401 protein-coding genes and 8 tRNA genes (2 of these 409 running past the window's edge) are annotated in these 461373 nt (G+C 40.1%); 221 read left to right on the top strand and 188 right to left on the bottom strand.

Going from position 1 to position 461373, the window contains the following annotated elements:
• Positions 1-19651 carry the 3' portion of a gliding motility-associated C-terminal domain-containing protein gene (locus tag ACO05G_RS06855; RefSeq protein ID WP_421765287.1) on the top strand. It extends 3896 nt beyond the left edge of the window, so the window shows 19651 of its 23547 coding nt (coding positions 3897-23547); its start codon lies off the left edge, out of view; its stop codon occupies positions 19649-19651.
• Positions 19652-19667: 16 nt separating this feature from the next.
• The gene (locus tag ACO05G_RS06850) at positions 19668-20594 is read left to right on the top strand and encodes a type IX secretion system membrane protein PorP/SprF (protein WP_421765286.1); all 927 of its coding nucleotides are present in this window, start codon (positions 19668-19670) and stop codon (positions 20592-20594) included.
• Here ACO05G_RS06850 and ACO05G_RS06845 read toward each other — a convergent pair.
• The gene (locus ACO05G_RS06845) at positions 20591-20932 is read right to left on the bottom strand and encodes a phage holin family protein (protein ID WP_421765285.1); all 342 of its coding nucleotides are present in this window, start codon (positions 20930-20932) and stop codon (positions 20591-20593) included. The genes ACO05G_RS06850 and ACO05G_RS06845 overlap by 4 nt on opposite strands.
• Before the next feature lie 12 nt (positions 20933-20944).
• On the bottom strand, positions 20945-21454 hold the full coding sequence (locus ACO05G_RS06840) for a gamma carbonic anhydrase family protein (protein ID WP_421765284.1): 510 nt from the start codon (positions 21452-21454) through the stop codon (positions 20945-20947).
• Between the two features lie 74 nt (positions 21455-21528).
• On the opposite strand from ACO05G_RS06840, the gene miaB reads away from it, so the two are divergent.
• From miaB to secG, 5 genes are read left to right on the top strand one after another with little or no spacing between them, the layout of a single operon-like run.
• Positions 21529-22986, top strand: a complete 1458-nt coding sequence (miaB, locus tag ACO05G_RS06835) for a tRNA (N6-isopentenyl adenosine(37)-C2)-methylthiotransferase MiaB (RefSeq protein WP_421765283.1) — start codon at positions 21529-21531, stop codon at positions 22984-22986.
• Positions 22983-24272, top strand: coding sequence for a sigma-54 interaction domain-containing protein (locus ACO05G_RS06830; RefSeq protein ID WP_421765282.1), 1290 nt, complete (start codon positions 22983-22985; stop codon positions 24270-24272). Before miaB ends, ACO05G_RS06830 begins: the two co-directional genes overlap by 4 nt.
• On the top strand, positions 24253-24777 hold the full coding sequence (gene lptE / locus ACO05G_RS06825) for an LPS assembly lipoprotein LptE (RefSeq protein WP_421765281.1): 525 nt from the start codon (positions 24253-24255) through the stop codon (positions 24775-24777). Before ACO05G_RS06830 ends, lptE begins: the two co-directional genes overlap by 20 nt.
• Positions 24778-24817: 40 nt before the next feature.
• A complete protein-coding gene (locus tag ACO05G_RS06820) occupies positions 24818-26827 on the top strand; it encodes a hypothetical protein (protein ID WP_421765280.1) in 2010 nt (669 codons plus the stop codon).
• A complete protein-coding gene (gene secG, locus ACO05G_RS06815; protein WP_348281318.1) occupies positions 26828-27202 on the top strand; it encodes a preprotein translocase subunit SecG in 375 nt (124 codons plus the stop codon). It begins immediately after the preceding gene.
• On the opposite strand, the gene ACO05G_RS06810 is transcribed toward secG, so the two are convergent.
• Positions 27199-27906 (bottom strand): hypothetical protein, encoded by a 708-nt coding sequence (locus ACO05G_RS06810; RefSeq protein WP_348281319.1) that lies wholly within the window; start codon positions 27904-27906, stop codon positions 27199-27201. The genes secG and ACO05G_RS06810 overlap by 4 nt on opposite strands.
• A 202-nt stretch (positions 27907-28108) precedes the next feature.
• On the opposite strand from ACO05G_RS06810, the gene ACO05G_RS06805 reads away from it, so the two are divergent.
• Both ACO05G_RS06805 and groL read left to right on the top strand, forming a co-directional pair.
• Positions 28109-28387 carry a co-chaperone GroES gene (locus tag ACO05G_RS06805; RefSeq protein WP_421765279.1) on the top strand — a complete coding sequence of 93 codons (279 nt, stop codon included), beginning with the start codon at positions 28109-28111 and terminating at the stop codon, positions 28385-28387.
• Positions 28388-28415: 28 nt separating this feature from the next.
• Positions 28416-30050 (top strand): chaperonin GroEL, encoded by a 1635-nt coding sequence (groL, locus tag ACO05G_RS06800; RefSeq protein ID WP_421765278.1) that lies wholly within the window; start codon positions 28416-28418, stop codon positions 30048-30050.
• A gap of 331 nt (positions 30051-30381) precedes the next feature.
• Here the strand turns inward: groL and ACO05G_RS06795 are convergent, their stop codons facing one another.
• The gene (locus ACO05G_RS06795; protein ID WP_421765277.1) at positions 30382-30690 is read right to left on the bottom strand and encodes a GIY-YIG nuclease family protein; all 309 of its coding nucleotides are present in this window, start codon (positions 30688-30690) and stop codon (positions 30382-30384) included.
• A gap of 448 nt (positions 30691-31138) precedes the next feature.
• Between ACO05G_RS06795 and ACO05G_RS06790 the strand changes: the two genes are divergently transcribed.
• From ACO05G_RS06790 to ACO05G_RS06780, 3 genes are all read left to right on the top strand, one after another.
• Positions 31139-31825, top strand: a complete 687-nt coding sequence (locus ACO05G_RS06790) for a DUF6090 family protein (RefSeq protein WP_421765276.1) — start codon at positions 31139-31141, stop codon at positions 31823-31825.
• Positions 31826-31873: 48 nt separating this feature from the next.
• Complete coding sequence (speB, locus tag ACO05G_RS06785; protein WP_421765275.1) at positions 31874-32650, top strand: agmatinase; 777 nt, start codon at positions 31874-31876, stop codon at positions 32648-32650.
• 177 nt (positions 32651-32827) lie between these two features.
• Positions 32828-33622, top strand: coding sequence for a hypothetical protein (locus tag ACO05G_RS06780; RefSeq protein WP_421765274.1), 795 nt, complete (start codon positions 32828-32830; stop codon positions 33620-33622).
• Positions 33623-33787: 165 nt separating this feature from the next.
• Here ACO05G_RS06780 and thrC read toward each other — a convergent pair whose 3' ends face one another.
• The 3 genes from thrC to thrA are packed head-to-tail and all read right to left on the bottom strand — an operon-like array spanning position 33788 to position 38412.
• Positions 33788-35059 (bottom strand): threonine synthase, encoded by a 1272-nt coding sequence (gene thrC, locus ACO05G_RS06775; RefSeq protein ID WP_421765273.1) that lies wholly within the window; start codon positions 35057-35059, stop codon positions 33788-33790.
• Positions 35060-35986 (bottom strand): homoserine kinase, encoded by a 927-nt coding sequence (locus tag ACO05G_RS06770; protein ID WP_421765272.1) that lies wholly within the window; start codon positions 35984-35986, stop codon positions 35060-35062.
• The gene (thrA, locus tag ACO05G_RS06765) at positions 35983-38412 is read right to left on the bottom strand and encodes a bifunctional aspartate kinase/homoserine dehydrogenase I (protein ID WP_421765271.1); all 2430 of its coding nucleotides are present in this window, start codon (positions 38410-38412) and stop codon (positions 35983-35985) included. Before thrA ends, ACO05G_RS06770 begins: the two co-directional genes overlap by 4 nt.
• Positions 38413-38810: 398 nt before the next feature.
• Here thrA and ACO05G_RS06760 point away from each other — a divergent pair, with 398 nt between their 5' ends.
• The 5 genes from ACO05G_RS06760 to ACO05G_RS06740 all read left to right on the top strand — a co-directional run bounded on the left by ACO05G_RS06760 (position 38811) and on the right by ACO05G_RS06740 (position 44463).
• Positions 38811-40298, top strand: coding sequence for a sodium:solute symporter family protein (locus tag ACO05G_RS06760; protein ID WP_421765270.1), 1488 nt, complete (start codon positions 38811-38813; stop codon positions 40296-40298).
• A 107-nt stretch (positions 40299-40405) separates the two neighbouring features.
• Complete coding sequence (gene pckA, locus ACO05G_RS06755; RefSeq protein ID WP_348281329.1) at positions 40406-42022, top strand: phosphoenolpyruvate carboxykinase (ATP); 1617 nt, start codon at positions 40406-40408, stop codon at positions 42020-42022.
• Positions 42023-42148: 126 nt separating this feature from the next.
• On the top strand, positions 42149-42679 hold the full coding sequence (locus ACO05G_RS06750) for an RNA polymerase sigma factor (RefSeq protein WP_421765269.1): 531 nt from the start codon (positions 42149-42151) through the stop codon (positions 42677-42679).
• Positions 42669-43205, top strand: a complete 537-nt coding sequence (locus ACO05G_RS06745) for a hypothetical protein (RefSeq protein ID WP_421765268.1) — start codon at positions 42669-42671, stop codon at positions 43203-43205. Before ACO05G_RS06750 ends, ACO05G_RS06745 begins: the two co-directional genes overlap by 11 nt.
• The gene (locus ACO05G_RS06740; RefSeq protein ID WP_421765267.1) at positions 43171-44463 is read left to right on the top strand and encodes a hypothetical protein; all 1293 of its coding nucleotides are present in this window, start codon (positions 43171-43173) and stop codon (positions 44461-44463) included. Before ACO05G_RS06745 ends, ACO05G_RS06740 begins: the two co-directional genes overlap by 35 nt.
• Before the next feature lie 8 nt (positions 44464-44471).
• On the opposite strand, the gene ACO05G_RS06735 is transcribed toward ACO05G_RS06740, so the two are convergent.
• Genes ACO05G_RS06735 through ACO05G_RS06715 form a run of 5 tightly spaced genes read right to left on the bottom strand, consistent with a single transcriptional unit; the run spans position 44472 to position 48926 of the window.
• Entirely contained in the window at positions 44472-45329 is an 858-nt protein-coding gene (locus tag ACO05G_RS06735; RefSeq protein ID WP_421765266.1) for an FKBP-type peptidyl-prolyl cis-trans isomerase, read from the bottom strand.
• 15 nt (positions 45330-45344) lie between these two features.
• The gene (locus ACO05G_RS06730; RefSeq protein WP_421765265.1) at positions 45345-46655 is read right to left on the bottom strand and encodes a NupC/NupG family nucleoside CNT transporter; all 1311 of its coding nucleotides are present in this window, start codon (positions 46653-46655) and stop codon (positions 45345-45347) included.
• Positions 46656-47237 carry a bifunctional nuclease domain-containing protein gene (locus ACO05G_RS06725; protein WP_421765264.1) on the bottom strand — a complete coding sequence of 194 codons (582 nt, stop codon included), beginning with the start codon at positions 47235-47237 and terminating at the stop codon, positions 46656-46658.
• A complete protein-coding gene (locus ACO05G_RS06720; protein ID WP_421765263.1) occupies positions 47237-48187 on the bottom strand; it encodes an electron transfer flavoprotein subunit alpha/FixB family protein in 951 nt (316 codons plus the stop codon). The genes ACO05G_RS06725 and ACO05G_RS06720 overlap by 1 nt, the downstream gene beginning before the upstream one ends.
• 1 nt (position 48188) lies before the next feature.
• Positions 48189-48926, bottom strand: a complete 738-nt coding sequence (locus ACO05G_RS06715) for an electron transfer flavoprotein subunit beta/FixA family protein (protein WP_421765262.1) — start codon at positions 48924-48926, stop codon at positions 48189-48191.
• A gap of 261 nt (positions 48927-49187) precedes the next feature.
• On the opposite strand from ACO05G_RS06715, the gene ACO05G_RS06710 reads away from it, so the two are divergent.
• The 5 genes from ACO05G_RS06710 to ACO05G_RS06690 all read left to right on the top strand — a co-directional run bounded on the left by ACO05G_RS06710 (position 49188) and on the right by ACO05G_RS06690 (position 52971).
• Positions 49188-49991 carry a M57 family metalloprotease gene (locus ACO05G_RS06710; RefSeq protein ID WP_421765261.1) on the top strand — a complete coding sequence of 268 codons (804 nt, stop codon included), beginning with the start codon at positions 49188-49190 and terminating at the stop codon, positions 49989-49991.
• Between the two features lie 285 nt (positions 49992-50276).
• Positions 50277-51080 (top strand): helix-turn-helix domain-containing protein, encoded by an 804-nt coding sequence (locus tag ACO05G_RS06705; RefSeq protein WP_421765260.1) that lies wholly within the window; start codon positions 50277-50279, stop codon positions 51078-51080.
• Between the two features lie 79 nt (positions 51081-51159).
• Positions 51160-51678 carry a hypothetical protein gene (locus ACO05G_RS06700; protein WP_421765259.1) on the top strand — a complete coding sequence of 173 codons (519 nt, stop codon included), beginning with the start codon at positions 51160-51162 and terminating at the stop codon, positions 51676-51678.
• An 82-nt stretch (positions 51679-51760) separates the two neighbouring features.
• Positions 51761-52726 (top strand): YpdA family putative bacillithiol disulfide reductase, encoded by a 966-nt coding sequence (locus ACO05G_RS06695; RefSeq protein ID WP_421765258.1) that lies wholly within the window; start codon positions 51761-51763, stop codon positions 52724-52726.
• Complete coding sequence (locus ACO05G_RS06690; RefSeq protein WP_348281342.1) at positions 52726-52971, top strand: SemiSWEET transporter; 246 nt, start codon at positions 52726-52728, stop codon at positions 52969-52971. The genes ACO05G_RS06695 and ACO05G_RS06690 overlap by 1 nt, the downstream gene beginning before the upstream one ends.
• On the opposite strand, the gene ACO05G_RS06685 is transcribed toward ACO05G_RS06690, so the two are convergent.
• Entirely contained in the window at positions 52968-53558 is a 591-nt protein-coding gene (locus ACO05G_RS06685; RefSeq protein ID WP_421765257.1) for a DinB family protein, read from the bottom strand. The genes ACO05G_RS06690 and ACO05G_RS06685 overlap by 4 nt on opposite strands.
• Before the next feature lie 41 nt (positions 53559-53599).
• Here ACO05G_RS06685 and ACO05G_RS06680 point away from each other — a divergent pair, with 41 nt between their 5' ends.
• Together ACO05G_RS06680 and ACO05G_RS06675 are read left to right on the top strand one after the other, a co-directional pair.
• Positions 53600-53923 carry a tetratricopeptide repeat protein gene (locus ACO05G_RS06680; protein WP_421765256.1) on the top strand — a complete coding sequence of 108 codons (324 nt, stop codon included), beginning with the start codon at positions 53600-53602 and terminating at the stop codon, positions 53921-53923.
• Positions 53924-53932: 9 nt separating this feature from the next.
• On the top strand, positions 53933-54520 hold the full coding sequence (locus tag ACO05G_RS06675; RefSeq protein ID WP_421765255.1) for a YdeI/OmpD-associated family protein: 588 nt from the start codon (positions 53933-53935) through the stop codon (positions 54518-54520).
• A gap of 92 nt (positions 54521-54612) precedes the next feature.
• Here ACO05G_RS06675 and ACO05G_RS06670 read toward each other — a convergent pair whose 3' ends face one another.
• Entirely contained in the window at positions 54613-55593 is a 981-nt protein-coding gene (locus ACO05G_RS06670; protein WP_421765254.1) for a zinc-binding dehydrogenase, read from the bottom strand.
• Between the two features lie 20 nt (positions 55594-55613).
• Positions 55614-57146 (bottom strand): replicative DNA helicase, encoded by a 1533-nt coding sequence (dnaB, locus tag ACO05G_RS06665; RefSeq protein ID WP_421765253.1) that lies wholly within the window; start codon positions 57144-57146, stop codon positions 55614-55616.
• A 164-nt stretch (positions 57147-57310) separates the two neighbouring features.
• Here dnaB and ACO05G_RS06660 point away from each other — a divergent pair, with 164 nt between their 5' ends.
• From ACO05G_RS06660 to ACO05G_RS06650, 3 genes are all read left to right on the top strand, one after another.
• Positions 57311-58114 (top strand): 3'-5' exonuclease, encoded by an 804-nt coding sequence (locus ACO05G_RS06660; RefSeq protein WP_348281348.1) that lies wholly within the window; start codon positions 57311-57313, stop codon positions 58112-58114.
• A 199-nt stretch (positions 58115-58313) separates the two neighbouring features.
• Positions 58314-59402: a potassium channel family protein gene (locus ACO05G_RS06655; RefSeq protein WP_421765252.1), complete on the top strand. Its 1089-nt coding sequence runs from the start codon at positions 58314-58316 to the stop codon at positions 59400-59402.
• On the top strand, positions 59399-59815 hold the full coding sequence (locus ACO05G_RS06650) for a hypothetical protein (RefSeq protein WP_421765251.1): 417 nt from the start codon (positions 59399-59401) through the stop codon (positions 59813-59815). The genes ACO05G_RS06655 and ACO05G_RS06650 overlap by 4 nt, the downstream gene beginning before the upstream one ends.
• 48 nt (positions 59816-59863) lie before the next feature.
• Here the strand turns inward: ACO05G_RS06650 and ACO05G_RS06645 are convergent, their stop codons facing one another.
• The gene (locus ACO05G_RS06645) at positions 59864-60490 is read right to left on the bottom strand and encodes a GOLPH3/VPS74 family protein (protein ID WP_348281351.1); all 627 of its coding nucleotides are present in this window, start codon (positions 60488-60490) and stop codon (positions 59864-59866) included.
• Between the two features lie 80 nt (positions 60491-60570).
• Positions 60571-61854 (bottom strand): sodium:proton antiporter, encoded by a 1284-nt coding sequence (locus ACO05G_RS06640; RefSeq protein WP_348281352.1) that lies wholly within the window; start codon positions 61852-61854, stop codon positions 60571-60573.
• A gap of 105 nt (positions 61855-61959) precedes the next feature.
• On the opposite strand from ACO05G_RS06640, the gene ACO05G_RS06635 reads away from it, so the two are divergent.
• On the top strand, positions 61960-63321 hold the full coding sequence (locus ACO05G_RS06635; protein ID WP_421765250.1) for a D-alanyl-D-alanine carboxypeptidase: 1362 nt from the start codon (positions 61960-61962) through the stop codon (positions 63319-63321).
• Here ACO05G_RS06635 and ACO05G_RS06630 read toward each other — a convergent pair.
• The 3 genes from ACO05G_RS06630 to ACO05G_RS06620 are packed head-to-tail and all read right to left on the bottom strand — an operon-like array spanning position 63315 to position 69124.
• Positions 63315-64691, bottom strand: a complete 1377-nt coding sequence (locus tag ACO05G_RS06630) for a TolC family protein (protein WP_348281354.1) — start codon at positions 64689-64691, stop codon at positions 63315-63317. The two genes, ACO05G_RS06635 and ACO05G_RS06630, sit on opposite strands and share 7 nt — an antisense overlap.
• Before the next feature lie 21 nt (positions 64692-64712).
• Positions 64713-67916, bottom strand: a complete 3204-nt coding sequence (locus ACO05G_RS06625) for an efflux RND transporter permease subunit (RefSeq protein ID WP_421765249.1) — start codon at positions 67914-67916, stop codon at positions 64713-64715.
• An 11-nt stretch (positions 67917-67927) separates the two neighbouring features.
• Positions 67928-69124: an efflux RND transporter periplasmic adaptor subunit gene (locus tag ACO05G_RS06620; protein WP_421765248.1), complete on the bottom strand. Its 1197-nt coding sequence runs from the start codon at positions 69122-69124 to the stop codon at positions 67928-67930.
• A gap of 118 nt (positions 69125-69242) precedes the next feature.
• On the opposite strand from ACO05G_RS06620, the gene msrB (ACO05G_RS06615) reads away from it, so the two are divergent.
• Positions 69243-69641, top strand: a complete 399-nt coding sequence (gene msrB / locus ACO05G_RS06615) for a peptide-methionine (R)-S-oxide reductase MsrB (RefSeq protein WP_421765247.1) — start codon at positions 69243-69245, stop codon at positions 69639-69641.
• On the opposite strand, the gene ACO05G_RS06610 is transcribed toward msrB (ACO05G_RS06615), so the two are convergent.
• Positions 69638-70201 carry a hypothetical protein gene (locus ACO05G_RS06610; RefSeq protein WP_421765246.1) on the bottom strand — a complete coding sequence of 188 codons (564 nt, stop codon included), beginning with the start codon at positions 70199-70201 and terminating at the stop codon, positions 69638-69640. The genes msrB (ACO05G_RS06615) and ACO05G_RS06610 overlap by 4 nt on opposite strands.
• Before the next feature lie 213 nt (positions 70202-70414).
• On the opposite strand from ACO05G_RS06610, the gene ACO05G_RS06605 reads away from it, so the two are divergent.
• The 8 genes from ACO05G_RS06605 (at position 70415) to msrB (ACO05G_RS06570) (ending at position 78964) form a co-directional block, all read left to right on the top strand.
• Complete coding sequence (locus tag ACO05G_RS06605; RefSeq protein WP_421765245.1) at positions 70415-73528, top strand: WD40/YVTN/BNR-like repeat-containing protein; 3114 nt, start codon at positions 70415-70417, stop codon at positions 73526-73528.
• Between the two features lie 78 nt (positions 73529-73606).
• Complete coding sequence (locus ACO05G_RS06600) at positions 73607-74611, top strand: hypothetical protein (protein WP_421765244.1); 1005 nt, start codon at positions 73607-73609, stop codon at positions 74609-74611.
• Positions 74612-74650: 39 nt separating this feature from the next.
• On the top strand, positions 74651-75130 hold the full coding sequence (locus ACO05G_RS06595) for a hypothetical protein (protein WP_421765243.1): 480 nt from the start codon (positions 74651-74653) through the stop codon (positions 75128-75130).
• A gap of 54 nt (positions 75131-75184) precedes the next feature.
• The gene (gene lhgO, locus ACO05G_RS06590) at positions 75185-76381 is read left to right on the top strand and encodes an L-2-hydroxyglutarate oxidase (RefSeq protein WP_421765242.1); all 1197 of its coding nucleotides are present in this window, start codon (positions 75185-75187) and stop codon (positions 76379-76381) included.
• Entirely contained in the window at positions 76378-76842 is a 465-nt protein-coding gene (locus ACO05G_RS06585) for a GNAT family N-acetyltransferase (protein ID WP_421765241.1), read from the top strand. Before lhgO ends, ACO05G_RS06585 begins: the two co-directional genes overlap by 4 nt.
• A 359-nt stretch (positions 76843-77201) precedes the next feature.
• The gene (locus tag ACO05G_RS06580) at positions 77202-77681 is read left to right on the top strand and encodes a hypothetical protein (protein ID WP_421765240.1); all 480 of its coding nucleotides are present in this window, start codon (positions 77202-77204) and stop codon (positions 77679-77681) included.
• A 208-nt stretch (positions 77682-77889) separates the two neighbouring features.
• Complete coding sequence (locus tag ACO05G_RS06575; RefSeq protein WP_421765239.1) at positions 77890-78417, top strand: DinB family protein; 528 nt, start codon at positions 77890-77892, stop codon at positions 78415-78417.
• 58 nt (positions 78418-78475) lie between these two features.
• Complete coding sequence (gene msrB / locus ACO05G_RS06570; protein WP_421765238.1) at positions 78476-78964, top strand: peptide-methionine (R)-S-oxide reductase MsrB; 489 nt, start codon at positions 78476-78478, stop codon at positions 78962-78964.
• On the opposite strand, the gene ACO05G_RS06565 is transcribed toward msrB (ACO05G_RS06570), so the two are convergent.
• Entirely contained in the window at positions 78930-79910 is a 981-nt protein-coding gene (locus tag ACO05G_RS06565; protein ID WP_421765237.1) for a YheT family hydrolase, read from the bottom strand. The genes msrB (ACO05G_RS06570) and ACO05G_RS06565 overlap by 35 nt on opposite strands.
• A 61-nt stretch (positions 79911-79971) precedes the next feature.
• Between ACO05G_RS06565 and ACO05G_RS06560 the strand changes: the two genes are divergently transcribed.
• Complete coding sequence (locus ACO05G_RS06560; RefSeq protein WP_421765236.1) at positions 79972-82368, top strand: TonB-dependent receptor; 2397 nt, start codon at positions 79972-79974, stop codon at positions 82366-82368.
• Here the strand turns inward: ACO05G_RS06560 and ACO05G_RS06555 are convergent.
• The 7 genes from ACO05G_RS06555 to ACO05G_RS06525 all read right to left on the bottom strand — a co-directional run bounded on the left by ACO05G_RS06555 (position 82361) and on the right by ACO05G_RS06525 (position 87025).
• Entirely contained in the window at positions 82361-83248 is an 888-nt protein-coding gene (locus ACO05G_RS06555) for a hypothetical protein (RefSeq protein WP_421765235.1), read from the bottom strand. The two genes, ACO05G_RS06560 and ACO05G_RS06555, sit on opposite strands and share 8 nt — an antisense overlap.
• Before the next feature lie 69 nt (positions 83249-83317).
• A complete protein-coding gene (locus ACO05G_RS06550) occupies positions 83318-84175 on the bottom strand; it encodes a DUF5777 family beta-barrel protein (RefSeq protein ID WP_421765234.1) in 858 nt (285 codons plus the stop codon).
• The gene (locus ACO05G_RS06545; RefSeq protein ID WP_421765233.1) at positions 84162-84596 is read right to left on the bottom strand and encodes a YceI family protein; all 435 of its coding nucleotides are present in this window, start codon (positions 84594-84596) and stop codon (positions 84162-84164) included. Before ACO05G_RS06545 ends, ACO05G_RS06550 begins: the two co-directional genes overlap by 14 nt.
• Before the next feature lie 115 nt (positions 84597-84711).
• On the bottom strand, positions 84712-85503 hold the full coding sequence (locus tag ACO05G_RS06540; RefSeq protein WP_421765232.1) for a SprB repeat-containing protein: 792 nt from the start codon (positions 85501-85503) through the stop codon (positions 84712-84714).
• 64 nt (positions 85504-85567) lie between these two features.
• On the bottom strand, positions 85568-86344 hold the full coding sequence (locus tag ACO05G_RS06535; protein WP_421765231.1) for a hypothetical protein: 777 nt from the start codon (positions 86342-86344) through the stop codon (positions 85568-85570).
• Positions 86345-86424: 80 nt separating this feature from the next.
• On the bottom strand, positions 86425-86898 hold the full coding sequence (locus ACO05G_RS06530) for a DUF2452 domain-containing protein (protein ID WP_348281373.1): 474 nt from the start codon (positions 86896-86898) through the stop codon (positions 86425-86427).
• Positions 86891-87025, bottom strand: coding sequence for a hypothetical protein (locus ACO05G_RS06525; protein WP_421765230.1), 135 nt, complete (start codon positions 87023-87025; stop codon positions 86891-86893). Before ACO05G_RS06525 ends, ACO05G_RS06530 begins: the two co-directional genes overlap by 8 nt.
• A gap of 47 nt (positions 87026-87072) precedes the next feature.
• On the opposite strand from ACO05G_RS06525, the gene ACO05G_RS06520 reads away from it, so the two are divergent.
• A complete protein-coding gene (locus ACO05G_RS06520) occupies positions 87073-87441 on the top strand; it encodes a DUF3127 domain-containing protein (RefSeq protein ID WP_348281375.1) in 369 nt (122 codons plus the stop codon).
• On the opposite strand, the gene ACO05G_RS06515 is transcribed toward ACO05G_RS06520, so the two are convergent.
• A complete protein-coding gene (locus ACO05G_RS06515; RefSeq protein WP_348281376.1) occupies positions 87438-87695 on the bottom strand; it encodes a hypothetical protein in 258 nt (85 codons plus the stop codon). The two genes, ACO05G_RS06520 and ACO05G_RS06515, sit on opposite strands and share 4 nt — an antisense overlap.
• Positions 87696-87781: 86 nt before the next feature.
• Here ACO05G_RS06515 and ACO05G_RS06510 point away from each other — a divergent pair, with 86 nt between their 5' ends.
• Complete coding sequence (locus tag ACO05G_RS06510; RefSeq protein ID WP_421765229.1) at positions 87782-88357, top strand: DUF2911 domain-containing protein; 576 nt, start codon at positions 87782-87784, stop codon at positions 88355-88357.
• On the opposite strand, the gene ACO05G_RS06505 is transcribed toward ACO05G_RS06510, so the two are convergent.
• Positions 88332-88775, bottom strand: coding sequence for a DUF302 domain-containing protein (locus ACO05G_RS06505; RefSeq protein ID WP_348281378.1), 444 nt, complete (start codon positions 88773-88775; stop codon positions 88332-88334). The genes ACO05G_RS06510 and ACO05G_RS06505 overlap by 26 nt on opposite strands.
• A gap of 140 nt (positions 88776-88915) precedes the next feature.
• On the opposite strand from ACO05G_RS06505, the gene ACO05G_RS06500 reads away from it, so the two are divergent.
• A complete protein-coding gene (locus ACO05G_RS06500; RefSeq protein ID WP_348281379.1) occupies positions 88916-90847 on the top strand; it encodes a SpoIIE family protein phosphatase in 1932 nt (643 codons plus the stop codon).
• Positions 90848-90865: 18 nt separating this feature from the next.
• Here ACO05G_RS06500 and ACO05G_RS06495 read toward each other — a convergent pair whose 3' ends face one another.
• The 3 genes from ACO05G_RS06495 to ACO05G_RS06485 are packed head-to-tail and all read right to left on the bottom strand — an operon-like array spanning position 90866 to position 94285.
• Positions 90866-91105, bottom strand: coding sequence for a hypothetical protein (locus tag ACO05G_RS06495; RefSeq protein ID WP_348281380.1), 240 nt, complete (start codon positions 91103-91105; stop codon positions 90866-90868).
• Positions 91106-91112: 7 nt separating this feature from the next.
• Positions 91113-92360 (bottom strand): response regulator, encoded by a 1248-nt coding sequence (locus ACO05G_RS06490; RefSeq protein WP_348281381.1) that lies wholly within the window; start codon positions 92358-92360, stop codon positions 91113-91115.
• A gap of 26 nt (positions 92361-92386) precedes the next feature.
• Positions 92387-94285 carry an ATP-binding protein gene (locus ACO05G_RS06485; protein WP_348281382.1) on the bottom strand — a complete coding sequence of 633 codons (1899 nt, stop codon included), beginning with the start codon at positions 94283-94285 and terminating at the stop codon, positions 92387-92389.
• Between the two features lie 408 nt (positions 94286-94693).
• Here ACO05G_RS06485 and ACO05G_RS06480 point away from each other — a divergent pair, with 408 nt between their 5' ends.
• The 4 genes from ACO05G_RS06480 (at position 94694) to ACO05G_RS06465 (ending at position 96700) form a co-directional block, all read left to right on the top strand.
• Positions 94694-95257 (top strand): SiaB family protein kinase, encoded by a 564-nt coding sequence (locus tag ACO05G_RS06480; protein ID WP_348281383.1) that lies wholly within the window; start codon positions 94694-94696, stop codon positions 95255-95257.
• A gap of 39 nt (positions 95258-95296) precedes the next feature.
• On the top strand, positions 95297-95686 hold the full coding sequence (locus tag ACO05G_RS06475; protein WP_348281384.1) for a DUF1987 domain-containing protein: 390 nt from the start codon (positions 95297-95299) through the stop codon (positions 95684-95686).
• A gap of 13 nt (positions 95687-95699) precedes the next feature.
• Positions 95700-96209 (top strand): hypothetical protein, encoded by a 510-nt coding sequence (locus ACO05G_RS06470; protein WP_421765228.1) that lies wholly within the window; start codon positions 95700-95702, stop codon positions 96207-96209.
• Positions 96210-96277: 68 nt separating this feature from the next.
• Entirely contained in the window at positions 96278-96700 is a 423-nt protein-coding gene (locus ACO05G_RS06465) for a thioesterase (RefSeq protein ID WP_421765227.1), read from the top strand.
• Here the strand turns inward: ACO05G_RS06465 and ACO05G_RS06460 are convergent.
• From ACO05G_RS06460 to ACO05G_RS06435, 6 genes are all read right to left on the bottom strand, one after another.
• On the bottom strand, positions 96695-98014 hold the full coding sequence (locus ACO05G_RS06460) for a YihY/virulence factor BrkB family protein (protein ID WP_421765226.1): 1320 nt from the start codon (positions 98012-98014) through the stop codon (positions 96695-96697). The genes ACO05G_RS06465 and ACO05G_RS06460 overlap by 6 nt on opposite strands.
• Positions 98015-98182: 168 nt before the next feature.
• Positions 98183-99415 carry a metallophosphoesterase gene (locus ACO05G_RS06455; protein WP_421765225.1) on the bottom strand — a complete coding sequence of 411 codons (1233 nt, stop codon included), beginning with the start codon at positions 99413-99415 and terminating at the stop codon, positions 98183-98185.
• Positions 99416-99551: 136 nt separating this feature from the next.
• Entirely contained in the window at positions 99552-103049 is a 3498-nt protein-coding gene (locus ACO05G_RS06450) for an efflux RND transporter permease subunit (RefSeq protein WP_421765224.1), read from the bottom strand.
• Between the two features lie 3 nt (positions 103050-103052).
• Positions 103053-104231: an efflux RND transporter periplasmic adaptor subunit gene (locus ACO05G_RS06445; RefSeq protein ID WP_421765223.1), complete on the bottom strand. Its 1179-nt coding sequence runs from the start codon at positions 104229-104231 to the stop codon at positions 103053-103055.
• A 4-nt stretch (positions 104232-104235) separates the two neighbouring features.
• The gene (locus ACO05G_RS06440) at positions 104236-105579 is read right to left on the bottom strand and encodes a TolC family protein (RefSeq protein ID WP_421765222.1); all 1344 of its coding nucleotides are present in this window, start codon (positions 105577-105579) and stop codon (positions 104236-104238) included.
• 7 nt (positions 105580-105586) lie between these two features.
• A complete protein-coding gene (locus ACO05G_RS06435; protein ID WP_421765221.1) occupies positions 105587-106210 on the bottom strand; it encodes a TetR/AcrR family transcriptional regulator in 624 nt (207 codons plus the stop codon).
• 156 nt (positions 106211-106366) lie between these two features.
• On the opposite strand from ACO05G_RS06435, the gene ACO05G_RS06430 reads away from it, so the two are divergent.
• From ACO05G_RS06430 to purL, 3 genes are read left to right on the top strand one after another with little or no spacing between them, the layout of a single operon-like run.
• Entirely contained in the window at positions 106367-107164 is a 798-nt protein-coding gene (locus ACO05G_RS06430; RefSeq protein WP_421765220.1) for an alpha/beta hydrolase, read from the top strand.
• Complete coding sequence (locus ACO05G_RS06425) at positions 107161-107694, top strand: TlpA family protein disulfide reductase (protein ID WP_421765219.1); 534 nt, start codon at positions 107161-107163, stop codon at positions 107692-107694. Before ACO05G_RS06430 ends, ACO05G_RS06425 begins: the two co-directional genes overlap by 4 nt.
• A 53-nt stretch (positions 107695-107747) precedes the next feature.
• Positions 107748-111425, top strand: coding sequence for a phosphoribosylformylglycinamidine synthase (gene purL, locus ACO05G_RS06420; protein WP_421765218.1), 3678 nt, complete (start codon positions 107748-107750; stop codon positions 111423-111425).
• A 40-nt stretch (positions 111426-111465) separates the two neighbouring features.
• On the opposite strand, the gene ACO05G_RS06415 is transcribed toward purL, so the two are convergent.
• Positions 111466-112416 carry a hypothetical protein gene (locus ACO05G_RS06415; protein ID WP_421765217.1) on the bottom strand — a complete coding sequence of 317 codons (951 nt, stop codon included), beginning with the start codon at positions 112414-112416 and terminating at the stop codon, positions 111466-111468.
• Positions 112417-112847: 431 nt separating this feature from the next.
• Between ACO05G_RS06415 and ACO05G_RS06410 the strand changes: the two genes are divergently transcribed.
• From ACO05G_RS06410 to ACO05G_RS06390, 5 genes are all read left to right on the top strand, one after another.
• Positions 112848-112920: transfer RNA gene (locus tag ACO05G_RS06410), tRNA-Gln, on the top strand.
• Between the two features lie 64 nt (positions 112921-112984).
• Entirely contained in the window at positions 112985-113914 is a 930-nt protein-coding gene (locus ACO05G_RS06405; protein WP_421765216.1) for a ribose-phosphate pyrophosphokinase, read from the top strand.
• Between the two features lie 22 nt (positions 113915-113936).
• A complete protein-coding gene (locus ACO05G_RS06400; protein ID WP_348281399.1) occupies positions 113937-114602 on the top strand; it encodes a 50S ribosomal protein L25/general stress protein Ctc in 666 nt (221 codons plus the stop codon).
• A 66-nt stretch (positions 114603-114668) separates the two neighbouring features.
• Positions 114669-115226: an aminoacyl-tRNA hydrolase gene (gene pth / locus ACO05G_RS06395; protein ID WP_421765215.1), complete on the top strand. Its 558-nt coding sequence runs from the start codon at positions 114669-114671 to the stop codon at positions 115224-115226.
• A 91-nt stretch (positions 115227-115317) separates the two neighbouring features.
• Positions 115318-117678 (top strand): ABC transporter permease, encoded by a 2361-nt coding sequence (locus ACO05G_RS06390; protein ID WP_421765214.1) that lies wholly within the window; start codon positions 115318-115320, stop codon positions 117676-117678.
• 3 nt (positions 117679-117681) lie between these two features.
• Here the strand turns inward: ACO05G_RS06390 and ACO05G_RS06385 are convergent, their stop codons facing one another.
• Positions 117682-118488 carry an aminotransferase class IV gene (locus tag ACO05G_RS06385; protein ID WP_421765213.1) on the bottom strand — a complete coding sequence of 269 codons (807 nt, stop codon included), beginning with the start codon at positions 118486-118488 and terminating at the stop codon, positions 117682-117684.
• 60 nt (positions 118489-118548) lie between these two features.
• Here ACO05G_RS06385 and ACO05G_RS06380 point away from each other — a divergent pair, with 60 nt between their 5' ends.
• From ACO05G_RS06380 to ACO05G_RS06365, 4 genes are all read left to right on the top strand, one after another.
• Positions 118549-119748 carry an NAD(P)/FAD-dependent oxidoreductase gene (locus tag ACO05G_RS06380; RefSeq protein WP_421765212.1) on the top strand — a complete coding sequence of 400 codons (1200 nt, stop codon included), beginning with the start codon at positions 118549-118551 and terminating at the stop codon, positions 119746-119748.
• Between the two features lie 52 nt (positions 119749-119800).
• Positions 119801-120169 (top strand): transposase, encoded by a 369-nt coding sequence (locus ACO05G_RS06375; protein ID WP_421765211.1) that lies wholly within the window; start codon positions 119801-119803, stop codon positions 120167-120169.
• Positions 120170-120189: 20 nt separating this feature from the next.
• Entirely contained in the window at positions 120190-120687 is a 498-nt protein-coding gene (locus tag ACO05G_RS06370; RefSeq protein ID WP_421765210.1) for a hypothetical protein, read from the top strand.
• 225 nt (positions 120688-120912) lie between these two features.
• Positions 120913-121278 (top strand): glyoxalase, encoded by a 366-nt coding sequence (locus ACO05G_RS06365; RefSeq protein ID WP_421765209.1) that lies wholly within the window; start codon positions 120913-120915, stop codon positions 121276-121278.
• On the opposite strand, the gene ACO05G_RS06360 is transcribed toward ACO05G_RS06365, so the two are convergent.
• Positions 121275-121484 (bottom strand): RNA-binding S4 domain-containing protein, encoded by a 210-nt coding sequence (locus ACO05G_RS06360; protein WP_348281407.1) that lies wholly within the window; start codon positions 121482-121484, stop codon positions 121275-121277. The two genes, ACO05G_RS06365 and ACO05G_RS06360, sit on opposite strands and share 4 nt — an antisense overlap.
• A 240-nt stretch (positions 121485-121724) precedes the next feature.
• Between ACO05G_RS06360 and ACO05G_RS06355 the strand changes: the two genes are divergently transcribed.
• From ACO05G_RS06355 to ACO05G_RS06320, 8 genes are all read left to right on the top strand, one after another.
• Positions 121725-122051, top strand: coding sequence for a PadR family transcriptional regulator (locus ACO05G_RS06355; RefSeq protein WP_348281408.1), 327 nt, complete (start codon positions 121725-121727; stop codon positions 122049-122051).
• The gene (locus tag ACO05G_RS06350; RefSeq protein WP_421765208.1) at positions 122048-124666 is read left to right on the top strand and encodes an ABC transporter permease; all 2619 of its coding nucleotides are present in this window, start codon (positions 122048-122050) and stop codon (positions 124664-124666) included. Before ACO05G_RS06355 ends, ACO05G_RS06350 begins: the two co-directional genes overlap by 4 nt.
• Positions 124667-124761: 95 nt before the next feature.
• Positions 124762-125499, top strand: a complete 738-nt coding sequence (locus ACO05G_RS06345) for a tRNA1(Val) (adenine(37)-N6)-methyltransferase (RefSeq protein WP_348281410.1) — start codon at positions 124762-124764, stop codon at positions 125497-125499.
• A 30-nt stretch (positions 125500-125529) separates the two neighbouring features.
• Positions 125530-125970: a hypothetical protein gene (locus ACO05G_RS06340; RefSeq protein WP_421765207.1), complete on the top strand. Its 441-nt coding sequence runs from the start codon at positions 125530-125532 to the stop codon at positions 125968-125970.
• Positions 125971-126074: 104 nt separating this feature from the next.
• Positions 126075-127250: a cytochrome-c peroxidase gene (locus ACO05G_RS06335; protein ID WP_421765206.1), complete on the top strand. Its 1176-nt coding sequence runs from the start codon at positions 126075-126077 to the stop codon at positions 127248-127250.
• A gap of 77 nt (positions 127251-127327) precedes the next feature.
• Complete coding sequence (locus tag ACO05G_RS06330; protein WP_421765205.1) at positions 127328-127621, top strand: rhodanese-like domain-containing protein; 294 nt, start codon at positions 127328-127330, stop codon at positions 127619-127621.
• Positions 127622-127809: 188 nt separating this feature from the next.
• Complete coding sequence (locus ACO05G_RS06325; protein WP_421765204.1) at positions 127810-128373, top strand: fasciclin domain-containing protein; 564 nt, start codon at positions 127810-127812, stop codon at positions 128371-128373.
• 130 nt (positions 128374-128503) lie between these two features.
• Positions 128504-129073, top strand: coding sequence for a redoxin domain-containing protein (locus tag ACO05G_RS06320; RefSeq protein ID WP_421765203.1), 570 nt, complete (start codon positions 128504-128506; stop codon positions 129071-129073).
• Positions 129074-129079: 6 nt separating this feature from the next.
• On the opposite strand, the gene ACO05G_RS06315 is transcribed toward ACO05G_RS06320, so the two are convergent.
• Both ACO05G_RS06315 and ACO05G_RS06310 read right to left on the bottom strand, forming a co-directional pair.
• Positions 129080-130102, bottom strand: coding sequence for a D-alanine--D-alanine ligase family protein (locus ACO05G_RS06315; RefSeq protein WP_421765202.1), 1023 nt, complete (start codon positions 130100-130102; stop codon positions 129080-129082).
• A 33-nt stretch (positions 130103-130135) separates the two neighbouring features.
• Positions 130136-130345 (bottom strand): hypothetical protein, encoded by a 210-nt coding sequence (locus tag ACO05G_RS06310; RefSeq protein ID WP_421765201.1) that lies wholly within the window; start codon positions 130343-130345, stop codon positions 130136-130138.
• A gap of 44 nt (positions 130346-130389) precedes the next feature.
• Between ACO05G_RS06310 and ACO05G_RS06305 the strand changes: the two genes are divergently transcribed.
• Entirely contained in the window at positions 130390-130818 is a 429-nt protein-coding gene (locus tag ACO05G_RS06305) for a hypothetical protein (RefSeq protein WP_348281417.1), read from the top strand.
• The gene (locus ACO05G_RS06300) at positions 130818-131552 is read left to right on the top strand and encodes a VIT1/CCC1 transporter family protein (protein WP_348281418.1); all 735 of its coding nucleotides are present in this window, start codon (positions 130818-130820) and stop codon (positions 131550-131552) included. The genes ACO05G_RS06305 and ACO05G_RS06300 overlap by 1 nt, the downstream gene beginning before the upstream one ends.
• On the opposite strand, the gene ACO05G_RS06295 is transcribed toward ACO05G_RS06300, so the two are convergent.
• Positions 131553-132125: a toxin-antitoxin system YwqK family antitoxin gene (locus tag ACO05G_RS06295; protein WP_421765200.1), complete on the bottom strand. Its 573-nt coding sequence runs from the start codon at positions 132123-132125 to the stop codon at positions 131553-131555.
• The gene (locus ACO05G_RS06290) at positions 132122-132541 is read right to left on the bottom strand and encodes a DoxX family protein (RefSeq protein WP_421765199.1); all 420 of its coding nucleotides are present in this window, start codon (positions 132539-132541) and stop codon (positions 132122-132124) included. Before ACO05G_RS06290 ends, ACO05G_RS06295 begins: the two co-directional genes overlap by 4 nt.
• 20 nt (positions 132542-132561) lie before the next feature.
• On the opposite strand from ACO05G_RS06290, the gene ACO05G_RS06285 reads away from it, so the two are divergent.
• From ACO05G_RS06285 to ACO05G_RS06265, 5 genes are all read left to right on the top strand, one after another.
• Positions 132562-132990, top strand: a complete 429-nt coding sequence (locus ACO05G_RS06285; RefSeq protein ID WP_421765198.1) for a helix-turn-helix domain-containing protein — start codon at positions 132562-132564, stop codon at positions 132988-132990.
• A 68-nt stretch (positions 132991-133058) separates the two neighbouring features.
• Positions 133059-133571 (top strand): DUF4199 domain-containing protein, encoded by a 513-nt coding sequence (locus ACO05G_RS06280; RefSeq protein WP_421765197.1) that lies wholly within the window; start codon positions 133059-133061, stop codon positions 133569-133571.
• Between the two features lie 21 nt (positions 133572-133592).
• Positions 133593-134102 (top strand): hypothetical protein, encoded by a 510-nt coding sequence (locus ACO05G_RS06275; protein ID WP_421765196.1) that lies wholly within the window; start codon positions 133593-133595, stop codon positions 134100-134102.
• A 103-nt stretch (positions 134103-134205) separates the two neighbouring features.
• Complete coding sequence (locus ACO05G_RS06270) at positions 134206-135084, top strand: hypothetical protein (protein ID WP_421765195.1); 879 nt, start codon at positions 134206-134208, stop codon at positions 135082-135084.
• A gap of 43 nt (positions 135085-135127) precedes the next feature.
• The gene (locus ACO05G_RS06265) at positions 135128-136192 is read left to right on the top strand and encodes a hypothetical protein (RefSeq protein ID WP_421765194.1); all 1065 of its coding nucleotides are present in this window, start codon (positions 135128-135130) and stop codon (positions 136190-136192) included.
• Between the two features lie 50 nt (positions 136193-136242).
• Here ACO05G_RS06265 and ACO05G_RS06260 read toward each other — a convergent pair whose 3' ends face one another.
• The gene (locus ACO05G_RS06260; protein ID WP_421765193.1) at positions 136243-136653 is read right to left on the bottom strand and encodes a hypothetical protein; all 411 of its coding nucleotides are present in this window, start codon (positions 136651-136653) and stop codon (positions 136243-136245) included.
• 73 nt (positions 136654-136726) lie between these two features.
• On the opposite strand from ACO05G_RS06260, the gene hisS reads away from it, so the two are divergent.
• From hisS to ACO05G_RS06240, 4 genes are read left to right on the top strand one after another with little or no spacing between them, the layout of a single operon-like run.
• Positions 136727-138082, top strand: a complete 1356-nt coding sequence (gene hisS, locus ACO05G_RS06255; RefSeq protein WP_421765192.1) for a histidine--tRNA ligase — start codon at positions 136727-136729, stop codon at positions 138080-138082.
• 29 nt (positions 138083-138111) lie between these two features.
• Positions 138112-139737, top strand: coding sequence for a gliding motility-associated C-terminal domain-containing protein (locus tag ACO05G_RS06250; protein WP_421765191.1), 1626 nt, complete (start codon positions 138112-138114; stop codon positions 139735-139737).
• A gap of 7 nt (positions 139738-139744) precedes the next feature.
• Positions 139745-140077, top strand: coding sequence for a YbaB/EbfC family nucleoid-associated protein (locus ACO05G_RS06245; RefSeq protein WP_348281429.1), 333 nt, complete (start codon positions 139745-139747; stop codon positions 140075-140077).
• On the top strand, positions 140078-141064 hold the full coding sequence (locus tag ACO05G_RS06240) for a glycosyltransferase family 2 protein (protein WP_421765190.1): 987 nt from the start codon (positions 140078-140080) through the stop codon (positions 141062-141064).
• On the opposite strand, the gene ACO05G_RS06235 is transcribed toward ACO05G_RS06240, so the two are convergent.
• Positions 141061-141270, bottom strand: a complete 210-nt coding sequence (locus ACO05G_RS06235; protein WP_348281431.1) for a PspC domain-containing protein — start codon at positions 141268-141270, stop codon at positions 141061-141063. The genes ACO05G_RS06240 and ACO05G_RS06235 overlap by 4 nt on opposite strands.
• Before the next feature lie 152 nt (positions 141271-141422).
• On the opposite strand from ACO05G_RS06235, the gene ACO05G_RS06230 reads away from it, so the two are divergent.
• The 3 genes from ACO05G_RS06230 to ACO05G_RS06220 all read left to right on the top strand — a co-directional run bounded on the left by ACO05G_RS06230 (position 141423) and on the right by ACO05G_RS06220 (position 145587).
• Entirely contained in the window at positions 141423-143186 is a 1764-nt protein-coding gene (locus tag ACO05G_RS06230) for a tetratricopeptide repeat protein (protein WP_421765189.1), read from the top strand.
• 150 nt (positions 143187-143336) lie between these two features.
• Complete coding sequence (locus tag ACO05G_RS06225) at positions 143337-144317, top strand: pyruvate dehydrogenase complex E1 component subunit beta (RefSeq protein ID WP_421765188.1); 981 nt, start codon at positions 143337-143339, stop codon at positions 144315-144317.
• Positions 144318-144366: 49 nt separating this feature from the next.
• Positions 144367-145587: a M14 family metallopeptidase gene (locus ACO05G_RS06220; protein WP_421765187.1), complete on the top strand. Its 1221-nt coding sequence runs from the start codon at positions 144367-144369 to the stop codon at positions 145585-145587.
• A gap of 54 nt (positions 145588-145641) precedes the next feature.
• Here the strand turns inward: ACO05G_RS06220 and ACO05G_RS06215 are convergent, their stop codons facing one another.
• Together ACO05G_RS06215 and ffh are read right to left on the bottom strand one after the other, a co-directional pair.
• The gene (locus ACO05G_RS06215) at positions 145642-146493 is read right to left on the bottom strand and encodes a universal stress protein (protein ID WP_421765186.1); all 852 of its coding nucleotides are present in this window, start codon (positions 146491-146493) and stop codon (positions 145642-145644) included.
• A gap of 100 nt (positions 146494-146593) precedes the next feature.
• On the bottom strand, positions 146594-147922 hold the full coding sequence (ffh, locus tag ACO05G_RS06210; protein ID WP_421765185.1) for a signal recognition particle protein: 1329 nt from the start codon (positions 147920-147922) through the stop codon (positions 146594-146596).
• A gap of 127 nt (positions 147923-148049) precedes the next feature.
• On the opposite strand from ffh, the gene ACO05G_RS06205 reads away from it, so the two are divergent.
• Positions 148050-148514 (top strand): hypothetical protein, encoded by a 465-nt coding sequence (locus ACO05G_RS06205; protein ID WP_348281437.1) that lies wholly within the window; start codon positions 148050-148052, stop codon positions 148512-148514.
• A gap of 32 nt (positions 148515-148546) precedes the next feature.
• On the opposite strand, the gene ACO05G_RS06200 is transcribed toward ACO05G_RS06205, so the two are convergent.
• The 9 genes from ACO05G_RS06200 to ACO05G_RS06160 all read right to left on the bottom strand — a co-directional run bounded on the left by ACO05G_RS06200 (position 148547) and on the right by ACO05G_RS06160 (position 159495).
• Positions 148547-148945 (bottom strand): DoxX family protein, encoded by a 399-nt coding sequence (locus tag ACO05G_RS06200; protein WP_421765184.1) that lies wholly within the window; start codon positions 148943-148945, stop codon positions 148547-148549.
• Positions 148923-149537 carry an SGNH/GDSL hydrolase family protein gene (locus ACO05G_RS06195; RefSeq protein WP_421765183.1) on the bottom strand — a complete coding sequence of 205 codons (615 nt, stop codon included), beginning with the start codon at positions 149535-149537 and terminating at the stop codon, positions 148923-148925. The genes ACO05G_RS06200 and ACO05G_RS06195 overlap by 23 nt, the downstream gene beginning before the upstream one ends.
• A 31-nt stretch (positions 149538-149568) precedes the next feature.
• Complete coding sequence (locus ACO05G_RS06190; RefSeq protein WP_421765182.1) at positions 149569-150039, bottom strand: hypothetical protein; 471 nt, start codon at positions 150037-150039, stop codon at positions 149569-149571.
• Positions 150032-150118, bottom strand: coding sequence for a hypothetical protein (locus ACO05G_RS06185; RefSeq protein ID WP_421765707.1), 87 nt, complete (start codon positions 150116-150118; stop codon positions 150032-150034). The genes ACO05G_RS06190 and ACO05G_RS06185 overlap by 8 nt, the downstream gene beginning before the upstream one ends.
• A 20-nt stretch (positions 150119-150138) precedes the next feature.
• Positions 150139-151623, bottom strand: coding sequence for a sodium-dependent transporter (locus tag ACO05G_RS06180; RefSeq protein ID WP_421765181.1), 1485 nt, complete (start codon positions 151621-151623; stop codon positions 150139-150141).
• Between the two features lie 104 nt (positions 151624-151727).
• On the bottom strand, positions 151728-154157 hold the full coding sequence (locus ACO05G_RS06175) for an ABC transporter permease (protein ID WP_421765180.1): 2430 nt from the start codon (positions 154155-154157) through the stop codon (positions 151728-151730).
• A 134-nt stretch (positions 154158-154291) separates the two neighbouring features.
• Positions 154292-156271, bottom strand: coding sequence for an OPT family oligopeptide transporter (locus ACO05G_RS06170; protein WP_421765179.1), 1980 nt, complete (start codon positions 156269-156271; stop codon positions 154292-154294).
• 208 nt (positions 156272-156479) lie between these two features.
• A complete protein-coding gene (locus tag ACO05G_RS06165; protein ID WP_421765178.1) occupies positions 156480-157388 on the bottom strand; it encodes a DUF4097 family beta strand repeat-containing protein in 909 nt (302 codons plus the stop codon).
• A gap of 52 nt (positions 157389-157440) precedes the next feature.
• Entirely contained in the window at positions 157441-159495 is a 2055-nt protein-coding gene (locus ACO05G_RS06160; protein ID WP_421765177.1) for a carboxy terminal-processing peptidase, read from the bottom strand.
• 223 nt (positions 159496-159718) lie between these two features.
• Here ACO05G_RS06160 and ACO05G_RS06155 point away from each other — a divergent pair, with 223 nt between their 5' ends.
• The 4 genes from ACO05G_RS06155 to ACO05G_RS06140 all read left to right on the top strand — a co-directional run bounded on the left by ACO05G_RS06155 (position 159719) and on the right by ACO05G_RS06140 (position 160948).
• Positions 159719-159991 carry a hypothetical protein gene (locus ACO05G_RS06155; RefSeq protein WP_421765176.1) on the top strand — a complete coding sequence of 91 codons (273 nt, stop codon included), beginning with the start codon at positions 159719-159721 and terminating at the stop codon, positions 159989-159991.
• Positions 159988-160233 (top strand): hypothetical protein, encoded by a 246-nt coding sequence (locus ACO05G_RS06150; protein WP_421765175.1) that lies wholly within the window; start codon positions 159988-159990, stop codon positions 160231-160233. Before ACO05G_RS06155 ends, ACO05G_RS06150 begins: the two co-directional genes overlap by 4 nt.
• Before the next feature lie 5 nt (positions 160234-160238).
• On the top strand, positions 160239-160472 hold the full coding sequence (locus tag ACO05G_RS06145) for a hypothetical protein (RefSeq protein ID WP_421765174.1): 234 nt from the start codon (positions 160239-160241) through the stop codon (positions 160470-160472).
• Positions 160473-160555: 83 nt separating this feature from the next.
• Entirely contained in the window at positions 160556-160948 is a 393-nt protein-coding gene (locus ACO05G_RS06140) for a VOC family protein (protein WP_421765173.1), read from the top strand.
• On the opposite strand, the gene ACO05G_RS06135 is transcribed toward ACO05G_RS06140, so the two are convergent.
• Both ACO05G_RS06135 and ACO05G_RS06130 read right to left on the bottom strand, forming a co-directional pair.
• Positions 160949-161290, bottom strand: coding sequence for a hypothetical protein (locus tag ACO05G_RS06135; protein ID WP_421765172.1), 342 nt, complete (start codon positions 161288-161290; stop codon positions 160949-160951). It abuts the gene before it with no gap.
• Positions 161287-161832 carry an RNA polymerase sigma factor gene (locus ACO05G_RS06130; protein ID WP_421765171.1) on the bottom strand — a complete coding sequence of 182 codons (546 nt, stop codon included), beginning with the start codon at positions 161830-161832 and terminating at the stop codon, positions 161287-161289. The genes ACO05G_RS06135 and ACO05G_RS06130 overlap by 4 nt, the downstream gene beginning before the upstream one ends.
• A gap of 127 nt (positions 161833-161959) precedes the next feature.
• Between ACO05G_RS06130 and ACO05G_RS06125 the strand changes: the two genes are divergently transcribed.
• The 10 genes from ACO05G_RS06125 to ACO05G_RS06080 all read left to right on the top strand — a co-directional run bounded on the left by ACO05G_RS06125 (position 161960) and on the right by ACO05G_RS06080 (position 170654).
• Positions 161960-162295, top strand: coding sequence for a DUF6249 domain-containing protein (locus ACO05G_RS06125; protein WP_421765170.1), 336 nt, complete (start codon positions 161960-161962; stop codon positions 162293-162295).
• A gap of 151 nt (positions 162296-162446) precedes the next feature.
• On the top strand, positions 162447-162593 hold the full coding sequence (locus ACO05G_RS06120) for a hypothetical protein (protein WP_348281454.1): 147 nt from the start codon (positions 162447-162449) through the stop codon (positions 162591-162593).
• Between the two features lie 77 nt (positions 162594-162670).
• Positions 162671-163735: a class II fructose-bisphosphate aldolase gene (fbaA, locus tag ACO05G_RS06115; protein WP_421765169.1), complete on the top strand. Its 1065-nt coding sequence runs from the start codon at positions 162671-162673 to the stop codon at positions 163733-163735.
• Between the two features lie 76 nt (positions 163736-163811).
• Positions 163812-164702 carry a 3-hydroxyacyl-CoA dehydrogenase family protein gene (locus ACO05G_RS06110; RefSeq protein WP_421765168.1) on the top strand — a complete coding sequence of 297 codons (891 nt, stop codon included), beginning with the start codon at positions 163812-163814 and terminating at the stop codon, positions 164700-164702.
• A gap of 125 nt (positions 164703-164827) precedes the next feature.
• A complete protein-coding gene (locus ACO05G_RS06105) occupies positions 164828-166996 on the top strand; it encodes a S9 family peptidase (RefSeq protein WP_421765167.1) in 2169 nt (722 codons plus the stop codon).
• Positions 166997-167099: 103 nt separating this feature from the next.
• Positions 167100-168182 (top strand): serine hydrolase domain-containing protein, encoded by a 1083-nt coding sequence (locus ACO05G_RS06100; RefSeq protein WP_421765166.1) that lies wholly within the window; start codon positions 167100-167102, stop codon positions 168180-168182.
• Positions 168183-168195: 13 nt separating this feature from the next.
• Entirely contained in the window at positions 168196-168570 is a 375-nt protein-coding gene (locus ACO05G_RS06095; protein WP_421765165.1) for a VOC family protein, read from the top strand.
• A 235-nt stretch (positions 168571-168805) separates the two neighbouring features.
• Complete coding sequence (locus ACO05G_RS06090; protein WP_421765164.1) at positions 168806-169390, top strand: DUF4389 domain-containing protein; 585 nt, start codon at positions 168806-168808, stop codon at positions 169388-169390.
• Positions 169387-169872, top strand: coding sequence for a DUF4870 domain-containing protein (locus ACO05G_RS06085; protein WP_421765163.1), 486 nt, complete (start codon positions 169387-169389; stop codon positions 169870-169872). Before ACO05G_RS06090 ends, ACO05G_RS06085 begins: the two co-directional genes overlap by 4 nt.
• Positions 169869-170654: a M48 family metallopeptidase gene (locus tag ACO05G_RS06080; RefSeq protein ID WP_421765162.1), complete on the top strand. Its 786-nt coding sequence runs from the start codon at positions 169869-169871 to the stop codon at positions 170652-170654. The genes ACO05G_RS06085 and ACO05G_RS06080 overlap by 4 nt, the downstream gene beginning before the upstream one ends.
• A gap of 1 nt (position 170655) precedes the next feature.
• Here the strand turns inward: ACO05G_RS06080 and ACO05G_RS06075 are convergent, their stop codons facing one another.
• Positions 170656-173094 carry an ABC transporter permease gene (locus tag ACO05G_RS06075; protein WP_421765161.1) on the bottom strand — a complete coding sequence of 813 codons (2439 nt, stop codon included), beginning with the start codon at positions 173092-173094 and terminating at the stop codon, positions 170656-170658.
• A gap of 124 nt (positions 173095-173218) precedes the next feature.
• On the opposite strand from ACO05G_RS06075, the gene ACO05G_RS06070 reads away from it, so the two are divergent.
• On the top strand, positions 173219-175630 hold the full coding sequence (locus tag ACO05G_RS06070; RefSeq protein ID WP_421765160.1) for an ABC transporter permease: 2412 nt from the start codon (positions 173219-173221) through the stop codon (positions 175628-175630).
• 1 nt (position 175631) lies between these two features.
• Here ACO05G_RS06070 and ACO05G_RS06065 read toward each other — a convergent pair whose 3' ends face one another.
• Positions 175632-176147: a hypothetical protein gene (locus ACO05G_RS06065; protein WP_421765159.1), complete on the bottom strand. Its 516-nt coding sequence runs from the start codon at positions 176145-176147 to the stop codon at positions 175632-175634.
• Between the two features lie 141 nt (positions 176148-176288).
• Here ACO05G_RS06065 and ACO05G_RS06060 point away from each other — a divergent pair, with 141 nt between their 5' ends.
• The 5 genes from ACO05G_RS06060 to ACO05G_RS06040 all read left to right on the top strand — a co-directional run bounded on the left by ACO05G_RS06060 (position 176289) and on the right by ACO05G_RS06040 (position 180011).
• Positions 176289-177944: an ATP-binding protein gene (locus ACO05G_RS06060; protein ID WP_421765158.1), complete on the top strand. Its 1656-nt coding sequence runs from the start codon at positions 176289-176291 to the stop codon at positions 177942-177944.
• 85 nt (positions 177945-178029) lie between these two features.
• The gene (locus ACO05G_RS06055; protein ID WP_421765157.1) at positions 178030-178740 is read left to right on the top strand and encodes an N-acetylmuramoyl-L-alanine amidase; all 711 of its coding nucleotides are present in this window, start codon (positions 178030-178032) and stop codon (positions 178738-178740) included.
• A 5-nt stretch (positions 178741-178745) separates the two neighbouring features.
• Positions 178746-179159, top strand: a complete 414-nt coding sequence (locus ACO05G_RS06050) for a hypothetical protein (protein ID WP_421765156.1) — start codon at positions 178746-178748, stop codon at positions 179157-179159.
• Positions 179159-179560: a hypothetical protein gene (locus tag ACO05G_RS06045; protein WP_421765155.1), complete on the top strand. Its 402-nt coding sequence runs from the start codon at positions 179159-179161 to the stop codon at positions 179558-179560. Before ACO05G_RS06050 ends, ACO05G_RS06045 begins: the two co-directional genes overlap by 1 nt.
• 4 nt (positions 179561-179564) lie before the next feature.
• The gene (locus ACO05G_RS06040; protein WP_421765154.1) at positions 179565-180011 is read left to right on the top strand and encodes a hypothetical protein; all 447 of its coding nucleotides are present in this window, start codon (positions 179565-179567) and stop codon (positions 180009-180011) included.
• 36 nt (positions 180012-180047) lie between these two features.
• Here ACO05G_RS06040 and ACO05G_RS06035 read toward each other — a convergent pair whose 3' ends face one another.
• Positions 180048-180890, bottom strand: coding sequence for a universal stress protein (locus ACO05G_RS06035; RefSeq protein WP_421765153.1), 843 nt, complete (start codon positions 180888-180890; stop codon positions 180048-180050).
• A gap of 18 nt (positions 180891-180908) precedes the next feature.
• Entirely contained in the window at positions 180909-181820 is a 912-nt protein-coding gene (locus ACO05G_RS06030) for a universal stress protein (protein WP_421765152.1), read from the bottom strand.
• 183 nt (positions 181821-182003) lie between these two features.
• Here ACO05G_RS06030 and ACO05G_RS06025 point away from each other — a divergent pair, with 183 nt between their 5' ends.
• Positions 182004-182543, top strand: a complete 540-nt coding sequence (locus ACO05G_RS06025) for a cysteine dioxygenase (protein WP_421765151.1) — start codon at positions 182004-182006, stop codon at positions 182541-182543.
• 57 nt (positions 182544-182600) lie between these two features.
• Here ACO05G_RS06025 and ACO05G_RS06020 read toward each other — a convergent pair whose 3' ends face one another.
• From ACO05G_RS06020 to ACO05G_RS05965, 12 genes are all read right to left on the bottom strand, one after another.
• Positions 182601-183461, bottom strand: coding sequence for a universal stress protein (locus ACO05G_RS06020; RefSeq protein ID WP_421765150.1), 861 nt, complete (start codon positions 183459-183461; stop codon positions 182601-182603).
• A gap of 105 nt (positions 183462-183566) precedes the next feature.
• Positions 183567-183902 (bottom strand): cupin domain-containing protein, encoded by a 336-nt coding sequence (locus tag ACO05G_RS06015; protein ID WP_421765149.1) that lies wholly within the window; start codon positions 183900-183902, stop codon positions 183567-183569.
• An 18-nt stretch (positions 183903-183920) separates the two neighbouring features.
• On the bottom strand, positions 183921-184709 hold the full coding sequence (locus tag ACO05G_RS06010) for an ABC transporter permease (protein ID WP_421765148.1): 789 nt from the start codon (positions 184707-184709) through the stop codon (positions 183921-183923).
• Between the two features lie 255 nt (positions 184710-184964).
• Positions 184965-185678, bottom strand: coding sequence for an ABC transporter ATP-binding protein (locus ACO05G_RS06005; protein WP_421765147.1), 714 nt, complete (start codon positions 185676-185678; stop codon positions 184965-184967).
• Positions 185675-186901: a nitrous oxide reductase family maturation protein NosD gene (locus ACO05G_RS06000; protein WP_421765146.1), complete on the bottom strand. Its 1227-nt coding sequence runs from the start codon at positions 186899-186901 to the stop codon at positions 185675-185677. The genes ACO05G_RS06005 and ACO05G_RS06000 overlap by 4 nt, the downstream gene beginning before the upstream one ends.
• A 261-nt stretch (positions 186902-187162) precedes the next feature.
• On the bottom strand, positions 187163-188554 hold the full coding sequence (locus tag ACO05G_RS05995; RefSeq protein WP_421765145.1) for a nitrous oxide reductase accessory protein NosL: 1392 nt from the start codon (positions 188552-188554) through the stop codon (positions 187163-187165).
• Positions 188555-188743: 189 nt separating this feature from the next.
• A complete protein-coding gene (locus ACO05G_RS05990) occupies positions 188744-189175 on the bottom strand; it encodes a nitrous oxide reductase accessory protein NosL (RefSeq protein ID WP_421765144.1) in 432 nt (143 codons plus the stop codon).
• A 19-nt stretch (positions 189176-189194) separates the two neighbouring features.
• A complete protein-coding gene (locus ACO05G_RS05985) occupies positions 189195-189800 on the bottom strand; it encodes a hypothetical protein (protein ID WP_421765143.1) in 606 nt (201 codons plus the stop codon).
• A 78-nt stretch (positions 189801-189878) separates the two neighbouring features.
• Positions 189879-191846 carry a Sec-dependent nitrous-oxide reductase gene (gene nosZ, locus ACO05G_RS05980; protein ID WP_421765142.1) on the bottom strand — a complete coding sequence of 656 codons (1968 nt, stop codon included), beginning with the start codon at positions 191844-191846 and terminating at the stop codon, positions 189879-189881.
• Positions 191847-191858: 12 nt separating this feature from the next.
• Positions 191859-192428, bottom strand: a complete 570-nt coding sequence (locus ACO05G_RS05975) for a fasciclin domain-containing protein (RefSeq protein ID WP_421765141.1) — start codon at positions 192426-192428, stop codon at positions 191859-191861.
• Positions 192429-192446: 18 nt separating this feature from the next.
• Entirely contained in the window at positions 192447-192929 is a 483-nt protein-coding gene (locus tag ACO05G_RS05970) for a c-type cytochrome (RefSeq protein WP_421765140.1), read from the bottom strand.
• Between the two features lie 129 nt (positions 192930-193058).
• Positions 193059-193478: an RrF2 family transcriptional regulator gene (locus tag ACO05G_RS05965; protein WP_421765139.1), complete on the bottom strand. Its 420-nt coding sequence runs from the start codon at positions 193476-193478 to the stop codon at positions 193059-193061.
• A gap of 188 nt (positions 193479-193666) precedes the next feature.
• On the opposite strand from ACO05G_RS05965, the gene ACO05G_RS05960 reads away from it, so the two are divergent.
• The gene (locus ACO05G_RS05960; protein WP_421765138.1) at positions 193667-194293 is read left to right on the top strand and encodes an MCP four helix bundle domain-containing protein; all 627 of its coding nucleotides are present in this window, start codon (positions 193667-193669) and stop codon (positions 194291-194293) included.
• A gap of 3 nt (positions 194294-194296) precedes the next feature.
• Here the strand turns inward: ACO05G_RS05960 and hemN are convergent, their stop codons facing one another.
• From hemN to ACO05G_RS05935, 5 genes are all read right to left on the bottom strand, one after another.
• Positions 194297-195640, bottom strand: coding sequence for an oxygen-independent coproporphyrinogen III oxidase (gene hemN, locus ACO05G_RS05955; RefSeq protein ID WP_421765137.1), 1344 nt, complete (start codon positions 195638-195640; stop codon positions 194297-194299).
• A gap of 79 nt (positions 195641-195719) precedes the next feature.
• Positions 195720-197864, bottom strand: a complete 2145-nt coding sequence (locus ACO05G_RS05950) for an ATP-binding protein (protein WP_421765136.1) — start codon at positions 197862-197864, stop codon at positions 195720-195722.
• A gap of 130 nt (positions 197865-197994) precedes the next feature.
• Positions 197995-198432 carry a sulfite exporter TauE/SafE family protein gene (locus tag ACO05G_RS05945; RefSeq protein ID WP_421765706.1) on the bottom strand — a complete coding sequence of 146 codons (438 nt, stop codon included), beginning with the start codon at positions 198430-198432 and terminating at the stop codon, positions 197995-197997.
• A 51-nt stretch (positions 198433-198483) separates the two neighbouring features.
• On the bottom strand, positions 198484-198873 hold the full coding sequence (locus ACO05G_RS05940; protein ID WP_421765135.1) for a hypothetical protein: 390 nt from the start codon (positions 198871-198873) through the stop codon (positions 198484-198486).
• A gap of 129 nt (positions 198874-199002) precedes the next feature.
• Positions 199003-199380 (bottom strand): winged helix-turn-helix transcriptional regulator, encoded by a 378-nt coding sequence (locus tag ACO05G_RS05935; RefSeq protein WP_421765134.1) that lies wholly within the window; start codon positions 199378-199380, stop codon positions 199003-199005.
• Positions 199381-199461: 81 nt separating this feature from the next.
• On the opposite strand from ACO05G_RS05935, the gene ACO05G_RS05930 reads away from it, so the two are divergent.
• Positions 199462-200202, top strand: coding sequence for a hypothetical protein (locus tag ACO05G_RS05930; RefSeq protein WP_421765133.1), 741 nt, complete (start codon positions 199462-199464; stop codon positions 200200-200202).
• Between the two features lie 317 nt (positions 200203-200519).
• Here ACO05G_RS05930 and ACO05G_RS05925 read toward each other — a convergent pair whose 3' ends face one another.
• The 10 genes from ACO05G_RS05925 to ACO05G_RS05880 all read right to left on the bottom strand — a co-directional run bounded on the left by ACO05G_RS05925 (position 200520) and on the right by ACO05G_RS05880 (position 209260).
• Positions 200520-201572 carry a sensor histidine kinase gene (locus tag ACO05G_RS05925; RefSeq protein ID WP_421765132.1) on the bottom strand — a complete coding sequence of 351 codons (1053 nt, stop codon included), beginning with the start codon at positions 201570-201572 and terminating at the stop codon, positions 200520-200522.
• 344 nt (positions 201573-201916) lie between these two features.
• Positions 201917-202393, bottom strand: coding sequence for a hypothetical protein (locus tag ACO05G_RS05920; protein ID WP_421765131.1), 477 nt, complete (start codon positions 202391-202393; stop codon positions 201917-201919).
• Positions 202394-202667: 274 nt separating this feature from the next.
• Positions 202668-203873, bottom strand: coding sequence for a hypothetical protein (locus ACO05G_RS05915; protein WP_421765130.1), 1206 nt, complete (start codon positions 203871-203873; stop codon positions 202668-202670).
• Positions 203857-204519, bottom strand: coding sequence for a hypothetical protein (locus ACO05G_RS05910; protein WP_421765129.1), 663 nt, complete (start codon positions 204517-204519; stop codon positions 203857-203859). Before ACO05G_RS05910 ends, ACO05G_RS05915 begins: the two co-directional genes overlap by 17 nt.
• A gap of 271 nt (positions 204520-204790) precedes the next feature.
• Complete coding sequence (locus ACO05G_RS05905; RefSeq protein ID WP_421765128.1) at positions 204791-205228, bottom strand: hypothetical protein; 438 nt, start codon at positions 205226-205228, stop codon at positions 204791-204793.
• Positions 205229-205718: 490 nt separating this feature from the next.
• A complete protein-coding gene (locus ACO05G_RS05900) occupies positions 205719-206420 on the bottom strand; it encodes a hypothetical protein (RefSeq protein WP_421765127.1) in 702 nt (233 codons plus the stop codon).
• Between the two features lie 172 nt (positions 206421-206592).
• Entirely contained in the window at positions 206593-207678 is a 1086-nt protein-coding gene (locus ACO05G_RS05895) for a toll/interleukin-1 receptor domain-containing protein (protein WP_421765126.1), read from the bottom strand.
• 12 nt (positions 207679-207690) lie between these two features.
• Entirely contained in the window at positions 207691-208266 is a 576-nt protein-coding gene (locus ACO05G_RS05890; RefSeq protein ID WP_421765125.1) for a TIR domain-containing protein, read from the bottom strand.
• Positions 208267-208271: 5 nt separating this feature from the next.
• Positions 208272-208670: a hypothetical protein gene (locus tag ACO05G_RS05885; protein ID WP_421765124.1), complete on the bottom strand. Its 399-nt coding sequence runs from the start codon at positions 208668-208670 to the stop codon at positions 208272-208274.
• Positions 208671-208672: 2 nt separating this feature from the next.
• Entirely contained in the window at positions 208673-209260 is a 588-nt protein-coding gene (locus ACO05G_RS05880; RefSeq protein WP_421765123.1) for a TIR domain-containing protein, read from the bottom strand.
• A 240-nt stretch (positions 209261-209500) separates the two neighbouring features.
• Here ACO05G_RS05880 and ACO05G_RS05875 point away from each other — a divergent pair, with 240 nt between their 5' ends.
• From ACO05G_RS05875 to ACO05G_RS05860, 4 genes are all read left to right on the top strand, one after another.
• Entirely contained in the window at positions 209501-209887 is a 387-nt protein-coding gene (locus ACO05G_RS05875; RefSeq protein WP_421765122.1) for a hypothetical protein, read from the top strand.
• 420 nt (positions 209888-210307) lie between these two features.
• Complete coding sequence (locus tag ACO05G_RS05870) at positions 210308-213145, top strand: tetratricopeptide repeat protein (protein WP_421765121.1); 2838 nt, start codon at positions 210308-210310, stop codon at positions 213143-213145.
• Positions 213146-213272: 127 nt separating this feature from the next.
• Positions 213273-215051, top strand: a complete 1779-nt coding sequence (locus tag ACO05G_RS05865; RefSeq protein WP_421765120.1) for an FG-GAP-like repeat-containing protein — start codon at positions 213273-213275, stop codon at positions 215049-215051.
• Positions 214984-216954, top strand: a complete 1971-nt coding sequence (locus ACO05G_RS05860; protein ID WP_421765119.1) for an MBG domain-containing protein — start codon at positions 214984-214986, stop codon at positions 216952-216954. The genes ACO05G_RS05865 and ACO05G_RS05860 overlap by 68 nt, the downstream gene beginning before the upstream one ends.
• 483 nt (positions 216955-217437) lie before the next feature.
• Here the strand turns inward: ACO05G_RS05860 and ACO05G_RS05855 are convergent, their stop codons facing one another.
• The gene (locus ACO05G_RS05855; RefSeq protein ID WP_421765118.1) at positions 217438-217740 is read right to left on the bottom strand and encodes a type II toxin-antitoxin system RelE/ParE family toxin; all 303 of its coding nucleotides are present in this window, start codon (positions 217738-217740) and stop codon (positions 217438-217440) included.
• A 638-nt stretch (positions 217741-218378) separates the two neighbouring features.
• Complete coding sequence (locus tag ACO05G_RS05850) at positions 218379-218756, bottom strand: nuclear transport factor 2 family protein (protein WP_421765117.1); 378 nt, start codon at positions 218754-218756, stop codon at positions 218379-218381.
• Between the two features lie 417 nt (positions 218757-219173).
• On the opposite strand from ACO05G_RS05850, the gene ACO05G_RS05845 reads away from it, so the two are divergent.
• Positions 219174-219821: a hypothetical protein gene (locus ACO05G_RS05845; protein WP_421765116.1), complete on the top strand. Its 648-nt coding sequence runs from the start codon at positions 219174-219176 to the stop codon at positions 219819-219821.
• A 242-nt stretch (positions 219822-220063) separates the two neighbouring features.
• Here ACO05G_RS05845 and ACO05G_RS05840 read toward each other — a convergent pair whose 3' ends face one another.
• The 7 genes from ACO05G_RS05840 to ccoS all read right to left on the bottom strand — a co-directional run bounded on the left by ACO05G_RS05840 (position 220064) and on the right by ccoS (position 226415).
• Positions 220064-220744 (bottom strand): sulfite exporter TauE/SafE family protein, encoded by a 681-nt coding sequence (locus ACO05G_RS05840; RefSeq protein WP_421765115.1) that lies wholly within the window; start codon positions 220742-220744, stop codon positions 220064-220066.
• Positions 220741-221163 (bottom strand): FixH family protein, encoded by a 423-nt coding sequence (locus ACO05G_RS05835; RefSeq protein WP_421765114.1) that lies wholly within the window; start codon positions 221161-221163, stop codon positions 220741-220743. Before ACO05G_RS05835 ends, ACO05G_RS05840 begins: the two co-directional genes overlap by 4 nt.
• Positions 221164-221448: 285 nt before the next feature.
• Positions 221449-222876: a cytochrome c oxidase accessory protein CcoG gene (gene ccoG / locus ACO05G_RS05830; protein ID WP_421765113.1), complete on the bottom strand. Its 1428-nt coding sequence runs from the start codon at positions 222874-222876 to the stop codon at positions 221449-221451.
• An 18-nt stretch (positions 222877-222894) separates the two neighbouring features.
• Positions 222895-223872 (bottom strand): cbb3-type cytochrome c oxidase N-terminal domain-containing protein, encoded by a 978-nt coding sequence (locus tag ACO05G_RS05825; RefSeq protein WP_421765112.1) that lies wholly within the window; start codon positions 223870-223872, stop codon positions 222895-222897.
• A complete protein-coding gene (locus ACO05G_RS05820) occupies positions 223859-224050 on the bottom strand; it encodes a CcoQ/FixQ family Cbb3-type cytochrome c oxidase assembly chaperone (RefSeq protein WP_421765111.1) in 192 nt (63 codons plus the stop codon). Before ACO05G_RS05820 ends, ACO05G_RS05825 begins: the two co-directional genes overlap by 14 nt.
• Before the next feature lie 11 nt (positions 224051-224061).
• Positions 224062-226230, bottom strand: a complete 2169-nt coding sequence (gene ccoN / locus ACO05G_RS05815; protein WP_421765110.1) for a cytochrome-c oxidase, cbb3-type subunit I — start codon at positions 226228-226230, stop codon at positions 224062-224064.
• Positions 226206-226415 (bottom strand): cbb3-type cytochrome oxidase assembly protein CcoS, encoded by a 210-nt coding sequence (gene ccoS, locus ACO05G_RS05810; RefSeq protein ID WP_348281505.1) that lies wholly within the window; start codon positions 226413-226415, stop codon positions 226206-226208. The genes ccoN and ccoS overlap by 25 nt, the downstream gene beginning before the upstream one ends.
• Before the next feature lie 194 nt (positions 226416-226609).
• Here ccoS and ACO05G_RS05805 point away from each other — a divergent pair, with 194 nt between their 5' ends.
• The 4 genes from ACO05G_RS05805 to trxA are packed head-to-tail and all read left to right on the top strand — an operon-like array spanning position 226610 to position 229097.
• The gene (locus ACO05G_RS05805) at positions 226610-226993 is read left to right on the top strand and encodes a hypothetical protein (RefSeq protein ID WP_421765109.1); all 384 of its coding nucleotides are present in this window, start codon (positions 226610-226612) and stop codon (positions 226991-226993) included.
• Complete coding sequence (locus ACO05G_RS05800) at positions 226977-227375, top strand: hypothetical protein (protein WP_421765108.1); 399 nt, start codon at positions 226977-226979, stop codon at positions 227373-227375. Before ACO05G_RS05805 ends, ACO05G_RS05800 begins: the two co-directional genes overlap by 17 nt.
• On the top strand, positions 227375-228763 hold the full coding sequence (locus tag ACO05G_RS05795) for an MBL fold metallo-hydrolase RNA specificity domain-containing protein (RefSeq protein WP_421765107.1): 1389 nt from the start codon (positions 227375-227377) through the stop codon (positions 228761-228763). Before ACO05G_RS05800 ends, ACO05G_RS05795 begins: the two co-directional genes overlap by 1 nt.
• A gap of 40 nt (positions 228764-228803) precedes the next feature.
• The gene (trxA, locus tag ACO05G_RS05790; protein WP_421765106.1) at positions 228804-229097 is read left to right on the top strand and encodes a thioredoxin; all 294 of its coding nucleotides are present in this window, start codon (positions 228804-228806) and stop codon (positions 229095-229097) included.
• Here the strand turns inward: trxA and ACO05G_RS05785 are convergent.
• On the bottom strand, positions 229084-231465 hold the full coding sequence (locus ACO05G_RS05785) for a heavy metal translocating P-type ATPase (protein WP_421765105.1): 2382 nt from the start codon (positions 231463-231465) through the stop codon (positions 229084-229086). The two genes, trxA and ACO05G_RS05785, sit on opposite strands and share 14 nt — an antisense overlap.
• The gene (locus tag ACO05G_RS05780) at positions 231446-231946 is read right to left on the bottom strand and encodes a universal stress protein (RefSeq protein WP_421765104.1); all 501 of its coding nucleotides are present in this window, start codon (positions 231944-231946) and stop codon (positions 231446-231448) included. Before ACO05G_RS05780 ends, ACO05G_RS05785 begins: the two co-directional genes overlap by 20 nt.
• A gap of 73 nt (positions 231947-232019) precedes the next feature.
• Between ACO05G_RS05780 and ACO05G_RS05775 the strand changes: the two genes are divergently transcribed.
• Positions 232020-233303, top strand: a complete 1284-nt coding sequence (locus ACO05G_RS05775; RefSeq protein ID WP_421765103.1) for an ATP-binding protein — start codon at positions 232020-232022, stop codon at positions 233301-233303.
• On the opposite strand, the gene ACO05G_RS05770 is transcribed toward ACO05G_RS05775, so the two are convergent.
• Positions 233300-233482 (bottom strand): PLD nuclease N-terminal domain-containing protein, encoded by a 183-nt coding sequence (locus ACO05G_RS05770; RefSeq protein ID WP_421765102.1) that lies wholly within the window; start codon positions 233480-233482, stop codon positions 233300-233302. The genes ACO05G_RS05775 and ACO05G_RS05770 overlap by 4 nt on opposite strands.
• A 125-nt stretch (positions 233483-233607) precedes the next feature.
• On the opposite strand from ACO05G_RS05770, the gene ACO05G_RS05765 reads away from it, so the two are divergent.
• Together ACO05G_RS05765 and ACO05G_RS05760 are read left to right on the top strand one after the other, a co-directional pair.
• Entirely contained in the window at positions 233608-234654 is a 1047-nt protein-coding gene (locus ACO05G_RS05765; protein ID WP_421765101.1) for a response regulator, read from the top strand.
• A 51-nt stretch (positions 234655-234705) separates the two neighbouring features.
• Positions 234706-235512, top strand: coding sequence for a hypothetical protein (locus tag ACO05G_RS05760; protein WP_421765100.1), 807 nt, complete (start codon positions 234706-234708; stop codon positions 235510-235512).
• A gap of 299 nt (positions 235513-235811) precedes the next feature.
• On the opposite strand, the gene ACO05G_RS05755 is transcribed toward ACO05G_RS05760, so the two are convergent.
• From ACO05G_RS05755 to ACO05G_RS05740, 4 genes are all read right to left on the bottom strand, one after another.
• Positions 235812-235885: transfer RNA gene (locus ACO05G_RS05755), tRNA-Thr, on the bottom strand.
• 76 nt (positions 235886-235961) lie between these two features.
• Complete coding sequence (locus tag ACO05G_RS05750) at positions 235962-238043, bottom strand: DUF349 domain-containing protein (RefSeq protein ID WP_421765099.1); 2082 nt, start codon at positions 238041-238043, stop codon at positions 235962-235964.
• Between the two features lie 45 nt (positions 238044-238088).
• Positions 238089-238667 carry a YqgE/AlgH family protein gene (locus tag ACO05G_RS05745; RefSeq protein ID WP_421765098.1) on the bottom strand — a complete coding sequence of 193 codons (579 nt, stop codon included), beginning with the start codon at positions 238665-238667 and terminating at the stop codon, positions 238089-238091.
• A 10-nt stretch (positions 238668-238677) separates the two neighbouring features.
• Complete coding sequence (locus ACO05G_RS05740; protein ID WP_421765097.1) at positions 238678-239262, bottom strand: tRNA-(ms[2]io[6]A)-hydroxylase; 585 nt, start codon at positions 239260-239262, stop codon at positions 238678-238680.
• 68 nt (positions 239263-239330) lie between these two features.
• Here ACO05G_RS05740 and pdxH point away from each other — a divergent pair, with 68 nt between their 5' ends.
• A complete protein-coding gene (gene pdxH, locus ACO05G_RS05735; protein WP_421765096.1) occupies positions 239331-239975 on the top strand; it encodes a pyridoxamine 5'-phosphate oxidase in 645 nt (214 codons plus the stop codon).
• Positions 239975-241171, top strand: a complete 1197-nt coding sequence (locus ACO05G_RS05730) for a glycosyltransferase (RefSeq protein WP_421765095.1) — start codon at positions 239975-239977, stop codon at positions 241169-241171. Before pdxH ends, ACO05G_RS05730 begins: the two co-directional genes overlap by 1 nt.
• A 7-nt stretch (positions 241172-241178) precedes the next feature.
• Here ACO05G_RS05730 and ACO05G_RS05725 read toward each other — a convergent pair whose 3' ends face one another.
• Together ACO05G_RS05725 and bshB1 are read right to left on the bottom strand one after the other, a co-directional pair.
• The gene (locus tag ACO05G_RS05725; protein ID WP_421765094.1) at positions 241179-242420 is read right to left on the bottom strand and encodes a carbohydrate porin; all 1242 of its coding nucleotides are present in this window, start codon (positions 242418-242420) and stop codon (positions 241179-241181) included.
• A 23-nt stretch (positions 242421-242443) separates the two neighbouring features.
• Positions 242444-243160: a bacillithiol biosynthesis deacetylase BshB1 gene (bshB1, locus tag ACO05G_RS05720; RefSeq protein ID WP_421765093.1), complete on the bottom strand. Its 717-nt coding sequence runs from the start codon at positions 243158-243160 to the stop codon at positions 242444-242446.
• A gap of 132 nt (positions 243161-243292) precedes the next feature.
• Between bshB1 and ACO05G_RS05715 the strand changes: the two genes are divergently transcribed.
• From ACO05G_RS05715 to ACO05G_RS05705, 3 genes are read left to right on the top strand one after another with little or no spacing between them, the layout of a single operon-like run.
• A complete protein-coding gene (locus ACO05G_RS05715; protein WP_421765092.1) occupies positions 243293-245002 on the top strand; it encodes an amidohydrolase family protein in 1710 nt (569 codons plus the stop codon).
• A gap of 53 nt (positions 245003-245055) precedes the next feature.
• The gene (locus ACO05G_RS05710) at positions 245056-246408 is read left to right on the top strand and encodes an amidohydrolase (protein WP_421765091.1); all 1353 of its coding nucleotides are present in this window, start codon (positions 245056-245058) and stop codon (positions 246406-246408) included.
• A 6-nt stretch (positions 246409-246414) separates the two neighbouring features.
• Positions 246415-247710, top strand: a complete 1296-nt coding sequence (locus ACO05G_RS05705) for an amidohydrolase family protein (protein WP_348284663.1) — start codon at positions 246415-246417, stop codon at positions 247708-247710.
• 49 nt (positions 247711-247759) lie between these two features.
• Here ACO05G_RS05705 and ACO05G_RS05700 read toward each other — a convergent pair whose 3' ends face one another.
• Positions 247760-248929 carry a Pycsar system effector family protein gene (locus tag ACO05G_RS05700; RefSeq protein WP_421765090.1) on the bottom strand — a complete coding sequence of 390 codons (1170 nt, stop codon included), beginning with the start codon at positions 248927-248929 and terminating at the stop codon, positions 247760-247762.
• Between the two features lie 91 nt (positions 248930-249020).
• Between ACO05G_RS05700 and ACO05G_RS05695 the strand changes: the two genes are divergently transcribed.
• Positions 249021-249788, top strand: coding sequence for a patatin-like phospholipase family protein (locus tag ACO05G_RS05695; RefSeq protein ID WP_421765089.1), 768 nt, complete (start codon positions 249021-249023; stop codon positions 249786-249788).
• Here ACO05G_RS05695 and ACO05G_RS05690 read toward each other — a convergent pair.
• Positions 249785-250372 (bottom strand): hypothetical protein, encoded by a 588-nt coding sequence (locus ACO05G_RS05690; protein WP_421765088.1) that lies wholly within the window; start codon positions 250370-250372, stop codon positions 249785-249787. The two genes, ACO05G_RS05695 and ACO05G_RS05690, sit on opposite strands and share 4 nt — an antisense overlap.
• Positions 250373-250453: 81 nt before the next feature.
• Here ACO05G_RS05690 and ACO05G_RS05685 point away from each other — a divergent pair, with 81 nt between their 5' ends.
• Positions 250454-251458 (top strand): hypothetical protein, encoded by a 1005-nt coding sequence (locus ACO05G_RS05685; RefSeq protein WP_421765087.1) that lies wholly within the window; start codon positions 250454-250456, stop codon positions 251456-251458.
• A 57-nt stretch (positions 251459-251515) separates the two neighbouring features.
• Positions 251516-251878 (top strand): SdpI family protein, encoded by a 363-nt coding sequence (locus tag ACO05G_RS05680; protein WP_421765086.1) that lies wholly within the window; start codon positions 251516-251518, stop codon positions 251876-251878.
• A gap of 76 nt (positions 251879-251954) precedes the next feature.
• Here ACO05G_RS05680 and ACO05G_RS05675 read toward each other — a convergent pair whose 3' ends face one another.
• The 6 genes from ACO05G_RS05675 to ACO05G_RS05650 form a co-directional block, all read right to left on the bottom strand.
• The gene (locus ACO05G_RS05675) at positions 251955-253262 is read right to left on the bottom strand and encodes an MFS transporter (RefSeq protein WP_421765085.1); all 1308 of its coding nucleotides are present in this window, start codon (positions 253260-253262) and stop codon (positions 251955-251957) included.
• A gap of 98 nt (positions 253263-253360) precedes the next feature.
• The gene (gene trxB, locus ACO05G_RS05670; protein ID WP_421765084.1) at positions 253361-254311 is read right to left on the bottom strand and encodes a thioredoxin-disulfide reductase; all 951 of its coding nucleotides are present in this window, start codon (positions 254309-254311) and stop codon (positions 253361-253363) included.
• Positions 254312-254417: 106 nt separating this feature from the next.
• The gene (gene pnp / locus ACO05G_RS05665; protein WP_421765083.1) at positions 254418-256577 is read right to left on the bottom strand and encodes a polyribonucleotide nucleotidyltransferase; all 2160 of its coding nucleotides are present in this window, start codon (positions 256575-256577) and stop codon (positions 254418-254420) included.
• Positions 256578-256660: 83 nt separating this feature from the next.
• Entirely contained in the window at positions 256661-256930 is a 270-nt protein-coding gene (gene rpsO / locus ACO05G_RS05660) for a 30S ribosomal protein S15 (protein ID WP_348284654.1), read from the bottom strand.
• A 35-nt stretch (positions 256931-256965) separates the two neighbouring features.
• Complete coding sequence (locus ACO05G_RS05655) at positions 256966-258657, bottom strand: LptF/LptG family permease (protein WP_421765082.1); 1692 nt, start codon at positions 258655-258657, stop codon at positions 256966-256968.
• A gap of 49 nt (positions 258658-258706) precedes the next feature.
• A complete protein-coding gene (locus ACO05G_RS05650; protein ID WP_348284652.1) occupies positions 258707-259093 on the bottom strand; it encodes an START-like domain-containing protein in 387 nt (128 codons plus the stop codon).
• Between the two features lie 130 nt (positions 259094-259223).
• Between ACO05G_RS05650 and ACO05G_RS05645 the strand changes: the two genes are divergently transcribed.
• Both ACO05G_RS05645 and ACO05G_RS05640 read left to right on the top strand, forming a co-directional pair.
• Positions 259224-259297: transfer RNA gene (locus tag ACO05G_RS05645), tRNA-Met, on the top strand.
• A 110-nt stretch (positions 259298-259407) separates the two neighbouring features.
• A complete protein-coding gene (locus ACO05G_RS05640; RefSeq protein WP_421765081.1) occupies positions 259408-260427 on the top strand; it encodes a hypothetical protein in 1020 nt (339 codons plus the stop codon).
• 6 nt (positions 260428-260433) lie between these two features.
• On the opposite strand, the gene ACO05G_RS05635 is transcribed toward ACO05G_RS05640, so the two are convergent.
• From ACO05G_RS05635 to ACO05G_RS05620, 4 genes are read right to left on the bottom strand one after another with little or no spacing between them, the layout of a single operon-like run.
• Positions 260434-260856 (bottom strand): (4Fe-4S)-binding protein, encoded by a 423-nt coding sequence (locus ACO05G_RS05635; RefSeq protein WP_421765080.1) that lies wholly within the window; start codon positions 260854-260856, stop codon positions 260434-260436.
• A 2-nt stretch (positions 260857-260858) separates the two neighbouring features.
• A complete protein-coding gene (locus ACO05G_RS05630) occupies positions 260859-261164 on the bottom strand; it encodes a GNAT family N-acetyltransferase (RefSeq protein ID WP_421765079.1) in 306 nt (101 codons plus the stop codon).
• Complete coding sequence (locus tag ACO05G_RS05625; RefSeq protein WP_421765078.1) at positions 261145-261780, bottom strand: pyridoxamine 5'-phosphate oxidase family protein; 636 nt, start codon at positions 261778-261780, stop codon at positions 261145-261147. Before ACO05G_RS05625 ends, ACO05G_RS05630 begins: the two co-directional genes overlap by 20 nt.
• A gap of 2 nt (positions 261781-261782) precedes the next feature.
• Positions 261783-262088: a hypothetical protein gene (locus ACO05G_RS05620; protein WP_348284647.1), complete on the bottom strand. Its 306-nt coding sequence runs from the start codon at positions 262086-262088 to the stop codon at positions 261783-261785.
• A gap of 193 nt (positions 262089-262281) precedes the next feature.
• Between ACO05G_RS05620 and ACO05G_RS05615 the strand changes: the two genes are divergently transcribed.
• Both ACO05G_RS05615 and ACO05G_RS05610 read left to right on the top strand, forming a co-directional pair.
• Positions 262282-262356, top strand: a tRNA-Pro gene (locus ACO05G_RS05615).
• A gap of 436 nt (positions 262357-262792) precedes the next feature.
• Positions 262793-262867 (top strand) — tRNA-Val (locus ACO05G_RS05610).
• A gap of 219 nt (positions 262868-263086) precedes the next feature.
• Here the strand turns inward: ACO05G_RS05610 and ACO05G_RS05605 are convergent.
• Both ACO05G_RS05605 and ACO05G_RS05600 read right to left on the bottom strand, forming a co-directional pair.
• Complete coding sequence (locus ACO05G_RS05605) at positions 263087-264139, bottom strand: YceI family protein (protein ID WP_421765077.1); 1053 nt, start codon at positions 264137-264139, stop codon at positions 263087-263089.
• A gap of 56 nt (positions 264140-264195) precedes the next feature.
• Entirely contained in the window at positions 264196-264741 is a 546-nt protein-coding gene (locus ACO05G_RS05600) for a hypothetical protein (RefSeq protein ID WP_421765076.1), read from the bottom strand.
• Between the two features lie 119 nt (positions 264742-264860).
• On the opposite strand from ACO05G_RS05600, the gene corA reads away from it, so the two are divergent.
• The 3 genes from corA (at position 264861) to ACO05G_RS05585 (ending at position 267512) form a co-directional block, all read left to right on the top strand.
• Positions 264861-266015, top strand: coding sequence for a magnesium/cobalt transporter CorA (gene corA, locus ACO05G_RS05595; RefSeq protein ID WP_421765075.1), 1155 nt, complete (start codon positions 264861-264863; stop codon positions 266013-266015).
• Positions 266016-266368: 353 nt separating this feature from the next.
• Entirely contained in the window at positions 266369-266890 is a 522-nt protein-coding gene (locus tag ACO05G_RS05590) for a mechanosensitive ion channel domain-containing protein (protein ID WP_421765074.1), read from the top strand.
• 40 nt (positions 266891-266930) lie between these two features.
• Positions 266931-267512, top strand: a complete 582-nt coding sequence (locus ACO05G_RS05585; protein WP_421765073.1) for a class I SAM-dependent methyltransferase — start codon at positions 266931-266933, stop codon at positions 267510-267512.
• Here the strand turns inward: ACO05G_RS05585 and ACO05G_RS05580 are convergent, their stop codons facing one another.
• Genes ACO05G_RS05580 through ACO05G_RS05570 form a run of 3 tightly spaced genes read right to left on the bottom strand, consistent with a single transcriptional unit; the run spans position 267513 to position 270987 of the window.
• Positions 267513-270200, bottom strand: coding sequence for an ABC transporter permease (locus ACO05G_RS05580; RefSeq protein WP_421765072.1), 2688 nt, complete (start codon positions 270198-270200; stop codon positions 267513-267515).
• Positions 270197-270532 carry a PadR family transcriptional regulator gene (locus tag ACO05G_RS05575; RefSeq protein WP_421765071.1) on the bottom strand — a complete coding sequence of 112 codons (336 nt, stop codon included), beginning with the start codon at positions 270530-270532 and terminating at the stop codon, positions 270197-270199. The genes ACO05G_RS05580 and ACO05G_RS05575 overlap by 4 nt, the downstream gene beginning before the upstream one ends.
• Before the next feature lie 5 nt (positions 270533-270537).
• On the bottom strand, positions 270538-270987 hold the full coding sequence (locus tag ACO05G_RS05570) for a hypothetical protein (RefSeq protein WP_421765070.1): 450 nt from the start codon (positions 270985-270987) through the stop codon (positions 270538-270540).
• A 317-nt stretch (positions 270988-271304) separates the two neighbouring features.
• Between ACO05G_RS05570 and ACO05G_RS05565 the strand changes: the two genes are divergently transcribed.
• The 16 genes from ACO05G_RS05565 to ACO05G_RS05490 all read left to right on the top strand — a co-directional run bounded on the left by ACO05G_RS05565 (position 271305) and on the right by ACO05G_RS05490 (position 287575).
• On the top strand, positions 271305-271502 hold the full coding sequence (locus ACO05G_RS05565; RefSeq protein ID WP_421765069.1) for a hypothetical protein: 198 nt from the start codon (positions 271305-271307) through the stop codon (positions 271500-271502).
• A gap of 135 nt (positions 271503-271637) precedes the next feature.
• Positions 271638-272783 carry a helix-turn-helix domain-containing protein gene (locus ACO05G_RS05560; protein ID WP_421765068.1) on the top strand — a complete coding sequence of 382 codons (1146 nt, stop codon included), beginning with the start codon at positions 271638-271640 and terminating at the stop codon, positions 272781-272783.
• A gap of 209 nt (positions 272784-272992) precedes the next feature.
• On the top strand, positions 272993-273427 hold the full coding sequence (locus ACO05G_RS05555) for a hypothetical protein (protein ID WP_421765067.1): 435 nt from the start codon (positions 272993-272995) through the stop codon (positions 273425-273427).
• A gap of 1 nt (position 273428) precedes the next feature.
• Positions 273429-273977: a pyridoxamine 5'-phosphate oxidase family protein gene (locus ACO05G_RS05550; protein WP_421765066.1), complete on the top strand. Its 549-nt coding sequence runs from the start codon at positions 273429-273431 to the stop codon at positions 273975-273977.
• Between the two features lie 4 nt (positions 273978-273981).
• A complete protein-coding gene (locus ACO05G_RS05545) occupies positions 273982-274839 on the top strand; it encodes an alpha/beta hydrolase family protein (RefSeq protein WP_421765065.1) in 858 nt (285 codons plus the stop codon).
• Positions 274840-275907 carry a ribosome small subunit-dependent GTPase A gene (gene rsgA / locus ACO05G_RS05540; RefSeq protein WP_421765064.1) on the top strand — a complete coding sequence of 356 codons (1068 nt, stop codon included), beginning with the start codon at positions 274840-274842 and terminating at the stop codon, positions 275905-275907.
• 307 nt (positions 275908-276214) lie between these two features.
• The gene (locus ACO05G_RS05535; RefSeq protein ID WP_421765063.1) at positions 276215-276550 is read left to right on the top strand and encodes a PadR family transcriptional regulator; all 336 of its coding nucleotides are present in this window, start codon (positions 276215-276217) and stop codon (positions 276548-276550) included.
• The gene (locus ACO05G_RS05530) at positions 276551-279163 is read left to right on the top strand and encodes an FtsX-like permease family protein (protein WP_421765062.1); all 2613 of its coding nucleotides are present in this window, start codon (positions 276551-276553) and stop codon (positions 279161-279163) included.
• 51 nt (positions 279164-279214) lie between these two features.
• Positions 279215-279859, top strand: coding sequence for a DUF4396 domain-containing protein (locus ACO05G_RS05525; protein ID WP_421765061.1), 645 nt, complete (start codon positions 279215-279217; stop codon positions 279857-279859).
• 33 nt (positions 279860-279892) lie between these two features.
• Complete coding sequence (locus tag ACO05G_RS05520) at positions 279893-280279, top strand: HYC_CC_PP family protein (RefSeq protein ID WP_421765060.1); 387 nt, start codon at positions 279893-279895, stop codon at positions 280277-280279.
• Between the two features lie 66 nt (positions 280280-280345).
• Positions 280346-282544 (top strand): TonB-dependent receptor domain-containing protein, encoded by a 2199-nt coding sequence (locus ACO05G_RS05515; protein ID WP_421765059.1) that lies wholly within the window; start codon positions 280346-280348, stop codon positions 282542-282544.
• A gap of 18 nt (positions 282545-282562) precedes the next feature.
• The gene (locus tag ACO05G_RS05510; RefSeq protein WP_421765058.1) at positions 282563-282949 is read left to right on the top strand and encodes a heavy-metal-associated domain-containing protein; all 387 of its coding nucleotides are present in this window, start codon (positions 282563-282565) and stop codon (positions 282947-282949) included.
• Between the two features lie 54 nt (positions 282950-283003).
• Positions 283004-283459: a hypothetical protein gene (locus ACO05G_RS05505; RefSeq protein ID WP_421765057.1), complete on the top strand. Its 456-nt coding sequence runs from the start codon at positions 283004-283006 to the stop codon at positions 283457-283459.
• Positions 283460-283514: 55 nt separating this feature from the next.
• Entirely contained in the window at positions 283515-285410 is a 1896-nt protein-coding gene (locus ACO05G_RS05500) for a MutS-related protein (RefSeq protein WP_421765056.1), read from the top strand.
• Positions 285411-285444: 34 nt separating this feature from the next.
• On the top strand, positions 285445-286761 hold the full coding sequence (locus ACO05G_RS05495) for a WD40 repeat domain-containing protein (RefSeq protein ID WP_421765055.1): 1317 nt from the start codon (positions 285445-285447) through the stop codon (positions 286759-286761).
• A gap of 121 nt (positions 286762-286882) precedes the next feature.
• Positions 286883-287575 (top strand): DUF6261 family protein, encoded by a 693-nt coding sequence (locus tag ACO05G_RS05490; RefSeq protein ID WP_348282857.1) that lies wholly within the window; start codon positions 286883-286885, stop codon positions 287573-287575.
• A gap of 48 nt (positions 287576-287623) precedes the next feature.
• On the opposite strand, the gene ACO05G_RS05485 is transcribed toward ACO05G_RS05490, so the two are convergent.
• Positions 287624-290215 (bottom strand): SIR2 family protein, encoded by a 2592-nt coding sequence (locus ACO05G_RS05485; protein WP_421765054.1) that lies wholly within the window; start codon positions 290213-290215, stop codon positions 287624-287626.
• A gap of 47 nt (positions 290216-290262) precedes the next feature.
• On the opposite strand from ACO05G_RS05485, the gene ACO05G_RS05480 reads away from it, so the two are divergent.
• Positions 290263-291129: a DUF6503 family protein gene (locus ACO05G_RS05480; RefSeq protein WP_421765053.1), complete on the top strand. Its 867-nt coding sequence runs from the start codon at positions 290263-290265 to the stop codon at positions 291127-291129.
• Here the strand turns inward: ACO05G_RS05480 and ACO05G_RS05475 are convergent.
• Positions 291126-292142, bottom strand: coding sequence for a DNA topoisomerase IB (locus tag ACO05G_RS05475; protein WP_421765052.1), 1017 nt, complete (start codon positions 292140-292142; stop codon positions 291126-291128). The genes ACO05G_RS05480 and ACO05G_RS05475 overlap by 4 nt on opposite strands.
• A gap of 3 nt (positions 292143-292145) precedes the next feature.
• Here ACO05G_RS05475 and ACO05G_RS05470 point away from each other — a divergent pair, with 3 nt between their 5' ends.
• On the top strand, positions 292146-293366 hold the full coding sequence (locus tag ACO05G_RS05470; RefSeq protein WP_421765051.1) for an exo-alpha-sialidase: 1221 nt from the start codon (positions 292146-292148) through the stop codon (positions 293364-293366).
• Here the strand turns inward: ACO05G_RS05470 and ACO05G_RS05465 are convergent, their stop codons facing one another.
• The 3 genes from ACO05G_RS05465 to ACO05G_RS05455 form a co-directional block, all read right to left on the bottom strand.
• Positions 293367-294521 carry a serine hydrolase domain-containing protein gene (locus ACO05G_RS05465; protein WP_421765050.1) on the bottom strand — a complete coding sequence of 385 codons (1155 nt, stop codon included), beginning with the start codon at positions 294519-294521 and terminating at the stop codon, positions 293367-293369.
• Between the two features lie 11 nt (positions 294522-294532).
• On the bottom strand, positions 294533-297952 hold the full coding sequence (locus ACO05G_RS05460; RefSeq protein ID WP_421765049.1) for an ABC transporter permease: 3420 nt from the start codon (positions 297950-297952) through the stop codon (positions 294533-294535).
• 150 nt (positions 297953-298102) lie between these two features.
• Complete coding sequence (locus tag ACO05G_RS05455; protein ID WP_421765048.1) at positions 298103-298888, bottom strand: DUF1206 domain-containing protein; 786 nt, start codon at positions 298886-298888, stop codon at positions 298103-298105.
• A gap of 115 nt (positions 298889-299003) precedes the next feature.
• Here ACO05G_RS05455 and ACO05G_RS05450 point away from each other — a divergent pair, with 115 nt between their 5' ends.
• The 16 genes from ACO05G_RS05450 (at position 299004) to ACO05G_RS05375 (ending at position 315071) form a co-directional block, all read left to right on the top strand.
• Positions 299004-299765 carry a hypothetical protein gene (locus ACO05G_RS05450; protein WP_421765047.1) on the top strand — a complete coding sequence of 254 codons (762 nt, stop codon included), beginning with the start codon at positions 299004-299006 and terminating at the stop codon, positions 299763-299765.
• Positions 299766-299813: 48 nt separating this feature from the next.
• Positions 299814-301310: a cryptochrome/photolyase family protein gene (locus ACO05G_RS05445; RefSeq protein ID WP_421765046.1), complete on the top strand. Its 1497-nt coding sequence runs from the start codon at positions 299814-299816 to the stop codon at positions 301308-301310.
• A gap of 239 nt (positions 301311-301549) precedes the next feature.
• Positions 301550-301951, top strand: coding sequence for an inner membrane protein YiaA (gene yiaA, locus ACO05G_RS05440; RefSeq protein WP_348282851.1), 402 nt, complete (start codon positions 301550-301552; stop codon positions 301949-301951).
• Positions 301952-302353: 402 nt separating this feature from the next.
• Entirely contained in the window at positions 302354-303001 is a 648-nt protein-coding gene (locus ACO05G_RS05435; RefSeq protein WP_421765045.1) for a hypothetical protein, read from the top strand.
• Positions 302998-303621, top strand: a complete 624-nt coding sequence (locus ACO05G_RS05430; protein WP_421765044.1) for a YdeI/OmpD-associated family protein — start codon at positions 302998-303000, stop codon at positions 303619-303621. Before ACO05G_RS05435 ends, ACO05G_RS05430 begins: the two co-directional genes overlap by 4 nt.
• Positions 303622-303684: 63 nt before the next feature.
• Positions 303685-304071: a hypothetical protein gene (locus ACO05G_RS05425; protein ID WP_421765043.1), complete on the top strand. Its 387-nt coding sequence runs from the start codon at positions 303685-303687 to the stop codon at positions 304069-304071.
• A gap of 15 nt (positions 304072-304086) precedes the next feature.
• Complete coding sequence (locus ACO05G_RS05420; RefSeq protein WP_421765042.1) at positions 304087-305130, top strand: zinc-dependent alcohol dehydrogenase family protein; 1044 nt, start codon at positions 304087-304089, stop codon at positions 305128-305130.
• A gap of 53 nt (positions 305131-305183) precedes the next feature.
• Positions 305184-305759, top strand: a complete 576-nt coding sequence (locus tag ACO05G_RS05415) for a hypothetical protein (RefSeq protein WP_421765041.1) — start codon at positions 305184-305186, stop codon at positions 305757-305759.
• Positions 305760-305766: 7 nt separating this feature from the next.
• Positions 305767-306168, top strand: coding sequence for a hypothetical protein (locus ACO05G_RS05410; RefSeq protein ID WP_421765040.1), 402 nt, complete (start codon positions 305767-305769; stop codon positions 306166-306168).
• 139 nt (positions 306169-306307) lie between these two features.
• Positions 306308-306760: a hypothetical protein gene (locus ACO05G_RS05405; protein ID WP_421765039.1), complete on the top strand. Its 453-nt coding sequence runs from the start codon at positions 306308-306310 to the stop codon at positions 306758-306760.
• Between the two features lie 113 nt (positions 306761-306873).
• Complete coding sequence (gene chrA, locus ACO05G_RS05400; protein ID WP_421765038.1) at positions 306874-308190, top strand: chromate efflux transporter; 1317 nt, start codon at positions 306874-306876, stop codon at positions 308188-308190.
• 41 nt (positions 308191-308231) lie between these two features.
• Positions 308232-308933: an SDR family NAD(P)-dependent oxidoreductase gene (locus ACO05G_RS05395; protein ID WP_421765037.1), complete on the top strand. Its 702-nt coding sequence runs from the start codon at positions 308232-308234 to the stop codon at positions 308931-308933.
• Positions 308933-310387, top strand: a complete 1455-nt coding sequence (locus ACO05G_RS05390) for an SDR family oxidoreductase (RefSeq protein WP_421765036.1) — start codon at positions 308933-308935, stop codon at positions 310385-310387. The genes ACO05G_RS05395 and ACO05G_RS05390 overlap by 1 nt, the downstream gene beginning before the upstream one ends.
• Positions 310388-310389: 2 nt before the next feature.
• Positions 310390-311691: a cryptochrome/photolyase family protein gene (locus tag ACO05G_RS05385; protein ID WP_421765035.1), complete on the top strand. Its 1302-nt coding sequence runs from the start codon at positions 310390-310392 to the stop codon at positions 311689-311691.
• Between the two features lie 313 nt (positions 311692-312004).
• Positions 312005-313885: a CBS domain-containing protein gene (locus tag ACO05G_RS05380; protein ID WP_421765034.1), complete on the top strand. Its 1881-nt coding sequence runs from the start codon at positions 312005-312007 to the stop codon at positions 313883-313885.
• Positions 313866-315071, top strand: coding sequence for a succinylglutamate desuccinylase/aspartoacylase family protein (locus ACO05G_RS05375; RefSeq protein WP_421765033.1), 1206 nt, complete (start codon positions 313866-313868; stop codon positions 315069-315071). Before ACO05G_RS05380 ends, ACO05G_RS05375 begins: the two co-directional genes overlap by 20 nt.
• 7 nt (positions 315072-315078) lie before the next feature.
• Here the strand turns inward: ACO05G_RS05375 and ACO05G_RS05370 are convergent, their stop codons facing one another.
• The 5 genes from ACO05G_RS05370 to ACO05G_RS05350 are packed head-to-tail and all read right to left on the bottom strand — an operon-like array spanning position 315079 to position 319438.
• Positions 315079-315486, bottom strand: coding sequence for a MauE/DoxX family redox-associated membrane protein (locus ACO05G_RS05370; protein WP_421765032.1), 408 nt, complete (start codon positions 315484-315486; stop codon positions 315079-315081).
• Positions 315483-315881 carry an alkyl hydroperoxide reductase gene (locus ACO05G_RS05365; RefSeq protein WP_421765031.1) on the bottom strand — a complete coding sequence of 133 codons (399 nt, stop codon included), beginning with the start codon at positions 315879-315881 and terminating at the stop codon, positions 315483-315485. The genes ACO05G_RS05370 and ACO05G_RS05365 overlap by 4 nt, the downstream gene beginning before the upstream one ends.
• A gap of 35 nt (positions 315882-315916) precedes the next feature.
• Positions 315917-316471, bottom strand: coding sequence for a toxin-antitoxin system YwqK family antitoxin (locus tag ACO05G_RS05360; protein WP_421765030.1), 555 nt, complete (start codon positions 316469-316471; stop codon positions 315917-315919).
• Complete coding sequence (locus ACO05G_RS05355) at positions 316464-319127, bottom strand: ABC transporter permease (protein WP_421765029.1); 2664 nt, start codon at positions 319125-319127, stop codon at positions 316464-316466. Before ACO05G_RS05355 ends, ACO05G_RS05360 begins: the two co-directional genes overlap by 8 nt.
• The gene (locus ACO05G_RS05350; protein ID WP_348282830.1) at positions 319124-319438 is read right to left on the bottom strand and encodes a PadR family transcriptional regulator; all 315 of its coding nucleotides are present in this window, start codon (positions 319436-319438) and stop codon (positions 319124-319126) included. Before ACO05G_RS05350 ends, ACO05G_RS05355 begins: the two co-directional genes overlap by 4 nt.
• Positions 319439-319625: 187 nt before the next feature.
• Here ACO05G_RS05350 and ACO05G_RS05345 point away from each other — a divergent pair, with 187 nt between their 5' ends.
• Complete coding sequence (locus ACO05G_RS05345) at positions 319626-320453, top strand: alpha/beta fold hydrolase (protein WP_421765028.1); 828 nt, start codon at positions 319626-319628, stop codon at positions 320451-320453.
• Here ACO05G_RS05345 and ACO05G_RS05340 read toward each other — a convergent pair.
• Both ACO05G_RS05340 and ACO05G_RS05335 read right to left on the bottom strand, forming a co-directional pair.
• Entirely contained in the window at positions 320380-320790 is a 411-nt protein-coding gene (locus ACO05G_RS05340; RefSeq protein ID WP_421765027.1) for a hypothetical protein, read from the bottom strand. The genes ACO05G_RS05345 and ACO05G_RS05340 overlap by 74 nt on opposite strands.
• Positions 320791-320823: 33 nt before the next feature.
• On the bottom strand, positions 320824-321189 hold the full coding sequence (locus tag ACO05G_RS05335) for an HIRAN domain-containing protein (protein WP_421765026.1): 366 nt from the start codon (positions 321187-321189) through the stop codon (positions 320824-320826).
• On the opposite strand from ACO05G_RS05335, the gene ACO05G_RS05330 reads away from it, so the two are divergent.
• Both ACO05G_RS05330 and ACO05G_RS05325 read left to right on the top strand, forming a co-directional pair.
• Positions 321182-322693 (top strand): M20/M25/M40 family metallo-hydrolase, encoded by a 1512-nt coding sequence (locus ACO05G_RS05330; protein WP_421765025.1) that lies wholly within the window; start codon positions 321182-321184, stop codon positions 322691-322693. The genes ACO05G_RS05335 and ACO05G_RS05330 overlap by 8 nt on opposite strands.
• 123 nt (positions 322694-322816) lie before the next feature.
• On the top strand, positions 322817-323230 hold the full coding sequence (locus ACO05G_RS05325) for a hypothetical protein (RefSeq protein WP_348282825.1): 414 nt from the start codon (positions 322817-322819) through the stop codon (positions 323228-323230).
• 19 nt (positions 323231-323249) lie between these two features.
• Here ACO05G_RS05325 and hisB read toward each other — a convergent pair whose 3' ends face one another.
• A complete protein-coding gene (gene hisB / locus ACO05G_RS05320; protein WP_421765024.1) occupies positions 323250-323789 on the bottom strand; it encodes a histidinol-phosphatase in 540 nt (179 codons plus the stop codon).
• A 143-nt stretch (positions 323790-323932) separates the two neighbouring features.
• Between hisB and ACO05G_RS05315 the strand changes: the two genes are divergently transcribed.
• Positions 323933-324574 carry a DNA alkylation repair protein gene (locus tag ACO05G_RS05315; protein ID WP_421765023.1) on the top strand — a complete coding sequence of 214 codons (642 nt, stop codon included), beginning with the start codon at positions 323933-323935 and terminating at the stop codon, positions 324572-324574.
• A 78-nt stretch (positions 324575-324652) separates the two neighbouring features.
• Here the strand turns inward: ACO05G_RS05315 and ACO05G_RS05310 are convergent, their stop codons facing one another.
• On the bottom strand, positions 324653-325300 hold the full coding sequence (locus tag ACO05G_RS05310; protein ID WP_421765022.1) for a hypothetical protein: 648 nt from the start codon (positions 325298-325300) through the stop codon (positions 324653-324655).
• Between the two features lie 36 nt (positions 325301-325336).
• Positions 325337-327481: a TonB-dependent receptor gene (locus ACO05G_RS05305; protein WP_421765021.1), complete on the bottom strand. Its 2145-nt coding sequence runs from the start codon at positions 327479-327481 to the stop codon at positions 325337-325339.
• 117 nt (positions 327482-327598) lie between these two features.
• Between ACO05G_RS05305 and ACO05G_RS05300 the strand changes: the two genes are divergently transcribed.
• Together ACO05G_RS05300 and ACO05G_RS05295 are read left to right on the top strand one after the other, a co-directional pair.
• Positions 327599-328894: an amidohydrolase gene (locus ACO05G_RS05300; RefSeq protein ID WP_421765020.1), complete on the top strand. Its 1296-nt coding sequence runs from the start codon at positions 327599-327601 to the stop codon at positions 328892-328894.
• 129 nt (positions 328895-329023) lie between these two features.
• Positions 329024-329179 (top strand): hypothetical protein, encoded by a 156-nt coding sequence (locus ACO05G_RS05295; protein WP_348282819.1) that lies wholly within the window; start codon positions 329024-329026, stop codon positions 329177-329179.
• A 67-nt stretch (positions 329180-329246) separates the two neighbouring features.
• Here the strand turns inward: ACO05G_RS05295 and ACO05G_RS05290 are convergent, their stop codons facing one another.
• Positions 329247-329810, bottom strand: a complete 564-nt coding sequence (locus tag ACO05G_RS05290; RefSeq protein WP_348282818.1) for a hypothetical protein — start codon at positions 329808-329810, stop codon at positions 329247-329249.
• Positions 329811-329950: 140 nt separating this feature from the next.
• On the opposite strand from ACO05G_RS05290, the gene ACO05G_RS05285 reads away from it, so the two are divergent.
• From ACO05G_RS05285 to ACO05G_RS05245, 9 genes are all read left to right on the top strand, one after another.
• Complete coding sequence (locus ACO05G_RS05285; protein ID WP_421765019.1) at positions 329951-330331, top strand: hypothetical protein; 381 nt, start codon at positions 329951-329953, stop codon at positions 330329-330331.
• A 31-nt stretch (positions 330332-330362) separates the two neighbouring features.
• On the top strand, positions 330363-330968 hold the full coding sequence (locus tag ACO05G_RS05280; RefSeq protein WP_421765018.1) for a DUF2867 domain-containing protein: 606 nt from the start codon (positions 330363-330365) through the stop codon (positions 330966-330968).
• Between the two features lie 41 nt (positions 330969-331009).
• On the top strand, positions 331010-331597 hold the full coding sequence (locus ACO05G_RS05275) for a Crp/Fnr family transcriptional regulator (RefSeq protein WP_421765017.1): 588 nt from the start codon (positions 331010-331012) through the stop codon (positions 331595-331597).
• A gap of 60 nt (positions 331598-331657) precedes the next feature.
• Positions 331658-332626: a cyclase family protein gene (locus tag ACO05G_RS05270; protein WP_421765016.1), complete on the top strand. Its 969-nt coding sequence runs from the start codon at positions 331658-331660 to the stop codon at positions 332624-332626.
• 27 nt (positions 332627-332653) lie between these two features.
• Positions 332654-332950: a DUF1330 domain-containing protein gene (locus tag ACO05G_RS05265; RefSeq protein ID WP_421765015.1), complete on the top strand. Its 297-nt coding sequence runs from the start codon at positions 332654-332656 to the stop codon at positions 332948-332950.
• Between the two features lie 262 nt (positions 332951-333212).
• Positions 333213-333794, top strand: a complete 582-nt coding sequence (locus ACO05G_RS05260; RefSeq protein ID WP_421765014.1) for a type 1 glutamine amidotransferase family protein — start codon at positions 333213-333215, stop codon at positions 333792-333794.
• 52 nt (positions 333795-333846) lie between these two features.
• Positions 333847-334473, top strand: coding sequence for an alpha-ketoglutarate-dependent dioxygenase AlkB family protein (locus ACO05G_RS05255; RefSeq protein ID WP_421765013.1), 627 nt, complete (start codon positions 333847-333849; stop codon positions 334471-334473).
• A 118-nt stretch (positions 334474-334591) separates the two neighbouring features.
• Positions 334592-335686: a type 1 glutamine amidotransferase domain-containing protein gene (locus ACO05G_RS05250; protein ID WP_421765012.1), complete on the top strand. Its 1095-nt coding sequence runs from the start codon at positions 334592-334594 to the stop codon at positions 335684-335686.
• A 28-nt stretch (positions 335687-335714) separates the two neighbouring features.
• Complete coding sequence (locus ACO05G_RS05245) at positions 335715-336830, top strand: adenylate/guanylate cyclase domain-containing protein (RefSeq protein WP_421765011.1); 1116 nt, start codon at positions 335715-335717, stop codon at positions 336828-336830.
• Positions 336831-336843: 13 nt separating this feature from the next.
• Here the strand turns inward: ACO05G_RS05245 and ACO05G_RS05240 are convergent, their stop codons facing one another.
• A complete protein-coding gene (locus ACO05G_RS05240) occupies positions 336844-337188 on the bottom strand; it encodes a 5-carboxymethyl-2-hydroxymuconate Delta-isomerase (protein WP_421765010.1) in 345 nt (114 codons plus the stop codon).
• A 68-nt stretch (positions 337189-337256) separates the two neighbouring features.
• On the opposite strand from ACO05G_RS05240, the gene ACO05G_RS05235 reads away from it, so the two are divergent.
• Positions 337257-337715, top strand: coding sequence for a RidA family protein (locus ACO05G_RS05235; RefSeq protein ID WP_421765009.1), 459 nt, complete (start codon positions 337257-337259; stop codon positions 337713-337715).
• A gap of 564 nt (positions 337716-338279) precedes the next feature.
• On the opposite strand, the gene ACO05G_RS05230 is transcribed toward ACO05G_RS05235, so the two are convergent.
• Both ACO05G_RS05230 and ACO05G_RS05225 read right to left on the bottom strand, forming a co-directional pair.
• Positions 338280-338353, bottom strand: a tRNA-Arg gene (locus tag ACO05G_RS05230).
• 10 nt (positions 338354-338363) lie between these two features.
• A tRNA-Ser gene (locus ACO05G_RS05225) sits at positions 338364-338450 on the bottom strand.
• A 172-nt stretch (positions 338451-338622) separates the two neighbouring features.
• Between ACO05G_RS05225 and ACO05G_RS05220 the strand changes: the two genes are divergently transcribed.
• The 8 genes from ACO05G_RS05220 to ACO05G_RS05185 all read left to right on the top strand — a co-directional run bounded on the left by ACO05G_RS05220 (position 338623) and on the right by ACO05G_RS05185 (position 346450).
• The gene (locus ACO05G_RS05220; protein ID WP_421765008.1) at positions 338623-339360 is read left to right on the top strand and encodes a toxin-antitoxin system YwqK family antitoxin; all 738 of its coding nucleotides are present in this window, start codon (positions 338623-338625) and stop codon (positions 339358-339360) included.
• Positions 339361-339472: 112 nt separating this feature from the next.
• Positions 339473-340441 carry a vWA domain-containing protein gene (locus tag ACO05G_RS05215; protein ID WP_421765007.1) on the top strand — a complete coding sequence of 323 codons (969 nt, stop codon included), beginning with the start codon at positions 339473-339475 and terminating at the stop codon, positions 340439-340441.
• Positions 340438-341244 (top strand): hypothetical protein, encoded by an 807-nt coding sequence (locus ACO05G_RS05210; RefSeq protein WP_421765006.1) that lies wholly within the window; start codon positions 340438-340440, stop codon positions 341242-341244. Before ACO05G_RS05215 ends, ACO05G_RS05210 begins: the two co-directional genes overlap by 4 nt.
• Before the next feature lie 687 nt (positions 341245-341931).
• On the top strand, positions 341932-343110 hold the full coding sequence (locus ACO05G_RS05205) for an acetyl-CoA C-acyltransferase (protein WP_421765005.1): 1179 nt from the start codon (positions 341932-341934) through the stop codon (positions 343108-343110).
• Positions 343111-343179: 69 nt separating this feature from the next.
• Positions 343180-344481 (top strand): toxin-antitoxin system YwqK family antitoxin, encoded by a 1302-nt coding sequence (locus tag ACO05G_RS05200; RefSeq protein WP_421765004.1) that lies wholly within the window; start codon positions 343180-343182, stop codon positions 344479-344481.
• A gap of 42 nt (positions 344482-344523) precedes the next feature.
• Positions 344524-345660: a M23 family metallopeptidase gene (locus tag ACO05G_RS05195; RefSeq protein ID WP_421765003.1), complete on the top strand. Its 1137-nt coding sequence runs from the start codon at positions 344524-344526 to the stop codon at positions 345658-345660.
• 21 nt (positions 345661-345681) lie between these two features.
• Positions 345682-346002, top strand: a complete 321-nt coding sequence (locus ACO05G_RS05190; RefSeq protein ID WP_348282797.1) for a potassium channel family protein — start codon at positions 345682-345684, stop codon at positions 346000-346002.
• Positions 346003-346027: 25 nt separating this feature from the next.
• Positions 346028-346450: a hypothetical protein gene (locus ACO05G_RS05185; protein WP_421765002.1), complete on the top strand. Its 423-nt coding sequence runs from the start codon at positions 346028-346030 to the stop codon at positions 346448-346450.
• 19 nt (positions 346451-346469) lie between these two features.
• Here the strand turns inward: ACO05G_RS05185 and ACO05G_RS05180 are convergent, their stop codons facing one another.
• On the bottom strand, positions 346470-347639 hold the full coding sequence (locus ACO05G_RS05180) for a PQQ-dependent sugar dehydrogenase (RefSeq protein WP_421765001.1): 1170 nt from the start codon (positions 347637-347639) through the stop codon (positions 346470-346472).
• Between the two features lie 141 nt (positions 347640-347780).
• Here ACO05G_RS05180 and ACO05G_RS05175 point away from each other — a divergent pair, with 141 nt between their 5' ends.
• The 3 genes from ACO05G_RS05175 to ACO05G_RS05165 are packed head-to-tail and all read left to right on the top strand — an operon-like array spanning position 347781 to position 352118.
• The gene (locus ACO05G_RS05175; protein ID WP_421765000.1) at positions 347781-349769 is read left to right on the top strand and encodes a sensor histidine kinase; all 1989 of its coding nucleotides are present in this window, start codon (positions 347781-347783) and stop codon (positions 349767-349769) included.
• 59 nt (positions 349770-349828) lie between these two features.
• Positions 349829-351703: a ribosomal protection-like ABC-F family protein gene (gene abc-f / locus ACO05G_RS05170; protein ID WP_421764999.1), complete on the top strand. Its 1875-nt coding sequence runs from the start codon at positions 349829-349831 to the stop codon at positions 351701-351703.
• A 10-nt stretch (positions 351704-351713) separates the two neighbouring features.
• On the top strand, positions 351714-352118 hold the full coding sequence (locus ACO05G_RS05165; protein ID WP_421764998.1) for a hypothetical protein: 405 nt from the start codon (positions 351714-351716) through the stop codon (positions 352116-352118).
• Positions 352119-352169: 51 nt separating this feature from the next.
• Here the strand turns inward: ACO05G_RS05165 and ACO05G_RS05160 are convergent, their stop codons facing one another.
• Genes ACO05G_RS05160 through ACO05G_RS05150 form a run of 3 tightly spaced genes read right to left on the bottom strand, consistent with a single transcriptional unit; the run spans position 352170 to position 353667 of the window.
• Entirely contained in the window at positions 352170-352838 is a 669-nt protein-coding gene (locus tag ACO05G_RS05160) for a DUF6090 family protein (RefSeq protein WP_421764997.1), read from the bottom strand.
• 20 nt (positions 352839-352858) lie between these two features.
• A complete protein-coding gene (locus ACO05G_RS05155) occupies positions 352859-353131 on the bottom strand; it encodes a DUF1272 domain-containing protein (protein WP_421764996.1) in 273 nt (90 codons plus the stop codon).
• 20 nt (positions 353132-353151) lie between these two features.
• Positions 353152-353667 carry a hypothetical protein gene (locus tag ACO05G_RS05150; RefSeq protein ID WP_421764995.1) on the bottom strand — a complete coding sequence of 172 codons (516 nt, stop codon included), beginning with the start codon at positions 353665-353667 and terminating at the stop codon, positions 353152-353154.
• Positions 353668-353759: 92 nt separating this feature from the next.
• On the opposite strand from ACO05G_RS05150, the gene ACO05G_RS05145 reads away from it, so the two are divergent.
• The gene (locus tag ACO05G_RS05145) at positions 353760-354578 is read left to right on the top strand and encodes a M48 family metallopeptidase (RefSeq protein ID WP_421764994.1); all 819 of its coding nucleotides are present in this window, start codon (positions 353760-353762) and stop codon (positions 354576-354578) included.
• A complete protein-coding gene (locus ACO05G_RS05140) occupies positions 354579-355553 on the top strand; it encodes a YitT family protein (protein ID WP_348282788.1) in 975 nt (324 codons plus the stop codon).
• Here the strand turns inward: ACO05G_RS05140 and ACO05G_RS05135 are convergent, their stop codons facing one another.
• On the bottom strand, positions 355554-356672 hold the full coding sequence (locus ACO05G_RS05135; RefSeq protein WP_421764993.1) for an amidohydrolase family protein: 1119 nt from the start codon (positions 356670-356672) through the stop codon (positions 355554-355556).
• Positions 356673-356778: 106 nt separating this feature from the next.
• On the opposite strand from ACO05G_RS05135, the gene ACO05G_RS05130 reads away from it, so the two are divergent.
• The gene (locus ACO05G_RS05130) at positions 356779-357261 is read left to right on the top strand and encodes a deoxycytidylate deaminase (protein ID WP_421764992.1); all 483 of its coding nucleotides are present in this window, start codon (positions 356779-356781) and stop codon (positions 357259-357261) included.
• Here ACO05G_RS05130 and ACO05G_RS05125 read toward each other — a convergent pair whose 3' ends face one another.
• The 4 genes from ACO05G_RS05125 to ACO05G_RS05110 form a co-directional block, all read right to left on the bottom strand.
• On the bottom strand, positions 357262-357618 hold the full coding sequence (locus ACO05G_RS05125) for a hypothetical protein (RefSeq protein ID WP_421764991.1): 357 nt from the start codon (positions 357616-357618) through the stop codon (positions 357262-357264). It abuts the gene before it with no gap.
• Positions 357619-357760: 142 nt separating this feature from the next.
• Positions 357761-360238 (bottom strand): TonB-dependent receptor domain-containing protein, encoded by a 2478-nt coding sequence (locus tag ACO05G_RS05120; protein WP_421764990.1) that lies wholly within the window; start codon positions 360236-360238, stop codon positions 357761-357763.
• Between the two features lie 78 nt (positions 360239-360316).
• Positions 360317-361576 carry a HAMP domain-containing sensor histidine kinase gene (locus ACO05G_RS05115; protein WP_348282783.1) on the bottom strand — a complete coding sequence of 420 codons (1260 nt, stop codon included), beginning with the start codon at positions 361574-361576 and terminating at the stop codon, positions 360317-360319.
• A complete protein-coding gene (locus ACO05G_RS05110; protein WP_421764989.1) occupies positions 361573-362253 on the bottom strand; it encodes a response regulator transcription factor in 681 nt (226 codons plus the stop codon). The genes ACO05G_RS05115 and ACO05G_RS05110 overlap by 4 nt, the downstream gene beginning before the upstream one ends.
• Positions 362254-362569: 316 nt before the next feature.
• Between ACO05G_RS05110 and ACO05G_RS05105 the strand changes: the two genes are divergently transcribed.
• A complete protein-coding gene (locus ACO05G_RS05105) occupies positions 362570-363751 on the top strand; it encodes an FG-GAP repeat domain-containing protein (RefSeq protein ID WP_421764988.1) in 1182 nt (393 codons plus the stop codon).
• Positions 363752-363849: 98 nt separating this feature from the next.
• Positions 363850-366297: a S9 family peptidase gene (locus tag ACO05G_RS05100; RefSeq protein WP_421764987.1), complete on the top strand. Its 2448-nt coding sequence runs from the start codon at positions 363850-363852 to the stop codon at positions 366295-366297.
• 54 nt (positions 366298-366351) lie between these two features.
• Here the strand turns inward: ACO05G_RS05100 and ACO05G_RS05095 are convergent, their stop codons facing one another.
• Positions 366352-367503 carry a DUF819 domain-containing protein gene (locus tag ACO05G_RS05095; RefSeq protein ID WP_421764986.1) on the bottom strand — a complete coding sequence of 384 codons (1152 nt, stop codon included), beginning with the start codon at positions 367501-367503 and terminating at the stop codon, positions 366352-366354.
• A 93-nt stretch (positions 367504-367596) separates the two neighbouring features.
• On the opposite strand from ACO05G_RS05095, the gene ACO05G_RS05090 reads away from it, so the two are divergent.
• From ACO05G_RS05090 to ACO05G_RS05080, 3 genes are all read left to right on the top strand, one after another.
• Complete coding sequence (locus ACO05G_RS05090) at positions 367597-368064, top strand: GNAT family N-acetyltransferase (protein WP_421764985.1); 468 nt, start codon at positions 367597-367599, stop codon at positions 368062-368064.
• A gap of 89 nt (positions 368065-368153) precedes the next feature.
• On the top strand, positions 368154-369137 hold the full coding sequence (locus tag ACO05G_RS05085) for a hypothetical protein (RefSeq protein WP_421764984.1): 984 nt from the start codon (positions 368154-368156) through the stop codon (positions 369135-369137).
• A gap of 85 nt (positions 369138-369222) precedes the next feature.
• The gene (locus ACO05G_RS05080) at positions 369223-370749 is read left to right on the top strand and encodes a GNAT family N-acetyltransferase (RefSeq protein WP_421764983.1); all 1527 of its coding nucleotides are present in this window, start codon (positions 369223-369225) and stop codon (positions 370747-370749) included.
• Positions 370750-370779: 30 nt separating this feature from the next.
• Here the strand turns inward: ACO05G_RS05080 and surE are convergent, their stop codons facing one another.
• Genes surE through dnaG form a run of 4 tightly spaced genes read right to left on the bottom strand, consistent with a single transcriptional unit; the run spans position 370780 to position 375285 of the window.
• Positions 370780-371550 carry a 5'/3'-nucleotidase SurE gene (gene surE, locus ACO05G_RS05075; RefSeq protein WP_421764982.1) on the bottom strand — a complete coding sequence of 257 codons (771 nt, stop codon included), beginning with the start codon at positions 371548-371550 and terminating at the stop codon, positions 370780-370782.
• A gap of 2 nt (positions 371551-371552) precedes the next feature.
• The gene (locus ACO05G_RS05070) at positions 371553-372155 is read right to left on the bottom strand and encodes a hypothetical protein (protein WP_421764981.1); all 603 of its coding nucleotides are present in this window, start codon (positions 372153-372155) and stop codon (positions 371553-371555) included.
• Positions 372152-373351 (bottom strand): bifunctional 3,4-dihydroxy-2-butanone-4-phosphate synthase/GTP cyclohydrolase II, encoded by a 1200-nt coding sequence (locus tag ACO05G_RS05065; protein ID WP_421764980.1) that lies wholly within the window; start codon positions 373349-373351, stop codon positions 372152-372154. Before ACO05G_RS05065 ends, ACO05G_RS05070 begins: the two co-directional genes overlap by 4 nt.
• On the bottom strand, positions 373351-375285 hold the full coding sequence (gene dnaG / locus ACO05G_RS05060; RefSeq protein ID WP_421764979.1) for a DNA primase: 1935 nt from the start codon (positions 375283-375285) through the stop codon (positions 373351-373353). The genes ACO05G_RS05065 and dnaG overlap by 1 nt, the downstream gene beginning before the upstream one ends.
• Before the next feature lie 85 nt (positions 375286-375370).
• Here dnaG and ACO05G_RS05055 point away from each other — a divergent pair, with 85 nt between their 5' ends.
• Genes ACO05G_RS05055 through ACO05G_RS05025 form a run of 7 tightly spaced genes read left to right on the top strand, consistent with a single transcriptional unit; the run spans position 375371 to position 384051 of the window.
• Complete coding sequence (locus tag ACO05G_RS05055) at positions 375371-376681, top strand: hypothetical protein (RefSeq protein ID WP_421764978.1); 1311 nt, start codon at positions 375371-375373, stop codon at positions 376679-376681.
• 31 nt (positions 376682-376712) lie between these two features.
• A complete protein-coding gene (locus ACO05G_RS05050; RefSeq protein ID WP_421764977.1) occupies positions 376713-377804 on the top strand; it encodes an Mrp/NBP35 family ATP-binding protein in 1092 nt (363 codons plus the stop codon).
• 3 nt (positions 377805-377807) lie between these two features.
• Entirely contained in the window at positions 377808-378086 is a 279-nt protein-coding gene (locus ACO05G_RS05045) for a NifU family protein (protein ID WP_348282769.1), read from the top strand.
• Between the two features lie 7 nt (positions 378087-378093).
• Complete coding sequence (locus tag ACO05G_RS05040) at positions 378094-381027, top strand: choice-of-anchor J domain-containing protein (RefSeq protein WP_421764976.1); 2934 nt, start codon at positions 378094-378096, stop codon at positions 381025-381027.
• A gap of 35 nt (positions 381028-381062) precedes the next feature.
• Positions 381063-381911 carry a PASTA domain-containing protein gene (locus ACO05G_RS05035; protein WP_348282767.1) on the top strand — a complete coding sequence of 283 codons (849 nt, stop codon included), beginning with the start codon at positions 381063-381065 and terminating at the stop codon, positions 381909-381911.
• Positions 381908-383755: a T9SS type A sorting domain-containing protein gene (locus tag ACO05G_RS05030; RefSeq protein WP_421764975.1), complete on the top strand. Its 1848-nt coding sequence runs from the start codon at positions 381908-381910 to the stop codon at positions 383753-383755. Before ACO05G_RS05035 ends, ACO05G_RS05030 begins: the two co-directional genes overlap by 4 nt.
• Positions 383752-384051: a rhodanese-like domain-containing protein gene (locus tag ACO05G_RS05025; RefSeq protein ID WP_348282765.1), complete on the top strand. Its 300-nt coding sequence runs from the start codon at positions 383752-383754 to the stop codon at positions 384049-384051. The genes ACO05G_RS05030 and ACO05G_RS05025 overlap by 4 nt, the downstream gene beginning before the upstream one ends.
• Here ACO05G_RS05025 and ACO05G_RS05020 read toward each other — a convergent pair.
• A complete protein-coding gene (locus tag ACO05G_RS05020) occupies positions 384048-385268 on the bottom strand; it encodes a site-2 protease family protein (RefSeq protein ID WP_421764974.1) in 1221 nt (406 codons plus the stop codon). The two genes, ACO05G_RS05025 and ACO05G_RS05020, sit on opposite strands and share 4 nt — an antisense overlap.
• Complete coding sequence (locus tag ACO05G_RS05015; protein WP_421764973.1) at positions 385261-385896, bottom strand: HAD family hydrolase; 636 nt, start codon at positions 385894-385896, stop codon at positions 385261-385263. The genes ACO05G_RS05020 and ACO05G_RS05015 overlap by 8 nt, the downstream gene beginning before the upstream one ends.
• Positions 385897-385966: 70 nt before the next feature.
• Between ACO05G_RS05015 and ACO05G_RS05010 the strand changes: the two genes are divergently transcribed.
• Positions 385967-386040, top strand: a tRNA-Ile gene (locus ACO05G_RS05010).
• 109 nt (positions 386041-386149) lie between these two features.
• Here the strand turns inward: ACO05G_RS05010 and ACO05G_RS05005 are convergent.
• The 6 genes from ACO05G_RS05005 to ACO05G_RS04980 form a co-directional block, all read right to left on the bottom strand.
• The gene (locus ACO05G_RS05005) at positions 386150-389566 is read right to left on the bottom strand and encodes an endonuclease (protein WP_421764972.1); all 3417 of its coding nucleotides are present in this window, start codon (positions 389564-389566) and stop codon (positions 386150-386152) included.
• Positions 389567-389770: 204 nt separating this feature from the next.
• Positions 389771-391237: a hypothetical protein gene (locus tag ACO05G_RS05000; RefSeq protein WP_421764971.1), complete on the bottom strand. Its 1467-nt coding sequence runs from the start codon at positions 391235-391237 to the stop codon at positions 389771-389773.
• Complete coding sequence (locus tag ACO05G_RS04995; protein ID WP_421764970.1) at positions 391237-392367, bottom strand: caspase family protein; 1131 nt, start codon at positions 392365-392367, stop codon at positions 391237-391239. Before ACO05G_RS04995 ends, ACO05G_RS05000 begins: the two co-directional genes overlap by 1 nt.
• Positions 392364-398999, bottom strand: coding sequence for a BspA family leucine-rich repeat surface protein (locus ACO05G_RS04990; RefSeq protein ID WP_421764969.1), 6636 nt, complete (start codon positions 398997-398999; stop codon positions 392364-392366). Before ACO05G_RS04990 ends, ACO05G_RS04995 begins: the two co-directional genes overlap by 4 nt.
• Positions 399000-399013: 14 nt before the next feature.
• Positions 399014-400804, bottom strand: coding sequence for a tail fiber domain-containing protein (locus ACO05G_RS04985; protein ID WP_421764968.1), 1791 nt, complete (start codon positions 400802-400804; stop codon positions 399014-399016).
• A 32-nt stretch (positions 400805-400836) separates the two neighbouring features.
• Positions 400837-401550, bottom strand: coding sequence for a hypothetical protein (locus tag ACO05G_RS04980; protein ID WP_421764967.1), 714 nt, complete (start codon positions 401548-401550; stop codon positions 400837-400839).
• A 177-nt stretch (positions 401551-401727) separates the two neighbouring features.
• Between ACO05G_RS04980 and ACO05G_RS04975 the strand changes: the two genes are divergently transcribed.
• The 4 genes from ACO05G_RS04975 to ACO05G_RS04960 all read left to right on the top strand — a co-directional run bounded on the left by ACO05G_RS04975 (position 401728) and on the right by ACO05G_RS04960 (position 405922).
• Positions 401728-402888 (top strand): methionine aminotransferase, encoded by a 1161-nt coding sequence (locus ACO05G_RS04975; protein WP_421764966.1) that lies wholly within the window; start codon positions 401728-401730, stop codon positions 402886-402888.
• 139 nt (positions 402889-403027) lie between these two features.
• Positions 403028-403666 (top strand): transglutaminase-like domain-containing protein, encoded by a 639-nt coding sequence (locus tag ACO05G_RS04970; protein WP_421764965.1) that lies wholly within the window; start codon positions 403028-403030, stop codon positions 403664-403666.
• 17 nt (positions 403667-403683) lie between these two features.
• The gene (locus ACO05G_RS04965) at positions 403684-404589 is read left to right on the top strand and encodes a MoxR family ATPase (protein WP_348282759.1); all 906 of its coding nucleotides are present in this window, start codon (positions 403684-403686) and stop codon (positions 404587-404589) included.
• A 1-nt stretch (position 404590) separates the two neighbouring features.
• Positions 404591-405922 (top strand): hypothetical protein, encoded by a 1332-nt coding sequence (locus tag ACO05G_RS04960; protein ID WP_421764964.1) that lies wholly within the window; start codon positions 404591-404593, stop codon positions 405920-405922.
• On the opposite strand, the gene ACO05G_RS04955 is transcribed toward ACO05G_RS04960, so the two are convergent.
• Both ACO05G_RS04955 and ACO05G_RS04950 read right to left on the bottom strand, forming a co-directional pair.
• Positions 405919-406443 (bottom strand): GNAT family N-acetyltransferase, encoded by a 525-nt coding sequence (locus tag ACO05G_RS04955; RefSeq protein WP_421764963.1) that lies wholly within the window; start codon positions 406441-406443, stop codon positions 405919-405921. The genes ACO05G_RS04960 and ACO05G_RS04955 overlap by 4 nt on opposite strands.
• Positions 406443-406838 (bottom strand): DoxX family membrane protein, encoded by a 396-nt coding sequence (locus ACO05G_RS04950; protein ID WP_421764962.1) that lies wholly within the window; start codon positions 406836-406838, stop codon positions 406443-406445. The genes ACO05G_RS04955 and ACO05G_RS04950 overlap by 1 nt, the downstream gene beginning before the upstream one ends.
• A 276-nt stretch (positions 406839-407114) precedes the next feature.
• On the opposite strand from ACO05G_RS04950, the gene ACO05G_RS04945 reads away from it, so the two are divergent.
• Together ACO05G_RS04945 and ACO05G_RS04940 are read left to right on the top strand one after the other, a co-directional pair.
• Positions 407115-407435 carry a tetratricopeptide repeat protein gene (locus ACO05G_RS04945; protein WP_421764961.1) on the top strand — a complete coding sequence of 107 codons (321 nt, stop codon included), beginning with the start codon at positions 407115-407117 and terminating at the stop codon, positions 407433-407435.
• A gap of 27 nt (positions 407436-407462) precedes the next feature.
• On the top strand, positions 407463-407837 hold the full coding sequence (locus tag ACO05G_RS04940) for a hypothetical protein (RefSeq protein WP_421764960.1): 375 nt from the start codon (positions 407463-407465) through the stop codon (positions 407835-407837).
• Between the two features lie 16 nt (positions 407838-407853).
• Here ACO05G_RS04940 and ACO05G_RS04935 read toward each other — a convergent pair whose 3' ends face one another.
• The 13 genes from ACO05G_RS04935 to ACO05G_RS04875 form a co-directional block, all read right to left on the bottom strand.
• Positions 407854-408759, bottom strand: a complete 906-nt coding sequence (locus ACO05G_RS04935; RefSeq protein WP_421764959.1) for a type IX secretion system membrane protein PorP/SprF — start codon at positions 408757-408759, stop codon at positions 407854-407856.
• Positions 408760-408903: 144 nt separating this feature from the next.
• Positions 408904-425754: an Ig-like domain-containing protein gene (locus ACO05G_RS04930; RefSeq protein WP_421764958.1), complete on the bottom strand. Its 16851-nt coding sequence runs from the start codon at positions 425752-425754 to the stop codon at positions 408904-408906.
• Between the two features lie 120 nt (positions 425755-425874).
• Positions 425875-427851, bottom strand: a complete 1977-nt coding sequence (locus ACO05G_RS04925; protein WP_421764957.1) for an OmpA family protein — start codon at positions 427849-427851, stop codon at positions 425875-425877.
• Positions 427852-427863: 12 nt separating this feature from the next.
• Complete coding sequence (locus ACO05G_RS04920) at positions 427864-430461, bottom strand: ligand-binding sensor domain-containing protein (RefSeq protein WP_421764956.1); 2598 nt, start codon at positions 430459-430461, stop codon at positions 427864-427866.
• Positions 430448-431422 carry a hypothetical protein gene (locus ACO05G_RS04915; protein WP_421764955.1) on the bottom strand — a complete coding sequence of 325 codons (975 nt, stop codon included), beginning with the start codon at positions 431420-431422 and terminating at the stop codon, positions 430448-430450. The genes ACO05G_RS04920 and ACO05G_RS04915 overlap by 14 nt, the downstream gene beginning before the upstream one ends.
• A 7-nt stretch (positions 431423-431429) precedes the next feature.
• Entirely contained in the window at positions 431430-431963 is a 534-nt protein-coding gene (locus tag ACO05G_RS04910) for a PKD domain-containing protein (protein WP_421764954.1), read from the bottom strand.
• A 215-nt stretch (positions 431964-432178) separates the two neighbouring features.
• Positions 432179-433150: a 6-phosphofructokinase gene (pfkA, locus tag ACO05G_RS04905; RefSeq protein WP_348284004.1), complete on the bottom strand. Its 972-nt coding sequence runs from the start codon at positions 433148-433150 to the stop codon at positions 432179-432181.
• Between the two features lie 18 nt (positions 433151-433168).
• Positions 433169-434125 (bottom strand): ROK family protein, encoded by a 957-nt coding sequence (locus ACO05G_RS04900; RefSeq protein WP_348284003.1) that lies wholly within the window; start codon positions 434123-434125, stop codon positions 433169-433171.
• Between the two features lie 9 nt (positions 434126-434134).
• Positions 434135-435664, bottom strand: coding sequence for an MFS transporter (locus ACO05G_RS04895; RefSeq protein ID WP_421764953.1), 1530 nt, complete (start codon positions 435662-435664; stop codon positions 434135-434137).
• Positions 435657-437000 carry an alpha-amylase family glycosyl hydrolase gene (locus ACO05G_RS04890; protein WP_421764952.1) on the bottom strand — a complete coding sequence of 448 codons (1344 nt, stop codon included), beginning with the start codon at positions 436998-437000 and terminating at the stop codon, positions 435657-435659. The genes ACO05G_RS04895 and ACO05G_RS04890 overlap by 8 nt, the downstream gene beginning before the upstream one ends.
• A gap of 7 nt (positions 437001-437007) precedes the next feature.
• On the bottom strand, positions 437008-439332 hold the full coding sequence (locus tag ACO05G_RS04885; RefSeq protein ID WP_421764951.1) for an alpha-amylase family glycosyl hydrolase: 2325 nt from the start codon (positions 439330-439332) through the stop codon (positions 437008-437010).
• Complete coding sequence (locus ACO05G_RS04880; protein WP_421764950.1) at positions 439307-441721, bottom strand: glycoside hydrolase family 31 protein; 2415 nt, start codon at positions 441719-441721, stop codon at positions 439307-439309. The genes ACO05G_RS04885 and ACO05G_RS04880 overlap by 26 nt, the downstream gene beginning before the upstream one ends.
• Before the next feature lie 133 nt (positions 441722-441854).
• Positions 441855-442877, bottom strand: coding sequence for a LacI family DNA-binding transcriptional regulator (locus ACO05G_RS04875; protein WP_421764949.1), 1023 nt, complete (start codon positions 442875-442877; stop codon positions 441855-441857).
• Positions 442878-443093: 216 nt separating this feature from the next.
• On the opposite strand from ACO05G_RS04875, the gene ACO05G_RS04870 reads away from it, so the two are divergent.
• From ACO05G_RS04870 to ACO05G_RS04835, 8 genes are all read left to right on the top strand, one after another.
• Positions 443094-444617 carry a hypothetical protein gene (locus tag ACO05G_RS04870; RefSeq protein ID WP_421764948.1) on the top strand — a complete coding sequence of 508 codons (1524 nt, stop codon included), beginning with the start codon at positions 443094-443096 and terminating at the stop codon, positions 444615-444617.
• A 71-nt stretch (positions 444618-444688) separates the two neighbouring features.
• A complete protein-coding gene (locus tag ACO05G_RS04865) occupies positions 444689-447388 on the top strand; it encodes an alpha-amylase family glycosyl hydrolase (protein WP_421764947.1) in 2700 nt (899 codons plus the stop codon).
• Between the two features lie 212 nt (positions 447389-447600).
• Positions 447601-450633, top strand: coding sequence for a SusC/RagA family TonB-linked outer membrane protein (locus ACO05G_RS04860; RefSeq protein ID WP_421764946.1), 3033 nt, complete (start codon positions 447601-447603; stop codon positions 450631-450633).
• A 10-nt stretch (positions 450634-450643) separates the two neighbouring features.
• On the top strand, positions 450644-452260 hold the full coding sequence (locus ACO05G_RS04855; protein ID WP_421764945.1) for a RagB/SusD family nutrient uptake outer membrane protein: 1617 nt from the start codon (positions 450644-450646) through the stop codon (positions 452258-452260).
• A gap of 60 nt (positions 452261-452320) precedes the next feature.
• On the top strand, positions 452321-454168 hold the full coding sequence (locus ACO05G_RS04850) for a glycoside hydrolase family 13 protein (protein ID WP_421764944.1): 1848 nt from the start codon (positions 452321-452323) through the stop codon (positions 454166-454168).
• Positions 454169-454207: 39 nt separating this feature from the next.
• Positions 454208-454609, top strand: coding sequence for a hypothetical protein (locus ACO05G_RS04845; RefSeq protein ID WP_421764943.1), 402 nt, complete (start codon positions 454208-454210; stop codon positions 454607-454609).
• A 38-nt stretch (positions 454610-454647) separates the two neighbouring features.
• Positions 454648-454848: a hypothetical protein gene (locus ACO05G_RS04840; RefSeq protein WP_421764942.1), complete on the top strand. Its 201-nt coding sequence runs from the start codon at positions 454648-454650 to the stop codon at positions 454846-454848.
• Between the two features lie 117 nt (positions 454849-454965).
• Positions 454966-455511 (top strand): hypothetical protein, encoded by a 546-nt coding sequence (locus tag ACO05G_RS04835; protein ID WP_421764941.1) that lies wholly within the window; start codon positions 454966-454968, stop codon positions 455509-455511.
• Between the two features lie 29 nt (positions 455512-455540).
• On the opposite strand, the gene ACO05G_RS04830 is transcribed toward ACO05G_RS04835, so the two are convergent.
• The 4 genes in view from ACO05G_RS04830 to ACO05G_RS04815 are tightly spaced (at most 24 nt apart) and all read right to left on the bottom strand, a layout consistent with a single transcriptional unit that may run on beyond the window.
• On the bottom strand, positions 455541-456920 hold the full coding sequence (locus ACO05G_RS04830; RefSeq protein WP_421764940.1) for a sugar porter family MFS transporter: 1380 nt from the start codon (positions 456918-456920) through the stop codon (positions 455541-455543).
• A 6-nt stretch (positions 456921-456926) separates the two neighbouring features.
• Positions 456927-459209 (bottom strand): beta-glucosidase BglX, encoded by a 2283-nt coding sequence (bglX, locus tag ACO05G_RS04825; protein ID WP_421764939.1) that lies wholly within the window; start codon positions 459207-459209, stop codon positions 456927-456929.
• Positions 459210-459233: 24 nt separating this feature from the next.
• Positions 459234-460115, bottom strand: a complete 882-nt coding sequence (locus ACO05G_RS04820) for a glycosyl hydrolase family 17 protein (protein ID WP_421764938.1) — start codon at positions 460113-460115, stop codon at positions 459234-459236.
• Positions 460116-460124: 9 nt separating this feature from the next.
• Positions 460125-461373, bottom strand: partial view of a hypothetical protein gene (locus tag ACO05G_RS04815; protein ID WP_421764937.1) — the 3' end only. 2195 nt of this gene lie beyond the right edge of the window; only the last 1249 of its 3444 coding nucleotides appear in the window; its start codon lies beyond the right edge, outside the window — the gene reads right to left on this strand; its stop codon occupies positions 460125-460127.

Raw genomic sequence — 461373 nt, 5'->3', positions numbered from 1 at the left:
TATCGATGCTTCTGACGTTGTTCCGGGCGATGTAAATAATGTTTCCATTGGAAATGTTAACAGCGACTTTGAGCAACCTGACATATCTGGACCTCCTTACAACACAAATAATTTTACATTCCTGGACCAGGATGAAGTACCAGGGTGGTCTACCACGGCTGGTGATGGAGTAATGGAACTTTGGAATGACGGTTTCCAAGGAGTGCCAGCTTATTCAGGAGATCAATTTGCAGAGATCTTAGCAAATCAGATTGGGGCACTTTATTTTGATTTAAGCACTGTTCCAAACTCATTATTCTCATGGACATTTGCTCATAGAGGAAGAGGTGGGACCGATAATATTCGGGTAAGTATTGGTGCAGTTGGTTCTGAGGTTGGTCAAGGAGATTTTGCAACTGATAATACAGCATGGGCTGTTTATTCAGGCAACTATACAGTTCCTGCCGATCAATTTGTTACCAGATTTCAGTTTGAAAGTCTCGATGCGGGATCTGTAGGAAACTTCGTAGACTCAGTAACATTCGTGCTATTCCCTTACAGATTTGAATTGTATGAGGGTACCTCTGCCTCTGGCACTGCTGATTACATCAATACCTCAGGGGTCTTCAATGATCTCGATGATGGTAATTATGTATTGGTGGTCTATGACAACCTTACTGGCTGTGGTGCGGTTGAAATTCCATTCGAAATAACAAGAGCTCAGGATCAGCCAATAATTGCCACCACAATTACAGATGATGCAAATTGTGATACAGATGCCGGAAGCGTTGACGTAACTGCATCAATGCCTGGAAGCGAACCAGCATCATATACCTATGAGATTTTTGATGGGCACTCATTTACAACACAAATTGGTTCGGATGAAACAATAGCAGATGGGTCTGTACCATTTACTTTTTCAAATTTATCCCCAGGAAACTATCGGGTTAGAGTAACGAATGATGATACTCAATGTACAAATTTCGAAGACATTGTTGTCAATGACGTGACCGTTACTCCTACTTTTACCGCTACGCAAACAATCAATGACAATACCTCATGTGACGCTGCAAATCCGAATGGATTCCTATCTGTTAGCATTCAGGGGGATGCAGTAAGTAACTATAACTTCACCTGGTATGATGGCGCTAGCTCAGCGGACCCCATATTGGCAGGGCCAGCAGTTGGAGATAACGATCTGGATGGCTTAGATGCTGGAGATTACACGGTTGTAGCCGAAAATATATCAACAGGATGCGAAACGGTAGAATTGACGTTGAATGTTGGAAATGATCCATTTACTCCAACGGTTGTCCTTGTAGAGGATAACGCTGATACATCATGTGATATAGGTAACGGTCAATTAAGTGCATATGCTACATCTGACCCGGATGAAACTTGTACAACCTGTGTGACTAATTACACATTTGAATGGTTTTATAACGGTAATCCTATTAATGCTGGAGATAATCTAGGTAACAACTCAAACGTTTCTTTCTCTGGAACCAACAATAGTACTATTAGTGGATTGTCGGCAGATTTGAATAACTATTCTGTGACATTAACACATAACAGATTACAATGTGATGACTCTGAAACAATCCTTTTAACTGAAAATGAAATAACGCCGACATTATCACTGGTAAGTACTCAGGACAATACAAGCTGCGATGCTTCTTTATATACTGGAGAAATCCATGTTTCTGTTACTCCGGCAGGAACTTATGATTTCGATTATTTCTACTCAAACGGAACACAAGTCACTGAAACTGCTCCGGTTAGTGGATCTGCTACAGCAGATGTAACAGGATTGATTAATGATACCTATAAAGTCGTGGCGACTTCAACATTAAGTTGCAGCTCGGACACATTAGAAGTTACAGTTGGTGTCAATCTTCCTGTTGTTGCAGTGACTGAATCAAACAATATTGATAACACTGTCTGTGTGCAAGATGGTGTTGGAGGTAATCCGGATGCCAACGGACAGGTGACACTCACTCCTGCTACTTCTAACCCGGCTGTTGAACCAGGTGGTGGATACAACTTCGCTCTTGAAACTGCGGGAGGTACTGCTATCGATAATGCCGGTGCTACTGCAGGATATGAAGATGTCGCTTATCCGGCTAATAATGCAACGGCTACCATCACCGGACTTCCGGCTGGTAACTACATCATGACCGTGACCAATGCTGATAACAGCTGTCCGGTTGATTATCCATTCACCATCTCGAATGGTTCGGATGATCCGGTTGTTGATCAGGTCGCGCTCACTGCCAGTGCTACTGATAATACAGCATGCGTGGCACCTTTCAACGGAACTGCCAATGCTACAGTAACTGGTGGCTCGGGTACCTACTCCTATGCATGGGCTACTGCCGCTGATCCGGGTACTACCATCGATACCGATGCTACACTAAGTAACGTTCAGGCTGATGACTACATCCTCATCGTTACCGATGACATCACAGGGTGTACTTCTGCTACTGCCAATGTGACCATCGGTGAGTCTCTGCCTACGGTTGCAGTGACTGAATCAAACAATATTGATAACACTGTCTGTGTGCAAGATGGTGTTGGAGGTAATCCGGATGCCAACGGACAGGTAACACTCACTCCTGCTACTTCTAACCCGGCTGTTGAACCAGGTGGTGGATACAACTTCGCTCTTGAAACTGCGGGAGGTACTGCTATCGATAATGCCGGTGCTACTGCAGGATATGAAGATGTCGCTTATCCGGCTAATAACGCAACGGCTACCGTAACCGGACTTCCGGCTGGTAACTACATCATGACCGTGACCAATGCTAATAACAACTGTCCGGTTGATTATCCATTCACCATCTCGAATGGTTCGGATGATCCGGTCGTTGATCAGGTTGCGCTCACTGCCAGTGCTACTGATAATACAGCATGCGTGGCACCTTTCACTGGAACTGCCAATGCTACAGTAACTGGTGGCTCGGGTACCTACTCCTATGCATGGGCTACTGCCGCTGATCCGGGTACTACCATCGATACCGATGCTACACTAAGTAACGTTCAGGCTGATGACTACATCCTCATCGTTACCGATGACATCACAGGGTGTACTTCTGCTACTGCCAATGTGACCATCGGTGAGTCTCTGCCTACGGTCGCAGTGACTGAATCAAACAATATTGATAACACCGTCTGTGTGCAAGATGGTGTTGGAGGTAATCCGGATGCCAACGGACAGGTGACACTCACTCCTGCTACTTCTAACCCGGCTGTTGAACCAGGTGGTGGATACAACTTCGCTCTTGAAACTGCGGGAGGTACTGCTATCGATAATGCAGGTGCTACTGCAGGATATGAAGATGTCGCTTATCCGGCTAATAATGCAACGGCTACCATCACCGGACTTCCGGCTGGTAACTACATCATGACCGTGACCAATGCTGATAACAACTGTCCTGTTGATTATCCATTCACCATCTCGAATGGTTCGGATGATCCGGTCGTTGATCAGGTTGCGCTCACTGCCAGTGCTACTGATAATACAGTTTGTGGGGCACCTTTCACTGGAACTGCCAATGCTACAGTAACTGGTGGCTCGGGTACCTACTCCTATGCATGGGCTACTGCCGCTGATCCGGGTACTACCATCGATACCGATGCTACACTAAGTAACGTTCAGGCTGATGACTACATCCTCATCGTTACCGATGACATCACAGGGTGTACTTCTGCTACTGCCAATGTGACCATCGGTGAGTCTCTGCCTACGGTCGCAGTGACTGAATCAAACAATATTGATAACACCGTCTGTGTGCAAGATGGTGTTGGAGGTAATCCGGATGCCAACGGACAGGTAACACTCACTCCTGCTACTTCTAACCCGGCTGTTGAACCAGGTGGTGGATACAACTTCGCTCTTGAAACTGCGGGAGGTACTGCTATCGATAATGCAGGTGCTACTGCAGGATATGAAGATGTCGCTTATCCGGCTAATAACGCAACGGCTACCGTAACCGGACTTCCGGCTGGTAACTACATCATGACCGTGACCAATGCTGATAACAGCTGTCCGGTTGATTATCCATTCACCATCTCGAATGGTTCGGATGATCCGGTCGTTGATCAGGTTGCGCTCACTGCCAGTGCTACTGATAATACAGCATGCGTGGCACCTTTCAACGGAACTGCCAATGCTACAGTAACTGGTGGCTCGGGTACCTACTCCTATGCGTGGGCTACTGCCGCTGATCCGGGTACTACCATCGATACCGATGCTACACTAAGTAACGTTCAGGCTGATGACTACATCCTCATCGTTACCGATGACATCACAGGGTGTACTTCTGCTACTGCCAATGTGACCATCGGTGAGTCTCTGCCTACGGTCGCAGTGACTGAATCAAACAATATTGATAACACCGTCTGTGTGCAAGATGGTGTTGGAGGTAATCCGGATGCCAACGGACAGGTGACACTCACTCCTGCTACTTCTAACCCGGCTGTTGAACCAGGTGGTGGATACAACTTCGCTCTTGAAACTGCGGGAGGTACTGCTATCGATAATGCAGGTGCTACTGCAGGATATGAAGATGTCGCTTATCCGGCTAATAATGCAACGGCTACCATCACCGGACTTCCGGCTGGTAACTACATCATGACCGTGACCAATGCTGATAACAACTGTCCTGTTGATTATCCATTCACCATCTCGAATGGTTCGGATGATCCGGTCGTTGATCAGGTTGCGCTCACTGCCAGTGCTACTGATAATACAGCATGCGTGGCACCTTTCACTGGAACTGCCAATGCTACAGTAACTGGTGGCTCGGGTACCTACTCCTATGCATGGGCTACTGCCGCTGATCCGGGTACTACCATCGATACCGATGCTACACTAAGTAACGTTCAGGCTGATGACTACATCCTCATCGTTACCGATGACATCACAGGGTGTACTTCTGCTACTGCCAATGTGACCATCGGTGAGTCTCTGCCTACGGTTGCAGTGACTGAATCAAACAATATTGATAACACCGTCTGTGTGCAAGATGGTGTTGGAGGTAATCCGGATGCCAACGGACAGGTAACACTCACTCCTGCTACTTCTAACCCGGCTGTTGAACCAGGTGGTGGATACAACTTCGCTCTTGAAACTGCGGGAGGTACTGCTATCGATAATGCCGGTGCTACTGCAGGATATGAAGATGTCGCTTATCCGGCTAATAACGCAACGGCTACCGTAACCGGACTTCCGGCTGGTAACTACATCATGACCGTGACCAATGCTGATAACAGCTGTCCGGTTGATTATCCATTCACCATCTCGAATGGTTCGGATGATCCGGTCGTTGATCAGGTCGCGCTCACTGCCAGTGCTACTGATAATACAGTTTGTGGGGCACCTTTCACTGGAACTGCCAATGCTACAGTAACTGGTGGCTCGGGTACCTACTCCTATGCGTGGGCTACTGCCGCTGATCCGGGTACCACCATCGATACCGATGCTACGCTAAGCAACGTTCAGGCTGATGACTATATCCTCATCGTTACCGATGACATCACAGGGTGTACTTCTGCTACTGCCAATGTGACCATCGGTGAGTCTCTGCCTGTAATTGATATAATTACAACAATGGATCAAAGTGATTTTGGTTGTCCAGGTACAAATACCGGCCAACTCACTGCTTCAATAAATGGTGGCTCTACTGGTTATACATTAACATGGTATAGTGGAACATCTGCTACTGGTACTGCCATAAATGCAACTACTGATGCTGACAATACGATTAGTGGCTTGGGAGCAGGTAACTATATAGTAGAAGTACAGAACAACACAACTTTTTGTACTGAAACTGAAGTCATTGCAGTAACCGCACAGACTTTAACTCTAACTCCAAATACAGGCTCCACGGATCAAATGAATTGTAACATTGAAGATGGAACTGCAACTGTTACGAGTGTAACTGTCGCGGGAGCTCCTGTTGGACATACCCCGGTATATAAGTACGACTGGTACTTGGGAGCCACACAGTTAGTAGAAATCCCATTTAATGGTCTTACAGGAACATTTGAAGAAAGTGAAACGATTAATATTGGTGGAGAAACCGCCACAGTTATTGCATTTGATGCATCCGGAACTATACTCGCCTCCAATTTAAGTGGTGACATTTCCAATGGTAATGGAATTACGGGTGCATCATCTGGGGCAGCAGCAACAGTTAATAGTGGTGAAAACATAACCACGACAGGTACGGTTGGAGTATCCACATTAAACTATTTGACTGCCGGTACTTATTCAGTGTTTGTTTCTGATACTCAATCTGGCTGTACATCTAGCAGAACTGATATTGTAGTTGGTAGTAGTTTACCTGCATCTCCAACAATCACAATTACAGCTGATGCTATTCCAGGTGCTTGTAATGGTCAAGGAGGTGAACTCAGTGCTATTGTGACAGACAATGGTGGTGGAATAGCCAACTTTTATTGGTATGAAGGTTCTGATGATTTTGCAAATAATGATCCGACAGGAGCAGATGCACTAGCTGATGGCACAAGTCAACTTCAGGCAGATCCAACAGCAAATATCGATGTAAATCATACCTCAGGAACAACTACCGAATTAGATAATATCGTTTCAGGATTATACACTCTTGTTGTTGAAGATAACTCAGGATGTAGGTATCAAAGTACATTTGATCTTCCTTTTAATGGAATCCAAACAACAACCGCCCTCACTGTTACAAATGTTGATGAATGTCCAGATAATGGAACTGCTGCGGTCTCATTGGCAGATTTTCAATCGCTTACAGTAACGTATGATGGAGGTAACACTGGAGATTTTGAAACTTTAGAACCATATACCTCTGTAGATAATGGTGGTGGTAGCAATGCGACCGGATTTATTAGTTTCGATGATGGTGCAGGGACTGTACAATTGTCAATACTGTCCGGTAGTCTAGCTTCAGGATTTGGAGATGAAATTGTTGGAACAAATACTGGTAATAGAGCTACGATCGATGCTATTTCTGGTGCAGGGTTTGTTAATAATGAGGCTGATGATATTGATGAGTATATAATTTACTTATATGCTGGTTCAGGTGTGCCTGCCGATCGGTTTACAGCATACACTATAACAAATTCAACAGGCGCATCTTTACGCTTCCCATATTCCTATGATCCGGATGATGGGAGGGTATTTGACGGTGACGGTATTCAAATTGACAATCCAGGAACAATTTCTGAGGGAGGAACAATTACTTTTAATAACCTACCTTCTGGCCCATATACTGCGATTGCGAGAGAAAAGGCTTCTGCAGCTTTCGCTAGCGGAGACGAATGTTGGACAACAGCTGCCATAGATAATCTTGTTCAGGAGGCTTATGATCCAATCATAACTTCTTTTGATGTTGTAGATGATTCTTTCTGTGATTCTGACAATGGCTCTCTCTCAGTAACAGTTACAGAGAATGCTGATGATGATTTTCTTGGTAGTGGATTTACTTTTGAATGGTATGTTGATGGTGCAGGAGTTCCATTCTTCACAGAAACTATTAGTGATAACACTAACCCTTTTGCAAGTGGATACACTGTAACTTCAACTACTCCAAGCAATTTAGCAGCTGATGACTATTACGTAGATGTTACAAGACACAACTCTACTACTGTAGCGGATATTGGATGTTCTGTAACGAGTGCTACTTTCACAATTGCAGAAGATTTAGAAATACAAGAAATCTTAACGGTTGATATAACTGCAAATGATGATTGTGATCCCTTTAATGGTGAAGTTGAAGTAACTGCTATAAACGACAATGGTACTTCAAGTACAACATTTACAGACTATTTATTCAAATGGTATCTTTCTGATCAAGCGACTCAAATAATTTACATTCCATATAACACTTTAGCAGGCGGAACATTTGAAAATGGTGATAATCTCTCATTTGCAGGAGGTGGTACTGCAACAGTAATCTCTGATAATAATGCTGATGCGCTTATTGCTACATATACAGCAGGAACAATCGCTAATGGTGAGAACTTCAACAATGGTGGAGGGGTGACTGCCACCACAGTGTTGACAAATTCAATTGACAATACGGGAAGTATTGCAGATAATCACTTTAGAGTTTTCGAAAGCGGTACTTATTATATCACTATCGATGACCTCTCTGGTTCCGGTTGTCCAACAGTACTAAATTTTTATGAAGTAATAGTCGAGGATGAAAGAATCAACCCGGCCATATCTGTTACTGCTAATGCAGACGATATCTCGTGTGATGATGACGCTACTAACCCTCCTACAGGACAGGCTACTGCTGCTGTCAACAACGGATCCATGGATGTTGATGATTACATCTTCACCTGGTACTTTGATGCAGGAGCTACTAACACCCTCGATCCTACAGATGATCCAGGACTTGTCAATCTATCATTCGATGGAACTGGTGCTTCTGGTAATACCACTAACGGACAAGCGGGTGTCAACAGAATCAATAACCTGCCGGCTGGTACTTACTACATTGTAGCTGAAGACCTTACTAACCCTGGCGATGGATGTACCTCTCCTATTCAGAGTGTGACAATCGATCAGTTTGAGTCTACCATCCTGGTAGGTAATACCCTCAATACCGATTACACCATCTCTGCAAATGAAGATTGTACCCCTTCAAATGGTGCGTTTGAAGTCCTCAGAGTGACTGAAACCAGACCTTCAGGACTGGTTACTAACACTACCATGGCGGATTATACTTTCGATTGGTTTGAAAGTGATGGAACCACTGCGCTGGCCGATGCGCTTGTCGTGGGAGCTAACAATGGAGATGCAGGTGCTAGTGAAGTTGCTGGACTTACTGCTGGTACTTACTATGTACAGATTACCAATACGGCCGAAACTGGTTGTACACAAACCGCTGCGGAGTTCGTAGAATTCGTCATCGAGGATGAAAGAATCAACCCGGCCATATCTGTTACTGCTAATGCAGACGATATCTCGTGTGATGATGACGCTACCAACCCTCCTACAGGACAGGCTACTGCTGCTGTCAACAACGGATCCATGGATGTTGATGATTACATCTTCACCTGGTACTTTGATGCAGGAGCTACTAACACCCTCGATCCTACAGATGATCCAGGACTTGTCAATCTATCATTCGATGGAACTGGTGCTTCTGGTAATACCACTAACGGACAAGCGGGTGTCAACAGAATCAATAACCTGCCGGCTGGTACTTACTACATTGTAGCAGAAGACCTTACTAACCCTGGCGATGGATGTACCTCTCCTATTCAGAGTGTGACAATCGATCAGTTTGAGTCTACCATCCTGGTAGGTAATACCCTCAATACCGATTACACCATCTCTGCAAATGAAGATTGTACCCCTTCAAATGGTGCGTTTGAAGTCCTCAGAGTGACTGAAACCAGACCTTCTGGACTGGTTACTAACACTACCATGGCGGATTATACCTTCGATTGGTTTGAAAGTGATGGAACCACTGCGCTTGCCGATGCGCTTGTCGTGGGGGCTAACAATGGAGATGCAGGTGCTAGTGAAGTTGCTGGACTTACTGCTGGTACTTACTATGTACAGATTACCAACACTGCCGAAACTGGTTGTACACAAACCGCTGCGGAGTTCGTAGAATTCGTCATCGAGGATGAAAGAATCAACCCGGCCATATCTGTTACTGCTAATGCAGACGATATCTCGTGTGATGATGACGCTACCAACCCTCCTACAGGACAGGCTACTGCTGCTGTCAACAACGGATCCATGGATGTCGATGATTACATCTTCACCTGGTACTTTGATGCAGGAGCTACTAACACTCTCGATCCTACAGATGATCCAGGACTTGTCAATCTATCATTCGATGGAACTGGTGCTTCTGGTAATACCACTAACGGACAAGCGGGTGTCAACAGAATCAATAACCTGCCGGCTGGTACTTACTACATTGTAGCAGAAGACCTTACTAACCCTGGCGATGGATGTACCTCTCCTATTCAGAGTGTGACAATCGATCAGTTTGAGTCTACCATCCTGGTAGGTAATACCCTCAATACCGATTACACCATCTCTGCAAATGAAGATTGTACCCCTTCAAATGGTGCGTTTGAAGTCCTCAGAGTGACTGAAACCAGACCTTCTGGACTGGTTACTAACACTACCATGGCGGATTATACCTTCGATTGGTTTGAAAGTGATGGAACCACTGCGCTTGCCGATGCGCTTGTCGTGGGGGCTAACAATGGAGATGCAGGTGCTAGTGAAGTTGCTGGACTTACTGCTGGTACTTACTATGTACAGATTACCAACACTGCCGAAACTGGTTGTACACAAACCGCTGCGGAGTTCGTAGAATTCGTCATCGAGGATGAAAGAATCAACCCGGCCATATCTGTTACTGCTAATGCAGACGATATCTCGTGTGATGATGACGCTACCAACCCTCCTACAGGACAGGCTACTGCTGCTGTCAACAACGGATCCATGGATGTCGATGATTACATCTTCACCTGGTACTTTGATGCAGGAGCTACTAACACTCTCGATCCTACAGATGATCCAGGACTTGTCAATCTATCATTCGATGGAACTGGTGCTTCTGGTAATACCACTAACGGACAAGCGGGTGTCAACAGAATCAATAACCTGCCGGCTGGTACTTACTACATTGTAGCAGAAGACCTTACTAACCCTGGCGATGGATGTACCTCTCCTATTCAGAGTGTGACAATCGATCAGTTTGAGTCTACCATCCTGGTAGGTAATACCCTCAATACCGATTACACCATCTCTGCAAATGAAGATTGTACCCCTTCAAATGGTGCGTTTGAAGTCCTCAGAGTGACTGAAACCAGACCTTCGGGACTGGTTACTAACACTACCATGGCGGATTATACCTTCGATTGGTTTGAAAGTGATGGAACCACTGCGCTGGCCGATGCGCTTGTCGTGGGAGCTAACAATGGAGATGCAGGTGCTAGTGAAGTTGCTGGACTTACTGCTGGTACTTACTATGTACAGATTACCAATACTGCCGAAACTGGTTGTACACAAACCGCTGCGGAGTTCGTAGAATTCGTCATCGAGGATGAAAGAATCAACCCGGCCATATCTGTTACTGCTAATGCAGACGATATCTCGTGTGATGATGACGCTACCAACCCTCCTACAGGACAGGCTACTGCTGCTGTCAACAACGGATCCATGGATGTCGATGATTACATCTTCACCTGGTACTTTGATGCAGGAGCTACTAACACTCTCGATCCTACAGATGATCCAGGACTTGTCAATCTATCATTCGATGGAACTGGTGCTTCTGGTAATACCACTAACGGACAAGCGGGTGTCAACAGAATCAATAACCTGCCGGCTGGTACTTACTACATTGTAGCAGAAGACCTTACTAACCCTGGCGATGGATGTACCTCTCCTATTCAGAGTGTGACAATCGATCAGTTTGAGTCTACCATCCTGGTAGGTAATACCCTCAATACCGATTACACCATCTCTGCAAATGAAGATTGTACCCCTTCAAATGGTGCGTTTGAAGTCCTCAGAGTGACTGAAACCAGACCTTCTGGACTGGTTACTAACACTACCATGGCGGATTATACCTTCGATTGGTTTGAAAGTGATGGAACCACTGCGCTTGCCGATGCGCTTGTCGTGGGGGCTAACAATGGAGATGCAGGTGCTAGTGAAGTTGCTGGACTTACTGCTGGTACTTACTATGTACAGATTACCAACACTGCCGAAACTGGTTGTACACAAACCGCTGCGGAGTTCGTAGAATTCGTCATCGAGGATGAAAGAATCAACCCGGCCATATCTGTTACTGCTAATGCAGACGATATCTCGTGTGATGATGACGCTACCAACCCTCCTACAGGACAGGCTACTGCTGCTGTCAACAACGGATCCATGGATGTCGATGATTACATCTTCACCTGGTACTTTGATGCAGGAGCTACTAACACTCTCGATCCTACAGATGATCCAGGACTTGTCAATCTATCATTCGATGGAACTGGTGCTTCTGGTAATACCACTAACGGACAAGCGGGTGTCAACAGAATCAATAACCTGCCGGCTGGTACTTACTACATTGTAGCAGAAGACCTTACTAACCCTGGCGATGGATGTACCTCTCCTATTCAGAGTGTGACAATCGATCAGTTTGAGTCTACCATCCTGGTAGGTAATACCCTCAATACCGATTACACCATCTCTGCAAATGAAGATTGTACCCCTTCAAATGGTGCGTTTGAAGTCCTCAGAGTGACTGAAACCAGACCTTCGGGACTGGTTACTAACACTACCATGGCGGATTATACCTTCGATTGGTTTGAAAGTGATGGAACCACTGCGCTGGCCGATGCGCTTGTCGTGGGAGCTAACAATGGAGATGCAGGTGCTAGTGAAGTTGCTGGACTTACTGCTGGTACTTACTATGTACAGATTACCAACACTGCCGAAACTGGTTGTACACAAACCGCTGCGGAGTTCGTAGAATTCGTCATCGAGGATGAAAGAATCAACCCGGCCATATCTGTTACTGCTAATGCAGACGATATCTCGTGTGATGATGACGCTACCAACCCTCCTACAGGACAGGCTACTGCTGCTGTCAACAACGGATCCATGGATGTCGATGATTACATCTTCACCTGGTACTTTGATGCAGGAGCTACTAACACTCTCGATCCTACAGATGATCCAGGACTTGTCAATCTATCATTCGATGGAACTGGTGCTTCTGGTAATACCACTAACGGACAAGCGGGTGTCAACAGAATCAATAACCTGCCGGCTGGTACTTACTACATTGTAGCAGAAGACCTTACTAACCCTGGCGATGGATGTACCTCTCCTATTCAGAGTGTGACAATCGATCAGTTTGAGTCTACCATCCTGGTAGGTAATACCCTCAATACCGATTACACCATCTCTGCAAATGAAGATTGTACCCCTTCAAATGGTGCGTTTGAAGTCCTCAGAGTGACTGAAACCAGACCTTCGGGACTGGTTACTAACACTACCATGGCGGATTATACCTTCGATTGGTTTGAAAGTGATGGAACCACTGCGCTGGCCGATGCGCTTGTCGTGGGAGCTAACAATGGAGATGCAGGTGCTAGTGAAGTTGCTGGACTTACTGCTGGTACTTACTATGTACAGATTACCAATACTGCCGAAACTGGTTGTACACAAACCGCTGCGGAGTTCGTAGAATTCGTCATCGAGGATGAAAGAATCAACCCGGCCATATCTGTTACTGCTAATGCAGACGATATCTCGTGTGATGATGACGCTACCAACCCTCCTACAGGACAGGCTACTGCTGCTGTCAACAACGGATCCATGGATGTCGATGATTACATCTTCACCTGGTACTTTGATGCAGGAGCTACTAACACTCTCGATCCTACAGATGATCCAGGACTTGTCAATCTATCATTCGATGGAACTGGTGCTTCTGGTAATACCACTAACGGACAAGCGGGTGTCAACAGAATCAATAACCTGCCGGCTGGTACTTACTACATTGTAGCAGAAGACCTTACTAACCCTGGCGATGGATGTACCTCTCCTATTCAGAGTGTGACAATCGATCAGTTTGAGTCTACCATCCTGGTAGGTAATACCCTCAATACCGATTACACCATCTCTGCAAATGAAGATTGTACCCCTTCAAATGGTGCGTTTGAAGTCCTCAGAGTGACTGAAACCAGACCTTCTGGACTGGTTACTAACACTACCATGGCGGATTATACCTTCGATTGGTTTGAAAGTGATGGAACCACTGCGCTTGCCGATGCGCTTGTCGTGGGGGCTAACAATGGAGATGCAGGTGCTAGTGAAGTTGCTGGACTTACTGCTGGTACTTACTATGTACAGATTACCAACACTGCCGAAACTGGTTGTACACAAACCGCTGCGGAGTTCGTAGAATTCGTCATCGAGGATGAAAGAATCAACCCGGCCATATCTGTTACTGCTAATGCAGACGATATCTCGTGTGATGATGACGCTACCAACCCTCCTACAGGACAGGCTACTGCTGCTGTCAACAACGGATCCATGGATGTCGATGATTACATCTTCACCTGGTACTTTGATGCAGGAGCTACTAACACTCTCGATCCTACAGATGATCCAGGACTTGTCAATCTATCATTCGATGGAACTGGTGCTTCTGGTAATACCACTAACGGACAAGCGGGTGTCAACAGAATCAATAACCTGCCGGCTGGTACTTACTACATTGTAGCAGAAGACCTTACTAACCCTGGCGATGGATGTACCTCTCCTATTCAGAGTGTGACAATCGATCAGTTTGAGTCTACCATCCTGGTAGGTAATACCCTCAATACCGATTACACCATCTCTGCAAATGAAGATTGTACCCCTTCAAATGGTGCGTTTGAAGTCCTCAGAGTGACTGAAACCAGACCTTCTGGACTGGTTACTAACACTACCATGGCGGATTATACCTTCGATTGGTTTGAAAGTGATGGAACCACTGCGCTTGCCGATGCGCTTGTCGTGGGGGCTAACAATGGAGATGCAGGTGCTAGTGAAGTTGCTGGACTTACTGCTGGTACTTACTATGTACAGATTACCAACACTGCCGAAACTGGTTGTACACAAACCGCTGCGGAGTTCGTAGAATTCGTCATCGAGGATGAAAGAATCAACCCGGCCATATCTGTTACTGCTAATGCAGACGATATCTCGTGTGATGATGACGCTACCAACCCTCCTACAGGACAGGCTACTGCTGCTGTCAACAACGGATCCATGGATGTCGATGATTACATCTTCACCTGGTACTTTGATGCAGGAGCTACTAACACTCTCGATCCTACAGATGATCCAGGACTTGTCAATCTATCATTCGATGGAACTGGTGCTTCTGGTAATACCACTAACGGACAAGCGGGTGTCAACAGAATCAATAACCTGCCGGCTGGTACTTACTACATTGTAGCAGAAGACCTTACTAACCCTGGCGATGGATGTACCTCTCCTATTCAGAGTGTGACAATCGATCAGTTTGAGTCTACCATCCTGGTAGGTAATACCCTCAATACCGATTACACCATCTCTGCAAATGAAGATTGTACCCCTTCAAATGGTGCGTTTGAAGTCCTCAGAGTGACTGAAACCAGACCTTCGGGACTGGTTACTAACACTACCATGGCGGATTATACCTTCGATTGGTTTGAAAGTGATGGAACCACTGCGCTGGCCGATGCGCTTGTCGTGGGAGCTAACAATGGAGATGCAGGTGCTAGTGAAGTTGCTGGACTTACTGCTGGTACTTACTATGTACAGATTACCAATACTGCCGAAACTGGTTGTACACAAACCGCTGCGGAGTTCGTAGAATTCGTCATCGAGGATGAAAGAATCAACCCGGCCATATCTGTTACTGCTAATGCAGACGATATCTCGTGTGATGATGACGCTACCAACCCTCCTACAGGACAGGCTACTGCTGCTGTCAACAACGGATCCATGGATGTCGATGATTACATCTTCACCTGGTACTTTGATGCAGGAGCTACTAACACTCTCGATCCTACAGATGATCCAGGACTTGTCAATCTATCATTCGATGGAACTGGTGCTTCTGGTAATACCACTAACGGACAAGCGGGTGTCAACAGAATCAATAACCTGCCGGCTGGTACTTACTACATTGTAGCAGAAGACCTTACTAACCCTGGCGATGGATGTACCTCTCCTATTCAGAGTGTGACAATCGATCAGTTTGAGTCTACCATCCTGGTAGGTAATACCCTCAATACCGATTACACCATCTCTGCAAATGAAGATTGTACCCCTTCAAATGGTGCGTTTGAAGTCCTCAGAGTGACTGAAACCAGACCTTCTGGACTGGTTACTAACACTACCATGGCGGATTATACCTTCGATTGGTTTGAAAGTGATGGAACCACTGCGCTTGCCGATGCGCTTGTCGTGGGGGCTAACAATGGAGATGCAGGTGCTAGTGAAGTTGCTGGACTTACTGCTGGTACTTACTATGTACAGATTACCAACACTGCCGAAACTGGTTGTACACAAACCGCTGCGGAGTTCGTAGAATTCGTCATCGAGGATGAAAGAGTTAATCCAATCATCAGCCTTAGTTCTAAATCTGATGATACTTATTGTGATAACGCAGGAAATCAAGGTGATGGCGCTCTCACAATAGCAATAACAGATGAAACTATAGCTGGCACACCAAGTGATTATACAATTACCTGGTACAGAGGAGCCATAGCGGCTGCAAACGAAATATTTCCAAATGATGGTGGATCAAGAGGAACTGCAACTGCGAGTGGAGACTTGACAGCTATTTCTAACCTTGCAACTGGCGACTACACGGTTCAAATTGTGAAGGACTTGGGAGATACTCCTAATACAGGTAATACAGGTTGTACCGCTTCTGCTGCTTTCACAGTAGACTCTCAAGACAATATTCCGACACTAGATGTTTCTGCAATTCAAGCAAGAGTTGAAGCCGATTCATTATGTACAGGAAATAGTGGCACCTTAATTATTAACGATAGTGATGTTTCATCCGGAGATTTGTCTGATTTCGAAATTCGGATTTATACAGGAGCTGTAGGGTCTGGTGAGCTGGCTGGCTCGCCTTATACCAACATAGTAGCTACTTCGATTTCATATACAACTCTGGCAAGTAACGACTACTTCATAACTGCTGAAAATACCACCACAGGTTGTATGACAGCAACAGGGATGATAAGCATCGAAGATTCCGTTAGAAATCCTCAAGTGACACTTGTGAGTATGACTCCAGATGAAGATTGTGGTGGTGGTGTCAATGCAGGAGGCCTAGAAGTGCTAATAGATGGTCAGTTTGATCACACCGATCATTTTACAGTTCAGTGGGTAAATGATGCTACAGGAAATAACGTTTCTACAGATTTTGCAGGGGTTACTGATAATGAAGTGGCTTTACAAGGAGTGCCTTCAGGGAATTATACGGTAACCGTCACGAACACAAATACCAGCTGTTCTATTAGCAGAAGCTATGCGGTGACCAACGTACAGGAACTGCCAAGCATTTTCAACTACACCGTAACGAATAATGATATCTGTGATGATGATAATGATGGGAATCCTCTTGATGTTGGAAGTTTTGAATTAGTAGAAACGAACTTCAAAGGAACAATTATTAATCAGGCTTCCATGGCAGGGAATTATAGGCTTGAAGTGTATGATGATGCTGCGTTGACGGTTGCAACGACTGATGGAGATGGTGATCCGAATAACTTCATTTATACGGAATTAAGTGCAGGTTCTTACTTCGCAGTTGTTAGAAAACTAGACTCAGATTGTGTATCTGAATCTACAGAGTTTGACATAGTTGATAATGTACTTCGACCTGCAGTTCGAATCGTACTTCAAGTTGCAGATTCTACATGTGCAGCAGGAGCTACTCCAAACGGAAGTCTTAGAGCTACAGCAACAGTTGGCACAACTAGTAACATAGATGATACTGATCCTGACTATACCTTCCAATGGTATTTAGGGTCTGGAACTACTACCCCACTAGTAAACAATACTGATCCTGGGAATGGATCAAATCCTGTGGGAGTAAGTACATCTGACATCTCGGGACTTGCTGCTGATACGTATACAGTAGAAGTAACCAGACTATCAACAGGATGTGTAACGCTTGAGGAGTTCGCTTTACCAAATGTTCCTACGAATGTTCAAATATTTACTGCAGCGACTACTGATGCCACTATATGTTCTCCTGGAAATGGAACAATAACAGTTACATCTGTAAATAGAGATAATGTAAGTGACTATAATTTTGATTACTATGATGTAGACCCAACCACTGGAAGTCCAGCTCCTGTATTTACAGGAAATGCCGGTGCAGCATATGTTACTGCCACACCGAGGACTTATTGGATAATTGGAACAAATACAATCGTGAATTGCACTACTCCAGTATTTGAAATTGAAGTTGGTGAAAACATTAGCTACCCGGTTATCACATTGGATGATTTTGATTTCCAAACCAATTGTTCTCCGAGTAATCCAAATGGAGGTTTTGTGGTACTTGCTGATGGGCAACCAGAGAATGCTACTTATGATTTTGAATGGTATTTTGGTACAGGAACTACCAATCCATTAACCTCTGACGATTATACAGGCGGATCAAACCTAACAGGCGCCAATACAAATAATGTCTCAGGGTTAGCTGCCGGATTCTACACCGTAGAAGTAACGGATAATACAACAGGATGTACAATTTCTGAAACGTATGAGATGGTCGATAACATTCCAAATCCAATTCCGATCTCAACAACTACTTCGGCAAATACCAATTGTGTTAACCCGAATGGTAAAGTTGCGGCTTCAGTCATTACGCCGGCTCCAGGAAGATCGGTTACGGATTATGCGTTCTACTGGTTCATTGGAAACATTACAACTGTAGGTACAAATCCAAACCCAGCTAACGCGGATTACACTGGATCATTGGTGGAGAACCTACCTTCCGGAAACTACGTGGTACTAGTCGTAGACTTGGTAGACAATCTATGTGTATCTAATGCCACTCAGGTATTTGTAGAACCAGCGACCACAGATCCAGTGTATGAACTTACATCTAGTGATGTGACTGTATGCTTTGATGTCAAGAATGGATTTGCATCAGTAAGTGTTCCAAATTTATCTTCTGTTGACATTGCATGGTACGATGATTCCAATATTGAAATTGGTACAGGATTCTTCATTGACTCATTAAGAGCTGGTACTTACTCAGTAGTCTTGACAAATGTCATCACAGGATGTCCGGCAGGAGAATCTTTCGATATACTCAATGTAGCAGAAATACCAAATGCGCCGACTGTGATTGTGAACAATGGGAGAAATAACTGTTCGTTTGCTAATGGTAGTGCCATTGCCAATGTAGATGGGGTTACGAATAACTTTATCTTCGAATGGTTCGATCCTACTGATATGACCACTCCATATACGACTGGTTCTGAAGTGTTTAATCTAGATACCACAACCTATCTTGTAAGAGCGAGAAATCTATCAACAGGGTGTGAATCGTCACTTACTTCTGTTGAAGTAAGGTATGAAGTGGTAGACCCTGTTTATGAGGTGATTTTCAATAATTCAGTTTGTTTGAGAACAGAAGATGGTTCTACCAATCAATTCTCAGGTTCTGCTAAAGTTGGGTTTGAGCAATTTAATCTGGCAACAGATTATGAATGGAGAGATGCGAATGGAACTATTGTTGGTAATGAATCCAGCCTAATAGATGCATATCCAGGAGATTATACGGTGACATTTACCGCAGAAAATGGATGTACATATGACGCTTCATTTACCATAGAAACATCGTTAACGATTTACAATGGCGTGTCTGCCAACGCAGATGGTAAGAATGATTTCTTCTTGATTGACTGTATTGATTATTTCCCTAATAATAATGTGAAAATTTTCAATAGAGCGGGTCAAAAGATTTTTGACATAGATGGATACAATAATACGTCTGTTCGATTTGAAGGATTTAGTAATGTTGGTGGCGGTGGCCTCAAATTACCAGCTGGAACGTACTTCTATTTAGTCGACTTGGGTACTGGAGAGGATCCTGTTCAAGGATATTTAGAATTAGTTAGGTAATTTTAGCGTGAATGAAATGATGAAAAAGTCCTTAATATCTATTTTCCTACTAATAATGGTCAGCTGTGCTTTTGCGCAACAACGACCTGTTATGTCTACTTACATGTTCAACGGATTGGCACTCAATCCAGCTTATGCAGGAAGTTTAAATATTTTAAGTGCTAGCTTCATTCATAGAAAACAATGGATTAACGTGGATGGAGCCCCAACTTCCAATATTCTGGCCGTACATAGTTCCTTTTATGGAAACCAGGTTGGATTAGGTTTACAGGCATCTAAAGATGTAATCGGGGTACATTCCGAATCTGCAGTTTATCTAAGTGGTGCTTATAAGATAAAGACCAGTGCAGGAATTCTCGCTATGGGGTTATCAGGAGGCTTTGATAATAGGAGATCTGATTTTTCACAGCTTAATGTGTTGAACGAAGATGATGAGTTGTTAACAGGAACCCCTACCCGATTTACACCAAATTTTGGAACAGGTATCTACTTTGCCAATCCAAAAATGTATGCAGGTATTTCTGTTCCGTATATCTTAGAAAACAGTTTATATCAGGTCCAGGCAGACGGGACCACCTCAGAAGCTAAGGAAAGCAGGTATTATTATGCCACTGGAGGTATCATTCTTGATATCAATCAAAACATCAAATTCAGTCCATCCGCTTTATTCAGATATCAGGAACAAAGCCGGGTGGGTTGGGATTTAAATGCCACAATCATTTTCGATGGCATTGCCTATGCGGGTGTATCCTATAGAAGTGGTGATGCACTTGTTTTCCTTACCCAACTTATCCTCAATGAAAACTTCAGAATAGGATACGCATATGATGCGACTGTTAACGCCCTAAACAATAACTCAAGAGGTACGCACGAGATATTACTGAATTATAGGGTAAAACTCAGAAATTATAGAAAAGACCCTCAGTGTCCTGTTTATTTCTAACCCTCCTTGCTCAGGTCAGCTAAAAAGGCGTTGATAATTGAAAGCAATATGCTAAAGAGCAAAGCCCACCAAAAGTTATAAACCTCGAAACCTGAGATTAATGAATCTGCAATGAGCACGATTAACGCATTAATCACTACCAAAAAGAGTCCGAGTGTAAAAACCGTCAACGGTATTGTTAGGATAACCAAAATTGGTTTGACAGTAACATTCAATAACGACAAAATAATGGCAATGATGATGGCTGTCAAAAAAGAATCAACTACCACACCTGGTAGTAAGTAGGAAGCCACTATTACCGCGATTGATGACAATAAGATTTTAACTAATACATTCATAATTTTCTAATTCTATTTAAACCAACTAGCATACATCTTGTAATTACCTGCAATTCTACCTAGCATTTCTTTATTTTCACTATCCATGCTCTTTAGTTTCTTCCCAGGTATTCCTCCAAAAACCGTATTTTCCTCAACAACCGTTCCCGCCAATACAACTGTCCCTGCACCTATGATAGAGCCAGACTTTATAACCGCATTGTCCAAGACAATAGCTCCAATTCCGATCAAAACATTATCCTCAATCGTGCATCCATGCACAACCGCATTGTGCCCTATAGAAACATTGTTCCCTATGGTTGTTCCTGCTTTTTCATAGGTTCCGTGGATCGTTACATTGTCCTGAATATTGGTATTGTTACCGATTCGGATGTAATTAACATCTCCCCTTACCACCGCACCAAACCATACCGTACAATTATCCCCCATTTCAACTTCACCAACTATCGCACTATTTGGTGCAAACCAGCAGTCAGCACCAAATTTGGGTGTATAACCCCTCACCTCTTGAATATGAGCCATTTTTCTTTTAAAACTAGATAAAAATCAATAGCAGAAGTGCTGACAAAATGTCATTACCCTCCTATCTTTGCGACATGCAAGGATTGATAGCAGATATAGATTTATTGGAGGCCGAAAAGAATCAACCTGAATCATGTGAATTCAAAACCACAGAAGATGATGGGACAAAGGCACTGAAAAAACTATACATCGAAAGTTATGGGTGCCAAATGAATTTCTCCGATAGTGAGATTGTAACCTCGATATTAAAAAAAGAGGGATTTGGAACAACTTCTTCCCCTGAGCAGGCTGATGTTATTTTGATAAACACTTGTTCGATCAGAGAAAAGGCAGAGCAAACGGTTAGGAACCGGCTTAATTTTTTTAATGGTGTAAAAAAGAAAAATCGAGATGTGACCGTTGGGGTTTTGGGCTGCATGGCAGAACGATTAAAGTCCAAATTGCTCGAAGAGGAAAAAATTGTGGATTTAGTTCTTGGCCCAGATGCATATCGTGATTTACCAAAACTCGTAAAACAAGCAGAAGAAGGACAAAAAGGAATAAATACTTTCTTATCGAGAGAAGAAACTTATGCGGATATTTCCCCAGTCCGGCTAAACTCAAATGGAGTTACAGCTTTTATTTCTATCATGAGAGGCTGTGACAACATGTGTTCTTTTTGCGTTGTACCCTTTACCAGAGGGAGAGAAAGAAGCAGAGATCCACAATCTATTGTACACGAAGCTCAAGAGTTGTTTGATAAAGGATATCGGGAGGTTACACTTTTAGGTCAGAATGTAGATTCTTACAAATGGTCTGCTGAAGAGAATAACAAAGCCAGGTTAAACAAAAAAAATGATATTAATGAGATTGTAAACTTTGCCAACCTAATCGAAATGGTGGCAAAAATTCATCCGGATCTACGTGTAAGATTTTCTACTTCTCACCCAAAGGACATTACTGATGAAGTACTTCACACGATTAAAAAGTATGAAAACATCTGTAATTACATCCATTTGCCCGCTCAAAGCGGGAATTCTCGAGTTCTTGAACTCATGAACAGAACCTACGATAGGGAATGGTACATCAATCGAGTGGATGCAATTAGAGAAATATTAGGTGAAGCATGTGGCATTAGTTCAGATATGATCGCCGGTTTTTGCTCGGAGAAAGAAGAAGAACACGAGGACACGTTATCCTTAATGGATTATGTGAAGTATGACTTTTCTTACATGTTTTTCTACTCTGAAAGACCGGGAACACTGGCAGCCAAGAAATACACTGACGACATTCCGCTTGAGGTCAAGAAAAGAAGATTGCAGGAAATCATTGACAAGCAAAAAGAAATATCATTTGAGCGAAACAAGCTTGATATTGGCAAAGAGTTCAAAGTCCTTGTAGAAGGAACAAGTAAGCGTTCGGACCAACAGATGCAGGGAAGAAATTCAGCTAACAAAGTAATTATTTTTGATGCAGATGTTCCTGCAGGCACCTATGTGGACGTAAGAGTGAATGACTGCTCCCCTGCCACCCTATTTGGAGAATTAGTATGAGTTTTAAGATTGATTCAGAGATTCAAGCTATTAAGCAGCGATTTGAGATTGTAGGCAATTCCGACAAACTCAATAATGCGATCCGTGTGGCTATGCAGGTAGCTCCCACTGACATGAGCGTACTAATTACGGGAGAAAGTGGTGCTGGAAAAGAATCATTTTCCAAAATCATTCACAGCCTTTCCCACCGAAAGCACGGTCAATTTATTGCCATAAACTGCGGAGCGATACCGGAGGGCACGATCGATTCAGAGCTTTTCGGTCATGAGAAAGGCTCTTTTACAGGTGCTACTGGTGATAGAAAGGGGTATTTCGAAGTAACCAATGGAGGTACTATTTTCCTTGACGAGATTGGTGAGATGCCACAAAGCACCCAAGCCAGGCTGTTAAGAGTACTCGAGAATGGTGAGTTCATAAAGGTTGGATCTTCCAAAGTTCAAAAAACAGATGTCAGAGTCATCGCTGCTACCAATGTCAATTTGCTTGACGCAGTAGGAAAAGGGAAATTCAGGGAAGATCTATACTATCGATTAAGTACTGTGCCTATCTACGTGCCTGCATTGAGGGAACGAGATGACGATGTAGTGCTTCTTTTCAAAAAGTTTGCGTATGATTTTTCTGAAAATTATCGAACAGAGCCAATTAAACTTTCAGATGACGCCAAAAGGTACCTAAAATCTCATCGGTTCCCAGGTAATATCCGGCAATTGAAAAATTTGGTAGAGCAAATAAGCGTGCTCAGTGTGGAGAGAGAAATAAACCTGGATCAGCTTCAGACCTATTTGCCGAGAACTGGAAGTAATTTACCAGCCATACTAAGTAAAGAAGATACTTCTGACAATTTCACGGAGCGGGATATTCTGTATAAAGTACTTTTCGACATGAAATCTGACATGGCTGAATTGAAAAAATTGGTTTTCAAAATGTTGGATGGAGATGATAATGACCAAGAGATCTTAGAGGATCATAAAACACTATTTCAAAACATTGATTCCTCTCATGCACGGCTTGATGAGTACAAGGAAGAGAAAGATGAAGAAGATGGTGATGATGAGCCTAAGCTTGTGATTTCGTCTAATCAGGATGATTACGATTCAGAAGTTGAGGATATCACCCATGAAATGGAACTCGAAGATTCACTTTCATTAGAAAAGAAAGAAAAAGAGCTGATAATCAAGGCTTTAAGAAAGAATAATAATAAAAGAAAATACGCCGCAGAAGACCTGGGCATTTCGGAACGAACTTTGTACAGGAAGATAAAGCAATATGAACTTGAGAACCTTTAGTCTAATCTTACTGCTCTTATCACTCGGTCTTAGTTCCGGATGTGGCATCTACAATTTTACAGGAGGAACCTTATCTCCTGATATTAAAACGATTTCCATTGCTACCTTCTATAACAATGCGCCGTTGGGTCCATCCAATATGAGTGCAATATTTACTGAAACGATCAAAGATTATTTCCAACAAAATACAAGTCTAGAGCTTGTAGATAATAATGGACATCTGCAATTGGATGGATATATTGCCAATTACACCATAACACCTGTTGCAGCTACAGCCGGGAATCAGGGCCAGGCCGATTTTTCTGCATTATCCCGGATTACAATCACGGTTTCAGCTTCTTACACCAACATAAATGACCCTACTTTTGACTTTGACAAAACGTTCTCATTTTTCAAAGACTATGATAATTCCACAAATCTGGCAGCTAACGAAGAAGCGTTTGTAGAGGAGATATTCGACCAAATAGTTTTAGATATCTTCAATGCTTCCGTTGCAAATTGGTGATTTTGCTTAATTTTAGCTTAAACACCGTTAGCTTAGCCCAGTGAACAAAACCGAGTTAATCACCTATCTAAGAAATCCAAATAAGCTATCCAAGGAACAAGTGGGTAAGCTGGAAGAGGTAGTTAATGCACATCCGTACTTCCTGAGTGCTCGGCTTTTGCTTGCAAAGGTCAGCAAGGAACATAATCTTCCTGAAACCAAAAAGCGTGTTGCTTCAGCAGCCATTTACTCAACTGACCGGGTCCTTCTCAAGAAATATTTAAGTGGAAACCTTTTCTTCTTACAGGAACCTGCCCAAGCAGAAGAGTCGCCTAAAAAGGAACCTACTCAGGAAACAACTGGAAAAATTCCAATTCAGGAGAAAGTAGAGGGAAAGGATTCTATTGAAAGTAAAAAGCAACCAGAGGCTCCTCAGCCACCAAAGCAAACGGTTAGCACACCTACGACAGCAGAACCTACTGCAGAAAAAGATTCAAAGGAGCCTATCAAAGGTGCAACAACTAAGAAGGAAGAAAAACCTATTCGTACAGACACTGAAAAGGAATCTAAGCCAACTCCGAAACAGTCTGAAATTGCACCTCCTAAAAAAGCAATTGTTGAATCTGCTAAATCTGCTTCTCCAATTAAAAGCAGGGATGCAAAACCTCAACCAGAAGTTCCTGACTTACCAAGTGGTGAGCTCGATTCAATACTTGAGGATCTGGAGAGGGACATGGAGAACCTCAAAAACTCGAGAGCCAAGTTCGCTGAAGTACAGCAGAAAATAGAAGAAGATGATGCGGTCTCCGCAGCTATTCAAAAAGCTAGAACAGAAGATTCAGACAAGAAAAAAGAAAGCCCTGGTGAGACTACTACAACAATAGAATCAGAAGCAGGTAATGATGCTAACCAGGTAGAAGACAAAAAGGATGCGCCTACTTCTGAAAAGGACATCCTTGAAGTTGAAGAAGCACTTATAAAGGAGGTGCCGAAGGAGGAAGCTACTAAAGAGGAGACCGTGGATGAAGAGTCGAGAAAAGCAATTTCAGACATCACGCAACAGGTTTTAGAGGCTGCCAAGAAAGCTAAACAGGAGGTTGCAGAAGAAGATAAAAAAGAGTTAGAGACTACAGAGAAGAAAGAAGAAGAGCAAGAAAAAGAAAAAGATACTCCAAGCAAAGACGATGAACGAGCTGAAAGAGTGGTAAGAGAACCGCGCTTCTCCAGATTCTCATCCAGAAGCTACCTGAAGCCACCTGAAGATATTGATCCTGCTGCATTTCTTGATGACAAAAAGGAGGAAAAACCGGAGAGTAAAACTACCGAGGAGCCTAAAAAAGAAAAAGAAAGTAAAATCACACTTCCTGATCTCTCTAAAGCGAAACCTGTACCAAGAAAGAATCCTCGAAAGTCAAAATCAGAGTTAAAGTCTAGCCTCGTTGATACGGAAGCAATCGATGATAAGACTTCTGATACGAAGGAAGAAACTCAGAAAAACTCAGAATCTAAAAAGTCAGAAAAGAAAGAAGCAGCAGAAAAAGCTGAATCAAAACAGAAACCAAAAAAAGTAGCAGAAGAAAAACCGAAGAAAGAAAAACCTACTACCAAGAAAAAAACTACAGAGAAGAAAGCCACGGCTAAAAAGGCAACCGAGAAGAAAACGACAAAAGCCAAAGCATCAGAAACTAAGGCTACCAGTAAGAAAAAGACGGCTACAACCAAGAAGGAGACTGCCAAAAAGACCAGCAAAGAGAAATCCACCGCAAAGTCAACAAAGAAAGAAGACAAGAAAGATGATGATAAATCTGACGGGAAATCTCAGCAAGACATCATAGATAAGTTTATCAAAGAATCCCCTTCTATTAAGTATCAAAGGAAGGATGATATTAGATCTGAGGATTTAGCCGAACAAAGTGCAGCATGGGATCCCAACCTCGCTAGCGAGTATTTAGCAGAAATTTACCTTCATCAGGGAAATAAAAAGCGTGCCATCGAAATCTATGAGGCATTAAGCTTGAAATATCCAGAAAAAAAATCTTACTTTGCGGACTTAATTTCAAAGATTGAATAGATGTACGGTATAATAGTAACCCTGATTGTAATTGTAGCTGTGTTGTTGATTCTTGTGGTCCTTGCTCAAAACCCAAAAGGAGGAGGTCTTTCAAGTCAGTTTGGTGGATCTGGCACTACTCAGCTTATGGGTGTTAAAAAAACAGGCGATTTACTTGAGAAACTAACCTGGGGTTTTGCAATCACATTGTTAATACTATCTGTTTCTACCAATTTTATCCAGCCAAACACAGACGCTGACGTACTTTCAAGCCCCAATATTGAAAATGCACAGGGTGCTCAACCGGTAATCCCACAAGGAATCCAACCGGCTGATGCAGACAATTCTGGCTTGGAAGACCTTACAGGCTCTACTACTGATAGCACTGGCAACTAAGAAATCTCTCTTACCAACATTCTTTTAGCCACAGGCAATACAGTTTCTTTCAAAGGAAATTTTAGTTTGCTCACCGCTAAATAAGTAGCTGGATTAGGTAATTCCGTAAACTGGCGGGTCAGTTCTACCTTTATATTTTCGTACGTCTTGCTGATGTTCCTCATCTCATTCATAAGAAATTCAGTCGTCATACTTCTGTATTTTTCCTCTGCATGCTCAAAAAAGGTCATTTGATACCTGTATATAGCAATGTCATTTGATGAATCCTGATTTATGAAAAGATATCCTTCATCCGAATAGATTGGTGACACCCCTACCGGTTCCAACTTTATATTCTCTTCTACAAATTCATAAAGTTCTTTTCCTTCCTCCAGCATGTTCTTCATTTTTGGAATCGCGAAAGATATGATCTCTTCAATTTGTTGCATCACTTCGTCATCATTGACAATTTTTTCATAGGTCAACCTCAGTTTATTAAAGTCAGCCTTTGTCAATGACTCAGGGAAACTGTCATACATGAGCTTCTTACTTTCCCTTACCTTTATCAGGTTTCGATAGTGAAAGATTAAATCCGTCATAAAAGGATATAGCTCTGACTGATTAAAACGTTTACCCACATCCTTCAAATAGGCTAAAAGTACATACTTCTTATACTCATAATCAATAAGTCCATCTGTCAACCAATCGTGTTTTAAACTATCCATATACAAAGAATTTTAAGACAAAATTTAAACCTCAAATGTCAGTTTGTCAAGAATTAAAACGCAGTTTTAGGTGAATATGACATTACTTCCTGTAAAAATGTCACAATAAGGCATGAAAGTACTGACAAGCATGTATTGGCACACAAAATGTTAACAGTATGAATCAAATCTGAATTCTAACTAAACATAAACGTTTAACAACATGTCTAAAGTAAATTTCAAACCACTTGCTGACAGAGTTCTGGTAGAACCTGCGGCGGCTGAAGAAAAAACAGCGTCCGGAATCATCATTCCTGATACTGCAAAAGAAAAACCTCAGAGAGGACAAATTGTCGCTATCGGTACTGGTAAGAAAGATGAACCAATCAACGTAAAGGTTGGTGACCAGGTGCTTTACGGAAAATACTCAGGAACTGAAATCACCATTGATGGTAATGAGTTCTTGATTATGAAAGAAGCTGACATTTACGGAATTGTATAATTAATCTCAAAACTGAAATAAAATAATCATGGCAAAAGATATATTCTTTAATACTGACGCGAGAGATAGCATCAAAAAAGGTGTTGACATACTTGCTGACGCAGTTAAAGTAACACTAGGACCTAAGGGAAGAAATGTAATCCTTGACAAAAAATTTGGTGCTCCTAACGTAACAAAAGATGGAGTTTCTGTAGCAAAAGAAATTGAGCTAAAAGAGCCAATTGAAAACATGGGCGCTCAACTGGTAAAAGAGGTAGCTTCTAAAACTGCAGACGATGCTGGTGACGGTACTACTACTGCAACTGTCTTGACTCAGGCAATTTTTGGTCACGGAATCAAAAACGTTGCTGCCGGAGCTAACCCAATGGATCTGAAGAGAGGTATCGATAAAGCAGTTGCTGCTGTTGTTGAAAACCTTAAAAAGCAGTCTAAAGGAATTAAGACTTCCGAAGAAATCGCACAGGTTGCTTCTGTATCTGCTAACAACGACCTTGAAATTGGCAACATGATTGCTAATGCAATGGATAAAGTTGGAAAAGACGGAGTAATCACGGTTGAAGAAGCAAAAGGCACAGAGACTGAAGTGAAAACTGTGGAGGGTATGCAGTTTGACAGAGGATACCTTTCTCCATACTTTGTAACCAATACTGACAAGATGGAAGCTGAGTTGGAAAACCCTTACATCTTGATCTACGACAAGAAGGTTTCTAACATGAAGGAGCTGCTTCCAATTCTTGAAGCAACTGCTCAAACCGGAAAACCATTGTTGATCATCGCTGAAGATGTAGAAGGTGAAGCACTTGCTACACTTGTGGTAAACAAAATCAGAGGATCACTCAAAATTGCTGCTGTAAAAGCTCCAGGTTTTGGAGACCGAAGAAAAGCGATGCTTGAGGATATTGCTATCCTTACAGGTGGAACAGTAATCTCTGAAGAAAGAGGATACAAACTAGAGAACGCTACGCTTGATTACTTAGGTACTGCTGACAAAATCAATATCGATAAAGACAACACGACCATTGTAAATGGTGCTGGCAAGAAGAAAGATATTGAAGCTAGAGTCAACCAAATCAAGCAGCAAATCGAGAATACGACTTCTGATTACGATAAGGAAAAACTACAAGAAAGACTTGCTAAGCTTTCTGGTGGTGTAGCTATCCTGTACATAGGAGCTGCTACTGAAGTAGAAATGAAGGAGAAGAAAGACCGTGTAGATGATGCACTTCACGCAACAAGAGCTGCTGTACAAGAAGGTATCGTTGCTGGTGGTGGAGTTGCCCTTATCAGAGCAATGAAAGCGCTGGACGGTCTAACACTTGAAAATGAAGATCAGAATACAGGTGTGACGATCGTAAGAAACGCGATCCAGTCTCCGCTAAGAACAATAGTTGAGAACGCCGGTGGCGAAGCTTCCGTAGTGGTGAATGAAGTAGTTGCAGGAAAAGCAGATTACGGATTCAATGCAGCAAACGGAGAGTATGTAAACATGTTCAAAGCAGGGATCATTGACCCTACGAAGGTGACAAGACTTGCACTTGAGAATGCAGCCTCTATCGCCGCTCTCCTATTGACTACCGAGTGTGTAGTTGCTGAAGAGCCAGAAAAAGAAGGTGCAGCTCCAATGCCTCCAATGCCAGGTGGTGGCATGGGCGGTATGATGTAAGAACATCTAAGCGTATAGATATAGAAAGCCTTCTCCTTATTGGAGAGGGCTTTTTTTTTGTGCAAAATGGGATTTAGGACGCTCCCTCACACAACCCTTAGGCCCAGACCTAGGCGGCCCCACCGGCACTGGCGTGTCGGGCCCTTCCTTCCCGCTGTGACCCTAGCGTTTGAGAGATGATGTACTATAATTGTCTACCCTTCGATAGCGCTCCTCCGTCGCTACTCAGGGTGACAATTAATCCTGAGTTTAAAGGCTGTGTCATCCTGAGTTTATCGAGCTGTGTCATCCTGAGTTTATCGAAGGAAAGACACATTCCACATCTTTATTTTCATTCATTATAACTCCGCTTCAAAAAATATGCTTTGCTCAATTCTGGCAACTTAATCCATTCTCTTTTTATCAACGCTTCCTTCTTTTCTCTTCTCCACCCTTTCACTTGCTTCTCAAATGCAATGGCCTGATTAACATCACTAAAATGCTCTTCAAAAACCAATTCAACAGGTCTTCGACGATAGGTGTAAGCCTTGAGATCAAGACCTTCATTATGCTGCAATAATCTTGTTTCCATATCATTTGTCACGCCCACATAGTAAGAGTCATCTGAGCATTTAAGAATGTAAACGGTATATTGTTTCATACCCTTAAATTAGATACAATAATTGTCTACCCTTCGATAGCGCTCCTTCGTCGCTACTCAGGGTGACAATTAATCCTGGGTTTATCGAACTGTGTCATCCTGATTTTATCAAGCTGCGTCATGTTGAGTTTAGCTGTGTCATCCTGAGTTTATCGAAGGACAGACACATTCCATATGCTTACTATAGGCAAAAACAAATCATCTAGACTGAGTAAGAAACTCCCTGGATCAAACGACTTCATATAATCTTGTTGCTGAAGGATCAGTACTTTGGATCATCGTGCCATGTTCCTCACTGCTACGCTAACCACCTGCCTATGCCGACCGGCAAGCGCAGTGCTTCGCAGTTGCTATTGTAGGTGTTGGGTAGCTGCGCTATCTTAGTGTCTTTCTGCTAAGTTCGTGGTGCTCAGCGCGCTAGACTAGCGTTAACCTTCATCCACCAGGCATGAAACGAATTTTCGAAACTTTAAGTAAAAAATGGCCGGAATACGTTTTGGAGGTTTTGGTTATTACGATAGGTATTCTTGGTGCTTTCGCACTTAATAACTGGAATGAGGAAAGAAAGGAAAAAATTCTCGAACGTAATTTATTATCAGAGGTGAGAGGAGGCCTGAAACAAGACATGAAAGGGATTGATCGAATGCTGGAATTTCAAAAATTAATAAATACAAGTCAGAATATTTTGATCGAATGGCTGGGTAGTGAACAAGCTTATAACGACACCCTTTCTACACACATTCATCAGTCGCTTTATTACAGCTCTTATCAAGCACATGAAGGCCCGTACGAAACATTGAAGCAATTTGGCATGCACAAGATTCGGAACGATACAATAAGACGCCAAATTGGTCTTTTGTATGAGGTGGTATATCCCGAATACTATAGTTTGCTAGCCATGTATCAGCATAATCTCGACAAGATGGGTCCTTATATAGAAGATCATTTGCTCGAAATAAATTACCGGGAAGCCATTCGAATAACCGACGTAGAAAAAATGAAAGCAGATCCGAAGTTGCGGTTCATGATCGGCTCACTCCAGAATATCGGTGAATCAAATCCTTTTGGGAATACGCCATGGGTCAAAAATCAAATTGAACGTACGCTAGAATTGCTCGAGCGAGAATTAGAATAATTAGAGGAAGGGGTTAACAGATACTAGCGGGCACCTAATTCTATCCTAATGAAAGAAATCATCATACAAGGAATCCAATTTGATAAGAAGTCATCCTTTCAACGCGGACCTGCACTTGCTCCTCCATTGATCAGGGAAGCATTGCATTGCGGTTCGGCAAATTATTTCACAGAAAATCTCATTTCCATTGAAAGCACCAGGATTGTTGATAAAGGTGACTTTGAAATAGCTGATTATTTTGATATCGAGCAGATTACAGCAAAGCATTTACAATCAAATGCGAAGATTTTAACCTTAGGCGGAGATCACTCCATCACATACCCAATCATTAAAGCTCACACTTTAAAGTATCCTAAACTGGATATTTTACAAATTGACGCGCATGGCGATTTATATGATTCCTTTGAAGGTGACAAGTATTCTCACGCCTGCCCTTTCGCCAGAATTATGGAAGATGGTCTTGCGGACAGATTGGTCCAAGTGGGTATTCGAGCTTTGAATACCCACCAGGCAGAGCAAGTTGAAAAATACAACGTGGAGGTGCATCATATGAAGTCGTTGGATTTATCTGCCATACCACGATTTGAAAATCCATTGTATATCTCTCTAGATATGGACGGTTTTGATCCGGCATTTGCACCAGGAGTTTCACATCATGAGCCCGGAGGACTCACATCAAGGCAAGTACTAGACTTAATTCATAGCATAGATACAGAAATCATAGGAGCGGATATTGTCGAGTATAACCCAGATCGAGACGTGCAAAAAATGACGGCATTTCTGGCATCTAAGATGATGAGAGAATTGCTGGGCAAGATGTTATAGAAGAACTTTATTAAGAATATAGAAACCTCAGACTAATGTATCTTCTCAATTCTAAACCATTTTTTTCATTTTGGGAAGATGTATTCTTAGAAAAATGTAATTTAATGTGACTTAAGGACAATTTACGCATTGGCATAGGAGTTGAAATACATATAGCGAACCAAAATTTAGATCACAATGAAAAAGATATTAGCCCTTTTACTAATTCCATTGATCATGCTTTCTGCGTGTTCAGATGATGACGGAAACGTGCAGGAACCAAAACCTGAAATGCCACCCGAGTCCAGTATGGCTCCCAACTTTGACAATTTTGATGAAGATGGTGCCAGAGCTGAAACGATCAATAACTGGGCGTATGCGGCAACCAGTGTAGGAGTATACTCTGCCATCTTGTATGCGAATCTGGTAGTTCCTGTTACCGCTTTCAAAATTGGCTTGAATCAGGAGGCCTCCTATGAAACATCAACAAATCTTTGGGTGTGGGAATATGATATCAATGTTCCTAACAAGGGAACGTATAATGTAAGACTAACCGCAGATGTTGATGGAACAGATGTTGACTGGACAGGCTATATCTCACTGTCCGGATCATTCGAAGATTTCGTTTGGTTTGAAGGCCAATCGAACCTTACCGCGGATGCTGGTACATGGACGCTTTATGAAAGTCCTGAAAGTCCTTCGGCATGGTTAACAGCCAACTGGAGTGATAATGAATCCTCAGGTGTAACTTCTTCCACATTCACCGTGGAAAAGGAAGGAAATTTCTTTGATAGCAGCATTTCATATACCGTAGATACCAATGCGGATTATAATCGAAATGTCGTTATTGTAGATACCAATGTATCCAATACCATTGAAGTCGATTGGAATCAACCTTCCGGAGAGGGGCGTGTAAAAAGTGAAGCTCGATTTGAGGACACCAATTATCACTGCTGGGACGATACATTAAATGACATTGACTGCCCTTCATAATAAGACCAGTTAGCTGAAGTGAAACCCCTCCTATTTGGTGGGGTTTTTTATTTTGGACGTTGTAGGCAGATCTTTACTTCACTACAGAATTTTTCTGGACATCTAAGATGATTAGGAAATTGCCGGTAAGGATGCTTTAATATTGACCGTCGATCTTCTAAAACATTAGCCTATCAAAAACTCTTTGAACTGCGCGAAATCAGCATTCAACTCAATTGATCGCTTCTCCATATGCATCAAACCCTTTGCGAAATCTGGTATCGCTACTTCCCTGCCTAGCGCTTCATTAATTGTTGGAAGAAACTTACAGTAGTGGGCTGTCCCAAGAAAGATGCCTTCCTTTTTCATTTCATGCAGTGCCTTATAGGCAATGGCACTGTGTGGATCTAGCAAATAGCGATTGGCTTCATAACAATCTCTAATGGTTTCTTTGATTTCAACATCTCCCAAAGAGAAAGGAATGAGCTTACTGATTATTCCCTCATACTTTCCATCAAAAAGCTTGAGCAGTCGCTTGTAGTTACTAGGGTCAGACACGTCCATCGCATTAGCTAGTGTAGGGATGGTTGATTTAGGTTCATACCTTCCTGAATTTAGATACCTGGGTACTACGTCGTTTGCATTGCTAGCAGCAATAAATTTGCTAATAGGCACTCCCATTTTCATCGCCAGCACACCTGAGGTTAGGTTCCCGTAATTCCCACTTGGTACCGAAAGAGTCACATCTTCGTATCCTTGCTGGAGTGGTACATAATAAAACAATGATTGAGGCAGCCACCGTGCAATATTGATGGAATTAGCAGATGAAAGATGGATATCTTTATTCAGTTGCTTATCTGCAAAGGCCTGCTTGACCAGATTCTGACAATCATCAAATGTACCTTCAATCTCAAGGGCTGTAATATTTTGACCCAGAGTAGTCAACTGCTTCTCTTGAAGGTTACTAACCTTACCTTTCGGATACAGAATAATTACCCGCACTCCTTCTACACCTAAGAAACCATTGGCCACAGCTCCTCCTGTATCTCCAGATGTTGCAACCAATACGGTTGTTGCCTTATTCTCACTTTGATTAAAGTGAGCAAGACACGCTGCTAGAAACTTCGCACCAATGTCTTTAAAAGCAAAAGTGGGCCCATGGAACAATTCAAGACAATGAATATTATCCGCTACTTCCTTGAGAGGTAATGGAAAATCAAATACCCTTTCACTGATCCGCTCTAGCTCATTAGGGTCAATGTCATCACTGCAAAACTTAGCCAAAACCTCAAGGGCAATCTCAGGAAGGCTCAACTGCGGTATCTGCTTGAGGAAGCCTTGATCTAATTGTGGAATTTCTGTTGGATAATAGAGTCCTCCATCATCCGGAAGGTTCCCTAAAACAGCTTCTCTGAATGATCGATGTGGTCCTTTGGAGGTGGTACTAACAAATTTCATTTACTCGATTATTTTACAACCTGTGGCACACATTCCACTTGAGAAAAATTCGCATGGAATTCCTTTTGATTCGTAATGGTCATGAATTTGATTCTCTGCCACCTTACGATCCTCATCATTCAGGAAAAGCATGAATATACTTGGACCTGATCCGGAAATATTACATCCAATACTTCCATTTGAAAATGCTATTTCCTTAACCTTATCATAGCCTGGAATCAATTTTTTTCTAACAGGCTCAGCAATGAAATCTTCAATAGAATCATTCAATCGCTTCCAATCTTTAGTGTGAAAGGCATGCACCAGGCTGGCAAGATTACCCCATTGATTTCTAGCGATTTCCACCGTTATCTCTTTTGGAATCAAGCCTTTTGCTTCAGCCGTTTTTATTTCCACTTGTGGTTTTACAACTAGTACCCTTAACTCATCAGCAACTGGCAATGAAAAATAATCCAATGGATCATAGCTTCGCATCACAATAAAGCCACCCAAAAGAGCCGGCGCAACATTATCTGCATGTACCGACTTAGAGGCAAAAGCTTCACCTTCCAACGCGAAGGGAAGTAGTTCAGCAACCTCTAGCGGCTCCTTTAATAGTTGGTTAACACCAAAAACAGCTGCTGCAGCGCTTGATGCACTTGAACCAAGTCCACTCCCGGGTGTAAATAATTTATTAATATGAAAATCGAATCCCTCGTTCAATTCTAAATGATCAAGGAAGGATTGCGCCGCTATCGTAGCAACGTTTTGATTTACTTCTTGGGATAGTTCGGCTCCTAGGATAGACTTTATGACCAGTTGATGATCATTTCTCCGCTCAACGATAATTTCTTCGCTTGCAGCATCTAAAGCAAAACCAATGGTATCGTATCCACAACCTACATTAGCTACTGTAGCCGGGGCTGATATTTTTACTCTTGTCCTCATGACTCTGGTTGCGATAAACGTAACACATCTGCAAAAATACCGGAAGCCGTCACTGCGGCACCTGCTCCTGCTCCCTTGATGACCAGTGGCTGCTCTTTGTACCTATCAGTGAAGAAAAGTACAATATTGTCCTTTCCTTCCAGGTGGTAGAAAGGATGTTCTGTCCGTATTTCAGAAAGTTTTACTGTAGCTTTTCCGTCTTTGAAAATAGCAACTACTTTCAGCCTTGTGCCATTCTCTTTGGACTTTTGATACAACTCCTTAAAGTAATCTTCTTGCTTTTCAACCTGCTTATAAAACTCCTCCATACTTGTTGTATTCTGACAAGATGAAGGCATGAAAGCCTCAAGTGCTATTTCATTCATTTCAAATGAATATCCACTTTCTCTTATTAAGATGAGTAATTTTCTTTTTACATCCTCACAGGAGAGATCCATTCGAGGATCAGGTTCGGTATACCCCTCTTCTTTTGCTTGTTTAATAACATCTACAAAATTTCGACTTCCATCATATTCGTTAAAAAGAAAGTTGAGTGTCCCTGATAAAACAGCTTCAATTTGATGAACATGATCTCCACTTCTTACCACATCACTAAGCGTTGACAATACGGGTAATCCTGCGCAAACATTCGTTTCAATCAAAAACTGACTACTGTACCTTCTGGTTGTTTGTTTTAGATTTTGATACGAAATAAATGATTCTGTTGCAGCAATCTTGTTCGGAGTGACGACAGAGATAGACTTTTGAAGAAAATCAGGGTAGAGATCTGCAATCGCCTTTGCTGCTGTGATATCGATGAAGATGCTATTGCGAAGATTGAGCTCAATGATTTTGTGTTGGAACCTTTTAGGATCGAAATCATCACCTGCATCTAATTTATCTTTCCATTTATCTAGTGAAATACCTTCCTCATCAAGCGTCATCTTTTGTGAGTTTGCAACACCAGTCAATTTTATACTGATCCGATGTTCTTCCCTTAGAATAAAGGATTGAGTTCGAAGTTGCTCAAGAAATGCTTTTCCAACATTCCCCACACCGACAATGAAAAGATTAACTCTCTTTACTTCATATTGAAAGAAGGCTTCATGAAGCACATTCAATGACTTACTCAGATCTGCTTTTTTCACGATCGCTGAAATGTTACGCTCTGACGATCCTTGTGAAATGGCTTTAATGCTCACTCCATTCCTTCCAAGCACATGAAACATATTGCCGCTTACGCCTACCTGATTCTTCATATTCTTTCCTACAAGGGCGAGAATTGACAAATCTCTCTCTATCCCAATAGGATCTATCAGTCCATCAGCTATATGGCTTTCAAAGTTTTTCGTTAAGACATGATATGCGCACTCCGCATCTTCTGAAGCTAAGCCAATCGTAATAGTGTGTTCTGCATTTGATTGGGTTATAAACTCTACACCAAGATTATGCTGCGCAAGGGTTGCAAAAAAGTCTTTTGTGAATTTAGGAATACTAAGTAAGCCTGTTCCCGAAAGTGAGATCAGTGATACATTCTGGAGGCTGGTTATCCCTTTAACCAATTGGTCATCGTCGGTACCACTTGAGACCAAGGTTCCTTCTGTCTGTTTATTAAATGTATTTTTGATTCTGATTGGAATGTCTTTTTCAAAACATGGTTTTAAACTCGGAGAATATAAGACCTTGGCTCCAAAATGAGATAACTCAATGGCCTCTTCGTAGGTAATTTCATCGATCACTTGTGCATGCTTTACCATACGAGGGTCTGCTGTCATCAAGCCGTCCACATCGGTCCATATCTCCAATATTTCAGCATCCAGCGCTGCAGCAACAATTGAGGCCGTGTAATCTGACCCGCCTCTCCCTAAGGTAGTTGATTCTCCATTTGGTGCGGAGGATATAAAGCCTCCCATAACAGTAACTTCAGAACTGGTTTCGAGGGCTTGCTTTAACAATCCATTCGATGTATGAAAATCTACAACTGCTCCTCCGAAAGAATCATCAGTTTTAATAAACGCTCTCGAATCAAGTAGATTAACTTGTTCACCTTCTTTTTTCAAGTAAGAGGCAATAATATTCGAGGATAGCAATTCGCCTGCGCTAAGAATAAAGTCCAAACTCCTTTTGGTTAACTCCTTTAAAAGGAAAACACCATCACATACTCTTCGCAATTGTTTAAAAATAGCTTCGATCTTTTCATGAAAGGAGATGTCCAACAGCGAGCTAATTATTGCAGCATGCTGATCATGGAGTTGCTCATAAACGGAGATGTATTGGGTATCCCCAGCTCTTGCCAGCTCAGCCATATGCTGCAGCTCATTCGTCGTTTTTCCGATAGCAGAAACAACTACTATCCGGCCACCTGATTTGCTCGTGATAACTTCTTTTACCTCTTTAATAGAATCCACAGATTCTAGTGAGGTGCCACCAAACTTTAATACTATCATATCATCGTTATAAAAAAACGCCATTCTTTTAAAAAGAATGGCGTTTCAAAATTTATCATTAATTGACAATTACCATTCCAAGCATTGGAAATCACTCCTGGTTTCTGTGACCGTTAAAGTCATAATTGTCCTTTGCTCTCTCATTGTCAGTAAATGTAATTACGGAACTGAATAATCAAAACATTCTTGTGAATTAACTGACAATGTAGGGATTTCCTATGTTAGTTGCAGGAAGTAGAAAGCAGATACCCAGAGCATTTGAATTCAGTACCACAAGGATTATGGTAATAACCTGGAAACATACTTTATGCTGCAGAACAACTGGAATGCTTAACAAAACATTCTTGCAGTCAGTCAATCACATAATGATTAAATTGCGGCGACTAAATCAATAATTCATGACCTACCTGATTGTAACCATTGGCTATATCCTGATTCTTGCCGGAATTATTATTTACAAAAGTAGAGGGGTAAAAAACGAAGAAGATTTTGTAGTAGCTGGTAGAAATGTGCCGGTTTACCTTTTGGTTGGCACACTTGTTACAACATGGATTGGTTCGGGGAGTTTATTCGGTACCGCAGGTCTAACGTTCCAGGTTGGTTTTTCTGAGCTTTGGTTCTCTCTAGGTGCATGGATTGGTATTCTGGCCGTCTACTTTATTGCTGCACGCGTACGGAGGATTTCCCAATACACACTTACTGATATTCTGGAAAAGCGATACTCTCCCCTGGCCCGTTTGTTAGGCACGATTACCATCATTGTCGCTTACTTGATTATTGCCGGATATCAATTCAAAGGGGGCGGAAGATTCCTTTCAATCCTTACCGAAGGTAGTATTTCTGTTGAGCAGGGTACATTAATCACTTTTCTGATCATCATTGCTTTTACAGCTTTAGCTGGAATGGTTTCTATCGTTTCTATTGATATCTTCAACGGTATCATCATGATAACCGCTATTATCCTTGCTGTCCCCTTTGCCATAAATGGTTTTGGAGGCTGGGAAAATGTGGTGAATACCATCAACGAAGTAAGCCCCGATCACCTTTCTGTTATTGAAGGCCATGAGCCAAAATGGTACATAGGCATCATGCTTCCTACCCTTATCTTAATGCTTAGTGAAAGCAGTGTCTATCAAAAGTTCTCCTCAGCAAAAGATTCAAAAGCCGCAAAAAAGGCTGTGATGGGTATGTTTATTGGAGTGGTAGGAATAGAATTCCTGATGTGTCTTCTTGCAGTCGTTGGTTTTGCAATCTATGCTCATGACCCCCGATTTTTCATGCCGGATGGGTCAGTAAATGCTCCTATGTCTGAGGAAATTATTCTACGAATTGGATTCGAGCAATTACCATCCTTTGTAGGGTCACTACTATTTGCGGGTGGAGCTGCTATCATCTTGTCGACAGGGAACACCTTTTTGATGGTTACCTCAACCAATTTCTCCAGAGACATTATGGAAAAATACTACATCAAAAATGCTTCTGATAAGACCAAACTCCTCATCCAGCGAAGTGCGATTGTGATTCTAGGTTTTATTGCGTATTTAATAATGACACAATTTGAGGAGATCCTTTCCATGGCATTTATCTCCTATACCATGATCGGAGCAGCTTTAGCTCCCCCATTATTGGCTACTTTCTTCTGGAAACGTGTGACCAAACAAGGTGGGGTAGCTTCCATACTGGCAGGTATGCTTTCAGTCGTAATCATTGAGGTGCTCAACAGAACCGGATTTATTGGAGATTTTGGATTCATATCTTTCCCATATGACTCCAAAATGGTAGCGATCCCGGCTTTGATTACTTCTGTAGTCGCGCTCGTAGCTGTAAGCTTATTAACTAAGCCAACACCAAAAGAAATTGTCGATCCTTTTTTCGAGAAAGACTGAGTTAAAGTAACTTCGCGCAAACGTTTGAGTAAGATCATTTATCTATTTAACGGTAGATAGACTGATGTGCTCATTTTACAAAATATTTGTAACCTCACAACAAAAAAATGCAAGAATTCGGCGTAAAATCAAGTAAAAGTGATCTTTCAGATTTAGGTATTAAAGTAAAGGAAGCTCATTGGAACCTTAGCCAGTCAGAACTTATTGAAGAAACTCTGAAGAGTGGAGAAGGAGTCCTTACCTCTACCGGGGCTTTAATGTGTGACACTGGAAAATTTACTGGACGTTCACCTAAGGACAGATTTGTTGTTGAAGATGCTAACACCAAAGATTCAGTATGGTGGGGCAATATCAACATTCCTTTTTCTGAGGAAAACTTCGACAAGCTCTACAACAAAATGGTAAAGTTTGTAGAGGATAAAAAAGTATATATCCGTGAGGCATATGCTGGAGCTGACAAAACCCACAGATTGAGAGTGCGCGTCATCAACACCATGGCATGGCACAATCTATTTGCTTACAATATGTTCCTACGACCGGATGCCTACAAGGTAAAAGAATTTGATCCTAATTTCACCATACTATGTGTTCCTGAGTTCCAAGCTGATCCTGAGACAGATGGCACGCGCCAGTCTAACTTTGCGATTATTAATTTCACTAAGCGAATGATCCTTATTGGAGGCACAGCTTATTCTGGTGAGATGAAAAAAGGAATTTTCTCCGTTTTAAACTACATGCTTCCTCATGAGCAAAGCGTGCTTAGTATGCATTGCTCTGCCAACATGGGAATCGAGGAAAAAGATACTGCTATATTCTTTGGCTTATCTGGAACTGGCAAAACAACGCTTTCTGCAGATCCTAATAGACTACTTATTGGCGATGATGAGCATGGATGGACAGAGAAAAACGTATTCAACTTCGAAGGTGGATGCTACGCCAAAGTAATTGACTTGACAGAAGAAAAAGAGCCGGATATCTACAAGGCGATTCAGTATGGAGCGATTCTCGAAAATACCCGATTTAAGGAAGGCACACGAGAGGTAGATTATGAAAACTCTTCCGTAACAGAAAATACACGAGCATCCTACCCTATCCATCACATCAGAAATGCCATGGAGCCATCTATCGGTGGAATTCCTAAGAACATCTTCTTCTTAACCTGCGATGCTTTTGGAGTGATCCCTCCTATTCAACGATTGAGTAAAGGTCAGGCAATGTACCACTTTATTTCTGGCTATACATCCAAAGTCGCTGGTACAGAAGCCGGTGTGACAGAGCCAGAGCCGGTTTTCTCTGCATGTTTTGGAGCTCCATTCTTACCGTTACATCCTACGAAATATGCAGAGATGCTCGGTGAAAAAATGGATAAGCACGAGGTAAATGTATGGCTGATAAATACCGGATGGACCGGAGGACCTTACGGTGTTGGCAACAGAATCAGCTTGAAATATACACGAGCGATGATCACCGCTGCACTGGATGGTAAGTTAAATAATGTGGGATACCGAACGCATTCCATTTTTGGAGCTGAAATCCCAACGACCTGCCCTGGAGTTCCGAGTGAGATTTTAAGCCCAAGAGAAACATGGAAAGACGATAATGCTTTCTACAAAAAAGCCAATGATCTTGCTGGTCGTTTTGTTGAAAATTTCAAAAAATTTGAGGAGTTTGCCAATGATGAAATCATGGCGGGCGCACCAAAGCAGAATGAAAAACATGCATAATTAGAAATTAACGTGTTCTTTAAAAGCCCTGACAATTGTGTCAGGGCTTTTTTTATGAATTAAATTCTAACTTCATACAACCATTCCATACCTCCTCCCATCCTACAACTGAAAACGCTAACTACTGTGACCGACACTCAAATAGCCTGGATAAAACAACTAAAAAAAGGAAACGAGTTAGCGGCATATAACTTATATAACGATTACTCAAAAGCCATGTATAACACCCTCATTCGCTTGACAAATGATTCGGAAGTTGCCAAGGACTTACTTCAGGAAGCTTTCATTAAGGCTTTCCAGCGGATACATGACCTGGATGACCCAAAAGCATTTGGTGGATGGTTAAAACGAATCGTGATAAATCGGGGGTTAGAGCATTTAAGAAAAAGTAAAGTGTACTTTGAGGATATTGAAGATCAAGCAGAGGTGATTTCTGAAGAAGTGGATGATCGAATGATTGACAACCAAACCTTACACAATGCAATTAAAGAGCTCCCGGATGGATGCCGAACAGTTCTCAGTCTTCATCTTTTAGAGGGCTTTAAACATAAAGAAATTGCCTTGCAGCTGAACATTTCTGAGTCGACCTCAAAAACACAATTTCGGCATGCGAAGCAATTGCTAAAAACTAAACTTCAACACCATTATGAATATTGAAGATTTAATTAAGAATAGAAAGGATCAATTAGCTATTGAATCTCCACCGAAGGACTCGTGGGATATGATTCAAAAGGGTTGGAAAAAGAAGCAACCCGGTTTTTCCTGGTGGAAAGTAGCTGCAGTTATCTTCATTAGCACCTCCATTGGCCTATTGATTCACAATATCTCACTACAAAATCAAGTAGAAACACTTGCCTCACTCGGAGATATCTCAGAAGAATACAAGCAAATTGAAAACAGTTATATCACACAAATAAATGAAATTGAATCTAGCGATGAAATACAAAAAGCACGATATCAAAGCGATTACAGCTGGATTTTCGATGAATTAAAAACATTGGAAGAGGTCAATGAACTCTACCGTAACGACATTGGGAATGTTGATGAAAACCTACTGGTCGGTACACTAATTGATCATTATGAAAAAAAAATCAGGCTACTCAAGAAATTGGAGCTCGAAATAAAAAGGAACAACAAAATAGAAGAAAATGAAAAGGATAATAATACTAGCGTTAGCATGTAGTGCCTCACTTGCTATCCTTGCCAAGGGTGACGGTGAAAGCAGAAGTACAAAAGTAAATGTTGAAATTTCAGCATCTGATGAAATTAGAATTCAAGCCAAGTACACAGCTCTCACCATAGAGACATGGAATAAAAATGAAGTAGAAATAGAAGCGACCGTTCGATATGATGGTAAAGTAACCAGTAAAATTCAAGAGTTCTTAGATGAATTTGAGAGCAGAGTAAATGATAACATACGCTTAAGTGGTGGTGAACTGTTTATAGATACTGATCTGGATTTACCAAACAAAGTCCAGGTTGGAAGTAAAAATGTGGGGATCAACATTTCATATGGTGATGAACTAAAAATATTCTACAAAATAAAATCTCCAGGATCGAACGAATACACCATTTCTACTTCTTACGAAGATGTTCGGTTGATTGGGGCATTCAACAAAGTCGACTTCACCCAATATTCTGGAGACCTGACAGCTGGCAGCATCAAATCCGGGAAAATGAATCTAAAGTATGGATCTGCCGAAATAGAGCATTTAGGAACTGCAGAAATGGAAATATATGAACAGGAAATATCGGTTACTTCAATCATTGATATTACCATAAACATGAAATACTCTGATGTCGAATTTCGAAGTGTTGAAGTAATGGAAGCAATTTCATATGAATCTGATATTAAAATTGGAAAAGCAATTGTGCTTAGCGGCAACTATAAATACGGAGACATAAATATTACCAACAGCCTGGATAAAGCAGAACTAACCCTCTATGAAGTGGATATTGAAGCTGGTACCATCGGCAGCCTTCTCCTGGAAAATACCAAGTACAGCAAATTTGAGATTGATCGAGTTGGTAGCATTACATTCAGGCAGTCGTATGAAGATGAAACAGTTATAGGAACAGTTGGCTCATTTAAGAGTACTAACTCTAAGTATGGGAATCATACCATCGATCTACTTGAATCAAGTTTCAAACTAAATGCTTATGAAGATGAAGTAGAAATCAATGAGCTTGCCAAATCCGTTACTGACATAATAGTAGATGGAAAATATATTGAATTATCGATAGACTCTGATGGATCGTCTTTCATTCTGAAGTCGAATGTTAAATATGGCAATGTTGAATACAATGAAAATCTTGTTGATGTAAAACGTTACATAAAAGAAGGAGACAACTTAGAAGTTGAGGCCGTTTCTAAAAACACCTCCGATCAACCAATAAACATTCTAGTTACTGGATATGAAGTGAAGGTTCAGTTGGATTAAAAATCCAACTACTGAATGGAATTCAATTCTACTTCGAAAATCAAATTGGTATTCGGAGCAATGTCTGCAAATCCAGTGTTTCCATAACAATATTTCGAGGGAGAGTAAAAAATAATTTTACCTCCTTCGTTCATGGTAGGTAACATCGTTTTCCACGCATCAATTAAGTTATTCAGTCTTAATTCAGCAGCATCATTTGCATCGAAAACATCACCATTTAATAACTTTCCTATATAGTCAACATTGAGCAAACTGCTTAGGGTTGGACTCTGACCAGTCCCTTCAGTTATTGTAACAAATCGAATTCCTGAACTATGTACCTCAGCATCTATATTGTTTTCAGCAAGGTATTCGTCAATGATGGCAAGGTCAATAGCTAGCTGCTCACTATCTGATCTTACAAGGGATACCAGCTCAATGTCAAATACGAGGATGGCATTACCGGGGATGCCTTGACTTCCACTACCTATTCGGCCATATCCTAAACCAGATGGACAATAAATTGTGATTTTACCACCTTCTTTCATTTCAGGGATCATTTCCTTCCATGCCTGAATCAAATTATCAAGGCCAAAATTCACGCCTATTGAGTTTTTATCGAAAACCTGACCATCCAGGAATCTCCCCTCGTATTTGGCTATCACTCTGCTACTTTCTGTCGGAGATTCACCAGTACCTTCGGTTTCAACCACATAGCGTATCTCAGACTCATGAACCTGAGCATCAATATTGTTTGCCTCCAAATAATCATCTATTATTTGAATGTCCAGGGCCAGTTGTTGCTCGCTTGACAGTACCTCCTCATCCTTGCATCCAACAAGAAATACAAGGAAGAAAATCATTATAAATCCAATTATCTTTTTCATATCTCTTTTAATATTTTATCCAAACAATGCGCCGGCGATTGTTGCCGTCATCATAGTAGCCAGGGTTGCAGCAACTAAAGCTCGAAGGCCTAATTTTGACAAATCGGCTTGTCGAGATGGAGCCATCCCTCCAATACCGCCTATTTGAATCGCTATTGAGCTGAAGTTTGCAAACCCACACAACGCATATGTAGAAATAATGATTGACTTCTCAGAAAGCAGCCCCTCAGATTTCATATCTGCTAAACTCAAGTATGCAACAAACTCATTTATCACCGTTTTTTGACCTAGTAAACTCCCTACTTTAACAGTCTCTGCCCAATCTACCCCCATTATAAACGCAAATACCCTGAAAATCTGGCCTAAAATGTACTGCAAAGAAAATCCATCAAACGCACCATTCGTCGATTCAATTACAAATTGATTCAATCCAAAAAGCTCACCAATACCATCAACTAAAATCCAGTTCAATGCAAAAATTACTGCAATGAATGCCAATAACATACCCGCAATATTTAATGCCAACTTCACTCCATCCGATGCACCTCTTGCTAATGCATCTACTAAATTGACGCCAATATTCTCTTTGTTTACCTTAAGACTCCCATCAATCTTTTCTGGTTCGTTTTCAGGAAGAAAAATTTTAGCCATGACAATAGCCGCTGGTGCATTCATAATTGATGCACTAAGTAAATAAGTGGCAAAAATTTGTTGTTGTTCGGGATCGCCCCCCCCAAGAAATGACACATACGCACCAAGTACACTTCCTGCTATGGTAGCCATTCCTCCAGTCATTAGACAGTTAAGTTCAGACTTGGTCATCTTATCTATAAAAGGCCTTACAAGCAATGGAGCCTCAGTTTGACCAAGAAATATATTACCTGCTGCAGACAAACTCTCCGCACCAGAAAGTCTCATGGTTTTTGCCATTATCCAGGCAAAACCAAAAACGATTTTTTGTAGAAGTCCTAAATAATAAAGTCCGGCTGTAACTGCGGAGAAAAATATAACCGTGGGTAGGGCTTGAAACACAAACAAAAATCCCAAACTATGGTTTGCAGCAACTGCGTTGCTGTTCTTAGCCAGATCACCATAGAGGAACTCAGCTCCCTTAAGACCGAAATTAAGAAACTTTACAAAACCGGCACTCACCCAGGAAAAAAGTTGATTAACAAAATCAACGTTGGCAATCATCAATCCAATAACTACTTGAATGATGATCCCAATTCCAACCAGTCTAAAATCTACCTGCTTTCGATTACCTGACAGTGCCCAGGCAATGGCGACAAGGCTGACTAGACCAGCTATACCTCTTATGTATTCCATCTAATTTCGCTTATTCAGCACATCTCTGATATGAGCGGCCTTTTCGTAATCTTCTTTATCCAAAGCGTCGGTTAAAAGCTTTTCAAGTTCACTGGAAGAAAGGTCTTCCAGGCTTGTATTTTCTGACTTAGCTACCTCCTTCTGAGTCATTTCTTCCTCATACTCATCCGTGAGAACAATCCCGGCTTCTGTCAGAATACTTTCGTTGGTATAAAAATCTACATCAAACCTTAGTCCAATTGCAATTGCGTCAGAGGGTCTGGAATCTATTTCAAATACTTTCCCATCATGCTCACATATAATTCGAGCGAAAAACACACCTTCCTTGAGATCAGAGATGTAGACTTCTTTTACCGTAATATCAAAATTTAATGAGAACGCTTTAAAAAGGTCGTGAGTCATTGGCCTATTTGGAACAATTTTCTCAATCTCAATTGCAATAGCTTGAGCTTCGAACATGCCAATTATAATTGGAAGTCGCCTATTACCACCTGACTCACCTAATACGAGCGCGAAGGAGCCTGATTGGGATTGACTAGATGACAATCCCAATATCTCCAATTTTATTTTATCGCCGGACATTAACCCTGTGCCTTCTTAATTGCTTCTGTAAGTTTTGGAACCACATCAAAAGCATCACCAACGACACCATAATCAGCAGCTTTAAAAAACGGAGCTTCCGAATCCTTATTAATTACCAAAATGTATTTTGATGAATTAACACCAGCCAAATGCTGAATAGCTCCGGAAATTCCTACGGCAATATAAAGCGAAGGACTGACTTTAATACCTGTTTGTCCCACGTGTTCGTGATGTGGTCTCCAGTCCATGTCAGAAACCGGCTTGCTACAACCTGTAGCAGCTCCGAGGGTTTTAGCCAACTCTTCGATCATTCCCCAGTTTTCAGGACCTTTTAGTCCTCTACCTCCGGAGACTACCAAGTCAGCCTCAGGTAATAAGATGTCCCCTTCTGCTTTTTCCACCTTGGTTGTTTTTACTGTAAAATCTGCATCATCAGTAGTTGGTGAAAATTCAACCACCTCAGCTGCTCCTCCATCCTCTTTGATGGCTATTGCATTCTTTTTAATGCTGATGATCTTTTTATCACCCTCCAAACTGGTATTAGCAAAAGCTTTCCCTGTATAGATGCTTTTCTTTACTGAATATCCGCTTGATGTATCCGGTAAATCTGCGACGTTTGCAGCCAGGGCTGCATCTACTTTTATTGATACACGGGCAGATACAGGATCTCCTAATGAGCTTTTCGCTAGCACCAAAAGATTTGCGCCCTCCTGATTCATCCCTTCTGCTATTGCAGACGCATATGCCATTATATTCGGTGAAGAAAGTTTTTCATTAGTTACATTTAAAACCTTACTCGCCCCGGCTTTCCCGATTTCGTCCATGTCGGACACATCACCAAAAACGATTGCGGTTACATCACCAGCCACAGCATGCGCATAGCTTACCGCTTCAAGAGATGATTTCTTTACTTTTCCTTCGTCTGTTTCTACAAATGCTAATGCTGCCATGTTATATAACTTTTGCTTCGTTTTTCAATAAGTTCACTAATTCATCCATATTATCAGGATCTACCAACTTCACTTCTCCCTTTGCTGGTGGTAATTCAAACTTGCTCACTTTTGTCTTAGGAGCGTCCCCAGTCGGATCTTTTACCTCTAGAGGCTTTGTTCGGGCACTCATGATCCCTCTCATGTTTGGAATTTTCCATTCAGCAATCGGCTCTTGACAGCCTGCCACAAATGGAAGTGGTAATTCCATGTACTCTTTTCCGCCTTCTATTTCTCTGGAAATCTTTGCATTGCTACCCTCAATATCTAAAGTCATAACCGGAGAGACAGATGGAATACCCAATAGTTCGCCTACCATTCCATGAACTTGTCCCCCATTGAAGTCAATTGATTCTCGTCCCATTAGGATTAAATCATATCCTCCATCTTTAGCAACTGCGGCAATTTGTTTTGATACGAAGAGTGCATCTTGTGGAAAAGCATTAATTCGAATGGCATCATCAGCTCCTATAGCTAGTGCTTTACGTATTGTTGGCTCTGTTTCAGCTTCACCCACATTCAAAACTGTGATGCTACCACCGGATTGCTCTTTAAGCTCAACTGCTCTTGCAAGTGCATAGTCGTCGTATGGACCAATGATAAATTGGACTCCATTCTTGTCAAACTTTGTGTCTCCATCGGTAAAAGCAATGCGCGAAGTAGTATCCGGCACATGCGTAATACAAACTAATATTTTCATATATCTATCGAGTATTTTTTTTATAGAACAAGCGAGATGTGAAAGGGTTCATCCCCGCTGATTTTCGAACCTCGAAGTTAGCAATAATGCAGAATTTGAAAAGCACCAGAGCCTCCTTTTAGCAAAAAGAAAAAAGCACATAAATGAAATGCAAAATTTTATACATGAAATTATCAAGTGATAATATATTTTCTTTCATAATGGTTTTATATAGCAAAATATTTTTCTAATTTTCTATTAAGAACCAAATTTTAAATTATTATGAGAAGATTTAAACAGTTGGGCATCCTCGCCCTAATGGTGGCAATGCTATGGTCTTGCCAGGAAACAGAAACTCAGAAGCCCATTTTGGAAGAAGTACCCAAGGAAATACTCCAAAAAGTAAAAGCACTTGGCTTCAATCCAAATGAAGTCAAAATGTACGAAGAGCAGCTCTTTATAGAAGGCGATATCCTGATCACTTTGGATCAACTAGACAAGATGTCACCGAGTGTTGGATTGCCCGTTGAAGAGCATTATCACACCGACAATCTTGTGAACGGTACGCCACGAACGATTAACGTTTATGTTAGGAACATGCCAACTAAATACTCTCAGGCGACTGACATTGCAATTTCTCGTTACAATTCTGAAAACCTGAATCTTTCATTTCAGAGAGTAACCAGTTCTAGTCAGGCGGATATTACTATCAGAGCATCACCATGGTACTACTATTGGTTTGGAATCCTTGGATCCGCCGGATTTCCTACAAACGGTAATCCTTATGGTACGATCCTAATGACCAGAGGATACTATGATAATGTGTCTAATATCAATGGTCTTGCTACTACGATAGCTCATGAAATGGGACATTGCATTGGATTCCGTCATACGGACTATCAGGATAGAAGTTATAGCTGTGGTGGATCACCAGATAACGAAGGAGATGGTGGAGTCGGAGCAAATCATATTCCAGGAACACCGACAGGTCCAAGTGCAAATAGCTGGATGCTTGCGTGCGGAAGTCCTGAAGGTGATCGGCCGTTCACCAATGACGATAAAACAGCATTAGGTTACGTTTATTGATTTTTGTTCAAATCAATTTCACAAAAGGCGCAGAATCTGCGCCTTTTGTCTTGAAATGATTTAAACGAATACACGTATTCAATCTATACAAAATGAACGTGCGTATAGGTCATCCTCTTCACACTTATACGTATTAAGCAGCAACCACCTCAAAGATTTGAGGTGGTTTTTTATAAAAAAAAGGCTCTTAAAGTAATTGACGGGTAAATGACGGGTATATTGTAATTGATTTTTTTGGTAAACTGTCTATGTTCGAGATAGCATTGCCAGAAAAAAATGGAAGAAATGAGACAGCCCGAATTAGGAAAAAGGTTAACCGAACTCAGACAACAAAAAAGTTTAACGCAGGAAGAGTTGGTAGAAGCCTGCAATGTTAGTGTCAGAACCATCCAACGAATAGAATCCGGTGAGGTAACTCCTCGAACCTCTACCATAAAAATACTCCTTTCCGCATTAGATGCGGACTTTGAAAATTTTAAAAATCAGCTAGAGTCGAACAAGTCAGATAAATACTTAGGAAACACGGAAAATTGGTTGCAAGTGGCATGGATCTCCGGAATAGCCTACTTTGTGCTGGGCTTTCTAGATGCAATTTTGGAGTATGAAAGGTTTGAAAATCTTTATGAGGTTGAATCAACAGCTTTTTATATTACAACCAAAGTTTTTTACTTCACTTTCTACTCACTTTTCATTTATGGTTTTGTTAAGCTGGGAGATTATTTTTCCAACTATCTAATCAAGATTGCGTCCTTTCTTATGATCGGTTTATTTGCTATTTGGACCTTCTTTGACATCTTCACCATCTATTATGAAATGAGCGAGACAAATCTTATCTCTCTCGGTGCTGGAGAATCAATCTGTTATGGAGCATTAACTATCGTCTTTGGACTTGGGCTAATCAGACTACAGGATGGTATGGGTCAATTAGCAAAAACAGCAGGTATTATTGAGATTATAGCCGGGTTCTTTTTTGCTGTAGTCATTTTATTTTTTCTTGGATATATGATGCTGATTCCTGCAACCATCATAGAAATCATCCTGCTGTTCAAGGGATTAGAATTCATTAAGTCTGAACGGCTAAAAGCTTAATGTGAAATATTTTGACTAAGGCAGATCTTTGATCAATTGTTGAATCTGAATAAATTCGCTTTACCAAACGTTACATAAAATGAAAAAATCACTTTCACCACTTCTGCTATGCTTAGGAGCAGCACTTATTTTGACATCCACATCATGTGGTAGCGATGATGAGGATCCAGGAGGGGGTTACGAATTTATCGATCAAAACCTTCAGGGAACAATTGATGGAATACCTTTTGAATTTGGAGAGGGAACCTTTGAATCTTCTTTTTTTACTGAGGGAGCTATCTCTCTGGATCTCTATGATTCAAACGAAGAATTCGACAATGTATGTGAATTCATTGGTTTTGGCGATCAGGTTAAAATCTTTTTTGAGGTGACAGATGAGGTTGGTCTTTATGAATTATCTTTTGATTTAAACTCGTTTAGTGGACAAACAGTAACGCTTTTTAACCCTGAGGGATCAGTCAATAATATAGCTACTCTTGGCGCTGTTGAAATACTATCTATCACCGACACTCAACTTACAGGGAGAATGGATGCACGAATGGATGCAGAAAATGCGGTTAATGGAAATTTCACTGTTGTTTTCTGCGCTGAGAATTGATCCTGAAAAGTTTTAGCTCAATGTGTTAACATCGGCATTCATTTCCTGTTTATCATAGGAGCTGAAATACTAAATTCGCTTTATGAAGGAAAAACTGGATGTGCTGATAGTCGGAGCAGGACCTATTGGCCTTGCGTGTGGTATTGAATGCGAGAAATCACATCTCTCATACGTAATAGTTGATAAAGGATGTCTTGTTAACTCACTTTATAACTACCCCAGCAACATGACTTTTTTTTCCACCTCTGATCGATTAGAAATTGGAGAAGTGCCTTTCATTTCACACAATCCCAAACCAACTCGCCCCGAGGCTCTGGAGTATTATCGGCGGGTAGCTTCCTCGTGGAAGTTAAAAACCCGTTTATATGAACGAATTGAAGAAGTGAAAAAAGAAGGAGACTTTTTTCAAATTCAATCGAGCAGACGAACGTATCAGGCAAAGACCCTGATCATTGCGACGGGTTTTTATGACCTCCCTTATTTGTTAAATGCCCCGGGTGAAGATTTGCCAAAGGTGAAACATTATTATGATGAGCCTCACCCCTATTACAACATGGATGTTGCTGTAGTCGGAGCTGCAAATTCAGCAGTGGATGTTGCGCTTGAAGTCTACCGTAAAGGAGCAAAATCAGTCACTATGGTGATTCGAGAAGAAGAGATTAATCCACGAGTGAAATATTGGGTGAAACCGGATATTGACAATCGGATTGCAGAAGGTTCAATAACTGCCTATTTCAAAAGTAACATCAGTAGAATAGAGGAGTATTCGATTGATATACAAACGCCTGACGAACAGCTGACTATCCCGAATGATTTTGTACTTGCTATGACCGGTTATCAGCCGGACTTCTCATTTCTGAAACATGTGGGTCTTGAGATTGGTGATGATGAATTCAAAACTCCGGTTTATGATAAAAAGACAATGGAAACAAATGTGGCTGGAGTCTACCTTGCTGGTGTGATCTGTGGTGGATTGAAAACCAATGCCTGGTTCATTGAGAACTCCAGGGAGCATGCCGAAATTATAGTTAAACATATAATCAGTTAATGGAATACATAGGGTTCATTGCAGCATTTCTGACAACCATTTCATTCGCCCCTCAAGCCATTAAAACCATCCGAACCAAAAGCACTGAGAGTCTTTCGCTAGGTATGTATTTGACTTTTACAATTGGTGTTGGCTGTTGGCTAGCATATGGAATTTATCTTGGAGATGCTCCTATAATTTTTGCAAATTCAATAACCTTAATCCTCACTAGCACCATTCTAGTTCTAAAAATCAAACACGGTTAGCCTCTCACCCTACCCTGAAGAACACTTATGTTTTGATTGATTGGATTTCCATTGGTCCGTCTTAGTGTGATTATCTGTCCAACATGGTTAATAGCATCTGCCACAGGACCGTTCAATAAGTTCCAGAAAGGGAATTCAGCTCCTGAGGAAAAGATCATGTCAAATTTCTCAAGATTTTCTGCATTTGATGTTTTTAAGATTTCACTAGCGACTCGAATATTTTCTAGTGTTAGTTCCCTCTTCTGGGCGAAAGTCATTTCATCATACGCCACTCCATCAAAAGACTTTTCCTGAACTGCATTAGCTAAAATCTGCGTGAGATTAATAATATGATCTATGGTCTCCTCGACATTTCGAGCTCCTTCGCTTGGCCTGAATTGTAAATCCCCTTCAGTCAAACCCTCGGTTGCCCAATAGTACCTAAACCCAAGTCCATCAACTACTCGTGCAGCAACCGAACCTGCATCATAACCTTGAGGATAGTCAGGGATTTGATAGTAGAAATCAGTGGAGTCACCATCCTGAGCAAGAGATGGAATGGAGCTAAGAACGATGAATGATAGGATGAAGCATTTCAAGATGTGCATATCAATTTTATTTTGAGTATTCTCAAAAGTAATTTAGTCTCATGAATTCAGACCGAATCACACTTCTTAAAAAGTACATTTCAGAAGAACCTGATAACCCTTTTAATAAATACGCGCTGGCAATGGAGTACTATGAAGTGCAACCAATTAAGTCACTAGGGCTTTTAAGAGCACTGATTGCCGATCATCCTGACTATCTACCAACCTACTTCAAAGCTGCTCATCTATTATGGGAAGAAGAATTGTGGGATGAAGCAAATGAAGTCTTTACAATAGGAATTGAATTAGCTGAAAAGCAAAATGATCAAAAAGCCATCTTTGAATTGAAGTCCGCTTATCAAAATTTTCAATTTGATAGAGATTAATTTTAGCCCATGGAAATGCACAAAACACCCGAAGCGTATTTTGCTTCGGTTAATGAACACCTCGACATTTTACAAAAGCTTAGAAGCATCCTGCTGAACACCGAATTAGAGGAAAAAATGAAATGGGGAATTCCTACCTATTGCTTAAAAAATAAGAACGTGGCTGGGATTAGTGCTTTCAAATCGTATGCGGGTATCTGGTTTTTTAACGGGGTGTTTTTGAAAGATCCAAAAGGCGTTCTTATCAACGCGCAGGAAGGCAAAACGAAAGGTCTCAGGCAATGGCGATTTGAGTCTATTGACGATATAGACGAAAAGCAGGTCCTGAAGTACATTAAAGAGGCCATTCAAAACCAAAAAGATGGTAAAGAAGTAAAGCCTGAAAAAAAACCACTTGTTATTCCTGACGAATTAAAGGAGGCATTGGCTTCAGATAGTCAACTTTCTGAAACATTTGAATCATTAACCTTATCATGTAAGCGCGAATATGCTGAATACATTGCCGAGGCAAAAAGATTGGAAACTAAACAAAAACGCCTGGAAAAGATCCTACCCATGATTATGGATAAAGTTGGGTTAAATGATAAGTATAAGTGACACCCAGTCCCCTCAAGGGGACAATATCTGAAAATAGATTAACGTGACCATTTAGTACATAGATTATGAATCAAGTTCAGAATAACTTGATTTTAAAACCTCAACACAATCTTCCCAAAGTGATCCGGAGCGTTGAAGCGGTCAAATGCCTTTAGGTAATCATCCAACTCATAAACTTGATCAAGTGTGGGTTTAATCTGGTACTTATTAATCCACTCCAGCATCTCAACAAACTCATCGTCACTTCCCATGGTAGACCCCATGATTTGAGCCTGAGACCAGAAGAGTCTGAAAACATCAACCTTCTCAGGATGTCCAGTTGTACTGCCATACATTATGATGCGTCCAGCTGGCTTAACAATCTTCAAATAATTATTCAGCTGATTTCCCCCCGCACTATCAACAATCGTATCAAAACCTCCCAATTTAGATGCCTCTTTTTCCCAGCTTTCATTCTTGTAGTTAAAGCCACCGATAACACCCATTTCTTTCACTTTTTCAATCTTCGAATCGCTACCACTTGTAACGTAAACATCAGCACCGGAAGCTAATGCAAAGGCAATCGCAAATTGGCTTACTCCACCTCCTGCACCCGTAACAAGTACCCTTTTTCCCGCTTTAGACCTCCCTTTTTTTATGGTAGCTCTAAATGCAGTCAGTGCTGCAAGTGGAAGTGCGGCAGCTTCCTCATCGCTTAAATGTGCTGGTTTTTCTTGTAACCTGTGCGCGGGAATCGCAATGTATTCGGCAAGGGTACCATTGGTCGGCATTCCCAGAACTGAATAAGTCGAAGAATGAACCTCTGGGTCATTTCCCCAATCAACATTTGGGTTTATAATGACTTCCTTATCCATCCAATCAGCCGGGCCTTTTTCCACTAATCCACACCCGTCAGATCCAAGCACTGTTCCAAATTGAATGCCCGGATACATCCCTTCTCTTATCCATTGATCCCTGCGATTGAGAGCACTCGCTGTGAGCTTCACTAAACACGTATCACCAGACACGCTAGGCTTATCAATATCTACCAACTGAATCGGTTCCGATTCTTGTGTTATCGTTATTGCTTTCATAAGACTGAAATAATTAAAGCTTAAAATGGGGCATCATCTTCAGTACCTTCATCGCCCCCGTTTGCCTTGCTAGGCAATGTGATGGTAAAGTCAGAATTTGCAGGTCCGGAAGCTGGAAATGATCCGAAACCATTTCCTTGATCTCCATCCCAGTCGGTAAATTTGGTGAACTTACCAATGAATTTGAGATTGACTGTATCAAGTGATCCATTTCTATGCTTGGCAATGATTACTTCTCCCAGTCCCTGCAGTGGCATACCGGATTCATCTGTATCCAATCCGTAGTATTCCGGACGATATAGGAACATTACCATATCTGCATCCTGCTCAATTGATCCTGATTCCCTCAAATCCGAAAGTTGAGGACGTTTATCTCCCCCTCTGGTTTCTACTGCCCTACTTAACTGAGAAAGCGCAAGTACCGGGACATTTAGTTCTTTGGCTATTCCTTTAAGTGCCCTTGAAATAGAGGCAATTTCCTGCTCTCTGTTTCCCATCCCCTTGCTGCTGTCACCACTCATTAATTGCAAGTAGTCAATGATTATAAGTTTCACGCCATGTTGTGCTGCCAGTCTTCTACACTTGGCTCTCAGCTCCAGAATACTCAATGCAGGTGTATCATCAATGAAGATCGGCGCTTCTGAAAGCTTGCGCGTTTTATGGATCATCTGCTCCCACTCATAATCAGCAAGATCACCTTTCTTGATTTTTTCACTCGGCAGCTCTGCTTCTGCAGATATCAAACGATTGACCAACTGAACAGACGACATCTCAAGCGAGAATATGGCTACCGGAGTGTTGAAATCAATGGCTGCATTTCTAAGAGCTGAAACCACAAATGCGGTTTTACCCATACCTGGACGTGCGGCAATGATCACCAAATCTGAAGGCTGCCAGCCGGAAGTGACCCTATCCAATGCAGAAAATCCACTCGGTACTCCTGTCAGTCCATCTTTTCGGTCTTTACGAATCTGAATTTCATCGATGGCTTGATGCATCAATGAACTCATTTTGTCATAATTCTTACGTATATGGGATTCAGATACATCAAATAAAGATTGCTCCGCTCGATCTAGAAGTTTAAAGACATCAATCGTGTCTTCGTATGCATCTTTCTGTATCTCCGAAGAGATTCGGATAAGCTCACGTTTAATTGATTGCTCAGCAATGATACGAGCATGATATTCAATATTCGCTGCTGAGTTTACTTTTGTAGTGAGCTCTGCTACAAAGTGTGCCCCACCTACTACTTCAAGTTTCGCCTCCTTTCGGAGTTGATGAGTAACCGTCTTGATATCGATAGGTTGACTGTCATTAAAGAGTGCTACTATCGCTGCATAAATCTCTTGATGTGCATCCTTGTAGAAACTTTCTGGATGAAGAATATCAATCACATTTGAGAGGGCATCTCGTTCGAGCATGAGCGCACCTAGAACTGCTTCCTCAATCTCAACTGCTTGTGGGGGTAATTTTCCTAAATGTTCGGTTACCGTGGAAAGGCCTATTCTACGACTTTTAGTAGCTGCTGAAGATGAATGTTTAGCTCCTTCCATTTAAGGTCTGTGTTTTGATATTGTTTGGTCTTACAAACTTAAATTTTAGCAAATGATAAAAGTAGGTTTTCGTCCACGACTTACCCCCCACTTATCCACAACGATTATTGAGATCGTTTGGTGCATTGTACTATCTTTGATCGTTCACCTTTAAAAGCAACATTTTGTTCAAACTCAATCTAAAAAATCCGTTGGTAGTTTTCGATCTCGAAACTACCGGAACCAATATTTCTCAGGACCGAATTGTAGAGATTGCCATGGTAAAGGTAATGCCCGACGGAACCGTAGAAGAGAAATGCAGGAAGATTAATCCAACCATCCCAATTCCGAATGAAACAAGTCTGATCCACGGTATTTATGATGAAGATATAAAGGATGAACCCACCTTTGCACAGGTGGCTAAATCATTGGCACAATACCTCGAGGGTTGTGACCTTTCAGGATTCAATGTTCTTGGCTTTGATGTACCAATGTTGGTGGAAGAGTTTCTTCGAGCTAATGTAGATTTTGAAATAGAAAACAGAAAGATTGTAGATGCTCAAAAGATTTTCCATCTCATGGAGAAAAGGAATCTGACAGCTGCATACAAATTCTACTGTGACAAGGATTTGGTTAATGCACACAGTGCGCTTGCAGATACTAAAGCAACCTATGAAGTATTGGTGTCACAAATCGAGAAATACGAAGGTCAGGAAGCCTTTGATGGATTAGGTAAGAAACTTTCTACTATCGAGAATGATATGGGAATGCTGCACGATCTCACCACTTCAAGCAGAGTCGATCTGGCTGGCAGAATGATCTATAAAGACGGCATTGAGGTTTTCAATTTTGGTAAACACCGAGGTAAGCCTGTAGCGGAAATACTTGCTAAAGAACCCAGCTTTTATGATTGGATAATGAAAGGAGATTTTCCTCTGGACACTAAGCGAAAATTGACTAAGATTAAGCTGAGAGGTTTTAATAAGTAGTGGATTTAAACTAATTAAATTTTTACACACAAACCTTTACTTATAGCAGCTGCCATAATTTCTCTTGCTATCGTGAATCAAAAAATTACCGTTTAGAGAAATTAATTTTAAAAGGTCAATGCATTTCCAAAAATCCTAAAATCTACTACAAGAAAATCAGCCTTTAATATGTTATATTTGGTCTTTACCTAACCAAACTATGCCGTCTAAGCTAAAGAACAATACCACACTTAGGATACTCTTAGTCATCCTTCTCTTTGTGGCTATTTATTTGATTCTGGTAGTCACACTTGTTGAGGTAGAACGTGACAGTCAGCAATCAAACTTGAATAACTATTCAAACTCTGTTTGGTATTCACTGGCAACTTTAACTACCGTAGGATATGGTGATTTGTTTCCAAGTACCACCTATGGGAGATTGATAGGATACGTCCTAATGATTACCAGTATCTTTATTTTCGGGATTTTAATCGGACAACTGACAACACTTATGACAACAATAAAGGAAAACAAAAAGCTTGGTTACTCAGGGACCAGCTTCTCAAATCATGCAGTCATTATTGGGTGGAATGAATTTGGATGGCATGTAGTCGATCAATTAGTAGGAGTTGGAAGAAGGGTTTCAATTGTTACAAACAAGAAAGATGATGTTGATCTGATAAAAGAAAAGTATAGTTCTAAAAATGTATTTGTTCTCTTCAGTGATTATAATAATCATGAGTTACTTAAAAAATCCAACATCGAAGAAGCAACTATAGTATTCATTAATATGGAGGATGATACCGATAAATTGGTATACGTCCTAAACCTCAAAAAAGTATTTCCTGAGACTGAATTTGTTGTGACTCTTGAAAATGGTGACCTTAAAAACACATTTCTCTCGGCGGGTGTTAGTAACACCATTTCCACTCAGGAGATCTCATCAAAACTCCTTGCTTCATACATGTTTGAACCTGATGTAGCAACATACAGTGAATCAATTCTGTCATATGCTAAATCAGATGGGGATTATGACATCAAGCAACTCCTCATTACCCCAAACAACCCGTATAATGGGAAGTCGTACCAGGATGTTTTTTTTGATCTAAAGAAACGATATAATTCTGTTTTGATCGGTATCACCAAACGAGATAAATTCGGCCAGAAAAAGCTTATCAAGAATCCACTTGGTGATTTAAAGATTCACACCGGAGATTACCTCATTATCATTTTGAATGGTAAAGCATTTAAGCTACTCAAAAAAGTATTCGGAGTAGAGGAAGGTATGGTCAAAGATAGAAAGTCATGAAAAAGCTGATACCTTTTATTTTTCTTACTGTTATCCTCTTCGGATGTGAAAATCGAGAAATTAACGAGGGGGAAGAATTTCGCCCACGTGCGGTTAAAGATAATTTTGAGGATACCCACTTCACGAAAATCAAAGTAGATGGAGTAGAGTATCTACTTACTGAAAGAGACAATAACAACCCACACGAGGGGTTTGGTTTCATGGCATTTAGAGCCAATGACTTAATGGAAAAGCAGGATACAATTATCTCGTATTTGAAGGCTATGCAGCATTTTCAAAATATGATGTATTCGAGAATGTATGGCATTACTGCTGACTCAGGTCAAGCTGCTTTCAATGAAAAACTTCAGGAGTTTTTGTTGTTGGAAAATAAGGAATTGGAAGAGTTAGAAAGAGAAGATTTAACTAACTAAGAGAAATATAGATGGAGGATAATTTTCATATCCTCCTAATAATTTACTTTATCCGAAAAATGGCTTTAATTGTCTAAGCGCATTAGCTAGCTCAGGATCTACCCCTGATCGCTCAACTATTTCTTTTCCTACCTTTTCAGCATCGATAAGTTCATCTTTATCTCTAAAGACTTCACTTAGAATATTACAATCATCTATTAAGGAGAATAAGATTGTGAATGCCGGAGAAGGCTTAGCACTCTTGAACACAATCGCTTTTAAGTTATTTCTAATCTCCTGCTCGAATGCATAATTAGCATTATCCATTCTATCAGATAAAGGTATCCACAAAAGTTTTGTTTCTTCCTTCTTCAGGATACCTCTTTGTGCTAAAAGCGCATTCAAGTCTTCTTGTATATCCTTAAATTTCCCAGAAAGCGTCTTAATCTGATCGATCAATGAAGGTCCGGTTTGTAATTTCTTTAGCACGTTATCAAGGATACCGTTACCTGTACCAATTGTATCTGTAACTGATATGTTTCCACCCTCTAGCTTTATTTTCTTAAGCAAATAAAGCTCAAGTATGCATGCTGCAATCACACCGGGCACAACCGTCTTTTCAGCTGCTGCTAAAATTCTGCCTTCCTCATCATCAAGCGCGATTAAATAAAATCCTTCAGCGATGCTTAGTTTCATAGTTGGTTAGTTTTTGTAAAGTAGTTAAATCCTCAATTCGCGAAGTTCATAAATTTTAACGAAAACCGGGTATTCCTCGCTTATTTTTTTAGTAGAGCCCCGATTGTCAACCCTTGAACTAAAATTGAGAATACCACCACACAATAAGTTGTAAATAGAATTATGTCTTTTACCTCATCTGGGAAAGCAAGGTCTGTCAATGACAGTGCCAGGGCTACTGAAATTCCTCCTCTTAATCCACCCCACGTCAATATTTGGATGGTTTTTGGCTCAAACGTCCTGAATCGTCTCATCGCTGTGATAGGTATACTAACACCCAAGAATCTAGCGAAAAGAACAAGCACAATTCCGATTCCGCCTATCGCCAGGTTACTTAACGTAAATGACTCTGCTATTACAAGCATTTCAAGTCCTATGAGGATAAAGAGTATGGCATTAAGCGCTTCATCCAACAAGTGCCAAAATTTAAAGACATATTCTCCTGTGGCATTAGCAAGATGTTCATCTCTTCCCTGATTACCGATGAATAATCCCATTACCACCATTGCCAAAGGAGCTGATACATGGATCATTTCTGATAATCTTCCTCCTACCATTACCAACGTCAGTGTAACCAGAACCTCGAGTTCGACATGATCATTGTCAATAAAGTTGAGAAGCTTAAATCCTGCGAAACCAAAAATCGCTCCTAACAGAAGCCCGCCAAATACCTCCTTACTAAAAAGAAGTGCTACACTTGCAGCCGTAATTTCTCCTGATCCGTGTCCTCCCACTTCATGAATTCCTGCCTGAGCTTTAGCAATTCCCAAAATCGTTAAAAATATTACTACGCCTACACCATCATTAAAAAGTGATTCTCCTGCGATTTTAATTTCCAATTTCTTAGAAAGTCCGAATTGTTTTGTAAGTGCTAAAACCGCAATCGGATCTGTTGGTGATATTAGCGCACCAAAAAGCAGACAATAAATCAGATCAATTTCGTATCCCAGAATAAAAGGGAAAATTTTATAAACAAGAAACCCAACCAGGAATGTAGACATCAATGTACCAATGGTGGCAAGTATGATTACAGGTACACGTTCTTCAATAAGCTTATTTAAATTGGTTGACAATGCACCGGCGAACAACAAAAAGTTCAGCATGACATTCATGAGTACTTCCTCGAAATCGAATTCTGCAATAATATGTTCAGCTCCCTCGGTTATGGAAGGAAAGAAGTAGCCAAGAACCAGAATGGAAAGTGACATTACCAACGCAATAAACATCAACCCAATAGTCGATGGTAGCTTTAGCACTGTGATATTGATTAGGGTAAAGGCGGCTGCTAAGAAAATCAGAAGGGTAATCAGTTCTAATATACTCATTGGTGACTTGGTAGATGTTTCTTTTGGTTTAGATTAGTGTAGCAAAATAAATAAATAAAGAGTACGAAAAAAATTACGTTACTTGAATGGAAAAATAGTTCCAAAATGCTCAGCAAGCTAATTATTTACCTGATTCCTTATTCAACCAGACACTCAGTTATAAGAAAAATATATGAAAAAAGTAAAATTCTAATTGTCGTTCTGTTTTTGATTTCGAGTTGTTCCAGTGTTAAGCAGCTAGCGATTGAGAAAGATGTGAATCAAATCCTCAATCAATCGGAAGTGTTTTCAAAACAATTCACCGGTTTTAGTCTTTACGATATTGAGACAGAGAAATTCATAGCTTCTCATAATTCTACACTAAAATTTACACCTGCGTCAAATACGAAAATCCTAACAGCTTATTGTGTTTTAAAATCTTTTAAAGACTCACTTGCATCTCTTTTATATCAAAAATTAGATACGGGCCTTTTAATCCAACCCATGGCTAATCCAACTTTTTTATACGAGCCATTTAAAAATCAAAAATCCTACGATCTGCTTAGAAGTTTTGATTCCATTTATATCAATTGGCCTGACGTGGAAACCTCACCATATGGTTCAGGGTGGGCCTGGGATGACTATCGATATGATTATCAAGCCCAAATTAGTTGGTGGCCGATATATGGCAATACAGTGAGTATTAAAAAGCAAGATGAGCAGATTATCATCACTCCAGGATTTTTTACTGAGTATGTTGAAATTTTGACCGATGAAAATGAAGGGGAAAGGGTTGAACGAGATCTTAGATATAATTCATTCAATGTTTTTTTTGAAAGTGATACAACGGATTATGAAAGAATAATTCCGTTTGATTATTCAGTGGAGCTCCTTTTAAAACTCCTATCCGATACACTTGGAAATCAGGTAAAATTGACTCAACAAGCTCTTATAAATCCTGACACACTATATGCTCATCACTTAGACACCATTCTTACTAAAATGCTAAAACCAAGTGATAATTTTCTGGCTGAGCAACTGTTGTTGATGGCAGCTAACACCAATGGATTTAGTTCCACTGACCTTTTTATTGATCATGTAAAAAATACCTGGCTTTTTGAGCTTACGGATTTTGTGTGGGTTGATGGATCAGGACTTTCCCGCTACAATTTAATCGCTCCAGTAGATCAGGTCAGACTGTTGAAAAAATGCTACGATGAATTCGGTTGGGATCGAATGACAACCATACTCCCTACAGGTGGAGAAGGGACACTTGAAGAACTTTATTTAACAGCTGATAACGAAATGCCTTTCATTTTTGGAAAAACAGGTACATTGAGTAACAATCACAGTCTCAGTGGGTATTTGGTGACAAAGTCAGGAAAGCGTCTGATTTTTTCCTTTATGAACAATCACTACACCAAGCCTACCCAGGAGATCAAAAATGCGATGGAGCAATTTCTAATCGAAATCAAGAACGCCTACTGATTATATTCTCGAATAAGCCCTCCAGTTAATCGCATTAGTGTAACTTTTGAATCAATCAGATTGTATACTGCTTGTAACTCTAAAATAGCTGCAGATAAATAATTGTTCTGGACATCCCTAAAATCAAATGAGTTGATTGACCCATTCTTAAATTTCTCTTCTGAATTTTGAAGGTTGATCTCTGCCGCTTCCCTTCTTCGTTGATTTATTGCTAAAAGTTGCTTTCGGACCAAATACTGATCATAAGCTGAAGCCAAATCCCGCTCTATGCTTTTCTTTAATTGATCGATACGGATGTTTCCAATATCTTCCTGGATGTAAGCATTTCTAATGGCCCTATTTATCCGATCACCATCAAAAAGGGTGAAAGAAAGTGTGAAGTTGGCAAAATAGGTTCCAGTCTTAGAAATAAGTGGTTCAGGTGGATTTTGATAATCAGGATTCGGCCCGGAATAACGTGCGTCGGTTAGATTGCTCACATTCCTATTCCAATTGTAGCCTCCATTTAAGGATAAAGTAGGATATCGGGAAGATTGCTGAAGCGCCGTATTGGTCTGAAGTACCGTCTGAGAAAGGTAAATTTTCTTGAGATCTACGTTTTTATTAAAAGCTGCATTTGAGAGTTCTGTAAAGTCATAAGTGAAATCTTCAATCATTAGTGAATCTGACAATTGGTATTGTCGGTTAATGTTTTCTTCAACTAACAACAAGTTTAGATTTCTAAAGGCATTGTTAAGTGCCAGCTGCTGATTTAATACTAAAACCGAGTCTGTCAGGTAATTATTTTCTTCCAATAACATATCAGAAGTTACAGCACCTCCCAGATCATATTTTGTTTGTATGTAATCATATTTGTCTGATGACAGGTTTAACTGTTTTTGAAACTCTCCTAACCTCCGCTGTTCTAAAACAGCGACGTAATACCCGAGAATAATTGATTGTATCGTATTTGAAATAACAACATCCGCATTTTGCTCAGACTCTGCCTGAAGCTGATCCAACCTTCTTTTGCTGATTATGGCTCTATTCCCTTGAAAAATATTCCAGGTAACAGTCACCCCTGGTGTCATTCCATATGTTCGCTGGTTGTTCAGCTCAAACCCCGGAAATAGCTGTCCTCCAAAAAACAGATTGTCAGACTGCTGATTTCGAACAGAATTTTGGCTTTGAACATTTAAGTTGACAGTTGGGAGTCTACCTGCTTCTCCCCACGTATTATTGTTAGTAGCCACCTCCACATTCCCACTTTCTATTCGAATACCATAATTCCGCTGTAATCCAATCTGAATAGCGTCTGATAATGAAAGTGGTTGTTGGCTACTTGCCTGAAATAGGCATAATATTCCAAGTGAAAAAATTAGTTTCTTCATGTTAAGTTATCCTTATTATGATTAAGCTGACTCTTTATATTCTTCCATTCTACGCTCATCAATGAGCACCCGTTCCACATCCTCACGTGAAGGTTTTTCACCTGTCCAAAGCCACTTCGCATATCTTCTCAAGTCATTCGCAATCAAAATAAATACCGGGAAGAAAAGCAATATGATAATTGTTCCAAATAGTACCCCATATGCTACAGAGATGGCCATCGGAATAAGAAATTGTGCCTGAAAACTGGTTTCTTTAATCAAAGGATAAAGCCCCAATACTGTTGTTAAAGAAGTTAGCATAATAGGTCTGAACCTGGCTATGCCGGCATTGTATGCCGCCTGGTAAACCGATTGTCCTTCAACTTTCACCAAAGAATTGAACTTTGACAGGAACACTACCGCATCATTGATAATTACACCCATAAGTGCGATCATTCCCCATAGACTGAGCATAGAAACCGGTTTTGGTGTGGCGCTAATCCACGTTTCAATTCCATGACCCAGAATACCTGAAAACCAACCAAGTGGTACCATCAAAATAATGAGGATAGCCTGGTATACAGATCGAAAATTGATCATCAATATGAATAAGATCACAATAAATGCCCCTAGAAAGTAAGTGCCCATTTCGCCGGCCGATCTTGCTCTTTCTTCAGCCTGTCCACCATAATCGACCCTAACCGTTGGGAATCTTGCCAACATCTTAGGTACTATATCTTTTTCCACCTTTTCGAGGATCACATTGGCATCACCAAATGGATCTACCATATCTGCTTCAACAGTAACCGAACGTGATGCTTCATAATGCTTGATGCCAGAAACACCACGATTGATTTCATAGTCGGCAAGCTGTGTAAGCGGATATTCACGATCTCCATCTTTGATTTTCACAGACTCCAACTGATCTATACTCTTCCGGTCTTCCTTAGGGTAGCGAACCCAAACCCTGATCTCATCATTCCCTTTCATGAATCGTTGCACCTCTTCACCAAAGAATCCCTGACGGAGTTGCTGCGTGATGTCCGTATTGCTTAAACCTAAAAAATATGCTTGTGAAAGCAGGTCCAACTGTACCTCTCTGTTGCCAATCGGAATATCATCCGTTACATCTTTAAGTGCGGGTAGCTGATCCAATTCTGAAATCAAATAATCTTTGGCTTCTGCCAACTCTTCATAATTCTTTCCGAGAATTCTGACAGAAACTGGCTTACCCCATCGGCTTCTGCCACCTATTGCAAATTTTTCCGCCTCAGGTACAGGACCAATCTCGGCTCTCAATTTGTCAATAATGTCATATTGATTGAGATCAAATTCATCCAACTCTTCATGGAAAATATTTACAAAACCAGTATGAGAACCAGACTCAAAAGATGAGCTACCAATGCTGGTAAATGTGTTTTTTACAATATCCTTATCTGTTCCTGTCTCCTCCTTCAATTTTTCATTTACCCGCCAAACAGCTTCATCAAATTTCTTTAGATAGCCTTCAACTTTATCTTCACGCTCACCAGGCTTAAAGGCTATTTCCACGTTAACGCTATTGAAAGCTATTGGTGGAAACAGTGTCGAAGGGATGATCCCGCCTCTCATCATTCCGACGATAATCATTACAAAAGCGACTACAATCGAGACAGAGATGGCTCGATATTTCATTGTAAATTTCAACGCCTGTCCATAGATCTTTATGCGCAAATAATTGATTATGCCATTTAAGAAAGATCTTATTTTATAACTCCGGGTATCTTCTTTTTTGATTGAAAGTACATTTTTGCTAGCAAGATGAGCGGGTAATACGAAAAAGGCCTCTATCAATGAGAACCCTAAACTGAAAATGACCACAATCGCCATGTCCTTCAGCATCTCAAAACCTCCCGTCAACAGCAATAACGGGGTGAATGCTACCATCGTAGTTAATATCGAGGTAAACACCGCTGGAACTACCTCCAAGGTACCTTGCACCGCTGCTTTGATTGGATTACCATGTTTTTCAAAGTGAGAATAAATATTCTCAGCAATTACAATTCCATCATCCACAAGAATACCAATCACCAAGATCATCCCAAATAAGGAAATCATATTGATGGTGAGACCTACAAAAGTGCCTAAAATGAACATTCCGAGGAACGATGAAGGAATGCCCCAAGCTACCCAAAAAGACAGCCTTAAACTCAGAAATAGTCCCAATGAAATAAGCACAAGCGTTAATCCCATTAAACCGTTTGAGGTCAGCATATCCAACCGTTGATTCAACATCGACATAAAGTCCCAGGTCATTGTCAACTGAACCGCATCATTTTTTTCATTGAACTCCTCAACATAGTTGTTGACAACTACAGAAATTTGCTCTAAATCTTCTCGTTCTAGTCTTCTAACCTCAATGAAAACTGCTCTTTTACCACTTAAGAATGATTTATTCGGCTGATCGGCAAACTTTTCCTCAATGGTAGCAATGTCTCTTAATCGTAAATTCTGCCCATTATCATTACTTCGAATAACAATATCACCGATCTTGTCTGCATCAGTGTCTTTGGCCCTGGCCCTGATTAAAATTTCTTCAGTTCTGGTCTTAACGGAACCGGCAGAAACATCGCGGTTATTGACCCTAACCGCATTTGCCACTTCTGTGAATGTGAGATTGTATCTTCTCAAAACATCTTCTGATACCTCAATAGAAATCTCCAGCTGAGGGAAACCTGAAATGCCAACCTGAGAAATAACTCCTGTAGCCAATAATTCATCTTCAACACCTTCTGCAAACTGTTTTAGCGTATTCAGATCAACATCACCTGTAAGTGCAAGCCATTGGGCGGTTGTTCTTGACTTTTGCTTTACTATAATTGGTTTCTCAGCACCAGCAGGGAACGAACTGATTCCATCAACGGAGTTTTTCACATCCGTATAAAGCTCATCAATGTCATACCCGTCAATTTTCTGAACATTGATGTTTGCGAAATTTTCTGAGGAAGTAGATGTAATCTGATAAATACCTACTACCCCTTTTAAGGCCTCCTCTATTTTTAAAGTCACTCCCTCCTCCATCTCATCAGGAGATGCGCCCGGATAGGAAACGGAAACCGTGATGTTCTTATCTTCCAGAGTAGGAAAGAACGATTTCTTGGTGTTTATCATACTTGCTACTCCACCAATAAGCGTGAGAGCTATCAGGATGTTTGCAAGTATTGGATACTTAACGAAGTACTCAATTAAACTTTTGATGAAACTCATGACTTAATTTTTTAGTTGGTTGACGCTTGTTTGCCACCACTTCCTAGTGGTACTTCATTACTTTCTCCAGTCTCAAGATCAATATCTGTTACGTCCCTTTTAAAAGCTTTCATATTATTATAAGCCCCCAAAAGTGGCTCCACGACCAATTGTTCACCTTGATTTAGTCCATTAAAGATTGCATCTTCTTCTGAAAGGCGAATCACGTTGATACTCCTCTTCTTTAGCAAACTGTCCTGTAGAACAAAAACTTCATTTCCGTTATAAATCGCATTTCTTGGCATGATCATACCGTCTTTTACAGTCCTTGCAGGAATAGATGCCTGAAAGAACTGGCCGTCATAAATTTTTTGACCATTTGGGAAAATGGAAACAAAGACATCCACTGATTGGGTATTCTGATTCACATAATCGCTAACGCGAGTCACCTCCCCTTTCCAGTATTGTTGTGATTCCTTTGAAAAAATCTCCACAGGAGAACCAACCTGAATCCAAGCAATATCACGTGTTTCTACCGCCGCTTTCATTTCATATATTCCGGAGCGTAAGATTTTTCCAATTCGAGTACCTGCATTGACGAAAGAGCCCGATTGAATAGCTACTTCCATGATACTACCAGAAAAAAGCGCATAATATCTATGCTTTTCGAGTCTTACTTCCGCACTCTTAATTGAATAGTAAGCAGAATAAATCCCTTTCGTTGCTAAGAAGGTCTTTTCCTTTGTGGTCTTTGTTTCAGGAAGCTCAGGAAAAGGTTTGTTGATATTCAACCCATCAAAATAGGCTTGCCATTTATCGTAGTTGACGTTGAAATCAATCTTAAGGTCAGGTAATATCCCTGCCAGATCGCGAAGGAAGTTACTCTTTTGGCTCTTAAGCGTCAGCGCCGCTTCTTCATCATCTATTTTATAGATTAGCTGTCCCTTCTTAAAGGATTCGCCTTCTTTTAGTCGCACATTCCCCTGTGACATCCTGCCAGAAACTTCGGAGATCAAATCAAGCACCTGGGCATTTTCAACCCGGCCAAAGGTGATCACATCTGTTTTTAGATCATTGTATTTTACAGCCTTCGTTGTAACATACTTCCTAGCCTGAGGAGGCTTTCTTATTTGTGGCTCATCCTTAAGAGTAGCCAGATATTCATTCAAGCCATACGATGCTGCTACGATTACAACAGCTAGCACGATTATAATTTGTCTCTTCTTCATTAGTTGTCCTTTTCGGAAAGGTTTCGAACTTTCTAATGCAAAATTGACTTACTTAGTTGCGTTTAAATGAAAATATTTGATGAGTGGGGTAATACGATCATAAACAGTAGAATAGCTAATGGAAAAAATCAATAAATCCGAAGAAGAATGGAAAAAACAGCTCTCAGATGAACAATATCAAATCCTGAGGGAGAAAGGCACTGAGAGGCCCTGGACGGGAGCACTATTGGAAAATAAGGACAAGGGAATTTATGAATGTGCCGGGTGTGGAAATGAACTCTACTCTTCAGAAACTAAATACGATTCTGGGTCCGGATGGCCAAGCTTTTATGATCCCATCTCTGCTGAAGCAGTTGACTTTGAGAAGGACAAATCCTTTGGAATGGTAAGAACTGAGGTTAAATGTGGGAGATGTGGGAGTCACTTGGGTCACATATTTCCTGATGGACCGGAACCAAGTGGTCAGAGGTATTGCATGAATTCCGGTGCACTAAACTTCAAGAAAGAGAGCAGCTAAGCAACTGTATTAAGCTTGGTAATGCGCACGAAGTTGTCGTCGATCATCCATAAAAAGTGAGGTGCAATATTCACCACAGCCCCATTAAGCGTTGATTTAACGAAAAATCCGGTCTGATTTTGTTCATTTTCATTTTCCAGATATGAGTTAACTAATTCCCCCTTCATATTGCGCACGATAGGAACCTCCCCTATAACTTCAACACCCAGGAAATCTGAAAGTGCAGCTATGGACATGTTTGCAATTAAGTTCTCGATTTCTGACATGAAATCATTGCGCATCATTTTGTGATGTGACGCCCTGGAATGGGTGATGTTTTCAGGCAAACACACTTGATTTATCAAATCCATCTCATGACTATTGATCACAAAATAAAAAGCACCGTTGATCTCCCCTCTAAAAGCTACTTTCATCAGGTTCACCTTAAACCTCCCTAAGTCATCAAATTCATGTAGCGGCTTGAGTATTCCTTCTCCATACTGAATTAATTTAGGATTAACCCTAATCTTAAGCATTTGCCCCATCGATTGAGCAGCCTTACTCAATGATTCGGAAATCATTTCCTCTATAATTTCTAGATGTATTTCTGATAAATTCCCTCTGCTCACAACTGTTTTATGGAATAATTCAATTCAAAATTATCAAAAGGTAAAGTTAAATATGGAAGAAAAGTTCATTCTCTCCATCCACATCATAAAATAACCTCTAGTGTAGCTCACATGAATCAAGATATAGTAGAATTATTAACTTCAAACAAACTAAAACCTAAATGTATGAAGAAGATATTGCTTGCCATTGCCATAATGGCGCTCATTTCATTTGAAGGAGAGTCCCAAAGGAGAAAGGGAAAATCCACACCACAAACTCCAACTTATGAAAGTGAATTGTATAATGGAATTCAGTGGAGAAATATTGGTCCGTTTAGAGGCGGTAGATCAGCTGCTGTAACTGGTGTTCCTGGAAAACCTAACCTTTTCTACATGGGTGCAACCGGAGGAGGTGTTTGGCGTACCAAAGATGCCGGCAGTACCTGGGAAAACATTTCAGATGGTTTTTTCGGAGGCTCGATCGGAGCTGTCGCCGTAAGCGAATGGGATAATAATGTCATCTATGTGGGTGGCGGAGAAGTCACCGTGCGAGGAAATGTCTCATCCGGATGGGGCATGTGGAAATCAGTGGATGCGGGAACGACATGGCAGGAAATAGGGATGAAAAACGCCCGTCATATCCCTCGGATTAGAATTCATCCAAAAAACCCTGATTTAGTTTACGCTGCAGTGATGGGAGATTTATACAAATCATCATCAGAGCGAGGTGTTTACAGAAGTAAGGATGGTGGGCAAACCTGGGAACGAATCTTGTTTGCTAACGCAGACGCTGGAGCCGTTGACTTGACATTTGACCCAAATAATCCACGAATCCTTTATGCCTCTACCTGGAGAATAAGAAGAACACCGTACAGCCTGGAAAGTGGTGGCGATGGATCTGCCCTATGGAAAAGTACGGACGGAGGTGATACCTGGACTAACATTTCCGAAAATGAGGGTTTACCAGGGGGAACATGGGGAATCTCGGGAGTTACCGTTTCACCGGTCAACTCTGATCGAGTCTGGGCCATCATAGAAAATAATGATGGAGGTGTCTATCGATCAGACGATGCTGGCAAAACCTGGAGAAGAATCAATAAAGAAAGAAAACTAAGACAAAGAGCATGGTATTACACTCGCATATATGCTGATTCTCAGGATGAGGATATCGTATATGTGATGAATGTCAGATACCATAAATCAACAGATGGAGGCAGAACCTATGAAACGTATAATGCGCCACATGGAGATCATCACGATTTTTGGGTAGCACCTGAGGACAATCAGCGAATGATTATTGGTGATGACGGAGGAGCTCAGGTATCTTTTGATGCAGGTGAAAATTGGTCTACCTATTACAACCAACCAACTGCTCAGTTTTACCGTGTCACCACAGATGACTCCTTCCCCTACCGCATATATGGGGCACAACAAGATAATTCCACGGTAAGAATTGATCACCGAACCAATGGACGGTTCCTTGGAGAGGATGACTGGGAGTCAACAGCTGGTGGAGAGAGTGCACATATTGCACCTGATCCAGATAACAATGATATCGTTTATGGTGGAAGCTATGATGGGTTTCTCACGAGAGTAGATCATGAAAACGAACAAATACGAGCCGTAAACGTTTGGCCGGATAATCCGATGGGACATGGTGCTGAAGGTTTTAAGTACAGGTTCCAGTGGAACTTCCCAATATTTTTCTCTCCTCACAACCCTGATAAATTATACACGGCATCTAATCAACTACACGTATCTACCAATGAAGGTCAGACATGGGAAATAATCAGTCCGGACCTAACTCGGAATGATCCAAGTAAACTGGGCTCCTCGGGAGGTCCTATTACAAAGGATAACACGAGTGTAGAATACTATTGCACCATTTTCGCAGCAGTGGAGTCGTATCATGAGGAAGGTGTTATCTGGGCAGGTTCAGATGATGGGCTTGTTCATGTGACTAAAGATGGAGGAGATAATTGGACCAATGTTACCCCTGCGGGAATGCCTGAATGGATGATGATTAATAGCGTGGAAATCGATCCGTTTAACAAAGGAGGATTATACATAGCTGGTACACGATATAAACTTGGGGACTATGCTCCTTACCTTTATAAAACAGAGGACTATGGTCAAACCTGGAAGAAAATCACCAGTGGAATTCCTTCAGAGCATTTTACCAGGGTTTTAAGAGCTGATCCAAATCAGAAAGGTTTGCTATATGCAGGTACTGAAGCGGGCATGTATGTTTCATTTAATGATGGTGCTAGCTGGCAGCCATTCCAAATGAATTTACCAATTGTTCCGATTACTGACCTTGCGATCAAAGACAATAATTTGATAGCAGCAACCCAAGGTAGAAGTTTTTGGATGATTGATGATCTAACTCCATTGCATCAGTTGAATGAGGCAAACGGTAAATCTCATTACCTGTATAAGCCTATGGACAGCTACCGCATGGGAGGTGGAAATGGAAGAACTTCAAAAACAGCCGGAACTAACCACCCCGGAGGTGTGATTGTGAATTATTTTGTGAAGGATACTGCTTCAACAGATACTATCTCTGTTAGCTTCCATGAAGCTGATGGTGATGTAATCAAGACATACTCCACGCATCCTGATAAGAAAGCTGAAGAAGAGAAGCTGGAGGTTAAACCAGGCTTTAATTCCATGAACTGGAACCTTCGATATGATGGTGCTAAAACATTTGATGGCATGATTCTATGGTGGGCAACTACTCAGGGACCTATGGCAGCTCCTGGCGATTATAAAGTGAAAATGAGTGTGAATGGGACAGACATCATGCATGATTTCAAGTTATTAGCAGATCCAAGAAGTGAGTCTGCACAAGCAGATTATCAGGCACAGTTTGATTTTCTTATCAAAGTGAGAGACAAGCTAACGGAGACTCATGAGGCTATCATCAACATTAGAAAAGCAAAAGCACAGATCAATGATGTAATGAAGAAAGCCGACAATGAGGAAATCAGCAAGCTTGGAAAAGCAATTGTTAAGGACATGTCTGAGATAGAAAAAGCGCTTTATCAAACCAAAAATGAAAGTGGCCAGGACCCACTTAATTTCCCTATTCGATTGAACAATAAACTTGGTCATTTAGGATCTCTTTCAGGAATGGGCAATTTCAGACCTACTGATTCTGCAATTGAATACTTCAATGAAGTCACTTCACTTATTGATGAACAGTTAAATTCACTTGAAGGAATATTTAATGAAAGAATTGATGAATTTAATCAAGCTGTAAAAGAAGCAGAAGTTGCTGCTGTGAAGCTCGATGAATAGGATCAAATCAACATGATTTTAAAAAAGGGATGTAATAACATCCCTTTTTTGTTTACTAACCTTAAAAAGGTTCAAATCATGACGTACTGCATCAAACTTCGCAGATACTTACCTCTGCTGCCATTTATCATCCCGCTACTATGCATTTTCGTTGTAAATAGCTCACTATTTGAGGATGATCCCGTATCTCTTTCCGCAGCAATTACATTTGATCTGCTTATCTCCACACCTGTTCTTTATTTTCTTACCATTAGAAAAAGTACGATTCCAAAATCAACGGTTGTCCCGGTCTTCATACTTGGCATTATAATAGCCTTTATTATCCTTCCATCTGAACATCAATATTACTTGACATTGGTTAAAACATGGTTTTTACCAATTCTCGAAATTTCAATAATCACCTATGTGATCATAAGCATACGGAAAGCTTTCAAACAGGCCAAATCAGATAACTCCGTTGATTTTTTCACCTTAGCGAAAGAAGCTTCAGCCAAATTATTTCCTAAGAAACTGGCCATACTTTTCGCAACAGAACTTTCTGTTTTTTACTATGGTCTAATGTCATGGCGACATAGCGTACTGAAGCCGAATGAGTACACCTATCATAAAACTACCAGTACCAGAATGACGCTGGGTGTATTCATCGGATTAATAATTATCGAAGCTGTTGCCGTTCACTTATTGCTGCAAAGTTGGAGTAGCATTGCCGCATGGATCTTAACTGGCATCAGCATTTATGGTTGCCTTCAAATATTGGGTATTCTAAAATCTCTCTCGAGAAGACCCATTGCTATCAATAAAGAAGCTGTTACCGTCCGATATGGCATTATGAACGAAGCAGCCATTGCATTCGAAAACATCAAACACATCACCCCTTTTACCCAGTCGGTAGAAAAAACTGATGGATATGTTCATCTATCACCTTTCAAAGACATGGAAGGGCACAATGTTTTAGTTGAACTACATGAGGAGATGGATTTAAGCGGTTTCTACGGAATCAAAAAAACTTTCAAAAAACTTTTAATCTATGTCGACAACCCAGATCAATTAATTCAAAACCTGAATGATAACATGGCCTCATAGAAAGCTAAAAAACCCACTACTTTTGCAAAAAAAAAATCAATGGAGAAAGAAAATGTTGAGATAATTCCCGGGGAAGGGCTTGGCAAATTGAAATTTGGGATGTCAAGAAGTGAAGTTGAGAACCTTTTAGGGAAGCCGGATCATCAGGAAATTACTCATTACAGCGATGATGAATCTGATAAAAGTGATGCATGGGAGTATCATCCATTGAGACTTGACCTCTCCTTTGAGGAAGCGGAGGATTGGCGCCTGATGATTCTATCTGTTTCTTCTGAAGACTACCTCTTAAAGGGATCTTCTCTGATTGGGTTGGATTTTGATGAGCTAATGGAAGAGTTAGAAGTATTAAAAATTTCAGACCTTGAAATTGAAGATCTTTCATCCGAAGATCATCCGGATCAAAAACTTATTTCTTCAGAAGCGTTAGCCATTAATTTTTGGTTACATGACAATATTCTGGAGGAAATTCAGTGGGGACCTCAATTCATTGACGATAACACCATTAACTGGCCCTCATAAACTTGTCAATCAAACGAAAGACGTTCATCTTTGCGGGACTAGTCATTCAGGTTTATGTATAATGTCGTTATAATCGGCGGAGGTATCGTTGGGCTTGCCTCTGCATTGAAGATCAAAGAAAAGAATCCCAATTACAAAGTAGCCGTTATTGAAAAGGAGCGTACAATTGCTCAGCATCAAACAGGCCACAATAGCGGTGTTATACACTCCGGGCTCTACTACAAGCCAGGAAGTTTCAAAGCAAAAAATTGTGTTGATGGTTACAATATGCTTGTTGACTTCTGCAACGAAGAAGAAATACCCTATGAACTGTGTGGTAAAATCGTGGTGGCTACCAAGGATAGCCAGATGGATGCACTTAAGACGCTGCATGAAAGAGGCATTGCAAACGGGCTCAAGGATATCAAAAAACTATCTGGCGAGGAATTAAAAGAGTATGAACCTCATGTAGCTGGGGTCAGTGGCTTGTACGTTCCTCAAACTGGCATCATAGATTACAAGCTGGTGGCGGATAAGTACGCCGAGAAGTTTAAGCATTTTGGTGGTGAAATATTTTCATCCAACAAGCTAAAATCTTTTAAAGAAGAACGTGGGTTCATTCATGTTCACACCGAGAATGAACGATTAACCACTCGATTAGTCGTAAACTGTTCAGGACTGTATACAGACAAAGTAGCTAAACTTTCTGGGGCGAAAATTGATTACAAGATTGTTCCTTTTAGAGGAGAGTACTATAAGATTAAACCAGAAAAAGAGCATCTGGTAAAGAACCTTATCTATCCAGTCCCTGATCCCAACTTTCCATTCCTGGGAGTTCACTTTACCCGTCATATTGATGGTGGAATTGAGGCAGGACCTAACGCGGTGTTAGCGTTTGCACGAGAAGGATATAAGAAAAGCAACATTAACATGAAGGAATTAATGGGTACGCTTTTTTACCCGGGTTTCCTGAGAGTAGCAGCTAAGTACTGGAAAACCGGAATGGGTGAAATGTATCGTTCTTATTCCAAAGGCGCTTTTACCCGCGCACTTCAGGAATTGATACCTGAGATTCAGAAAAAAGACCTGATAAAGGGCGGTGCTGGCGTTCGGGCGCAGGCATGTGACCGAAAAGGTGGTTTGATTGATGATTTTTTGGTTGTTGAGCATGATAAGTTTATCAATGTCGGAAACGCCCCCTCTCCTGCCGCAACATCTTCTTTGGCTATTGGGGAGCGAGTAGCCCAAATGGCAATTGATCGATTGAAGTGATACTAATTAGAGAAGCTACGTTTGATGATGTAGATGAGATCATTGATCTCTTCATGTCCACCGTGAAAGCGGTAAATAAAAGGGACTATTCTCCTGAACAAATAGCTGTCTGGGCCAGCACTAAGGACCGAAATACCTGGGGTAAGAAAATCGAAAGCCAACATTTTTATGTGGCAAATATTGATGATCAGATTGTGGGTTTCTCATCCATTGACGATACCGGGTATTTGGACTTCATGTACGTTCACAAGGACTTTCAAGGTTGTGGTATTGCCAAAGCCTTGCTTGAGGAAGTAGAATTTAAGGCCAGGAGACTTCAACTGACACGGATTCACTCCTCAGTCAGCATCACAGCACAACCCTTTTTCAGGTCGAGGGGGTTTGAGACATATGACCAGGAGCATAAAGAACTTAAGGGCATTGCATTCACCAATGCTTTGATGGAAAAGGTTCTTCAATAATCCATATTCCATTGCCTCGGTTCGTGTCCTCACGAAACGAAATGAGGGGTTGGTTTGTGAAGACACAAACCATGGCATAAGACACTTGGGAATCACTAGAAAAATATAACATAGGGCATTCAGATCCCCAAGTCTCACTACTACGTCGTTCGCAAGGGGATTACGGGCATTACGCAACAAACCGTTTTTGTATATTTGAAAGTGCGTGTTATATCCGGTTACAAGCCTGCCTTACCGGCAGACAGGTGACTACAAATGTTTAAATGTCGTTTTTTTGACTGATATTGAGCACGCTACCTAATACAAAGATAAATAGCGCACCCAGTGCGTGTTATATTAATGTTATCCGCCATCCCGCCATGGATATCAAATCTCAAATAAGAAAACTCAAATTAACTGGGACTTTATACCTGTGGACATACACAGAGAACGACAGGAACTACTCTGGTTGGAACCTCAGCACAACTCCGGAATCATTGAGCGATTTACATGAACTTTTGAACCTGATGGAACAGTGTCAATGGTCAACAACTAAAACAATTAGAGTTCAACCACCAACACCTACACAACTCAACACTGTAAACAACAGAAATGGTAAAGCAAACTGGAAATCAACTTCAGAACTCATTCTTAAAGCGAACAAGAACGTTGATGCAGATTCATGGAATTATCGCATTGGAACGAACAACCTCGAACTGACATTTGGAACCAAGAAACTCGTTGAATTAAGAAATTCGCTGAACAAAATTTCCAAAGGAAACGGAGATTTTGCCATAACAGATGAACTAGATGAAAACATTCTTTACTTCTGGCCGAACAACCAACAAACAGGAGCATGATAGTTGTTATGCGAAAGTACCCCCACATCTGGCGCAAGCGTCCGCTTGTGACTACTCACAAAATAAAGTTCTGCCTTGGTTCGTGTCCTCACGAAACGAAATGAGGAGTTGGTTTGTGAAGACACAAATCAAGGCATAAGAATCCTAGCATATTATTATGTTAAAGTCATTGTTCGTGTCGGGAATGAACCTTGCTTATCTTTATTAGATGCAATTTGATTTAGAAAAATCCACCCCTATACTGGAACGAACTCCTGATATTCTCAACCAACTCTTAAGAAATTTACCTAACGATTGGGTTAGTCATAACGAAGGTCCTGACACCTGGAGCCCGTTTGATGTGGTCGGCCACTTAATCCATGGTGAAAACACGGATTGGATTCCGAGAGTGAAAATCATTTTGGCACACGGTGATACTGAAGCTTTTGAACCATTTGATCGGTTTGCTCAATATGAATTGAGTAAAGGGAAAACCCTTGATTCATTGTTGGACGAGTTTCAATTACTTCGGAAAAAGAATATTCAAGAATTAAAAGGACTGAAACTTACCGATCAGGATTTACTAAAAACAGGTCGACATCCTGAATTAGGGATTATCACTTTGAAAAACCTTTTAGCTGCCTGGGTTGTTCATGATCTAGGTCACATTAATCAAATCACGCGAGTAATGGCCAAACAATACACTCATGAGGTGGGTGTATGGACGCAGTATATGAAAGTCTTAGGCAAGACATAGGTATTAGCTCCAAAACAAATAATGAAACCGAATCGCACTAAATAATCGTTTGTCTGATATGAAAAATTTAATCGTTCTTTTAACCATCACCTTTTCTTTTATCTCCTGTGCTCAACAAAAGCCTGAAAAGAAAAATCAAGAATCAACTAGTTCAATTGAAAAAATAGAAAAATCAGAGACTGAGTGGAAAGCTGAATTAACTGATTTTGAATACTATGTACTTCGTGAAAAAGGAACTGAGAGAGCTTTTACTAGCGAACTCTTAGATAACAAAGAAGAAGGAACTTATACCTGTGCAGCATGCAAACTTCCCTTGTTTGAATCCGCTACTAAATTTAAATCAGGAACCGGATGGCCATCCTTTTATGAACCCATCAATGAAGTGAATGTTGCAGAAGAAGACGACAAATCCTATGGAATGGTACGCACTGAGGTGTTGTGTGCACGATGTGACGGTCACTTAGGACATGTATTTCCTGACGGGCCAAAACCAACCGGATTGAGGTATTGCATCAATGGAGCTGCTTTGAAGTTTGAGGAAAAATAACTTCACTTATAAACCAATCAGCTGCATGTTCCATGTAGCTCCATTGGCTTTTTGGAAGCGTAAAACCTACATGCCCTCCTTTCTCCGGCATTTCTAAATAGATGTTATCGCTATTTTCAGCCAGATCTATTGGGTAGCACTTATCGCCTAACATTGGGTCATTTATGGCATTTACGATGAGTAATGGTATTTTGATATTGGGTAGGTACTGATCACTTGTTATTTTATTATAGAAATCATCAGCACTGGAATATTCACGGTGAACCTTAAGTGTAAATTGTTCATCCAACTGTCGGAAATTCTTAACGTCTTTAATTCCGCTTACATCCATGTCCACCACCTCGGCCTTCGTAAGGATTTTTTCTTTCAACCGCTTAACAAATCGTTTTTCGTAGATTCTACTTGCTCCTTTCCGCAGCATTTCCGCACTGTTTTGGACATTACAGGGCACGGAAAAGGAGATTGCTCCTTTAATTCTTTCATCCGGAGCTCTTTCTCCCAAATATTTTTGTTGCATGCCCCCTCCCATTGAGTAACCAATAAGTACAATTTCTTCATAGCCATGGCTAAGCCCATGATCGATAACTGCTGCAATGTCCTCTGTGGCACCATGATGATAAAATCGTGGTAATCGATTCATTTCTCCACTGCAACTGCGGTTATTCCACGCTAATATATCCCAACCCTGCCTTGAAAAATATTCGGCGGGACGCTTGATATAATGTCGGTCTGAACTACCCTCCAGACCATGGCTTAGAATAATTAAGCGCGTATTATCTTTGTTTATCCAATCCAAATCGAGAAAATCACCATCGTCAAGTTCCAGTCGCTCTCTATCGTAATCAATGCCTTCCACTTCATAAAAAAGTGATGGAATAATAGTTTCGAAATGACCGTTGATAAAATACCAGGGCCTTTTATGATATTTGGACTTTATTATGGGCATGAACGGCTCAATTTTTGCGCAATTATTTATAACGAATCAATATTTCGAAATTAGTTACTGAATGAGACATAATCTCAAGATTGCCCTTCTACTTTGCTTTATATCCTTTCAATCATTTTCACAAAACGCTTTAATTGTAGATGATGCGACAGGAAAACCGATCGTGGATGTCTTCATATATCACGAAAACAAAGAAAATGTAGCCTACAGCAACGAAAAAGGGCTTGCTAATATCAGTGACTTTCCCAAAGGATTGGTTTTTTTTCAACATCCTTCCTACTATCAACAATCCATTGCATACCTGGGAAGTGACTTGAGGGTCTCCTTAAAAGAAAAAATCATGTCTTTTAATGAGGTAGTGATCTCAGCAAATAAATGGGAGCAAGCTGAGGAAAGTGTTTCTCAGAAAATTATGACTATCAACAGAAAAACAATCCAATTTCAAAATCCACAAACATCTGCAGATTTATTAGCAGGTTCGGGTCAGGTTTTTGTCCAAAAAAGTCAATTGGGCGGTGGCTCCCCAAAAATTCGTGGTTTTGCTGCAAACTCCGTGCTTTTGGTTGTAGATGGTGTGCGTATGAATAATGCAATATTTAGAAGCGGGAACCTACAGAATGTCATTAATATAGATCCAAATGCGCTTTCGAGTTCTGAGGTAATTTTTGGTCCGGGTTCTGTAATCTACGGCAGTGATGCTCTCGGGGGTGTTATGGACTTTCATACGATCGACCCTGGTTGGTCAACCGATAATCAGGCAGATATTAGAATTAACACGCTGGCCAGATATAGTACAGCAGCAAACGAAAGAACCGGGCATGTTGATCTTTCAGTGAGCCAAAAACAATTTACATTCTTTCATTCCTCATCATTCACTTCATTTGATGACCTGAGAGCTGGTAGTAATCGGTCCGGAGGGTATGAAGGTGAATTTGAGAGGACTTTCTATGTGGATCGGATAAATGGCCAAGATCAACTTATCCTTAACGAGGATGTCGATATTCAGAAATTCTCCGGTTATGACCTTTTCAATACGATTTCCAAAATTAAGTACAGGTTAGGTCCAAAAACAGATGTGAGCTATGGGTTCTACTTCAGCACAACTTCAGATATTCCCAGGTATGATCTCTTATCTGAGACGTCTGGACCAGATACGGATTCACTTGCAGCAGCAGAATGGTATTACGGTCCTCAGAAGTGGCAAATGCACAATGTTAAATTCAATTTCTATGGAAAAAATGCGCTCTTCGATCAAGCTAAGCTGACATTGGCATACCAAAGATTTGACGAAGGCAGAAATGACAGAAACTTTGGGGACGACAGGCTCAGGACTAGAACTGAAAGTGTGGATATGTATACTGTTTCATTGGATTTTGACAAAGAATTTAGAAATTCCAACCTTTATTATGGAATGGATTTTTACCATAATGACATCCATTCGGAAGCATTTAGAAGAAATGTTGAGACCGATGAAATAACAGAAGCCAATAGCCGATACCCAAATGGAGGGAGTGATTATACCTCTTTTGCGATTTATGGTAGCTATGTAAATCAATTGTCTAGTCAGGTTACTTTCAATAGCGGATTAAGGTTCAATACCATCAGTCTTCAAGGAGAAACGAGTGACGTTCAAGCATTAAATAATAATTTATCCGAAATTGATTTGACAAATTCCGCCTTCAATGGGTCATTAGGTTTAGCAATCAATTTGAACGAGCTGAATAAAATAAGCTTGAATTTCTCAACAGGATTCAGATCACCAAATATTGACGATGTTGGGAAAATATTTGATGTTGGAAATAGCCTGGTGGTTCCCAATCCTGATTTAAACCCTGAATATTCACTCAGTTATGAGGTTGCTTACCAACGAAAGTCAGGGGTCTCGCTGTTTAGAGCAGTAGCGTTTCACAGCAGATTGTTTGATGCGATCATCGATGGACCTTTCACTTTGAATGGGAGTAATACGGCAACTATAGACGGGGAAACATTGGCAGTTTTTGCTAAAGTGAATGCCGGTGTTGCGGAGATCTACGGGGGTAGTTTGAGCTATACCGCAGAGGTGGCAGCTAATTGGGCACTATCTAAGACCATTAGTTATACCGGCGGGAGAGATATTACTAATGATCAGCCACTCAGACACACAACTCCTATATTCGGAAAAGTGTCTGTTACTCACAAGAAAAGAAAATTTCGCTCCGAATTTTACTTCGAGTATAATAGCAACCGAAACAGAAGCGATATTCCTTCAGCTGAAATTGACCGAAAACCCTATCTATACACTGATGAAGGCTCACCAGGATGGTATACACTCAATGTAAAAACGAGCTATCAAATCAATGAGCATTTCAATTTTAACCTGGGACTTGAAAATATATTAGATAAACACTACCGTCCTTATTCTTCCGGAATAAGTGCTCCGGGAAGAAACCTCATTTTTGCATTAAGAGCAACTATTTAAAAAATCGGAAACCCAGGGTTAGGTCTACTCTTGTAAGAGAAAAATCTGCTGGAACTATGTTGCCATTATTATCAAACTCTCGCAGATTTGCAATGTTGACCTCCGCACCTACACCTATCCCAACATTACGATGCAATAGGAAATCATAGCTAACACCCACAACAGCGCCGAAAGTATGTCCTTCCTGGTAAAAAGGAGCGCCATCAGCTAAACCATCTGTTCTGTATTTGACAACTCCTCCGGAAATGAAATAATTGACTATCTGATCATCGTAGAGAAAATTTCTAAATCCCAATAATAAGCCAACATACCTAAAGCTCACTTTCTCATCCCTAATACTTGAAAAGCCGAACGCTGTGCTGACGGGAGGCTGAAAATCTTCGTCTGCACGAGTGAATATATAATTGTATTTGGCACCTATTCCCACATCATCTGATATAAAACAACTTAATTCAGCTCCTACATTCCATAGCGATTGCAGCTGCTTTTTATAAGAATTGGGTAATCCATCATAACCACCAAGTTGATAAGTATAGCCGGTATTCAGAGATAGCCTAAATGATGCAGGAAGGAATTCTTCATAAACAACTGGTAGATCTTCATATTTATCCGGTAATTCTTCACCCTTGTTTAAGGGATCAATTTTCTCATTATTTTCTTCAGGATCAGCTTGCTGGTACGATTGAACTTGCGTCAGAGGAAGGCGAGATCGCATAAGTAACACTCCGCTCTTTCCATATACAGAAAAATGGATAAAATCATTACCTATTCGGGTGATCTTGCATTCAATTGAATCTCCTTCTGCAGTTACAATTAAGTCCTGAGAGAAAGCACAATGGGATGCTATCAAAATAGTCAAAAGAGTGATTAACTTCTTCAATGTTCCTAATTATCCGATGAAGATATTAAGAAGTAAGAAGTCTAAGCTAACAGTGAAGACAAAATGCTATTATTTATTTGGTCTGAGATCAAAAACACGTGTAATATTAAATCCGTAGTGAATCTCACCATCCCAAAAATCATCTGAGGTTTCACCTATAAATCCACGCTCATTCATCTGCACCGCATTTGTGAAATGCAGCTGGAATACATGGCCGCCTGTTTCGATATCAACTCCTAAAGCGAAAGAGTTTTGGAATTGTACAGATTTATCAGTCAAAACCGGATAGTATTCACTTACAATTGCTATTCTATTGGATACTTTATACCTGCCCCCTAGGCCAATCGCAATTAATAGGTTATCATCCTGGTCACTAGCGACCAAATTTCGCTGAATTATTGTTGGAGCTACTTGAAAACTGAAATTAGAATTGAATTTTCGAGCGAAAAGTAATTGCGCGGTATAGGTGTTTCGATCTATGCCATTCAATCCAATTTGCTCAACTGTTTTTCGTGCGAAACTGGAAAATAAAGTTGCGGAAACTGGAAATTCACTTGATTGCCGAACGAGCCTGTATTTTGCAAAGACATCAACCACTTTATCAAAGGATGCTCGGCCTATTCCAATGTTTAGGTTATCAGTAACTCCATACTCCAAACCGAGTCGAATGGTGGAAAAATCCAAACCATAAAAGCCATCATATCCTGAATCCAGTGTTCCAAAACGGTGACTAATAATAAATTCTAAAACTCCATTAGAACGTGTTTCCACTGAGTGGCCATTGATAACTCTTGTCCCTTTAAAGGTCGCTGAAACATATCCTTTATCTTTTGCTTCTTCTGACTCCAAAAGTTCCATCAATTCATCTTGCGCAAATGCAGAAAACCCGAGGAACGTAACTAAAAGAATGACACTAATTTTTTTCATAGGGAGTGTATACGAATTTAGCTGTTACTTCTACTTCCTCAGCTATGTTATAAAACACGGCTTTTGGAATTTTAACTTTATAATCTTCCAATAAAATAGGAAAAATCGTCTCGATCGTTATTGAATCACCATCGAAAGTAATTTCACCGGAAATTGAAACTTCATTAGCTACTCCGTGTATTTCAAGTAATCCTACAGCCCTTGCCGAATTTGTGCCTTTTCCCTGATCCCAATCTCTTAATTTGCCTTTGAATGTTGCTCTTGGGTATTTGTCTGATTCCAGGTAGTTTTCATTGAAATGTTCTTGCATCAATTTCTTTTTAAAGTCGAAAGACTTTATAGGTATCACTATCACTATTGCATTACTCTCAAGATCAATAATACTGCTCGCAGCCTCATTTATGGCTTCAATGTCTTCCATTGGCGCGTCTGAAAAGAAGCGAACATGTGATGTTTGGGATTTAAATTTTTGCGAAAATCCAGCGAGGCACGCGAATAAAAAAGCTAAGAATATCAGTTTTCTTATCATGAGCCATTTAGTTGTCTTTTGCTCCATCATCTACCCAACAGGCAATCATGGCTACTTCGTCAGCTGTAAGCATTCCTGGAGACCGTGGCATGGAACCACTCTGTGTTCTGGATTTAATACCCGAAGCTTTTGAAAGAATATCCTCTTTCTGTGTCCAGTTGCGATCTGAACCGTTATCACCATTGTGGCATCCTGAGAAAGTGCACTCTCTTTGCAGGAGAGGCATAATATCTGCAGATAAACTAATAGTGGAGCTAACATATATCTCAGAAGAACTTGAGCATCCTGTCCCATCAGTAACAGTAACTTCATGATCCCCAGTACTAATACTCGTAAATATATTTTCAGACTGGCCTGCCGATCCATCAATTGAATAAGTAAAGGAGCCATCCCCTCCTGACGCAGTTACTTCAATGGTACCTGTTGCGTTGATACAATCAGATTCCGTAGCGGTTAATTCCAATGAAAGACCACCATTACTTTCCAGCGTCGAATTTAGAACATCTGTACACCCATCTGCATCCATTACCTCAATGGTTAAAGAACCTGCCGCCAGGCCGTCAAATGTATTGGACGACTGGAAATTGATTCCATCAATACTGAATTGATAGGGTGAGGTACCACCAGATGCCGTGACACTGATACTTCCTGTGGAACTACATGTTGGTTCGGAAGTGGATGAGATACTTAACGAAAGATCGGATTGTGCACAATCGATACCCGGATTTTCACTGTTGTTAGAGCAGCTTGAGAATATGAATAGTGCTATTAGCAATAAGATGCAGATAAAATTTTTCATACTTCCGAATGTTTATTCTATCTCAAGTTAGTTAATTAATGTAACAACATTAAAAGTATGTACCCTAATTATCACCCGCACCATCATCTACCCAACAAGCAATTAAAGCAATATCAACATTTGAAAGTGTGCCATTCCGAGGCATACTGCCAGTCTGAGTTTCAGATTTGATACGTTGGGCATTATCAATTACGGCAGAACTAGAAGTTAAATTGGGAGGTACGGTACCATTATGACAATTTGATATAGAGCAATTGGAAGATATTATTGGCATAATATCATTTGACAAGCTAGTGTTGGTCTTGACTCTAGTCTTCTTTGTAACAATGCAATTTTCTTCATCTTTAACAGAGACTTCATATTCTCCGGCGGATAAATTCATGAAATTGTTAGTATTCGAAAAAGAACCATTTTCAATTGCATATGAAAGGTTTCCAGTTCCTCCGCTTGCATCTGCCATTATCGAACCATTCGCTGATGAGCAATTGGCATTCGAACTTGATAAGGTCAGTGTGATTCCTGTTGGCTCTGATGCTAAATTAAAATTGGTTTGAGATGAACACCCCTTGCTATCAATAATTGTAATCGTATAGCTCCCGGCATATAGGTCTTCAAACCTTTCAGATTCTTGAAATTCAATTCCATCAAGACTATACCTGTAAGGTAATTCTCCGCCTTGACCTGCTACATCCAGGAATCCCGGTACATCACAGTCAGATTTTTGAGAATTGATAACTTCTACTGACAAATCTGAAGAAGAACAATCTATGCTGGTCTCACTTGAATTTGAACAGCCATAAATAATTAGCGAAAGTGAAAGCCAAAAGGAAGTAATTTTCATTATTCGATGCATATGGACTTTAACTAACGTAAAATATGAATGTTTAGGATTCCTGGACGGATAAAATTAAACTTAAAAGGTTAGTATCGATACTCATCACTCTTAGTTTGCACAATCTCCCATGTATGATCTGATAGTAATCGAACTTCAGCTTCAAATGATTCATAGGGAAGCGATTTTCCCCATTCAGGTGGACTTACCATGGATAATAGGTCCGTGCCATTCTTTTTCCTGTAAAGAAAATAGACTTTTCCCACGACGGGTTGAAACGGAACATGTGCCTGATAGATTCGCTCTGACACTTCTACTCTACTTTGCAGGTATTTAGCCTGCTCAATGAGTGTTTGCATTTGCTCATACAGCTGACGAAATTGTCTATCCGTCTGGTCATGCATGGAAGCTATTGCCGTTCCTTTTATTCGACCTTTATCTTCTGGTTTAATGATTGCACTACCTGCGTGATGTGCGTATTCAATCAAGCCGGGAATATCGGTAATCTTATCCTTCTCCTTTTCTAAATCTATTCTCGAAATATCTACTTTATTCTTACTCATCCGATTGCTCTACTTCAGTCTTTTTCCAAGGAGCTTTTGTTCTTTGACTAAAGTCAATGACAATAAAAACCATAATTATTATGAAAATGATGGCTCCAATCAGGAAATATTTCTTAGACTTTGTCATACTTGCATGTTGAACCAACAAAGTTTAACAATAGTTTTAAAAAACATATGATAGTAGAAGGCAAAATCGTAGAAAAATACGATACACAAACCATTAAAGACACTTTTAAGAAAAGAGAGTTTGTATTAGAGTATGCAGAAAACCCTCAATATCCGGAATTTGTAAAGTTTGAGTTAATTCAAAGCAACTGTGAGCAACTTGATACGCTAAAGATAGGTGACGAGGTTACGGTTAATTTTAACTTAAAAGGAAGAAAATGGACTGATCCCCAAGGTCAGGTCAAATACTTTAATAGTCTACAAGCATGGCGAGTGGATCCAAAAACTTCCTCAGGTGCTAGTCAGGAAACAGCTCCACCCCCATCTCAAGAGTGGGCGAAAGAAGATTTTTCTCAAGATGATGATCTACCTTTCTAACGTTTCTTTCGGAAGGTAATTGGAATATAATCATCAGTTGGTAGTCCTAGATGAGCCAGATCCCAGTTTTTATCATAACCATTAACCAACTGGCGAATACATTCCACACGATCTTCCGTTGGGTATGGACAATCATCCCAATGAAAAATTTCAACTCGGTAATTATATTGCTTTTTGATGCCATTAACCCGCACCTCTACTTCAATATCTTGTTCCTCATTAAGTTGGGGTATTTCAATTCCAATTATTCCCATATTAATAATAGTTTTTATATTCAACCGGCAAATAATATACCCAAAACTGTAACCTACTATTTTTCAGTACGTTATCGACTAACTCAATGAATACTTCTTTTCAATTTCGGACAATTTTTCGTTCAAAATCAATCATCATTATGATGTTTGGTTTTACGATAATAACCTGCATAAGGTGCACTTCTGATCCTCAGAACAGACCCTCTCCACTAAGAAAGGATACTGCTTCAATTGATGGGGTTGGTGTATTGATTGAATTTAGTAGTCCAGGAGTAAAAGGGCGAGAGATTTTCGGGGATGGACCAGACTATCTGGTTCCTTATAATGAATTATGGAGGACTGGTGCAAACCATGCCACCTTTTTATCAGTAAAAGATGAAATGTTTATTGATACATTAAGTTTGGACAGTGGAAATTATTCCATTTTCACAATTCCAACTAAAGACGAATGGACAATTATTTTTAATGCGGAATGGAACCAATGGGGTAGCTACAACTATAAAGACACACTTGATGTAATTCGACTGAAAGTAAAACCTAAGTACGCTGATCAGTCTCAAGAACGTATGCTTTTCTATTTTGCGGATGATTCCTTGAAATTCAGATGGGATAGAGTCCGATGGGCAATCCCACTCACTAGTCGTCCCTCAATGCTTCATTAACAACTCTAATCTTCAAACGTGACATACTAGTGATTATGTCTTCACATTCCTGGAGTAGAAACCGTTTTTTCATGATTTTAGGATCGAAAAATCCGATATAAACATCATTATTTTCTTCCCAAACCAATATTTTCATTGGTAAATCAAGTGCAGTAGTTTGTCTGCATGATATAAGTTCAATCATCAAGTTTGGATCTTCAAACAATATCATTCGTGTAGGTGGAATGGTTACTCCGTATTCCTGAGCAACTTTATCATGCTCTACTGTTTCAAAATAAGCAAGCTTCTTTTGTTTGATTATTTCTACAAGCCTTTCTACGGTTTCATCTACTGATCGCGTACTTCTGTAAGTGGTTAAATTTTGAGCATTTATACTCAAAGACACTAACAGAATTGTGGCGGTAATTAAGAACTTCATCTTTAGAATTAATTTGCGAATACGAATATAATACGTTCATAGCAAGAAAGGGACCAAAGTGGCCTGTACTTATTGTATTTATCCCATAGATTAGCAATAGGAATAGATTATTTTTACTGCGAAACGGATAACCCCGATCTATGAACATATACGCCAAACTAACCATACTCTGTCTTTTCTTAGTCTTGTTCACCGCTGGTGTCTTATCTTTTTTCGCTGATCAAAAAGTAGAGCAAACGCTAAAAGAGGAGATAGTTACGAGCATGACCCAACAGTCTAAGGGTATAAGCTCAGATATTGGGAGGTTTATGTTCTCCAGACTAAATGACGTAAAATTAGCTGCAAAAAATTCGTATTTCTATAATCGAAACCACAACCCAGAAGAACTTACCAGAAAGCTTCAAGAACTGGAAAGTCTAAATAACCTATACTATTCGTTTTCTTTTTTTGATACAAATCGCGTCCGAATTGCTGATAGCAAAAGGATCTCAATAGGTAAACAACATCCGAACACTTTATACTGGACGAAACTACAAGAAGGACAAGATGCAACGGTTGACGTTTCAAAATCAGAGTCGGTCGGACGTGTAGTTATGCATTTTGCGTCTAGAGTAGTTGACAACATCGGAAATGAATATGGTGTTTTGGTTGGAAGAATTTTAGTTGATGAGCTTTTCAAAATTGTTGGAGAATATTCCTTAAGCTCAGACTCTTCCAGGAATCTCGATATTCAACTCATTGATAGCGAAGGATTAATCCTTTATTCAAATACAGATCCATCGAACATTTTAACTTCAAACTATGATAAATTCAATCTGATTTCCTCACTAAATGAGCCCGGTGTTAATTTTTTAGAAACGCAGGAAGGTCTTTATTTTGTGACCAGAGAAACCAACTACTTATCCTTTAACGGTAATGATTGGATTCTCATTTTGAGTGTACCGAAAGAGAGAGCTTATGCCCCACTTTCACAAATCAGAAATCAGATATTATGGGCTGTTATTCCGGTCATTGCCATCGCAATTATACTATCACTGATTGCAGCCAACATATTCGTGAAACCGATTGTTAAACTAAGTAATGCGGCAGAAGAGCTTAGTAAGGGGAATTTAGATGTTGAACTTCCTACTGGGTCAAAAGACGAAATAGGAAAGCTTGCTAAGCAAATGGCTAGCACCTCTCAAAGTTTGATCGGTCAGATAGAAGAGCAGCGGCAAACCAATAAGCAGCTCATTGATCAAAAGACGCAAATCGAAATGCAAAAAAATCAGCTTGTGTCTGTTTCATCCCAGATCAGGGACAGCATTAGTTATGCAGAAAGAATCCAACGATCTACACTTCCTCCTATTAGTACATTAAGAGGTGTTTTTCCAGAATCGTTTGTGATGTATCGGCCAAAAGATATCATTGGAGGAGATTTCTATTGGTTTGAGCGTGTTAGAAGAGGAAATAACGAGTACATGATTGTGGCATGTGGAGACTGTACTGGCCATGGCGTACCTGGTGCCATTATGTCCATTATGGGGAGTAACCAGCTAACCAATATTATTTATTATCAAAACTACCTAGACCCTAAAAAGATCATTTCGCGCCTTGACAAGGTAATTAAGTTTGAGCTTCAGCGAGAAACAGAGGAGGTTAATAGAGATGGAATGGAAATAGGAATCTGCGTTATTGATCTTGATACGCTTAAAATGGAATTTGCAGGGGCTGGCATTCCACTGCGGCTTATGAAGCATGGAAGTAATGAGATGATAATCTACAAGACACCTCGGCAAATGGTTGGCGGAATTGAGGGCGATGAACAGCAAGTATTTGCACAGCTGACCAAAGAGGTTATTCAACTAGATGTTAAAGATCGTATTTTTCTTTCCTCAGATGGATATCAAGACCAATTTGGCGGTGAATCTGATAAGAAATTTATGTCAAAAAATTTCAATAAGCTGATCGAAGAATCGTCCGATAAGCCAATTCTTGAGCAGCAAAAAATTATCGAAAAAACATTTAGTGAATGGTCTAAAAATACAAGTCAAACCGATGATGTTTGTGTATTAGGCTTTGAAATTAAGTAGTAGAGTGAGTCTGTTATTCTATTGAGGAGCTAAGACATTTTCATCAACCTTCATATCATATAGCTCAGATAAAGCATCATTTAGTTGATCCATCAACTCGTCATCCATTTCCACATCAGGATTTAAGTCTTCCATTTCCTTTAGCGTATGTCCTTTTGAGCGAATAGCGTCAACTGACCTTAGACATATTCGTGTCCAAGACTGTGGGCTAATATTATTCGTGCACCACTCTTTAAAACTGCTTGCCTTTGTAGCCATTCAACTATTAGAGTTTAAATCCTATGATTGAAATATCATCATTAAGACTTGATCCTGCCTTCCATGATTGCAGGTTACTCATTAAAAATTCTCTTTGTTCCGCCATGGATTTACCTTTGATACTCTTCAGCATTTCCTCAAATTTTTCATAAGAAAATTTGACTCCATCCTCGTTGGTCTGATTATAATATCCATTGGAATACATATAATATGAAGCATTTGGCTCGATACTGATTTTATCAGCGATTGCGTCTTCAAAATGGTCACCTTCATCACCCTTCAGTAAAGTAGATTTACTCTCATTGAATACAATCATATCCTGATTGATGCCGCTAAATTGTAAAGTTTGTGCGTTATGATCAAATACTGCGACAGAAACTTTTAAGTCACATTGCAGTTCATCAGATCCGGCGGCATCAAGTTCATATTTAAGTTCATTGATAATTTCACCTGAGTGGAAAATTTTTCTATCATGAGTAAGGTAGTTGAGTACAGAGTCAGCAATAAGTGTTTTCAATGAACCTACAATTCCCTTACCATCAAATTCAATCAATGAAACCACGGTGTAATCTTCCGATCTAAAATTTAGCCTGGTGGTCCAAACGAACTCCTCACTAAATAGATACTTGGTTTCAAAGATGACAAAGTGATCCTGAAATTGTCTGCTTAGATAGCGATCGTTAGGTAGCATTGATTGCTGTAGTAACCCAGCATACCTGATACTATCTATCAAACGTTTATTAATCTTATTGAGCTCTTCTGTTCGCGCTCTCACCCTACTTTCCAACTCTACATTACTATCTTCCAGCTCTTTGATGTGTTCCTCACTTTCTGCAGCTTGTTGATATGTTTCAATAGCTCGCTCGAGCACCCCTTTCATTTCATCAAAATTCCAGGGTTTGGTTATGTACTTGAAAATGCCACACCTGTTTATTCCGTCCTTAATAGCTTCAATATCTGTAAATCCAGTAAGAATAATTTTAATGACATCCGGATGATCGGGAAGTATTTTCTCTAGAAACTGGGTCCCGGTCATTTCAGGCATTCTCTGATCAGTAACGATTACCTGAATATCTTCCTCATTTAGTATATCTATCGCCTCAATTGGGTTGGTTGAGGTATGGACATTAAAAAACTTTCTAAAATTCGCTTTAAAAACTCTAAGGTTTGTAGCCTCATCATCGACATAAAGAAGTGAGAATTTCTTCTTTTTTACTGGTCGATCTATTTGTTGCTGGTCATGAATCTCTTCCATCCTACACTTATCTTAATGTTGTTAAATTAATTACTCTCTGCAACTTCCTCTTCCTTCTTCTTTATAGGGGTGATTTTCTTTGGCAAATTGATAACAAATTCTGTCCCTTTACCCACTTCACTTGTTAAATCTATTTTACCTCCATGCTTTTCTATAATTCCATAAGTAATTGACATGCCTAAACCTGTTCCCACTCCTACTTCTTTAGTAGTAAAAAATGGTTCCCAAATTCTATTTTTTAATTCTTCTGGAATACCGACTCCATTGTCTTTGATCCTAACAAATACTTCATTGTCAGCTTCTTCCGTATAGATCGTAATTTCAGCATCCTTTTTATCATCAGGCATTGCTTGCACGGCATTATTGAGAATGTTCATAAATACCTGGTTAAGCTGACCTGGGTAACACTCTATGTCATGCATGCTCTCATCATAATGCTTGGTAATTTCGATCTTACCTTTCGTCTTGTTTCTAAGAAGTGTGAGAGTAGCATCAATGTTTTCATTAACATTGGCATTCTTAGCCTCCTCTTCATCAAGTCTGGAGAATACCCGTAAACCTTTTACAATTTCAATCGTCCTTGTAACACCGTAGTTGATGTCATTTATAAGGTCATCCAACTCATCTACGATCTCATCATACTCATGCTCTTCTTTAAGCTCTTTCACTGACTCTAACACTTCTTCCGCATCCTCACCATCGTCAATTCTCGTGTATTCTTCAGCAATTTCACGCATTGCTTCTATAGACATCTTTAGTGATACCATACCACTTGAGATGAAGTTAATTGGATTGTTAATCTCGTGTGCAATCCCAGCTGTAAGCTGACCTAGTGAGGCCATTTTTTCAGAATGTACCAGTTGAGACTGGGCTCCCTTCAAAGAATCAAGAGCATTTGACAATTCTTCTCTCGACTTTTGCTCGTTTTCCAGCAAGGACTGAAGCTTTTTCTCAGCAAGGAACAGTTTCTCATTATCCTGCAATTGCTTGTCAGCAAGCTCCCTAATTTCAACCTCAGAATCCTGAAGTTTCTTATATGCGAGGTTCAATTCATCTTGTGCCGAAATCAAACGCTCGTTAATTTTAATTTGCTCCTCAGATGATTTGAGCAACTTCGCCTCAGATTCCTCAAGCTTAAGGTTTTTCTCTTCCAGTTCTTTTCTGGATAAATAAAGTTTCTTATTAATTAGCTTCTGTTTCTGGAAGTTGATTTTGAGCTGCTGCTCTGACTTTTTAACTTTTACAAAGGCTTTGTTTGCTGATAAGTAATTTTCACTCGCAAGTTTTACCAGCGGTCTAAATATGAAGAAGCCTTGTACCAAGAAAATTCCAACGAAAAGCGAAAAACCAACATACTCAGCTAGACCTAAACTTGCACCTCTGTTTTGTGCCGTGTCAACAAAATAATCGGTGACATTTGTTGTGGCATCTGAGTACCTCCTTAAGGTATTGATTAATGAAGTAATCGATCTTCTTAATGATAGGAAGTTTACATCAGACTGATTTTCTGTATAGTTAACATCTAAAATATTTTTAGTGTTTGTATTCATGTCAAAGAAGAGAAACTTAAGCTCTTCTTGCAATTCCAGATACTCATCGGATTGGGAGGGTTGCGTCAGGTTTAATTCAGAGCTACCATTTAAAAGTGCCTGATGCCCCCTCTGCCATTGTGGATACACATTTCTTAACTCATTTTTGAAGTACGTGAACTGCTCCTCAGTTCTTGCATACCCCATCCCTATGGCAGCCTTTACAATCTGCTGACCCATAGTGGTTTGGTTTGCAGAAACCTGAACAACTTTCGGATCCTGGTTAAATGAGTTGGTAATCTCTTTTTGGAGGACAAAGACGTAATATGCCACCGCCCCTATCAAAACCAATGCCGTGAGAATATAGACATTGGAATATAAATCCTTCTTTAACATACCTTGAACATAGTTGGTTAAACTCTTAACTAGTTAATCTACTGGCATAAGGATTAAAAAAATCCTATTAGCAAGTCCCTCAAATCTATAGCAAAAAAACGTTTATTGGAAATATTACATTTTTATACTTATATACCATTAGAAGTTGCTAATCAAATTACTTAGCGACATTTCAGCGTTCACAACCTCTACGAAAATACTAAAGAAAAGCATAATTTGCCTTTTGATAAGTTTTTAGTCATTTAAGTCTGATAAAGATCATAGTTTTACCGTTTGGAATAATTTCGGGTTGGAGTGCTGACGACCTTAATCCATTGATAATCACCATGAAGTTTTAGGTGCTTAAACATTTGGTTTAATTAGTCATAAGTTCTTACTTTTCCAGCCCAAAGAAAATTACCCCTATTTATGGATTATCTGAGGAGCTACAAAAACATATATGACCAGAACATTATTCTAATGTTTAAGGGTGAATTGACTTTTGATCTAGTGACAGCTATGATTGGAACACTTGAAGAAAGATTAGAAGAGTTGGAAGAAAATAGAAAGGTTAAAAAGAAATTCTACAACGTAGCTACGGAGTGTATTCAGAATCTTTATTATCACCTGGATGAAGTGAATGCTGACGACATGAAAGTAAGTAGCTATGATTCCAACTCTGCGTTAATAATGATTGCCGCAAGAAAGCGATTTTATAGTTTACAGACCGGAAACTACATCCCTGCAAGTAAGACGAAAGAAATTCAAAAAAGACTTGATGACATCAACTCGGTTGATGCTGATGAATTAAGGGCTTTATACAAAAAGGTTTTAGCTGAACAGGAATTTTCTGATAAGGGAACTGGTGGGTTAGGCTTTATTGACATTGCTAGAAAAACTGGCGGCCAAAAGTTGAGATACAAATTTCAACCGGTAACTGACAAGGTGAGTTATTTTACTTTTCAAATTAGACTACCAAGAATTGAAGGTTAACATCACAAAAAACATAAACCAATAACCGTAGAGAAATTTATGGAAAAAATATTCATCGAACCGACACGAACAACCCCCTTGATCAATTTCGATCCAGATGAAGGTTTATTGGAAATGAAAGGAAGATCAAGTCCTGAAAACTCTATTCAGTTCTATCAGCGCGTGCTTGATAATTTAGATGAATATACAACGTCTGGTGGGCCAGAATTTACCGCCAACATTGCATTCGAATATTTTAATACCAGCTCATCCAAATGTCTCTTTGATGTTTTCAAACGAATGAGTAAAATTGAGAATAGTGGAAGAAAGATCACTATTAACTGGTATTACGAAGAAGGTGATGATGATATGATGGAAGCCGGTGAAGATTATAGTGACCTCCTAGATTTAAATTTTAACTTCTTTGAAATAGAAGAAGATGATATGTGATTGCAAAACCTAAATGAATAAAAACCAGGAGCTTTACTATGATGAGATTGACAGTCTCAGAAAATTCAGATCAAAGATTGAGACCCATGCAATCTATAAAGAGGATTTGGATGCTTTCTCAGATGAATATGAGGAACTTGTAGCTCAGGCGAAAGTAATTACACGCGTTTCAGATCGACTACAGAAAAAGCTAGATAATGCCAACCTACAAATCCGGGAACAAAACGATGAAATCAAGGTGAAGAATACTCAGCTTGCTGACACAGTCGATCAGCTGGCTAAAGCCAAAGTAGGAAGAAGAGCCTCCACCATATTATTCACTGTAGCTGTTATTCTTTTCATCTTGGAGCAAGTCCTCTTAGAGCCGATTATCGATGAAATGTTTGACACGCAATTTGTGAGTTTAGGAATTCTTGGAGCATTATTCATTCTTGTAAAGTTTTCTGAAGGGGCGCTCGAAGGCTACTTCATGAATAAAGAGAAGAAGAAGATACTTGCAAAAGAAGAAAAGCAGGCAGGATGACTTTAAATCCCAAACAGCAAAAACTTGCCAACCAGGTAACCAACGGACTTAAATTCCCACTTTACTTAATGAAGAGCCTACCAATGGGCTGGATTGCCGGTCTTCGGGTCAGAGAGCTTACTCCTGATAAATGTACGACCTCCGTCCCATTCAAAAACCTCAATAAAAACCCATTTAAATCAACCTATTTCGCCGTGCAGAGTATGGCTGCAGAGTTATCAACTGCATCACCATGTCTTCTGGCAATTACCGGACAAAAGCCTTCTGTGGCCTTTATCATTGTAGATCTCAAAGCTACCTTTAGCAAAAAAGCTACGGGTAGAGTGTACTTTACCTGCGAGGATGGGCAGAAAGCATTTGAAGCAGTAGAAAAGTGCATAAAGACCGGAGAGGCCGCTGAAGCCAAATTTAAAACAGTAGGTAAAATGAAAGATGGTACCGTCGTATCAGCGTTTGAGTTTACCTGGTCATTCAAACAACGATCATCATAGATCCTTAAGAAGGATATTTGCCTTACCTGCCTTCCACTGTTCTTCGATTTCTTCCAATTTATCTTCTATATTCTCAAAGGCTTTTGATTTTCTAGGATCAAAATCACTCATTCCTTGCTGCTCATATCTTGTCAATATTTCGTAAAGATCCATTTTATGAATATCGAAGCTGGGCTGATAAGCTATATCTTCAGAATCAATTCGCGTTATTAATTCTGATTTTTCCAAATCATAACAAATATCCACCACATACCTTCGTGGAACATTTATTTTGCTTGCTAGTTCATTCAGTCTCAAGGCACCTTGCCCCTTCTCAAATCTTTTTATTACCCTGTAAAGCAGCAAAAGCATTAACTTCTTTCGATGACTGAGGCTAAGTTTTAGCTTCTCAGAGTTCATCTCCCACTGGTCTATGTATTGAACACCGTAACATATTTCTGCACCAAATAATACGATCAGCCAGCTAATCTGAAGCCAGATTAAGAACAATGGAAGGAAAGCAATACTTCCATATATAGCGTCGTACTTTGCAAATGCAAACTGTAAGGATATGAATGCCTGCTGATTAAGTTGATATAAAGTGCCTGCTACTATCCCCGCAGAAAGTGCTGGCCAAAACTTAACTCGCGTGTTTGGGAAAATTAAATAAAGACCGAAAAGCAAAAGCCAAAGGATTGTGTATGGCAGTAACTTTAGCAGGAAGACGATACCAGATCTAATTTGGCCTAAAAATTCCATCTGCGAAATGAATTCTTGAATGGTATCTTTTACTAAGATAGTTGCACTACTTGCTACTATGAGTAGAAGTGGGCCTAGCAAAATAACTGCCACATAATCTGACACTTTCCGCTCCCATCTCCTATTTTTCTTAATATCCCACATGTCATTAAAGGCAGCCTCAATGTTCATCAATAGTCGTATGACGGTAAAAATCAGAAAGATGATGGAAATTCCTGTTATAATTCCGCCGCTTGCTTCATTGAGCATTTTATCTGCAAAAGAGAGAACGTTCTTTAATATTTCTTCCTGTCCGGTAAAATACTTATTGAGCTCCTGGTCCATTAGTTTTCTTATGCCAAAAGCTTCTGCTATAGCCACCACCATCGCGATAACTGGCACCAATGAAAGCATGGAAAAATAAGTCAGAGCAGAAGCTTTCTCCGCACATTTATCGTGGATGAATTCTTTAATGGCAATCACCCAAACTCTTATGAATCCATAAAGGTAGCGCCTCCTTTTTGGTAAGGATTTGAGCTTAAGTCGCCATAGGTCTACTTCGATAAATTGACGTACTTGATTAAGTTTTTTTGCCATTCAATCCTGATTTTGGCGAAAGATAAAAAGAATTGCTTACCTCACTGAATAGTATTTTAAAAGAAAAAGGGGCTAAGAGCCCCTTTTTCACCTAATCACCTGTAAAAATCACCTATCATTCTATGACATGAAGATGTAGGTATAACAACTAATCCGTTGTGACCCCTATTAAGATCTTTTTAATTCTAAAATGGTAATCTCCGGTAAAATTCCAATACGTCCCGGGTATCCGAGGAATCCGTACCCTCTATTGACATAGAGCGACTGATTTCCTTCACTATATAAATCTGCCCATTGTTTATATCTATACTGAACAGGGCTCCATCTAAAATCACCAATTTCAATTCCAAATTGGAATCCATGTGTGTGTCCAGCCAACATTAAATCGATATCCGGATATTCCTGTCTTATTTGTGCATCCCAGTGACTGGGGTCGTGAGAAAGTAAAAGCTTGTAAGGGATCTCCTCTGCCCCAGAAATTGTTTTCTTCATGTCACCATATTTAGAAAACCGCCCGGACCCCCAGTTTTCACAACCCAGGATTGCAATTTCCTCACCATCAACTTTAAGCGTTCTATTCTCATTCAATAGCAAATCATACCCCATGTAAGCATGCATCTTATGTAGATTCTGAATATCCTTTTGTTTTGCTTCCTCTGAAGACCAATTGGTGTAATCGCCGTAATCATGATTTCCCATGACTGAATAAACGCCTAGCGGAGCATTTATCTTTTTGAAAATATCGAGATACTCTTTCGCTTCTTCACTTCTATTATTTACTAAATCACCTGTAAAAAACACTGCATCTGGTTTTTGCGCATTTAACAAATCAACTCCTCCAGCTACGGCAGTTTTATTAAAAAAACTACCGGTATGGATATCGGAGATTTGTGCAACTCTAATTCCATCAAATGATTTAGGGAGGTTTGGGGAATAGACGATTCGATTTCTGACGCGATAATCATGAGCACCAGAGATAACTCCGAATGTCATGGTGGCAACCGGTATGGCTCCAGCAATAATGGCTGATTTTTGCATAAACTCTGAGCGGGAAGTCGAATGCTTTTCTTCTACCATTGGAAAAAGGTTCACGATCCAGGTAACTCCTCGTCTGATATCTTCTAACAGAAGGAAAACAGTTGCGAATACTTTCCCAATGAAAAGGACAAAAAAGAACGTTGTGATATATAGCCTCAAGTCTGCAAATAGTTTGGGATCTATTTGTCGGTAGAGCAACACCCCAGTTAGAGACACTATACTCACTGCCCAGTAACTGGTCAGAACGAATCTTCTCCAAATAGGCGTCAGACCTTCTGAAAGTGATTTAACTGCGACAAAAACATAAATATCCAGCGCCAGGTAGATGGACACCAGAAAGACTACAAAGTATATTCGACTCATAATAAAAAATCCCCTCGGTGAACCGAGGGGAGTACTATTAACTTAAACCTAACCGATGATATTCTTGAGAAGAATATTGTTTTTCTTCTGTAACGAATAAACAAACTGAAAGGTTGATGTAAAATTCATTTTATTCTTAAGCAGCTGCCTGCACTTGGGCTCCTTCATTTTTCTTACCAAAAAGTGCATACTTTATTCGGTAGCTAATTGTAAACAACACAGGCACAATAATGAGTGTCAGGAATGTTGCAACGATCAAACCAAATATGACTGTCCATGCAAGCGGTCCCCAGAAGATCACATTATCACCACCGAAGTAGATATTTGGATCAAACTCTGTAAACAAGGTATAGAAGTCAATGTTTAAACCTATCGCGAGTGGAATTAAACCAAGTACAGTGGTAACCGCAGTGAGTATAACAGGTCGTAACCTTGCTTTTCCACCCTTAATAACCAGCTCAGTAGCTTCCTCTTTGGTTAAGTAATCGGTCTTTTCCATATCTCTATTCTCCTTTTCCCGATCTATCAACAACTGGGTATAATCCAGCAGTACCACTCCATTATTAACCACAATTCCTGCTAAGGATATAATACCCATCATCGTCATCATAATTACAAACGACCATCCGGTAATTATAAGTCCACCAAATACACCAATAAAACTTAAGAAGATCGCCATCATAATGATAAGTGGTTTTGAAACCCCGCCAAATTGGAATACCAATATCAATGCAATGAGACCTAAGCCAGAGAAAAAAGCACCTACCAAAAACGCCATTTGCTTGTTTTGTTCCTCAATCTGTCCAGTATAATCTATCTTGACATCATTCGGCAATCCTTCGAATTCCTGCATCTCTTCCTGAATCTGCGATACGATTGCAGCAGCGTCAGTAAATCCTGGCTTCAGTCCTGAATAGACCGTAACTACTCGCTCATTATCTCTGTGCTTAATCGCACTAAATGAAGAAGTGTTTCTCTGTGTTGCCACTGCTGAGATTGGAATCTCTTTGATCTTACCTGTCGACTGATCCCTAAAGATTATATTCTGGTTGAAAAGTGCGCTTTTGTTGTATCGAAGGTCTTCATTGAAACGAACATTGATGTCATAATCCTCACCATCTTCTTTGAATACTCCGGCCTTCTCCCCAAAAAGGGACCTTCTCAATTGATTGCCCACCTGACCCACTGCCACTCCAAGCTCACCGGCTTTTTCTCTGTCTACAATGACTTCCATTGCCGGCTTGCCTTTATTTACATCAATCTTTAGCTCTTCGATTCCCTCGATATTTTTATCATTAATGAAGTTTCGCATTTGTTCAGCAATAGCAATCAACTGATCATAATCCGGCCCCTCGATTTCAATATTGATTGGATAGCCTGCTGGTGGCCCTGCAGCATCTTTCTCTACCGAAATTGCAACCCCCGGATATATCCCTTCAAGCGCTTCTTGTACCTTCAACCGAAGCACTTCCGTGTCTTTCCCTCTTCTATACTTAAATTCCCTCATTGAGGAAGTAATCTTGGCTCTGTGTGGCATTTCAGCATTGGATCCACCATCTGTTTGAGGGTTTCCTGCTCCCTCTCCCACTTGAGATACAGATGATTCCACTAAGAAATTATAGCCATCATCCATGTACTCTGAGGAATTGATAATGCCATACACCCGTTGCTCTATCTCCTTTGTAATTTGATTGGTTTTTTCAATCGCTGTACCCTGTGGGTACTCGATATATACGATAATCTGATTTGGAATATTATCAGGGAAAAACTCGACCTTAGTTCGGCCTGCACCTAGTGATATTCCAAAAAACACAAATGCAGCAAATAGCATAAGAGTGGTAATTCCTGAATACCAATAGACATTATTTCCTCTAACTGCATGCTTCAATCTTCTCTCATACCAATCCTCAAAACGTACCAAGACCTTTCTTTGAAAGTTGTTTGCAGCTTTTTTGATGATGTACTTATAGAGCCAAAACATAACGGCTGTTAGAATAAGGACAGAACCTAATGCTCGAACTGGCCCTCCTACGAAGAATATGAAAAGACCAAAACCGGCAAGTATTAGTGATGTTCGGATCAACTGTTTTCTGGTAAGTTCCTTGTCCCCTACCTCCATAAATCGTGATACCAACATAGAGTTCATGAAAATCGCAACAAACAGCGATGATCCTAATACTACCGAAAGTGTTATTGGGAAGTAAATCATGAACTGACCAAATATACCCGGCCATAGCCCTAATGGAACAAAGGCCGCCACAGTGGTAACTGTAGAAATGATGATAGGATAAGCAATTTCACCAATGCCTTTCTTAGCTGCCTGAATTCTGGTCAGGCCCTCCGTCTCCATCAATCGATACACATTCTCAACCACCACAATTCCATTATCCACGAGCATCCCTAGGCCCATGATCATGCCAAATAAGATCATGGTGTTAAGTGTGTAGCCCAGTGTATTTAAAATCGCAAATGACATAAACATAGACATAGGTATCGCAAACCCTACGAATAATGCATTCCTGAATCCAAGAAAAAACATAAGTACAGTAACTACGAGCAGGATACCAAAAATGATGTTATTAACCAGATCACTTACCTGGTTCAAGGTTCGTTCTGATGAATCGTTTGAAATAGTAATTTCAATGTCACGTGGGAACACGTTTTCCTGTGCATACTTAATGATCTCTTTAGTTTGGTTCACCGCATTGATCATATTTTTTCCTGCACGCTTTTTAACGTCCAGCATCACTACACTCTGTCCAAAGGATCTGGCAAAAGTGGTTTTATCCTCCTCTTCGAATGACACTTTAGCTACATCTTTGAGATAAACTGGCGCATTATTCTCAGACTTCACGACGAAATTCTCAAGCTGAGATGGCTCCTCCACCTCTCCCAGGATTCGAATCGTTCTTCTCTGCCCACTATTTTTAATGTTTCCGGCAGACATAGTCATGTTACCATTATTAATGGCCTGGATTACATCACTGAAGCTTACCTTAGCAGCCATCATTTTGTAGACATCTACCGCAACTTCCACTTCTTTTTCCTGTGCCCCTCGAATATCTACTCCCTTAATTTCAGGAAGGTCCTCTATTTCATCTTCCAGGTATTCGCCAAATTCCTTCAATTTTTCTACTGGATAATCCCCTGTGATATTGATGTTCATTATCGGGAATTCCTCAGATAAATTCAGGTCGAAAACATTTGGCTCAACTTTAGCTCCATTGAACAAAGGCCAGTCTTCTCCTGCTTTTTTTCCATCTACCTTATCTTTTACCTTCTGCTTAGCCGCTTCAACTGTAATATCCTCATCAAATTCTACCGTAATAATTGAATAGTCTTCCTGAGAGGTTGATATCACCTCAACCACGTTGCTTACATTTTTTAGCTCATCTTCTAGCGGGTCTGTAACTAACCTTTCAATATCCTCTGCTGTATTTCCCGGAAATGCTGTACTGATGTAGATCTTAGTTTCCTTAATTTCAGGAAAATCTTCCCGGGGCATTGCCATATATGAGTTAAATCCAAGAATCAGGAAGATCGCAATCATAACATAGATCACAGATGGGTTATCAATAGCCCATGACGATAATCTAAATTCTTTATCTACTTTTTTCTTATTGCTATCCGCCATTTTTTAGTCTTTTAAGATCTTAACTTGCTGACCATCCTTCACACTTCTAGCTCCTTCAAGGATAATATTTTCTTTCGCGCTAACACCAGATAAAATTTCCACTTTTCCATTTTGTGTTTTACCTGTGGTAATAATAGCACGCATTGCGGTGGCTGTTCTATCCTCTTTCACGTCTCGTACGACATACACATACTGGTCTCCATCCGCATTTTCTGATATGACACCCTGAGGGATAAGAATCGCGTCTTCATTCGTGTAGTCGTTGATCTTAACCTTCGCCGTAAGATTCGGCTTTATCATTCCATCTTTATTTGGAACCGAAATTTTCGCATTAAATGAACGGTTGTTTGGATTAATGTGGTTGCCAGTCTCTCGAACCTTTGTTTCAACAGATGTATTTAGTACCGGGAAAAATACTTTTACTTCTTTTCCAGTCGTCACACTTGTGATATAAGATTCAGGCACCAATACCTCCAGATACATATTCGATAGATTAATGATTCGAAAAATCTCTGAACCTGGTCCCGGGCTCACCACTGTCCCCTCATCCTTAATGACATCATCGATAATCCCGGAAAAGGGTGCTTTTATATAAAACTTGTCAAGCTGACTTTGCATCTGATCTACTGCATTCTTTTGCGCTTCATAATTGGTTTTTGATTGCAAGTATTGAATTTCACTACCAATTTTTTGATTCCAAAGTCGTTCTTGACGTTCAAATGTTGTCTTTGCCAACTCCAGCTGAGTCTTCATTTGAATCAGTTGGCTTTCCAAGCCACCATTGTCTATTATACCTAATAATTGCCCCTTTTTCACCTTCTGTCCTTCATCCACATAAACTTTTAAAAGTGTTCCTGGTGCCTCCGGGTAAATGAGAACGTTTTGTTTAGTGGTAACATCTCCCTGCAGCTCTACATAATGAAGAAACTTTTCTTTCTTCGTTTGGAATGTAGTAACAAGAGGAAGGTTTGAGTTTTCCGTATTGGCTGCTATTGCAGAATCCAGAAGAGCTATTTGATCTTCCAGATCATTATACTGAGCAGCAAGCTCCTTTTTCTTTGCCCGAATATTTTCCATGTTTCCTTCGGTCAAAATGGTTTCAACAGAAGATTCATTTCCACCACACCCTACAACTATTGATAGCGTGATGATTAAGGTTAGTAATTGATTGATCTTACGCATGATCTTATTTATTGTAAAGGGTTCCTAGTGCTTTTTTTAGTTCGATTTGTGAGGTTATCGCTTGATATAGCGAATTCAAATAGTTTGTCTGAGCTTCTTTAAGCGAAGCATCAGCATTGATTACTTCAATATTTGATCCCACTCCCTCCTGATATTTAATTTTTGAAATATCGTAGACTTCCTGAGCAAGCTCCATGTTTTGCTTTTGTACTTCTAATGTTTCTAATTGACTGCTTAAGCTAATCTGAGATTGTTCAATTTCCAGGTCAATACTTTTCTTGACAAATGACATTTGGTTTTCTATCTGCTTGACCTGTAGCCTGTTTTGTTGAATCTTATTGCTCTTTAGGAAACCATCGAATATTGGAATGGAAGCTGTCACACCAACAACACCATTATCCAACCACCTTCTTGATACAAATAGATCACTACTGCTGGAAGCGGCTGTGTTCCAACCATAGCCTAGTCTCGCATAAAGCTTTGGTAAATACTGGACTTTATTATTCTTCATATCCAAGTATGCCAAGCTGCGATTGGTTTCAAGCTGAGAGAATTCAATTCGTTGATTGTAATTAAATGCCTCCGTTGGCACTAATGGAACTTCAACGTTTACTTCTTCAAGCGTTTCAGATAAATTAATTGGCTGATTTAAATCCATACCCATCTGAAACTTTAACAGTTTACGACTGATGTCTTTGAGTTCTTTAGACCTGCTATATTCTACCTTAAGATTATTGTAGTTCACCCGTATTCGGTCTACATCCAGCTTTTCCGCAAAGCCAGCCTGATACATTTGATCAGTTTCTCTCAATAAGGTATCCAACCGGGAGATGTTTCTCTCTAATAGTGAGAGTTGTTCCTCCGCAATTAGCGCATTGTAATATGCTTTGCTTACGGATTCAGCAATGTCGATTTGAGATTTAATATGTTCCTTGGTAGAGAGTTCTTTATACGTTCTTGCCGCCTGGAGGCCGACAAAATAAGAACCATCAAACAGCAATTGATCCACTGACAAACCAATGTTTCCATCATAGTTTTGAACAAAAGAAACTTCTTGCTCAGTACCTGCTGGAACCGATGGATCGAACGTGCTAATATCAATCAGACTTCTTTGCGGTTCAAAATTGTAATTCAAACCAGCATTAACATTTGCTTGTGGTAAACCCATGGAAATGGTCTTCCTAACCTCAGCATCAGCAATCTCTTTGTCAAGCTGCTTGATCTTTAGTTGCTCATTATTACCCAACGCAAAGTTGATGCAATCTTGCAGGGTAAGGTCCAATTTATCCTGCGCCTGCACTCCCACCGAAGTGCCAACAATTATTAATAGTGTTAATATGCCTCTCATAAAATTATTAGAGTATGTGATTGGTAGATTCTAGATTTATATATTCTTCGTATTTCTTGCGGCCTTTATCGGTCAGTAATCCATGAATAAAGTGATCAAGGATTTGAAGCTGAACGGTTGGGAAATCAAATTCTTCACGAGGAAAGATCTTCGTATTGAAAACCAACTGAACACCTTCAACACGTAGAATCGATAGCACTTTAGCATCCAAGTCTTCTCTAAAGTAGCCCTCCTCTTTACCTCGTTCAATGTTTCGTTCAATATGTCCTCGGATAGTAGAATGCTTGAATTCTTGGTATTTATCCCAAGCTTTTCCATGGTACTTCTGCATATCATATAGTAGCGATGGATTCATTCTGAATACATGCTTTCTTAAACATTGTGACACCAACAATATTTCATGAATGGAATCATTTGATTGTCCGTAGATTTCTTCAAACTCCTTTGTTTCTTTCTCAAAATGGCTCAAAGCAACCTCAGAAACCAACCCGTCTTTATTATCGAAATATTGGTACAGCGTTTTTTTAGACATTGAAGCTTCTCGAGCTACATCATCCATCGTCACACTCCTGATCCCATACTGGATAAACAGTTCCTCTGCACTATTCAATATCTTTTCTTTTGCTTCCAAATCTTCTGTTACGCTTTACTACAATGTTAAAAACCAAGGAAACTTTAAGCTTGCTAAAAGTTTCCATCGTGCAAATCAACGCACAGAATATTTAATTGTTCGTTTTTTACGAGATTTTTTTTACCAAGTCGATTATTTGACCGATTTTTCAATCGAATGACGTGTATACAAAAGGATAGTGGACAGCTAAATTATTTTAAATATGGCGGTGGAGATAACATATTATTGGCATTTCATGGTTTTGGTCAGAATAATGAGGTTTTTAAAGATTGGGTAAAAAATGTTGGTCATAAGTACACCATATATTCATTTGACCTTTTTTATCACGGTATCAGTCAAAGAAAAAATGAAAAACTTTCGAAGGATGAATGGAAGAGTTATTTAGAGTCATTTTTAGAACAAGAGAAGGTCAATTCGTTTTCAATCCTTGGTTTCAGTCTTGGAGGCAGGTTTGCAATAGCCTCAGCACTTGCGCTTCCTGAACGAACGAAAGAAATAACGCTAATCGCACCAGATGGTGTTTTTCTTACCATTTGGTTTAAGCTAGCAACAAACCCAAGCATCAAATGGATATTTAAATACGTGATGCTACAACCAAATTTGCTGGAAAAACTGATGGTTTTTAATGATAAGTATCGCATTGTGAGTCCGTATCTCGGTGACTTTGTGCGTAAAGAACTGGGAGGTCATGCCAATCGAAAGCGTGTGTACATTTCTTGGAACAATTTTAAGTCTCTGGGCTATTCTAAAAAACAATTATCCAAACTATTTCAAGAGCAGACATTTGAAAGAAGAATCATTCTTGGAAGCAGAGATCATATTATCAAACCAGAAAAAATTCTACCTATCATCCAAACTATGGGTGCATTCAAAGTAGTAGTATTACCTCTAAAACATCATCAGCTCATTAAGCCAGAAGTAGCTAAATTGATTCTAAATCCATCTCCAAAATGAAAAAGACTCTGATCATTCTTTGCTGTATCCTGACATTCCTAACCTATGCTCAGCCAACTAAAGAACAAATTCAACAAGTTGAAGAAGCAAAAAAGGAAGTAAAGCGAATGAAAGGGCAACCCTTTCCGGAATTTAATCTCGCCACTCTGGAAGGTACTACTTACACCAAAGAAGATCTGAAAGGAAAAATACTTTTGGTCAACTTCTGGTTTTCCAGGTGCACCCCATGTATTAAAGAAATGCCTGAAATGAATGAAATGGTCCAATCCTTTGCAGCGGAGGGTATTGTATTTCTAGCTCCCACTTTTGATGACCATTTTACGGTTAAAAAATTTCTTCAGAAGCGTGAATTTGAATACCAAATAGTCCCAGATGTAAAAGATTTCTGTCTTGAAATGAATGTTAGATCATACCCTACCCACTTCGTAGTAAATCGCGAGGGCATTATTGAAAAAGTGGTTATTGGCTATTCTTCTATGACAGTAGGTGCTCTTCGAAAATCTATCTGGAAATTGTTGAAATCCGAGTAAGGTCAAAGCTGATAAAAGGTTAATTTTGCGGACTTCAAAACGAGGTTCCTTTCATGATTCAATTCTTCCAAAATTCTGAAGACGCTATTATTGCCGTCGGCATTTCAGCTAAGCTTTCTCCTGAGGAAATTGTAAAGCTAGAGTGGCTTTTCTCCAAAGCTAAAGCGGTAAACACTGATCAAATTATCGGCAAATTCATTGGTCCTCGAAAAGAGATGATCTCTCCGTGGAGCACTAATGCTACAGACATTGCGCACAATGCAGGTATTCACTCGATTCACAGAATAGAAACTTACGTATCAGAATCCTCAGCCGGTGCTTTTGACCCAATGCTTCAACAAGTTTATGAAGGATTGAATCAGAACATCTTCACACTTGACCGCTCTCCTGAACCGATCAGACATATTGAAGATATAGCCGCATATAATGAACAGGAAGGTCTGGCACTTAGCTCAGAGGAGATTGATTACCTGGAAGGAGTAGCAAAAGAAATTGAAAGACCGCTGACAGACTCTGAGGTATTTGGATTCTCCCAAATAAACTCCGAACACTGCAGACATAAAATATTCAATGGCACGTTCATTATTGATGGTAATGAACAAGAACTGTCACTATTTCAATGGATAAAGAAAACTTCCAAAGAAAATCCTAATTACCTGGTCTCAGCTTACAAGGATAACGTCGCTTTTATTCAGGGGCCGAAAGTGGAACAATTCGCACCAACTAGTCAAGATAAACCGGATTGGTTTGACACGAGAGAGTTTGAATCTGTCATATCACTAAAAGCAGAAACACATAATTTTCCTACCACCGTAGAGCCATTCAATGGGGCGGCAACCGGTTCAGGAGGTGAGATCAGAGATCGAATGGCTGGGGGACAAGGAAGTATTCCTTTAGCTGGAACGGCCGTTTACATGACCTCCTATTCAAGACTTGAGGATGCGAGAGCCTGGGAAAAGCCAGAAAGAAAGTGGCTCTATCAGACACCTCAGGAAATTTTAACTAAAGCCTCAAATGGTGCAAGCGACTATGGAAATAAGTTTGGCCAACCGCTTATTTGTGGCAGTGTACTAACATTCGAGCATGAAGAAGAAGGAAAAAAGTTTGGCTATGACAAAGTAATCATGCAGGCTGGAGGAGTTGGGTACGGAAAGAAGAAAGAGGCACAGAAAAAGCCGGTAAACGCTGGTGAAAAGATCATTGTGATGGGCGGTGACAATTATCGAATTGGCATGGGTGGTGGAGCTGTGTCGTCTGTCGATACCGGTGCTTTTAACCAAGCACTCGAATTAAACGCAGTGCAACGTTCCAATCCAGAAATGCAAAAACGCGTCGCTAATGCGGTTCGTTCTATGGTGGAATTAGATGACAATACCATTACATCCATTCATGACCATGGTGCTGGCGGTCATTTAAACTGTCTTTCAGAACTTGTAGAAGAGACAGGTGGAGTTATTGATCTTAAGAAATTGCCTGTTGGTGACGAAACGCTCTCAGCCAAAGAAGTACTTGGCAATGAATCGCAGGAACGCATGGGTTTGGTGATGAAGGGTGAGAATGCAGCCTATTTAAAAAGGGTTTCTGAAAGAGAAAGAGCTCCCTACTATGAGGTAGGTGAAGCAGGTGATAACAATGAGTTGAAGTTTGTGAACAATGGAGAAGCTTCTCCTTTTGATTTGAAGCTACATCACTTATTCGGCTCCTCTCCAAGAACGATCCTTGAGGACCAGACACAAAAATCTAATTTCGAAGAGGTTAGTTATTCTGAAAATAAAATCGATGAGTATCTGGAAGCCGTACTGCAATTGGAAGCCGTAGCTTGTAAAGACTGGCTTACCAACAAGGTAGACAGATGTGTGACCGGAAGGGTTGCTACCCAGCAAACATGTGGTGAACTCCAGCTTCCTTTGAATAACGTAGCAGTAATGGCCCTTGACTTTAAGTCAAACAAAGGCATTGCAACATCTATTGGTCATTCCCCTGTTCCTGGACTTATTAATGCAGGGTCCGGATCCAGACTTTCCATCACAGAGGCTTTGGCAAATCTAGTATGGGCACCACTAACTTATGGTTTGAAAGGTGTTTCTCTAAGTGCTAACTGGATGTGGCCGGCTAAAAATGATGGAGAAAATGCACGATTGTATGAAGGTGTAAAAGCAATTAGCGATTTTGCTTGCGAGCTTGGCATCAATGTGCCTACTGGTAAGGATTCAATGTCAATGACACAAAAATATCCGGATGGGGAGAAAGTCTATGCCCCCGGAACAGTCATAATCAGTTCTGTTGGAGAAGTGTCAGATATTAACAAAACGGTCAGCCCTGTCATTGATTACAATCAAAAAGATTCCAAAATTCTATACGTTGATTTCTCTGGAGGATCATTTGAACTGGGTGGCTCATCATTTGCGCAAACCCAATCAAAACTAGGAGTAAAAACTCCAGAGGCTAAGTCAGAAATTGTGGCTCTGGCATTCAATACCGTTCAGGAATTGATCAATCAAGGGCTTGTGATTGCCGGTCACGATGTGTCCGCAGGTGGATTGATCACAGCATTGCTTGAGATGAACTTCTCAAATACCAAAGGAGGTTTGAAAGTAGATCTTTCCTCGTTAGAGGAGATGGACACTGTTAAGGTATTGTTCTCTGAAAAACCGGGGTTACTTCTTCAAATTAAGGATCAAAGTGCTATTGATCTTTTAACAAAGTCAGATGTGGACTTTTGTCACATAGGTGAAGTGATTACTGTACGAAAAGTTGAAGTGACAAACGGCTCATTTACTCACACCTTTGACATTGAAAAATCCAGAAAAGACTGGTTTAAAACATCCACCCTTTTAGACCTTAAGCAAACCACACCTGAAGTTTCAAAACAACGTACCAAAAATAGATTTGCACAACCACTCTCCTATTCATTCCCAAATCGATTCGACGGTAAAGCATCTTCTTATAATTTAGATTTCAATCGAAAAGAGAAATCGGGAATAAAAGCCGCTATTATACGTGAACAGGGCGTAAATAGTGATAGAGAGATGGCCTATGCACTTTGGTTGGCTGGATTTGATGTGAAAGATGTACACATGACCGACCTGATCACGGGGCGAGAAGATCTGAGTGAAGTAAACGTGATTGTGTTTGTTGGAGGGTTCTCTAACTCAGACGTTCTGGGGTCTGCAAAAGGCTGGGCAGGATCTTTCTTGTTCAATGAAAAAGCAAAAGCTGCTCTGGATGCATTTTATGCTCGGGAAGATACACTGAGTCTGGGTGTTTGTAATGGGTGTCAGTTAATGATGGAATTAGGACTGATCTACCCTGAAATGGGCGACAACCATCCAAAGATGCATCATAACAGTTCGGAAAAATTTGAGTGCGGGTTTGTGAGTGTGGACGTTAAAGATACTAACTCCATCATGCTCCAATCAATGATAGGTTCAAAGCTTGGTATTTGGCTAGCACATGGAGAAGGTCGATTCATTCTTGAAAATGAGGAGTCATTTAAAATTCCTGTTAAATACTCTTCTTCTGAATTTCCGGGTAACTCAAATGGCAGCTCATTCAACACAGCAGCATTATGCTCTAATGATGGAAGACACCTGGCAATTATGCCTCACTTAGAAAGATCTTTATTTGCATGGAACTGGCCTTACAAAGCTGGATTAGCGGATGCGGAAGTCTCACCCTGGATGGAGCCTTTTGCCAATGCGTTTGAATGGGTAAAATCAATAGTTAACTAAATACCCTTCTCAGCTAAAGCGAATGTTTATGTACTGATTCTTACTGTTTAGAAAAAGTATTATTTCTAAACCAATTTATTGCCTTTTCCTCATTCCCTATTCCACTCACCTTATTACCACAATCTATGTCAATCGAGGCAAGCGCTTTAGTAATAGATCTCTTGGTAAAGAGAAATTCATGGAGCGTTTTGGTACTATCGGCAATATAATAATCTTCATCATCGAACATGAAGGAAGATTCGTGCTTTACCAATGAAACCGATTCAGTTACTGTGCTCTTTTTGAGATGATACTTTAAAACTGTAAACAGATCGTGCTGAAAGAGCACTTGCATGAACTGTTCGTGTCCTAACTCTGCAGGAGTGTATTCCAACTTTACCTTTGAAGCGTTATCATTTGCCTCAAGGTATTTTTTCAGTGAATTTAACTGGCCCCTAAATCCGGTATTTAATTCAATAGTGACTTGAGATGGATTGCTATCTACTATGGTAACTTGTTTAATGTTGAGCTTTTTCCACTCCTCAAATTCAGTAAGATATTCAAGTACATTTTGAGGGGTATCGTTTATTATAGCCAATACTATGGTGCGAAAAGGAACAGCATAGCCCTTGCGAAATTTTAACATCAACTCCTTTTGAAATATGTCAAACCCTTTAATGGAAAAATTAGAAACACGATAGACATTATTTTCAAAAAGAAGATAAAGGCTATTACTAAATACATTAAAATTCATTTTTAAATCTGAATACTGAATGTTCTCGCTGGTTGTAATATTACCTTCAAACCAAGTAAGTCTACTCTTATCAATTTCATAGTTAAGAAATTGGTTTATTCTACCAGCTACTTCTAAAGAATCTACTTTAATGGCTTTTCTTGAGATAAATTGATCAAAACTTGAACTACTTGAAGATTGAGCAAAGTTTATATGAGCTGACAGCAAACTAATTATTACAAGTACATATGATCTTCCCATTTTGAGCAATTCCTTCATATTCAACTAATACGTAGTAAATAATATTATAGATCTGAAAACAATCAGGCTGTTGCAAGTTGAGGCAAAATCCAATGCATCAGAAAATAGGAATGCATGGTCATTAAATGCGTATTGATTCCGAATGCCAATCTTGATAGATAAGCCCTTTGTTATCTTTGAAAGTCCGTCTATGAGACTGTCCTCTAAATAGCTTTAAATAATTGTCCATAATTACTTAAAATCGAATGGTGAGTCTTTTGATTTTATAATTAATCCTCTACTTTTGCCGTCCGTTAAAACGGAAGTGAGGGATCAACACTTTAAAAAGCATTCCGGTATTGGCCTATGGTGTTCCCGATAGCTATCGGGAGGCAACACGTTTAAACGCGCTGAGTGGGGTGGATAAAAAACAGGTGCATGGTTGGCACTTTAAAAACAACCAAACATATTGGCCTATGGTGTAACTGGCAACACGTCTGGTTTTGGTCCAGAAGAGTCTAGGTTCGAGCCCTAGTAGGCCAACTAGTTCCAATGGGAACAACAAACCAAATCCCGCTAACTAAGGCGGGATTTATTTTAGCTAAAGATGTCATCAGTAAAGATATTCTCCGGTTCTGCTCATCCGAAATTAGCAAATGCCATTGCTGATAATTATGGCAAGCCTCTGGGTAAGTGCGAAAAGCAAACCTTTAGTGATGGTGAAATGGGCGTTTTCTTTACAGAATCTGTTAGAGGTTCAGACGTATTCATTATCCAGCCGACCGTACCTCCAGCCGACAACATCTGGGAATTACTTTTATTGATTGATGCAGCTCGAAGAGCAAGTGCAAAGTATGTAACTGTGGTAGTTCCTTATTTTGGCTATGCCCGTCAGGACAGAAAAGACAAGCCCAGAGTTTCAATAGCAGCCAAACTTGCAGCGAATGTGATTACCTCTGCTGGTGCTGATAGAATCATGACATGTGATTTGCATGCAGGTCAAATTCAAGGATTCTTTGACATCCCAGTTGATCATCTGGATGCTTCTGCAATATTCTATCCTTATATTAAGAATCTGAATCTCGAAAATATGATCATAGCATCTCCTGATGTTGGCGGAACTGCTCGCGCTCGTTCATATGCTAAACTTTTTGAGGTGGATATGGTGATCTGTGACAAGCATAGAAAAAGAGCCAATGAAGTAGCATCTATGCAGGTGATTGGTGATGTTGAAGGAAAAGACGTTGTGCTGGTGGACGACATGGTTGATACTGCAGGCACGATTAGCAAAGCAGGTACACTGTTAAAAGAAAAGGGTGCTAATTCTGTAAGAGCATTTGCAACTCATGGTGTGCTCTCGGGAAACGCTTATAAAAACATTGAAGAGTCTGCTTTAGAGGAGTTGATCATCACAGATACAATTCCACAGCAGCAGGAGTCTTCCAAAATCAAAGTACTGACCGTGGCAGATCTTTTTGCGAAAGCCATTCGCAAGATCCACGATCATGAATCAATTAGTTCATTATTCATTAAATAACATATTTAAATCAAATTCAATTATGAAAACTGTTGAGATTATAGGGTATAAAAGAGCAAATCTCGGCAAGACTGAAGCGAAGCGCTTAAGAGAAGAAGGAATGGTACCATGCGTAGTATACGGTGGTGACCATCAAATTCATTTCTACGCTCCGATGATCTTGTTTAGAGACCTGGTATACACTGACGAAGCGCACTTTGCTTTATTAACAATTGAAGGAGAACCTGAACCATTTGAAGCTATTATTCAAGATGTTCAGTTCCACCCGGTTAGTGAAATCATTATGCACGCTGACTTTTTACAACTATTCAGAGGTACACCTATCAAAATGAACATCCCTGTTCACCCGGTAGGAACTGCTCCTGGAATTCAGCAAGGTGGTAAGTTGATTAGAAAAGTGAAGTACTTACAAATCAAAGCTCTTCCTAAGAACATGCCTGAATACATCGAGGTAGACGTGTCCAAACTTGGACTTGGTAAGTCTATCAAAGTAGGCGAACTAGAGGTTGGAGAATACGAGATTCTGAACAGCCCGCTAGTAACGCTTGCAGGTATCGAAGTACCAAGAGCACTTAAAGGAAAAGACACTGAGGATGAAGAGGAAGAACTGGAAGGTGAAGAAGGAGAAGGAGCAGCTGAGGGAGCTGAAGGTGGAGATGCACCTAAGGAAGAGTCTTCAGATTCTTAAAATCAATCAGATTATTATATTTGAATCCCGACCTTTACAGTCGGGATTTTTTTTGTCTTTTAAACTATGAAATACTTAATCGTCGGATTGGGGAATATCGGTCCCGAGTATGAAATAACTCGCCACAACATAGGTTTTCTTGTTTTGGATCGGTGGGCTGATGAAGAAGGAGTGAAATTTGAAATGAATAAACTGGCCTATACGTCAGAGGTGAAATACAAAGGCCGAACACTCCACCTGATCAAGCCAACAACCTATATGAATTTGAGTGGTAAGGCAGTAAATCACTACCTACAGGAACATAAAATACCGAAAGAAAACATGCTTGTCATCACCGATGACATAGCCCTTCCTTATGGAAAAATCAGGTTAAAACCGAAAGGATCGGCCGGCGGGCACAATGGACTAAAGAATATTGAACAACTCACAGGTGGCGCCAATTACCCTCGCTTACGTTTTGGTGTTGGAGATGACTTTCACAAAGGACAACAAGTAGACTATGTTCTTAGTCCATTTTCTAAGGTGGAAATGGATGAATTGGTGTTGAATATGGATAGAGCAATTGATGCAGTTAAATCATTTTGCACCATTGGTTTGGAGCGAACGATGAATCACTTTAATTGAATTTGTAACCTCGATAGATTTCCTGAGTAGTTAGGATATGCAACTATTATGCAATTGCAACTATCCTTAATCCAATCCAACTACTCAAAATATGAAGTATTACCTCACTATCACGTTACGTAATTTCCTCCGCCACCGTGTCTCCTCACTTGTAAATCTAATTGGACTGACAACCGGACTTACCTGTGCCTTCTTTATCTACCTATGGGTACAGGATGAATTGAGTGTGAATAAATTCCATGAAAAAGACGACAGACTTTTTCGAGTAATGGAGTTTCAAACCTATTCGAATGAGATGTTCGCAACAAACTCCACTCCCGGAATACTTGCAGAGAACTTAAAGCTTGATTTCCCAGACATCAAATATGCTGCGACTACCACGTGGATAGGTAAGTCACTATTGTCTTACAATAATGATAAATACTTCAAAGAAGAAGGATTTCACGTTGGCGAGGATTATTTCAATATATTCAGCTATCCCCTACTTGCAGGCAATCCAGATGATGTGTTGAAAGATAAATCCGCTATTTGCATTTCAAGGAAACTTGCCGAGAAATTTTTCGGTGATGTCGAAGCTGCTGTTGGCAAAACACTGCGATATGAAAATGATCGGGATTTTCTGATTACCGGAGTATTTGAAAACATCCCCAAAAACTCTACCTATCGATTCGATTTTGTCTTGCCTTTTGAGGATTTCAAAGATGAAAATGACTGGGTAACAAGTTGGGGCAACAATGGCCCTCACACCTATGTAATCTTGGGGGAAGGAGCTGTACAACAATCCGTTACAGAAAAAATATCAGGATATGTGAAAAGTAAGAATGAGGACGGTGACAGCAATGTCGACTTGTTTTTGAAAAAATATTCTGAACAGTACCTCTATGGCAAATACACGAATGGTGTGCAGGATGGCGGACGAATTGAATACGTAAGGCTATTTTCAATAATCGCCATTTTTATTTTGGTTATTGCATGCATCAATTTCATGAACTTATCGACAGCTCGAGCCTCTAAAAGAGCTCATGAAGTAGGTGTAAGAAAGGCCATTGGTGCAGATCGAAAAACACTGATCAAACAATTCATTGGAGAATCGCTTTTGATCACATTCGTTTCTATGGTGTTCGCGTATTTGTTGGTGCTGCTCCTATTGCCACAATTCAATTTTATAACAGATAAAGAAATTTCTCTGGTTCTTACTCCTCAAATTCTGCTTTTCTCGGTGACCACTGTGGTCCTTACAGGTCTCATGGCCGGTAGTTACCCTGCACTCTACCTTACTCATTTCAATCCGGTTAAAGTGTTAAAAGGAGAAATCAAGAGTTCTGCCGGAGAGGTATGGGCACGAAAAGGGCTTGTCATCTTCCAGTTCACTATCACCATCATATTGATAGTTGGTGTCACTGTCATACACAAGCAAACTCAATATGCATTCACGAAGAACTTGGGTTATGAGAGAGACAATGTGGTTTTCTTTAGTCAGGAAGGAACCATTCAGGATAAACGAGAGGCATTTTTCAATGAACTCAGAAATGTACCAGGAGTAGTATCTGCTGCCGGAACCAGTCACACGCTGCTCCATCAAATGAATAATACCAGTGGATTAGACTGGCGAACGAAACAGCCGGAGGAGCGGATATTATTTGAAAATATTCGGGTGGATCATGAATTTCAAAAGACCATGGGAATGCAAGTGATTGCTGGTCGGTGGTTCGACAGACAATTTGGTTCAGATAGCACCAAAATAGTAATGAATGAAGCAGCAGTTAAGGTTATGGGCTTTACCCGTGAAGAAGCGATTGGAGAAACGATCAAACTTTGGGAGGAATACGATTTACAGATAATCGGAGTACTGAAGGATTTTCATTATCAATCAATCCATAGAGAAGTTGATCCTGCATTCTTTTGGCTGGGCAATACCTGGAATGTAGCTGTAAGGCTCGAAAAGGGTAAAGAAGTTCTTGCGATGACGGAGGTACAACAACTCTATGAAACATTCTGTCCGGGATTCATATTTGAATACGAATTTCTTGACAAAAGCTATCAGGAACTATATGAATCAGAAACAAGAATTGGAACACTCTCCTCTTACTTTGCAGGATTTGCCATTCTCATTTCCTGTCTTGGATTATTTGGCCTGGCTACTTTCACCGCAGAACGCAGACTAAAGGAAATTGGAATCAGAAAAGTACTCGGTGCGTCTGTTTCAAATATCGTAATGATGTTGTCAAAGGACTTTACACGCTTGGTAGGCATTTCAATTATCATCGCAGTACCCATCTCCTATTACTTCATGGATAAGTGGTTGGAAAGCTTCGCATATAAAATTGATCTCAGCATTTGGATATTCGTCGGTACGGCTATCATTTCACTAGTCATAGCCTGGTTGACGGTAAGTTCTCAGGCATTAAGGGCAGCACATATTAATCCTTCAAATTGCCTGAAAGATGAGTAAATATTAATCCCGAACTAATTGTTGAAACATATGCGATACCTGCTTTGTCAATGGCCCAACTGTACCATTGCCAATGGGTTTACCCTCCACCTCAACTATCGGACAAATTTCTTTTAGGGTGCTACAGATAAAAACTTCATCTGCATTTACAAATTCAGAAACGGAAATGTCTTTAACGGAAACATCAATCACTCCATCGCAAAGGTTTAAAACATTCTTACGGGTTACTCCCGGTAAAATGTTTGAAGAAGGGGTTGATAAAAGACCATCCGTTATGACAAACACATTGCTTCGGGATGCTTCACTGATCAAATCATCATGATGATAAATCACATCGATAGCTCCAGCCGCAATTCGCTTTTTATGTAGCAGGTTACTTGTCAGGTAGTTAGTGGTTTTAATGTGCGGGTATTCACGTAAATAATCGTGCAAAATGACACTTGCATATGGTGCTGGTCTGTGATTGGAAAGATCTGATTGCGTAATGAACAACAATGGATTCAGCTCCAGTTCAGATTCATTTCCGTCTCCCAGCAGTACGATTTTAAATCCTGAATCATTGAGCTTGTTCCAGTCACGTAACATATCCAAGGCCTCTCGAATCTCATCCTTGGAAATAATTTCCGAGAGTCCCATGAATTTTTGAGATTGCTCAAAACGATCCAAATGATCTTCCAAAAAATAAAATTTCTTATTTCGCATTCGAAAAAAATCGAATGCACCAAAACCTCTAAGTACGCCTAAAGTATGAATAGACAATGAAGCTTCTGCTTCATCCATGATACTCCCTTTAAAATAACAGTAGGCCATTTTAGTATAATTAAGCATTTAATTTACTCCCGATTTATCACAATTGTCTTTATTTGAAAGGTGAAAGTCATTGTCATCGGAGGTGGAGCAGCCGGCTTCTTTACTGCCATCAATATTGCTGAAAAGCACCCCAATTTTCAGGTAACAATTCTGGAGAAAACCAATAAACTCCTGCAGAAAGTAAAAGTATCAGGAGGCGGAAGGTGCAATGTGACCAATGAACGAAGTAAACCTTCTGAATTGGTCCATTTTTATCCAAGAGGTAATAAAAAACTGCACTCCGTTTTTAAACGGTTTACGACCTCAGATACGGTTACCTGGTTAAATGAACGGGGTGTGGATACAAAGGCCGAAGTGGATAAACGTATGTTTCCAACGACCGATTCCTCCCAGACGATTATTGACTGTTTCATGTCGGAAACTCAGCGATTGAATATCAACATCATTCAAAATCAATCACTTACAGCACTGCATGCGAAAAATCAGCAATGGGAAATTCACACTGCAAAGGATGTTTTTTTAGCAGACAAGGTGGTTGTGGCAACCGGCGCATCTCCGGCGACCTGGAAAGTATTGGAAAGTCTTGGATTGGAAATAACTTCATTGGTACCCTCACTTTTCACATTTAATATTACAGATGATCGATTGAATGATCTGCAGGGAATCTCTTTTAATGAGGTCCAAATTAAAATCGTGAGTACTAAACTGGAGGAGTCAGGTCCTCTTCTTATTACGCATTGGGGACTTAGTGGTCCGGCTGTGCTGAAGCTTTCTGCTCGGAGCGCTTACGAGTTGGCTGAAAGAAAATATCAATTTGAAGTACTTGTCAACTTCGTGGGAATTAAACCGGGCGAGGTAAAACAACATATTAGAAACTATCAGGAGGCCAATCCTAAACGCAAGGTCATTAACTATCCACTATTTGACCTACCGAAACGATTTTGGGAGCGAATGATTCACTATTGTGACATTAGTGAGGAGACTCCTTTTACCGAACTCTCAAAAAAACATGTCAATAAGCTGGTGGAAGAGCTATCTCAAGGGCGATACTCCGTAACTGGTAAGAGTACTTTTAAAGATGAGTTTGTTACCGCGGGTGGAGTGAAATTATCGGAAATTGACTTAGACACTTTCGAATGTAAGCGTTACCCGAACCTCTACCTTGCAGGTGAAGTACTGGATATAGACGCGCTGACTGGCGGTTTTAATTTTCAGGCCTGCTGGAGTGCAGGGTGGGTGATTTCGGAGAGTGTTTGTTAATCTTTTGGAAAGTTTCAAACTTTCCAAAAGTTGCAACTACTATATTTAGCAAATGGAGCAAGGCGTCTTCTACCATATTTACAATCATCCAAACGGGTCGGAAAATCTATTCCGTTCAGATGAAAATTATCATTTCTTTCTTCGTCAATGGGCTAAATACATTGAGCCAGTTGCGGACACATATGCATACTGTCTAATGTCCAATCACTTCCATGCCTTGATTCAAACTAAAATCTTTGCGCCTCCATTTGGGAAGTACGAGACATTTCAAAAATATGCTAGTAAGCAATTTTCCAATTTCTTCAGCAGCTACACACAGGCGTTTAATAAAATGTATGACCGAAGAGGGAGTCTGTTCATGCCAAATTTCAAAAGAAAAGAAATCAATTCTGATGCCTACTTAACGAAAAAGATACAATAGAAATACGTGATTTAATTAGGATGAGAGAGTTCCTGAAATTAAACGGATCGTATTACCTGTTTGATAGTATCAATAATAGCGGAGAGTATATCCGATTAATTAAAGAAAAGAACTTTAACGAAAAAGTGGGATTACAAGTAGGCATGCTTGCTCCTGACTTTGCTTTTAAATCAGCTTCCGGTGATACCTTAAACACTACAACGATGCATAACAAACCTTTGATAATCGCTAACACATGTGGTTGTGGAGGTGATATAGAATCTCCAAAGGCATATTTTGAGATTAGGAATACATTTCAAGAAGAAGCCTATGTACTAAGATTGGATTCATTTTCAGAAAATCCATCAGACGAATGGACAATCAATATGAAAGACGTGTATAACAAGGACGCCTATCATAAATTTCGACAGGCATACTGTTCAAGAATTTGTTATGTCATAGGACAGAACCAAAGGATTCTCGATAAACTCTTGATAACAGATTGGAAAATGGATCTTCCAAAACTCTTCAATAATTAATGAAACGATAACGAACGCCAAAATAAATATGCATGCTTTCATATCTGCAGATGAAAGTTATGTGACGTTCAATCTTGTAGGTCTCGAAAAAATTGGCGCCATGCACATACCTTTCAGATACAATTAAAGTAATTGCTCAACTCCAAAGCAGACCTTTCTTCTGACCAACATTCACATTTGATAATTTTATGCGAAATTACATGATTCAACCAGTCACCAACCATTATGAAATCACCTGTAAAATCGATCAGACCCTTTATCGGGGCTAGAGATTACATTCAATCTCGAAAATTTTATTTAGCATGGGGGTTTGAGGAAATCGTAACCTCACCTAAAATGTCATTTTTTCACCTTAATGAAACCGGATTTTACTTACAAGACCACTACGTCAAAGATTGGGTAGATAACAGCATGCTGGTCCTCGAAGTTGATGATTTAACGACCTATTGGGAAATATTAAAAGGAAAGAACCTGGATCAGAAATTCCAGGGAGTTAAGTTGGTAGAGCCTACCTCCTTTGATTGGGGCCAGGAAGGCTTCATTTTTGATCCGTCAGGCGTGTTGTGGCACGTGGCAGAGTTTGCCCGCTAGCAAATTTCGATCTCCTGCTCCTTAAAGGTGACTTTATCTCCTTTGCGGAGCTTCTTTCGGCGCTGTTTTTCTGTTTCACCATTGACAGAGATCAGTCCTTCGTCAATCAACTGCTTAGCCTCCCCTCCTGATCCGGCTACCTGCATGATTTTCAACAACTTATTTAATTCTATAAAATCGTGCCCTTCGAGTTCAAATGTTTGCATGCTGCAAAGGTAATCGTAGCGCTACAAAAATTATTTTTATGATTAATTCTTAAAAATAGAAACATATCTCTTATTCTTGCCGTACTATTAATTCTTAAAAGTAGAAAGTAATACTACTTCGTATTCGAATGTCATTTCGACTGAAAGGAGAAATCTTTAAAAAGGAATCACTAAATCATATTTGGAAGATTTCTCACAGATGCTCGAAATGATACTAAACCAAAGAAAAGCAGACAAACCATGAAAGGATACATCGGAGAATTTGAAGAGCTTGTGCTCCTCACAATCGCCAACTTGGCGAAAGATGCTTATGGAGTAGCCATACTCAATGACATTACTGAAAGAGCTAATCGAAAGTTGAGTATTGGTGCATTGCACTCCACGCTCACACGTTTGGAAGAGAAAGGATATATCTCCTCCTACCTGGGCGAACCCACTAATGAACGAGGTGGAAGACGGAAGCGCTATTTCGAGCTGACGGATAGTGCAGTGACAGAGCTAAACAATATGAAAGCGCTCAGAGATCAACTTTGGGCAGGATCTAAAGTCAATCTTTCTTTAAAATGAAACACTCTTCAAGCCCACCAAAACTGGCTGAAAAGCTGCTGAAATGGTATGCAGGAAAAGCAGACCTGGAGGATATTCAAGGAGATCTGGATGAGGTCTATGGACTAACCCTTGAACATTCAGGCAAGCTAAAAGCAGACTTCAAATACTGGGTTCAGGTACTTTCCCTACTGTTTTCTTACGGACTAAAAAGGCGGAAGTCAAAAGCCGCCTACTCTTCTTTCTATCACAAAAACTCATTTGCTATGCTAAAAAATTACTTCAAGATTGCTATTCGCAATTTCTCTAAACACAAGCTATTCACGTCGCTAAATATATTCGGTTTAGCACTTGGAATGTGTATCTGTTTACTGGCACTCTCTATCTCAGTTTCCATTTATCAATCTGATGAATTTCAGGAAAAAAAGGACCGCATTTACCAATTAAATACCTTCATTGAAACGGATGATGAAACTAAAACTTTTGGCTCCACATTTCCAGCCGTCGGAAATTTCCTGAAAGAAGAATATCCTTTCATCGAAGAGGTAGTACGATTCAATTCCGAGCTAAACCTGGAGGTCAATCATAGAGGTAACATGATGAATTTCAGTGGGTACTTCACGGATCCAAGTTTTTTCGACACATTTTCTTTTCAGCTAATAGCCGGAGATCCTAATACCGTATTATCCAAACCGTTTGATATTGTAATTACGGAAAAAGTAGCTGAGGTTCTGTTCAAGGATCAAAACCCTATTGGTAAGGTGTTGGAGACTGATCTTGGTAGCTTCAACATTACCGGTGTTATCCAGAATTTGAAACAAACTCATTTCTTTTTTCAGATGCTTACCTCCTATTCTACTTACGAGCAGATGAGAAGTGAACATCCCAACAATGACTGGGTGAACTATCGAAACAACTACGTCTATTTAATGCTACAACCTGACGTAAACAATGGTCAGCTAGCCTTAGCTTTAGAGCAGACTGCTAAAAAAGCCAGCCAATTCAACCCAACAAAAGCTATTGAAATTGAATCAATTGAGTTAACCAGCGTGGTTCCTCGGTGGAACATTAGTAATGCCATAGGTATCGGTTGGGATGAGCCTTCCTTGATTTTCTTTATGTTCGTGGGTCTCCTGGTATTGCTTCCCGCAGTGTTTAACTATACCAACTTGTCCATCGCTCAGTCATTGAAAAGAGCAAAAGAAATTGGGGTTAGAAAAGTGGTTGGTGCGGAAAAATTCCAAATCAAAGCTCAATTTATTGTGGAAACCGTCCTTCTCTCAGTTTTAGCATTGATTGGATCGCTTTTGATTCTATATCCGATGAAGGAAGAATTTCTAAGTATGATCATTGCCGCTGAAGTGTTGGATACAAGTCCGAGCTTTGCCCAAATTCTTACCTTTCTCATTTTTGCTATTTTGGTTGGCCTATTCGCAGGCATATTTCCAGCTCAGTATTTCTCAAGGCTTAATCCTATTCAAACGATGAAAGGAGAAATCATCAATGGAAAAAGTAGTGTCTCGGGATTCAAAAAGGGGCTCTTTGTATTTCAATTCTTCTTATCTCTTGTTTTTGTCATTGGTGTTCTTGCCATAGTTCGACAATACAGTTTCGTTCTCAATAAACAGCATGGATTTGAATCGGACAATGTACTGACCGTCCCTTTTGAAGGTATCGACAAACAAGTGGCTATCCATGAGTTGAGTAACCATCCAGATGTAAAAGTAATCACTACTTCCTCTGATCTTCCCGGACTATTTCTATCCAATGAAGTTAAAGCTACCTCCAACGATCAGGATACACTCGATTCCTATCAGGTATTTATTGGAGATGATTTTGTGGAAAACTTGAAAATGAATCTGGTCTGGGGTAATAGCAAAGAGCTAGCTGCATCAAACCAAAATGAGGAACTCGTATTAGTTAATGAACAATTTCTTAAGTCAACAAAGGTTTTTAACCTACAAAAAGACTCGCTTCGATTTACTCTGGAAGACGGCACAAGATGTCGAGTTGCAGGTATATTGGAAGACTTCAACTTTGAGCCGTTAAGTCAACTAATTAGCCCGATAATGTTTCGATATGCGCCCGAAAAGAGTCACTATGCCCTTCTGACTGTTAATAGTTCAAACATTAAGCGCACCATCAATGAACTGGATGCCATCTGGAATGGAATAGATCAGGAAATTAATTTCAAAGCCAGTTTTCTAGATGACGAGATCGAAGAAGCCTATTACTTCTTACGGGTACAAATTAAATTCTTCAGCGTGCTGAGTATTCTAGCGATTACCATCTCATGTTTAGGGTTGCTGGGAATGGCTTCCTACACTACCGAAAACAGAACTAAAGAGATTGCAGTAAGAAAAATCATGGGTGCTACAAACAGGAACCTGTATTACCTCTTGACCAAAGATTTCATCAAACTGATTATGATTTCAGCACTTATTGCAATTCCGGTTTCTTATGTATTTTATGATAAACTATTCCTGTATTTTCTTCTTAGATATGGATCGGGCCTGGGTGTGCTTGAGGTCCTTGCCGGCATCTTGTTTTTATTCCTTGTCGGCTTATCTTCCATCTATTGGCAGGCTTCCAAGGTGACGAAAGCCAATCCGGCTACTAAGTTGAGGTATGAGTAATAGGAAGTCATTGCGAGCAAAGCGAAGCAATCCTTTAATTCAAGAGATTGCTTCGATCCTTTCGTCACTCGCAATGACGTTAATATCTTAGTCCTATGCCCAACGCATACTTTCAATTTCAGCAGTTCAAAATAGATCAGGCAAAATCAGGGATGAAAGTAACTACGGATGCCTGTCTTTTTGGGGCTTGGGTAGCGAGTGAAATCAGTCGGCAAGATGATCCTAACCGGATTTTAGACATTGGAACGGGTACGGGACTGCTATCCTTAATGCTTGCACAGAGAACAAAGCATAGCATTATTGATGCGGTAGAAATTAACGAATTAGCATTCGAAGAAGCTCAATCAAATTTTAAACAATCTGATTGGAAAGAGCGCTTGAATGTCTACCAATCTGCCATTCAGAACTTTGTATCTGACCATAAATATGATATCATCATATCCAATCCCCCCTTCTTCGCACAAAGTCAAAAGGGACTCTCGGAAAGTAAAAACCAGGCCTTACATGCCTCTGACCTTTTAGCGGAGGAGTTGCTAATATCAATTGGCAAGTTTCTTACGGAGAATGGATCTTTCTATTTGCTGTTTCCTGAGAGGGAAATGGATCAATTTATTGAACTAGCTGAAACCGGAAAGCTGTATTTAAGAAAACTGGTAACTGTCAGAAACAAAGAAGGGCAAAACGTATTTCGGAAAATGGCTACATTCACTTTTCGAAATGAAAAGACTGCTTTTGAAGAAAAAATTATCCGAAGACCAGACGGAAAATATACGGATGGATTTTGGAGCCTATTGAAGAGCTACTATCTGGACTATAATAATCCATCTTTGTAATAATTATTTTCATGCACGTACTAATTAAACATGAAGCTCAATCTACCCAAAGAAAGACATGCGCTCACAGCCAAGGAACATAAGAAGTATCAATCCCTGACAAATCTGATAGTCGCATTGAACGAAAAAGATTTGACAGAAGAATTTATCTCTCAAGGCAATGCTGAAATAGCAGCGTTAGACAAGATCGATGATTCAAATCCAAGCTTGTCTAAAGCAATTAAGAAAACACAAACAAAAATCTATAACCGAGCAGTCAGCAAACTGAAATATGTAAGCAAAGGATACTACACTGCCTTGTGGATGTCGTTGGGAATGACAATGTTTGGAATTCCCTTTGGTACAGTGTTCGGTATTGTACTGGATAGCATGGCTTTTCTTAGTGTCGGACTGCCAATAGGCTTGGGTATTGGGCTTGCCATAGGAGCCAGTATGGATAAAAAAGCAGAATCTGAAGGAAGAGTGATCTAACCGGGCCCGAATTCATCATGCTATATACTCAATTCATCGAAACACTAACAGGCCCCTGCGGGGTTTTAGTCATTTCCTCGTCTAAATCTTAAATACAAGATGATATGACTAAACTATTCTTCTCTCTTACTCTTCTTTTTATATTCTGTTCGTGTGAAAATGCTGATGAAGAAATCGCTCTAAACATAGATCAAGATGCCATTCTATCTCAATTCTCCGGAACAATTAATCTCAAAGATCTCCCCAATTATGAAAATCAGGAGATGCCTGCTTATATAAGAAAGGATAACACATCTTCCAATCCAATCACCAACGAAGGTGCTGTACTTGGAAGAGTATTGTTCTACGATAAAAACCTTTCTGTAAATAATACGATTTCTTGTTCCAGTTGTCATCAACAAGCCCTTGCCTTTGGAGATGATGCGATAGCTTCAGATGGGGTTAATGGAACAACCGGAAGGCACTCCATGAGATTAATAAATGCACGGTTTTCACAAGAAAGCAACTTCTTCTGGGACGAAAGAGCCAATACTTTAGAAGATCAGAGTACCATGCCGATACAGGACCATGTCGAAATGGGCTACAGCGGGGAGGATGGCAATGAAGACATCAATGGGCTTTTGGAAAAGTTAGAATCAATAGACTATTACAATGAGCTTTTCGCTTTTGTGTATGGTGATGCTAATGTCACCGAAGAGCGGATGCAAAATGCGCTAGCTCAGTTTATCAGAAGTATCCAGTCTTTTGATTCAAAATATGATATCGGAAGAGCCCAGGTAAACAACGATGATTCCAACTTTCCAAATTTTAGTGAACTTGAAAATGAAGGTAAAAATTTGTTTATGGAAAGAGCTAATTTTAACAATAATGGAGTAAGGGTCAGCGGGGGGATTGGCTGTAACGTGTGCCACCGTGCTCCCGAGTTTGACATTGACCCAAACAGTGCCAACAATGGTATCATTTCCTCACTTTCATTTCCAAATGAACTTGATACAGACATAACTCGATCACCATCACTAAGGGATTTATTTAACTCAACCGGCCAATCTAACGGCCCCATGATGCATACAGGATTTACTAATGATTTAAACGAAGTTTTAGCACATTATAACAATATACCTGCTAATGGAAACGGGCTTGATAGAAGATTAAATCCACAAGGAAATCCTCAAAATCTTGCTATGACTAATTCAGAAATGGATGCGGTTATCGCTTTTATAAAAACGTTAAGCGGTTCGGATGTGTATACCAATGAAAAATGGAGTGATCCGTTCAATTAATTTCTGCAATGGAACAAATAGTGGCTAGATTCGGTTTTTACCGTTCAACATTAATATGTTCTCATTAAAAAACAACTATGCTAGGATTATTTAATAAGAGTAAAAAAATAAAACAGTTCATGGAAGATGGAGCCTCCATAATTGACGTACGATCTAAAACTGAATTTGAAGGAGGTCATTTAAGAAACTCAATTAATATCCCACTAGACAGTATACCTAAACAATTAGGAAGTTTGGATAAAAATAAACCAGTCATTACATGTTGTGCATCTGGTATTCGTAGTGGTCAAGCGAAACGGATGCTAAAAGCCAACGGCTTTAAGGTTCTGAACGGTGGCGGTTGGATGAGTCTGGAGAAATACGATGTGTAATCCCGTGCATGATTTGACCAGAGAAACTCCATAAGTAATTTGCTTACCTAAATAGATATCTTGAATTATTCTCCAGTAATTCTTGACTAAAGTAGAATTTTCGTTTTAATAGTTTCTACTTCTTTTTTTGATGTTTACTTAAACATCTATTCCCCTTGTTAGTTAGTTAGGTATTAAAAATTAAAACCATGAAAACAACTAACTATTTATTGACATTATCATTAATATTCGTATTTGCATGCGGAGGTGGGGGTTCTAAAAATGAATCTACTTCTGAAGCCTCAGAGGCAAACACAGAAGCTACTGAAGAGGCATCAGCTACTGCTAATGAAGCAATGGGTCAGGATATTGTAGCACTTGCTTCTGGCACAGAGTCACTTTCTACACTAGCGACTGCTTTAACAGCAGCTGACTTAATAACGGCTTTGAAAGCTGAGGGTCCTTACACCGTATTTGCTCCTACCAACGATGCATTCGCAGCGTTACCAGAAGGCACTCTTGAGAATTTATTAAAACCTGAGAATAAGGACCAATTGGTCAATATTCTAACGTATCATGTCGTTTCAGGTAAAGTGATGTCTACAGATCTTGTAGATGGTATGGAAGCCGAAACTTTGAATGGAGCTAAGGTTACGATCAGTTTAGCAAATGGAGCACAAGTTGAAGGTGCAAATGTCACATCAGCTGATATTGAAGCATCAAATGGTGTAGTTCATATTATCGATGCTGTACTCATCCCGGCAGACAAGTAAACACTACTAAATCCAAATAGTATTAAAAATACCCTCCGGACGGAGGGTATTTTGTTTTCTCTTTTCTCATAATTTATTAAAACCATGGTGCTCCTCTTTTACGTAGTTATCCAATATCAACGAATAATTAATGACTCAGCCTGAAGGACGAATTACCCTTGACATCAATGCGCCAGCCCCCGTATTTAAGCTTAATGACATATTTGACAGAGAAATAGATTTATCTAAATACAAAGGAAAAAAAGTATTAATTGCATTTTTTAGACATGCGGGCTGCCCTTTTTGCAATACCCGGGTCCACAACCTTCAGAAACATCACAAAGATTTAAAATCAAAAGGGCTGGAGATGATATTTTTTTTTGAGTCTAAGAAGGAGTTGCTAAAGTCCAGCAACTTTCACAGCTCTATATCTCCAATTCCATTGATTGCAGATCCAGATAAAGTCTATTATGACGCATATGGAGTTGAAAGCTCATCTTTAAAATCTGCAAAAAGCCATTTTACCTCTTTCTTTCAAAAGATATTTGAAGCAAAGAAAAAATCGTTACCTGTTCATTGGATGGCTGGAAATGAATCCATAAAAACCATCCCTGCAGAATTTCTTATGGATGAACGAGGAATCATTCGTAAAGTACATTATGCTAAAGGACTAAGAGATCGAATGTCAATAGATATTATTAAGGAGTTTGCAACCCGTTAATTCACTTTAAGCGCCTCGCTCAATTGCCAGATGGATCAGTTGGTCTAACAGGTCAGAATAATTTACGCCTTCCTGCTCCCATAATTTCGGATACATACTAATATTGGTAAAACCCGGAATCGTATTTACCTCATTTACAAGTATCTCCCCATCTTCAGTTAAAAACATATCGACTCTGGACATTCCTTCACAATCCAATGCCTTATATGCCTTTATAGCCGTTTGCTTTAGTTCAGGTAAGTGCCTTTCATCCACATTAGCTGGAATAACTATTTCGGCATGAGATGACGAGGTATATTTCTCTTCAAATGAGTAAAAATTGCCGGACCTCACTTCCCCTACTCCAGTTGCTTTTGGAGATTGATTTCCTATTACTGCACACTCTAATTCCCGCCCCTTTATACTCTCCTCAACTAAGATTTTTCGGTCATATTTTAATGCATCATTAACCGCTTTTAACCATTCTGTTCCGCTAGTTACCCGATGAACCCCTACAGAGGAGCCCATATTTGCAGGTTTTACAAAAACAACATTTCCTAACTGCTTTTTAACTTCGTCATAGGTAGGAATAGTTTCCCCTTGATGAATCAGTCTCCACTCTGCCACCTTTATCCCACTATCTCTAAGTAGTCTCTTCGTTACGTCTTTATCCATTGATGTAGCCGATGACAAAACACTTGGGCCCACAAATGGAATCTTCAACAATTTTAGCAAACCTTGAATGGTGCCATCTTCTCCGTTTGGTCCATGCAAAATAGGAAATACAACATCAAAAAGCCCCAGGCTACTTTCTTTGAGTTGAAAGGGATCCTTTTGTCCTGGAACAATTATCACTTCTTTTCCCTGATTGGTTATCTCATCAGCAATTTCACGTTCCTCAATAAGCCGCCAATCTCCTTTTTGGCTAATACCAATCAAGGTCATTCGGTATTTACCTTTATCAAGTGCCTTGAGAATATTCTTTGCAGACCTGATAGAGATCGTGTGCTCAGGAGATTGTCCTCCACATAAAATAAGTAGATTTTTCATCCGCTAGTTAAATTAAAGAAGGCACACATCATTTCAATCATAGATTTCTCTTAATTCAAAATCCTCTCCTTTACCATATTGAATGAGATCACTCATTAAGTAGCTCTCTAACGAGAATAAATCCTTTAAGCGATAGTCATTTCTACCAACTACCTCTTGAAGAAGAAATTCACTTTTCTCTCCGTAATTGATAAGACGATACTTCTTACCTACTCTCATACTTGAAAATGCAAGTCCACTCATATAAAGGCAATATTATTCAGCCAATTTTGATTTATTTTTACTTTATGCAAAAAATAATATTACTCCTACTTTCTATTTCACTGATCGGCGTATCAGGATGTAAAGACGATGATGAATCGGGTTCATTTGTGGGTGTTTGGGTTGGGGCATCCGTTACTGTGACAGATTGTAATAATCCAATAAATAATTCAACCACTACCCGTTCATGTGATGAAACTAGATGTTATCGGCTGGAACTAAATGCAGATGGAACATACAGCTTTCAGGAAGGCCTTCCCGTTCGTACCGGAACATGGACAGCTAGTGGAGGTTTGGTTTTATGTGTTGAAGAGGATGGAGAGGAGATATGCGAAACGCTTGAAACAACGGTAAATAGCACCACATTGACCATCTCCTCAACAAATGAGGCCAATGGGTGTATTACGACTCAAATATTTTCGCGTCAATTTGGTGAAGAAATCGACGACCAGTAATGGACCATCACTCCCATGAGTCTAAAATTCACGGCGAGAATAAGGTCTTTAGCAAGATCCAGGACTATTTAGGCGAATTTGTCTATGGTGGAATAGACGGTAGTGTTACCACTTTTGCTGTTGTTGCCGGATCTGCGGGTGCAAACCTGGAGAGTTCCATCATTATTATACTTGGCTTTGCAAATCTTATTGCTGATGGTTTTGCAATGTCAGTCGGCAGTTATTTGTCCACCAAGTCAGAAAAAGAAAACTACTTAAAACACAAAGCCATAGAATACTGGGAGGTAGATAACCTTCCGGAGAAAGAACGAGAAGAAATACGAGAAATCTATGCTTCTAAGGGCTTTGAGGGTGAACTTTTGGAGAAAGTTGTAGAAGTCATCACTGCCGATAAAGACCGATGGGTGGATATCATGATGAAAGAAGAACTTGAAATGGCCGAAGAAACTAAATCTCCTTTAACCATGGGGGCTATTACATTTCTTAGTTTCATCTTACTTGGCTTTATTCCCCTGCTCATCTATGTAATTGACTATTTCAGCACGGTGGAATCAAGCCTCTTTACTATCTCATCGGTATTGACCGGGCTATGTTTTATTGGAATCGGACTACTTAAAAGTGTGGTTACCGGTACTAAAAGAATTAAGAGTATTCTGGAAACGCTGCTCCTAGGTGGAGCAGCGGCTACTCTATCTTATTTTGTTGGAGATTTTTTAGAGCAAATGATCAATTGATCATTGGGAGACAAGATCTCCCATGTCATACTCGTATTCAATTTTTAGATTGCCCTCCTGATCGTACCACCTTGCGATTCCGTCAATTTTACCATTCACATAGTTTGACTCTTCCATCATAGTACCATCCGTGTAAAATTTTTGCTGTGCACCATGCAGGACGCCATTACTATAATTTTTTCTCTCGGCAATTTTTCTCCTTTTGTAAATAAGATATTCTCCGTTAAGCTGATCCAGGTAGTAAGAAGCTTTTGTTTGAACATATCCGGTGTTATCAAAAATCAGCTCAACACCTTGTTTTTTCCCTTTGTGATACGTGGTGATGGACTGAACTTTGCCATCTGAATCATAACTGGTCCATGTCCCATGATACAAGCCATCCAGCAAGTCCCCCTCTCCTACAGTCATCTCTCCTGACTTTACTAGTGCTTTTTGCAGGCCAGGTATTGCTTCATAATCTTGAATGATAGCTCCAACAGGTACTTGACTTGTCCCCGTTTCAGTTGTAATTGTGGAGTCTGAATCTCCACATGAGATGAATACTAGTGCTAAAATCCAAAAACAGTTTTTCATTTTCTCTTAAAAATTTTAGGTAAAACTTCATTTTCAATTTTATCCCTATTGTTGAAAACAACATAAAGACCACATAGAAATACAATCATTGCATAATAAAACAGTTGTCCCTTATCTCCCATTACCTCTATTCCTAATACGGTTAAATGCATACCAATGGCTCCTATCATTAAACCAACGGCTAAAAATCCACCAGCCCAGGCTGTCCGAGGAATAATCAATAGAATAGCAGCAACTAATTCCATAATTCCGACAAGCCACCTGCCCCAAGGTTCCATACCCACAGTTTTGAATATGTACATAGATTCAGGTGATCCAGTAAATTTGAAATAAAGGGTTTGTCCCATTATAATAGCAGCTGCAAAACGAGCAATCAGGTAAGCAATCTTCGTTAACATAGGTGTGATTTTTTTCAACCGAAAAATTATTAAAGAATTTGAAAAAGCTAAGGAAGTTAAATAGAATCTATTGGATATATGGTGGAATAATGGGTTTGCTTATGATCATTTTGGAAGTCATCCATTATAAAACAATGATGAGAGATGTTGAGATTGAGGTTTTTGGAGGAGTCATCGGTTTACTTTTTTTAGTGTTTGGAATTTGGCTAGGAGCTAAATTTTTTAAAAAACCTTCAATCGATAAATATGATGCAGACAAACTAGGGCTCAGTAAAAGAGAAATTGAAGTATTGGAGCTTTTGGCAAATGGATATTCAAATCAGGAAGTGGCAGACAAACTATTTGTTTCTTTGAATACTGCCAAAACACACATTTCTAACATCTACTCAAAGCTAAATGTGAAAAGACGTACACAGGCAGTGCAAAAAGCACGTTATTTGGCCCTCATAACTCCTCCGAAAGGATGAATTTGACTAAATCACCCTAAAGGATGAGGAAAAATTGACAACAGATATAGTCATTTGAAGAAAAAAACATGAAACGACTTATTTACTTCGGACTATTAGCAGGAGGAATCAACATCATTGGATGGCTGGTTTTAGATTTAATTTTTCAGGGTGACGAATTTGACTTCTCCATGGGTGAAACACTTGGCTATACAGCCATGTTAATTGCCTTATCGGCAGTTTTTTTTGGTATTAAATCCTATCGGGATAAGGAACTTCAGGGGACTATTACTTTCAAAAATGCCTTTATGAAGGGATTGATCATTGTGCTCATAGCTTCTCTGATTTATGTTGTCGGATGGGAAATATATTATCCCTCCTTTGAAGCGGATATTGGAGAAAAATATGCTAATCATTTAATGCAGGAACTTCAAAGTCAGGACTTGTCGGCATCTGAAATTGCTGCAGAACGAGCCAATATGGATGTCTGGATGGAAAAGTATCAAAATCCATTGTATCGTATACCGATCACTTTCACTGAGATCTTCCCTGTTGGATTGATTGTAACACTTATTTCCGCATTGATACTAAAGAGAAAGTAGAAATATATCTAACTTTCTTTTATGATTAAGAACTTAAGTGTTTTGATAATAGCAGCCCTCTTAATGGGCTGCTCTACGCCTTCCAATGAACAAACGAATGATAATGAAAGTCAGAAGTCTATTCCACTTGTCAAGGCAGAGGGATCATTCATTCCAGAGGATATAAGATCTAATGTAACCAGCAAGCGCAGGGGTAAATTAAAAGGACTTAAATCAGACGGAGAAGCCTGGTATAGCTTTCAAGTCGTGGCTCCATTTGAAAATCTAAAAATTGTAATTACTAATTCGCGTGGTGTTACTGACTTTATATGGCCAATTGAGGATATTATATCCAATCTAGACAGCTTAAATACTGTTCAGAACATCAAGGTTGACATGGTGTTTACCGAAGAAAATGTACTTGTATTCTTTGGCGAAAGTATAAGATTTTCATTTGAGGAGAATTTGTTGGCAGCAGATACAAGAATCGAAGTTTACACAGATGGAGAGTTTCGCGACATTCCAGGGGTCTTATATGATGTTGGGGATTAATCCGAATTTTAAAGATGGATTATAAGTAAAAAGGAGAATGTTTTAGGTTAAAAACCATTAAACTTGAATAAGGGAACAAAGACGAACCAACTATAATTAACCTATGAAGTCATCAATTAAATTAATCATCCTTCTGGCATTTTCATCATATCTAATGAGTTGCACGAGCGGATCTTCTACTTCTAATGAGAAATCGAAAGAGGAACTGGCAGAAGAAAAGACCATTCATGACCTGGAAAAGTTAATGGAGGACCTTCCGGAACCTTCGCTGGTTCCATTTACACTAAAATCCATTGGTGCTGGTTTCGATAAAGCTCATATTAATTCATTGAGTAACATTGATAACTATAGAAGCTCAAGGGATAAGATGGCCTTAAATATGGGCGTCTATGCCTCAGATATCAGCTACTTGGCAGCATATGGTCATGAAGATGATTGTATAGATTATCTAAAAGCCTCACATGAAATGGCTGAATTTCTAGGCGACTCTGCCATATATAATGAAGATGACCTTAATGAATTCAGAGGACACATTAAAGATCAAAATGAAGAAGAGATTTCCAGAATTTTAGGAAAATTATTTCTTGAGACAAGTGTTAAAATGGAAGAAGACCATCATCTTACGATGGCGGGTCTTGCATTGACCGGATCATTTGTTGAAGGTTTATATCAAGCAGTGATAACCCTCGAAACGTATCCGAATACTGCGGAAAACCAAAAATTACTTGAACCATTGGTAAAAATAGTATTGGGCGAGGAAGAAGCTTTACTAGACATCATTGAGGTGCTCAATGACCTTCCTTTTGATGATACCATTGCCGATATGATTACAGAGCTGTCAATCCTGGACAGACTTTATAAAGGCGATCTTCAGGAAATAGAAGAAAAAATGCAAAGTGATCCTGATTTCGTTTTAACAAGAGATGTGATGAGAGACATCACCCTGGAAGTTAAAAGAGTCAGACAAAGAATTACTGAATAAGCAAATTCCTTTTAATTTTTAGGTCATACTAACATATCATTCAATGATAAGCAGAACTCTCTGTTTGATAATTTCTAGTCTAGCATTAATTAACGTTTATTCTCAGGACATACTGAAAGACAAGTCGAAAAATACTGGTCTTTATGGTAATTTTAGTTCATTCCGAAAAAACAGTCCTTCCAGCCTCGGAGAAATAGAATTTATCAAAAGAAAAAATGGCTCAGTAAAATCATTATTTATTAATGGAGACTCAATCAAGAATAAGAAAATCATAAAAGATTATTGGGGATTCTGTAAAGACGATACAATCTATTTTAATGTATACGCTCCTTGGAATACCATGAATGAAGAACGAACACCGCTAAATCCTTATGCGATAATATTTCAGAAAGGCTATTATTTCATCGCCGCAGTAAATACCGTTGACTCAACTACACCAGCCGTAATAGGAGGTCTGGCTGCTGGTGCCTTAGGAGGTTTAGTTGGCGGATTAATTGCAATGGCGGAGGCGAGTGGAAAAGGTGATATTGATGACGCTGCTTCTGCACTAAATAATCCAACCAATCGCTTAATTGTAATAAATCATCAAACCGGTCAACCTAAGATTGCTAACATGATTTCCTTGCCATTTTTAATTGGGAATGATAAAGATTTACTTACTCAACTCAATCAAGAATTAGCCACTTCTAAAGTAAGGAAACACGAAGAACTGAAATTCGTTTTTCGATATTTATCTCTTTATAATGAACGAAATTCTGACTCACTCATTTTTAATGAAAAGGAATTTTGGCCTGAGGTTACCTTAGTTCGAAAAGCAAAAAAGCAGGCCTCCGAATCAATCCGAGTATATTCAGGCGATAATTATCTTGGTGAGTTGACAAATCAAACCTTCGTGAAAGAAAAGGTAGCTCCTGGGCCCGATACTAAGCTTAGATTCGAAACGATTGTAGATGGTGACACGATTCAGTCTATCCAGCAACTAAATCTCTTTCAAAAGGAAAAAAAATATTTCATAGTATCACATAACATTAAGTCGCCATCAAATATCGACATTGATGAATCGGATGCTACACGAACTAAATATGCAATTCAAGCGCTTAGAAAGTAAAAAACCTCTCGATGTAATCGAGAGGTTCTGTTTGGCTTGATAAATGAGGATTACTTATCCTCTTTTTTCTTAGCAGCTGCCTTTTTGGGTGCAGCTTTCTTTGTTTCCTTTTTCTCAGCTTTAGGCTTTGCTTCTTTTTTATCAGCAGCCTTCGGAGCAGCTTTTTTCTTAGGAGCAGCCTTTTTTACTTCCTTTTTTGGAGCATCTGCTACCTCAGCTTTTTCAGCTTTAGGGGCAGCTTCCTTCTTAGGAGCAGCAGCTTTTTCAGCCTTAGGTTCTACTTTCTCAGCCTTTGGCTCTGCTTTTTTAGACTTGGCCTTATTAGTAAATTCAGCCTTAATCTCTTCTATGTCAACGTTTTTGATAGTGGGAACCGAATTCAATCGCTTCATCGTGTTCACCCTATTCTTAGCGACATTCTTATTTTTTCTTCCTTTTCTTTCTAATCTTGTTACGGCCATTTTCTTGGTCTTCTTACGTGAAATGAGCCGCAAATTTAGGTTATTATGTAGTTTTGTCCAAAACGAAAATTGAATGTCTAAAAGTAAGCCTTCACTTCCCCGAGGCACACGCGATTTCGGTCCCGAAGTTTCTGCCAAACGTAGCTTCATCATCGATAAAATCAAGCAAAATTTTATCACGTATGGTTTTAGCCAACTGGAAACTCCGGCGATGGAAAATCTCTCTACGCTTACAGGAAAATATGGCGATGAAGGAGATCAACTACTTTTTAAAATTCTAAACTCAGGTGATTACCTAAGCAAGACAACAGAAGGTGATCTACTGGAAGGCAGTAAACACCTGACATCCAAAATTTCTGAAAAAGGATTAAGGTATGACCTCACGGTTCCATTCGCGCGCTTTGTCGTGATGAACCAAAATGAGATTTCCTTTCCTTTTAAGCGATTTCAAATACAACCTGTATGGAGAGCTGACCGACCACAGAAAGGACGCTACCGAGAGTTTTATCAATGTGACGCGGATATCGTAGGAAGTAAAGGGATCTGGAATGAAGTGGAGCTTACGATTCTGCTCAAGGATGTTTTCAATGACCTAAAACTTGATGACTACATCATCAAAGTCAACCACAGGGATATATTGTTCCTGCTTGCAGAATATGTAGGATTAAAAGAAAAGGCAGTACCATTCTGTGCAGAAATCGATAAGCTGGATAAAATTGGAACAGAAAAAGTAATCGAGAACGTACTTACTTTAGGTGGAACCAAAGAAAAGGTACAAGAGGTGATGGACCTGTTATCTATTAATGATAGATCTGTGCTCTTAGATAGAGTTAAGGAAATAGATACAGACAATGAGGGTGTGAAAGAGATGATTTCCTATTTTCAATCCCTTGATCAGTTTAAAGAAAAAAATATTAACGTAGAGTTAGACCTCTCGCTCGCACGAGGACTCTCCTACTACACGGGTATGATTTTCGAGGTAAAACCTACTTCCGTAAAAATGGGAAGTATCTGTGGTGGTGGAAGATACGACAACCTTACGGGTGTCTTCGGTCTCAAAGACATTTCGGGTGTTGGAATCTCATTTGGACTGGATCGTATCTACGATGTAATGGAAGAGCTCAACCTCTTCCCGGACAAAATCACTCAGCGTCTGGAGGTTTTAATCATCCACTTCAGTGAAGAAAACCTTCAACATGGACAGAAAGTAGTTGTCAAACTCCGTGATGCCGGCATTAAGGCCGATTTATATCCTGTATCCGATAAAATCAAGAAACAATTCAACTACGCTGATAAGATACAAACTCCGTACACACTTATTATTGGTGATGATGAAATGAAATCCGGAATGTACATGCTTAAAAACATGCACTCTGGAGATCAAAATCCAATGAAACTCAATGAAATAATCCAGCTATTTAAGGGTTAACTTTACAATACTCATTGTAAAACCAATTGATGCGTCGCTGGAAACACATTTTGATTCTACTTTTATTGCCTGCTTTATCTCATTCGCAGGTTTTTAGCAACAAGGGTAGGTTTTCAGTTGAATTCAACAAAGGCTGTAGCCCACTGACCGTTAATATTTCTGAACATGACAGCTTTGGAGACGTTACCAGGCAGTATTTCTACTTTGAGGACGCTGCTGTAACAAATAGTAAAACATTTTCCTACCAGGATCCTGGGATTTATGAAATTGTCCAGGTGGTAGGTGTTGATGGTATTGAGGATAAAACAGACACCTTACGAATCGAGGTGGTAGCCTCACCAAGGCCTCTGGTTACCATTGAAAAGTGTAGCGGTAATGAGATATCAGTCACCTCAACGGATAATTATTACGATAGTGTAAGGGTCTATTTCACAGTAATCGATTCAGCAACCTTACTGCCAGGTCAAACGGCAACATTTACATTTACATCTTCTTCTAACCAGATTCTTGAACTAAAAGGGCTTTTTGATTTTGCCGATGAGGTCTGTACTTCCTTTTTCCAGGAAATCATACCGTCTGCTACCTTGGAAGCCCCAACCATTACCAGTGCATCTATAAAAGAATCCTGCGAGGATGTATTCACTCTTTACATGCAACTTGATACTATTGATACGCTGGTTAATTACAGAATCAATCTCTTACAAAGTGCGAATAGCATATCAATATTTGATGGGTTCCTTACAGGGCCCTCCTTCTCACTTTCTAACATTCCTTTCAATAGAGATAATTTTTGTGTTCAAGTAGACGCATTTGATCCCTGCAACAATTCCAGTAATATCGGAGATGAGTTTTGCGCTGAATCCAATGACTTGTCACTTTCTCCTTTTGAAACTTTATATTCCACATATACTTCCTCGGGTATTTATATCAATCTGGATCAGGTAGAATCTGGTGAATTCGCTGTATTCAGGAAACTCGAAGATGAAGCGTTTGAATCCAGACCGCTTCAGGTTGCTTCGTTTACAGATCCAATTGGCTCCCAAGGGCGCAAATATTTTTACAAAATTGATTACATGGATAGTTGTGGACAAGTGCTCTTTTCAGCAGAAACCAATCCACCACTTGTCGATGCTACCAAGGAGTCGACCAATAAATATACGATCCTTTTCACCGCACCAACTAACTCATTAACAAGCTCTCCAATAAATGAAATTCAATCAGGAAACGACTTTTCGCAGACTGTTAATGAAATATCTCAAAGCGAATTTTCCATCCAATTAGATTCAAAAGACGGGAGTCCACGACAATTTATTACTGCAACAGCCACCTACTCGGATGGCACAACACTCAAATCAAACGCTGTAACTGTACGTCACGAACTTGTCATTTATGTTCCAACGGCTTTTACTCCAAACGGAGACGGACTAAACGATACATTGGAATTATTTGGATTACCTACTGAAACAGCAACCATTAACATATACACTCGCTGGGGGCAATTAATCTATGATTCAGATCAACCAAACCCTGGATGGGACGGGATGATTAATGGAGCTAAAGCACCAGAAGGAACTTATTTATACGAAATTGTATTTGAAACAGCAAATGGAGAAAAAAGAATGCAAAAAGGTACTTTTGCATTGATAAATAAATAAGAAGGATATGTTCGATATGATGAAAATGATGGGCAAGGTGAAGGAGATGCAATCCAAAATGAAGGAGGCCCAGGATCAGCTTAAAGATATTATTGTCGAAGGTGAATCAGGGGGTGGACTAGTCAAAGCTACTGCAAACGGAAATAAGGAATTGGTAGGCTTAGAGATTGATGATTCGTTGGTAAACGGAACGGATAAGCAAATGATGAGAGACCTCATTATTGCTGCTGTAAATAAAGCCGTTACGGAAGCAGATCAGAAGTCTAAAGAGCATATAAAGAAATCCACTGAAGGCTTGATGCCGAATATCCCGGGAATGGATTTATCCGGCATGATGTAAATGGCGAAAACTGCGGTTGTTATACTGAATTATAATGGGAAAGGCTATCTCGAAAAGTTTCTCCCAAGTGTGATAAATCATTCTGCCGTAGCAGAAATTATAATCGCCGACAATGCTTCAACAGACGACTCATTATCTTTTCTTTCCACACAGTATCCCGATATACGTCAGATAGTATTAAAGAAAAATCTGGGATATGCGGGTGGGTACAATGTGGCCTTAAAGCAAATCGATTCTGACTTCTTTGTTCTTTTAAATTCTGACGTAGAGGTTACATCCGGTTGGCTTGATCCAATGGAATCATTCTTAAATGCCAATTCATCATATGCTGCTTGTCAGCCAAAAATTAAGGACTTTACTCATCAATCACTTTTTGAATATGCAGGTGCCTGTGGTGGCTACATCGATTCCCTGGGCTACCCGTACTGCAGAGGCCGGATTTTCGATGAATTGGAAATTGATTCCGGACAATACAATAACCCTGAAGATATTTTTTGGGCATCTGGTGCCTGTTTGATGATACGAAAAACTGCTTTTGAAAAGGTTGGAGGGTTTGATGCTGATTTCTTCGCTCACATGGAAGAAATCGATCTTTGCTGGAGACTTCACAGCATTGGCTTAAAAGTAAAATCAATACCCTCTTCTGTTGTTTATCATGTGGGCGGAGGTACGCTGAATAAATCAAGTACATTCAAGACTTATCTAAACTTTAGAAACGGGTTATTTCTTTTAATCAAAAATCTCCCTTTAGGTAAATTGATCTACAAACTTCCTATTAGGGTAGCTCTGGACTGGGTAGCCGTGCTGAAGTTTATCTTGGAAGGAAAAGTCAAACATGGATTGGCTGTCCTAAAAGCTCATTTATCGGCTTTTTTACGTATGCCCAGAATGTATGGTAAACGAAGAAAACTTTACAATCCTCCAGATTCCAGGAGTATTATTTTGTCTTTCTTTTTGCGTAATAAGAGAAAGTTTTCAGATCTCTAGTAATACCAGAGCGTATTATTTCTTCTTCTCAGATGTTTCCGAAAATTCATGATGAATGCCAGTCCTAGGTAGATAATGACGGGCGATCCAAAGGTCAGGAAAGATGTGTAAATGAAGAACAATCGAATACTTGAGGTAGGTATTCGAAACTTCTCTCCTAGTCGAGTGCAAACGCCAAACGCATATTTTTCTAAATAGTCTTGCATTTTCTTCTGTTAATACGGCAAAGATAAACAATACATCTTTTAGATAGTTTATGCTTTAGTGCTTGAAAATGATATTTTCGATTAATTTTGCGTCCACTATAACTAAGAATTATACTATTTATTGTTTGTACAATTAAAAAAACTGAAATCAAATGAAAAAATTTAACCTAGCCATGGCATTAGCTGCGGGAGTAGTCTTGCTTTCCGGTTGTAAGCTTGACAAGATGATAAAATTGGCTCAGGAGAATGACCTTCAGGTGGACCCTAACCCATTAGAAGTTCATGGTGGGGATATTCCTTTCGACATGAGTGCCGTTCTTCCTCCTAAAATGCTTCCAGCAAGCGCAAGCTTCACATTGAACACAATTTATGTGTACGGTGATCAAGAAGTGAGTGTTGGATCAATTGAGTTTAAAGCTTCTGACTTTCCAAACAGCTCAAGCACAACCTCAAGAAAATCTGCAAATTTCTCTTTCCCTTACCAAGATGGAATGAATCCTGGTACGCTTTACGTCCAAGGAGTAGCAACAGATACTCGAAATGGTAAATCTAAATCTACGGACAGAATGGCTGTAGCTCAAGGGCTTATTATGACTTCAGGTTGGGTTAAAGATGTAGCTATGGTTTCTTACACAGATCATGGATACAACGACAAAGAAGAGTTGATCCCAACAAATGTTAACTTTTACTTCGATCAAGGAAGAGCTAGCTTGAGAACTTCTCTCTCTTACGATGGTGTTACTAACAGATCAAAAAGAGATGAGCTAAGTGCTTTCATTGCTGAAAAGAACGTAACAAGAACTGTTACAATCACAGGTACTCACTCTCCTGAAGGTACAGAAACTATTAACAGTGATCTATCTGAAAATCGGGCAAAAGAAATCGAGAAATTCTACCGAGACAGAATGGATCGATACGATTATAAAGGTGCTGCTGACTCAATTGACTTTATCCTTAAGCCTGTAATTCAGGATTGGAGAGCATTCAAAGCTGCTCTTGCAACTTATGATGGTATAAGTACTTCTGAAAAAGCAGAATACAACAACATTATTAATGGTTCTGGATCTTTCGTTGAGAAAGAAAAAGAAATGCAGAAGCTTTCTACTTACAAGAAAGTATTCAACGATGTATACCCTGGTTTAAGATCAGCGCAAACTCAGGTACTTACAGTTAAGCCTAAAAAGTCAAATGCGCAAATCGCAGTTTTGGCTAAAGCAATTGTTGATGGATCTGCTAGTGCTGATACACTTACTATTGAAGAGTTGATGTTCAGTGCAACACTTACTCCTTCTTTAGAAGAAAAAGCAGCTATCTACAAAGCAGCTGCTGATAAGTCTGGAATGTGGCAAGCACACAATAATCTCGCGGCTACTCACATAGAGATGGCTAAAAGAGGAGATGCTTCTAAATTGGATGGCGCTGCAACTCAATTAGAGATTGCGATGAACAAAATGAGTTCTGCTGCTGAAGTACAAGCGAATATGGGTGCTGTACAGATCCTTCAAGGTGATTATGCAGCTGCGTATGAAACTCTTGGAAATGTTAGCTCATCTTCTAATGACATCAATGGTAAGGTTAATTCCATGAAAGGTGCAGTGGAAGTTAGAATGGCTGAGTATGATAAAGCCAAAGCTTCTTTCGCTTCTGCGAAAAACTCTGAAAATGTAATGATCGACAGAGGTCTTGCTTACCTATTAACCGGTGATTACAGCATGGCTGACGCTGAATTTAAACAAGTTATGAGAGCTGATGCATACTACCTATTAGCTGTTTCTGCTGCTAGACAAAATAATGCATCAGAAGTTGGATCTAACCTTAAGAAAGCGGTAGATGCTGAACCTTCTTACAAGGATATGGCATTGAATGATCTTGAGTTTACCAATTATGCTGACGCTGTAAACGAAGCAGTCAAGTAATAATTTTTAGAAAGAATTTAAAAAGCTCTGCTAAACCAGCAGAGCTTTTTTTATGTCAAAACCTGAATAAAGCAATGAAAAGCTCTCAGGAAAATCAAATAATCACCTATTCATCATTAATTTAGCCAACCTTAATATCAAACTTGGACAATGAGAGAAATTCAATTTAGAGAAGCCCTTGGTGAAGCAATGAGTGAAGAAATGAGAAGAGATGAAAACATCTTTCTCATGGGCGAAGAGGTAGCCGAATATAATGGTGCCTACAAGGTTAGCCAGGGTATGCTTGATGAGTTTGGAGCAAAACGTGTCATTGACACACCAATTACAGAGCTTGGATTTGCAGGTGTTGGTGTAGGAGCGGCAATGAATGGTTTAAGACCAATTATTGAATTTATGACATTCAATTTCTCATTAGTAGCAATAGATCAGGTTATCAATAGTGCAGCTAAGATGCTCTCCATGTCAGCTGGTCAGTATCAAGTTCCAATAGTTTTTCGTGGACCAACTGGTAATGCCGGACAGCTAAGTCAGCAACACTCCCAAAACTTTGAGAATTGGTATGCAAATACAGCCGGACTAAAGGTAGTCGTTCCTTCAAATCCTTACGATGCAAAAGGTTTGCTCAAAACCTCAATTCGAGATGACAATCCAGTTATCTTCATGGAGTCAGAATTGATGTATGGCGACAAAGGAGAAGTTCCTGAAGAGGAATACTTGCTAGAAATTGGGCAAGCAAATGTCGTAAGGGAAGGTGCTGATGTAACAATTGTGTCTTTCGGTAAAATGATGAAAGTGGCGAACAGTGCCGCTGAGGAATTAGCAAAAGAAGGCACTGAAGCTGAAGTCATTGACTTAAGATCGGTAAGACCCATTGATTATCATACGATTGTAGAATCTGTTAAGAAAACCAATCGCTTAGTGATTGTTGAAGAAGCCTGGCCTTTGGCTTCCATTTCTTCTGAGATCAGTCATCATGTACAGCGAAATGCTTTTGATTGGTTGGACGCACCTATTCACAGAATCACGAACAAGGATGTTTCACTCCCCTATGCCCCAACTCTTATAGAAGAGGTACTTCCTAATGTAGAACGTACCATTGAAGCAATCAAAGCCGTTACTTACCAGGGATAGGAGCAAATAAATAGATAGATTAGCTGTATAAATTGCACTAATCTATCCTATGAAATACCGCAATGCACTTTTATTGGTTGCTGTGATATCAGCATCTAGCTGTAGAGTTAAACTTCAACAGCATCATTTCCCAAATCCCGTTAATACCACTAACAAGGAGATCTCCTTCCAGGAAAAAAAAATCTATCCAGTAGGAGATTTTATTAACATTGATAATGAGTTTGACGGAGCACGCCTCACGAACCTTATTGTTCATAATGAATCATTTGTCTCAGCTTTTACGGCTCCAGAAAATGAACCAATCAATTCAAGTCCTTGGTACGCATTTAGAATAACTACTTCAGAAAATGCTATTAATGACAGTATTACCATTAAGATCAACTATCCGCAGAAATACAAACATCGATACTGGCCCAAAATCAGTTATGATCGTAAGAATTGGACTCAAATCGATTCTACTTCGTTAAAAATATCAGGAGATACATCAGCGGTTGAACTCAAAATCAAACTCGTCACAGATACTATTTTTATCGCTGCACAACCAATCATTTCATCAAGATCCGTTGCTGATTGGAGTCAAAAACTGGCTAAGAACAAGCATGTAGCAGCCTCATCCATTGGAACCAGTCTCAAAGGAAGAGAAATTCCTCATCTCAAAATTGGAAGTGGCAAAAAAACCATCGCTATCGTAAGTAGACAACACCCGCCTGAAGTAACAGGTTTTGTAGCTCTACAGTACTTTTTAGATGAAATACTTGATAATGCGATAGCCGATGAATTCCTCAAAGAATATTGCTTGCTGGTTTACCCGCTTATGAACCCCGATGGAGTAGACCTTGGACATTGGAGGCATAATGCTGCGGGAGTTGACCTAAACAGAGATTGGGCCTATTACAGACAACCAGAAGTAAAAGCGGTTGTCACACATTTGGTGAATTCGGTTAATGCAGAAAACCTGGAATTACAATTAGGACTTGATTTTCATAGCACCTGGTATGATATTTATTATACTACAGACAGGTCGCTTAAAACCAAAAACATGTCATTTACAGATCAATGGTTTGAATACATTGAAGGGAATATAGATGGATATAAGGTACGTGATGCTCCGTCAGGCTTGAGATCCCCTGTGTCAAAAGGTTGGTTCGTTGCTCAGTTTAACGTTCCTGGAATTACCTATGAAATTGGGGATGATACCTCACATGAATTTATCAAAATCAAGTCATCAGTGGCCGCTGAAGGATTAATGAAAATCTTATTAGCTAAGTAATCAACCACGCTAAAAACATAATTGAAAGACCTGCAATTAGCAGGTCTTTCAATTTCAAACATGTCCTTTATTAATTGTTAAGACTGGAATTGAAGATTTTTTGGTAAGCTTGGCAGCAAAGGAATGATTAATAAAACGTTGCAGTCCACCCTTAGCTTCAGAAAGCACGATGATCAATCCCGCATCTGTACCTTCTGCGTATTCCAGTAAGGCATGTTTCGGATTCTTATCCTCAATTACATCAACCATGTAATTGGTTAGTCCAGCTATTTTAGCAATTTTATTCAGCAGACTCATCATTTTCTCATCGTCTTTAGTTCTCGTTACATCAATGATATGTAAAGTAGAACCAAGTGCTTCACAAATGTCTTTGACCTTCGCAAATGCTTTTTTCGTATACTTTTCATCTTCTATATCCAGTCCCAATACAATGTCTTCAATTGGATGAAACTGCTGATCTTGGATGGAAATAACCGGAATAGTCAAATGCTCAATTAATTGTTCGGTATGATTTCCACTAAAAAACTCTTGAATGCTTTCCTGACCAGTAGTACCAATTACAACCATATCAGTTGGATGTTTATCAATGTATCCCATGATACCTTTTAAAAACCCTCCTCCAAATTGTTGGCTGGTAACCAATACTTTGTCAGTCGAGAAGTCTCGCTCCATTTGTTTCATCTTCTGTTTATTCGCTCTAAATAATTGAGCATTATAGAGCATATCTTCAGAGACACTACTACCGTTGGCTTCACCCGATAAGTGTAGCGACATATCTCCCATCGGCACCTCCTCACAATGTAAAACTGTAACTCGAGCTTTTAAAGGTTCTGCAAGTGAAATTGCAAACGCTAAAGCATGTTGTGAAAGAGTTGAAAAATCGGTTGGTACTAGAATATTTTTCATAACAAGAAGTATTTGGTTGCGATACCAAACTATCTAGTTATTGAAAAAGTAAACAGGACTTTTATCAGGTGCTTTATTGCTTTTGATCAGTAGTCTTACATTACTTCATTCCACCCAGCATGTTTGCAAGCGCCCGCTTACCCCCTGATTTATTCATCATTTTCATCATCTTACGCATTTGCTCAAACTGCTTCAATAGCTGGTTTACTTCCTGTATTGAAGTTCCGCTACCATTGGCTATCCGTTGTTTACGCGTACCATTGAGAATTTCAGGCTGAGTTCGCTCATTAGGAGTCATGGACTTTATAATTGCCTCAATAGGCTTAAGGGAGTCATCGTCAATATCAATATCTTTGATGGCTTTTCCCATTCCAGGGATCATGCCTAAAAGGTCTTTCATGCTTCCCATTTTCTTCATTTGCTCCATCTGAGCCAGGAAGTCATCAAAACCAAATTGATTTTTTCGAATCTTTTTGTTTATCCTTCGGGCCTCTTCTTCATCGTAGTTTTGTTGTGCTCGCTCAACCAAACTGACCACATCCCCCATGCCAAGAATCCGACTTGCCATCCTGTCTGGATGAAACAAATCAATGGCATCCATTTTCTCACCTGTGGAAATGTACTTGATTGGCTTTTCGACCTCTTTCCGGATAGAGAGTGCAGCTCCACCTCGTGTATCACCATCAAGCTTAGTTAATACAACCCCATCGAAATTGAGCCTTTCATTGAAGGTAGCTGCTGTATTAACGGCATCCTGTCCGGTCATCGCATCAACCACAAATAAAGTTTCAGCAGGATTTACAGCTTTTTTAAGCTCAGATATCTCATTCATCATCTGCTCGTCCACTGCAAGGCGTCCGGCCGTATCAATGATTAATGTCCTTTTGCCATTATCTTTCGCGTACTTGATCGCATTTTTGGCAATTTTAACAGCATCTTTATTCTCACGCTCTGCATATACCTCTACTCCTACCTGCTCTCCCAGCACTTTCAGCTGATCTATAGCGGCAGGTCGATAAATATCACAAGCAGCAAGAAGAACAGTTCTACCCTGTTTCTTCAACAGGTTGGCAAGCTTTCCGGTAAAGGTGGTCTTACCTGAACCTTGCAAGCCAGAGATTAGAATGATATTTGGATTTCCATCGAGACTAATTGGGACGTTCGTTTCGCCCATTAGATTCGTTAATTCCTCGGAGACAATCTTAGTTAATAATTGACCAGGTGAAACCGATATCAGTACATCTCTCCCAAGCGCTTCTTCGCGAATCTTATCCGTTACATCCTTCGCCACCTTATAATTTACATCCGCATCAACTAAAGCTCTTCTAATTTCTTTAATAGTAGATGCAATATTGATCTCGGTGATCTGACCTTGCCCTTTTAGCGTTTTAAACGCCCTGTCTAATTTTACACTTAAACTATCAAACATAATTGCTCTTAAAAATCGAAATACAAAGGTATAAAATAGTGGTTATTGAAAGATGGTTTACGAGAAATGAAACCTTTTTAATCAAATATAGTATAACTAGTACCTTGCATTACAAAATACAACCAAAATGAAAAAGACGCTAACACTGATCGTAGCTATTATGTGCCTGGTTACAGTAGGACAAGCACAGAAAGTAAAGGAAAAGGATATCATAGGAACCTGGAAGCTTGTGATTGACATTGAAGAAGAAATGGAAGAGGAAGCTGAAGAAGCTGATACCATGCTGGAAGAAGTATTTATTAAAGCAGTATCAGGATTCGTAGAAGGGATTATGGAAGACATTGAAATTTATTTTGAATTCCAGGCAGACAATGACGTAAAAATCACGGTGCTTGCTTATGATGAAAAAGAAACTGAAAAAGGAACATGGTACATCAACAAACGAGGATATCTTGTTATCGATGATATTGACGATGACGGTGATGATTTTAACATAAGTACTGATAATGATGAATGGAAACTGATCGATGGAATACTCGTAAGTGATGAACATGAAGACGATAGGACGGTGTACATGACGCGAGTTGACTAAAAAAACTAATCACTACTACACTAAAAAGGTGACTATTTAACGGTCACCTTTTTTATGAGCTCATCTATACTGAAATAACCGACTCCATTTAATGCAATAAAAGCAGCTCCTGCAAGCATCGAAATGGCTGGATATATATTGGGGTAAGGGTCATTTAAATGAACCAAGAGAATAGCAAAAATGAAGTTAACGATCATGATAAGTCCTGCTATTCGAGCCTGCCATCCTATTATAAAAAGTAGGCCACAGATAAATTGAGCATAAACTGAAATGACAGCAGAAACTAAAGGAAATGGCATTCCAAACAAATCCAGAAAGTCCCGAAACTCTATCATTCTATCCCAGGAGAATATATTATCCTGAGTCCCGTAGATCAGGTGAAACCCGACAGTCAGACGTATCGGCAGATCAGCGTACTTCTTTAACTTCATTTCCATCAAATAAAGTATCTATAATTACACTGGCTGCCAATCGACTACCTTTAGGTGAGGGATGAAACCCATCACTTCCATATAAAGAGAAATCATTGTTTTCATCAAAGTATGCTTTCCAAGCCTGGCCCACAGGACACAGGATGGCATTATTTTCTACTGCAGCATCGGTATGATTTCGGATTACACCATCGAACGTATAATAGTACGTCCGTGAAGGCCATACCATAAAATAGACAAACTTACTTCCATGCTTTTTGCAAAGCAATCCAAGCTTAGCTCCATCCTCCAAAAGCATCTTTCTTCCCTCTTCCTGTGAGGATGGTCCTTGCTGTACAACGACAAAATCAAATTTTTCGCTTTTTATTAGTTTCTGTACTTCTCCATCATTCCAATGATCAATGATTGCATAGTTTGGAAAAGCCAGCATGGTTGCATGAACTCTAATACCTCTGCTCTTTGCCTCCTTCTCAACCAGGTCAGGCAAATCATTAGTGTATGTCAGGCTGTTACCTACAAACAAGATTCTTGTTGTTTGACTAATAACCTGAGATGACAGCAAGATGACGATTATGAATAGTAATCTTCGCATGACTACTAAACAATCAATTCCAGCAGTGTCCTTATTTATCAAGTATAGATTTTAAATCTGCAGGAGAATAGTTGATTGATTTGAGTGTCTTATTATCCCCTACGCGGTAAACAAGCCATTTACCATCACGCTCCTCGTAATAAGCTTCCGTTTCCTTTTCCGCCTTATAATGAGCTACAGTCTGCTTAGCTTCTTCTTCTGTTTCACAAGCTTTGCTCATGTTGGAGCGCTGAACTTCCTCAAACAACTCTTTGAATTTATCTCCCATGCCAAATTCAAGAATTGCACCTGATAAGACATATTGAATATCACAGAGAGCATCCGCAATCTCTACAAGGTCATTATCTTTTATCGCTTCCTGAAGTTCCTTCAGCTCTTCAGCAATAAGAGATACTCTCAGTTTACTCCTATCTGCTGATGGAATTTGAGGAGTTTCAAGAATTGGATGTCTGAAGGTTTTATGAAATTCTGCTACCTGATTAAGCGGGTCAATTTTATCCATTGATATTACGTTCTTTTTTAATTGCTTTAGTTAGAAAATAAACAAATCCCCCTACCACAATTGATAGGATAATGATCATACTGATTATGGCTCCTGTGCTCATTGTCTTACGAATTTTTTATATAAATATCCATTTAATATTAGCCCTGTAATTATGACGATGGCCCATTGAGTGATTGTTGAGGCATTACTATAAACACCAAACAAATCCCATTGCCCGTTTTCGTTGAGCCACTGTGCACTATAATCTTGGGACAACCACCAGTAGATCAAGAAGAAGCCAACGGCAATATTGGTGAATATGGCAAAGCGAAAAAAGCTGGAAGAAAGTATCATATCGGATCCCACATCAATGGTTGATTCTTTAAAATCAATTGGGTTATTCATCGCTACTGCAATCAAAATGAATAATCCGGTTACGATAAGACCAACTCCCCAAACCCAATCCTGATTTGAAAAGAAATCAAGCGACCATGCTGATGGAAACCCAAACCCTACGAAACACACAATCACTATTAACAATGTTTTTCTTTTGGAGATATTGAGGTCAGCCACGTTTTGCAAAAACAACTCGATCATTGGCAACAACGAGCTAAAGGCAGCTACGAATAGTGCCAAAAAGAACAGGACTGATAGAAAATCTCCACCGGGTACGTTTGCAAATAGCATTGGAATAATGGTAAATGTCAAGGCTTGATTACCAGTCTGTAAATAGGAAATTGCCTCAGCATCTGAAGCTGCCAGAGCAAATACAGCAGGTAGAATCGCCATACCTGAAAGAAGAGAAGCTGTATTGTTACCAAATGCCCCTATAAATGTATTCAGCGTCACGTCCTCATTATCTCGAGAAAAGGCTGACAAAGTCATCATCAACCCCCACCCTGCTCCTGTACTCCATGCGGATTGAGAAAGCGCCTCAATCCAAATGGTTGGATTACTAAAAAGAGACCAGTCGATTGCAAACATGTATTCAAGACCCCTAATACCTCCTTCCATGTTAAGAGAGACAATTACTATGACAAGCAGTAAAACAAATAGACTAGGGATTAATAGCTTGTTGGCTTTTTCTAAACCATTCTTAACGCCCCGTATGAGAATAAACACTGCCAAAAGTATGACACAGATGTAGGTGATTACTGTAATATAATCGCCATTAGATATTCCTCCCCAGAAATTTGAGAGGTAGTCTGGATTTGACTGCAGGGTCTCCAGAAGCGTGTCTTTTTTGAAAATATTATTGACGGAAAAAGTTAGATAGCGAAAAGACCATGCCGTCACAATTGCGTAGTAAAAGGCAATGCCCAATGTACACATGGTAATGAAGAAGCCCATCCAGGTATACTTCTTTCCGGCAAATTTGGCAAAACTGCCGATTACGCCACTCTTATATTTTTTACCAATCGCAAATTCTGAAAGTAATAAGGGAATAGACCAAATGAACAGAAACAGTATCCATAATAGGATAAAGGAACCACCGTATTGCCCTGCTAGTCGTGGAAATCTCCAGAGGTTACCTGCTCCAATAGCCATCCCCAAAGCAGCCAACACGATACCCCAGCGATTACTAAATTGTTCTTTGCTCATATACTTCCGATTGTGAATCCGCCAAATATATGGAAAGTTTAGTTGGCTCAAAGAGCCATTTTTGATTAAGGGTTTTACTTTAAAGTGATGCTAAAAAATAAAGCTCACTCATCTTTCAAAGTGGTAGCAGGATTTATTAGCGCAGTGCTAATTGTTCTATGACTGACCGTAATTGCTGCAATGAATAATGTTACCACGAAAGCTATTAGAAAGAATCCGAGCCCCAGATCAATTCTAAATTCGTAATCATTTAACCATTGATTGAGGATATAATAAGCGACAGGTGCTGCGATTAGAAATGCTACTATCACAAGGGCCAATACTTCTTTCGTAAATCTTCCAATGATGCTTAATATAGAAGCACCGAGTGCCTTCCTTATCCCCACTTCTTTAGTCCGATTGGCCGCAATAAAAGCAATCAAGCCATATAGACCCAAGCACCCAATGATTATGGATACCGCAGAAAAGGTGGTCATCAAAGTTGCTACGCTTTGCTCTTGCTCGTAATTTTCGGCAAGCTCTTCATCGTAAAATTGCCAATTTTGAACAAATTGAGGATATACCTTTTCCCATGTGTTTTCAAAATGAGTAATGGCCTGATTTACATTAACCCCTTCTTTCGTTTTAAAGGCAACTTCATAAAAGACTTCCGGGTCACGCAGAAGCATTACATACTGAAACCCTTCACTTAAATCCTGCGAATGAAAATCCTTCATTACACCGATTACTTTAAGTGTATTTCTTCGCCATCCAGAAGTCAGTCTTTCACCAATAGCACCTGCATAGTCATCCTTAAAACCCATTAGATCAGCAATGCGCTGATTAATGATAACATAATTCGTGCTATCTGCTTTACTCAGGTTACGACCCGCAAGCAATTCAAGTCCATAAAGATTTACGTACTCTTCGTCTGCGGGCTTATAACTTGCATTGAAATCCTCTTCAATCTCAAGCGGTGGATAATTAAAATTCGAGTGCGAGTTTGAATTGCCAGTAGGCGAGCTTAGTGAGAAAGTGATATTCTCAATTGCAGGATTTTCCAGCATCAACGTTTTAAATCTGGCATTCTTCACCTCATCCCTCTCAGGGAGGTAGCTTTTAATAATTGCTTCCTTTTCGAATCCCAGATCCTTTTCAATGAAATATTTCATCTGAGCTGAGATAATGACCGTACCTATTATTAAAAATTGTGAGATTGTAAACTGAGCCACAACCAATGCCTTTCTTAGATTCAAACCACCGGAATGATTTTTAGCAGTGATCTTACTCTTTAAGGCTTTCACCGTATTCATACTACTAAGCAGAATCGAAGGATAAAATCCTGATAGGAAACTTACAAGTACCAACAACAGAAATAGAAACCCCATCGTCTCGAAACCTGTGAATAGATCTAATGTCAGACGGGTACCAATTACATCTTCTAACTGCACGAACAAAAATTCTGCTATAGCTAATGAACAAAAAAGTGCCACCGATGTAATAAGGGTAATCTCCGTAAAAAACTGGAAGATTAGCTGCCCGGAGTACCCTCCGATAGCTTTTCTAATCCCAATCTCCTTAGATCTGTTGGCAGCCTGTGCAGTCGCTAAATTGATAAAATTGATACATGCGGTTAAAACCAGAAAAATAGCAATAATCGCCAAAGCTTTGATTAGTGCCGGAGAAGTAGAGTATACGTAGTTTCCGTACTCATCATCGAAATGAATTTCCCCCAAGGGTTGTGTTACAAATCTACGACGTTCAGACGCGCCCTCCTCATAATGTTTCTCAACAAAGTCAATTAATTTATTATCGAAAGCAAGCTGATTAAATCCTTTATCTGCTAAAAAATAAGTGTTAGTATTTGAGCTTGTTGAATTCCATCTTTTGCCCTCTCCAAAATATGGATTACTTGCACTTTGGCCATTGTATTCCAAGAGAATGGTAAATGGGAAATTAGTTGCTTCAAGGGGATCAGTAATCACTCCAACCACTTTAAAATCAAGAAGGTTGCCAACATTAAACATCTTACCCATCGCTTCAGCCTCTTGACCTTTATCCAGACCAAATAGTATTCGACACTGAGAAGCAGCAAGCACGGCTGTATTGGGTTCCGTCAATGCTGTTTCTTCGTCACCGGCTAAAAACTCAATGGTAAAAATTTTAAAGAAATCATTTTCCGTATAAACAACTCCCTCTTCCACTAGGAATTTGTTTATCTGTTGGCCATCCTTAACATTTATTTGGTCTCCATATTCATAATGCGTTCGAGCTACTATTTCAACGTCAGGAAAATCTTCTTTTAATGAAGGGCCAACAGGATGTGGAGTTCCCATTCCCTTACTTACCTCTCCTGCACGGATACCCTGTCCAACTATCCGATAAATATCACTGTAGTTTTCCTGATGCTTGTCGAAGCTATTTTCAAATACGATTACCTTGTAAATAACTAACGCACATCCAATTCCAAGGGCGAGACCGAGTACGTTTAAAAAGCTATATGCCTTATTCCTCGAAAGGTTTCGGAGTGCAGTTTTCAGATAATTCTTAAGCATGGTAGTCGGTTTTCTTGTATTATATGATCAAAATCATGCCATATTACGTAACTAGCTGATTTACAAAAAAATACACCTGACCCCATTTTATAAGTGAAGCCAGGTGTACACATAATTCGTTCATTTTCGAACAACTATTCTTCTTCTTTAGATACTTTGATAACCGTTTTATAAATGAAGTAGATAATCAAGCCAAAGATTATTAATCCAGGCCAACTAGATGCATCTTCAAATATCCGCATCGCATTTGGATCTCCACCAGATTTCATCACTCCGACAGTGAGACCTGCTATTAAAATTCCCATCAAAGCCTCTCCGGTAATAAGGCCTGAAGCTAGCAATAGTCCTGCATTATTACCTCTATCAATATTCTTATTCGATTTTGTTGCCTTGGTCAGCATGTACGCTAGGACACCTCCCACAAAAATTGAAGAATCAAGTTCAAAAGGAAGGTAAAGGCCAACTGCGACAGCAAGGACTGGCATTCTAAAATTAGATCCTTTAGATTTTAAATATTGATCAAAAGCGATAATTGCAGCGGCTATACCAGCACCTATATAAATAATATTCCAAGGTAATCCTCCACCAAAAATTCCCTGAGCTACACTCATCATTAGCGTAGCTTGAGGGGCAGCTAATGCCTCTGGCTGCTCAGGTGTTGGTGCACCAATACCATTTCCAATCAAAAGAATGTTCAAAACTAAGGGAATCGCCAGTGCCCCAGCTACCACACCAACAACCTGCATAATCTGCTGCTTATAAGGTGTAGCCCCGAGAATATGACCTGCTTTAAGGTCTTGCATGTTATCACCTGCAATCGCAGCAGCACAACAAACAACCGCCCCAATTAAAATAGCACCAGCTGCTCCTGCTAAATCATTACCTGTCCCCATAAGGGTGAGCAGTAGTATTGACGCAAATAGGATAGTTGCTATTGTTACTCCGGAGATTGGATTATTCGAACTTCCAACCAATCCGGCCATATAGCCAGCAACTGCAGCGAATAAAAATCCAGCAATAACCATAATTAGCGTCATTGTTGAAGTCACCGTGACATCTCCAATTGCAGATTGATAAATAAGGAAAATAGGTACTACCATCACACCTATTGCAATAATCACCCAAGACATTGGGGTGTCCATTTCTGTCCTGATTTGATCCTTCATTGAGGTGCCACCTTTTTTAAAGGCGGAGATTCCTGCTTTAAATGCAGTTCCCAATGATCCCGCAAGGCTCAAAAGCGCCCAAAGACCACCAACAACCATTGCACCCACTCCTAAGTACCTCATTTTAGCACTCCAAAGCGCACCTCCTAAATTATCAGCATTTACGTCACTCACATTCACAAAGCTTCCTAAAGCAACCAGTTCAGCAGCGACCGAATCAAATCCATTTGAACCAATGTAAATAGGCATTGCAATCCACCATGTAATGACCCCTCCAAAAAATACTAGAAAAGAAATGTTGAGACCCACGATGTAGCCAACTGCCACCAATGCAGGTGATAGATTTAAACTGAAGTATCCATAAAATTTTTGCCCGATTAGCGTGGCTCTTTCAAAAAGTCCGCTCCATAGATTCAGGGCTGAATCTGCCAACTTGAAAAGGCCACCAATAATTGATCCCCAAACCAAGTATTTAACGGCTTTACCACCCTCTTCACCTGTTTTCAAAACCTCAGCAGTTGCCACCCCTTCCGGGAACTTTAGGTTTTCTTCTACAATTAAAGCTTTTCGCAGTGGGATGGTAAATAATATACCTAAAATCCCACCACACATGGCAATTGCCATGGTTTCGAAATAGTTGAATTCCTCCCAATAACCCATTATCACTAAAGCAGGAATCGTAAAGATCACGCCTGCGGCAAGGGATTCTCCAGCTGATGCTGCTGTTTGAACCAGGTTGTTTTCCAGAATATTTGAATTCTTAAAAACTTTCAATAAGGCCATGGAAATTACAGCCGCTGGAATAGATGCTGATACAGTGAGGCCTGCAAATAATCCAAAATATGCATTGGCAGCTGATAATACTACCGAAAGAAGTGCTCCAAGGACTACAGCCTTTACGGTAATTTCGGGTAAACTGGTGTTTGAATCGATATATGGTTTCTCCATTTTGTAGGTTTTTTAGGTTAGGTTGTCAATTCGATTGCCGACAAAAATGTCTATTTGTAATGGATAAAACAAGAAAGAACTACATCTCCACTACATGCGGTTTTTAACCATCGGTCGATATTTAATAAAAATCGATTTTATCGTACTTGATAAACAAAAAAAGGACTGATAATTTCAGTCCTTTTTATAATCAATTATTTCATTTTATCTACTCATATTCCTGATCACCACTAGACGTAGTGCCAATTACCTTGAGCCCACCTCTTTCAATAACTAATCTTTTTTCACCTGAACGATTGCCTACTTCGAGATCTCCTGAAGTCGCGGTGAGATCAAAACTTAATTCATCCAGATCATTGGTAAAATCTATTTCTATATTACCTGAGGTAGCATCAAAATAACAGTTGTCATTAATTTCAATGGCATATCCATCAATTTCTCCGGAGGTGGTTCGTGCTTTGATCGCTCCAACTCCTTTTCTTATTTCAACATCACCAGATGTAGTCTGAACTTCAATTTTACCATTAAATCCAGAAATAGTAATGTCGCCAGAGCTAGCTCTTGTTTCGATATTTCCAGTCGAATTAAATATTTCCTGATCGCCACTGGTTGATTCTATATCCGAATCTCCTGTTAATCCATCTATGTCAATGTCTCCACTTGAGGTTTCAACATCCAAATTAGCTACTATACTTCTAAGGGTAATATCACCACTTGATGCTTCGATTTTAGATTCAGATGCTCTTAGATTAGCCACATTTACATCGCCTGAAGAATTGTCGATATTTAATCGGACACCATCAACTATGGTAAGGTCAATTCGGGATTCATTGAGCCGGTAATTTTTCCAGTTGCGATTAGTCTTTCTATCTACCCGGATCACCAAGGTTTTGCCTATTATATCAGTATCAAAAGAATAATCTCCTTCATCTCCGTTTCCGGTAATTATACCTTTAAAGTAGACACGATCGCCGGAGTTGACATAAACATCAACAAACGATCCCTCAATTCGAACTTCATCTACATTTTCAGCTTCCAACTCAGCTTTTGCCAAGGTGTTTTGTGAAAATGCAGCAAATGATAATGGGAGAATAAATGCAATAATTAACTTCTTCATATTTAATTAATGTAGGTCTAACTTAAAGATGAAGAAAATATGTAAAGGTTGCTTAGCCTACCTTGAATTTTTTGATAGCTGCAAGCAATCTTAATCCTTCTTTTAAGTAAGGATCTTTTTTCAGTCTTTCATCAATCTCTTTGGCGTCTGTTACTTCACTATCTTCAACCGTGGTAGACAAGTCATCCTCATCAGTGTTGGTATTCGCTTTTCGGGTTTCCAGATTCAAAGAAACAGATTTTCGGTTCCTACTTTCACGCGCCTTTTCAATATCTCTGACTAATTTTTGTAAATCTGGATCATTATTTAGATCATCTCTATAAAGCGCGTTTAAGTAATCCAGTAATTCTTCAGAAATGGTATTCGTTGGCTTGAAGTTGGCACTCGCAATCTCATCCCATGGTAGCGCATTCTCCCTACTTGCTTCTCCAAAATCTTCAGAAGAATAAATAGATGGAAATTGAACATCTGGTGCAATGCCCACTCGCTGGTTGCTACTGCCTGTAACTCTATAGAACTTAGCAAGCGTCATTTTAATCTGTCCAAGATTTAAATCCGGATTTCTAATGTACCTGCTCAGATCAATTACATTTTGGACCGTTCCTTTACCAAAAGTGCTTTCTCCTATTATCACCCCTCTCTTATAATCCTGAATAGCTCCTGAGAAAATTTCTGAAGCTGACGCACTCCCTCTGTTTACCAAAACTGCCAAAGGTCCATCGTAAAACACCTCACCTCCATCTTCATCATCCATTTTGTCTACCGATTGATCATAATTTCTTACTTGAACAACAGGACCGTCCGGGATAAATAATCCACTCATCTCAATGGCCTCTTGAAGCGACCCTCCACCGTTGAATCTCAAATCAATCATTAATCCATCCATCCCTTGCTCCTCCAATTCTGTGATTAATTTTTTTACATCCCTGGTGGTACTTCGGTAATCTTTCTTTCCAGCTCTCAGTTCTTCAAAGTTCAAGTAAAAGCTTGGAACCGTAATTACGCCTAAGTTATAGGTGGTGTTACCCTCTGAGATTGGGATCATCTCTGCTTTGGCTGCCTGCTGTTCCAAGTTGATTTTATCCCGAACTAACCGAAGCGTATCCGGCAATGCATTTATTCCCTCGCTTGCTTTGATAATTTGTAATCTTACAACAGAACCCTTCGGTCCACGAATTTTCGAAACTACGTCATCTAATCTCCAGCCTATAACATCCAAAAATTCTCCGTCATCTCCCTGCGCTACCCCAATGATCTTATCATCTTTTTGAAGCTGCTTGCTCTTGTAGGCAGGACCTCCTGGAATAATTTCAGCAACTTGAGTATAGTCTAAGTTTTGCATTAGTCTCGCGCCAATTCCTTCAAGCGAAAGGCTCATGTCAATTTGGAAATTTTCCGCATCCGGTGGAGAGAAATAATCCGTATGCGGGTCATAAGAATTGGTATATGCATTCATGTAGCTTTGAAACACATCCTCGCTATTGTATTGATATATTGCTTTTTGAATACGTTGATATCTTTTCTTTAGACTCTCAGCTATATCATCCCATTCCCGGCCTGCAAGCTTGTAGCTTAGCGCCTGGTTTTTTATAATCTTTCTCCATATCTCATTCTTTTCTTCTTGTGTTTCTGGCCACCTGGCATCATCACGATCAAATACATAATTCTCATCCTTCGAGAAGTCAAACTCAGTTTCCAGCAATTCAAAAACGTGATCTATCTGAGTAAGTGCTCGCTTGCGATAGATGTCAAAAACGTCATAAGCAAATTGTAATTCGCCCTCTGGTATCTGGTCATCTAACTCGTAGCGGTATTTCTCAAACTGGGCTACATCAGCGGCGAAGAAGTAGGCCTTATTGGGATCTAATGATTCAAAATAGGTATTAAAAATGACTGATGATATGGAATCCGATAGTGGAAGCTTACGATAATGAATTCGCTTGAGCAAGTTCGTAATTACGTATGCTTCACTCGGATGCTCTTCTTTTGGAGCAAGTGTCTTTAATGAATCACCTTCGATAAAGGATTGGATATCCTGACCATATTCGGTGGATACACCAAAAGAAGTGAGTAAAACAAACCCGGCAATCAACAGCAACTTATTCATGAGTGTATTTTTTAGACGTATTCTTTCAACGCAATATTGAAAAGATTGATTTTAAAAATAGTAGATTTTTTTTGAGTGGTTCAAATAGTACGCCAAAACCTTTATTTTTAATAAACTTTAACAAGCCATTCTGCTCGCTAAGGAAATGTCCGGTATTAATCGTCGGTTGTAGCCTAAAGCCATGCAAATCAGAATTAAGTTTTTTTCTATGAAACCATCTAATATGTCTAAAAAAGAAAAAGTAACAGTAGCGGTTGTGTTGTCTCTATCTATTTTAATCTCACTTACTTTTCTTGTCTATGCATTTATAAAAGCTGATGAAGCTAAAAAGCTGAGAGTCCTGCTGGACATTGCCCACCAGGAATCAGAAATATTGAGAGATCAGGCCACTGAACTCCAGCAAAGAGCCATGGAAGAAGCGGCTGAGGCACTACAACAACGGTATTTGGCTGAAAAAGTACTTCAAGATTGTCAAACTAAAACATCTGGAAAATGAAAAAGAATGTAATTACCGGAATACTTGTCCTCATTACTATCATATCAATAATTTATGCCGGTATAAAGGCCAGTGAATCAGAGGCAAGTTATGTCCTTGCCAAAGACTTGGAAAATCAAGTTGACGAGTTAGAACAACAATCAGAACTGTTACAGCAAAGAGCGGAAGATGCAGCTGCAGAAGCTGTCAGACAATCTGCCTTAGCAGCTAAAGCCATCGCTGATTGTGAATCATCAAAATAGAAATCATGAAAAAAAACATTATCATCATAGTCTTAGCACTTATTGCCTTATTCTTTTTCTTGTTTGCCTTTATCAAGGCAGATGAAGCTGAAAAAAGTAGAATCATGGCGCAGCATGCTAAGCAAGAAGCTATTCAGCAAAAAGCAATAGCTGAACAAAGCATGGAGGAAGCAATCATGGCAAAAGCAGAAGCCGAGCGGGCAATGGAGAAATACCTAGAGTGTAAGGAAGGAAAATAGTCGTTCATACTTTCGAGTGATTTTCAATTTTCATTTCTCATCTGCTTTTTTTCTCATTTTATTTGACATCAAACATCACGACTATGAAAAAACGAGTAACAGGAATCGGTGGTATCTTCTTTAAGACAGAAGATCCCGAAAAAATGAAAAGCTGGTACAACAAGCACCTGGGAATTGAATCAGATCAATACGGTGGCTTATTCAAATGGCGAGATCACGAGGATAAAGAAAAAGAATGTACAACAGCTTGGAGTCCGTTTAGTAAAGACACCAAGTATTTTGGCCCGAGTGATAAAGAGTACATGTTTAATTATCGTGTAGAGAACCTGGTAGAGTTATTGGCTGCACTAAAAGACGAAGGAGTTGAGGTGGTAGGAGAAATTGAGGAGTATGAGTATGGGAAATTTGGGTGGATTATGGATCTGGAGGGAAGAAAAATCGAACTTTGGGAACCGATTGATGCTCCGTTTCTCTGATCATGTTTTTAACATCCTTTCTTTAACTAATCGTTTATCTAAATATTGGATCACTAAAACTGCAACACATACCAAAACAGCTCCGGGTATAAGCTTATCTGACAAACTATTCGCACTACCTAAACTTTCCAGGACCGAAGGTAAGAAGTATGAAATCGTCGCATAACCGAAACCAAAAATCACAAGGGTACCCATCAACATCCATGAATAAAGTCTTCTCTGAACAGCGCGTTCTTTTTTTCGAATTGCCACTATCACTTGATCTTTAAAGTCCTTGCTTAATTCGAAGGATGGTTCAGACTTTAACACCTCATCAATTAATTTTTCAATACGTTCCTTCATAATAATGCAATCTCCTTTCTTGACGAATCTTCAACAATTTTTTTAAGTTTTATCCTGGCTCTGTGGATATAATTCTTAACCGTGCCCTCAGGCATGCCTGTTACTTCCATGATCTCAGGATAGCTAAACCCATCTAAATAAAACAAAGTCAAGACCGTTTTATAGTTAACAGGAAGCTGATCAATTAATTTCAAAATAAAACTTTTCATATCCTCCTCTTCCGTTATATCAGGTTCATTTCCCGTCTTAAAAGCAATTTCATCCAAATCAACCTGCACGAGCTTCTTCTTCTTGGCAAAGTTAACCGCCGTTCGATACGCAATAGTCGCTATCCATGTGGATAGCTTTGATTCAAAATGAAAACCGCTGAGTTTATCAATCACCTTTACAAATACATCCTGACACAATTCTTCCCGATCCATGTTATCAGAAACTACTCTGGTTACCATATGAATGACAAGTCGTTCATACTTACTAATAAGCAAACGAATAGCCGAGTCACTGCCACTCAACACCTGTCTCACCAATTGTTTTTCATCCATGGATACTTATTAGTCAGCAGACAATGAGAATAGGTTGCAGGAAAAAAATATTAATTTCAACTGCAACATTTCCTTTTCGTCATCTTGTCATACCGAGAAATGTTAAACTTAAAAACTTAAAATAATTATGGAAAATTTAATACCAATCGTAGCAATAATCTCCGTATTTGGATCAGTGATACTCTTTGTTTCCATTCTCACAAATTACTCGCTTAAGAGAAAGCTTATCGACAAAGACATGGTCAATCCAGAAACAGCCAGCCTATTCAAAAAAGACAATAACCGTCAGGGTGCACTGAAATGGGGCATTTTAATACTTTTTGGAGGCCTAGGTCTCATCATAATTGATTCAATGGGTCTGGATGGTGATGATGCAATGCCTTATGGTGTGGAAGCTGTTTGCATAGCTATAGGCTTCCTGATTTACTATGCAATAATGAAAAAAGAAATGGACGGTAGATGATTTTGCCAAGGCGCAGCTCAAAGGTCAATAAACTCAAAACCAACGGGTTGCGTCCTTTTTTACCTACTCAACATATTGTTGAATCCTTCATTCCATTTTTTCTAGAAACGTTTTTAAACCTTTCCCTAATAGGTAGTGTCTAATAGGTCCTATGAAGTGGAAAATCCTAATCAAACTTCTGTATCTGATCACCTTATTCGCAGTAGCTGCTTACGAATGGGACAAAGAATCACAACTTATTGATTCTGATCCTAAAATTGATGAAACAAGTCTTCAACAAGCCTACAATGAAGCGTGATCAAACGTTTTCATTCCATTGAGTAGAAGTTATATTTGCAGAACAAAATCTGTTAAAAAACTTCAAACTCATACAAAATGAAATTCAGACCTGGTGTGCTTACCGGACAGGAGGTTACAGACCTTCTAAACTATGCCAATGAAAATAATTTTGCGCTTCCAGCAGTGAACGTAACAAGCTCAAGTACAGTTAACGCTGTGCTAGAAGCTGCAAGAGATGTGAACTCCTCTGTTATGATCCAATTCTCAAACGGGGGCGCTGCGTTTATGGCAGGAAAAGGCTTATCAAATGATGGCCAGGCTGCCGCTATTGCAGGAGGTGTTGCTGGTGCGCACCATGTTCATCAACTAGCTGAAGCATATGGCGTTACCGTAATTCTTCATACCGACCATGCTGCCCGAAAATTACTCCCATGGATTGATGGACTTCTGGATGCCGGAGAAAAGCATTTCGAGCAAACCGGGAAACCTCTCTATTCTTCTCATATGTTGGATTTATCTGAAGAACCTATCGAGGATAACATCGGAACATGCGTTGAGTATTTCAAACGGATGAATAAAATGGGTATGACTTTAGAGATTGAGCTTGGAGTGACAGGAGGAGAAGAAGACGGTGTTGATAACTCGGATATTGATAACTCAATGCTCTATACACAACCAGAAGAGGTTGCATACGCATATGAGAAATTAAAAGAAGTAAGTGATAATTTTACAATTGCAGCTGCTTTTGGAAATGTGCATGGAGTTTATAAACCTGGAAATGTTAAGCTTACTCCGATTATCCTCAAGAACTCTCAAGACCACATTCAGGAGAAACACAATACTGGAGAAAACCCTGTGAACTTCGTATTTCATGGTGGTTCCGGATCTTCAAGGGAAGAAATCAGAGAAGCTATTTCATATGGAGCGATCAAAATGAATATTGACACAGATCTACAGTGGGCATACTGGGATGGTGTGAAAGTATATTACCAGGCCAATGAAGGCTACCTTCAGGGGCAGATTGGAAATCCTGAGGGAGATGATAAACCCAATAAGAAGAAATACGATCCGCGTGTCTGGGTTAGAGAGGCAGAAAAATCGTTTGTAGACCGACTAAAAGTTGCATTCGAAGATTTAAACTGCATTGACAAAAATGCCTAAAACTAAAAAGCCGCTATTTAGCGGCTTTTTAATTGACCAAATTAATTAATTCGTTTTTGATAAACTTATTTAAAGAATGAAAAATATATCTGTCATTGGTAGTGGTACTATGGGTAATGGGATTGCTCATGTATTCGCTCAAAATGGATACAATGTATCACTAATTGATATTAATGAAGCAGCGCTCGAAAAGGCGATTGCCACAATTTCTAAAAACCTGGATCGCATGGTTCAGAAAGAGAAAATCACGGAGGGTGATAAAGAATCTGCTCTTAAGAATATCTCAACCTTCACTTCGACTGAAGAAGGTGTGAAAAATGCTGATCTGGTTGTGGAAGCTGCGACAGAGAATTTTGATATCAAGAAGAAAATATTCGAAACCATGGATGCTCATGCTCCTGATGGCGCCATTCTTTCAACAAACACCTCTTCCATTTCAATCACCCAAATAGCAGCTGCAACAAAAAGACCTGGCAAGGTTATTGGCATGCACTTTATGAACCCGGTTCCGGTCATGAAGCTCATTGAAGTTATTCGCGGGTATGCCACCTCAGATGAGACTACCAAAACAATCATGGAAATGAGCAAAAACCTGAAAAAGGTACCTGTCGAGGTAAATGATTATCCGGGTTTTGTAGCAAACCGCATATTGATGCCAATGATCAATGAGGCAATAATTACACTCCACGAAGGAGTGGCCGGTGTAGAGGAAATTGACACGGTAATGAAACTTGGAATGGCGCATCCGATGGGTCCATTACAACTGGCTGACTTTATTGGGCTGGACGTTTGTCTTTCTATTATGAATGTACTTTATGATGGTTTTGGTAATTCAAAATATGCACCATGCCCCCTCCTAGTCAATATGGTAACAGCTGGTTATCTCGGAGCAAAAACTGGTGAGGGCTTTTATAAATACACTCCGGGATCAAAAGAATTGGTGGTCAGTGGGATGTTTACCAAATAACTTGTTCAGAAAATGAAAAAAGACAGGTTTTAAGCCTGTCTTTTTTCGTTTCTACCTGTCATATAAACCAATTAGGATAATTTTGAGTGTTGCTGGAACTTACCAGCATAAAACTCACTTCACAAATGAAAAATATTAAACTTCTACTGTTGTTAGCCGGAATCATCTTGTTAGCAGCCTGTACCAATCAAACGACTGAAAAAAAATCTATGAGACCAGATGCTCCAATTGCTGCAAAGGCTGATACTGTTTTGAAGGAACATGGACAGACCAGATTCGATCCATATTTCTGGATGCGACTCTCAGATGAACAAAAACGAGCGGAAACTCCAGATGATCACACCCAACAAGTACTTGACTACTTAAACAGCGAAAATGACTACACGAAAACAGTCATGTCGCATACAGAGGATCTTCAGCAAAAGCTGTATGATGAAATTGTAGGACGAATCAAACAGACAGACGAATCCGTCCCATACCTTTCAAACGGTTACTGGTATTATACCAGATATGAGGAAGGTGGTGAATACCCTATCTACTGCAGAAAAGAAGGTAGCCTTGAAGCAGATGAAGAAATTCTGCTTAATGTCAACGAAATGGCGGAAGGGTATGGATACTATGCTGCTGGCGGACTGAATGTAAGTCCTGACAACAAAATATTGGCGTTTGCTGAGGATACATTAAGTAGAAGAATCTACACCATCAGGTTTAAAAACTTAGAAACTGGTGAGATGATAGATGACCGAATAGAAAATACAACAGGCGGTGGTGCATGGGCCAACGACAACAAGACGTTCTTCTACACCGCTAAAAATAAGGTGTCACTATTGTCTGAAAAGATCTATCGTCATGAACTAGGTACTGAACCTGAGATTGACGTAATGGTGTATCATGAAAAAGACCCTTCGTTTTACATTGGTGTTTATAAGTCTAAATCAGATGATTATGTAATCATTTGGAACAGTAGCACATTGGTAAGCGATTATCATATCCTTGATGCTACTAATCCACGTGGAGATTTTCAGCAGTTTATCCCGAGAGATGAAAAAGCTCACGAATACAGCATCGCACATTTTGAAGACAAATTCTATATCGTTACGAACTGGGATGCAACCAATTTCCGGCTAATGGAAACACCAGCAAATGCAACAAGTAAGGATAATTGGAAGGAAGTAATTGCTCATAGAGAAGATGTACTTCTGGAAGGAGTTGAGTTATTTAATGACTTTATGGTTGTAGATGAAAGGCAAAATGGCCTTACCAATCTTCGAATCATCAATCAGACGTCAGGTGATGAGCACTACCTTGATTTTGGTGAACCTGCCTACAATGCGTACATCTCAACCAATGCTGAGTTTAATACTAAGACGTTGCGGTTTGGCTACACATCCATGACCACTCCAAACTCCACTTTTGACTACAATATGGAGACCAAGGAAAAAACTTTAATGAAACAACAAGAAGTTGTTGGTGGTCATAATCCAGAAGATTATGTAACGGAGAGAGTCTGGGCTACTGCCAGAGATGGTGAACGTATTCCTATTTCTATAGTATACAGAAAAGGTTTTGAGAAAAATGGCGAAGGGCCATTGCTTCAGTATGGATATGGTTCATATGGTGCCACTATCGATGCAAGCTTTAGTTCAGTTCGTCTTAGTCTCCTGGATAGAGGTTTTGCTTTCGCAATTGCGCACATCAGAGGTGGACAATTGATGGGGAGACAATGGTATGAAGATGGGAAAATGTTCAAGAAAATGAACACCTTCAACGATTTCATTGATTGCTCCAATTTTTTAATTGAGGAAAGTTATACTTCCGCTGAACATTTATACGCGCAAGGTGGAAGTGCAGGCGGACTATTAATGGGTGCAGTGGTAAATCTGGCTCCAGAACTTTATAATGGCATTCTTGCGGCAGTTCCTTTCGTAGACGTGGTATCTACTATGTGGGATGAGACCATTCCTTTGACTACCAACGAATTTGACGAATGGGGTAATCCGAAAGAATTAGAATCATATGAATACATGCTATCCTATTCTCCTTACGATAATGTAACGGCTCAGGATTATCCAAACATGCTTGTAACTACTGGTCTTTTCGATTCACAAGTGCAGTATTGGGAACCTGCTAAATGGGTAGCTAAACTTCGTGAAATGAAGACAGATCAAAATACTTTGATATTAGACACAGATATGGAAGCAGGTCATGGAGGGGCTTCCGGGCGATTTAAAAGGTATAAGACAACTGCCTTGCAATACGCATTTCTATTAGATCTTGAAGGAATTGCCGAATAGGATTTGACTCCTACGAGTTAAAAAAGCCTCAGTAACTACTGAGGCTTTTTTATTGCTCAACTGATTAAGGGTTAAATTGATTTCTTATGTTCTAAATGCAATAATGAAACGATCACCTATCTACTTAATCTACGTACTCTTTCTCTGCTTTTCATGCACTGATGAGCCTGATCTTATCCTCCGGGAGAATACGACGGTAGAACTTCATCAGCCCTGGATTTCAAGTTCACCCGAATCGGTTGAGCTCGATGGAAGATTAATAAATATTGCGAAAAGTGAAGCTGGCAAACTTCCACGAATGAGAAGTCTGTTGGTAATCAAGAATGGGTACCTGGTAAGCGAAAGCTATTTCAACGGTGCTAGTCGGAATACCCTATTTGATGTAAGATCAGTTACAAAAAGTATTGTGGCCACCCTTACATTTATTGCACTAGAAAATGGTGATTTGGAATCACTGGATAAAAAAATGACATTAAGCCCTGATTATTCTCTTACCGCTGATCAACAGGAAATTACTTTTAGACACCTGCTTTCAATGAGCTCAGGTTTTGAGTGGGATGAGTGGACAAGTGACATGTATGCGGAATGGGTGACTAATCCAGATCAAATTCAATATGTTCTGGATCAGCCAATGGTAAATACTCCTGGAAGTGTATTCACTTATAATTCTGGTGCGGTTCATCTTTTAGGCCATGCCTTAGCTACTGAGGTGAATGAGACTTTAGAAGATTATGCTATGTCAAACTTATTTACGCCACTGGGTATTCAGGAAGTCAGATGGGAGCAACTCAGAACCGGTCCAAACAGTGGAGCAGGAATACAATTGAGAGGCAGAGATCTTGCTCGAATCGGTCAATTATATCTTCAGGAAGGTTATTCGGGTACCTCAACGTTAATTTCAGCCAATGCTATTGAAGATATTACCAGTCCAAAATTTGATTTCAGATCAACCTTCGGAAAGGTTTCAGGTATTTCATACGGCTATCTTTGGTGGACAATTGATTCACAGATTGATGCCTTTCTTGCCTGGGGATATGGCGGGCAGTACATCCTTGTAGTCCCCTCGAAGAACCTGGTGGTTGTAGCCACAACAGATTGGACTTTTTTAAGCGCAGAAGGTGGACCAGCAGATTTAGAAAGATCGGTGCTTGATTTGATTTTCAAAAACATTGTAAATCAACAATAAACAGAGTCAGATAATGTCAATTGCTCAAATAATTGGATCACGTCATGTATTAGCAGTTCAGAATCTGCATATTTCGATTAACTATTACATAGATCAATTGGGGTTTTCACTAGTCTGGCAAATTGAAGGATGGGCTTTGGTTCAAAGAGATAGCATATCAATTATGCTTGGTGAATGTCAAGATGACATTTCAGCTCATGAGACCAATAACCACTCTTATTTCGCATATATTGAGGTGACCGATATAGATTACCTGCATCAGGAATTCACCCACAAAAATGTCGAATTTGTCAGTCAACTCGCTACAAAAGACTGGGGCCAACGAGAATTCGCAATTAAAACCATAGATGGTCACAGAATTATGTTTGGACAAGAATTGTTGTCCTGATTCAAGAATTCACCAATCAGCCCTGGAATTATGGCTTGAATTTTGCTAACAAATAGTAACTACCTGACTTTTTCACTTGTTGTTAAAAGTCACTTCTCATAATACGATTAGGTTAAGCAATTAAGGGATGGTAGCATTAAGCCTCGGATTGATCCGGGGCTTTTTTTTACACAAGGTATTTTTTAGAATTTCCAAGTTGTCTTTAAATTACCAATTAAACCTAACCTATTATTTTATGAAATTAGATATTAAGTATCAAGAGCGATACTCTCGAGGAGAGTTATTGCTTCGTTCATTATTCGGAGCGATTTACATTGCGCTACCTCACCTATTTATATTGATTTTTGTGTCACTTTGGGGTGCTGTGCTTTCATTCATCTCCTGGTGGATTGTACTCTTCACAGGGAAATACCCTCAGAGTTTTTTCGAATTTCAGGAAGGCCTTTTTAGATGGAATCTACGTCTGAACGCTAGATTGAACAATCTGTGTGATGGTTATCCTGTTTTTGGGATCAATGCCTCTGATGATCATGTAACTTTAGAAATTCCTTATCCAGAGAGACTTAGCAGAGGGGTATTATTATTGCGTCTTTTCTTTGGAGCTATCTATGTAGTTCTACCTCATGGATTCTTATTGATGTTCAGAACTATCGCATCGCTTGTATTGCAATTTTTGGCCTGGTGGGCCGTATTATTCACAGCGAACTATCCAAAAAGCTGGCACGAGTTTAATGTTGGAACCATTCGATGGGCCACCAGAGTAAACATTTACATGTCATTTATGACAGATGAGTACCCTCCATTTTCAGGAAAACCATGAACGAAAAATACCATCCAATACCTCAACCAGAAGAATTGACTGAGCGGGAAAAAGATGATGCAATGGGATCCTATTTGATGATGTTTGCATCAATAGCAGTTGGTCTCCCCTTGCCTATCATCAATTTAATCGCTGCAATTGTTTATTATTTCACAAACAGATCAAAAGGTCTGTTTGTGCATTTTCACTCTTTACAGTCGCTTATTAGTCAACTGCCAACAACAGTAATTAATGCAATAGGTGTCTTTTGGGCAGTCCGGATTTACTTTTTTGATTGGGAACTTACCGATCACTTTAAAGGATATGTGATCATGGCCATTGTGTTTAATCTGGCATATTTTGTCTTTAGTATCGTAGGTGCTGTTAAGGCGAAAAAGGGAAGAATGTATTATTTCCTGTTTTTCGGAAGATTGTCTTATGAGACTGTATTCAAAATGAGAGACACAGACAATAGTAAGATTCAAAACTTACCTCCTCGATGAAAATTTGGAGAGAATTACTAATACTGGTAATCATTTTTGGATTGATTTGGCTGGCGTTTACCTGGAGGCCGCTCACTCTCCCTGATTCTGATCTTAGGCTTAGCAAAGAACGAGAAAAGGATCTCGCGGACTTAATTAAGGAAGATCTTGAGGACGCTTATGAGTTCTATCCAGATTCTGTTATAGATGCGGTACTTAAGCCTATCACAGATAGGTTGGTTGACTCAATGGCTGAAAAGAAATATGAATACAAGTTTCACATCATTGATAACAGTAGTGAAATAAACGCTTTTGCGACAATTGACGGCAACATCTATGTTTTCTCGGGTCTTTTAAAATTTGTAGACAATCCGGAACAATTAGCCGGCATTCTGTCTCATGAAATCGGGCATCATGAAAACGGTGACTTGATTGATCGGCTAATGAAAGAGCTGGGATTGAGTGTCCTGGTTGCTGTGTTGACAGGCGGAGATGCGGTGATGATTTCAGAAATCTCCAAAATGCTGATCTCAACAGGATTTGACAGAAAACAAGAAAGGGAGGCTGATGAGTTTGCTTATAAACTTATGGTTAAAGCCAAATTAAACCCTGCCAGACTAGCCCATTTTTTTACTAAACTCAAAGCGGAGGAAAAGTCTTATCCCGATGATTTAGAAATCATCATGACGCACCCAAATTCCAAGAATCGAATTGAAGGTGCATTATCCTATGATCTTCCCGAAGAATTCGAAGAGCAAGAATATGAACTGGATTGGCAATTGCTGCTAGATACCTACTTATAATCTATTCATCTCTTAAAGACTCGACTGGATTTGATATTGCGGCTTTCGTAGATTGAAAACTAACGGTTATTAAAGCGATTAGTAAAGCACCAACTCCAGCAAAAACAAATGCCATCCAACTGACACCTGAAGAGTAGGCAAAATTTTGCATCCAATTTTCAGCCCAAAAATATGCCGCCGGAATCGCGATGAGTGTTGCGATCGCAATCAGCTTAAGGATATCCTTCGAAAGAAGAAATACAATTGAGTATACTGAGCCTCCCAGTACCTTTCTCACCCCTATTTCTTTCCTTTTTTGATTAATAATAAAAGCGGATAATCCCAGTAATCCAATACATGCAACAATGATTGCCAAAAAGGTGAATGCCGTGAAAAGTTTTCCAGAGGTTTGTTCGGACTGATAGAACTGCTCCAGATTTTCATCCAAAAAATAATGCCTGAAAGGAGTATTTGACACAAACTGATCCCAAATCCCCTCCATAGATGCCAATGTAGTACCTACATCATTGGCTGAGATTTTAACCACGTACTTGTTTACGAAACTTTGTGCAGCTCCCATATTCTTTATGACCATTGGTTCTACTTGGTTGTGAAGCGATTCAAAATGAAAATCCTTCACAACTCCAACTATGGTATAGGAAATCTGAGTTGAGTCATCCACGTGTACAATCTTCTCACCTATTGGATTTTCCAGTAGCAATTTCTCAACTGTAGATTCATTTATGATCACTGAAAGTGAATCATTGTAATTCTCTGAAAAGTTGCGCCCATCTATAATTTCCATACCCATGCTGGGAATAAAATCATTATCAATGGAAATCATCCTAGTGACCAAACTTTCTTTTTCGGCATAACCCGGTACTCTTACGATAAAGCCCTGCAAGATATCCCCAGGCATGGAGGAGCAATATCCAGCTGCAGAAACAGATGGTAAGTTGACTAACTCATTTTTAAACGTCTCGAAACGTTCCCAATTCGGATTATTCGGATCGTTGTTTACCCCGAACCCATTTTCTATGACTACTACTTGATCTCTGTCAAAACCTAGTGGTTTATTTAATAGATAATCCATCTGATCGTAAATCAGCAAGGTTGCTGAGATCAGGGCAATTGAGATGGTAAACTGGAAAATAACAAGCACATTTCTCAAGCCTACCCCTTTTTTTGAGGTTTTAAGATTTCCTCTCAGTATTCCAATAGGAGAATATGCTGAAATAAAGAATGCCGGATAGATCCCTGCGATAACTCCGATCAGCAAAACAGCGCCTATTAGAATCAACAAGTTGCCGGTATTCAGAAATTCAGTTAATGATAAGTTCTTACCTGCCAATTGTGAGAAATTTCCTTCAAATAAGAACGTAAAAAGTATGGCTAATGCAGCACTAATCATCGTTATGAAGATTGACTCTGCAAGGAATTGCGCAATCAATTGCCGTTTATGTGAACCCATTACCTTTCGGATTCCTACTTCTTTTGCTCGTTCGACAGAGCGAGCAGTAGCAAGGTTCATGAAATTAATGCAAGCGATAAGTAAAATGAATGCTGCCGCAATTGAGAATATGTACACATACGTGATGTTCCCATTTGGTTTGATCTCGCCGGATAACTGACTGGTCAGGTAAATATCCTGAATGGGTTGTAAATAGTAATTGTAACCATTTCCAGCTGCTATATACTCGTCATATGAAATTCCATTTCGCTGCTGGATTTCTCCTTCCGCATATTGCTTTATAAATGCTGGTAGCTTGGCTTCAAAAACTTGAGGATTTGTTGCGTCATCCAATTCTACATAGGTCATCGCTGAGAAGCCTGTCCAGTTTACTTGTCTGAAAAATGGGAAGGAATGCAGCGGCACCAGACCACCGAACTCAAAATGCGATTTTTCAGGGTAATCCGCTGTTACCGCAGTGACTTCCAAACTATTTCCTCCCGGGAAACTCAAAATTTTACCAATCGCCGATTCATCTCCAAAAAATCGCTTAGCCGTACTTTCAGAGAGGACTAATGAGTTTTCATTGACCAATGCTGTTTTCTTATCTCCTTCAATCAATTCAATAGACATCAGAGAAAAAATTGTAGAATCTGCAAATACCAAATGCTCTTCTGTCAAGCTCTTTTCTCCATATTGGAAGGAGGTTGCATTATTCGGCTTAAAGAATCGTGTTTGATTTAATACCTCAGGGAAATCTTCAACTAGCTGAGGTCCAATCGAATGTGGAATTACGGTGAAATCAACCTCACGCTCAGGATAAACTCTGTTTAGAGCTATTCTATATACGTTCTCATTTTGAAAGTCATCAAAAGAGGTCTCATGATTCACATATAGGAGAATGGTCAAGCATGTTGCCATACCAATGGCTAGACCCAGAATATTAATAAATGAAAAAGCAGGCTTTTTTATAAGGCTCCTTATCGCAGAGATAATAAGATTTTTAAGCATAAGTAGGTAGTTGGATTGAATAAGTATACTCTGAATAACACTGAAGGTTTCGTACAACCATATGGAGTTTGTAACATCCTTTTCATAGTTGTTGTCTAACAATGCGGACTCAAAAACTAAAAGGATGCTAAAGAACTACCTAACTATTGCAATTAGAAATTTGTGGAAGCACAAGCTATTCACGGGACTCAACATCTTTGGACTATCACTAAGCATGTCTATTTGCTTAGTGTTGATATTACTAGTTTATGATCATTTTCAGTATGATAAATTTCATCCAGAAGTGGATAGAACTTACCGAATAACAACATTCGCTAAAGGTCATGAAGGAACATTTGATGAGGCTTACGCAACATCTTCTCTACTATTTAAAAAGCAACTGGTCGATGGTTATTCATTTGTTGAAAAAGCAACTAACCTGAACAGCGACTTTAGAGGTGAAATCAGATCTCCGCACAAAATACTTGACATTCGATCATTATTTGCTGATGAAGATTTTTTCAATGTCTTTGGTTTTCAATTAGTAGAAGGAAATCCAGAAACAGCTTTACTTGATCCATTTAGCGTAGTTCTAAGTAAAGAGCTTGCCTCTAAACTTTTCCCAAATGAACCTGCACTTGGGCAGACCATTGATTTTGAAGATCATGGAAGCTATAAGGTGACAGGTGTATTGAAAGAAGTAAAGGAAAACACACATGTTGTTTTTGAAGCGTTGGGGTCCATGAGTACCATTCCGATCTTAGTCGAGAAAGGTGCGATGGGAGATAGATATGATTCATGGTCAAATATGTGGGACAACTATAATTACTTGGTGCTGAACGATAATTCCAGTCGAGTTGAGGTGGATAGGATATTAAATGAGATTGCTGAAGCAAATTTAGATCTACCAGATGATCATCACGGTTGGACCTTTAAACTTCAAGCGATGAATGAGATTGTACCCGGCCGAGCTATGTCGAACGAAATCGGTTTTGCACTACCCTGGTTTGTGTTGGCATTTTTTGGACTGCTGGGATTAATCGTTTTAATAACCGCATCAATCAATTATACCAATCTCTCTATTGCCAAGTCTTTGAGCAGAGCAAAAGAAATTGGAATTAGAAAGGTAAATGGTGCCAGTAAGCGTCAAATTGTTTTTCAATTTCTGACTGAATCTGTACTAACCGCATTTATCTCTTTGGTACTGTCGGTATTCATTTATAAATACCTAATTGTCACGTTTAATGAAATCTGGATTTTCAATCAGGTTGGAATTTCGTTAGAAGATTCATTCCGAACTTACGGGTATTTCGTCCTTTTTGCCATTGTAATCGGATTGTTTACAGGTATTGGACCAGCTTTATTCCTCTCCAGACTTAAAGCTATTACAACTCTAAAAGGTTCTATTTCAAAGCAGGTTCGAAAACGTACGATACTATCCTTTATTACTGGCAAGAAAACTTTGATAAGCATCCAATTCAGCTTGTCGATTCTTATGCTTGTTACTATCTTAATTTTACACAAACAGGCCAACTTTCTTACGGAGGCCAACTATGGATTTAATGAAACAGAAGTCTACTATGTAAACACACACGACCATGACCCTCTGTTAATAAAGCAACATTATGGATCTATGGCGGGTGTTGAAAATGTCACGTTCACCTCGCATCACCCGGCAATTGGGCGCTCACATGGTGCCGGTGCAAAATGGAAAGAAGATCAGGAGAAAATTACACTCTACCACTTCTCAGTCGATCCTAACTATATAGAAGTAATGGATCTCGAATTAATTGCTGGTCGTGACTTTGCAAAAGATGCTAACGATCAAAATGAAAAGTTCCTCATCATCAACGAAACAGCTGTTGACACATATGGTTTTGAATCTTCAAGCCAGGCAATTAGTGAAATTTTAACTATTGATACATTAGCTCTGACAATAATTGGTGTGGTTAAAGATTATCACTGGGAGCCCCTGATGAAGTCAATTCGTCCGCTTGGTCTTCGAATCCAACCAGATCGCTATGAATATGCTTACCTAAAAGTCAAAAGTGATAACTTAATAAAAGAAGGCAAAAAGTATGAAGAGGCCTGGACTGCATTTGACCCAGCAAGAGAATTTGAAGGTGGTTTTCTTAACAAACAATTGGATGAGTTTTATCAGTTTTTCTATGATTTGGGTAATATCCTTACTTATATCGCTATGATAGCTTTATCCATCACAAGTCTGGGATTTTTAGGCATGGTAAGTTTTGAGCTAAAATCTAAAATAAAGGAAATAGGCATTCGGAAGGTTTTAGGCGCCACTTTTCAATCATTGACTTTTTCCATGGCTAAAGGTTTTATGGTAATCATATCTGTAACATCACTCTTAGCGATACCATTTGGACTTTGGGTAAATAGTCTTTGGGTGAATGAAATGGCCTATCATGCTTCAATTGACTCATCAATCATTCTTCCAACTGTGACCATTATTGTGATGATAGCAGCTGTTACCATTGTTTCACAGGTATGGATCAATGCAAACAAAAATCCAACGGAAACACTAAGAGCGGAATAAGCTATTTAAAAATACATGCACCATTTTCCATGGAAATTTTGGTAACCGCTTCAGGTATTTCCTGGTCGCTGAATGTATTCTTCATATCTTGAATTCGAATAAACACAATGCCCGACTCAGCTATTGCTCTCATGTCTTGCTCTGTCATCTGATACATGATTAAATAGCGCGTAATTTTAGTTCCATAATCGTCAATGATCTCTGGCTCTGCTTTTGAAAGTGCTTTCATTTTAATGATATCACCATTCCCTGCTCGCATGATCAATTCACTATTCTCGGGGATGATGGTATCTAATTCACCATAGTCTCCGACTTCAACCTCAAACTTATAATCCGCACCATTGCGGATATAAGAGAAATAATAAAAGGGTGTCGGTCCCGTTAACCTGGTTTTAACCGTTCGAATAATATCATCCGTTAGTGGGTCTTTATCATTAACCACATATTTACAGATTTGAGATGTGCTGGTAAAAGCTAAGTTTAATAGAACAAAACTGAATAATACTTTTAATCTCATGATTTATAATTAAACGTGTATCAAATCTATAATTATTCATCCCAATAGCCTTCATTACACGACATTTAAATGATAATTCATAATTGTTGAATCCATTTAAACCAATTATAGTTACTATTTTGCTGCTAAATTAGGTTGTCAGTGCCAAAAATATTTTTAGACCGAAAAATTTACTTTCTGCTTTTTATCGCCATAATTGGTGGATTAATCGCATATTATTTTAATTATCAATTAAAGGTTTATGAAAAAACTAAGCGGAATGATACCCTCATAAATGTTCATCAAACAGTTGTTGATAAATTTTCGGAATCTATTAATCGCTTTGCTTACCTGATGTCCGGATTACGATCACACTTAAAATATTCAAAAGAATTTCCTAATGCTAAGGAGATGCAGGAATTTATCAGATACCAGGCGATGGAATTAAATATGAATGATTCATTGATCGTTTCATTTTTAAGCACTGATCATGAATTCATTTACAGCTTCACCATCAATGAGATGGATCCTAATTCATTGGTAGGCACCTCTGTAAGAGACTTTAGAAGAGATGATGAGATTGATAGATTGATTATCCTTCTTTCTGAAGATCATATGAGATTGTTTTATCCTATTAATTTGGTAGAAGGATGGGTTGGTATCCCGCTTAATTTTCCAGTAATTCGAGATAAAGAGGCTGTTGGTTACATCGCTTCCATTCTTAATTTTAGAAACATTGTTGAGCCCATTTATAAACTAGAGGACACAGATGTATTTACCTTCAAATTTTCAGTTAAAGGCGGGAGTTCATTTGACCGAGAACAAGTTTACGATGGGTCAAAAGTATATCATGATCGACATGATGATAAATATTATAAAAACTATAATATAGATGATGAGAAGTTCATGACCTCATCAATAACCATGTATGGCCTCTCTTTTGAAATTGGCACGGCATACATAGATGATTCCCTTCCTAATCCATACATCCGATGGATATTCCTTTTTATTTATGGACTTATTCTTTGTTTCTCGGTCTATGCGATAAATAGGTACATCATTTATCACCATCTTAATGAACGACTTAAGCGCGTCAATGAGGTTATTCTTGAGCAGAATACACAACTTGAAGAACTCAACGCAACCAAAGACAGACTTATGTCAATCATTGGTCATGATCTAAAAGGACCAATCTCGTCCATAATAAATCTTATAAGCCTTGTAGAGGAAGATTCTATCACAGTCCAAGACACTCAGGTTATACTTAAACAACTCAACCCGGTAGCGAAAAACACCATCAACTTGCTGGAAAATCTGCTTCAATGGGCAATGGTTAATAGTGGGAATACCATATTCAAGCCAGAACCTATTCCGATACATAAAGTAGTCGAAGAAAATTTCACACTTCTTAAACCTTCTGCCAGTCAAAAGAAAATTAATCTTAAAGATGAGGTGCCGAAAAACCTGAACGCATATGGAGACTATAATATGATTTCTACTGTGATTCGAAACCTGATCTCCAATGCAATCAAATACAGTAAATCCGACACGGAAGTAAAGATTTCGGCTCAGGATCAACAAAATGAGGTAATCATTCAAGTGATTGATCAGGGCATAGGACTTTCAGAAAAGGAAATAGCTAAAATCAATTCTACAGAAATTCAGGCTTCTAAAAAAGGGACTGCCGGTGAAAAAGGAACTGGATTGGGCCTTGAGCTGTGTAAAGCATTTCTTACAAAAAATAATGGTTTACTTGAAATAACAAGTGATTTGGGATCAGGTAGTACATTTCAATTAAAACTTCCCAAAGGTGGGTAAAACCATCTATTATTTTACAAATACCTCTTGGTATTGGTAGTATTAATATTTAGATTAACTATCACAACTAACCTACTCACTATCAATGGCTGAAATCCAAAACATGATTTCAATATTGCCGTGGCATCCTACAAGAAGATGGGGTACCCGACAATTATCATCCATCAATAAGATTGTTATTCATCAAGAGCTTGGCGAAGCAGATGTGGAAGCAGTTAATAATTATCACATCAAACCCAATCACATCTCATCCAAGGGGTGCCCACATCTTTGCTATCATTATGCGATTCGCAAAAACGGTGAAATCATACAAGCTAATGAGCTCTCCAGTATAACCTGGCACTGCAAGGGTCAGAATACTGAAGCTGTAGGAATCATGGCGGTAGGAAACTTCAATGGACCCGGGTATGATATGGGAACTTCAGAGCCTACCAAAGAACAAATCAAGTCGTTTGACTTTTTGGTTGATTACCTTATTAAATCACTAAACTTAACCAACCAGGATGTGTATGGTCATTACCATTTTGGAAAGCCAGCGTGTCCCGGGCATACCTTACAAAAGTACGTAGAGAAGAAGCGTGAGAATCTTGCAGAAGTAGACACTAAGGTTACAAAATCTGTAAAGGAAGTCCAAAAAAGACTAAATCAACTGGGCTTAGGCGCAGGGGCCGAAGATGGCATTCACGGTATTAAAACACTCGCTGCAATTCGAAGATTCCAGGCAGCTGAGGGACTCCAGGTAGATGGAATAGTTGGTCCTAAAACATGGAGTAGGTTATTAGCACTCACAAATTAGATCTCATGGAAAAACCAGAAAAATTATTCATCGGAGAGGACGGATTTTGGGCTGCATGGTTCTCTAAATTACTCTTCACCCTAATAAGCATAAAAGTTTGGGGATTGGTTGCCGGTACGTGGATATCAACCTATTTATTGTTGAATCAAGAGGTTTTAGAGTTAGGGGATAAAACGTACGAACTAAGCTTTAGTGGTGCCCAATGGCTCACATTTAATACCACTGTTTGGGCACTTATTTTTGGAATGAAAGAAGTGTTTCGAATTTCTGAAAAGAAAGATAAAAACGAGAAAGCAGCTCTTGATAAACGAATGGAGACCAAAGAGAAGGTGACAGCAATGATCCAAGCACCTAATAATCCTTCTACAGTGAAGGTGAATTCGGATGGTACAGAAACGGTAGGATCAGAACCTGATTGATGATGAGTAAGACATTAAAAACAATATTGATTGTAGCTGTTATCTTAGGTGTAGCTGTTCTGCTGATCTTCCGAAGTGATCTGATCGGTCAGGCTTTTGCTGCGCTAGCGGGCGGATTTGCTGCATTTAAAGCCAAGCTTTTTAATTCATCTAAAATCGATGTGGAAGAGGAAATCTCCACAATAGAAACAGAACATGCTGCTAAACGAAAGAACTGGGCATTGATGAAGGAGGAATATGACAGTAAGTTTAACGCGCTGAAAGCCAGAATGGATTATTTGGACTATAAATCCGCGACAATAGCAAAGCAGATTAGTTCATTGGATACTGCACAAAAAGAGGCATTAAAGAAAAACTCAAACCTCAGTGATGATGATTTACTAGATTGGCTTAAAAACTGATTATATGAAAAAAGCATTGTTAATCTCCTTTCTTACTTGTATCTCTACTTCACTTTTTTCTCAAGAAACCGTAGGCATTATAAAACCGGGAGAAAGGTTTCAAAATCCATTTGAGTTCAATCTATTCTACATGCCAAGAACCAAGGTGGTGGAGTTCAAGAACCTGGAGACAAAAGCAGAATTTGACTCCTTGAGAATGATCCTCTACAAGGAAAAGTTAAAAACATACGAAGAACGGATCTTCCTTGCAGATAGCGCTACACGATTAAGAAAAATTGAAGCTGATTACTGGAATTCCAAGCTTTTAGCTAATGATGCATTACTTGAAGACGAAAGAAAAACGAACGTATACCTACGTGCTGACATAGAGCGAATTCGGCAATCACGTATCTATTATTTCTTAGGTGGGGTTGTTGCCACTTCAATTGTTGTTGGCGTTTTAAGCAATTAGAAAAAGGGTTGATTTTCAACCCTTTCTTAATTTTTCTTATTCTAAAATCTTAAAGATTAAGATCGGAATCTTAGATTCATTGACCACATCTTCTGCAATCGACCCACCGATTATATGCGCTATTCCTTTCTTCCCATGGGTTCCCATCACAATCAATCCTGCGTTTACATCTTCTGCAAATTTTACTGCCCCTGTATCGACAAAATCTGCCTCAATGGTGCTTGTAGTAAAATCTATTAGGTGATTACGCTCTGCGAAGTGTTCAAGCATTTTTTTCACCTGCACCTCCTCGAGCCAGTTATAAGGTGTTTTCACTTTTACCACATGCATGTTTAATCCCAATAGTTCCTGAATATCTTTTGCGTGATAAGCAATCAAATCCTGCTCTTCACTTAAGTCAGAGGCAAAAGCCATGCTTTTGATGTCTTTCAGGTGGGTCTCTCCTTTTATGATAAATACCGGACATTCTGCATGCCTAATCATTCGCTCAGCGTTTGACCCAATAAAAACCTCACGTAATCCTGAGGCTCCTTTTGAGCCCATGATAATCCATGTAGCACTCTCCTCGGCAATAATTTTGCTGATATTGGTAAAAGCATTGCCATACTTCATATGCACAGATACTTTTTGATTTTTATCAATAACACGCTTAGACCACTCTTCCAATTTATTGTGAGTAGCTTTTATGAACTCCCCCGTATAAAAAGATTCCATACCTGAAGAGTTGACCTCTCCCGTGAAATTTAAATGACCTACGGGTATATCGACTACATGCACCATGATGATCTCTCCTTTTACTTTGTCATTCAACTCGATTGCAAAGTCTAAGGCATAGGAAGCCTGTTCTGAAAAATCAACGGGAACTACTATTTTTTTCATTACTTTAATTATTAAATGTTAATCGGTAAGCACCTCAATTTTCTTATACTCTGCTTTTCCGTGAGCGTTACTGACACTGTCAAGTTTGACTGCTTTCTCTTTCCTATCAAGCTTAAATGACCAAACCGGTATTTTTATATGATTAACAGTATCTTCTGTTAAACTACCTGAAAGCCAATGTGAAATACCCCTTCTGGCGTGCGTTGGCATTGCGATCATATCTGCATGAGAATCCTCTGCGCGAGAAAGTATCCCATCTGAAGGGAAGACATGCTTAACGATAGTGAATTCAAAATCTGCAATATGATGCCCTTTAATTAACTGTCCTATTTCCTCACTTACTTGCTCTTCGTTCTCAATATTATGAGGGGTTTTTACCCAAAGGAATTCTAAACGAGCACCTAGCTTTTCTTGAAGGTAGGCTACTTGTTCAAGAAAGCTATGCTTAAGCTCTCTTATATCTATTGGCACAAGTATTCGCTTGATTTGTTTGATAGATGCTTTCGCCGGAACAGAAATCACCGGGCAAGACGCATTTCGTACAATCTTTTCCGTATTAGAACCAACCAGCACTTCCGCTATTCCAGAAGAACCAGTGGTACCAATGACTACCAGATCAAACCCTTCTTTTGCAGTCATTTCCTTTACTGCAGTTACCAGGTAAACTCCATTTACCTCGGTTCTGATCTTTAAACGTGTATCAAATTGCGCAACAAATTCATTCATTTTTTGATACATCGCATTACGCACATCTTCCATCATGGTCTGAACACCAGTAAAGCTTGTAAACTGATGGTCAGGGTAATAATCAAAATGAACGCTATTTAATAAGGTAATTTCAGCCTCAAACTTCTCCGCTAGCTCAATTGCGAATCGGGTAGCATGAGCACTTACCTCGGAAAAATCGACAGGAACAAGTATCTTTTTCATGGTCTTACTATTTAGATGTCATTTCAAAAGTAGAACTCAGCTGAACTATCTCTAATGACATACAGAAGCACGGAGATTGATTTTCATCATCTCCTTGATTAATATCAGGATATATCCTAAAAATCGTCATGCTTTTTTACAAAATCAGAAATTACCTTGAGATCAAACAAAACAAATACGGATATGGAAAAGATAAATACCATAGAAGCTTTGGTTCATGCTTTGAACCAGTGTGAGGAATGTGGTTCTCACGTATTAGAGGTAATGAGTAATGTGAACATTCCGCGATCAGAATTTGAGCGATATTATTCCTGGAGGGATGATAGGTATGCCAGAAACGTTCTTGCGCGAAACGATAATTTTGAGATTTTGCTTATTTGCTGGGAAAAAGGACAATCCTCTCCTATTCATGACTTTAATGCCCAAGAGGCCTGGATTCATCCAATCGAAGGAATGCTTAGAGAAGAACGCTTCAAAATAAATGTAGATGATGACCGGTTAGAAAGGGTTAGCAATGTACTTCTTGGAACTGATGAATTTTCCTACATGAATCAGATCGGCATTCATCGATACTCAAACGCTTATTCCGCAAGGACTGTCAGTCTAAATATTTATCGTAACCCAGTTACCGAGTGGCATGTATATGATGAAAATAAATCAGATAGCACCATGATGGAAACCTGGGAGGATAAGAATTATGACCTATTAGAGCATGAAGTTTGAGTACCAAATAAATATCTAGTGCAATCCATTCGGTTTTAGTGATGGCTTCTTGGAAGACTACTTTTTCAATTTGATGACCTCTTCGGTTTTGTCAATTTTAAATGTCCAAACAGGAATGTCCAGATGGTTGATGGTATCCTCTGTAGTACTTCCGGACAGCCAATGAGCAATGCCTCTTCTTGCGTGAGTGGCCATCGCTACCATATCGACCTTTGATTCTTTTGCTTCAAGAAATATTCCATCTTGCGGGTTTATGCTATTGATTATGAAAAACCGATAATTATCTAATTCATAAGATTTAAACACGCTGGTCAACTCGTTTGCTAATTCCTTTTCTTGTTCATCCGAAACCTTAGATTTATTTACCCAAAGGAATTCCAACTCACATTCAAAAATGGCTTGCAGGTTCGCTATTCGCGTTAAGAACCCTCCTCTCAATTCCGAGAGATCAATCGGCACTAATACTTTTCTGATTGGTTTAAGTGAAACATTTTTCGGTATGGTGATCACCGGGCATTGGATATGACGCACTACTCTTTCAGCATTGGATCCAATAAACACCTCCTCTAAGCCTGAGGATCCATGAGTCCCCACAACCACCAGGTCAAATCCATCATTGCTCACCATGTCTTTGATACCAGACGCAATGGGCTCTGACGAAATCGTAAAATTGATGTTTATATCTGATTTAAATTGCTCAATAAAATCCTCCATTCGTTTCTCTGCATCCTTCCTGATTTCCTCTGTTGCAGCAGAGATTGCGCCTAAATCGCCGTATTGAAAATCATAGAAATAGTCAAATTTCACGCTGTGAAAAAGCGTAATTTCACCATACATTTTCTCGGCAAGGGCCAAAGCAAACTTGACAGCATTTTCGCTAACCTTCGAAAAGTCAGTTGGGACTAGAATCTTTTTCATCTTGGAGAATTTTAAAGTAAACATCAATTCAAGGGCTAAAAGTATAGCCTTGAACCATGCCTAATTCTGATGATTGCCAGAGTACTGATTGATTTATATCAACGATCAATCATTCGTAGTGTCTTTAATCATGATCAGCATCATCTTGAAAGGCTCAATAGCTTCCAATGCATGGGGAATAGTGGCTGGCATTAGTATCATCTGTCCCTCTTCTAACTTGAAATCTACACCACCAATAGTGATCTTGCACTGTCCATCTACAATTTGAGCAATAGCATCAAAAGGAGCAGTATGTTCGCTAAGTCCCTGCCCCTTATCAAAAGCAAAAAGAGTGGTATTTCCACTTTTGTTTTTCGTTAGCGTCTTACTTACCACCGCTCCTTCAGCATAAGCAATCAGTTCTTTCAAAGTAACAACGGTTGAAGATTTTATGGTATCCATAAGCTTGATCTATTAATGTTAAAAGTCCTTTCTGAGTGACTTTCTCAGCATGAATGAGACCGGGATGAAAACCCATAGCAAAAGCACGCCGATCGAGATAAATAACCCTGAGCTGGTGCCAAAAAATTTCTGAAACAATGCCCCTGTATATCCCAGAAGTGCAGAAATCTCCAGCTTGAGTAAAATCATGATCCGACTCAAATCAATCGGGTTAAAAAGGGAGGCTCCAAGCGCAAATTTATCCAGTGGATAGTCACCAAATACAATCAACGAGATCATGAAAAGCCCATCATAGATCACAGCAAAGAACAGCCACATCAAAATGGCATAGCCGAATCCTTTGATCTTATTGGAATTTCCCAAGCCGATATTCAGAGACAATGCGACGAATATGAATGTAAGAAATGTGCCGGAGGCTAATAATGTGATAAAGTTGCCTACCGCATCTGATTGTGTGATTCCATACAAAAGAAATGGGATGCCTAATCCAATGATCAAACTCATGGAGAGTGAGAGTGACAGGCCCAGGTATTGTCCAAGAAAGATGGTGGAACGCTTCACGGGTTGCGAGAGTAACAGCTCCGTAAACTCGCGTGAATTGTAAAAGTACATGATACCGAAAATGGTTCCGATCATCGGTGTAAGTACCACGATGATATTCATCAAAGTGATAGTTGCTTTCGAAAGATCTGAATTGAGGAATAGTAATACAAATCCCAGCAGCATATAAAAAGCCAGGTATACGTAGCTCCACCTGCTTCGCATCAAATCGTAAAAGCTATATTTTAATATTTTAATCGCTGACATTGAATTCAAATTAAAAAATGTAAAAACCTTTATTTATTGCATTTTAAGCGCTTCCTAAGAACACCTCCATTTCCATTCATTCCGCATTCCATTGTTATCTAATTTCACTTTTTTTCTTGACAAAAAAAGTGACAAAAAAGTCATGAAGATTTTAAAGCCTTTGCCCGCATACCCATCACCACCGCTCCAAATCTTCTTCCCCTCCCTCCTGGACGAATAGTTAACGCATATTTATTTCTAGGACTTTTACTCATCTTAATTATGTGTGCCATTAGGCACAAGCATTGCTGCGATTGCGTGTTCCAAATCTTTTTCATTTGTCTGCCTCTGCATCTCTTCCAGTGTTCCCTGAAAGTGGATCTTCCCATCTAATAGGAAGATGATCTCTTCAGCCACTTCCTCTACCAGGCTCATGATGTGCGTAGTGATTAGTATCGTTTTTCCTTTCTCGCGCTCTTCTTCAATCAGCTTCTTTAACTCTATGAGGGCCACCGGATCCAGTCCGGCCGTGGGCTCATCCATGATGCAGATGTTCGCATCAAACATGAATGCCAACACGATATTCACTTTCTGTCTTGTTCCACCTGATAAATCCGATAGCTTCTTATCCAGAAATTTCCCCAATCCAAATCGCTTGATCAACTCCTTTTCTCTACCCTTCCGATTTCGAATGTCCAAAATCATCTTGATAAGCTCATTGACTGTCAAGTTCTCTGGAAAACGAGCAATCTGTGGCAGGTAAGCTATGTCCTTTCGGTATTCCCAGCTTCTTTTAATGGTTGTTCCGTTGATCTGAAGTTCACCATTATTAGGAATGACCATACCCAAAATGGTTTTTAGTAGCGTCGTTTTGCCGGATCCATTGTGCCCAAGAACCGCGAAAACACCGGGTCGATCAATGGAAAAGCTCACACCTTTCAATACCTCTAATTTGCCAAAGCTTTTATTTAAATCTGTAACTTGAATCATTTGAATGCATTCATTGCCGGTGTTTGATCCACCAGGTTGTCAGGAGTAAAAACAGGCGAAACCTTTTCGGAAAAATTCATAATGTCTACAAAAAGGCTTCTTAGTAAAATGATCGTTTCAGGGGTTTTATTTACAATGTAAGAAAATAGCTTCACCGGTCTATACGGCACATCTCCCACACCATCTTTATCCAGATCGTAACCGGTATAGTCTCCCCAGTAATTTCCATCAAACGTGTTATCATTCATCTTTGAGTTATAGGAAACATCAAAAGAGTTTCCTTTGAAGTCATTTCCTGTGATCCGATTGGCATAGCATCCTCCGGATACCTTAATCGCCCACCCATTTTTATTAAATACATTACCGACATAATTAATGCGGCTGGTACCATCTATAAAAACAGCCGTCGTGTTTTCGATGAATTCATTATCCAGCACTTCAGCATCGTATATTTCTTTTAATAGCAGCCCATAACTCGCCGGTCCCCAGTTGTTAATAAAGACATTATTTTTCATTGTAATAAACTTGGAAAACATAACAGCCACTCCTGCTCCATTGTGCTCAAATCGATTCCCGATGTAATCATCATTGTTGGAAAACATGAAATGTAATCCATATCGAACATTGTCATGTGCGTAGTTTTCTTCGATAATGCTTTCATCTACAAACTCCAGATAAATGCCATCCCTCATTCTGTAAACTTCATTGTCATGGATCTGAAGGTTGGAGCAATGCCATGCGTGAATGCCATTCCCCGCTTCGTCCTCTTTTACATTCTCTCCATACACCAGATTATTCCTGATGATTCCATGTTTGGATTTTTCAATCAGCAGGCCAAAAAATGGATCGACGACAGTGTTGTTCTCAATTAGTAAATAATTCGCCCTGGAGGCATAGATGGCTGCATAATCTTTCGTATAGCTTTTACCGGCATTGATGATTTTCAGCCCGGAAATGGTTATGCTGTCAGCTAGCAACTTTAACACGTAGCTTTTATTCTGACCGTTCAATATGGCGCCCTTTTCACCAATGAGGGTTAAGGGTTTTGTTATTTCAAGATCGACTACCGGATAAATACCGCTTTTTACGATGAGGGTGTCGTGTGGCTCAGCCAGGTTTACTGCTTGTTGCAAATCCCTGATCTCACAACTCGGACAAACAACAGTTTGACCGCTGGTCTGCAGAAAAATTAAAGTAAAAAGGGCAATAAGTAGTAATCTCATATTATTCAACTGATAATATTTCTAAACAGACTATTCATCCGATATTGACGGATTTAATATTAGAACCGAAAGCATTATCGCCTCATTAATTCGCATTTCATTGTTCATTTTATCTTACTTTTTTCCTTGACGAAAAAAGTAACAAAAAAGTCAAGAAGATTTTAAAGCCTTTGCGCACTAGGCCATCACCACCGCTCCAAATCTTCTCCCCACCCACCTAGACGTTGAGTAATCCACAATTCAAAAGGATGATATCTCATATTAGATAGCATATCTCAGACCGATGGTAAAAGCATCTTGTTCGTTCATCTGGATTCCTTTCACCTTTTGGTACACAGGCAATCCATAGGATAGTCCGGCTTTAAAATCCCTCAACACCGGACTTTCACCAAAGGAAAAGTTAAGGGCTACATTGGAGTATACCTTAGTGAATCCGGTATTTTTTGTATCAGCGGTTGTCACCATCATTGGATTTAGCATTTCATCGCGACCCTGCATTTGTGTTTGCTTTTTAGCGCTGAATTGGCCTGCTACGCTTACCCATTCTGCCAGATTATATCCAACCCAGGTATTAATTACGAATTCATTCCCCCACTTGTAGCCTTCCGTGTTATCTCCGGTACGGATCGTAGCTAGTGGCTGTACTCCCCAGCTGACATTCTCAGACGAACCTTTGTACGTCCCTCCAAAAGTTAAATCAACTGTTCCCGTTCCTAGCTGCATTGGATATGGTAAACGCATGCCCTCTGCCATTGGCGTATCACCTTGATTCTTGATGCTTCCGGTAGGGATGCTCACACCTACATTTAGGTGCCATGAATGTGTAGACTCACTAAACAAACCATATAAAGCGCTGATTTTCAAATCACCAATACCTTCGCTTTTTGTACTGAAGTTCATTCCCATCATCGTGCTTAAATCCATTTGATTACGCTGAAAATTTTGCATTAGCATGAGCGTGAGTCGATCTGATGGAGCATACATTACGCCAATCATCAGCATATCCATTCGCATCGCCTGTGGAGCTACCATGTAATTTTGAAATACGATCATGTCATTCACCTCATCGGATCCGGATAGGTTTCCTTCCATTTCCATTGTCATATATCTTACTGAAACCATGAATCCTCCTTTGTGATGCAGGTGATCTCCCATAATTCCTATCGGCGCATAGGCATCCGGACGGTTGTGGTGGTGGGTTGGGTGATCCAGAAGACCAAAACGAGAGTCTATGAATTTCTTCTTTAATTCTTCCCAGTTATATAATTCTCCACCTTTATTCCTCTGAACCTTTTCAGCCACCTCTTTTGACACGTAAGCTGAAAGGTAAGCACCCATCGGGCTGGCGATATTCTTACTCTTTAAATAGGTGGCATTTTTAGCATCAATGATTGAACCGCTCATTTCATAATCTGCCACCATGAGCTTTTTAAAACTGCTTTCATCCTCATCTTTCAGATAGTTTACTAAACACTCAATGGCATCAAACTTTTGGGTGCTCCCATCCTGATCCACTGCTACTGCAGCAAATTGTTGATCCTTGATAAACATGTTGCAATGTGAGCATGCATCAGTTCCAATTTTGATCAAATCCTGAGCAAGGGTCGCTCCTGTCATCACCAATACGGTGACGATAAATACTATTTTTTTCATGTCTTATTGATTTATAATGTTACCTGTATTCATAAAGTAGAATCTTAAAAAACTTGTCATATTGAGTGCAATGAAATATCTTCTTTCTAATGTTATGAGGAATCATGATGTCACTACTTCATTTGATTGTTAAATATTTCTCCTACTATCGAAAAGACAAGTTTTTGTGATTCTAAATCAATTTAAGGTTCAGTTAATTTCAAATTCCGCCTTTAAAGCATTCCAATCCAGGGCGGTCCCGGATACATCCCGAACTGTCTCGTTTCGCTTATCCTCACTTTCAAATGCCGTAAGGAATTCACCCATAGGACTTGGGATTTCCTGAGATATCAAATAAGCAGCACCTGAGGCATCTGTCAGTACTCCCGGATTGGCATAATCAGCCACAAGGTAGTGTTGAACCTCCGGATGTTCCCATTCCTTCAGATCATTGAGCATGCACTCAATGGCATCATACTTAAAGGCCTTACCGGTTTTTGTGACCAGTTGTGCTGCATGTTGTTTATCTACGATGGTCATTTTGCAGAAAACACATGCGTCTTGTCCATAATTTATGGGTTTTGGACCCGTACTACAGGATAAAATGAAGAGTGACAACAGCATTGCATATATAAATTTCATAGTGCTCATGTTTTATAAATTAATCCTGGCTTTTTCGACCTAAGAAAAAAGATACCAAACTCAGTAACATACCAAGCCCTAGTAATATGCCTCCTGTCCGTGGATAGGAAAAAGCATCAAAATTTAATAGCTTTTTATGCCCCAATAGTGGAGGATTATACTGCATCGGTGTACCATCCGGATTGATAAGTTTCAGTATTGCATTTGGATCCAAATCGGTACCATAATCCACCAGCCATAAATTAAAATCATAGATACCGAGTGCCCCAAGTATGCTCATCATTACAAACCATACAAGAAATAAGACAGGAGGTATTTTTCCCATTAAACCCAGGATTCCAATTAGAATCCCAAGACCGGCCATTAACCATACTACTTTCGGAAACACGGAGAACTCCCACATATCATCAGGTTTTGGCAGTGTTTTCATACCGATGTAGTGATTGAGTCCATCAATGTTTTGAATATCGAACTCACTCTCTCCCCTCAATCCATTTACATGAATGTCAATACCAAGTGGCTCAGGGTATTGAGGAGCTCCAAGCCGGATGTTCCACATTGGGAAAACAAATAATCCAAGCAGCATACTGCTACCTATGATCATAATAATTCCAGCACGTTTCATTTGTTTAACATGTTTTAAATGAGAAATTTGAATAAAACTGTAAGACTGAATCAATCATCAGTCTTACAGTTTTTCATTTTAGATGTCGTCACCGTCCAGGGTATAACTCAACTCGATGTTTGAGTTTGCAGGTGATACTCTAATGTATCCTTGCATTTCCTGGTGAAGTGCAGAACAGAAGTCGGTGCAGTAGAAAGGCCACACTCCAACTCTTTCTGGTTCCCAAAGTGAAGTTTTGGTCTGACCCGGCATCACAAGTATTTCAGATGTCCTCTGTCCGATCATGGAGAATCCATGGGGTACATCGAAATCCTGCTCATGATTGGTGATATGGAAGTACACTTTGTCACCCACTTTGATGCCTTCGATATTGTCCGGTGTAAAGTGACTTCTGATGGTAGACATATAGATATGTACCTCTTTACCATCTCTTTCTACCCTGGCCTCTGCCGGACTCTTAATGGCATATGGGTGATTGTTCTCATCGATTCGGTAGATTTTCTTAGAGTTATTCACCAAAAGTTCTGCGTCACATCCAGCAGCATAGTGTGGCTCTCCATGCGTAGGAAAATCGTAAAGCAGCTCCATTTTCTCTCCTGAGATATCATAAATCTGTGCAGAGTGCTCCATTTCAGGACCTGTAGGTAGGTAACGGTCCTTTGTGATCTTGTTCATGGCCACTAAGTACTTGCCATGTGGTTTTCTTGAGTTACCACCTGGGATCATCAAGTGACCTACAGAGTAATAAGTTGGCTTTCTATCCACTACTTCCCAGGTTCCAAGTTTCCACTTTACGACCTCTGATGAGATAAAGAAAGTAGTATACGCATTCCCTTTTCCATCAAACTCGGTGTGCAATGGGCCTAAGCCACCACTCTGTACGCTACCTGCCAATACATCGTCATAGTTAAGGATAGGAATACCATAGGCATCACCATCAAATTTCTCCGCATCAATAGCAGCCAGCATTTTGTCAAATGAATGAACGGTGATGTTTGCTGAAAGCTTACCTGAACCAATAATATACTCTCCATTAGGGTCTACATCACACCCGTGAGGTGATTTAGGAGTTGGCAGAAAGTAAATAGCTCCTGGCACATCCGCTGGATTAACTGTAAGCACTTCGTTCTTCATGGTAGAAGTAGCTGTATGCGTAGATTCATCATAGACGTTATGGGCATATTTGGCAGGCATTTTAGTTCCACCTCCGTTGTTAACATATTCTTCGATTTTCTTCCAGTTTATCGCTGCGATAAAATCCTTGTCATTCTGTGACGCATTAACTTCAAGCAGTGAATTGGCTTCTTCAGTGTTGTACGTGGAGAAGAAGAACCAACCATGTGACTTGCCTCTACCAGGGTGCGACAGGTCATAGTTGAAACCAGGCATCAACAACTGAAACTTGATATCCAAATGTCCATGCTCTTGATCAACCGCAATGAATGTCAATGCTCCTTTGAAATTTGCCTTGTATTCACTGATTGGCATATCCTTTTGAGGTACAGGCACGGAAAACCGTGTTCCGGCTACTACATATTCAGTGTTTTCAGTGATGAAAGAAGAACTGTGATTACCGGCACTATTAGGTACTTCGATGATCTCTTCTGTCTCAAAGGTTGTCAAGCTGATTCTTGCTATACGTGGAGTATTATTTCCATTCGCAAAAATCCATCTTCCATCCAATTCACCATTCGTTTGGGAAATATCCGGGTGGTGAAGATCATCCCATGGAATGAAACCAAATGAAGTATTTAACATAGGTTTAGTTTCTTCCGAATAGCCGTAACCTGACGTTGGAAATTGAGAGAATACAGGTATCTCTTTAAAGAGTCTTCCTGAAGGCAGTCCGTAAACGGTCAGGTTGCCACTATAGCCTCCAGACAGGAAAGCGTATTGTTCATCCCTTTCGCCGGGTGCTACGTACACTTTTTCAGCAATATTGCTGCTAAGCGCACCATTACCTCCTCTATCCCCTGCCTGACCACAAGAAAACAAGAAGGCAAGCGCGCTTATGAATAAAGTATTTTTAATAATGTTAGTTTTCATTTTATTGGTTTTTTAAGGTAAAATCACTTTTTCTATTACATGGATGATCCCATTTGAAGCAGCCACTGTTCCAACTATTTTGGCACCACCAACGCTCACATCATCTCCATCTACAGTCACCTCCAGGTAATCACCGGTGGCCATGTACAATTTTCTACCCTTCTTAGCTTCTCTTTTGAGAGCGTCGATATCATAAGATCCCGGAGCTGCATGGCGTGTGATAATTGTTGCCAAGTCCTCTTTATTCTCTGGCTTCAGCAGATTCTCGAGTGTTCCTTCTGGAAGAGCATCGAAAGCCGCATTTACGGGTGCGAATACGGTAAGTGGTCCTGCGTTAACCAATACATGCTCAATTTCTGCAGCCTGAACACCAGCCACGAGCGTACTGTGAGGCTCTGAGGAAATAGCAACCTGCAGGATATTGGGATCTGACACATCATCCACTACAGAGGCCTGGCCTTGAGGATGAGAGGATGCGGTTTCACTTGAAGTCTCCTGAGCGCTTTCTTGGGTGCTACCACAAGCAGCTAGCAAGCTCAGCAGGAAAAACAAAGTCGTAATTTTTAAAATTATATTTTTCATAATTGAAAGGAATTAGGTTTATAAGGTTCTGAAGTATTCCAAAATATCGCGCGCCTGCTCTTCAGTCATATTTTGGTTGGCCATGGCAGCACCATTAAATTCAACCAAAAGGTCCTTGGCACATCTGTCCTGCTCCACCATTAATTGTGGATCCAGGATCATATTCATGATCCATTCAGGACTTCTTCGTTTCATGATTCCTTTTGGTGAAGGCCCAATAAATCGCTTATCTATTTTGTGACATGCACTGCAATTGGTACTGAAGAGGGCCTCACCTCTCTCTACCATTTCCTGATCTATGGTCTCAGAGAGTGGCAAATCCTTAATTCTACCTACACCCTTATTATCGAGCGTAACACGCTCGCTGGCGGGTACCTGCTCGACAGGTTCCATTTTAGACTGCTCCTTGATCTGATCAATTTTACTTTTTCCGTCTCCACCTCCACATCCAGTGATGAGGAAAAGGGCGGCAATTAAAGTGATTGAGAATACGCTTTTCATGATTTTACTATTTAATGGTTTAAAGTTTTAAAGAATCAGGTGTCTGAAATATGACGTTCTTCATCCTTGAGTATGATTTATGTTATAATTAAAGATTAAAAGATCATTTTATCCTTTATTAAATGAAAATTAAGTCAATCCAATGCCTTTTGTTACTAATTCGGGATCGCGTATTTCTGTAGAAAGCAGAGTTTCCTTTAGTTGATCACGTATTTCTATAAACTTAAAATGAACCGGACACGGGTTTTTTCCTGAGCAATTTTCAAGACCCAGTACACAGCTTTCTAACAGTTTATTTCCATCTATTGCTTTCACAATATCTACCAGTTTGATTTGTTTTTTGGGAGCTAATTCAAAACCTCCGGTGGGTCCTTTGTAGGAGATCAATAATTCACTCTTAACAAGCTGCTGCAAGATTTTGGCTGAAAAAGCAACCGGTGAGTTTATGGCTTCAGATATTTCTTTTACTCCTGTTCTTCTCCCCTCCTGCTCATTACCGGCAATGTAGATCATGATTTTTATGGCATACTCACAGGCTCTCGAAAACATCTCTTTCCTTTTGAAGCAAAAATAGCGATATGATTAATAAAGGACAAATTAATCCTCTATTTAGTACGTATTTTTAACGAATAAATATCCCAATTTATAACCACTTACTTTTGTATGTATAGGCCGTTAGTTTAACCATGAAAACCAGAATTAGAAAACAAACGGCACGGCTCGTTAATTAATTAAGTATGCGCTGGAAACTGAGTTTAGCACAAAGAATAAGAGCAGGAGCTGCTCTCGCAGTAGTTTTTCTTTTGATTATTGCTACCAACTTAATCGATAAGAATCACTTTAGAATTGTTAAAGAAAACCTGACTACTGTTTATGAGGATAGGTTATTAACTAAAAACTATCTCTATCTAATATCAAGGAATCTCCAGCAAAAAAAAGAAATCTTGCAAAGCTCAGATGCGGATGACCTAAGAGAGCTTCACCTGGCAATAAACGATTCAATAGATGCTCTGATCGATAGGTTTTCCTCTACTAAATTGACTGAGCAGGAATCTTTACGTTACACTTCACTAAAAGAAAATATACAAGCATTGAAAAAGTTTGAGAATGCTTATGTTTCTGATGAATCTATAACCCCTGAAGCACCCATCTCAACAAATAGCGAGCAATACTTCCAGGCTGTTTTTCAAGATTTAGATGCATTATATAAAATTCAGTTAGAGGAAGGGAGTAGAGTCATCAGTAGCTCTAATCAAACGATAAAATCTAGCGATCTTATCGCAAAATTGGAAATAGGTGCTCTAATCGTAATTGGAATTCTTATTCAGCTTTTAATTTTCATGAAGCCGTCTAAACATCAGTAACAATCAAACTGCTTTACTAAACTGAGGAGTTCGACTGGTACTGGCCATTCTTGCATCGAGAGCCGTACAAATGACTCTTATTACTTTACGACCCTCAGATGTGACCTTCATGCCCGTTTCATTGTATGTAACCAGTCCCTCATTTTGTAGTTGATCCAGCAGCTTGTAATCAAGAGCAACACAATGCTCCATGAATTCTGACTCATGCCAGGTCGTTTCAAAATCACACATCAAATTCAGGATATGCTTTCTAAAAAAGAGGTCTTGTTTAGTATGTATATGTCCTTTGATTATTGGCAGCTGACCCCTGTCCAGAAAATCATAATACTTAGGAATGCTCTTTTCATTTTGAGCAAATCCACTCCAGCTATCGCTAATAGAACTTACACCAAGGCCTACCAACAACTTGCTGGTAAAAGGTGTGTAACCCATAAAGTTTCGGTGCAACTCCCCCTCTTCTCTTGCTACCAATAATTCGTCTCCTGGTAATACATAATGATCCATGCCTATCTCCGCATATCCTGCGTCGAGAAATGCATTCTTTCCCAGCTGCATAAAGTCCCACTTATTGCCTCCATCAGGCAGGTAAGCCTCGTATGATTTCTGAGCAGGTCTCAATGCCGGAACATGGGCGTAGCTGTAGTATGCAATTCGTTCGGGTTTTAATGTGATGATTTGATTGAGCGTGTTTTGAACGGACTCCTGTGTTTGTCCTGGTAGTCCATATACCACATCATAGTTCACAGAGGTATATCCAATCTCCCGTGCTTTCTCGGTGATGAATTTTACCTGCTCAAACGACTGCATTCGGTTGATGAGCTTCTGCACATTCAGATCAAAATCCTGTATCCCAAAACTCACCCTGTCAAATCCAATATCATACAGTGTTTGAAGATGCTCCACTGTGGTATTCGCCGGGTGACCCTCAAAACTCATTTCGAATTCCTTTGATAAGCTTGCCCGACTGATGATTCCTGACAGTAATCGATCGAGGTTTTCCGGAGCAAAAAACGTAGGTGTACCCCCACCCAGGTGGATCTCTCTGATAAGCGGTTTTTCAGGAAGCATTTCCAGATACAGTTCCCATTCTTTGAGCAAGTGATCGATGTATGGGCCTTCAACCTGATGGTTCTTGGTAATACGCGTATTACACGCACAATAGGTGCACAAGCTTTCGCAAAAAGGTAAATGAATATACAAACTGACTTCTTTGCTGCTTTCCCAAAATGCCGACTGTAAGGTTTTTTGATAAGCGTCTATGGTAAAGCTCTCCGGTTCCCAAAATGGGACGGTTGGGTAGCTGGTATATCTGGGGACGGGTAGGTTGTACTTCTTCAGGTCTTGCATTGAATCAAAATTTGACTCAAAGCTATTTTGATATTCAAGGGTGTCTAATGATTAAAGGAATGAGAGCACCTGATTTTTATCACTTGTTTTTGAGAATGACTTCAAAAGTGGTTCCCTCTCCTTTTATTGACTGCACTTTCATTTCTCCATTGTGCTCATCTATTATCATTTGGCTGATAAACATACCAAGCCCAGTTCCTTCTCCTGGGTCTTTTGTTGTGAAGAAAGGATCAGTCATTTTCGCTATTTCTCCCTTACTCATCCCAATTCCTGAATCAGAAATCTTTATAATGATGGCTTTTTTCTCATTTTTTGTAGATATCTCTACAAAACCAGATTCTACAATCGCTTGCTCTGCATTTGTAATGATGTTAGTAAAGACTTGATGAAGCTTACCTTCATTACCTTTTACAATTGAATTTTCGGCATGATAATAGGATCGTATTTCAATGTCCTTTTTCCTAAAACGATTTGCTAGCAATGTCAAGCTATTTTGTAAAATCTCATGTACATCACAAACTTCATCCATAGTTTTCCCTGAGCGACTAAAATGTGAAAGACCATTTACAATTTGAGAAGCTCTTCTAACACCTTCCTCAATTGCATTGAAATATTCATCATATACTTCATAACTATTTTGAGTTAGAAGTCTCTCTTTTAATGCCAGCGCCCCATGCTTTATGAAGTTTAGCGGATTATTGATTTCATGACCGATTCCAGATGAAAGGATTCCTAATGAAGCCATCTTTTCCGCTCGTATCAGTTGCTGTTGAGTTGCTTGAAGCTTCTCATATCCCATTTCAAGTTCTTTGTTTTTTGCTTTTAATTCCTTGGTACGGTCAAGTACTTTCGATTCGAGATTTTTATTTAGTAATTCAAGTTGCTTTTGATAATCTCGAATTTCAGTAACATCCTCGGCAAAAAATGTGATGCCAACTACTCTATCACCATTAAAAACTGGAGTATACTTACACTTGAAGTTTAAGTCACCTTTTGGACCCGGATACACAATTTCAACTTGAAACTTTTCTCCCTTTAGCGCTTTATTGAACAATTCATTAAAATGACTAACCTGATCTTTGTGCTTGATCTCTTTCAATATGTTCATTCCTTTTTGCAAATTCATACCATCTGTCAACTTGGCGGAGATCTTGAATGCTCGATTAAATTCAACTAACTTTTTATTTGTATCAAATAGCCCTATCAAGTCAGAAGTACTTTCAATAATTGATTTTAGATTGGCTCTTTCTGTTTTTAGTTTATCAATCGATTTTTCCAAATTACCTTTTAGGTAGGTGTATAAGAAAAGAAAAATTGCAAGAAGTCCGATGTAAGCACTGCCAACAAATTTTATTCTATCAAATACTTCAGACGCAATAAATGCTTTTGGTACGCTCACAACCAATTGGTGATTAACAGGCGAAATGTCCGTTGATATAACTATGCTTGCTTCATTATTGACTGGGTTGATGCAACTAAATAATAATAAGTCTTCATTTAATCTTTCTTCCTGACCATCCTCTAAATGGTAGCTTAGGGAATCCCTACCTAATATGCTTTCATATTTTTCTTTTGGTAAGGGATATAAAATTTGAGTAGTACCAAAACTCTTGTTAATTAAGTGAATCTGATAGTTTTCATTAAAACCAAAACGTTTTAAATCTTCAACTATGCTGCTGTAATCTACTCCGGTTGTATTGACTGCCAGCAGATTACCATTTTCATCTCTAATGGGCACTCTTAAGGGAATAACCCAATCACCTGCAAGAGCGGTATAATAGCATTCTCCTACCGATATCCCATCCCCTTTTCTGGCCAGATCAAAGGATCGTCTGGTTTTTTCAGATTGCATTAGGTGTGGAAGAGAGTCAGTAAGAGGTCTGCCGCTAAAGACAAGAATTTGTCCATCAGGTCTTGCGAAACCAAAGGCTAATAATTCACGCTCATAAGTTTTTAGTGCTTCCGTTGCAAATGCAGCTTTTTCCTCTATCGACTCTATTTCGGCTAGTCGATTTCCTACACTCAGCAAGCTTAGCTCCCATTGTCGAAAACTAAGTTCATAGTATTCCTTTATGACAGAAACTGTATAGCCTAAATCATTAATTCTATCATTTCTTGTATCCGCATAGATATATACAAAGACGCCAGCGAGCGAAATTGTTATGGTGATCACAAGAAGAAAGAATATTCTTCTTAAAGATTTAATTTCAGATACGGACTTCATTGATCCGTTGTTTAGTCCTATAATATAGACTAAAACCCTAGATAAAGGGAGATTGATCTAATAAAAATTCAATTTAAAGTCCACAAACTGTGATCAACCCAGCAGCATTGGCTTGCACCAGCTGATTGAATTAGGGAAAAGTCGTAAGCAGCCCTCTCAAAATAAGTAGCGGTCCGGAAAGAATGGCAATGATAGAAATCGATCTTGGAATAAGTGACTTTAGCCTTTGTGAAAAGATGTTTCCAGCAAATGACAATGTAATCAAAGCAGGTAAGGTACCTAATCCAAATAGCACCATAAATACAGCTCCTTCGAATGGGTTTGCGAGTGCAACTGCTCCTGCTGCAGCGACATAGGTAAGACCGCAGGTGAAAAATCCATTTGCAACCCCACTCAAAAACCACCGTTTACGCATGGATAAATTTCTGGACATGAAAGATTTCAGGACTTGATAGAACCTGAACTTATAGTAAAAGCGCTCCAAGCTGTGCCGAATAGATGGAATACCGTAAAGGAGTAATAGGCGCCAAAACCCAGCACGAACGCCATAACCTTTTGCACTTGAAATAACGCCACTGTTGCTCCAATTAAACCCAGAAATGACTCAGGCACATTCGTGCTAGCACTTGTTAGTGAACGTTTCTTGCAGTCTTTCGAAAAGCTTTCGAGTTAGTTCTGTATCGGGGTTATTAATAACCCTAAAGTCTTTATCAGTTTTGATGTAAAGAAAAGGAGGGTATTCTAAGTATATTGAAAGTTCCACTGGTCCTAATTCCGAGTAAAATGATCCTTTTTTGATGTCGCCACTATCATGACCCCATCTTCTCCCAAGTTCACCCGGCAACCCGTTTTTAAATTCAACACTTTTAATTTTTTTAATTAAAATATGTTTTGGGAATATCCTTCCAATAGTTAGACGATTGGCAGATACCTTCAGTTTTGGTGGAATCGAAGCAATAATTACGATTGCTATGACAAGTAGAAAAGTTATTCCAAGAAACCATCCCATAGAATTTGCAGTATGTTCACTAACGCCAAACTATCGGTTTGTGTGCCCACATTTGGCAGAAAGCACTAATGTAGCGGAAGTGCATTTCAGTATCAAGTGACTCAATTGAGGTATGTGCTATATTGTTTGTTATGAGCTTTTTATCACGTTGTTTGATCGAGTTATACCTTCTACATCATTCCCCCAACGGCATAATTGATTAAGGACAGGAACAAGCAATTCTCCTGCTTTTGAAAGGCTGTATTCCACATGAGGCGGAACTGTGTGGAAATCTTTCCTAAGGATTAGCCCATCATATTCTAAATCCTTGAGTCTTTGAGTCAACATCTTCTCTGATATGCCCTCAATATTTTTTTTTAGTTGACCGTATCTATTAACTCCTTTCGTCAGATACCAAAGAATATTGACTTTCCATCTACCAGTAATTAGCTCTACAGCATAGCTCAAGCCACAGGACATTTCAAGGATCTGTAGGTTTTCATAATTAGTTGAAGTAGTCTTTCTCATTACACGCACTTTTTTGTATGTACAACACTTTTATTAGCGTACGTATAAGACGATAAGTTGTTTTATCTAAATATAATAGAAATGAAAATCAGAATTTATCAATTAATCATTTTAATGTCTATGACACTCCTAAGTCAGGCTCAAAATCAAACGAGTCAGGAAATCATTTTTAAAAAGGGAAAGATCATTGAAATTGCTTTTGCTACAGTTGAGGGTGGCAAAGAGGAACAATTGGGAAAAGAGTATTTCCAGAAGATTTTACCGATATCCGCCAAGTATAATGGTAAGATGGTAGCTAGCTTTGAAGTTGTTGCAATTACAGGTGGTGAGGTTAATCCTCAAATGATTGCCATTTTTGAATGGCAAAAGACAAGTGATCGAGAGAAACTATTGAAGGATAAGGAAGCTCTCAAACTGTTTCCTGTACGTGATGATGCGATTACATCTTTGAAACTGGCATACTATACAGTGGATGAAGATGTGACGATCAGTTTTAGGTCGGATAAGACTTATGAGTTTTTTAATGCTTGGCTGACACCTAAATCAGAAACATCACTTCCGAAGTATTTCGAACTTTCATCCAAACCTAAGGAAAAATATGGCCCGCCTAAGTTCCTGGTCAATCTAAAACCATATGTAGAGTATTTAAAGGGAGAGCCTTACATGTTAGACCCACATATGGCTGGGATTGTTGAATGGAATAATGTTGCGGCATTCTACGGGCTACAGGCTGACCCAGAGTTCAAGAAAACAACTTACCTTCTTGACGAATCAGTAAGCCGTCTTGATATGATCCAGGCAAAAGTTAATATAAGCCAGTAAACAGCAGAATTTAGCCGACTGGTAACACTACCGGATCGGCTTTTTTTGCTCATAACATCAGGATATAGTGCATATTTATGCACTATATCCAGCTTATATGGTGGCTAAAGATAATACCTAACTCTTGTTTCGAAAAAACGATCCTTTAAACCTCCGTTTTAGAGACACTTACAGATTGAAGAAATAGGTGCGTCTTTGAGGAACGCCCAACTAAAATGAGTATGCGCCCCATTTGCTAGAAGCACAGAAGTTTCCGTTTCGCATTGCCCTTCCATATGGCTCAGTTCGCATATTCATTTTAGTGTTTGTTATGGGCTTTATACTATTACCTTAAATTTATTAAAACCGTATCCACCATACCCCTTAATCTCTGAGCTATAAGTTATAGATCCTCCATGTTTGGTCAGAATATTCCTTGCAATGAAAAGCCCCATTCCAATACCTTCTTCAGTATATCTTTTGGTATTGGATCCTCTTATTTGTTTGTTAAAGATTATTTGACGTTCGTCTTCTGGGACAAGTAAACCATACGAGGATACTTCAAAACTAATACGGTCATCGTGCTCTATATAGAATGTCACATGAATTTGATTGGCCTCATCTGAATACTTAATGGCGTTTTCCAATAAAATAATTGGAATCAGTTTTATGCTGTCATGATATTGACCATATGGAATAGTTTCAGAACTTCGAACGAATATAGATAGCTCTCGTTTCTGAGCCTTTATAGCATATAACTTTCTTAATTTATCTACTAATTTGAATAAATTGATATTCCTTTTGGTTCCCTGCACAATAGCACTTGGGTTTACCATGATATCTATCAATTCCAATTGAGAATTAACCAAGTCTAAACTGTCATATAGGTCTATAATATGTTGATCGGAGTTTTGTAATTTCTCATAAATTGAACTGCCTTCATTTTTGAATATCAAAGACTCCACATGGGAAAATGCAATTGCATAGGAAGAGCGAACATCATGAAAAAGTGAGAAACGTTCTCTTATATTGCTTTTAATTCCGTCATCAATGCATTCCGATATATTTTTTAAGTCATCAATAGCTTCTTGAATATGATGACGACTAAATATGTATTCTTTTCGAGCATCCCGGGTGCCGCTTTTAACACTCCTATTATCTTCTAAGATTAAACCATTAAAGATGATTTTTTCATTTTTTAGCTGATGAAGTATGCAATTGAACCCTTTGTAGCAAATAAAATTATCCTCTGCGTAATTCTTAAAGTTTGTGCACTCTTGCTTTTTGCACTTTAGGCAAGTTCTATGCTGCTCTAACTTTTTGGAGTCATGTAGCTCCTCTTCTCGTATAAAGGGAAATGGTGAAATCTTCTTGAATAGTTCAAACTCCATATTGATTATTAGGATAAATGACTGTACTTGAAAAGTTTGCGAAGAATTGACGCAATTTTTAACTTCTCTTTATCCTTAATGGTCAAGAAGTCCAATTCAGAGAACCAATTCGGTTCTGAACTTTCTTTTTTATGCTTTAAGAATAATTTCTCAACTCGATTGTATGAATCAGTTGCATTATTATTCTTCAAAATACTCTTAATATGATCAATATGATATTGGACGTTAAAGGTTTGGTCAATCAACTGATCAATAATTTCTTGAGTCCCAACAAAGGGTGTTGGTTTGGTCAATTTCTCGTCAGCTAATTCCCAAAATTTATTTTTTGAAAAATCGAATGAATGTCAGGAATAGGCTACTACAACTTGCGACGGATTTTTAGTCTTAATATCTTGAAGAATGTCAAGGCCGTCATTCTTGGCGATATCTTTCGCAACACCATAAATGTCTAAAATAATGATGTCAAATTCTCCATCAATAAGTCTTTTGTGTTTAATCTCATCAAGCTTCTCCCATCTATCAATGCTATACCCAAACTCCTTAAAGCCACTTACAGGAAAAATGTCATCATCATCAATTACGATAATCTTTAGCTTTTTCCTAATATCTTGATGGTTAAGGTTGAATTGTAGTTTTGAGATTTTGGAACCCATGAAATGGCTTTTAAGTTTGTTCCAGAACGCCACAATTAAAAGGATAATAATACCAGCTATTACTCCTCCAATAATTTCAATTGATAATCCTTCTTTAAAACTACTGTTTGGAGTGTTGGTCTTCTGGAGATCAGTCGTTATTGTATCATTTTTTGAGATTTCTTGCATAACTCATTGCCCATAACATCCGGATATAGTGGACATTTATGCACTATATCTAGCTTATATGGTGGATAAAGATAATACCTAACTCTTGTTTCGAAAAAACGATCCTTTAAACCTCCGTATTAGAGACACTTACAAATTCAAGAAATAGGTGCGTCTTTGAGGAACGCCCAGATATGGCACGTGCCTCTGGACTTCCAAATATTGATAAAGATTTTTGTTTCCAGTTCACTGTCGGAATGCTCAGAAGAGGCATGTGCTATATCGTTTGTTAGACCTAGTCATTTTTATTGCCAACTTTGAAAAGCTTTACGAATGAGTTTATCTCCATATTAATTGGGTTTTGGACTGAAGATGCGAACTCACTTAAAACGTTAATTTCCTTTTTCCGAAGAAGATGATTTTTTGCTTTGCTAATTCCTTTTTTCGTGGGGTATGGTATAGGTATTCCAGTAATGCTGACCTTGCTGAATAGAGCTCCGTCATCTTTTAGACCCTCTTTACCAATTTTGACTTCTGATCCAATTTCCTTTAATCCTTTCTCTAGTTCAAACCATTTTTGTGGTTCATTGTCTATCTTGTTGATTGTTTTGTTAATGAAATCTCGCAAAGGCTTTGTGTTATCACGAGTTTCAATTGACAGTTCGATTAGTCGATCTAAATCTCCAGCTGAATCATAAATTAGTGCTCTGGAAATTCCTGGGAGATTTATTGGTTCTGAGTTAATCAATTCATTTTGACCTCCAACGATTATTTCATCTAAAGAGCCTATTAGACTTTCTTTTATTCCATTTCGAATAATTCTTTGATAGCCATCAATTATTTTGGCTCGTTTCACATTAGGAGAATAACCTGTCATTGAAGATTTCTTTAATGAGAAGTTCAATTTGTATCTGAATAAATCAATAAGCTTTTGTGTTGCGAGCAGACTCCAATCATCCCTTCGATCAAAAATTAGGTCATAAAGGTTTTGATTTATGGTCAGCATATATCCTGCAGTTCCGTATTCTTTGTCAATTTCCCCATTCCGAATGTTCTCAATAATTTCCTTCCTGTTTTTTGCAAAAAACAATGAATGGATATCTTCTGCATGGTCTAGATGATCTTCAGATATCTTAAAATCTAGTTTTGTATTCAAGAATAATTCAGAGATGTGTTGTTGTGGGTCATCGCTAATGTCTTCTAAGAAGGTGTTGACAGTTGCTCTGCAACGAGCTTTAAATTCATCTTCGCTTTCTGGATCTACTTCGAAGAAACTTCTCGAGAGACCTAAGGACTCCAATTTATCGATCGCAGATTCTCTTTGATTAGCAACTGAATCATGAACAAAACCGGGAATTAATATTTGATCCGAAAGTGCATATGATGTTAATAACCCAAGGAAATTTTGTAAGTCATAAGGCTGCTTAATACTATTTATACTCTGTCTGGTCAAATACCTATATGAACTAATTACTGAAGTATTGTCATGTGTAATTATCATAGTTGAAGTGATTTGAGATTAAGGAAATAATTTCTAGAAGTAGACTGCATTGATTTGTGCTCTCGCTTGTAAGTTTTTTCTTCAAAGGAGTCGTGTCCATTTCTTGATTAAGATGGATATATATATAGTTCACAATTTTCTCAACGTAATTATCAACTTTAGGTCCAGTCATTGAATTTGCATATATAAAAGCTCTTAGAGCAAGCCTACAGTATGCTAAGCTTTGCCTTTCAAAGGAAGAAATAGTGAAGGGGTCAGAGTTAATATATTGTTCTGCGAGAACCTTTAGAAAAGGAGGCTTGCCTGGGATGAAAATTCCTTGATGATAAATTGAGTTAGCAAAAGAGAGCACTTCCCAAGCTTTAAAATGTAAAGGAGTTGGATAGTATAGAAGGTGTATGAATTTTTTCCTTTTTTCAATAAACAGTAGATCATTTAAATCTGTGAATATTTGATATCTATCCTTAAGGCTGCTTAAAATTCTACCAATCGATTCTAGTTGAGATTCAACGTTAGATGATGTTCCGAAAAGAGCAATGTCAATATCGGTAGATTCGTTGGTGCTGAAGAAGCAGACAGTCAAGTCAACCAAATCCTCTGAGAAAATTTCATATACCTCTTCTTGGAATGGATTAAGTTGCTTCATGAGAATTAGGTCTAACATCCGGATATAGTGCACATTTATGCACTATATCTAGCTTATATATTGACTAAAGATAATACCTAACTCTTGTTTCGAAAAAACGATCATTTAAACCTCTGTTAAGCGAAACCCTAATACTTCCTGTAATTAGGTTTTTTTATTGTGAGCGAAATATTCAATATTGAAGGTAACGACTTCAACACCATCAATTCAAAATAAATCAATAGACTTCTGGAAAGCAGCTCCTAGTCTGCTTTCTTTTTAATTATCTATGTTAATTGGAGTCGTCTTTGTCATCTTCCTGTCCGTCGCCACCGTCACCTCCATTGCCCCAGAAAATACCATATCCTGACCAATTATTGATATAGCCCGCTGGAGGATTACTACCTCCACCAGAGCCTCCTTCAGCGGTTCCTAAAGCATCGAGACTATAACCATAGTAGGACCATCCACCCGTATTCTGATTGGGTACGTACCAATGAAAGACATAATACCAACTTGTTTGACTGTTAGAGGTAATAAGGTAAAGGTCCCATGCCTGGCTGGAGAGCACGACATCCGGTGTTCCATCAGGAGGTGGAGCTCCGTCTTCAAAGTAATAGCCGGTTCCATGACTACTGTCACCTCCATCGTCAGGTGTTGGTCCAGTTTGTGCAATAACTGCTACTGAAACCAGTATAATAGTTAGTGATATGAGTAATCTTCTTTTCATAATTATTAGTTTAATTGTAGATAGAACAAACCTAAATTCAAAAATCGTACCAATGTAACGATCCTTTGAGTTCAAGAGACGTCCGTTTTAGAGACACTTACAAATTCAAGAAATCAGGGAGTCTTTGAGGAACGATCAGATATGGTGAGTGGCCACATCGTCTCTAAAAATCACCAAGGTAGTGAAACTGCCCAATCCCCACAAACGTCAACTACAAAGCACTGCGTTCTGAAAGTCAAAGGCCAGAAAGATGAAGTCTCCTAAAGCTCAAATGCCAGCAGAATGGGCAGTGAAACGGGTGAGTTTACACCGCTGCATCAAATAGCTCAGTTGGCCATTCGCCATATCGACTGTTATCGGCTTTTTACACAATAAATTTCTCTAGTCCGGTTTACTGATTCCAACACTTTTAATTTGCTTATTAAAATTAAACAGTTGGACTTTGAATTGAAGAGATTACATTACTGATAGTGGGATAATTGAAATTCAATTAAGCCAACGATACAATATTAGCATCGTAAGGAGGATTTGCGTCGCAATATTCTACCTCAACTCTATCTCCATCAGGATTTGGGAACCAACCATCTTTAGGATGAAATTTAGTATTCTTTGTAATCTTAAATTCTATTTTGGAGTCAGCAGTTCTTAAGATCAAGGTTCCGGTTTCATTTGTTTCATCCCATTTAAAGGAGTCAACATCTCCAAGTTGCAAAAAGCATTTCTTTTCAATTGGAGGATCCTTACTAAGATCCGGATCTGTTTCCTTCTTTTTCTCAGGAAGTTTTCGGTCTGGATGATAGTTACAAGGATCGTCTTTGGAATATGGAATGCGAATCTCAACCACACAATCATCAAAATCTAGATCAGGTGGAGGTCCTCCACCTCCATCGTCAGATTTGATAACAATGACTGTCTCTGATGTATCTTGATCAAAATAAGACGTTCTTTCCGCATGGGGACTTGGATAAAATCCAGCATTAGGAATAGGTTCGTGTTCAATTGATACCTTGATTTTAGCAGTTTTGTCCCATGGCACATAATTGGTTTTTACAAACCTTTCTCCATTTCCGTAAATAATCACTGGTCTGTTCGCTGGAAAAGAAATAATTGCGACTTGATTCCAGTCACTGTTGGTTGTGACCCTGATTTTTATGCCCTTAAAATGAATATCATTGGGTATACATATTTCCATAGTTTTTAGGTCTTTAGTTAAACAAACACGTCATAGATAGTAATTGCCGATAACGCCCAACTATCATCCGTAAGCTGGACTTGTCAAATTTCCATAAAAGTATCGGATAGCACCAGCCTTTGCAAATAGCTCAGTTAGCTTATGGATGATAGTATCTGTTAGCAGAAGTTTATCAAGAATTCAATTTTTGCTTTAAGAGATCTATAGCTTTTTCAATACCAACTTTTTCTAAATCGATGTAACCAACTGTTTCATTTAATCCATCTATTTCAGTGTCATCCACTCGTAATGGCAGGATATATTCTTGGTTATTTCTAAAAGCTTTTGCTTGAGCAGCCTTTCTTTCATGAGTTGTCCAGACCTTCTCTGCATAATTCTTGGAAATTATCATGAGGCAATATTTGGCTCTTAATTTATACACATCATTTAAGTGAGTGTATAAGTCTTTTCCCCAAAGGGTGGCCTGTTCATATTCATCGTAAAATACTTTATAGTGTTGTTTGGTGAGTTCATCGGCAATTTTTTTGGCTATCGATCTTTCTTCACCAGCAAAAGAAAGGGCTAGATCATATTCCTGAATGACACCAAGAGATGAATTGATTTCCATTATTTTCAATTGATCGTATAGTTCTGGATACAAAAGATTAAAAATGTCCTTAACCGCAGCTTTCGTTATTGATTTCTCATTCAGGCAAGTTTCATGGATATCAATGATTTCAAAAGCGTTATAAACTTTCTTTTTGATAATGTTGTCATGGAAAATTGAAGTATCACCACCATTTAACCTGAGTGCAGATATACCAGCAAAGAATTGGTATAGCATGTTCTGAATAATTGAAACTTGCTGGTAATACTTTATTAGCTCACGAAGGTCATCGTGCGATAGGTATTGTTCACGTAAGATCAAATCGACTTCAAATGCATAGCGCAAGCCTTCAATAATGTCACAAACTACACTTTCTGCTTTATCAGACTTTTCAATTCGAAGCTCCTTTAGAATTTGATCTCCGATAACCGAAAGTGGTTCTGTTTCATCTTTAAACCATTTCTTTTCTTTTCTTTTTATTGACACGAACGCAGAAACGAGCATATACTTTTCTAAAGAAGTTCCCTGCGTTCTCTTATATATCTGTATGTCCCAAAGGTTTTTGTCATTCTTCCTAAAATAAATGTCAGCTCCTAGATATACTTCGTACGTGATCTTGCCAATCTTTATATCTAAATCATCTATTATGTCCTTATACTTAGCTTTTAACATACATTGGGAACTTTACTTCACCCACTCTGAGAATTTGTTATATCCCTTATCATCATTCCAGTCATAAACAGGGTAGTCTGATGAAAGCCTATAAATTTTGTTTCTATATTTTTCGTCAACTTGATTGATTGAGTAACTATCTAAATCCGGATATTTAATCCACTTACCATTTACATAGTCATGTAGGTTAAGTTTTTTTCCATCTTTGGAGTACGAGTAACCAAGATAGTAAAGTGGATTAGGACCTTTGGTTTTAGTCTTGCCATCCTTTCCTTTTATACAATTAATGTGTACACCAAATATGTGATTACCTACTGACATGCTTTTCATTATTTCATAGCTGACCCATTTTCTATTAAAAGTGTCTGAACCTATTAGTATGCATGTGTTAGAAGTATTTTTGAGTGACCCATTGATAAGTCTTTTTAAGCCAATATCTCCTTCTTTCTTTGCTTTCTCCCAAATTGAAGCATCAAAATAGCCTGCAGATTCCCGATCTGGTTTTAGCTTCCAATGATTTCGAACAACATTAGCTCGGAAGTCAATGATATCCTGATAATGAAAACTAAAAAAAACTCTTTTGGCCATTATAATTAGTTGATTACGAACATTACAATTAATGTAATACCCATCAGTGCTCCATAGAACATCAAGAGGGTCAACGAAAATACGCTTGGAAACCACCGGTTCTCATTTTTGTTGTAATCCTTTGTGTTCATGTCAAAGTCGATGGCATCTTCACTTAGAGTTCGAATGTGGTTGAATAATCCTCGATACTGTCTTTCTTGGCTCAAATAGTAGCCATCTAAAAACCAAAATAATGGTGTTGAGATATAAGTGATCAGAACATATTCAATGTTGGTATCTTTAGCTGCAAATGCAAAAAGTGCTGCTACTAAAGTCACAGACCAACCTTTCAGCAAAAAGGAATTAACATTCATCCTAGTGATAACTAGCTGAAGAAACTCGAGATGTTTTATTTTGTTTTCCATTGCTAATTCGTTAACCATGAATTTAAAGATACATAAGTTCTGCTCCCATCACTATCTGGGGGTTCAAAAACGTAGTATCCCTTTGGTATTTGACTTCCGGCTTTGTTTGTTGTTGTTCCGTCTCTCCATTCAATAGAGGGATAAATTGCCAAATATTCATTCCCGGAGTAATCCAAATTGTATGTATTTCTAATTGGAAATACCGCAATATGTTCAAGGTATTTTTGAGAGTCGCCATAGCCAAGTTCCCAGTTACACCATTTTGATTCAATAGCTGCTTCTGTGGCTAGCAAAATAAATTTGCGGTTTTCTCTAATTTTTCTTTTTATAATTCTAGCTGTTGCCCCATTGGTATTTTTAGGCATCTCATCATCTTGCCAGTCAACATATACCTGGACCCCAAGGTTGTTAAGTAGAGTTATTGCTCCATCTAATTCTTCAACTTCATCATGTTTATGCGAAAGGAAAACAGTTACCTTATCAGTTTTTGTCTTTTCGCTCCACTCGTTAAGACTGTCCTTAACTCCTTTTTCAAACGTTCGATGAAGATTTCTATATCCTCTAAGTTCCGATCTGGTAATTATACTCATGGATTAGTCTTTAGGATGAGTATTTCTGCTAACATCCGGATATAGTGCATAAATGTGCACTATATCTAGCTTATATGGTGGCTAAAGATAATACCTAACTCTTGTTTCGAAAAAACGATTCGACCTTATATCAGTACCAAAGAAGAGAGGGGTTAAGTAGTTTGATTAAATGGTTTATGCAACTTTTGATTTAAAAAACTGGATTTATTAGATTACATATACCTAATAAACGAATCAATAATGTACTTCGAAACCAATCTAATTTATATCTCTATGTTGAGTCTCGGCACATTTATTGGAGGTTTGACTAATTATGGTCTCAACACCATATCAAAAGGAAACGACTTTGTTACTGTGATTACTTCTTCTATTGGACTTGCGTTTGGAGGAGCTTTATTCATCTTCATTCAAGCATTCAAGCTTGGAGAAGGTAAAGCGATTTACATGTACCCAATTGGATTAGTTCTTTCATTAATTTGGGGTCAAATCAATGTAACAATCGAAAATAGAATCAAAGGTGATAATATGAATACAAGAATTATTGGATATGTTCATCTTATTGGTGTATCAGCTTTGACCGTTTTTTTGATATTCAAATTGTTTTTTACTGAATTCATTGTCTCATAAAACGAACGTTACAGATGTTCGTTACTATAGAAAAGCTTAGCATGAAAAACCTATTCAACACGTTGACACGATGGTATAAGATTTCAATAGTTGCTGAATTTAAGGCCCTGATTATTTTGGGAATTGTAGCAATCGTGATTCACCTTGTTAGCCAGTTCTTCTAAATCACAGTTAGTATTATAAAACGAAGAATTCTCGTCCCACGGATGCTTCGCTTCTTTCAGCATGACAGTTGACCTACAAGCCACAAACTGTGATCAAACCAGCAGCGTTGGCTTACACCAGCTGATTGAATTGGGGGAAAGTAGTTAGCAGCCCTCTCAAAAAACCACTCAGGTTATCTCAATGACAGATTCCGATAACTAAAAAAGTTGCTTACTTTGTTAGGCACTGGCATTTGCCTGGGCCAAACCCATTATCATGAGAGTCAAATACTCTATTGCGAATCTAATGTTAGTGACCTTCATATCTCTTCCAACATGGGGTCAGACTGATTTGAGAGATAGTCTATATCAAAAATTATCATCAGCCGATACCGATACCACCAGAATCAGGTTATTGCTTAGTGCTTCTAAATCCTACGGTATAAATGATGTTGAGAAGGCAGACTCGCTTGCTACTGTGGCCCTAAAGAAATCCATTGATGTCGATTATAAATTGGGAATGGCCGGGTCTAATTTGTTGAAAGGGAGGTTTTATACCTTCAAATCAGAATACGATAAAGGGTTAGATCACTATCAGCGTGCGTTAGAGCTTTATCGATCCATTGCTGATCGAGAAGGAGAGGCAAAATCACTCAATGGAATGGGGGAGGTATATGAGTCTGTTGGTCAGTATGTACGTGCCATGTCACATTATCTTGATGGAGTGAAGATTCTCGAGGAGATTGGAGACAAGAGGTCTGTTTTCAATTCTTATAATAACCTCGGAGAGCTTTACAGAATAGAAGATGACTTTGAAAAGTCAATGTATTATTTTCAAAAGGCCTTTAGCACCAGCCAGTCAATCAATTATGAAATGGGGATGATCAGAGTCCTGAATAATATTGGACTTGTCTATGGAGAGTTGGGGGCATACGATAGTGCGATCTATACTTTTTATGAAGTACTTCGAAAGACCACCGAAAGAGAAGAGAAATTTGGAATGGCCATCGCTTCCAACAACCTGGGGAAGGACTACCGTAACCTTGCACAGTACGACAGTGCATTAAAGTATTCAAACAAGGCCTACTCTATTCAATTGGAAATCAATGATCGCTATGGTCAGGCACTTTCTCAAACTAACCTGGCGGAGACCTACCTGTTGTTAGGTGCTGCAAAAGAAGCACTACCCTATGCAGATAGAGCATACATTCAGGCCAAGCAAATAGGTAATAAAAGGCTCATTAGTAGATCTACAAAACTTTTATATAGGGTAAACGAATCGCTAGGAAAGTACCAGGAAGCCTTCACTTTTTTAAAAGAGCATAAAATGTATGAAGACAGCCTATTTGACAATAGGAAAACAAGAGATATTACCAATCTCGAATTATCATACGGGCTTGAAAAGAAAGAACAACAAATAGCAATCTTGGAAAATGAAAGCAGGATTGCGGACTTACGTAAAAATATTCTGATAGGTGCTATTGCCGTTATCATAGCTTTCGGTTTGCTGTTGTTTTATCAATTAAATCAAAGAAACAAGCGCAATAAGTTACTTCTTGAAAAAGAAAAAGAGCTTGATCGAGTGAAGTCTCGGTTCTTCGCCAATATTTCACATGAACTGAGAACACCACTTACTTTGATTTTGGGACCGATTGAGGAGTTGAAACAAAAGCTTGAGGATAAGCCTTCGCATATGTATCTGAACATGATGAAAAAAAATGCGAGCAGGTTGCTGAATCAAGTGAATCAACTATTAGATCTATCGAAATTGGATTCCGGTCAGCTGCGATTACAGGTGAAAGAAGCGGACATTGTTGCCTTTATTAATGGTGTGACTATGTCTTTCGAGTCCCTGGCTATATCCCGAGGGATTAAACTGACATTTGACTCTGATCAAAAGAGTATTATTTCCTACTTCGATGAGGATAGTATCGAAAAGGTTATTATCAACTTACTTTCCAATGCATTTAAGAATACACAAGAATCGGATACGATTTCAGTAGAAATTTCCATTTTGCCTGGAAAAAAGGACCTGGAAATTAAGGTCACTGATACTGGAGCGGGTATTTCAGACGATCATCAAGGATTGATATTTGAGGCATATTATCATACTGAAAACAAAATGCAGAAAAGTACAGGGATCGGCCTGGCATTAGTCAAAGAACTGGTTGAATCTCATCATGGCAAGATTGAAGTGAACAGTGCGATAGGTCAGGGAAGCTCATTCATCATCACCTTGCCGACTGGCAAAGATCACTGGAGAGATCCTGAAGTTTTTGTAAAAGAGACCACACAAGAAAAAGTGCAAGCAGTAGAAGAGACAGAACCGCTTCCAGTCGACACTGAGCATATGTCGACAGATAAGCCTAATATACTAGTGATAGAAGATAATAAGGATGTTCGCATGTTTATCAAAGAGTCACTGAAACAGGAACTTCACATTATAGAAGCAAGCAATGGGAAGGAGGGTGTAGCGAAAGCTGAGGCAGCATTGCCAAATCTAGTTGTCACAGACATTATGATGTCAGAGATGGACGGGTACGAGGTAGTAAAGCATTTAAAGCAGAATGAAAAAACGAGTCATATTCCCATCATAATGCTCACTGCCAAGGCGGACAGTGAGAGCAAACTAAAGGGTCTTGAAGTCGAAGCAGACGACTTCATTAGCAAGCCTTTTGAACGCAAAGAACTTCTTAGCAGAATATTAAATTTGGTGAAGAGCCGGGAAAAGCTAAAAGAACGCTTTAGTAATTCAGTTATGTTAAAACCGGCAGATATCACCATTTCATCTGTCGATCAGCTTTTCGTGCAGAAACTCTTGGCTTTGGTTGAAGAAAATATAGCCAACAGTTCTTTTGGCGTAGAGGAATTGGGGCGTGAAATGGGGATGAGCAGAAGTCAGATCCATAGAAAATTACAGGCCATCATTGGGCAAACACCAAGTAAATTCATCAGAAACATGAGACTCAATCGGGCCATGGACTTACTGAAAAATAATGCCGGTACGGTTGCTGAAATAGCTTATATGACCGGATTCACCAGTCCAAACTATTTCTCCAAATGCTTCAGTGATCAGTTTGGACATTCACCAGGAGAAGTACCCAAGGAGTTGTAGATCCTTGTGTTGGTTATGCGACAAGATTGTATCTTTTTGCGACAAAATTGTACTTTTTCATAGCAGCAGACCTATAACCTTGTATTGATTAAGCAATGGATTCAATCCAGATAAACAATACAATTTTATGGTGAGGTATTTAGGTATTCTTCTTCTCAGTTTTTTATCACTCTCCGTTTTTTCTCAATTTGTAAAAAATGAACCCCTCTCCGATTCGCTGCTGACAGTAAATGAGAGTTCTGCAGATTGGGGAGATTATGATAATGATGGAGATTTGGATCTTGTCATTAGTGGAAACAATGGAAATCTGTTTACAATAATCTATAGAAATGATGATGGTGTTTTCGTAGATATAAATGCGGGTCTGCCCGGAGTTCGATTTGGTTCGGTGATGTGGGGAGATTATGACAATGATCAAGATCTTGATTTGGTGGTTTCTGGCAACTTGAATGAGGCAAGTCCACCATTTAATTCAATAACTGCCATTTACAGAAACGATGACGGTGCTTTTGTAGACATTGGTGCACCACTATTGGGTGTCAACAGCGGGAAAACACGATGGGGAGATTTCGATGGCGACCTTGACCTTGATCTGGCTGTTCTTGGTCTGGCTGATACAGGTGCGGATTCACTCAGAATTTATAGGAATGATGACGGTGTTTTTTCTGAAGCTATAACAGAGCTTGATGCTAACTCGGATTCTCAGCATGGCTCTGTTAGTTGGGGTGATTATGATAATGATATGGATTTGGATCTTCTGATAACTGGACTAGGCTTTACACCAACTTTTGATGCGGCACTTACAGTTATACTTCGGAACGATGATGGCGTATTTAAGGATTCTGGAATTAGTTTACCCGGAGTATTTTTTAGTGATGCTGATTGGGGCGATTATGACAATGATATGGATTTGGACATTGCCATAATGGGCCAAAAAATCGATGGAACTTTCGAAACTGCTGTTTTGGAGAACGACAATGGAGTGTTTACAGATATTGCCGCCAATTTCGGAAATAATGGTATTGGCTCTTTTTCAGGAATAGGCTCAATTAGCTGGGAAGATTATGATACCGATGGTGACTTAGATATTCTCATTAGTGGTATTAGTGGAGAAACCTTCGGGCCTTCCACTAAGTTATTTCGCAATGACGGTGGTGTCTTTGTTGATGTGCTAGCCAATATTCCACCGGTTTGGGGCTTTGCTTTATGGGGGGATTATGATGGTGATAATGATCCTGATGTATTGATAAGTGGGCTGGATGAGACCTTCGCTGTAGATCTTACGGAAGTGCATGAAAATGTACTGAAAGATGGTCAGGTAATTACTTTTGATGCCATTGCAGATAAACAGTATGGTGATGTATTTGACTTGAATGCAGTATCCACTTCGGGTCTTTCCATCAGTTATGAAATTGTGGATGGGCCGGCTACAATCTTAGGAAGTACAGTGACCATCACCGGTGTAGGGATGGTGAAAGTAGCTGCCAGTCAGTCCGGAGACAGTAATTATAATCCGGCAACAACGGTAGAACAGACCTTCAATGTCATGCCAGCTACCCTCACTGCCACTGCAGAAGATCAGACTATCACCTATGGTGACGCTTTACCAACCCTTACATTCACTTACTCAGGATTTGTAAATGGAGAGGATGCAACAGCACTTACCGCTGAGCCAGTTATCAGCACTACCGCCACCGCAGGTAGTAGCGATGCAGGAAGCTATGAAATATCGCTTGATGGAGGCATGGCTACTAACTATATGCTCAATTTGGTAAACGGAACCCTCTTGATAAACAAAGCCACACTCACTGCCACTGCGGAAGATCAGACTATCACCTATGGTGACGCTGATAAACAAAGCTACCCTCACCGCCACAGCGGAAGATCAGACCATCACCTATGGTGACGCTTTACCAACCCTTACATTCACCTACTCAGGATTTGTAAATGGAGAAGATGTGACAGCACTCACCGCTGAGCCAGTTGCCAGCACTACCGCGACCGCAGGTAGTAGCGACGCAGGAAGCTATGAAATATTGCTTGATGGAGGCATAGCTACTAACTATATGCTCAATTTGGTAAACGGAACCCTCCTGATAAACAAAGCTACCCTCACCGCCACCGCGGAAGATCAGACCATCACCTATGGTGACGCTTTACCAACCCTTACATTCTCTTACTCAGGATTTGTAAATGGAGAAGATGTGACAGCACTCACCGCTGAGCCAGTTGCCAGCACTACCGCGACCGCAGGTAGCGACGCAGGAAGCTATGAAATATTGCTTGATGGAGGCATGGCTACCAACTATATGCTCAATTTGGTAAACGGAACCCTGCTGATAAACAAAGCCACCCTCACCGCCACAGCGGAAGATCAGACCATCACCTATGGTGACGCTTTACCAACCCTTACACTCACTTACTCAGGATTTGTAAATGGAGAAGATGTGACAGCACTCACCGCTGAGCCAGTTGCCAGCACTACCGCGACCGCAGGTAGCGACGCAGGAAACTACGAAATATCACTTGATGGAGGCATAGCTACTAACTATATGCTCAATTTGGTAAACGGAACCCTCCTGATAAACAAAGCCACACTCACCGCCACTGCAGAAGATCAGACCATCACCTATGGTGACGCTTTACCAACCCTTACATTCACCTACTCAGGATTTGTAGATGGAGAAGATGTGACAGCACTCACCGCTGAGCCAGTTGCCAGCACTACCGCGACCGCAGGTAGTAGCGACGCAGGAAGCTACGAAATATCGCTTAATGGTGGCATGGCTACTAACTATATGCTCAATTTGGTTAACGGAACCCTCCTGATAAACAAAGCCATACTCACCGCCACAGCGGAAGATCAGACCATCACCTATGGTGACGCTTTACCAACCCTTACATTCTCTTACTCAGGATTTGTAAATGGAGAGGATGTGACAGCACTCACCGCCGAGCCAGTTGCCAGCACTACCGCGACCGCAGGTAGCGACGCAGGAAGCTACGAAATATCGCTTGATGGTGGCATGGCTACTAACTATATGCTCAATTTGGTAAATGGAACCCTTCTGATAAACAAAGCCACCCTCACTGCCACAGCGGAAGATCAGACCATCACCTATGGTGACGCTTTACCAACCCTTACATTCACCTACTCAGGATTTGTAAATGGAGAGGATGAAAACACATTATTATCTGCACCAACAATTGCTACCAATGCCACCTCAGCCAGCGATGTAGGCTCTTATGCCATTACAGTCTCCAATGGGTCTGCCAATAACTACACATTCGATCGAATAGATGGAATATTGATAATCACAAAAGCTGACTTGATGATTACGGCTGACGATAAGATAATGAACGAAGGCGAAGTTGTTCCAACATTGACATTCTCTAGCTCGGGCTTTGTCAATGGAGATGAAATTAATGTGATCGACGATCTCCCATCCATCACCACAGGTGCAAGCTCGATGAGTCCTCCGGGAATGTATGAGATCACTTTGAGCGGCGGGGTGGACAACAACTATCTACTGACATTGATAAACGGTATATTAACAATTAGTGAGGTGCTGAGTGTTACATATGATGAAGCGATCCTGATATTTCCTAATCCGGTCGAAGATTATCTGGTGATAGAGTCACCCTATGTCCGAAAAGTAGAAGTTCTTGATTTAGAAGGTAGAAAGTTATTTTCTACTGACATAAAACCGAGAATAGATGTCTCTGATTTGAGAGCTGGCATTTACATTTTGTCATTACAAGACAAAAACGGTGTTGTCTTAATAAAAAAAAGGTTTGTGAAAAAGTAACTAAGGAGGCATTTGCTAAGGCAGATCCAAAAGCGGCTCCAAGTTTGGAGCTGTTTTTTTTATTTAGACCTATTAATCAATCTCATCATGAGAGAGCGCATTTCATTATGTGTTCTACATCCCATATTCCCCTACTTTTTTCTCCCTCAGAGTCACCATTGGATAGGCAATAGCGTGGTGGACTCTGAGTAAAAAGAAATTATCCTTTGAGTTCAAGAAACGACTGTTTGAGACATCAATAGTAGATAGGACTGTTAACGCCCAGATATGGCGCTGTGGCCTCCGAGCTTTTTTAATTCCGATAAAAGTAGCTTATCTGCCGGTGCATTCAAAGTATTAAGTACGCACTGCGCCAACACAGATAAAAATCTCCCACGAGCGGAAGATAGTAGAATGCACTTCAGTTTCTTGGCGGCAGATAAGCGGGATGTTTAGCAGGCACTTGGCAGTTGGCTAAGCAAGGCCATGCGCTATATCGTTTGTTCACATCTGTTTTAATTGTTCTCGAAGTTCTTCAGGATCTTGTTTATTAGCCCAGACAAGAGTTAAACTTATGTATTCAGTTTTGAGTTCGTAATAGAGCGTTACCAAAGGATGAATTAGGAGTTGGCGAAATTCTGTCTGTTCGTACGTTGGTCCAATTTTCGGGTTCTTTTTTAGTTGTTCAATTCGTTCGTCAAGCCGATCGAGAAAGTTATCCAAAACATCCTCGTTCCACTGTTCCTCAATGAATTTAGTTGTTTTGTCTAGTGATTTAAGTCCTAGAGGTGTCCAAACTGTTTTCATTTACGACCAAGTAGTTCGCGAGCACTTGTGTGTTCTATGCAATCTTCTTGTTCGGCAGAACTAGATTCGCGTAAGAGTTCTAGAATTGTGTCAGGAATCTCAGAATTTGGGTTTTTCTTAAAATTCTCAATGCGGTTAATGACGTCTTCACTTTGGATTGAGGTTATCCAAGTAATTAGCTCCAGTTTACGTTGTTCAATCGTCATACTGTAAAGATACGAAATTTGCTACATGCAGTCAATGGATGTGAACATCCGGATATAGTGCACATTTATGCACTATATCTAGCTTATATGGTGGCTAAAGATAATACCTAACTCTTGTTTCGAAAAAACGATCATTATACCTCCGTATTAGAGTCTTTGATAAAACCATGAAAAAGAGGTGTGACTATTAACGCCCATGTATGAGGTGTGTGCTCTCACTTTGTGGACGGCACTAAAATAGTGAAGTCTGCCGGTGCTTCCAAAGTTGGTAGAATGCACTGCGTTGAGAAAGTGAAAACTCCCGCAAGATGAAGTATCCAAATGCTACAAACTTCTCTCGGTGGCAGACTCACGGTCAAGTGCCGATGCACTTTATAAAAAGCAAGTAAACACATGCCTTCATACAGTTTGTTGGCAATAGTTTTCAATTTTTCAGTACATGGTATTTGGATTTGCTGATTTTTCCGGAATTTGTTGAATTGAATCCCAGTGTTCGCAGATTTTACCATTCTTGTCAAAACGGAAAAAGTCCATCGTAACATATTGGTCGTTACCCGGCCAAATTTGATGTGTGTGCAAAGCAACTAAATCACCTTCAGCTATGCATCTTACAAACTCAATAGTTTTATCAGGATACTCTTCTTTCATTCTGTCAAAATAATTAATAAAGCCCGGTAGTCCATCTGCTACATCTGGGTTATGCTGGATATACTGTTCACCTACATAGAGATCAATAGCTTGCTTTGGATTTCCTTCGTACGCAGCTCTGTAAAACGCTATTGCGTTCTCCTTATTTTTATCCAAGTTCATGTTCGTTTAATTTCTAGATTCAATTATTGCCAACATCCGGATATAGCACATCTATGCACTATATCTAATTTATATGGTGGCTAAAGATAATACCTAACTCTTGTTTCGAAAATACGATCGTTAAACCCGTGCAAAAGTTAATTTTAATAACGGGATTGTGGTTTGGAAAATTAAAGGATTTTGGAGATTTCGAAAAAATCATAATTTAAGGTCTATTCAAATGTCCGTTTATTAAGTTTTATTGATTCCCATACAATAAAATTAGTTGTGTTCGGAAAAAACGATTTGTTGGTTGAGTACCCTCAAATCCTGCCCCAATTCTATTTTCTATTCTGGTTAAGGTTTTCTCTTTAAATGAAAAGTTTACCTTTTTAATATGTTGGCACTTATACTAAATACGAATTAAATTTTATTGCTATGAAAAAAGGATTTTTTATAATTGTGATACTTGTCTTCAGTCAACTAACTACCTACAGTCAACCCTTTATTACGGGACCTGACATGATTTGTGATGAAGGGACATTTACCGTGGAAATATGGGGATTCGATGAATTTTATAATCAAGAACCATTTACATGGACCTTTAACGAATCAGATTTTTATTCAATAGCTGGTGGAGACGGCCATGACTTTATCACGCTGAAAAGAAAAGATACACGAGCGGTCCCGAGCAGTACGGTATATTTAAATTATTCCTTTCTTGGCTTGTTAACTAACACAAGTAAAAATGTTCAGGTTGGGGTCCCTGTTCTAAATATCTACATGGACCAGGTGGGAAATCCTGGCTCCCAAACTATTCCAGATGGTGATTTCACCATGTTTGTCATTTTAGGCCAGCCTCCAGGTATTGATCCAAATAGCTACGACCACTGGGAAGTACAGATTACAGGAGGACAAGTGATGGCTTCTGGAGGAACAACCTTTTGGGTTAAACCCAATGGAAACGCCCAAACTACAGAAATCAGGATTCGTGCGACTGATGATGGTTGTATAAGTACTCCATGGATACCGCAAACTTATGTGGTAGTTGAGTCTGAGGGCCCTCCTATTTTGATCGGAGAGTAACCAACCTTAACAAAAATCTGTTGTTATGAGCATTCAGATAAATATTGCTTGATAACCTTACTGAATGACTTAATTAGATTTTGAGTTTTAGCAGCGTCCAAGCGCATGGATCGTACGATATTGGGAAGGCTTGAGCTGCTGCTTCACTTAGGTAACCATCAAGGAGTCCTAATTCTAGCAGGTTGTAGTAGCGCGAGGCTTACTCAAACAGTGATCCTAAAATTCTCAGCATGACGGCCCATCTATAACCCACAAACCGTAATCAAACCAGCAGCATTGGCTTGCACCAGTTGATTGAATTGGGGGAAAGTCGTAAGCAGACCTCTCAAAATAAGTAGCGATCCGGAAAGAATGGCGATAATAGAAACCGATCTCGGAATAAGTGATTTTAGTTTTTGTGAAAAGATATTTCCAGCAAATGATAGTGTAATCAAAGCAGGTAAGGTACCTAATCCAAATAGCACCATAAATACAGCTCCTTCGAATGGGTTTGCGAGTGCCACCGATCCTGCCGCAGCAACATACGTTAGACCGCAGGGGAAAAATCCATTTGCCACCCCACTCAAAAACCAACGTTTTCGCATTGAGAGGTTTCTGGACATGAAAGATTTCAAGACTTGATAGAATCTGGATTCATAGTAAAACCGCTCCAGGCTGTGTCGAATCGATGGAATACCGTAAAGGAGTAATAGGCCAAAACCCAGTATAAAAACCATAACCTTTTGCACTTGAAATAACGCCACTGTTGCTCCAATTAAACCCAGCAACGTACCGATGAGTACATAGGTTAAGATTCTACCCAAGTGGTAAAGCATGAATCCTGATTTGGATTGTTTTGGTCCCATAAACGCAAGCATCACCGGGCCACACATACCTACGCAGTGCAGACTCCCAAACAGACCGATGATGAATGCTCCAATCATTGAATGTAAATGGTTGATTGCTGATAAAAATCCTGATCGTCCGTATTCCAGGTGATATTCACCCGATAGTTGCCGGCTACTAGTTCAGAGCGTTTAATTTTTTGCACCTGATCGGTTAGCGCGATCTTAAATGTGCGATCAAATATCTTTCGAGAGGGATGATAAAAGTGAATATTGCCTGTGGCCACTTTATCTGGAAAAGTCAGTATCACTTCTCCTCCCTTTTGTTTCACAAGTACGCTTTTTCCAGCTTCAGCCGTATTGGACAGCTTGTTCAATTTTTGCTGATAATTGATCTCTTGTGCATAATAGTCTTCTGCCACCAGGTCAAAGTCTTCCTGAAACGCCCTCACTACCATGTACCCTATGAATGCTGCAAAGAGTACGAATGCGATTACTATTTTATGTCCCCAGTTCATGTTCTAATTATTTAATTTTTAGCTATACTGTTCTTTCACTCACTAGCATCTTCAACTCCAACCTTGCCTCACTTTTTTCCTTGACGAAAAAAGTGACAAAAAAGTCAAGAAGATTTTAAAGCCTTTTCCCACAAAGCCATCTCCACCGCGCCAAATCTTCATTCCCTCCCTCCTAAACGAATCAATGTTATAAATTTTCCATTGACTTCTTACTCTAAGTAAAACTCAAAATTCGTCTCACACTCATTCTCAATTATTCATTTTCAATTCTCAATTTCTAATTTATTAGTTCGTTGGTCCTAAGAATTTTGTTTCTACCGTCTCAACCAATTCATCTCCGGAATACACGCCTATGGAAATCATGGTGCTCATTTTTGTGATCATGGATGGATCTATGATTACAAAGAATGCTCCTTCACCTATCCCCTGCTCTTCCAGGTCGATTTCTCCACCTACCATTTCAATTTGTCCATTTGGTGTCAACAATTCAAACCGCACATCCATGGCATTATTGGTTTTGTTCACCATTTTCACCTGATACAGGTTGGTAATCATGCCGTCTTCTCGCTCCTGATACAGGATGCCTGGAGTTCTCAATATCGTAGTTTCAAAATCTGATCGAATGAGTAATAATGTAATCAGTACCCCCATCAACGCAATCAGCACTCCCGAGTAAGCTTTCATTCGGCTCGTGAATTGGAATGGTTTCTTCTCGGCGATATTCTCCTCCGACGCATAGCGTACCAGGCCTCTTGGCTTACCAATTCGATCCATGATGGAGTCACACGCATCAATACAAGCCGTGCAATTCACACATTCAAGCTGTGTCCCATTTCGTATATCTATGCCCGTTGGGCACACGAACACACATTGTTTACAATCAATACAATCCCCTTTCCCTAACTCCTCTCGGTTCTCATCTTTTCTGAACTTACCTCTCTCCTCCCCACGTACATGGTCATAGGCTACCACTACACTTTGCTTATCCAGCAATACACCCTGAAGTCTTCCGTAGGGACAGATGGTGGTACAAACCTGCTCTCGCATCTGACTGAAGACTCCATAGAAAAGTCCGGTAAATACAACCATTGCGATGAAGCCTCCGGTATTTTCTCCTGGACCACCCTGGATGATATTCCAAACCTCATTTACACCGACCAGGTATGCCATGAAGGTGTGCATGATGATAACACTAACAAGAACAAATAAGGTATGCTTGACGGACTTCTTGGTAATCTTCTCCTTATTCCACGGTAGCTTGTCAAGCTTCTTCTGCGCCATGTAGTCTCCCTCAATCCAATACTCAATTTGGCGAAAAACACCTTCCATGAATATGGTTTGCGGACAAATCCATCCGCAAAAAATACGCCCAAAAACAACCGTAAACAGAATGATAAAGACCAGAGATGCGAGCATCCCTATGACAAACAGGAAAAAATCCTGAGGCCAGAATACCTGGCCAAAAATGATGAACTTCCTTTCGAAAATATTGAATAACAAAAATGGCTGACCATCCACCTTGATGAATGGCGCCCCTAATAAAAACAGGAGCAATAAATAGCCGATGAGGGAACGATAATTTGTAAATCTGCCTTTTGGTTTTTTGGGGTAGACCCACACACGTTTTCCTTCTTTATCAACTGTGGACAGATGATCTCTGAAGGTCTCCTCCGCAACTTCCTGCTCCTGATATATGTCTTTTACATCTGCCATTATCCGAAAGCCACCCTACTAGCAGCACTCACCTTCTTCCAACTCAGCTTCATCATCCACATAATCCGGATTGGATTCTGGGTCTGCATCTTCGCTTTCCTCCTCACCATCATTCCGCTCAAATAGTTCACCTTGAGGTTCTTTTGGGTCTACCGCTGTGTTACCCTCCATTGCATAGATATAGCTTGCGACTTGTTGCATTTTCTTAGGTGAAAGCTGTGCCTCCCAGGCAATCATCCCTTTTGAAGGAACACCATATTTGATGGTTTTAAAAATTGATGGCATATCTCCCCCGTGAAGCCAGTATTTGTCCGTGAAATTGGGACCAACACCTCCTCCTCCATCTGCTGCATGGCATACAGAGCAATTGGCATCATAGATCGCCTTGCCCGCATTTATGTCTGCAGTTTCAGTTGCCAACGTAACATTGCTTTCATCAATTAAATCTCCCAATGATGCCAAATAGACTTTTACATCTTCCTCAGCCTGCATCATTTCTGCCTGAAACTCCTCATCCTGGTGCTGGCCGGTTCCAAGTACCTCATAGTTTATTAAGTAAATGACCCCAAATAATATGGATGCATAGAATCCATAGAGCCACCATGGTGGTAATCGGTTATCTAGTTCTCTAATACCATCATATTCATGGTCTGTTGCCACTTCATGTTCTTTTGCTACCGGTACTGAATCATTCAGTCTATTCCAGAATTTTCTCCAGAAACCAACACCCTCTTCCCCTTCAATTGCAGGGATCAGTTCTTTCTCCTCTTCCTCTATTCCCATTTCAGCTCTCTTAAGCTTAAGCACCACTTTTAATGCCATTAAAAGCACATACATGGCAGACACTGCCACAATGCTTATAATTACTGTCATTCCTAAAATGATCTCTATTTTGTACTGCTCAAAAAAGCTTTGTTGTTCTGCAGCTTCCTGACCGAACGATAGTCCGGGTAAAGCAACAATTAGGGTTATTAGTATGTACTTAAGCTTCGTCATGATCGATATCGTTTGAGTCTAATGGAATATTTGAAATGTCATTGAAAAGCTTCTTGTCTACTTTGAATACATACACCGTGAGTGCTATGAAGAAGACAAAGAAGATGACGAAGGAGATCACAGGATAGATTTCTATTCCTGCGATGGTCTCCATATGATGTTTAATAAATTTCAGCATAGTTGTGATTTTTAATTCCCCTCAGCTACTCCTTCTACATTTTTTATATCTGTTCCCAGGCGTTGTAGGTAAGCGATCAACGCGATTATTTCCGCATCACTACTCATCTTGATTCCCTCCAACTCCAGTCCTTTGGAAATCAATGCTGCCTGATTTTCAGCATCTGCTACTGCTTGCTGATCATATCCTTCGGGATATGGAACACCAAGTGTTTGCATTGCTCTGATCTTGGCTGGAGTTCTTTTCTTATCCCACTCTTGCTCAAAGAGCCAAGGGTATGGAGGCATGATAGAACCTGGCGACATACTGGTAGGATCTAACATGTGATAGAAGTGCCAGCTATCTGGATACTTTTTACCTAGTCTGTGTAAATCCGGACCCGTTCGTTTTGATCCCCACTGGAAAGGGTGATCATAGACAAACTCTCCTGCCTTCGAATACTCCAGGTCCACAGGATCATATCTCATCACCTCAGATCGGAATGGTCGGATCATTTGCGAGTGACAGGTATAACAACCTTCCCTAACGTAGATATCACGACCGTTTAATTCCAGAGGTGTATATGGTTTCACCGTTGAGATGGTAGGCACATTGCTCTGAATAAGGAATGTAGGCACAATTTCAATGACTCCTCCGATGGCAACCAGAACTAAACTCCAAACGAGCATTCGCATGGGCTTCCATTCGAAAATTCTTCTGTGCCAGTGCTCGCTCTTTTCTGGCTTGTAGTCTTTCATTAGTGGTGCAGCCTGTGCTTCAGTCGTTGGCTGGAATTTTCCAGCACGAGCCGTTTTCACCAGGTTAAAAACCATCACAAAGACTCCTGACAAGTACAATAATCCTCCGAAAGCTCGCAAAGCGTACATCGGCATGATCTGGGTAACTGTCTCAAGGAAGTTGCTATAAACGAGCGTTCCGTCTGGATTGAATTGTTTCCACATTAGGCTTTGAGTGAAGCCTGCCCAATACAATGGAATCGCATAGAACAAGATACCCATTGTTCCAATCCAGAAGTGAACATTGGCCAACTTTTGCGAGTGAAGTTTGGTTCCGTAGAGTTTAGGAATGAGGTAGTAAAGCATGGCAAACGTCAGGAATCCATTCCAGCCTAATCCGCCAATATGTACGTGACCCACAATCCAATCTGTAAAGTGCCCGATCGCATTCACATTTTTCAATGATAGCATTGGTCCTTCGAAAGTGGCCATACCGTAACAGGTTATCGCTACCACCATGAATTTTAAGATGGCGTCTTCACGTACTTTATCCCATGCGCCTCTCAATGTTAAGAGACCGTTTAACATACCACCCCAGGATGGTGCAATCAGCATCACAGAGAATACCACGCCCAGAGATTGAGCCCAATCAGGAAGTGAATTATATAACAAGTGATGCGGACCTGCCCAGATATAGATAAAGATCAGGGCCCAGAAGTGAATGATTGATAATCGATATGAGTAGATCGGACGACCGGATGCTTTTGGTATAAAATAATACATCAAGCCGAGGTAAGGGGTAGTAAGGAAGAACGCTACCGCGTTGTGGCCATACCACCATTGCACCAATGCATCCTGCACTCCGGCGTACCATGAATAACTTTTCATGAAGTCGATTGGCAGCTCAAATGAGTTTACTATGTGTAGCATAGCTACTGTGACGAACGTGGCGATGTAAAACCAAATGGCAACATACAAATGACGCTCTCGTCGTTTAATGATCGTCATGAACATGTTTAAACCGAATACCACCCAGATCAATGCGATAGCAATGTCGATGGGCCATTCCAACTCCGCATACTCCTTACCGGAAGTAAATCCGAGCGGAAGTGTAATAGCAGCTGCCAGGATGATCAGTTGCCATCCCCAGAAGTGAATCTTACTTAGTAGATCACTATACATTCGGGTTTTACAAAGTCGCTGCAGTGAATAATAAACACCGGCAAAAATTCCGTTCCCTACAAAAGCAAAAATCACTGCATTGGTATGCAGTGGTCTTACTCTTCCGAAGGTAGTATACTGTAATCCGAAGTTGGCTTCCGGCCACACGAACTGGCATGCAACAAGAAGACCCACGCTCATTCCAACTATCCCAAATACTGTTGTGGCAATCAGGAAGTTTCGAACGGTAGTGTTGTCGTAATGAAAGGTCTCAAGACCTACTTTTTCGTTGTTTTCTGACATTGGTCATTAGGTTTATTGCTAATACTTTTAGAAGCGACCGAAGGTGCCTCGTCCTCAAAAAGAATACGGATTGAAGGGGTGTAGTCATCCTCAAACTGTCCTGAGTGAGACGCCCATAAGAACGCTCCAAGAAAGCTGCCTGCTAAGAGAAGGCTACATGCGATAAGGATAAATATTACACTCATAATCCGAGAACAAGATTAGCGGAGAGCTTAAGGCTGGTTAATGAGAGGTGTTAGTGTAGCATATGATTTTTATCAGGTCCACATTTATTACAGCTTTTTGAATCCAACCAAATATCAGTTACCCGTCTGATAGGCATCATTTTAAAAACTGGGACTGTCACTGATCTTTGATCCAAGATCAAAAAATACAGACTATGGAAATTTCAATTATTATCGCTCGGGTAATATGCATTATCTACCTATCAATAGGGGTTGGATTTGCTTTTAGTACTTCATATTATAATGAAGCCTTTAAAAAGATCGTGAATGACACTACTTATCTCCTTTTAGGTGGATGGGTTGCGACAGCTCTGGGTGGGGTTTTGGTTCATGTCCACAACCTGTGGGTCAATGACTGGCGATTGCTCATTACAATCATCAGCTGGATTATCCTCATAAAGGGAGTTTCATTATTGGCATTCCCCAGGTTTATCCGCGCATTCGAAGGTTGGTTCACTCCTAAAGGAATTCAAAACTATTTCTTACCGATGGTTATGGCACTAGGATTAATTTTTGGTTACTATGGATTCTTCGTTTAACATGGAACTTTCAATATTTATCGCTAGAATTCTTGGCATCATGTACCTCTCGGTAGGTATTGGTTTTTTCCTCTTTAGGGAGCCTTATGTTTTGGCCTTAAGAAAGATCCTGGATAATCCGGGGTATGCATTGCTAGGTGGATTTATGGCTATTGTTGGCGGGATGGCAATGGTAACTTATCATAACCTTTGGGTCAGTGACTGGCGAGTAATTATTACCATTATTGGATGGATTGCCTTAATCAAAGGAGTCATCCTACTCCTCTCTCCATCCTATCTTCAACTTTTTAGACCGATGTTGCTTGTTCGAAATGGAAAAGCAATGACTATCGCTATCTTACTACTAGGTATCCTTTTTACATACCTGGGATTCGTGCAATAATGGATATACGTGTAAAATTCTTAGGTGGAGCAAAGTCAGTGACTGGCTCCAAGTACCTGATCACAGTCAATGACTTCAATGTGTTGATTGACTGTGGACTATTTCAAGGCTTAAAAGAATTGCGATTGCGAAATTGGGATGAACTGCCAATTGATCCGAATGAAATTGATTGTGTTTTACTTACCCATGCCCACATTGATCATTCGGGGTACATCCCCCTGCTCTACAAAAATGGTTTTGGTGGAAAGGTACATTGCACAGAACCAACACGCGAGCTTGCCGAGATCTTACTAACGGATAGTGCGAAGCTGCAGGAAGAAGAAGCAGAGTTTGCCAACAGAAAAGGATACTCCAAACACAATCCTGCCAAACCACTCTATACAGTTAAAGATGCTATCGAGGGACTTAATATTCTAGAAGCTCATCCTTTTGATGACACTTTTCGCATTCATAATCAAATAGAAGTCCGGTTCTTTCATGCCGGTCATATTTTGGGTGCTGCAAGCATTGAACTTATTATTTATTCAAGCCAAGGCATCAAACGAGCGGTTTTCTCAGGTGATTTGGGGCCAATGCACAACCCGCTTCATTTCGCTCCAGCAAAACCTCCAAATGCAGATGTACTTTTTATGGAATCAACTTATGGTGCCAGAAAGCACAAAGATGTGGATCTGGAGAAAAAGCTTCGACAACTAATTCTGGAAAGTGACAAAAAAGGTGGATGTATTCTCATTCCGGCTTTCTCCGTTGGCAGGACACAACTGATTCTCTATTATATCTGGAAAATCTTTCAGAATATGAAGTCCAGGCCTGTATACATTGACAGTCCGATGGCTATCAGTGTAACGCATCTTTATAAAGCATACACAAACTATCATCGCCTCGAGAGCGATAGTGCATTTGGTCATCACATTTTTGATGCTCCATTTATTCATTACGTAACAGAGCAAGGCAAATCGAAAGTCCTAAATACCATCAAAGATCGGGCAATTATCATTTCTGCAAGCGGAATGGCCACTGGGGGTCGTGTTCTGCATCACCTGTTTCATCGACTACCAAATGAACAGGACATTGTTCTATTTACCGGATTTTTGCCTGAAGGTACCCGAGGCAGAGATATTGCCAACGGAGAAAATTCAGTTAAAATTTTTGGTGAAGAAGTCACAATAAACGCTAAAATACATGTGCTTGATGGACTATCTGCACATGCAGACCAGGATGAATTGGTAGAATGGGCCGGGCATATACCGGAACCACCAAAGATGACCTTTCTGATCCACGGAGAAAAAGAACAGGCCGAGGTGTTAGGTGAACGTTTGATTGGAAGAGGATGGAATGTAACAATCCCGGACTACCTGGAAACTTTTACACTATATGACCATGTTTAATCCTTCGACAAGCTCAAGAAGACACTAAAAATTATTAGCAATGTCAAAATTCAATGAATTAATCAATGGAGATCAACCTGTTTTAGTTGATTTTCATGCTGCCTGGTGCGGCCCGTGCCAGACCATGGCACCAATTTTAGAAGAGCTTAAATCGGAGATTGGTGAGAAGGCACGCATTATTAAAGTAGATATTGACAAAAATCAGGCTGCAGCTAATAAGTACAATGTACGAGGCGTCCCTACCTTCATTTTATTTAAAAATGGCAGACAAATTTGGAGACAATCAGGCGCCATCCCAAAACATATGTTGGAGCAAGCCATTAATCAATCTTAGGAGATACTTTGCCTCCAATCCAGGTCACCATGAGTGTCACAAATCCAACCACAGTCACCGAGCTGATTGGCATAAGAATAGCCGAAATAAGAGGAGTCAAATGTCCACTCATGGCAAAAGATAGCCCTACAATATTGTAGAGGAATGAAATACCAAAAGCGATGAATACAATCGAAATCACCCGCTTTGAAAAATGTAGCACCAGAGGAATACTGCTGACCTTTTCGGAGGTAAGAATGGCATCACATGCCGGAGAAAACTGATGGATATCTTCTGCTATAGCAACACCTACTAAAGCCTCATTCAAAGCACCAGCATCATTCAGTCCATCACCTACCATTAAGTGATTTCCTTCGCTTTCTTTTATGTATTCCAACTTATCGATGGGCCTTTGCTTGAAGTAGACGTCATCAAAATAAGGAGCCACACGTGTTCGTTCTGCATCATTATCTCCTGAAAGCAGGCTTAAGAAATAATTTTTTCTCAGCTCATCAAGCATCTTGAATATTCCATTTCTATAGCTTGAAGTAATGGTGAAGACCCCACGTTTTTGTCCCACCCTGATAAAAACCCGTGATTCGTTTATTGCATCATTGGCAGTTTCATTCAAATAGACAGCAGAGCCTACCTGAACATCCACTCCATTTAGCTCTGCCGTAAATCCTTTTCCAGTCTCTTCATTAAATGAAGTTAGTGGATATTTTACACCTTCCGGCAGTTCCTGGTGAATGCTTCGGCTTAGCGGATGTGCTGAATTTCCAAGTGCCGACCTCAAAATTTCGATATCGTTTTTGTCCAGTTCAGCACCTTTATAATTGATTCCTGATTCAGTGGTGGTAAGCGTACCAGTTTTGTCAAAAATGATGGTATCCACTTTTGCCAGAGACTCAATCACCTCAGCATTTTTAAGATAAAGCCCCTCCCTTCCCAGCTTTCTCATGGCATGACCATAAGCAAATGGCAAGACCAGCGCCAATGCACACGGACAGGCAACTATTAGGACTGCAGTAACCGAATTCCAAACCAGGGACGGATCACTGACCCACCAAAAAATACCGGTTGCGATAGCAAGAATGATAATGGTAAGGGTAAAATACTTGCTGATTTTATCTACCCAGGTATGTAAATCAGCCTGATTCTTCTTTTTGAAAGAGTCGGTATTCCACAGACTGGTCAGTTCACTATTATTGACTGTCTGGCTGAGGATGATTGATAATTCAGTTCCTTTTTGTCTACCTCCTGCATAAACTTGCTGCCCTTCCGTCCTTCGCTCTGGCTTTGATTCACCAGTTACAAAGCTATAATCAACATTTCCCCGACCAGAAACCACCACGCCATCAGCGGGTATCAATTCATCATTGTGAATGACTACTACATCTCCTTTTTTAAGCTCTCTCAAAGGTCTTTGGATTTCTTTTCCATCTACAAGGCAAGTGACTGACACAGGAAAATAAGAAGTGAAATCCCGGTCAAAAGAAAGTGCCTGATAGGTTTTGCCTTGATACCATTTCCCGATTAACAGGAAAAACACCAACCCTGCTAAGGAATCCACATACCCCATCCCCATTCCATAGATGATTTCATACGAACTACGTCCAAAAAGCGTGAGTATCCCCAGTGCAATCGGTACATCGATATTTAAATTACCGTATCGAATCCCCTTCCATGCTTTTTGAAAATAATCGCTCGCAGCATAAAATACTACAGGAAAAGAAAGCGCAAAATTGATCCAATTGAAGACGGTCTTAAAATCATCCGTCAAGAGAAAATTCCTGTCAAGGTATTCTGGCATACTCATCAACATGGCATTTCCAAAGCAAAAACCTGCTACTGCTACTTTGGTCCCGATGTTGGATTTAGCAACTTGTTTTTTGGTTTTATCCAGACTGCTGAGCGAAATACCTGGAGCATAGCCTAGTTGTGATAGCAATACTGCTAGCTCTTTCAGCGATTTTGCATTGTGATCGAATGTGATGATCACTTCCCGCTTCACAAAATTGACCTCCGACCTGATAACCGCCTGATCAAGTTTGGTCAAGTGCTCCAAGAGATATATACATGAACTGCAATGGATGCCCGGAAGAAACCACTTAACGACCGATACATCTTCGCTTTTGAAACGAAGTAGTTGTTTCTGGATATCCTCATTATCGAGAAAAGCGTATTTGCGCTCAGCCTTTAGCTCAGATAAGGATTTGTTTTCTTTAGACGTTTCAGAATAGTATTGATTAAGGTTACTTTGATCAAGTAATTCGTACACTGCTTTACATCCAAAGCAGCAAAAATGAAATTCATCCGATTGGATTCTGTCATCACACAAATCACCACAATGATGGCACTTAGTATCCTCAGCTTGCAATAGCTCCATCAACTAATTTATTAGGTACAATCATGACCGGCACTCCACTCTCCTTAATCACGCTTACAGTATGACTTCCTATATCGTTATTCTGCCCGTTGCTATTAATCCCAACTATGACCAGATCAAAATCATGCTCTTTAATAAATTGTAACAAGGTATCTTCAACATTTCCGGAGAGCACTACATTTTTGATTTTATCCTCGGAATGGTCAAGCAAACCTTGAGCTAGCTGGTTCATTCTTCCACGAACTTCATCTAGTTTATTTTCAGGCAAAAGATTGTTTTTGTGTGTGTACCGAGAAGAGTTTGGGTATATATGCAATAGGGAAATAACTAAGTCACTATTCAGGCGAGAAAGTTCCAAAGCTACCTGCGTTGCATTCCATGAAGCAGGTGAAAAGTCTGTTGGAATAAGTATACTTGAGATCACTCTTTGTGTAATTTTAAAATCAAAAGTAGGCGGACTATTTCTGCGGGTAGTTGACATTCGTCAATATCAACCTTGAATTTTGTCACTACCTTCTGATATTATTTAATTTGATCCATAAAAATCCGTATTCATGTCCAATAAAGAAGTAGCCTCAAATGAAGGACTTATCATGCTTGAAAAGCTTTTTGAAAGCTCCGGCGAGGGTATCATGCTTTTTAATGGTACGGGTGAGGTAGTTATGGCAAATCCAAGAGCCCGAGAAATGTTTGGCTATAAAGATGCGGAGCTATTAGGGGAAAAGGTGGAAAAGTTTGTTCCCAAAAAATCGAAAAAAAATCACGAAACTTATCGCAATCAATACATAAAAAAGCCAGAACCTCGACGCATGGGAATTGGACGAGATTTGGAAGGACTGAAAAAAGATGGGACTACTTTTCCTCTGGAAATAAGTTTGAGTTACATGCAACATGATAATAAACAGTTGGTTGTTGCTTTTATCACTGACATATCTGTCAGAAAAGAAAACGAAAAAAAATTAGCTGAGCAACGAAAAAAACTGGAAGAGTATACCACAGAGCTCGAGCAGAAAGTGAAAGCACGAACGAGTGAACTGGAACACATGAACCTCGGGCTTCAAAGCCAAATTCAAGAGCGTAAACTTGCTGAGGAAGCGCTAAAGCAAAGTTTGGAAGATCTAAAGCTGGCGGAACAGGAAATACTAAAATCCCTTGAAAAAGAAAAAGAACTTGGTGAACTAAAATCACGATTTGTTTCCATGGCGAGTCACGAATTCAGAACACCACTTACCACTGTATTATCATCGGCAAATTTGATAGCTAAGTACACTGAAACAGACCAACAGCGTTCGAGGGAAAAGCACATAGAACGAATTAAAAAAAGTGTGCAAAACCTAACCAATATTCTCAATGACTTCTTATCGATTGAAAAATTGGAAAGCGGGGCTCAAAAAGTAGAGTTGATAGAAGTCAATGTCCAAGAGTTGATCAAGGAAGTTGTAGAGGAAATGGAACAAAACATTAAAAAGGATCAAAAAATATTAATTCAAGGTACTGCTCCTGCTATAGAAACAGATAGACATATTCTCAAAAATGCATTGATAAACCTGATCTCCAATGCCAGCAAATATTCGAATGAAGGCACTGAAATAATAATCAAAGTTGATACGGAATCTAACTTAAACATTCATATTATTGACCATGGAATTGGCATCCCGAAAACGGAACAACAAAACCTATTTGGACGATTTTTTAGGGCAGGTAATGCAACGAATATCCAAGGTACGGGTTTAGGCTTGAACATTGTGAAAAAATACGTTCACCTAATCAATGGAAACATTAGCTTTAAGAGTGAAGAAGGGGAAGGAAGTACCTTCACAATTAGTTTACCTATTTAGGATTCGATTAAACTGCTCTTCCTCATCAAATAAACCAACGGTCCAATTACTGGTAAAACGACCACAACGATAAACCAAATAATTTTCTTATTATTCGACATTCTAACTCTCAGAATATCAATCATAGCAAACACAACTAAGGCTGCTGCAAATACTGCAAATATTAACCATATATTCATTTTTCTATCTTTTAAATCAAATTGAAGGTATTTTTAAGATAATCAGCATGAGTTACCTTAGTCAGCATGATGATTATCATCAGTCTTTTGTAATTTGAGGTGCATTTTGAACTCACCAGTCGAATATGAGCAAACATCGAATTTTAGTAATCGAAGATCAGGAAGATGTAAGAGAAAACATTTCCGAGCTATTGGAACTGTCAAATTACGATGTATCAAATGCCTCCAATGGGAAAGAAGGTGTGAAAAAAGCGCTTTCCTCACCACCTGATCTCATATTATGTGATATTATGATGCCAGAAATGGATGGGTATGAAGTACTGTACCTATTATCTAAAAACCCGGAAACTGCCTCCCTTCCATTCATATTTCTTACCGCTAAAGCTGAGAAGTCAGATTTTCGCAAGGGGATGAATATGGGTGCGGACGATTACATCACCAAGCCTTTTGAGGAAATGGAGTTGCTGGGTGCTATTGAGAGAAGATTAAAAAAATACAAGGAGCTATCCAGTGTATCTGAAATTGATCAACTAGTACAACATGCCGCAAAATATCAGAATGTAGAAGACCTGGAGAAAGAGCGGAAATCACAATCGTTTAAGAAAAAAGACATCATCTATCGAGAAGGAGATTTTGGAAATTTCGTATACAAAATTCAGAAAGGAAAAATCAAAACCTACCACATCAATGAAGATGGGAAAGAGTTTATTCATGATATCAGAAAAGAAGGCGATTTTCTAGGCGAGCAATCTGTCATTCAGGATACAGCCAGAACCGAATTTGCAGAAGCGATGGAAGATACTGAGCTTATGTTAATTCCTAAAGATGATTTCCAGGAACTCATCTTTAAGAATCGAGAGATATCCGGTCAATTCATCAAGATGCTCTCAAACAACCTTTCTCAACGTGAAAAGGAGCTCATGGAGATGGCGTATAACACAGTCAGGAAGCGTACTGCAGACTCACTGATCAAATTATACGAGACCTACTCATCTGATAATGAAAAGGTAACAGTAGATGTTTCAAGAGCTGATCTCGCAGGGATGGTAGGAACTGCAACAGAATCTGTGATACGGATACTCTCTGAATTCAAAAAAGATCAATGGATAGAAATTAACGGAAGTGCCATCTCTATACTGGAGCCGGAAAGAATCAAGGCTGTTAAATTTTAGGGAAAGAGGCCTAGTCTGGATAATTTTATATTTGAGTTTAATATTGAATGAATGAAGTTTGCCACCTTTCTTTTAGTAGCTGTTTTAATTTTCGTATCATGCACCGATGCAGATGAAGCTACCATAGATACTTATCAAGTATCAGTAACAGCAAAAATTGATGCAGTTGATCTCATAGAGACTGCACGGATGAATCAGGATATCACTTTCACGGACGTATATTTTTCATTAATGGATAGTACCTGTAATGAGATAGAATCCGAAGGCCACATGATTTATGATGGTGAATTACCACCGGTTGTACTTCCTAACATACCTGCAGGGAAATATTATTACAGCTTAAAAGTATCTGGCAGTGAAGGCATCAGTTATGAAAACTCCTCCAACTTTACTATTCATTCGGACACAACTTTAGAAGCTCTTCTAGAAAATCATCAAATGAGATATCGCTTTGTTGAAACATCTGATTTTGATTCCGCAAATGCACATTACGTAAACTATCTATTAAACTTCACTTCATATGATCGCTTTGATCACTTTACTTGCCCTGACTCGGCGGCATGGATCACAGAGAATTATGACGGGTATGTAGATGCTTCCGGTTATCCTCCTTACACTACAGAGTTTCAATACTATCACCCATTGAATTTAGAATCAGTCCAGATAAAGTTCTATGGCGAGAATAGCACACTAATGAAATCACATATCATTCCTTTAGAGAAAGAGCTTCTAGTGCATCATAGTTATACGTTTAAGGTTGACCTCTCCTCGATTTGGTCAGGAACGGAGACAAATTCAATCCAGATTAACTTGGAAGATGTCACCTGGATAGAGGAAGATATTGAACTTATGGAGTAGCCCTCTCCTACTTATAAAAAACTCTGGCCAGCCTATATCAAACCTCTTATTAGAAGGATTATGGTGTCAGCTGGTACATTCGATGATCCCCATAGTGGGCGTGATCTAGCGTTCCAAACAGACCCATTTATTGTTACATTCTCAGATTTGTATATTGCTATGCCAGAGCGGTGTAAAGGTAATTCGTAACTTAACCTTACAAAGCAATTTTCTCCAAAACCTTATTACTAAGAATCCAGTGTTGCTGATCTTATCCGGAAAAAGACATAAAAAAACCCACTCGATGAGTGGGTTTTGAGAGCCTCCAGTCGGATTCGAACCAACGACCCGCGCATTACAAGTGCGCTGCTCTGGCCAACTGAGCTATGGAGGCCTTTTCAGCAAGGCTGAAAATCGGTTTGCAAAAATAGCAGTGTCTGACTATTTAGCAAATCTATTTTTCAATTTTATTAAGAAATTGCAGAAAGTTGAGATTTAAGTGCATCAAGCTCACTTTGCGCCTTGTCTATTTTTTCCTGCATTTCCGCTTTTAGTTTATCTGCTGTAGCAGATTTTGCAAAGAATTCCATATTCGTATTCCACGTAGAAATGTCATTCTCTAAAGAAGAAATCTTTCGTTTGATTGAATGCTCCTTACGCTGAATCTTACGATCTCCTCCAGGAGTGTTTCTCAGGCGCCCCATCTCAATGTGATTCTTCAGATCCATTCGATCAGCCTCATGAATAGATTCATTAGACATGATCTTTTCCTTTACTACGTCAAATCTATTTCTGATCTTTTTTATTGCATTCTTAGGCACAAAACCCACAGAAGTATAATTATCGATCAAGTCATACAGATTGTCTAAATCAACCTCTTTCTCAGCTGTCGCTGCTTCAATCTGATCGCAGATCTGAAGTTTCAGCTGAAGGTTATCTTCATAAGCTTTGAATTGTTCCTGATTTTGCTCTCTTCTCTTATTAAAGAAATGATCACAAGCAGCTTTAAACTTCTTATAGGTCTCATTTCTTACCTTCTCAGGTACAGGACCGACATCTTTCCATTGCGCCTGTAGGTGTTTTAACTTATCGGCAGTGGAATTCCAATCGTCGCTATCTTTTAGTTCTTCAGCTTTTGCAATAAGCTCCTGTTTTTTTAGTAGGTTTTCTTCACGCTTAGACTCAAGCTCTTTGAAAAATTGATTTTTCTTAGCAAAGAAGGCTTTAAAGGCATTCCAGAATCCTTTATTAATTGCTTTTGCTTTTTCACGTGGCACACCACCAATTGCTTCCCATCGCTTCTGTAAATCAAGAATTTCTTTGGTCTTCCCATTCCATTCCGTGATACGATCTGAATTGAATTGTAAGAACCCTTCCACTTCTTTGATCAACTCTTCCTTCTTTACCAAATTAGCTTCAAATTCTACTTTAAGGTGATCAAAATAGTCTTTCCGCTTGGCATAAATCGCGTCAGATGCAGCTTTAAATCTTTGCCATAGCGGCTCTTGATCGTCTTTTGGAACAGGCCCAATGTGCTTGTACTCATCATGAAGGTCATTCAATTGAATGATTGCTGTCTTCATGTCTTCTAAATCATTAAGCGCCTCAGCCTTTTTACACAGTTCCTCTTTTAGATTCAGGTTTTTCTTTCGATCCAGGTCTTTGAGCTCAAAGTAGATGCTTCGGTTATCATAGTATCTGTCAAGCAGGGCATTGTAATTTGCCCAGAGGGTTTTATTCTGCGTACCAGGAACAGGTCCAATTTTCTTCCATTCTGACTGAAGCTCTCTAACAGAGTTGATACTATTAGAAGATTCCTCTCCGTCAACTATTTCGCGAAGTTCTTCAAGAAGTCGCTCCTTCTTTTTGAGGTTATCCTCTTTTTGGTTTTCTAAATCTTTGTAATGTTTATTGCGCTTGGACCTAAGCTGACCAAAAAGTGTAAAAAATTCCTTATCTATCTCATCACCGTGATATTCAAAAGCATCGGCTTCATTCCCTTCTGAAACAAACTTTTGAAGAGCTTCATTTTTTGAGATTTCGTATAGCTCATCAAATCGAGGTTTAATGGCTTTAAGCACCCGATCAAGCGCCCGGATATTATCTTCATTTTTAATCTCTCGAATCTTAGTAATGATCTCATCTTTTGATGCATGATCAAAATCGAGCTCTTCTTCCTCGTGATCTTCTTCATCCTCCGTTTCTTCCGAAGATTCTGATTCTGTCTCATCAGCAACTTCAGCTTTAGTTTCTTTTTCAGCCTCAGCTGCCGGCTCCTCTTCTTTACTCTCCTCTCTCACCTCCTCTTCAACTTGAGGTTCTATAGTGGCTTCCTTACTATCGCTGGTATCTGCAGCCTCAACTACATCATTTCCACCATTTGCTTCGGTGCTTTCTTCGACCGGTTCTGAATTCACCTCCACGGTTACTTCTTCGGTGCTCTTCTTTTCTTCAGGTTGGCTCATATTACTTAATTCAGCTTCATTCTGAACTTCATCAGGAGTTTCATTGATTTCATTCGAAACATCCTGCAATTTCTCTGCATTATCCATTTATGGAATTTTCTTTTCTCTAAGACACAAAACTAACCAAATACCCTAATTCATCCGGGGATCTTTTGGATAGTTGGACATGAGTCGGTATTTCCCACCCATGGTAATTAGACACGCCTTCCATAGGTCTTGGTTGTCCCAGTCGAAAATCATTTCCGCTGTAGTGTTTTTTAGAACGATCCATGACTTGGCCCGCATTTCGTCCATCAACTGGCCAGGCGCCCAACCAGAGTAGCCAATAAAGAATCGAACATCCTGCGGTTGGATGCTTCGAGTATTCATCATTTCGGTAAGTTTATTAAAGTCTCCACCCCAATAAACACCTTCAACTACTTCTCGTGATGACGCTACTAATTGCTGCTCGCGATGCAAAAAGTGAAGCGTATCATGTTCTACAGGTCCCCCTACGAAAAGTCTCGCCGGGTAGTTTCCTACCTCGTCTACCACTTCCGTTAACCCTACATTGGCTTGATTATTAAGTACAAACCCAAACGTACCATTCTCATCGTGTTCGCATAGAAAAACCACCGTACGCTCGAAATTAGGATCTGGTAAATAAGGTTCTGAGATCAAAAGATCTCCTCTTTCAGGCTCAATTAACTTATCAGACGAAAAAAAATCCATATTCTCCATACTAATGCAATGCGGGTCTAATGGGTAGTTCCTCAAGAATTACACCTTCCAACTGTTTCATTTCCTCCAACCTACTATAAACATCTTGTTCATTAAAGTAATTAAGAGCCATTTTTACAAATACTTCACCATGTCTGGCTTCTGATGCCCAAAGTCGATGATAAAACTGTTTCAGTTCACCTTCCCCTAATGCCTCATAAACTAATCTAAAACGCTCAGCTCCCCGGGTCTCCACCAATGAAGCCAAAAGCAGACGATCCATGAATCGTTCCTCCCTTCCATCTCTGCAAATTTTTAAAAGCTTCTGTATGTACATGTCCTTTGGTATCTCATGGTTAAGCTGCAACCCCTTATTTTCCATGATCGCATAGACATCCCGAAAGTGTTCCAATTCCTCTACTGCAGTTTCAATAAGTTCTGGAATAATCTCTATGCGATTTGGATATTTAGCCACTAAACTCAATGCCATACCTGATGCTTTCCGCTCACAGTCTGCATGATCCTGAAGAAATGCATCAAAATCTGCCAGCACTGCCTCAACCCATTCTTTTTTTGAGTCTACTGTCAAGTCAATTCTAAACTTCATCTACCTTTGGATTACCAACTTTTTAATTCAACACCTGTTGTAATTCAAAAGTAAATGTAATCATGAACATGAGAGAAGATATTGCCTCCATACGGAAAGAATATACACAAGCGGAATTGACTGAACAGTCCGTTTTGAAGAATCCGTTTGAGCAATTTGAAAAATGGTTTCAACAAGCGCTTGATAGTGAAATAATTGAACCTACAGCAATGGTTCTCTCTACGGTAAATCCGGAAGGACAACCATTTCAACGAACTGTTCTTCTTAAAACCTTCAACAATGATGGCTTTGTATTTTATACAAACTATGAAAGCCGAAAAGCTGATCATTTGAATCATAATCCAAGGGTTTCGCTCCTATTTCCCTGGTATTCGCTAGAACGACAGGTAACTATTACTGGCCATGTCGAAAAAGTTTCTACAAAAGAGTCGCTCAAATACTTTTTATCTAGACCAAAAGGAAGCCAACTGGGAGCGTGGGTTTCCAACCAAAGTGAAGTCATTTCCTCAAGGAGCATTTTGGAAACCAAACTAGCTCAGATGAAACAAAAATTTAAAGATGGGAAAATACCTTTGCCCGATCATTGGGGGGGATATCGTGTTATCCCAGAGAGCATAGAATTTTGGCAGGGAAGAAAGAGCCGCCTACATGATAGGATCTATTTTCAGAAAGATGGCAAAAATTCCTGGAACATAAGTCGACTATCTCCCTGATGTCAGTGTATTTGGAGCGGTACGCATGGCCGCAAGAACTTTTTCCGGATTATCAACCTCCCGACAACCTATCACTAATTGTGGTCATTCCTTGTTACAAAGAGCCCGATCTTATTGGTGCGCTTGACTCGTTGAATGCATGTAAAGAAACGCATGGCCAAGTGCTTATCATCGTAATAGTGAATGAGTCTGAAATGGCATCAGCTGAGGAGCATGGTGCGAATCAGCAAACACTTCGTGAATTAACAAACTACAAAAGCAAGCTCCCATTAATTATTTCGTACCAAAAATTGCCTGTTAAAAAAGCAGGTGTTGGGATAGCACGAAAGATTGGAATGGATGAAGCGGTTCGAATTTTCCGGAAAGCAGGTAATGACGGAGGTATTGTTTGTTATGACGCTGACTGCCGATGCGACGCTAACTACCTGGATGAAATAGAGCTAACCTACGCTGACCCTGAAACTAAAGCAGGGATCGTCTTCTATGAACATCAACTACATGGGGATAACCATAGAGCCATTGTGGACTATGAGTTATATCTACGCTATTATATTGATGCACTTCGTGATGCTTTATTTCCATATGCACATCAAACACTAGGATCCTGCATTACCGTCCGCACTTCTATGTATGAGAAAGTCGGTGGAATGAATACACGAAAAGCAGGTGAAGATTTTTATTTTTTGAATAAGACGATTCCGCATGGGAAATTTGTGGAAATCAATAATACTACCATCAGGCCATCTGATCGGGTTTCTGACAGGGTGCCCTTTGGGACAGGTAAGGCTGTGAATGATATGCTTAATTCAGCAGATGAATATTCAGTATATCACCCAAATACATTTGAAGACCTAAAGCTCTTTTTCAGCAGAGCTGAATCCTTCTGGACTGAGGATGACTGGAAAATTCCCATGACGCTCTCCACCTTTCTGGGAGACGATTGGAAAAAACAAATTCATGATATTAAAAATAAAGTAAGCTCCTTAAAAGCATTTAAAAAGCGTTTTTTTCTTTGGTTTGATGCTTTCAAAATTTTGAAATTTGTTCACTTCTGTAGAGATGAATTCTATCAAAATGTGGAGTTGAAAGAAGCGATCGAATGGTTGAGAGCTAAGCATTTTTTTCTAAAAGGCTCAAAAGAATCGCTTCTGATCCAGTTAAGATATTTGGATCGTCAAACAAAAAAATGGATCTAGGTACTTGTCAATATTGAAAGGAAAGCTGTATCAACATGGCAAAGGATAGGGGGTTTTGAAGTTCTTGTTGTGTAGAAGGATTTACCACATACTGTAAATCTGGCTGCAACATGATCCATGACTTTATCGGAAGTGAGTAGGTAAACTCTATGACCGTCTCTGTTGTCTCATTGCTTTGCTGAATTTCCTGAAAGTTGCTTCCGTTAAATCCAGATGAAAAAGCAATACCAAAGTTGTCATCAAATACGGAAACAGGATTGCTCATAACAAACCCACCTGATAGCGCGGATCCCAGTCGATTAAATCTACTATTGGCTACTCCAAACCTTGCAAAAAAAGCAATGTAATCCTCCTTTTCGTTCAGCGGAATGTATTTCTGGGCTCCAATGTAAGCACCAAAATTCCCCCTGTCCATTTCAGGAGATGATTCGACGGTCTGAAATTCAGCCGTATAAAACCACCCTCCGATATTGACCTTATCTTTCTTATACACATCATGTTCTCTGCCTACCTTTCTTCTTCGAGTCTCATAAGATCGTTCCATGGATTTTTGATCTTCACTGAAATCTTTACTTGTATAAATGGATATTTCAGTTGCGATCAGTGCTCCATCTTCGGTGGAAATATCAATCTCATTACTTTCAATATTATTAGGATCTCCGGGTACACCGTCCAGTATTGCCAATCGAATTCGTGTTCTATCTCCCACAAAAGACGCCATTCGAATCCCCAAAGATGAGACAGGGAAAATGGAAGGCCCATTTTGACCGCTCTGGGCATACTCAGCTCCTATCCCAAAAGAGCTGTTTATAAATAAAGTGCCTGGTCTGAGAACATCAAATTCTGAATTTAAATCGTAAAGTCCTGCAAGGATTGATAACCGATCATTGAAGAAATTTTGTTGCATCCAAATTTCAAACAGCCTCCAGGTTTCTACTGCCTCAATGTTGCTTGCAACCTGGAAGTCTCCCATTAATTCCGTTGCTTGACCTCCATGATTTCCTAATCCATATACGAATAGCGAAAGATTATCTTTCCAATTAAATACCTCATCAAAATTGATTTTTGCAGTGATGTCTATATTATCCATATAGACAAATCCGGACTCCAGACCCCCTTTAGCATTGTACCACGGGAGACCTGAGTAAACGGCCTCCAACTCCAGCCATTTCTTCTCTTCCTTTGTTTGAGCAAATGATGCTTCAAGGATTAATATGAAAACAAAGCAGAGTGATTTTGTTTTATTCAATTAGGTAGGTTAAGTGATTGAATTTAAATCAAATCAAACAAACTCTTCACCCCAAGAAAATGTTTCACTTTAAATCCTTCTGCATACTCGACACCAATCCGCTGACCCCATTCTCTAGCGCGAGATTCCAACATGGTCATAAAGCCTTTCGAACTAATGAAGGTTTCTGGTTCCTCACTGTTAGGATCGTAAAACTGAGATTTAAAAGCATTAATCGCATCTCTTCTTTCATCTATGACATCTGAGATATCGACCAAAATATCAGGTTCATGAGCTGTACTTTGAATGGAGAAATATAATCGTTCCGGCCTGAAGGGCTCTTGCCTCTCACCTTCCCATTTAGTTTCCACTGCCTTTAGTCCGGCAATAAAGCATGCTGTCTCTACCAATTGGGCTCCTCGGGTATGATCAGGATGGCGATCATAGATGGAATTTGTAATCACAACCCTTGGTCGGAACCTGCGAATTTGTTCTGCAACCTTTAACTGATTCTCCTTATTGTTTTCAAAAAAACCATCTGCTAAACCCAGATTCTCCCTGACAGATAGCTTCAATATCTTAGCAGCATCATCAGCTTCTTGCGCACGAATTTCCGGTGTGCCACGAGTTCCTAATTCGCCTTGGGTTAAATCTAAAATTCCTGTACTAAATCCCTTTTTTTGATGCGTTAGCAGGGTACCTCCAAATGAGAGTTCTACGTCATCAGGGTGAGCTACTATTGCGAGAATATCAAGTTTCATAGTGACAAATGTGATCAAAGTAATTAAGCCGTATGCTGCAAAGTAACACCACTCATATAATATTGGTTTTGATGCACTCAGAATTTCCTAAATTCCCTATCCTTTTTTAATTAAACCTAAAGTAAATAACCTATGCAAAAACGTGACAGTTTATTCAGGTCCGTCCTGTTGCTTCTAGTGATTGGTGTTATGCCATTCTTAGGATTAGCTCAGGATAGTGATTTGAAGCCTGTAACCAATAAGTACGCAATAAAGAATGCTACCATTGTGCAGGCACCAGGAAAAACCATCCAGAATGGTACCATCCTGATCGAAAACGGAATAATCAAAGCAGTAGGATCAAGCATTACAATACCGGCAGATGCCTGGGTGGTAAACGCAGATTCCATGTTCGTATATGCCGGATTCATCAGTGGATTATCCAACATCGGAGTTGAAAAACCAAAGGATGAAGATCGTAAAGACGATAGAAGACTGACAGGAAATCCATCTTATGAACGAGCAGGAATTACTCCCGCCAATTCAGCCAGAGAAATGCTTAATCCAGATGATAAATCTGTTTCTGACTTTAGAAAACTAGGGTTCACTGCATCTCACAGTGTACCGCACAAAGGCATGTTGCCTGGAACTGGTGCTATCGTTCTTTTGGGAGGTGCTGATGGTGAAAGCATGGTAGTTAGCGATCAAAGCTCCATGTATTCACAGCTTTCAGGGGCTGACGGGGTTTACCCTAATACTGTTATTGGGGTAATGGCCAAGTACCGTGATCTTTATCGTAAAGCAAGTCAGGCAAGAGAATATCAATCCAGATATAACAGTAACTCCAATGGAATGGAACGTCCAGCTACTGATGCAACACTTGAGGCACTATATCCGGTAATAGGTAAGCAAATGACCGTAGCATTTAAAGCAGAAGGCGTCAAAGATGTCATGCGTGTAATTGTACTTCAGCGAGATCTTGGATTTAAGCTTATGCTCGGAGAAGTTAAACAAGGTTGGGACGCAATACCAGCCATCAAAGGAACAGGTGCTCCTGTCTTCCTTTCATTAGACCTTCCAGAATGGAAAGAAGAGGAAAAAAAGGAAGAGGGAGAGGATGATGACGAGGAAAAGGAAAAAGAAGAAAAACCTACCCCTGAAGAGATGGAGAAAAATGCTTTAGAAGCTCGCCAGAAGGAAATGATTAAGAACTATTACACACAGGCTGGGAAGTTCAGCACTAATGGTGTCAAATTCGGATTTTCCACAATGGAAGTGAAATCAAAAGATTTCAAACAAAATCTTTTGAAAGTAATTGAGAATGGCCTTTCTGAAGATAAGGCATTGGCTGCTTTAACAACTGAATCTGCTAGTATTTTAGGAGTTTCAAGCCTGATGGGAACAATTGAGGCTGGCAAAATGGCCAATTTAATCGTTTCAGATACGGCTTATTTCACTAAAGATGCCAACATTAGATATGTATTCGTAGATGGCATGAAATACGAATATGAGGTGAAGAAGAAGAAAAAGAAGAAAAGCAATGGCGGGGAAGCTGTTGATGCAGCCGGAGAATGGAATTACACAACGGAAACGCCTCAAGGAAACGGTAGTGGTGTAATTAAACTCACAGGAACTCCAGGGGACTACAGTGGCACAATTACGGTGAGCTTCAATGGAAGTACCAACGAAATTCAAGATGTTGTGGTGGATGGAAACAATGTTTCCTTCTCATTCAAATTGAACATGGGGGAAGAAATCACAGTAGAAATCAGTATGGATATCGACGGTGATACTTTCGAAGGCACGCTATCTGTAGCAAGCTTTGGAAGCTTTCCGATGGAAGGATCCCGTGACCCGAAATAGTGGAATTGTTTCAAATACAGTAAGAAGCAACAGCTAACAAAAAAATATTAGAAATGAAGAAAATAAATATAATCATAGCCCTACTCCTGTCTGCCACGTTTGTCATGGCACAGGAAAAAGGCAGTGTGCTTATTAAAAATGGAACCGTACTCACGGTTACGAATGGCACACTTGAAAATACGGATGTCCTGATCCGAGACGGAAAAATTTCCAAAATAGGAAAAGGACTTAGCGCTCCAAGTGGAGCAAAGACCATTGATGCTAATGGGATGTATGTGATGCCCGGAATCATTGATGCACACTCGCACCTGGCATTGGATGCAGTAAATGAAGCTACTAATCCTGTAACCGCAGAAGTATGGGTAGGTGATGCTTTAGACCCATTAGATGTTGGAATTTATCAAGCCCTTGCTGGTGGTGTCACAGCTGCTCACTCTATGCACGGCTCAGCCAATGCTATAGGCGGGCAATGTGAAACAGTGAAATTCCGATATGGAGAAATTGATCCTGACAAAATGCGAATGGCCGGTGCACCTCGCACCATCAAATTTGCCCTTGGAGAAAATCCAACACGAGTTCATGGAGGTGGTAATGGAATCTTACCTCGCACCAGAATGGGTGTTGAGCACGTAATCAGAAGTTCTTTTCAGCAAGCAAAAGAATACATGGAAGCATGGGATTCATACAATGCAGGAAAAGGCAAAAAAGGATTCAAGGGAAAGGCTCCAGCTTATGACCTTCGAATGGAAACACTTGCTGATATTCTAAAAGGCAACATCATTATTCACTGTCACTCCTATCGTGCAGATGAAATCTATATGCTGATGCAGGTATGTGAGGATTTTGGTATAGATAAGTTAGTTTTTCAACATGTAAACGAAGGCTTCAAGGTAGCTCCTGAACTAGCTAAATGGGGAGCCGGTGCATCAATCTTTGCTGACTGGTGGGCTTATAAATTTGAAGTCTATTACAGTACCGCGTACAATGCAGCTATTCTTACGAAGAATGGAGTGACGACTTCTATTAATTCTGATTCAGGAGAGTTAATTCGTCACTTGTATCATGAAGCTGCAAAGTCGCAGAAATATGGTGGTCTGACAGACGATGAAGCTCTTTCATTAATAACCATCAACCCGGCAAAACAATTAGGCATTGCAGATCGAGTAGGTTCGCTGGAAGAAGGCAAAGAAGGTGATGTGGCGATATTCAACAATCACCCACTTTCTATTTATGCAATTCCAATGATGACTATTGTTGATGGGATTGTCCGATTCGATAGAGAGAATGATGCTGATGACATGAGAATCTATCCGGATCCGGAGGAGAAAATTGATGTGACTCATTGGCAAGCAGAGGATCATGACCGATGCATGCAGAATACTGAATTTTTGTTCACTGATAAATAAGGTATCATGATAAAGAACATAAAAAATATATTAATACTCGCACTAATTCTGACAACCGGACTTGTTTTTGGACAAATTCCGAGTGCTGAGAGCGGAACGTTTGCATTAACTAATGCGACGATTGAAACAATTACGAATGGAACCATTCAAAATGGGACATTGATCATATCTGATGGCAAGATTGCTGAGGTTGGAACTAATGTTTCTATTCCTCAGGGGGCAAAAACAATTGACTGCTCTGGGATGACAATCTATCCAGGCATGATCGATGGTGGAACACAAATTGGTTTGGTAGAGGTAAGCTCCGATCCCAGGACACGTGATAACAGTGAAATTGGGGACGTAATTCCTCATATTCAGGCTTTAACAGCTGTAAATCCTAGCTCAACCATTCATCCTGTAACAAGAGTGAATGGAGTTACAACTGCGCTGACAATGCCTTCAGGAGGATTGTTCCCCGGAACAGCTGCCTTAATCAATCTTCATGGATATACACCGGATCAAATGTTTGCCGGATTCAAGGGAGTAGTAATGAACTTTCCTGCTACCGGAAGAAGAGGTCGATGGGACAGAAGGTCAGAAGAGGATATCAAGAAAGCGGCTGAGAAGAACCTCAAAAAGCTAAACGATGTTTGGGCGAAAGCAATCCAGTATCACAAGATTGATTCGGCTACCGGTGGAAAGGATCAACCTTATTACCCTGAGATGGAAGCATTGATGCCTGTCGTTAGAGGTGAAATGAAACTGCTTGTGAATGTGAATGCTGCAAATGACATCAAAGCTGCTTTAAAATGGATTGAGGAAAAAGGAGCAGATGCAATTCTTTGTGGTGTATCTGAAGGATGGAGAGTCGCTGAAGAAATAGCTGAATCCAAAATTCCTGTGGTTACAGGTCCGGTACTTAGCAACCCGACCAGAAGCTACGATCGATATGATCGACCTTATGCAAATGCCGGAGCAATGCAAAAAGCTGGCGTTAAAGTAGCCATAAGAACGAACGAGGTTGAAAATGTGAGAAACCTTCCGTTTCATGCAGGTTTTGCTGCTGCGTATGGGATGGGTAAAGAAGAAGCATTAAAGGCTATCACCATAGTTCCTGCGGAAATATTCGGAGTTTCCGATATGTACGGATCGATTGAAAAAGGAAAAGTAGCAAACTTATTTGTTGCCAGTGGAGATCCGTTTGAGACACGTACTCAAATTAAATATGTCTTTATTGACGGATGGAATATTCCTATGGTAAGTAGGCATACTCAACTCTATGAGGAATACCTAAACAGGGCTCCTGGCGTAGAGAAATAGGCCCTACATAACATAAATAATTAAGCCTCTTGAATTCAAGGGGCTTTTTTTATGCGTTGGTATAGAAGAAAATAAAAGTGAAAGAAACCACACAGAGTATAAGTGCGATCATAAACGCATTGTATGACCAGGTGAGCCATTTGTATTTAGTTTGAAGCACCTTACCCAAGAAGTACATATCGACAGACATGCTATCATATAGCTTCTGCTGGCTCTCTTTTAAGTCACTTAAGTGTCCAACATAATCTTGAAGCGGGATTTGAAGATAGTTGCCAAAGAATAAAAGGCTGGACTTATTTTTTTCGACCATTTCCATATCTAACTCCTGATTCGTCACCTTTGGTCGTGCTGAAATTACTGCAAAAACTACCGAAATGAGTGAACCTATCAACAGGATGAAAACAGGGACTGTAAATCGCAGATGATCAACTAAAAAGGTGCCACTCATGGTAAATCCCGCGCCGGATAGCGTCACGATCACAGAAAGAATAATGGTATTTATGCTAATCATCATATTGGCTTTACCATCTGCAATCGAGCTCAAGCTAATTTGATTATTGTAGTTGGCTCTATATAGCGTGTCAATACCTCTACCAAACTCTTTCCCCGTTTTTTTTCTGGTCGTTAACTTGAAGGCTTTATTGGCTCTCGATCTCTGTTTGGAAATATTCTTTATTCGCCTTTTTCTATAAGCTTCCTTTGCAGCGTCCGTCAGAAAAACACATTTCACCAACATCATAAACATCCGCTGCTCCCAGTCATATTCGGTGTATGCCTGGTTGAAAAGACTTTTTCGCTCCAATCTCATCAATTCAGCCTTTCTAAAAAACCGCTTCCTTCCTTTGTATGAAATAAGTGAGTCGTGCAAGAGCTTTGCCTGTTTCGAGCTATTAGAGGTCTGATCTTCCACTAAAAGAAGCAATACCTCTTCCTTATGTGTGTATCCATTTTCATCACAGAAATCCTCCAAATAAGCCTTACTATGTGATATAAATTTTTTAGGTTCCTTAGGAAATCCAGAAAAATAAAACCAGACAACTAAAAGCAAAACTTCTAATTCTTCTCCATCCAAATCGGAAGCTTTCCCTAACTCTGAAGCAACCTCGACTACCTCTTCTATATGACGAATGTTATGAAAGGGGAGTATTTCATCATAACTGGAAAAAATATCCTGAATATAAGATTCTGCTTTTTTTAGAATTTCCTGCTTCTGGTTCATGTCTCAATGGTAACAAAGAAGTCCGCATAATGATTTAGAATTTTTAATTTACAAATTCCATTTTGTCCAATGCAATTTCTATTTTGCAGATATGTCAGATAAAGAAGATAAAAAGTATGAATTAGGTATTGCACTTGGTGGTGGAGGTGCTCGCGGATTTGCCCACCTTGGTATTCTACAGGCCTTGTACGAGAGAGATATCAAGCCGGATATTATTTCAGGTGTAAGTGCCGGAGCAATTGCCGGAGCTTTTATTGCTTCAGGGCATACCCCGGAAAAAGCTTTCGAGGCTATTAAGGATTACAACTTCACTGGAATATCGGGATTAAACATTCCAAAAACAGGTCTTTTAAGCTCGGCAAAGATGAAGTCTAAGTTGCTTAAGAAGATTCCTACTAAAAAGATGGAAGACTTGGAAATTCCGTTGATTATCTGTGTTAGTAACATGCTGGATGGCAAACCGGAATATATGTGTGAAGGACCGCTTGCGACCATTGTTCAGGCGTCAGCTTCTATACCTGTTTTATTTAGCCCTGTCGACATCAATGGTAAACTCTATTCTGACGGAGGCATATTCGACAATGTACCTGTCAAAGTACTAAGAAAGCAATGCAAAAAAGTGATTGGAGTAAGCATAAGTCCGATTCAGGAAATAAAAGAACTCAAAAGTTTGATTCAGGTGTCCGCAAGAATGTTTCAGCTGGCGGTAAATCCCAGCACAAGTGAATTAAAAAGTAATTGTGATGTTTTTATAGAGCCGTTGGACTTATGTGATTACGACATCATGGATACAAAGCACGCTAAAGAAATCTACGATATTGGATATGAGCACACTAAAAATATGGAAATCAACCTTTAATTAATTTTATACCTCAATCCTGTTTGCAACGACCATTGCTGATTTAAAAAGGTATCGTTGAATTGATCAAAATCTGATTTTGTATCCCTAAATATTATATTCGCTCCAATTCCAATGGTTTGAGAAAGGCTAAGTTTTTCACCTAAATTCCAAAGAACACCAGCATTAGCGCTTAAGAGGATATTATTATCAACCTGAACAATTTCATTATCAACAAATGAGTTACTGCCAGTATCAAAAAACTGCGATGCTTGTTCATCTTTTATCCGTTGTGCGATGAAGTCAAATGAATGAAACAAGTTCCACTTTGAATTTCGTCCATTTGGGAAATTTTCATAGCCAATAGATATACCTGTAAGTTTCAGCGACTCTCTCTCTTCTAATTGATCACCAAACGAAAACAACAGTGTGGGACCTACACTCCATGTATGGTTCTTGAAGTTTGATTTAACAGATGGCGAAATGATTAAAGCGTCTTCCTTATCAAGCTTATTAAAACTCATACCTATCGAAGATAGCCCTTGAGCTATGCTATTGCTAGCGATGAAAACGCAAAGCAAAATTCCAATTACGATCTTCTTCATACTCAAATGTATACATGTAAATTAATCAGGCAAGTCAGACACCTGACAATCAATTAAATGATATACCAATATATTTGATCTATGCGAAATTATTTTCTGATTGCATTCATTCTGCTCCTCAGCTGTTCGGAAAACCACGATGTTCCCAATCACACTCCTGGAGTTGTTAAGGTTTTTAACAACTTGCTAATGGTGGCCTATGGTGAGGGCGGATTGATCATATCAGACGAAATTTCAGGAGAGGTGCTGGCGCAAATATTTCCTCCACAAGGAATGAATAGTATCGATGATTTTGATGTAGATGGAGATTTAATTTTCGTGTTAGACTCCAGGGGAAGAGACTATATGGCTGTTTTTTCATTTGATGGTGACGAAACAAGCCTGGTATCAGATCCTGTTATTGTTGAGGGAGGTCCGTTTAATGGAATTTCTGCATCTAACGGTAATCTGGTTGTATCCGGAGGAACCACATTTCTCAATAGATTCACATATTCTTCTAGTGGAGATATTCAAGGTCCTATTTCTTTTGGACGAGATCGAGGACATCCCGATGTAATTCTATCAAGCAATGGCCAGGTAGCATTCATCTCAGCGGATTTTGGGATCGGTCTGGATATTGATCGATTTGGAGTAATGTCACTATACATTGGAGATGAACTTGAAATACCCTCGGTCATCTCCGAACTTGGAATTGCTGATGCAGGTTTAACAGAGGGGCTAACTACTCCTGTTGGTTTTCCGATACAAACAGCTCTCCATAATGATAATTTGATAGTGGCCCATGGAGGTGGTCTGACCATTATCCGTCTAATTGAGGAATTTGTTTTCGGATCCTCCACAAATATTGATATCGGCATAAGCGCTATTTCTGTAGCTGTCAGTCAAGACACTGCATACATTATCGGTTACCAAGACGGTACCCCTACTCTCGTTAGAGTCGATCTAACTGATTTAGATAATCCAGCAATCATCAATAGTGAAACGTTGATAACGAATGAAAGTATTCCTACCTCAATAGCTGTTGGATCGAATGATCTTTACATCGCAGCAGGGACTGCTGGTCTAATAATCCTTCCAAAGAGTTGATCTTATCAACACCGTCTGCAAACCGAAATAATAGCATTGATTTAGTAAATTTAATGCATGAGTTCAACGATGATTATAGTCAACCTAGCTATTGGTCCTCTATTGCTTATCCTCTCGCTACTATTTAAAGTATTCCCTCCTAAAAAAATCAATTGGGCATATGGTTACAGAACGAAACGATCTATGAAGTCTCAGGAAGCATGGGAGGCTTCCAATAGGTATTCTGCGGACTTAATGATGTGGGTTGCAATAATTACCACTGTTTCTCAGGTTATTCTCTATTATTTATTTGAACCTGCTACGGCACTACTTATAGCTTGTGTAATAATGAGTCTTCTATTGGTCTCAACACTTTTTGTAGTGGAGAGATTCTTAAAAGAGAATTTTGACTCTGAAGGAAAAAAACCAGATCCGGCCTAAACAAAAGGTTATTAATTTCTCTGGTAGCTATCTTAATCTTTGGCACTGAAAATAAAACCAATCTAAAATAGCACCACTAGATTTCTTTGAGCTTACGTGCAAAGAAGGTGGAAATTAACATGAGAGACATCAGTGTGGCAATCATGATTTTCACTCCAAAAAATCCTGCTACCAAACTTAAAATTCCTGAGAGTAGAGTAATTATTCCCATGAAGGTATTAGCAACGGAAACATATAAGGGTCTCTCATCCGCAGGAGCGTAATCAACCAAATAGGTCTTCCTTGCCATCCTCGCTCCTCCATAAGCCATGATAATTAAAAAGAAGACGGGACCATACGCATATATCGTTTGAAAGTCCTTAGGTAAAAAATCGAATATCAGTACATACGCACAAATCAAAGAGGCAAATATTGCACTTACGATCATTACTTTTTTACTGCTCTTATCAGAAAACTTACCCCAAAAAGGGCTGCTAATAGTATTTGAAACTCCGGCCGCAATCACGAAAAGGCCTAAGCCTGACAGCTTTATATCTAACCGCTCCGTTGCAAATACGATAAGAAAAGGCTGAACAAGCGGAATAGCGAGTAATAATGAACGGGTAATTAAAAAATTAAGAAAGTTGTTATCTGTCTTTAGTAAAGACCACCCCTTCTTTACTTCATCTATCGGAGACCTGCCTCCAGAGGTAGCTCCCGGATTTTCATTTATGAAGGCAAACAGTAATGCTGACAAAATCCATAATATACCGGCTACAATGAAAAGACTAGAAAATGAATCTACTGAGCTATTTTTATCAATAAAAAAATAAAGAAATAAGCCGGCAATAACCGTGAGAAAACCTCCACCAGTTGCTCTAAAAGATAAAAGTCTGCCTCGCTTTCCTTTAGGAATAGTCTTCCCCAATACATCCTTAAAAGCGATAGAACCAACCCCGCTCGCCATGCTGAACAAGAGCAGCAAAAACACGATAATCAACCCAACGTTGTTCTCAAGGTGAGTAAAAGTAAGTGTCATTAATAGCAACATTACTCCCTGAAAAAAGCCCGCAGCTGCCCAAAAATATTTTCTGATTTTAAATGCTCTAATTTTTGCAGATACCATCAACTGAGGTAGCAATGACCCAGTATTTTTTACCGGGACCAAAAGACCTGAGTAAAAAGGTGACACACCAATAATCGAAAAGATATACGGGATAATTAGCTCAGGACTGGCAACTTGTTCGGCAAGTTTTGTACAGAAACCATTGAGTCCAATTAAAAGAAAATTCCCTGGAGTTTCAACACACGCTTCATCTGATATTGCATCGCAAGCCCTCTCCTCCCCGTCTTCTACGAGAAACTCATAAACTTTTTCGCTTATACCTTCAGATGTTTCAGCCATGCATTATTAACCTCATGAACCTGATGATGTTCATTATAAATAAAAAAAGCCAGGCTTACGCCCGGCTTTCCACTTTCCTATTAAGGCTTACAAGATCTTTAAACTTCTTGAAGCTCTACTTCTTTTTCTGCAATCCATTTCTCGGCATCAAGTGCGCCCATACAACCACTACCGGCAGCAGTGACCGCTTGACGGTAAATTTTGTCTTGTGCATCGCCTGTTGCAAATACACCGGGGATATTGGTCTTAGAAGTCCCCGGAACAGTTTTGATGTATCCTTGATCATCCATATCTAACCAACCTTTAAAAATGTCAGTATTTGGCTTATGACCAATAGCTACAAAGAAACCCTGTGCCTCTAATACACGTTCTTCTCCGGTCTTGTTATTGAGCACCTTAACTCCATTCACTTCTTCGTCACCCAGCACTTCTTTGGTTTCTGTGTTCCAGAGAATTTCGATGTTTGGTGCATTTTTCACACGCTGCTGCATGATCTTAGAAGCCCTCATTTCTTCCCTTCTTACCAACATATAAACTTTGTTTACAATTTTGGAGAGATAACTAGCTTCCTCAGCTGCAGTATCTCCGGCTCCCACAATCACAACGTCCTGACCTCTGAAGAAAAATCCATCACAAACGGCACATGCGGAAACTCCCTTACCATTTAATCTCTGCTCACTTTCCAATCCAAGCCATTTTGCTGAAGCACCAGTAGAAATAATTACGGATTCCGCTTCAATCTCTGTCCTCTCATCAACAGTTACCTTATGCGGCCATCCACTAAAGTCAACTGCTGTGACCATTCCGCTTCTCACATCTGTCCCAAATCGCTCCGCTTGCTTTTGGAAGTCGACCATCATCTGAGGTCCCATCACTCCGTCCGGATATCCGGGATAGTTTTCAACATCGTTAGTAATGGTAAGCTGGCCACCAGGCTGACCACCTTGATATAAAACAGGTTTCATTCCTGCTCGAGCAGCGTATACCGCTGCTGTGAAACCTGCAGGGCCTGAACCTATGATTAGTACTTTAACTCTTTCTGTTGGCATGTTATTTATGTTCTTCTTTAACAAAAAAATGGTGTCCTGATCAGAACACCATCTTATTAGCTTTTGTGCCCTTAAGGGCAAATAAAATCATAAAGTGTCCTGAAGATTACTCTTCAGTCTTTTCCACTGGCTTCTCTTCCTTTGGAGGGCGAGGTAAAAGGACTTTTCTGGAAAGTTTAAATTTACCTGTACGTTTATCAATATCAATCAATTTGACTTTGATTTCCTCACCTTCTTCCATGACATCAGCCACATTTTCTACCCGTTCCCACTTGATCTCAGAGATGTGCAACAATCCGTCTTTTCCAGGAAGGAACTCTACAAATGCTCCAAATGGCATGATAGACTTAACTTTTCCATCATACACTTCACCAACCTCAGGTTGTTGAACAATCGCTTTAATTCGTGCAAGTGCATTGTTCAAGGAATCTCCATCTACAGCAAAGATGCTGACCTTACCGCCTTTATCATCTTCCTCTATATTAACAGTAGCACCTGATTCTTTTTGAATCTCCTGGATGATTTTTCCTCCAGGTCCTATCACTGCTCCAATCAACTCTCTGTCTATTCTCAATTGCTCCATTCGCGGTGCATGAGACTTAAGTTCCGTTCTTGGTTCAGTAATCGTCTTAGCCATTTCACCAAGAATGTGAAGTCTTCCTTTTTTTGCCTGAGCTAACGCTTCAGCTAGCACATCATAAGAAAGTCCATCTACCTTGATGTCCATTTGACAAGCCGTGATACCGTCGGTGGTACCCGTTACTTTAAAGTCCATATCTCCCAAGTGATCTTCATCACCTAGGATATCTGATAAAATCGCATATTTCCCAGAATCACTATCGGAAATCATTCCCATTGCGATACCTGAAACTGGCTTTTTCAATTTGATCCCGGCATCCATCAGCGCTAATGTACCTGCACAAACAGTAGCCATCGATGATGAACCATTTGATTCAAGGATATCAGAAACAATCCTAATTGTATAGGGGTTTCCTTCATCTTCAGTTGGGATCATTGGCTTCAATGCTCTCATGGCAAGGTTGCCATGGCCTACCTCTCTCCTACCTGGACCTCTATTTGGTCTTACTTCACCAGTAGAGAAACCCGGGAAATTGTAATGAAGGATGAACTTATTAAATCCTGAGAACATCGCTCCGTCAATCATTTGCTCATCAAGCTTAGTTCCAAGCGTTACTGATGTCAAAGATTGGGTTTCACCTCTTGTAAATACAGCTGACCCGTGCGCTGAAGGAAGATAGTCCGCTTCAGACCATATAGGTCTGATTTCATCCGGCTTTCTACCATCAATTCGCTCTTGAGAATCAAGAACAAAATTTCTTATGGCTTCTTTTTCAACGTCATGGAAATATTTTCCAAGCAAGAAATCGTTCATCTCCTCTAATTGCTCCTCAGAGAATTGTCCGATGTACTCTTCGTATACTGCTTTGAAAGCTTCTTTTCTTTCTGATTTATTAGGATTCTTTTTAGCAGCTACATCATACAGCTTTTGGTAAACTGCCTTATGCATAGATGCTTTTAGTTCCTCATCTTTTGGTTCGTGATCATACTCACGTTTTTCAGTAGCTCCTACTTCTTTAGCTAATTCTTCCTGAATAGCACACTGCACTTTGATTTCTTCGTGTGCCTTTTTGATGCCTTCAAGCATCTCAGACTCATCTACTTCCTTACACTCTCCCTCTACCATCATGATGTTGTCAGATGTTCCTGCAACAATCAAATCAAGAGACGCTCGACCCATTTCTTCCGGAGTAGGATTTACTTTGTATTCTCCATCTACTTTAGCCACTCGTACTTCAGAAATAGGTCCGCCAAATGGAATATCTGATACAGATATTGCAGCAGACGCTGCTAAAGCAGCAAGCGAGTCTGGCATCACATCACTATCAGCTGAAATAAGCTGGATAAATACCTGTGTATCTGCGTGATAATCTGATGGAAATAACGGTCGAAGTGCACGATCTACTAATCGGCATATTAATACCTCATAATCAGAGAGTCTTGACTCTCTCTTTAAAAAGCCGCCAGGTATTTTTCCTGCAGCTGCAAATTTTTCTTGATAATCTACTGAAAGTGGTAAAAAATCCACTCCTTCTTTGGCTTCCTTAGATGAAACCACTGTTGCCAAGAGTTTGGCTTTTCCCATGCTCACCACGACAGACCCATTTGCTTGCTTCGCAAGTTTTCCTGTTTCAATGGATACTTCCCTGCCGTCCGATAATTGGAAAGTTTTTGTAATTACATTCATAATAAATTGATAATTAGGACACGTTTTGCCCTAAGGGTTTACAATAAAAAAAGGGAATCAGAAATTTGATTCCCCTTAATTTTTTATTTTCTGATTTTTAGCTTCGCAATGATGCTACGGTATCTTTCGATATCATTTTTGTGCAAGTAATCAAGTAATCTTCTTCTCTTACCTACCAATCTTAAAAGACCTAATCTGGATGCATGGTCTTTCTTTTGAGTTTTCAGGTGGTCAGTCAAGTGGTTAATTCTGTGTGTGAATAACGCAATTTGAGATTCAGGAGACCCTGTGTCTTCTGCTGACTTCCCATGCTCTTTAAAAATTTCTTCCTTTTTTTCTTTTGCTAGATACATTCTAAAATTCTATCTCTTTTATTTGAAGCGCAAATTTACGCTTTGTTATCATTCCGAGCAAATCTCCTTTTAAGCTTTTCTATCCATACCAAATATGCGTCCACCTCAAATATGCGAGCATCTATTCTGGCTTGCCTTAAAAAGAACAAACCAAAGGGTAAAAGTATGGCGTCAGACATCCAGGCGGCAATATATGGATCCATGGCACCCTCCTTGGCCTGCTTCTCACCGATGCTGGTAAATAAATAATAAATGATAAAAAAGAATATGGCTAAGATGGTTGGGACACCTAAACCACCCTTTTTAATGATTGCTCCTAGTGGTGCTCCTATTAAAAACATCAGGATACACGCTAAAGCCAGCGCATATTTCTTTTGCATTTCAATGGTGTAAAGACTGAGATCTTTACGTGTTTGATACATTCGTGTCTTCGCTGAGTTTAAATTGACTTTAATATTTCGTGATTTATTCAGTGCCTCAGAAACAATGGGTTTTTGATATTTATTTTTAGCCAACAAAATTTTCTCAAGGTATGCCCAGCCAAGTGTGTCAATATTGGTAGCAGCAAGCTTTGATGCATACCTTTTCGCTTCCAGAATATCCAAATCTGTAATCAAGACATCTTCAATTACACGCTGCTGAGGAAGTTCATTCGGAGTTTCGTCATCCTCCTTAATTAGGGAATCAAGCTTTTCGATTCTTTTTTGACTTAAAGGCTTTTGTTGCTTGAATATATTCAGGGGAAACATGGATGCTTCTACTGAATTTAGATTTTCAATAGTGTCTACAGAATCCTTCACCACCATTCCCTTCCGGAGAATTGTTCCTTTATTTTTCATGTGGAAGTCAAAATACCTACTGGTGGTCTGAATGAAATTAGCCTTCTGTTTAAGTTTCATGATTTTAAATGAATCAATATCATAAGTAAGTTCACTTATGTTTTTCATCTGACGATTGTTTTGGAATAGTTCTTCTTTCCTTCGCTTTAAGTCGAAAGAAGCCAGACTGAAAACCATATCCATTCTTCCGTATTCGGTCCTGTAAAATCTATCAATATTACTTTCAGCGTCAGGTTCTTCCGAATAATAGTGCCCCCGGTATAATTCCAGCTTTAAATAGCGATCATCTAATATTGGATACATTCGGCAAGAATCAGCTAGTATAACTGTCTTATTACCTCTTCCTGATATGTGATCGTAAATAATAACATCCAGCAATGTTTTTCCATCAGGTAATTTTTCCTTTGCCTTAATACTGTAATTAGGTATACCATTATAAAAAGACCCTGCCTTTATGTCCAGTGCCGGTTTGGTATGTTTGATATCATATAAAAGACTGTATGCTTTCAGATTAGCAGCTGGTATGGTATAATTATTGAAAAAGAAAGCGCCAATCGACAAGACAAAGACAAATAAGAAGATAGGTCTAAGTACGCGTAATAAGGATATACCTGAACTCTTGATTGCTGTCAGCTCAAAGTTTTCTCCAAGATTTCCAAAAGCCATCAGTGATGCCAGTAGTACTCCAAGGGGTAATGCTATCTGAAGCATGTTCAAGGAGAAATAAAAAAGAAGCTCAGCAAAGACTGTGAACCCCAGGTTCTTCCCTACAAAATCATCAAAATATTTTAATAGATACTGAATAAGTAAGATGAAGTTGGCAACAGCAGTGGTTAGCACCAAAGGTCCAACAAAAGATTTGAGCATTAACACATCCAACTTTCTCATAGAAGGGGCAAAATTAGAAAATTGGAGTTAAGCAAGAAAGGTACCAGAGTTATCCTCCTACGATCTCTTTCAGATCATGAATTAAAGTTTCCCAAAGTTCGTTTGCCTCTTCATCATCCATGTCTGAGTAGTCCGTGATTCTTACATACACGGACTGGGTGAGCTCATTCATTTCGATTTTGAATTCGAAAAAATTGTTGTCATCATCATCCTCATCCACTACATCAAATCGAACATGGTGATTAGTTCTATTTGAGGTCAGCTTGGCTTTCGTTTCATCTCCATCCCAGATAAACGTATATACTTTATCCTCATTATTGATATTCACATCATCAGCAAACCACTGCGCTAATCCTGATGCCGTGCTGAAATATGGGTAGAGCATCTTCTTCGATGCATTGAATTCGAACTCCCCGACATATTTATTCTTTGCCATAAGCTGTCAAATTTTTGATAAGGTAAAAAAAAAATCTATTCCAACAAGCCCATGGCAGAAAAGAAATCTTTTATAGATTTGCGTTCCTTTTTGAAGGACATGGTCTAAAGTTCTGATAAAAGTAAGAAATGGCGAGGTAGCTCAGTTGGTTAGAGCGTCGGATTCATAACCCGGAGGTCGGGAGTTCAAATCTCCCTCTCGCTACACTTAAAAGCTCTCAATCTTGAGAGCTTTTTTTGTTACGGGAAATTGTTTTACCTACTAAAAAAACAACCAAACATCCTTTAATTATCGTTATTTACCAGATGAGAGCAATGCTATTATTCATTGCATTTATTTCCACAGGTCTGGTAGATGCACAATTGACCTTAACTGTACTATCAGGGAAGGATCGCACGCCCATTACTTCAGCTAATATCCAGGCGATCAATTCTGGAAAAGGATGGGTATCAGATGACAAAGGGAATTTCTCAATCAATCAATCATCTTTAGTTGAATACCTATTAATCACTCATGTTTCGTTTGAGGACAAAATTGTAAAGCTGAGCTCAGTTGATGGTCCTATCCACCTGAAAGAAAGGTCGAGGTTTTTGAAGGATATAGAAGTCTCAGGAAGTCGAGATAGACAATGGAAAAAGGATCTTAAAAAGTTCAATCGTGAACTTTTCGGGCGATCATCAATTATTAAAAAAGTTGAAATTATCAACCCTTGGGTAATTGATTTCCAGCATGTGTCAGGAGGCTTAATAGCCACTGCTAATTCTCTTATTAGGATTGAGAATCAGTATACGGGATATCAAATAAATTTTGCCTTAGAATCATTTTCTAACAAGGGATCAATTTCTACTTACAATGGAAAAGCCTTTTTTAAGGAGTTAGATGGTGACTATAAGTCCAATAGAGAAAAGACTTTTGAAGGATCTTTAAGGCATTTTCTCTTCTCTGTGCAAAATAATATTTCCAGAAAGGAAGGGTTTAGGGTCTTCGAATGTGTATTCGACAAGCAAACCAATTCTTTCCTCACCAAAAAAGCTATTAAAACCAAAAACCTAGGTAAGCGCGAGAATGATAAGTGGACCTTAGACTTTGATGGATATATTAAGGTTATCTATTTGAAAGAATCAGATATAAACAGTTTTGGGAGTGATGCCGTTTCCAACGAAAGCGGACAAGTATCATATTTAAAATGCAATTCCCCTATTTTGATCGATGAACTGGGAAATGCAAAGAATGCTGGCCTACAGGACTTTGGATACTGGGCCAATGTAGAGCGAGTGACACATTGGCTTCCGCATGATTATTTACCAGATCGTCTTTCTTCAATAGATCATTGATGGTAGCTACTCAAAGTCAATATTCTTGTGACTTCCGTCGCAATAGGGTTTGTTAGATGATGCTCCGCACCTGCAGAAAGCAGTGACTCGATGTTTTGAGGTCTCCGATCCATCATGGTGCTTGACTTTAATGTTTCCATATACCATTAATGGACCCCCTTTAGCAACTTCAACAATTTGCTCATCTTCAATTTCGTCGGTTACATCCTGACCATTTTTCAATTTATAGGCGAGTGCTCCTGATGGACATTTATCGATTTGCTCCTTGATTGTCTTGTCATCTGCACCACTGACATTGACCCAGGGGCGCTCATTGGGATTAAATACTTCCGAAAGTCCTTTAAAACACTTTTCTGAGTGAATACATTTTTCCGGTTTCCAAACGACCGAAAGATCATCACTCTCATATTCTTTTACTTTTTCTGCCATAATTACAATTTAGCTCTTTCAGACAATAAATGCTCATAATCTGACCCATGATCCTGTATAAAAGACCTTACAAAAGGACAAAGCGGAACAATTTTGCAATTACGAGCCTCTATGATTTCCAAAGACTCCCTTACTAATTTATGGCCAACGCCTTTGCCTTCCAAATCATCGGGTACTTCTGTGTGTACCATATACAAGTCATTGGTTTTCCCTACTTTATAGGCAATAAAAGCTACTTTCCCATCTATGGATAATTCGAATTGATTCTTATTAGGGTTATCAACTGTCTTAAGGCTTGCCAGATCCATCCACTAAATCCTTTAAATAATCAGGTAGTTTTCTTTCACTCAACTGCTCATCCATTTGAGGCGAGCCATACTTTTGTTCTAATGGTATAATACCACACCAGGGGGCTCCACTTTCCATTTTCACATTGACATCTCCTACACGAATTTTTGCAGCAGCATTATCCAAAGACAACCTAGCAATCTTGGTAATATTGACTTGTTCTTCAGTGGGCTCGCCAATGTCATCAATTCTTCCAGGGATATATCTATCTGTAAAAAGATTAAAGAACTTAAGCTTTTCCTTAGGATCAGTAATTTCTTCGACTTCTGAAAAGCCGATTACAGATCGATAATTAAAAGAATGATCGAAAGCAGTTGGGGATAAAACCAGTGCATCTAAATGTGTAATTGAAAAACTCACTTGCTGCCCAATGATACCTTCAATAAATCTACTCTTTGATGATGCATGTATGTAGATATCATTTTCTATGCGTGCAAACCCTGTTGGGATTTGGTGAGGTATCCCTTCTCGCATAAATGCAACTGTACAAAAAAGACCTTCATCAATAATTTGATGCAAGGTCTTTTTATCCTCAGTACCTCTGCTTGGGTACCTTGAAGGTTTTGTGTTGGACATATTTAAGTAAGCAAAATAAGCAGCAACAGAATGATAATGATGGCTCCAACTGAAATGGAAACTTTACTATCCAGACCAGCCTGCTTAAGTTCTTTTTTAATATCCTTCACTTCCATCTTTAACACAGTCTTCTCTTCCTTATCCATGTCATTCAAATCCATTTGCCAGATTTCCTGCAAACGATTTTCTAACTGCTCTACTTTTTCCTGAGGGTCTACGTCATTCTTTGGATCTGTCTCATTCGCTGAGGAAGTGAAAGAGCTAAAACCCAAAACACATACAAACGCTAAGTATTTAATCTTTTTCATATAATATGTTTTAATGATTGAATATGTTATAAAAGTAATGAAAGCTTGAAAAAGGGGCTAAAAAGTCAAGAAATGAATTTCAACATTTTTTCTATGAAAAAATTGAAATGCATGCTGGTAAATAAATAATGAATTTCTACATTTGCGTTCCGTTTTTGAGACGGACATCATCTTCTGATGATAATTTAATGATCGGGGTATAGCGCAGTCCGGTTAGCGTACCTGCTTTGGGAGCAGGGGGTCGTAGGTTCGAATCCTACTACCCCGACAATATCAAGCCTTCATATGTTGAATATGGAGGCTTTTTTTGTGTTCGTAAAATCAAACCTACGACGGGTCGTAGCACTGGCCGTGCGCGTTCGAATCCTACTACCCCGACAATATCAAGCCTTCATATGTTGAATATGGAGGCTTTTTTTGTGTTCGTAAAATCAAACCTACGACGGGTCGTAGCACTGGCCGTGCGCGTTCGAATCCTACTACCCCGACAATATCAAGCCTTCATATGTTGAATATGGAGGCTTTTTTTGTGTTCGTAAAATCAAACCTACGACGGGTCGTAGCACTGGCCGTGCGCGTTCGAATCCTACTACCCCGACAATATCAAGCCTTCATATGTTGAATATGGAGGCTTTTTTTGTGTTTTCTGGTGTTTTCAATAGTTTTTCACTGGTTTGAAACAATTTATTTTATTTTAGCAGCATGGGGTATTAGCTCAGTTGGTTTAGAGCGCTTGCTTGACAGGCAAGAGGTCACTGGTTCGAATCCAGTATATCCCACAATCTCAAAAAATTTAATGCTATAATCAATTGGTGAGGTCACTGGCTGGTACGCCAGTCCGGTAGAACGCCAGCCCGGTGGAACGCCACCCGGTCGAATCCGGTATATCCCATTATCTCATAAATACCACTATTGATTGGTCCCTGACCTAAAAAACTAGAAGTATCCAAACGTTAATGCATTTTCGCTACTTGCTACGCATATCAACTAAGAAGTATTTAGTTTCGACTAGAATTCATCAACCTTAAATACTCAGAGGATCGTGAATTCACTGAATCAATTTCTAGAGATTTTAAGAAAAACTCTTTCGCTAGCGTGTTATTACCGGCTGATAAATGACTAACTGCTAGTTGATTAAAAACTACTTTGCTTTCACCCCCGAGTTGCATTTTTAAGTTAAAGATTTCGATTGCATCAGCATGCATTTTCCAGGTATTTAATGTGTACCCTATTGTTGATAAACCAGACAGAGAAACCTCTTCCTTACTATAGGATTCCAAGATCATTTCCATCCCTTTATCAAAACCATTGACTTGTATTTCTTCAAGTATTAGCTTTCTGATATCCGTACTATCCATATCTTCATACCTCGCGAAGTAGTCTGCCCTTCTGCAATGAATATTTAATTCCAATTCAACCTCGTCTGAGAGCTGAGTGAGTCCATTCTCCATAATAGAACTCCAAAAATCCCCTCCATAAACACCAAAATCCTGTCGATTAATTATCGCCGTTCCTTCAAAATCAATTTGCTCATTTTTGGCCCAATCGCGAGAAATTCGTGTGGGTTTTTCAAATTTGAAAGCAACGGCTTTGGTAGAATCCTTGATTGTTAGATCACCTACCAATTCAAATCCACCATTTTCAAGTTTTACAACCTGCCTACTTCTGAAAATTGCATATGGATAATGTGCGACATCAAACCATGTTCCTTCGCTTTTGAGATCATTATCCCTACGATCATTTCCAGTATTTATACTTTTTATGTCAATGAAGAGAGTGGTGCTAAGAGAAGTAATATTTGAAGTATCATAAAATACGGTTCCATCAAATTCATTGAATCTTCCTCTTACTGGACTATATCCAAAGTATTTAATCTTAAATCCTAAGTATGAATGCTGATCATCAATGAGGTAATCTTTACCTATTAGCTCTTCGAAATCATAAAATTTAGATACTAAGGGATTATTAGGCGTCTCTTTTTTCTCATTGCACGAGAATTGAATTAAGGTTAATATGAGCAGGAAACAGTAATTTACCTGAGATGGAATCATCCCTTAATTTAAAAAATCGACACCTTAAAATCACTACCGTTTATCAAATCAAATACCTAAGCAATGAGATTGAATAAAACCCAAACCCCTCCAAGGAAATGCCAAAAAGTGAAAACATTGTAGGCATATTGTCTAGATTTTGAATGAACTCTATATTCTCTAATTTTCCTAAATACAGAAGCCAATAAAATAAGCCCAACACTTACATGGAGAAAATGAATTAGTGCGAAGGGGAATAAAATGTTACGAAAAGACAGGTTGGAATCAAGAAGTTCTTGCCAGCCGATCACCTGAAGAACTGAAAAAAGTAAACCAAAAAACAATCCTAAACCCGCAAAGCGAAAGGCCTTTTCTATGTCATCTTCTCTTATTTTAAGTTGACTCATCACAACCAACGCACTACTCACTAATATGAACCAGGTTGCTACCTCGTAAATAGTAGGGATGATGATGTTGGGTAAATTCTGAAGTGCCCAAACCACCATCAAAGTTATAAAAATGAGCGAGCTGGTAACAATGAAAAGCTTTGTCATATGTCTTCCCGCATTTATCATGCGTTGCTTTTCCATTAGCCGCTCTTGTACTATTTCTTTTTCACTCATTCCTGTTTGATTCTCCTGATTATTAACCTCAATTATTATTCAATGTTTCATTAATAATTCTAAAAGTTGGTCAACGTAGTATTCTTTCAATTAGACCTTAAATACTGTAATTTGGACCTATGAGAAAGAAGCTTAAAAAGATTAATCCTATCGATCTGGTACGTCCGGATAAACTGTTGTTTACAGGATTAAAAACCTTAACAGAGCTAACCCTTACCCCGATAAATATGTACGCCGATCTTAAAGCCAAATCAAAGGGTAAAGCCGAGATTACTTTTATTGGTGAGAAGAAGCTTGAAGAGGTTAAAGTTCAACTCTTCACATTTAATGAAAAAGAAATTACTGAGTCGAATGAAAAGGATTTCAACCCTATGGTTAACCCTAAAGATTCACATATTCATTGGCTCAACATCCATGGTCTCCATGAGGTAGAATTGATCCAGGATCTCGCAAATACCATGAATATGGACAGACTATCTGTGAGGCAACTATTAGATACAACACAGCGACCTAAAGTTGAGGAATTTGATAATTACCTCTTCTTTAACATCAAATCTATTTTGTTGGATGAACACGATCAGCTCGATGTAGAGCAACTCTCTTTTGTGCTTGGAAAAAACTATGTAGTCTCTTTTCAGGAGAAAGAAAGCGATCACTTTGATGATATAAGATTAAAAATAAGAGAGGGGATCGGTTTTGTCCGGAAAAGAACTTCCGACTATCTACTTATCCAGCTGCTAGACGCGATCCTTGATAATTATTTTGAGACCATTGAAGATATCAATGAAGATATCGTCGAGTTGGAACAAGATGTGTACAATAATCCTAAAAAAGAGACATTGTATGAGCTGGAGAAAAGTAAAAAAAGAGCTGACCTGATAAAAAAATCGTTAACACCTTTTATGGAGTCAGTTAATTATATTCTTAATAATCGTACTTCTTTCTTTCAAAAGCCCAATGTTAAATATATAAATGACCTCAAGATGAGCTGTGCCAATGCGCTTGAGGAAGTTGACTCAACCGCTAGATCTTTAGAGAGCCTTACCAATATCTATTATGCCTCTCTGAGTCAAAAGATGAACGAAACAATGAAGGTTCTAACAACGGTAGCAACTATATTCATTCCTCTCACTTTTATAGCCGGAATCTATGGCATGAACTTCGAATACATGCCTGAACTTCAGTACAGAAATGGCTATTTTATTATCTGGGGAGTAATGATTGCGATTTTCATCGGTATGGTGATCTACTTCAAACGTAAAGATTGGTTATAGGCTAATCTTTAAAATCCACACGATTATCTAAACTCTGTACTGCTTTAACGAACAAAATTGCAGGTGGTATTTTTTATGTCTTATTTCATACTCATAACCAATCAAAAAAAATACCACCATGGCTCTATTTACATTAACTATCAAGCAAAAAGAGATTATCAATAAAGGTTTTGTGATATGCACAACAGGATTAGCCTTATCATTATTAGTAGTAAATATCCTCTTCGGCTAATTTTAGAATTTTACTTAGTCAAGCAGTAAATTCTGCTTTCAGAAAGGTTGTTCAATTTTTGAGCAGCCTTTTTTTATTTTCTCATTTGATTCATTGTTGTTCATACCCCTAACTTTACCGTATGAACAACCTAACAGAATTGTTGGAAAAGCTGGACTCAACCTACTTCGCACAAGTTGCCATAACGATTGTAATTATCATTCTATTCATTGCATCAAGGTGGCTGATTAAAAAGAGCTTACGTAAGCTTGCCGATAAATTCTCTTATGATCCAAATCGTACCGCGGCAACTAAGCGAATAATCATGGGAGCACTATATACTTTTATGATCCTACTTCTTGTAATCATTTGGGGTGGGGATCTGAACAATCTATGGGTTTCAATTGGGAGTATTCTTGGTGTAATAGCAATAGGATTCTTTGCCATCTGGAGTATACTCAGCAACATAGTTGCCGGTATTATCATCTATACAATCAACCCATTTAAAATCACAGATACATTGGTACTTGTTGAGAAAGATGTGACAGGAAAAGTCATTGATATTGGATTGATCTACACGAAACTCCAGGATAAAGATGGCGTATTCACAGTACCAAACAATGTGTTTTTCCAGCAGATCGTTAAGGTGAAAAAACCAAAATAATGGTATCCCTACCCTTTCTTGTTTGATCAAAAAAACTTCGATGAAAGGCTGGATAAAATCTCACACTTCAGACAGATATCTGATTCCAATTCGAGAACAAATGATCAATATGCTGGATCCGGACGCTCGTGTCATCGATCTGGGTTGTGGTTCCGGAGACTTCTTTATAAGAGCTCATTCTAAAATCGAATCTGGTTTTGGTGTGGATGGCTCCAAATCGTTCATCAAGTATGCACAAAATCGAACGAAGAATTTGAATATCACTAACCTCGCATTCAAACATCGGATGATTGATCAGCATTTCAAACCAAAAGCGGATTTCACACACGCCACAGCATGCCTCTTCTTCCATGTTCTTCCACAGGAGCTTGCTGTTCAAATCCTGAAGTCAACAACCACTTATTCCGACCGATTGATCATATGTGCATTTGCTCCTCCTGAGAATAGGAAACAGCGATTTTTGATGTGGCTGGATCAGCGATTCACCTCCCACTATCGTCATTACAGGGAGTATTGCCAAAATGGATATATGGAAGGACTGATAAAAAAATGTCAGCTACATATTGATGATATAGCTGACACTTTTGACCCTACCATTAAGATCTACTCAGTAAAATTATAATTATTCTGTTCTTAACGATTCTACGGGGTTGATTCGTGTAGCTCTCATTGTATGATAACTGATGACCAAAAAGGCAATCAACAATGAAACAATACTACTAAGAACAAACAGCCACGCCCCTATCGATGTACGATAAGCAAAATTATCTAACCACTTGTTCATCATATAAATGGTGATGGGAATAGAAAGTACAATCGCAATCAATAGCTGAATAGAAAATCCTTTTGCTAATAACCGAAAGATTGATGTAGCTGAAGCTCCCATTACTTTTCTTATTCCAATTTCTTTCACTTTACTATTTACTACCAGCATAGAAAGTCCAAGAAGTCCCAGGCTCGCAATTATGATAGATAAAACTGTAGCAATGGTTACAAGCTTATTCATTCTTGTTTCACTTGCATACTGAGCTGCAATTTGTTCATCTATAAAATTGAAATTCCAGCTTTCATTTGGAAAGAGTGCTTCCCACTCTTTTTTTAGGATATCCGTTCCATCGGATAAATTGGAGCCATTATAGGTAAACACCAATTTAGGTATTGGAGTATCGATGAAATCACCATCAGAAATTCCCATGAATATGGGCATTGGATTCATCACAATAACCAATGGCTCTACCTCAGAATGTAAGGAGGAATAATGAAAATCATCAGTCACTCCAATGATTTGATGATCGCCAAACTCATCCCCAGGTAATTTTGCTCCAAGTGGATTTTTTAAACCAAAGTGCTCAACTGCTGATTTGTTTAAAATAACAGATTGCCTCATATCCAGCCCGTTACTCTCCTCAAAGCCACGACCCTCCAGGATATCGATATCAAAGGTTTTAAGATAATTGGCATCCACACAAAGCAACCTAAACCATCGAAAGACTCCCTTATCATCGGTATAGGCCAGATGAGCCCAGCCACTTGTTCCAAACACATGGGTCCCCATTGCTACTTCTGAAATCTCTGGATATTTTTCCAACCTTGCTTTTAGCAACTGCCCATTTTCAAATCCGGAAGTAATCCTTTCTGATAAGCGCTGGGCGGAAGGGCTGGCTTGCAACTGAGTGGAAATCACCGCTTCATAATTTATCCCCAAGTCCTTCTCCTGCAAATACTGGATCTGCTTTTTCATGATTAGGGTTGTAGTGATTAGGAACACAGTAATCAAAAACTGAAAAACCACCATCCCCTTTCTGGCAGTCATCTTCCCTCCTGATTGATTGCTCCCCCTGAGAATGTTGATCGTCTTAAAACCTGAAAGAATCAATGCTGGGTAAGATCCTGCAATAGCTCCTATGATTAATGCAAGGAGTGCATAAATTCCAGCATGCCACCATTCGAATTGAAGATAAATCTCCGTACCCGTAAGTCTGTTGAATGTTGGGATCAATAAATAGGAAATTGTAGCTCCGATGAGCATCGCGATGATCGTTAACAAGATGCTCTCGCTGAGGTACTGATAAACCAGCGTTTTTTTGTGTGCACCTAATACTTTTCGTATACCCACTTCTTTGGACCTCCGAAGAGACTGACCAGTAGACAAAGTGGTATAGTTGATGCATGCGATTATAAGAACTAGCAATCCGATTGTACCTAAGATGAAGACGTATTGTGGATTTGCAACCGGAGCATTTCCCAGTGGAATATCCGGATTAAGATGAATGTCTGTTAGGGGCTGCATCCCTATATTATATTGATCTCGTTGCATCGCTTCATCTCCATAACCCGCATCTCCCATTTGGCTGAGCACAACATCCTGCATTTTACTATTCACATTTTCAATGCTGGCTCCTTCTTTTAACAACACATAGGTTTCAGCCACCACATTAAACCAGGCATTCATAGCTCGTTCACTGAAGAGGGTTCGATTGTTTTCCGTTGATATAGCTAAATCGAAATTGATACTAGATTCGTACCGAATGTCTTTAAAAATACCAGAGACATTGAAGTCTTTGATGTCCTGTCCAATCTGTAATGACAATGTCTTACCCAGGGCATCATTATCCCCGAAGTATTTTCTGGCGTATTCCTGAGAAATAATGATATCATTGAGTGTGGGTAACGGTCTTTCCCTATCTCCTTCGATTAATTGAAAATCAAATACTTCAAAAAAGTCAGGGCTGATGATAGCTACGGATTCGTTGATCCTGTTTTCTCCTCGTCCAACCAGGAAATTTGACAAAATGTATTGAACTGACCTTTCTACTTCCGGAAAGTTATCTTCAAAAAGTGATTCAAACCTGAGTGGAGTATGTGAGTTAAAAAAGACCTGACCTTCACCATAATCTTCTTTTAGCCAGCTTCTGTAGATACGATCCTTTTTAGCATGAAACTGATCAAAACTAACCTCCTGTTTTACATAAAAGCCAAGTAGCAGGAAGCAGGTAATTCCAATAATTAGCCCTAAAAGATTCAATGAGGAATTGAATTTATCCCTCCATAGCACACGAAGCGCTATTTTAAAGTTATTCTTAGTCATAGTCATAAATGAGTTATTGAGTTTTTGATTCCTTTTCAATGCAGATAATCGAAATGAGCGGAGAACCCACCATACATATAAGACAGTAGCCAGAAGCTTTCCGCTTCGCTCTCGACGTTTTATATAAAGCTCATACAAGTCTCCCTGCAAATCTTCTATTAGTCTCTCATCACAGAACCAGGCAAGAAACCGATCAGCCAATTTGGGTGGTTGCTGACTCATGACACAGTTGCGAAAGTTAGTTTGGGCATTTTATTGTAGAGCGAAAGGCGTAATTCCATTGTCTCATCCAGCACTCTTCTTCCTGCCTGTGTCAGGGTGAAGAATCGTTTCCTTCGTCCTCCGCGCTCCGATGTAGCACCTCCCATCTCAGATGAGACGTATCCTTTCTTTTCCAGTCGCCTCAAAACAGAATGAACAGCAGTTACATCCATTTTACGATTCGTGTTATTTCCAATTTCTTCCAGTATAGCAACGGCATAAGCCTCGGTTGTTAATGAACCTACAGTAAGTAAAACCAGCTCTTCTAATTCGCCTAAGTGTTCTCCTCTCATAAGTGTTAGTTTGATTTTGGATACATTGGCTCAAAGGAGTCAAAGGATCCTTCAATAGTATCAATCGTAAATCCTGCAATTCGATAAGGTGGATTGTCTTCAAAATAGAATCCCATTTCCATCCATTCATTTGATTTGGTTCCTTTAACAATCAGCTTGTATTCAGTTATTTTCTTTCTATCAGCCTGATACATAATTAATGTACCATCGTTCATTTTTATATTATCAAAAGCTCCCATTAACTGATCAGCTCCCATTTTCTCAATGAGTTTTGGAGAAAAATATTTTTCAATCGACTCAGCTGAGATACCTCCGGATTTGACAGCATCCAGAAACCAGATAATCTTTGAACCTGCCGGGCTCTCCTCCAGTTGAGCCAGAGTTTGCTTCCCTGTCTGCTGGGCAGAAATCGATATCGTGATGCCCAATAGAAATAAATAAGTAAATATTCTCATGGTAGTAATGATTTGTTGTACAAACGCACAAGTTAAAATTTTAGTTGTGTATTTGTACAAGTAATATGTTAATATGTGTTAACACGATCGTTATGTAATCTTTGTAATTTGAATCTATGGACAGTGATACATATTAAGAATGTGGTTTGTCTGTACTACAATTTTGAAAATTGTCCGTGGGAAGATCCAAGTGAGCAATCAAACGATCCCCATTTATGTATGTTAGCAATGTAAAAACACCTACCATGCTAATGTGAGGAGAAGATGACTTAAGAACACCGATATCACAAACAGAAGAATACTACCAGACTTTGAAAATGAATAAGGTTCCAACAGTCATGATCCGTTTCAACAACGAATTTCCCGGAACTGGTAGTAAACCTTCCAATTCCCTTCGAACGCATCCGTATTTGAATACCTGGTTTGGTAAGCATGCGCTAAAAAAGAATCTTTCACAGGTAATTGAGACGAATCGATGGCTAAAATCTAGTTTCAAACCTATATTTCCGTATTAGCGTTTTAGTCGGAATTTTGATATCGACAAGAGTACATGTTCCATGTCCCACGATACCTCAGATCTTGGCTTAATTTAGACTTCTTAAGGCATTATGAATTAATATTACCTTGAAACTCATCGCTCTGTTTTTGGTATGATAAAACTAGATGCTTGGTCGATCATATTAGGTTTTGGGGTACTCAATGGATTCTTCCTAACAATAATCCTGTGGTTCAACAAAAAAGGATCTGTCAAATCTAATCGCCTGCTTTCTGCATTGCTTTTTTGCATCTCCATATTTAGTATGGAATTGATCATGTATCGTACAGGGTACTATCATGAGCAACCTGCATTTAGCATGTTCTCCTTTCCTTTTGCATATTTCATTGCTCCGCTGTTCTACTTCTACGCCAAATCTATGGTTTCAGGAGAAAATATCTTTAAGAAGCATGATCTGATACATCTCGTTTTTCCATTATTAGCTCTGGCAGCATTAATTCCCTTTTACTTTTGGAACCCAGAGGAAAAAATTACCTACCTTCTTCAGTTTCATGATCCGGCAGGTTTATCATTTCGTCACCTATGGTTAGGCGGTATTTTTCTGGTTCAGACAATTATTTACTTCGCTTTAACCTTTATTTTTTTAAAGCAATATCAAAACCAATACAAAACCGGTTCATCTGGTACCAGCATCATTCACCTAGAATGGCTAAATAAGCTGATGCTTACTTTCTTGATATTCATCTTGGTGAATGCTATTATATCAGCCTTCTATGTGATTGCTCAATTCACCGGAACATCCAGTGTGGAAAGAGTTATCTTCCCTGTCGAGGAGATCAATATGATCATTCTATCCTTCTTTGCCCACATTGTAGGTTATAATGCCATCAACCACCCAACACGATTATTTCCGCGACCACAAAAAGAACCCAAATATTCACGTTCTAAACTTACTGAGGATCAAATCAAGCAATCCCTTAAAAAGATAGAGGATCGTATGGTAAATGACAGATTATACCTTAATCACAATCTTAATCTTACAGGTCTTGCAGAGGCAGTAAGCATTACCCCGGATCATCTGTCCCAGGTGATTAACCAGGAACTCTCGGTCAACTTCTATGATTTCGTGAACCAGTATCGAATAAAAGAAGCTCAAAAACGATTATTAGACCCTCAGTATAGTAATTATTCAATTTTGGGTATTGCCCTCGATTGCGGATTCAACAGTAAAAGTTCTTTTAACCGGATTTTCAAAAAACATCTTGGAATAACCCCCTCCGAATACCTCTCCACTCATTGAGCCATCACTTTTAGGTCTTATCCGACCTGATGGGACGTCCCAACAAACCGGATGCGTCGAATAGCAAAAGCTACAGACCCATTTTTGGAGCATGATTCGCAAGTGCCAATCTGATCACGTCAAACATGCGGTACTGATAATACTAGGTGTACTAGTAGCTTCTGTGGTGCTGTTTGAAATTTTAAATGAATTGATTTAAAAATAAAACGATGAAAACTGATTTTGAAAAACTAGAAATCGACATTAATGTATCCAGAAAAATAATCTGGGCTACTCTAGCAGATTTAGACAATTACTTCAATTGGAACACCCTTATTCCTTATGGAAGTGGAAAACTTAATGAGGGTAATTCTCTGGTGATAAGCCTAAAACTTAAAGGCAAAACAAAATCAGGAACATGTAAAGTGAATAAGGTTGTTCACAATCACTATTTCATTTTATCAAGAAAATTGATTTTCAAATGGCTGCTATACATGGAGCATGCTTTCATCATAGAAAATAGCGATCATTCAAATGTTTTTGCTCAAACGCTGAAGATGTCCGGGTTACTTAAGCCATTTATGGTGAAAAGATTCAAGCCCATTTGGCTCAAATTTCATGAGATGAATAAGGACCTAAAAAAATATCTCACTAAAAAACAATAAGATGGAATTACGAAAAGATTGGAAAATAATCCGCAAATACTTTAAGCAGTATAACCTTTCATCGATGCACTGTGCCATGGCAACAGTGAATCCTGATGGTACACCTTGGGTAACCCCTATTGGTTCATTACTACTCAATAACGATTGTACAGGTATTTACTTCGAAATCTTCACACGAGGCATGCCAAAAAATCTAAATAACAATCGAAGAATTGTTGTAATGGGTGTCAATAGCAGCTTTATCTATTGGATCAAATCTGTCCTGTTTGGTAAATTTTCAACTCCTCCAGCCTTGAGGCTCGTTGGTACAGCTGGCCAAGTACGAAGGGCAACCGAATTGGAAAAAAGAAGGATACAGAAACTGCTAGCTACTTTTAAACGTACAGCGGGGTATAAGAAAATGTGGAGTAGGTTAGAGTTCGTGCGGGACATAACCTTTGAAAAGGTAATACCGGTCAATCTTGGAGACATGACTCCAGGCGCTGTAAATACAGGTAAGAAAGAAAAGAATTACCCTGGAACGGGACAGGCAATTATAAAAAACCAATAATATCATGAAATATTCAGTCACTCTACTACTTATTTCCATTATAATCCTCAGCTGCGGTGATGATGATGGTATTGTTGCGAGCTTTATTCCAATAGATGCAACGGAGGCTGTTTTAGCAGCAGAGCTCGATTTACCGAATGGTGATGGGCCTTTTCCCGCAATGATTATGGTACATGGTTCTGGCCATGTTGATCGACATCTTTTTAAAGGTTCTGCACAGAACTATGTACGTCTGGGTATTGCAGTATTGCGATACGATAAAAGAGGAGTTGGACAATCGACCGGTAGATATCATGATGTTAACGCAGCAAACAGCCCAACGGTCTTTCCCATACTTGCCGATGATGTTAATTCTATTGTAAAGTATTTAACAACAAGACCGGATATTCTTCCTGATCACATTGGTTTGATAGGGCCGAGTCAAGCAGGATGGATCATGCCTTTGGCAGCAGGCAGTTCATCAGATATTTCGTTTATGGTAAGTGTATCAGGTGCAACCAGCACAGTTGGGATCTCAGATTATTTTGATTCAATCGCTGAAGGAAATATGACAGAGGAAGAGATTGCTGAAGCATTAAAGAATTTCAACGGAATACATGGGTTTGACCCACGACCAAGTTTGGAGTCTTTGCAAATACCCGCACTATGGGTTTATGGAGGCAAGGATAAAAGCAATCCCGCAGCAAACGATATATCTATTATTGAAGACATAAGGGAAACCTATGATAAGGACTATACCGTGCACTTATTTCCAAATCTAAATCACGAACTACTTGATGTGAACACCAATGCACCTATACCCGAAACACAAATTTGCGTTAATGATTGGTTAGAGTTGAAATTAGGACTTAGTGAAAATTAGATGAGACTTGAAAATTTAGGTTATAATATAAGACTGGAACAACATCGCATTGAGTCGAATCTTGACGCTTTTGAAGTAGGCAGAGTAGTTATCGAACATAAGGATCGGTATGAGGTAAATAATGGTGAAACAAATTTTGATGCAGAGTTGGTTGGTAAACTTCGTTTTGCTGCAGAAAATCATGAAGATCTACCCGCTGTAGGTGATTGGGTAGCCATTTCTGTATTTGATGGACACAAAGCCTTGATCCATGAAGTTTATCCTCGTCATTCAGTGATAGAACGTCAGGCAGTCGGTCAGAAAGGGCAAAAACAGATTATTGCAACCAATATAGATTATGGTCTTATTGTTCAGTCTGTAGGAAGGGATTTTAACCTTAACAGATTGGAACGATACGTTACTATTTGTAATAACGCCAAAGTGACTCCTTTAATCATTCTAAACAAAGTCGATTTAATTGACAATGATACGCTCAATCAAATAAGACAAAACATCCTTCAAAGGGTCAAGAATCTTCCCATTTACACAGCAACAAATCAGCAAGATAGAGGGTATGAAAAACTTGCATCAGTAATTGAAAAAGGAAAAACCTATTGTTTGCTAGGCTCCTCTGGAGTCGGGAAATCCACTATACTTAACAACCTTGCTGGGAGCGAAATCATGTCAACCAATCAAATAAGTGATAGTGTAAACAAGGGACGACATACCACCACCCACAGAGAACTGATCATATTAGCAAATGGAGGAATTCTCATTGACAATCCAGGTATGCGAGAGGTTGGAATCACAGATTCTTCTGTGGGTCTAGAACTAACTTTCGAAGCAATTACAGTACTCGCAAAGCAATGTAAATACAATGATTGCACTCATCAGCATGAAGAGAATTGTGCTGTATTGAAGGCAGTTGAAAAAGGAGAATTTGATATGGATTCTTATAATAATTACCAAAAGCTTCAACGTGAGAAATGGCATTATGAATCATCTTCGTTAGAAAAAAAACAAAAAGATAAAGATTTAGGTAAGCTAATTAAAAATGTAAAAAAGAATCGCAAGAGGAACAAGTATTGAGCTATTGGAGGACAAAACCTACGCTATCATTAGCTATATCAAGGTATTAATTATTTAACAAATCCATTTTTTTGAATCAACCACTAGAAGTGAACTTCTCTACCTTTTTGTAAGAGAAATACGTCCTATCGGTAATATTTAGTATATTTTTTTGATAAAAACTGCAATTACGAATAATATTTGTAACTATTTTTACTGCAATTACGAATAATATCGAGCGCGCTGCTTGACCCAAGCATTGAGAACACTTATTTTTTCAAAAAATGATTTGAGGCAAACAGCTGGAAAAGCACAAAAAAATAGTCAAATGAAAAAGACAAAATTGGGTGAGTTTGAAGAGATGGTGCTGTTGGCAGTGATACTGCTAAAGGAAGAAGCATACGGTGTAGAAATCAAGAGGGAACTGGAAGAACGATTGGGTGAACGATTAAGTGTTGGTTCTATCCAGTCCGCGCTAAAACGAATGGAAGAAAAAGAATTTCTTAATTCTGAATTTGGGGATGCAACCAATAAGCGAGGAGGTAAGAGAAAGCGAATATATACCGCTACTCCACACGCTCACAAGGTCCTCAATGAGATCAAAGAAATTCGACAGGGATTCTGGACCAATATCGCCTTGGATAAAAGCCTTAAAACCATCTAAATGATGAAAGTAACACCTCCAAAATGGTCACGGAGGTTGCTCAGACTCTTCATTCACAAGGACTATTTAGAAGAGATTGAAGGAGATATGGAAGAAGTCTTCTTTGATGATGTTGAGCATCTCTCAATCAAAAAAGCCAATGTTCATTACACGCTGGGTGTACTGAAATTATTTAGGCTCAGTTTGATTAAAAACTTAAAATGGATTTATAAAATCGGACTAATCATAACACTCATGAGAACATTAAAACTTGCTTTCAGAAATCTACTCAAATTCAAAACACACTCAGCCATTAACCTCATCGGGCTATCTCTAGGCTTGGCAGTAGGCGGACTTATTCTATTGTACGTAATCGATGAGCTTTCCTTTGATAATTTTCATGAAAAAGGTGACAGGATTTATAAAGTGGTAACCGCTTCGGAGGGCGGAATGGAAACGAATGCCTGGCCTATTGGGTACAAGCTAAGAACTGAATTTCCAGAGGTTGAATCAGTGCTTTATACGAAAAATTTTCCCTCCACTGCCAAATTGAACCACAAGAACAAGCGATATAATCACAACATTTTTTATGCTAGTGAGGAGTTTTTTGATCTTTTTTCCTTCAACCTTACCTCTGCTAACGAAGATGAAGTACTGACTGCCCCTTTCACGGTAGTTATTACCGAATCCCTTGAGGATGTGTACTTTGAGGGTAATGCATTGGGGAAAACACTCACACTGGCTGATACTGTTGAATTTGAAATTACAGGGGTAGTTGAGGACCTACCTAAAAACTCGCATATCCAGTTTGACATTCTTGTTTCATTTCCCACCATTGAGAAACTTCAATGGTGGAGTTACACTGAAGGATGGGGGAACTTCAATGCTCGTAATTACCTCCTATTAAAAGAAGGTGCTGATCCTGACATTCTTCAAGCAAAAGTCAAGAACCTGTATCATGAAAATATTGGAGATTGGCTAGATGATATGGGCGTTTCTTTTTCAACAGAATTAATTCCGCTCGAGAATATCTATCTCAACGAAACCTATTGGAATGGATTTGGACCTAAAGGTTCGAAAAAGCGAGTCAAGACGGTATCATGGATTGCTATATTCCTGCTAATTCTTGCTTGCATCAACTATGTGAATTTAAGTACCGCACGGTCAGTCTATCGTGCAAAAGAAGTAGCAATGAAGAAAGTGGTTGGTTCTTCCAGAAAAGCTATAGTCGGCCAATTCATGACTGAGTCATTTTTGCTAACGCTCATTGCATTTATAGCTGGCCTTATTCTAATGAACCTTGCGCTTCCATTTTTCAATGATTTAATGGGAAAGAAATATGATATCAGTTTTTTCGGATCTTTTAAATTCATAATTGGTGTCTTGCTTTTACTTATTACTGTGTCAATTGGTTCGGGTTTTTATCCTGCCTGGGTCATTTCCGGATTAAAACCACTAAATGCACTAAGTGGTAAATTGAATAAGAGCTACCAGGGGTTGAGTCTTAGAAAAATACTTATCACCTTCCAATTTTTCATTTCTTCCGGACTTGTTATAGCAACACTATTGGTGATTAATCAGATCAATTATATGAGAACTAAGGATTTGGGTTTTGAAAAAGAGCAAGTGCTTGTGGTTAATGCTTCTGACGCGCCCTCCGGATCAAGAAGGAATGTGCTAAAAGATCAACTGCAGTCAATCTCTGGCGTCCATATGGTCTCTCATACCAATGCGCTCCCCGGAAGACCCGGGTGGCTTGGGCAGTGGGCCTATCCGGAAAAACAAGGTGGCGAACAAGTTGATACCGAGTACATGGCTATTGACGAGAATTATCTGGATGTTTTAGGACTTGATTTGATTGCTGGTAGAAACTTCAATCTGGAGCGGCCTTCAGAGCTTGAATCCGGACTCATCATCAACGAAAAGTGTGTTGAGGAAATGGGGTGGAATAGTCCTGAAGATGCCATCGGCAGAGAGATTGTCTCTCCTTCTCAAAGGCCCGCCGGTACCGTAATCGGCGTAGTGAAAGACTATCATGGATTGGGTCTACAGGATGTTATATGGCCTCAGGCGATGGACTATAGAAGCTATAGTTACGGGAAGTACTTCGCGATTCGATATAACACCAAACAAACCTACGATCTGATAAAGTCTATAGAAAGGGTTTGGGATAACGTTTATGGTGATTTTGAATTGGAATATTTTTTTCTAGATGAAGATTTTGACAGGCAGTACAAAGAGGAAAATCAGCTAGCCAGCGTCCTTACCATCTTTGCAATCATCATCCTAATTGTTTCTTCCATTGGATTGTTTGGGTTAATCTCTTTTGTGGCACTTAGTCGAACAAAAGAAGTAGGAATTCGAAAAACCATGGGAGCAAGCATTGGTCAAATCATCTTCATTCTCTCACGGGAGTTTATGGTTTTGGTATTGCTTGGAAATATTCTGGTGATTCCTCTGGTCTGGCACTATGGAAATCAATGGCTAAATGATTTCGCTTTTCATACTACCATCGATCCGATGATTTTTCTTATTGCCATCATTGTAACAGCTATAATCGCATTTATAACCGTAACGATTCAAACTTTCAAAACGGCCAAAATGAATCCGGTAAATGCGCTCAGGTACGAATGAACGAAAAGCTGATTTACTTTGTAAAGTATTTATTGTAGTGCAATTACATTAATGAAAACGTTAAAAGTAAAGACAGATCTTCACTGTCAGGGGTGTGTAGATAAAGTAAAAACAACTCTTGACGCCAACGATAAGATATCGAGATGGGAAGCTGACATCAATGGTGAGGTAAAACTTATCATCGAAGGTTCCATTACTGAAAAGGAATTAGATGTACTCTTAAACAAGAATGGCTACAATGTAAAATCAGACACAGGATTTTGGGCCGATACCATCAAATGGAAGCGAGCCTCTTTTAATACATTGAATTGCCTCATTGGGTGCTCAATTGGAGATTTCGGAATGGTGTTTTTTCTGCAGGCCTACTACCCCTCCACTCCTATAATGACTCAAATGGTGCTGGCTATCATTGCGGGATTATGTACTTCTATCATGCTTGAGACCATTATCCTTAAGACTCGTGAGTATTTTTCATGGTCTTTCGCTTTAAAAACAGCGTTTGGTATGTCGTTCATTTCCATGGTGGCAATGGAACTTGCCATGACCAGTACGGATTTTATGATTACCGGTGGTAAAGCAGCATTTGATGATCCTACTTACTGGCTGGCGCTAATTCCCGCATTGGCTGTTGGGTTTATTACCCCACTGCCTTACAATTATTATAAACTTAAGAAATTCAATCAAGCCTGTCATTAAACTAAAAAAAGTAATATCCGTATCTTTGCATTAGTGCGCATCTTTAAAAACATAGCGAACACATTTTTAGCAATTGTATTGCTGGTAGCCACGACAGGTATAACCCTCAATAAACATTATTGTATGGGTCGTCTAAAGTCTGTGGCTGTTAATGTTCATGCTGAAAATTGTTTTGAAGGTGAAGAAGAACAAATGCCCTGCTGTAAGGACATAAGCCAAGAACTCAAGGTTGAAGAAATAACAACCATAGGCTTTGATTTCGATGCTACGCCGGAGCTTTTTGAATTGGCGATCATCAATTATGTATTAACGAACGAATTTGATCCTCATCAATCATTTGAGCAACAACCTTATCAGCATTATACTCCACCCCTTCCCGATCGGGACATTACCGTATTTATTCAGACTTTCCTGATATAAAATCTGATTGTGTTTAAAGGCGAGCTATTCGCCAATCAATTTTTTATTGACTTTTAAAATACAATCATGGTAAAACATATATTTCTATACTTATTTTCTTTTTTATTGATGCTATCAGCACAATCACAAACCGTGAGAGGTATGGTAGGCGATGGAGCCAAACATGAACCACTCATCGGTGCAACCATTCAAGAGTTAGGAACTCAAAATGGAGTTATTACCAATGAAAATGGAATGTTTTCATTAAAACTGGAGAGCATGGACAGCAAAATCATTATTTCCTATTCAGGATTTCTATCAGACACTTTAGCTGCTGACTTATCCGAGATGATGCACATCATGCTCAAGGAAAACACCTCAGAATTGGATGAGGTTGTTGTACAAGCCAGTAGTACTTTTATGGATGACCTGGAAGCCAAACATACCGAGGTAATTACCGAAGCTGAATTGACAAAAGCAGCGTGTTGCAATCTCTCAGAGAGTTTTGAAACCAATGCCTCAGTGGATGTTTCTTTTACCGATGCTGTAAGTGGAGCTAAGACCATCCGGATGTTAGGGTTGGATGGTCGATACGTTCAGATTAATCGAGAAAACATTCCGAATGTACGCGGATTGTCAGGTCGCTATGGCCTTTCCTATGTACCCGGCACATGGGTCCAATCCATTGATGTAGGTAAGGGTGCCGGAACTGTTGTAAATGGTTATGAATCTATGACCGGGCAAATTAATGTGGAGCTGAAGAAGCCAGAGAACAGTGAAAAGCTATACCTAAACAGCTATGTGAATTCATTTGGACGATTAGAGGTCAATGCAAATCATGCGCGAGACATCAATGATCAATGGAGCACTGCCCTTTTGTTTCATTCCAATTACTTCAACAATGAGATCGACCAGAATGATGATGGATTTATGGATCTTCCGAAAGGGCGTCAAATCAATGTGATGAACCGATATAAATATAGAGGTGATAAAGTTGTTTCCCAGCTTGGGTTTACTGTGATGCGAGATGAAAAAACCGGGGGTCAATTAGGCTTTGATTTTGGTGATGATTTTAGAACCTCCTCTGAATTTGGGTTCCAGAACAATACCACTCGAATGGAAGTATTTGGAAAAACAGGATTACTTTTCCCCAGCAAACCCTACAAAGGTTGGGGCTTCATTTACTCCGCCAGCTATTTAGATATCAATGGAGGATTCGGAAGAGATAATTATCAGGGAACGGAAAAAACCATTTATGGGAATGTGATCTTCCAGAACATCATTGGTAATTCGTTTCATCAGTACAAAACAGGGGCAAGTTTATTATACGATGATTTTGATGAGATCTATGCTGACTCAGCCTTTTCCAGACAGGAAATTGTTCCGGGATTATACTACGAGTACACCTTCACTCCTGGCGATAGATTTACCTTGTTGGCAGGCGCACGTACAGACTTTCATAATTTGTATGGCACCTATTTCACTCCAAGGATCCACACCAGATACCAAATCTCAGAGCAGACTTCCCTTAGAGCGGCTATTGGAAAAGGCTATCGGACGCCAAATGTTATACTAGAGAATTCCAATATTTTAGTGTCTTCCAGGCAGCTAATTATTATGGAAGACCCCAAACCGGAAATTGCGTGGAACATGGGTGGTAGTCTTGTCACTGCAATCAATATCAAAGACAAAAAACTCAACTTGATTGCTGACTATTTTTATACTGCATTTACCAATCAGCTGATCTATGATATGGATCAAAATTCAAGTCAGCTTCGGGTATATAATTTGAAAGGTGAATCATTTGCTCATAGCTTTCAACTTGAAGGAAATTATCAATTTTCTGATCGTTTTAGTGCGAAAGCAGCTTACAAGTTCTATGATGTGAAAGCGACCATCAATGGAGAGTTAAGGCAAGTTCCTTTCAATGCACGCAATCGATTCTTTCTTAACACCTCCTATGCAACCAGATTTGATAAGTGGGAAGCTGATGCAACACTTCAGTGGTTTGGATCTAAGCGATTACCGAATACCTCCGATAAACCGGCTGAATTCCAACGAGGGTCATCCTCACCTGATTTCTTCTTATTAAATGCACAAATCAGTCGTGGATTTAGATGGGGGAATGTTTATGTGGGTTCTGAAAACTTACTTGGGTTTACTCAGGACAATCCAATTATTGATGCGGAAAACCCATTCAGTGATAATTTTGATGCGTCTATTGTCTGGGCACCTGTTGCAGGCAGAATGGTGTATGCTGGATTTAGATATAAGATAAAGAGATAACGAATTAACCATACCAACATGAAAAATATAATAGTAATTATTTCGATACTTCAATCACTCGCTTCTTTTGGACAAAAAGAACCTGTTGAAGTAAAAGACGGATATAAAGTAGAAATACAGACATCTGCGATATGCGAGATGTGCCAATATGCTTTGGAGAAAGACCTTGCGTTTGAAAAAGGAGTAAAGGAAGCCACGCTTAATCTGGATAACAAGGTGATGACTATCGTTTATAACTCTAAGAAGACAGATGCTCAAACGTTAAGGGAACGGATAACGATGGTTGGATATCACGCAGATACGCTTGCCCGAAACCCAATATCCTACGATAAGTTGCCGATGTGTTGTAAAGATGGGGCCCATGGCACACCAGTTCCTCAAGTTCCTTTAAAAGGAGGTAATTAAATCAGGATATTGATTAAGATTGGGGGTAGCGTTTTTAGTTATTGACCTATAGTCATGAAACCTCATCTACTCATACTCATCGGTCTGTTTTCTTTATTGTCATTTTCAAGTCAATCTCAGGTGTCTGAAGACGCTGGAGCAGACACTGTTTTAAAGATTAAAAACCCATACAAGAAAAGTCAAACTAAGTGGCTAAATAAAAAAGGGTTTAAAAAATATAATTGGAATGATCCAGCAATAAATCTTCACTTAGATAAAGCTTTAGATAGTCGTTATAGTACTAATTTCATAAACGGTTTAGGTGTTGCTACAATTTCATGGGGTCTTCTTCATAATGCCTTAAATTCCATGTTACATCAACTTAGTGATGATTGGGATAAAGGGGACTATAAGATTGCCATGGCTCCTTATGTAGTCGGTGGGGCTTTGGTGGGCACTGCTCTAATTATGAATGGTAAGACCCAAAAGGAATTGAAAAAAGCAAAAAAACTTTATCGGGCAGGCTATTAAATTGTTATTAGAATTTTCTAGGTCAATTTAGAAAGTCGTTCACGAACTATCTTGATTGCTGGTCTTTGTAATTAAAATAGAGAGTGAATCTGACAGAAATTCCACCAGATTTATCGCTCGTAGCACAACCGGATCATTTCTTGATAAATCATTAACCTTGCCTTCTCTAAAACAGAATGGAAAATTGAAGGTTTACGAAGAACATCTGGAATCACTAAGGAAGGAAGTGGATAGTCTGAAAGCGAAGGATAAGCAAATGAGCTTGATTAGACTAGTTGTGGCATTTACCGCTGGATTTCTATTTTATCAATTCTATCAAACGGATCACTTCAGTTTCGCAATATCAGGGGTAATCCTTACTTCCTCTTTTTTCCTGCTCATCCGAAAGCATCAGGATATACGGTGGCGAAAGAGACTATCAGAAGAAAAAATAAAGATTAACCAGGATGAACTAAGCTTCTTGAATAATGGGGAGTTCTGCTTTGAAAATGGATCGGAGTTCACCAAACATGACCACCCCTACTCCTATGATCTGGATTTCTTTGGTGAGAAATCACTTTTTCAGATGTTAAATCGAACAGGCACAGTAAGAGGTAAAGTTAAACTAGCTGACAGCCTGCTTGATATTCAAACAAAACCTGAAATAGAAGCAAGACAGCACGCTATTCAAGAGCTTAACCCCATGATTGAATGGCGTCATCATTTACTTGCACTAGGTAAGCAAGAGCCTGATAATCCAGCTATTTATAATCGTCTAATCGAATGGTCAAATAAAAAAACCTCCTCATTAAATTCTGTAATTAGAATTCTTACGTTTTTACTTCCGGTAGCAACCTTAATTATGGTCACTATTTACTTTGTAAAAGGTACCGGAGGTAATATTGCAGGTTTGCTTGCACTTATTAACCTGGCCATTCTCGGCTTGCATTTTAAATCATTGAAAGAGGAGCTTACATCAACCACTGAAATAGGTAAAATCCTTAAGCAATACTCTTTTCTCCTAAAGTCGATTGAAAATCAATCTTTTAAATCTGCCAGGCTTCAGGAACTTCAACAGGAACTAAAAACTAATCATATTTATGCAAGCAGTGCAATTCACAAGCTTGCATTGCTTTTTGGAAGGCTTGAGCATGTTTCAAATATTTTTGCTGCCCCCCTACTTAATGGACTTGTACTTTATCATATCCATGTTTTACATTCCCTTTCCAGATGGAGAGATTCATATGCAACACACATTCAGCAATGGCTTGATACGATTGGTCAAATAGAAAAGCTAAGTAGTCTGGCAAATTTCCACTACAATAACCCCTCTTTTACTTTTCCTGAAATAAATACCAGCGCCAAGGTAGATTTTGAAGACCTGGGCCATCCGCTAATACCTGCTGAAAAGACCGTGACCAATTCGATCAGTTTTGAAGAAAATCGATTCTTTATTTTGACTGGATCGAATATGTCTGGTAAGAGTACCTTTCTAAGAACTGTAGGTGTGAATATGGTTCTTGCTGGCATTGGAGCGCCTGTGTTTGCAAGGAAAGCCAATGTTCATCCTCTTCCTGTCCTGGTTTCAATGCGATTGTCGGATTCATTAAGTGACAGTGAATCCTACTTCTATGCAGAGGTTAAACGATTGAAATACATCATGGACAGATTGGATAAGGAGCCGTGTTTCGTTTTGTTAGATGAAATCCTACGTGGAACCAATTCTGATGACAAGCGAAATGGGACCATTGAGGTCATTCGTAAAATGGCGGTAAAGCAAGCGTTTGGAGGGATAGCCACTCATGACTTAGAAGTCTGTAATGTTTCAAATGAATTTCCTGAAGTGTTAATAAACAAACGCTTTGAGGTAGAGATTGTGGATGATGAACTCGTATTTGATTATAAACTAAGGGATGGTGTATGTCAAAACAAAAGTGCCAGTTTTATCATGAGAAAGATGAATGTGATTTGATGACAAAATCATTTCATTCTGCGTAAATTAGAACATGCGTTTATTGTTCACCACTACCCTTACGCTCATAATGAGTTTGTCATTTTCACAAGATACTAGTGAAAATGATCCGAAAATCACTGAATTGGTGATGTCTATGTCTCAGCGGTCTTTAGTCATGCCCGGTTACCTAACCGATCTCAAAGCACTAGTGGCCCGACAAGCTTATGAGTTCTGGAAAAATGGCAATACAGAGCCCTATGTCTCCCACCTCAATGTATATCAGGCGCTGTATCAGGCTAATAAATACCTCGGCTATGATTCAATTAGAAACATGGCTTTTAATCAGGTTGGTTTTCATTCCAACACCGTCACATCCGTAGTTTTTGGTTCAGATCCTAATTTCTACTACTCTTCCTCGACAGATGGTAAAGTCTTAAAATGGGATTTGACCAACCCACAAAGCATTCCTCAAACGATTTATGAGTCTGATAAAATCGTGCAGTCAATAGAAATGTCTAACGATGGAAAGGTCCTGATGGCTATATTTTATCAGGAAGGATTGGCACTCATTCCCATCGAACAAAGTATTGAAGAAGATATCAGCGTATTGGAAGACCCTGAGCCTGTACAGACAGCTACTTTCATTCCCGGTGAGCGTCGATATCTAAGTGTGACAAAATCAGGAGATTTGATCCTTAAGGGTTTTGATGCAAAATCTGAGCATGTTGGAAAAACCGCTTTGAAAGTAAATCAACTCAAAGTGGATGAGCAGGACGGAACCATTTATGCAGGAACTGAAGAAGGCGTGTTAGAAGCATGGGAGAAACCTTATGAAGTGAAGGAAAGTCCAGTCGAGGATATCATGGAAAATTGGAAGAATCAATCCTACTTTGGATATAAGTTGGGTTCGTTTGCTATCAATTGTCTGGACATTGGACCTGACAGAAATACGTTAGCCATAGGTCGTGACAGAGGAGATGTTATTTTATGGGATATTGCAAAAAAAGAGCTCATACGCATCATATCAGGACATCAGAGCACAGTCACTGATATCCAGTTCAGTCCCAATGGAAAATTACTGCTTACCACTAGCAGAGATGGAACAGCTCGGGTTTGGAATCTTGAAGACTCTCGTAAACTTCCGATTATTCTGGATGACCATGATGATTGGGTTTTTACAGGCAGTTTTGATCCAACAGGTAGAAAAGTGATCACAGGTGGTGGTGATGAGTATATTCGAACCTGGCCCATTGACCCTGCCATTTTAGCATTTCGGATTTGCGTGATGGTCAACAGAAGCCTGACAAATGAAGAATGGAACGAGTTTGTGGGTTCGGATTATGAATACCAAATGACCTGCGAAAATTAGAACGACCCCTTTAGTAAGAATCCATCCAAAAAAACTTTGACCTTATCGAAGTTTAGTTTCAACTTACATCAGAACATCCTTTATTACTTAAAAATTAATTACCAATACCAACTCACGAACCATGCTAAAGCAATTTTCTCACTCACTACTCACATCAGAAGAATTAGTCGTCATAGCTGAACGTCTAATTCAAGCGGTAAATTCCACTTCATTGAAAGATATCCTGGAAAACAGGATCAAAAAAACAAAGGATGCTTCCGATGTTCTATCTGAATCACTCAATGAAAGTCTGTCAAATGTCTATGCCTCCAGAGTACAACAGGCTGATCTCCTGAGGGATGATGCATTCCAGGCCTTTAAATATGGCGTATTATCTGCATCATACCGATCAGAACCCGTCATAAAAAAAGCCGGTGAAAAACTGGTTGAAATTGTCAGAAAACGAGGCTTCAGCCTCTACAACCTGGGCTATATCGCACAAAGTGAAGCAATGAGAAGTTTGGTTGAGGATTTGGGAAATTGCTCTACTGAAATTTCTCGTGCAGGAGTAGCAGATCTGCTGGAAGAAATGCTAAATGCACATGAGAATTTCAATTTGGTCTACCATGACAAAATCAATGATGGTAAGACTAGCGAGGCACCTCAGGTGGTTGTCTGGAAAACAGAACTATCTAAGCAAATCACGTTATTCTTAAACCATATTGAATTGCTGGAAGAGGACAAAGAAAAAGGGATAGGTGCACTTGTCGACAAGCTAAATGCAATCATTACAGACATGATGGAAGAGGCTCAGGAACGACAAAAAGCAGCTTAGTGCATAAAGGTTTTTAACCTGAGTTCCATTAAATGAATTTTCGAATCATTACCCTTTATCCAGTTTGCCATTAACCATTGACCAATGAAAGGAATTTGGTAATTCTTTTATCCAGCCTTCATATTCTTTTTCAATGTGTTTCTGAGAAATGAATTGAGTAGGCAAATGGATATCCTCTTTTTGCTCTTTGGGCTTTAAAGAATAAGACTTCAACCAATATTCGAAGAAAATTCGAGGGAACCTCTGTCGTTCCCTTTTGTTTTTTTCAGCATTAGTCAAAAAGTCTTCCTTCTCGAGCAGAATGGGGTTTATATTCTTACTCAAATTAGAAATTGGAAAGTAGATGACTTTCCCAACGTCTATTTTATTTTCTACAACCTTCATTGTGAAAATCGCGCAATAGTCATTTAGAAAAAGTGGTAAGTATTTGATTCTGTTACCCAGACCATGTTTTTCAAAATGTAAATGAAGCATGTCATTATCAAGTAGCAGAAATACTCGATCGAGGTTTTTACGGATTAATAGCTTTCTGTTATCCTCATATAGATTTTCCCACAACATATTACCTCTTGTCCCAACCATAAATAACAAGGATTCTGGATCATTATCGTGTTCCTTAATTATTTGGTTAAGCTGAATTCTAAATCCAAGACGGGTATTGATGATTTGGTCCTTAGAAAAATGTTCAATGAATAAAAACCTTCTGGAATGGTATTCTGGACTTATGGTGTACGTATTTTTCTTACAAAGTTGAGCAAAGCACCTTTTAATCTTTTTCTCATTTTTGAGACCTGGCATAAAAACTTTTAATTTTTTCATTAAATGATCACTAGCCTTATCAATTCTATTGATTAGTTCATTCTGTGGAATCCGACTAAAAATTCCAGTAATTTTCGCGTCAGAAAATAGCTCTCTCGCATATTTTTCGTTTCTTTTTATGCCCATTTTGTTCACTAGCTGGGTTATGCTAGTAATAGCATCCGCCTTTCTTTCCTTTATAGTTAAGCATTTCAAAAACTCATTAAAATATAGCCCTGCGTTTCCATGTATCAATTGAAAAAGGTTTATTGTGCCCTTATCGATGGCTAAAGCAATTAAAATTTCCACTTTGGTTCGATTAAGGAAATAACCCTTTAGTCTCGATTTTTTCTTCTGCTCATCCTGGTCAAAAAACGCTTTTGAATAATCTTCATGAAATAAATGATCAATGATCTCATCAGCATAGATTCCTCGAGGAGAGTAGCGTGGTTCGTAGAGGCCCTCTTCCTCTTTTGATAGTTTTTTTTGTGGATCATCCAAACCGTGAATGTGCGTGTTAATTGACCTTAAATGTCTCTCCAGAGATAGCTCTCCCCTGGAGTCAACTCGAATCAATTTAACTGCCACCTTTTCTTTTATGTCTTTCTCCGATAATTCGATTTTATCATCTAACTCATGTCTTTTCAGCGCATCTTTAATAACCCTCCGGATCTTTCGTTGCAAATTTTTATCAGAAAGAAACTTATTTTCAGCTTCAACCTCATCCTCTTTACCTTTTTTATTCATCTTGGCAAATTCAAATAGGTAGAAACAGATTTCTTTATCACTCTTAATCGCCCTTTCATAAATGGCGTCTTCAATGATTTGATTAAATTCAATACTCCCCATATCAAATCCCATAAGTATCAGATTTACCCTTTTAATCGCGATACTATCTAAATTCTTATCCCCATCACTTGTTGATATTTCACCTTTAATTAGGCTGTTGAGGAATAACTGCAGGTCGTTTGGTATCCCTAGGTAGTCATCTTTAGTAAAGCGCATGGTGCTTTTGTGACTAACCGTTCCATGTGGTTTTATATATAAAGGAACATTCATCCCATCCTTAACCATCAAATCGGAAATATCTCTGCAATCGCCATCAGATAAAATAAATCGATGATCATCTACAATTTTTTCGTTGATTGCCTGATCTAAAAGCTCATCAAAATTGAAATTGACAACTGCATCTATGTATCTATGTCTCAATAAGAAGGCAATAATGCTATAGCCAATTGCAGGATTGTATCTTAAATCATAAATTTTTTGTATTTCTTCTCTGATTGCTTTTGTTCCAAAGTGACTAGCTAGTAATGATAAGGTAAGCTCAAAATCCAATTCACTATTTTGATCCATATCTGTTATATGAGGAAATAAGTGCTTCAGATTTTTTTCTTCATCCAAATACTTTTCAAGAAATTTATTAAGCACTTTGCTATGCTCCCATTTGCTCTTTTTCAATTTTTTACTGAGTCCAGTTACTCCATAAATTCCAAGAGATTTTTTTATCTGATCAAGTGCCTTTTTAGCGGCTGGTAAATTATAAAATGCCTTACTCATCCCAGCACCAACAACCAGTATATTCCTCGTTTTAATTTTTTCAACAAATTTTACAAGCGCTTCAGGATCCGAGTGTTGTTTTTGATCTCCGCCTAATTTGTTTAAAAAATCTTTTTTGATTGTAGCAACAATTTCTTTTGCAGTTGATGGTGATAAAGTGTTTGTATTGAAATTAAAAGAAGCAATAAGTCTATTCATGGCAAGATCTTCTGCCAGATTCTTTACATAATCTTTTGACTTTTTTATTTGATCTTCCTGGATTTCTTTTGGCGGTTGTTCCATATATCTATTTTGATTTAATCCAATAATTTCAACCGTTGCATGTATAAATGCAAGAAATCGAAGGTTATTCAACAGATATTCCAATAATTTCCCATTTATTTCCATTTGAAAAATTAAAATGTCGTCTGCTTGCTAAACCTTTAGTCTATCCTTTTACGTTTGCGGTCAACATGATTAGAACTCTTTTTCTTTTATCCCTTATCTGGTTGATATCATGCAGTAGCGACTCTCCTACTGCCCAGGACATAGTCGATAAAGCGATCGAAGCTTCCGGTACACAAAAGCTTAATGATGCCACCGCTTCTTTTATATTTAGAGACATTCGATATACATATAGTAGTGAAAATGGGAAGTATGCATACACCAGAATTCAGACTGATAGTATAGGAAATGAAGTTAAGGATGTACTTACCAATCAAGGATTAGTCCGCTTTATTAACGGACAGAAATCTGATATCTCAGAAGAGAAAAGAGCAGCTTATACGAGCTCTGTAAATTCTGTCATTTATTTCGCTTTTTTGCCAAAATCACTTAATGATGATGCGGTAAATAAGTCGCTTGAAGGAACCATAGAAATAGACGGAAAAAGCTACTATAAAATCAAAGTGACATTTGATGTTGAGGGCGGTGGAGAAGATTATGAAGATGTCTTTTATTATTGGTTTGATATGGAGGATTATAGCATGGACTATCTGGCGTATAGTTACAACGAGGAAGATGAGGGAACTGGAATGAGGTTCCGTGTCGCATATAACACACGAAAAATTGATGGAGTCGTCATACAAGACTACAAGAATCTTAAACCTAAGATAAAGGACAGCACTCCTTTATCGGAAATAGACCAGGCTTATATTAATGGAGAACTTACCAAGCTATCTCTCATTGAATTAGATGCTCTTGAAATAAGCTTTTAACTCTTTAAGATGGCTAATACTTTAGCCTCATTCTCCTTAAAAAATTCTCTTTTCTGGTTTTTCAGTTTTATTTCAGTTCCGTTTTCTAATAGAAAATCAAGCACTTTTGGATGTATGTAATATTCTCGTGCGGTACTGACCGTATTACCTAGTATTTTAGACACACGTCTCACTATGGCGGTTTCGAGTTTCTTTTTCGGATTTTCCTTTACTTCCGCCAAAGCTTCCGGGTAAACATCCACAGCACTGACTGTACCTCCCCATGTTCTGAAATCTTTAGCAGAAAATTGGTCATCGCTTAATTCCCTTATAAACTCATTGACATCAGCAGAATCAATTCTCTTTCGTTCACTTCCCTCCTTGTATCTAAACACCTCATAACCAGGCAGCTCATTTACCTCCTGCAAAAGCTTCACAAGTTTTCGATTTTCTATGGAGATATTTCGGTACTTATTGCTTTTCCCCTTATAGCTCAGCTCTAATCCTCCATCTTTCTTTTCGAGGTGCCTCCTTCTCAAAGTTGTAAGTCCATAAGTTTCATTTTCTGAAAGATAAAAGTCATTCCCTATTCGCAAATAATGCAGGTCAAGTAGCTTAATTGCAATCGCCAATACTTTGATTTTACTGAAAGATTCCTTCTCTAAATATTTATTGATTTTTTTTCGAATCTCAGGAAGCGATTCGCCAAACTCAACCATTCGGCTATACTTACTTTTCTGTCGGTATTCCAGCCAGTCTTCATGATATAAATATTGTTTTCTGTTTCGTTCATCTCTTCCTGTGCACTGCAGATGTCCATTTTCTAATTTACAAATCCAAGTGTCTTTCCAGTTTGGCGGAATTACCAGGTTCTGAATTCGACCAATCATTTCTTTATCAACCAGTTCTTCACCTTCTTCGTCCAAGTATATCTCACTTTCTCCATTCACTATTCGGGAAAGTCCCGGCTCCTCATCGGTAACATATACCAGGTGTGGAGGACAATCAATTGATTCAGAGGTATTATTTTGCATTGCATGAAGGTAACTTACGCTGCGGTCATCTGGTTTTCAATTTTCGCAATTATTATTAGTTGCAGCCAGTCAAAAGAGAAGAAACTCTTGAGTGAACTTGAATCCGTAGAAAGTCCTGCAGGACTCAATGCGAGTCTTCCCTACCTGGTTCTTGGAGAAGATAAAAACCTATACCTCTCGTGGGTTGAAAAAGGAGATTCCAATCTAGTGAACTTTAAATACGCCTACTTTGTAAATGACGAATGGAGTAAATCTGAATTGATCGCATCCGGCAATGATTGGTTTGTCAACTGGGCGGATTACCCAATGCTTGCCATTGACAAGGATGGTAATAAAATTGCTCACTATCTGGCCAAAAGTGCCTCAGGCACCTATTCTTATGATGTTAATATTGTTTTAAAGCACAAAGACTCATCTAACTGGTCTTCCCCTATTATTCCACATAAAGATGGTACACCTACAGAACATGGATTTGTAACCATGCTACCTCAAAATGATGTATCATTTCTCCTATCATGGCTTGATGGAAGAAATACCGGAGGTGGTGGACATGGGGAGCATGGAGGTGGAGCAATGACTATTCGGTCTGCTGTTATCGATATGAATGGTAACCTGACAGAAGAAATAGAACTGGATGGACGGGTATGCGACTGTTGTCAAACGGGTGGTGCAATTACTCCAAAAGGGGCAATAATCGTATATCGAGACCGGTCTGTAGATGAGGTTCGGGACATGGCATTTGTTACTCAAATGGATAGTGGCTGGAGCCAACCTATACTCATTGCACAAGACAACTGGAAAATTGAAGGCTGTCCTGTAAACGGTCCACGTATAGCAAGCTATCAAAATACAGTTGCTGCAGCATGGTTTACATCAGCACTTGGCAGACCAACGGTTAAAGTGGCATTCGGTATTGGGCAAGATTTTAATGAGCCCATTATTATTGACGATACATCCCCAGCAGGAAGAGTAGACATTGTCATGGTCAATGAGCAAGAAGCGATGGTAAGCTGGATGGATGGTGGAGAAACGCCGGCCATCAAATATCGAAAGGTCAATATTAATGGCTCCATGTCACCTGTTGGAACCGTAGCTGAGATGTCAGAATCCAGAAGTAGTGGATTTCCTCAAATGGAGATTCTTGGTGGAGATATATACTTTGCATGGACGCAAATTGATGGAGAAAAATCAAATATCCGAATGGCAAAAACAGCTTTAGAATAGTCAATTCATTACTGATTCATTCACAGCCTTGAATAATGCTCCCCATGACCTAACGCCATCATTGTCTTTTCCCATCCTTACTATGATCACTTGAGTGTCTGGAAAAATGTAGAGGTACTGCCCCAGGTGTCCCCATCCTGATATGATATCAACATGTTCTGCATCCGTGCTGTAGAGCCACCAATAATTCTTGTAAAAAATCTCCACACCATAGTCAGGCACCAGGTGGCTTTTATCAAAACTAAGCGTCTCTTCAATCCATTCCTCAGAAACAATGGATTTGCCTTCCCATTGACCCTTATTAAGCATGAGTCTGCCAAACTTGGCAAAATCAATGGCTCTAAGATTGAGTCCACTTTCCATTTTCGTCATCTGTGATTCGTCACTATCCAGACTCCATGAGCCTGGATACTCCATGCCCATTTGATCCCAGATTTGTTTTTCAAAATAAGCTGCAGGCATCATTCCCGTTACTTGTTCAATGACCATTCCAACTACGATTGGATTGTATGAGTTGTACTTAAAATGAATACCGGGCTCATCTTTAACAGGCAGCTCTATGATTCGCTCTCGTAATTGTGGGTGGTAATACGCCTTTGGTTTATCACCCCAGATTAAATCGTGATCTTTAAACTGAATACCGCTTTTCATATCGAGCAAGTGAGACAGCCTTACTTTCGAATATTTTGAATCTACCGTCTCCAGTACAGGGAGATACTTGACAATTTCAATATCTCTTGATTCAATTAATCCTTGGTCAATGGCTACACCTGCCAACAGTGAGGTGATTGACTTGGCAACAGAAAAAGATGTGTTGATTGAATCGCGAGTGTAACCATTTAGGTATTTTTCATAGAGAATGGTGTCATTCTTTATTATCAGAAAAGCAGTTGTTTCAGACACTGTAATCGCACTTAAAAGCGCTTCTTTTTTGTCTTTGCCAGTTGGTATCATCAATTGGTCTAAATTCTCATCATATGCTTGCACAAAATGGTAAGGTTCTGATGAAGCTCTGAAAGGATAGCTAGGAAATTTCAGATAATCATCTATTCCAGAAGCGTTCCAGCGTACCCAGCGTCCGCTATAAGTGGATGTGGAACAAGAGAAAACGAACATAACGCCTATGGCAATAAGTAAACCTCGAAAATTCTTCATAATAACAAGATTTACTCGTACCTCAATGCCTCAACAGGATTAGAAAAAGTAATCTTAGCGACTGCTGAAATGACGCTAATAACTGCTACAACCATTAAGATAATGGTAGCCCATATGAACGGCATTATTCCAAATGGTGCTTGATATGAGAATTCATTTAGCCACCGTTGCATAAATATATAAGCTAGTGGCAATCCAACAATTAATGCCACAAAAACCAATCGGACAAATTGACCGAGAACCATTAACATCACTTGACTGGAACTGGCACCCAATATCTTTCGAATGCCTACTTCTTTAATTCTTTGATTTAAAATCGCAATAGCCATCCCAAGTAATCCAAGAGAAGCTAGAATCAGTGCAATTCCTGCAAAGACGGAAAAGATACTTAATGTCTTGACCTCCTGATCATACAGTGCTCCTAATCTTTCATCTAAGAATTGATATTCAAATGGTAGGTCTTTGTTTACTGGTGCATATATCTCCTGAATTTGATGTATGATACTGCTAAACTGATTACCGTCTACTTTTACCAATAAATGTTCCACATCATAGGGATCTGCCGTAATTAATAAAGGCTGTATATCCTGATGGAGTGATTTATAATGGAAGTCTTTAACTACACCAATTATCCTACCATCATAAGTGGTATCATCACCCATCCACACGAGTGTAGTTCCAACTGGATTCTCCAAATTAAGTTGTTGCACCGCAATCTCATTTATCAAAAAACTTAATTCAGCCGTATCCGTGGCATAGGATGGGTCAAAGGCTCGACCCTCTACGATTTCCAATCCTAAGACCTCCTCCACTTCAAAATCAACGGTCACTTCTGAGAAATTCAGACTGTTTTCCTGGTCTCCTTTAACAAAAGCTGAATGCTGATTGAACTGGCCTCCCGGCAGGTTAGAAATCATAGAAGTATTGATCACTCCAGGTATATTCTCAATTTCTCTTCTTGCTTGATAAACTTTTTGAAGGTCGATCCCTCCTATTTCAATGCTTGCAGGTATGTCTATAGAAATGACCGCATTTTGATCAAACCCAAGCTCTTTGTTTTTCATAAATTCTATCTGGCGGAAGATCATCAGACTGCCGGCAATCAAAATCGCCGAAATCGTAAATTGGAGTATAACCAATGCCCCCCTAAGCCTTACACCTCTGGAATTTGTTGAGAGCTTACCCTTTAGAACTTCCGTTGGTCGAAACGAGGATAATACCATTGCAGGGTAAAACCCAGCCATCAATCCAATGGCAATGCATCCGATAATAATTGAAAGTAAGAATTTGGTATTCAATATTGCTTCTACTGAAAACTCTTTTCCAGTCAGAGCATTAAAACTTTCCAAAAAAAGAATTGATAGCCCCACAGAGAAGGCCATTGCAATCAAACAAAAAATGACTGACTCCAAATAAAACTGTACGGAAAGGTGTCTTGAAACTGCTCCCAAGGTTTTTTTAATACCTATTTCCTTCGCTCTTTCGATTGATTTAGCAGTGGTAAGGTTCACATAATTGATACTTGCTATGAGAATGAGAAAAAACAGTGTGGCAGTCAATATGTAGACATAAAGTATGTTTCCATTGTTCTCTAGTTCCCATCGTAAATTGGACGTCAAATGAATGTCTGCTATTGGCTGTAATTCAAAGCCTACTTCTCCAGATTTTAATCGATCCTGCCATGGCTCACTCCAATCAAGGTAGCTTAAAATCCAACCGGGAATCTTTGATTCTAGCATTTCAGAATCAACGCCTTCTTTTAACTTTATGTAATTGAAATGACCAAAATCTGACCATTCCATCCAGGTATCATCAGGATTAATCTGCTTGAGCGTTACATATGGAATGATCGCATTGAAGTGAAAGTGCGTATTTTTTGGCATAGGTTTAACCACTGCAGAAACCGCCAATGGCATATCATTTAATTCCAACTCTCTGCCTATGGCGCTTGAGTCACCAAAATACTTCCTTGCCATTGGTTCTGTGATAACCAAAGCAAATGGTTTTTCCAAGGCAGCTTCATCACCTTCTACAAAATCAAGATCAAATACTTGCCAGAAGGTTGAGTCAGCAAAAAAGAAATCGGGTTCCTCAAAGAAGATATTCCTCTTTACATTTTTAACTCTTATAGACTGACGGCTCAAACCACTTCCATACCAAGGTGATAAACTCACAGCAGCCTCCACTTCCGGAATATCTTGAACCATGGCTTGCGCCATGGGATGAGGGGTTCTGGTTTGCGGGTTATCACTCATCCATGCGATTCGAAATATACGATCATGATTGGGGATTTCCTGATCAAAGGATTGCTCATCTACAATGAAAAGGTATATGAGCATACTGCAAGTAAACCCGACAGTAAGTCCAAGCAAATTTAGAAATGAAAAAAGACCATTCCTCTTAATGTTTCTTCCAAAGGATTTAAAAAAATTCTGAATCATGCCTTTCGTTAGTTTGAGATTAAAAACATGATTCAAACTAAAGTAGGAAACTACGCTTTGTGGTTCTTTCCGTTCGGATAGACGTTCTTCCCCATAAGATCGAACGTCTCTTGTCTCACGATAATCCGATGGAGTTAGACCTGTACGCTTCTTAAATGCGGTATTGAAGGCAGATTTTGAATTGTAACCTACCATTGTGGCGATGTTTTCAATTTTTACCCGCTCATACTTTTCTTGTCGTAGCATTCTGCAAGCCTTCCGAATGCGGTATCGGGAAAGAAGGTCTTGAAAACTGATTTTTAATGATTCATTCAATACCTGCGAAAGATGGTGAGGTGTGACTCCAAGTTCTCTGGCTAGATTGGTTAGTGAGGCATCATCTTGAAGGTAAAATTCTGCCTCCATTACACTTTCGATCTTATTGAGTACTGCAGCCTTAATCTCCGGATTTAAAGTGGATTTCTGATATTTATTTCCAATTGGAATTGGTGTTAAAAACTCAGATTCCTTTACCACCTGATAGATCACAATAAAAAGAATCAGCGTAACATAACTTGAAACAAAAGACAGATTGAAAAAGCCGAATAGTAAAAGAAGCAGTCCGATCGTATTGATGATTATGAAGTTTCTAAACCATGTCAGCCTAGCTCCTGGATTTACAAACCAGTGAAACCCTCTTTGTGCGGATTCTTTAGCGTGCAATCGAACAAGTAAAATACCATATGCTAGAATCAGGCATGTTGCCACCACTCGATCAATTATGGCTGGGGTAAACACCAAACTTATGGAAATCGCAACTGGGATAAGATGCGCGTAGCTTAAACGATTCTTTTGAGAAAAAAAGCCCGCTGCATATAGGTATAAAGAAATGATTATTAGAATAGCAATCTGCCATTGATTGACTGGAAAAGATTTAGCGTAAGCCGGAATGATAAGGAACGTATATCCAAGCAACAATTTACCCAGGTGTCTGGCGGCAGGGAATTTCATAAGCAGCAATACACTTCCGAATATGCCTCCAGCAAAGACCACTATAAAAGGTAAAATTATTTTTAAGGATAATTGTTGAAATTCCTCCACTTATCAAAAATCGTGAAATCCGTACATTTGAACATCGTTCAATCGCTTTTTCTTATAAGGTTAGAACAATGCCTTGCGATATTTCGCTTTAAGGATCATAAAAAGTCCATAAAGCATTAATCCCGCAGAAATTCCTATAAGCACTATTGACCCAAAATTGTCCTGCAGCATCGAGATAGCATCCTCTGTACCGCCAATATTTGATGCATTTAAGGTGTATATAGATTTAAACGTAAGGAAAGCTATGGAACCGATTACCAGCGCTCTTGATGTATACCCAACTATGCCAGCAGCAATCAAAACAGATCTCGTTTTGTTCTCCAATTCCGATTCATCCAATCTCTTTTTATACATCCCGGAGTAAGCAAAATAGAGTTGAAAAATGGCCCTTCCCACTAATACAGTGCCGATGATAGCGACAATCACTTGTCCTAAAGTACTTTCTAAAAGCGATCCAATAATTGCCTTTTTTATTCCGGTAGAATTAGATGATAATCCGAGTAATATTTTGCTTCCGGTAATTGCCAATAACGCATAAAACAAACCGCTTCCTAAGTATCCTAAACGATTAAAAACCCCCTGCCAATCCCGTCCATCTTTATCTAAATCACTAATTGATTGATAAATTCTCCAGAACACATACCCAGTAAGTCCAGCTATAATTAAAGCTAAAAGGTATTTTCCATATTCCTCATTGGATAGGTAAACCAACGCCCCACTCCGGCCTGTAGTTTTGCCTCCCATATTCAAGGTTGTGAGCGTAATGAGAAGACCGGTCAAAATGTACACAAAGCCCTTACTGGCAATACCAAACCTTGCGAAAATCTCTTTCTTTTGATTTGACATACCGTGAATTTACTCCATAAGTTTAATGACTTATTCAATTAGTGATTGTTGTGAAGAATCAAGTTAATCAAGCTGCTTAAATGCTATCTTGTATTTTAATATCAAATTCAACTCAATGAGGCGACTTGTTCTTTTATTACTCTTTACGATTCTATTCGCTTGCGACACAGATAATCGGAATGAAGTTCTTGTGCTTGGTTTAATTCAAGGGAAACACCTAACTGAACCTGAATTTTCTACCGAGGTGTTAAGGGAAATGATCCGAGATATCGATCCGGATATTATCCTGGCAGAGATTCCACCAGATCGCTTTGCAAAAGCAATGACTTCATATGCTGAAACTGGAATAGTAAATGAGTACAGAGTCGCCCAATTTCCGGAATATGTAGACGTCATCATCCCGCTTACTAAGGAGATGGACTTTACACTCATTCCCACATCTGCCTGGACAGAAGAAATGGCAAATGATCGATTGACAAAAATGCGTGCCATTCGAGATGATGCTAATCGGGAATATGAATGGCGAAAATATGGATTGGCAAAATACATTGCTGATTCAATAAAGGAAGCTTCAGGTCGACAATACGATCCCTACTGGATAAACTCTCCTGCATACGATGATGCAAGCGAGATTGCTTTACGGGTATACAATGAGCTGTTCAATGAAGAACTTGGACCAGGTGGATGGGATAATATCAACAAGGCGCATTACGAAAACATTGAAAAAGCGTTAAAAGAATACACCAATCAAGGAAAGCGAATCGTAATTACCTACGGCGCTGGTCATAAGGGCTGGTTTTTACGAAAACTTCGAGAACGCGATGACATCAAGCTCATTAGTCTGGGAGAGGCAATAAGTTTAGATTCTCAAGACTAAATCAATCCCATCAAGCCAACAATGCCATATCGCATTTGTTATTGATTCATGGCTTATAAAAAACTAGCTGTTATTCTTGGCAATTGTCTTTTCCCAGATCATACCAGATTAAATCCGGATAATCAAACGCTATTCTTCATGGCGGAAGATTCGGGACTATGTACGCATTATAAATACCACAAGCACAAGTTGGTGCTATTCCTTTCAGCGATGCGTTCACACGCAGAAGAAATTGAGAAAGACTATCCACTTGATTATCATAAACTTAACAATCAAAATAAGGAGAAGAGCTATGAAGAGAAGTTAAAGGATACGATCGATTCATATGCAGATATACAAGAGATTGTCACTTACGATATCGAAGATCATTTTTTTGAAAAGCGTATCAAAGATTTCTGTAAAAATGAAAAGCTAAAACTCACCACCGTAGATTCACCAGGGTTCATAACCACAAAGGAAAAATTCAATCAATTCAATCAAGATTATAAGCCTTTCATGCAAACTTTTTACAAACAGCAACGAAAGGAATTGGGGGTTTTACTCAAAGAGGATAATGAATCTCCGCTCAATGGCAGCTGGTCTTTTGATGACGATAATCGCAAGAAACTCCCAAAAGATATCACGATACCCGACCAGCCTACTTCTCATGCTACTATACACACGGTAGAGATTCAAAAACTGATTGATGACCTATTTTCAGATCATCCTGGTAGTACAGAAAATTTTCATTGGGCTACAACGAGGCGGCAGGTTTTACACCTCCTTAATGACTTTCTAAAAGAACGTTTTGAGGATTTCGGACCCTATGAAGACGCTATAGATAGTAACCAGGTATTCGTTTTTCACTCCGTGCTTTCTCCATACATCAATATGGGATTGGTTACAGCTGATGAAGTAATAGACAAGGCGTTGGAATACTATCAGCAAAACGATACACACTTTCCTAGCGTCGAGGGGTTTGTGCGTCAGATTATTGGTTGGCGAGAGTTTATGCGCGGCATTTATCACGAATATGATGAAAAGCTGAATGTCAACTACTTCAATCATAAACGTAAAATGAAGTCCTGCTGGTATGATGGGACTACCGGCATTCCTCCGCTTGATGATTCGATTAAGAAAGCTCAGAAATTCGGATACACACATCATATCGAACGATTGATGGTGCTGGGCAACATCATGTTGCTTTGTGAACTAGATCCTGAAGAAGTCTATAAATGGTTTATGGAAATGTACGTTGACTCTGCTGATTGGGTAATGGCTCCCAATGTGTTCGGGATGAGTCAATATGCGGACGGAGGCATATTCGCAACCAAGCCCTACATCGGTGGGGCTAACTACATCAAGAAAATGAGTGACTATGGAAAGGGTGATTGGGAGGAAACAGTTAATGGTCTTTACTGGCGTTTCATCGAAGAGAACATTGAGACTTTCGAAAGCAACCAGCGCATGTCCATGATGGTGGCCACCCTTAAGAAAATGGACTTAGAGAAAAAAGAGAGGATATTTAAAGCAGCAAATGCATTTATTGAGCGGGTTACCAAGTAATATTTCGGAAGTCCTTTCTTATCAGATCCTAAATTCAACTACCTATATAAAAGGGGTTAGAATTTACCAACTCTGAACTCTGCAAAAAACTATTTTCAGCTCTTTAGCCGCCTCAGAATACTTTTCAAAACCTTTTTTCAAACCTCTCCGTTCAGGGACGGAACTTTTGCAAAACCCCGGTTTAATGAAAGTTAGTATTTGAGTTTTAAATCGATTTTATAATTAAAGATTAAGTTATTATGAATCAGAAAACATCAAACGCCTTTGTTGCAGCATCATGGATTGCAATGGGCACAGGAATTGTTGGATATCTTACCGGGCTCTTTAGAGCTGAGATGCAACTCAATGAAAAAGGATATTACTTCACCATTTTAATGTACGGGCTATACTCCGTTATTTCCTTGCAAAAAGCTGTTCGTGATCGACTGGAAGGAATACCGGTTACAGATATTTACTATGGAATCAGTTGGTTCTCTACACTCTTATCTATTCTTCTCTTAATTATTGGTCTGTGGAACGCAGAGTTATTGCCAAGTGAAAAGGGATTTTACGCCTTTGCTTTCCTTCTAGCCATTTACGGTGCGATTGCTGTGCAGAAAAATATACGAGATAATCAAGTAGCTGCTAATCCAAAAGAATAAGCTACTAGCATTGTAGGAACTTGGGCATAGGTGTTAGCCTGTGCCCAAGTTGTTTTCTGTTCATAATATCAAGTATTTAATTGGGCAGTCTTATCTCCCTTTTAGGTTTGTAAGCCGGCGGATAGAAAGGTATTTAAAAGTTCATTGCTCTTTAAAGCTCCTATTGATGATCAGCTGAGGGGGTCAGATGAATTCCCTAACGTGATTGGCACCAACAAACACCGCAATTTGAGTGGTACAGTTATTAAATCAATTCATTAATCAAATGACATGCACTTCCATTGAAATTAATTAGTAAATCGGTAAATTCATTATAGAGAATTCATGTGTGTCTGTAGCGCACTTTCTAAATGCGGGCAAATCAATTTTGAATTGAAAAATATGAGTTCATAATGCTGACAAATGAAAATAAACAAAAAAGACCTTATAAATCATACCATTGCTTTTTTCGGAACGATTATAAGTATAATAGTGGCTTTGCAGTTAGATGATTGGCGTGAGAAAAGTGAGCTCAAAGAACGGGTAGAAATCTCATTACGATCAGTAGATAAAGAGATTTTAAGAAATCAAGAAATGTTGCAACGAGTTACATCAGCCAATCAGATGTATATTGACATACTTGAGTTTATCAACGATCATAAGGTTAAAGAAAGGGTTATTTTGTATGAACAGAATGAAATTGATAATCTTGACTCGGAGCTCAAGCAAAAATTTAAGTTGAATCGTTTATCCAACAACAATGGAAAAATTACTGCCAAAGTTGAAATTCGATTTGATGTAATACTCTCCTATCGTCTACAAAGATCTAATTGGGAAGCTCTTAAATATACTGGCTACCTGAATTTTACAAATCAGGAAAGAATCGCTCGTTATGTCAATTTATATTGGCTGCTCGATGAATTTAAAGGAGAGTATGTCAAAGATTTTGGCGAAAAGTTAAGTGCCGCAAATTCCTCTGAAGAGATGCTCATGATCCTCAAAGAAAATTTAGATCGATATCAGATTATTCTTAGTTACGTCAATGAATTCTTAGCAGATAAATCAGTATGAACCCTAAAGTCGACGCATATTTCGTGAAAGGGTGTGGCAGATGTGAGCTCTATCAAACTCCACAATGCAAAGTTCATAGTTATGCAGAACCGATGGAGCACTTGCGAAGTATGCTGTTAGAAACAGAGCTCAAAGAAGAATTTAAATGGAGCCAACCTTGTTATACGCTCAATGGCAAAAATGTCCTGATTCTAACTGCATTCAAGGACTATTGTTGTCTTGCTTTCTTTAAGGGATCATTGATGAGAGATCCTTTAAAGATATTGGTAGCCCCGGGCGAACACTCACAAGTTGCACGGCAGCTGCGTTTCAATAAAACCGAGGAGGTAAAAGCAAATCACGATTCAATTAAACAATACATTCAACAAGCCATAGATCTGGAAAAAGCTGGTGTTCAGATAGACTTTAAAGAAAAAAATGAATTGGTTTTCCCAGAAGAATTAATTCGAAAATGGAAGGAAGATCCAACATTCAAAAAAGCATTTGAAGCGTTGACCCCAGGTAGAAAACGAAGTTGGAACCTCCACTTCTCATCTGCGAAACAATCCAGCACCCGATCTGCTCGAATTGAAAAAGCAAGACCCAGGATTTTTGAAGGCAAAGGGTGGAATGAAAGATAGCCGTCTGGCTTTTGTAACTTTTGCCCTCCATTCAAGGTCAACATAACAAGCGACCAAAACTAAATGAACACGGGAACCAAAACCATATTAATTCTTCTTATACTCTTTTTTTCATGTGAGAATAGTAAAGAGGAAAAATCAACCACAAATGAATTGAAGGAGGACCTTAAGGAGATTCCGTTTAGTTCAAAAATGTGGAAAGAGAAAATTGAGGATACCTACCCTCACAGAGCCAAAATGTATCGTGAGGTACTGTATGGCGAATCTGTACGAACGCTATCTAAGCAAGAAGTTTTAAGCATGCTGGGCAAGCCCGATAAAGAAGAAAACAATCATTGCTACTACTTGATTGACCGAACAGGAATTGGATCCTGGACACTAAACCAAAAGTCGATGGTCATTAAATTTAAGGCTGACGACTCTGTAGAATGGATCAAGATGTATGAGTAGGATTATTAAAATAATATGAAAGCTATTATTTATGATCAATTTCAAGGCCCTCTTAGCATACAAACTGTAGCAGATCCAAAACCCATGGATCATGGGGTAGTAGTAAAAGTATTGGCGACAGGTCTGTGTCGAAGCGATTGGCATGGATGGATGGGGCATGATCCGGATATCCAATTACCCCATATCCCAGGACATGAGCTGGCTGGGATAATTGAAGAAGTTGGGAAAGATGTCAAACAGTTTACCGTAGGGGATCGAGTGACGGTCCCATTTGTTTCTGGCTGTGGCACTTGTCCCCAGTGCAAATCCAATAATCATCAGGTTTGCGATAATCAGTCTCAACCTGGTTTTACCCATTGGGGATCATTTGCAGAGTATGTAGCGCTTGATTTCGCAGATACGAATTTGGTTAAACTTCCAGATGAAATCAGCACTATTACAGCTGCTCTTTTGGGTTGTCGCTTCATTACTTCTTTCAGAGCTGTGGTAGACCAGGGACAAGTTCAGAAAGATCAGTGGGTTGCCATCCATGGATGTGGAGGGGTTGGTCTCTCAGCCATTATGATCGGGCATGCACTAGGAGCGAAAGTCATTGCAATTGACATTGATGATAAGACGCTAAAGTTGACAAAGGAATTAGGAGCTTTGCATGCAATAAATCCTACTAACTCGGCTGATGTGGTACAAGAAATAAAATCAATCAGTGGTGGAGGTGTCCATGTTTCCGTCGATGCATTAGGTAGCCAGGTAACCTGTTTTAATTCCATCGCCAACTTACGAAAAAGAGGTAAACACATTCAAGTAGGTCTAATGACAGGAGACCATCAGCATCCGAATGTCCCAATGGATCAGGTACTTGCCAACGAACTTGAGATCATAGGAAGCCATGGGATGCAGGCGTTCAAATATCCAAGAATGCTTGAAATGATAATAGAAGGTAGACTTTCTCCGGAAAAACTAATTCAAAGAACGATCTCTCTGGAAGAGGCCTGTACAACGCTTCCAAACATGAATAACTTCACCCATCAGGGTGTTTTGGTCATTGATTCATTTGAGTAATACACAACTTTCAAAATCGAGTAGCGTATCGTTGTTAACCAATCTTATAACCTATGCGCTACACATTAATCTTTCTAATTGCTTTACTCGTTTCTTGCCAACAACATGAAAACCCTGCTCCCCCACTTGTAGATGGTAGTATTGAGGACTTCAGAAGCCTCAATGTACCGCCTATTGAATTGATGAGTGAGACCAACCTTTACTTCTACCAGGACAAACACTATGTATGGATCGCCTTTGATTATCCGGATGGCAGCTATGGAACAGCTGATTTAAAATTGCTCAGTCCGAAGTTATCAGACACGATCAATCTCCACGTATCCGCACAGCTGGGTGAGTGGTACTTAACAGAAGGTTCACCACGTCCGGATAATCCTCAGAGCGATTTATGGTGGAACCATAGCGGGTGGTATGCCAATGAAGTTTGGCCGAATGGGACAGACAATAGTGGTGAAGAACCTCAACCTAATTTTAAGAATGCCAAAGCACGAGAAATTCAAATCAGCAAAGAGCGTTTTGGAAAAGGTGAATGGAAGCTTCAAATCGAAATTCGCGCGATTCAAACAAGTGAAGGATTTACGTCAATAACATTTCCGGAAAATGACTTTCATCAATTAGAGGTATTTTAATACAGTTATGAGATTGTACGAGAAACTCACTTCAAGAAATATTTTCCTATTAGACGGAATTGGGGCATTAGCTTCAGCAATTCTCTTAGGTCATGTACTTGTGAGCTTTCAGTCATACATTGGAATGCCTACTCGCATACTTATAATCCTTGCAATATTGGCTTTAGTATTTGCGCTCTATTCATTTACGGTACATGCGTTAAAACCAAAAAAATGGACCTCATTTCTACGGATCATAGCAATTACCAACCTCGCATATTGTTTGCTCACCTTGATCCTGACAATGATTTACTTCGATAGTCTTTCCTGTCTGGGTATATCATACTTTATCATTGAAATTATCGTGATACTGACCCTGGTAAGAATTGAGTTCAGCGTTATGCAATCAGGTAGTACCCAGATAACCTAGGGTCATTCATTGTAATTTAATGTACGTTAAAAAGCTGAATTTTTGTTAGGCTAGTTTTTATATAAGCAGAATTTTAAACTGTAAAAATGAAAATATGCAATATTTTAATTAAATTATCATAAACCTAACTCCTACAAAAATGAAATATTCAGTCTCACTATTTGTATTAGCTGTTATCATGACTAATTGTCAACCCAAATCTCCGGCTGAACAACTCACGGGAGTGGAAGAGCAACTTCGTGATAAACTCACTGGAGCCTGGAGAATGACAGACTACATGACTATTAACAATGAAGGAGATACGTCTACGGATGAGCGAGTCCAATATAAAATGTACGTTGATGGGAGTGTGATGTGGGGATTTGAATCACCAGAAGAGTATACCGAATGGTTTGGGTATGGTACCTACTATATTGAAGGAGACACCTTGTACGAAACCATGCTTTCCGGTTCATGGGCCTTTAGACAAGCCATCAGCAATGAAGGCAATTTCTTTAGAATTGCGATTGATGTGACCGACTCTACCTACACCCAAATCATCATGGGTGAAGAGGAAACAACCTATGAATCCTACGCCCGAATTGAGAACTAGAGTTAGATAGTTGGCCAAGTCACATTAACGCCTGCTCTCAATTTGATTCACTCAAAAGCTTAACACTTACATAACATCAGGGTTATCATATTTGTGTTCCTAAAGAATACCATATGAACAAGCCTTCATTTAAAGAAGCTTTTTGGTTTTGGCTAAAACTTGGATTCATAAGTTTTGGTGGACCGGCTGGCCAAATCGCTATCATGCACGAGTTTTTGGTGGACAAAAAAAAATGGATTTCTGATAGTCGGTTTTTACATGCACTCAATTACACCATGATCCTTCCGGGACCCGAAGCGCAGCAACTTGCCACCTATACCGGATGGTTGCTTCATGGCACCAGGGGCGGACTTGTTGCAGGAAGTTTCTTTATTCTTCCGTCTATGTTCATTCTTTTGGGATTGACTTCACTTTATGCCTCCTTTGGCAATATTCCCTGGGTTTATGCCCTATTTAATGGCCTGAAGCCAGCTGTTATCGCCATTGTGATCCTTGCACTTATCAAAATTGGTAAAAAGTCGCTACACACTATTTTTCACTTTATTATAGCATCTGCAGCGTTTATTAGCATCTTCTTCTTCAAAGTCAGCTTCCCGGTTATCATTCTTGTTTCTTTGGTAATCGCTTTTCTAGCTCGAAAAATGATTCCGTCACTGTTTCATCAAACAGCTAGTGCTAAAGCTCAGCTAGCTAAAGATGAAGAGACTTACTACATCAATGAGAATCATCACATGGAGGGAGCAGGGTTCAAGGGCACAAGATTGGTCAAACAAGTATTAATTGCTGCTATCATCTGGATAATCCCCTTCACCTTATTCTATATTCTTTCCTCTGATTTTCCTTTCTGGAAAGAATTAACGCTCTTTTTTACTAAGGCGGCATTTGTCACCTTTGGAGGCGCCTATGCGGTACTACCATATGTCGCTCAAGTAAGTGTTGAAAAACTTCAGTGGCTCTCTGAACTTCAAATGATCGATGGACTTGCACTTGGAGAAACAACACCAGGTCCATTGGTGATGGTGTTGGTATTTGTCGGATTTATGGCTGGGTACAACTCCTTTAATGGTTCGCTTCTGATGGGATCACTTGGGCTCATCACCACAACCATTTACACATTCATTCCTTGCGTTCTCTTCATTTTTGCTGGAGCTCCCATCATCGAAAAAACACGAGATAATGAAACCATAAAACAAGCCTTGAGCATCGTAACAGCAGCAGTTGTGGGGGTCATTCTTAACCTCACCATTTATCTGGGTAAAGTGGTGGTTTTTCCTGAAGACCTTAGCGTTACCGGCCTGGATTACATAGTCACAGTCTGGATCATCATCTCGTTTTTAGCCCTCTACAGATTTAAAATCAACATGATTACCTGGATCGTAGTTAGTGCACTTTTCGGGCTAATTAGGTATTTAATACAGACGGGAATTTAGCAACACATCAAACCTTCATGCATGTGCTTTGTTAAGGTTACATGGCAAAGAATTACATAGTCGTCGGAGGCAGTTCCGGCATTGGATACGAACTAACAAAACAATTATCAGAGAACGGTCATAACGTAACCGTTCTTTCTCGAAGCAAAGGCGAATTGGATTCACTTTCAAATGTCAATCATGTAGAATATGATGTGACATCAGATGAAGGTCCAAATATAGAAATGGAGTCAATAGATGGATTTGCGTACTGCCCAGGAACCATCAACCTCAAGCCTTTTCATGGCTTAAAACCTGATGATTTTCAGGCTGACTTTGACATTAACGTAAAAGGAGCTGTTAAAACACTACAATCCGTGGTTAAGACATTAAAGAAAACAGAAGGTTCGTCCATTGTTTTCTTCAGTACGGTTGCTGTTTCCCAAGGCATGCCTTTTCATGCCTCTGTTGCAGCAAGCAAAGGGGCGCTCGAAGGAATTACACGTTCACTCGCTGCTGAGCTATCACCTAAAGTTCGGGTCAACTGCATCGCCCCGTCTGTAACGGATACTCCTCTAGCTAGTCGAATACTCTCATCGGAGGAAAAGAAGAAAAGTTCAGGTGAACGACACGCACTTAACCGAGTAGGGACAGCAGCTGAAGTCGCAAGATTAGCTACCTTTCTGCTATCAGACGATTCCAGTTGGATGACCGGACAAATCATCGGATTGGATGGAGGTATGTCTGCAGTGAGACCACTTTAATGAAAATACTCTTAACAGGTTCTACGGGCTACATTGGCCGGCGTTTACTCCCCGACATAGTAGAAGCGGGTCATCAAGTAGTATGCCCGGTTCGAGATAAACGTCGGTTTGATTTTGATGATTTTGATGATGAATTTCTCAATTCAGTTGAAGTTATTGAGTGTGACTTTCTTGACTTAGAAAGTCTAGAAAAACTACCAAAAGATATCGATGCAGCCTATTACCTGATCCACTCGCTCACATCTGACAGTAAAGAATTTAGTAAACTGGAAGCATCTACTGCTGAACATTTTGTGAAGTATATAAACGAAACAAAAGCTGTTCAGGTCGTTTATTTAGGTGGAATTGCGAATGATGAAGAGCTTTCTGATCATCTTTCCTCGCGTCAGAATGTTGAAGAGATTCTAAAGAATTCAAACGCTAAACTCACCGTTTTAAGATCCGCGATTATCATCGGATCTGGTGGTGCATCGTTCGAAATAATAAGGGATTTGGTGGAAAAGCTGCCGGTTATGATTGCACCAAAGTGGTTGAATAGTAGATGTCAGCCCATTGGTATCTACAATGTGATGCAATATTTATCTGGCGTCCTTGGAAATAAAAAAGCCTATGATAAAACCTTTGACATTGGCGGAAAAGATATTCTCACTTACAAACAAATGTTGCTTCAATTTGCAGAGGTCAGAGGGTTGAAGCGCTATATTTTAACCGTACCCGTTCTAACGATCAAGCTTTCTTCGCTCTGGTTGTACCTGGTTACCTCAACCTCTTATCGATTAGCCAGAAACCTGGTAGATAGTATGAAAAATGAAGTGATCGTTCGAGATGATAGCATAGAGGATGTAGTCTCTATTGAAAAAATAAGTTACAAGGAGTCGCTAGAACGTACCTTTTTGAGAATAGACCAAAAGCAAGTGGTCTCAAGCTGGAAAGACTCCTTCTCTGATCCAAACTTTAGCTCCACATTTCTTCAACAATTTGAAGCACCCAAGCATGGCTGTTTCAAGGATCACAAAAATTATACTTTTGATCGAGACCCAAAAGAAGTCATTGAAAACGTTTGGGCCATTGGTGGAGATAGAGGTTGGTACTATGGCAACTTTCTGTGGAAAATCAGGGGTTTCCTGGATAAGTTAGTAGGTGGTGTCGGGCTTAGAAGAGGTAGAAGAAGTCCAAATGATCTTAAAGGAGGTGATGCATTAGATTTTTGGAGAGTCCTTTATGCAAACAAAGAAGAGTGTCGCCTATTGTTGTTTGCAGAGATGAAGCTTCCTGGAGATGCTTGGCTCGAATTTAGGATTAAGCCGAATGGTACTAAGTATTGCCTCATGCAAACAGCTACTTTCCGACCATTGGGTCTTTGGGGAAGACTTTATTGGTATTTGGTATTCCCTTTCCATGGGTTCATTTTCAAAAACATGGCAAAGAACATCATTTCTTATCAAGCAAAATAGCAATGAGTAAACCACAAGTAACCATATTCTGGTTTAGAAGAGATTTAAGATTAGAAGACAACAGAAGTTTATATCATTCGCATCAGGGAGAGCACCTCGTTCAACCGATATTCATTTTTGATACCGACATCCTGGATGATCTTAAAGATAAAAAAGACGCACGTGTAGAGTTCATTCATCAGGAAATCCTTCGTCTACAAGGTGAAATCATAACGCATGATAGCTCGATGGATGTGAGGATTGGTAAGCCCCTGGAAGTATGGAAAAACTTATTAGAGGATTATGATGTGAAAGCAGTCTGGGCAAACAAAGATTATGAACCTTACGCCAGAGAGCGCGATGAGCAAGTCTATGAATTACTGAAGGAAAAAGGAATAGAATTCAAGGCCAAAAAGGATCATGTAATCTTCGAGAAAGATGAAGTGGTTAAGGATAATGGAGACCCTTATGTAGTGTATACACCGTACAGTAAACTCTGGAAAAAAAATCTTACCGGGGGTCACTTAAGTTCATTCAAATCCGAAGAAGAAACTAAGTGGCATCAGACAAAAGCTAAAGAAATACCGAGTCTTGAAAAGATTGGTTTTGAGCCCGCCGGAATTGAATTTCCCGATCGAAAATTGAATGAAAGCATTGTAGATAAATATGATGAAACCAGAGACATTCCTGCCATCCGTGGAACAAGTAGAATGAGTCTTCATCTCAGGTTTGGAACTATCAGTATCAGACAACTAGTGAGACAAGCAAAAGAGCTAAATGAAAAATATCTCAATGAACTGATCTGGCGAGATTTTTATCAAGCAATTCTCTGGCATTTTCCAAAGGTAGTCGATCAAAATTTCAACAGTAAATATGATGCGATCGAGTGGAGAAACAATGAGGAAGAATTCGAGAAATGGAAGGCAGGAAAAACAGGATATCCTATTGTGGATGCAGGCATGAGAGAACTTAACAAAACGGGTTTTATGCACAATAGAGTACGTATGATTGTAGCCAGTTTTTTAACTAAACATCTGTTGATAGACTGGCGTTGGGGAGAAGCATATTTCGCAGAAAAATTATTGGATTATGAGCTCGCAAGTAATAACGGCGGATGGCAGTGGGCGGCCGGTACCGGAGTAGACGCACAGCCATATTTTAGAATATTCAACCCGTATTCACAGACGGATAAATTTGATAAGGATCACAAATACATCAATAAGTGGGTACCAGAAATTGGTACCAAATACTATGCCGATCCAATCGTAGAACATAAGGCTGCAAGAGAAAGGTGCCTCGAAGTATACAAGGCTGCTTTGAACTGAATATTGATAAAATACTAAATTTTTTAGTATTTTATTTTAAATAATTAATATTCAATTAGTTAACTTAACTTATTACGGGTATCACTTCAAGCTATATTAGTCCTTAAAGCTAAAATTTCAGAGCAAGTCAATTCGATATAAAACAACGAAATTTCATATACTTTAGATTCTAGAATCTGCTACTTGACCCACTTTTCCGCCAACTCCTCAATCACCCATAGATTACCTTGAATTGACTGAAGTCATTCATGGTCCTGAGAGATGTCATGTTCTCCACCAGGAGATAGGCCAATCTTTATGAAAAAGAAAAGTCATGGGTTATCAAATGGCCAAGTCCGCCAACGAGGTGGAGGTAAGAACACAATTTATAAGGCACCTGCTAAATGACATTAAGTGCATGGAGATCATGTTGGAGAGAGGGATGATCGAGTCCGGAATTCATCGGATTGGAGCCGAGCAAGAGTTTTGCCTTATTTCACAAAATTGGAGACCAAATAAAAATTCAGAGCTACTTCTGGCCAATCTGAAAGATGATCATTTCACCACTGAATTGGCCCGCTTTAATATGGAAATAAATCTAGATCCGGTGGACTTAAAAGGTGACTGTTTTACACAGGTTGAGGATCAACTTAGAGACCTGCTATCAAAGGCTAAAAAGGTTGCCGAAAAAGAGGAAACATATGTCTTGCTTACAGGTATTCTTCCTACCATAAGTAAAACAGAAATGGCATTTGATTACATGACCCCACTCCCAAGATATTGGGCCCTTAATGAAATGGTTAAAGGAATTCGTGGAACTGATTTTCACCTTCATATTAAAGGAGTAGATGAGCTATCTGTTAAACACGATTCTGTGTTAATGGAAGCCTGTAATACAAGCTTTCAAATGCACCTTCAAGTAGACCCGGAAGATTTTGTAAAAAGCTATAATTGGTCCCAAGCCATTGCCGGACCTGTCCTGGGTGTATGCGCAAATTCACCCCTCCTACTTGGAAGAGAATTGTGGAGCGAAACAAGGATTGCCTTGTTCCAACAGAGCATTGATACACGAACTTCTACCTATGCTTTAAAAGATCAAAATTCACGAGTAAGTTTTGGTGAATTTTGGGAAACAGGTACTGCGGCAGATGTATTCAAAAATGATATCGCCCAACATAAAGTATTATTGGCCAGGCCACAGGAGTCCGATTCACTGGAAGATCTGAAAAAAGGAATTACTCCGAAGTTAAAAGCATTAAATCTTCACAACGGGACCATCTACAGATGGAATAGACCTTGCTACGGAGTAGGTAATGGGAAAGCACATCTTCGTATTGAAAATCGATACATTCCAGCAGGTCCTACGATCATCGATCAAATGGCAAATTTCGCATTCTGGGTAGGGCTGATGCTAGGCCGTTCTGATGCATATAGTGACCTTACCACCAGCATGGATTTTCGTGACATCAAATCCAACTTTATAAAAGCCGCGCGTACAGGAAAGGAGTCTGTGTTACGCTGGAGAGAAAGACAGGTATCTGTTAGAGATTTGGTTACACGTGAACTCCTGCCCATTGCTTATGAAGGACTTGGCAAAGCAAATATTGAGAGTAAAACCATTAATAAGCTATTAGGAATAATAGAAGAACGTGCAGTGGGACAGACAGGTGCACAATGGAGTATAAAAAGCTACAGAAAGCTTAAAGCAAACATGAAGCAAGATGATGCATTGTTGGCTCTAACCAAAACAATGTACGAAAATCAAGTAAAGGACATCCCTGTACACGATTGGGAGGAATGCCCGGACTATCCGGATACGCATGAACACGCAACGCAAATCGGGCATGTTATGTCTACTCGATTATTCACTGTTTATGAGGATGATTTAGCAGAAATGGCCACCCAGATCATGGAATGGAAGAACATTCACCACGTACCTGTTGAAAACAAATCTGGTGAAGTATCTGGGTTACTCACCTGGACGCACATGGAACGATACAAGGAAAAAATAGATACTCCAGCCGATCTAAGCGTAAATGACATCATGGCCAAAGATATATTTCTGGGCTACCCCGAAATGTTGATCAAGGAAGCTATCGACCTGATGAAACAAAATGAAATCGGATGCCTTCCGATCGTACATAATCAGCACCTTGTTGGAATTGTAACCATTAAAGACCTAATAAAATTCGACAATGATCAACGTTCACAGTAAAGCTTTAAATCAGGATATCACTGTGAATAGAATCATTGCAAATATAAAAGGCGAACAAGCCGGCCCCACCCTAATCTTCGTAGGAGGTATACATGGTAATGAGCCAGCAGGAGTATTTGCACTACAGCGAGTAGCTGAGCATCTAACAAGTGAAAAAATAAACTTAAATGGAAATATCATTTGCCTTGCGGGCAATTTGAGGGCATTAAAAAAAGGAATTCGGTATCACAAAGAGGACTTAAATAGGGTGTGGACAAAAGATCGAATTAGTCATTTACCTGAATCCACAAAGGACGTTGCTCATGAGGAAATAGCCGAGCAAATCGAGATATATGCTGAAATACAAAAGATATTGAAAAGCAACACAGGCCCTTTTTACTTTTTTGATATTCATACAACATCAAGCGAAACACTACCTTTCCTCACTGTCAATGACAGCTTATTAAATCGTGCTTACACCAGCCAATACCCACTTCCTATGATTTTAGGGATCGAAGAATACCTCAATGGCCCGATATTGAGCTACATCAATGAGCTTGGATATGTTGCTTTTGGATTTGAAGCAGGCCAACATGACGATCTTTCATCCATAGAAAATGCGGAAGCATTTTGTTACCTATCTATGGTCTTCACAGGAGTACTTAGCAAAGATGATATAGCATTTCAGCATTATTTTGACCTCTTGGCTAAAACTACTGGAGATATCAAATATGTATACGAAATATACTTTCGATACCTGATTAAGAATGGTGAAAAATTCGCTATGGAACCTGGATTTTTCAACTTCCAACGTGTACACAAAAATCAGTTGGTAGCTATCAGCAATGGCAAAGAAGTAAGGGCCAAAACAAATGGTAGGATTTTTATGCCCCTTTATCAGGATCAAGGGGTAGACGGTTTTTTTGCAATAAGGAGAATCAGAAGATCGTTTTTGAGACTTTCCGAAAAGCTCAGGAAGCTACGAGCGGACCGGATACTTGCATGGTTGCCTGGTATCAAATGGGTGGATCCGGAGAAATCGACCCTATTAGTGAATAAGCGGGTGGCGAGATTTCTAGCCAAAGACGTTCTTCACCTTTTTGGATACAGGCAGATTTATCGAGATAAATACGAGCTAAAGATGATCAACCGTGAAGCAAAGGCGCGAACTGAGGACTACCAGGACACTTCTTGGTTGAACTTATAGCGGAGAACTAGATATTAAAGCTGGAGTTTGTAATTCTAGTGAAGAAATAGCTGTTTCTCACACTCAATGCCCACCATATTAGTATGGGGTGAATAATTAACAATCTTAACCATCCAATCCATTGTGGTACACAAAGCCCACCCTCTATGCAGCTACCAAGCTGGATAAAGTAGACATGGGATATGATAAAGGCTACCAGCATGGTAACGATTAGGTATGCTGCCGTTTTTCTGGTTAGATCAAAAAACAGCATTACACCAAAAACGACCTCAAAAAATCCAGCTAAGTAATTGATTGATTCCGGGAACATGAAATATTCGGGAATCAACGGCAGATAAAAATCTGGATTTATGAAATGATTTAACCCTGCAATAAGGTAGAAAAAACCTTGAATGTATGTACTAAGCTTTTTCATATCCATCTTATTTTCTGCTGTTCGTTTGCCTTTCTTAAAATAAGAAAGAATGGAATCCACCAAATGAAATCATTGGTGATAAGCGTATAGAAAAACCCGAAAGGAACCTTTCCAGATAAGTAATTCATCACAAAACCCAATGGCCCGAAAATTTTTCCCAACAAACCTACTGCCACGATCGGCCAATGTGTTGCTGGATCCTGAGCTGCCCACCAATAACCCAGTCCGTAAACACCTATGACCATTCCCATCCCCTGCCAGATCATGGTATGAGTGGGTGGTTCCATATTTACTAATTCGAAAAAATGATTGGGAAACAGAACCACCCATGCGCCCCATATCAGGTTGTAAATGGCAGCAGTCTTGAGTGCGAGAGGCATCCAGTTTGATTTCATGTCTTTCAAACTTATTTAAGCCTATATTGTTGGCGCTAATTCTCCTGATATTTAGCATTTGCCTCTAGAATTGACTCATACCAAGTTTTAGAAATATCTCCTCTTTTGTAATACTCAACAACGTCACGAAAATCTCCTTTCACTCCATAATCCGCTATTTTAATGCGTTTACCAGACTCATCGTAATAGGTCCATTTTCCAACCCTTACTCTCCACTCCCTATACGTACCCTCAGCTTTTAACAGACCATTTTCAAAATACATCCTAATTGGTCCCTCTACCTTATTTTGATTATAAGTCCCCCACTCTTTTAGGTTTCCATTTTCATAGAAATTGATCCAATGACCTTCTCCTACTCCCTTTTCGTATTCCTGCCAGGATTGGAAGTTGCCATTATCGTATTTCGCATATAATGAACCATTGAAAAAGGAGGTGTCACCATTTTCTATATATCGATAAACTCCATCCACATAACTACCATTAACATCGCTCATCGAACGACTATACTGAGTGGTATCTACATTCATTGGAAACTGAGCGACCGCATTTACCTGTATTAAGATTGATATTAGTAACAGTGTCTTATTCATATCTCAATGTATCTGAAGGGTTCAGATTTGCACTCTTGTAAGATTGGGCGATTACCACAATGATAACGATGACTAACGTGAGTAATCCAGAAAAGATGACCACCCAAAAGCTTGGTTCAATTCGATAAGCAAAGCTTTCAAGCCACTGATTCGCCAGGTAAATAGCCGCCGGAATTGCAACAATAGTAGCTACTGCCATCATTACTAAATATTCTTTACTTACAAATGCGAGTATTTGCGGAACTGAAGCACCAAATACTTTCCGAACGCTAATTTCTTTCTGTCGTGAAAGTGTAATAAATCCAACAATACCCACTAATCCCATTACAGATAATATGATACAAACAATGGTCAATCCGGAAGCTAGCTTACCTGCATTCCGCTCTTTTTTATATTGCTGATCTATGTAATTATCTAAAAAGGCTAAATCAAAGGGTCTTTCATTTTCAACCTGAAGATAGGCTTCCTCAATTTTGTTAACGGTTTCAATCCAATTATCCGTGTTCACCCTTAAAAGCATGTTGTACACCCAGTCCGGATCTGTATGAACTTCCAGCAGCAATGGTTGAGACTCATACTTTAGATTGAAATAATCAAAGTCATCAATAATTGCCGCTATTGTATAATGTATGCCATAACCCCAATCTTCGTTTTCCCATTCTGGCTCCATCACAAGAGTCTCTCCGATCAATTCATTGGGGGAAACACCTTTTATGGCAGCCAGTTTTTTTGCAGCTGTCTCGTTAATAAGGAAAACGCTATCCTTTCCTTTCTCCAAAAGATTAAAAGCTTCAGATTGAATACCAAGCACTTCCATGCTACCAATCGAGGTATATAGATGTGTACCATCCGATAAAACTTCATCTGTATTTTTCATCTGATAGGTCAGTTGATTGTACATTTCAGCTCCTGGAATAATTCCGTTCCCAACAGCTACCACCTCGGGAAAAGTTTCTACCAGACTCTTAATTTGATCGTACTTTTCTGGTCCCCGTACTTCAAAAAAAACGACCCCATCCTTTTCAAATCCCAGCGATTTTTCACTGATATAATGCATCTGCTGCATGATAATGGCAGCCAAGCTCATCAAACCAATCAACATAAAAAATTGTGTAGTGAGAAGTATCCTTCTAAATTGAAATACCTGCCCAGCTTTACCACTTCCTAACTTTCCATCAAACAAACGAAGCATCGACTTTTGACCAAAAGCAATTGCTGGATAAAGCCCACTTATCAAACCTGTAATTACTAGAACACCCAGGAAAATGAATATTAGAATCGGATTAAATATGATGGTGTCTTGTATGGACACCTCCAAAAGCCCATTGAGGCCCGGAAGGAATACATAGACCAATCCCAACACAATTGGAAAACAAAGTAGCGTTAAAAGAATTGCCTCCACCATAACCTGATACGCCACATCGCTCGCTCTTGCGCCCATCACCTTTCTTACACCAAGTTCTTTTTGCCTACCTGCATAAGTAGCAATGGACAGATTAGAGTAGTTTGTCCATATAATCAGAAGAATAACCAATCCAACAACTCCAAATATGAGAAGGTATTGGCTATTCGCGATCGGCTTTATTTCATAAAGCATCCCGTCAGTAAAATGGACATCTGTCAGTGCCACTAACCCAACTCCTTTACTTAATACGTTCTCAGTATATCCAGGATAAATTGATTCAATATCCTGATTAACCTGATATGCAATTGTCTCCCCAGAGGTATTTGGCTCGGTTTTAAAATAGGTGTATCCACCCCAACTTGGAATTCTCCTTTGATGCACAATTACACCAAAATCAAAATGAGTATTTCCTGGTAAATCAGCTACTACACCACCTATGCTAAATGTTTCATCACTTAGCCTGATATCTTTTGACAAAAGGTCAAAGTACCTCCACTCCTTACCAAAAAAAGTCTCGGCTGTTGATTCTGTAAGCACCACTGTATTAAACTTGGAGAATGCATTTTCAGGACTTCCAATTAAAAATTGTTGGGGAAATAGTTTTTGAAACTCGATTCCTGTGTTCGTGAACAGAAAATCTTCCCTTACAAATTCCCGATCATCAACATAGACATACCATTTATTAGATGGACCTATAGCACTTGTATTTGGTACAAAATGACATGCATCAACTACACCATCATATGATTTCAACTTATCAATAAGCGTCAGCTGAGTTTCAAAATCTGAATCGTAGTAATCAGAAAAATACATACACGTATACGTCTGATCTCGGTAATTATTTACCAGACGATAGATATTTTCAGATGCAGGAAATTGCTTGTCATATGTCAATTCATGATGGATATAAAGTCCAACTAACATGACAGCTGTAATACCAATACTTAAGCCCAGCATATTGATAGCAGTAAAACCTTTCCTTTTCAATATGTTTCTGATCGAAACCTTCACGTAATTTTTTAACATAGGCATAAACTGTTTTGTGCGAGAGTAATTTTCGAAAGAATAAGGTTTGAAGAATTTGAATACATCACTGATGTACCACAGATTCGCTTTCCACTTACCATGGTTCGCTTTTCTATGGTAGAAAGCTTCTTCCAAATCCCCCTGGATCTCCTCCAGTAGTTCTTCAGAACAGAACCACCTCAGAAATTGAGTGGCCCATTTAGGCGGGCTTGAATGCTTATTCATGCCAGATCAGGAATTTGTGACCAAAGTGACTGCCTGGATTTTTTAATATCCATGATAACTTCCTTACCCTCTGTTGTTGGTAAAAAAATTCGCTTTCGTCTACCTCCTCGCTCTTCAGTAGCACCTCCCATCTCCGATTTTATCAAACCTTTTTTCTCCAGCCGAGAAAGAACTGTATGGATTGCGCTAATTGAGATGGATTTACCCGTGTGATTTTTATAAGCCTCACTAACTGAAAACCCATATGCTTCCTCCTCCATCATCATGATCAAGAGCAAGACTGTTTCTTCTAAATATCCGAGTTGTTGCATTTATTCAATATTTGTAGAACATAAAAGTAAAGAAAAAGTGTTTGATTATTTCAACACTTGTAGAATTACAACTTAATTCTTAACAAAAAGGTTACAATTATTTCAACATTTGTAGAATTAATACCTTTCGTTTAGTCTGCATTCAGGGCCATTCTAACAGTTCTGCCATCAGGTGGTTTATTCTATATTGAAAACACTTAACTACAAAATATTACGCGCTAAGAAATCAAAAAAATGGATTGTATTTCTTCACGGCGCAGGTGGGAGCATCCAAACATGGAAGTATCAATTATCTGCTTTAGGTGACGACTATAATCTATTAGCCATAGATTTAAGAGATCACGGTAGCTCAAAAAATATCAAGCCTGCCTACGGCTCATACAACTTTGACATCATAACTGAGGATGTATTCGAGGTTCTCGATAAGGAAGGCATTGAAAAAGCACACTTCGTCACCCTTTCATTTGGGAGTGTATTGATTCAAGCATTGTATGAAAGAACGCCCTCCATCGTCGACAAAATGGTAATCATTGGTGGCATCTTTAACGCCAACTGGCTCATAAAATCATTCGTCCATCTTGGAAGATTCTTTAATCTTTTCCTTCCCTATCATACAATGTATCGACTTTTTTCTTTTATTCTGATGCCTAGAGAAAGAAACCAATTGGCCCGACGCGTGTACCAAATGCAAGCCAGAAAACTTACTCAGTCGGAATTCCTGAAATGGCTGGGTTTATATAGTGAATTTTTCACCTTGCTACGGAATTTCAGTAAACAGAAAATAAAGCAGCAAATACTCATTCTGATGGGGAGTGATGATTACGTTTTTCTCCCCAGTGCACAAAAGTTTGCTAATGGCAGATCCAATACGAACCTAATGACAATTCCGAAAGCAGGTCATATTTGTAATATTGAAGAGCCTGAATTAGTAAATAAAGAAATCATGGAGTTTTTAGATACTCGTAAAGAGATAGTAGGAAAATCCCAGTCCAAAGTACTGTTCGGTACCAATTGACATTCACCAGAGACTTAGCAGCAGTAAGTACCTCTTTTCCTTCACCAATATTATTATGCAAGGGTACCGCAAAGAAGAATGTGTTAATCCATGTGAGTACAATCAATAGCAGTGCTATTGATTTCAACCAGGAAAATTCATTGTAGAGTGAATAACCATGTATTCCTAACTGTCCCAGCATGAGAGGCATCACAATAATAGAAACAGCTGTTGTGTATTTACTGTGCCATCTGAATAGATCATTTTCAGCGAAATAGGTGAAAGAGGGATAAACAACGAGCTGCGTCATCCAAATAAGAATGACCAGGCCAAAGTCTATAATTAGTTTAGCAAGCATGTCTAAATAACTCCAATTACCTCAAGGTGTTTATTAACTCACCAACTCTATCCTCAGTCCTACCCCCAACAATTTCTCTCCATTTACCCACTTAGCAGTCACATGAATTTCAGTTTCGTTTTTTATGGCTGGTAGAATGGTCTCTGCCATCTCTTTGTTGAGGTAACCGATTTGATTATCGTTTTTAGATAGCACCTTTACGGCATTCTTATCATAGGGATTGTCCGGCTCTGCTAATAATTTCAGCTTATCATCTTCCTCGACCTCTTGTCTGATGATCTCCTGACGAGAAGATCCATCTGCATTATCTTTAGACACACCAACTACTTTGGTGTCATAAACAAAGACCGAAGGAATTTTGATGATTTTAGCCACATTCAAATTTAAACCTATGCGCATTATTTCAGCAATTACCCTCCTACTTACTTTCACTCTTCATGCTCAGGACATTAATAAACTGTCTGAAGCGCACATTGAAAAGAATGGAGTACAAATCCTTCAGGATTTCAGAATCCTTCTCTCCATCCCGAATGTAGCTTTCGACCTGCCTAACATCAACAAAAATGCAGCGTACATAAAAGCTGAATTGGAGAAACGGGGAGTAGAATCAAAACTGCTACGGATGGTAGGAACCCCTCCCATTGTTTATGGATACTATCCTGTAAAAGGAGCTAAGCGCACCATTGCTTTTTATGTGCACTATGATGGGCAACCAGTAGATAAGACGAAATGGACCACAGATCCATGGCAGCCAACCTACTACTCTAAAGCGCTGTTTGACGGAGGTGAGCAATTGGATTTTCCTTCTTCTTTTGATCAAATAGATGAAGAGCATCGCATCTATGCTCGTTCTGCAGGAGATGACAAAGCACCCATTATTACCATATTGACCGCTTTGGATATGATCCAGTCCAATAAACTCAAGGTAACTTCTAATCTTGTGTTTTTCTTCGAAGGACAAGAGGAAGCCGGATCCAGGCAGCTCCAGCAATACCTAAATGACAATCGGGCACTTGTGGACGAAATCGATCTTTGGTTGTTTTGCGATGGCCCGGTTCATCAATCTAGGAGGCCTCAATTGGTTTTCGGAGTACGTGGAGTCACTGGTATGGAAATCACTACGTATGGCCCAAATCGTCCCCTTCACAGCGGGCACTACGGAAATTGGGCTCCAGTGCCCGGGCAATTGCTTGCTGATCTAATCGCCAGCATGAAGGATAAAGATGGAAATGTGATAATTGATGGTTTTTATGATGATATAGAGCCTTTGAGTGATTTAGAAAAAGAAGCACTATCAAATATTCCCCTGATCGATGAGCAGCTAAAAGCTGAATTGGGCATTAACAACCCGGAAGGAACAGAATCTTACAATGAACGACTGCTTCGTCCCTCTCTTACCATCAGAGGGTTGAGTAGTGGCAATACCGGTAAACTGGCCCGAAATGTAGTTCCAGCTACAGCAACAGCAGCTATTGGAATGAGACTGGTAAAGGGTTGTGATCCCGAAAAGCAGAAAGACCTGGTTGAGGCCCACATCCGATCACAAGGTTTTTATATTGTGAGGGAGGATCCTGATCACGAGACTAGGATGAAGTATCCCAAGATTGCTAAAGTAACACGGTCCAGTGGATACCCTGCAGCACGGACTTCCATGGACCTGCCTATCATACAGGATGTTATTAAGCGATCGAAAGATGTAGCTGGTGAGGATCTCCTACTATTACCAACACTTGGTGGCTCACTCCCGCTTTATCTTTTCACCGACGAATTGAAGAAGCCGGCCATTATTCTTCCCATTGCCAATCATGATAACAATCAGCATGCTGCTGATGAGAATTTACGAATTGGTAACCTTTGGTATGGAGTGAAATTAATGAGTGCGTTAATGACAATGGATAAATAAAAATTGTCTACGCTCAAACAAATGGACTACTTCCAATGTATAGAATGTGACATGTCTTAAGGTTATTCCAAAGGCATAGGAATCAGGTAATCAACTCCCATTATATTTGACAAAAATTCAACTATGTACACCTTCCTACTTCATTTTCACTCAGGCCTTCGATGGCTCATTCTTGTTGCAGTTGTAGTCGCTGTAATTAAATCACTCATTGGCCTTTTTGGCGGTACAGCGTACACCAAGTTTGACAAGATTCTGGCTGTCTCTTTTGTGGGAATGATGCATTTACAATTACTAACCGGCCTGGTACTATATTTTTTTTATAGCCCATTCATTACTTACAATATGAGTGATCCGGTACAGAGATTTTGGTCAGTGGAGCACCTGGCATTGATGCTCTTTGCTGTAGTAGCAGCACAGGTAGGTAGATCGATCAGTAAAAAGACGCAGGATGCACAGGTTAAATTCAGATTTCAATCCATCTTCTTCGGAATGTCGTTGGTGCTTATGCTATTAGGTATTCCCTGGGGAAGGATTTAAGAAGGAAGCTTAATACTTGTTAGTCCGCTTTATTATTCGAGGCTATAATAAACTCATATATCTGTTTCCAGCTTTTAGGCTTCAAGTCGGCATCAGTATCTGCCGCTGAATAAGCAGAGGTTAGGTATATCGCCTTGCATCCAAGGTTATTGGCAAGTTGAACATCTGTCGAACGATCTCCGATAACGTAGGAATTTTCCAAATCATAATCTCCTTTCATGTATGAAGTAAGCATACCTGTACCCGGCTTACGATTGGGATGATTGTCATTTTCAAAATGTTCGTCTATATGTACTGCATCGAAATGGATTCCCTCCGTTTCTAATAGCCGCATGATAAAGTTATGCACCGGCCAAAATTCATGATCCGGAAACACATCCGTTCCTAATCCATCCTGATTAGTCACCATTACAAACAGGAAATCGGTCTCATCCTTTAACTTCTTGAGGTAGTATAAGGCTTCAGGCAGAAAATCTAATTTTTCTATAGTCTCAATTTTTTCATCATCAGTCTCCTGAATGATGGTTCCATCACGGTCAATGAATAAGATAGGTCGCATAGCTGCGAAAGTAGCATTTGATTGGGATATGCGTTACAAAGAGGGAGAAATGAAATGAAAAAATGAGCGACTAACCTCAATGAAAAGAAATTAAACAGATGCTTTTTGGCTATTTTTATACTCATCGAATAACGATTAAAGACATGACACTTTCTCCAAAATCAAAAAACATTTATTCTCAAATCACGAGCGAGACCAAACTAGGAGATTTACGAAAAATGGCCAAGGACATCAAAAAAGACCATGAGCTGGCGATGGAGCTATGGTCAACAGGTGAATTATTACCACGGCAGCTAGCCATTCTAATCATGGATAAAAAACTCCTTACTCAAGAGCTCATTGATCAATTGGATAAGGACATGCAGCGCCATGAACTCGAAGAGCGAAATCAATTAATGGATTGGCTAATGGCAAACCAACTTGCTAAAGACAAAAAGACATTGGCTTTGATCGAATCGTGGGAGAAAAGTCCTTCTGCTCTTCAACGAAGGGTTTATTGGTATCATCAGGCGAGATTGAGATGGATGGGGAACACAAACCATACAAATACTGAAGAGCTGCTCTCATTGATAGAGACAAATATGGCTGATGAGCAACCTGAAGTTCAATGGGCCATGAATTATACCGCCGGGCAAATAGGCAAATTTCAGGAAGAGCATCGGGACCGATGCATTTCCATTGGTGAGAAAACCGGGTTGTTCAAGGATGAAATAGTCTCCAAAGGTTGCACCCCATGCTATTTACCCAAATTCATACCTATAGAGGTTGCTAAATTGAATAAGTAGCGACGATTGAACCAATAGGAATCTCTTTCCATTTCCCAATTTCTATTTAAAACAAAAAAGCGGCTCTCGCCGCTTCTATTACTCTCCTTCGCATATCTCTTTAATTGATTCATCCGTGCTTTCCTTGCCCCAGGTCGGTGCAAATGGATTAGCAACTCGTTCTACCTGAGTGTATAGGACTTTCGCTTTGAATAAGCTTCCACAAGCTTCTTCCGTACCGGTACCCATAAATTGAGCTGTTCCATACTGCATTCTTCCCATGAGGTAGTGCGCACGCGGATTATCCGGATTTAGCTTAATCGCTTTCTGAAAAGAGGTAAATACCATTCCACTATACATCATACCCCGCGACGCAGGATCAACGGCAAGCTTAATCATGTTAATGTAACCTCGCATGGTTTCCAGTTCCGAATCATTCGGTTTGATCGCCTCTCCTTTTGCGACAGTCTCAAGCGCTAAGTCAAGGTACTTGTCTTTTTCATCAGCACTCTCTACCATTCCACTCATTCTCACATAACCAAAAGCTGCATAGTAGTAAGGTTCCCATCGATCTCCTTCAGCATCTCCTATCCTATTTAGCTGATTTATAACTCCTTGTAATGTTTCCTGATTGTCAGCAGAGAACATGGCAGGGATATTCTTACCCATTGCTTTCTCAAACTGACCGTTAGCCATTGCAAATGTTGCACATAGTACGCCTAACAGAAGTATTAGATTCCTTTTCATAATTGATAATTGTTTAAATGTTAAAGTCATATTGATTTATAAGTTTGGCAACTGATTGATGCCTTTGTTTTTAGATAAAGTGATAAACACACCCAAGAATATGAATCGCTTAGCAGCGGGCGTAATTGGCCTGCTGGCATACACGCCATTTTCATTTGGAGTATTTGCATACTCATATCCGAATATGTTATTGATACCAAGGACATTATTTACCATCGCGTGGATAATCACCTGGCTACTATACAGATAGCTTATATTAAAACTTAGGTCATGGTACGCAGGAGTTCTTCCATTCAAAAACCCTTCACTATTTAAGTCATTGTATGACCGAGGACTTGCGAAAGAGTATGTCACGCCTACCTGACTTTTTAGCTTATCAAAGAACTTCTTAGTCACCACGGAAAAATTGTGATTGGAGGCAAATGATGGAGTATATGAACCCGGAAAGTCTTTGTACTCGCGTTCTGTATTCAGATATGAATAGCTAACCCAGTAATCCAGATTTTTTACCGTCTTAGAATCTCTCCAGAATAAATCAAGTCCTCTGGCATATCCTCCTCCCGTAAATTGAAAAGTACCTGGATCATAAATATTCGTGTACTTCGCTAATTGATCGTATTTCTTTTCATAAACCTCAACCCGGAAGCTCATGCCTTCATTTAGCCATTGATAATTGGCGATGTAGTGAGTGGCTTTCTCATGTAAGGAAGCCTTGTCACTAAGTGTGATCTGTGTGGCAGGTGCTTGACGAAACTGTCCATAAGCAACAGACACCTGACTATGCTCTCCAGTTTTATAAGCAGCCGATAACCTTGGATCCAATGCAATGTTATCGTTCAGGTTATTGTGTTCAACTCTAACGCCAGCCTTAAAAGCAAGTGCCGAGGACGCAAACATTTCCGTTTCCACAAAAGAGGCACCAATACGCTCATCAAATTCCTGATCAAATGATTCTCCATCGTTCAATGTTTGATATAAACTTCTGCCGATCACCTCTGCTCCGGCAACTAATGCTAAGCGATCGGAGTGTTGATAGTCCATAGTGACTTTCGTATGAAAGCCGCTAAGGTTTTGATCAATGCTGGATTGATCCAGCGACGCAAAATCATTGCTCCTGGTAAAAGAAATACCTGTTCTTACCCCCCATTTATCATCGAGTAATTCACGATAGGAAGTATTAAAATGAAGGTAATCGTTGGATACTACAACAGGAAGGTCAATCTCTGGATTTCTAATATCGGATTCGTACAGGTCCATCGATGATTGACTCACATTGGTGAATACTTTGAGCATTCCTGTCTTGCTTGTCTTCCAGCGATAAGCAAAATTTCCATTATACTCCTGAGGCGCTTTATTCCATCTTAGATTCTGACTTACCAGGGCAAAATATGGAGTCAAGTTTGTGTACTGAACCTTTCCCGCCAAAGAGCTATTTTCAAATGATTGAGTAGTAGATATATCAGCTCCGACTGACATCAATGAGATGTCGGTGCGGTCATTTTCAGCAACATCCTTTGAATTCAGTACCAAAGCAGATGAAAGAGCCTGGCCGTATTCGGCAGAGTATCCGCCAGTTGAAAAACTGGTGCCTTTAAACATAAAGGGTGAAAATCGACTTCTGCCTGGTGTATTTGGTGCAGAGGGACTGTATTCATTATGGACCAGCATCCCATCAATAAAGGTTTTGGTTTCCCTGCCATCCCCACCACGTACAAATAACCTTCCGGTCTCGCCCACGGTCTGCGTGCCAGGTAAAGTATTAAGTGCTCCGGGAATATCTGCTGTAGCACCTGCAGTGGTTACAATATCTAATGGCTTTAACACCTCTCGTTTGCTTTCATCAGATGCGTTAAAAGATCCCGCAGTGATGACTACCGCGTTAAGGTGACTGATTTCCTCTTTCAGTATGAAGTTGAGTTTTTGGCTTTTGGATTCAATCGGAAGTTCAGATGTATGAAAGCCGATGTAAGATGCAACCAGAATTAAGCTATCCACCTCGTAGCTTTCAAATGAAAACTCACCATTAATATCTGTGGTGGCACCATCATAAGTTCCTTTTAAATAAACATTTACCCCAAGTAAAGGCTCTCCGGACTTGTCGGCCACCTGTCCGGAAATGGTAACTTGTCCGTATGAAAAGCAGGTTAAAAAAAGTAAAGTAGTTGTGAGTAGTCCTTTCATATCAAATGATTTATGACCCAAAAGTCCCTGCTATCATTATCTCTTACCAATTAGCATGACCGAACTGTCGAATTAGACAGATGAATTGTATCTTAAGGATTCTAAAATCCTAAGACAATGAAGAAAACCTTACTTACACTAATTATTGTAGCCCTAACAGCTACCACATTATCCGCTCAAAAATTTGATAAGCAGATTGAAAAGATGGTTGCACAAACAGAAAAAGACGTGATCGAATGGCGCCATTGGTTTCATGAGAATGCGGAACTAAGTAACCGTGAATTCAAGACAGCTGAACGAATCACATCCATCTTAAAAGAAATTGGCTATGAGCCACAAACCGGAGTTGCCAAAACAGGCGTTGTGGCTATACTCAAAGGTGGCAAGCCCGGACCAGTTGTTGGCTTACGTGCTGATATTGATGGACTGCCTGTAAAAGAACGAGTAGAGCTGCCTTGGGCTTCCAAGCAAGTGGCTGAATACAATGGTGCGGAAGTTCCGGTAATGCATGCGTGTGGTCATGATACACACATTAGTATACTCTTAGGAGTAGCCAAGATGCTTTATGAGATAAAAGATCAGGTTCCCGGCACAGTAAAATTTATTTTTCAACCCGCTGAAGAAGGAGCACCGAAAGGTGAAGAAGGTGGAGCTGAACTAATGGTCAAAGAAGGCGTGCTCAAAAATCCTGATGTAGATGCAATTTTTGGCTTACACATTAATGCTCAGACCCCTGTAGGAACATTAAAGGTGCGCCCAGAAGGTATTATGGCTGCTGTAAATTCTATGAGAATTGACATAAAGGGGAAACAAGCGCATGGATCTGCCCCATGGGATGGAGTTGACCCGGTCGTCACCGCGGCTCAAATGATCAACAACTTCCAATCGATCATCAGTAGAAATATGCAGCTCACCAAAGCGCCGGCCGTTCTGACCATAGGTGCAATTCATGGCGGTGTTCGGTACAACATTATTCCCGAAGACCTATACATGCTTGGCACCATTCGTACATTGGATGCAGACATGAGAACCCAAATTCTTCAGCGGATCAGAGAGGTTGCTCAACAAACCGCTGAATCAAACAATGCAGAAGTGGAAGTGTGGATTGATGAAGGGTATCCTGTTACTTATAATGAGCCAACATTGTATGACGAAATGCTTCCCACACTCATGAGAGCAGCAGGCAATGAGAATGTAGAAATTATCAAACCGATCACCGGAGCGGAAGATTTCTCATTTTTTCAGGAACAAATCCCTGGACTGTACTTCTTCGTAGGAGGTTGTCCTTCGGATCGAGATCCTAAAAAAGTAGCGGGACATCATACTCCTGATTTTTATGTGGACGATGCAGGCATGAAGCTAGGGATGAAAGCCATGATGGGTTTGACATTGGATTACATGTCAAACAAATAATCCTATTTAATATTTGAATATTTATAATTGATAAGTAAAATGCTTATAGCTAATTATGGTACAATACCAGTATTTAATGGTATTATTTAAATTCATCTTTGAATCATTATTTCATTAAAAAATTAAGCTATGGGTTACTTATTTAAATTTTTTGCCAAGAAGGATAATTTCAGATTAGCAAAAGCAGAAACAGGAGAATGGATGGTAAAAAAGAATCTGAAGATCTTATATATCGGATCTAAAGAAAAATGTCAGACCTATATGAACCAGCTAAGGATGGCTTAGATATAAGAGCTTGAAGTTTCAAATAGGATTAGGTGTGTGAACCCCGCTCAAAAGCGGGGTTTTGTTTTTAGTCTTTATCTCCCCAGAATCCAAACAGCCAATTACCAGGTGCCGATTCGTCATTAGACTTAAAAAACTCATCAACGGCAACCATCAATTCTTCCTTGGTAATGGAATCATCACCATCGCGATCCAGCTTTACAAAAGCTTTAGCTGAGTGCTTTATAGGGATATGATAACACATAAACATATCCGAATACTCATCCACAGACATAACTCCATCTTCATTCACATCAAAGGAATCAAAAATGGAACTGATCATGTGTTTTACCCAGCTTCTGTAAAACTTATCATTCCCGGGTTTAAGCATCGCATCATAAAAGCGGAGAAATTGTTCCTCATTTGCCTGACCCCCTTGTTTTTCAAAATATTTTTGGAACATCCTCCAACTTTGTACACTTCGATTAATTACTCGTTCGTATTCTTCAGTTCCAGGCTTAAAAACCCATAGAATGCATAAAGATTCTCCTATTTCACGAAAGTCATTTTCCTCTAGAACTCCGTTTCTATCTTGATCCAGCACGACCCTGAAATAGTGAGAGATTTTTTCTTTTTGAAACTCTGTTAACATATTAAGCGGTTTTGGTCTGCAAAAGATACGACAAATCTTAATACTCACTAATTATAAAAGGTGACCCTTATCAGTAAGTCAATTGCAGAACTAAACTGTTTTAAGTTACCATTTTGGTATCTTTAATAAGGAGGGAGATTATGGAAGGCCTATATACAGAAATATACCGTGGGAAAGAGATCGTAGTTATTGACTATTCTGTAATTCCACATGAATTAGAGTTTGAGCTCATGAAAGCCTCACTCACTTGCATCACTGGATATGAAAAGTCATCTGCCTCTGTGCTTGAAATTATTTCTGGAGTAAAGCTGAGCAAAGAAATTTTAGACTACTTCCCTTACTATTATAAAGAAATAAAGAGCCATGTGTGGAAATGGGCTTCTGTTGGGTTTGGAGAGCTCATATTTAAGGAAATGATTGCTAACAAACTCATTGATGAGAAGGCCTCCAAAAACAAGAATATTCAATGGTTTGAGACAAAGGAAGAGGCTCTATCATTTTTAACACAAGATTATCAATGAAAATTGATATTTATTCGCTCAATAAGCTTTCATGACACTCTACCAAATCAAAATCAATGAAAAGAGCCATCTGGAACAGCCATGGCGGGTGCATTCTTTGCTAGAAGATTTTGATGTTGAAGATGTCTGGCGTGTGCCGGTAAAGCTCAAACAAGAGCACAGCCTGGATCTGTTTCTAAATCAGTTCATGGAATCGAATGAACAGGTAACACAAAAAGGACTAGTAGGATTTCTATTTCGTCTTAGACTCTTTCTTGGAAAAATCTTCAATTGGGATGAAAAACAGCAGATAGATCATTTACTCCCCGGAAGTATCAGAGAACGCTATGCAAAGGCAGAAAACCGGAAATTCAAAGACCTGCCTGATCCAGGTACCGGAGACTTTATACCTGTTTATCAACTGGAGGATGAATATTTATCTGAAATTGAGAATAAGACCGTACATGCTGCCTTACATATTGGGAGAGTGCAAATAGCTGGCGGTTATGGCATTCATATGGCTGTGTACGTAAAACCAAAGGGACTTTTTGGAAAAGCCTACATGAAATTGATCCAGCCGTTCCGTCATTGGATTGTATACCCTGCTCTGATGAAGTCAGCAAAAAGAAGTTGGGAGCGGTATTGCCAGAAAAAGTAAATGATCAAAATCGTATTTTTGATATCGATCTTCAATGAAGTATGCACGACACACTCATAAAGAACGTCAAAGAACTTGTTCCTCTTTCTGAGAAAGAAGTGGAGTTGATTTGCGATGCATTTAAGCCTCGACACCTGAAGAAAAAAGAGCACCTTTTGCAAAAAGGTGATCCATCCAATTACATGCGTTTTGTTTCGGATGGGTGTATGAAGGTTTATTCCGTTGATGAAGATGGACAGGAGCATATTCTTCAGTTTGGTATTTCTGGGTGGTGGATCAATGATCTATATGCCTTTCTCACGGAAACGCCCGCCACGTTTTTCATGCAGGCTATCACTGATAGCACTATGTTTCAGGTGCATCGGGATCGCCTCAATCAACTATATGATGAAGTACCCATGATGGATCGCTTCTTTCGCATCAAAACACAAAATGGCTATGTAGCCCTGCAGGAGCGAACGATCCGATCCATGAGTGATAGCGCTGAGCAGCGCTACAGTGAATTTGTCAATCGATACCGTGACATGGAACAGCAAATCCCACAATACATGATCGCTTCTTTTTTAGGCATTACTCCAGAACATTTGAGCACCATTCGAAAAAAAATGAGTAATCAAAGCCTTTCTTAAGATACCTTAATGTTTTCGCTTTCGCTGGCTTGAAACTTTGTAATCAAAAAGTTAAAAGCTATGAAAGCAACAACCTTTTCTATGTTATTACTTCTCACCGTGGCTGTCAAGGCACAGCACAAAGAGGTAGTTGGTACAAGTCCATGGGGACCGGAAGATGAAATCGGCACCCTGAACTTAATGACCGAAGCATCTCAGCTTCAGATACTCTCAAAAATTAATTCGGGCAAGGCTTATGATCTAAGTGTTGACTACTTTGTTGGCATGCCCAGCTTCCATGCCTTGGGAGATCCTGGCTATCAGTATTGGCTAACTCATACCCCACATGGAACCATCGTAGACAACCCGAATGGAATGGGTGAAGCGATGAACCGCAAGGTGAGTTACACAGGAGATGCTATCTCCATGTACACGCACATGGGTACACACATTGATGCGCTCAACCACTTTGGACTGAATGGGGAAATCTGGAATGGATTTACGCCGGAAGAACATCTGGGTGACAAGGGGTGGAAAAAAACCGGAGCAGAGACCATCCCTCCCATTATCGCTCGTGGGGTGATGATTGATGTAAAATCATCCAAAGGGACACTTCCCAACAACTATCGGATTACTGCCAAAGATCTTCAGGATGCACTTAAAAAACAGCGAGTTGGGTTGGAGCCTGGCGATGTTGTCGTTATCCGCACAGGTCAGGCCGAGTTTTATCAGGATGCCAATCACTATCTCGACAACTATCCGGGTATCAGCCTTGATGCGGTAAAGTGGCTCATCGAAGATCAGGGCATCATGCTTCTGGGTGCAGACAACCTGAGTTTTGAAGCATTTCCTCCTGAGCGAGCAGATAATTGGGTACCTGTACACACTTATCTACTGGCTGAAAAGGGTGTGATGTTCATCGAGCAGATGTACCTGGAGGAACTTGCCAATGATGAGGTATACGAGTTTGCATTCATCGCAGCTTCACTGAAACTGAAAGGTGCAAGCGGTTCTCCAATGCGTCCCATTGCCCTACCTATATCCAAATAATTCTTAAAAAAATTAAACAACAAACATATGTCAGCTTACATATTATTTGACAACCTCACGGTAACCAGTCCTGAGGATTTAGAAACCTACAAAAGCCAAGTGGCTGAAGTGGTGGAAAAACACAAGGGAAAGTACGTGGTACTGGGTGGTAAAACAAGAGTGGTTGAGGGATCGGTAACACCCAGTTACCTGGTCATGATTCAGTTTCCAAGTTTTGAAATGGCGGAAAACTGGTACGACTCAAACGAGTACAAAGATCTGAAGGCTCTTCGCCTGTCAGCTACCACGTCTACCGGAGTGATCATGGAAGGACTTCCAGTCTGATAGTTATAAAGCGAATGGTTCCCTTGAGTCCCATTCGCTATTTAAATCAACATCAAAACATTATGACGATGAATAATCCAACTTTGCTTCTTCTCTCATTTTCAGTATTGCACCTGTAGGTTTTCGCTCGGAGAAAGATGAGACTAAGGCACGGAAAAAGGTGCGTAAGCCGATCGATGAACTTTTTGAATTAGCTTAATTTTATTGTGATGGAAACTGACAATAAAAAAACCCATTACAAAATTTCCTAATACAGCTAAAAATGAAAAAAGCAAAAATATATACCTTCCTATTTGATGGTTTTTCAGACTGGGAAATTGCATATCTAACTCCTGAAATCAATCGGAACGAATTGGCAGATTTGATCTTCTTCTCAAAAGATGATAAGCCAATCAAAAGTATGGGAGGGCTTACAGTAGTTCCGGATGAAGCACTTAAAAATATCAACCCTGACAATATTGATCTGTTGGTACTTCCGGGAGGCACACATTGGGAAAAGGGACTAAATAATGAAATGGAGCCACTTACCAGAAAGGTTGCAGATTTAGATAAGCCAATTGCTGCCATCTGTGCTGCCACCACATTCCTTGGTCAGTTAGGATTGTTGAACGAAACTATGCATACAAGCAATGACTTGAACTACCTAAAAGCTATAGCTCCTAATTATGCTGGTGAAATTCACTACCAGGCTTCCCTTTCAGTTTCCGATAAGAAACTGATAACCGCAAACGGAATCGCTCCAATTGAATTCACCAGGGAAGTCCTCAAAATGATGGAGCTATACAATGAAGAAGAGCTAAACAAGTGGTATCAATTGTATAAACATGGAATTTGGGAAGAGTAGATGGCAATAACATTCACATCATCGAACGAAAACAATAATCACAAAAGGGTTTATGGTGCTATTCGAACGGGAAGCAGATCCTTCTAAAAACTGGTTGCCCCATGATGGTACGGTCAATTATTACGGCAAAATCTTTGAGCTGCTGGAAGCTGACCGATTATTTGAAATTCTTCTTACTACCATAGACTGGCAGCCCGATCAAGCTGTCATTTTCGGTAAGACGATTGTGACCAAACGGAAGGTAGCATGGTATGCGGAAAAGCCCTTTCCTTATCGTTATTCCGGCACCACGAAAGTGGCACTCCCATGGACGGAAGAGCTCCAGTCTATCAAAGCGCTCGCTGAAAAGCATTCCGGTGAGACATACAACTCTTGCCTATTGAATTTGTATCATTCCGGAGATGAAGGCATGGCCTGGCATAGTGATGGTGAGACTGAACTAAAGAAAAACGGAGCAATTGCTTCATTAAGTTTTGGTGCTGAACGTAAGTTTTCTTTTAAGCATAAGCAAACCAAGGAACGCATCGACCTGCTATTGGAGAATGGCAGCCTGTTGGTAATGAAAGGCACCACTCAAACCCATTGGCTCCATCGGCTCCCACCTACAAAAAAGGTGAATCAACCCAGAGTGAACTTGACCTTCCGTCAGATGGAGGAAAGATTGATAATCAATTATTAATGTTTGTAAATCTCCTCTTCGTATTAGTATCTAAGGAGCGATAGCTTCCAACGTGTAACTTTTAGTCCACGACATCCCTCTTCAGTCGTAAACCAATTCAGATCACTAAAAACATGTCATGTCCAGAACAAAAAAGATCATTAAATGGTCCGCAATCACCATTGTCATTCTAGTCCTATCATTGACCGTATTTGGCTATTGGTTTATGGGGTTAATAGTTGCCGATAAACCAATGTATGAAGGCATCACTAAAACAGTTCCTTCTGACCTCACTTACCTGACAAATGACTCAGTTGAATATCGGGGCAAAATACTAGCAGTAGTAACCAGCACCGCTGAAATGGGTACCAGTGGTAAATCTACTGGTTATGAACTCACAGAGCTTTCAAGAGCATACTATGTGTTTGTAGCCAATGGATTTGAGGTGGAGGTGGCTAGTCCTCTTGGTGGTCAACCTCCGGTAGTCATAGATGATGACGATGTTGGCAGGTATGATTATGCGTTCATGAATGATCCCGACGCACAATACAAAGTCAACAATACCCTTGCCTTAGCTAATATAAACCCTTCGGATTATGAAGCTGTTTATTTTGTAGGTGGAAAGGGAGCCATGTATGATTTCCCTGACAATGCTACAATTAAAAAGCTTGTAAGAGAACTCTTTGAAAATGACAAAGTAGTTGGTGCTGTGTGTCACGGTCCGGCGGCATTGGTCAATGTTACCCTAAGTGATGGGAAAGCATTATTGGCAAACAAGACCGTCAGTAGTTTTACCAATGAAGAAGAGCTTTTCCTTATTCCCGATGCACCAGAAATATTTCCATTCATGCTGCAGAATAAACTGATTGAATCAGGAGCCTCTTTTCAAGAGGGTTACTTATACCTCGAAAATGTCGCAACTGATGGGAAGCTGATCACGGGCCAGAACCCATGGTCCACCTGGGCGCTCGCTGAATCCATGATTAAAGCGATGGGGCATAATCCCAAACCAAGACCTATCACCGCTGAAGAAAACTCGGTGGCTATTCTAAATTTGTATGCACAGTCAGGGTATGATCAGGCTAAACTGCTGTTAGAGCAAAACTTGAGTGAAGGTACTCCTATCCACAGAGAGCTTCTGGCAGTACACAGCATTGTTTCAACCATGCAATGGGAATTCGGAACCACCATTGATCTTATTCGTCTTTTGGCTTATGCAAAAACAATCGAATAGTTTGAGAATGGCTTAATACGTTAATTTAGTGGCTGTTCAACACCTGAATTCAATCACCGTGCTCAGCCCAAAACAAAAACGCAACATCAGCCGCATCATTCCATTTGGAATCATCTGGCTGGTGACCGGTTGGGTATTTTTATTAGCTGAAACACTAGCAACGGGCAATCAAAACCTCAACCCTGATTCTGCGGTTAGTCTAACAATACCAGTTTTCATTTTTGCAAGTTTGGCTGTGACCTCTGTTGGTCTATTGGTTGGGTTAATCGAGCTTGTGATTCTTGAAAAGCGATTTCGACACCACAGTTTTAAAAGAAAAGTAGGATACAAATTCTTAATTTATCTGTTGCTCATGCTTGTGATTCAGGCATTATTCTTTCCCATCGCATCTGCAATTGAGCTTAACACATCAATCCTGAATCAGCAGATTTGGAAAAAGACCCTACAGTTTTTCCAAAGTATTGTGTTCATCAATACAATGTTTCAAATTTCATTCCACCTGGCGATAAGCCTTTTGTATGCTGCTATTAGCGAAAATCTGGGTCATCAGGTGATGTTCAATTTCTTTACAGGAAAGTATCATAAGCCTCGAGTGGAAGAGCGGATATTTATGTTTCTGGACATGAAGCACTCAACTGCTATTGCTGAGAAGCTGGGGCACATTAATTACTTCAATTTTCTTCAACAATACTATGATGTAATGACAGATCCAATCATCAATCATCTGGGCGAAGTATATCAATACATTGGAGATGAAGTAGTCGTTTCATGGAAGCAAGAGCAAGGTTTAAATAAGAATCACTGCATTGAATGCTTCAAAGAAATTGCAAGTAGTATGAATAAAACGCGAAATCTATTTCATCAGAATTTTGGCATTTCTCCAGAATTTAAAGCCGGAATGCATCTCGGGGCAGTGACAACTGGAGAAATAGGAGCACTTAAAAAGGAGATTGTTTTTAGCGGTGATGTACTAAACACAACAGCCAGGATACAAGCCCTATGCAACGAGCATGATGCGTCACTGATTATTTCAGAGGAACTTAAAGATCAGCTCCCTCAAGAAATTACAACACGTGATCTTGGTGCAATCAAACTCAAAGGAAAATCTCAATCTACAAATATTGTTGCAGTTGAAATGGGCTGAGTAGTTCTCTTCTTCAAATCATTTTTCGATGAAAGTATGTCTCCGGCTCAAAATCATACACATTCATGGCAATGTTCTCGACATTAAAGAGCTCATCGAGTTTTTTAACAATCGCTTCAGAGAGTTTGCTTTTCTGAGCTGTGGATCTCCCACCCATGATGTAAGCAAAGACATGAACAAAGTCATTATCTGTTTTTCCGGCCACCAATGATTTCTCAAATGGAACCAAACGGACTTTGATGTCATTTTCATCAAATAATCCACTTGATACCGCCTGGTCGTGAACGGACTGTAAAATGGCTTGTTCGTCATCTTGTCGGATCGTGTTAGCACTTGTGTGAATGATAAAGTGGGGCATAACAGTTTATGATTTTATTATCAACCACTTCAAGAACAGGAAGAGTTCAGATTATCAAATCAATTAGAATGAATATAAAAGAAAAAGTTAATGCTTTAGGTCTTGAACTACCTGAAGTGACGATTCCTGGGGGAAATTATATTTCTGTAAATAAGAGAGGCATGATCGCATACGTTGCGATCCAGTTTCCAATTTCAAATGAGGAGTTTTTTTACTTAGGAAGATTAGGTGAAAACGTTTCAACTGATGAAGGGTATGATGCAATGGGATTATCTGCGCTAAATGTGATTGCACAAATCGACTCCAAAATTGGCTTTGATGCTATTGAAGGGCTCAATCATTTTGATGCCTACTACCAATCTGTCGAGGGATGGGATGATGCTCCAAAAGTAGTGAATGGTGCTTCAGATTTATTTGTGAATGTTCTGGGAGAAAAAGGCCAGCACTCACGGGCCATTTTTGGAGTAGAGAGGTTGCCACGTAATTTCTGCGTTGGACTTACAGCCAGCTTCACTTTAAAAAATTAAAACAAAAAACCCCGCTACTCGCGGGGTTAAGTGATTGGCGCAGGGACTTCCCGCATCAAGTGCGGGACAGGCTTCTCGCCTATTTCATAAACCAAAAAACCCACCATGGCGGGTTTTGAAGTGATTTCGCTAGGGACTCGAATGGGAACGCCCACCCGGCCCGAACCTGCTGCTTAGGTTTAAGGCAGCTGCTCTATCCTCCCGATAGCCATCGGGAGAGCTACGCAACCATTTCATTTTAGAAAATTCTACAAGTTCCTAAACAAAAAAACCTTGACTGTTAAGTCAAGGTCTTAGTTGTGATTGTGCAGGGACTTCCCGCATCAAGTGCGGGACAGGCTTCTCGCCTATTTCATAACCAAAAAAACCCACCATGGCGGGTTTTGAAGCGATTTCGCTAGAGACTCGAATGGGAACGTCCACCCGGCCCGAACCTGCTGCTTAGAAGGCAGCTGCTCTATCCTCCCTATAGCCATCGGGAGAGCTACGCAACTATTCCATTTTAGAAAATTCTCCAAGTTCCTAAACAAAAAAACCCTGACTGTTAAGTCAAGGTCTTAGTTGTGATTGCGCAGGGACTCGAACCCCGAACCTGCTGCTTAGAAGGCAGCTGCTCTATCCAGTTGAGCTACGCAACCATTTTGTTTGCGGAGAGAGGGGGATTCGAACCCCCGGTACGATTTCTCGCACGCATGTTTAGCAAACATGTGGTTTCAGCCACTCACCCACCTCTCCGTGGCATTAGCTAATGCACTTTTTTAGTCAGTATTCTGACTAAAATCCCTTTCCAAAACGACCTCTTTGACAAGGTTCCCTCGGAAAAGGAGTGCAAATATAAAAGTTACCGTCAAAAATCCATTTCCTTCATTCAATTCTTTAGTAATTTCCTGAATTAAATATTTGGTGAATGAACAAAACACAGATTTTAATCGCTTTAGTGATCATTAGTATTATTGGAATGAGCTCTGCCTACCTCGAATTATTTGAGCTTGTTAAAGATGAACCAGTGGTTGAGCTGGAAAAACCAAAAATCCGTGACGGTGAAATCCGGCAGTACACCAAAAATAAAAAACTAAAGACCATCGTCAATTACGATAATGGAATAAAACATGGTACCTCCTACCTCTATCATGATGATGGAGAAACGGTGCTACTGGCAATGCCTTATCTGAAAGGAAAAAGAGAAGGCGTTTCAGAAAAGTATTACAAAACAGGCAAGTTATATGCCTCTACCTCATATAAGGATGATAAACTCCATGGCATTCGTAAGTTATACTACTCGACCGGCCAATTGAAAGCCGAAATAAATTACGGTTACGGGCATCCGGGCATTGGAACTGTTGAGTACTTAATGGATGGTACCAAAAATGATAAACCGAAAATCACCTCTGAAAAGAAGGGCTCTATCATTTGGTTGGACACCTCCCTCCCATGTGATGATCAAACGTTCTACATTGGTAAACTGATAGACGATCAATTTTTTAATCCACTGGACGAGAACGTGAGATTATTGCTAGCTGAAGAAGATAAGTACTACGTGGACACACAAATCCATACCCCTAGCTACCTCAAATACCAGGACATCATCTGTGCATGCGAAAGCAAGCAGGGCAATCCAATTATTTTAAAAGAGCGTTTGTATTGATCTCCGATTGCGCTTATCCTTAAATTTTGTTAATCCATAAAAATCAATTGCGCGGCATTCAAACGATCTGTTAGTTTTGCCGTCAAACTAAAATTTTAAAACAGACTGCTGAATGAAGTGGGTAAATTCCCTGAGTACTTTTGAGATTGTATTAGCGGCAATATTTGTCCTTTTCTACCTAAGCTTTCTTTGGAGAGTCATCAGTACGACCAGAAGACTTGGACTACCTGCTCGCAGAGTGATCATAAAAACCATCCTCCGGACAGCCTACTTTGGACTTATCATCATATCACTTCTAGGTCCTAGCTTTGGGGATACCTCCAGAGAAATCAAAACGGTAGGTAAGGACATCTTCATCTGCGTAGACCTGAGCCAATCAATGAACGCCAATGATGTGCAGCCCTCCAGATTGGAAAAGGTGAAGTTCGAGCTAAAGAATATCGTAGAGGCTTTCAATTCTGACCGAATTGGTTTGATCATGTTTAGCAGTGAAGCATACATGCAATGTCCGCTTACCTATGATAATAATGCGTTGAACCTTTTCATTCAAACTTTAAATACAGGCATGGTTCCAAATTTTGGAACCGACTTTGGTCCTCCACTCGAAATGGCCACCGAAAAACTCATTGCAGACGACACGGTTCTCACCCGTTCAAAATCGAAGATTACCATTCTTATCAGCGATGGCGAAGACTTTGGGGATAATACCAACGAAATAGCTGAAGAACTAGAGTCTGAAGGTATCACGCTTTTCACCCTGGGTGTTGGCACAAAGCGAGGAAGCAAAATCCCTATTAGGAATGGTTATAAAAAAGACAATAACGGAAATGAGGTAGTTTCTCAACTGAATTCTTCATCGTTGGAGGACCTGGCAGAAAATACCGGAGGAGAATATTTTGAAATAAATGAATCAAGAAACGATGTTGCACGTTTGATAAATGCGATTAACAGCGTAGAAGGCGAAACTCGTGATGCAAAACAAGTAGACGCTACTCAAAACAGGTATTTCTACTTTCTTGGACTTGCATTGTTGCTTATGGTGTTAGATGTATTATTCAGTGTGAAATTGATCAAACTATGAGGACTTTTTTAATCATCATATTAGCTGTTTTTATTAACGATCCTAAAGAGATTGCAAAAATCAATTCTTTGAAAAAGGAGGCTGAGGCAGCATTCCTGGCTAAAGATTATGAGCTAGCCCTTTCAAAGTACACCATATTGAGCGACTCACTTGGAGTGGATGATCCTGCCATAAAATTGAACCTGGCTCACGCCCACTACCACTTGAGTGATACCGCAGGAGCAAAAAACAGGTACAATCAACTGGCGACAGCTGAGAATAATAAGCTTAAATCGGTTGCATTGCAGCAACTCGGTGTGATGAGTAAAGATGCTGGTAAGCTGGATGAGTCACTTCAGCTACTCAAATCAGCTATTAAAGCAGATCCAACCAATCAAGATGCCCGATATAACTATGAGGTAGTCAAAAAATTGCTTGAGGAGCAAAAAGAACAAGAGCAGCAGCAAGAAAATCAAGATCAGGAAAATAAAGACGGAGAGGACGAACAGGAACAACAAAATCAAGATCAGAAAAAGGACGGAGAAGAGGAAAACCAAGAAAACAAGGATGGTGAGCAGGAAAAATCTGATGAGCAGAAAGAGCAGGAGCAAAAAGAGCAAGAACAAAAAGAGGGTGAAGAGGAAGAGCAGGAGCAAGAAAAATCTAAGGAGCAAATGACCAAAGAAAAGTTGGAGGAGATGGGCATAAGCCAAGAGAAAGCCAGGCAGCTATTGGAAGCCATGAGGCAAAGTGAGATCAAATACCTCCAGCATCAGAAACGGAAAGCGACAAAAAGACCTCCGAGCGGGAAGCCTGATTGGTAAGTATTGCTTTTCATATTTTATTGTCACCCTTCACCTACCCACGCACAGATACTTCGACAGGCTCAGTATGACACCTGCGCTTTTTGATTAAAGTCTCTCAGATGCGTCGATAAACTCAGTTGACAACTGTACTCCCTTTTGTTAGGGGGGATCACCACTAGAATGTTATCCTGAACGAAGTGAAGGATCTTCACAATCAGATCACCTTTTATCCTACTCCTTAGATATTTTGATAAACTCAGTGAGACAACAACCCCCTACCCACCTACCCCCCTTTATAAGGGGGAATGATCCTTTTTGAGGATTCATTACAAGAATGTCATTCTAAACGAAGTGAAGAATCTGCGTCAGATTATCTCATTTCTTTCACTCGCGCAGATACTTTCATGAGTAGGCATGATCAAATATACAAACCTACCCGATTGTTACTCAGAGTCCTTTCCCTCCCCACTATCCGGACCTTAAGTGACTCTGAGTGAGTGTAAGATACTTCGATAAACTCATTATGACATTTGTGCTCTCTTTTTATAGGAATTCCTATTTCACTCTGGGGTTTTACTAAAGCCTGATTGTAATCAGTTTGAAACATCACCACCATTTACGATCTTTGCGTCCCGAATCCCGATAGTTATCGGGATCGGGACTTTTTATTGATTCTAATCTTACAACATTAAAATTCTCTAGTAAATGAAAGAAGTCTATATAGCCTCAGCAGTTCGTACACCTATTGGAAGTTTCGGTGGAAAACTTTCCGGTTTCTCAGCCACTCAATTAGGCACGTTTGCCATCAAAGGTGCATTGGAAAAATCAGGAGTCGCTGCTGACCAGGTAAATGAGGTTTTCATGGGGAATGTCTTATCTGCTAATTTGGGACAAGCTCCTGCAAGACAAGCCGCAATTGGCGCAGGTATTGGACATAATGTTCCATGTACCACCGTTAATAAAGTCTGCTCATCAGGAATGAAATCTGTTATGCTAGGTGCTCAGTCCATTATGTTAGGGATCAACGATGTTGTGGTGGCCGGTGGAATGGAGAGCATGTCAAATGTTCCTTATTACATACCAAAGGCTCGATTTGGTTATAAGTATGGTCATGGTCAAATGGTCGATGGTTTGATGCATGACGGACTCTGGGAAGTTTACAACGAATTCCCGATGGGGAACTGTGCTGATAACACAGCAAAGGAAATGAATATCTCCAGAGAAGCTCAGGATGAGTATGCGATCAACTCTTACAAGAAAGTAGCTGCTTCTACCGAAGCTGGCGATTTCAAAGATGAGATCGTTCCTGTGGAAATTCCTCAGCGGAAAGGTGATCCCATAGTAATGGACGAAGATGAGGAATTTAGAAATGTAAACTTTGATAAAATCCCTGGCCTTAGACCCGTATTTAATAAAGAAGGAACTGTGACAGCTGCAAACGCATCAACAATTAATGATGGTGCTTCCGCGCTGGTTTTAGTTAGCAAAGAGAAAGCTGAAGAACTTGGACTTACTTTAATCGCTAAGATCAAAGGGTTTGGTGATGCAGCTCAGGAGCCACTTTGGTTTACTACTGCTCCTTCACTGGCCATCCCAAAAGCGTTGGATCATGCGGGAGTTTCTCAAGGTGATGTGGACTTCTGGGAAGTAAACGAAGCATTCTCAGCGGTAGCAATTGCCAATCAGGAAAAGCTTGGATTAGATGCAGAAAAACTAAACGTATTTGGTGGTGCAGTTGCTATGGGGCATCCACTTGGAACTTCTGGTGCCAGAATCATCACTACATTGATTAATGTCCTTAATAAAAAAGGTGGTAAAATAGGCTGTGCCGGTATATGCAATGGTGGTGGCGGTGCTTCTGCCATTGTGATTGAGAAGGTCTAGAAAATTTATTCTGATATATACAATTTGTAAATTAGCCTTACGTTAAAACGTAGGGCTTTTTTTATCACCATGAAGAGAATCACAACTACACTTTTATTATTCTTTCTGGCACTTGTCTGTTTTAGCCAAACCAAAATCAGGACGCAATATGAGCAAGGTCAACTCAAAGAGGAATACAACATCCTCAAAGGAGACAGCTCATTAGTTGATGGTGAATACCTCATGTACGACGCAAGTGGAAACATCATCGTCAAAGGTAACTTTGAGTCCGGGTCAAAGGACGGAATTTTCTACAACTACTATCCGGATGGCAGTATCCAAAGACAAACCATTTACAAAAACGATTTAAGAGAGGGACTAACTCAGGTTTTTTCATCTTCAGGAGATTTAATACAAGAGGCCACTTTCAAAAATGACACTCTAGTTGGGGAGGTAAAACTGTTTGATGAAACAGGCAGACTCAAGGGTACGACTACTTTCAAAAAAGGAAAACCTGACGGACCGGTTTATACCTACTATCCAGATGGAAGCATAGAAGAAGAGGTGAATTACCTCAATGGAAAACCAAACGGCATCACGAAAAAGTACTATAAAAATGGTGTAATTAAGTTAGAAGCTGAGTATCGCAATGGTTTACTTGATGGGAATTATCAAACGTATTACCCCTCAGGGAAACTTGAAATGAAAGTGATCAATAAAAGAGGAGACCGAAGTGGGTCTGTTAAAATGTACCATGAGAATGGACAAATAAAAGCCGTAGGAGATTATGCTGAAGGTGCTTTACAAGGAGATTATCTGGTTTATTTTGACAATGGTGATATCAAAAGTGAATACAAATACAAAGATGGATATCGGATTGGTAAAAGCATAGATTATCACTCAAATGGAAACATCCGACTTTCATCCAGTTTTTCCAACAGCGGCTTAAATGCCACTATCAAAGAATATAATGAGAAAGGAAAACTCATTGCGCAAAAAGAGCTAGTCAATGAATTACCTGCCGGCACCTGGAAGGCTTGGGATGATAAAGGAAACCTAATTGCCATTGAAAGATATGATAAAGGCAAACTCCATGGAATACAGGAAGCGTTCGATAAAGGCGTGAAGCAAACAACTACTGAATATCGCTTTGGAAACAAGTATGGTACTTACCAGGAATTCTATCCCAATGATAAAATCAAGTTATTATCGAACTATGAGCTAAATAAACTTCAAGGAACCTATACCTCCTTCCATAAAAATGGCGAAAAAGCGTACACAGGGCAGTATGTGAGAAACCGTCGACATGGAATCTGGACTTACTTTGATAAAAAAGGGAACGAAGTAGAGAAGGTCACCTACAAGCACGGTGAACGTTTGGATGAAAACTAGCTGTACCCCAACAGGACTGGCTTATTCTTCGTAATAAGTACAATGATCCAAAAATTTGTCGCCACCCTCCTTTTTGTTCTAATACTTTTCTCCTGCACAGAAGAAAAAGTTCCTGAGCGGTTTTATCCTCGAAACGATCATCACGCCTATTGGAATTCGCTGAAGCAAGCTAACCTTCTGACCACAGCGCTTGGAAAAGAGTGGATGCTCGCTGCGGAAAAACCTTTCGACCAACAAATCCAGATAAAACTTCCCTACCAGGAAGCTTTTGTGTTATCAGAACTGAAACCGGAAGCAATCGGATATCGGTTTGATGTGAAGAGAGGACAAAAAATTCTTGTCGATATCGATTTAATCACAAAAGATACTGCCAAAGTATTTGTAGACCTATTTAGAATTGAAAATGACTCACTGAAAGAATTTAAACAAGTGGCCTCCGCTGACAGTACACTTGATCTGGGTTTTGAACCACGAAAAAACGCTTCGTACCTATTAAGATTACAACCCGAACTTTTACGAGGTGGGCATTTCAAAATCACCATTGAGAATGTTCCTACACTTGCTTTCCCGGTTTTAGGAAAAGACAAGCGAGCAATTCAAAGTGTATTTGGAGATCCCCGAGATGGTGGGAAACGTGAACATCATGGAGTGGATATTTTCGCCAAAAGACACACTCCTATCCTAGCTCCTATAAAGGCAGAAGTACGATTTGTAGGAACCAGAGGGCTCGGCGGAAAGGTAGTTTGGTTGTACGATAGAGAAAGGGGTAACAATCTTTATTTCGCTCACTTAGAAGAGCAAAAAGTAAAAAAATATCAAATCGTAAATCCGGGAGATACCATAGGCACGGTTGGAAATACTGGGAATGCGCGTTATACACCGCCACATCTTCATTTCGGCATATATCGAAACGGCCCTATAGACCCATATGCATTCATCGTTCCTGAGTATAATAGACCATCGATATTTGTGCCCGACACAGTCAATTTGGGTAAGGAAATTCTGTTGGCAGATCAGCTCATTTTAAAAACACAAATGAACGAAAGATCAACTAACCTTGATACCTTAGAGCAAGGTGAATCAATAGCGATCAAAGCAATTAACCACAACTACATTCGGGTGACTGATAAGAAGGGACAAACAGGATTTATTGATAAGCGAGTATTGAGCAAATTCTAATAGAATTATTAAATTGATCGAATGATTTTCTTTCGAACCATCAAGTCCTTCCTTGCTGACAAAGAGTATAGGGACTTATTATTAACCGGGGTTACTATTTTGATAATTGGGACGATTGCATATCACGAATTAGAGGGATGGAGCTACCTTGACGCTTTCTACTTTTCATTCATTACGCTTACCACCATTGGTTTTGGTGATTTTGCCCCTCAAACCGACTGGGGGAAAATTTTTACTGTTGTTTATATCATATTTGGCGTTGGTATCATTTTGTCCTTCATTAACACCTTATACCTTCATTACAGCAAATCGATCCGGAAAAGGAGACCAAAAAAAAATTAATTTTTAATCGTATATCTTTAGTAACATGAAACAATTTTTAATACTACTTCTTCTTAGCGCATCTATCACTCTGGTAAACTGTGGAGATGATAAAGATGGTGATGCTGATTTTCTCGCTCAATTTGTAGGAACCTGGCAGTCGAGTAATATAACTGCTGCTGGCTGTAATGATCCCGAAGAGAACGGTACGCTTAACTGCGATCCTTTTTGTTTTGAAATCACAATCACTGCTAATGGCACTTACTCACTTCTTGAATCTGGTAGTCAATCTCCAGAAACCGGAACCATCACAGCAACTGAAACTACTGTAACGATATGTGAAACAGGAGAAACAAATTGTGATTCTCAGGACCCTTATTCGTTTTCTGGTGAGAATACTTTTTCAATAACCTTCACTGATGAAGATTCTCCTGGCTGTCAATTTACAGCCGTATTTAATAGACAATAATCAAAGCCCCGAATGGGGCTTAATTGTTATACTTAATCCTAAATATCGTACCTGCCAGGTCATCTGAAACAAGCATAGACCCATCAGATGCAAAAATCAAATCGACCGGTCTTGCCCAGGCGGTATTGGTTTCTTTATTCAAAAAGCCTGTAGCAAAATCCTCATAAGCCACTCCTTGTCCATTTTGTTCTGTTACTAAGGTGATCTTATGACCGGTATGACCTACATCTGCATCTCTATTCCATGAGCCATGCTCAGCAATAAAGATCTTGTTTTTATAATCTGCGGGAAAGGAACCACTTGTGCAAAATTTAAGTCCAAGTGGCGCAACATGCGGGCCTAGGTTCTGGGCAGGCTTTACAAAATCGGCACAGGGATACTTATTCCCAAACTCCGGGTCTTCAACTTCACCGGCATGACAGTAAGGGTATCCAAAATGTTGTCCTGCTTCGGTAATTCTGTTCAATTCACATGCGGGAGACTCATTTCCCAACCAGTCGCGTCCATTATCAGTAAACCACATTTCACCTGTTTCAGGGTGCCAGGTAAATCCAACGGTATTCCGAACTCCATGTGCAAATACCTCTCTGTTTGAGCCGTCCGGATCCATTCGCGTAATGCTTGCATACATTTCGTTTTTGCTCTCGCAAATATTACATGGTGCACCTACAGGAACATACAGTTTTCCATCAGGTCCAAAAGCAATGTATTTCCATCCATGGTGTCCATCGGTCGGATAGTCATCATAGATCTTTACAGGCTCTGGTGGGTTATCCAGATCAGCTTCAATATCATCAAACCTCCAAAGTTTTGAAACCTCAGCTACATACAGAGATCCATCTTTAAAAGCAACTCCGTTTGGCATGCGCATCCCGCTGGCAATCACGTACTTTTCATCCGCCTTCCAGTCCCCATCCGTGTCTTTCAATGCATAAACCTTATCGCCCCCTCTATTGCTCACGAATAATGTCCCATTCTCGGTAAGCACCATTGCTCTCGCATTATTCACTCTCGCAAACACCTCGATGGTAAAACCATCAGGAAGAGATATATCAGATAACTTCAATCCTTCCTCAGAATTTAATGCAACTTCATCTTCAACAGGATCAGGATTACCAGATGTATCCGTTGTATTGGAAGAACAAGAAATACCAAAAATCAATAGTATGAAAAATGTGGTCTTGTGCATGATTTTATTTTTAATTCAAGTTAAAAAAACTAAACGACTTTAGAATAGCGTATTTCAATCGAAGAAAAGAGCTGATAAATAGAATAATAATCAAATCATGAGTTTGTTTTTCTAGTTTACAACCATCTAAATAGATAATATTTGATCACTAGAATAGTAACGGTAATTTTTTTACTGCTCGCCAATCTGTCAAGTCAGGCTTTTGAAGACACAGTTGCTTTTAAAGGTGAGTCGCTAAGACTTGACGGAGAGTGGCGTTTAGTGATGGGTGCTTTTCTGACTCATAATGATATAAATAACCTTTCAAACTCGGTTAGCATTGATGTGCCTAGCACATGGAATGAAACTTCCTGGAACGGTGAAAAAATTGGGCCATATGGTTATGGAACTTATTTTAAAACCTTCATTTATAGTGAAGATCTGGAAGCTACCTCGCTTTCCATTGAAGTTCCAGAAGTAAGTCTGGCATATAGATTATCGGTAAATGACATGGTCCTTGGTCAAGTGGGAACGCCTGGAATAGATAAAGAATCCAGTTCTCCAAAAGTTGATTATCAAATCTTTGAATTTAATGTAATTCCTGGGGATACAGTCACGCTTGTTTTTCACATTAGCAACTACCAAAATAGATCAGGTGGACTTTGGTATGCTCCTATAGTTGATTACAGTAGCAAAATGAATCGAGATTTTGAATTAAATAAGTCAATAAAGCTTATAATTCTCGGCTGTATTCTTATAGGTGCACTTTTTCAATTATCCATATTTCTTCTACGCAGAACAGAAAGGTTCTGCATTTATTTCTTTCTAGTCTGTGCCTCCCTGACCATGATGTTGCTAACCAGAGGAGATATGCCAATTATGGACTTGTTTCCTAACACCAGTTGGGTCACAGTCAAGAAAGTACTATATCTCTCTATTGCATTAATAGGTCCTGCAAATGCACTTTTTCTAAGAGAGATCTTCCGAAAATACTACCATAAACGCATTGTAGATGCAATGGCTGTTATTGCAATTATCGCATCTTTATTTATTCTCATTGTACCTCCCCGAATAAGCTATCCATTCATTCCATTCCTGCATGCATATAATATGCTAATCGGCACCTATCTATTCATTTCATTGATTAGAGCCGCTTTAGGAGGAAAATTTGGAGCCAAATTCCTGATTATCGGTTATCTGGCTGCATTTATATCTATTTTTCTGGATGTTCTAAGTAGTCAGTACATTATTCCAGACTATTCATTAAGTATCACTCATTTTGGAATAGCCTTTTACCTCATCCAACTTATGCTACTCTTATCCAGTAGATACCTTTTTGCAATGAAAGGCAAAGAAGAATTGTCTAATCATCTGAAAAAAGTTAACAAAGAGCTGGAAGAAATGGTGGAAAGGAGAACAAAGGCCTTAAGGGAAAACGCTGTAATAATAGAAACTAAAAATGCAGAGCTAGAGAAGGCCATGAAAGAGAAAGATCACCTTATGGCTGTGGTCGCGCATGACCTTAAAGCTCCTCTATCGAGTATCTTGGGAATCAGTCAATTAATGGAGTCCGACCTTAAAGGACAGTCCGCAGAGTTCAATGAGATGATTAAAAAAGTGACAATAGATGGGAGATCCATGATTGAAAACCTCACTGAACTTAAAGTGTATGAGCAGGATAATTACGAGGTGAATGCCACTCTTTTCAGCCTGTCTGACTTTTTTGAGCAAAAGAAAATTGCTTTTGAGCAAATAGCAGAAAAAAAGGGTATTACTTTCAATTCAATATTAAACGCTGAAAAGAAAAAGGTTTGTTCCGACGGCAATGTGCTCGGCAGGATACTCGACAACCTCTTGTCCAATGCGTTGAAGTTTACACCGAAAGGCGGTGAGGTGAATTTCACCGTCGAATTGAGTAAGAAAAAACTCCTAATTACCGTAGAAGACAATGGTCCTGGTTTTACCGAAAAGGATAAAGACAAAGTGTTCCAGAAATTTCAGCGTCTCTCTGCAAGACCTACAGCAGGCGAAAGCTCTGCAGGACTTGGGTTATCTATTGTTAAAACGTTGGTCAATCTATTAGGAGGAACCATTGAACTGGAAAGTGAACATGGTAAAGGCTCCTCATTCATGTTATCAATTCCAGTTTAATTCAACACTTTTTCTGATGATCTATCGCTCTCTCTACTATTGAAGTTACTTTTGCGGCCATGATTGATATTACCAATCTTTCTTACTATTTGGGAGACCGGGCACTTTACGATGAAGCCTCTCTTTTTATTGGGCCAAAAGACAAAATAGGTCTGATTGGATTAAATGGTACAGGTAAATCCACACTGCTGAAGATGATGGTCGGTAACACCCAGCCATCAGCAGGCAAGATATCCATGAGCAAGGACACTACAATCGGTTTCCTTAATCAGGATCTGTTGTCCTTTCAGACGCAAGATTCCATCCTATCTGTGGCTATGCAGGCGTTTGCCTCAACCATGGCCATTCAAAAAGAGATTGATAAGGTCATCAAAGAGATGGAGGAAAACTATCGGGATGAACTGGTTGATAAGTTAGCCAAACTACAAGAACGATTTGAAGCGCAAGAAGGATATACACTTCAATCTCGAGCGGAAGAAATCTTAGAAGGTATCGGATTTAAGACCTCTGATCTTGTCCGTCCACTTAGTGAATTTTCCGGAGGGTGGCGCATGCGGGTGATGCTTGCTAAACTGCTATTGGAAAAGCCTAGTCTGCTTATGCTGGATGAGCCTACTAACCACCTGGACCTTCCTTCTATTCAGTGGATTGAAAATTACCTGCAATCCTATGAAGGGGCTTACATAATTGTATCTCACGATAGAGAATTTCTAAATAGAACGGTTAATAAAATCGTAGAGGTCACCCAGGCAGATTTACATGTATACCCTGGAGATTACGATAACTATGAAAATGAAAAAGAACTCAGAAATGAGCTCCAGCAAAATGCCTTCGAAAATCAGCAAAAGAAAATAAAGGAGGCTGAGCGATTCATTGAACGCTTTAAAGCAAAAGCCACAAAGGCGAGTCAGGCTCAATCCAAGATGAAGATGTTGGAGAAAATGGATCGCGTGGAGGAGGTGATCGATGAAAACATGAAGGTAAACTTCAGATTCAATTTCAAAACCAAATCCGGGAGACATGTCAAAAGGTTGGAAAATATTTCTAAATCCTACGGCGATTTGGATATACTCCAAAATGCAACGATTGGAATAGAGAGAGGCGATAAGATCGCTCTTATTGGAGCCAATGGAAAAGGTAAGTCTACCTTACTAAGGATTATCGCCGGAACGGAATCACATGAAGGAAAAGTCCAAACCGGGCACAATGTAATTAACTCGTTCTATGCGCAGCATCAACTTGAGTCGTTAGGTGTACAAAATGACCTTCTGGAAGAACTTAAACAAGCAGGAACTGGTAAAACCGAACAAGAGCTTAGAAGTGTTTTAGGCTGTTTCTTATTTTCCAATGATGAGGTTTTCAAAAAAATCAAGGTACTCTCCGGGGGAGAGAAATCAAGAGTTGCTCTTGCTAAAACATTGATTTCGGAGGCAAATTTTCTACTTCTTGATGAGCCCACCAACCACCTGGACATGATGTCTGTCAGTATCCTGGTGCAGGCACTTCAACAATATGAAGGAACCCTACTGTTAGTTTCTCACGACAGGCATTTCATTACTCAGGTAGCTAATAAGATTTGGTGGATCGAAGATCAGGAAGTCAAGGAGTACCCGGGAACATACAAGGAATTTGAATGGTGGTGGGAAAAGAACAATAAGGATCAGGACACCTCTTCCAAAGAAGCTAAGCCTGCTAAAAAGAAGGAGAATACCAAACCCAAATCCAACGAAGAGGAACAGCAAGCAAAAAGGGATCTGAGAAATGTAGAGGAAAAGATCGAATCACTAGAGGAGGAAATTAAGCAATTGGAAAGTCAAATGGCTGACCCTGCGATATATGAAAATCCACAGGAATATGAAAAAGTCAATTCGGTGTACAATCAAAAAAAGGAGGAATTGACACTATTAATGGAAAAGTGGGAAGAGCTGGCCTAATTTGTATTCTATGGAGACGATCTATCTTGAACAACCTAAAAAACACAAGTACTTAAACATCCTCCTTGCGGTCATATTTTTCACTCAAGGGATCCTTAACCTTGTAGAACCGGACGGGGGGTTTAGTATCACATTAGGAATCATACAGATATTATTGTCCATTTTTTATGGAGTAATGATCATTACTACCATGAAACAAAAATCAGTCTATAGCCCGAGGATTACACTTAGCGATCAATCAATAAGCTTGAAAAAGGATTTTTTCTCAAAGACACAAACTATTAGCTTAGATGATATCAAGCTTGTCCAATTAAAGCCCGAAAAACTCACTGTATTAACCAAGGAGTATGATTTTGCCTATTCTTTTCCTTATGATGGCTTTGAACAAGCAAATAATTATGGATCAGATTGCTGATTTCGCCAATTCAAACAACCTGCCTGTCGAACGGGTGCATTACAGAAATGTCTAGTTAAAGCCTGATTGGTAGGTGATCAATTCAGATTTAAGTGAATCTGCTTGCTGTTTTACGGTGCGATAGAAATTATCCTTTGCTACAAATAGGTACCGATAGGCAAAAATCATATTTCTAAATTCATTGTTGCTTAGAAACGATGGGTCTATTGATTGAGCTCCTGTAAAACGGACATTTTTCATATAGTACGGCTTGATAAAATCTCTGACATGCTCGTTTATAGCTGCATCGTACTCATTTGTCCCTCGATAAAACTGCTCGTATAGATCCACAATACTATTCCTTAGTTCAAAATCATTGATTAAATCCATTTTCCCGGAAGCTTTCAAAGACTCATAGGTGGTGCGCTGTGGTGAAAACGGAGGATTATATTGAATTTTTAATGTTTGAAACATTAAAGCAGAATCTGTCCCGTAAGGCCTGCCCACACTCGCCATAGATAGATTTATAAGCGATTCTGAAATGTCTTCATTGATTATTAATAGAGTATCCAAAGCTTCTACGTCAGATTCAAGATCCGTAATCATACTTTCCAGATACTTAAGTTCTTGCTGTTTATTACTTGCTTCTTCCTTATAGCTCTCCAGATAAAATGCAATGCTAATGCCCAGGATCACCACTAAGAGGTTTGCTATATGATCCAGCCAATTAATATTCTTCATTGGATAAAAATAAGGTTTTTTTAACCTCTCGTCATGTGAGCTAACCGCTCTTTGTGCTTTTTAAAATCAACAGGTTTATGAACTACTATTTGACTCGGCGGATACTTTTCTAAAAGTTCTTTTGGGCGAATAGGTCGTAGCTCAAATCCTCCACCACAGTTCGGGCATACTTCCGACAATAGCCTAACACAATCTTTGCAATAGGTGCATTCAAATGTGCAAATCATAGCCTCCTGGCTCTCCGGAGGGAGTGGTTTATTGCAATTTTCACACGAAGGACGTATTTCTAACATGATCTACTTTTAACAGCAATTTAATCCACTCGGGTGTAATTAATCTGCCAGTTGAGATTCCAGGTTTTACCCCCATCCTGTGAGGCTTCCCAATCCCACGTGAAGGAATCTTTTTTGATCTCTTTAAACACCATCCGTTGCATAAACATCTGACCACTCCGTTCTACGGGCTCTGTTTGAAACATACGATTGTCAGCTTCAAATGAACCTACAAAATCAAAATAGCCACCTTGATTGTCTGCCCAGGCTTGTTTCCATAGATCAAGTTGTGGTCTATACACCGAAATGGAAGTTCCTTTAAATCCTTTACTCTGTCCCTCAACAACTTCGAAATTTTCGTGTAATACTTTATCACCGGAGATCCAGTAGACCTTATTAATCGCTTTTCCTTGTTTATCCCCTTCCGGCCATGTTCCCTCCCAGGTACCTTCCCAGAAGTCAAAATATTGAGTGGTATCAAGTTTGGTTAGTTTCATCGACTGAGCTGATACTTGGATTGAAACAAGACCAAAGAACAGAATTAGGAATTTTGCCATAACGTTTGTTGTTTAGGTTCTAACAATTATAAAAACTCCGTCCCTATATTTGGAAACAAGTCGTTGTTTTATCTTCAATCAAAATTTACGAGATGGTACGAAAATTGACCTCCCTTTCATTGATACTTTTAGCATTTCTCCTAATTCAATGCTCTAGCGTTCCGCTCAGCGGACGTTCTCAGCTGGCTTTGATAAATAATGATCAAATTTTTCCGATGAGCTATGATCAGTACGAGCAAGTAAAGAAGGAAAGTAAGATCATAACTGGAACAGATCAGGCCAGAATGGTGAAGCGTGTAGGTACTCGAATCCAACGTGCGGTAGAACAGTATTTCAATGATCAAGGAGAGGGAGATTACCTGCAAGACTATAAATGGGAGTTTAACCTGATTGAAGAAGATGAAACCGTAAACGCATGGTGTATGCCCGGAGGTAAAGTGGCGTTCTATACTGGAATTATGCCTATTTGCCAGGATGAACTAGGGGTTGCAGTTGTAATGGGGCATGAAGTAGCTCACGCAATTGCTAATCACGGACGGGAGCGCATTAGTCAACAATATGCCGCTCAATTTGGGCTGGCAGCTGTAAGTGTTTTGATCACAGGAGGTAGTGGTGCTCCATCTATACCTACTGAAGTAATCATGCAAGGTGCAGGTGCTGCCACCTCACTAGGAATACTCGCTTTCTCAAGGAAGCATGAGTCCGAGGCTGATAAGTTAGGGCTCTACTTTATGGCAATGGCGGGATATAATCCACAGGAAGCACCAAAATTCTGGGAACGTATGGCCGCCAATAGTGGAGGGCAAGCGCCACCTGAATTTATGTCTACCCACCCTTCCCATTCTACACGCATTTCCGACCTGAAAGCAAACATGCCAAAGGCAATGGAATATTATCGCAAGAGCCAATAAGTGAACAAATCGAGACCACTATTTAAATTTTTCAAATCACTCAAGGGGCTATTAGGGAGCCGAGGAGAAAAGATCAGTGATATTACGCTGGCCCGTCAGTCCATCGAAGTTAAAGATCGGGTGTTTAGATGGTTCAAGGAACTGATTTTTTTAATCCTTGGAATTCTCTCAGCTGGGTTTGGACTCAAAGGTTTTCTCTTACCCAATGACTTCATTGATGGTGGGGTAACAGGAATCTCATTATTGACCAGGGTACTTACAGGATATCCCCTTCCGATACTCATTGTCATCATTAATATTCCTTTCATTGTTCTAGGATACTTTCAGATTGGTAAGTCGTTTGTCTTTAAAAGTATTCTTGCAATCATGGGGTTAGCACTTGCACTTACTTTTATCGAATACCCTATTATAACCACTGACAAATTACTGGTTGCTGTATTTGGTGGTTTTTTCCTCGGAGCTGGAATTGGATTGTCCGTGCGAGGTGGTGGAGTTTTAGATGGCACAGAAGTGCTCGCTATTTACCTTGGCCGTTTATCGGGTCTGACCATTGGTGATTTAATTCTTGTTTTTAATATTCTCATATTCTCTACGGCGGCCTATCTCCTATCAATTGAGATTGCTCTCTATTCTATTCTTACCTATTTAGCTGCATCCAAGACCATCGATTTTGTGGTGGAAGGTGTGGAAGAATACATCGGGGTAATTATCATTTCTCACAGAAGTGAAGCCATACGGGTAATGATCACCGAGCAAATGGGTCGAGGCGTTACCATTTACAATGGCACCAGTGGTTATGGTCCCAGAGAGGATCTTAAGAACACAGAAATACTCTATTCAGTGATTACCAGATTGGAAATTGCGAGTCTTCAAAATAAGATTCGAAATATTGACCCTCAGGCATTCATCGTAATGAACAGCGTAAAAGATTTAAAAGGAGGAATGATTAAGAAGCGCCAGTTTAAGGAGCATTAATTACTCAAACTGGCTTACCTCTAAACCAGGGACAATCTTACAGGCGTTCTTATAATAGACTTTCCTAAGCACCTCATCAGATAGTCCCAGCCCATACATTCTCCAAAAGGCATGATACTTTTTGTAATAAGGAAAGTACTCATCTTCAGTTTCTAATACTCTGAAGTAGGTATAAAACTCTTCCAGATTGTAAGCGTCTTTTCCAAACAAGATTCTGTCCTGGTATTTTTCAAAAAAGGCTTTCGCTCTTCTAGGTTGGCGTCCAAACTCTGCAATCACCGCACCGATCCCGAAGTATACATTCGGATACATATCTAAATGCTCCCCTGCCTTATCTAAGTCATTGGCCATCCAGCCCATATGTGCATTTACAAACGTCGTATTCGGATGTTTTTTGAAGATATTGTGCTGTTCTGCGATGATTTGCTCGAAAGGTGCCGGATTATCTGCGCCTCTTTTTCTGCCAGGCCTAAGCTTCAACTCCAACCATCGTTCATTGTCTGCATTCATCTCATCCCAAAACGGTGCAGGATCAGCAGCATGTATAAGAACTGGTATTCCAAGCTCACCACATTTAGCCCATATTGGATCGATTCGTGGATCATCAATGGCCACTCTATTGCCATCAAGATCAGTATAACTCAATCCTAAGCTTTTGTATATTTTCAACCCTTTGGCTCCAGCTTTTACATCCTCTTCCAATTCCTTCACCGCGTTTTCTGACCACCCCTCCTCTCCTATATCTTTAAAGGAAACATTTGTAAATATGATTATTCGGTTGGGTGCTTCTCCATTTACTCTTCGGACCATCCCCGCTAAATATTCCTGAGTTCCTATATCCCTGGTCTCTCTGTTAAATCCTCTTCCACTCAGATTAATCATTGCTCCCATATTCAATTCATCCATCTCTTCCACGAGAGATGCAATTCGCTCTTTCGTCAAATTCCATTGATGGCTATGGATATCAACAATTGGAAATTTGGCTTTCTTAACCGGGTTTTCAGGTACAACCAAAGTAGATGTCGGATTATACTCTTCAAAGCTCATCGTTGGCTCACTTTCCTGAGCCCAGGCAAATGAAAATGTTAGTATTGCAATTAGAAGAATTGATTTACGCATGTTTTTGAGTTTGAATCTAAAGACAATGATACGAATCTCTTAGCGGTTATGACAAGTCAATTACGTGTATGGTTCGATTTTCATTTAGGCAGGTTAATTTCGCATCATGGAGCGACCGGAATTTGACGATATTTTCATGGAATTGGCGGTGAATCTTGCCAAAAGATCTCATTGTATAAAAAGACATGTTGGAGCTGTGTTAACTAAAGACACTCGAATCATTTCCATTGGCTACAATGGTCCTCCCTCAGGCACACATAATTGCGATGTAGAATGGCCGGATCATGGGTGTCCCCGTGATTCAAAAGGAAGTTGTTCGCTTGCGCTACACGCAGAACAAAACGCGATACTTTATGCGGTAAAAAATAAAACTGATGTAGAAGGTGCTACCCTGTATGTAACACTTTCTCCTTGTATCGCTTGTGCCAGAATCATCTATACAATGAAAATTGAAAAGGTGATTTACTTAAAATCTTATGCAGAATATAAGGGCATACCAACCGATGAAGGCGTAGAGTTTCTAAGAAAATTTGGTGTAGAAGCCGAGAAGTATGAAGGATCTCTTGACAATGTGAGTGAGCTGGTGTGATCAGGAGATCAGGTAATCCTTGGCTTCTTCAATAGTTGAAAAGGGCTTGAGATCATTACCGGTAATAGCATTATAGCCTTTCAGGATTAATTTCCTTAACCCATCCATCCCAATAATCGCTCGTTTCTTAGCGTATACGCTGAATACTTCTTTACCAAGTCTCTTAGTTTTATCTACAATTTCTGGATCATTCTTGGTTCCCCTGACGTCTGTTAAGACCAATAGATTTCCGCCAGATTGCTTAAAAGTTTCGGCCATCTCATCAAGCTGATCAAAGATCTGCTGTTTGTCCTTCATTTCTTTAAAATCACAGAATATGATTTTCTTTCCTTGATGTTCAATAAAACTGATTGGCATGTTGTAATAATTAAATTGCGAAAATAGGCAGGAGCATTAACAATTTTACTCTTAATTCATCTCATATCGTTTAAGCCTGAAACTAAAAACAAAAAAGCCCTCCTGCCAAAGGCAAAGAGGGCCATCACCAACTCAAAATTTCTTAAAATTCTCCTCCTCCATCACCATCATAATCTCCGTCCCCTCCTCTTTCACGTTGCTTTTTCTGATTTAATCGGTAGGTGAATGATAGTGTCGCTGTAGTGGTTCGTCTTTGATATTCGCTGTATTGAAAGGATCGCTCATTAGAGATCTCACTTCTATACTTTCGAGAATTGAATAGATCCCTGATATTAAATGCTAGAGTGCCATTTCCTTTTAAAATATCTCGTGACATTCCTAAATCAACGGAAGTAATCGATAAGGTTTTCCCCTGCACCGTATTTCTCGGAGCTCGATAATTTACATTTAGTTGTGCGTCGAAGAGTTTATTGAATTTGAAATTATTGCTCAGTCTTGAAGACAAAGTTGTTGCCTCAGCACCATTAAAAGACAATGTTGATTCACCAAATACAACGCTCCCGTCAGGCACAATGCTTCGATAGAAATTGACATTTCCACTCACCCGATACCAATCCGTAAAATCCTGTGATATGTTAACTTCTACCCCATAAGCATCTTCAGTAGACACATTATATGGTCGTGTAAAGGTGATGCCCTCTTCGGTGGTATTTCTCAATCGTTGAACTCCACCTTCGGTGTGACGGTAGTACACTCCGGTATAAAGGGATCCGGAACGTGTGTTAAGTAGATACCCTAATTCATATGAATCTGTATATTCTGGTTGTAATCCTGGATTCCCCAACCAAAAATTTCTACTGTCTGATATGGATGTGAAGGGGTTTAGGCTTCTTCCCCTCGGACGGCTAATTCTTCTGCTGTAGCTTGTTTGTATCGCCTGCTCTTTGGTGAATTGATAGGTAAAAAACACGCTAGGAAAAAAGTTACCATAGTTTTGAACATTACGATTATCATCCGTCTTCTGAAAGGTTAACAATCTTGTTTGCTCAAAACGTAAACCAACCTGCCAGGAAAGTTTATCAATTTTATTTCCAACAATAGCATAGACCGCAAGCACATCTTCTTCGTACTCAAACTCATTTGAAAATGCCGAATCAACCTCATAGATGCCAGCATTATTTTGTTCTGTTACAACATAATCATTGCCAACAAGTCGATCTGTATATCGGGTTCCAAATTCAAGCTTGCCATCCTTACCAAATGGATGGATGTAATCCGATTGTAACATAAATCGCTCTTCAATCTCATCATTATTCGCCCGCTGCAACAATATCGGTATTTGATCATTTCTATCGGTACCAATTGTTTCTATTAAGTCACTACTCTCTGCCTCATTATTATTCTGATACTGAAAATCAAATGTTAATTTCTGGCCTTTTCGCTCAAAGTCACGTGTATAGTTCAATGAATATTCGATATTCTCATCTCCTTCTCCCTCATCATCATTTCTAAAAGAAATTGAGTCAGCGCCCGATTGTGGGTAGAAGTCATCATAAATGAGTCGGGTTTTGTTGTTCTCATCCGAGTATCGATACAGAAATGCGAGCGTCAAAGTATTAGTTTCATTCAAATAAATATCTGAACCGAATCGTGTTGAATAGCTAAGCCCACCTCTATCCTGGGTTCTATCTCTTATTGTTTCTAAAGTTGGTGTCAGTTTATCAGGAGAGTCAAAGAAAACCTGATCTGAGAAGCCGCGACCATCATTACGCCTGTAATTAATTCCAAAGTTTGTAAAGAAGTTGATCCAATTTTTACGCACGTTCAAATTGATTGAGCCCCCATGATTGTCCGGAATACCAGTATTCACCTGAAAACTTCCATTCAAACCTTTCTTCTTATCCTTCTTCAACACGATGTTGATAATACCAGCCAAACCTTCTGCATCATATCGTGCCGATGGGTTCGTAATTATTTCAATACTTTCAACCAGGTTTCCATTAAGTTGTCTTAAGGCATCATTGCTGCTCAAACCTACCAAACCTGAAGGTTTGCCATCTATTAGAATACGCACATTGCCGCTACCTCTCAAGTTTACGTTTCCGTCAACGTCCACTTGAACGGACGGAAGATTATCAAGAATATCAGTAGCACTACCACCAAGATTGCTTAAATCCTTGCCTATATTGAAGACTTTCTTATCCAGAGTCATCTCCATCTGGGTACGCTCTGCCTGCACAACAACCTCTTCTAATAAGGTCTCATTTTCCGCAAAAGGGATTTGACCTGCATCATATACAGGAGCTGACTTTGAGATATTTACATTTGATATCATCACATCTTTAAATCCCATAAACTGGATTCGGATGTAATAATCACCTGGTTCAACAGGAACATTGAATACGCCATCAACATCTGTGAGTCCACCGGTTATTAAGGCTGAATCAACTTCATTGAAAATACTTACCGTGGCGAACTCTACCGGATTAGAAGTGCCAGACTTCACCAGCTTCCCTTTGATCGCATATTTAGGTGCGGCCAGTTCTTTTGGTGCTTGACTGTAAGCGGTAAAAAAAAGTGCTGTGAATAATGATAAAAGTAAGTTTGCCTTTCTATTCATAATACAAGATTAACAAGACTATTTGATGCTTGTTTGATTGAATTTTGAAGGAATTCTGAAGATTTAAAATCTTTAGACTTACGGTAAAAAATGAATATAGATGGTATGTTTTTCATCCTTATTCTCATAAGAGATTGAATAACCATAGAAATTACATATTGATTTCACAATTGCAAGTCCAAGCCCCAGGGATTGGGCACTTTGGTTTGACTTTTTAAACCGAAGAAATAAATCTTCAGATGGTAGTGACAACTTGGGTCCCGAATTACAAATCGTCAATTCAGAATTCGTCAGAATTAACTTTAATTCTCCCCCTTCCATATTGTGTCGTATGGCATTGTTAATTAGGTTCGTTAACATCAATTCTATTAGCACTTTATCAGCACTTACAATAACTCCTTTTTCGATTTGCACTGTTTTGGTAATTGATTTTAATTCAATCAATTCTTTAAACTCCTGAAGCATTTTTTCAACAGTTTCAGATAGGTCAATAGCTGAAACGTTGGTAAATTCAGCATTTTCAATTTTGGTCAAAATCGATAAAGAGTTGCTCAGGTGACTCAAACGCTTCACGGTAGCCTGAACACTACTTATTTGTTCCAATTGTTCTCCGGTTAGGTTATTCCCATCCATCAATACCTCCAACTTGCTTTGCATAATCGCTAACGGAGTTTGTAGTTCATGAGAAGCATTTTCTGAAAACTCCTTCAATGACTGATAGTCAGATTGCACCTTTTGTGTCATTTCTTCAAGAAACTGATTGAGTCTTTTGAATTCGCTTACTGTAGTTTTAGGAAAGGTCAATTGTGTCCCTGGACGTGTTAAAGAAAAGCTTTTGATCCCCTCAAGCGTCTGATTAAATGGCTTGAGTATATAGTAAGAGGCAAGGAACCCAATCACTAAAACGGCCGCCAGAAGAATAACATACATGGTTATAAGTGATTCCACCAAGCCTTCCCTTATGTCATCAGATTCGATGATGATATCATATAAGCTGATTTTGTAACTAACATCATCAATATTTCTGATGGCGTCCAGTTTTAAGTGCAGTTCTTCCCTTTCTAACTGACTGTGTATGACAATAGTATCTGAAAAACTAGTGGATTCTTCGACACGATCATCCAAACGAATAACGGTAAGCTTAGCCCATTGCAGGGAATCCTGAACCGGTCTTCTTGCTAGTCTAGACTCCATTCGTTCAAGGCGTTCCATGAGAAATCTCTGTTGCTCATAGTTCACTTCACGCATCATCACATTAAAGCTGATGACCCCACCTAATAAGAAGACAAAAAGTGAAACGATTACAAACAATATGGTAATTCGTACGATTAGATTCATGTTTCATCTTTCATTTTATAACCAGCTCCATAAACGGTTTTCAGATAATCTTTGCCCCCAGCATGCATAATCTTTTTTCGTAGGTTTTTGATATGTTGATAGACAAAATCAAAAGAATCCATTGTATCCATGTAATCACCCCAAAGGTGCTCAGCGATGGCTTGCTTGGTAAGAAGTCGATTTTGATTTATGATGAAGTAATGAAGTAGTTCAAACTCCTTTTTCGTCAGTTCTAATGTTTGTTCATGAACTTTGGCCTCATAACTGTCCAGATTAAGCATGATCTCTTTGAAATTGATTGATTGCTTACCTTCTTGCTTTCTTCTTCTAAACACGGCATTTGCTCGCGCATTTAATTCCGCTAAATGAAAAGGTTTTGGCAGGTAATCGTCCGCTCCTGATTCCAGACCGTATAGTTTATCATTCAGAGCATTTTTTGCCGAAATAATGACTACACCCATTTCCGGCCAATTTTCCTTGACCACACCTAGCAAGGATAAACCATCACCATCAGGCAACATCAAATCAAGCAATAAGACATCATACGAAAAAGCATACAACTTTTCAGTTGCTTTTGATACCGAGTCAGCATGTTCACACACATCACCTTCCTTAGAAAAGTAATTTCTTATCCCGGTAGCTAATTCTTCCTGATCTTCTACAAGCAGCAATTTCATGTGTATATAGTTAGGTTTTCAAAAGCACACATGGAATTCGCAATAAGCATTCAACAGGGGTTAGTTTAATTTCACCCTCGAATGTTTATGCTCATTTCATAAAGCAAACATAGCCGTCCTTTTTGAAGCAAATTTGAAATTGCCCTTTACCAGTTAAAGAATGATCAGAATTTCTTAGTAAGAAAACAATCGCAAACGCTTATTAGATCAGAACTTCAGCGTATCAAATTCATTAGATAAATAGTCAGCCAGCATTTTTATATATCTTTAATCAAAGCGAATGAAAAATTAACCAGGGCAATAAAAAACAACCAGCATGTCAATTAAATTCAGAGTACTCATGACATTCATTTTCATCTGCACGTTTGCATGTTCAAAAGATGATGAAACCAGCACTCAATTAGCTGACCTTGGAATATCAGCTTCCAGCAATGCGGATGCGGGAAGCTCTTACACCAATTCCAAAACTGATATTCGAATCAGTTACTTTTCAATTCCTTCAGGAAATAACTCAGGGGACTTGCGAGACGCCATTGCTTACTTGGATGCAAATGGAGATGGAAATACAGATGTTTTTGTTGCAACAGGTGAGTTTCTGTTGCAAGGTGAAGTGAACAGCATTCTTGCAATCAATGATGGACAAAACAATTTCACTTCTTCAACATCAGAATTTAACAACAATATGCCGCCTGCGACACATGCGCGAAAGACAATCAATTGCGATTTTAATGGAGACGCATTGGCTGATCTATTTGTATTTGACCATGGTTTTGATTCAGATCCTTTTCCAGGAAGCAACCCAAAACTTATTATGCAAAATAGCCAGGGATCTTTTAGTTGGAAGAAGCTTACTGATCAAACTGGTTTTCATCATGGAGGCGCAGGCGCAGACATAGACAATGACGGTGATATTGATGTATTTGTTGGTGGCTTTGATCCCTTCTTCTATATCAATGACGGAAATGCCAACTTCGAAAAAGTAGACAACCGATTTGATCGTAGTATGGATAACATTTTTACCGCTGAACTAATTGATGTTGATAAAGATGGGTTTGTGGATTTGCTACTAGGAGCTCATGAATTTGAAGGGGACAACACATCAATTTATTGGGGCAGTACCACTGGCAGCTACTCTGCTGAATTGCGAAGCATTATTCCACCTGTTGATGGTTATGGGGTTATATTGGACTTAGATGCTGAAGACCTCAACGGCGATGGATTTAGAGATGTGGTGGTGAATCGCACAGGCGGTGGAAATGCAAACTTCTACCAAGGAAGTTGGATTCAGATACTCAGGAATAATGGAGATAGAACATTCACCGACGTTACAGCAGGCTTTGTGGATGATCCAGGTTCATCAACTTACCCGTGGTTTCCATGGATTAGGATTCAAGATATAGATGGCGATGGCGATTTGGACATTTTCCCGGATAATACAGATGTAGGATTTAGACTCATGCATACAGGGACACCATACTGGTCACGTTTTATAGATTAAAGCGTATTTCTTTCTTTATTGCCATTTACATAAGCGGTATCAAATCTCCACTCCTAATTTTTTAACTTCATGGTCCAATAAATAAAACAGCTAGGACTATGAAAAAAGCATTGAATTACACATTTCTGATTCTCTTCACTCTGGGATCCTTTGCTCAAGGTGGACTTGGGTATCAGGAGCCTCCTAAGGAAATCAAGGAACTGGTAGACGCACCACTCGCACCCTCTGTTAGAATTGATAATGATGGAGAAAATGTAGTACTACTTTATCGGAATGCCTATAAAACCATTGCTGAGCTCTCGGAAGAGGAACTTAGACTTGGCGGTTTACGAATCAACCCGGTTACCAACATTGGAAGCAGAACCACTTTTTATAATAATATCAAAGTAAAAAAAGCCTTTGATGCAAATGCGAAACAAGTATCCGGGCTTCCTGAAGATCCACGCTTGGCCTATTTCAGCTGGTCACCAGACGAAAAGATGATGGCTTTTACCCATACAACCTCTACCGGGGTTGAGATCTGGGTCTTGGATGTCGAGAAAGGTCAGGCTAAAAAGCTTACTAATGCAGGTGCCAATGCCAACCTAGGCTGGCCCATGGCCTGGTTTGCTGATAGCAAGGGGATGTTAGTCAAGATGCTGCCTGCGGATCGTGAGCCATTAATCAACCCTCAAACAGCTGTTCCAACAGGACCTACTGTAACGGAAAGCACCGGTGCAAAAGCTCAGAATCGCACCTATCAGGATCTGCTGAAGAACCCGGTTGACGAAAAAAACTTTGAGCAATTAGCAAGATCAGAGATTTTTAAAGTATCTCTTGACGGATCATCTGCTAAGTGGATGGAGACAGGGATGTACAGAGGTTTGGATTTCTCTCCAGATGGTAATTACTTAATCATTACCAAGGTAAAAAAGCCTTTCTCTTATTTGGTTCCTTATTACAGATTTGCTTCTGAGACAGCCATTTTTGATAAAAGCGGGAAGCAAGTAAAGATGCTATTAGATAATGGCGTGGATGAAGTTCGACCAAAAGGATTCATGTCTACCACAGATAAACCACGTGGATTTAACTGGAGATCGGACAAACCGGCTACAGTCGTTTGGGCACAAGCATTAGATGAAGGAGATCCAGCTAAAGATGTGGAATATCATGATGAGGCATTTGAACTCTTTGCGCCTTTCTCTGGTGATGCTCGCTCATTGATGAAAATGAAGAATCGTTTTTCAGGCATTACGTGGGGGAACGACAATACAGCTATAGCATATGATTATTGGTTTGACAATCGAAATACTAAAACCTACGTGTTTAATCCATCAGATAATTCCAAAGAAGCAAAAATTATTTTTGATCGAAACTATCAGGATGCTTACAGTGATCCGGGCAATTTTGTGACTACCAAAAACAAACTAAATCAGTATGTGCTGTCCATGGATAATGGGAACGCTTATTTAATGGGTGATGGTTTTACCGACGAAGGACAATTCCCATTTGTTGATCAAATGAATCTGGAGAGTGGAAAAACAACCCGCCTTTATCAATCAAGCTATACTGACAAAGTAGAAGACCTTATTGATGCGATAGATATGAGTAAAGGAGAAATTCTTGTCCGCATAGAGTCTGCAACAGAATATCCGAACTATTACCTGAGAAATATTAAAAAGAAGGTGGCATTGAAGCCCATCACACAATTTGAAAATCCCTTCAAAGCGATGATGGAAGTAGAAAAAGAGGTAATTACCTATAAACGGGATGATGGTGTGGAGCTTACAGGCACCTTGTACCTGCCGCTGGGTTATGATAAGGAAAAGAAGGAGAAGATGCCGATGATCATGTGGGCCTATCCAGTAGAATACAAAGACAAAGCAAGTGCCGGGCAAAACACAACCAACCCGAATGAATTCGTCTATCCATACTACGGTTCACCTGTCTATTGGGTAACACGAGGTTATGTGGTCCTGGATGATGCCGCCTTCCCGATTATTGGAGAGGGAGATGAACAACCAAATGATTCATTCAGAAAACAATTGGTGGCGAATGGCAAAGCAGGGATAGATGCTGTTGATGCGCTTGGATACATTGACAGAAACAGAGTCGCTGTTGGTGGTCACTCCTACGGCGCATTTATGGTGGCCAATTTATTGAGTCATTCAAACCTATTTGCTGCCGGGATAGCTAGAAGCGGTGCTTATAACCGGACGCTCACACCATTCGGATTTCAAAGAGAGGAAAGATCCTATTGGGAAGCTCCTGAAGTCTATTATACTATGTCACCCTTCATGCATGCAGATAAAATGAAGACACCTCTTCTCCTAATCCATGGGGAAGCGGACAACAACTCAGGTACGTACCCGATGCAGAGTGAGCGTTACTTTAATGCACTGAAAGGGCTTGGCGGACCGGCAAGATTAGTGATGTTGCCTAAAGAAAGCCATGGCTATCGAGCGAAGGAAAGTATCCTGCATGTGCTCTGGGAACAAGACCAATGGCTGGAAAAACATGTAAAGAATAGGAATCCAATGGAAACAACCGTTCAGATGGACAAGTGACGTCTGATCACCAACCTAGTAGAAGCCGGACCGAGAGGTTCGGCTTTTTAGTTATTAAGCACCCAACAATCCAGCCACTAAAAATCCAAGATACGTACCCAGTCCACTCCCTAAAGAACCCACCAAAATTGCAGGAAGTATCAAATCATTTCTCTTTACGCTTTTGGCTAATGCTAGCGCTGTACTAGCACCTCCAATATTTGCCTGAGAGGCAATCGCTATAATGGACCAATCTGATTTGAATAACCACCCACAGCCTATTAAAAATAGGCCATGAATAAGAACGATAACGGTCGTGAAGAGTAAAATATCAAATGCATGAGTACCAACATCCATAAGTGCGCCAACCTCGCAATAGGCACCAACCACCACCAGGAATAAATACACGGAAAACATTCCCAGTAATTTTGCTCCTTTTTGCTTTTGAATAGCTTGAAATTGACCTAACACAAGCGCAATAGTTGTAAGGATAAGAATCGAAGGAATCCCCAATCCAACTCCCAAAAACCAATCGGCTAATTCATCTGAGATGATCAAAGTAGCAGCTCCAATTACCAACATTAAAGACAAGCTCATTGGATTAATTGGCTCTTCTTCTCTATCTATCACTTCAGCATGATTTTCATCCCCAATTACCTGTTTCTGTGGTCGGAACTTTTGCATGACTAAAGGGATGCTCAAGGTGATAATCATCCAGATAGCGGTTATTATATTATCTGCAACAACCACTCCTGTGTAGATGGCTCCATCTCTGATCACATCGTAATGCAGCGCCACAGCATTAAAATTCGCACTTCCTCCCGTATAGGTTCCCGTCATCATACCGGCAATGGCGGCATAATTTACACCAAACACCATTTCATAATTTATCAGTTGCAAAGCCACAATCACACCGATCATCGTACCCATTGAACCTAACAAAAAAGCAATCAGCATGGGGAAACCAGCTTTTCGAAGCTGCTTTAAATTAACTCCTAGCAACAAGAAAAAAATACTTGCAGGAGCAACATATTGAAAGATGGCTTCATAAACCGGGCTGGGATTAGATGCTGAAGGAATCAGCCCGCTATTGGCAACTGCTGCTCCTAAAATAATTACTAATAGTGAGCTACTTATATGTTTTAAAAACGTGTGTTTACAAAGCCACTCACTCAGAAATATTAAAAGAAACAGTACCGCAAGAATAAAGAGTGCGTTTTCAGTCATTGCACTAAAATAACGTGCTAATCATTCATCACTTAAGGAGCATACTTCTAACTATTGAAGTTTTACTATTTTAAAGGCATTATTTACGCAATAATGAATCTTGAACTCAAAATAGAACGTGTTGAAATAGAACAGCTAGCGGAGGTGTTTGACTTTTTGGAAGCCGTATTTAGTATTGAACAGGGAATTGAGAAAGATCTGATTCCATTACCATTTGAGGAGCAGCACTGGTGGTGTATAAAAATTGATGAACGCATCGTTGCGACTGTTGCAGCCTGGAAGGATGGTGCCGAATGGCATTGGGGTAGATTGGCTGTGGATAAAAGGAGAAGAGGATTAGGCCTTGGAAGAAAAATTGCAAGTGAATCTCTTTCAGTGCTATTCAATTCAGGAATTGATGAAATTGTTATAGATGCCAGAGATATTACGGTTACTTTGCTACAATCCTTCGGTGGTAAAATCACAGGAAAAACACATTATTTTTCCGGACACCCCATTACTCCTATGCTGATTGAGAAAGAAAAGTTTATCCAATCATCCCAGCATACCAAGTTAAAATAAGGCATAGCTTGACTTATGGCTACATTTGAATCTCCTGATTTATTAGGATTGCCATTATATTAGTGCTTTATTCAAAAAATCACCTACTCATGAAAAACAATATTTTTATTCCAATTATTGCATTTTTACTGATTAATGCTTGTAACCAATCAGAAGATCCCATTCCAGAAATTACCTCGACTGAATACACTGTTAAGCTCAACCTGGGTGGTGATATTACCTTCAATGACTCTCCCTTAAATGGAAGAATAGAATCAAACGAAGAACAAACCTATTACATGGTTCAAATCATGGATCTGGGTGGAGGAGTACATGCTTCTGGTGTTTTTAGCACTATTCCACAAGATCTTGAGGTCACTCTATTTAAAGATAGAGAGTATAGTGTTGAAATTGCCGCCTATCGAAAAGGGAGTAGTTATGGTTTATGGTTAGCCAACGACTCAACATTCTATATGAACTTTGGTAATAGAACAATTACCAATAGACTTACATATGGGACTGCCCTCAATTTTAATGTAAGCCAATCAAGAAGCTTAAGATTATATAATAGCCCTGATAGTACAACTTATACTACAACCTCATCTTCAAGTTCAGGTGCAGCTGAGCTAGATGGCTATTATGGAAAAATAAACTTTGATAGTACGTCATTAGCAAATGACTCAGTGGTATCGATTGGATTAGTGAGACATACAATGGGTTCCCAAACGACCGTTAAGAATCTAACGAGTGGAGTTATAGATATAAGTATTGCTGGTTTATCTAAAAGATTCTCTCCTGGAGAAGATTCTATAGATTCCAAATTATTTATTCCTACTACTATGCCGGATGATTCAAGTTTTTACTCGCGTAATTTCGCGGTATATGTGTGGCATAGAGATACTGTACAAGGTATCGCAGTGAATACAACTCTGTATAGCAATTTAAATGTTCCTTTCAAAAGACTCCACAACAAAATCATTGAAATAACTGCCCCTGTTGACACCACAGGAGGAGCTAACGATAATGCTTTTGGCTTTAATATCTCATTGGATGATTCTCCGTTGATTACTGGTGACAGTATTATAGTCAATTAGGGATTAAGAATAGTACTAAAAAAGAGTGCAGAGACCCTGCACTCTTTTTTTTATTCTTTGATATTCCACGCCCTACATTTGCAACATGCAGGATATAGACATTGAAAACATTGAACTAACCTATTTAGGTCTTGAGGATTATCAAGAGCTTAAGAAGGCGATGATAGAGTCTTACGTGAAAGTGGAAGACAATTATTGGGAGAAACACGAAATTGAAAAACTCATTAATCTATTTCCTGAAGGTCAGGTAGTCCTCAAAGTCAATGGTCAATTGGCAGGATGTGCACTTTCACTTATTGTGAAAAGTCGCCTGGCTCAAAAAAGGCATACCTATCGGCAGATCACAGGAAATTATACCTTCAGCACGCATGATAAGGAAGGTGATGTGCTCTATGGAGTGGACCTTTTCATCAAGCCAGAATTTAGAGGATTGAGACTCGGCAGGCGACTTTATGATTATCGCAAGGAACTTTGCGAACGCATGAACCTAAGAGGAATCGCGTTTGGTGGTCGAATTCCGAATTACCACAAGCATGCCGAAGACCTTACTCCTCGACAATATATTGACAAAGTAAAGCTGAAAGAAATAGACGATCCTGTTTTAAATTTTCAAATCAACAATGACTTTCATGTCTCCAAAATTCTAAAAGGCTATCTGGAGGGCGATCAGGAATCCAAAGAATATGCAGTTCTATTAGAATGGGATAATATCTACTATGAAGAGCCTACTGATCGAGCCAGCAGCATCAAACGAGTGGTTCGCCTCGGGCTCATCCAATGGCAGATGCGGTCCTATAAAGGCCTGGACGATGTGATGCAGCAAGCAGAATATTTCATAGATGCTGTTTCGGATTATCGTTCAGATTTTGCCTTGTTTCCCGAGTTTTTCAATGCGCCATTAATGGCTGAAAATAATCATTTGTCAGAGTCAGATGCCATCAGGGAACTTGCCAAACATACAGATGAAATCGTTGCTCGATTTTCAGGGTTGGCAGTATCCTACAACATCAACATCATAACCGGCAGTATGCCAGAAATCAAAAATGACCGATTATACAATGTGGGCTATCTGTGCAGAAGGGATGGGACAGTTGAACGCTTTGAAAAAATACATGTAACTCCTGATGAATCTAAGATTTGGGGTATGGAAGGCGGAAAAGAGCTTAAAACTTTTGAAACCGATTGTGGTAAAATTGGAGTCCTCATCTGCTACGACGTGGAGTTTCCGGAATTGAGTCGTTTACTTGCCGATGAAGAAATGGATATCCTTTTTGTTCCATTCCTCACGGATACACAAAATGGCTATTCAAGGGTTCGAAACTGTGCCCAGGCACGTGCCATTGAGAATGAGTGTTACGTTGCTATTGCAGGTAGTGTAGGTAACCTACCGAATGTCCACAACATGGATATCCAATTTGCTCAGTCCATGGTTTTCACCCCATGCGATTTTGCGTTCCCAACGAATGGAATCAAAGCTGAGGCTACCCCAAATACGGAAATGATCCTTATTGCTGATGTAGACGTGGATGACCTTCGAGAGCTACATGAGTTTGGTAGTGTGAACAACCTAAAAGACCGACGAAAGGATGTGTATGACCTGAGAAAAAAATAAGGCGAATTTTAGCTGATTGAAGTCAAAGGATTAAATCTCCCATGCCTCATTGAGCTGAGAAATGGCATGATGAGCTGTTAAATCAAACTCGCACGGCACAATAGAAACGTAGTTATTCGCTAATGCCCACTCATCATTATCTTCCCCTTTGTCATGATTGACAAAATTGCCAACCATCCAGAAATAGGATCTCCCATACGGATCTTTACGCTCATCAAATTCTTCTTCCCAGTTGGCATTTGCCTGCCGGCAGACCTTGATTCCTTTTATCGGGCCCTGCTGCTTGGTGGGGAAATTTACATTTAAAGCTACGCCTTTTGGAATACCATTTTTCAGCGCCTCTTCTGTTACTTTTTTGATATACTCATCTATGTGATCCATATTAGCTTCAGGATCATAATCACAAAGTGAGAAGCCAATGGCTGGAAGCCCTTCAATGGCTCCTTCAATCGCAGCGCTCATCGTACCGGAATACAACACGCTGATGGAACTATTGCTGCCGTGATTAACCCCTGATACGATCAAGTCAATTTGACGATTTTTAAATGCATAGTGCTTGGCAAGCTTGACACAATCTGCCGGAGTACCTGAACATTCGTATGCTTCAATTCCTTCGAAGATGTCACTCTTTTTCAACCTAAGCGTATCTCCTACCGTTATCGCATGTCCCATCCCGGATTGAGGACTGTCAGGGGCCACTACTACTACCTCCCCTAGTTCCTTTACTACATTCACTAGCTTTCTAATGCCACGAGAGGTGATTCCATCATCGTTGCTTACCAAAATAAGGGGTTTTGCCATAGTTAGATTGAATTATAAAACGCTGTGATACGCACAAGATCTGCCATGCTATCGGTATCCAGTTTATTTTCTTTGATGAATTTCTTTACGTCAGATTGCTTTTTGGACATGTAGGCAAGTAGCTCCTTTTTCTTCCCATTGAAATAGGTGATCTTGCCTTTATCATCCATAAAAAAAAAGGTGTACTTGATCACAATTTGAGTGCCTGTTCCTCCACCCCAGTAAGCTGAAGAATTATTTACTGTTTGGCTTATCAGATGCTCCCTCGCCATTAAGGATACTTTACCCTCATACACCAGTTCGAAAAAAACCGGCGTTTTGTAGTTAATATTTACCGTGTAAGGTATCGAGTAGAACTGTCGGTAATTATTCAATATTTCATCAAATATTTCAAAGTAAAATACCTTTCTACTTGAGAATGATTTGGTCTTATTGTTTTTGACAACAAGTAAAATATTTGCCTCTAAATCATATTTAAGAGCTCCTTTAATGGTGTCCCTATCGGTAGTAACCATAAAGCCATCATGAAAGATTTGAGAGGAAAAACGCTGAGCAGAAATACTCAGCGAAATCATCAAACATGTGAAAAAAATGAACTGTTTCATTTTAAAATCTCGTGTCCCAGTTTATCTCTTTTTGTTTCAAGGTATTTTTGATTGTGTTCGTTGGGGGCTATTTCTATTCCAATATTCTCTACAATTTCCAGACCATAACCCATTAGTCCCACACGTTTTTTTGGATTGTTCGTAATTAACCTCAATTTGGTTACACCAAGTTTTCTTAAAATTTGTGCACCCACTCCATAATCCCGCTGATCAGACTGAAAGCCTAATTCCAGATTCGCTTCAACCGTATCTTTTCCTTCCTCCTGGAGTTTGTAAGCCTTTAATTTATTCATCAGACCAATACCTCTTCCCTCCTGATTCATGTAAAGAACAACACCTTTACCTTCATTTTCCACCATTTGCATGGCGCCATGTAATTGGCCACCACAATCGCACCTGCATGAGCCAAAAATATCACCGGTCACACACGAGCTATGAACACGAACCATGACCGGCTCATTACTTTCCCATGTCCCCTTTACTAATGCCAAGTGCTCCTCACCTGTATTTTTCTGCTTAAATGCTTTTAATTGAAAATCGCCCCAGCTGGTAGGCATGTTCACCTGTATCTCCTCCTCAACCATGGATTCCTTTTTCATGCGATATTCGATGAGATCAGCGATGGACACCAGTTTTAAATTAAACTTATCTGCGATTTTTCGGCAATCTGGCAGCCTGGCCATAGTACCATCGTCCTTCAGAATCTCTACCAGCACACCTCCTGGAGTTAAACCGGCTAATCTTGAGAAGTCTACTGCAGCCTCTGTATGTCCTGCTCTTCTCAGTACTCCTCCCTGCTTGGCTTTTAATGGAAAAATATGCCCCGGTCTACCCAAATCTTCCGGTTTAGTCTCGGAATTAACAAGGGCCTGAATCGTTTTTGCTCTATCGGAAGTTGAAATACCGGTTGTTGTACCGTGCCCTATAAGATCCACTGAAACTGTGAATGGTGTCTCATAAGTGGCCGTGTTTTTACCCACCATCAAATCTAAATTGAGCTCCTGGCACCTATCCTCTAATAATGAAGCACAGATCAAACCTCTGCCTTCTTTTGACATAAAGTTGATAATGTCCGGAGTTACTTTCTCAGCGGCACAAATGAAGTCACCTTCATTTTCTCTATCCTCATCATCTACCACAATGATCACTTCCCCATTTTTAATGGCCTCAACAGCTTCTTCTATTTTATCTAACATTATCCTACTAATACGTTTCCTAATATTTTAGCAATCTCTACCGACACCTTCTTCAACTCATTTACATCATCCAAAAGTTCATCTACCTCAGATTCATTGGTCGCATGCTTCAACTTAGCTGTTTCTTCCTGAATCAATTGCTGAACAATTCGGAATTTTAATCTTAATACATTGGTATAAGTGACATCTCTCAAAAACTCTGTTTCTCGGGGCACGTGAATTTGATATTTTTCGCTCCAGTTTTCACTTAACTCATATTTATCCGCACTTAAATCAATGACCGTTTTTCTGATGTCTTCATCATCATGATTAAGCAAGTATTCTCCATCTATCACTTCTCCCTCATTCAGTCGCTCTCTGAAAATATCAACGATCTTTCGATAGGTCTCATTGGTAAACTGAATTTCATCCGCTTCGTTCAAAAAATATTCAATCAGGTTCTGGTCTTGAACTTCACGTGTTTGAATCTTATTCTTACCATAGTTCACCAGCACACGAATGCTTTCTTTTTCCTGAAACTCAATGATCTTGCCAATATCAAGTTGATCCACAAGTTCATCCTGCTCCATTGGAAATGGAGGCATATCCTCATAAGAAGGTGCAGCTGGCTCATCTCTTTTCTGATTTTTCCTGTTTTCTATCAGGATCTTGTTCTGCTCAGCTACTAAGACTGATTCTGCAATCCCTAGTAGATCACTACACTCTTTAATATATACTGTCCGCTTTACCGGATCACTGATTTTGGTAATACTGGATACTATGTCCTTAATTACACCAGCTTTCTTCACCGGATCATTACCGGTATCATCCAAGAGCACTTTGGTTTTAAACCGAATAATATCCTGAGCTTCCTCTGCCACATAATCTCTAAATCCATTGGCACCTAGCTGCTTTGCATAACTATCCGGATCCTCCCCTTCCGGCAAGGCTACAGCCTTTACATTCAGATCGCCCTCCAGCAGCAAATCTATTCCTCGCATCGAAGCTTTTATCCCCGCCTGATCTCCGTCAAAAATGACCGTTACATTCTCCGAATATCGTCTAATCAGCTTGACCTGGCTTTCGGTAAGTGCCGTTCCTGAAGAGGCTACCACATTCTCTATGCCTGCCTGATGCATGGAAATCACATCCGTATATCCTTCTACCAGGTAGCAGTTGTCTTCTTTTCGGATGGAATTCTTACCCTGAAACATACCATAAAGCACCTTGCTCTTATGATACAATTCTGTTTCAGGACTATTGATGTATTTGGCAGATTTATCTGTGCTGGAAAGTTTCCTCCCGCCAAAAGCAATGGTTTTTCCGGAGACGTTGTGGATTGGAAACATGACCCTGCTTCGAAAGCGATCATAATTTTTCCCATCCTTATCAATCACTAAACCAGCTTCCGCTAGTAATTCTTTATTGTACCCCTTCTGAGTAGCCTCATTAAGCAGTCCATCCCATAATTCTTTGGAATATCCCAACTCGAACTTTTTAATGGTCTCGTCTGTGAATCCACGCTCTTTGAAATAGGTCAATCCAATGGCCTTACCTTCATCAGAGGTATGCAGCACTCGTTGGAAATACTCATTTGCAAAATTTAGAACGATAAAAAGGCTTTCGCGCTTGTTCTGTGCCTCTTGAGCTTCATCCGACTGCTCCTCCTCTATAATTTCTATTCCATACTTCCCAGCCAGGTACTTTAGTGCCTCCACGTAGCTAAGACCATCTACTTCCATTACAAAAGTGATAGCATCACCCCCTTTTCCAGAACTGAAATCTTTAAATATACCCTTGGAAGGTACGACGTAGAACGAAGGCGTTTTCTCGTTGGTAAATGGGCTGAGTGCTTTATAGCTGGAGCCAGATCTTTTCAGCGTTACAAAATCTCCCACCACCTCGACAATGTCGATTCGGTTCTTTATTTCTTCGATGGTGGAGGGATGAATCATATGTGAATTTCGGAATGCAAAATTACCTCTTAATAAGGATACTAAATCATGAAGAAATCAGTATACTTTTGAATAAAAAAATATAATGCCTAAACAAGCCGCAAACCCAGCCAACATCCTCTTCGTTTCTATTTCCGGATTGATTAGTGATATCGCCTGGATGTGTAGTAAGGAAGGGCATATTGTTAAATATTTTATTGAAGAAGAGAGTGAAAAAGAAATCGGTGATGGGTTTGTGACTAAAGTAGATGACTGGGAGGCTGAGGTGAACTGGGCAGACCTGATCGTCTTTGATGATGTTTTGGGACAAGGAGAGAAAGCGAAAAAACTGAGAGATCAGGGAAAATACGTTGTTGGTGGAACTCCATACACAGATAAACTTGAAGATGACCGATCTTTTGGTCAGGCCGAACTCAAAAAACATAAAGTCAACATCCTTAATTACCATGAATTTGACTCATTTGATGCAGGAATCACCCACATCAAGGCCCATCCCGGAAAATATGTATTGAAGCCTAGTGGAGAAGCCCAAAATATTAAACGTCTGCTTTTTGTTGGGATGGAAGATGATGGAAGTGATGTGTTACGAATACTAAGTGCATATAAAAATGCCTGGAGCGATGAAGTAAAGGTTTATCAACTGCAAAAAAAGGTAGACACGGGCGTTGAAATAGGTGTTGGTGCTTTTTTTAATGGGAAAGAATTCATCTACCCGATCAATATCAACTTTGAACATAAAAAACTTTTCCCGGGCGAATTAGGCGTAGCTACCGGTGAGATGGGAACCAGTATGTTCTGGAGCGGACCTAATAAAATATTCAATTCCACGCTAAAAAAGATGGAACCTAAACTAGCCGAAGAAGGCTATGTTGGATATATAGACATTAATTGCATTGTCAACAGCAATGGTATTTATCCTTTAGAGTTCACCTCCAGATTTGGCTATCCTACTATCTCTATTCAGGCAGATGGAATGCTTAATGGAATCGGTGAATTCTTGCATCAGTTGGCAAAAGGTGAAAAGATTAATTTAAAAACCAAAAATGGCTTTCAGGTTGGTGCTCGCGTAGTGGTGCCGCCTTTTCCATACAAAGATCCAAAAACTTTCGAAGCATTTTCTAAAGACGCGGCAATCGTATTCAAAAAACCAACAGCTGAAGGAATTCACATTGAAGACGTAAAAATGGTAAACGGAGAGTGGTTAATAACTGGGGGAAGTGGTGTAGCCCTAATTGTGACCGGAATGGGCTTAACCATGAAGCAGGCTCAGCAACAACTCTATACGCGCATTAAAAATATTATGATTCCTAACATGTATTATCGAACTGATATTGGAAATCGTTGGTTTGAAGATAGTGACAAATTACATGCCTGGGGATACCTCAGAGATAATTAATATGCAGGATAAATCTTAACTTGCGGCGCGAATGGAACTGACGAAAGAAAATCTACTAAAAGCATTGAGTGAGGTCATTGATCCGGATCTAAAAAAGGATCTTGTATCACTCGGCATGATCCAGAATATTCATATAGACGGAAATAAAGCCGCATTTGATGTAGTACTAACTACTCCGGCCTGTCCGCTAAAGGAAGTGATAAAAAAGGATTGTGAAGAAAAGATCAAAAAACACCTTGGTGATGTGAAACTCATCATCAACATGACTTCAAATGTGACAACAAAAAGGGCTGACGGACCGGTACTTCCCGGTGTTAAGAATATTATAGCTATCTCTTCCGGTAAAGGTGGAGTAGGTAAATCTACAGTAGCTGCAAATCTGGCTGTCGCACTAGCCAGAACTGGAGCTGATGTTGGCTTGATCGATGCAGACATCTATGGTCCTTCAATCCCCACGATGTTCAATTGTGAATTTGAGCAACCCGGAATCGTTCAAGAAGACGGGAAAAACAAGATTGTACCTATCCAGCAATATGGAGTGAAGCTGATTTCTATCGGCTTTCTGACCAATAGCGAAGATGCCGTGGTATGGAGGGGTCCAATGGCCAGTTCCGCTCTTCGTCAGTTTATTTCCGATGCAAAATGGGGAGAACTGGACTACCTACTGATCGACCTACCTCCGGGCACAAGTGATATTCATCTTACACTGGTACAGGCTGTCCCGGTAACTGGCGCGTTGGTAGTCACCACTCCGCAAAAGGTTGCTTTAGCAGATGCACAAAAAGGAATTTCCATGTTCAAACAACCGCAAATCAATGTTCCAATCTTAGGTTTAGTGGAAAACATGGCGTGGTTTACTCCCGAGGAACTACCCGACAATAAATACTTTATCTTTGGAGAAGGCGGAGGAAAAAAGTTAGCTAAGAAAAATGAGGTTGAATTGCTGGGACAAATTCCAATTGTTCAATCCATACGGGAAAGTGGTGATAATGGATATCCTGCCGCGATGAAAGATGGAGACATCTCTGATGCATTTAAGAATTTAGCTGAACAGGTCGCCCAGCAAGTGGCGATAAGAAATGCTTCAGCTCCTGAGACTAAAAAAGTAGAAGTGACCGTTTAGGATATGTCAGAATTAGTTAAAAAAGTAGAAAAAGCACTTGACACCATCAGGCCCTATTTGGAAGCCGACGGTGGTGACGTTAAAGTGCTTGAAATTGATAAGGAAATGAACGTGGTACTCGAATTGATGGGGAACTGTGGTTCATGCCCAATGTCTACTATGACGCTAAAAGCTGGCGTTGAAGAAGCAATTAAAAGAGAAGTACCAGAAATTAAAAGTGTGCATGCCGTTAACGTTACTTCCCCGGACGATCCTAACGCTAAGTTGCCATTTGCAAATTGAGACACCCATGCGAGGTGTACTGTATCTTCTGATCGCATTAAGTGCGCTGAATATTTCAGCGCAGGAAAAGTGTGGGACTGATACTCCTACTACCGGTGAGTTTGAGAATTGGATCCAACTTAAAATCACCGAACGAATCAGCCGTCCAAACCAGCCATTTGCACCCGTCTATCAAATACCAGTTGTCGTTCATGTCTTTCATAAAGGTGAAGAAATTGGTACCGGCGTTAATCTTTCGAAGGAGCGTATTCAAGAACAAATTGATTCGTTGACAGCTGATTTTAGGAGGATGAATGCCGACGCAGTGAATACACCTTCCGAGTTCCTCCCAGTAGCTGCTGATGTTGAAATTGAATTTGTGCTGGCCAAGCAAGATCCTGAAGGAAATCCGACAAATGGTATAGTGAGATTACAGGGCTCCAGAGATACCTACCGAGCCAACTCGCACAGACCGCTTCTTAGATCTGAAAGCTATTGGCCGGCAGAGCGCTACCTGAACATTTTTGTATTGGACCTTGAGGTTTTCCTCGGATACGCTTCGTTTCCACTTACCTCAATTGAAGGGATAACAAATGATTCGGAAGATTATATTTTTGACGGGGTACTCATTGATTATCAATACATAGGTGTTAACCCCGCAGCTCCTGCTTTTGAAAGCTATGGGCGTACCTTGACACATGAGGTCGGTCACTATCTGGGATTACGTCATATCTGGGGTGATGGTGGATGCACAGTAGATGATTTTGTAAATGATACGCCGTTGGCTGATACAGATAATGGCGACTATACTTCACCATGTACATTTCCTAATCCCAGCGATCCTGAAGTCTGTGTGAGCGATGAGCCTGAAATGTTCCAAAACTTCATGGATTATACAGATGACATATGCATGAATCTGTTTACTGAAGGACAGAAAACACGGATGAGGACCGTAATGGACAATGCACAAAATAGAACAACCCTCATCAATTCTGCAGGTTTAATTGAGCCCAGTAGAGTTGTTAACGACTTAGCTGCGACTCGTATTCAAAATCCGGAGTATGCTATATGTACAACCAATATTAGACCCGAATTGACTGTTACTAATTACGGCACGAACAGTGTTAGTTCATATAAAGTGCAACTGCGTATAAATGGAAATCCGATAGGCGCTCCTTTAAATGTAAACACTACATTGGATTCGCTTGATTCTGAGACAATTGCTTTCAATACTCAATCTGTTCCATCCACTCCCTACACCATTTCATTCGAAATAACTGAGGTAAATGAAACTGCAGATGGTAATTCCTTTAATAACATCATTTCGAGAATCGTATCTAATAATACTGCTCAGCGACTGCCTTTCAATGAAGATTTTGAAAGTGTGCTAAAAGTCCTTGGAGAAAGCGGAAGCAATCACCCATGGGAAGCAGCAAACGCACCTAAGAATAGTCCTTCTAATCAGGCATTTATTTTCAAAGCATACAACAATTCAGAGTGGTTTGGAGAAACTACTATTTTTAAAACTCCTGTTTTAGACTTGACTGGCATACAATCCGGAGAAATGCTGTTCAGCTTTGCACATGCAAACGTTCCTTCAGGCTTTTACGACGGTTTAATGGTGAAAGCGAGCGTTGATTGTGGAGAAACTTTCCCGGATATCCTTTTTTCAAGTTTTGGTCCTAACCTATCTACGGCAGTAGCAACAAATGAATCCTTTGTCCCTGCCAACCAGCTGGAATGGATTGACACGCTGCTAAGCATTACGGATTACAAAGAAATTGATGGTGTTCAATTTGCATTCGTTGGCATAAATGGAAGCGGTAATAACATCTACATAGATGACATATCAATTATAGAAACAAACCTATTTGAAAACGATATAAACCCAAGAAGCCTAAACGGTCCGCTCATCACGTGTTCTGAATCATCGCGCTTAGAGTTACGAATAAGAAATGTTGGCTCACAAAGCATTAACTCTTTTGAAGTTAAATATTATGTCAATGGAGATACTACATTGATTAATTTCAATGGTCTTAATATTTCATCTAAGGATTTTGCGAGCTTTTTCATCAATACGGACAACTTGTTGGAGGGCGCAAACAATATTGGCGCTGAAATCACGCTTGTCAATGGAGTCGAAGACGAATCTGAGATCAACAATTCACTTGAAGCCACCTTATTCAGAGACGCAAAATCAGATGAATATCCGCTTGTTGTTGATTTTGAACAGCCAGATACCTGGGATGTCGCTTCTGGAGGAAACGACACGCTTTGGGTACGTAGTATGGTTGATGGAAACGGAGTGCTCAGAGCAAATGGATTTAATGCTCCGGAATTAGGAATTAAGAGCTGGTTCATCAGTCCGAAGTTAAGCACTGGTAAACTGGATAGCGCCAAGCTATATTTCAGAGCTTCACATGCTACTCGTGATGGATTCAGCGATAGACTTCAGGTACTACTTTCCACTGATTGTGGTGAAAATTACAGCACTACGTTATTGGATGCTTTTTCAGATTCTCTGGCAGTAACCAACTCAGCTACACGCTGGTCACCTACCAGCGATAATGATTGGAAAACGTATGAATTAAATCTATCACATTCATTCTTCTTTGACGATAATATTCGGATCGCATTTGTATTTACACCCGGTGGAGGCAATGACCTTTTCATTGATGACATCAACATTCGTGAAGGTGACCTTCCCAATTACGAAGATGTTGCACGCGTATATCCTAATCCGGCCATTAACTCTTTCAATGTTGGATTTAACCTCCCTCAAAAAGAGTCAATAACGATCAGGCTACTAGACATCAGTGGAAGAATTGTGTTTGAAGAAAATATCGGGAATGCCCTCAATCAAGTTATCGAATATAAGGCCCCATCTCAGTCAGGCTTATACTTCATAAATGTGATTGGAAGAGAATTCAATAGCACTCAGAAACTGTTTATTAGCCGCTAATTGATTAGGTTTATCCCCGGATTTTAAAAATAAATATGTCATTTAGAAAACCGACCAGCTTCTTAGATTTTCTTACGCATTTAGGTGTGCTAATCGGGAGCAGCGTATTGATTATAGTTATCGTTTTTTATGTGTGGTTACCGCTATCTACTAATCATGGTGAGACGATCACCGTTCCTGACATTCAGGGAATGACAGTTTCCGAATTGGAAGATTTTCTTGGGAAACGGGATTTAAGGTTTGAGGCAACTGCTGATTCAAGCTATTCACCAGATCATCCACCTCTGGCGGTACTTAGACAAGTACCAGCACCTAATACGAAAGTGAAAGAAAATCGAAAAATCTACGTTACTCTTAATTCAGAGAGTCCGCCAAAAGTACGAATGCCCAAAGTGGAGGACCTGTCAATTAAAAGTGCATTGATGACATTGAAGTCTTATGATTTAATATTTGGTGAAATCAAATACGTTCCAGATGATTTTTTCGTGGTTTTAGAAGCTCGTATGAATGGAAGAGAAGTCTTAGAAGGTGAACGAATCGAAAAAGGGTCTGTTATTGATCTGGTAGCTGGAAATGGCTATGGAAATACCATCTTCCAATCACCAAACCTGATAGGACTTGATCAGGAAGAGGCAGAGTTCGCCATTCTTGGGTCCGGATTAAGAGTCGGGAAAATTAGAGATACTGACAAATCCATGGCAGGCTTTGCAGCTGTTGATTCAATAGGTAATGATATTTTAGAATACCGAAGTATTTTACCCGGTACTGTTCAACAACAATACCCGCGACCTGAGAAAAGAGTGAGAATAAATGATCCTATTGATATTTGGATTTACAAACCGGATTCAGTCAGTAACACCGCAACCATACTTGACAATCAATGAGGATTGCATCCTTTTTCATATTGTCTATTTGTGCGGTAATAAGCTATGGCCAACTCACCATTAAGCCGATTATAAAACCCGAAAAAAATCAGCGAGGGCGTGTTTCAACTACCCAAACTATAAATCGTGCAACTCTCCCATTTTGGGATGATTTTTCCATTACACAAGACTCACCTGATAGCATCAGGGTCTGGGGAAATGACACCACCACACAATGGAATTATGATTTAAGTAAAGATGTGTTCGTTAATGCTACCCTCAGTATAAATCCTCCTTCATACGGTGTAGCCACTTTTGACGGGCTGGATGTAAATGGTGCTTTTCACGGAGGAGATAAAGGCCTTGGAGATCAGCTTGTTTCCGATACCATTGACCTCCAGGGTAAAGTGAATGTAATTTTATCTTTTTACTGGCAGGCAGCTGGGAATGTTGAAATTCCTGATGAAGGAGACTCACTGGTTCTACAGTTTTATACTCCTAATGATACCCTTACTCCCTGGAAGACGGTTTGGAATGTAGATGGGGATGAACTTGCACCCGATCAAGACACTATTTTCACGCAGGAAGTAATACAAGTTTCTTCACAATTTCTTACTCAAAAATTTCAATTCCGGTTTCAATCCTATGGGGACCTGGATGGTCCGTTTGACGCGTGGCACATCGATTGGATTTACCTGAATGACAACAGAGAAAATGATGATTTCTTTTATGAAGATGTCAGCATCAATTCAGACGCATCTCTTCTTTTTTCGCCATATCGATCAATTCCAATAAATCAGTATCAACAGCAAGACATAGATCCTTTGTTTACTGCGACCTCTATGAACTTAAACCCCGAACCGGATCGTGTGGGGCCATCCACATTTTATAATTTGAAAATCACAGAAAAAAGAATGGATCAGGAAGTAGCCATAGATTCGGCGTTCAACCCTGACTTAAGGACATTTTTCAATCCAGACCCTTTCAAAATTACCCTTGTAAACTTTTTGAATTTTGGAGCACAGAATCTTGTCAGTCTACTAGGATCCGATTCTGTAATCATTGAAACTGAAATCAGCATGGATACGACTGATTTTCGTTTTCTTGATGGCACCCAAATAAACCTACGTGTCAACGATACAGTTAGAACCCAGAACTTATTATCTAACTATTATGCGTATGACGATGGAACAGCAGAATATGCCGTCGGTACCAATATCAACGGCGGACAAGTAGCAGTTGAGTTTTGGCTTGAACAGTCAGACACCCTTACTCATGTAGATATTCACTTTCCTAACATTGATCCTCCAAGTGCCAACAGCGCCCTTCAACTTCAGATTTTTAAAAATCTGGATGCAGAACCGATTCGCTCACAGAGCATCAATGTGATCAATGGCTCAAAAATCAATCAATTTGCTAGGTATAAACTTGCCAGTCCGCTAATTCTCTCCGATACTTTCTACATCGGATATCAGCAAAGTAAAAACGAATACATAGGTGTTGGATTCGATCGCAGTAACCCTGCTGCATCCGAATATATTTATGAAAACAAAACAGGTCAGTGGGAGCAAAACACGCGGTTAATAGGCGCATTAATGATACGCCCGGTTTTTGAAAGAATTGATTCGTTGGTTTTAGGTAATGAGAAAAAGCTTGTTGCAAAAGTTTATCCCAACCCTACCAATGGTGTTTTACATATTGAAGGAACCTATCATTCAATTAGCCTAAGAGATTTTTCTGGCCGAACAATTCTTCATCAAACAAAAGTATCAAGTCATGATTTATCAAGTTTGAAGTCAGGACTATATTTGCTGACCATACACCGAAAAGAAGGTGATCAAACACTAAAAATCATCAAGCAATGAACGAAGATATAACCTGCCAAGAAGTAAAATCACGTGTGGATAGCGGCGAAAAATTCAATTTTATAGACGTACGCGAAGAATGGGAATATGAGGAAGCCAATATTGGTGCAAAACTTATCCCACTTGGTGAACTCCCAAATCACCTTTCGGATATCGAACACATGAAAGATGAAGAAATCATCGTGCATTGCAAGTCCGGGGCACGTTCGGGCAGAGCGAAGAAGTACCTTAATTCTCAAGGGTTTTCAAACGTCCGAAATATGGAAGGCGGTATAATCGCTTATATGGAGCTTTAAAAGCCATCTACTATCAGCGGCTGTGGACTGAAACTCAGAATAAAAATGATGAGTGCTACCCAGCCCAGTACTATTCTGCCTGTAGTCAGCGGTCTGTTATCGATAACCGGTGGATGATCCACACCAATAAACCTTCCGATAAGCAGTGAGAATAGCAGCCAACCGGTGTAGCCTTCTACTTTAAAAACCGAAGCAATGAAAAACTGCAACGTAAACATGATTGTGGCATAGAGCAATCGGTCTCTTTTTTCCTTAAAGACGCTGTACGCGCACGAATAAACAACAAATAAGTAAATACCAATGCTGAGTAGAAAGCTACCCAAAGATTCTATTGAGGTATTCGTTAAATCTGCTGTTGTCACCCAACCCATACCGGCATAAAACAGGAAAATAGTAAATAATACCCTCGATATTAAAGCGTGTCTTTTCGCACCAAATAGACCAAAAAGTACATGCCCACCATCCAGCTGACCAATTGGCAACAGGTTAAGAGCGGTAAAGAAAAAGGCCAAATAGGCTGCCAGTAAAATCGGATAATGCATCAGTTCCCGTGAACTCGGTACATACCTGTCATCAGGAGCTAAATATGTGCGCCCAAGATACATGAGTATGTTGTCTCCAAAACTTATCGATCCGGGGATGGAGGTGTCAATTGTATCTCTTAAGGTCTCATAAGTAAGTCGATCCGGATTCAGGTCTTTCTTTAGGATGAGCGTATCCAATCCTTGCATCTTCGATTCAAAATCTTCGCCGAAAACTTCATACTCGGGATGTACTTCATAGATGTACTCAGTTGGAGGCAGTGTTTGGAAACCATAAATCAGGCAAGCCACCGCTACTACAAATCCAGCGATTGGCCCGGAAACGCCTACATCAAAATATTTGATTCTACTTGCAATGTTTTCCTTGATCCGAATAAAAGCCCCCATTGTGCCAATAGTAGGAATACCCAGAAAACCGAACCACATGGGTATGTAGTAAGGCAGTGTAACACTTATCTTATGATACTTGGCTGTGAAATAATGCCCAAACTCATGGACGGTGAGGATCAGTAAAAAGGGAATGGAAAACTGAAAGCCAAAAAGAAAATCATCCCAGGTCATCCCCAGAACTAAAAATTTCCCAATGGTCCATTCTGCACCTGCAAAAGTCGTGGTGACTAAGGTGAGAATAAATAAGCCCAGTTGTATGAGTTTAGTTTTTTGTTGCTTATCCAAGCCCGAATATTTGATTTAATTGCTTGTCCGGATCGAGTACCTGCACTGCTTTCATTCCTGCAATTTGAGCTGCTTCTACATTGTCCAGACGATCATCCAGAAACAACATCCTTGATGGATAATTGTCTATCTCGTCTATAACATATTCATAGCAGTTGAGGTTCGGTTTTCTAAGTCCTATTTCATGTGAATAAAATACTTCATCAACAAAGTCGCGTAGACTCGCTTTGCCAGTCTCTTCCATAATCATTTCTTCATAAGCAATTTCATGGATGATATTGGTATTAGAAAGAATGTAGGTTCTGTACTTCTCACCAATTTTTAAGACCTTATCCATTCGTTCCTTCGTAATGGACTTCAGCATGCTATTCCAAATGCTTTCAAATTGACGTTCGCCCATATTTGTTCCAAGTAGCTTGTTAATTTCAGCTCTGAATTCAGCAGGGTCAATCATTCCGCGCTCAAATTGCTGAAGAACGGGAGCTGTAACTACCATTTCTTCTATTTCGTCTGTGTTCTTTTTGGCTACCTCTGAGAATCTTCGAATGACCCTTGGGTAGTCTAAATCAATGAGTACATTTCCAAAATCAAAAATAATGGCGTCTACGCCTTGTAGTAGGTCTGACATTCGTTGGCAATTATGTCGCAAATATGTAATATTGCGCTCCCTTTTGAAAGGAACAATCACTTTAATGTGAGGGCCTATAACTCAGTTGGTTAGAGTAACTGACTCATAATCAGTAAGTCCCAGGTTCGAGCCCTGGTGGGCCCACATAAAGCACAGCGAAAGTTGTGCTTTTTTTGTTTGCTGGCATTTCAATTTCTCCTAATAAAAAAGCCCCATCCAATTGGGATGAGGCTTTTAAAAAGTAATGTGTAAGCTATTTCTTGAAAATTCTTCTCGTTACTAATTCTTCTCCCAAATCAATTGACAATAGATAAAGTCCATTTTCCAGATTGTTCAAATCCAAACGTACTTCATTCACTCCCTCCTCCATATCTTCATGTTTGATCATCAGGACCCTTCCATTCATATCCATTAGACGGATAACTCCTTTAATACCTTCGTCTCCATTGATACTAACGATCAATTCATCCACTACTGGATTCGGGTAGATTTTCAGGCCATGCACTACTTGAATTTCATCTGGCATTTGAACTTCATTTAGTTTAGTAACTGTCAAACTTCCTCCAGCCGATCGAGCTCCACCTGTATTTATTCCGAACACATTAATTTCATCCAGATAAATATCATCTCGATTTCCTGATGCATCACATCTGAACCTTACTTTCATATTAGAAGCAAAATCCACATTGCTACGATCCAATAGAACAGATGCAGCATAGAATGTATTATTATTAAAATCTGTTCCCCTAGCGAATGCGGCTACTGTCACATATGAAGAGCCGTTATAAATCTGCAGCCAGAAATCTTCTCCATTTTCCATAGATACTGGTAGGAAGTTGAAGTCGACTCGCAGTTGATCATAGCTTGTTATATCTACACTGTTGGTATAGGTGATAACAGATGAATTCGTATTGTCTTGAATTCCAGCAGAAGCAGATCCTGCATAAGCCTTTGAGGCATCCGTTGAACGGTAGGCATCCTTGCCTCCATCTGAAAAATTATCCCAGCCTGATTCAAAACCATCATACGAAATCAATGTCTCACCAGTTGTGCCAGCTTCACCTGTTACTGAAATTGGGGTCGAACCAGAAACCGCATTGTCATTATCTGTAGCAGAAGCTGAAAGACTAAAAGTTCCTACTCCTATTGTCCAATTCAATGAATAAGGAGCTGAGATATCTGAACCTACTGAAACTCCGTCCACGAAAAATTCAACCATGGAAATGGTGCCATCAGTGTCGGAAGCATTAGCCGTAATTGTAATGACCTCCCCCTCTGTAAAGATGGATCCATTTGAAGGAGCTGAAATCGTAACTGAAGGTGCCACATTTGGCACTTCCTCTCCGTATCGCATGCCAAGTCCCGCTGAATTATCCTGAGCGAAAATGGTCCATTCAGAGGTGGTATATAGATCGTTTGGAGTATTGATTACGTCGTTCCTGCGTAATGTGACGTCTTGCGCATAAGTTGATGCACTGTTAAATGTTCCAAGGATATCAATGAGCACATCTTGATAAAACAATCCTACGGCATCATTTCCATTGAAAGTAAGCTCTGAGTTACCTCCTGTGAAATCAGCTTTGGATAAAATGTCCGCATTCGCTGAAGAATTTGCCAATACGTACACTTCTCCATCATTCAGAGACCCAACTAACGCAATACCACCGGACCAGCTACCCGCGCCATTGGTTTGCTTTTTGACCACATATCCTGTCATATCTAAAGCCGCTCCAGAAGTATTTGCCACCTCCAGGGCTTTATTATTCGAACTACCCTCCATGTATTCAGAGAAATAAAGTACTCCTTGAGGTGCTGGAGCTTCACCAGTTATGGAGATAGCAACCGAGGTGGTACTTGCTCCATCATTGTCCGTTGCGACCGCAGTTAGACTCATCACCCCTTCCACAGCAGTGAATGAAGCTTCATAAGGAGAAGTGGTATCCGTCCCAATCGATGAACCATTAACAAAGAACTCAACAGAAGCAATTGTCCCATCTGAGTCGCTTGCAGATGCAGTAACCGAAACCGTATTTCCGCTTGTAACGATTACGCCATTCGAAGGAGATGTAATATCCACCACCGGTACTTGGTTAGTAGGTGCCACATTCATTGTATGAGCACCTAAATGACTAAAATCATCAGAAGCATAATTTGTCCATTCAGAAGTTGTGAACGTTGCGTTTGGTGAATTTATATCAGCATTTCTGACCATGGTCACATTCTGACCAAAGGTTGCAGTGCTATTAAACACGCCGATTGCATCAATTAAAACACCTGTTTTGTATAGTGATATTGCATCGTTTCCGTTGAAATTGAGTTCTGTGCTAGATCCTGTGAAATCCGCTTGATTTAATACAGTAGCGCTTGCTGATGAATGCGCAAGCACATAAACATCTCCATTTGCAAGTGTCCCGGATAGCGTAATTCCGCCTGACCAGCTTCCTGCCCCATTGGTCTGTTTTTTTACAACGTAATTGGAAAGATCTACACTTGCTCCGGTAAAGTTGGCGATTTCTATTGCCTTATTGTATGATGACCCTTCGACATATTCAGAAAATAGGAGGTCCGTTGCATTACCACCTCCGGTAGACGCTGGATTCACAGAAATGTTAAAGCTTTGACTGGTTATGTCAGTACCATCTGTTACCTCAATGTTTACCGCATGTGTTCCAATATGAGCAGTGAGGGGGGTTCCTGATAATGTCCCTGATCCATTGCCGGAATCAGTAAAACTTAGCCATGATGGTAGAGTTGGAGCTGTAAGCGTTCGTGTTCCTGTGCCTCCTGTCGTTGTAATACTGTAAGTATAGGCTACATTCTCAGTTGCAGATGTAACTGGTGTAGAAGTAAAATTAGGCACAGTTGGAGTACCTCCTCCACCGCCCCAAATTGAGTCAACATACTCCGGGTGATCAATGAATGGGTTACGATTACCCTGATACCCATAAATGATGTCATTTCTTGTTTGCTCATAGGCATCTACCGGATCTTGCTGATGCCACAGTAGTAACACAGAAAGTTTTGCGTGTAAAGGTGATTTATCACCTGAACCAAGTAGGGTCTCAGTCAGTTCAAGATCAGGCTCACCAGCCTCTCCTTCATATCGAGTGGCCATGTAAAAAAGCATGCGAGCAACATCTCCCTTTACCGCGTCACGTGGTTCCCAAGTGAATGATGCGGAACCTCCGGTATAAGATTGAGTGGGCCCAGAGTACTGACCACTGCCATCCACATATTGCACGGTAGCCTCATCAAAGTTTCGATTGCTTCGTGCAGAATTAGTTGATGCATCCTCTGCTCTCAAATGATGTACATCTGTACCTGCACCAAGTGTTGTACCAAAATCACCACGAGACTTTGCCCAAACATGTTCTCGAGTCCAGCCATTTCCCCCATCATATTCTGCTGCTGCATTCATGGAAAATGCAGAGTAAAGCCCTATAACGTTGCTAGGATTGTTTGGATCCACATCGGTTTCTTTCAAAATATCCCAGGTATCTGTTGTAGAGGAAGAATAAGGGTATTCAGTATGCCCTTTGATAATTGTATTCAATGCGGTCTTCAATTCAGAACCGCTTTTCCCTTGCGCTGCGTCATAATAACCAGCAGGAATCTGTGCTATAGACACACTTGTGGCTATAAGCATTAAAATGCCAAGAAATCTTCTCATAATTGCTCTTAAGTTGTAGGTTGTTACGGGTTAAATCTAAACAAAAGAACTATACCCTCAGCAGGTTTTAAATCTTTCCAAGTAAAGAGATTGTTAAGTTTTTCAATGGGTTTGATGACTTAATTCTAATTAAACCACGAATGAATGCTTATACAGCAATTATGAATTGCTCCTTTTATACAAGGTGTTATGACCTGGAGATTCTTATTGAGTAGTAGTTATAACCAGATGTGACTCCCCAAAATAAAAGTCCTTTTGTTTGCTTTGAAGGTCCTTTTGACGAGCTCTGATTCCTTCTACATTTTCTCGAAAATCTTTTACAACCACTTTAAATCCATTCTCATCCTTTTCAATGGCCATTGGTGTTAGGGGATTTTTCTCAGCGATTAACTTTATATATTCCGTACCGCACGGACATTTGACGTTCCACTCGAATGGCAATTCAATCGTTTGATTGATCCGATCTTTTCCTATATAATAATTCTCCATCATCAACACTTGTGTCCCATCGTCCCAGATATTTAACAGCGAAATAAAAACAGGCCTGGTTGTGCTCACATAAAGGCTCAAATCATCTCCCGATTCGAAAACCAATCTTCTGGTGCCTTTTTGTGTGGTAAGATTTACTTGCACTCCCCCATTTGCCTTGTTTAACAAAAACTCAGATCTGACCCTGGATACATGCCTTTCATCAGGATAGAATACAAGTCCCTTTTCTAACAGATCTGCTTTAGGGATAAATACAGATTCTGAAGCAAACACATTGACCGCTTCTTCACCATCGAACTGTTTGAGTGAAAAAGCCACTAGTACATTATCATCTTTGAGCCAGTACGAACTAATCAACTTAAACTTAGATTCTTCAACCACCTCAACCTCGTACTCTGGCAATACTTTAATCAACTCATCCTCCAAATAACCTGAAAACGTGCTAACAAGATCGGTGTTTTTGTAAGTAGTAGGGGCTAGTTGAAATGCCTTGATATCCGATTCATTGATGATCGATTGCACCATTATTTTTAACCGCTCATCGATAGACAAACTGGATGCTGTTTTTGCTTTTGATAGCCTTTCTGAAATTAAATTATCATACAAATTAATTTGAGTAGTCTTCAGAATAACCGGATTAGAAACCCCTAGTCTTGGTAACGTTTCACTTCTTGCTTTGGCGAGCAAAAGAATAGCGGAAAGACGAGACAACTCTCTTGAATCCGGATCATCATCCGACTGCATTTGATTTAATCCACTTTTCACTTCATTCAATGCGTTGGAAAGTTCAATGAAGACCGGCTTGATCAATTGCTTTTTTTTCAAATAGGCCATCGCATAAGCTATCTCATTGATCGAGTCATAGTGGGTTTCCACTTTCATTCCACCATCATATAGCACTTGCCTGGAGATAGAGTTGGGTAGAAAATATTCAGATGCTGTCTCGTCTGATGCACTTACTACTTCTAGAAAAAGCGATTCGCCCAAGTTCAAAATGGCAAAGTCAATCACGTCATCCAGTGCTATAAGTACTGGTCCTTCACTTTTTTCAAGGCTTGAGTATCCAACTAAATATGATTTATTGGGATACAAGTCCTCCAAAGAGGCTGGATTAAGCCAATCAGGTTGAGCATAACAACCTATATATCCGACTAGAAATACAGCCAAAAGCGCTGAACGCATCAATCTCTTTTTATGAAAATAAAATCTCCTCCCTCATCTCCGGCTTTATTAATAGTCCCATACAAGGGTATTACATCACTGTTGTTAATTACGGCTATTCGCAAACTACTAAAGAGCTGCTCTGAGGCCAGGTATTTCTCTGTGTTTCCTTCGAGTCGCTTAAATAAATACTTGATGAATGCGCTTCGGTCTGGCACTTCAGATAAAGAACCACTAGTCATGGCTTTCCTACTTTGCATCTCATACAATTTGTTAATTGCTAATGAAGCATCCGAGAAGGCTTTTCTAGTCTTAAAAATAGAGCCTGAGAAACAAGCATCAGCAACCAAAAGGGTGTGCTTCGACTTGATTGCACCAATTTCATCCGTCAGGGTACTGTTTCTAAACCAGTTGGATGTACTGGATTTTCTACCATCTGAAGGAATCCAATAACCAATCTCACTGTCTTCATCATAATACCCATGGCCAGCATAAAAGATCAGCACATTGTCATTATTGGTTACTTTTTCGCGCAATTCTGCCAACTCATCAATAATATCTGCCCGTGTGGCGTTCTTGAGCAGTGTGATGTTTTCTTCTTCAAAAGTATAATCTCGGATAAGAATTCTTGCGAGATCTTCTGCATCCTGAATAGGTTTATCCAAATCAACAATTTCCGGATCATCATAATCGTTCATACCGATAATAAGGGCATAATACTTACTAGAGGCACTTCCCAATCCTACTGATGCCACCACTGGGTCAGCTGGTTTTCCCATAAATTCATAGGTACGTTCAAATTTCTCTCCCGACCCATCAATCACTACAAATTTCAGTTCATTTTCTCCTTCAACTACCTCCACCATTTTAGAGAACGTGCCATCAGGATTTACCGGAATAGAAAAGTTATTTAGAAGGAACACGTTGACTCCTTCTGAATCTTCAACTTTCCCTTCAATGAGCATTTCTTTTGAATAGATGGTCGTCAATCCCCGAGATTTCATTTCGAGTTTTTCCGGAGCATTTAATACCAAAATGGTAGGACTATTTCCCTTAAAGGATACCCTGACTGGAGCAGTAGTATGCTCTGTTTTCTGAGCCGATGCGCAAAAAAACAACAGGACTGTAAAGAAGGATATAATATATTTCATCGTCTTTGTATTTTAATATTCTTACTTTTCTGATCATTGATTAACACCTGAAGCATATAGATTCCAGATGAGAGTTGATTTAAATCAAGCTCAAATTCATTTCCGCGATTTGTAATCGTTTGTCCATCAAGAGTCTTAACAACCCTGCCCTGATGATCAAACAATTGGATGGTGGCTTCCTCGTTTGTGAGCGATTCATGGGCCAATACCCGAACATATACAACATCTTCACTTGGATTCGGATATGCTGCCAATACATTGACCATACCCGGCAATGGAGGATTTTCTCCGTAATGGATTTGCACATGTTTCGTTCTACTAGAGACGTTAACTTGACCTACAGCCTGCATATCTATTATTTGTCCGTTTTCAGGGATGATCATATAAAGTGGATTCCCCACCTGATTCACTAACGATTGATCCCATTTAAGTGTTGTAATGGATCCATCTGTTACATCAAGATTGAAATCCCATGTAAAATCCTCAGTGTGAGGCACTCGATTGATGGAAGTGCCGTTTTCTGCATCCAATAAATTCATTCGTATGGAAGCATCAATAGCCGGTGGAGATTGACGATCTAAACGATCGAGCCCGATGCTAGAACCATCCTTGAATGCAATACCCGATAATGAAGAGTAGTACTTTTCTCCTATGACATCCACTCCGATTTCCCAATCAAATGGGCTGTTGAAATATCCAGAAGAATTATCGCTTCGAGCCACTCGACCACTATTTAAGGAGGCTGGTGTTGGAATATAAACCGTAAGGGTAGATCCGGATGTATTATTCACCCACCCACCTTCAAATACTTTTATTTCACTTTCAGTTACATATCCGACTTGCGCGCTAGTCATTGGAATCCATTTGATAAATTCAGCTTGCACATCTCCAGATTCAATGTATGCTTCCTGAACGTTGTAACTAATCACATCTCCCCAATTCCAGGAAGCGTTGAATGGATTACCAACCAAATTCCAGCCTGCATTGAGGACTAGTTCAAACTCGCCTGATTCGTTCAGATTAGGTGTCCCATTGTCAGGGAGTACCACTTCAGGTGCGATAGTTGAAATGAACCAATAACCATCACCGCCTTGTAATCTCGAACTCGCTGAAAGATCTCTGCTACTTCCTCCGGAATAATTTAGGAGCCTCCACGTACCTTCCTTTCCAAGATTAGTCACATCAGGCACAGTAAATACTTCATTGATTCCTACCGATTCGGCAGGAACACCAATGATTCGATAGTTACTCGCCTCCCTGCCTAAGGAACTTATAATCTGAATAAAGGCATTTTGAATATCAGATGCATCTATTGCCGTAATTGCAAATGTTTCTTCAATTGTTCCAGGACCATCGGCTTGCACGGTGACACTATAGTCTCCCTTTGTTAGCTCAACCTTCGTAACTAATTGATTTGAAATGATTTCAAAATTCTCGGAACCAGAAGTAATAGATAGTGTGTAATCATCAATGGTATTATCTTCATCCACAATGCCGATATCTCCAACTATTTTCCCTGATGGGCCTGCAGTTATAGAACTGTTAGAAAGGAAGAGGCTCTCAGGTGGAATACTTTCAACCCTGGCTGTAACCACCCACTCCTGACTGATTGCATTTTCCGAGGTGACTGTGTAAGTGACCGGACTACTAAAGTTCTGAGCCACTCCGGAGGCCGGAGCAATAGTGGCATTGGTAGAAACAAAAATGGTAGGCGTCAATGAACTTAGATCAGTTCCAGAAGGCATACTTAATATTACGGTATGTTGATCTCTATCAATTACCCCTTCCGTACTAGCTATTAAAAAAGATAGGATATCTGTTGAATCATTAGCTGATACGGATACATCGACCGCCCAATCCTGAGTGGTGACATTGTCAGCTGCGGTTACGGTATAGGTAACTTCACTGCTAAAATCATTTGCGGTTATACCACTCTCTTGTGTCAACCCGGCAATTGCTGCGTTCGCTCCGGAAGAAAGATTAAACGATGCAATCAAATTGGATACGTCTGTGCCAAAGGCTACTTCAATATCGATAACTCCATCTGTGATATTGGCTGGACCCGTTTGCTCATCAAAACTGTAGGCTAAAATCTCAGTTGCCGTATTTGAAGCTTCAAACACGGTGACTAACCAATCCTCAGTAGTTACATTATCTGCAGCAGTTACCGAATAAGTAACCGGACTAGAAAAGTCATTAGAAGTAACTCCACTTTCTTGGTCAGTTCCTGATATTGTGACTTTTGCTCCTTCTGATAAGGTAAATGAGGCTATCAAATTGGTCAAATTTGTTCCGTTAGCCACCTCCACTGTAACTGTACCATCACCAATAGTTGCTGGGCTGGTTTGTTCACTAAAACTGAAGGTTAAAATCTCAGTTGCTGAATTTAATGCCTCGGTCACATTTACTATCCACTCTTCTGTTGTTGCATTATCTGCCGCTGTTATAATATAGGTTAGTGGGTTGCTAAAGTCGTTAGCAGTAACTCCACTTTGCTGGCTAGTCCCCCCAATAGTGGCTGTTGCACCTGTAGATAAGGTAAACGAAGCAATCAAACTTGAAAGGTCAGTTCCATTGGCAACTTCAATTGCAATCATTCCATTACCAATGGTAGCCGGACCTGTTTGTTCAGCAAAACTGAAAGCTAAAATCTCAGTGGCCGTATTTGAAGCTTCAAACACAGTGACTACCCAATCTTGAGTAGTAACTCCATCCTCTGCAGTTACTGTGTAAGTAACTGGATTGGTAAAATCATTTGAAGTAGACCCACTTACCTGACTTGTAACTCCTACTACAGCACTGGCACCAGTGGAGAGACTAAAAGTTGAGACCAGATTTGTTAAATCGGTACCATTGGCCACTTCAACGAGTATCGTTCCATCTCCAATTGTAGCAGAACCTGTTTGTTCCGCAAAGCTAAATGCCGTGAAAGCTGTGGCCTCATTTGGATCCACTGTCACAGTAACTACCCATTCTTGTGTGGTCACTCCATCCTCAGCTGTGACGGTGTAGGTTACCGGATTACTAAAGTCTTGAGCTGTTTCCGATTCCGGTGATACGGAGGCGTTGAGTGAAATTTCAATTGTTGGTGTAAGTGCAGTAACATCTGTTCCAAAAGGCATGCTGACATCCAAAGTATTGGCAACATCATCAATAACTGTTTCTCCCACTTGATTTGGAATGGTGAATGAGGTGATGAATGTTTCAGAGGAAAACGGGCTTTCACTTTGAAATAGTTCCTGTACTTCAATATCAGAAAATGTTCGCCTGTATACCTTAATCTGATCTACAGATCCATCTAAATAATTATCAATATCTTCTAGTGAACCAATAAATGCCAAACCATTATTAGTATCGATCTTACCTACCCGTGGCTGGCTATTATCGAGAGCTCCATTTTTATAAATGCGGACTTCTACCCCATCATAGGTGAAAACAAAATGTTCCCAGGATCCATCTGAAACTTCCGTTGAAATGGATTCTCCAGTCGAGTTAGCAACTGAAATGACTAATAATGATCCATTATTTACATAAGCTCTGATATTACCAAAGCTTAAGATGTCTCCAAAATCTGTTGAGTTATCAATATTTTGCCACCAGGAAAACGTAAGATTTTCACTTCCTCCGGCAAAATCTGCATTTGGGATTTCCATGTAGTCATCTACGCCATCGAAGCTGTAGGCCTGACCAGAATCACCTGACCTATCCATGGTTGTTAAAGGCCCATTTATAGAAGGGTCAAATCCGTATCCTGATGCATCCAATGAGTCTCCGTCGAATGGAAGATCTAATACAGGACTAGCACAATTTTCTGCGTCTCCGGATATGGTCCAGCTATAGTTAGCTATCAATTCATCACGTGCTGGTCCAGACAGGCAGTAAGCTAAGCCTGAGGCTCCAAAGACTATTCCAGTAGGAATGATCTCGGATCCACCATTATCATCAGCCCAGCCTAAGAGCGTTCGATCGAAATTGGCTGTGGACATACCTGAGTTATCAAAAATGGAGATCGAATTAGTAACCGAAGAAATATCCCAATTTCTCAGATTCTGATCGAAAGAAGAGGCTCCATCGAAAAGTCGCTCCATGTTTTGAACACTGCTCACATTCCATCCGGAAATATCAGCATTAAAGCTGCTGGCACCTCCAAACATCCCATCCATCCTGGTCAAACTCGAAACATCCCAGGCACTCAGATCACCAGTAAATGGCGTATTGTTAAACATATCTGCCATATCCGTGACTTGTGAAACATTCCATGTGCTGATGTTCCCGTTGAAGGAAGTTGCTCCTAAGAACATCCCATTCATAGTGGTCACACCAGAAACATCCCAGTTATTCAAGTCTCCATTAAATGAACTACAGTTTAGAAACATGTGTGTTATATTCGTCACTGCACCTAAATCAGGTGCATCTGTAGCATTGTAGGTGAGGTTTGTACAACCGGCAAATGCATTATTCATTGATGTCCAGGTAATATCCCCCCATTGTTCAACGGACTGAATCTTATCTATGTGTTGTCCAGCTCCCCCACTATTGAAAAATATTCTTGGAAAAGTCCCTGAAATAGCTACCGAATATGTTCCTGCTATTGCATAAGTATGATTCGCATCTGCTGTGAATCCAGACTCCACTGTACCGTCTCCCCAATCCACAGTGTAGTCATATATTTCACCATCTAAACCGATAGGTATATTAATCGACTCATTGTCTGAAGTTGTTTGCCAGGTGGTGATGAATGAGGATGGAGCGCTTTGCAGCCAGTTATTTTCAGCGTAAAGATCTTGAATTTCGGCATAAGTTAACGTTCGGTTATAAATTCGAATATCATCTATCGACCCCCCATAGTATTCGTCGTTTACTGTTCCTTGCCTACCAACGTAAAGATTACCAACCGAAAGATCGTATGACCGACCGGTTTCTGTAGCAACCAATTCTCCATTTAAGTAAAGATTTGCATTTGAACCATCAAAACTGGCCACTACCTGTACCCATTCATTGGCCTTAAGCGGAACCCCTGTGTCTCCCCAGGTATCTCCAACCATAATATTTCCGGATGTTTCTCGTATGCCCAGATACATAAAGGCACCTCCTGCAGAACCTGCATCCCACCAAGAAACAATCTGGGATTGACTGCTTATGTCCCCGTCCCAGTTAACCCATGTAATAATTGTAAATGGGTCATTTACGACATCAAATTGCTGGGCTGGTGCCAAAATATAATCATCGGCTCCATCAAAACTGTAAGCAGCATCTGCATTTTCAAATCTGTCGCTTGCTAAAGCAGGAAACGTCGAAGTTGTACTACCGTCTCCGAGTGTTCCATCTTTTCCACTTCCGGATGCATCGGTTGCGTCTCCAGAAAATGGATAATAAGCAACCAAGCCGTCATTTGGTGTACATTCCTTTAAGTCTCCATTGATCGTCCAGCCATGAGTATTAAGTAATTCATCTCGAGCGGCTTCACTCCCACAAAAGTTTAGGCCATCTGCTCCAAGCGTGATTCCGGCAGGAATGGTTTGAGTTCCGGCATTGTCATCCGCCCAGCCAAGTAAGGTTGCATCGTAATTATCTGTGGACATGCCTGAGCCATCAAACATTTGACTCATCGAAAAAGAGGTAGCACCCCCATCAGCTACAACACCAGAAATATCCCAATCTCCAAGGTCTTGATTAAAAGATGATGAATTAAACATTAAAGACATGTCCCGAACGGCACTTACGTCCCAACCTCCAACGTCCTGGTTGAAGGCGGTACCGGAGAACATGCCTGCCATGTTCGTTACCAGACCTACTCCCCAAAGGCTTAAGTCCTGATTAAAACTTGAAGCACCGTTAAACATGTTAGACATATTAGTAACTGCACTTACATCCCAATCACCGATATCCTGATTGAAAGTGAAATTTCCGAAAAACATGCCCCTCATATCAATCACATTGCTTACATCCCATCCATCCAAAGGCTGATTGAAATTGGTTGCCAAAAACAATTCTGACATATCAGTGATCGAACTAACATCCCATGCATTAACTGCTCCATTAAATGATGAGCCTCTAAACATTTGAGATAAACTGGTTACCCCGGAAAGATCGGGAGCATCACTAGCATTGCTTGTGAGATTTAAACATGATTCGAACGCACCTTCGAAAGAAGTCCATGCAATATCCCCCCACTGCTCAATGGTTTGAATTTTATCAAAATCACCAGTATTATTGAAATGGATTCTCGGGAAAGTACCCGATATAGAAATGGTGTGCGTTCCTGCCGTCGTATAAGTATGTGAAGGAGACGCATCTGTCGTAATAGATTCAAAGGTACCATCTCCCCAATCTACGATGTAATCATACGTCTCTCCCGAAAAAGTGGGGATTGTAATCGACTCATTCGTAGCGGTTGTTTGCCAGGTGGTAATGAAAGAAGACGTTGTAGAAGTGTTTACCAAGCCAGAACGTAAACCAAAACTAGCTGAAGTGGCAAGCCCTGATGTGCTTTGACCAAAGGCACTGTTCAACTGATAGGTACCACTACTGGAACGATTACCTCCTGAGTAATTTCCTTCACGACTAAGTTCCGGCTGCCCAAAACATAGCGAAACGGCTAAGACTAATACTATTGAAAGTAGTTGCTTCATTGTGATATAAACCCTCAATCTTCAGAACCTAAATTGTTGACTTTGTTTTCGGACGTAATGCCCAAGGCTTTTTCGATCCGTGATAGGGAGGACTTGAGATCAGCCAACTCAGCACTGAGTTTTTGATTGTCAGATATAAGTGATGCATTTTCTTTTTCCAGCGCTTCTACCTTAGCAATGAGGTCTTTCACAGCCTGTATTGTAACAATTTGAGCGTTGTAAGTATCAATTTGTAAGATTTCTTGAGAATCACCATCAAGATACTCACCACTACCCTGTACAGATTCAGGAAATACTTTTTCATATTCCTGAGCAATAAAATTGTAGTAATACTTATCCTTAATCGAAGGATGCTCAGCTTTCCACTGCTCTGTATATTTAAACTTAACAGGGCGCAGTTTTTTAATCAACGCTATGCTATTATCAATATCGCTAATCGCTGTTTTAATTCTCCGGTCTGAGTTGGCAAGCCAATCACCAGCAGATGTTTTGGAGGCTGCTCCTTCTACTTCCAGTAGGTTAGCAGTTGGTGTCCTTCCAACCCCTACATTTCCACTTGCTTGTATTCTAAGTGCTTCAGCATTATCAACTATCATCAATAAGTTATCATCTGTGCCCCCAGTGCTGTGATCATACCTGATACTTCCACGCGTACTTCCGTCTTTTTGAAAGATAGTTCCTGATATATCTAAATTACCATTTGCATCTAAAACCAAATAAGCATTAGTACCAGCGTCAATTTTAAGCTCCGTTTGACCCGTCCCTTCAACCTCCAGCTCAGTTGAAGGACTTTCAGTACCAATACCCACATTTCCAAGCTCATTAATTACCAATGAAGACGTAGAGGTATACCCATTGAAAATGTAGAATTTACCAGGAGCATTTGATGCAGTGCTGCCACCCATTGAAATACTAAATGCATCGCCTAAATCATTTCTCAATACAAAACCAGACCATCCTGTCCCATCCGTATTTTGAATCCTAGCTAAAACTCCTCCCGCAGCATCTGTCCCTATGATATCGAATTCGCTGGCTGGGGTTGAGGTTCCTACCCCAAGGTTCCCGTAACGATTGATGGTCACGCGTTCATAGAGATCTTGATCGGTTTCACCAAAAGTACTGGGTCCATAAGTGTAAAATGCCATATTAGTCTCTGGTGAAGTACTGAAATCAGTTGCTGCACTGGTTCCTATCCTTGCCCCAACCTGAAAATTAGTACCATCATGCCCCATGAAATCTATGTTACCGAGGCTATCTCCGGTAAGTAATGCACCTGGAGTAGCAGACGTTCCGCGTGCCTTTCTAAGATCTAAACTGACCTGATTATCATCTCTAAATTCTTCAAAAATTGCATCGCCTGTATCATTTCCTTGAATGTGTAGTGAGGCATCAGGTGCATTAGTCCCTATCCCAACATACCCGTTGGTAGCAGAGTAAATATTTCTTGCATTCAAGGCATAAGCTGATGATGACAATGTATAACGAGGACTCAATGTTTCCGCACCCACTTGAACTTCCAAATAATATTGTGTATCGAAAGCTAATGCAAGTGGTGAGCCTTCAGTTCCTAGAATAACGGAAAAGTATCCATCTGTAACGGAGACAACACTGTGACTCTCTGTCCATAAATTGTTACCAGCACTGGAAGCGTCATAGATTGTGAATGTCAAAGAGTAGTTGCCATCAGTAACTGCATCCCCCGTTCCCGGATCTGCTAGATAGCCCTGAAAATGCATGGTTTCAGGCACCTGTGCCAAGCCAAATGCAGCGTAAAAAATCAAAATAATGGAAGCTATTTTTTTCATGATCTTATATTTCAAAATTTCTTAATTCATTATCAATTTCCAGTTGGAGGATTAGGTGGATCATCGAAAACTTCAACCCCTTCTCCGCCTCCGGAACTAGCAGCTAATCCCACTACACCTCCCGCTAGCAAAACTCCACCTCCAATTAGTAATGGATTCATTCCTTTTTTGAGCACCACTGGTATTTTATCAGATACCAACTCACTTCTTCCCTTTGGCACCACTACAATGGAATAATTCCCCTTATCCAGTGATTTAGGAATTTTACCAGAATAACTTGTTGATTCTATTCCTTCTGCTAGGGTTGATTTTAATAACTGACCTTGATACAATTCAACATCGTAGGGACCTTCCTCATGGTAATCGAACCACGAAAAATTGACATTCTTACCAATCTTTAAGTTTTTGGGTGCATCACTTAGTTCTATCGGAAACCGAGTGGCCTCAATCTCAAAGCGAAACATCAATTCACCGTCAAACGAACCAATCTGATTACTTCCATCAAAGGAAGCTTTGTACGGTCTTCCAGGAACCAAATCATTTAACTGGTAATCAATCGGTTCAGCATAATTATTTACCGAATGATAGATTTTAAGCTCATAGCGCTCACGTTCTGAATGTTTTGGCTCAATGGTAAAATCAAATTGTACTTGCTGATCAGAAACCTGAAAATTGGAGGTCGTGATGGTTTGTGAAAAAAGTGGGAGAATACCTAGAAGGCAAAAAAGCCGGAGAAAAGCAGACATGTTGTACAATGGTGGTTAGTTTACTTAAGTGTAAAATAGGGGAATTTAACTGAAAAAAAAGAGAATATAATGCTTTATCGATCAACCAACCGACACCTATGTCAGATCATGGAATATAAAGATGATGACTTATCCATCCCATTCTCAAAAACAACGATAAGCGTTTACCTTTGAGGTATGTCAAACAACATTTCAATTAGCTCTAAACTTCCAGCCGGAAGTACCAATATTTTCACCATTATGTCTAAGCTTGCCACAGAACATAAGGCGATCAACCTTGGGCAAGGATTCCCTGATTTTGAATGCGATGAAAAGCTTAAAAAGCTTGTTTCTAAATACGTCACAGAAGGTAAGAATCAGTATTGTCCAATGGCAGGACTACCCAAACTCAATCAAACGCTCAGCACCAAAATGGAACGGCTTTATGGAATGCCAATTAATCCAGATACACAAATTTGCATTACTGCTGGTGCCACGCAAGCGTTGTATACTGCTATAATGGCTTTTGTTCATTCAGGAGATGAGGTGATCATTTTTGAACCTGCTTATGATTGTTATACACCTCAGGTGCAATTGGCGGGCGGGACAGTTAAGCCCTATCAAATGACCTATCCGGATTATGAAATTGACTGGAATAGAGTCAAAGACATGGTGAATGACAAAACACGAATGATCGTTATTAATACACCTCACAATCCGAGTGGCACTATTCTCACTAAAACAGACATGCAGTCGTTAGAGAACATTGTAAAAGATACCAATATAATTGTACTAAGCGATGAAGTGTACGAACACTTGATCTATGATGGGGAGGAGCATCAAAGCGTGATGCGATTTCCTACATTGTTCAATCAATCAATGGCTGTCTTTTCTTTTGGGAAAACACTTCATGCCACTGGCTGGAAAATGGGGTATGTTGTAGGTCCCGAATATTTAATTAATGAATTCAAAACTGTGCATCAATGGAACGTATTCTGCACAAACTCATTTGTTCAGTTTGCTATTGCAGATTACCTCGTTGAGCCAAAAAATTACGAATACCTTCCCTCTTTCTTTGAAAAGAAAAGAGACACGATGAATTCGTTACTTTCAGAAACCCCATTGATTCCTAAAGTTGCCAAAGGCACTTATTTTCAAGCATATAGCTATGAAGAAGTCAGTAGTCTGCCGGACCTTGAATTCGCCAAATACCTTACTTCTGAAATTGGAGTTGCAGTTATCCCTATGTCTCCGTTTTATACCAATCCCCCTGGCGATAAGGTTATCCGTCTGTGTTTCGCAAAAGAAGAAAAAACCATAGAAGCGGCGGCAGAACGATTAATGAAGTTGAGGGGTTGAAGTATTCAAAAATGACGCATTTAGTCTCCTCCCTGGAGGAGAGAAAGAGGTGGGTCTAAGGAATGGTCATTTTTGAATAAGTTTTAATATATACCCACCCCTACCCCTCCCAGGAGGGGAATATAATATTTAGAATATAATGACTGAAAATTTAGAACGTACTTACTTCTTTGACTATGAGCACTCAGCTATTCAAGAGCTCGTGGTTGAGTATAAGAATTCAGACCTCTCAGAAATTGAAAAAGCCAGACAGCTTTACCTGAAGGTACGGGATGGCTGGAGATACAATCCTTATGATATTGTCTTCCGAAAAGATGTGCTAAAAGCAAGTTACATCGCCAAAAAAGATCATGGTCATTGTATTGATAAAGCGGTACTATATATCGCAGGTTTGCGCGGATTGGGAATTCCTGCAAAACTGCATCTTGCAAAGGTTAAAAACCACATTGCAGTCGATCGACTGACAGAAAAATTTGGTACAAACGAATTAACACCGCACGGCATGGTGGATGTTTATTTGAACGATAAATGGGTGAAAGCAACACCCGCATTTAATCAGGAGCTGTGTAGACTTACAGGTGTTGAGCCATTGGAATTCAATGGCGAGGAAGATTCGATTTTTCAGGAATTCAATAAGGATGGAAAGGAGTTTATGGAGTATCTGGATGATTATGGCTCATTTGATGACGTTCCTTTTGAATTTATTGAAGCGAATATGAGAGAAAACTATCCAAATCTTGACCGCTTACTCAATGAAGCAGGTGAACTTAAACTGTAATAATTAGTTTTGATAACATGGCAGAAACTACGCATTGGACAGGTTCCGAAAAATACTTATGTGATCCGGATCTAGCACAAGCTTTTCATATGGCTCGAACCTTAGGCATGCCTCTCCTGATAGAAGGTGAGCCGGGTACAGGGAAGACAGAACTCCCGATCCATTACGCCAAAGACAGGGGTCTTGACCTGGAGGTGTATCCTGTTGGATCGAAAAGTAATGTGGAACAGTTTGTGGCACGTTTTGATCATGTGAAGTACCTCAGGGATTCGCAAATTGAGATTCTCAATGCCCAACGTGAAGAAAAAGGACTGGAAAGCAGACTTTCCACCGGCGATAGAAATCCAGAATCTCTGGGTGATTATGTGGTGAAAGGACCAGCAGCAATTGCCTATAGCAAGCCAAATTCTGTGTTGCTGATTGATGAAATAGATAAAGCTCCCCGTGAGTTTCCCAACGATCTACTTTACGCACTTAGTCATCGCAAATTCATTATGCCAGAGTCAAATGAAGTGATTGAGGTATCGGAGGAGGATATGCCAGCGATCGTAATTACTTCCAACCGCGAACAGGAGTTACCAACCGCCTTTAAGGGCCGATGCATCTATCATTACATTCATTTCCCTGAAAAGGACGTAATGGAGAAAATCGTAGAAAAACATCATCCGAAACTTGATGAAAAGGTAGTGAAAGTAGCTCTGGATGTTTTTTACCATTTAAGAAGACTGGGATTGGAGCGCTCTCCAACTACAAGAGAAGTGCTAAATTGGCTGAAGTATATGAGTGATAAATCTCCGAAGGACGCAGTTGAGAAGATACAAGGACTTGAAGGTGTGGGTGCGCTGATTAAAACGCAAGCAGACATGGAGCGAGTAAATCGAATGATTGGTGCAGGAGATAATTTAGGAACTTATTTGAATTAGTATGTTTAGCTCACTACCAGCATCCTTTCGAAAACATAGCCTCAAAGCAGACGTTCGTACGCTGCTTATTCTGAGGAAAGCCATGCAGAAAGGACTGGTGAAAACATTGGGAGATCTTCATAATACTTTAAAGGGTATTGTTGTCAAAGAGCCGGAAGACATTGGACCGTTTACCAAAGCATATTATGAATACTTCCTGGCCGTTCCTATTGCTCCGGGCCAAACACTCGAGAATGCAATACTTCGATCCGAGACGTTCCAAAAATGGAAGACCAGCTATGTTGATGAAGCTGATATTGAGATAGAGCTGTCAGAAGAAGAATTAGTGAATACCTTTCTGGATCAGGTGCACCTCACCAGTTATGACATCAAAGAAGTAGTGAATGGAAAAGAGCTATGGGATAAAGACAACCCGGATCTTGAAGATGAAGATGCGCAAGATATTGATGGTCAGCCAGCCGAACGAGTTCTTGATAAGATGGCCGACTATTCTGACCTTTCGCTGGAGGAACTGCTTGAGCGTATGGAAAAAGTGAAAGATCAGCAGCGCACTAACCATAGCGGTGGTAGTCACTGGATAGGAACCGGAGGAATCTCTCCATACGGGCATGGAGGGGCAGCAAAAAACGGTATCCGTGTAGGTGGTCAAGGTGGCGGTCGTATGGCCAGAAAGGTCATTGGAGACAAAAACTATTTTCCAGTAGACCGTGATGCATTATTAAATGACAATAATGTAGATGCAGCATTGGCATCCATTAAAGGGGTAATCGAAGAGAGTGCGATTGAAAAACTTGACATTCCTCATACCATCAAATCCGGGTTGAAGCGCGGAGGCCTTTTTCTACCTGAGCTCACAAGCGAGAAGTTTGAGGAGCTCAAAATCATCGTACTGATAGATAATGGGGGCTACTCGATGGCACCATATGTCAAGAGTGTGCAACAGCTGTTTCGTAAAATGAAAACGCGCTTTTCGCATGACTTAGAAGTTTACTACTTCCACAACACTGTGTACGACCGTGTATGGATAGATGAGAGACGATCTACCTACATCTCCATTGACAAACTACTCATGCACAACAAAGACTACAGGGTCTTCTTTATTGGAGATTCTGCAATGGCTCCATATGAATTGAGTTCACTGAGTATTCGAAATATTCAGGCCATTGCCAAGAAGTTTAAGAAAACTGTCTGGCTCAATCCGGAACCATTAAAATATTGGCCTGGGACGTATACCATTCAGGTAATGAAAGAATTAGTGCCTATGTTTCCACTTACGCCTCATGGAATTGAACGTGCAGTCAGAAAAATGAATTCCAAAAGCACCGAGGGCTAAAGCTTCAATCTAAATCCGAAAACCGGAAAGCCCCTTTGAAGAAAATCAAGATCCTCCGAACGCTCAAACCGCATTTTCTCGTACATCTCCCAAGCCACCCTCATCGCCTCGGTTGTATGAATGATCATCTCCTGTAAGCCTTGCATTTTAGCTTTTTCAATGCATGCGATCGTAAGTTTTCTACCCAGGCCCAGACCCCTTGCCTCTTTTGACACGGCCAGCAACCTAAAGCCAGCAGCATCTTTGACCCTAGTTGCAGTACCACCGGAACCATAATCCTTCATATCACCGATGTAAACCACTGCCCCAAAAATTTTATCTTCACTTTGGGCAACTAATAGATCTACACTTTCCTTATTGGCAAAGTCACCGATGTTGGCCAGCATTTCATAATAGTTGGGTTGTTCCTCCTGAGCAGGAAAGCCATCAAGGTTTGCATATACATTGACCATGAGTTGGCCAATTTCTGCATACATATCAGGGGTAGCTATAGTAATCTCAACGTTATGATCACTGTTCATTAAGCCCTAAGAAGATATATGGTCATTATACAGATGATGAAATAGGTCGTAAGAGTAGCTGCCCCTGCATAATCCTGAGCGATTCGTTGACCGAAGAAAAGCGCGAGAATGGATAATGTAGCTAACTGAGCACCTATCATAGCTATTTGAATACCTTCACCGATGAGAATGAAGACAATTCCTACTGCTGAACATATACCAGCGGATACCTCTAACAAGGTAATTAAAGGCATCATAAGAGCTACGGTATTCTTGAGTGGACTTTTAGCAAAGTGACTCGATAGCCATTCTTTGTTACCCTTATAATTGAAGACCTTGTCAAGGCCGGATTGTAAAAAAAGAATTGCCAGAAAAGCAAGGCAAAGAATGGGTGCTGAGAGTAGAAGTGTTTTCATAGGTTTTAGAAATAAGGAAGTCAAGTTATTAAAAAAGTGAAGAATTAAGCTAAATCTTTATCTTCGTTTTATGTCGTCTGCGCTTAGAAACTCCATTCTTATTCTGGCTTTGGCTATCCTACTACCGGCAGCCATTTTTCACCGGTTTTGAGCTCGCAGCAGCAATTGAAGTCAATCATATTGACTTATAATATCCATAAGTTTTATTAATCCGAAAAAACGAACAAGTGTTACTTACATTCGTTTATGATAGTAATACTATTAAATAATATAGCTATGCTTTTATCAATAACAGTTTTACATTTAATGTCTTTCTTTTCAGCTGATCTTAGTGCGCTCGATGCTAATTATTGGATACGACAGGGGGATAGAGCATTCAATGAACAAAATATAGAGGAATCCATCACTCATTACTCTAGAGCAATTGAGGATAGACCTGCATCTGTGCTTGGATACCTGAAGCGAGCCAAAGCTTACAGAGCTTCGGGTCAATTCGAAAACTATACCAATGATGTTCAAAAAGCGATGCGTCTGGATCCAGTCTATACCAAGACATACTGGGAAAAAAGCAAAAATCGATCGGTGATCCCAAAATAATAATAGCTAAATCAAAACCTTAAGATCATGAAAACGAGAACTATAAACAGAATTTTAGAAGCAACTTTTCTATTCGCTATTATTCTATTGATCTATGTAATGTCGATCTTCACGGCAAAAGGTCAAATGACACGAGAGCTCTCGGCTCCACATGAGATTATACTCTCATACGCCAATGAAGAGAGCTTTAATACGGAAAGAATAATGAGTATGGATAAATACTTGCTACCTGCCTCGATAAGGCAAGGATCGATTAAGAGTAAAGAATTGAAATTTAATTCTTTTGCAAAAAGAGATAAAAATGAGGTTCCTCAGTCTAAGATTTTAATGCCAAAGAACGACTTAAGGAGAAGGAGAATTCAGAAATATCAGGCACCTTCTTTCCTGATACCATTTAATTAAAAATCAAGCAGTCGATTTAAAAGTAACGAGGAGTTACAATCTTAGATTTCGAAAAGACAAATCGATAGTTAAGCATAAATTCATGCGAGCCGGAATTTGCCTGACCTAAATCCGTCGTTGTGTAATCATATGCGTACCCAAAACGTAGTTGCGGATTAACCTGCAAATCAAAAAGTGCACTGATTGAGTCAAAGGAACGGTATGACAATCCAAACCAAACCCGATCATTGATTATCAGATTTGCATTGATATCCATCTCTAAGGGTGCTCCCGAAACGGATTTGACTAATCCACTTGGCTTTAGTTTTAGTACAGGAGTTAAGTCAAACACATATCCTGCTGTCAGAAAAAAGTGTCTTATTTGATTGGCAGAGACATCAGAGTTGTTGATTCCGGATATTTCTTTATTCAATAATACCGGTATCGATGCTCCTGCGTAAAATCTTTGTGAGGCATAAAACAACCCAGCTCCGAAGTTTGGTGCCATTTCACTTGCACTTAACTGGAGGTTTTGATCATTTAATCCCAAATCTGCATAGTTAATACTTGTTGATTGCAATCCCCCTTGTAATCCAAAAGAAAGCGTTCCCGATCCTGTTTGCATCATGTATGCATAGGATAGATACAAGGTGTTTTGCTCTGTAACTCCCAGCTCATCATGCGAGAAAAATGCGCCTAAGCCAATGTTTTTGTTAGGTATAGGTGAATGAATTGAAAATGTCTGAGACCTTGGAGCGCCCTCTATCCCAACCCATTGGATTCTCGCTAAAGCAGTAGCACTAATTGATTCATGACTACCAGCGTAAGCGGGATTAATAGCTAAGCCGTTAAACATGTATTGCGTATACATCGGCTGTTGCTGTGCTTGCAACTGACATATTGAGACAATAAATAAAAATAGAAATAAAGCCCTTACCTGCATTTTACAGTTACTTTGTTTGCAAAAAAACACCGTAATTTCTCTCTTGTTAAGAGTATTCGATGGTTCTGTATTTTGACACGCCGAACGCATGTATTTACCAGTTTGCACTTTTTGATATCCTCACGTTTTTTAAAATATCCGCACTTAACGATTCACCACTACAAATCCTGCCAGCGGCTTGCTACCATCACCTAAATCAATCAAATAATAGTAGGTACCATCCGGAACTATTTTTTCACCGTATGTGAGCCCTTTCGTAACCTCACTGGACCATACTCTGGACTGATTATCATACCCATCAATTTCAAAGACCTTATTTCCCCATCGGTTATAAATCTGGACATTATTATTTGGATATAACTCGATATCATTGATATAGAAGAAATCATTTACCCCATCACCGTCAGGCGTAAACCCTTTTCTTGGAGTCACCTTAAGGCAGACATCAGGATCCAAATAATTTGGAATACCATCTTCATCGCAATCGTCATTGGTCAAATCTCCATCGTCATTTGTGTCTTCATCTTCATCTATAATTCCATCACCATCGGTATCACACACATCCGGATCCTGGAAATTAGGAATACCATCTTCGTCGCAATCATCACTGTATGGATTACCATCACCATCAGTATCCTCTTCATCATCATCTATTCCATCACCATCCGTATCACATGGATCAGTGTCTAAGAAATTCGGAATTCCGTCTCCATCACAATCATCATTGTATGGATTTCCGTCTCCATCCGTGTCTTCATCATCATCTGTAATCCCATCACCATCCGTATCACAAGGATCTGAGTCCTGGAAGTTTGGAATACCATCTCCATCACAATCATCATTGTATGGATTGCCGTCTCCATCTGCATCCTCGTCATCGTCTAAAACTCCATCTCCATCCGAGTCGCATGAGTCATTATCCTGGAAGTTTGGAGTACCGTCACCATCGCAATCATCGTTATACGGGTTACCATCTCCATCCGTATCCTCATCATTATCTAAAATTCCATCTCCATCTGAATCACATGGATCTGAATCCAGGTAATTTGGAACACCGTCGGAATCACAATCATCGTTATTTGGATCACCATCACCATCACTATCTTCATCACTATCTAAAATTCCATCACCATCGGAATCACAAGGATCAGCATCTAAGTAATTTGGTGTACCGTCAGAATCACAGTCATCATTAGTCGGATCTCCGTCTCCATCAGTGCCTTCATCTTCTGTTGAAACACCATCCCCATCATCATCTTCATCTAAGTAATCAGGTGTGCCATCTCCATCGGTATCGTCATTAGTAGGATCACCATCTCCGTCTACATCTTCATCTTCAGTAGATACTCCATCACCATCATCATCTGTATCTAAATAATCTGGAGTGCCATCACCATCAGTATCGTCATTGGTTGGATCACCATCTCCATCAACATCTTCATCTCCTGTCGTAACACCATCGCCATCGTCATCCTCATCTATGTAATCCGGAGTGCCATCGCCATCACTATCATCGTTCGTTGGATCACCGTCTCCATCAATGTCTTCATCTTCGGTAAGGATACCGTCTCCATCATCGTCATTATCCAAATAATCCGGTGTACCATCTCCATCTGTATCGTCATTCGCTGGATCACCATCACCATCTACATCTTCTTCCTCTGTTGGGATACCGTCTCCGTCATCATCTGAATCTAAATAGTCAGGGGTACCGTCTCCGTCTGTATCATCATTCGTTGGATCACCATCACCGTCTATATCTTCATCAATTGTAGCCACACCATCTCCATCATCATCTGTATCTAAATAATCAGGAGTTCCATCTCCATCGGAATCATCATTCGTTGGATCTCCATCGCCGTTAGCATCTTCATCAAAATCCAAAATACCGTCACCATCAGAGTCGCCCGCCAGGATAGTTAGCTCATCAGATGTTGTATCAGATGTGCTGTTTCCAGCCGCATCTGTTGCAGTTACTTGTACTTCATTGGCACCACCAATATTTGGATTAAATGTACCTGAAGCAGGTGTCGCTGTTTCGGTATTCACACTCCAGTTTCCATTGGCATCAGCGGTAACTATATAGGTAGCGCCTCCAACTATGACAGTAACCGTGCTACCTGGTTCAGCAGTACCTCTGATGATTGGAGTAGTATCATTGGTGATTTGACTGAACACCACAGGAACAACCGGATCAGTCGTATCGATAGTCAATTCATTGGAGGTATTATCAGTTGAAGAGCAACTACCCAAATCAGCAGTTACAACCACTTCATTGACTCCATTCACATTTGGACTAAATGTTCCGCTTGCAGGGGTTCCTGAAGTGTTAACTGACCAATTACCACTGCCATCAGTAGTCGTGTTAAAAGTTGCTCCTCCTACCACTACACTAATGTTACTACCTGCATCAGCTGTTCCCGTAAGGGTTGGTGAGGTATCGTTAGTTATCAAATTAGTCACGGTTGGTACAGCAGGCAATGCATTGACCACCACTGCAAAGGAGTTGGCACTACTTGAACATCCTGAGCCCGAATTTTGAACGGTAATGCTAGCATTGTAGGTAGCTGCACTGGCCGCTGCAGGGATAGTTAATGAAATTGGGCTTGAACCTAGGGAAGCGTTCGAAATATCCACAAAACCTTGCGCTTCGGCAGTCGCATCAAAATCAATGCTGTACAGATCAGGTGATCCTGTCGTTCCTGAATAACTTAAGTCAGCAGAAGATTCTCCCCGACAAACTTCGGGATTGGTTCCAATGGTAATGGAAGGTCCGACAGGATCATTCAAGGTGACACTTGCAATAACATTGGAGTTGCAGCCACCCAAGGAAACACTAATATTGGAATAGGTTCCTGCTTGCAAGCCAGTAATAGTAAGATTACCTCCACCGTCTGATCCAATAGTTGTACTTACAGCAGATGTTCTGGTGTAGCTTACCGAATAACTTGTTGAGGCCTGTAATCCGGTCAGCTGAATGAACCCTTCATCACCTCCACAAGTAGTCGGATCGGTCAGTGTGCCTAAAGTAATGGTTGGAGATGAAGGGTTAGTTAGTGTTGCTGCTATATTTTTTGACACACATCCACTATTTGTCACGTTTATCTCTGTATAGCTCCCTGCCGGAAGGTTTTCTATCAAATATTCTCCATCTGCGTTTGAAGTAATATTAAGTGCTGAGGCATCTACTCCATCTAATTTAAAATTAAGTTCATATGGGGTATTAGAAGCCAGACCAATAATTTCAATCGAACCATCTCCACTGGTACAAGATGCTGGATTAACTACGATACCAACTTCAATGTCCGGTGGATTAAGTACAATACTTGGTATGATATTCGATTGACACCCGTCACTTTCACGAACTGCAAAAACATTTTTATAGCTACCGGAATTAAGACCATTAATCTCAATGGTGCCACCAGTAGAAGTCAATCCTGTAAGTGTATTTGTGCTCCCATCCTTGTCAAAGGATATCGTATATGATTCACTATCAACAAATCCATTCAATTCAATTTTACCATCCACAGAAGCGCATGAAGTAGGATCTGTTCCAAATGAAGAACTGATTGATGGAGGAGATGGGTCTGTTATTGTGATCGGACCATCAATTTGATTTGAAACGCATCCACTGTTTGTCACACGGATGTCTGTGTAATTGCCATTCGATAAGCCAGAGATAGGTAGTAAACCAGACGATAACGAGGTGATGCTTGTGCTTACATCAGATCCATTGGCTTTATATTCCACTGTGTAGGTTGTACTGGCTTCCAATCCATCCAACAATATGACACCATCTGAACCTCCGCATGTTGAGGCATTTGTGGTGCTGTTAATTGATATGGTTGGTACTGCAGGATCATTTAGCGTAATTGGACCAGCCATTGAATTTGAGGTGCAACCTGATTTTGATGTACTAATGTTGGTATAATCTCCAGCGTTGAGTCCATTTATAAGGATCATGCCGCTACCATCAGAAGTTATCGAAGTGGAAACTGACGTACCATCTTTTTCATAATTAACTACATAATTGGTTGAGGCTGTCAGTCCTGAAAGTTCAATGCTTCCATCCGTCCCAGAGCATGTTGTTGGGTTATTTACCGCTGCAAGAGCAATCACCTCAGCTGAGGGATCCGAAATGACAACATCCGGATCTTCTAATGAAGTACATCCTGAAACTGTAATTCCCAGATCAGTGTAAGTCCCTTCGGTAGCCAGAATGGTGGCGGTTCCTCCATTCACACTGACATTACTGAATGATCCTGCGTTGTGATCTATTGTATACAATCCGTTTGGAACATTTGTAAAGGAAAGAGAGATTGTTCCATTTCCTCCGCATGTCACCGGATTTGTACTTCCGGTAACTGTAATAGCCGGAATTAATGGATCAGTTAGCATTACATCAATATTTTCAGTAGAAACACATCCTGAAATGTCGAGCGTGATATCATTGTACGTCCCATCTGGCAGCCCTGAAATAACCGCTGCTCCGCTATTAACAGATACATTCGAAAAAGTCTGTGATACTAATGCTCCATCCACATAATTCAGGCTGTAGGATCCGTTTGGTACATTCGTGAAACTCAAAGAAATGCTTCCATCAGATCCACCACAGGTGGTAGGTGAATTGCTTTCTACCAAAGTAATTGTTGGAATTGCCACTATATCTAGTGAACCTGATGCAGATGAAGTATTACTACCACTATCAGACACCTCAGCAATAATAGCATAGGTAACACCTCCATTAAATGCACCTAAAGTTCCACTTGCCGGAGTATCTGTACTGGTATCCACTCTCCAATCGCCACTTGCATTTGGAACAACCGTGTAGGTAGCTCCATTAATTTCAAGGGTCATTGTCTCACTGGCATTTAATCCAGCCCCAGTACCTGTGGTGCCAGTTATTATAGGATCAACTCCATCACATATAACTTGACTTGATACTGTTGGAGATGCAGGTGCTGAAGTATCTATTACTAATTCACCAGTCGTTGAATCTGTGGAACTGTTTCCTACTGAATCAGTAACAGTAACTACGACCTGATAAGTAGACCCATCGGTAAATGTTCCTAATGTTCCACTGCTTGGTGTATCTGTTTCTGTGTTAACACTCCAGTTTCCACTAGCATCAGGAATTACTGAATAAGTTGCCCCATTAACTGTAACTGTCATAGTTTCTCCGGATGGTAAGGCACTACCCGTCCCGGTAGTACCAGTAATGATCGGGGTGGTGTCATTTGTTATCTGAGAATTAACTGTAGGAACAACTGGAGCGGTTGTATCAATTACTATTTCATCGGTTGTTGTGTCTGTGCGTGAATTTCCTACTCCATCTGTACTGGTTACAACTGCTTCATTAGGGCCGTTTGTATTAGGATTAAATACACCAGAGGAAGGAGTGGCAGTCTCAGTGTCTATCGACCAATTTCCACTAGCATCAGCTGTTGTCACATACGTTGCTCCACCTATTTCAAGTGTTACCGTACTTCCAGCTTCAGCAGTTCCGGTAATAACGGGAGTCACATCATTTGTAGTTAGTGAATTTACTGTTGGAATAACAGGGGCCGTTGTGTCAATTATTAATTCACCTGAAGTAACATCAGATGACGAGTTCCCAGCCGAATCGGCACTTGTTACCGATACCTCATTTGTTCCATTAACATCTGGATTAAATGTTCCTGATGTTGGTGTTAGAACTTCAGTATTGACAGTCCAATTGCCGCTTCCATCTGCTGTTACAATGTAAGTAGCTCCTCCCACTACTACTGTGACTGTACTTCCTGCTTCAGCTGTTCCTGTTATTATTGGACTCGTGTCATTCGTAGTTTGACTCGTCACTGTAGGTGTAACAGGTGCTGTTGTATCTATTACCAACTCATCTGTAGTGACATCTAAAGTGGAGTTGCCTGCTGCATCCGTGGAGGTGATACTGATATCATAAGTTCCCTCAGATAAGGCCGTAAACGCCCCACTCGTCGGAGTGGCTGTGCCCGTATCTACGGACCAGTTACCAGACGCATCCGCCACTACACTGTAAGTAGCTCCACCTATAGTGAATACGACTGTGCTTCCTGCTTCAGCTGTCCCTGTTATTATTGGACTGGTGTCATTCGTAGTTTGACTTGTCACTGTAGGCGTAACAGGTGCTGTTGTATCTATTACCAACTCATCTGTAGTGACATCTGAAGTGGAGTTGGCTGCTGCATCCGTGGAGGTGATACTGATATCATAAGTTCCTTCGCCAAGATCAGTAAACGGTCCGCCTGCAGTTGGAGTATCTGTTCCAGTATCGATACTCCAGTTGCCACTGCCATCGGCTGTCGTCTCAAAGGTTACTCCATTAATCACCACTGTAACCGTGCTTCCTGCCTCGGCTGTACCCTCAAGTATCGGTGATTGATCATTGGTTGTCTGAGTTGTTATTGTCGGAACTGCAGGAGATGTCGTATCAATTACTAGCTCATCGGTTGTAGCATCTGAAGAGCTGTTTCCTGCTTCATCAGTTGAGGTAACACTTACATCGTAGGTGCCCTCACCTAAATCTGTAAATGGTCCTCCAGCGGTAGGGGTGTCTGTTTCAGTATTGATACTCCAATCTCCACTCCCATCTGCGGTCGCCTCAAAGGTTACTCCATTAATCACCACTGTGACCGTGCTTCCTGCCTCGGCTGTTCCTGTTATTATTGGACTTGTGTCATTCGTAGTTTGACTCGTCACAGTTGGTGTAGCAGGTTCTGTTGTATCGATTACTAGCTCATCTGTAGTGACATCTGAAGTGGAGTTGCCTGCTGCATCCGTGGAGGTGATACTGATATCATAAGTTCCCTCAGATAAGGCCGTAAACGCCCCACTCGTCGGAGTGGCTGTGCCCGTATCTACAGACCAGTTACCAGACGCATCCGCTACTACACTGTAAGTAGCTCCACCTATAGTGAATACGACTGTGCTTCCTGCTTCAGCTGTTCCTGTTATTATTGGACTGGTGTCATTTGTAGTTTGACTCGTCACAGTTGGTGTAGCAGGTGCTGTTGTATCTATTACCAACTCATCTGTAGTGACATCTGAAGTGGAGTTGCCTGCTGCATCCGTGGAGGTGATACTGATATCATAAGTTCCCTCAGATAAGGCCGTAAACGCCCCACTTGTCGGAGTGGCTGTGCCCGTATCTACAGACCAGTTACCAGACGCATCCGCTACTACACTGTAAGTAGCTCCACCTATAGTGAATACGACTGTGCTTCCTGCTTCAGCTGTTCCTGTTATTATTGGACTGGTGTCATTCGTAGTTTGACTTGTCACTGTAGGCGTAACAGGTGCTGTTGTATCTATTACCAACTCATCTGTAGTGACATCTGAAGTGGAGTTGGCTGCTGCATCCGTGGAGGTGATACTGATATCATAAGTTCCTTCGCCAAGATCAGTAAACGGTCCGCCTGCAGTTGGAGTATCTGTTCCAGTATCGATACTCCAGTTGCCACTGCCATCGGCTGTCGTCTCAAAGGTTACTCCATTAATCACCACTGTAACCGTGCTTCCTGCCTCGGCTGTACCCTCAAGTATCGGTGATTGATCATTGGTTGTCTGAGTTGTTATTGTCGGAACTGCAGGAGATGTCGTATCAATTACTAGCTCATCGGTTGTAGCATCTGAAGAGCTGTTTCCTGCTTCATCAGTTGAGGTAACACTTACATCGTAGGTGCCCTCACCTAAATCTGTAAATGGTCCTCCAGCGGTAGGGGTGTCTGTTTCAGTATTGATACTCCAATCTCCACTCCCATCTGCGGTCGCCTCAAAGGTTACTCCATTAATCACCACTGTGACCGTGCTTCCTGCCTCGGCTGTTCCTGTTATTATTGGACTTGTGTCATTCGTAGTTTGACTCGTCACAGTTGGTGTAGCAGGTTCTGTTGTATCGATTACTAGCTCATCTGTAGTGACATCTGAAGTGGAGTTGCCTGCTGCATCCGTGGAGGTGATACTGATATCATAAGTTCCCTCAGATAAGGCCGTAAACGCCCCACTCGTCGGAGTGGCTGTGCCCGTATCTACAGACCAGTTACCAGACGCATCCGCTACTACACTGTAAGTAGCTCCACCTATAGTGAATACGACTGTGCTTCCTGCTTCAGCTGTTCCTGTTATTATTGGACTGGTGTCATTTGTAGTTTGACTCGTCACAGTTGGTGTAGCAGGTGCTGTTGTATCTATTACCAACTCATCTGTAGTGACATCTGAAGTGGAGTTGCCTGCTGCATCCGTGGAGGTGATACTGATATCATAAGTTCCCTCAGATAAGGCCGTAAACGCCCCACTTGTCGGAGTGGCTGTGCCCGTATCTACAGACCAGTTACCAGACGCATCCGCTACTACACTGTAAGTAGCTCCACCTATAGTGAATACGACTGTGCTTCCTGCTTCAGCTGTTCCTGTTATTATTGGACTGGTGTCATTTGTAGTTTGACTTGTCACTGTAGGCGTAACAGGTGCTGTTGTATCGATCACTAATTCGTTCGTCGTGGCGTCTGTCGCCGTGTTGCCCGCTGCATCCGTCACCGTGGCTACCACCTGGTAGGTCGTGCCGTCTACAAACGTGCCCGTCGTGCCTGCATCCGCAGCTACAGAGGTGTCTACACTCCAGTTGCCGATCGCATCTGGTACCACATTATAGGTCCCGCCATTGATCGTCACCGTCATCGTCTCTCCGGCTGGTAATGCTGCACCGGTCCCCGTCGTGCCGGTAACTACTGGATTCGTATCATTGGTCGTCTGGCTAACCACCGTCGGGGTGGTCGGATCGGTTCGGTCAATCACTAATTCGTTCGTCGTGGCGTCTGTCGCCGTGTTGCCCGCTGCATCCGTCACCGTGGCTACCACCTGGTAGGTCGTGCCGTCTACAAACGTGCCCGTCGTGCCTGCATCCGCAGCTACAGAGGTGTCTACACTCCAGTTGCCGCTCGCATCTGGTACCACATTGTAAGTCCCGCCATTGATCGTCACCGTCATCGTCTCTCCGGCTGGTAATGCTGCACCGGTCCCCGTCGTGCCGGTAACTACTGGATTCGTATCATTGGTCGTCTGGCTAACCACCGTCGGGGTGGTCGGATCGGTTCGGTCAATCACTAATTCGTTCGTCGTGGCGTCTGTCGCCGTGTTGCCCGCTGCATCCGTCACCGTGGCTACCACCTGGTAGGTCGTGCCGTCTACAAACGTGCCCGTCGTGCCTGCATCCGCAGCTACAGAGGTGTCTACACTCCAGTTGCCGATCGCATCTGGTACCACATTATAGGTCCCGCCATTGATCGTCACCGTCATCGTCTCTCCGGCTGGTAATGCTGCACCGGTCCCCGTCGTGCCGGCAACTACTGGATTCGTATCATTGGTCGTCTGGCTAACCACCGTCGGGGTGGTCGGATCGGTTCGGTCAATCACTAATTCGTTCGTCGTGGCGTCTGTCGCCGTGTTGCCCGCTGCATCCGTCACCGTGGCTACCACCTGGTAGGTCGTGCCGTCTACAAACGTGCCCGTCGTGCCTGCATCCGCAGCTACAGAGGTGTCTACACTCCAGTTGCCGATCGCATCTGGTACCACATTATAGGTCCCGCCATTGATCGTCACCGTCATCGTCTCTCCGGCTGGTAATGCTGCACCGGTCCCCGTCGTGCCGGTAACTACTGGATTCGTATCATTGGTCGTCTGGCTAACCACCGTCGGGGTGGTCGGATCGGTTCGGTCAATCACTAATTCGTTCGTCGTGGCGTCTGTCGCCGTGTTGCCCGCTGCATCCGTCACCGTGGCTACCACCTGGTAGGTCGTGCCGTCTACAAACGTGCCCGTCGTGCCTGCATCCGCAGCTACAGAGGTGTCTACACTCCAGTTGCCGATCGCATCTGGTACCACATTAAAGGTCCCGCCATTGATCGTCACCGTCATCGTCTCTCCGGCTGGTAATGCTGCACCGGTCCCCGTCGTGCCGGTAACTACTGGATTCGTATCATTGGTCGTCTGGCTAACCACCGTCGGGGTGGTCGGAGGAGTCAGATCAATAACCAACTCATCCGTCGTTATATCAGATGTGCTGTTACCTGCATCATCAGTAGAGGTAACGCTCACATCGTATGTACCCTCTATTAATGCACTAAATGTACCACTTGTAGGTGTTGCTGTCTCGGTATCTACTGTCCAATCTCCAGAACCATCAGCTATTACAGTAAAAGTGGCACCACCAATGGTAACCTCCACTGTACTTCCTGGCTCAGCAGTTCCTTCAATTATTGGTGTTGTATCATTGGTAGACTGACTTGTTATCGTAGGAGCTGCTGGAGGAGTCGTATCAATAACCAATTCGTCTACGGTAACATCTGCCGTCGCATTGTTTGCTTCATCAGTAGATGTTATGGCAACATCATATGTTCCATCTGCCAAGGCGCTAAAGGATCCACTTGCGGGAGTAACGGTTTCTGTATTGACCGACCAATTACCCAATCCGTCTGTAACAATCGAGAAAGTAGCTCCACCAATTGTAAATTCAACTGTGCTTCCAGCTTCTGCTGTTCCTCTTATGATTGGAGATGTATCGCTTGTGACCTGGCTCACAACTGTCGGAATTGCAGGGTCGGTCGTATCAATGATCAATTCTCCAGTGCTCGTATCGACATTTTCACATGTTCCATCACTTACCCTCACGCTCACCTCATTAATTCCATTGGTATTTGGAGCAAATGATCCTGAGGTAGGAGGCGCAGAAGTATCCACTGACCAGGAAGCCCCGGAAACTGTCGTGTTGAAGGTTGCACCAGCTACAACTACCTCAACGGTGTTACCATTATCACCCGACCCTGCGATGGTTGGCGTGGTTGAATTGGTTGTCTGGAAATCAATCGTTGGTGTGGATGGCAATGCATTTACCGTAATAGTGATTGGATAATCTCCTTCACATCCTGTTGTGGTATTAATAATCTTTAATGTCGCGTTATAGGCAGCAGGAGTCGCACCAGCCGGAACGCTTATGTTGATAGGGCTAGCAGGTAACGTTGCATTCAACACATCCACAAATCCTTCTCCCTCAGCTGTAGCATCAAAATCCAGCTGATATTTGGCAGGCGAATTTGTAGTTGCTGAATAGGTTAATTGGGCGTTTGTCTCACCAAAACATACTTCGGGATTAGTTCCTAATGTTATGGTGGGTGAAGGTGGATCATTTAATGTGGTGGATAATGAGTTTGAAGTACAATTATTCTCAGTAGCTGTTATAGAAATGTGAGCTCCAGCAGACAGTCCAGTTATGGTAATATTACCAGAACCATCAGCAACCAACGTCTGAGAGATTGTACTTGTTGTGAAATATCTAATAATGTAGCTCTGCGATGCACTTAATCCTGTAATTTGAATGCTCCCGTCCGAACCACCGCAAGTAGTTGGATCGACGGGAGTACCTAATGCTATGGTAGGAGCTGTTGGATCTGTAAGTGCTATTGATAGAGCGTTAGATGTACACCCACTGTTTGTAACCGTCAGGTTCGTATAATTTCCATCCGTTAACCCGGTAATGTTGTATTCTCCGTCGGCATCTGATGTGATGGTTGTAGTTGTAGCAGCAGATCCATCCAGATCATAATCTAAGTCGTAGGCTGTACTGGCTGCCAATCCGGTTATTTGAATGGAGCCATCTGTCCCATTACAAGTGGTAGGATCTGATGTTGTTCCCAGGGCAATATCTGGTGGGTTGAGTACCAGAGAAGGAATAATATTAGATTGACATCCAGTGCTTTGTTCCAGAACACTTATATTGGTATATGTACCCGCTGAAAGTCCTGTGATAATGTACGTTCCGCCAGTTGAATTAACCCCGGCTATCGTGGTTGTAGCCCCCCCATTGGTATAAGATACATCATAGGTGTCTGCATCATTCAGTCCGTTCAGATCAATATTTCCGTCTGTTGTAGCGCAAGTGGATGGATCTGTGCCTACTGTTGATGAAATGGTAGGAGGTGTTGGATCTGCGAGTGCAAATGGTCCGTCTATGAGATTTGAAACACAACCATTTTTCGTTACCTGAAAATCGGTATAATTTCCATCTGTTAACCCACCAATAATCAACGTTCCGTCAGCTTCTGATGTGACTGGATTAACAGCTACAGTAGCACCATCTTTTTTGTATGTCAGAGAGTAGTTAAGGCTATTTTCAAGTCCATCTAATACAATTTGTCCATCCGACCCGGCGCAAGATGTTGGATCTGAACTTGTGGAAAATGTGATTGTTGCTGTAACCGGATCTGTTAGTGTGAATGGGCCTGTTAGAATATTGGAATTACATGAAGTTTCTTCAACAGAAATATTGGTAACATCGCCGGATCCTAATCCACTAATCTGAATATTACCTGAAACATCAGTAGTTAATGACACAGCTACTGCTGTGCCTTCAAAAGTATAATCAACAGCATATGTTGTTGAAGCTGAAAGCCCACTTATTTCAACATAACCATCTGTACCTGAACATGTTGTTGGATCAACTGTTTGCACATGGGCGATTGATGGAGGAGTAGGATCAGTTAAAGTAACATCAGGATCTTCAGTAGAAGTACAACCACCAGTAGTAATGCTAAAATCATTGTAAGTACCTTCCCCTACAGACAATGTAGCAGTATTGGAAGATATGCTCACATTGGTAAATGTTCCTGTAGCGTAGCTAATCGTATAATTACCGTCCGCTACATTCGTGAAGGCCAGGTCGATGCTTCCATTTCCTCCGCATTGCGTTGGGTTAGTGCTTCCACTAATGGCAATAGTCGGTATTAATGGATCATTCAATACGACATCAACATTTCCTGTAGATGGACATCCTGCCACGGAAATGCTTATATCATTATAAGTTCCTTCGGCAACCGTTAATGTTGCTGCACCAGATGTTACTGATACGTTATTAATGGACTGAGAAACAGCCCCTCCATCTAAATAATTGATGGTATAAGTTCCGTTCGGAACATTTGTAAAGCTTAAATTGATTTTTCCGTCCGTGCCACTACATGTAGTGGGATCTGAAGCGCTTACTAAACTCACGCTAGGAATTGCGATAACACTTAATGTACCAGACGCTGAAGACTCATTAGATGCACCATCAGCGACCGTAGCATTGACGGTATAATCCATTCCTCCCGAGAAAGTACCTAATGCACCACTAGCTGGAGTATCGGTACCCGTATCAATCGACCAATTGCCACTTGCATCAGGTGTTACGTTATATGTTGCTCCATTTACTACCACCTGCATCGTCTCTCCTGCATTTAGAGCTGCACCTGTTCCTGATGTCCCGTTAATCACCGGGTCTGTTCCTACACACTCTGAACTACTTACAACCGTAGGAGCTGCTGGGGCTGTCGTATCAATGGTTAATTCCTTACTAGTAGCATCTGTGATACTATTTCCTGCGGCATCTTCAACTGTTACAATAACATCATATGAGATGCCATCGATAAAAGTGCCCAATGCCCCGCTATCTGGAGTGGCTGTTTCAACATTCACAGACCAATTTCCACTGGCATCTGGAGTCACCGAATACGTTGCTCCGTTCACCTCGACAGTCATGGTTTCGCCAGCCGGTAAAGCTGCTCCTGTTCCTGTCGATCCGGTAATAACCGGACTGGTGTCGTTGGTAGTTTGAGCGTCTACTATTGGCACTGTGGGTGCTGAAGTATCGATAGTTAATTCATTTGAAGAAGTATCAGTTGCCACATTACCTGCTGAGTCGGTTACCTGAGTGTTGATCTCATAATCTCCCTCAGTAAATGTTCCAAGTGTTCCGCTGGTGGGAGTTGCTAACGCCAAATCAATGCTCCAGGATCCATCGGCAACTGGTGTGACAGAGTAAGTTGCACCGTTTACAGTCACTGTCATTGTTTCACCAGCCAATAAAGCGGCACCTGTCCCTGTGCTCCCTGTTATTGTAGGGCTCGTATTATTTGTAATTTGTGAGTCTGAAGTTGGAGTAGCAGGCGGAACATCATCGTATATAGTTGAAACCTGAGTCGCCGCTGTGTTGGTGTTTCCGGCAATATCCTGTGCAGATCCAGCTGCTACATCAACAGTAATATCACCTGTACCATTTGGGGTCACCTCTACCGTGTACGTTTGGTTATTAACCTTCACAAAATTTGATGCTGATCCATTACCGATTGCTACATCCGTAATGTCAAAACCGAACACATCCTCATCAAAGGTTAAAGTAACAGTGTACGGATTAGTATTATTGACAATCGTTGGCTGACCTGAAATAACAACTGATGGACTGGTAACATCTATCACCAATTCACTACTGGTGGTATCCGGTGTAGCGCCTCCTGCCCCATCATCAATCACTGCATCTACATTGTATGTGCCATCTGTCGTAATCACACCTCCTGGTACTGCCAGCGACCATGTGGTGCCACTAATTGTCAATTCAGGATCCACTCCAAGCTCGTATATTTGGCTATTGACAGTTACAAATAATGTCTCACCTACTTCCAATGCTGCTGAACCAGTGATAGTAGGTGTCAGGGTATTGGTAGTTTGCGCTACCACTGTAGGTTCGGCTGGTGGGTTTAGCTCTATCGTTATTGTTGTTACATCCGAGCATAATCCACCGAATGAATAAGTTATTTCGTAAGTTCCAACAATGGATGCAGAAAGGTCAATAGTTCCATCAGTAGGATCAATGGTAACTTCACCAGGCGCAGAGAAATCGCCTCCGGAAAATCCAATGATTTGAGGTGTAGGATCACTTCCCGTGGTGTAGTAGGTAGGTGAGTCATACTGAATAGTTGTATTACTTACACATGTCTCGGTAATATCATTTTCACCTGATTCGGTTGGATCGCCATCTCCATCTGGGTCCGGATCTGTTCCATCAGTAGAAAAATCTTGTTCATCCGGGTTGCTACCATCATTGGGTCCAACATTTTTGATGGATACAACTGCCTGATTTTGATAAGTAGGTGCTGTAGCTGATGTCATATCAATCCTAACCACAAAGCGGATCGTTACACTTGTAGAAACATCAATTTTTGTCTCTGTAGATGTAAGTAACATTTGGGTTACAGCATCGCCATCAAAAGATGGATTCAATCCTCCCTGAGAGAATGAACCATTTATCACTTGTGGAGCTATTTGAAGTGAAGCGGTAGCTCCCGATGGGAGTCCTGCTGTAATATCTTCAATGATTTGCATGTTATCTGCATCATTGGTCGAGCTGAAATTTTCGACAACAAGATCATAAGTAACATCGAAAATTGAACCTGTTACATTATCAACGGCTACTTCATTTTTTGCAATACCGACATCTGCTGGGCAAAGTTCAATATCCAGAGAAAACGATTGTTCTGATGACTCACATCCTGAGATTGAACCAGCAGCAGTATACTGGCCTGGGCTGTTTACGGATATACTGGCGTTGGTTTCACCATTCAATTTGATACCATCTCGATACCATTGGTAAGAATCGAAACCAGCAGCCGTAAGAACAACTGGAAGGTTTTCAGGAATACATGTAGTTGAATTATAGCCATTAGGAGTCTCTACAACAGGGGAAGTGGTAAATCCGGAAAAGAATCCCGCTGCTCCATAGTTATCGAATGCATTTGCTAATGCTACTCGAAGTGGTCTTGGGCTCTCAACCGTAATGTCCCCGGTCAGCAATATATTAGAAGGACCAAGATCTTTAATTTTATAAGTGACATAATCCGAATTCCCGGTTACCGTTTGTGCCTCCGAAGTAATATCATATACTGTTCCTCCCATAGTCACTTCCACCGTTTCACCAGTTTCGGCAATGATTTGAAGCACTGCGGCTCCTAGTTGGGTAACATCAGAAATATCCACATTGGTACCTCCAAGACAAACAATTGGAGGAATGAAGTTCATACCTTGTTGTCGCTCGTTATAGGTACTTCCTGTTGGTGTGAATCCATTAAGCCCCTGGTACACATAAACAGGTTGATTGGATTGAATCAACATATTGTTATTGGCTGTGTAATCGGCAGTTGTAAATCTGTGATAATCACCGGCATTCACAATGATTGGGGTGGTGCTGCCATTCAGAAATACTTCCGTATTATCTATTGATGAAACAACGATCACATTTTCACTACTCTCACCCTCTCCCTTAACCAAAATGTATTCAAAACCCGTCTCCTCCAGTGAGGCGATCTGGTCCATACCAATATCTCTACCTGCCTGAGTACCTCCAGACCCATTAAGGGGTGGTGATCCTCCTAGCCACGACCCTGAATTCACCGCTATCGGCTTGTCAGAAGTAATTCTAGTGCCATTGACATCATTCAAATTAGCAGTACCATCGGTATTTCCTGGCCCATCAGTGGAGCTATTTGCAAATGCTGCTAAAACATAGGATTCACCAGCGCTTAGCATTATTGGGATTGAACCTGAATCCTCTACAGCTTGAGCGACTCCTTCAAAGTCCACATCTCCAAAGTCTGAAATAGTAATATTGGTGTCATCTTCTGTTGCCATGAAGCTGATAACATGCGCTTTATTATTAGTTGAGGCGCTAACATTGTAGAGGTGTCCTGATCTGAATTCTGTTCCCAGGCCTGCTGTACCTTTAGAAGTAAGCGAGGCAGCCTGAGCTCCGGCTAACACCCTAATACTTGCAAAAAAGGCCTTATTAGCACTTAGAATTAGTCCCTCTCCAGTGCTAACCGCAGTGGCGAGGTTTCCTGCTGGTACCAAAAACTCGGTACCCGTGCCAGTACCCAGGTTTATTGATGCAGGAGAAGATCTACTGATCGATTGTGTATATAGCAGGTTGCCAGCACCATCTGTTACTGTGACATCAAAAGCTGTGGTCTGTGGGGTACTCAACAATAAGAAAACACCATCAGTAGCTGCATTGGCTCTCGCATACATTGGAGGAATGAAGTGTTTGGTATCCAATTGCGCATTGGAAATTAATGAGCTGAACAATCCAACTAGAATAGATACGACTAAGCTTAATTTTCTCATATATAACTGTTGTATTTCTTAGTAATTGCGTAATTTATTATGCATGCATAATAAATAATTATATTTTCGGCTTTGAGGCCATACTTTTCGTTGAACGGACGTAAAATCTAGGTGAAGATTTTATTCATTTTTCACCCCCACTATTACAAACTCCGTTCTTCGATTTTTTTGGTGTATTTCGATGGTACAGTCAGAGCAATCAATGGCTGGTGTAGATTCACCCTTGCCGGTTGGCTGAATCAATTCAGGGTGAATGCCATTTTCAATCAAATAATCTGCTGCCGCATTTGCTCTTCTTTGCGACAGTATTAAGTTGTACTTTTCATTTCCTTGTATATCCGTATGAGAGAACAAACCGATAATCAGGTTTGGATATTTATTCATAATCCTTATCAAATTATCAAGCTCTTCTTTCCCCTCTACTCTTAATTCAGATTTGTCAAAATCATAATAGATGGGATTTACAGATAAGGTGTCTCCATCTACAACATAACCTGTGCTGGCATCATTTGTTAGTGATTCTACAGAAACTACTTTTAGGTACTCTTCTAACGGAGCAGGAAGATCAACAGGGAACTTTTCGTGTGGTGATAATAGAATTTCAATTTGGTACTCAGCTTTATCTTCTTCAATGTTGAGTTTTTTAATCGCTGATTTCTGGTATTCATATTTAACTCCGGATACTTCCCAACTCATCGGTTCAATATCTTCTACCAGGAAACTGCCGTCTAATGCTGATCTTCTGTAAAACTGATTGTCATTTTCAGATTGAATGAATACATCTGCACCCTGAATAGGTTCTCGACTAACTGCATTTAATACCACTCCCCTTAATTGATAGTAATCTCGTTCAAAATAATAGATATCATCCTTTAATGAATCTATTCTTGCTGAAGTAAAGTATCCAGACCTGAAGTTGTCATTGGAAACTAATCCAAAATCGTCTTTGCTACTATTGATTGGATAGCCAATGTTATTAACCTTGATAACATCATAAACCCGATTGAGATTTGCCTCAAAAACATCCAGACCACCAAGGCCGCCTCTCCCATCTGAAGCAAAATATAGGTTATTTGAGACTAAGGAAGGAAACATTTCCTTCCCTGCAGTATTTACCTTCGATCCAAGGTTTTTTGGTTTTGTCCATTTATCACCTTCTCTAAACACAATATACAAGTCTGACTGACCCAAACTACCTTCCATATCTGATGAAAATATCATTACCGTACCATTTTCATTGATTGCAGGATGACCTACGGAATAATCGTCACTGTTGTATTCAAAGGGTTGAATATTTTTCCATCCTCCTTTGCCATCACTCTCAGCAAAGAATAGCTTTAGCCTTGTTACACCTTCACCGTCCTTTTTTAGTCTTTTCCCCTGAACATTATTTCTGGTAAAAACCACTTTTTGTTCATTCTCATAAAAAGCAAGCGGTCCTTCATGATACTTGGTTTGGATGTGATCGATAAATAACTCTGCATTATCAGCATTTGGTTTTGCCTGATAAAGATCAAGAAATCGAGATTCATCCCAGTTGAAATTAGTTTTTATCCACGAATTACCAGTAGGCCTTGAGGACGCAAACACAACCCCATTCTGATAGATGGCAGGACTAAAATCCAGCCCTGGTGAATTGAATTCCATGCGCTTAATTTCGAATTTTGCGCTATCGGAAAAGAAGCTGTTCAAGTTTTCCAAAGCTTTCAACTTGTCTGCTGCTCTGGGATCGTCCTTTACCTTATTTTGATAATTTTTATACCACTCCTTAGCTTCATTGTATTTACTATTTGAGGCAAGGGTCTGAGCGTAGAAGTAACTATACTCAGCAGGAGATTCTGGATATGAAACAACCATCGAAAAATACATTTCAGCTTTTTTGGTATCGTTCATGTTTTGAAAGCATAGACCAAGCTGTTGTAATAGATACAGGCTGTCTTCAGTGGACTCAAGGCTGGCTTTATAGAGTTCTACTGCACGGGCATATGAGTAATTTTCAAATGCAGCATCTGCTGCAGTTGTGCTACTGAAAGTAATGGTTTGTGATTGAAGGTGCAAAACACTCCAAAAACCAATTATTGTTATTAAAACTCTCATATTAAACAGTTTCTATTGAGTGATTTTTTCCATGGCCTCATCAATTTTTTCACGACGCAGTGCTCGTTTTTGTAGGAAACCTGATAATCTTAATTCTACCGGTAGCAGTATTAAAGCCAGCAATAGATTAGTTCCTACCTGAAATATGGGTGTTTCACCAGCTATTCTTTCCACATAAGGTTCTACCTCTGTATGTACGTATTCGAAAAGAATAAACAAACTCACATACACCATCAGTCGAGTCACAAATTGGGACTTGATTCTTGAGGATAGTACCATGGTCATGTACATAATGAATAAGAAAAAGGTTATTTGAAGCAAATAAAACCACCAGGTTCTCCAATAGGGAGGGGCGATTGAGAAAGTGATGCTAGTATACTCCGCATCACTCCAGAGCTCTGGATGATCAGACTCTTTCACTTTAAAAGTATACTCACCGGGATCAAGATTCGTGTATGACGCGGTATTGGACTTATTAATATTAGACCATGATTTATCAAATCCTTCTAGCGTGTACTGATAATAAATGGCATTTGGATTTCTTAAATTAATAGACACAAAATCAAACGATAAGTGGTTGTCATCATGACTGAACCTAAGGTCTGAAGGGAGGATGTTATCCAACTTGTCAGCTTTCGTATGTTCCAGTAAATCAACTTCCTGAAAAAACAATCGAATATCTTTTATGTGAGTCTCCCTTTTATCAATCTTGAAATTAAAATGGGGCAAATTCACTTTAGTGATCCCAAAAGGATTGCCAAAGAATACGTTTCCATGTACATCCTTTATCACAGAATTAAGCTCAGATTCAGTCTCACCTAGCTCACTAGGATGACTAAATACCCTAACCAATTCATAATCTGGCTGAATCAGACTGATACCTAACCTATGCCCTACCCATATTTGGCCTATGTTGTCCACCATGACAGCATTGCAAAAGTTTGATAACAGGTCATTCTCTTCTTCAGTAAATTGTTTGAAATTTTCACCATCGAAGCTATAAATACCGGATCCGGCAGTAGCAATCCAAATTTTACCGCTTTCATCCTGGATGATCGAGTTGATATCAAATGCGGGAAAAACTTTATCCTTTGTTAGAAACTTCATCTGCCCGTCTCTCTGCAAAATAGCTAGACCAACTGCATGACTTCCAAACCAAACATTACCTGCTCGATCCGGATAGATGGAAAAAATTTCATTGTGATAAAACCCACTTCTAGTATTATAATGTTCTATCAACTGACCATCTGATGTCAAATGATACACGCCATTACCTGCCGCTGATACCCATACATTACTATCTAAATCAACCTGAATATCCCTTATTAAATGTGTATTGACAGGATCCAGTGGATTCAGTAATATTTTTTCTAATTGCCCATTTTCAAGATCGATCCTGACTACTCCGTTTCTTTTCGTTCCTGCCCAAACCTCTTGGCCCATGATCGCTAAAGATGTAAACGAGTATTTTTCCGTATAGGCCAATTTTTCAAATATTAAGCTATCACGTTGTGGCTTATGATAAACATGCACAATCCCTTTGTCAGAAGCTAAAAGCAATTCATCTTCCTGATAATTTGCTATGCTGTGTATACCTTGTACTCCTATTGTTCTATATAGCTCATAATGGTGAAAATAGGCCCTATTCAATTGGACCAAACCTCGCCCAAATGTTCCTACCCACACTTCGTTTTCATTATCAACATATACTTCCTGAATCTCATTGCTTTCAAAACCTGAGGAGGTATTAAAATAGGTTAACGCTTCTATTTCTCCGCGCTTTAAGTCAACCTCAACCAAACCATGATTGTAAGTGCCAACCCATAAAGTATTTAGGTCATCCTCTGCAATAGAGCTTATTTGTACATGCTCAGGAAATCCCTCTACCAGGTTAATCTCATTTTGACTTATTCGATAACGATATAGTCCATCATTGGTACCCACCCAAAGCAGATTAGCATCATCTTTATCCTGATACAATGCACTTACATTAAGACCAATTGTACCTGTTATGAGTTGCGCTGGAATGAGATCTCCATCTTTAATTCTGAATTCAACAACACCTTCATTGGTACCAACAAAAATTTTGTCTTCTATGACCACAAAATCATTACTAACAAGCTCATTAAGAATCGGCAGCTGAAATCGCTTTATAGAATCTCCGTCTATCATTACCATTCCCTGATTTCGGGTGAGGCCCCATAAAACGTTAGAATCATCTACTTTAAGCTGTTCAATTCGGTTTGGGAGCTCTTCATCGGATAATAATTTTCGGTACCTTCCATGCTCCACGATGCTGATACCACCACCGATATAACCCAAATAGACGTGTCCATCATTGGATATGGTAGATGCTGTGATTGTGCTGCTTATGGTTGTATCCTTTTTTCTGAGATTTAGCATCTCTTGACCATCAAATCGATAAAGCCCATCATTACAGCCAATCCATAAAAACCCATCATCATCCTGGACTATGGTATAAATAAAAACGCCATTGAAATCCCTATCTGCATTGAAAAGCACGGTGGTAAAATCCCGTGGGCCAGCATTAGAAATCAAAGCAATTACAAGTCCGAAGAAAATGAAGAGTCCCTTTTTAATCGTTACCATTGTCCTTGTCTTTGTATCGAACATTCAGCTTATACTTAAACTTGGGAGGTCCGCCTACCGGAACTGAAAAGAAGGCTACTGCTTCATCGTATTGATTGGTTACATAGCATACCATGTCATTTCTGGAGGTTCGCCCTTTTACTATCTGAAGATCTACAGTCGTGTTTTTTTCTTCATCGATGATCGGGTGCTTGCTTCGACCCCATTCCCTGTTTTTACTTGGTGTCGCACGGTGACGGTTTTTGGCTATTGAGTATATCATAATGGAGCCTTCGAAATCAAAATCAAAATTGTGCTGAGTGATGGAAATCACATCGTCTTCGATGAAAGGATAAAGGTGTGCTACAGAGTTCTTCACTTCCGGCAATCTGAATGAATACTCATAAGTGAAAGCATTGGCCCCTTCCACTTCTTTATTCTCAAAATTCTTCGTACTGAAAAAGTACTTGTATAAGTTTCCATCGTTACCTGCAATTCCTTCTGCTATGACTTTAAACACTCGACCATTTAATTGTGGAAACTCTTCCCCGTCCATTGGGTTAAATGGTCCAAACGAGTACCATTTTCCATCATATTTTTCTTCAGATTGAAAAAGTTTAGACGCTAACAAAGTACCACTTTTAAAATTGCCAACAGGATCAATTTTCTTTGCATCAGGTTCTGAATGGGCTCCTTTACCGCCATAGACGCTAAATTTTACACCAGTATCCCATTCTCCATTCGGTTCGTCATATTGTCCTCCAATATCCGGATCGAACACCCGTATGTATACAGGCTTTGTGAATGATTCAGGTACAATAAAAAAGAAGATCTGTGTATGATCATCATCTCCCCAACCAGGTTTGCTGTCAGCACCAAAAGTTACTAAATGAGTGATCTGCTCAAATTCACTCGGCACCAGCTGGCTAAACAATTGATTACTTACGAGGTAAAGAGAAGTTATAAAAAGTATTTTTTTCATAGTGATGTTAGCTGCCAGTTATTATTTCTTTTGATAAGAAGGTTTCTTCACCTTGAAATGTGAACCGAGCCAAAACTCTGACTTCTTTATTCTTTTCAATACCAGAGAGCTTTTTACCTGACTCGTAACTATTATCCCAAGACCAATAAAACGTTGCATCGCTTATCGATGAGCCAGTCAGCTTTGCTTCCAGATCTTGCCCAAACTCTCCTTTAGATTGCGTGATTTCAAGTACGACTGCCGGAAGCACTTTAACAGTTTCTACATACTCATCATCAAAATTCATTGATGAAATAGGATCAATGATTGCAAGAGAGGCTTGAAATTCACCAATAGAATCATAGCAGTGTTCTACGGTAATGCCATATGCTTCTGTTCCATCGCCTAAATCCCACTTGTAGATTAAATCGCTATTTTCTCTCTCAACTGATCCACTTAAGTCAAGAATAATACATTCCTTATCTGCTAAAACAGATGGAAAATCTTGAGCAAGAAGCCTAAAAGAAATAAAAACTAAAACTGTCAGAATACTGATTCTCATGCTAATTCCCAATAAGTACAAAAGCGAAAATACTATAGGTTGTTTGGCGAGAAATTTTTCTTTCGACAAACGGCATGATGTACCCGCTGGAATAAACTATTCTCCGGTTATTGTGGTGAGTAAATAAATAAAACTTTCGATTGCAGCATATTCAATCATTGAAATAAGCATAGGTTAAGCCTATTTTTAGACTCAATCATTTACTGCATTGATCATCAATTATTCATTACCTCAACCAGGCGCATCAGTTCATTGCTGATTGGTTTTGTTTTGCTTATGGCTAGCTTAAAGCTTGTATAGACAACTTCATCATTTATGATTCCTGCCATGACGTTGGCTTTGCCGTTAATCAGTCCTTCAACAGCAGCTAATCCTAATCTACTGGCTAGAATTCGGTCAAGGGATGTGGGGGATCCGCCTCTTTGCAAATGACCTAATGTGGATACACGAATATCCAACTTAGGGAGTTTTTTCATTACTTTATTAGCAATCTCATGCGCATTTCCCTGCTCATCGCCCTCAGCCACAATGACAATGGCTGATGTTTTTTCTTTATCTCGGCCTTTGTTTAGGGTATCAATCACATCCTGGATGGTAGTTGATGTTTCTGGTACCATCACTAGCTCTGCTCCTCCTCCAATGCCACAATGGATGGCGATGTAGCCAGAGTGCCTTCCCATCACTTCTATAAAGAATACCCGATCGTGAGAGTTCGCTGTATCTCGTATTTTGTCAATTGCTTCCAGTGCAGTGTTTACAGCCGTGTCAAACCCTATGGTATAATCTGATCCGTAAAGGTCGTTATCTATAGTGCCGGGAGCACCTATTGTTGGGATACCATACTCTTCGTAAAATATATTTGCCCCTGTAAACGTGCCATCACCGCCTATCGCTACCAACCCTTCAATTCCCTTTGCTTTGAGTTGCTCAAAGGCTTTCTTTCGTCCCTCCTTTGTTCTGAAGTCTTCACTTCGAGCTGATTTAAGTATCGTTCCTCCCTTCTGAAGAATGTTACTCACCGAATAGGATTTCATCAAATGCATATCTCCACTAATGATGCCATTGTATCCATATCTAATGCCATACACATTCAATCCAAGACTCAAACCCGAGCGAACAACAGCTCTTACACACGCATTCATCCCTGGTGCATCACCTCCTGATGTAAAAACTCCTATATTTTTCATTCAATAACTGTTATATGTTTAGGTTGGACCGTCTAAATATTTCCAAACAAGACTTGAGGCTCCCAAGATTGGGGCATCATCATCTTTAAGACCTGAGGGTTGCAATTGTATCTTCTTATCAAGGAACATTGGCATCATGAAATGCTCCATATTCTCTTGAGCGGGGACGAAGATGTGATCACCAGCTTTTGACAATCCACCTAGCAAAAATATGGCTTCAGGGTCAGTATGAACAACAAAATCTGATAATTTCATTCCCAACACCCTACCTGTATACTTGAATGCTTCTATCGCGATAAAATCTCCTTTTGCAGCAGCCTCTGTTATGGTTCGAGTGCTCAAGTCATCAAAGCTAATCGATCTAAGTAGACTTGGTTCCGTGTGATCTGCCAGTAATTTATAAACCGTTCTTCGTATGCCGGTTGCACTTACATAGGTTTCAAGGCATCCTCGTTTACCACATGCGCAATACCTCCCATTCGCATTCACCAATGTATGGCCAAGCTCACCTGCAAATCCATGCTTACCATATACCAAGTCTCCATTAATGACGATCCCACTACCCAATCCAGTACCAACGGTCAAAACCACAAAATCTTTCATGTTTTTGGCTTTCCCATACACCATCTCACCTAAGGCTGCAGCATTCGCATCATTTGTGAGCACACATTTAAGTCCAAATATTTTTTCTACCTCTTCAGCAAATTTTGAGACACCCTTCCAAGGAAGGTTTGGAGGATTTACTAAGGTGCCTTTGTAATAATTTGCATTGGGTGCACCAACCCCTATACCTATCACGTCTTCGATTGAGTGAATTTTTTCAATCTCTTTTTTCAACTCAGCAATAAATGAGAAATAATCACTGTACTGTTGAGTTTTGATCCTTGATTGTGCGAGTATATTTCCGTCACGATCAGCTATCCCAAATTTGGAGTTGGTACCTCCGATATCAATACCTATGGCCAGTTTAGTCATGCGGTGAAATTAAGCTTCTCCTTCCTTCATTACAACTTCATCTTTGTCATCTACTTTCAAACAAAGTAAACCAGCTATGATCATGGACCCTCCACCGAGTATTATGGCGTAAATGAATTCACTTTCAAAGAAAGTAGCCACTAAAAACCCGAGGATACTGGCTGCAACGATCTGCGGTATTACAATAAAGAAATTGAATATTCCCATGTAATAGCCCATCTTTTTAGGGGGTAGCGAACCCGATAGCATCGCATATGGAATGGATAGAATACTCGCCCAGGCTATACCTACTCCCACCATTGATAAGATTAACCACAAAGGGTTCTGGATAAAATAAAATGAGATTAGACCAACTCCACCACAGATAAGTGCGATCATGTGAGTCACTTTCCTACTTACTACTTTTGCTAATAATGGTAATGCCAAAGCTGCAAGTGCCGCTATACCATTATACCCGGCAAATAATAATGACACCCAATCTGCTCCATCATTGTAAGCAGCAGAGGTAGTATGGGTCGCTTTATAGATATGAGAAGTCACCGCCGAGGTGCTGTAAATCCACATGGCAAATAATGCAAACCATGAAAAAAACTGCACATAAGCTAGTTGCACCATTGTCTTCGGCATGTTCTGAAAGTCGCGAACGATCTGTACAAATCCATTGTGATACCTGTTTCGTCCCATCAGCAACGCTCCGATTACGTATGAAAATCCAAATAGGCCAAAGATTCCGCATAAGACATAAAGCTGTGGATCAAATTCTTTCAAGGTAAACCATGAAGCTAAAGCAGCACCAATTCCGAGCAATACAAGTCCTCTTGCCATGTACTGACGAGGTGTAAATTTTATTTTAAGTGGTGGCGGAGTTTTCGCTTCCTGAATATCCTCTTCCGATGGCGGGTACTCTTTTGTGGTGAATACAGTCCACATGACCGCAGTAAGAAAGGCAATACCTCCGACGTAAAAAGACCATTTCACTGAATCCGGAATTTGGCCTTCTGGTGCCGTATTACTGACGCCTATCAAATTGGTAAAGATCCACGGTAAAGCAGAAGCTACAACAGCACCAACTCCAATAAAGAAGCTTTGCATTGCAAAACCTTTCGTTCGCTGATCGGGCGGAAGCATATCTCCTACAAAAGCCCTAAAAGGTTCCATGCTGATATTGATCGATCCATCCATGATCCATAACATACCAATGGCAATCCACAGTGTGGGAGAGTTCGGCATAACAAAAAGCGCAAAAGTTGCAAGTATGGCTCCTATGGCAAAGAAAGGTCGTCTCCTACCCCATTTTGGATGCCAAGTGCGGTCACTCAGGTAGCCAATGATTGGCTGAACTATTAACCCCGTAACAGGTGCTGCCAACCAGTAAAATGCCAGATTCTTCGTATCTGCCCCTAATGTTTCAAAAATTCTACTTGTGTTGGCATTTTGCAGCGCAAAGCCAAACTGGATTCCCAAAAATCCAAAACTCATATTCCAGATTTGCCAAAAGCTAAGCCTCGGCTTATCCGATCCCAATGAAATATTACTCATTGCTTACAGTGTTTGTCCCAACAAAATATTGATATGGCTGCATTTCAGTGATGGATGAACTCACATCTCCTTCTGAAAATACATCTGTAAATAGCATCGATTCAGGTAATGAAATAGATTGGTTGTCTCCCGAAAGATTGATTACGACCGTGACCTGATTATTATCTTTTGTTCGCTCATAAGCGATAACCATCGGATTTCCAGTATCCATGAAGTTTGGTTCACCTCCAAATTCCCCATTATACAAGGCCGGGTTGTCATGCTTCAAATCAACCAAAGAGGCATAAAATTCTTGAAAAGCAACATCACCCCACTCAATTGTATCCTTTTCAAAAAAGGCCAATCTTTCATCCAACCCTGCTTCCTGTCCGCTGTAAATCAACGGCATACCCTGGACTGTGAATACAAAGACCGCATAGGCTTTATGACCATCTCCAAATCTTTCGAAAACAGTACCATTCCAAGAGTTTTCATCATGATTCGTGGTAAAGTTCATTCTAAAAGCATCAGATGGATAGCGATCCAAATCTTTATTAATGAATGAAATCAACGAGTCCACATTTTTCTCTCCTTTCGCTACCCCGTTCATGTAATGATGCAGCCCCCAGCCGTAAGTCATATGAAAAGCATCTTCATGCATCTGAGGTTCATCCCATTCGGCCAGCATGAATACATCCTTCACAACATCCAACGAATCCTTAGCACGATTCCAAAATTCCATTGGAACAAATCCCGCTACATCACATCGATAACCGTCAATGTCTGCCTCCTCAACCCAATATTGCAATGCATCGATCATCTCATTTTGCATATCCATATTTTCATAATTCAGATCAGCAACATCAGACCAATCAGGAACTGGTGAAATGACATTACCCATTGAATCTTTTGTATGATATCCGTCTTTTTCCATCCATGGATGATCCCAGGCTGTGTGGTTAGCCACCCAATCCAAAATCACCAACATGTCCTTTTTATGCGCCTCATCGACCAATCTTTTAAAATCTTCCATACTACCAAACTCAGGGTTGATGGCGGTATAGTCTTTGATTGAATAGTAACTTCCAAGTCCACCTTTCCTCTTTTCCTCTCCAATCGGCTGAATTGGCATGACCCACAAAATATCAACCCCTAATTCCTCAAGTCGTGGAAGATGATCAATGAAACCATTGAAAGTACCCTCAGGGGTGTATTGTCTCACATTTACCTCATAAATGACCATGTCTTTGGCACGTTCAGGAAATGAAGCTTCTACCATCGCTGATTGATCAGATGGAGGTTGGCTACATGCTCCGATCAAAAGAGCTAAAAAGGTTAGGTTGGTTAGTATTTTCATTAATTATTTAATTGTAAGTAATCATCTCAAAAGAGTTCGGTTGAAGCGTTAGCATTCCTCCATTTTGACTACCAAAGAAATTTAGACTCCCATTTTCAGGGATTTCTATTTCAAATGGCCGATCACTTGTGTTGAACACAGCAATTACCTGATTATCAAAATATTGACGTGAGATCACCAGGTAGTTCTTACCTTCATCCAATATTTGGGTATCGCCATAGATCAATGCCAGATTTTCTTTTCTAAGTTGGATAAGTTTCTTAGCTCGCTCTTTTGTGGCTTGCTGATGTCTATCCAGGTTATCAAATTGCATTTGTCTTCTGTTGTCCGGATCATTACCTCCCGGGCTTCCATACTCATCGCCATAATAGAAACATGGTATTCCTGGTATGCTCAACATATAGGCAGTAAGTGCCGAAAGCTTCTGATAAGCGAGTGTATCCTGAATAGTTATCTCCCGGTTCCAACCTGCGTACTTGGTGTCTTCACCAAAATCCAGGGAACCATCTGCGTACGAGATGAATCGTGGACGATCCTGATTTCCGGTGATATATCCCATCAGATTATGATCTCCATAATACTTTATACTTTCTCTTAGCGAACTTGCCAGCTCAGACAAAGAACCCGCTCCGGCAAAAGCCGAAACGGCACGATCGTACATATTAAAGTCAAACTGCGCATCCAGCATTCCGGTGCTTATATAGCTTTTTATAAGCTCATGACTTCCATATGTTTCACCAATTTGAAAAACAGGCTGCCCGATTTCTTTGACTACTTGCTTCTTGACCTTTTGTGTCAGCACTCTCCAAAATATTTCCGGAATGTGCTTGGTTGCATCGTGTCTGAATCCATCAATGCCATATTCTCTAAGCCAAAAAATGGCTGAATCAGTCATTGGATCAACTGTTTCCATTTTCGATAAATCGAGCGTTGGCATGAACGTATCAAACCAGGTGGTCAACCGCTGGTCATCCCACCGCTCGGTATTGAGTGATCCATCCGGCAGATACAGATTTGTCGCCCAATCCGGATTTTGTTGATAGATTGGATGCTGTTCATGCACATGGTTTGCCACATAGTCCAGCAAAACATTCATATCCGAATCATGAGCAGAAGAAATCAGATTCCTAAATTCGTCTGACGTTCCAAAACGATAGTCAACCTTCACATTGGATATTGGCCAATACCCGTGGTATGCCGAAAAACTCGTCTCCGGCTCAGGATACTTACCAAATGCTCCTTCAGGGTTTTGTGTGATTGGAGATAACCATATCGTATTTGTTCCTAAATCGCTGAAATAACCTTCGGTGATTTTCTGAGTAATTCCTGCTAAATCTCCACCAAAGTAATCTGCTTTTGCATGGACTTCCGGGATGTTCAAAGGCTTATCGTTACCGGTATTGCCATTATTAAACCGGTCTACCATGAGGAAATACATGACCATTCCTTCATAGTCGTTTCGTGTAATCATGGATGCATCATCCAGCACTTTGCCCTTGTCTAGCGGAACCATCACATCATTGCTAACTCCCTCTTTATTATATGCCCATAATCGAATCTTGGAACGATCCGAATTTGCAGCATTTGAAGGAATCTGAACCGTAACCTCATTCCCTTTTATGGTGATAAAATCACCTGGGATTCGGGTATTACCCCAATAGGCATAAATATCAGATATGGAATTCGAACTTTCTAAAATGATGCTATTGGGGGTGTAGCTTTTTGACCTCAGTGTGGGGATTTTATCAGGATCTGGCCCTTGAATGGTAATGAGTGAATTATATCCTCCCATACCATTGGAAATAGAGTCCGGGTTTTGTGGATCGAGGACCTCTTTTCCATCTACTACGTAGAGGTATTGGTATTTTCCAGCTCCCAAAAGTTCATATGTCGAGAACGAGCTCCCGGTTTTCTCCAGAACCGTACTATTTGGATTCCAGGCATTAAACTCCCCTTTAATCATTACCCTTTTTTCATCCCCTGAAATGGGGTACAAGAAAGAATACAAAGTCTTTTTCGTGCGTTTTAGCAGGATACTTTCACCTACTCCGTCAGCCCATAATGTCAAATTATAAAGTGCCTGCTTAGGTCTTCCCTGAATTCGCAAAACGGAATTATCAATTTCCAAATTAAAGGGTCCGTCTGTAGTTACAGAATCCAGGCGGAACGGATCCAATACATAATCTTCCAACACAACCTGAGTAAGTTGAAGATCCAATTGAATGGGAGTTGCTGTTCCAATGATCAGCGGTTCGCTAAGTGTTTCTAATCCTTTTTCAACACTACATCCAAATAGGACTATGACACTACCAGTTAAAAACCATTTCTTCATTGGTATACGCTATCTCGGTTGAAAATACATTTTCAGATTTAAGATTATCTCTGTGATCTTTTTCGAATGGATCAAAATTTGAAATAGGCTGAACGTATGAATAGCACTTTCTTTCAATACTTCCGTGCTTCCAATTATTCAACTCATTTTGATCAAACCCGTGAAGAACCAGCTTTAATTTCTTGATTTTAGAATTATAATTACCCGATGCTTCCTTAATCTTGATCTCTTTCTGAGATGGTGCAAACTCGATCAACCTTCTATGAAAAACCCCGTTGCTACTTTCATAGGAAACTCCATCATCTTCATAATATTCTGTACTTGAATGGTCGGTTCCTGCATAGAAATGTAACTCTAGACACTCTCCTACATTCTTTGAGTTTTGCGTTGCATCACCGTAAACAGGAATTATTGATGAGGCCTTAATGAACAGAGGTAAATGCTCCAAGGCATATTCTCTAATCATCTCTTGTCCACCTGCTAATTGTTCGTCAGTAAAGAACTCATACCATTCGCCCTCAGGTAGGTATACCTTGCCATATCGTTGATCACTCGCTAATGGAGCAACCAGAATATTATCTCCAAAGAGGTACTGATTTTCAAAGTCAGCAGCATAAATTTTATCGTCCGTTGTATAGTCTATGCATAGACTTCTGGTTACAGGAGTACCTGATTCTGAAGCCTGAACGAAAGCATGATAGATGTAGGGTAATAACTTATATCTCAGGCGAATGTAATTTTTGGAGATTTCCTCAACTTCCTCTCCATAGGACCAAGGCTCAGAGTCGTGAGAATTAATCATGGAATGTCCTCTAAAGAAAGGTGAGAATGCGCCAATCTGAATCCATCTGGCAAATAGATTGCTTTGCCCATTTCCAGCGAAACCACCAACATCATAACCTGAAAAAGGAACTCCTGAAAGACCCAGACTATTCACCATACGTACTCCAAGTAACATATGTTCGTCGTTGGCGACATTATCTCCGGTCCATAGGGCGCTGTACCGCTGGACTCCAGCAAAACCTGCCCTAGTCAGTATAAATGGACGTTTGCCATCGAGATTCTTACTAGCTCCCTCGTAAGCACTTCGTGCCATCTGCATCCCATAAATATTTCTCCCTTTTCGCGTTGTTGCTCCCTCTCCTTCAAAATCAAACTCAATATTCTCTGGCAACATCTGGCCCCAGGTAGCAATCTCATTCATGTCATTCCAAAAGCCCTTGATCCCTATGTCCGTGTAAGACTTCATCATGTCTTTCCACCAGGAACGGGTCTCTTCTTTTGTAAAGTCCGGGAAGTGACACCATCCTGGCCAAACTTCTCCTTCATAGTATTTCCCATCGGGATATTTTAAAAAGACATCTTCCTTCTTACCTGAGTCGTAAGGCAGGTACTTGCCTTCGGTTTTTATTCCGGGATCACAAATCACTACTACTTCAAACCCCATCTCCTTAAGTAAATCAACCATTTGGTCCGGGTTAGGGAAGCGTTCTTTGTCCCAACTAAAGATTTTATATTCATCCATGTAATGGATGTCGAGCACAATCACATCTGCAGGGATATCCTTATCTCTAAATTTCTTTGCTACATCCAATACCTCAGTATCCGGATAATAACTATATCGGCATTGTTGATATCCGATGCTCCACATTGGCGGCAAGGACATCCTGCCAGTCAGCCATGTATAGGATTGAATGATTTCTGAGACAGATCCATTAAAAAAATAATAGTCCATGTCTCCTGAATCAACAGAAAAGCTAGAAAAGCGATTGTTTGAAGCTCCAAAATTGAAGTGACTCTTGTATGAGTTATCTAAAAAAACACCATAACTAAGGCCATTATGTATTCCAATATAAAAAGGGATGGAAGCATAAAGCGGGTCGGCTTCTATGTCATAAGCAAAATGATCAGTATTCCAATTTTGATATCCATTACCACTCCTATCTAGTGGTCCTGTTTTCTCCCCCAACCCGACAAAACGTTCGTTTGATTGCAGCTTTTTGTAAATAGTCTTTTGTTCACCCTGTGTCTGAATGCCTAGCCCGGGCTCATCCTGATTCAGGATTTTGCCATCCTTATTGAGGAATGTGAAGAGTATTGGTGATTTATCAATTACTACATCAAGTGATTCAGAGGTAATTACCAGTGAATTGTCGTTATCTTCTACTTGAAAGCTAATTTTCTTAGGGCTTTGTACGACAGAATAAGGATTACAATCCTGAGAATGGCTTGTCTGATGTACCCTAATGGTATGCTCATTATAAAATGAGATTTTATATTGAAAGCTTTCTGTTTCAATTTCCACCCCATATTCTGTTGTCAAATATGATTTGAAAACACCACCTTCCGATATTCGTTTATTTCGTTCACTTTTAGCAATATCCAACATAGAATTATCCCATCTTTTTGTAGCGTGATAAGCTCAAATTAATGAATAATCTTAGAGGAGATTGCATGATTATTTCAAAAAAAATAACGCAAACGGTTGCGAAAGGCCCTGATAATGAAGATTTTGTAAAAGTCTACACTTTTTTGGAAGAATCTCTGGCTAATAATGTAGTTCCAAGCTTTATAGAATCCATTGGTAAATCCTCTTCTTCAGATTCGATCTGTTTGATCAGTAATTCCGCGGCATGTTGTCCCATTTCAAAACCCGGCTGTTCAATAGTCGAAATGGAAGGGTTGGTTAATGCGGTAAACTGCCAATTGCTAAATCCAACTACTCCAAAATCCTGCGGAACGTTTTTTCCATATTTTTGAGCTGCTTTTATTGCTCCCATTGCTGCCAGATCATTCGAAGCAAAAACGGCATCTGGGTTATTCGATTTTAACAATTCAAAAGTCGCTGCATAAGATTCCCCTTCATTAGAAGCCTGATTGTAAACAATCAAATCATCATTTACTGGTACACCCAAATCTTCATGGGCCTTCATAAATCCACCCAATCTTTCATTGGTTATATCCAGATTTTTAGGGCCTGCCAAATGTGCAATGCGCTTATATCCTTGCTTAATCAAATGTTCGGTGGCCTGATATCCACCTTGAAAGTCATCTACGGTGACCTTACTTGTCTCCAGGGTATCAGGGACCCGGTCAAAGAAAACGATAGGCAAACCTTTTTGCATCATAACCTCAAGATGAGAATAATCAAAAGACTCTTTTGAAAGCGAAACCAGCACACCATCCACTCGGTTATTGAAAAGCGTCTGAATATTCATCATTTCCCTCTCAACTGATTCATTGGATTGGGTAATGATCACATTATACCCTTTGCTTTGAGCAATATCTTCTATCCCACTGATGACGGTACTGAAGAAAAAATGAACAATCTCAGGAACAATAACACCTAATGTATTGGATTTACTGTATCTCAGACTAAGTGCCAGTGAATTGGGCTGATAGTTCAATTCTTCTGCAACACGCCTAACGGCTTTCTTAGTTTCTTCACTGATTTCAAAATGATCCTTCAATGCACGCGATACCGTTGAGGGTGATATACCTAGTTCTTTAGCTATATCCTTGATGGTTGTTGTCTGCCTTTTCATGCAAGAAATATAGTAAAATGCATCAATTATGGTTCATAGGTTTTATAAAAGTCTGAAACGCAAACGTTTGCAGAAAAAAAAGTCTGCAAAAACTTCGCAAAAGTGTTGCCTGTAATTTCTTTATTCATAAAATTCGGAATGTGAGTGTTAAGAAATGATCGATTTTTTAACATAAAAACTCGTAAAAATTAACTTAAAATTTAACGAAAAATTAAGATGAAAAATGTATTAAAATCCCTGAGTTTATTGATGGTTTTGGGGACCTTGGTTTTCGTCTCATCGTGTGGTAGCGATGATGGTGGAATTGACATTGGTGGTGGCGGTGAAGGATCCTTCGCAGTAGCTGATGGTTTCTATATAGCTGGCGTGTCTGCATCCGATACGACTATTGCAACTGCATACTTATTAAGTGATGCGACTGTTGAAGGTGAAGGTTTCGCAGCAACTCCTCGAGATGATCACAAAGCAGGTTACATTTATCTAACTGCTGGAAACTACATTTTCGCAGAGGTTGATGAGCAGGAAATTGTGAGTATTGAAGGTGGAAGTTCCTCCGTAGTTGATTCTGTTGGAACGTGGGCAGAAGCTTATACTTACGTAGAAGTAGAAGCAAATGGAGCTTCTTTCGCAGTTTCAGAAGAAGGTGTTTATCATGTTATATATGATAAGCAAAATTCCGAAGCATTTATTGTTAGAATAAATTCATGGGGAATCATCGGTGGAGCAGTTTATGAATCTGTTTGTGTATCAAACGGCTTTAATTCAGACCTAGACTTGGAAACTGTAAGCGAATCAGCTGAAGGATCTACCTGGTCAGGAACCGGAATCATAATAAGAGACGATCAGTTCAAATTCAGATACAATAACAACTGGACCATTGGTGAATATAAGTCTTTCACTAACGTAGGAGAAAGCTTAAGTGTACTGGTACCAGGTGGTGCTAATATCACGAACGCAGAAAGTGGAGTTTATGATGTTACACTATCCATGGATGCAAATGGGGTATTCAGTGCAACGTTAACCAAAACAGGAGAGGCAGAAGTTTGCTCGTTCAATGCAGACAACTTCCCATGGGGAATCATTGGTTCTGGTACACAAGGAACTACTGAAACAGCTGGATGGACTGATGATAAAGATTTGATCTACGTGGGTCAGGTTGATGGTGTTGATACCTGGTTAGGGGTATTCCCAATCGCTGGTGGTACTGCTGATAATGAATTCAAGTTCAGAACAGACGATACCTGGGCAACCAAGTTGATTCCAAATTCAACTACTTATACTGACAATACTGGAAACATTACTGACAATGCAGACAGCAACGGTGATGGAAGCTGGTTCCTTGCTGATGGAGCTTCAGGATTCATTTATGTTAAAATCACAACTGCTGATCAGGGTGGTTCATGGAACATTGACTTCAGTGATGCAGAATTCCAGGTAATTGGTGAAGGAAGTCCGGTTGGAAACTGGGATGCTGGAAATGGAATCGCTATGACTTACAACGACGATTTAGCTTCAGCTACATTAGCATCAGGTGCATACACTACTGCAGGCTGGAAAATCTTTGTCAATCAAAGTTTTGATTACAACTTAGGTGGTGCCACTGATGGTACAACTGCACTAGAATTCAATAACAGCACATTTAGCCTTGGGGCAGCTGGAAATTATTCAGTGACTATAAGCACGTTAGATGGTGGTGTTACATACGTAGCAACAGCAACAGTTAATACAGCAAGACAATAAAAATTCTAATAGTTAACAATAATAAGAGCTGCCCACTTTGGGCAGCTTTTTTTTGCTAAATTTTTAACCAGATGAAATCAATACTCACCCTTACGTTATTTCTTGGATACATTTCTCTATTTGCCCAGGATCCAACTATTGAACCCGCCTTCTTTTCCGCGGACGAAGAAATTACTATTACCTATGAAGTGACCGGAACGTCGCTTCAAAGCCTCAATGAAGCATGGATTTGGATGTGGATTCCCGGGGAGGGGATTGATGCCCCATCCAATATCAATCCGGCTAGCTCCAATAGCTCAGCCACCAATCCTGCTAAGTTTACCAGATCCATGAGTAACACAGGTGAAGTATTCTTCTCTATTACCCTAATACCAACCGATTTTATTGGAACCTCTAAAGAAAATATTGAGAGCATAGGAATGCTTCTCAAAGGTAATGATTGGAGCAACGGCCAAACCTCAGATTACATCGCAGAGATAAACGATGGATTTACGATCGTAATGGACAATCCAACCGGTAATTATGGTTTTTATAGCAGCGCTGCAACCATTCAAATTGATGTCAGAACCTCTGAATCTTCGACCATAGAACTTTTCGTTGATGACAATTCCATTGCCTCCTCAACTGAGGTCACTGAGTTGAGTTCATCACATACGATAATCGATGATGGCAATGTTCACATAATCAAAGCAGAAGCGAATAATGGAAGTGAAACCATCGAGACAACCTATTCCTATACGCTTACCCCTACCCCTCCTTCTGTCACTTTGCCTATGGGCATACAAGATGGAATCAATTACAATACTGATTTAACTCAGGTGACACTTTCGCTAAGAGCCCCGGATAAAGAACATGTATTTGTCATTGGTGACTTTAATGACTGGTCATTAAGTAGCGACTACTTGATGAACAAGGATGGAGAAGTTCATTGGCTGACCATTAATGGATTAAACCCTCAACAGGAATATCTCTTTCAATACCTGGTGGATGGAGAGATAAAAATAGCTGATCCTTACAGTGAAAAAATATCATCACCATTTGATGATGGGGAAATTATTGCAGAGAATCGATACCCGGAATTAAAACCGTATCCTAATAGGGAAACCTCAGAAGCTGCTTCTTTTCTTCAAACGGGTCAGGCTGATTTTGTATGGTCGGATTTCACTCGTCCTGCTAACGAAGATTTAGTGATTTACGAATTACTGATACGAGATTTTACAGAGGAACGCACTTACCAGGCAGTTACAGATCGACTGGACTATCTCGCAGATTTAGGCGTAAATGCACTTGAGTTGATGCCCATTCAGGAATTTGAAGGAAACTTAAGTTGGGGATACAATCCGGCATTTATGTTTGCCGTAGATAAATACTACGGTACGGAACTGGACCTAAAGACCCTTATTGATGAAGCTCATAAAAGAGGTATTGCGGTAATTCTAGATATTGTGCTTAACCATCACTTTGGAAGAAATTCACTAGTTAGATTGTACAATGAAGGGCTCTATGGGAATCCTACCTCGGACAATCCGTGGTTCAATACCCGCGCTAAGCATGACTTTAACGTAGGATACGACATGAATCATGAAAGCCAATACACCAAAGATTACACAGATAGGGTGGTCAAATACTGGCTAGAAGAGTACAATGTGGACGGTTATCGGTTTGACTTATCAAAGGGATTTACCCAACGCAACTCTTTAGGTAATATTGGACTTTGGGGTAACTATGATGCGTCAAGAATTGCCATATGGAAACGTATTGCTGACGTTATTTGGGCAGAGGATCCTACAGCCTACGTCATCTTAGAGCATTTTGCAGATAATACAGAGGAGAAAGAACTGGCTGCCTATGGCATGATGCTTTGGGGCAACCTAAACCATGCGTACATTAATGCAGCAAAAGGAAGCTCAGCATCACTGAATCAGGCGTATTTTGAATCCCGAGGTTGGGTGGAGCCGCATTTAATTTCATACATGGAGAGTCATGATGAAGAGCGTCAGATGTGGGAATTAAAAAAGAGCAAAAGCACAAATGAGGCACTTGAACGAGCCAAAATGGCAGCTGCATTTTTTCTCACCGTGCCTGGCCCTAAAATGATCTGGCAATTTGGTGAGTTTGGTTACGATGAAGAGCTTAACAATGATAGATTGGGCGTCAAACCAACCAGATGGGAATATTTAGAAGACCTAAATAGAAAGAAGCTATTTGACCTATACAAGTCCCTCATTCACTTAAGAACCGAAACTGAATTTATTGACAAGGAATATTTTACGTGGAGTACATCCGGATTTGTGAAGACAATCAACATTACACATCCTGAAGTGGAAATATATGTTGTAGGAAATTTTGATGATGAAGTCCAAAGCTTCAATCATAGGTTTACAACTACCGGAACCTGGTACAACTACTTTACCGGAGAACCAATCGAGGTAACCAATACATCTGAAGAGGTGAGTTTTGGAGCGGGTGAATGGTACATCTATACATCTGAGAAAATTGAAAATTACATTGATGATCAACAAATAACACTCGGTATCGAAAACGAAATTGAAAATTTATATATCTACCCCAACCCTGCTTCCGAGATGATTCATATTATCAATATCGATGCAGACGACTTCCGTATTCTGGACCTTTCGGGAAGAGAAATTAAACATGGGCTGATGGATAATACTAATCAGATCAATGTAACGGATCTTCATCCAGGCATCTATCATGTTATTTTGAAAAATTCGACTGAGGAAATCAAAAAACGCATTTTGATTAAATAGCTACCCATCGTAAACGTTTCCGAACGTTTCTGCGACGATTTATCACTATTTTCAATAGTTACAATACGCAAACGTTTGCGTAGAAAAACCTAGTAAAAAGCCCTGAAAATCATGGTTTTACGTTTCGAAATTGGTAAAATTGAAAGAGCAAATCAATGTATATTTCGGACGAATTAAGGATTGATTCATCCAACTAATTCTAAAGCAAATCAATGAACACTAATAGTATCTTACCGAGACTGGAAGTAAAAAGATTTCTAATGACCTTAATGGTCTCCACGAGTGTCTTTTTAGCAGCAGGTCAGCAGAGAACTGTTTCCGGAACTGTGACGGATGCGAGTGACGGCACCACCCTTCCGGGAGTAACCGTACAGATAAAAGGAACTCAAAATGGAGTTGCCACTGATATTGACGGAAAATATTCCTTACAAGTAGCCCCTTCAGCCGTCCTTGTCTTCTCATATATTGGTTACAAAACCGTCGAACAAACCGTAGGCAACAGATCTGTTGTTGATATGGCATTGAGTGCAGACATTCAGGAGCTCTCAGAAATAGTCGTTGTAGGTTATGGTCAGGTAGAAAAAGGAGATGTAACCGGGGTAGTCAATAAAATTGATTCAAAAGAGTTTAACAGGGGCGTTCTAACCTCTCCAGCAAATCTTATTGCAGGTAAAGTTGCCGGTGTTCAGGTAATTAGCAGCGATGGAGCACCAGGGTCGGGAATATCAATTCGAATTAGAGGTGGTACTTCGATAACCGCTGGTAACGAACCTTTGTATGTAGTGGATGGCGTACCGCTGGAGAATGACGGTGTTGCTGGTGTACGAAATCCGTTGAATTTCATTAACCCTGCAGACATTGCTGACATAACCGTATTGAAAGATGCTTCTTCAGCAGCTATATATGGCTCCAGGGGAGCAAATGGGGTAGTTATTATCACAACCAAATCCGGAGAGTCCGGGAAACCCCAATTTTCATATGATGGCTCCTATACCGCAGGCTTCAATAACAATGGGGTGACCATGCTTAATGCAGCTGAGTTTGCGTTTACAGTGGAAAGAAAAGGACCAAGAAACCTGGAGGATCTTGGATCTGCAAATACCGATTGGTTTGATGAGGTTACACAACTGGCGCAAGGTATGAATCACAACTTTGGTGTCTCATTCGGTGGAAAAAGTAACTCAGGAAGAGTTTCGCTAAACTATCAAAATGTAGATGGCCTTATAAAGACAGATAACCTGGAGCGCATTTCAGGTAATGTGAATTTTACGCAGAAGCTACTTAATGATGACCTTACCTTAGGCATCAATACCAAACACAGTATCATTAATAATCGATTCGCACCAAATGTGATCGGTTCAGCGTTGGTTTTTGATCCAACTCAAAATGTGCTAGCCAATGATTCTACGACAGGTGGTTATTTCGAATGGTCCAGTCCACTAGCACCCGGAAACCCGGTAGCGCAAATCGATCAAACGTTCAATATTGGCAGGACCGTAAGAAACCTAATAGGTGCAAACCTTAACTATAAGTTGCCTTTTATGGACGGTCTGTCTGTTAAAGTGAACTATGCGTACGATAATTCACAAGGAAAGAGTCAGGTCACTCGATTGATTAATTCAAAAGCAGGTGTAGAGATTGGGTCTTTCTCCTCCTTTGAAGATTCCCGAACCAGCAATTTATTAGAGACCTACTTAAACTATAATACCAAACTGTCTTTTGGTAAACTGGATCTCATTGCCGGATACTCCTATCAGGATTTCTCGCGAAATGTAGATCGGTCTCTATTTAAGCCAGTTACCGTTTCCCTTAATGCCCTTAATATCACAAACCCTACAGATTTTATCAGTGAAGGCAAACTGAACGAAATACGACCGTTATTAGATGAGCCATTGATTTTCGAATTAGAAAACAGACTGATCTCCTTTTGGGGAAGAGCTAATCTATCTATTCAGGATAAATACCTTATCACAGCTACACTTAGAAGAGATGGAAGTACCAGATTTGGTAAAAGAAACCGATGGGGACTATTCCCATCGTTAGCTGTCGGATGGAGATTAATCGATGAACCATTCGCGGAAGGTATTCAAAATGTCATGTCTAACCTGAAAGTTAGAATGAGCTATGGGGTAACTGGTAATGAAGAAATCGGAGATTACCTCTATGTGAATCTTTATCAACCTGGTGATGACAGAGCAACCTACATCTTCGGGCAGGATACCGTCAACACCTTTAGACCAAACGCTGTAGATCCGGACATCAAATGGGAAGAAACCAAGTCCTTAAATTTTGGTATCGATTATGGCTTTCTCGAAGGAAGAATCCACGGCTCTATCGATGTATATCGTAAGCTAACAACCGACCTTCTTTTCGATATTGCCTTCCCTATAGGAACATTAACAGGAGACCGGGCAGTAACCAATATTGGTGAGATGGAAAATAAAGGGATTGAGCTAATGGTGAATTCGGTGGTCATCGACAAAGATGACATGAAACTTGACCTGGGCTTCAACGCTTCATACAATAGGAATGAGATTCTAAAACTGGATAATTCCAATCTACCAGACTTCCAGGGATATCTAACCGGTCCTATCTCCGGAAATGTTGGGCGAACTATTCAAATCTTAAAAGTTGGATACCCTGCAAACTCTTTCTTTGTGTATGAACATAGAAAAGTAAATGGACGACCTGTGTCCGATGGTGAAGACATTAACGATGATGGTTTTAAAAATGATCTGGACATGTATATTGATCGAAACGATGACGGTATGATCAACGAAGACGACCTTAGACCATACAAAAGACCTGCTCCTGACCTTATTCTTGGGCTGACAGGCAACATGTCTTACAAGAAGTTTGATTTTGCACTAACCTTAAGAGGACAGATCGGTGGCTATGTGTATAACAATGTCTTCTCACAATACGGAGCTTTCCAAGGAGTGGACGACCCTTTCGCACCAAATAACATTCATATCTCCGCTTATGAAAATGATTTTACCGAACGCCAGTTATTATCGGATATTTATGTAGAAAATGCATCGTTCTTAAAACTAGATAACCTCACAGTAGGTTATACCATTGATAGAATCAATAATGTGGATGCCAGGGCATACTTAACAGCCACCAACCTGATGACCATTACCGGTTACTCAGGAGTTGATCCTGAGTCAGGAATCAATGGAATTGATAATAACCTATACCCCAGATCCACGACCGTTATTGTGGGTGTAAATCTTACTTTTTAATTAGCACAACATGAAAAAAATATATTCAATCCTTTTCCTTTTTTCATTCATGGCTTGTACAGATTTAGATCTGGAGCCTAAGAATGGCCTGGTTGAATCTGTGGCATTTGAAAACTTTGATGGCTACAAGTCCTATATCGCGAAGGTGTATGCTTCATTGACCCTTACCGGACAGCAAGGTGCAGCCGGTCAGCCGGATTTGACCATTATCAATGATGAGGGGTTTTCCAGCTACCTAAGGGTATGGTGGAAGGCACAGGAGTTGACCACTGATGAGGCCATCATTGCATGGAATGATTCAGGTATCAGAGACTTACACAATCACTCATGGGGAGCTGACAATCAGTTTGTCAGGGTGCTTTATTACCGAATTTTCTTTACGATATCGTTGGCTAACGATTTCATCAGAGCAGCCGAAAATTTACCTAGTGGCCTCACAGATACCGAAATCGCTACCATTGACGAATACATCGCCGAAGCTAGATTCATAAGGGCATTCTCTTATTGGCATGCCTTAGATCATTTCCGAAATATTGCATTGATCACATCCATCACTTCGGAGCTTCCTTCGCAGGTAGAGCCACAGGTTATTTTTGATTTTATTGAAAGTGAGCTCGAAGACATTGATAGTGAATTGTTGCCGGCAGGTCAAGCCAATCATGCTTATGGAAGGTTAGATCAGGCTGCAGCCTGGATGCTGAAAGCAAAATTATACCTCAACTCTGAGGTGTATACCGGAACAAGTAGATATGCAGATTGTATTACAGAAGTAAACAAGGTAATTAACTCTGGCGTCTACAGCCTGGCACCTAACTATCAGGAGCTTTTTATGGGCGACAATCATGTACGTACCGACGAAATCATCTGGCCAATCGTTCATGATGGACTGGTATCGCAAACATGGGGAGGCACAACCACGATCATTCGAGGCGGTATTGGTGGAGCCATGTCTGATGATGAACGCAGCGGCGCTCCTTTTGCCGATGAAGCGGAAAAAACATTTGGTGTTCCAAGCGGCTGGGCAGGCTACAGAACCACGAGTGCATTGGTAAATTTATTTCCCGGTGCGGCAACAGATCCTGATGGCAACAGCCCGGACGGAAGAGGTATATTCTTCACTGAAGGTCAGTCTTTAGAAATCGCTGACGTTGGAGAATTTACAGATGGATGGGCCGTTCCAAAATTCAACAACATTGAAGCATCTACCGGAAGAAGAGCACCTGGTGTGGATCAGGTAAGTACTGACTACCCCGTATTTAGACTGGCAGAAGCCTACCTGATGCTGGCAGAATCCGAACTCAGAGAGTCCGGAGCAATTAGTGCCACCACGCTAGGCTACCTGAATGATTTACGCATACGTGCATACGGAGACAATAGTGGAAATGTAACCCTAACAGATGTAGATCTGGATTGGATTCTGGATGAAAGAGGAAGAGAGTTATACCTGGAAGCAACCAGACGAACAGATTTGATACGATTTGCTAGGTTTTCCGGTGGAGATTATATCTGGCCATGGAAAGGTGGCGTAGATGTGGGAATGGCTTCACCGACTCATTTGGATATTTTTCCAATTCCGTCTTCAGATTTGATTGCAAATCCGAATCTGAAGCAAAACGACGATTATTAATCCCTTCTAATAACTTTAAAAAAGCGGCTCAGGTCGCTTTTTTTGTTCAAAACATATACCATGAAAGTAATATCCTCACTCCTACTCTTTTTATCGCTAAATGCGATTTCACAAGATGTGCAGCACATAGATCCTCCTTTTTGGTGGACGCAAATGCCTTCTCAGGAATTACAAATTATGCTATATGGTAGTGATTTGGGAGGACTCACACCTGAAATTGATTACCAAGGTGTGAGCATTGAATCAGTAGAGAAGCTGCCCAATCAAAACTACCTGGTTTTTAACCTAAGCGTATCTGAGCAGGCTAAGTCTGGAACTTTTGAAATCAGGCTGAAAGATGGCAGGTATACCAAAGCGAAAATTGATTATCAGCTTAAGGATCGAACATCAGACACCAATCGAAACCAAGGGTTTGATGCCAGTGATGTGATTTACCTGTTGATGCCCGACCGCTTTGCAAATGGAAACCCGGAAAACGATTCTGTAGAAGGAATGCTGGAAGCTGCGGATAGAAGTAACCCCAATGCACGACACGGAGGAGACATCAAAGGCGTATCGGATCACTTGGATTACATCAAAGACCTTGGGATGACAGCCGTATGGCTCACCCCTACTTTCGAAAATGACCAAACGCCAGAATACGGCGCATACCATGGCTATGCGGCTACAGACCTGTATAAAATAGACCGACGATTTGGGACGAATGAAGAATTCAAAGCATTGGTAGAGAAATGTCATTCCATGGATATGAAAGTGATTATGGACATGATTCACAACCACGTGGGGGATCAGCATTGGTGGCTTAAAGACCTGCCATCAGATGATTGGTTTCATGACATTGAAAAGTATGGAACCACCAATTTTCGTGGTGAGGTGCAGTCCGATCCTTACGCTTCGCAATACGATCTGGACAAACTTCAAAAGGGTTGGTTTGTACCGGAGCTGGCAGACTTAAATCAAAAGAATCCGGTGCTGGCTAAATACCTCATTCAAAATTCCATCTGGTGGATTGAGTACTCCGGGGTGGATGGCATCCGGATGGATACCTATGTATATCCTTACAAAGACTACCTGGCCGACTGGGTAGAAGAAGTAATGACCTCCTACCCCAACTTCAACATTGTGGGTGAAGCCTGGGTAGAAAAGGTGGGGCATGAAGCCTACTGGCAGGGGGATAAGGAAGGCGAGGACGATGGCTATGATTCCAAACTTCCAAGTGTGACCGATTTCCAAATTATGTTTAACCTGGATCAGGCGCTGACGGAGGATTTTGGCTGGAAAGACGGGCTATCCAAACTTTACTATGCGATCTCACAAGACCGCTTGTATGCTGATCCCATGAAAAACGTGGTGTTCATAGATAATCATGATACCGAGCGATTTTTTACTAAAATGGGAGAAGATGAGGATCTCTTTAAGATGGGCTATGCGTACCTCATGACCATCAGAGGAATCCCACAGGTGTACTATGGCATAGAGCTCATGCTTGCCAATGACCCGGTAAATGGAGATGGCAGAAAGCGCGCCGATATGATGGGCGGATGGCCGGAAGACAAGCGATCTGTCTTTACTGCAGCAGGAAGAACAAAAAAAGAAAATGAAGCTTACGATTTTGTGAAGAAGCTTACTAACTGGAGGAAGGATGCAAAAGCCATCCATGAGGGCAAGCTGACGCACTTCATTCCGGAAAACAACACCTATGTATTTTTCCGATACACGGATGATGAGGCGGTTATGGTAATCATGAACGGCAATGAAAAAGACGTAACCATGAAACGTGATCGTTTTGCTGAAATACTGGATGACTACCAAACTGGCGTAAACGTGTTAGATGGAGCTACCATCAATGTGCAATCTGATTTTCAGGTTGGGCCTAAGCAGACCGCTATTTTTGAATTGAAAAGGTAGGACTGGCTAACTAAGCTGTATTAAACCGTCAATCTATTTATGAGCCAGAAATTTGAGAGGAACATTACCAAGGTATTTCATGGAGCTCTATTAACATCCTTCCTAACTATTGCAATTCCATTAGTTGTAGCTCTTGCCACTGGCAGTAAATGTCCAACCTACATAGTCTGGCTAATCTTTTATGCTAACTTCTTTGTTTTATGGCCACTAATTATACTCTCACTCGTTGGACTAGTGATTTTCAACTTCAAAAATTCCGACTTAGTTAGAGGAATCGAGAAGTCATCTGTCAGAATACTAACTATGATTCTAACAGTAATTTCTGCGGTTTTAGTCGTTTATTTAGGCACTAAGGAACTTAAGTTCAGAAATAATAAACTGAGTGTTACCTTCAAAAACAATTCTTCTGAAATCGTAAGTTATTTGGTAGAGGCACTCTAACTGAACTTGATTCATTAGCACCATTTTCCGATACAACTTTGATTTTCAGAGGTAAGTCAATTCTCCGAAAGGTTGATAACGACTATGAAAATGAAGTAACTCTTCTCTATTACACTGACTCAACACATTTCAGACAACCAGTTTTGGAAGGTTTTGGAAGATGGACTGTATTTAATGGACCTTTTCAGCTTGACTTCTTCGGACTTGATTCTGTTGAATTAAACTACCTACCACAGTAGCAAAACCCAACAGTTGCTAGCACGCAAACTCCAGAATGCTACTTACATCGCAAATAGTATATTTGATGATAAATAACGCACACGATGTGCGTTCATTATAGTTAGCGTTCATTCTACATGACTCATCGACTCTTTCCTTTACTTCTCATTGGACTAACTGCGGTATTGAGCTATGTGCTAGACTGGCCTAACGAACTCATGAACTTTTCATTATCCATTATTCTTTTGGCTAGCGAACTCTTCAACTTCATCAAATATCAGAATCAAATCAAAACGGCAAATCTCATAAAGCTAAAATCTAATGACTGGTTAGGCGGCTGGGTGACAATTGCATTTGTAGTTTACTGGTTCTCTGATGAACCAATGAACGTTTGGAATATCGCAGCTATTGTTGGGGTGATCATCTATGGAATTCTCGATTCAATTCAGAATTTTCGAGCTCACTATTTAATTAATGAAGAAGGAATTCGAGACATGTATGGTAAACAACTCATAGAAGCTTCAGATATTACCACTACAGAATTTAACAGTGAACAAATTGCCATTCATACCACGAAATACACGAACGATTTGATCATTCAATCCTCAAAACTTGAGTCTCCGAGTTGGGACGAACTAACTTCAGAACTTTCAAAACTGTCGGACGAAGCTAACATACGGTAAGATTCGTTATCCATATTCCGATTCAACACCTACTTCTTCACCCAAAAGCCCTCTACCTCCTCGAGTGACTTTCCTTTCGTTTCAGGAATGAACTTGTACGTCAGGACAAGCGTAATCAGAATAAATCCGATGAAGATGAAGTAAGGCAAAGACTGGTTCCAAAATGGACCCTGATTGGCCTCACTCTCTACAATGACCGGAAATGATTGGGAAACCACATAATTCATCCCCCACTGTGCTGCCACAGCAACCGACATGGCCAGGCTTCTAATCCTGTTGGGAAACATCTCAGACAATAGTACCCATACAACCGGTCCCATGGACAAAGCGAATGAGCCTATGAAGACCAAAATACCTACCAACGATAGAAGCCCTACCTGATTGGTCATCAGGGTTATCCCTAACATCAGAAACCCGGTGGTCATCCCAAAGCATCCCAAATAGATCAGTGGTTTTCTACCAAACCGATCCACCGTACCCATGGCAATGAACGTACAAAGCAGATTCACACCGGCTAATAAAAGCTGCTGCTTCAGCACGTCCTCCTGCCCAAAACCCAGCGCTTTTTCAAAAATGTCTGCGCCGTAGTAGAGTACTGCATTGATACCGGTTAGCTGCTGTAAAGCGGACAAGGCAGACCCAATCAGCACAATTGGCAGGATGCCTTTGGCAAACAGATCTCCGATACTCGGCTTGTCTCTTTTATCTATCGAAAGACAGATCTCGCTAAACTCTTTTTCTGCCATGGACTCTCCGTGCAACTGCGCGAGGATGGTCTTTGCTTCCTCATCTCGTCCTTTCAGAATCAACCAGCGTGGACTCTTGGGTACAACAAACAACAGGAATAGGAATATCAGACACGGGATCAGCTCAGACCAAAACATCAATCGCCAGCCCTGGTTCAGGTTGTATTCATAATCTCCCGAGTTACCAATGGCGTAGGTAGCCAGAAATACCACAAAGAATCCCACTACAATGGCCAGTTGGTAATACGTGACCATTTTGCCCCTGATCGCCGCAGGAGATAGCTCGGCAATGTAGGTCGGCGCATTCATGGAGGCTATGCCAATCCCCAGTCCCCCAATGATTCGGAAGAACACCAATAAGGGAATTGACTGAGGTAAAAATGAAGGCAAACCGGAACCCCATGCAGAAATGGTGAATAGGATGGCAGATAGGATCAACGAATTTTTACGACCATAGGCTTTGCTGATCAGCCCGGAAAAAAGGGCGCCCACAAAGCAGCCCACCAGCGCACTACTCACTACCCAGCCTTTCATGACTGCATCCAGCTCAAAGTATTTACTGAAGTAAAACTGGGTGCCGTTGATCACCCCCGTGTCATACCCGAAGAGTAATCCTCCTAATGAGGATACAACCGTGATGAGTAGTAGGTTTTGCTTTTTCATAGGTAATTAGTTGATGGTGATCGCTTTCGTGTTTAGGTCTCTGGAGTTTGACCCTACAGAGATACGAAAGTCTCCCGGTTCAAATACTTTTTCTCCATGATCATTGATAAATGAAAGGTCGTCTTTTGTTAGCGTAAATTTTATGGTTTTTCGCTCATCGGCCTCAAAGAATATTTTCTGAAACCCTTTCAGCTCTTTTATGGGTCGGGTCAGTGAGGCAGCCACATCCTGAATGTATAATTGGACAACCTCCTCACCACCAACACTACCCGTATTTGTGACATCAACTTTGATATTGATTGACTCTCCGGACCCGGTTACCTTCAAATCTTCATACGTAAATGAAGCGTAGCTCAATCCGTACCCAAATGGAAATAGTGCGTCATTGGGTCCGTCCGTGTAGTGGGTCCAGAAGACATTCTCCGCTCGGTTAATTGGCCGGCCGGTGCTTTTCTGACTGTAATAAAGTGGCTCCTGCCCTGAGTGATGCGGAAATGAAACCGGCAATTTACCTGACGGATTGTAGTCCCCAAACAATACATCAGCGATGGCATTACCTGATTCAGACCCGGCAAACCACGTTTCCAGAAGTGCATTTGCATCTGTGGCTAAGTCCGGAATGGCTACCGGACGACCGGTCATCAGCACCACCACGATGTTATCATTTACTTTTTTAAGTTCATTGAATAAATCGATTTGGCTTCCTTTCAATCCAACGTCCATCTGGCTTCTGCCCTCCCCGGACTGGTAGCAATCCTCTCCCATTGCCATGACGACTACATCGCTCCTTTTCGCCAACTCAATGGCTTCCTTGAAACCCGTCTTATCGTCTTCGACAATGGTTAGCTCTTTCCCAAAACTTCTGTTTCCGACGGTCAACGTATATCCTTTTGCAAATTCCACCTTTGTATTGGCTGAAACGGCACTTTTAATTCCTTCCACAAGCGAGATGGCCGAATTAGGCACTGCTTGTGCGCGCCAGCTACCAAGCGGAATATCTTTACTTGCAGCCAGCTGACCAATGACTGCTATGGATTTAATTTCCTTCTTTAGTGGTAGTATATTGGTCTCATTTTTAAGCAATACCATGGACTTGCGTGCGGCATCACGCGCAGCTTCCAGGTTCTCTTTTGATAGTAATTCTTCTTTTTCTCGCTCGGAATCCGAATACCGATAAGGATCGTCAAACAGTCCCAACTTGTATTTCAACCTGAGTACTCTTCGCACTGCATCATCCAAAAGCTCCTCGCTCACTTCTCCTGAAGTGATTTTTGCTTTGAGTCCTTTTTCATACACCCGACCCTCCATGTCCATATCGCTACCGGCCTTCATGGCAATAGCTGCAGCCTGGGCAGTGTCCATGGCATATCCGTGGAAGATCATTTCCGGGATAGAACCCCAATCCGAAACCATCATGCCATCATACGCCCATTTGTCTTTCAAAATGGTCCGTTGCAAAAATTCGTTTCCGGTGGCTGGAATACCATTCAAATCATTAAAGCCATTCATAAAGGTTGCTACGCCTGCATCACTGGCAGCTTTAAAAGGAGGCAAAATGACATTGTAGAGTGTATGCATAGATACCTCCACGGTATTGTAATCCCTGCCCGCTTCCGCAAATCCATAACCCGCAAAGTGCTTGGCACATGCAGCGATGGTAGTTAGAGAGGATAAATCATCTCCCTGATATCCTTCCACCCAGGCTTTGGCCATTGCAGCTCCCAGAAATGGATCTTCTCCCGGGCTTTCCATGATTCGTCCCCAACGTGCATCCCGACTGATGTCAATCATTGGGGCAAATGTCCAGTGTAAGCCTGCAGCTGATGCCTCTCTGGCAGCAACCTCTGAACCTAATCGTGCCACTTCTGTATCCCATGAGGCAGCCTGAGCCAAAGGAACCGGCAACATCGTCTTGTAGCCATGGATCACATCATAGGCGAATAGCATAGGGATGCCTAACCGACTACTGTCTACTGCCAAAGCTTGCGTTCTGCGAATCTCATCTGCTGTCAGAACATTTAGCATGGCCCCTACCTGACCATTTATGATTTTCTCCGCTTTCCAGCGATTACCTCCTGAAGTAGGACCGGTAAACTCCCAGGTACCATTATACATGATTGTCTGACCAATCTTCTCATCCAATGTCATGAGTGACAGTAGGCTATCTACTCTTTGATCCATCGCATTGGTTGTAGAATTTGCCTGTGGACGATCGGAGCATGCATTGAAGCCCGATGCAATCAAGCAAATAATAACGCCTTTAAGGAAAGTAGATAGTGATTTTTTCATGACAATTTGTATTAGGTCATTGGTCTAAAATTTCGATTTTTCATCTTTATCCCAGATGCCCCAATAGGCACCTACATCTCCCTCATCACCTGTTTTCCAGGATTCATCAAAGGAAGAGAAATAGAAAATTTCAATGTCTTCTTGCTTGGACCAAAGCTGGGTATTGATGAAATACTTCATGGCGTTCTCATGAGAAGGTACCGCTCCATGAAAGACCTGCCCCTGATCGGGCCATCCGGTTTCCGTGATGATTACCCGCTTTCCATCAGCTGCCATCATCGCTCTCCGAAACATATCTTTCATGTAAAGCAATGAATACTCCAAGGCGCAACCTTCCCAATAAGGGTAGCAGTTGGCCAAGATCACATCACAAGCTTCCGTAATACGTGGTTTAAAACCAAATTCATAATAGGCGTCCACATAGCTGACAGGAATATCAGGAATTGCATCTTTCACCTGGTATATAAAAGCTAGTAACTCATCCTCGGTAAGGTCTTTACGATACAATACCTCATTTCCGACAGCTACAATATCCGCATGCCCTGCTTTTGCGACTTCAATTACTCCTTCTATTTCTTTTTGGTTAATCTCATCGTCAGTACCTAACCACGCACCTACCAAAGTCTTTAGGCCGTTTTCTTTCGCGATCTTGGGTATCATTTCATTCCCTTCGGTACACGAAAAAGATCGGACCCATTGGGTATGAGGTTTGATGATCTCAATACGCCTCTTGATTTGTTCCACAGAAAGCTGATCCCCCGGAGCTTGCCCCTCTTCATATGGACTAAAGCATAATCCGTGCATTCCATCATTCAAAAGCTCATTGTAAAGCTCCGATAACTCCTTCGAGGATTTTCCTGATAAGTCTTCACCTGCAAGTGATAATATTTCGTAACGTGCTGCCATATTTTTTAATTAAGAGAAAATCACGTTGATTTTTTCAATCGTGCCTGTTCTGTCAAATAGTTTTTTCGAATGTGATTCACTAAGCGCTCTTCCAGGCAGCTTATCTACATTCCCGTTGGTACTAATTATTTCAATTTCATTGGTGCTACCCCCCTTATAGATCACGGGTACTTGGCAATAGGTAAATGCCAATTGACCCGCTTCAATTTTGAGTGACTTCATCTCACCATTCAAATCGAAGTACTCGAAGACTGCAGATGCAGCTAAGTACTCTTCACTGTTTATGAAGATTGGATCAAAGTGAATTTTAGCATCTTTCACTACCACACCTAATTCAGCCCAGCGATTTAAAATATCTTCTTTTACCTGACCGGTCATTCCAGGCTGTTGCGCCCCTCTGCCTCCCGGAGTATGTGAGTATGGATCCGTTGGAATGGAACCGTACAACTCCGGATCTTTATTGATGCCAATGCCCGCTCTGATTTCATAATAATGATCGATCATACGACCCATTTCATTCGAACCCTGATACTTCTCCCAGTCCCAATAAATATTTTCCTGTACCGCCACTAAAAGCTTTGAAACCATGTGCCAGTAAATGCTCCCCAGACCTTCATACCCATAGAAAGTTCCTGATCTACCGGTAAAGGCCTTGTGATTAAATATCTGTTCAAATACATCCAGATACTGATCGTATTCTACCTCCGTTAATGCTTTATACTTCGTCTTCTTTAGTTTGTCTAAGGCAGTTTTTAAACTACTGGCGTTATTAAATGAACCATTGAAGTGGTAGTTGCCTTTAACATCACTGTAAATCACTGATCGATTACCATCTTCCAATAATTGCTTTGCCAGCGCTGAAGATTTGATAAACTCGGTTGGTATCAGGTTCTTTTCAAGGAATTTAGGCAAGGTCCTGTTTGGGTAGAGCATGTAGCTGTATTGGTCTGCTCTGAAAATTTCACTTCTTTTTAAGGCATCCAATACATCCAATGATTCTCCCAAATCCAGTAGTCCTGATGACAGAACTGCCACTTGTCCTTCCAGCATTTCGTACAGGTGATCAATCTTTGCCTCATCACCCTTTAGCGTCAAGAGATTATATGCATGATACAATCCATCTTCGCGCTTATTAGCTCTTATGGAGTGATCGATATGCATCAGCGTGGTTCTGAAAAAGGATTGGATTTTCTCAGCTGTTAACTGACTTGTGGTGGTAATAAAGCCCTTATATGCTGTTTTGCGATAGTTTTCACCC

It is taken from the genome of Ekhidna sp., from assembly GCF_965227465.1.
Classification (GTDB): Bacteria; Bacteroidota; Bacteroidia; order Cytophagales; family Cyclobacteriaceae; genus Ekhidna.
Note: the sequence above shows the minus strand (reverse complement) of the source record. Positions and strands in the feature narration are given on the sequence as shown.

Excerpts from the sequence above, each read along its gene's own strand:
- pnp (WP_421765083.1), bottom strand. The coding sequence starts at position 256,577 with ATGAATGTAATTACAAAAACTTTCCAATTATCGGACGGCAGGGAAGTA.
- ACO05G_RS04880 (WP_421764950.1), bottom strand. The coding sequence starts at position 441,721 with ATGTTGGATATTGCTAAAAGTGAACGAAATAAACGAATATCGGAAGGT.
- ACO05G_RS06270 (WP_421765195.1), top strand. The coding sequence starts at position 134,206 with ATGAAGTCATCAATTAAATTAATCATCCTTCTGGCATTTTCATCATAT.
- ACO05G_RS05825 (WP_421765112.1), bottom strand. The coding sequence starts at position 223,872 with ATGACGAAGCTTAAGTACATACTAATAACCCTAATTGTTGCTTTACCC.
- ACO05G_RS06090 (WP_421765164.1), top strand. The coding sequence starts at position 168,806 with ATGAAATTAGATATTAAGTATCAAGAGCGATACTCTCGAGGAGAGTTA.
- ACO05G_RS05920 (WP_421765131.1), bottom strand. The coding sequence starts at position 202,393 with ATGCAAGAAATCTCAAAAAATGATACAATAACGACTGATCTCCAGAAG.
- ACO05G_RS05625 (WP_421765078.1), bottom strand. The coding sequence starts at position 261,780 with ATGTCCAACACAAAACCTTCAAGGTACCCAAGCAGAGGTACTGAGGAT.
- ACO05G_RS05840 (WP_421765115.1), bottom strand. The coding sequence starts at position 220,744 with ATGATTGGAGCATTCATCATCGGTCTGTTTGGGAGTCTGCACTGCGTA.
- ACO05G_RS05705 (WP_348284663.1), top strand. The coding sequence starts at position 246,415 with ATGATAAAGAACATAAAAAATATATTAATACTCGCACTAATTCTGACA.
- ACO05G_RS05545 (WP_421765065.1), top strand. The coding sequence starts at position 273,982 with ATGAAATATTCAGTCACTCTACTACTTATTTCCATTATAATCCTCAGC.
- ACO05G_RS05350 (WP_348282830.1), bottom strand. The coding sequence starts at position 319,438 with ATGCAACAACTCGGATATTTAGAAGAAACAGTCTTGCTCTTGATCATG.
- ACO05G_RS05490 (WP_348282857.1), top strand. The coding sequence starts at position 286,883 with ATGCTAAAGCAATTTTCTCACTCACTACTCACATCAGAAGAATTAGTC.
- ACO05G_RS06480 (WP_348281383.1), top strand. The coding sequence starts at position 94,694 with ATGGATTATCTGAGGAGCTACAAAAACATATATGACCAGAACATTATT.
- ACO05G_RS05795 (WP_421765107.1), top strand. The coding sequence starts at position 227,375 with ATGGATATACGTGTAAAATTCTTAGGTGGAGCAAAGTCAGTGACTGGC.
- ACO05G_RS05860 (WP_421765119.1), top strand. The coding sequence starts at position 214,984 with ATGGTGACGCTGATAAACAAAGCTACCCTCACCGCCACAGCGGAAGAT.
- ACO05G_RS04845 (WP_421764943.1), top strand. The coding sequence starts at position 454,208 with ATGAGCCAGAAATTTGAGAGGAACATTACCAAGGTATTTCATGGAGCT.
- ACO05G_RS05910 (WP_421765129.1), bottom strand. The coding sequence starts at position 204,519 with ATGAAGCAACTTAATCCATTCCAAGAAGAGGTATATGAAATTTTCTCA.
- ACO05G_RS05935 (WP_421765134.1), bottom strand. The coding sequence starts at position 199,380 with ATGAGAAAGACTACTTCAACTAATTATGAAAACCTACAGATCCTTGAA.
- ACO05G_RS05285 (WP_421765019.1), top strand. The coding sequence starts at position 329,951 with ATGGAAGGCCTATATACAGAAATATACCGTGGGAAAGAGATCGTAGTT.
- ACO05G_RS05080 (WP_421764983.1), top strand. The coding sequence starts at position 369,223 with ATGCAGGATATAGACATTGAAAACATTGAACTAACCTATTTAGGTCTT.
- ACO05G_RS05090 (WP_421764985.1), top strand. The coding sequence starts at position 367,597 with ATGAATCTTGAACTCAAAATAGAACGTGTTGAAATAGAACAGCTAGCG.
- ACO05G_RS05580 (WP_421765072.1), bottom strand. The coding sequence starts at position 270,200 with ATGAGTCAGCAACCACCCAAATTGGCTGATCGGTTTCTTGCCTGGTTC.
- ACO05G_RS06175 (WP_421765180.1), bottom strand. The coding sequence starts at position 154,157 with ATGCTTAAGAATTATCTGAAAACTGCACTCCGAAACCTTTCGAGGAAT.
- ACO05G_RS05965 (WP_421765139.1), bottom strand. The coding sequence starts at position 193,478 with ATGTTTTCGAGAGCCTGTGAGTATGCCATAAAAATCATGATCTACATT.
- ACO05G_RS05685 (WP_421765087.1), top strand. The coding sequence starts at position 250,454 with ATGCGAAATTATTTTCTGATTGCATTCATTCTGCTCCTCAGCTGTTCG.
- ACO05G_RS06505 (WP_348281378.1), bottom strand. The coding sequence starts at position 88,775 with ATGAAGTTCTTAATTACCGCCACAATTCTGTTAGTGTCTTTGAGTATA.
- thrA (WP_421765271.1), bottom strand. The coding sequence starts at position 38,412 with ATGATAGTATTAAAGTTTGGTGGCACCTCACTAGAATCTGTGGATTCT.
- ACO05G_RS06335 (WP_421765206.1), top strand. The coding sequence starts at position 126,075 with ATGACTAAACTATTCTTCTCTCTTACTCTTCTTTTTATATTCTGTTCG.
- ACO05G_RS05640 (WP_421765081.1), top strand. The coding sequence starts at position 259,408 with ATGCTATTATTCATTGCATTTATTTCCACAGGTCTGGTAGATGCACAA.
- ACO05G_RS06845 (WP_421765285.1), bottom strand. The coding sequence starts at position 20,932 with ATGAATGTATTAGTTAAAATCTTATTGTCATCAATCGCGGTAATAGTG.
- ACO05G_RS04855 (WP_421764945.1), top strand. The coding sequence starts at position 450,644 with ATGAAAAAAATATATTCAATCCTTTTCCTTTTTTCATTCATGGCTTGT.
- ACO05G_RS06780 (WP_421765274.1), top strand. The coding sequence starts at position 32,828 with ATGAAAAAGATATTAGCCCTTTTACTAATTCCATTGATCATGCTTTCT.
- ACO05G_RS06250 (WP_421765191.1), top strand. The coding sequence starts at position 138,112 with ATGCGTCGCTGGAAACACATTTTGATTCTACTTTTATTGCCTGCTTTA.
- ACO05G_RS05885 (WP_421765124.1), bottom strand. The coding sequence starts at position 208,670 with ATGGAAAACAAAATAAAACATCTCGAGTTTCTTCAGCTAGTTATCACT.
- ACO05G_RS04940 (WP_421764960.1), top strand. The coding sequence starts at position 407,463 with ATGAAAACGAGAACTATAAACAGAATTTTAGAAGCAACTTTTCTATTC.
- ACO05G_RS05355 (WP_421765029.1), bottom strand. The coding sequence starts at position 319,127 with ATGAATAAGCATTCAAGCCCGCCTAAATGGGCCACTCAATTTCTGAGG.
- ACO05G_RS06170 (WP_421765179.1), bottom strand. The coding sequence starts at position 156,271 with ATGGAGAAACCATATATCGATTCAAACACCAGTTTACCCGAAATTACC.
- ACO05G_RS05375 (WP_421765033.1), top strand. The coding sequence starts at position 313,866 with ATGATCAACGTTCACAGTAAAGCTTTAAATCAGGATATCACTGTGAAT.
- ACO05G_RS06405 (WP_421765216.1), top strand. The coding sequence starts at position 112,985 with ATGTCATCAGTAAAGATATTCTCCGGTTCTGCTCATCCGAAATTAGCA.
- ACO05G_RS05710 (WP_421765091.1), top strand. The coding sequence starts at position 245,056 with ATGAAGAAAATAAATATAATCATAGCCCTACTCCTGTCTGCCACGTTT.
- ACO05G_RS05265 (WP_421765015.1), top strand. The coding sequence starts at position 332,654 with ATGTCAGCTTACATATTATTTGACAACCTCACGGTAACCAGTCCTGAG.
- ccoS (WP_348281505.1), bottom strand. The coding sequence starts at position 226,415 with ATGAGTGTAATATTTATCCTTATCGCATGTAGCCTTCTCTTAGCAGGC.
- ACO05G_RS05325 (WP_348282825.1), top strand. The coding sequence starts at position 322,817 with ATGTACACCTTCCTACTTCATTTTCACTCAGGCCTTCGATGGCTCATT.
- ACO05G_RS06495 (WP_348281380.1), bottom strand. The coding sequence starts at position 91,105 with ATGGCTACAAAGGCAAGCAGTTTTAAAGAGTGGTGCACGAATAATATT.
- ACO05G_RS06025 (WP_421765151.1), top strand. The coding sequence starts at position 182,004 with ATGGAAAAGATAAATACCATAGAAGCTTTGGTTCATGCTTTGAACCAG.
- ACO05G_RS06595 (WP_421765243.1), top strand. The coding sequence starts at position 74,651 with ATGGAGAAAGAAAATGTTGAGATAATTCCCGGGGAAGGGCTTGGCAAA.
- ACO05G_RS06135 (WP_421765172.1), bottom strand. The coding sequence starts at position 161,290 with ATGAAGGAACGTATTGAAAAATTAATTGATGAGGTGTTAAAGTCTGAA.
- lhgO (WP_421765242.1), top strand. The coding sequence starts at position 75,185 with ATGTATAATGTCGTTATAATCGGCGGAGGTATCGTTGGGCTTGCCTCT.
- ACO05G_RS04960 (WP_421764964.1), top strand. The coding sequence starts at position 404,591 with ATGTTTAGCTCACTACCAGCATCCTTTCGAAAACATAGCCTCAAAGCA.
- ACO05G_RS05055 (WP_421764978.1), top strand. The coding sequence starts at position 375,371 with ATGCCTAAACAAGCCGCAAACCCAGCCAACATCCTCTTCGTTTCTATT.
- ACO05G_RS06715 (WP_421765262.1), bottom strand. The coding sequence starts at position 48,926 with ATGAAAATATTAGTTTGTATTACGCATGTGCCGGATACTACTTCGCGC.
- ACO05G_RS06345 (WP_348281410.1), top strand. The coding sequence starts at position 124,762 with ATGCCCAACGCATACTTTCAATTTCAGCAGTTCAAAATAGATCAGGCA.
- ACO05G_RS06510 (WP_421765229.1), top strand. The coding sequence starts at position 87,782 with ATGAATACTTCTTTTCAATTTCGGACAATTTTTCGTTCAAAATCAATC.
- ACO05G_RS05515 (WP_421765059.1), top strand. The coding sequence starts at position 280,346 with ATGGTAAAACATATATTTCTATACTTATTTTCTTTTTTATTGATGCTA.
- ACO05G_RS05065 (WP_421764980.1), bottom strand. The coding sequence starts at position 373,351 with ATGTTAGATAAAATAGAAGAAGCTGTTGAGGCCATTAAAAATGGGGAA.
- ACO05G_RS05155 (WP_421764996.1), bottom strand. The coding sequence starts at position 353,131 with ATGTTAGAAATACGTCCTTCGTGTGAAAATTGCAATAAACCACTCCCT.
- nosZ (WP_421765142.1), bottom strand. The coding sequence starts at position 191,846 with ATGAAAACTAACATTATTAAAAATACTTTATTCATAAGCGCGCTTGCC.
- ACO05G_RS05890 (WP_421765125.1), bottom strand. The coding sequence starts at position 208,266 with ATGGCCAAAAGAGTTTTTTTTAGTTTTCATTATCAGGATATCATTGAC.
- ACO05G_RS06680 (WP_421765256.1), top strand. The coding sequence starts at position 53,600 with ATGAATTCAGACCGAATCACACTTCTTAAAAAGTACATTTCAGAAGAA.
- ACO05G_RS05880 (WP_421765123.1), bottom strand. The coding sequence starts at position 209,260 with ATGAGTATAATTACCAGATCGGAACTTAGAGGATATAGAAATCTTCAT.
- ACO05G_RS05915 (WP_421765130.1), bottom strand. The coding sequence starts at position 203,873 with ATGATAATTACACATGACAATACTTCAGTAATTAGTTCATATAGGTAT.
- ACO05G_RS05620 (WP_348284647.1), bottom strand. The coding sequence starts at position 262,088 with ATGAAAAAGATTAAATACTTAGCGTTTGTATGTGTTTTGGGTTTTAGC.
- ACO05G_RS05835 (WP_421765114.1), bottom strand. The coding sequence starts at position 221,163 with ATGAACTGGGGACATAAAATAGTAATCGCATTCGTACTCTTTGCAGCA.
- ACO05G_RS06350 (WP_421765208.1), top strand. The coding sequence starts at position 122,048 with ATGAAACACTCTTCAAGCCCACCAAAACTGGCTGAAAAGCTGCTGAAA.
- ACO05G_RS05530 (WP_421765062.1), top strand. The coding sequence starts at position 276,551 with ATGATGAAAGTAACACCTCCAAAATGGTCACGGAGGTTGCTCAGACTC.
- ACO05G_RS06520 (WP_348281375.1), top strand. The coding sequence starts at position 87,073 with ATGATAGTAGAAGGCAAAATCGTAGAAAAATACGATACACAAACCATT.
- hemN (WP_421765137.1), bottom strand. The coding sequence starts at position 195,640 with ATGCAAGACCTGAAGAAGTACAACCTACCCGTCCCCAGATATACCAGC.
- ACO05G_RS04850 (WP_421764944.1), top strand. The coding sequence starts at position 452,321 with ATGAAAGTAATATCCTCACTCCTACTCTTTTTATCGCTAAATGCGATT.
- ACO05G_RS06040 (WP_421765154.1), top strand. The coding sequence starts at position 179,565 with ATGAAAAAAGCATTGTTAATCTCCTTTCTTACTTGTATCTCTACTTCA.
- ACO05G_RS05015 (WP_421764973.1), bottom strand. The coding sequence starts at position 385,896 with ATGTCAGACCTACTACAAGGCGTAGACGCCATTATTTTTGATTTTGGA.
- ACO05G_RS05470 (WP_421765051.1), top strand. The coding sequence starts at position 292,146 with ATGAAGGTAACTTACGCTGCGGTCATCTGGTTTTCAATTTTCGCAATT.
- ACO05G_RS04860 (WP_421764946.1), top strand. The coding sequence starts at position 447,601 with ATGAACACTAATAGTATCTTACCGAGACTGGAAGTAAAAAGATTTCTA.
- ACO05G_RS05250 (WP_421765012.1), top strand. The coding sequence starts at position 334,592 with ATGTCCAGAACAAAAAAGATCATTAAATGGTCCGCAATCACCATTGTC.
- ACO05G_RS06745 (WP_421765268.1), top strand. The coding sequence starts at position 42,669 with ATGAATATTGAAGATTTAATTAAGAATAGAAAGGATCAATTAGCTATT.
- ACO05G_RS06650 (WP_421765251.1), top strand. The coding sequence starts at position 59,399 with ATGAAAAAGCTGATACCTTTTATTTTTCTTACTGTTATCCTCTTCGGA.
- ACO05G_RS06810 (WP_348281319.1), bottom strand. The coding sequence starts at position 27,906 with ATGGATAGTTTAAAACACGATTGGTTGACAGATGGACTTATTGATTAT.
- ccoG (WP_421765113.1), bottom strand. The coding sequence starts at position 222,876 with ATGGCAGATGTAAAAGACATATATCAGGAGCAGGAAGTTGCGGAGGAG.
- ACO05G_RS06620 (WP_421765248.1), bottom strand. The coding sequence starts at position 69,124 with ATGAAGAAGAGACAAATTATAATCGTGCTAGCTGTTGTAATCGTAGCA.
- ACO05G_RS05415 (WP_421765041.1), top strand. The coding sequence starts at position 305,184 with ATGCGCTACACATTAATCTTTCTAATTGCTTTACTCGTTTCTTGCCAA.
- ACO05G_RS06160 (WP_421765177.1), bottom strand. The coding sequence starts at position 159,495 with ATGAATAAGTTGCTGTTGATTGCCGGGTTTGTTTTACTCACTTCTTTT.
- pth (WP_421765215.1), top strand. The coding sequence starts at position 114,669 with ATGAAATACTTAATCGTCGGATTGGGGAATATCGGTCCCGAGTATGAA.
- ACO05G_RS06770 (WP_421765272.1), bottom strand. The coding sequence starts at position 35,986 with ATGAGGACAAGAGTAAAAATATCAGCCCCGGCTACAGTAGCTAATGTA.
- ACO05G_RS06450 (WP_421765224.1), bottom strand. The coding sequence starts at position 103,049 with ATGGCGGATAGCAATAAGAAAAAAGTAGATAAAGAATTTAGATTATCG.
- ACO05G_RS06355 (WP_348281408.1), top strand. The coding sequence starts at position 121,725 with ATGAAAGGATACATCGGAGAATTTGAAGAGCTTGTGCTCCTCACAATC.
- ACO05G_RS05390 (WP_421765036.1), top strand. The coding sequence starts at position 308,933 with ATGAAAATACTCTTAACAGGTTCTACGGGCTACATTGGCCGGCGTTTA.
- ACO05G_RS06685 (WP_421765257.1), bottom strand. The coding sequence starts at position 53,558 with ATGCACATCTTGAAATGCTTCATCCTATCATTCATCGTTCTTAGCTCC.
- miaB (WP_421765283.1), top strand. The coding sequence starts at position 21,529 with ATGCAAGGATTGATAGCAGATATAGATTTATTGGAGGCCGAAAAGAAT.
- trxB (WP_421765084.1), bottom strand. The coding sequence starts at position 254,311 with ATGCCAACAGAAAGAGTTAAAGTACTAATCATAGGTTCAGGCCCTGCA.
- ACO05G_RS06030 (WP_421765152.1), bottom strand. The coding sequence starts at position 181,820 with ATGAAAAAGATACTTGTTCCTGTCGATTTTTCCGAGGTAAGTGCTCAT.
- ACO05G_RS05785 (WP_421765105.1), bottom strand. The coding sequence starts at position 231,465 with ATGGAGCTATTGCAAGCTGAGGATACTAAGTGCCATCATTGTGGTGAT.
- ACO05G_RS06535 (WP_421765231.1), bottom strand. The coding sequence starts at position 86,344 with ATGAAAATTACTTCCTTTTGGCTTTCACTTTCGCTAATTATTTATGGC.
- ACO05G_RS05385 (WP_421765035.1), top strand. The coding sequence starts at position 310,390 with ATGAGTAAACCACAAGTAACCATATTCTGGTTTAGAAGAGATTTAAGA.
- ACO05G_RS05970 (WP_421765140.1), bottom strand. The coding sequence starts at position 192,929 with ATGAAAAGCGTATTCTCAATCACTTTAATTGCCGCCCTTTTCCTCATC.
- ACO05G_RS06050 (WP_421765156.1), top strand. The coding sequence starts at position 178,746 with ATGGAAAAACCAGAAAAATTATTCATCGGAGAGGACGGATTTTGGGCT.
- ACO05G_RS05430 (WP_421765044.1), top strand. The coding sequence starts at position 302,998 with ATGAACCCTAAAGTCGACGCATATTTCGTGAAAGGGTGTGGCAGATGT.
- ACO05G_RS06635 (WP_421765250.1), top strand. The coding sequence starts at position 61,960 with ATGCTCAGCAAGCTAATTATTTACCTGATTCCTTATTCAACCAGACAC.
- ACO05G_RS05210 (WP_421765006.1), top strand. The coding sequence starts at position 340,438 with ATGAGGACTTTTTTAATCATCATATTAGCTGTTTTTATTAACGATCCT.
- ACO05G_RS05030 (WP_421764975.1), top strand. The coding sequence starts at position 381,908 with ATGAGGATTGCATCCTTTTTCATATTGTCTATTTGTGCGGTAATAAGC.
- ACO05G_RS04990 (WP_421764969.1), bottom strand. The coding sequence starts at position 398,999 with ATGAAGCAACTACTTTCAATAGTATTAGTCTTAGCCGTTTCGCTATGT.
- ACO05G_RS05220 (WP_421765008.1), top strand. The coding sequence starts at position 338,623 with ATGAACAAAACACAGATTTTAATCGCTTTAGTGATCATTAGTATTATT.
- ACO05G_RS05695 (WP_421765089.1), top strand. The coding sequence starts at position 249,021 with ATGTCAGATAAAGAAGATAAAAAGTATGAATTAGGTATTGCACTTGGT.
- ACO05G_RS04885 (WP_421764951.1), bottom strand. The coding sequence starts at position 439,332 with ATGAAGAAATGGTTTTTAACTGGTAGTGTCATAGTCCTATTTGGATGT.
- ACO05G_RS06550 (WP_421765234.1), bottom strand. The coding sequence starts at position 84,175 with ATGAAAAAAATTAGTGTCATTCTTTTAGTTACGTTCCTCGGGTTTTCT.
- ACO05G_RS04925 (WP_421764957.1), bottom strand. The coding sequence starts at position 427,851 with ATGAGAGTTTTAATAACAATAATTGGTTTTTGGAGTGTTTTGCACCTT.
- ACO05G_RS05765 (WP_421765101.1), top strand. The coding sequence starts at position 233,608 with ATGAGCAAACATCGAATTTTAGTAATCGAAGATCAGGAAGATGTAAGA.
- ACO05G_RS06445 (WP_421765223.1), bottom strand. The coding sequence starts at position 104,231 with ATGCGTAAGATCAATCAATTACTAACCTTAATCATCACGCTATCAATA.
- ACO05G_RS06725 (WP_421765264.1), bottom strand. The coding sequence starts at position 47,237 with ATGTCCGGCGATAAAATAAAATTGGAGATATTGGGATTGTCATCTAGT.
- ACO05G_RS06100 (WP_421765166.1), top strand. The coding sequence starts at position 167,100 with ATGAAACGATCACCTATCTACTTAATCTACGTACTCTTTCTCTGCTTT.
- pfkA (WP_348284004.1), bottom strand. The coding sequence starts at position 433,150 with ATGAAAAATATAGGAGTTTTTACATCAGGAGGTGATGCACCAGGGATG.
- ACO05G_RS06475 (WP_348281384.1), top strand. The coding sequence starts at position 95,297 with ATGGAAAAAATATTCATCGAACCGACACGAACAACCCCCTTGATCAAT.
- ACO05G_RS05380 (WP_421765034.1), top strand. The coding sequence starts at position 312,005 with ATGGGTTATCAAATGGCCAAGTCCGCCAACGAGGTGGAGGTAAGAACA.
- ACO05G_RS06295 (WP_421765200.1), bottom strand. The coding sequence starts at position 132,125 with ATGAAAAACTGTTTTTGGATTTTAGCACTAGTATTCATCTCATGTGGA.
- ACO05G_RS06245 (WP_348281429.1), top strand. The coding sequence starts at position 139,745 with ATGTTCGATATGATGAAAATGATGGGCAAGGTGAAGGAGATGCAATCC.
- ACO05G_RS06525 (WP_421765230.1), bottom strand. The coding sequence starts at position 87,025 with ATGACAAAGTCTAAGAAATATTTCCTGATTGGAGCCATCATTTTCATA.
- ACO05G_RS05905 (WP_421765128.1), bottom strand. The coding sequence starts at position 205,228 with ATGAAAAGAAGATTACTCATATCACTAACTATTATACTGGTTTCAGTA.
- bglX (WP_421764939.1), bottom strand. The coding sequence starts at position 459,209 with ATGAAAAAATCACTATCTACTTTCCTTAAAGGCGTTATTATTTGCTTG.
- ACO05G_RS05300 (WP_421765020.1), top strand. The coding sequence starts at position 327,599 with ATGAAGAAAACCTTACTTACACTAATTATTGTAGCCCTAACAGCTACC.
- ACO05G_RS05480 (WP_421765053.1), top strand. The coding sequence starts at position 290,263 with ATGCAAGAAATCGAAGGTTATTCAACAGATATTCCAATAATTTCCCAT.
- ACO05G_RS04985 (WP_421764968.1), bottom strand. The coding sequence starts at position 400,804 with ATGAAAAAAATAGCTTCCATTATTTTGATTTTTTACGCTGCATTTGGC.
- ACO05G_RS05190 (WP_348282797.1), top strand. The coding sequence starts at position 345,682 with ATGATTTTCTTTCGAACCATCAAGTCCTTCCTTGCTGACAAAGAGTAT.
- ACO05G_RS05085 (WP_421764984.1), top strand. The coding sequence starts at position 368,154 with ATGAAAAACAATATTTTTATTCCAATTATTGCATTTTTACTGATTAAT.
- ACO05G_RS05960 (WP_421765138.1), top strand. The coding sequence starts at position 193,667 with ATGCGCTGGAAACTGAGTTTAGCACAAAGAATAAGAGCAGGAGCTGCT.
- ACO05G_RS06610 (WP_421765246.1), bottom strand. The coding sequence starts at position 70,201 with ATGATTTCCGAATCATTGAGTAAGGCTGCTCAATCGATGGGGCAAATG.
- ACO05G_RS04930 (WP_421764958.1), bottom strand. The coding sequence starts at position 425,754 with ATGAGAAAATTAAGCTTAGTCGTATCTATTCTAGTTGGATTGTTCAGC.
- ACO05G_RS05420 (WP_421765042.1), top strand. The coding sequence starts at position 304,087 with ATGAAAGCTATTATTTATGATCAATTTCAAGGCCCTCTTAGCATACAA.
- ACO05G_RS05930 (WP_421765133.1), top strand. The coding sequence starts at position 199,462 with ATGAAAATCAGAATTTATCAATTAATCATTTTAATGTCTATGACACTC.
- ACO05G_RS06695 (WP_421765258.1), top strand. The coding sequence starts at position 51,761 with ATGAAGGAAAAACTGGATGTGCTGATAGTCGGAGCAGGACCTATTGGC.
- ACO05G_RS05100 (WP_421764987.1), top strand. The coding sequence starts at position 363,850 with ATGAAAAAAGCATTGAATTACACATTTCTGATTCTCTTCACTCTGGGA.
- ACO05G_RS06200 (WP_421765184.1), bottom strand. The coding sequence starts at position 148,945 with ATGAAGTTAAAGAAGTACGCTGATCTGCCGATACGTCTGACTGTCGGG.
- ACO05G_RS06205 (WP_348281437.1), top strand. The coding sequence starts at position 148,050 with ATGAAAAAGACGCTAACACTGATCGTAGCTATTATGTGCCTGGTTACA.
- ACO05G_RS06385 (WP_421765213.1), bottom strand. The coding sequence starts at position 118,488 with ATGGCCTACTGTTATTTTAAAGGGAGTATCATGGATGAAGCAGAAGCT.
- ACO05G_RS06790 (WP_421765276.1), top strand. The coding sequence starts at position 31,139 with ATGAAACGAATTTTCGAAACTTTAAGTAAAAAATGGCCGGAATACGTT.
- surE (WP_421764982.1), bottom strand. The coding sequence starts at position 371,550 with ATGGCAAAACCCCTTATTTTGGTAAGCAACGATGATGGAATCACCTCT.
- ACO05G_RS05585 (WP_421765073.1), top strand. The coding sequence starts at position 266,931 with ATGAAAGGCTGGATAAAATCTCACACTTCAGACAGATATCTGATTCCA.
- ACO05G_RS05990 (WP_421765144.1), bottom strand. The coding sequence starts at position 189,175 with ATGAAATTTATATATGCAATGCTGTTGTCACTCTTCATTTTATCCTGT.
- ACO05G_RS06310 (WP_421765201.1), bottom strand. The coding sequence starts at position 130,345 with ATGAGTGGACTTGCATTTTCAAGTATGAGAGTAGGTAAGAAGTATCGT.
- ACO05G_RS06085 (WP_421765163.1), top strand. The coding sequence starts at position 169,387 with ATGAACGAAAAATACCATCCAATACCTCAACCAGAAGAATTGACTGAG.
- ACO05G_RS04875 (WP_421764949.1), bottom strand. The coding sequence starts at position 442,877 with ATGAAAAGGCAGACAACAACCATCAAGGATATAGCTAAAGAACTAGGT.
- ACO05G_RS05730 (WP_421765095.1), top strand. The coding sequence starts at position 239,975 with ATGTCAGTGTATTTGGAGCGGTACGCATGGCCGCAAGAACTTTTTCCG.
- ACO05G_RS06830 (WP_421765282.1), top strand. The coding sequence starts at position 22,983 with ATGAGTTTTAAGATTGATTCAGAGATTCAAGCTATTAAGCAGCGATTT.
- ACO05G_RS06415 (WP_421765217.1), bottom strand. The coding sequence starts at position 112,416 with ATGAAGGAATTGCTCAAAATGGGAAGATCATATGTACTTGTAATAATT.
- ACO05G_RS06740 (WP_421765267.1), top strand. The coding sequence starts at position 43,171 with ATGAAAAGGATAATAATACTAGCGTTAGCATGTAGTGCCTCACTTGCT.
- ACO05G_RS05000 (WP_421764971.1), bottom strand. The coding sequence starts at position 391,237 with ATGCGTTCAGCGCTTTTGGCTGTATTTCTAGTCGGATATATAGGTTGT.
- ACO05G_RS05575 (WP_421765071.1), bottom strand. The coding sequence starts at position 270,532 with ATGAGAGGAGAACACTTAGGCGAATTAGAAGAGCTGGTTTTACTTACT.
- pckA (WP_348281329.1), top strand. The coding sequence starts at position 40,406 with ATGCAAGAATTCGGCGTAAAATCAAGTAAAAGTGATCTTTCAGATTTA.
- ACO05G_RS06795 (WP_421765277.1), bottom strand. The coding sequence starts at position 30,690 with ATGAAACAATATACCGTTTACATTCTTAAATGCTCAGATGACTCTTAC.
- ACO05G_RS06240 (WP_421765190.1), top strand. The coding sequence starts at position 140,078 with ATGGCGAAAACTGCGGTTGTTATACTGAATTATAATGGGAAAGGCTAT.
- ACO05G_RS05465 (WP_421765050.1), bottom strand. The coding sequence starts at position 294,521 with ATGAAGAATTTTCGAGGTTTACTTATTGCCATAGGCGTTATGTTCGTT.
- ACO05G_RS06390 (WP_421765214.1), top strand. The coding sequence starts at position 115,318 with ATGAAGTATTACCTCACTATCACGTTACGTAATTTCCTCCGCCACCGT.
- ACO05G_RS05870 (WP_421765121.1), top strand. The coding sequence starts at position 210,308 with ATGAGAGTCAAATACTCTATTGCGAATCTAATGTTAGTGACCTTCATA.
- ACO05G_RS06305 (WP_348281417.1), top strand. The coding sequence starts at position 130,390 with ATGCAAAAAATAATATTACTCCTACTTTCTATTTCACTGATCGGCGTA.
- ACO05G_RS05095 (WP_421764986.1), bottom strand. The coding sequence starts at position 367,503 with ATGACTGAAAACGCACTCTTTATTCTTGCGGTACTGTTTCTTTTAATA.
- ACO05G_RS04865 (WP_421764947.1), top strand. The coding sequence starts at position 444,689 with ATGAAATCAATACTCACCCTTACGTTATTTCTTGGATACATTTCTCTA.
- ACO05G_RS06470 (WP_421765228.1), top strand. The coding sequence starts at position 95,700 with ATGAATAAAAACCAGGAGCTTTACTATGATGAGATTGACAGTCTCAGA.
- ACO05G_RS05985 (WP_421765143.1), bottom strand. The coding sequence starts at position 189,800 with ATGAAACGTGCTGGAATTATTATGATCATAGGTAGCAGTATGCTGCTT.
- ACO05G_RS05115 (WP_348282783.1), bottom strand. The coding sequence starts at position 361,576 with ATGAATCTAATCGTACGAATTACCATATTGTTTGTAATCGTTTCACTT.
- ACO05G_RS04975 (WP_421764966.1), top strand. The coding sequence starts at position 401,728 with ATGTCAAACAACATTTCAATTAGCTCTAAACTTCCAGCCGGAAGTACC.
- ACO05G_RS05745 (WP_421765098.1), bottom strand. The coding sequence starts at position 238,667 with ATGGATTTTTTTTCGTCTGATAAGTTAATTGAGCCTGAAAGAGGAGAT.
- ACO05G_RS05130 (WP_421764992.1), top strand. The coding sequence starts at position 356,779 with ATGGAGCGACCGGAATTTGACGATATTTTCATGGAATTGGCGGTGAAT.
- groL (WP_421765278.1), top strand. The coding sequence starts at position 28,416 with ATGGCAAAAGATATATTCTTTAATACTGACGCGAGAGATAGCATCAAA.
- ACO05G_RS05940 (WP_421765135.1), bottom strand. The coding sequence starts at position 198,873 with ATGGGATGGTTTCTTGGAATAACTTTTCTACTTGTCATAGCAATCGTA.
- ACO05G_RS06400 (WP_348281399.1), top strand. The coding sequence starts at position 113,937 with ATGAAAACTGTTGAGATTATAGGGTATAAAAGAGCAAATCTCGGCAAG.
- ACO05G_RS06500 (WP_348281379.1), top strand. The coding sequence starts at position 88,916 with ATGAACATATACGCCAAACTAACCATACTCTGTCTTTTCTTAGTCTTG.
- corA (WP_421765075.1), top strand. The coding sequence starts at position 264,861 with ATGAGAAAGAAGCTTAAAAAGATTAATCCTATCGATCTGGTACGTCCG.
- ACO05G_RS05605 (WP_421765077.1), bottom strand. The coding sequence starts at position 264,139 with ATGATTCCATCTCAGGTAAATTACTGTTTCCTGCTCATATTAACCTTA.
- hisB (WP_421765024.1), bottom strand. The coding sequence starts at position 323,789 with ATGCGACCTATCTTATTCATTGACCGTGATGGAACCATCATTCAGGAG.
- ACO05G_RS06580 (WP_421765240.1), top strand. The coding sequence starts at position 77,202 with ATGGATATCAAATCTCAAATAAGAAAACTCAAATTAACTGGGACTTTA.
- ACO05G_RS06120 (WP_348281454.1), top strand. The coding sequence starts at position 162,447 with ATGAAGTGGAAAATCCTAATCAAACTTCTGTATCTGATCACCTTATTC.
- ACO05G_RS06315 (WP_421765202.1), bottom strand. The coding sequence starts at position 130,102 with ATGAAAAATCTACTTATTTTATGTGGAGGACAATCTCCTGAGCACACG.
- ACO05G_RS05205 (WP_421765005.1), top strand. The coding sequence starts at position 341,932 with ATGAAAGAAGTCTATATAGCCTCAGCAGTTCGTACACCTATTGGAAGT.
- ACO05G_RS05045 (WP_348282769.1), top strand. The coding sequence starts at position 377,808 with ATGTCAGAATTAGTTAAAAAAGTAGAAAAAGCACTTGACACCATCAGG.
- ACO05G_RS05655 (WP_421765082.1), bottom strand. The coding sequence starts at position 258,657 with ATGAGAAAGTTGGATGTGTTAATGCTCAAATCTTTTGTTGGACCTTTG.
- ACO05G_RS04965 (WP_348282759.1), top strand. The coding sequence starts at position 403,684 with ATGGCAGAAACTACGCATTGGACAGGTTCCGAAAAATACTTATGTGAT.
- ACO05G_RS04955 (WP_421764963.1), bottom strand. The coding sequence starts at position 406,443 with ATGAACAGTGATCATAACGTTGAGATTACTATAGCTACCCCTGATATG.
- ACO05G_RS06430 (WP_421765220.1), top strand. The coding sequence starts at position 106,367 with ATGACGTGTATACAAAAGGATAGTGGACAGCTAAATTATTTTAAATAT.
- ACO05G_RS06065 (WP_421765159.1), bottom strand. The coding sequence starts at position 176,147 with ATGAGATTAAAAGTATTATTCAGTTTTGTTCTATTAAACTTAGCTTTT.
- ACO05G_RS05290 (WP_348282818.1), bottom strand. The coding sequence starts at position 329,810 with ATGTTAACAGAGTTTCAAAAAGAAAAAATCTCTCACTATTTCAGGGTC.
- ACO05G_RS05185 (WP_421765002.1), top strand. The coding sequence starts at position 346,028 with ATGAAACAATTTTTAATACTACTTCTTCTTAGCGCATCTATCACTCTG.
- ACO05G_RS05135 (WP_421764993.1), bottom strand. The coding sequence starts at position 356,672 with ATGCGTAAATCAATTCTTCTAATTGCAATACTAACATTTTCATTTGCC.
- ACO05G_RS06195 (WP_421765183.1), bottom strand. The coding sequence starts at position 149,537 with ATGCGAAGATTACTATTCATAATCGTCATCTTGCTGTCATCTCAGGTT.
- ACO05G_RS05040 (WP_421764976.1), top strand. The coding sequence starts at position 378,094 with ATGCGAGGTGTACTGTATCTTCTGATCGCATTAAGTGCGCTGAATATT.
- ACO05G_RS05700 (WP_421765090.1), bottom strand. The coding sequence starts at position 248,929 with ATGAACCAGAAGCAGGAAATTCTAAAAAAAGCAGAATCTTATATTCAG.
- ACO05G_RS04830 (WP_421764940.1), bottom strand. The coding sequence starts at position 456,920 with ATGAAAAAGCAAAACCTACTACTCATCACGGTTGTATCCTCATTAGGA.
- ACO05G_RS06360 (WP_348281407.1), bottom strand. The coding sequence starts at position 121,484 with ATGCAAACATTTGAACTCGAAGGGCACGATTTTATAGAATTAAATAAG.
- ACO05G_RS06720 (WP_421765263.1), bottom strand. The coding sequence starts at position 48,187 with ATGGCAGCATTAGCATTTGTAGAAACAGACGAAGGAAAAGTAAAGAAA.
- ACO05G_RS04920 (WP_421764956.1), bottom strand. The coding sequence starts at position 430,461 with ATGGTAACGATTAAAAAGGGACTCTTCATTTTCTTCGGACTTGTAATT.
- purL (WP_421765218.1), top strand. The coding sequence starts at position 107,748 with ATGATTCAATTCTTCCAAAATTCTGAAGACGCTATTATTGCCGTCGGC.
- ACO05G_RS06075 (WP_421765161.1), bottom strand. The coding sequence starts at position 173,094 with ATGCTTAAAAATCTTATTATCTCTGCGATAAGGAGCCTTATAAAAAAG.
- ACO05G_RS06035 (WP_421765153.1), bottom strand. The coding sequence starts at position 180,890 with ATGAAAAAAATAGTAGTTCCCGTTGATTTTTCAGAACAGGCTTCCTAT.
- speB (WP_421765275.1), top strand. The coding sequence starts at position 31,874 with ATGAAAGAAATCATCATACAAGGAATCCAATTTGATAAGAAGTCATCC.
- ACO05G_RS05635 (WP_421765080.1), bottom strand. The coding sequence starts at position 260,856 with ATGGCAGAAAAAGTAAAAGAATATGAGAGTGATGATCTTTCGGTCGTT.
- ACO05G_RS06045 (WP_421765155.1), top strand. The coding sequence starts at position 179,159 with ATGATGAGTAAGACATTAAAAACAATATTGATTGTAGCTGTTATCTTA.
- ACO05G_RS05570 (WP_421765070.1), bottom strand. The coding sequence starts at position 270,987 with ATGAGAATATTTACTTATTTATTTCTATTGGGCATCACGATATCGATT.
- ACO05G_RS04820 (WP_421764938.1), bottom strand. The coding sequence starts at position 460,115 with ATGGCAGCACGTTACGAAATATTATCACTTGCAGGTGAAGACTTATCA.
- ACO05G_RS05850 (WP_421765117.1), bottom strand. The coding sequence starts at position 218,756 with ATGAACTTGGATAAAAATAAGGAGAACGCAATAGCGTTTTACAGAGCT.
- ACO05G_RS05925 (WP_421765132.1), bottom strand. The coding sequence starts at position 201,572 with ATGGAGTTTGAACTATTCAAGAAGATTTCACCATTTCCCTTTATACGA.
- ACO05G_RS05690 (WP_421765088.1), bottom strand. The coding sequence starts at position 250,372 with ATGAAGAAGATCGTAATTGGAATTTTGCTTTGCGTTTTCATCGCTAGC.
- ACO05G_RS06440 (WP_421765222.1), bottom strand. The coding sequence starts at position 105,579 with ATGAGAGGCATATTAACACTATTAATAATTGTTGGCACTTCGGTGGGA.
- hisS (WP_421765192.1), top strand. The coding sequence starts at position 136,727 with ATGTCTAAAAGTAAGCCTTCACTTCCCCGAGGCACACGCGATTTCGGT.
- ACO05G_RS04835 (WP_421764941.1), top strand. The coding sequence starts at position 454,966 with ATGACTCATCGACTCTTTCCTTTACTTCTCATTGGACTAACTGCGGTA.
- ACO05G_RS05110 (WP_421764989.1), bottom strand. The coding sequence starts at position 362,253 with ATGAAATTGCTGCTTGTAGAAGATCAGGAAGAATTAGCTACCGGGATA.
- ACO05G_RS05875 (WP_421765122.1), top strand. The coding sequence starts at position 209,501 with ATGTACTTCGAAACCAATCTAATTTATATCTCTATGTTGAGTCTCGGC.
- ACO05G_RS05165 (WP_421764998.1), top strand. The coding sequence starts at position 351,714 with ATGGAGACGATCTATCTTGAACAACCTAAAAAACACAAGTACTTAAAC.
- ACO05G_RS05395 (WP_421765037.1), top strand. The coding sequence starts at position 308,232 with ATGGCAAAGAATTACATAGTCGTCGGAGGCAGTTCCGGCATTGGATAC.
- ACO05G_RS06280 (WP_421765197.1), top strand. The coding sequence starts at position 133,059 with ATGAAACGACTTATTTACTTCGGACTATTAGCAGGAGGAATCAACATC.
- ACO05G_RS05260 (WP_421765014.1), top strand. The coding sequence starts at position 333,213 with ATGAAAAAAGCAAAAATATATACCTTCCTATTTGATGGTTTTTCAGAC.
- ACO05G_RS06735 (WP_421765266.1), bottom strand. The coding sequence starts at position 45,329 with ATGAAAAAGATAATTGGATTTATAATGATTTTCTTCCTTGTATTTCTT.
- lptE (WP_421765281.1), top strand. The coding sequence starts at position 24,253 with ATGAACTTGAGAACCTTTAGTCTAATCTTACTGCTCTTATCACTCGGT.
- ACO05G_RS05770 (WP_421765102.1), bottom strand. The coding sequence starts at position 233,482 with ATGAATATATGGTTAATATTTGCAGTATTTGCAGCAGCCTTAGTTGTG.
- ACO05G_RS05675 (WP_421765085.1), bottom strand. The coding sequence starts at position 253,262 with ATGGCTGAAACATCTGAAGGTATAAGCGAAAAAGTTTATGAGTTTCTC.
- ACO05G_RS05410 (WP_421765040.1), top strand. The coding sequence starts at position 305,767 with ATGAGATTGTACGAGAAACTCACTTCAAGAAATATTTTCCTATTAGAC.
- ACO05G_RS05305 (WP_421765021.1), bottom strand. The coding sequence starts at position 327,481 with ATGAAAGGACTACTCACAACTACTTTACTTTTTTTAACCTGCTTTTCA.
- ACO05G_RS05340 (WP_421765027.1), bottom strand. The coding sequence starts at position 320,790 with ATGCTTGCTAAACTAATTATAGACTTTGGCCTGGTCATTCTTATTTGG.
- ACO05G_RS06180 (WP_421765181.1), bottom strand. The coding sequence starts at position 151,623 with ATGAGCAAAGAACAATTTAGTAATCGCTGGGGTATCGTGTTGGCTGCT.
- ACO05G_RS06575 (WP_421765239.1), top strand. The coding sequence starts at position 77,890 with ATGCAATTTGATTTAGAAAAATCCACCCCTATACTGGAACGAACTCCT.
- ACO05G_RS06640 (WP_348281352.1), bottom strand. The coding sequence starts at position 61,854 with ATGAGTATATTAGAACTGATTACCCTTCTGATTTTCTTAGCAGCCGCC.
- ACO05G_RS06020 (WP_421765150.1), bottom strand. The coding sequence starts at position 183,461 with ATGAAAAAGATTCTAGTCCCAACTGACTTTTCGAAGGTTAGCGAAAAT.
- ACO05G_RS05195 (WP_421765003.1), top strand. The coding sequence starts at position 344,524 with ATGATCCAAAAATTTGTCGCCACCCTCCTTTTTGTTCTAATACTTTTC.
- ACO05G_RS04995 (WP_421764970.1), bottom strand. The coding sequence starts at position 392,367 with ATGAAATATATTATATCCTTCTTTACAGTCCTGTTGTTTTTTTGCGCA.
- ACO05G_RS05105 (WP_421764988.1), top strand. The coding sequence starts at position 362,570 with ATGTCAATTAAATTCAGAGTACTCATGACATTCATTTTCATCTGCACG.
- ACO05G_RS04980 (WP_421764967.1), bottom strand. The coding sequence starts at position 401,550 with ATGTCTGCTTTTCTCCGGCTTTTTTGCCTTCTAGGTATTCTCCCACTT.
- ACO05G_RS06015 (WP_421765149.1), bottom strand. The coding sequence starts at position 183,902 with ATGGATACCATAAAATCTTCAACCGTTGTTACTTTGAAAGAACTGATT.
- ACO05G_RS04910 (WP_421764954.1), bottom strand. The coding sequence starts at position 431,963 with ATGAGAATCAGTATTCTGACAGTTTTAGTTTTTATTTCTTTTAGGCTT.
- ACO05G_RS06675 (WP_421765255.1), top strand. The coding sequence starts at position 53,933 with ATGGAAATGCACAAAACACCCGAAGCGTATTTTGCTTCGGTTAATGAA.
- ACO05G_RS04935 (WP_421764959.1), bottom strand. The coding sequence starts at position 408,759 with ATGCAGGTAAGGGCTTTATTTCTATTTTTATTTATTGTCTCAATATGT.
- ACO05G_RS05025 (WP_348282765.1), top strand. The coding sequence starts at position 383,752 with ATGAACGAAGATATAACCTGCCAAGAAGTAAAATCACGTGTGGATAGC.
- ACO05G_RS05820 (WP_421765111.1), bottom strand. The coding sequence starts at position 224,050 with ATGCTGAAATTTATTAAACATCATATGGAGACCATCGCAGGAATAGAA.
- ACO05G_RS06275 (WP_421765196.1), top strand. The coding sequence starts at position 133,593 with ATGATTAAGAACTTAAGTGTTTTGATAATAGCAGCCCTCTTAATGGGC.
- ACO05G_RS06215 (WP_421765186.1), bottom strand. The coding sequence starts at position 146,493 with ATGAAAAATATTCTAGTACCAACCGATTTTTCAACTCTTTCACAACAT.
- ACO05G_RS05475 (WP_421765052.1), bottom strand. The coding sequence starts at position 292,142 with ATGCAAAATAATACCTCTGAATCAATTGATTGTCCTCCACACCTGGTA.
- ACO05G_RS04915 (WP_421764955.1), bottom strand. The coding sequence starts at position 431,422 with ATGAAAAAAATACTTTTTATAACTTCTCTTTACCTCGTAAGTAATCAA.
- ACO05G_RS06600 (WP_421765244.1), top strand. The coding sequence starts at position 73,607 with ATGACGTACTGCATCAAACTTCGCAGATACTTACCTCTGCTGCCATTT.
- ACO05G_RS05160 (WP_421764997.1), bottom strand. The coding sequence starts at position 352,838 with ATGAAGAATATTAATTGGCTGGATCATATAGCAAACCTCTTAGTGGTG.
- ACO05G_RS05295 (WP_348282819.1), top strand. The coding sequence starts at position 329,024 with ATGGGTTACTTATTTAAATTTTTTGCCAAGAAGGATAATTTCAGATTA.
- ACO05G_RS05975 (WP_421765141.1), bottom strand. The coding sequence starts at position 192,428 with ATGAAAAATATAATTTTAAAAATTACGACTTTGTTTTTCCTGCTGAGC.
- ACO05G_RS06185 (WP_421765707.1), bottom strand. The coding sequence starts at position 150,118 with ATGATCATTATCCTATCAATTGTGGTAGGGGGATTTGTTTATTTTCTA.
- ACO05G_RS05405 (WP_421765039.1), top strand. The coding sequence starts at position 306,308 with ATGAAATATTCAGTCTCACTATTTGTATTAGCTGTTATCATGACTAAT.
- ACO05G_RS05145 (WP_421764994.1), top strand. The coding sequence starts at position 353,760 with ATGGTACGAAAATTGACCTCCCTTTCATTGATACTTTTAGCATTTCTC.
- ACO05G_RS06545 (WP_421765233.1), bottom strand. The coding sequence starts at position 84,596 with ATGGAAGACATTGAAGCCATAAATGAGGCTGCGAGCAGTATTATTGAT.
- dnaG (WP_421764979.1), bottom strand. The coding sequence starts at position 375,285 with ATGATTCATCCCTCCACCATCGAAGAAATAAAGAACCGAATCGACATT.
- ACO05G_RS05845 (WP_421765116.1), top strand. The coding sequence starts at position 219,174 with ATGAAAAAAGGATTTTTTATAATTGTGATACTTGTCTTCAGTCAACTA.
- ACO05G_RS05600 (WP_421765076.1), bottom strand. The coding sequence starts at position 264,741 with ATGAGTGAAAAAGAAATAGTACAAGAGCGGCTAATGGAAAAGCAACGC.
- ACO05G_RS06670 (WP_421765254.1), bottom strand. The coding sequence starts at position 55,593 with ATGAAAGCAATAACGATAACACAAGAATCGGAACCGATTCAGTTGGTA.
- ACO05G_RS05865 (WP_421765120.1), top strand. The coding sequence starts at position 213,273 with ATGGTGAGGTATTTAGGTATTCTTCTTCTCAGTTTTTTATCACTCTCC.
- ACO05G_RS06055 (WP_421765157.1), top strand. The coding sequence starts at position 178,030 with ATGGCTGAAATCCAAAACATGATTTCAATATTGCCGTGGCATCCTACA.
- ACO05G_RS06485 (WP_348281382.1), bottom strand. The coding sequence starts at position 94,285 with ATGTTAAAGAAGGATTTATATTCCAATGTCTATATTCTCACGGCATTG.
- msrB (WP_421765247.1), top strand. The coding sequence starts at position 69,243 with ATGGAAAAAATCAATAAATCCGAAGAAGAATGGAAAAAACAGCTCTCA.
- ACO05G_RS06655 (WP_421765252.1), top strand. The coding sequence starts at position 58,314 with ATGCCGTCTAAGCTAAAGAACAATACCACACTTAGGATACTCTTAGTC.
- ACO05G_RS06105 (WP_421765167.1), top strand. The coding sequence starts at position 164,828 with ATGAAAAATATTAAACTTCTACTGTTGTTAGCCGGAATCATCTTGTTA.
- ACO05G_RS04900 (WP_348284003.1), bottom strand. The coding sequence starts at position 434,125 with ATGACTAAACTGGCCATAGGTATTGATATCGGAGGTACCAACTCCAAA.
- ACO05G_RS05775 (WP_421765103.1), top strand. The coding sequence starts at position 232,020 with ATGTCCAATAAAGAAGTAGCCTCAAATGAAGGACTTATCATGCTTGAA.
- ACO05G_RS05255 (WP_421765013.1), top strand. The coding sequence starts at position 333,847 with ATGGTGCTATTCGAACGGGAAGCAGATCCTTCTAAAAACTGGTTGCCC.
- ACO05G_RS04895 (WP_421764953.1), bottom strand. The coding sequence starts at position 435,664 with ATGAGTAATATTTCATTGGGATCGGATAAGCCGAGGCTTAGCTTTTGG.
- bshB1 (WP_421765093.1), bottom strand. The coding sequence starts at position 243,160 with ATGAAACTTGATATTCTCGCAATAGTAGCTCACCCTGATGACGTAGAA.
- ffh (WP_421765185.1), bottom strand. The coding sequence starts at position 147,922 with ATGTTTGATAGTTTAAGTGTAAAATTAGACAGGGCGTTTAAAACGCTA.
- ACO05G_RS05495 (WP_421765055.1), top strand. The coding sequence starts at position 285,445 with ATGCGTTTATTGTTCACCACTACCCTTACGCTCATAATGAGTTTGTCA.
- ACO05G_RS05360 (WP_421765030.1), bottom strand. The coding sequence starts at position 316,471 with ATGAATAAGACACTGTTACTAATATCAATCTTAATACAGGTAAATGCG.
- ACO05G_RS05315 (WP_421765023.1), top strand. The coding sequence starts at position 323,933 with ATGACACTTTCTCCAAAATCAAAAAACATTTATTCTCAAATCACGAGC.
- ACO05G_RS06375 (WP_421765211.1), top strand. The coding sequence starts at position 119,801 with ATGGAGCAAGGCGTCTTCTACCATATTTACAATCATCCAAACGGGTCG.
- ACO05G_RS05455 (WP_421765048.1), bottom strand. The coding sequence starts at position 298,888 with ATGTCAAATCAAAAGAAAGAGATTTTCGCAAGGTTTGGTATTGCCAGT.
- ACO05G_RS06330 (WP_421765205.1), top strand. The coding sequence starts at position 127,328 with ATGCTAGGATTATTTAATAAGAGTAAAAAAATAAAACAGTTCATGGAA.
- ACO05G_RS04870 (WP_421764948.1), top strand. The coding sequence starts at position 443,094 with ATGAAAAATGTATTAAAATCCCTGAGTTTATTGATGGTTTTGGGGACC.
- ACO05G_RS05560 (WP_421765068.1), top strand. The coding sequence starts at position 271,638 with ATGATAAAACTAGATGCTTGGTCGATCATATTAGGTTTTGGGGTACTC.
- ACO05G_RS05275 (WP_421765017.1), top strand. The coding sequence starts at position 331,010 with ATGCACGACACACTCATAAAGAACGTCAAAGAACTTGTTCCTCTTTCT.
- ACO05G_RS05800 (WP_421765108.1), top strand. The coding sequence starts at position 226,977 with ATGGATTCTTCGTTTAACATGGAACTTTCAATATTTATCGCTAGAATT.
- msrB (WP_421765238.1), top strand. The coding sequence starts at position 78,476 with ATGAAAAATTTAATCGTTCTTTTAACCATCACCTTTTCTTTTATCTCC.
- ACO05G_RS05330 (WP_421765025.1), top strand. The coding sequence starts at position 321,182 with ATGCGCATTATTTCAGCAATTACCCTCCTACTTACTTTCACTCTTCAT.
- ACO05G_RS05630 (WP_421765079.1), bottom strand. The coding sequence starts at position 261,164 with ATGGATCTGGCAAGCCTTAAGACAGTTGATAACCCTAATAAGAATCAA.
- ACO05G_RS06080 (WP_421765162.1), top strand. The coding sequence starts at position 169,869 with ATGAAAATTTGGAGAGAATTACTAATACTGGTAATCATTTTTGGATTG.
- ACO05G_RS05070 (WP_421764981.1), bottom strand. The coding sequence starts at position 372,155 with ATGAAACAGTTCATTTTTTTCACATGTTTGATGATTTCGCTGAGTATT.
- ACO05G_RS06365 (WP_421765209.1), top strand. The coding sequence starts at position 120,913 with ATGAAATCACCTGTAAAATCGATCAGACCCTTTATCGGGGCTAGAGAT.
- ACO05G_RS06700 (WP_421765259.1), top strand. The coding sequence starts at position 51,160 with ATGAAAAAATCACTTTCACCACTTCTGCTATGCTTAGGAGCAGCACTT.
- ACO05G_RS06230 (WP_421765189.1), top strand. The coding sequence starts at position 141,423 with ATGAAAAAATTTAACCTAGCCATGGCATTAGCTGCGGGAGTAGTCTTG.
- ACO05G_RS06150 (WP_421765175.1), top strand. The coding sequence starts at position 159,988 with ATGAAAAAGAATGTAATTACCGGAATACTTGTCCTCATTACTATCATA.
- ACO05G_RS06300 (WP_348281418.1), top strand. The coding sequence starts at position 130,818 with ATGGACCATCACTCCCATGAGTCTAAAATTCACGGCGAGAATAAGGTC.
- ACO05G_RS06805 (WP_421765279.1), top strand. The coding sequence starts at position 28,109 with ATGTCTAAAGTAAATTTCAAACCACTTGCTGACAGAGTTCTGGTAGAA.
- ACO05G_RS06605 (WP_421765245.1), top strand. The coding sequence starts at position 70,415 with ATGAAGAAGATATTGCTTGCCATTGCCATAATGGCGCTCATTTCATTT.
- ACO05G_RS05150 (WP_421764995.1), bottom strand. The coding sequence starts at position 353,667 with ATGGCAAAATTCCTAATTCTGTTCTTTGGTCTTGTTTCAATCCAAGTA.
- ACO05G_RS05855 (WP_421765118.1), bottom strand. The coding sequence starts at position 217,740 with ATGAAAACAGTTTGGACACCTCTAGGACTTAAATCACTAGACAAAACA.
- ACO05G_RS06145 (WP_421765174.1), top strand. The coding sequence starts at position 160,239 with ATGAAAAAAAACATTATCATCATAGTCTTAGCACTTATTGCCTTATTC.
- ACO05G_RS05365 (WP_421765031.1), bottom strand. The coding sequence starts at position 315,881 with ATGAAATCAAACTGGATGCCTCTCGCACTCAAGACTGCTGCCATTTAC.
- trxA (WP_421765106.1), top strand. The coding sequence starts at position 228,804 with ATGTCAAAATTCAATGAATTAATCAATGGAGATCAACCTGTTTTAGTT.
- thrC (WP_421765273.1), bottom strand. The coding sequence starts at position 35,059 with ATGAAATTTGTTAGTACCACCTCCAAAGGACCACATCGATCATTCAGA.
- ACO05G_RS06130 (WP_421765171.1), bottom strand. The coding sequence starts at position 161,832 with ATGGATGAAAAACAATTGGTGAGACAGGTGTTGAGTGGCAGTGACTCG.
- ACO05G_RS06515 (WP_348281376.1), bottom strand. The coding sequence starts at position 87,695 with ATGGGAATAATTGGAATTGAAATACCCCAACTTAATGAGGAACAAGAT.
- ACO05G_RS05780 (WP_421765104.1), bottom strand. The coding sequence starts at position 231,946 with ATGTCAACTACCCGCAGAAATAGTCCGCCTACTTTTGATTTTAAAATT.
- secG (WP_348281318.1), top strand. The coding sequence starts at position 26,828 with ATGTACGGTATAATAGTAACCCTGATTGTAATTGTAGCTGTGTTGTTG.
- ACO05G_RS05005 (WP_421764972.1), bottom strand. The coding sequence starts at position 389,566 with ATGAGAAGATTTCTTGGCATTTTAATGCTTATAGCCACAAGTGTGTCT.
- ACO05G_RS05525 (WP_421765061.1), top strand. The coding sequence starts at position 279,215 with ATGAAAACGTTAAAAGTAAAGACAGATCTTCACTGTCAGGGGTGTGTA.
- ACO05G_RS04970 (WP_421764965.1), top strand. The coding sequence starts at position 403,028 with ATGACTGAAAATTTAGAACGTACTTACTTCTTTGACTATGAGCACTCA.
- ACO05G_RS05485 (WP_421765054.1), bottom strand. The coding sequence starts at position 290,215 with ATGGAACAACCGCCAAAAGAAATCCAGGAAGATCAAATAAAAAAGTCA.
- ACO05G_RS06465 (WP_421765227.1), top strand. The coding sequence starts at position 96,278 with ATGAAGAGCCTACCAATGGGCTGGATTGCCGGTCTTCGGGTCAGAGAG.
- ACO05G_RS06705 (WP_421765260.1), top strand. The coding sequence starts at position 50,277 with ATGAGACAGCCCGAATTAGGAAAAAGGTTAACCGAACTCAGACAACAA.
- ACO05G_RS05050 (WP_421764977.1), top strand. The coding sequence starts at position 376,713 with ATGGAACTGACGAAAGAAAATCTACTAAAAGCATTGAGTGAGGTCATT.
- ACO05G_RS05200 (WP_421765004.1), top strand. The coding sequence starts at position 343,180 with ATGAAGAGAATCACAACTACACTTTTATTATTCTTTCTGGCACTTGTC.
- yiaA (WP_348282851.1), top strand. The coding sequence starts at position 301,550 with ATGAATCAGAAAACATCAAACGCCTTTGTTGCAGCATCATGGATTGCA.
- ACO05G_RS06225 (WP_421765188.1), top strand. The coding sequence starts at position 143,337 with ATGAGAGAAATTCAATTTAGAGAAGCCCTTGGTGAAGCAATGAGTGAA.
- ACO05G_RS05650 (WP_348284652.1), bottom strand. The coding sequence starts at position 259,093 with ATGGCAAAGAATAAATATGTCGGGGAGTTCGAATTCAATGCATCGAAG.
- pdxH (WP_421765096.1), top strand. The coding sequence starts at position 239,331 with ATGAGAGAAGATATTGCCTCCATACGGAAAGAATATACACAAGCGGAA.
- ACO05G_RS05425 (WP_421765043.1), top strand. The coding sequence starts at position 303,685 with ATGAACACGGGAACCAAAACCATATTAATTCTTCTTATACTCTTTTTT.
- ACO05G_RS05435 (WP_421765045.1), top strand. The coding sequence starts at position 302,354 with ATGAAAATAAACAAAAAAGACCTTATAAATCATACCATTGCTTTTTTC.
- ACO05G_RS06625 (WP_421765249.1), bottom strand. The coding sequence starts at position 67,916 with ATGAGTTTCATCAAAAGTTTAATTGAGTACTTCGTTAAGTATCCAATA.
- ACO05G_RS05590 (WP_421765074.1), top strand. The coding sequence starts at position 266,369 with ATGAACAACCTAACAGAATTGTTGGAAAAGCTGGACTCAACCTACTTC.
- ACO05G_RS06325 (WP_421765204.1), top strand. The coding sequence starts at position 127,810 with ATGAAAACAACTAACTATTTATTGACATTATCATTAATATTCGTATTT.
- fbaA (WP_421765169.1), top strand. The coding sequence starts at position 162,671 with ATGAAATTCAGACCTGGTGTGCTTACCGGACAGGAGGTTACAGACCTT.
- ACO05G_RS05715 (WP_421765092.1), top strand. The coding sequence starts at position 243,293 with ATGCAAAAACGTGACAGTTTATTCAGGTCCGTCCTGTTGCTTCTAGTG.
- ACO05G_RS04890 (WP_421764952.1), bottom strand. The coding sequence starts at position 437,000 with ATGAAAATACTAACCAACCTAACCTTTTTAGCTCTTTTGATCGGAGCA.
- ACO05G_RS06840 (WP_421765284.1), bottom strand. The coding sequence starts at position 21,454 with ATGGCTCATATTCAAGAGGTGAGGGGTTATACACCCAAATTTGGTGCT.
- chrA (WP_421765038.1), top strand. The coding sequence starts at position 306,874 with ATGAACAAGCCTTCATTTAAAGAAGCTTTTTGGTTTTGGCTAAAACTT.
- ACO05G_RS06125 (WP_421765170.1), top strand. The coding sequence starts at position 161,960 with ATGGAAAATTTAATACCAATCGTAGCAATAATCTCCGTATTTGGATCA.
- ACO05G_RS05760 (WP_421765100.1), top strand. The coding sequence starts at position 234,706 with ATGAAGTTTGCCACCTTTCTTTTAGTAGCTGTTTTAATTTTCGTATCA.
- ACO05G_RS06220 (WP_421765187.1), top strand. The coding sequence starts at position 144,367 with ATGAAATACCGCAATGCACTTTTATTGGTTGCTGTGATATCAGCATCT.
- ACO05G_RS06165 (WP_421765178.1), bottom strand. The coding sequence starts at position 157,388 with ATGAAGAAGTTAATTATTGCATTTATTCTCCCATTATCATTTGCTGCA.
- abc-f (WP_421764999.1), top strand. The coding sequence starts at position 349,829 with ATGATTGATATTACCAATCTTTCTTACTATTTGGGAGACCGGGCACTT.
- ACO05G_RS05995 (WP_421765145.1), bottom strand. The coding sequence starts at position 188,554 with ATGAAAAAAATAGTATTTATCGTCACCGTATTGGTGATGACAGGAGCG.
- ACO05G_RS05550 (WP_421765066.1), top strand. The coding sequence starts at position 273,429 with ATGGAATTACGAAAAGATTGGAAAATAATCCGCAAATACTTTAAGCAG.
- ACO05G_RS05120 (WP_421764990.1), bottom strand. The coding sequence starts at position 360,238 with ATGAATAGAAAGGCAAACTTACTTTTATCATTATTCACAGCACTTTTT.
- ACO05G_RS05555 (WP_421765067.1), top strand. The coding sequence starts at position 272,993 with ATGAAAACTGATTTTGAAAAACTAGAAATCGACATTAATGTATCCAGA.
- ACO05G_RS06265 (WP_421765194.1), top strand. The coding sequence starts at position 135,128 with ATGATAAGCAGAACTCTCTGTTTGATAATTTCTAGTCTAGCATTAATT.
- ACO05G_RS05240 (WP_421765010.1), bottom strand. The coding sequence starts at position 337,188 with ATGCCCCACTTTATCATTCACACAAGTGCTAACACGATCCGACAAGAT.
- rsgA (WP_421765064.1), top strand. The coding sequence starts at position 274,840 with ATGAGACTTGAAAATTTAGGTTATAATATAAGACTGGAACAACATCGC.
- ACO05G_RS04945 (WP_421764961.1), top strand. The coding sequence starts at position 407,115 with ATGCTTTTATCAATAACAGTTTTACATTTAATGTCTTTCTTTTCAGCT.
- ACO05G_RS06005 (WP_421765147.1), bottom strand. The coding sequence starts at position 185,678 with ATGATTCAAGTTACAGATTTAAATAAAAGCTTTGGCAAATTAGAGGTA.
- ACO05G_RS06190 (WP_421765182.1), bottom strand. The coding sequence starts at position 150,039 with ATGGATAAAATTGACCCGCTTAATCAGGTAGCAGAATTTCATAAAACC.
- ACO05G_RS06850 (WP_421765286.1), top strand. The coding sequence starts at position 19,668 with ATGATGAAAAAGTCCTTAATATCTATTTTCCTACTAATAATGGTCAGC.
- ACO05G_RS05370 (WP_421765032.1), bottom strand. The coding sequence starts at position 315,486 with ATGAAAAAGCTTAGTACATACATTCAAGGTTTTTTCTACCTTATTGCA.
- ACO05G_RS06000 (WP_421765146.1), bottom strand. The coding sequence starts at position 186,901 with ATGAGATTACTACTTATTGCCCTTTTTACTTTAATTTTTCTGCAGACC.
- ACO05G_RS06730 (WP_421765265.1), bottom strand. The coding sequence starts at position 46,655 with ATGGAATACATAAGAGGTATAGCTGGTCTAGTCAGCCTTGTCGCCATT.
- ccoN (WP_421765110.1), bottom strand. The coding sequence starts at position 226,230 with ATGTCAGAAAACAACGAAAAAGTAGGTCTTGAGACCTTTCATTACGAC.
- ACO05G_RS06370 (WP_421765210.1), top strand. The coding sequence starts at position 120,190 with ATGAGAGAGTTCCTGAAATTAAACGGATCGTATTACCTGTTTGATAGT.
- ACO05G_RS05900 (WP_421765127.1), bottom strand. The coding sequence starts at position 206,420 with ATGGAAATATGTATACCCAATGATATTCATTTTAAGGGCATAAAAATC.
- rpsO (WP_348284654.1), bottom strand. The coding sequence starts at position 256,930 with ATGTATCTAGCAAAAGAAAAAAAGGAAGAAATTTTTAAAGAGCATGGG.
- ACO05G_RS05895 (WP_421765126.1), bottom strand. The coding sequence starts at position 207,678 with ATGTTAAAAGCTAAGTATAAGGACATAATAGATGATTTAGATATAAAG.
- ACO05G_RS06460 (WP_421765226.1), bottom strand. The coding sequence starts at position 98,014 with ATGGCAAAAAAACTTAATCAAGTACGTCAATTTATCGAAGTAGACCTA.
- ACO05G_RS05270 (WP_421765016.1), top strand. The coding sequence starts at position 331,658 with ATGAAAGCAACAACCTTTTCTATGTTATTACTTCTCACCGTGGCTGTC.
- ACO05G_RS06095 (WP_421765165.1), top strand. The coding sequence starts at position 168,196 with ATGTCAATTGCTCAAATAATTGGATCACGTCATGTATTAGCAGTTCAG.
- ACO05G_RS06565 (WP_421765237.1), bottom strand. The coding sequence starts at position 79,910 with ATGCCCATAATAAAGTCCAAATATCATAAAAGGCCCTGGTATTTTATC.
- ACO05G_RS05805 (WP_421765109.1), top strand. The coding sequence starts at position 226,610 with ATGGAAATTTCAATTATTATCGCTCGGGTAATATGCATTATCTACCTA.
- ACO05G_RS05280 (WP_421765018.1), top strand. The coding sequence starts at position 330,363 with ATGACACTCTACCAAATCAAAATCAATGAAAAGAGCCATCTGGAACAG.
- ACO05G_RS05445 (WP_421765046.1), top strand. The coding sequence starts at position 299,814 with ATGGCTTATAAAAAACTAGCTGTTATTCTTGGCAATTGTCTTTTCCCA.
- ACO05G_RS05750 (WP_421765099.1), bottom strand. The coding sequence starts at position 238,043 with ATGGATAATGCAGAGAAATTGCAGGATGTTTCGAATGAAATCAATGAA.
- ACO05G_RS04950 (WP_421764962.1), bottom strand. The coding sequence starts at position 406,838 with ATGAAAACACTTCTACTCTCAGCACCCATTCTTTGCCTTGCTTTTCTG.
- ACO05G_RS06560 (WP_421765236.1), top strand. The coding sequence starts at position 79,972 with ATGAGACATAATCTCAAGATTGCCCTTCTACTTTGCTTTATATCCTTT.
- ACO05G_RS05215 (WP_421765007.1), top strand. The coding sequence starts at position 339,473 with ATGAAGTGGGTAAATTCCCTGAGTACTTTTGAGATTGTATTAGCGGCA.
- ACO05G_RS05310 (WP_421765022.1), bottom strand. The coding sequence starts at position 325,300 with ATGAAAAGGAATCTAATACTTCTGTTAGGCGTACTATGTGCAACATTT.
- ACO05G_RS05450 (WP_421765047.1), top strand. The coding sequence starts at position 299,004 with ATGAGGCGACTTGTTCTTTTATTACTCTTTACGATTCTATTCGCTTGC.
- ACO05G_RS06260 (WP_421765193.1), bottom strand. The coding sequence starts at position 136,653 with ATGGCCGTAACAAGATTAGAAAGAAAAGGAAGAAAAAATAAGAATGTC.
- dnaB (WP_421765253.1), bottom strand. The coding sequence starts at position 57,146 with ATGGAAGGAGCTAAACATTCATCTTCAGCAGCTACTAAAAGTCGTAGA.
- ACO05G_RS06070 (WP_421765160.1), top strand. The coding sequence starts at position 173,219 with ATGCTAAAGAACTACCTAACTATTGCAATTAGAAATTTGTGGAAGCAC.
- ACO05G_RS06425 (WP_421765219.1), top strand. The coding sequence starts at position 107,161 with ATGAAAAAGACTCTGATCATTCTTTGCTGTATCCTGACATTCCTAACC.
- ACO05G_RS05180 (WP_421765001.1), bottom strand. The coding sequence starts at position 347,639 with ATGCACAAGACCACATTTTTCATACTATTGATTTTTGGTATTTCTTGT.
- ACO05G_RS06140 (WP_421765173.1), top strand. The coding sequence starts at position 160,556 with ATGAAAAAACGAGTAACAGGAATCGGTGGTATCTTCTTTAAGACAGAA.
- ACO05G_RS06320 (WP_421765203.1), top strand. The coding sequence starts at position 128,504 with ATGACTCAGCCTGAAGGACGAATTACCCTTGACATCAATGCGCCAGCC.
- ACO05G_RS06690 (WP_348281342.1), top strand. The coding sequence starts at position 52,726 with ATGGAATACATAGGGTTCATTGCAGCATTTCTGACAACCATTTCATTC.
- ACO05G_RS05235 (WP_421765009.1), top strand. The coding sequence starts at position 337,257 with ATGAATATAAAAGAAAAAGTTAATGCTTTAGGTCTTGAACTACCTGAA.
- ACO05G_RS06760 (WP_421765270.1), top strand. The coding sequence starts at position 38,811 with ATGACCTACCTGATTGTAACCATTGGCTATATCCTGATTCTTGCCGGA.
- ACO05G_RS06630 (WP_348281354.1), bottom strand. The coding sequence starts at position 64,691 with ATGAAGAAACTAATTTTTTCACTTGGAATATTATGCCTATTTCAGGCA.
- ACO05G_RS05505 (WP_421765057.1), top strand. The coding sequence starts at position 283,004 with ATGAAACCTCATCTACTCATACTCATCGGTCTGTTTTCTTTATTGTCA.
- ACO05G_RS05035 (WP_348282767.1), top strand. The coding sequence starts at position 381,063 with ATGTCATTTAGAAAACCGACCAGCTTCTTAGATTTTCTTACGCATTTA.
- ACO05G_RS05950 (WP_421765136.1), bottom strand. The coding sequence starts at position 197,864 with ATGAAGTCCGTATCTGAAATTAAATCTTTAAGAAGAATATTCTTTCTT.
- ACO05G_RS06235 (WP_348281431.1), bottom strand. The coding sequence starts at position 141,270 with ATGCAAGACTATTTAGAAAAATATGCGTTTGGCGTTTGCACTCGACTA.
- ACO05G_RS05565 (WP_421765069.1), top strand. The coding sequence starts at position 271,305 with ATGAATAAGGTTCCAACAGTCATGATCCGTTTCAACAACGAATTTCCC.
- ACO05G_RS05125 (WP_421764991.1), bottom strand. The coding sequence starts at position 357,618 with ATGCCAATCAGTTTTATTGAACATCAAGGAAAGAAAATCATATTCTGT.
- ACO05G_RS06110 (WP_421765168.1), top strand. The coding sequence starts at position 163,812 with ATGAAAAATATATCTGTCATTGGTAGTGGTACTATGGGTAATGGGATT.
- ACO05G_RS06155 (WP_421765176.1), top strand. The coding sequence starts at position 159,719 with ATGTCTAAAAAAGAAAAAGTAACAGTAGCGGTTGTGTTGTCTCTATCT.
- ACO05G_RS05740 (WP_421765097.1), bottom strand. The coding sequence starts at position 239,262 with ATGAAGTTTAGAATTGACTTGACAGTAGACTCAAAAAAAGAATGGGTT.
- ACO05G_RS05535 (WP_421765063.1), top strand. The coding sequence starts at position 276,215 with ATGAAAAAGACAAAATTGGGTGAGTTTGAAGAGATGGTGCTGTTGGCA.
- ACO05G_RS05680 (WP_421765086.1), top strand. The coding sequence starts at position 251,516 with ATGAGTTCAACGATGATTATAGTCAACCTAGCTATTGGTCCTCTATTG.
- ACO05G_RS06645 (WP_348281351.1), bottom strand. The coding sequence starts at position 60,490 with ATGAAACTAAGCATCGCTGAAGGATTTTATTTAATCGCGCTTGATGAT.
- ACO05G_RS06490 (WP_348281381.1), bottom strand. The coding sequence starts at position 92,360 with ATGGAAGAGATTCATGACCAGCAACAAATAGATCGACCAGTAAAAAAG.
- ACO05G_RS06010 (WP_421765148.1), bottom strand. The coding sequence starts at position 184,709 with ATGTCAGCGATTAAAATATTAAAATATAGCTTTTACGATTTGATGCGA.
- ACO05G_RS05335 (WP_421765026.1), bottom strand. The coding sequence starts at position 321,189 with ATGCGCATAGGTTTAAATTTGAATGTGGCTAAAATCATCAAAATTCCT.
- ACO05G_RS06540 (WP_421765232.1), bottom strand. The coding sequence starts at position 85,503 with ATGAAAAATTTTATCTGCATCTTATTGCTAATAGCACTATTCATATTC.
- ACO05G_RS06530 (WP_348281373.1), bottom strand. The coding sequence starts at position 86,898 with ATGAGTAAGAATAAAGTAGATATTTCGAGAATAGATTTAGAAAAGGAG.
- ACO05G_RS06340 (WP_421765207.1), top strand. The coding sequence starts at position 125,530 with ATGAAGCTCAATCTACCCAAAGAAAGACATGCGCTCACAGCCAAGGAA.
- ACO05G_RS05460 (WP_421765049.1), bottom strand. The coding sequence starts at position 297,952 with ATGAAATTCCCTGCCGCCAGACACCTGGGTAAATTGTTGCTTGGATAT.
- ACO05G_RS05510 (WP_421765058.1), top strand. The coding sequence starts at position 282,563 with ATGAAAAATATAATAGTAATTATTTCGATACTTCAATCACTCGCTTCT.
- ACO05G_RS06455 (WP_421765225.1), bottom strand. The coding sequence starts at position 99,415 with ATGAGTCGAATATACTTTGTAGTCTTTCTGGTGTCCATCTACCTGGCG.
- ACO05G_RS06710 (WP_421765261.1), top strand. The coding sequence starts at position 49,188 with ATGAGAAGATTTAAACAGTTGGGCATCCTCGCCCTAATGGTGGCAATG.